Source organism: Leucobacter luti (assembly GCF_050310065.1).
In the GTDB taxonomy this organism is placed as follows: Bacteria; Actinomycetota; Actinomycetes; order Actinomycetales; family Microbacteriaceae; genus Leucobacter; species Leucobacter luti_B.
Genome location: NZ_CP190007.1, coordinates 1,081,527 through 1,531,274, shown reverse-complemented (window position 1 = coordinate 1,531,274; position 449,748 = coordinate 1,081,527). Strand labels below are relative to the sequence as shown.

General features: G+C 69.3%; 416 protein-coding genes, 6 tRNA genes, 1 other RNA gene, 1 pseudogene and 1 riboswitch (2 of these 425 running past the window's edge). Of the genes and pseudogenes, 144 read left to right on the top strand and 280 right to left on the bottom strand.

Annotated features, from left to right (window positions below; genetic code table 11):
• From ACOPJ3_RS07030 to ACOPJ3_RS07015, 4 genes are all read right to left on the bottom strand, one after another.
• Positions 1-765 carry the 5' portion of a cytochrome c biogenesis CcdA family protein gene (locus tag ACOPJ3_RS07030; RefSeq protein ID WP_427871121.1) on the bottom strand. Its footprint begins 87 nt before the window's first position, so 765 of the gene's 852 nt are visible here — the first part of the coding sequence; its start codon is at positions 763-765; the stop codon falls past the left edge of the window.
• A gap of 6 nt (positions 766-771) precedes the next feature.
• Positions 772-1,569, bottom strand: a complete 798-nt coding sequence (locus tag ACOPJ3_RS07025; protein WP_427871120.1) for a DsbA family protein — start codon at positions 1,567-1,569, stop codon at positions 772-774.
• Positions 1,570-1,578: 9 nt separating this feature from the next.
• Positions 1,579-2,664, bottom strand: coding sequence for a histidinol-phosphate transaminase (locus ACOPJ3_RS07020; RefSeq protein WP_427871119.1), 1,086 nt, complete (start codon positions 2,662-2,664; stop codon positions 1,579-1,581).
• A gap of 461 nt (positions 2,665-3,125) precedes the next feature.
• The gene (locus tag ACOPJ3_RS07015) at positions 3,126-3,533 is read right to left on the bottom strand and encodes a hypothetical protein (RefSeq protein ID WP_427871118.1); all 408 of its coding nucleotides are present in this window, start codon (positions 3,531-3,533) and stop codon (positions 3,126-3,128) included.
• 252 nt (positions 3,534-3,785) lie between these two features.
• On the opposite strand from ACOPJ3_RS07015, the gene lexA reads away from it, so the two are divergent.
• Entirely contained in the window at positions 3,786-4,442 is a 657-nt protein-coding gene (lexA, locus tag ACOPJ3_RS07010; RefSeq protein ID WP_427871117.1) for a transcriptional repressor LexA, read from the top strand.
• Between the two features lie 61 nt (positions 4,443-4,503).
• On the opposite strand, the gene ACOPJ3_RS07005 is transcribed toward lexA, so the two are convergent.
• The 4 genes from ACOPJ3_RS07005 to hflX all read right to left on the bottom strand — a co-directional run bounded on the left by ACOPJ3_RS07005 (position 4,504) and on the right by hflX (position 10,761).
• A complete protein-coding gene (locus ACOPJ3_RS07005; RefSeq protein ID WP_427871116.1) occupies positions 4,504-5,412 on the bottom strand; it encodes a methylenetetrahydrofolate reductase in 909 nt (302 codons plus the stop codon).
• Positions 5,409-6,665 carry a hypothetical protein gene (locus ACOPJ3_RS07000; RefSeq protein WP_427871115.1) on the bottom strand — a complete coding sequence of 419 codons (1,257 nt, stop codon included), beginning with the start codon at positions 6,663-6,665 and terminating at the stop codon, positions 5,409-5,411. The genes ACOPJ3_RS07005 and ACOPJ3_RS07000 overlap by 4 nt, the downstream gene beginning before the upstream one ends.
• Entirely contained in the window at positions 6,662-9,001 is a 2,340-nt protein-coding gene (metE, locus tag ACOPJ3_RS06995) for a 5-methyltetrahydropteroyltriglutamate--homocysteine S-methyltransferase (protein ID WP_427871114.1), read from the bottom strand. The genes ACOPJ3_RS07000 and metE overlap by 4 nt, the downstream gene beginning before the upstream one ends.
• 149 nt (positions 9,002-9,150) lie before the next feature.
• The gene (gene hflX / locus ACOPJ3_RS06990) at positions 9,151-10,761 is read right to left on the bottom strand and encodes a GTPase HflX (RefSeq protein ID WP_427871113.1); all 1,611 of its coding nucleotides are present in this window, start codon (positions 10,759-10,761) and stop codon (positions 9,151-9,153) included.
• Positions 10,762-10,857: 96 nt separating this feature from the next.
• Between hflX and ACOPJ3_RS06985 the strand changes: the two genes are divergently transcribed.
• Positions 10,858-11,490 carry a class I SAM-dependent methyltransferase gene (locus tag ACOPJ3_RS06985; RefSeq protein WP_427871112.1) on the top strand — a complete coding sequence of 211 codons (633 nt, stop codon included), beginning with the start codon at positions 10,858-10,860 and terminating at the stop codon, positions 11,488-11,490.
• Positions 11,491-11,572: 82 nt separating this feature from the next.
• On the opposite strand, the gene ACOPJ3_RS06980 is transcribed toward ACOPJ3_RS06985, so the two are convergent.
• The 36 genes from ACOPJ3_RS06980 to ACOPJ3_RS06805 form a co-directional block, all read right to left on the bottom strand.
• Positions 11,573-12,214, bottom strand: coding sequence for a TetR/AcrR family transcriptional regulator (locus ACOPJ3_RS06980; RefSeq protein ID WP_427871111.1), 642 nt, complete (start codon positions 12,212-12,214; stop codon positions 11,573-11,575).
• Between the two features lie 58 nt (positions 12,215-12,272).
• A complete protein-coding gene (locus tag ACOPJ3_RS06975) occupies positions 12,273-13,607 on the bottom strand; it encodes an NAD(P)/FAD-dependent oxidoreductase (RefSeq protein ID WP_427871110.1) in 1,335 nt (444 codons plus the stop codon).
• A 76-nt stretch (positions 13,608-13,683) separates the two neighbouring features.
• Positions 13,684-14,886 carry an ABC transporter ATP-binding protein gene (locus ACOPJ3_RS06970; protein ID WP_427871109.1) on the bottom strand — a complete coding sequence of 401 codons (1,203 nt, stop codon included), beginning with the start codon at positions 14,884-14,886 and terminating at the stop codon, positions 13,684-13,686.
• Positions 14,883-15,671, bottom strand: coding sequence for an ABC transporter permease (locus tag ACOPJ3_RS06965; protein ID WP_427871108.1), 789 nt, complete (start codon positions 15,669-15,671; stop codon positions 14,883-14,885). The genes ACOPJ3_RS06970 and ACOPJ3_RS06965 overlap by 4 nt, the downstream gene beginning before the upstream one ends.
• Positions 15,668-16,519: an ABC transporter permease gene (locus ACOPJ3_RS06960; RefSeq protein WP_427871107.1), complete on the bottom strand. Its 852-nt coding sequence runs from the start codon at positions 16,517-16,519 to the stop codon at positions 15,668-15,670. Before ACOPJ3_RS06960 ends, ACOPJ3_RS06965 begins: the two co-directional genes overlap by 4 nt.
• Positions 16,504-17,553, bottom strand: coding sequence for an ABC transporter substrate-binding protein (locus ACOPJ3_RS06955; protein ID WP_427871106.1), 1,050 nt, complete (start codon positions 17,551-17,553; stop codon positions 16,504-16,506). Before ACOPJ3_RS06955 ends, ACOPJ3_RS06960 begins: the two co-directional genes overlap by 16 nt.
• A gap of 14 nt (positions 17,554-17,567) precedes the next feature.
• Positions 17,568-18,992 (bottom strand): FAD-dependent oxidoreductase, encoded by a 1,425-nt coding sequence (locus ACOPJ3_RS06950; RefSeq protein ID WP_427871105.1) that lies wholly within the window; start codon positions 18,990-18,992, stop codon positions 17,568-17,570.
• Positions 18,989-20,191, bottom strand: coding sequence for an NAD(P)/FAD-dependent oxidoreductase (locus ACOPJ3_RS06945; RefSeq protein ID WP_427871104.1), 1,203 nt, complete (start codon positions 20,189-20,191; stop codon positions 18,989-18,991). Before ACOPJ3_RS06945 ends, ACOPJ3_RS06950 begins: the two co-directional genes overlap by 4 nt.
• Positions 20,191-20,535: a (2Fe-2S)-binding protein gene (locus ACOPJ3_RS06940; protein WP_427871103.1), complete on the bottom strand. Its 345-nt coding sequence runs from the start codon at positions 20,533-20,535 to the stop codon at positions 20,191-20,193. The genes ACOPJ3_RS06945 and ACOPJ3_RS06940 overlap by 1 nt, the downstream gene beginning before the upstream one ends.
• Before the next feature lie 116 nt (positions 20,536-20,651).
• Entirely contained in the window at positions 20,652-21,527 is an 876-nt protein-coding gene (dapF, locus tag ACOPJ3_RS06935) for a diaminopimelate epimerase (protein ID WP_427871102.1), read from the bottom strand.
• Positions 21,528-21,544: 17 nt separating this feature from the next.
• Entirely contained in the window at positions 21,545-22,000 is a 456-nt protein-coding gene (locus tag ACOPJ3_RS06930) for a GNAT family acetyltransferase (protein ID WP_427871101.1), read from the bottom strand.
• Positions 21,997-22,935: a tRNA (adenosine(37)-N6)-dimethylallyltransferase MiaA gene (miaA, locus tag ACOPJ3_RS06925; RefSeq protein ID WP_427871100.1), complete on the bottom strand. Its 939-nt coding sequence runs from the start codon at positions 22,933-22,935 to the stop codon at positions 21,997-21,999. Before miaA ends, ACOPJ3_RS06930 begins: the two co-directional genes overlap by 4 nt.
• A complete protein-coding gene (gene miaB, locus ACOPJ3_RS06920) occupies positions 22,932-24,479 on the bottom strand; it encodes a tRNA (N6-isopentenyl adenosine(37)-C2)-methylthiotransferase MiaB (RefSeq protein WP_427871099.1) in 1,548 nt (515 codons plus the stop codon). Before miaB ends, miaA begins: the two co-directional genes overlap by 4 nt.
• 24 nt (positions 24,480-24,503) lie before the next feature.
• Complete coding sequence (locus ACOPJ3_RS06915) at positions 24,504-25,247, bottom strand: regulatory protein RecX (protein ID WP_427871098.1); 744 nt, start codon at positions 25,245-25,247, stop codon at positions 24,504-24,506.
• Between the two features lie 4 nt (positions 25,248-25,251).
• Positions 25,252-26,358, bottom strand: a complete 1,107-nt coding sequence (gene recA / locus ACOPJ3_RS06910; RefSeq protein ID WP_427871097.1) for a recombinase RecA — start codon at positions 26,356-26,358, stop codon at positions 25,252-25,254.
• A gap of 246 nt (positions 26,359-26,604) precedes the next feature.
• Positions 26,605-26,826: a DUF3046 domain-containing protein gene (locus ACOPJ3_RS06905; RefSeq protein ID WP_427871096.1), complete on the bottom strand. Its 222-nt coding sequence runs from the start codon at positions 26,824-26,826 to the stop codon at positions 26,605-26,607.
• A gap of 164 nt (positions 26,827-26,990) precedes the next feature.
• Positions 26,991-27,311, bottom strand: coding sequence for a helix-turn-helix domain-containing protein (locus ACOPJ3_RS06900; RefSeq protein WP_427871095.1), 321 nt, complete (start codon positions 27,309-27,311; stop codon positions 26,991-26,993).
• A 183-nt stretch (positions 27,312-27,494) separates the two neighbouring features.
• A complete protein-coding gene (locus ACOPJ3_RS06895) occupies positions 27,495-28,082 on the bottom strand; it encodes a CinA family protein (protein WP_427871094.1) in 588 nt (195 codons plus the stop codon).
• Positions 28,079-28,687, bottom strand: coding sequence for a CDP-diacylglycerol--glycerol-3-phosphate 3-phosphatidyltransferase (gene pgsA, locus ACOPJ3_RS06890; protein WP_427871093.1), 609 nt, complete (start codon positions 28,685-28,687; stop codon positions 28,079-28,081). Before pgsA ends, ACOPJ3_RS06895 begins: the two co-directional genes overlap by 4 nt.
• The gene (locus tag ACOPJ3_RS06885; protein WP_427871092.1) at positions 28,680-31,625 is read right to left on the bottom strand and encodes a DNA translocase FtsK; all 2,946 of its coding nucleotides are present in this window, start codon (positions 31,623-31,625) and stop codon (positions 28,680-28,682) included. Before ACOPJ3_RS06885 ends, pgsA begins: the two co-directional genes overlap by 8 nt.
• Before the next feature lie 81 nt (positions 31,626-31,706).
• Positions 31,707-32,729 carry a lipid II:glycine glycyltransferase FemX gene (locus ACOPJ3_RS06880; protein WP_427871091.1) on the bottom strand — a complete coding sequence of 341 codons (1,023 nt, stop codon included), beginning with the start codon at positions 32,727-32,729 and terminating at the stop codon, positions 31,707-31,709.
• Complete coding sequence (murJ, locus tag ACOPJ3_RS06875) at positions 32,726-34,342, bottom strand: murein biosynthesis integral membrane protein MurJ (RefSeq protein ID WP_427871090.1); 1,617 nt, start codon at positions 34,340-34,342, stop codon at positions 32,726-32,728. The genes ACOPJ3_RS06880 and murJ overlap by 4 nt, the downstream gene beginning before the upstream one ends.
• Positions 34,342-35,415, bottom strand: coding sequence for a lipid II:glycine glycyltransferase FemX (locus tag ACOPJ3_RS06870; RefSeq protein ID WP_427871089.1), 1,074 nt, complete (start codon positions 35,413-35,415; stop codon positions 34,342-34,344). Before ACOPJ3_RS06870 ends, murJ begins: the two co-directional genes overlap by 1 nt.
• Positions 35,416-35,418: 3 nt before the next feature.
• Positions 35,419-37,095: a ribonuclease J gene (locus tag ACOPJ3_RS06865; protein WP_427871088.1), complete on the bottom strand. Its 1,677-nt coding sequence runs from the start codon at positions 37,093-37,095 to the stop codon at positions 35,419-35,421.
• A 15-nt stretch (positions 37,096-37,110) separates the two neighbouring features.
• Positions 37,111-38,088 (bottom strand): 4-hydroxy-tetrahydrodipicolinate synthase, encoded by a 978-nt coding sequence (gene dapA / locus ACOPJ3_RS06860; protein ID WP_427871087.1) that lies wholly within the window; start codon positions 38,086-38,088, stop codon positions 37,111-37,113.
• 468 nt (positions 38,089-38,556) lie between these two features.
• Positions 38,557-39,051, bottom strand: coding sequence for a dihydrofolate reductase (locus ACOPJ3_RS06855; RefSeq protein WP_427871086.1), 495 nt, complete (start codon positions 39,049-39,051; stop codon positions 38,557-38,559).
• A gap of 3 nt (positions 39,052-39,054) precedes the next feature.
• A complete protein-coding gene (locus ACOPJ3_RS06850) occupies positions 39,055-39,864 on the bottom strand; it encodes a thymidylate synthase (RefSeq protein ID WP_427871085.1) in 810 nt (269 codons plus the stop codon).
• Positions 39,865-39,967: 103 nt separating this feature from the next.
• On the bottom strand, positions 39,968-41,566 hold the full coding sequence (locus ACOPJ3_RS06845; protein WP_427871084.1) for an APC family permease: 1,599 nt from the start codon (positions 41,564-41,566) through the stop codon (positions 39,968-39,970).
• Between the two features lie 129 nt (positions 41,567-41,695).
• Positions 41,696-42,172, bottom strand: coding sequence for a hypothetical protein (locus tag ACOPJ3_RS06840; RefSeq protein WP_427871083.1), 477 nt, complete (start codon positions 42,170-42,172; stop codon positions 41,696-41,698).
• Positions 42,169-42,939 (bottom strand): 4-hydroxy-tetrahydrodipicolinate reductase, encoded by a 771-nt coding sequence (dapB, locus tag ACOPJ3_RS06835; RefSeq protein WP_427871082.1) that lies wholly within the window; start codon positions 42,937-42,939, stop codon positions 42,169-42,171. The genes ACOPJ3_RS06840 and dapB overlap by 4 nt, the downstream gene beginning before the upstream one ends.
• 42 nt (positions 42,940-42,981) lie before the next feature.
• A complete protein-coding gene (locus tag ACOPJ3_RS06830) occupies positions 42,982-44,358 on the bottom strand; it encodes a M16 family metallopeptidase (protein ID WP_427871081.1) in 1,377 nt (458 codons plus the stop codon).
• A 101-nt stretch (positions 44,359-44,459) separates the two neighbouring features.
• Entirely contained in the window at positions 44,460-46,727 is a 2,268-nt protein-coding gene (locus ACOPJ3_RS06825) for a polyribonucleotide nucleotidyltransferase (protein ID WP_427871080.1), read from the bottom strand.
• A gap of 280 nt (positions 46,728-47,007) precedes the next feature.
• Positions 47,008-47,487: an SRPBCC domain-containing protein gene (locus tag ACOPJ3_RS06820; protein WP_427871079.1), complete on the bottom strand. Its 480-nt coding sequence runs from the start codon at positions 47,485-47,487 to the stop codon at positions 47,008-47,010.
• A gap of 49 nt (positions 47,488-47,536) precedes the next feature.
• Entirely contained in the window at positions 47,537-49,129 is a 1,593-nt protein-coding gene (serA, locus tag ACOPJ3_RS06815; RefSeq protein WP_427871078.1) for a phosphoglycerate dehydrogenase, read from the bottom strand.
• 120 nt (positions 49,130-49,249) lie between these two features.
• On the bottom strand, positions 49,250-49,573 hold the full coding sequence (locus tag ACOPJ3_RS06810) for a hypothetical protein (RefSeq protein WP_427871077.1): 324 nt from the start codon (positions 49,571-49,573) through the stop codon (positions 49,250-49,252).
• Entirely contained in the window at positions 49,570-50,085 is a 516-nt protein-coding gene (locus tag ACOPJ3_RS06805; RefSeq protein ID WP_427871076.1) for a hypothetical protein, read from the bottom strand. The genes ACOPJ3_RS06810 and ACOPJ3_RS06805 overlap by 4 nt, the downstream gene beginning before the upstream one ends.
• 95 nt (positions 50,086-50,180) lie before the next feature.
• Here ACOPJ3_RS06805 and ACOPJ3_RS06800 point away from each other — a divergent pair, with 95 nt between their 5' ends.
• Positions 50,181-51,077 (top strand): hypothetical protein, encoded by an 897-nt coding sequence (locus ACOPJ3_RS06800; RefSeq protein WP_427871075.1) that lies wholly within the window; start codon positions 50,181-50,183, stop codon positions 51,075-51,077.
• Positions 51,078-51,172: 95 nt separating this feature from the next.
• Here ACOPJ3_RS06800 and ilvC read toward each other — a convergent pair whose 3' ends face one another.
• The 5 genes from ilvC to ACOPJ3_RS06775 all read right to left on the bottom strand — a co-directional run bounded on the left by ilvC (position 51,173) and on the right by ACOPJ3_RS06775 (position 56,712).
• Complete coding sequence (ilvC, locus tag ACOPJ3_RS06795; protein ID WP_427871180.1) at positions 51,173-52,189, bottom strand: ketol-acid reductoisomerase; 1,017 nt, start codon at positions 52,187-52,189, stop codon at positions 51,173-51,175.
• 79 nt (positions 52,190-52,268) lie between these two features.
• The gene (gene ilvN / locus ACOPJ3_RS06790) at positions 52,269-52,778 is read right to left on the bottom strand and encodes an acetolactate synthase small subunit (RefSeq protein WP_427871074.1); all 510 of its coding nucleotides are present in this window, start codon (positions 52,776-52,778) and stop codon (positions 52,269-52,271) included.
• A 2-nt stretch (positions 52,779-52,780) separates the two neighbouring features.
• Positions 52,781-54,580, bottom strand: a complete 1,800-nt coding sequence (locus ACOPJ3_RS06785) for an acetolactate synthase large subunit (protein ID WP_427871073.1) — start codon at positions 54,578-54,580, stop codon at positions 52,781-52,783.
• A gap of 75 nt (positions 54,581-54,655) precedes the next feature.
• Positions 54,656-56,350, bottom strand: coding sequence for a dihydroxy-acid dehydratase (ilvD, locus tag ACOPJ3_RS06780; RefSeq protein WP_427871072.1), 1,695 nt, complete (start codon positions 56,348-56,350; stop codon positions 54,656-54,658).
• A gap of 125 nt (positions 56,351-56,475) precedes the next feature.
• A complete protein-coding gene (locus ACOPJ3_RS06775) occupies positions 56,476-56,712 on the bottom strand; it encodes a hypothetical protein (RefSeq protein ID WP_427871071.1) in 237 nt (78 codons plus the stop codon).
• Positions 56,713-56,880: 168 nt separating this feature from the next.
• Between ACOPJ3_RS06775 and ACOPJ3_RS06770 the strand changes: the two genes are divergently transcribed.
• The 5 genes from ACOPJ3_RS06770 (at position 56,881) to ACOPJ3_RS06750 (ending at position 60,125) form a co-directional block, all read left to right on the top strand.
• A complete protein-coding gene (locus ACOPJ3_RS06770) occupies positions 56,881-57,093 on the top strand; it encodes a hypothetical protein (protein ID WP_427871070.1) in 213 nt (70 codons plus the stop codon).
• Positions 57,094-57,217: 124 nt separating this feature from the next.
• Positions 57,218-58,504, top strand: coding sequence for a Na+/H+ antiporter NhaA (gene nhaA, locus ACOPJ3_RS06765; RefSeq protein WP_427871069.1), 1,287 nt, complete (start codon positions 57,218-57,220; stop codon positions 58,502-58,504).
• A 254-nt stretch (positions 58,505-58,758) separates the two neighbouring features.
• A tRNA-Lys gene (locus ACOPJ3_RS06760) sits at positions 58,759-58,831 on the top strand.
• A 77-nt stretch (positions 58,832-58,908) separates the two neighbouring features.
• The gene (locus ACOPJ3_RS06755; RefSeq protein WP_427871068.1) at positions 58,909-59,709 is read left to right on the top strand and encodes an inositol monophosphatase family protein; all 801 of its coding nucleotides are present in this window, start codon (positions 58,909-58,911) and stop codon (positions 59,707-59,709) included.
• Entirely contained in the window at positions 59,706-60,125 is a 420-nt protein-coding gene (locus ACOPJ3_RS06750; RefSeq protein WP_427871067.1) for a DUF3054 domain-containing protein, read from the top strand. Before ACOPJ3_RS06755 ends, ACOPJ3_RS06750 begins: the two co-directional genes overlap by 4 nt.
• A gap of 117 nt (positions 60,126-60,242) precedes the next feature.
• Here ACOPJ3_RS06750 and gap read toward each other — a convergent pair whose 3' ends face one another.
• The 5 genes from gap to ACOPJ3_RS06725 form a co-directional block, all read right to left on the bottom strand.
• Positions 60,243-61,241: a type I glyceraldehyde-3-phosphate dehydrogenase gene (gene gap / locus ACOPJ3_RS06745; protein WP_427871066.1), complete on the bottom strand. Its 999-nt coding sequence runs from the start codon at positions 61,239-61,241 to the stop codon at positions 60,243-60,245.
• Positions 61,242-61,332: 91 nt separating this feature from the next.
• On the bottom strand, positions 61,333-62,310 hold the full coding sequence (locus ACOPJ3_RS06740) for a GlxA family transcriptional regulator (protein WP_427871065.1): 978 nt from the start codon (positions 62,308-62,310) through the stop codon (positions 61,333-61,335).
• 25 nt (positions 62,311-62,335) lie between these two features.
• On the bottom strand, positions 62,336-64,351 hold the full coding sequence (locus tag ACOPJ3_RS06735; RefSeq protein ID WP_427871064.1) for a hypothetical protein: 2,016 nt from the start codon (positions 64,349-64,351) through the stop codon (positions 62,336-62,338).
• The gene (locus ACOPJ3_RS06730; RefSeq protein ID WP_427871063.1) at positions 64,348-66,195 is read right to left on the bottom strand and encodes an HSP90 family protein; all 1,848 of its coding nucleotides are present in this window, start codon (positions 66,193-66,195) and stop codon (positions 64,348-64,350) included. Before ACOPJ3_RS06730 ends, ACOPJ3_RS06735 begins: the two co-directional genes overlap by 4 nt.
• 33 nt (positions 66,196-66,228) lie before the next feature.
• Entirely contained in the window at positions 66,229-66,717 is a 489-nt protein-coding gene (locus ACOPJ3_RS06725) for a YbjN domain-containing protein (protein ID WP_427871062.1), read from the bottom strand.
• A 254-nt stretch (positions 66,718-66,971) separates the two neighbouring features.
• Here ACOPJ3_RS06725 and ACOPJ3_RS06720 point away from each other — a divergent pair, with 254 nt between their 5' ends.
• Positions 66,972-68,618, top strand: a complete 1,647-nt coding sequence (locus ACOPJ3_RS06720; protein WP_427871061.1) for an MFS transporter — start codon at positions 66,972-66,974, stop codon at positions 68,616-68,618.
• A gap of 22 nt (positions 68,619-68,640) precedes the next feature.
• Positions 68,641-70,629 carry an ABC1 kinase family protein gene (locus tag ACOPJ3_RS06715; RefSeq protein WP_427871060.1) on the top strand — a complete coding sequence of 663 codons (1,989 nt, stop codon included), beginning with the start codon at positions 68,641-68,643 and terminating at the stop codon, positions 70,627-70,629.
• Positions 70,630-70,636: 7 nt separating this feature from the next.
• On the opposite strand, the gene ACOPJ3_RS06710 is transcribed toward ACOPJ3_RS06715, so the two are convergent.
• From ACOPJ3_RS06710 to ACOPJ3_RS06665, 10 genes are all read right to left on the bottom strand, one after another.
• The gene (locus ACOPJ3_RS06710) at positions 70,637-71,536 is read right to left on the bottom strand and encodes a serine hydrolase domain-containing protein (protein WP_427871059.1); all 900 of its coding nucleotides are present in this window, start codon (positions 71,534-71,536) and stop codon (positions 70,637-70,639) included.
• Positions 71,537-71,626: 90 nt separating this feature from the next.
• Positions 71,627-71,791, bottom strand: coding sequence for a hypothetical protein (locus tag ACOPJ3_RS06705; protein WP_427871058.1), 165 nt, complete (start codon positions 71,789-71,791; stop codon positions 71,627-71,629).
• Positions 71,788-72,564 carry an NAD-dependent epimerase/dehydratase family protein gene (locus ACOPJ3_RS06700; protein ID WP_427871057.1) on the bottom strand — a complete coding sequence of 259 codons (777 nt, stop codon included), beginning with the start codon at positions 72,562-72,564 and terminating at the stop codon, positions 71,788-71,790. The genes ACOPJ3_RS06705 and ACOPJ3_RS06700 overlap by 4 nt, the downstream gene beginning before the upstream one ends.
• A gap of 230 nt (positions 72,565-72,794) precedes the next feature.
• Positions 72,795-73,667: a class II glutamine amidotransferase gene (locus tag ACOPJ3_RS06695; protein ID WP_427871056.1), complete on the bottom strand. Its 873-nt coding sequence runs from the start codon at positions 73,665-73,667 to the stop codon at positions 72,795-72,797.
• Positions 73,668-73,777: 110 nt separating this feature from the next.
• Positions 73,778-74,149, bottom strand: a transfer-messenger RNA (tmRNA) gene (ssrA, locus tag ACOPJ3_RS06690).
• 136 nt (positions 74,150-74,285) lie between these two features.
• Positions 74,286-74,762: an SsrA-binding protein SmpB gene (smpB, locus tag ACOPJ3_RS06685; protein WP_427871055.1), complete on the bottom strand. Its 477-nt coding sequence runs from the start codon at positions 74,760-74,762 to the stop codon at positions 74,286-74,288.
• A gap of 935 nt (positions 74,763-75,697) precedes the next feature.
• The gene (ftsX, locus tag ACOPJ3_RS06680; RefSeq protein ID WP_427871054.1) at positions 75,698-76,612 is read right to left on the bottom strand and encodes a permease-like cell division protein FtsX; all 915 of its coding nucleotides are present in this window, start codon (positions 76,610-76,612) and stop codon (positions 75,698-75,700) included.
• Entirely contained in the window at positions 76,609-77,772 is a 1,164-nt protein-coding gene (gene ftsE / locus ACOPJ3_RS06675; RefSeq protein WP_427871053.1) for a cell division ATP-binding protein FtsE, read from the bottom strand. The genes ftsX and ftsE overlap by 4 nt, the downstream gene beginning before the upstream one ends.
• A gap of 78 nt (positions 77,773-77,850) precedes the next feature.
• A complete protein-coding gene (gene prfB / locus ACOPJ3_RS06670) occupies positions 77,851-78,960 on the bottom strand; it encodes a peptide chain release factor 2 (RefSeq protein ID WP_427871052.1) in 1,110 nt (369 codons plus the stop codon).
• A gap of 115 nt (positions 78,961-79,075) precedes the next feature.
• Positions 79,076-80,515 carry a PLP-dependent aminotransferase family protein gene (locus tag ACOPJ3_RS06665; RefSeq protein WP_427871051.1) on the bottom strand — a complete coding sequence of 480 codons (1,440 nt, stop codon included), beginning with the start codon at positions 80,513-80,515 and terminating at the stop codon, positions 79,076-79,078.
• Positions 80,516-80,576: 61 nt separating this feature from the next.
• Here ACOPJ3_RS06665 and ACOPJ3_RS06660 point away from each other — a divergent pair, with 61 nt between their 5' ends.
• Complete coding sequence (locus tag ACOPJ3_RS06660) at positions 80,577-81,329, top strand: YczE/YyaS/YitT family protein (protein ID WP_427871050.1); 753 nt, start codon at positions 80,577-80,579, stop codon at positions 81,327-81,329.
• Here the strand turns inward: ACOPJ3_RS06660 and ACOPJ3_RS06655 are convergent.
• The 5 genes from ACOPJ3_RS06655 to ACOPJ3_RS06635 form a co-directional block, all read right to left on the bottom strand.
• Positions 81,218-82,633: an APC family permease gene (locus ACOPJ3_RS06655; RefSeq protein ID WP_427871049.1), complete on the bottom strand. Its 1,416-nt coding sequence runs from the start codon at positions 82,631-82,633 to the stop codon at positions 81,218-81,220. The two genes, ACOPJ3_RS06660 and ACOPJ3_RS06655, sit on opposite strands and share 112 nt — an antisense overlap.
• A gap of 204 nt (positions 82,634-82,837) precedes the next feature.
• Positions 82,838-83,638, bottom strand: coding sequence for an ABC transporter permease (locus ACOPJ3_RS06650; RefSeq protein WP_427871048.1), 801 nt, complete (start codon positions 83,636-83,638; stop codon positions 82,838-82,840).
• Positions 83,635-84,495 (bottom strand): ABC transporter permease, encoded by an 861-nt coding sequence (locus ACOPJ3_RS06645; protein WP_427871047.1) that lies wholly within the window; start codon positions 84,493-84,495, stop codon positions 83,635-83,637. Before ACOPJ3_RS06645 ends, ACOPJ3_RS06650 begins: the two co-directional genes overlap by 4 nt.
• Positions 84,496-84,506: 11 nt before the next feature.
• Positions 84,507-85,688 (bottom strand): ABC transporter ATP-binding protein, encoded by a 1,182-nt coding sequence (locus tag ACOPJ3_RS06640; protein ID WP_427871046.1) that lies wholly within the window; start codon positions 85,686-85,688, stop codon positions 84,507-84,509.
• A gap of 2 nt (positions 85,689-85,690) precedes the next feature.
• Positions 85,691-86,893 (bottom strand): ABC transporter substrate-binding protein, encoded by a 1,203-nt coding sequence (locus ACOPJ3_RS06635; protein WP_427871045.1) that lies wholly within the window; start codon positions 86,891-86,893, stop codon positions 85,691-85,693.
• Positions 86,894-87,301: 408 nt separating this feature from the next.
• On the opposite strand from ACOPJ3_RS06635, the gene ACOPJ3_RS06630 reads away from it, so the two are divergent.
• Entirely contained in the window at positions 87,302-87,769 is a 468-nt protein-coding gene (locus ACOPJ3_RS06630; protein ID WP_427871044.1) for an Lrp/AsnC family transcriptional regulator, read from the top strand.
• A gap of 2 nt (positions 87,770-87,771) precedes the next feature.
• Positions 87,772-89,166: an aspartate aminotransferase family protein gene (locus tag ACOPJ3_RS06625; protein ID WP_427871043.1), complete on the top strand. Its 1,395-nt coding sequence runs from the start codon at positions 87,772-87,774 to the stop codon at positions 89,164-89,166.
• 258 nt (positions 89,167-89,424) lie between these two features.
• Here ACOPJ3_RS06625 and ACOPJ3_RS06620 read toward each other — a convergent pair whose 3' ends face one another.
• Positions 89,425-89,658: a hypothetical protein gene (locus ACOPJ3_RS06620; RefSeq protein ID WP_427871042.1), complete on the bottom strand. Its 234-nt coding sequence runs from the start codon at positions 89,656-89,658 to the stop codon at positions 89,425-89,427.
• 124 nt (positions 89,659-89,782) lie between these two features.
• Here ACOPJ3_RS06620 and ACOPJ3_RS06615 point away from each other — a divergent pair, with 124 nt between their 5' ends.
• The gene (locus ACOPJ3_RS06615; protein ID WP_427871041.1) at positions 89,783-90,346 is read left to right on the top strand and encodes a hypothetical protein; all 564 of its coding nucleotides are present in this window, start codon (positions 89,783-89,785) and stop codon (positions 90,344-90,346) included.
• Positions 90,347-90,441: 95 nt separating this feature from the next.
• Here ACOPJ3_RS06615 and rpsO read toward each other — a convergent pair whose 3' ends face one another.
• A complete protein-coding gene (gene rpsO / locus ACOPJ3_RS06610) occupies positions 90,442-90,711 on the bottom strand; it encodes a 30S ribosomal protein S15 (RefSeq protein WP_427871040.1) in 270 nt (89 codons plus the stop codon).
• 242 nt (positions 90,712-90,953) lie between these two features.
• Here rpsO and ACOPJ3_RS06605 point away from each other — a divergent pair, with 242 nt between their 5' ends.
• The 3 genes from ACOPJ3_RS06605 to ACOPJ3_RS06595 all read left to right on the top strand — a co-directional run bounded on the left by ACOPJ3_RS06605 (position 90,954) and on the right by ACOPJ3_RS06595 (position 94,433).
• Positions 90,954-92,240, top strand: coding sequence for an ammonium transporter (locus tag ACOPJ3_RS06605; RefSeq protein ID WP_427871039.1), 1,287 nt, complete (start codon positions 90,954-90,956; stop codon positions 92,238-92,240).
• A gap of 9 nt (positions 92,241-92,249) precedes the next feature.
• A complete protein-coding gene (locus ACOPJ3_RS06600) occupies positions 92,250-93,092 on the top strand; it encodes an inositol monophosphatase family protein (RefSeq protein ID WP_427871038.1) in 843 nt (280 codons plus the stop codon).
• Positions 93,093-93,233: 141 nt separating this feature from the next.
• Positions 93,234-94,433: an ABC transporter substrate-binding protein gene (locus ACOPJ3_RS06595; RefSeq protein WP_427871037.1), complete on the top strand. Its 1,200-nt coding sequence runs from the start codon at positions 93,234-93,236 to the stop codon at positions 94,431-94,433.
• A 180-nt stretch (positions 94,434-94,613) separates the two neighbouring features.
• On the opposite strand, the gene ACOPJ3_RS06590 is transcribed toward ACOPJ3_RS06595, so the two are convergent.
• From ACOPJ3_RS06590 to ACOPJ3_RS06580, 3 genes are read right to left on the bottom strand one after another with little or no spacing between them, the layout of a single operon-like run.
• A complete protein-coding gene (locus ACOPJ3_RS06590) occupies positions 94,614-94,901 on the bottom strand; it encodes a DUF6457 domain-containing protein (protein ID WP_427871036.1) in 288 nt (95 codons plus the stop codon).
• A complete protein-coding gene (gene mobA / locus ACOPJ3_RS06585; RefSeq protein ID WP_427871035.1) occupies positions 94,898-95,641 on the bottom strand; it encodes a molybdenum cofactor guanylyltransferase in 744 nt (247 codons plus the stop codon). The genes ACOPJ3_RS06590 and mobA overlap by 4 nt, the downstream gene beginning before the upstream one ends.
• Positions 95,638-96,912, bottom strand: coding sequence for a molybdopterin molybdotransferase MoeA (locus tag ACOPJ3_RS06580; RefSeq protein WP_427871034.1), 1,275 nt, complete (start codon positions 96,910-96,912; stop codon positions 95,638-95,640). Before ACOPJ3_RS06580 ends, mobA begins: the two co-directional genes overlap by 4 nt.
• Positions 96,913-96,979: 67 nt before the next feature.
• On the opposite strand from ACOPJ3_RS06580, the gene fdhD reads away from it, so the two are divergent.
• Together fdhD and ACOPJ3_RS06570 are read left to right on the top strand one after the other, a co-directional pair.
• The gene (gene fdhD, locus ACOPJ3_RS06575; RefSeq protein WP_427871033.1) at positions 96,980-98,050 is read left to right on the top strand and encodes a formate dehydrogenase accessory sulfurtransferase FdhD; all 1,071 of its coding nucleotides are present in this window, start codon (positions 96,980-96,982) and stop codon (positions 98,048-98,050) included.
• Positions 98,047-100,371, top strand: coding sequence for an FdhF/YdeP family oxidoreductase (locus ACOPJ3_RS06570; protein ID WP_427871032.1), 2,325 nt, complete (start codon positions 98,047-98,049; stop codon positions 100,369-100,371). The genes fdhD and ACOPJ3_RS06570 overlap by 4 nt, the downstream gene beginning before the upstream one ends.
• Positions 100,372-100,455: 84 nt before the next feature.
• Here ACOPJ3_RS06570 and fmdA read toward each other — a convergent pair whose 3' ends face one another.
• From fmdA to ACOPJ3_RS06555, 3 genes are read right to left on the bottom strand one after another with little or no spacing between them, the layout of a single operon-like run.
• Positions 100,456-101,709: a formamidase gene (gene fmdA, locus ACOPJ3_RS06565; protein WP_427871031.1), complete on the bottom strand. Its 1,254-nt coding sequence runs from the start codon at positions 101,707-101,709 to the stop codon at positions 100,456-100,458.
• A 60-nt stretch (positions 101,710-101,769) separates the two neighbouring features.
• Positions 101,770-102,057 (bottom strand): FmdB family zinc ribbon protein, encoded by a 288-nt coding sequence (locus ACOPJ3_RS06560; protein ID WP_427871030.1) that lies wholly within the window; start codon positions 102,055-102,057, stop codon positions 101,770-101,772.
• A 46-nt stretch (positions 102,058-102,103) separates the two neighbouring features.
• Positions 102,104-102,802 (bottom strand): AmiS/UreI family transporter, encoded by a 699-nt coding sequence (locus tag ACOPJ3_RS06555; RefSeq protein WP_427871029.1) that lies wholly within the window; start codon positions 102,800-102,802, stop codon positions 102,104-102,106.
• Between the two features lie 287 nt (positions 102,803-103,089).
• Here ACOPJ3_RS06555 and ACOPJ3_RS06550 point away from each other — a divergent pair, with 287 nt between their 5' ends.
• The 4 genes from ACOPJ3_RS06550 to moaA all read left to right on the top strand — a co-directional run bounded on the left by ACOPJ3_RS06550 (position 103,090) and on the right by moaA (position 106,408).
• On the top strand, positions 103,090-103,548 hold the full coding sequence (locus ACOPJ3_RS06550) for a TOBE domain-containing protein (protein WP_427871028.1): 459 nt from the start codon (positions 103,090-103,092) through the stop codon (positions 103,546-103,548).
• 23 nt (positions 103,549-103,571) lie between these two features.
• Positions 103,572-104,381 (top strand): molybdate ABC transporter substrate-binding protein, encoded by an 810-nt coding sequence (modA, locus tag ACOPJ3_RS06545; protein ID WP_427871027.1) that lies wholly within the window; start codon positions 103,572-103,574, stop codon positions 104,379-104,381.
• Positions 104,378-105,238 carry an ABC transporter permease gene (locus tag ACOPJ3_RS06540; RefSeq protein ID WP_427871026.1) on the top strand — a complete coding sequence of 287 codons (861 nt, stop codon included), beginning with the start codon at positions 104,378-104,380 and terminating at the stop codon, positions 105,236-105,238. The genes modA and ACOPJ3_RS06540 overlap by 4 nt, the downstream gene beginning before the upstream one ends.
• A 63-nt stretch (positions 105,239-105,301) precedes the next feature.
• Positions 105,302-106,408 (top strand): GTP 3',8-cyclase MoaA, encoded by a 1,107-nt coding sequence (moaA, locus tag ACOPJ3_RS06535; RefSeq protein ID WP_427871025.1) that lies wholly within the window; start codon positions 105,302-105,304, stop codon positions 106,406-106,408.
• Positions 106,409-106,424: 16 nt separating this feature from the next.
• Here the strand turns inward: moaA and ACOPJ3_RS06530 are convergent, their stop codons facing one another.
• Together ACOPJ3_RS06530 and ACOPJ3_RS06525 are read right to left on the bottom strand one after the other, a co-directional pair.
• Entirely contained in the window at positions 106,425-106,838 is a 414-nt protein-coding gene (locus ACOPJ3_RS06530) for a molybdenum cofactor biosynthesis protein MoaE (protein ID WP_427871024.1), read from the bottom strand.
• A 59-nt stretch (positions 106,839-106,897) separates the two neighbouring features.
• A complete protein-coding gene (locus ACOPJ3_RS06525) occupies positions 106,898-108,067 on the bottom strand; it encodes a ThiF family adenylyltransferase (RefSeq protein WP_427871023.1) in 1,170 nt (389 codons plus the stop codon).
• A gap of 53 nt (positions 108,068-108,120) precedes the next feature.
• On the opposite strand from ACOPJ3_RS06525, the gene ACOPJ3_RS06520 reads away from it, so the two are divergent.
• The 4 genes from ACOPJ3_RS06520 to ACOPJ3_RS06505 are packed head-to-tail and all read left to right on the top strand — an operon-like array spanning position 108,121 to position 110,727.
• Entirely contained in the window at positions 108,121-108,369 is a 249-nt protein-coding gene (locus tag ACOPJ3_RS06520) for a MoaD/ThiS family protein (RefSeq protein ID WP_427871022.1), read from the top strand.
• Positions 108,370-108,372: 3 nt separating this feature from the next.
• The gene (locus ACOPJ3_RS06515; RefSeq protein ID WP_427871021.1) at positions 108,373-109,710 is read left to right on the top strand and encodes a molybdopterin molybdotransferase MoeA; all 1,338 of its coding nucleotides are present in this window, start codon (positions 108,373-108,375) and stop codon (positions 109,708-109,710) included.
• On the top strand, positions 109,703-110,185 hold the full coding sequence (gene moaC, locus ACOPJ3_RS06510; protein ID WP_427871020.1) for a cyclic pyranopterin monophosphate synthase MoaC: 483 nt from the start codon (positions 109,703-109,705) through the stop codon (positions 110,183-110,185). The genes ACOPJ3_RS06515 and moaC overlap by 8 nt, the downstream gene beginning before the upstream one ends.
• Positions 110,182-110,727: a MogA/MoaB family molybdenum cofactor biosynthesis protein gene (locus ACOPJ3_RS06505; RefSeq protein WP_427871019.1), complete on the top strand. Its 546-nt coding sequence runs from the start codon at positions 110,182-110,184 to the stop codon at positions 110,725-110,727. The genes moaC and ACOPJ3_RS06505 overlap by 4 nt, the downstream gene beginning before the upstream one ends.
• A gap of 86 nt (positions 110,728-110,813) precedes the next feature.
• Here the strand turns inward: ACOPJ3_RS06505 and ACOPJ3_RS06500 are convergent, their stop codons facing one another.
• Together ACOPJ3_RS06500 and ACOPJ3_RS06495 are read right to left on the bottom strand one after the other, a co-directional pair.
• Complete coding sequence (locus tag ACOPJ3_RS06500) at positions 110,814-112,283, bottom strand: NCS2 family permease (protein WP_427871018.1); 1,470 nt, start codon at positions 112,281-112,283, stop codon at positions 110,814-110,816.
• Positions 112,284-112,441: 158 nt separating this feature from the next.
• On the bottom strand, positions 112,442-112,813 hold the full coding sequence (locus tag ACOPJ3_RS06495) for an FKBP-type peptidyl-prolyl cis-trans isomerase (RefSeq protein ID WP_427871017.1): 372 nt from the start codon (positions 112,811-112,813) through the stop codon (positions 112,442-112,444).
• Positions 112,814-112,965: 152 nt separating this feature from the next.
• Between ACOPJ3_RS06495 and ACOPJ3_RS06490 the strand changes: the two genes are divergently transcribed.
• Positions 112,966-113,844 carry a fumarylacetoacetate hydrolase family protein gene (locus ACOPJ3_RS06490; RefSeq protein ID WP_427871016.1) on the top strand — a complete coding sequence of 293 codons (879 nt, stop codon included), beginning with the start codon at positions 112,966-112,968 and terminating at the stop codon, positions 113,842-113,844.
• 1,007 nt (positions 113,845-114,851) lie between these two features.
• On the opposite strand, the gene ACOPJ3_RS06485 is transcribed toward ACOPJ3_RS06490, so the two are convergent.
• From ACOPJ3_RS06485 to ACOPJ3_RS06440, 10 genes are all read right to left on the bottom strand, one after another.
• The gene (locus ACOPJ3_RS06485) at positions 114,852-116,366 is read right to left on the bottom strand and encodes an aspartate ammonia-lyase (protein ID WP_427871015.1); all 1,515 of its coding nucleotides are present in this window, start codon (positions 116,364-116,366) and stop codon (positions 114,852-114,854) included.
• Positions 116,367-116,431: 65 nt separating this feature from the next.
• Positions 116,432-117,922: an MFS transporter gene (locus ACOPJ3_RS06480; protein WP_427871014.1), complete on the bottom strand. Its 1,491-nt coding sequence runs from the start codon at positions 117,920-117,922 to the stop codon at positions 116,432-116,434.
• 87 nt (positions 117,923-118,009) lie between these two features.
• Positions 118,010-118,882 (bottom strand): M48 family metalloprotease, encoded by an 873-nt coding sequence (locus ACOPJ3_RS06475; RefSeq protein ID WP_427871013.1) that lies wholly within the window; start codon positions 118,880-118,882, stop codon positions 118,010-118,012.
• A 12-nt stretch (positions 118,883-118,894) separates the two neighbouring features.
• A complete protein-coding gene (locus tag ACOPJ3_RS06470) occupies positions 118,895-119,464 on the bottom strand; it encodes a LemA family protein (RefSeq protein WP_427871012.1) in 570 nt (189 codons plus the stop codon).
• Between the two features lie 80 nt (positions 119,465-119,544).
• Positions 119,545-120,858, bottom strand: coding sequence for a D-arabinono-1,4-lactone oxidase (locus tag ACOPJ3_RS06465; RefSeq protein ID WP_427871011.1), 1,314 nt, complete (start codon positions 120,856-120,858; stop codon positions 119,545-119,547).
• Complete coding sequence (locus ACOPJ3_RS06460) at positions 120,846-122,120, bottom strand: alanine racemase (protein ID WP_427871010.1); 1,275 nt, start codon at positions 122,118-122,120, stop codon at positions 120,846-120,848. The genes ACOPJ3_RS06465 and ACOPJ3_RS06460 overlap by 13 nt, the downstream gene beginning before the upstream one ends.
• Before the next feature lie 60 nt (positions 122,121-122,180).
• Positions 122,181-122,330: a hypothetical protein gene (locus ACOPJ3_RS06455; RefSeq protein ID WP_427871009.1), complete on the bottom strand. Its 150-nt coding sequence runs from the start codon at positions 122,328-122,330 to the stop codon at positions 122,181-122,183.
• Positions 122,331-122,362: 32 nt separating this feature from the next.
• Complete coding sequence (locus ACOPJ3_RS06450) at positions 122,363-122,827, bottom strand: DUF3817 domain-containing protein (RefSeq protein WP_427871008.1); 465 nt, start codon at positions 122,825-122,827, stop codon at positions 122,363-122,365.
• 53 nt (positions 122,828-122,880) lie between these two features.
• Positions 122,881-122,954 (bottom strand) — tRNA-Leu (locus ACOPJ3_RS06445).
• 131 nt (positions 122,955-123,085) lie between these two features.
• Positions 123,086-124,933, bottom strand: coding sequence for a phosphoenolpyruvate carboxykinase (GTP) (locus ACOPJ3_RS06440; RefSeq protein ID WP_427871007.1), 1,848 nt, complete (start codon positions 124,931-124,933; stop codon positions 123,086-123,088).
• A 129-nt stretch (positions 124,934-125,062) separates the two neighbouring features.
• Between ACOPJ3_RS06440 and ACOPJ3_RS06435 the strand changes: the two genes are divergently transcribed.
• On the top strand, positions 125,063-126,526 hold the full coding sequence (locus tag ACOPJ3_RS06435) for a helix-turn-helix domain-containing protein (RefSeq protein ID WP_427871006.1): 1,464 nt from the start codon (positions 125,063-125,065) through the stop codon (positions 126,524-126,526).
• A 1,067-nt stretch (positions 126,527-127,593) separates the two neighbouring features.
• The gene (fdhA, locus tag ACOPJ3_RS06430; protein WP_427871005.1) at positions 127,594-128,808 is read left to right on the top strand and encodes a formaldehyde dehydrogenase, glutathione-independent; all 1,215 of its coding nucleotides are present in this window, start codon (positions 127,594-127,596) and stop codon (positions 128,806-128,808) included.
• A gap of 96 nt (positions 128,809-128,904) precedes the next feature.
• Here the strand turns inward: fdhA and ACOPJ3_RS06425 are convergent, their stop codons facing one another.
• The 9 genes from ACOPJ3_RS06425 to ACOPJ3_RS06385 all read right to left on the bottom strand — a co-directional run bounded on the left by ACOPJ3_RS06425 (position 128,905) and on the right by ACOPJ3_RS06385 (position 138,903).
• Positions 128,905-130,245 (bottom strand): NAD(P)/FAD-dependent oxidoreductase, encoded by a 1,341-nt coding sequence (locus ACOPJ3_RS06425; protein WP_427871004.1) that lies wholly within the window; start codon positions 130,243-130,245, stop codon positions 128,905-128,907.
• 186 nt (positions 130,246-130,431) lie between these two features.
• Positions 130,432-130,914 (bottom strand): DUF501 domain-containing protein, encoded by a 483-nt coding sequence (locus ACOPJ3_RS06420; RefSeq protein ID WP_427871003.1) that lies wholly within the window; start codon positions 130,912-130,914, stop codon positions 130,432-130,434.
• Positions 130,911-131,438 carry an FtsB family cell division protein gene (locus ACOPJ3_RS06415; RefSeq protein WP_427871002.1) on the bottom strand — a complete coding sequence of 176 codons (528 nt, stop codon included), beginning with the start codon at positions 131,436-131,438 and terminating at the stop codon, positions 130,911-130,913. Before ACOPJ3_RS06415 ends, ACOPJ3_RS06420 begins: the two co-directional genes overlap by 4 nt.
• Positions 131,439-131,473: 35 nt before the next feature.
• Positions 131,474-132,754, bottom strand: coding sequence for a phosphopyruvate hydratase (eno, locus tag ACOPJ3_RS06410; RefSeq protein WP_427871001.1), 1,281 nt, complete (start codon positions 132,752-132,754; stop codon positions 131,474-131,476).
• Positions 132,755-132,845: 91 nt separating this feature from the next.
• Complete coding sequence (locus ACOPJ3_RS06405; RefSeq protein WP_427871000.1) at positions 132,846-133,280, bottom strand: VOC family protein; 435 nt, start codon at positions 133,278-133,280, stop codon at positions 132,846-132,848.
• Between the two features lie 144 nt (positions 133,281-133,424).
• A complete protein-coding gene (gene hisS, locus ACOPJ3_RS06400) occupies positions 133,425-134,723 on the bottom strand; it encodes a histidine--tRNA ligase (protein ID WP_427870999.1) in 1,299 nt (432 codons plus the stop codon).
• 108 nt (positions 134,724-134,831) lie between these two features.
• Positions 134,832-136,454, bottom strand: coding sequence for a solute symporter family protein (locus ACOPJ3_RS06395; RefSeq protein WP_427871179.1), 1,623 nt, complete (start codon positions 136,452-136,454; stop codon positions 134,832-134,834).
• A gap of 14 nt (positions 136,455-136,468) precedes the next feature.
• Positions 136,469-136,900 (bottom strand): DUF485 domain-containing protein, encoded by a 432-nt coding sequence (locus tag ACOPJ3_RS06390; RefSeq protein ID WP_427870998.1) that lies wholly within the window; start codon positions 136,898-136,900, stop codon positions 136,469-136,471.
• Positions 136,901-136,941: 41 nt separating this feature from the next.
• Positions 136,942-138,903, bottom strand: a complete 1,962-nt coding sequence (locus ACOPJ3_RS06385; RefSeq protein WP_427870997.1) for an AMP-binding protein — start codon at positions 138,901-138,903, stop codon at positions 136,942-136,944.
• Between the two features lie 110 nt (positions 138,904-139,013).
• Between ACOPJ3_RS06385 and ACOPJ3_RS06380 the strand changes: the two genes are divergently transcribed.
• Complete coding sequence (locus tag ACOPJ3_RS06380; RefSeq protein WP_427870996.1) at positions 139,014-139,979, top strand: LuxR C-terminal-related transcriptional regulator; 966 nt, start codon at positions 139,014-139,016, stop codon at positions 139,977-139,979.
• Between the two features lie 18 nt (positions 139,980-139,997).
• On the opposite strand, the gene ACOPJ3_RS06375 is transcribed toward ACOPJ3_RS06380, so the two are convergent.
• Positions 139,998-140,729 (bottom strand): MazG nucleotide pyrophosphohydrolase domain-containing protein, encoded by a 732-nt coding sequence (locus ACOPJ3_RS06375; RefSeq protein WP_427870995.1) that lies wholly within the window; start codon positions 140,727-140,729, stop codon positions 139,998-140,000.
• Between the two features lie 219 nt (positions 140,730-140,948).
• Between ACOPJ3_RS06375 and ACOPJ3_RS06370 the strand changes: the two genes are divergently transcribed.
• Positions 140,949-141,449, top strand: a complete 501-nt coding sequence (locus ACOPJ3_RS06370; protein ID WP_427870994.1) for a hypothetical protein — start codon at positions 140,949-140,951, stop codon at positions 141,447-141,449.
• Between the two features lie 102 nt (positions 141,450-141,551).
• Entirely contained in the window at positions 141,552-142,118 is a 567-nt protein-coding gene (locus ACOPJ3_RS06365) for a hypothetical protein (protein WP_427870993.1), read from the top strand.
• Between the two features lie 37 nt (positions 142,119-142,155).
• On the opposite strand, the gene mfd is transcribed toward ACOPJ3_RS06365, so the two are convergent.
• The 5 genes from mfd to ACOPJ3_RS06340 form a co-directional block, all read right to left on the bottom strand.
• Positions 142,156-145,824, bottom strand: a complete 3,669-nt coding sequence (gene mfd, locus ACOPJ3_RS06360; protein ID WP_427870992.1) for a transcription-repair coupling factor — start codon at positions 145,822-145,824, stop codon at positions 142,156-142,158.
• Positions 145,821-146,447, bottom strand: a complete 627-nt coding sequence (gene pth, locus ACOPJ3_RS06355; protein ID WP_427870991.1) for an aminoacyl-tRNA hydrolase — start codon at positions 146,445-146,447, stop codon at positions 145,821-145,823. The genes mfd and pth overlap by 4 nt, the downstream gene beginning before the upstream one ends.
• A gap of 121 nt (positions 146,448-146,568) precedes the next feature.
• The gene (locus ACOPJ3_RS06350) at positions 146,569-147,171 is read right to left on the bottom strand and encodes a 50S ribosomal protein L25/general stress protein Ctc (protein WP_427870990.1); all 603 of its coding nucleotides are present in this window, start codon (positions 147,169-147,171) and stop codon (positions 146,569-146,571) included.
• A 160-nt stretch (positions 147,172-147,331) separates the two neighbouring features.
• Positions 147,332-148,069: a uracil-DNA glycosylase gene (locus tag ACOPJ3_RS06345; RefSeq protein WP_427870989.1), complete on the bottom strand. Its 738-nt coding sequence runs from the start codon at positions 148,067-148,069 to the stop codon at positions 147,332-147,334.
• Positions 148,066-148,842, bottom strand: coding sequence for an SDR family NAD(P)-dependent oxidoreductase (locus ACOPJ3_RS06340; protein WP_427870988.1), 777 nt, complete (start codon positions 148,840-148,842; stop codon positions 148,066-148,068). Before ACOPJ3_RS06340 ends, ACOPJ3_RS06345 begins: the two co-directional genes overlap by 4 nt.
• A gap of 305 nt (positions 148,843-149,147) precedes the next feature.
• Between ACOPJ3_RS06340 and ACOPJ3_RS06335 the strand changes: the two genes are divergently transcribed.
• Positions 149,148-150,476 (top strand): bifunctional o-acetylhomoserine/o-acetylserine sulfhydrylase, encoded by a 1,329-nt coding sequence (locus ACOPJ3_RS06335; RefSeq protein ID WP_427870987.1) that lies wholly within the window; start codon positions 149,148-149,150, stop codon positions 150,474-150,476.
• A gap of 102 nt (positions 150,477-150,578) precedes the next feature.
• On the opposite strand, the gene ACOPJ3_RS06330 is transcribed toward ACOPJ3_RS06335, so the two are convergent.
• Entirely contained in the window at positions 150,579-151,250 is a 672-nt protein-coding gene (locus ACOPJ3_RS06330) for a DNA alkylation repair protein (RefSeq protein WP_427870986.1), read from the bottom strand.
• 170 nt (positions 151,251-151,420) lie between these two features.
• On the opposite strand from ACOPJ3_RS06330, the gene metX reads away from it, so the two are divergent.
• The 6 genes from metX to ACOPJ3_RS06300 all read left to right on the top strand — a co-directional run bounded on the left by metX (position 151,421) and on the right by ACOPJ3_RS06300 (position 158,189).
• Positions 151,421-152,626 carry a homoserine O-acetyltransferase MetX gene (gene metX, locus ACOPJ3_RS06325; protein ID WP_427870985.1) on the top strand — a complete coding sequence of 402 codons (1,206 nt, stop codon included), beginning with the start codon at positions 151,421-151,423 and terminating at the stop codon, positions 152,624-152,626.
• A 243-nt stretch (positions 152,627-152,869) separates the two neighbouring features.
• Positions 152,870-153,922, top strand: coding sequence for a hypothetical protein (locus ACOPJ3_RS06320; protein ID WP_427870984.1), 1,053 nt, complete (start codon positions 152,870-152,872; stop codon positions 153,920-153,922).
• Between the two features lie 173 nt (positions 153,923-154,095).
• Entirely contained in the window at positions 154,096-155,478 is a 1,383-nt protein-coding gene (locus tag ACOPJ3_RS06315; RefSeq protein ID WP_427870983.1) for a hypothetical protein, read from the top strand.
• Between the two features lie 110 nt (positions 155,479-155,588).
• Positions 155,589-156,254, top strand: a complete 666-nt coding sequence (locus tag ACOPJ3_RS06310; RefSeq protein ID WP_427871178.1) for an ABC transporter ATP-binding protein — start codon at positions 155,589-155,591, stop codon at positions 156,252-156,254.
• Complete coding sequence (locus ACOPJ3_RS06305) at positions 156,251-157,465, top strand: ABC transporter permease (protein ID WP_427870982.1); 1,215 nt, start codon at positions 156,251-156,253, stop codon at positions 157,463-157,465. Before ACOPJ3_RS06310 ends, ACOPJ3_RS06305 begins: the two co-directional genes overlap by 4 nt.
• 103 nt (positions 157,466-157,568) lie before the next feature.
• Positions 157,569-158,189: a hypothetical protein gene (locus tag ACOPJ3_RS06300; RefSeq protein WP_427870981.1), complete on the top strand. Its 621-nt coding sequence runs from the start codon at positions 157,569-157,571 to the stop codon at positions 158,187-158,189.
• Here the strand turns inward: ACOPJ3_RS06300 and ACOPJ3_RS06295 are convergent.
• Both ACOPJ3_RS06295 and ACOPJ3_RS06290 read right to left on the bottom strand, forming a co-directional pair.
• Positions 158,177-159,226, bottom strand: a complete 1,050-nt coding sequence (locus tag ACOPJ3_RS06295; protein ID WP_427870980.1) for a hemolysin family protein — start codon at positions 159,224-159,226, stop codon at positions 158,177-158,179. The genes ACOPJ3_RS06300 and ACOPJ3_RS06295 overlap by 13 nt on opposite strands.
• Positions 159,223-160,557 (bottom strand): hemolysin family protein, encoded by a 1,335-nt coding sequence (locus ACOPJ3_RS06290; RefSeq protein ID WP_427870979.1) that lies wholly within the window; start codon positions 160,555-160,557, stop codon positions 159,223-159,225. The genes ACOPJ3_RS06295 and ACOPJ3_RS06290 overlap by 4 nt, the downstream gene beginning before the upstream one ends.
• Before the next feature lie 243 nt (positions 160,558-160,800).
• On the opposite strand from ACOPJ3_RS06290, the gene ACOPJ3_RS06285 reads away from it, so the two are divergent.
• Entirely contained in the window at positions 160,801-164,652 is a 3,852-nt protein-coding gene (locus ACOPJ3_RS06285) for a multifunctional oxoglutarate decarboxylase/oxoglutarate dehydrogenase thiamine pyrophosphate-binding subunit/dihydrolipoyllysine-residue succinyltransferase subunit (RefSeq protein WP_427870978.1), read from the top strand.
• 293 nt (positions 164,653-164,945) lie between these two features.
• On the opposite strand, the gene ACOPJ3_RS06280 is transcribed toward ACOPJ3_RS06285, so the two are convergent.
• Complete coding sequence (locus tag ACOPJ3_RS06280) at positions 164,946-165,737, bottom strand: type 1 glutamine amidotransferase (protein WP_427870977.1); 792 nt, start codon at positions 165,735-165,737, stop codon at positions 164,946-164,948.
• Between the two features lie 93 nt (positions 165,738-165,830).
• On the opposite strand from ACOPJ3_RS06280, the gene ACOPJ3_RS06275 reads away from it, so the two are divergent.
• From ACOPJ3_RS06275 to ACOPJ3_RS06265, 3 genes are all read left to right on the top strand, one after another.
• Positions 165,831-166,022: a hypothetical protein gene (locus ACOPJ3_RS06275; RefSeq protein ID WP_427870976.1), complete on the top strand. Its 192-nt coding sequence runs from the start codon at positions 165,831-165,833 to the stop codon at positions 166,020-166,022.
• 76 nt (positions 166,023-166,098) lie between these two features.
• Positions 166,099-167,121: an agmatine deiminase family protein gene (locus ACOPJ3_RS06270; RefSeq protein ID WP_427870975.1), complete on the top strand. Its 1,023-nt coding sequence runs from the start codon at positions 166,099-166,101 to the stop codon at positions 167,119-167,121.
• 125 nt (positions 167,122-167,246) lie between these two features.
• Positions 167,247-168,479, top strand: coding sequence for an IS30 family transposase (locus tag ACOPJ3_RS06265; protein ID WP_427870974.1), 1,233 nt, complete (start codon positions 167,247-167,249; stop codon positions 168,477-168,479).
• A gap of 44 nt (positions 168,480-168,523) precedes the next feature.
• On the opposite strand, the gene ACOPJ3_RS06260 is transcribed toward ACOPJ3_RS06265, so the two are convergent.
• On the bottom strand, positions 168,524-169,438 hold the full coding sequence (locus ACOPJ3_RS06260; protein WP_427870973.1) for a LysR family transcriptional regulator: 915 nt from the start codon (positions 169,436-169,438) through the stop codon (positions 168,524-168,526).
• A gap of 120 nt (positions 169,439-169,558) precedes the next feature.
• Here ACOPJ3_RS06260 and ACOPJ3_RS06255 point away from each other — a divergent pair, with 120 nt between their 5' ends.
• Together ACOPJ3_RS06255 and ACOPJ3_RS06250 are read left to right on the top strand one after the other, a co-directional pair.
• Entirely contained in the window at positions 169,559-173,152 is a 3,594-nt protein-coding gene (locus ACOPJ3_RS06255) for a proline dehydrogenase family protein (RefSeq protein WP_427870972.1), read from the top strand.
• On the top strand, positions 173,152-174,186 hold the full coding sequence (locus tag ACOPJ3_RS06250) for a proline racemase family protein (RefSeq protein WP_427870971.1): 1,035 nt from the start codon (positions 173,152-173,154) through the stop codon (positions 174,184-174,186). Before ACOPJ3_RS06255 ends, ACOPJ3_RS06250 begins: the two co-directional genes overlap by 1 nt.
• A 146-nt stretch (positions 174,187-174,332) precedes the next feature.
• On the opposite strand, the gene ACOPJ3_RS06245 is transcribed toward ACOPJ3_RS06250, so the two are convergent.
• The 7 genes from ACOPJ3_RS06245 to ACOPJ3_RS06215 all read right to left on the bottom strand — a co-directional run bounded on the left by ACOPJ3_RS06245 (position 174,333) and on the right by ACOPJ3_RS06215 (position 183,360).
• Positions 174,333-175,520, bottom strand: a complete 1,188-nt coding sequence (locus tag ACOPJ3_RS06245; RefSeq protein ID WP_427870970.1) for an amidohydrolase family protein — start codon at positions 175,518-175,520, stop codon at positions 174,333-174,335.
• 37 nt (positions 175,521-175,557) lie between these two features.
• Positions 175,558-177,261 carry a hydantoinase B/oxoprolinase family protein gene (locus ACOPJ3_RS06240; protein ID WP_427870969.1) on the bottom strand — a complete coding sequence of 568 codons (1,704 nt, stop codon included), beginning with the start codon at positions 177,259-177,261 and terminating at the stop codon, positions 175,558-175,560.
• Between the two features lie 2 nt (positions 177,262-177,263).
• Complete coding sequence (locus ACOPJ3_RS06235) at positions 177,264-179,321, bottom strand: hydantoinase/oxoprolinase family protein (protein WP_427870968.1); 2,058 nt, start codon at positions 179,319-179,321, stop codon at positions 177,264-177,266.
• Positions 179,322-179,438: 117 nt separating this feature from the next.
• Positions 179,439-180,422, bottom strand: a complete 984-nt coding sequence (locus tag ACOPJ3_RS06230; protein ID WP_427870967.1) for an ABC transporter permease — start codon at positions 180,420-180,422, stop codon at positions 179,439-179,441.
• Positions 180,419-181,948 (bottom strand): sugar ABC transporter ATP-binding protein, encoded by a 1,530-nt coding sequence (locus tag ACOPJ3_RS06225; protein WP_427870966.1) that lies wholly within the window; start codon positions 181,946-181,948, stop codon positions 180,419-180,421. The genes ACOPJ3_RS06230 and ACOPJ3_RS06225 overlap by 4 nt, the downstream gene beginning before the upstream one ends.
• Positions 181,949-181,952: 4 nt before the next feature.
• On the bottom strand, positions 181,953-182,990 hold the full coding sequence (locus tag ACOPJ3_RS06220; RefSeq protein WP_427870965.1) for a sugar ABC transporter substrate-binding protein: 1,038 nt from the start codon (positions 182,988-182,990) through the stop codon (positions 181,953-181,955).
• A 55-nt stretch (positions 182,991-183,045) separates the two neighbouring features.
• Positions 183,046-183,360, bottom strand: coding sequence for an antibiotic biosynthesis monooxygenase (locus ACOPJ3_RS06215; RefSeq protein ID WP_427870964.1), 315 nt, complete (start codon positions 183,358-183,360; stop codon positions 183,046-183,048).
• 134 nt (positions 183,361-183,494) lie between these two features.
• Between ACOPJ3_RS06215 and ACOPJ3_RS06210 the strand changes: the two genes are divergently transcribed.
• The 10 genes from ACOPJ3_RS06210 to ACOPJ3_RS06165 all read left to right on the top strand — a co-directional run bounded on the left by ACOPJ3_RS06210 (position 183,495) and on the right by ACOPJ3_RS06165 (position 194,357).
• Entirely contained in the window at positions 183,495-184,883 is a 1,389-nt protein-coding gene (locus tag ACOPJ3_RS06210) for a hypothetical protein (protein ID WP_427870963.1), read from the top strand.
• Positions 184,864-185,949, top strand: a complete 1,086-nt coding sequence (locus ACOPJ3_RS06205; protein ID WP_427870962.1) for a DUF917 domain-containing protein — start codon at positions 184,864-184,866, stop codon at positions 185,947-185,949. The genes ACOPJ3_RS06210 and ACOPJ3_RS06205 overlap by 20 nt, the downstream gene beginning before the upstream one ends.
• Complete coding sequence (locus tag ACOPJ3_RS06200; protein WP_427870961.1) at positions 185,946-187,484, top strand: helix-turn-helix domain-containing protein; 1,539 nt, start codon at positions 185,946-185,948, stop codon at positions 187,482-187,484. Before ACOPJ3_RS06205 ends, ACOPJ3_RS06200 begins: the two co-directional genes overlap by 4 nt.
• Before the next feature lie 106 nt (positions 187,485-187,590).
• Complete coding sequence (locus tag ACOPJ3_RS06195) at positions 187,591-188,496, top strand: dihydrodipicolinate synthase family protein (RefSeq protein WP_427870960.1); 906 nt, start codon at positions 187,591-187,593, stop codon at positions 188,494-188,496.
• Positions 188,497-188,610: 114 nt separating this feature from the next.
• The gene (locus tag ACOPJ3_RS06190; protein WP_427870959.1) at positions 188,611-189,618 is read left to right on the top strand and encodes a proline racemase family protein; all 1,008 of its coding nucleotides are present in this window, start codon (positions 188,611-188,613) and stop codon (positions 189,616-189,618) included.
• The gene (locus ACOPJ3_RS06185) at positions 189,615-190,583 is read left to right on the top strand and encodes an ornithine cyclodeaminase family protein (protein ID WP_427870958.1); all 969 of its coding nucleotides are present in this window, start codon (positions 189,615-189,617) and stop codon (positions 190,581-190,583) included. Before ACOPJ3_RS06190 ends, ACOPJ3_RS06185 begins: the two co-directional genes overlap by 4 nt.
• A gap of 9 nt (positions 190,584-190,592) precedes the next feature.
• The gene (locus ACOPJ3_RS06180; protein ID WP_427870957.1) at positions 190,593-191,327 is read left to right on the top strand and encodes a GntR family transcriptional regulator; all 735 of its coding nucleotides are present in this window, start codon (positions 190,593-190,595) and stop codon (positions 191,325-191,327) included.
• Positions 191,324-192,547 carry an NAD(P)/FAD-dependent oxidoreductase gene (locus ACOPJ3_RS06175; protein WP_427870956.1) on the top strand — a complete coding sequence of 408 codons (1,224 nt, stop codon included), beginning with the start codon at positions 191,324-191,326 and terminating at the stop codon, positions 192,545-192,547. Before ACOPJ3_RS06180 ends, ACOPJ3_RS06175 begins: the two co-directional genes overlap by 4 nt.
• Positions 192,544-192,846, top strand: a complete 303-nt coding sequence (locus ACOPJ3_RS06170; protein WP_427870955.1) for a 2Fe-2S iron-sulfur cluster-binding protein — start codon at positions 192,544-192,546, stop codon at positions 192,844-192,846. Before ACOPJ3_RS06175 ends, ACOPJ3_RS06170 begins: the two co-directional genes overlap by 4 nt.
• The gene (locus ACOPJ3_RS06165) at positions 192,843-194,357 is read left to right on the top strand and encodes an FAD-dependent oxidoreductase (protein WP_427870954.1); all 1,515 of its coding nucleotides are present in this window, start codon (positions 192,843-192,845) and stop codon (positions 194,355-194,357) included. Before ACOPJ3_RS06170 ends, ACOPJ3_RS06165 begins: the two co-directional genes overlap by 4 nt.
• Before the next feature lie 154 nt (positions 194,358-194,511).
• Here ACOPJ3_RS06165 and ACOPJ3_RS06160 read toward each other — a convergent pair whose 3' ends face one another.
• From ACOPJ3_RS06160 to ACOPJ3_RS06140, 5 genes are all read right to left on the bottom strand, one after another.
• On the bottom strand, positions 194,512-195,222 hold the full coding sequence (locus ACOPJ3_RS06160; RefSeq protein ID WP_427870953.1) for an ABC transporter ATP-binding protein: 711 nt from the start codon (positions 195,220-195,222) through the stop codon (positions 194,512-194,514).
• Entirely contained in the window at positions 195,219-196,046 is an 828-nt protein-coding gene (locus ACOPJ3_RS06155) for an ABC transporter ATP-binding protein (RefSeq protein WP_427870952.1), read from the bottom strand. Before ACOPJ3_RS06155 ends, ACOPJ3_RS06160 begins: the two co-directional genes overlap by 4 nt.
• Positions 196,043-197,251, bottom strand: coding sequence for a branched-chain amino acid ABC transporter permease (locus ACOPJ3_RS06150; protein WP_427870951.1), 1,209 nt, complete (start codon positions 197,249-197,251; stop codon positions 196,043-196,045). The genes ACOPJ3_RS06155 and ACOPJ3_RS06150 overlap by 4 nt, the downstream gene beginning before the upstream one ends.
• A gap of 2 nt (positions 197,252-197,253) precedes the next feature.
• The gene (locus ACOPJ3_RS06145; protein ID WP_427870950.1) at positions 197,254-198,147 is read right to left on the bottom strand and encodes a branched-chain amino acid ABC transporter permease; all 894 of its coding nucleotides are present in this window, start codon (positions 198,145-198,147) and stop codon (positions 197,254-197,256) included.
• 112 nt (positions 198,148-198,259) lie between these two features.
• Positions 198,260-199,444, bottom strand: coding sequence for a branched-chain amino acid ABC transporter substrate-binding protein (locus ACOPJ3_RS06140; RefSeq protein ID WP_427870949.1), 1,185 nt, complete (start codon positions 199,442-199,444; stop codon positions 198,260-198,262).
• 376 nt (positions 199,445-199,820) lie between these two features.
• On the opposite strand from ACOPJ3_RS06140, the gene ACOPJ3_RS06135 reads away from it, so the two are divergent.
• On the top strand, positions 199,821-201,344 hold the full coding sequence (locus ACOPJ3_RS06135; RefSeq protein ID WP_427870948.1) for an aldehyde dehydrogenase (NADP(+)): 1,524 nt from the start codon (positions 199,821-199,823) through the stop codon (positions 201,342-201,344).
• A 141-nt stretch (positions 201,345-201,485) separates the two neighbouring features.
• Here the strand turns inward: ACOPJ3_RS06135 and ACOPJ3_RS06130 are convergent, their stop codons facing one another.
• The 17 genes and pseudogenes from ACOPJ3_RS06130 to sucC form a co-directional block, all read right to left on the bottom strand.
• Positions 201,486-201,839 carry a hypothetical protein gene (locus ACOPJ3_RS06130; RefSeq protein WP_427870947.1) on the bottom strand — a complete coding sequence of 118 codons (354 nt, stop codon included), beginning with the start codon at positions 201,837-201,839 and terminating at the stop codon, positions 201,486-201,488.
• Positions 201,840-201,877: 38 nt separating this feature from the next.
• Positions 201,878-203,608, bottom strand: coding sequence for a bifunctional phosphoribosylaminoimidazolecarboxamide formyltransferase/IMP cyclohydrolase (purH, locus tag ACOPJ3_RS06125; protein ID WP_427870946.1), 1,731 nt, complete (start codon positions 203,606-203,608; stop codon positions 201,878-201,880).
• 53 nt (positions 203,609-203,661) lie between these two features.
• Positions 203,662-204,291, bottom strand: coding sequence for a phosphoribosylglycinamide formyltransferase (purN, locus tag ACOPJ3_RS06120; protein WP_427870945.1), 630 nt, complete (start codon positions 204,289-204,291; stop codon positions 203,662-203,664).
• Between the two features lie 9 nt (positions 204,292-204,300).
• On the bottom strand, positions 204,301-204,879 hold the full coding sequence (locus ACOPJ3_RS06115; RefSeq protein WP_427870944.1) for a hypothetical protein: 579 nt from the start codon (positions 204,877-204,879) through the stop codon (positions 204,301-204,303).
• Positions 204,879-206,654 (bottom strand): ABC transporter permease, encoded by a 1,776-nt coding sequence (locus ACOPJ3_RS06110; protein ID WP_427870943.1) that lies wholly within the window; start codon positions 206,652-206,654, stop codon positions 204,879-204,881. Before ACOPJ3_RS06110 ends, ACOPJ3_RS06115 begins: the two co-directional genes overlap by 1 nt.
• Entirely contained in the window at positions 206,654-207,760 is a 1,107-nt protein-coding gene (locus ACOPJ3_RS06105; protein ID WP_427870942.1) for a thiamine ABC transporter substrate-binding protein, read from the bottom strand. Before ACOPJ3_RS06105 ends, ACOPJ3_RS06110 begins: the two co-directional genes overlap by 1 nt.
• Positions 207,755-207,864: riboswitch (TPP riboswitch) on the bottom strand. It overlaps the preceding gene by 6 nt.
• A gap of 81 nt (positions 207,865-207,945) precedes the next feature.
• Entirely contained in the window at positions 207,946-208,209 is a 264-nt protein-coding gene (locus ACOPJ3_RS06100) for a hypothetical protein (protein WP_427870941.1), read from the bottom strand.
• A gap of 292 nt (positions 208,210-208,501) precedes the next feature.
• Positions 208,502-209,152 carry a hypothetical protein gene (locus ACOPJ3_RS06095; RefSeq protein ID WP_427870940.1) on the bottom strand — a complete coding sequence of 217 codons (651 nt, stop codon included), beginning with the start codon at positions 209,150-209,152 and terminating at the stop codon, positions 208,502-208,504.
• A 300-nt stretch (positions 209,153-209,452) separates the two neighbouring features.
• Positions 209,453-209,733, bottom strand: a pseudogene (locus tag ACOPJ3_RS06090) (IS3 family transposase); the annotation flags it as partial.
• 233 nt (positions 209,734-209,966) lie between these two features.
• Entirely contained in the window at positions 209,967-210,536 is a 570-nt protein-coding gene (locus ACOPJ3_RS06085; protein ID WP_427870939.1) for a hypothetical protein, read from the bottom strand.
• A gap of 186 nt (positions 210,537-210,722) precedes the next feature.
• The gene (locus tag ACOPJ3_RS06080; RefSeq protein ID WP_427870938.1) at positions 210,723-212,468 is read right to left on the bottom strand and encodes a DUF6350 family protein; all 1,746 of its coding nucleotides are present in this window, start codon (positions 212,466-212,468) and stop codon (positions 210,723-210,725) included.
• 71 nt (positions 212,469-212,539) lie between these two features.
• Complete coding sequence (locus ACOPJ3_RS06075) at positions 212,540-213,322, bottom strand: ABC transporter ATP-binding protein (protein WP_427870937.1); 783 nt, start codon at positions 213,320-213,322, stop codon at positions 212,540-212,542.
• Positions 213,319-214,131 (bottom strand): ABC transporter permease, encoded by an 813-nt coding sequence (locus ACOPJ3_RS06070; RefSeq protein ID WP_427870936.1) that lies wholly within the window; start codon positions 214,129-214,131, stop codon positions 213,319-213,321. The genes ACOPJ3_RS06075 and ACOPJ3_RS06070 overlap by 4 nt, the downstream gene beginning before the upstream one ends.
• Positions 214,132-214,186: 55 nt before the next feature.
• Positions 214,187-215,200 carry an aliphatic sulfonate ABC transporter substrate-binding protein gene (locus ACOPJ3_RS06065; protein ID WP_427870935.1) on the bottom strand — a complete coding sequence of 338 codons (1,014 nt, stop codon included), beginning with the start codon at positions 215,198-215,200 and terminating at the stop codon, positions 214,187-214,189.
• 204 nt (positions 215,201-215,404) lie between these two features.
• The gene (locus tag ACOPJ3_RS06060) at positions 215,405-216,466 is read right to left on the bottom strand and encodes a hypothetical protein (RefSeq protein ID WP_427870934.1); all 1,062 of its coding nucleotides are present in this window, start codon (positions 216,464-216,466) and stop codon (positions 215,405-215,407) included.
• A 124-nt stretch (positions 216,467-216,590) separates the two neighbouring features.
• On the bottom strand, positions 216,591-217,493 hold the full coding sequence (gene sucD / locus ACOPJ3_RS06055) for a succinate--CoA ligase subunit alpha (protein ID WP_427870933.1): 903 nt from the start codon (positions 217,491-217,493) through the stop codon (positions 216,591-216,593).
• A gap of 33 nt (positions 217,494-217,526) precedes the next feature.
• The gene (sucC, locus tag ACOPJ3_RS06050; protein WP_427870932.1) at positions 217,527-218,693 is read right to left on the bottom strand and encodes an ADP-forming succinate--CoA ligase subunit beta; all 1,167 of its coding nucleotides are present in this window, start codon (positions 218,691-218,693) and stop codon (positions 217,527-217,529) included.
• 388 nt (positions 218,694-219,081) lie between these two features.
• Between sucC and ACOPJ3_RS06045 the strand changes: the two genes are divergently transcribed.
• Complete coding sequence (locus ACOPJ3_RS06045; RefSeq protein ID WP_427870931.1) at positions 219,082-219,630, top strand: TetR/AcrR family transcriptional regulator; 549 nt, start codon at positions 219,082-219,084, stop codon at positions 219,628-219,630.
• Here ACOPJ3_RS06045 and ACOPJ3_RS06040 read toward each other — a convergent pair.
• Positions 219,627-222,293 carry an ATP-dependent helicase gene (locus ACOPJ3_RS06040; protein WP_427870930.1) on the bottom strand — a complete coding sequence of 889 codons (2,667 nt, stop codon included), beginning with the start codon at positions 222,291-222,293 and terminating at the stop codon, positions 219,627-219,629. The genes ACOPJ3_RS06045 and ACOPJ3_RS06040 overlap by 4 nt on opposite strands.
• A 108-nt stretch (positions 222,294-222,401) precedes the next feature.
• Here ACOPJ3_RS06040 and ACOPJ3_RS06035 point away from each other — a divergent pair, with 108 nt between their 5' ends.
• Positions 222,402-223,388 carry an asparaginase gene (locus ACOPJ3_RS06035; protein WP_427870929.1) on the top strand — a complete coding sequence of 329 codons (987 nt, stop codon included), beginning with the start codon at positions 222,402-222,404 and terminating at the stop codon, positions 223,386-223,388.
• 100 nt (positions 223,389-223,488) lie between these two features.
• On the opposite strand, the gene ACOPJ3_RS06030 is transcribed toward ACOPJ3_RS06035, so the two are convergent.
• A complete protein-coding gene (locus ACOPJ3_RS06030) occupies positions 223,489-224,505 on the bottom strand; it encodes a glycerophosphodiester phosphodiesterase family protein (RefSeq protein ID WP_427870928.1) in 1,017 nt (338 codons plus the stop codon).
• A 159-nt stretch (positions 224,506-224,664) separates the two neighbouring features.
• Between ACOPJ3_RS06030 and ACOPJ3_RS06025 the strand changes: the two genes are divergently transcribed.
• Positions 224,665-225,534 carry a Bax inhibitor-1/YccA family protein gene (locus tag ACOPJ3_RS06025; protein ID WP_427870927.1) on the top strand — a complete coding sequence of 290 codons (870 nt, stop codon included), beginning with the start codon at positions 224,665-224,667 and terminating at the stop codon, positions 225,532-225,534.
• A 96-nt stretch (positions 225,535-225,630) separates the two neighbouring features.
• Here ACOPJ3_RS06025 and ACOPJ3_RS06020 read toward each other — a convergent pair whose 3' ends face one another.
• Entirely contained in the window at positions 225,631-227,025 is a 1,395-nt protein-coding gene (locus ACOPJ3_RS06020) for an aspartate aminotransferase family protein (RefSeq protein WP_427870926.1), read from the bottom strand.
• Between the two features lie 149 nt (positions 227,026-227,174).
• On the opposite strand from ACOPJ3_RS06020, the gene ACOPJ3_RS06015 reads away from it, so the two are divergent.
• Both ACOPJ3_RS06015 and ACOPJ3_RS06010 read left to right on the top strand, forming a co-directional pair.
• On the top strand, positions 227,175-228,176 hold the full coding sequence (locus ACOPJ3_RS06015; protein WP_427870925.1) for a phosphotransferase: 1,002 nt from the start codon (positions 227,175-227,177) through the stop codon (positions 228,174-228,176).
• Entirely contained in the window at positions 228,173-228,814 is a 642-nt protein-coding gene (locus ACOPJ3_RS06010) for a GntR family transcriptional regulator (protein ID WP_427870924.1), read from the top strand. The genes ACOPJ3_RS06015 and ACOPJ3_RS06010 overlap by 4 nt, the downstream gene beginning before the upstream one ends.
• A 66-nt stretch (positions 228,815-228,880) precedes the next feature.
• On the opposite strand, the gene guaA is transcribed toward ACOPJ3_RS06010, so the two are convergent.
• From guaA to groES, 7 genes are all read right to left on the bottom strand, one after another.
• Complete coding sequence (gene guaA, locus ACOPJ3_RS06005) at positions 228,881-230,464, bottom strand: glutamine-hydrolyzing GMP synthase (protein ID WP_427870923.1); 1,584 nt, start codon at positions 230,462-230,464, stop codon at positions 228,881-228,883.
• 48 nt (positions 230,465-230,512) lie between these two features.
• Positions 230,513-230,992: a DUF3817 domain-containing protein gene (locus tag ACOPJ3_RS06000; RefSeq protein ID WP_427870922.1), complete on the bottom strand. Its 480-nt coding sequence runs from the start codon at positions 230,990-230,992 to the stop codon at positions 230,513-230,515.
• A 10-nt stretch (positions 230,993-231,002) separates the two neighbouring features.
• Positions 231,003-231,926 carry an SURF1 family cytochrome oxidase biogenesis protein gene (locus tag ACOPJ3_RS05995; RefSeq protein WP_427870921.1) on the bottom strand — a complete coding sequence of 308 codons (924 nt, stop codon included), beginning with the start codon at positions 231,924-231,926 and terminating at the stop codon, positions 231,003-231,005.
• A gap of 8 nt (positions 231,927-231,934) precedes the next feature.
• Complete coding sequence (locus ACOPJ3_RS05990; protein WP_427870920.1) at positions 231,935-233,056, bottom strand: GuaB3 family IMP dehydrogenase-related protein; 1,122 nt, start codon at positions 233,054-233,056, stop codon at positions 231,935-231,937.
• 124 nt (positions 233,057-233,180) lie between these two features.
• Positions 233,181-234,683, bottom strand: coding sequence for an IMP dehydrogenase (gene guaB, locus ACOPJ3_RS05985; RefSeq protein ID WP_427870919.1), 1,503 nt, complete (start codon positions 234,681-234,683; stop codon positions 233,181-233,183).
• A 128-nt stretch (positions 234,684-234,811) separates the two neighbouring features.
• Entirely contained in the window at positions 234,812-235,735 is a 924-nt protein-coding gene (rarD, locus tag ACOPJ3_RS05980) for an EamA family transporter RarD (protein ID WP_427870918.1), read from the bottom strand.
• Positions 235,736-236,193: 458 nt separating this feature from the next.
• On the bottom strand, positions 236,194-236,490 hold the full coding sequence (gene groES / locus ACOPJ3_RS05975; protein ID WP_427870917.1) for a co-chaperone GroES: 297 nt from the start codon (positions 236,488-236,490) through the stop codon (positions 236,194-236,196).
• 246 nt (positions 236,491-236,736) lie between these two features.
• Here groES and ACOPJ3_RS05970 point away from each other — a divergent pair, with 246 nt between their 5' ends.
• Both ACOPJ3_RS05970 and ACOPJ3_RS05965 read left to right on the top strand, forming a co-directional pair.
• Positions 236,737-237,339 carry a DUF4190 domain-containing protein gene (locus ACOPJ3_RS05970; RefSeq protein WP_427870916.1) on the top strand — a complete coding sequence of 201 codons (603 nt, stop codon included), beginning with the start codon at positions 236,737-236,739 and terminating at the stop codon, positions 237,337-237,339.
• Between the two features lie 42 nt (positions 237,340-237,381).
• Positions 237,382-238,683, top strand: a complete 1,302-nt coding sequence (locus ACOPJ3_RS05965; protein WP_427870915.1) for a THUMP-like domain-containing protein — start codon at positions 237,382-237,384, stop codon at positions 238,681-238,683.
• 90 nt (positions 238,684-238,773) lie between these two features.
• On the opposite strand, the gene ACOPJ3_RS05960 is transcribed toward ACOPJ3_RS05965, so the two are convergent.
• From ACOPJ3_RS05960 to glmS, 8 genes are all read right to left on the bottom strand, one after another.
• Positions 238,774-239,160 (bottom strand): DUF4190 domain-containing protein, encoded by a 387-nt coding sequence (locus ACOPJ3_RS05960; protein ID WP_427870914.1) that lies wholly within the window; start codon positions 239,158-239,160, stop codon positions 238,774-238,776.
• 114 nt (positions 239,161-239,274) lie between these two features.
• Positions 239,275-240,390 (bottom strand): tRNA (adenosine(37)-N6)-threonylcarbamoyltransferase complex transferase subunit TsaD, encoded by a 1,116-nt coding sequence (gene tsaD / locus ACOPJ3_RS05955; protein WP_427870913.1) that lies wholly within the window; start codon positions 240,388-240,390, stop codon positions 239,275-239,277.
• Positions 240,387-240,881, bottom strand: coding sequence for a ribosomal protein S18-alanine N-acetyltransferase (gene rimI / locus ACOPJ3_RS05950; RefSeq protein WP_427870912.1), 495 nt, complete (start codon positions 240,879-240,881; stop codon positions 240,387-240,389). The genes tsaD and rimI overlap by 4 nt, the downstream gene beginning before the upstream one ends.
• Entirely contained in the window at positions 240,878-241,519 is a 642-nt protein-coding gene (gene tsaB, locus ACOPJ3_RS05945; protein ID WP_427870911.1) for a tRNA (adenosine(37)-N6)-threonylcarbamoyltransferase complex dimerization subunit type 1 TsaB, read from the bottom strand. Before tsaB ends, rimI begins: the two co-directional genes overlap by 4 nt.
• Positions 241,519-242,091, bottom strand: a complete 573-nt coding sequence (gene tsaE, locus ACOPJ3_RS05940; RefSeq protein ID WP_427870910.1) for a tRNA (adenosine(37)-N6)-threonylcarbamoyltransferase complex ATPase subunit type 1 TsaE — start codon at positions 242,089-242,091, stop codon at positions 241,519-241,521. The genes tsaB and tsaE overlap by 1 nt, the downstream gene beginning before the upstream one ends.
• The gene (alr, locus tag ACOPJ3_RS05935; RefSeq protein WP_427870909.1) at positions 242,088-243,233 is read right to left on the bottom strand and encodes an alanine racemase; all 1,146 of its coding nucleotides are present in this window, start codon (positions 243,231-243,233) and stop codon (positions 242,088-242,090) included. Before alr ends, tsaE begins: the two co-directional genes overlap by 4 nt.
• The gene (locus tag ACOPJ3_RS05930) at positions 243,226-243,624 is read right to left on the bottom strand and encodes a holo-ACP synthase (RefSeq protein WP_427870908.1); all 399 of its coding nucleotides are present in this window, start codon (positions 243,622-243,624) and stop codon (positions 243,226-243,228) included. Before ACOPJ3_RS05930 ends, alr begins: the two co-directional genes overlap by 8 nt.
• A 29-nt stretch (positions 243,625-243,653) precedes the next feature.
• On the bottom strand, positions 243,654-245,504 hold the full coding sequence (gene glmS, locus ACOPJ3_RS05925; protein WP_427870907.1) for a glutamine--fructose-6-phosphate transaminase (isomerizing): 1,851 nt from the start codon (positions 245,502-245,504) through the stop codon (positions 243,654-243,656).
• A 32-nt stretch (positions 245,505-245,536) separates the two neighbouring features.
• Between glmS and coaA the strand changes: the two genes are divergently transcribed.
• Positions 245,537-246,520, top strand: coding sequence for a type I pantothenate kinase (gene coaA, locus ACOPJ3_RS05920; protein ID WP_427870906.1), 984 nt, complete (start codon positions 245,537-245,539; stop codon positions 246,518-246,520).
• A 234-nt stretch (positions 246,521-246,754) separates the two neighbouring features.
• Here coaA and glmM read toward each other — a convergent pair whose 3' ends face one another.
• From glmM to rplM, 3 genes are read right to left on the bottom strand one after another with little or no spacing between them, the layout of a single operon-like run.
• The gene (glmM, locus tag ACOPJ3_RS05915; RefSeq protein ID WP_427870905.1) at positions 246,755-248,104 is read right to left on the bottom strand and encodes a phosphoglucosamine mutase; all 1,350 of its coding nucleotides are present in this window, start codon (positions 248,102-248,104) and stop codon (positions 246,755-246,757) included.
• A gap of 17 nt (positions 248,105-248,121) precedes the next feature.
• Positions 248,122-248,601, bottom strand: a complete 480-nt coding sequence (rpsI, locus tag ACOPJ3_RS05910) for a 30S ribosomal protein S9 (RefSeq protein ID WP_427870904.1) — start codon at positions 248,599-248,601, stop codon at positions 248,122-248,124.
• A gap of 37 nt (positions 248,602-248,638) precedes the next feature.
• Entirely contained in the window at positions 248,639-249,085 is a 447-nt protein-coding gene (rplM, locus tag ACOPJ3_RS05905; RefSeq protein ID WP_427870903.1) for a 50S ribosomal protein L13, read from the bottom strand.
• A 257-nt stretch (positions 249,086-249,342) separates the two neighbouring features.
• Here rplM and ACOPJ3_RS05900 point away from each other — a divergent pair, with 257 nt between their 5' ends.
• Both ACOPJ3_RS05900 and ACOPJ3_RS05895 read left to right on the top strand, forming a co-directional pair.
• Positions 249,343-249,729 (top strand): hypothetical protein, encoded by a 387-nt coding sequence (locus tag ACOPJ3_RS05900; protein WP_427870902.1) that lies wholly within the window; start codon positions 249,343-249,345, stop codon positions 249,727-249,729.
• A gap of 5 nt (positions 249,730-249,734) precedes the next feature.
• Complete coding sequence (locus tag ACOPJ3_RS05895) at positions 249,735-250,439, top strand: hypothetical protein (protein WP_427870901.1); 705 nt, start codon at positions 249,735-249,737, stop codon at positions 250,437-250,439.
• Here the strand turns inward: ACOPJ3_RS05895 and truA are convergent.
• Complete coding sequence (truA, locus tag ACOPJ3_RS05890; RefSeq protein WP_427870900.1) at positions 250,434-251,315, bottom strand: tRNA pseudouridine(38-40) synthase TruA; 882 nt, start codon at positions 251,313-251,315, stop codon at positions 250,434-250,436. The two genes, ACOPJ3_RS05895 and truA, sit on opposite strands and share 6 nt — an antisense overlap.
• A 126-nt stretch (positions 251,316-251,441) precedes the next feature.
• On the opposite strand from truA, the gene ACOPJ3_RS05885 reads away from it, so the two are divergent.
• On the top strand, positions 251,442-253,340 hold the full coding sequence (locus ACOPJ3_RS05885; RefSeq protein WP_427870898.1) for an acyltransferase family protein: 1,899 nt from the start codon (positions 251,442-251,444) through the stop codon (positions 253,338-253,340).
• A 193-nt stretch (positions 253,341-253,533) separates the two neighbouring features.
• On the opposite strand, the gene rplQ is transcribed toward ACOPJ3_RS05885, so the two are convergent.
• From rplQ to ACOPJ3_RS05685, 40 genes are all read right to left on the bottom strand, one after another.
• The gene (rplQ, locus tag ACOPJ3_RS05880; RefSeq protein ID WP_427870897.1) at positions 253,534-254,028 is read right to left on the bottom strand and encodes a 50S ribosomal protein L17; all 495 of its coding nucleotides are present in this window, start codon (positions 254,026-254,028) and stop codon (positions 253,534-253,536) included.
• 46 nt (positions 254,029-254,074) lie between these two features.
• The gene (locus ACOPJ3_RS05875) at positions 254,075-255,061 is read right to left on the bottom strand and encodes a DNA-directed RNA polymerase subunit alpha (protein WP_427870896.1); all 987 of its coding nucleotides are present in this window, start codon (positions 255,059-255,061) and stop codon (positions 254,075-254,077) included.
• A 145-nt stretch (positions 255,062-255,206) separates the two neighbouring features.
• Complete coding sequence (rpsK, locus tag ACOPJ3_RS05870) at positions 255,207-255,605, bottom strand: 30S ribosomal protein S11 (RefSeq protein ID WP_025133724.1); 399 nt, start codon at positions 255,603-255,605, stop codon at positions 255,207-255,209.
• Positions 255,606-255,652: 47 nt separating this feature from the next.
• Positions 255,653-256,021: a 30S ribosomal protein S13 gene (gene rpsM / locus ACOPJ3_RS05865; protein WP_427870894.1), complete on the bottom strand. Its 369-nt coding sequence runs from the start codon at positions 256,019-256,021 to the stop codon at positions 255,653-255,655.
• Between the two features lie 158 nt (positions 256,022-256,179).
• The gene (rpmJ, locus tag ACOPJ3_RS05860) at positions 256,180-256,293 is read right to left on the bottom strand and encodes a 50S ribosomal protein L36 (RefSeq protein WP_009199219.1); all 114 of its coding nucleotides are present in this window, start codon (positions 256,291-256,293) and stop codon (positions 256,180-256,182) included.
• 68 nt (positions 256,294-256,361) lie between these two features.
• Entirely contained in the window at positions 256,362-256,583 is a 222-nt protein-coding gene (gene infA / locus ACOPJ3_RS05855; protein ID WP_017793388.1) for a translation initiation factor IF-1, read from the bottom strand.
• Positions 256,584-256,712: 129 nt separating this feature from the next.
• Entirely contained in the window at positions 256,713-257,555 is an 843-nt protein-coding gene (map, locus tag ACOPJ3_RS05850) for a type I methionyl aminopeptidase (protein WP_427870893.1), read from the bottom strand.
• Positions 257,556-257,557: 2 nt separating this feature from the next.
• Positions 257,558-258,163 carry an adenylate kinase gene (locus tag ACOPJ3_RS05845; RefSeq protein WP_427870892.1) on the bottom strand — a complete coding sequence of 202 codons (606 nt, stop codon included), beginning with the start codon at positions 258,161-258,163 and terminating at the stop codon, positions 257,558-257,560.
• Positions 258,160-259,482, bottom strand: coding sequence for a preprotein translocase subunit SecY (secY, locus tag ACOPJ3_RS05840; RefSeq protein ID WP_427870891.1), 1,323 nt, complete (start codon positions 259,480-259,482; stop codon positions 258,160-258,162). Before secY ends, ACOPJ3_RS05845 begins: the two co-directional genes overlap by 4 nt.
• Before the next feature lie 208 nt (positions 259,483-259,690).
• Entirely contained in the window at positions 259,691-260,152 is a 462-nt protein-coding gene (gene rplO, locus ACOPJ3_RS05835; protein ID WP_427870890.1) for a 50S ribosomal protein L15, read from the bottom strand.
• The gene (gene rpmD / locus ACOPJ3_RS05830) at positions 260,149-260,337 is read right to left on the bottom strand and encodes a 50S ribosomal protein L30 (RefSeq protein WP_427870889.1); all 189 of its coding nucleotides are present in this window, start codon (positions 260,335-260,337) and stop codon (positions 260,149-260,151) included. Before rpmD ends, rplO begins: the two co-directional genes overlap by 4 nt.
• A complete protein-coding gene (rpsE, locus tag ACOPJ3_RS05825; RefSeq protein WP_427870888.1) occupies positions 260,337-261,059 on the bottom strand; it encodes a 30S ribosomal protein S5 in 723 nt (240 codons plus the stop codon). Before rpsE ends, rpmD begins: the two co-directional genes overlap by 1 nt.
• Positions 261,056-261,430: a 50S ribosomal protein L18 gene (rplR, locus tag ACOPJ3_RS05820; protein WP_427870887.1), complete on the bottom strand. Its 375-nt coding sequence runs from the start codon at positions 261,428-261,430 to the stop codon at positions 261,056-261,058. Before rplR ends, rpsE begins: the two co-directional genes overlap by 4 nt.
• A 3-nt stretch (positions 261,431-261,433) precedes the next feature.
• Complete coding sequence (gene rplF / locus ACOPJ3_RS05815; protein ID WP_427870886.1) at positions 261,434-261,970, bottom strand: 50S ribosomal protein L6; 537 nt, start codon at positions 261,968-261,970, stop codon at positions 261,434-261,436.
• Positions 261,971-261,976: 6 nt separating this feature from the next.
• Entirely contained in the window at positions 261,977-262,375 is a 399-nt protein-coding gene (gene rpsH / locus ACOPJ3_RS05810; RefSeq protein ID WP_200130886.1) for a 30S ribosomal protein S8, read from the bottom strand.
• Positions 262,376-262,493: 118 nt separating this feature from the next.
• A complete protein-coding gene (gene rplE, locus ACOPJ3_RS05805; RefSeq protein WP_427870884.1) occupies positions 262,494-263,069 on the bottom strand; it encodes a 50S ribosomal protein L5 in 576 nt (191 codons plus the stop codon).
• Complete coding sequence (rplX, locus tag ACOPJ3_RS05800; RefSeq protein WP_427870883.1) at positions 263,069-263,431, bottom strand: 50S ribosomal protein L24; 363 nt, start codon at positions 263,429-263,431, stop codon at positions 263,069-263,071. The genes rplE and rplX overlap by 1 nt, the downstream gene beginning before the upstream one ends.
• Positions 263,432-263,435: 4 nt before the next feature.
• Entirely contained in the window at positions 263,436-263,804 is a 369-nt protein-coding gene (rplN, locus tag ACOPJ3_RS05795) for a 50S ribosomal protein L14 (protein ID WP_427870882.1), read from the bottom strand.
• A gap of 31 nt (positions 263,805-263,835) precedes the next feature.
• Entirely contained in the window at positions 263,836-264,108 is a 273-nt protein-coding gene (gene rpsQ / locus ACOPJ3_RS05790; protein ID WP_427870881.1) for a 30S ribosomal protein S17, read from the bottom strand.
• A gap of 2 nt (positions 264,109-264,110) precedes the next feature.
• On the bottom strand, positions 264,111-264,419 hold the full coding sequence (gene rpmC / locus ACOPJ3_RS05785; protein ID WP_427870880.1) for a 50S ribosomal protein L29: 309 nt from the start codon (positions 264,417-264,419) through the stop codon (positions 264,111-264,113).
• Complete coding sequence (rplP, locus tag ACOPJ3_RS05780; protein WP_427870879.1) at positions 264,419-264,838, bottom strand: 50S ribosomal protein L16; 420 nt, start codon at positions 264,836-264,838, stop codon at positions 264,419-264,421. The genes rpmC and rplP overlap by 1 nt, the downstream gene beginning before the upstream one ends.
• Positions 264,839-264,840: 2 nt before the next feature.
• The gene (gene rpsC, locus ACOPJ3_RS05775; RefSeq protein ID WP_017885321.1) at positions 264,841-265,599 is read right to left on the bottom strand and encodes a 30S ribosomal protein S3; all 759 of its coding nucleotides are present in this window, start codon (positions 265,597-265,599) and stop codon (positions 264,841-264,843) included.
• Between the two features lie 2 nt (positions 265,600-265,601).
• Positions 265,602-265,982 (bottom strand): 50S ribosomal protein L22, encoded by a 381-nt coding sequence (gene rplV / locus ACOPJ3_RS05770; RefSeq protein ID WP_427870878.1) that lies wholly within the window; start codon positions 265,980-265,982, stop codon positions 265,602-265,604.
• 26 nt (positions 265,983-266,008) lie between these two features.
• Complete coding sequence (gene rpsS, locus ACOPJ3_RS05765) at positions 266,009-266,290, bottom strand: 30S ribosomal protein S19 (protein ID WP_427870877.1); 282 nt, start codon at positions 266,288-266,290, stop codon at positions 266,009-266,011.
• Positions 266,291-266,314: 24 nt separating this feature from the next.
• Positions 266,315-267,151, bottom strand: coding sequence for a 50S ribosomal protein L2 (rplB, locus tag ACOPJ3_RS05760; RefSeq protein WP_427870876.1), 837 nt, complete (start codon positions 267,149-267,151; stop codon positions 266,315-266,317).
• Positions 267,152-267,173: 22 nt separating this feature from the next.
• On the bottom strand, positions 267,174-267,473 hold the full coding sequence (gene rplW / locus ACOPJ3_RS05755; protein ID WP_427870875.1) for a 50S ribosomal protein L23: 300 nt from the start codon (positions 267,471-267,473) through the stop codon (positions 267,174-267,176).
• A complete protein-coding gene (gene rplD, locus ACOPJ3_RS05750) occupies positions 267,470-268,123 on the bottom strand; it encodes a 50S ribosomal protein L4 (protein WP_427870874.1) in 654 nt (217 codons plus the stop codon). The genes rplW and rplD overlap by 4 nt, the downstream gene beginning before the upstream one ends.
• 3 nt (positions 268,124-268,126) lie before the next feature.
• Complete coding sequence (gene rplC / locus ACOPJ3_RS05745; protein ID WP_427870873.1) at positions 268,127-268,780, bottom strand: 50S ribosomal protein L3; 654 nt, start codon at positions 268,778-268,780, stop codon at positions 268,127-268,129.
• A 14-nt stretch (positions 268,781-268,794) separates the two neighbouring features.
• On the bottom strand, positions 268,795-269,103 hold the full coding sequence (gene rpsJ, locus ACOPJ3_RS05740; RefSeq protein ID WP_010156393.1) for a 30S ribosomal protein S10: 309 nt from the start codon (positions 269,101-269,103) through the stop codon (positions 268,795-268,797).
• Between the two features lie 325 nt (positions 269,104-269,428).
• Positions 269,429-270,538 carry a UDP-phosphate alpha-N-acetyl-D-fucosaminephosphotransferase gene (locus ACOPJ3_RS05735; RefSeq protein ID WP_427870872.1) on the bottom strand — a complete coding sequence of 370 codons (1,110 nt, stop codon included), beginning with the start codon at positions 270,536-270,538 and terminating at the stop codon, positions 269,429-269,431.
• Positions 270,535-272,334 carry a polysaccharide biosynthesis protein gene (locus tag ACOPJ3_RS05730; RefSeq protein ID WP_427870871.1) on the bottom strand — a complete coding sequence of 600 codons (1,800 nt, stop codon included), beginning with the start codon at positions 272,332-272,334 and terminating at the stop codon, positions 270,535-270,537. Before ACOPJ3_RS05730 ends, ACOPJ3_RS05735 begins: the two co-directional genes overlap by 4 nt.
• Before the next feature lie 210 nt (positions 272,335-272,544).
• Positions 272,545-273,738: an elongation factor Tu gene (tuf, locus tag ACOPJ3_RS05725; RefSeq protein WP_427870870.1), complete on the bottom strand. Its 1,194-nt coding sequence runs from the start codon at positions 273,736-273,738 to the stop codon at positions 272,545-272,547.
• Between the two features lie 160 nt (positions 273,739-273,898).
• Positions 273,899-276,013, bottom strand: coding sequence for an elongation factor G (fusA, locus tag ACOPJ3_RS05720; protein ID WP_427870869.1), 2,115 nt, complete (start codon positions 276,011-276,013; stop codon positions 273,899-273,901).
• Between the two features lie 108 nt (positions 276,014-276,121).
• Entirely contained in the window at positions 276,122-276,592 is a 471-nt protein-coding gene (rpsG, locus tag ACOPJ3_RS05715; RefSeq protein WP_017885334.1) for a 30S ribosomal protein S7, read from the bottom strand.
• Entirely contained in the window at positions 276,592-276,966 is a 375-nt protein-coding gene (rpsL, locus tag ACOPJ3_RS05710; RefSeq protein ID WP_105804987.1) for a 30S ribosomal protein S12, read from the bottom strand. The genes rpsG and rpsL overlap by 1 nt, the downstream gene beginning before the upstream one ends.
• Positions 276,967-277,257: 291 nt before the next feature.
• The gene (locus ACOPJ3_RS05705; RefSeq protein WP_427870868.1) at positions 277,258-277,899 is read right to left on the bottom strand and encodes a spermidine/putrescine ABC transporter substrate-binding protein; all 642 of its coding nucleotides are present in this window, start codon (positions 277,897-277,899) and stop codon (positions 277,258-277,260) included.
• Positions 277,896-278,378, bottom strand: coding sequence for a hypothetical protein (locus tag ACOPJ3_RS05700; RefSeq protein ID WP_427870867.1), 483 nt, complete (start codon positions 278,376-278,378; stop codon positions 277,896-277,898). Before ACOPJ3_RS05700 ends, ACOPJ3_RS05705 begins: the two co-directional genes overlap by 4 nt.
• A complete protein-coding gene (locus tag ACOPJ3_RS05695) occupies positions 278,375-279,463 on the bottom strand; it encodes a hypothetical protein (protein ID WP_427870866.1) in 1,089 nt (362 codons plus the stop codon). The genes ACOPJ3_RS05700 and ACOPJ3_RS05695 overlap by 4 nt, the downstream gene beginning before the upstream one ends.
• 190 nt (positions 279,464-279,653) lie before the next feature.
• A complete protein-coding gene (gene rpoC, locus ACOPJ3_RS05690) occupies positions 279,654-283,547 on the bottom strand; it encodes a DNA-directed RNA polymerase subunit beta' (RefSeq protein WP_427870865.1) in 3,894 nt (1,297 codons plus the stop codon).
• Between the two features lie 44 nt (positions 283,548-283,591).
• Complete coding sequence (locus tag ACOPJ3_RS05685; RefSeq protein ID WP_427870864.1) at positions 283,592-287,089, bottom strand: DNA-directed RNA polymerase subunit beta; 3,498 nt, start codon at positions 287,087-287,089, stop codon at positions 283,592-283,594.
• A 309-nt stretch (positions 287,090-287,398) separates the two neighbouring features.
• Here ACOPJ3_RS05685 and ACOPJ3_RS05680 point away from each other — a divergent pair, with 309 nt between their 5' ends.
• The 4 genes from ACOPJ3_RS05680 to ACOPJ3_RS05665 are packed head-to-tail and all read left to right on the top strand — an operon-like array spanning position 287,399 to position 289,694.
• Positions 287,399-288,058, top strand: coding sequence for a phosphatase PAP2 family protein (locus ACOPJ3_RS05680; RefSeq protein ID WP_427870863.1), 660 nt, complete (start codon positions 287,399-287,401; stop codon positions 288,056-288,058).
• 10 nt (positions 288,059-288,068) lie between these two features.
• On the top strand, positions 288,069-288,368 hold the full coding sequence (locus tag ACOPJ3_RS05675; RefSeq protein ID WP_427870862.1) for a glutaredoxin domain-containing protein: 300 nt from the start codon (positions 288,069-288,071) through the stop codon (positions 288,366-288,368).
• Between the two features lie 17 nt (positions 288,369-288,385).
• Entirely contained in the window at positions 288,386-289,249 is an 864-nt protein-coding gene (locus tag ACOPJ3_RS05670; RefSeq protein WP_427870861.1) for a spermidine synthase, read from the top strand.
• The gene (locus tag ACOPJ3_RS05665; RefSeq protein ID WP_427870860.1) at positions 289,242-289,694 is read left to right on the top strand and encodes a SprT-like domain-containing protein; all 453 of its coding nucleotides are present in this window, start codon (positions 289,242-289,244) and stop codon (positions 289,692-289,694) included. Before ACOPJ3_RS05670 ends, ACOPJ3_RS05665 begins: the two co-directional genes overlap by 8 nt.
• A gap of 50 nt (positions 289,695-289,744) precedes the next feature.
• On the opposite strand, the gene ACOPJ3_RS05660 is transcribed toward ACOPJ3_RS05665, so the two are convergent.
• Positions 289,745-290,320 (bottom strand): NUDIX hydrolase family protein, encoded by a 576-nt coding sequence (locus tag ACOPJ3_RS05660; protein WP_427870859.1) that lies wholly within the window; start codon positions 290,318-290,320, stop codon positions 289,745-289,747.
• 124 nt (positions 290,321-290,444) lie between these two features.
• Here ACOPJ3_RS05660 and ACOPJ3_RS05655 point away from each other — a divergent pair, with 124 nt between their 5' ends.
• From ACOPJ3_RS05655 to ACOPJ3_RS05640, 4 genes are read left to right on the top strand one after another with little or no spacing between them, the layout of a single operon-like run.
• On the top strand, positions 290,445-291,215 hold the full coding sequence (locus ACOPJ3_RS05655) for a sulfite exporter TauE/SafE family protein (RefSeq protein WP_427871177.1): 771 nt from the start codon (positions 290,445-290,447) through the stop codon (positions 291,213-291,215).
• Between the two features lie 49 nt (positions 291,216-291,264).
• Entirely contained in the window at positions 291,265-292,113 is an 849-nt protein-coding gene (locus ACOPJ3_RS05650; protein WP_427870858.1) for a carbon-nitrogen family hydrolase, read from the top strand.
• 2 nt (positions 292,114-292,115) lie between these two features.
• Complete coding sequence (locus tag ACOPJ3_RS05645) at positions 292,116-292,958, top strand: M15 family metallopeptidase (protein ID WP_427870857.1); 843 nt, start codon at positions 292,116-292,118, stop codon at positions 292,956-292,958.
• A 2-nt stretch (positions 292,959-292,960) separates the two neighbouring features.
• Positions 292,961-293,374 carry an NUDIX hydrolase gene (locus ACOPJ3_RS05640; protein WP_427870856.1) on the top strand — a complete coding sequence of 138 codons (414 nt, stop codon included), beginning with the start codon at positions 292,961-292,963 and terminating at the stop codon, positions 293,372-293,374.
• Between the two features lie 264 nt (positions 293,375-293,638).
• On the opposite strand, the gene ACOPJ3_RS05635 is transcribed toward ACOPJ3_RS05640, so the two are convergent.
• Positions 293,639-295,063 carry a mycothione reductase gene (locus tag ACOPJ3_RS05635; protein WP_427870855.1) on the bottom strand — a complete coding sequence of 475 codons (1,425 nt, stop codon included), beginning with the start codon at positions 295,061-295,063 and terminating at the stop codon, positions 293,639-293,641.
• 53 nt (positions 295,064-295,116) lie between these two features.
• Between ACOPJ3_RS05635 and ACOPJ3_RS05630 the strand changes: the two genes are divergently transcribed.
• The 5 genes from ACOPJ3_RS05630 (at position 295,117) to ACOPJ3_RS05610 (ending at position 299,881) form a co-directional block, all read left to right on the top strand.
• Positions 295,117-295,773 carry a lysophospholipid acyltransferase family protein gene (locus ACOPJ3_RS05630; RefSeq protein ID WP_427870854.1) on the top strand — a complete coding sequence of 219 codons (657 nt, stop codon included), beginning with the start codon at positions 295,117-295,119 and terminating at the stop codon, positions 295,771-295,773.
• 44 nt (positions 295,774-295,817) lie between these two features.
• The gene (locus ACOPJ3_RS05625) at positions 295,818-297,554 is read left to right on the top strand and encodes an FAD-binding dehydrogenase (protein ID WP_427870853.1); all 1,737 of its coding nucleotides are present in this window, start codon (positions 295,818-295,820) and stop codon (positions 297,552-297,554) included.
• Positions 297,555-297,629: 75 nt separating this feature from the next.
• A complete protein-coding gene (locus tag ACOPJ3_RS05620; RefSeq protein ID WP_427870852.1) occupies positions 297,630-298,730 on the top strand; it encodes a pirin family protein in 1,101 nt (366 codons plus the stop codon).
• A gap of 48 nt (positions 298,731-298,778) precedes the next feature.
• Complete coding sequence (locus ACOPJ3_RS05615) at positions 298,779-299,090, top strand: GNAT family N-acetyltransferase (protein ID WP_427870851.1); 312 nt, start codon at positions 298,779-298,781, stop codon at positions 299,088-299,090.
• Entirely contained in the window at positions 299,087-299,881 is a 795-nt protein-coding gene (locus ACOPJ3_RS05610; protein WP_427870850.1) for an SDR family NAD(P)-dependent oxidoreductase, read from the top strand. Before ACOPJ3_RS05615 ends, ACOPJ3_RS05610 begins: the two co-directional genes overlap by 4 nt.
• 469 nt (positions 299,882-300,350) lie before the next feature.
• On the opposite strand, the gene ACOPJ3_RS05605 is transcribed toward ACOPJ3_RS05610, so the two are convergent.
• On the bottom strand, positions 300,351-301,331 hold the full coding sequence (locus ACOPJ3_RS05605) for a diaminopimelate dehydrogenase (RefSeq protein ID WP_427870849.1): 981 nt from the start codon (positions 301,329-301,331) through the stop codon (positions 300,351-300,353).
• A 65-nt stretch (positions 301,332-301,396) separates the two neighbouring features.
• Positions 301,397-302,185 carry an SDR family oxidoreductase gene (locus ACOPJ3_RS05600; RefSeq protein WP_427870848.1) on the bottom strand — a complete coding sequence of 263 codons (789 nt, stop codon included), beginning with the start codon at positions 302,183-302,185 and terminating at the stop codon, positions 301,397-301,399.
• Positions 302,186-302,282: 97 nt separating this feature from the next.
• On the opposite strand from ACOPJ3_RS05600, the gene ACOPJ3_RS05595 reads away from it, so the two are divergent.
• Together ACOPJ3_RS05595 and ACOPJ3_RS05590 are read left to right on the top strand one after the other, a co-directional pair.
• Complete coding sequence (locus tag ACOPJ3_RS05595; RefSeq protein ID WP_427870847.1) at positions 302,283-302,708, top strand: Fur family transcriptional regulator; 426 nt, start codon at positions 302,283-302,285, stop codon at positions 302,706-302,708.
• Positions 302,709-302,889: 181 nt separating this feature from the next.
• Entirely contained in the window at positions 302,890-304,380 is a 1,491-nt protein-coding gene (locus ACOPJ3_RS05590; protein ID WP_427870846.1) for a catalase, read from the top strand.
• A gap of 128 nt (positions 304,381-304,508) precedes the next feature.
• Here the strand turns inward: ACOPJ3_RS05590 and ACOPJ3_RS05585 are convergent, their stop codons facing one another.
• Positions 304,509-305,162 (bottom strand): SDR family oxidoreductase, encoded by a 654-nt coding sequence (locus ACOPJ3_RS05585; RefSeq protein ID WP_427870845.1) that lies wholly within the window; start codon positions 305,160-305,162, stop codon positions 304,509-304,511.
• 83 nt (positions 305,163-305,245) lie between these two features.
• Here ACOPJ3_RS05585 and ACOPJ3_RS05580 point away from each other — a divergent pair, with 83 nt between their 5' ends.
• Complete coding sequence (locus ACOPJ3_RS05580; RefSeq protein WP_427870844.1) at positions 305,246-305,716, top strand: MarR family winged helix-turn-helix transcriptional regulator; 471 nt, start codon at positions 305,246-305,248, stop codon at positions 305,714-305,716.
• An 11-nt stretch (positions 305,717-305,727) separates the two neighbouring features.
• The gene (locus ACOPJ3_RS05575; RefSeq protein WP_427870843.1) at positions 305,728-306,567 is read left to right on the top strand and encodes an SDR family oxidoreductase; all 840 of its coding nucleotides are present in this window, start codon (positions 305,728-305,730) and stop codon (positions 306,565-306,567) included.
• A 123-nt stretch (positions 306,568-306,690) separates the two neighbouring features.
• On the opposite strand, the gene ACOPJ3_RS05570 is transcribed toward ACOPJ3_RS05575, so the two are convergent.
• Positions 306,691-307,977, bottom strand: coding sequence for a diaminopimelate decarboxylase (locus tag ACOPJ3_RS05570; protein WP_427870842.1), 1,287 nt, complete (start codon positions 307,975-307,977; stop codon positions 306,691-306,693).
• A 277-nt stretch (positions 307,978-308,254) separates the two neighbouring features.
• Between ACOPJ3_RS05570 and ACOPJ3_RS05565 the strand changes: the two genes are divergently transcribed.
• From ACOPJ3_RS05565 to ACOPJ3_RS05545, 5 genes are all read left to right on the top strand, one after another.
• Positions 308,255-309,499, top strand: coding sequence for an aromatic amino acid transport family protein (locus ACOPJ3_RS05565; protein WP_427870841.1), 1,245 nt, complete (start codon positions 308,255-308,257; stop codon positions 309,497-309,499).
• Positions 309,499-310,407 (top strand): acetamidase/formamidase family protein, encoded by a 909-nt coding sequence (locus ACOPJ3_RS05560; RefSeq protein ID WP_427870840.1) that lies wholly within the window; start codon positions 309,499-309,501, stop codon positions 310,405-310,407. The genes ACOPJ3_RS05565 and ACOPJ3_RS05560 overlap by 1 nt, the downstream gene beginning before the upstream one ends.
• Positions 310,400-311,014, top strand: coding sequence for a response regulator (locus ACOPJ3_RS05555; RefSeq protein ID WP_427870839.1), 615 nt, complete (start codon positions 310,400-310,402; stop codon positions 311,012-311,014). Before ACOPJ3_RS05560 ends, ACOPJ3_RS05555 begins: the two co-directional genes overlap by 8 nt.
• A gap of 651 nt (positions 311,015-311,665) precedes the next feature.
• A complete protein-coding gene (locus tag ACOPJ3_RS05550) occupies positions 311,666-313,798 on the top strand; it encodes an MMPL family transporter (protein WP_427871176.1) in 2,133 nt (710 codons plus the stop codon).
• Positions 313,795-314,223: a pyrimidine dimer DNA glycosylase/endonuclease V gene (locus tag ACOPJ3_RS05545; protein WP_427870838.1), complete on the top strand. Its 429-nt coding sequence runs from the start codon at positions 313,795-313,797 to the stop codon at positions 314,221-314,223. Before ACOPJ3_RS05550 ends, ACOPJ3_RS05545 begins: the two co-directional genes overlap by 4 nt.
• 72 nt (positions 314,224-314,295) lie before the next feature.
• On the opposite strand, the gene ACOPJ3_RS05540 is transcribed toward ACOPJ3_RS05545, so the two are convergent.
• A complete protein-coding gene (locus ACOPJ3_RS05540; RefSeq protein ID WP_427870837.1) occupies positions 314,296-314,799 on the bottom strand; it encodes a MarR family winged helix-turn-helix transcriptional regulator in 504 nt (167 codons plus the stop codon).
• An 86-nt stretch (positions 314,800-314,885) separates the two neighbouring features.
• Between ACOPJ3_RS05540 and ACOPJ3_RS05535 the strand changes: the two genes are divergently transcribed.
• On the top strand, positions 314,886-315,026 hold the full coding sequence (locus tag ACOPJ3_RS05535) for a hypothetical protein (RefSeq protein WP_427870836.1): 141 nt from the start codon (positions 314,886-314,888) through the stop codon (positions 315,024-315,026).
• A gap of 6 nt (positions 315,027-315,032) precedes the next feature.
• Here the strand turns inward: ACOPJ3_RS05535 and ACOPJ3_RS05530 are convergent, their stop codons facing one another.
• The gene (locus ACOPJ3_RS05530) at positions 315,033-315,305 is read right to left on the bottom strand and encodes a 2TM domain-containing protein (protein WP_427870835.1); all 273 of its coding nucleotides are present in this window, start codon (positions 315,303-315,305) and stop codon (positions 315,033-315,035) included.
• Between the two features lie 135 nt (positions 315,306-315,440).
• Between ACOPJ3_RS05530 and ACOPJ3_RS05525 the strand changes: the two genes are divergently transcribed.
• From ACOPJ3_RS05525 to ACOPJ3_RS05515, 3 genes are all read left to right on the top strand, one after another.
• Positions 315,441-315,620 carry a hypothetical protein gene (locus tag ACOPJ3_RS05525; protein ID WP_427870834.1) on the top strand — a complete coding sequence of 60 codons (180 nt, stop codon included), beginning with the start codon at positions 315,441-315,443 and terminating at the stop codon, positions 315,618-315,620.
• On the top strand, positions 315,617-316,417 hold the full coding sequence (locus ACOPJ3_RS05520; RefSeq protein ID WP_427870833.1) for an endo alpha-1,4 polygalactosaminidase: 801 nt from the start codon (positions 315,617-315,619) through the stop codon (positions 316,415-316,417). The genes ACOPJ3_RS05525 and ACOPJ3_RS05520 overlap by 4 nt, the downstream gene beginning before the upstream one ends.
• A 345-nt stretch (positions 316,418-316,762) precedes the next feature.
• Positions 316,763-317,962 (top strand): NAD(P)-dependent malic enzyme, encoded by a 1,200-nt coding sequence (locus ACOPJ3_RS05515; protein ID WP_427870832.1) that lies wholly within the window; start codon positions 316,763-316,765, stop codon positions 317,960-317,962.
• A gap of 55 nt (positions 317,963-318,017) precedes the next feature.
• On the opposite strand, the gene ACOPJ3_RS05510 is transcribed toward ACOPJ3_RS05515, so the two are convergent.
• The 8 genes from ACOPJ3_RS05510 to ACOPJ3_RS05475 all read right to left on the bottom strand — a co-directional run bounded on the left by ACOPJ3_RS05510 (position 318,018) and on the right by ACOPJ3_RS05475 (position 326,864).
• Positions 318,018-319,211 carry a hydroxymethylglutaryl-CoA synthase gene (locus ACOPJ3_RS05510; RefSeq protein ID WP_427870831.1) on the bottom strand — a complete coding sequence of 398 codons (1,194 nt, stop codon included), beginning with the start codon at positions 319,209-319,211 and terminating at the stop codon, positions 318,018-318,020.
• Complete coding sequence (locus ACOPJ3_RS05505; protein WP_427870830.1) at positions 319,211-320,269, bottom strand: hydroxymethylglutaryl-CoA reductase; 1,059 nt, start codon at positions 320,267-320,269, stop codon at positions 319,211-319,213. Before ACOPJ3_RS05505 ends, ACOPJ3_RS05510 begins: the two co-directional genes overlap by 1 nt.
• The gene (gene fni / locus ACOPJ3_RS05500; protein WP_427870829.1) at positions 320,266-321,429 is read right to left on the bottom strand and encodes a type 2 isopentenyl-diphosphate Delta-isomerase; all 1,164 of its coding nucleotides are present in this window, start codon (positions 321,427-321,429) and stop codon (positions 320,266-320,268) included. The genes ACOPJ3_RS05505 and fni overlap by 4 nt, the downstream gene beginning before the upstream one ends.
• Positions 321,419-322,540: a phosphomevalonate kinase gene (locus ACOPJ3_RS05495; protein WP_427870828.1), complete on the bottom strand. Its 1,122-nt coding sequence runs from the start codon at positions 322,538-322,540 to the stop codon at positions 321,419-321,421. Before ACOPJ3_RS05495 ends, fni begins: the two co-directional genes overlap by 11 nt.
• Positions 322,537-323,517 carry a diphosphomevalonate decarboxylase gene (gene mvaD, locus ACOPJ3_RS05490; RefSeq protein ID WP_427870827.1) on the bottom strand — a complete coding sequence of 327 codons (981 nt, stop codon included), beginning with the start codon at positions 323,515-323,517 and terminating at the stop codon, positions 322,537-322,539. The genes ACOPJ3_RS05495 and mvaD overlap by 4 nt, the downstream gene beginning before the upstream one ends.
• On the bottom strand, positions 323,514-324,503 hold the full coding sequence (gene mvk / locus ACOPJ3_RS05485; RefSeq protein ID WP_427870826.1) for a mevalonate kinase: 990 nt from the start codon (positions 324,501-324,503) through the stop codon (positions 323,514-323,516). Before mvk ends, mvaD begins: the two co-directional genes overlap by 4 nt.
• 101 nt (positions 324,504-324,604) lie before the next feature.
• Positions 324,605-325,441, bottom strand: a complete 837-nt coding sequence (locus tag ACOPJ3_RS05480; RefSeq protein WP_427870825.1) for a phosphosulfolactate synthase — start codon at positions 325,439-325,441, stop codon at positions 324,605-324,607.
• A gap of 46 nt (positions 325,442-325,487) precedes the next feature.
• Entirely contained in the window at positions 325,488-326,864 is a 1,377-nt protein-coding gene (locus ACOPJ3_RS05475; RefSeq protein WP_427870824.1) for an MmgE/PrpD family protein, read from the bottom strand.
• A gap of 619 nt (positions 326,865-327,483) precedes the next feature.
• Here ACOPJ3_RS05475 and ACOPJ3_RS05470 point away from each other — a divergent pair.
• A complete protein-coding gene (locus ACOPJ3_RS05470) occupies positions 327,484-327,771 on the top strand; it encodes a hypothetical protein (protein ID WP_427870823.1) in 288 nt (95 codons plus the stop codon).
• A 108-nt stretch (positions 327,772-327,879) separates the two neighbouring features.
• Here the strand turns inward: ACOPJ3_RS05470 and ACOPJ3_RS05465 are convergent, their stop codons facing one another.
• The 11 genes from ACOPJ3_RS05465 to ACOPJ3_RS05415 all read right to left on the bottom strand — a co-directional run bounded on the left by ACOPJ3_RS05465 (position 327,880) and on the right by ACOPJ3_RS05415 (position 338,523).
• Entirely contained in the window at positions 327,880-329,307 is a 1,428-nt protein-coding gene (locus tag ACOPJ3_RS05465) for a hypothetical protein (RefSeq protein ID WP_427870822.1), read from the bottom strand.
• Positions 329,304-330,464, bottom strand: a complete 1,161-nt coding sequence (locus ACOPJ3_RS05460; RefSeq protein WP_427870821.1) for a DUF2510 domain-containing protein — start codon at positions 330,462-330,464, stop codon at positions 329,304-329,306. The genes ACOPJ3_RS05465 and ACOPJ3_RS05460 overlap by 4 nt, the downstream gene beginning before the upstream one ends.
• A gap of 119 nt (positions 330,465-330,583) precedes the next feature.
• A complete protein-coding gene (locus ACOPJ3_RS05455) occupies positions 330,584-331,126 on the bottom strand; it encodes a YaeQ family protein (protein ID WP_427870820.1) in 543 nt (180 codons plus the stop codon).
• Between the two features lie 11 nt (positions 331,127-331,137).
• A complete protein-coding gene (locus tag ACOPJ3_RS05450) occupies positions 331,138-332,409 on the bottom strand; it encodes an RNA polymerase sigma factor (protein ID WP_427870819.1) in 1,272 nt (423 codons plus the stop codon).
• Between the two features lie 56 nt (positions 332,410-332,465).
• Positions 332,466-332,813, bottom strand: coding sequence for a YciI family protein (locus tag ACOPJ3_RS05445; protein WP_427870818.1), 348 nt, complete (start codon positions 332,811-332,813; stop codon positions 332,466-332,468).
• Positions 332,814-332,918: 105 nt separating this feature from the next.
• A complete protein-coding gene (locus tag ACOPJ3_RS05440) occupies positions 332,919-334,022 on the bottom strand; it encodes a hypothetical protein (RefSeq protein ID WP_427870817.1) in 1,104 nt (367 codons plus the stop codon).
• 116 nt (positions 334,023-334,138) lie between these two features.
• The gene (locus tag ACOPJ3_RS05435) at positions 334,139-334,663 is read right to left on the bottom strand and encodes a hypothetical protein (RefSeq protein WP_427870816.1); all 525 of its coding nucleotides are present in this window, start codon (positions 334,661-334,663) and stop codon (positions 334,139-334,141) included.
• A gap of 44 nt (positions 334,664-334,707) precedes the next feature.
• Positions 334,708-335,502, bottom strand: coding sequence for an ABC transporter ATP-binding protein (locus ACOPJ3_RS05430; RefSeq protein WP_427870815.1), 795 nt, complete (start codon positions 335,500-335,502; stop codon positions 334,708-334,710).
• A complete protein-coding gene (locus ACOPJ3_RS05425; RefSeq protein ID WP_427870814.1) occupies positions 335,499-336,605 on the bottom strand; it encodes a FecCD family ABC transporter permease in 1,107 nt (368 codons plus the stop codon). Before ACOPJ3_RS05425 ends, ACOPJ3_RS05430 begins: the two co-directional genes overlap by 4 nt.
• Positions 336,602-337,564, bottom strand: coding sequence for a FecCD family ABC transporter permease (locus ACOPJ3_RS05420; protein ID WP_427870813.1), 963 nt, complete (start codon positions 337,562-337,564; stop codon positions 336,602-336,604). Before ACOPJ3_RS05420 ends, ACOPJ3_RS05425 begins: the two co-directional genes overlap by 4 nt.
• A gap of 68 nt (positions 337,565-337,632) precedes the next feature.
• Positions 337,633-338,523 carry an iron-siderophore ABC transporter substrate-binding protein gene (locus ACOPJ3_RS05415; protein ID WP_427870812.1) on the bottom strand — a complete coding sequence of 297 codons (891 nt, stop codon included), beginning with the start codon at positions 338,521-338,523 and terminating at the stop codon, positions 337,633-337,635.
• A 300-nt stretch (positions 338,524-338,823) separates the two neighbouring features.
• Here ACOPJ3_RS05415 and ACOPJ3_RS05410 point away from each other — a divergent pair, with 300 nt between their 5' ends.
• A complete protein-coding gene (locus ACOPJ3_RS05410) occupies positions 338,824-339,618 on the top strand; it encodes an AraC family transcriptional regulator (RefSeq protein ID WP_427870811.1) in 795 nt (264 codons plus the stop codon).
• A gap of 17 nt (positions 339,619-339,635) precedes the next feature.
• Here the strand turns inward: ACOPJ3_RS05410 and ACOPJ3_RS05405 are convergent, their stop codons facing one another.
• On the bottom strand, positions 339,636-340,961 hold the full coding sequence (locus tag ACOPJ3_RS05405) for an amidase (protein WP_427871175.1): 1,326 nt from the start codon (positions 340,959-340,961) through the stop codon (positions 339,636-339,638).
• Positions 340,961-342,322 carry an MFS transporter gene (locus ACOPJ3_RS05400; protein WP_427870810.1) on the bottom strand — a complete coding sequence of 454 codons (1,362 nt, stop codon included), beginning with the start codon at positions 342,320-342,322 and terminating at the stop codon, positions 340,961-340,963. Before ACOPJ3_RS05400 ends, ACOPJ3_RS05405 begins: the two co-directional genes overlap by 1 nt.
• Before the next feature lie 203 nt (positions 342,323-342,525).
• Here ACOPJ3_RS05400 and ACOPJ3_RS05395 point away from each other — a divergent pair, with 203 nt between their 5' ends.
• Positions 342,526-343,557 (top strand): LacI family DNA-binding transcriptional regulator, encoded by a 1,032-nt coding sequence (locus ACOPJ3_RS05395; protein ID WP_427870809.1) that lies wholly within the window; start codon positions 342,526-342,528, stop codon positions 343,555-343,557.
• A 30-nt stretch (positions 343,558-343,587) separates the two neighbouring features.
• On the opposite strand, the gene ACOPJ3_RS05390 is transcribed toward ACOPJ3_RS05395, so the two are convergent.
• Both ACOPJ3_RS05390 and ACOPJ3_RS05385 read right to left on the bottom strand, forming a co-directional pair.
• Positions 343,588-344,562, bottom strand: a complete 975-nt coding sequence (locus ACOPJ3_RS05390) for an IS481 family transposase (RefSeq protein ID WP_427869040.1) — start codon at positions 344,560-344,562, stop codon at positions 343,588-343,590.
• A 94-nt stretch (positions 344,563-344,656) separates the two neighbouring features.
• Positions 344,657-346,192, bottom strand: a complete 1,536-nt coding sequence (locus tag ACOPJ3_RS05385) for an Ig-like domain-containing protein (protein ID WP_427870808.1) — start codon at positions 346,190-346,192, stop codon at positions 344,657-344,659.
• A 256-nt stretch (positions 346,193-346,448) separates the two neighbouring features.
• On the opposite strand from ACOPJ3_RS05385, the gene ACOPJ3_RS05380 reads away from it, so the two are divergent.
• The gene (locus ACOPJ3_RS05380) at positions 346,449-347,870 is read left to right on the top strand and encodes a DUF4041 domain-containing protein (RefSeq protein WP_427870807.1); all 1,422 of its coding nucleotides are present in this window, start codon (positions 346,449-346,451) and stop codon (positions 347,868-347,870) included.
• A 229-nt stretch (positions 347,871-348,099) separates the two neighbouring features.
• On the opposite strand, the gene ACOPJ3_RS05375 is transcribed toward ACOPJ3_RS05380, so the two are convergent.
• The 3 genes from ACOPJ3_RS05375 to ACOPJ3_RS05365 all read right to left on the bottom strand — a co-directional run bounded on the left by ACOPJ3_RS05375 (position 348,100) and on the right by ACOPJ3_RS05365 (position 348,418).
• A tRNA-Phe gene (locus ACOPJ3_RS05375) sits at positions 348,100-348,172 on the bottom strand.
• A 62-nt stretch (positions 348,173-348,234) separates the two neighbouring features.
• Positions 348,235-348,311: transfer RNA gene (locus tag ACOPJ3_RS05370), tRNA-Asp, on the bottom strand.
• A gap of 34 nt (positions 348,312-348,345) precedes the next feature.
• A tRNA-Glu gene (locus tag ACOPJ3_RS05365) sits at positions 348,346-348,418 on the bottom strand.
• Positions 348,419-348,623: 205 nt separating this feature from the next.
• Here ACOPJ3_RS05365 and ACOPJ3_RS05360 point away from each other — a divergent pair.
• The 3 genes from ACOPJ3_RS05360 to ACOPJ3_RS05350 are packed head-to-tail and all read left to right on the top strand — an operon-like array spanning position 348,624 to position 353,260.
• Positions 348,624-350,609: a primary-amine oxidase gene (locus tag ACOPJ3_RS05360; protein WP_427870806.1), complete on the top strand. Its 1,986-nt coding sequence runs from the start codon at positions 348,624-348,626 to the stop codon at positions 350,607-350,609.
• A 38-nt stretch (positions 350,610-350,647) separates the two neighbouring features.
• Positions 350,648-351,991 (top strand): M20/M25/M40 family metallo-hydrolase, encoded by a 1,344-nt coding sequence (locus ACOPJ3_RS05355; protein ID WP_427870805.1) that lies wholly within the window; start codon positions 350,648-350,650, stop codon positions 351,989-351,991.
• Positions 351,992-352,051: 60 nt separating this feature from the next.
• A complete protein-coding gene (locus tag ACOPJ3_RS05350; protein ID WP_427870804.1) occupies positions 352,052-353,260 on the top strand; it encodes a PLP-dependent aminotransferase family protein in 1,209 nt (402 codons plus the stop codon).
• A gap of 554 nt (positions 353,261-353,814) precedes the next feature.
• Here ACOPJ3_RS05350 and ACOPJ3_RS05345 read toward each other — a convergent pair.
• From ACOPJ3_RS05345 to ACOPJ3_RS05325, 5 genes are all read right to left on the bottom strand, one after another.
• Positions 353,815-355,425: an amidohydrolase gene (locus ACOPJ3_RS05345; protein WP_427870803.1), complete on the bottom strand. Its 1,611-nt coding sequence runs from the start codon at positions 355,423-355,425 to the stop codon at positions 353,815-353,817.
• Between the two features lie 74 nt (positions 355,426-355,499).
• On the bottom strand, positions 355,500-356,489 hold the full coding sequence (locus tag ACOPJ3_RS05340; RefSeq protein ID WP_427870802.1) for a C-terminal binding protein: 990 nt from the start codon (positions 356,487-356,489) through the stop codon (positions 355,500-355,502).
• Complete coding sequence (locus ACOPJ3_RS05335; protein WP_427870801.1) at positions 356,486-358,177, bottom strand: thiamine pyrophosphate-binding protein; 1,692 nt, start codon at positions 358,175-358,177, stop codon at positions 356,486-356,488. The genes ACOPJ3_RS05340 and ACOPJ3_RS05335 overlap by 4 nt, the downstream gene beginning before the upstream one ends.
• 4 nt (positions 358,178-358,181) lie before the next feature.
• Positions 358,182-359,870, bottom strand: a complete 1,689-nt coding sequence (locus tag ACOPJ3_RS05330; protein ID WP_427870800.1) for an amidohydrolase — start codon at positions 359,868-359,870, stop codon at positions 358,182-358,184.
• Between the two features lies 1 nt (position 359,871).
• Positions 359,872-361,224 (bottom strand): MFS transporter, encoded by a 1,353-nt coding sequence (locus ACOPJ3_RS05325; RefSeq protein ID WP_427870799.1) that lies wholly within the window; start codon positions 361,222-361,224, stop codon positions 359,872-359,874.
• A gap of 289 nt (positions 361,225-361,513) precedes the next feature.
• On the opposite strand from ACOPJ3_RS05325, the gene ACOPJ3_RS05320 reads away from it, so the two are divergent.
• A complete protein-coding gene (locus ACOPJ3_RS05320; RefSeq protein WP_427870798.1) occupies positions 361,514-362,479 on the top strand; it encodes an Lrp/AsnC family transcriptional regulator in 966 nt (321 codons plus the stop codon).
• A gap of 14 nt (positions 362,480-362,493) precedes the next feature.
• On the opposite strand, the gene ACOPJ3_RS05315 is transcribed toward ACOPJ3_RS05320, so the two are convergent.
• From ACOPJ3_RS05315 to ACOPJ3_RS05300, 4 genes are all read right to left on the bottom strand, one after another.
• The gene (locus tag ACOPJ3_RS05315; protein WP_427870797.1) at positions 362,494-362,778 is read right to left on the bottom strand and encodes a hypothetical protein; all 285 of its coding nucleotides are present in this window, start codon (positions 362,776-362,778) and stop codon (positions 362,494-362,496) included.
• 88 nt (positions 362,779-362,866) lie between these two features.
• Positions 362,867-363,316: a cupin domain-containing protein gene (locus tag ACOPJ3_RS05310; protein ID WP_427870796.1), complete on the bottom strand. Its 450-nt coding sequence runs from the start codon at positions 363,314-363,316 to the stop codon at positions 362,867-362,869.
• Positions 363,317-363,450: 134 nt separating this feature from the next.
• Positions 363,451-364,203: an IclR family transcriptional regulator gene (locus tag ACOPJ3_RS05305; RefSeq protein ID WP_427870795.1), complete on the bottom strand. Its 753-nt coding sequence runs from the start codon at positions 364,201-364,203 to the stop codon at positions 363,451-363,453.
• Positions 364,204-364,241: 38 nt separating this feature from the next.
• Positions 364,242-365,255, bottom strand: a complete 1,014-nt coding sequence (locus tag ACOPJ3_RS05300; RefSeq protein WP_427870794.1) for an AraC family transcriptional regulator — start codon at positions 365,253-365,255, stop codon at positions 364,242-364,244.
• 163 nt (positions 365,256-365,418) lie between these two features.
• On the opposite strand from ACOPJ3_RS05300, the gene ACOPJ3_RS05295 reads away from it, so the two are divergent.
• From ACOPJ3_RS05295 to ACOPJ3_RS05280, 4 genes are all read left to right on the top strand, one after another.
• Positions 365,419-366,195 (top strand): SDR family oxidoreductase, encoded by a 777-nt coding sequence (locus ACOPJ3_RS05295; RefSeq protein WP_427870793.1) that lies wholly within the window; start codon positions 365,419-365,421, stop codon positions 366,193-366,195.
• A 71-nt stretch (positions 366,196-366,266) separates the two neighbouring features.
• A complete protein-coding gene (locus tag ACOPJ3_RS05290) occupies positions 366,267-367,517 on the top strand; it encodes a styrene monooxygenase/indole monooxygenase family protein (RefSeq protein WP_427870792.1) in 1,251 nt (416 codons plus the stop codon).
• A 27-nt stretch (positions 367,518-367,544) separates the two neighbouring features.
• Positions 367,545-368,138, top strand: coding sequence for a flavin reductase family protein (locus ACOPJ3_RS05285; protein ID WP_427870791.1), 594 nt, complete (start codon positions 367,545-367,547; stop codon positions 368,136-368,138).
• A complete protein-coding gene (locus tag ACOPJ3_RS05280) occupies positions 368,135-369,784 on the top strand; it encodes a phytoene desaturase family protein (RefSeq protein WP_427870790.1) in 1,650 nt (549 codons plus the stop codon). The genes ACOPJ3_RS05285 and ACOPJ3_RS05280 overlap by 4 nt, the downstream gene beginning before the upstream one ends.
• A 139-nt stretch (positions 369,785-369,923) precedes the next feature.
• Here ACOPJ3_RS05280 and ACOPJ3_RS05275 read toward each other — a convergent pair whose 3' ends face one another.
• The 3 genes from ACOPJ3_RS05275 to ACOPJ3_RS05265 are packed head-to-tail and all read right to left on the bottom strand — an operon-like array spanning position 369,924 to position 373,042.
• Positions 369,924-371,072: an aminotransferase class V-fold PLP-dependent enzyme gene (locus tag ACOPJ3_RS05275; RefSeq protein WP_427870789.1), complete on the bottom strand. Its 1,149-nt coding sequence runs from the start codon at positions 371,070-371,072 to the stop codon at positions 369,924-369,926.
• A 35-nt stretch (positions 371,073-371,107) separates the two neighbouring features.
• Complete coding sequence (locus ACOPJ3_RS05270) at positions 371,108-372,631, bottom strand: Na+/H+ antiporter NhaC family protein (RefSeq protein WP_427870788.1); 1,524 nt, start codon at positions 372,629-372,631, stop codon at positions 371,108-371,110.
• 45 nt (positions 372,632-372,676) lie between these two features.
• Positions 372,677-373,042 (bottom strand): hypothetical protein, encoded by a 366-nt coding sequence (locus tag ACOPJ3_RS05265; RefSeq protein ID WP_427870787.1) that lies wholly within the window; start codon positions 373,040-373,042, stop codon positions 372,677-372,679.
• 162 nt (positions 373,043-373,204) lie between these two features.
• Here ACOPJ3_RS05265 and ACOPJ3_RS05260 point away from each other — a divergent pair, with 162 nt between their 5' ends.
• Positions 373,205-373,747 carry a helix-turn-helix domain-containing protein gene (locus ACOPJ3_RS05260; RefSeq protein WP_427870786.1) on the top strand — a complete coding sequence of 181 codons (543 nt, stop codon included), beginning with the start codon at positions 373,205-373,207 and terminating at the stop codon, positions 373,745-373,747.
• A gap of 186 nt (positions 373,748-373,933) precedes the next feature.
• Here ACOPJ3_RS05260 and ACOPJ3_RS05255 read toward each other — a convergent pair whose 3' ends face one another.
• The 4 genes from ACOPJ3_RS05255 to ACOPJ3_RS05240 all read right to left on the bottom strand — a co-directional run bounded on the left by ACOPJ3_RS05255 (position 373,934) and on the right by ACOPJ3_RS05240 (position 379,125).
• A complete protein-coding gene (locus ACOPJ3_RS05255) occupies positions 373,934-374,704 on the bottom strand; it encodes a cyclase family protein (RefSeq protein WP_427870785.1) in 771 nt (256 codons plus the stop codon).
• A gap of 69 nt (positions 374,705-374,773) precedes the next feature.
• Positions 374,774-377,158: a bifunctional salicylyl-CoA 5-hydroxylase/oxidoreductase gene (locus ACOPJ3_RS05250; protein ID WP_427870784.1), complete on the bottom strand. Its 2,385-nt coding sequence runs from the start codon at positions 377,156-377,158 to the stop codon at positions 374,774-374,776.
• 75 nt (positions 377,159-377,233) lie between these two features.
• A complete protein-coding gene (locus tag ACOPJ3_RS05245; RefSeq protein ID WP_427870783.1) occupies positions 377,234-378,193 on the bottom strand; it encodes an acyl-CoA thioesterase in 960 nt (319 codons plus the stop codon).
• Positions 378,190-379,125: a fumarylacetoacetate hydrolase family protein gene (locus ACOPJ3_RS05240; RefSeq protein ID WP_427870782.1), complete on the bottom strand. Its 936-nt coding sequence runs from the start codon at positions 379,123-379,125 to the stop codon at positions 378,190-378,192. The genes ACOPJ3_RS05245 and ACOPJ3_RS05240 overlap by 4 nt, the downstream gene beginning before the upstream one ends.
• Before the next feature lie 172 nt (positions 379,126-379,297).
• Here ACOPJ3_RS05240 and ACOPJ3_RS05235 point away from each other — a divergent pair, with 172 nt between their 5' ends.
• The 10 genes from ACOPJ3_RS05235 (at position 379,298) to ACOPJ3_RS05190 (ending at position 390,137) form a co-directional block, all read left to right on the top strand.
• Positions 379,298-379,711 carry a RidA family protein gene (locus ACOPJ3_RS05235; RefSeq protein ID WP_427870781.1) on the top strand — a complete coding sequence of 138 codons (414 nt, stop codon included), beginning with the start codon at positions 379,298-379,300 and terminating at the stop codon, positions 379,709-379,711.
• Position 379,712: 1 nt separating this feature from the next.
• A complete protein-coding gene (locus ACOPJ3_RS05230; RefSeq protein WP_427870780.1) occupies positions 379,713-380,111 on the top strand; it encodes a PaaI family thioesterase in 399 nt (132 codons plus the stop codon).
• Positions 380,112-380,316: 205 nt separating this feature from the next.
• On the top strand, positions 380,317-381,138 hold the full coding sequence (locus ACOPJ3_RS05225) for a PaaX family transcriptional regulator (protein ID WP_427870779.1): 822 nt from the start codon (positions 380,317-380,319) through the stop codon (positions 381,136-381,138).
• Between the two features lie 203 nt (positions 381,139-381,341).
• Positions 381,342-382,544: an ABC transporter substrate-binding protein gene (locus tag ACOPJ3_RS05220; RefSeq protein ID WP_427870778.1), complete on the top strand. Its 1,203-nt coding sequence runs from the start codon at positions 381,342-381,344 to the stop codon at positions 382,542-382,544.
• A gap of 13 nt (positions 382,545-382,557) precedes the next feature.
• The gene (locus tag ACOPJ3_RS05215; RefSeq protein ID WP_427870777.1) at positions 382,558-383,349 is read left to right on the top strand and encodes an ABC transporter ATP-binding protein; all 792 of its coding nucleotides are present in this window, start codon (positions 382,558-382,560) and stop codon (positions 383,347-383,349) included.
• Complete coding sequence (locus ACOPJ3_RS05210; RefSeq protein WP_427870776.1) at positions 383,349-384,107, top strand: ABC transporter ATP-binding protein; 759 nt, start codon at positions 383,349-383,351, stop codon at positions 384,105-384,107. The genes ACOPJ3_RS05215 and ACOPJ3_RS05210 overlap by 1 nt, the downstream gene beginning before the upstream one ends.
• Entirely contained in the window at positions 384,104-384,985 is an 882-nt protein-coding gene (locus ACOPJ3_RS05205) for a branched-chain amino acid ABC transporter permease (RefSeq protein ID WP_427870775.1), read from the top strand. Before ACOPJ3_RS05210 ends, ACOPJ3_RS05205 begins: the two co-directional genes overlap by 4 nt.
• On the top strand, positions 384,982-386,148 hold the full coding sequence (locus ACOPJ3_RS05200; protein ID WP_427870774.1) for a branched-chain amino acid ABC transporter permease: 1,167 nt from the start codon (positions 384,982-384,984) through the stop codon (positions 386,146-386,148). Before ACOPJ3_RS05205 ends, ACOPJ3_RS05200 begins: the two co-directional genes overlap by 4 nt.
• Positions 386,149-386,244: 96 nt before the next feature.
• On the top strand, positions 386,245-388,419 hold the full coding sequence (locus ACOPJ3_RS05195; protein WP_427870773.1) for a thiamine pyrophosphate-dependent enzyme: 2,175 nt from the start codon (positions 386,245-386,247) through the stop codon (positions 388,417-388,419).
• Positions 388,416-390,137 (top strand): indolepyruvate oxidoreductase subunit beta family protein, encoded by a 1,722-nt coding sequence (locus ACOPJ3_RS05190; protein ID WP_427870772.1) that lies wholly within the window; start codon positions 388,416-388,418, stop codon positions 390,135-390,137. The genes ACOPJ3_RS05195 and ACOPJ3_RS05190 overlap by 4 nt, the downstream gene beginning before the upstream one ends.
• Before the next feature lie 278 nt (positions 390,138-390,415).
• Here ACOPJ3_RS05190 and ACOPJ3_RS05185 read toward each other — a convergent pair whose 3' ends face one another.
• The 7 genes from ACOPJ3_RS05185 to ACOPJ3_RS05155 form a co-directional block, all read right to left on the bottom strand.
• Positions 390,416-391,405 (bottom strand): helix-turn-helix transcriptional regulator, encoded by a 990-nt coding sequence (locus ACOPJ3_RS05185; RefSeq protein WP_427870771.1) that lies wholly within the window; start codon positions 391,403-391,405, stop codon positions 390,416-390,418.
• Positions 391,406-391,416: 11 nt separating this feature from the next.
• Positions 391,417-392,523 (bottom strand): LLM class flavin-dependent oxidoreductase, encoded by a 1,107-nt coding sequence (locus tag ACOPJ3_RS05180; protein WP_427870770.1) that lies wholly within the window; start codon positions 392,521-392,523, stop codon positions 391,417-391,419.
• Complete coding sequence (locus tag ACOPJ3_RS05175) at positions 392,520-392,942, bottom strand: flavin reductase family protein (RefSeq protein WP_427871174.1); 423 nt, start codon at positions 392,940-392,942, stop codon at positions 392,520-392,522. Before ACOPJ3_RS05175 ends, ACOPJ3_RS05180 begins: the two co-directional genes overlap by 4 nt.
• A gap of 216 nt (positions 392,943-393,158) precedes the next feature.
• Positions 393,159-394,451, bottom strand: a complete 1,293-nt coding sequence (locus ACOPJ3_RS05170) for a M18 family aminopeptidase (protein WP_427870769.1) — start codon at positions 394,449-394,451, stop codon at positions 393,159-393,161.
• Positions 394,448-396,019: a leucyl aminopeptidase gene (locus tag ACOPJ3_RS05165; RefSeq protein WP_427870768.1), complete on the bottom strand. Its 1,572-nt coding sequence runs from the start codon at positions 396,017-396,019 to the stop codon at positions 394,448-394,450. The genes ACOPJ3_RS05170 and ACOPJ3_RS05165 overlap by 4 nt, the downstream gene beginning before the upstream one ends.
• Positions 396,020-396,099: 80 nt before the next feature.
• Positions 396,100-397,485 (bottom strand): ABC transporter permease, encoded by a 1,386-nt coding sequence (locus ACOPJ3_RS05160; protein ID WP_427870767.1) that lies wholly within the window; start codon positions 397,483-397,485, stop codon positions 396,100-396,102.
• A complete protein-coding gene (locus ACOPJ3_RS05155) occupies positions 397,482-398,267 on the bottom strand; it encodes an ABC transporter ATP-binding protein (protein WP_427870766.1) in 786 nt (261 codons plus the stop codon). Before ACOPJ3_RS05155 ends, ACOPJ3_RS05160 begins: the two co-directional genes overlap by 4 nt.
• Positions 398,268-398,424: 157 nt before the next feature.
• Between ACOPJ3_RS05155 and ACOPJ3_RS05150 the strand changes: the two genes are divergently transcribed.
• Complete coding sequence (locus ACOPJ3_RS05150) at positions 398,425-399,474, top strand: LLM class flavin-dependent oxidoreductase (protein ID WP_427870765.1); 1,050 nt, start codon at positions 398,425-398,427, stop codon at positions 399,472-399,474.
• 25 nt (positions 399,475-399,499) lie between these two features.
• On the opposite strand, the gene ACOPJ3_RS05145 is transcribed toward ACOPJ3_RS05150, so the two are convergent.
• Positions 399,500-399,868, bottom strand: coding sequence for a hypothetical protein (locus tag ACOPJ3_RS05145; RefSeq protein WP_427870764.1), 369 nt, complete (start codon positions 399,866-399,868; stop codon positions 399,500-399,502).
• A gap of 302 nt (positions 399,869-400,170) precedes the next feature.
• Between ACOPJ3_RS05145 and ACOPJ3_RS05140 the strand changes: the two genes are divergently transcribed.
• Positions 400,171-400,455 (top strand): putative quinol monooxygenase, encoded by a 285-nt coding sequence (locus tag ACOPJ3_RS05140; RefSeq protein ID WP_427870763.1) that lies wholly within the window; start codon positions 400,171-400,173, stop codon positions 400,453-400,455.
• 152 nt (positions 400,456-400,607) lie between these two features.
• Here ACOPJ3_RS05140 and ACOPJ3_RS05135 read toward each other — a convergent pair whose 3' ends face one another.
• Positions 400,608-400,733, bottom strand: coding sequence for a hypothetical protein (locus ACOPJ3_RS05135; protein WP_427870762.1), 126 nt, complete (start codon positions 400,731-400,733; stop codon positions 400,608-400,610).
• Between the two features lie 77 nt (positions 400,734-400,810).
• On the opposite strand from ACOPJ3_RS05135, the gene ACOPJ3_RS05130 reads away from it, so the two are divergent.
• Positions 400,811-401,284, top strand: a complete 474-nt coding sequence (locus tag ACOPJ3_RS05130; protein ID WP_427870760.1) for an SdpI family protein — start codon at positions 400,811-400,813, stop codon at positions 401,282-401,284.
• 32 nt (positions 401,285-401,316) lie between these two features.
• The gene (locus ACOPJ3_RS05125; protein WP_427870759.1) at positions 401,317-401,850 is read left to right on the top strand and encodes a dihydrofolate reductase family protein; all 534 of its coding nucleotides are present in this window, start codon (positions 401,317-401,319) and stop codon (positions 401,848-401,850) included.
• Between the two features lie 22 nt (positions 401,851-401,872).
• Here ACOPJ3_RS05125 and ACOPJ3_RS05120 read toward each other — a convergent pair whose 3' ends face one another.
• The 4 genes from ACOPJ3_RS05120 to ACOPJ3_RS05105 form a co-directional block, all read right to left on the bottom strand.
• Positions 401,873-402,745 (bottom strand): 3-hydroxyacyl-CoA dehydrogenase, encoded by an 873-nt coding sequence (locus tag ACOPJ3_RS05120; protein WP_427870758.1) that lies wholly within the window; start codon positions 402,743-402,745, stop codon positions 401,873-401,875.
• Entirely contained in the window at positions 402,742-403,452 is a 711-nt protein-coding gene (locus ACOPJ3_RS05115) for a TetR/AcrR family transcriptional regulator (protein ID WP_427870757.1), read from the bottom strand. The genes ACOPJ3_RS05120 and ACOPJ3_RS05115 overlap by 4 nt, the downstream gene beginning before the upstream one ends.
• Positions 403,453-403,543: 91 nt before the next feature.
• A complete protein-coding gene (locus tag ACOPJ3_RS05110; RefSeq protein ID WP_427870756.1) occupies positions 403,544-404,008 on the bottom strand; it encodes a GNAT family N-acetyltransferase in 465 nt (154 codons plus the stop codon).
• Positions 404,009-404,299: 291 nt separating this feature from the next.
• Entirely contained in the window at positions 404,300-405,157 is an 858-nt protein-coding gene (locus ACOPJ3_RS05105; RefSeq protein ID WP_427870755.1) for a LysR family transcriptional regulator, read from the bottom strand.
• 68 nt (positions 405,158-405,225) lie between these two features.
• Between ACOPJ3_RS05105 and ACOPJ3_RS05100 the strand changes: the two genes are divergently transcribed.
• Positions 405,226-406,221 carry an EamA family transporter gene (locus ACOPJ3_RS05100; protein WP_427870754.1) on the top strand — a complete coding sequence of 332 codons (996 nt, stop codon included), beginning with the start codon at positions 405,226-405,228 and terminating at the stop codon, positions 406,219-406,221.
• Here the strand turns inward: ACOPJ3_RS05100 and ACOPJ3_RS05095 are convergent.
• Positions 406,209-406,706 carry an SRPBCC domain-containing protein gene (locus tag ACOPJ3_RS05095; protein WP_427870753.1) on the bottom strand — a complete coding sequence of 166 codons (498 nt, stop codon included), beginning with the start codon at positions 406,704-406,706 and terminating at the stop codon, positions 406,209-406,211. The two genes, ACOPJ3_RS05100 and ACOPJ3_RS05095, sit on opposite strands and share 13 nt — an antisense overlap.
• 305 nt (positions 406,707-407,011) lie before the next feature.
• Between ACOPJ3_RS05095 and ACOPJ3_RS05090 the strand changes: the two genes are divergently transcribed.
• From ACOPJ3_RS05090 to ACOPJ3_RS05075, 4 genes are all read left to right on the top strand, one after another.
• Positions 407,012-408,877 (top strand): ABC-F family ATP-binding cassette domain-containing protein, encoded by a 1,866-nt coding sequence (locus ACOPJ3_RS05090; RefSeq protein WP_427870752.1) that lies wholly within the window; start codon positions 407,012-407,014, stop codon positions 408,875-408,877.
• 123 nt (positions 408,878-409,000) lie between these two features.
• Positions 409,001-409,723, top strand: a complete 723-nt coding sequence (locus tag ACOPJ3_RS05085; RefSeq protein ID WP_427870751.1) for a VIT1/CCC1 transporter family protein — start codon at positions 409,001-409,003, stop codon at positions 409,721-409,723.
• Positions 409,724-409,796: 73 nt separating this feature from the next.
• Positions 409,797-410,153, top strand: a complete 357-nt coding sequence (locus ACOPJ3_RS05080; protein WP_427870750.1) for an MGMT family protein — start codon at positions 409,797-409,799, stop codon at positions 410,151-410,153.
• Entirely contained in the window at positions 410,153-411,046 is an 894-nt protein-coding gene (locus ACOPJ3_RS05075) for a LysR substrate-binding domain-containing protein (protein WP_427870749.1), read from the top strand. Before ACOPJ3_RS05080 ends, ACOPJ3_RS05075 begins: the two co-directional genes overlap by 1 nt.
• Before the next feature lie 639 nt (positions 411,047-411,685).
• On the opposite strand, the gene ypfJ is transcribed toward ACOPJ3_RS05075, so the two are convergent.
• The 5 genes from ypfJ to ACOPJ3_RS05050 all read right to left on the bottom strand — a co-directional run bounded on the left by ypfJ (position 411,686) and on the right by ACOPJ3_RS05050 (position 421,989).
• The gene (gene ypfJ, locus ACOPJ3_RS05070) at positions 411,686-412,582 is read right to left on the bottom strand and encodes a KPN_02809 family neutral zinc metallopeptidase (protein ID WP_427870748.1); all 897 of its coding nucleotides are present in this window, start codon (positions 412,580-412,582) and stop codon (positions 411,686-411,688) included.
• Positions 412,579-413,586: a prolyl aminopeptidase gene (pip, locus tag ACOPJ3_RS05065; RefSeq protein ID WP_427870747.1), complete on the bottom strand. Its 1,008-nt coding sequence runs from the start codon at positions 413,584-413,586 to the stop codon at positions 412,579-412,581. Before pip ends, ypfJ begins: the two co-directional genes overlap by 4 nt.
• Before the next feature lie 74 nt (positions 413,587-413,660).
• On the bottom strand, positions 413,661-415,742 hold the full coding sequence (locus tag ACOPJ3_RS05060; RefSeq protein ID WP_427870746.1) for an acyl-CoA dehydrogenase: 2,082 nt from the start codon (positions 415,740-415,742) through the stop codon (positions 413,661-413,663).
• Between the two features lie 224 nt (positions 415,743-415,966).
• A complete protein-coding gene (locus ACOPJ3_RS05055) occupies positions 415,967-417,631 on the bottom strand; it encodes a DEAD/DEAH box helicase (protein WP_427870745.1) in 1,665 nt (554 codons plus the stop codon).
• Entirely contained in the window at positions 417,631-421,989 is a 4,359-nt protein-coding gene (locus ACOPJ3_RS05050; protein WP_427870744.1) for an efflux RND transporter permease subunit, read from the bottom strand. The genes ACOPJ3_RS05055 and ACOPJ3_RS05050 overlap by 1 nt, the downstream gene beginning before the upstream one ends.
• Before the next feature lie 149 nt (positions 421,990-422,138).
• Between ACOPJ3_RS05050 and ACOPJ3_RS05045 the strand changes: the two genes are divergently transcribed.
• Entirely contained in the window at positions 422,139-423,437 is a 1,299-nt protein-coding gene (locus ACOPJ3_RS05045; protein ID WP_427870743.1) for a DUF445 domain-containing protein, read from the top strand.
• 12 nt (positions 423,438-423,449) lie between these two features.
• On the opposite strand, the gene ACOPJ3_RS05040 is transcribed toward ACOPJ3_RS05045, so the two are convergent.
• Positions 423,450-424,082 carry a hypothetical protein gene (locus ACOPJ3_RS05040; RefSeq protein WP_427870742.1) on the bottom strand — a complete coding sequence of 211 codons (633 nt, stop codon included), beginning with the start codon at positions 424,080-424,082 and terminating at the stop codon, positions 423,450-423,452.
• Positions 424,083-424,213: 131 nt separating this feature from the next.
• Between ACOPJ3_RS05040 and ACOPJ3_RS05035 the strand changes: the two genes are divergently transcribed.
• A complete protein-coding gene (locus ACOPJ3_RS05035; protein ID WP_427870741.1) occupies positions 424,214-424,399 on the top strand; it encodes a DUF3073 domain-containing protein in 186 nt (61 codons plus the stop codon).
• 151 nt (positions 424,400-424,550) lie between these two features.
• Here the strand turns inward: ACOPJ3_RS05035 and ACOPJ3_RS05030 are convergent, their stop codons facing one another.
• The 3 genes from ACOPJ3_RS05030 to ACOPJ3_RS05020 all read right to left on the bottom strand — a co-directional run bounded on the left by ACOPJ3_RS05030 (position 424,551) and on the right by ACOPJ3_RS05020 (position 426,944).
• Positions 424,551-425,291, bottom strand: coding sequence for a phosphoglyceromutase (locus ACOPJ3_RS05030; RefSeq protein ID WP_427870740.1), 741 nt, complete (start codon positions 425,289-425,291; stop codon positions 424,551-424,553).
• Positions 425,292-425,327: 36 nt separating this feature from the next.
• Positions 425,328-426,479 carry a YgfZ/GcvT domain-containing protein gene (locus ACOPJ3_RS05025; protein WP_427870739.1) on the bottom strand — a complete coding sequence of 384 codons (1,152 nt, stop codon included), beginning with the start codon at positions 426,477-426,479 and terminating at the stop codon, positions 425,328-425,330.
• A gap of 168 nt (positions 426,480-426,647) precedes the next feature.
• Positions 426,648-426,944: a hypothetical protein gene (locus ACOPJ3_RS05020; RefSeq protein WP_427870738.1), complete on the bottom strand. Its 297-nt coding sequence runs from the start codon at positions 426,942-426,944 to the stop codon at positions 426,648-426,650.
• Positions 426,945-427,083: 139 nt separating this feature from the next.
• Between ACOPJ3_RS05020 and ACOPJ3_RS05015 the strand changes: the two genes are divergently transcribed.
• Genes ACOPJ3_RS05015 through ACOPJ3_RS04995 form a run of 5 tightly spaced genes read left to right on the top strand, consistent with a single transcriptional unit; the run spans position 427,084 to position 432,766 of the window.
• On the top strand, positions 427,084-427,758 hold the full coding sequence (locus ACOPJ3_RS05015; protein WP_427870737.1) for a winged helix-turn-helix domain-containing protein: 675 nt from the start codon (positions 427,084-427,086) through the stop codon (positions 427,756-427,758).
• Entirely contained in the window at positions 427,758-428,714 is a 957-nt protein-coding gene (mshD, locus tag ACOPJ3_RS05010) for a mycothiol synthase (RefSeq protein ID WP_427870736.1), read from the top strand. Before ACOPJ3_RS05015 ends, mshD begins: the two co-directional genes overlap by 1 nt.
• The gene (locus ACOPJ3_RS05005) at positions 428,711-430,831 is read left to right on the top strand and encodes an RNA degradosome polyphosphate kinase (RefSeq protein ID WP_427870735.1); all 2,121 of its coding nucleotides are present in this window, start codon (positions 428,711-428,713) and stop codon (positions 430,829-430,831) included. The genes mshD and ACOPJ3_RS05005 overlap by 4 nt, the downstream gene beginning before the upstream one ends.
• A complete protein-coding gene (locus ACOPJ3_RS05000) occupies positions 430,828-431,787 on the top strand; it encodes an NUDIX hydrolase (protein ID WP_427870734.1) in 960 nt (319 codons plus the stop codon). Before ACOPJ3_RS05005 ends, ACOPJ3_RS05000 begins: the two co-directional genes overlap by 4 nt.
• Positions 431,788-431,794: 7 nt before the next feature.
• Positions 431,795-432,766, top strand: coding sequence for a diacylglycerol/lipid kinase family protein (locus tag ACOPJ3_RS04995; protein ID WP_427870733.1), 972 nt, complete (start codon positions 431,795-431,797; stop codon positions 432,764-432,766).
• Positions 432,767-432,816: 50 nt separating this feature from the next.
• On the opposite strand, the gene ACOPJ3_RS04990 is transcribed toward ACOPJ3_RS04995, so the two are convergent.
• Complete coding sequence (locus tag ACOPJ3_RS04990) at positions 432,817-434,049, bottom strand: CapA family protein (protein ID WP_427870732.1); 1,233 nt, start codon at positions 434,047-434,049, stop codon at positions 432,817-432,819.
• Between the two features lie 154 nt (positions 434,050-434,203).
• On the opposite strand from ACOPJ3_RS04990, the gene pstS reads away from it, so the two are divergent.
• From pstS to ACOPJ3_RS04965, 5 genes are all read left to right on the top strand, one after another.
• A complete protein-coding gene (gene pstS, locus ACOPJ3_RS04985; RefSeq protein ID WP_427870731.1) occupies positions 434,204-435,304 on the top strand; it encodes a phosphate ABC transporter substrate-binding protein PstS in 1,101 nt (366 codons plus the stop codon).
• A gap of 111 nt (positions 435,305-435,415) precedes the next feature.
• Positions 435,416-436,354, top strand: a complete 939-nt coding sequence (gene pstC, locus ACOPJ3_RS04980) for a phosphate ABC transporter permease subunit PstC (RefSeq protein ID WP_427870730.1) — start codon at positions 435,416-435,418, stop codon at positions 436,352-436,354.
• Positions 436,354-437,475 carry a phosphate ABC transporter permease PstA gene (gene pstA / locus ACOPJ3_RS04975; protein WP_427870729.1) on the top strand — a complete coding sequence of 374 codons (1,122 nt, stop codon included), beginning with the start codon at positions 436,354-436,356 and terminating at the stop codon, positions 437,473-437,475. Before pstC ends, pstA begins: the two co-directional genes overlap by 1 nt.
• Before the next feature lie 48 nt (positions 437,476-437,523).
• Positions 437,524-438,303: a phosphate ABC transporter ATP-binding protein PstB gene (gene pstB, locus ACOPJ3_RS04970; RefSeq protein ID WP_427870728.1), complete on the top strand. Its 780-nt coding sequence runs from the start codon at positions 437,524-437,526 to the stop codon at positions 438,301-438,303.
• A 326-nt stretch (positions 438,304-438,629) separates the two neighbouring features.
• Complete coding sequence (locus ACOPJ3_RS04965) at positions 438,630-440,435, top strand: amino acid transporter (protein ID WP_427871173.1); 1,806 nt, start codon at positions 438,630-438,632, stop codon at positions 440,433-440,435.
• A gap of 412 nt (positions 440,436-440,847) precedes the next feature.
• Here ACOPJ3_RS04965 and ACOPJ3_RS04960 read toward each other — a convergent pair whose 3' ends face one another.
• Complete coding sequence (locus ACOPJ3_RS04960; RefSeq protein ID WP_427870727.1) at positions 440,848-441,477, bottom strand: hypothetical protein; 630 nt, start codon at positions 441,475-441,477, stop codon at positions 440,848-440,850.
• 144 nt (positions 441,478-441,621) lie between these two features.
• On the opposite strand from ACOPJ3_RS04960, the gene ACOPJ3_RS04955 reads away from it, so the two are divergent.
• Positions 441,622-441,693: transfer RNA gene (locus tag ACOPJ3_RS04955), tRNA-Lys, on the top strand.
• A 23-nt stretch (positions 441,694-441,716) separates the two neighbouring features.
• On the opposite strand, the gene ACOPJ3_RS04950 is transcribed toward ACOPJ3_RS04955, so the two are convergent.
• Complete coding sequence (locus ACOPJ3_RS04950; protein ID WP_427870726.1) at positions 441,717-442,343, bottom strand: IclR family transcriptional regulator; 627 nt, start codon at positions 442,341-442,343, stop codon at positions 441,717-441,719.
• Positions 442,344-442,652: 309 nt separating this feature from the next.
• Between ACOPJ3_RS04950 and ACOPJ3_RS04945 the strand changes: the two genes are divergently transcribed.
• Genes ACOPJ3_RS04945 through ACOPJ3_RS04930 form a run of 4 tightly spaced genes read left to right on the top strand, consistent with a single transcriptional unit; the run spans position 442,653 to position 446,447 of the window.
• Positions 442,653-444,014 carry a purine-cytosine permease family protein gene (locus tag ACOPJ3_RS04945; protein WP_427870725.1) on the top strand — a complete coding sequence of 454 codons (1,362 nt, stop codon included), beginning with the start codon at positions 442,653-442,655 and terminating at the stop codon, positions 444,012-444,014.
• Positions 444,015-444,017: 3 nt separating this feature from the next.
• Positions 444,018-444,635, top strand: coding sequence for a cysteine hydrolase family protein (locus ACOPJ3_RS04940; protein ID WP_427870724.1), 618 nt, complete (start codon positions 444,018-444,020; stop codon positions 444,633-444,635).
• A gap of 22 nt (positions 444,636-444,657) precedes the next feature.
• On the top strand, positions 444,658-445,266 hold the full coding sequence (locus ACOPJ3_RS04935; RefSeq protein ID WP_427870723.1) for an amino acid synthesis family protein: 609 nt from the start codon (positions 444,658-444,660) through the stop codon (positions 445,264-445,266).
• A gap of 2 nt (positions 445,267-445,268) precedes the next feature.
• On the top strand, positions 445,269-446,447 hold the full coding sequence (locus tag ACOPJ3_RS04930) for an amidohydrolase family protein (RefSeq protein ID WP_427870722.1): 1,179 nt from the start codon (positions 445,269-445,271) through the stop codon (positions 446,445-446,447).
• A 357-nt stretch (positions 446,448-446,804) separates the two neighbouring features.
• Here ACOPJ3_RS04930 and ACOPJ3_RS04925 read toward each other — a convergent pair whose 3' ends face one another.
• Entirely contained in the window at positions 446,805-447,446 is a 642-nt protein-coding gene (locus ACOPJ3_RS04925; RefSeq protein WP_427870721.1) for a LysE family translocator, read from the bottom strand.
• A gap of 75 nt (positions 447,447-447,521) precedes the next feature.
• Complete coding sequence (locus tag ACOPJ3_RS04920; RefSeq protein WP_427870720.1) at positions 447,522-448,136, bottom strand: CueP family metal-binding protein; 615 nt, start codon at positions 448,134-448,136, stop codon at positions 447,522-447,524.
• Positions 448,137-448,387: 251 nt separating this feature from the next.
• On the opposite strand from ACOPJ3_RS04920, the gene ACOPJ3_RS04915 reads away from it, so the two are divergent.
• Positions 448,388-449,748, top strand: partial view of an ABC transporter substrate-binding protein gene (locus tag ACOPJ3_RS04915; RefSeq protein WP_427870719.1) — the 5' portion only. The gene runs 340 nt beyond the window's last position; only the first 1,361 of its 1,701 coding nucleotides appear in the window; the start codon lies at positions 448,388-448,390; the stop codon falls past the right edge of the window.

Here is a 449,748-nt window from a genome sequence, read left to right as displayed (position 1 = left end):
GAGCGCCACCCAGTTCGGGATCGCGCTCGACCACGCGAGCACCGCCGATTCGAGGCGCGCCTGATCGGTCGCCCCGAGCACGCTGCCGAGCGCCGTCGTGCCCTGCGTGACGAGGAGCAGGATCCCGATCCCGATCGTGAGCGCCCCGCCGACGACGCTCGTCCAGGTGTTGCGCCAGCGCCCGATCCGGATCTCGCGCGGGCGCACGAGCCTGCGGATCGCCGGCGCCCGGTCCCAGAGGAGCGCGAGGACGAGGAGCGGTAGGGTCATTCCCGCGGCGAAGACGAGGAGCACAAGGCCGCCGAAGAGCGGGTTGCCGCCGAACGCGGCGAAGGCGAGCGCGGCGCCGAGCAGGGGCCCGGCGCACACGCCGGCGAGGCCGTAGACGGTACCGAGCGCGAATACGGCGGCGGCCGACGCGCCGTCGCCCGAGCCGTCTGCGGGGCCCGAGCCGCTGCTGGCCGCGGCGAGGCCCGGGATCCGGATCCCGAGCAGCAGTGCGATCCCGAGCAGGATCACGAGGACGGATGCGGCCGTGACGAGTGCGAAGCGGTGCTGGTTGACCCAGGCGCCGAGCGTGCCCGCGAGGAGGCCGAGCGGCACGAGTGCGGTGGCGAGCCCGCCGAAGAAGACGGCGGTGCGCGCGAGCAGCTGCGAGGGGCTCGAGAACGCGTAGGCGAAGAAGGCGGGGAGCAGCATGACGGAGCACGGGCTCAGCAGCGTGAGCACGCCACCGAGGAACGCGCCCGCGAGAGTCAGCTCCACGCTCGGCTACTTCCCTTTCGCCCCGGCCTCATCGAGCGCCTGGTCGAGGAAAGACCGGAACGCGTCGACCGACTGCGCGCCGCTCACTCCCTTGCCATCGGCGACGAAGAACGGAACGCCGGACACGCCGAGCTGCTGCGCCATCGCCGTGCTCTCGTCGACGGCGGCGCGGTGGGCGGGGTCGTCGATGCCGGCGCGGAAGCGCTCGAGATCCTTCACGCCGGCCTGCTTCGCGAGCTGCACGAGCTGCTCGACGGGGAGCTCGGGGTGGCCGCTCTCGGGCGCGGCCTCGTAGACGGCGGACACGAACTCGACGTACTTGCCCTGCTCGCCGGCCGCCCGCGCGGCGGCGGCGGCGCGCGCCGACTCCTCGCCGAAGAACGCGACGTCGTGGAACTCGACGCGCACCTTGCCGGTCTCGACGTACTCCTCGATCAGCACCGGCATTGTGTCGCGTGAGAACACGGCGCAGAAGGGGCAGCGCAGGTCGACCCACTCGTTCAGCACGACCGGCGCGTCGACGTCGCCGATCGCCATGGGGTCGGCGGGGTCGCGGCGCTCGAGCGCGGGGGCGGCGTTGTTCGCCTGGCCACCATCGGAGGCACCGTTCGCCGCTGCCTGGGCGGATCCGGCACCTGCGCCGGTTTCGCCGCCGGCTCGTGCCTGCTCCGCCTCGTTCCACTGCACACCGCCAAACACGAGGCCGAGCACCGCGACGGCGCCCAGCACGATGTTGACGGTCCGCGAGCGGCGCAGCTTGCGCTCGAGCTCGTGGCGGGGCATGGCTTCGGGGATGTTCACCATGCTTCCAGGCTAGCGGGAGCCGCTGACACTCAACTCCGCGATGGCCTCGATCACGGCAGTCGTCTCCGCCTCGGTGCCCGCCGTGATGCGCAGGTGGCCAGGGATGCTCAGGTTCCGGATCAGGATCCCGCGGGCGCGGAGCGCCTCGAAGGTGCCCTCCGGGTCTGCGAAGCCGCCGACGAGCAGGAAGTTCGATCCGGACTCGTGGACGACGTAGCCGAGCTCGGCGAGGGCCGCGCCGAGGCGGTCGCGCTGCGCACGGATGTCGGCGACGGTCGCGAGCATGGCGTCCGCGTGGCGCACCGCGGCGACCGCTGCGGCCTGCGTGAGCGCCGACAGGTGGTACGGGAGGCGGACGAGGCGCAGCGCGTCGATCACTGCGGGGTCTGCTGCGAGGTAGCCGAGGCGCACGCCCGCGAAGGCGAACGCCTTGCTCATGGTGCGGGAGACGAGCAGGCGGTGCCTGCCGGGGAGGAGCGTGACGGCCGTCTCGGTGTCGGCGTCGAACTCGTGGTACGCCTCGTCCACGATGAGGATGCCGTCGAACGCGTCGTAGGCCGCGAGGATCACGTCGCGGCGCAGCGGGGTGCCCGTCGGGTTGTTCGGGCCGCACAGGATCACGATGTCGGGCTGGTGCTCCGCGATGGCGGCGGCGACGCCCTCGGGCGTGAGCGCGAAGTCGGCCGGGCGCTCGACCGGGATCCACTCGGTGTCGGTGCCCGAGGCGAGGAGCGGGTACATCGAGTACGTCGGGGTGAAGCTGAGGAGCGAACGCCCCGGCCCGCCGAACGCCTGCAGGATCTGCTGCAGCACCTCGTTCGAACCGTTCGCCGCCCAGAGCTGCTCGGGGGTGAGCCCGTGCCCCAGGTATCCAGCGAGCGCCTCGCGGAGCACGGTGAACTCCCGATCCGGGTAGCGATTGACGCCGCGCACGGCCTCAGCGAGCGTCGACACGATGTCTTCGACCACGTCCTCCGGGATCGGATGCGTGTTCTCGTTGACGTTGAGACTCACGGGCACCGGATCCTGCGGAGCGCCATACGGCGCCTTGCCCACGAGGTTCGCGCGGAGGGGAAGATCACTGAGGCTGGTCACCAGACCATCCTATCTTCGAGGCTCGCGAGGCCCGCCCGTGTTGCAAGCGGGCCCCGGGCCCCGCTCCCAGGCGCACTGCCTGGGAACGTTTCGTGTTCGAGAGACCCGTCGACACGAAGCTGCACCCACCTAGAGTTCTGCACTCAGCTCGCCTGTCTGCCGAAAAACGTGAAGTTGAATGCAGATTTCCCGCTGAGCGCTGCGAGTTGACACTGCGCCCAGGCTCAGAGCGAGACCGGTACACACCACCCGCGTGCACCCACCACGAGATCTGCGCTCAACAGGACCACGCGAAGTCGAGTGCAGACCTCTCGCTAAGCGCGGCGGGTTGGGATGGACGCCGAGCGCCGCGCGCGGTGCCCACCGTCGTGGGCAGCCGAGCAGCCGGAAGAGCACCCGCGCCAGGGACGCGAGGCAGACTCCCTCAAGACCGCGCGCACAACCTCGCGAGGTCGTGCAGGCTAGGAATTGAGACCGAGCTCGTCCGCCGAAGCGGTCATCGGGTTGTTCGAGTAGCGCAGCGGCACCGCGAGCGGCTGGCCGGCATCAACACCGGAGCCCTCGAGCTGGTTCAGCTGCACGATCTCGGCCACCAGATCGCGGGGATCGGCCTGCGGATCGAGCTCGGTCGCGAGCGACCAGAGCGAGGAGCCCTGCTGCGCCACGACGTACTGGAACTCCTGCCCGCCCTGGGAATCGCTCGCGAGCGCCTGCGGAGCGGCGAAGGCCGCCACGGCCGCCAGCAGGCCAGCCACCAGGACCGTCGAGAGAGTGCCGAAGACGGCGCGACCACGCTTCGTGAGACGGAGGCGCGCCTCGGGTGCGACCACGGCAAGGGCCTCGTTCGTCTGAATCGCCTGAACGCTCATGATGGCTTCCTTTCTCCGCGACGCCGGCGGAAGAACCGACCGAACATCTGTTTCGAATATATCTTCGAGTAATCGAAACCGCAACCCTCAATTCGAAGATGTATCCCGGAAATTTTCCGCGACACTCGAACACGTGTTTGCCCGCATTCGAACGTACGGACTAGGGTTTCGACAACGGGATCATGGAATCAGGGACCACTGACATTCACGGATCCCGAGCTCCAGATCCATCGCACAGGGTTGGAAAGGACCATGATGAGCGGCGCAGCACCGAAGCCCCTGACTGAGAAGCAGCAGGCGATCCTCGAGTGCATCGCGCGCTCCGTCGAGAGCCGCGGCTATCCGCCGAGCATGCGAGAGATCGGGGACGCGGTTGGCCTCTCGTCGCTCTCGAGCGTCACCCACCAGCTCAGCCGGCTCGAGCTCGGCGGCTATATTCGCCGCGACCCGAACCGCCCGCGCGCCCTCGAGATCCTGATCGAGCTCGCGAGCACGAGCGACGCGGTCGCCGCGGCGCCCAGCCAGCAGGTCGAGGAGGCGGCGTACGTGCCGCTCGTCGGCCAGATCGCGGCCGGCGTTCCGATCACGGCTGATCAGCAGGTCGAGGAGATCGTCCCGCTCCCCCGCCAGCTCGTCGGCGACGGGCAGCTCTTCATGCTCAAGGTCGTGGGCGACTCGATGATCGACGCGGCGATCTGCGACGGCGACTTCGTGGTCGTGCGCCAGCAGCGCGAGGCCGAGAACGGCGACATCGTCGCGGCGATGCTCGACGGCGAGGCGACGGTCAAGGTGTTCCGCCGCCGCGACGGCCACACGTGGCTCCTTCCCCGGAACAGCGCCTTCGAGCCGATCCTGGGCGATCACGCCGAGGTGCTCGGCCGCGTCGTCGCGGTCTTCCGCTCGGTCTAACCCGGCGCCCCGGCCCCAAGCCCGACCCGCCGCCTTGCCGGTAGCGCGGCGGGGCGGCGCGCTACGCCTCCACCGGGTCGGGGGTGAGGAGCTCGAGCTCCCGCAGCACCGCGAGCACCTGCTCGTGACGGTTGAAGGTGTACAGGTGGATCGACGGCGCTCCACCCTCGAGCAGCTCCCGCGCGAGCGCCACCGTGTGCTCGACCCCCAGCTCGGGCGCGTATCCGCCCGACTCCTCGAGCGCGCGCTCGAGCGCCGCAGGCGCCGGCCGACCGGCAAGCGACGCGACCTTCCGCAGCTGCGCGCTCGTCGACACGGGCATGAGCCCGGGCAGCACGGGGATCCTGAGCCCGGCCGCTTCCGCGTCCGCGACGAACGACAGGTACTCCTCGGCACGGAAGAACAGCTGCGTCACCGCGAACTGCGCGCCGGCCTCCTGCTTCGCGATGAGCCAGTCGATGTCCTCGGCGCGGGATCGCGTGAGCGGGTGCCCGTTCGGGTAGGCGGCGACCGCGGTGCGGCCCACGCTCGTGAGCGGCGGCCGCTCGGCGCGCGCCTCCGCGATCAGCTCGACGAGCTCCCGTGAGGAGAGCGATCCGACGACGGCGGGGTTGTCCTCCGAGGAGCCTCGCGGCGGGTCGCCGCGGAGCGCGAGGAAGTCGTGCACGCCAGCGTCCATCGCGGCGTGGATCGTGCGCAGCACCTCGTCGCGATCCTCGCCAACGGTCGTGAGGTGCGCGAGCGGCAGCGCCTCGGTGTGCTCGCGCAGGTAGCGGAGCAGGTCGAGGGAGGCGTCGCGGTTCGAGCCGTTCGCGCCGTAGGTCACCGAGATGAAGTCGGGCCCGGCGGCCGAGAGGTGCTGCACGGCGTGGCCGAGCGCGAGGGCCGCCGCGCCGCTGCGCGCCGGGAACACCTCGAAGGAGAATCGGGCGCGGGTCGGCGCGGATCCGGAGAGGAGGAGCGGGGTCACTGTGCATCACCGCCAACCGAGACGGCAGCGGCGCCAGCGGCGCCAACCGCGCCGGCAGCACCAACCGCGCCAGCAGCCCCGGATCCCACCCCGAGTACGCCCTCCGCGAGCTCGCTCCCCCGCACGCGCGCCGCGATCTTTGCGAAGGCGACGTCGCGGGCGAAGTCGGGCGAGCCGTGCTTCGGCTTCTCATCGACAAGGTAGGGCGAGAATCCGCAGTCGTCGGTCGAGCCGAGCTGCTCGGCAGGGATGAAGCGCGCGGCGCGCACGAGCTGATCCCGCACGCCCTCCGCGGTTTCGAGCCGCGGGCTCCACGGGTTCGTCACGCCGAGGAGCACCCGCGGCGCGCGGCCGGCGCCCGCGAGCGCGCGCAGCTGGGCGCCGACGAGCCGGGCCACCCGGTCCGGCTCCTTCTCGCTCGCGGCCTGCACGAGGAAGTAGCCGGCCTCGATCTGGAAGAGCTCCGGGATCAGCCCCGCGTAGTCGATGTCGGCGCTGTGCGCCGAGTCGTTGTCGTTGCCGGGGCAGGTGTGCACGCCGATGGCCGCGCGGCGCTCGGGCGAGACGCGATCCAGCACCCGGTTGATGAGCTCGATGAAGCCGCCGAGCGCCTCGGGCCCCGCCCACGGCGCGCGCAGATCGCGGCGGAGCGCGAGCCGCCCCTCCGTGAAGTCGATCGTGACGCGGGATGCCCCGGCGTCGAAGGAGCGCTCGATGTCGGCGGCGCAGCCCGCGACGACGTCCTCGATGAACTCCTCGCGCGAGTAGCCGGGAAGCCCCTGCTCGGGCACCATGAGCGAGAGCATCGACGGAGAGATGACCGCCTGCTTGAGCGGCAGCTCCGTGAGCCTGCGCGCCGCCGCGACGTCGTCTGCCGCCCACGCGCGGAACGCGAAGGGCGCGCGTGCGAGGCTCGGGATCACCCGGTGGTGCCCGTCGGCGAACACCGCGAAGACGGGCCCCTCCTCGATGTCGTCCGTGCCGAGCGGGTAGCTCGCGAAGCTCTGCCGGCGCTGCTCGCCGTCGCTGATGATGGGCGAGCCCGTCGCCTCGAGTCGCTCGAGGGTGTCGCGCACCGCGAGCTCCTGCTCCTCGCGGAGTTCAGCCGCGCTGACCTGCCCGATCTCGGCGTCGAGCACCGCGCGCTGCAGCCGCGCCGGGCGCGGCAGGGAGCCCACGGGCTCCGTGGGAAGTCGATCCGGGATCCAGGCGGGGGCCGCGCCCCCGCCCGATCCCGCTGCGGGCTTCGTCACACCCGCGCCTCGGCGTCCGCCCCGCGCACCGCGCGGGCGGCCGTGACCAGGTTCTTCAGGCTCGCGACGGTCTCCTCGTAGCCGCGAGTCTTGAGGCCGCAGTCCGGGTTCACCCAGAGCTGCTCGCCCGGGATCCGCGCCGAGGCGATCCGGATCAGCTCCGTCTGCTCGTCGACGCTCGGGACGCGGGGCGAGTGGATGTCGTAGACGCCGGGGCCGATCCCGCGCGAGTAGCCGTGCTCGCCGAGCGGCTCGACGACGTCCATGCGGCTGCGCGCCGCCTCGATGCTCGTGACGTCGGCGTCGAGGCCGTCGACGGCATCGATGATCTCGCCGAACTCCGAGTAGCACAGGTGCGTGTGGATCTGGACCTCCGGCGCAGCGCCCGAGGTCGCGAGGCGGAACGCGCCGACCGACCAGTCGAGGTAGCCGGCCTGGCGCTCGCGGTCGAGCGGGAGCAGCTCGCGCAGCGCGGGCTCGTCGACCTGGACGATCTTGATCCCGGCCTCGACCAGGTCATCGATCTCGTCGCGGAGCGCGAGGGCGACCTGCGACGCGGTGTCGGCGAGCGGCTGGTCGTCGCGCACGAAGGACCAGGCGAGGATCGTGACGGGGCCCGTCAGCATGCCCTTGACCGGGCGATCCGTGAGCGACTGCGCGTAGGAGGACCAGGCGACCGTCATGGGCGCGGGCCGCGAGACGTCGCCCCACAGGATCGAGGGGCGGGTCGCGCGCGTGCCGTAGGACTGCACCCAGCCGTGCTCGGTCACGGCAAAACCGTCGAGGAGCTCGGCGAAGTACTGCACCATGTCGTTGCGCTCGGCCTCGCCGTGCACGAGGACGTCGAGCCCGATCTCCTCCTGGAGACGGATGACGCGCGCGATCTCCTCGCGGAGGAATCCGTCGTAGTCGGTCGCGTCGATCTCGCCGCGCACGAAGGCGGCACGCGCCTTGCGGATCTCGGGGGTCTGCGGGAAGGACCCGATCGTGGTCGTCGCGAGCTGCGGGATCCCGAGGTCGCGCTGCGCGTCGCGGCGGTCGCCCTCCTCGGCGCGGCTGCGGTCGGCGTCGGTGACGGCGCCGGCGCGGTCACGCACCGCGTCGATGCGCACGCCGGGTGCCGCGGCGCGATCCGCGAGCGCTGCCTCGGTCGCGGCCAGCTCCGCCTCGATCGCCGCGGCGCCCTCGTCGAGCCCGCGCGCGAGCACGACGGCCTGCTCGACCTTCTGGTCGGCGAAGGCGAGCCACGACTTCAGGCGCGCGTCGAGCTTCTCCTCGTCGGCGACGTCGTGCGGCACGTGCTGCAGGTTGTTGGAGGTGCCGATCACGGTCGCGATCCCAGCCTCTGTGATGCGCTCGGCGACCGCGAACGCGGCGCGCAGATCGGTGCGCCAGATGTTGCGGCCGTCGACGACGCCGGCAACGAGCTGCGTGCCCTCGAAGGCGCGCGCGAGCTCGCCCGATGCGAGCGCGTCCTCGGGCAGCGAGCCGCGCACGAGGTCGGCCTGCACCGCCTCGACCGGCAGCGCGCCGAGGCGCACGAGCGCTCGAGACGAGTCGCCGTAGGGCGCCGTGAGCAGGATCCGGGGCCGCTCGCCCGCGGCGATGCCGCCGAGCTCGGCGTAAGCGCGCTCCACGAGAGCGAGGATCTCCTCGCGCGGCACCGAGAGCGAGTCGGAGACGAGCGCGGGCTCGTCGAGCTGCACCCAGCCGGCGCCGGCGGCCGCGAGCGCGCGGAGCAGCTCGCCGTACACCGCGACGACCTCGTCGAGGCGGTCGATCGGGCGGAAGCCCTCGCCCGCCTCGTCGGAGGCCTTGGCGAGCAGCAGGTAAGTGACGGGGCCGACGAGCACGGGACGCGTCTCGATCCCCTGCTCAGCGGCCTCTCCGAGGCTCTCGACGAGGGCGGCCGGGTTCGCGGCGAGCGGGGTCCGCTCGTCGATCTCGGGCACGCTGTAGTGGTAGTTCGTGTCGAACCACTTCGTCATCTCGAGCGGCTGGTGATCGCGGTCGCCGCGGGCGAGCGCAAAGTACTTCACGAGGTCGGTGCCCGCGATGTCGGCGAAGCGGTGCGGGATCGCGCCGAGCGCGAGCGTGGCGTCGAGCACCTGGTCGTAGAAGCTGAAGCTCTCCGGCACGGCGCCGCCTGCCGCGGGCAGGCCGAGCTCGACGAGGCGGGCGCGGGTCGCGGCGCGGAGCTCCTTCGCGGTCTCACGCAGCTGCGCCTCGTCGGAGTTGCCGCGCCAGTAGGACTCGACGGCGCGCTTCAGCTCGCGGCGGCGGCCGATGCGCGGGTAGCCGAGGATCGTTGCGGTCGGCAGAGATGATGCGGGCATGAGTTCCTCTTCGATTCGGTGCTCGGTTCTCGCCCGGACATCCGGGCGCCCGGATCCCCGGGCACCTCACACGCTAATCGGAGCGGCAGCCTCTCCGCCCGCATGTTTCGCAGTGTGACCTCGCGCGGTCACTGCGTCGAAACGCGAGCTCAGCCGAGGAACGGCGCGAGCTTCGCGAGCATCTCCTGCGTCACGAACGCGCGCACCCTCGTGCCGTCCTCGACGTACTCCGTCTCGAGCACGCGGTTGCGCTCGTGCATCTCGGCGACGAGCTCCCCCCGGTCGTAGGGGATCACGACTGTGACCTCCCGATCCGGAACCGGGAGCGCGGCGTCGATCCGGCGCTTCAGCTCCTCGATGCCCTCGCCCGTGCGGGCGGAGGCGAACACGGCGTCGGGCGCGAGCCCGTGCAGCACCATGCGCTGGGAGTCGTCGAGCAGGTCGGCCTTGTTGAATACCACGAGCTCAGGGATCGCCTGCGCCTCGACCTCGGCGATGACCTCGCGCACCGTGCGCAGCTGCGACGCGGGATCCGGGTGCGACCCGTCGACGACGTGCAGGATCACGTCGGCCTCGCCGACCTCTTCGAACGTGGAGCGGAACGCCTCGACGAGCTGGTGCGGGAGGTTGCGCACGAAGCCGACCGTGTCGGCGTAGGTGAAGCTCCGCCCGTCCTCGGTCTCCGAGTGGCGCACGGCCGTATCGAGGGTCGCGAAGAGCTGGTTCTGCACGAGCTCCTGCGTGCCCGTGAGCCGGTTGAGCAGGCTCGACTTGCCCGCGTTCGTGTACCCCGCGATCGCGACCGACGGCACCTCGCCGCGCTTGCGGTTCGCGCGCTTCGCGGCGCGCGCGGGCGCCATCTGCTGAATCTGCTTGCGCAGCTTCGCCATGCGGGTGTGGATCCGGCGCCGGTCGAGCTCGATCTTCGTCTCACCGGGGCCGCGGGATCCCATGCCCGCGCCGCCGGATCCGACCTGGCCGCCGGCCTGCCGAGACATCGACTCGCCCCAGCCGCGCAGGCGCGGGAGCAGGTATTCGAGCTGTGCGAGCTCGACCTGGGCCTTGCCCTCGCGGCTCTTCGCGTGCTGGCTGAAGATGTCGAGGATCACCGCGGTGCGGTCGATCACCTTGACCTTGACGACGTCCTCCAGGGCGCGCCGCTGGCTCGGCGACAGCTCCGTGTCCGCGACGACCGTGTCGGCGCCGACGGCCGCGACGAGCTCGGCGAGCTCCTGCGCCTTGCCCTTGCCGAGGTAGGTCGCGGGATCCGGATGCGGCCTGCGCTGCAGCAGGCCGTCGAGCACCGCGGCGCCCGCGGTCTCGGCGAGCGCGGCAAGCTCGCGCAGCGAGTTCTCGGCGTCGTCGAGCGAGCCCTGCGAGTACACGCCGATGAGCACCGCGTTCTCGAGCCTGAGCTGGCGGTACTCGACCTCGGTGATGTCCTCGAGCTCCGTGGAGAGGCCCGCGACACGCTTGAGCGACGCGCGCTCCTCGCGCTCGAGGCGGATCCCGTCGAGATCCTCTGCAATGGCGTCGTGCGCCTCGTCGCCGAGCGCCTGCGCGCCCGAGAGGTCGCGGATGACCGTCGCGGATCCGCGCTGCGCGGCGCGAGAAAGCACCCGATCAAGCGGGTCCTTCGGGACGCTCCGCTGCGGGGTGTCTGGATCGGCCGGCTGATCGGCCGCTGCGTGGGGCTCTGCCGCGCTCTCGTCCCGCTCGGGATCGACCGCGGCTGCATCTTCAATGAGGCGTTTCGTCATGTGGCCTTCAGTCTACGGCGCGGCCGCGCGCGCGAACAGGGTGTTCACTCACGGCGCAGTGGGCCGCCGTGCGCCGCGGCCTGGAATACTTGAGGGGTGAACCAGCACTACTTCTCGGAGTCCCCCGCGGGCGACTTCACCCCGCGCGAGATCGAGGTCGAGCTCGCCGGCGGCGTCCACAGGGTCGTGACCTCGGGCGGCGTCTTCAGCCCGGAGCACCTCGACCGCGGCACCGAGGTGCTGCTGCGCGCGCTGCCCGCGGCGGATGCGGTGGGAGCAGCGGGCGACGGGGCCGCTCGGGCCGCCGGCCCGCTCCTCGACATCGGCTGCGGCTGGGGGCCGATCGCGCTCGCCGCAGCGCTCGAGACGCCCGATCGCGAGGTCTGGGCGGTCGACGTGAACGAGCGCTCGCGCGAGCTCACGCGGATGAACGCCGAGCGCCTCGGCCTTGGCACGGTCAGGGTCGCGGCGCCTGAGGACGTGCCTGCGGCGCTCGAGTTCACGGAGATCCGCTCGAATCCCCCGATCCGCGTCGGTAAGGAGGCACTGCACGGGATCCTGCGCCAGTGGCTGCCGCGGCTCGCGCCGGGCGGCGTCGCCCACCTCGTCGTCGCGAAGCATCTCGGCGCCGACTCGCTGCAGCGCTGGATCGCGCAGGAGTTCCCCGCGCTCGTGGTGGACCGCGCGGCGAGGTCGAAGGGCTTCCACGTCATCCGCGCCCAGGCCTGACCCCCCACCTTGCCGGTTCTGCGCTGCCTGCACCTGTTATCGCCGATAAAGCGCACATGGAGCGCAGAACCGGCAAGGTGGGTCAGGGGGTGGGGCGCAGGAGCGACCGGAAGAGTAGGAGCGCCCGGGCCCTCAGTGCCTCGACGTCCGCGGGGATGAGCCCCGCCCCCATGTCGTACTCGTAGCCGTCGAAGAACGCGAGGCAGGCCACCACCGTGTCGTCGATCCCCCCGACGGGGTCGAACTCCCCGGCGGCAACCCCGGCCTCGATCGCGCCGCGCACGTAGCGGTCCCACGACTCGTACACCCGCACGAGGTGCGGCCTGAGTTCGGGATGCCCGGCAACCGCCGCCCCAAAGGCCACCCAGAGAAAGCTGTGCTCCTGCAAATCCGGCACCGAACACAGCCGGTCGACGAGGTCCTCGATCCGTTGCCACGCGGTCAGCGGCACACCCGGCGGCCTCGAGAACTCCTCAAGAAGTTCCTCGCTCATGTGCCTGATCGCCTGGGCGAGCAGCTCATCGCGGGTGTCGAAATAGTGCTGGATCAGCCCGACCGACACTCCCGCTCGCCTGCTCACGTCGCGCAGCCGCACGCTGTCGTAGCCCTGCAGCGCGATACACCGCGATGCCGCGGCGAGGATCGTCGCGCGCCGCTCCTCGATGACCTGGTCGCTCGCGGCCTGAGCCGAGTTCAGCGCCCCCGTCTCGGCGGTCGTCGTCATACTTGCACCTCACAGTGGTTCTCCGGCGCGCATCCTCCGCGCACGGGGCGTGACAACTCTACTCATGCAGCCCGGCAAGGCGGGAGCCGATGCTCGCGAACAGCGAGGTGCGCCTCGCGTGGCTCCGCTCCTCGGCCCAGTCGGCGAAGGCGAACAGCCGATACATCGCGTGCACTCCGAGCCAGCGAATCGGCTCGGGCTCCCAGCTGCGCGTCTGTCTGCCCGCCCACGGGAGCGCGGCGTCTCCCCCGCGGCTCCCGACGACGCGCTCCGCGAGCGTCTTCGCCGCGAGATACGAGGAGGTCACCCCATGCCCCGCATAGCCCTGCGCGTGCCCGACTCCGGATCCCGGATCGAACATGACAGAGGCACACCAGTCCCTCGTCACACCGAGGACGCCCGACCACGCGTGCGCGATCCCGTGCCCGTCGGTCGCAGGAAACATTGCCCGAATCCGGGACACGAGCGAGTCAACCGTCGCGCGGTCCACTCGGCCGTCCCCGCCCGTCCCCGAGCCAAATCGGTACGGGTTGCCGCGGCCGCCGAGCAGGATCCTGCCGTCGTCGGTGCGCTGCGAGTAGCTGAACACGTGCGCGGCGTCGCTGAAGAGCTCCTTGCCGCCCCACCCGATCTCCGCCCAGACGCTCTCCGGCAGCGGGTCGGTGATCACGATCGAGCTGTTGATCGGGATGATGCGCCGGGGGTCGCGTGCAACGTCGACCGAGTAGCCCTCGGTGCAGCGCAGCACGGCGCGCGCACGCACTGACCCCGCCGCCGACCTCGCGATCCCGGCCTCGATCGTCTCGACGGGGCTGCCCTCGTGGATGACGACGCCTCGCCGCTCGACCGCCTCGGCGAGGCCCCGCACGAGCCCGCCGGGGTCGATTCGGGCGACCGTCGGGTAGAAGAGGCCGCCGACCGCGCCTGCGACGGCGATCCGCTCGGACACCCCCTCCGCGCTGAGCTCGATGCCCTCGTCGGGTCGGAATCCCCACGCGCGGTCCCCTTCGAGGCGGGATCGCAGCCGGTTCATGGCGGCCTCGTTCCTGGCCACCACGACGTTCCCGCTCCGGATCGCCGCGGCCTCGATCTGCTCAGCCGAGATGATCTCGAGCACCTCGTCGACCGCCTCGAGCATGCGACGCTGCAGGTGGATCCCGGCCTCGCGTCCTCCGCTCGATCGCGAGAACACCCTGCGGTTCCCGGGCACGAGCGGAGAGAGCCATCCGGCGTTCCTGCCCGAGGCGCCGTATCCCGCGAATTCTCGCTCGAGCACGACGATGCGCAAGCTGGGATCGAGCTCCTTCAGGTGGAACGCGGTCCAGAGCCCCGTGAACCCCGCGCCGACGATGCAGACATCGGCTTCGATGTCCGCCGTGAGCGGTGCCCGCATGGAGGGAACACTTCCAAGCCGCGCAGGCAGCCCGCGCGCGTGCATCCAGTAGGAGACTTCACCATTCAGCATTGATCTACCTTCCCGGTGCCAGTATCTGACGTGTCGCCAGTTCACCGCCTACGCCACGCGCTTCTTCCATGTCATCGGGAACAATGACGGCGTTTTCCGGCCTCCAGCTGACGCGCACTCGGTCGCCCCTGCGCACCGCGAGTGCCGCCTCGGAGCGCGGTGTGCGCACTTCGAGCTCGCGGCCATCGCGCGCCTCGACGAGCGAGATCAGCGCCGAGCCGACGTAGATCACATCCGTCACAACTCCCAAGATGCTGTTCGCGCGCTCGGCACCCGCCGCGTCGGCCGCGGCAGCCCCGTCGTCCTCGGGCACGAGCGCGAGGTCCTCGGGGCGGAGCACGAGGACCCCGCGGCCCTCGGGCGTGTACGCCGCGCGCGACGGCGCGTCGCCGCGCCAGCCGGCGCCGCCGCAGGTGCCGTCGCCGAAGTCGGTGCACGGAAGTAGGACCGACTCGCCGATGAAGTCCGCAACGAAGCGGGTCCTGGGCGTCTCGTAGAGGTCCCGGCTAGAGCCGATCTGCTCGATCGAACCGTTGTTGTATACCGCGATCAGGTCGCTCATCACGAGCGCCTCCTCCTGGTCGTGCGTCACGTAGACGACGGTCGACCCGAGGTTCCTACTGATGCGCATGATCTCGATCTGCATCTGGGTGCGCAGCCGCTTGTCGAGCGCTCCGAGCGGCTCGTCCATGAGCAGCAGAGGGGGCTCGAATACGACGGCGCGAGCGAGTGCGACCCGCTGCTGCTGCCCGCCCGAGAGCTGCTTCGGCTGATGCTTCGCCCGGTTGCCGAGCTCGACCATCTCGAGCGCCTCGCGCGCTTTGACGAGCGCCTCGCGCCGCCTCATCCCCTCCATCTCGAGCGGAAATGCGACGTTCTGCTCGACCGTGAGGTGCGGAAAGAGCGCGTAGTTCTGGAACACCACGCCGATCCCCCGCTTGTGGGGCGGGACGGACGAGATGTCGCGGCCCGCGACCGTGATCGATCCGCGATCCTGCGCGGTGAAGCCCGCGATCATGCTGAGCGTCGTCGTCTTCCCGGATCCCGAGGGCCCGAGCATGGTGAGGAACGTGCCGGGCTCGAGCGCGAACGACACATCGTCGACCGCGGCCTGGGACCCGTAATACTTCGAGACGCCGTCGACCCGCAGCGCGAACTGCTCGCCACCCTGGTCATCGCGGTGAGCGGTGGGCTGTGCCTGGTTCATGAGTCATTTCCCTTCTGGAGCCGGCGCATAGAGATGAGTGCGACGACCGAGAGCACGGTGAGGAAGACGCCCACAGCCGCGAGCGTCGGGGTGAGCTGCGTGCGGACCTGGGTCCACATGAAGACGGGAAGGGTCCTGGTCTCCGCATTTGTCAGGAAGATCGAGACGACGACCTCGTCCCAGCTCATCACGAACGCGAAGAGCGCGCCCGCGAGCATCCCCGGAGCGATGAGCGGGAGCGTGATCCGACGGAACCTCGTCCAGGGCGCGGCCCCGAGGCTCGCCGCTGCCCGCTCATAGACGGGGTCGAGCTGCGAGAGCGTCGCGGTAACGGTCACCACGACGAACGGCAGCGCGAGCACGCTGTGCGCGATGATGAGCCCCGGCACCGAGCCGTCGAGGTACCACTTCAGATACAGCACGTAGGTCCCGATGCCGATGATCACGGGCGGGATGATCATCGGGCTCACGATGAGCGCCGTGATGGGCAGCCGCCAGGCCGCTCGCACCCGCTGCAGCCCGAGGGCCGCTGCCGTGCCGATACTCGTGGCGAGGAGGACCGTGCCCACCGCGACCTGCAAGCTCGTGAAGGCCGAACTCCCCCACTTCGGGTCGCTGAAGATCTCCTCGAACCACTTCGTCGTCCAGCCGTCCCCGAACACGCCGAGCACGGAGGAGGCGTTGAGCGACATCGGGATCACGATCAGGGTCGGCAGCATGAGATAGACGCCGACGAGCGCCGCGAAGATCCCAAGCAGGACCCATCTGAGTTGCACCTTGCTCATTGCACTCCCTTTCGTGAGGATCCGATGCGCTGGACCGCGAGGAGGAGCGCAAGCGAGACGAGCGTGCCGACAAGCAGCACGAGGCCGAGCGCGCTCGCCATGACCGGGCCGTAGCGCGTCACTTCCTGCACGATGGTCTCGCCGATCATGGCGTCCTTCGCGTCGCCCAGGAGGGCTGGCGTGATGTAGAAACCGAGCGAGAGCACGAGCACCAGGACGCAGCCCGAGATGATCCCCGGCAGGCTGAGCGGGAGGAAGATGCGGAAGAACCGCTTGAACGGCCCGGCGCCGAGGCTCCCGGCGGCGCGCAGCACCGAGCCATCGATCTGCCCCATCGTCGTCATGAGCGGCAGCACCATGTAGGGCAGCAGCACGTGCACCATACCGATGAGCACCCCGAGCGGGGTGCGGATCAGCTGCAGGGGCTCGTCGATGAGGCCGAGCGTCTGCAGCGCCCCGTTCAGGATTCCCGAGTCCTGCAGCAGCCCGACCCAGGCGAAGCTCCTCACGAGCAGGCTCGTCCAGAACGGCAGCAGCACGACGCCGAGCATGATCAGGCGCAGGCGCGGGCCGACCCGCGTCAGCACATACGTGTACGGGTATGCGAGCAGCAGGCAGAGCAGCGTGGTGAGCGCCGCGGTGCGCAGAGTGTTGCCGAGCACGAGCCCGTAGATCGGCGAGGTGAAGATCTCTTGGTAGGTCTCGATCCCGTTGCGGAAACTCGTCTGGACCATGAGCCCGAGCGGAACCAGGAAAAACACCGCCAGGAGCGCCGCGGCGGGGAGGAGCAGCAGCCACCCTCCCCACCGCGTCGCAGCGGGCTGCTTGATCGCTAGCTGAGCAGCCATTCCTGGAACTTCCGATCGGTGGCCTGCTGGTGCTCGCCCCACCACTCGTCGTCGATCTGCACCTGGGTGTCGAGGTGGTTCGTTGGCCGGTTCGGGTTCTCCTTGACGCTCGGCGCCTCGGCCGCAGCCGCGTTCGCGGGACCGTAGTCAGAGAGCTCGGTGAACGTGACCTGCGGTTCCTCCTGCAGGAGGAACCCGAGGGCCTCCTGCGCATTCTTCGCATTCGGCGCGCCCTTCGGGATCACCCAGTACGCGTCGACCTGCAGCCAGGTATCCCAGTTGATGCCGACGGGAGCTTCCTTACCCGCGTCGACCGCGCGGCCGACCCAGGCGAGCCCGATGCTCGCCTCCCCCGATGCGAGGAGCTGCTGCGACTGGGCCGAGGTCTCCCACCACACGATGTCGTCCTTGATGGTGTCGAGCTTCTTCAGCGCTCGGTCGACGTCGAGCGGGAAGAGGTCCTCGGGCGCCACTCCGTCTGCGAGGAGCGCGGCCTCGAGGGCCCCGCCCGACACGAGCTTGTTGAACATGCGCTTCCCCGGGAACTTCTTCGTGTCGAAGAGGTCCTCCCAGGTCGCGGGTGCGGTCTCGAACTTGTCGCTCCGGTACGCGAGCACCGTCGCCTCGATGTCGGCTGCGACGCGGTACTCCTGGGCGGCGCCCGGGATGAGCGCGTCCTTGTCCACGACCTCGTAGTCGATCGGCTCGAGGTAGTCCGCGTCCGCGGTCGTTCCGAAGTCGTTCGCAACGAGGACGAGGTCCCAGGTGGGTCGCTCCGACTCCACCATGCTGCGCAACTGGGAGTAGTCGGTCGGGCTGTCCTCGGTGACGGTGACCCCCGATTCCTCGGAGAACGGGGCGAAGAAGGCCTTCGACTGCGCCTCCTGGTAGGGGCCGCCGTAGGAGACGACGGTGAGCGACGTGCTGTCCTCGCCCGCCTGTGCTCCGCCGCCGCTGCCGCTGCAGGCCGTCAGCGCGAGGGCGGCCGCCGCGAGGAGCGCGGTCGCCGCGGCAGTCTTTCGAGTGTGTTTCATGGTGTTCTCCTTGTTCACTCCGGTGTGCTGGAGGTCTGTGTGGTGTGGTCCGCCGAGCGGCGGGATTCTGGCGCCGCGTGCTGCGGCGGGGCGGCGTCGGATCGCGATCCGGCACCGATCTCCCCGGCGAGCTGCTGCGCTCGCCGCGAGATGTCAGTGAGCGAGTACTCGGGATCGCCCGCGGCCGTGCCGACGACGAGGGTTCGCGCCGCGAGCGCGGGGGCGTCGCGCAGCACGAGGTCGTGGGAACCCGCGCTCGCGTAGGCCGCGTGCAGGGCCAGCTCCTCGGCCGGCCTCCTCGGTCCGACGATGCAGACGAGGTCTGCCCGGATGCGCGCGGCGCGCGCGGAGCGTGTTCCGCCTTCGACCCCGCCTTCGACTTCGCTGCCGCGCAGCCGGACGCCGGTCGCTCGCGACCATCCCGTGATGCTCGCGACGCTCTTCGCCGGGACCTGGGCGACCACCTCGACCCCGAGGCGCGAGAGCTCTCGCGCGACCTCGCTTGCGCGGGGGTCCGCGTCCACGACGACCGCGCGCCGGCCAGGCGGCACCCCCTCGACCGCCGCGAGCTTCAGCGCCGCGTCGGCGAGCATGGCGCCCGGAAGATCGTGACCGGGCACGAGGATGGGCGTCTCATAGCTGCCCGTGGCGATGATGAGCGCCTCGGGCGAGATCTCGGTCCGCACGCCCTCGCGCTCGGAGACGACCGGCACGAGTCCGTCAATGAGTCCCACCGCGAGTCCCCGGATCAGGCGGATTCGGGGGTGACGCTCCGCGTTGCCAAGCAGCACCGGGAAGACCCGGTCCGGCCGCACCCGGGTCTGGCCATTTCGAATCTGCTCGGTACGGACCTGAGAGCGCCCGCCAAGAAAGTCCCGATCGACGACGACAACCTCGTGACCCGCCTCGGCAGCCGCAAGTGCGGCCGCGAGCCCGCTGACGCCGCCCCCGATCACGAGGACGGGGGCCGCGAGCCGCTCGACGCGGGTGATGGTCCCGCGCGCAACGGCCGCCGCGCTCGGCATGCGCCCACCGCCGGCGAGGACCGCGAGCACGGCGCCCGCTAGCTTGCTGAGCCTGGGCTGCCCGGCGAAGAGCTTGAACTGAAAGCCCGCCTTGAGCAGGGGGCGCATGAGGTCGGCCGTCCTGAGCAGGTCGAAGCCTGCACCGGGGAACGCGCCCTCCCGGCGCACGCGCTCGCCGCCCTCGACCGGCGTCGTGCACGACACGGTCAGCGGCATCCCGTCGATCCGGAGCGGGCAGTCTCCGCACGCGCCGAAGCCGCAGGTGTAGCCGCGCGGCCGGTGATACTTCACACCGCGCGACAGCGTCGAGACGCCGCTCGCGTGCAGCGCCCCGGCGATGCTCTGACCGCGCTTGGCCGGCACCCGCCGCCCCTCAAACGTGAAGCTCAGTTCTTCGCTCCCGGCCCCGTTCATGCCGCCTCCTCGTCGAGATCCATGTCAACGACGAGCGAGCCCTCGCGGATCCAGTCGCCCGTCCTCGTCCGCTCGATTCCGAACGGCGCCATGCGCCGGTCGATCGTCCCCGCCACGATGTGCTCCGCGAGCAGCTCGCCCGCAGCCGGGGCGCCCATGAACCCGTACACCCATCCGACGCTCAGCAGGTAGCCCGGGATCTCGGGCACGGGCCCGAGCACGGGGGCGAGATCCGGGGTCTGGCTGACGGTGCCGGCCCAGTGCCGCAGCAGCCTCGTGCCCGCAAGGACCGGGAATAGCTGCACGAACTTGGTCGCGATGTCCTGCAGCACCGTCCAGGTACCGTTCAGGCTCGTGCTCTCGTCGACCCGCGGCAGTTCGGTTCCGCCGACGAACTCGCCCCGCGCCGTCTGGTGACAGTAGCCGAGCAGCTCGAGCGCCGCGACACCAGGCGTGAGGAATGGCTTCAGGGGCTGAGTGACGATCATCTCGAGGCGCGACGCGACGAGCGGGAACTCGAGCCCGGCGAGTGCGTTGATCTCGAGCGCCTGCCCGCCGGCCGCGTTGACGACCGTCCTCGCCTCGACCCGCCTGCCGCAGGCCGTTGCGATCCCGGTCACGTCGTCGCCGCGGCGCAGGAGCCCCGTCACCGTGACTCCCGAGACGACCTGGACGCCGAGCCGCGCCGCATTCTCCAGGTAGCCGGCGACCACGGAGTCGTGGTGAGCGAAGCCCGCCTGCTCCTGCAGCACCGCCGCCCGGACCAGATCCGGGTTCGCGGCCGGAAGCACCTTCCTCGCCTCGCGCTCGTCGAGCAGCTCGGTCCGGATCCCGAGCCCCGCCTGGAAGTCGTGGTCGACCCGGCACTGCGCGGCCTGCTCCGCGGTCGTCGCGACGACCGCGTAGCCCGTGCGGTTGAACAGGACATTCATGCCGAGCTCCTGGGACAGCCCGAGCCACTTCTGCCTGGACAGTTCGAACAGTTCGCACCACTCGGTCGAGGCGAAGGCGGATCGGATGAGCTCGCCGTTGCGCCCGCTCGCGCCGCCGCCGGGCCAGGAGCGATCGACCACGAGGACGTCGGTCATGCCGCGCTTCGCGAGCTCGTAGGCGATCGCGAGCCCCTGCACGCCGGCACCGATGATGATCGTGTCGTAACCGGACCTGATCGGCTGTGAGGAGACTCCCGGGAGCGCCATCAGCTCGCCCCGTTCTCGGAGCCGCGCTCGCCCGCTTGACCCGGGGCAGGACGAATATCGTCGCCGCCGGGAGGCGCGACGAGCGACCCCAGGGTGACGGGAACGATGGGAAGCCTCGCCGCCGGGCGCCGCTGCTCCCCCGCCGGCTCGATGCCGCGCTCCGCGAGCAGCGCCTGAACGAGCGGCGAGCAGAACTTACCCTGGCACGCTCCCATGTACACCGCGGTGGCGCGCTTGATCGTCTCGGGGTCCGTGTGCCCGTGCGCGATCGCGTCTTCCACGTCGCCGACCGTGACGTCGTGGCACGGGCAGATCACCGCCTTGCGCGCATCATTGCGGGCCATTCGCTCACCTCGTCGTGTCAGATTTCTCGTGCAGCAATCACCATAATACAAACTTATTGTCCTTGCGCAAAGGGGAGCGGAAGCGGATCGCCGCGATCCGCTCCTCGGCCCCGAAGCTACGGCAGCTCGATCGTCCCCCGGTACACGAGCTCCGCCGGCCCGTTGAGCGAGACGTGCTCGCCCTCCTCCGTCGGGAACATGCGCACGGCGAGGCGCCCGCCCGGCACGTCGACGCTCCAGTGATTCGGCATTCCCTCGCCACCCCAGTAGCGGAACGCGAGCGCCGCGGCCGCGGTGCCCGTGCCGCAGGACAGGGTCTCCCCCGAGCCGCGCTCGTGCACGCGCATCCGGATCCGCGCAACGCCGTCCTTCACGAGCGGGTCCTCGGGCACCACGAACTCGACGTTCGCGCCGTTCTCGGACACCGGATCGAGCTCGGGGGCGCGCGTGAGGTCGAGCGCGTCGAGCTCGGCGGGCTCCGCGAGCGCCGTCACAACGTGCGGGTTGCCGAGGTCGATCCCGAGCCCGGGCCGCGCGACGTCGAGGCCGCGCACCGACACGAGGCGCTCCCCCGCGAGCCGCCAGCGCCCGAGATCGACCGTGTAGCCGGAGACGCCCGCGAGCACGTCCTTCACGCCCGCGCGGGTGCCGATGGGGAGCGTGTCGCGCCGCTCAGGCGCCACGAGACCCTCCGTGATCAGGTAGTGCGCGTAGACCCTGATCCCGTTGCCGCACATTTCCGCCGGGGTGCCATCGGCGTTCCAGTAGTCCATGAACCACTCGGCTTCCGGCTCCTCCGCGAGGCTCGCCGCCCCCTCGGGCAGGGCACGCGAGCGCACCGCGCGGATCACGCCGTCGGCGCCGACGCCGAAGCGGCGGTCGCAGATGAAACGAATCTGCTCCGGCGTGAGCGCGAGCTTCCCCTCGGGATCCGTGAACAGGACGAAGTCGTTACCGGTGCCGTGTCCCTTGGTGAAGCTCAGCGCAGTCATGCGCCAATTCTAGGGGTTCAGGATCCGGACACTGGGGGGAAGCGCTTGCCCTGCACCGCCACGTCGGAGCGCTCGTAGCCGAGCGAGTCATAGAAGCCCTGGACCGCCGCGTTGTCGGAGCGGACCATGAGCTGCACCTTCGGGCACCCGGCCGCGGCGAGCCTGCGCTCGGCCTCTGCGACGAGGGCCCGCCCGATCCCGCGCCCGCGGCGCGCGGGATCCGAGGCCAGGTAGTACAGCCAGCCCCGGTGGCCGTCGTAGCCGGCCATGACCGAGCCGACGATGCTGCCGTCGAGCGTCACGGCGACGAGCAGCAGATCCGGCTGCCAGGCGTGCGCGCGTGCGAGGTCGGCGCGGGGGTCGTTCCAGGGGCGAGTGAGGCCGCAGGCCTCCCAGAGCCGGATCACGGGATCGGCGTCGGCGGGCACGTACTCGCGCAGGTGGTACTTCCGGGGGTGCGCGCTTTCGTTCATTCCCCCACGATAGTCGCGGCGACGCGCTGCCCGGGGCCGTCGACCCAGCGCACGTCCGGGTAGCGCTTGAACCAGCTCACCTGGCGCCTGGCGTAGCGCCGCGTGAGCGCCTGGGTCTCCGCGATCGCCTCCTCCTCGCTGAGCGAGCCGGCGAGCTGCGCGAGCGCCTGGGCATAGCCGATCGCGCGGGACGCCGTGGGGCCCGTCTCGATCCCGCGCGGGATCAGGCCGCGCACCTCCGCGAGGAGGCCCCCGCGCCACATCTCGCGCACCCGCTCGTCGAGCCGGGCGACGAGCTCCTCGCGGGGGCAGCTGACGCCGACGATCGTCGTCGGCTCGCGCCACAGGACCGGCTCGGAGGGCAGCACGACCTGGGCGTCGCCGCCGAGCAGTGCCACCTCGAGGGCGCGCACGACGCGGCGGGGGTTGCGCACGTCAACGGCCTCCGCGACGGCGGGGGCGAGCGCCCTGAGCCGCTCGAGCAGCGGGCCGACGCCCGCGGCCTCGCACTCCCGCTCGAGCTCGGCGCGGAGCGCCTCGTCGCGCGGCGGGAACTGGAAGTCGAAGATCACGCTCGAGACGTAGAGCCCGGACCCCCCGACGAGGATCGCGTCGTTGCCGCGGGCGAGCACGGCGTCGATCGTCTCGCGGGCGCGCTCCTGATACCAGGCGACCGTGGCCTCGTCGCGCGGCTCTACCTCGTCGAAGAGGTGGTGCGGGATCCCGCGCCGCTCGGCGACGGGAACCTTGGCCGTGCCGATATCCATGCCGCGGTAGAGCTGCATGGCGTCGGCGTTCACGATCTCGGAGCCGCGGCCGCGTGCGCCGAGCGCCTCGGCGAGGTCGAGCGACAGGGCCGACTTGCCGGTGCCCGTCGCGCCGACGACAGCCCAGAGCCTCGGCGCGCCCAAGTACCCCGAGGGCCCTGCGCTCATCGGGTCCGGATCGTGGGCAGGCCGAGGCTCACGGCGCGCGGCGCCCCGGCGTCGGATCCGGTAGCGGGCGCCGCCGGGACGCCGCAGCTCTCGGCCTGGCGACGGTCCCACGCGTCGCCCGCGCGGGTGCGCCGGATCGCGAAGCCTGAGGTGTCGTCCGCGATGAGGAAGTGCGGGGCGGCCGCGGTGACGCCCACGGTCACGACGTCGCCGGGCCGCGGCTCGTCTGCTCCCTCGGGGACCGCGAAGTGGACGAGCCGGTTGTCCTCGGCCCGGCCCGAGAGCCTGCGGGTGGCCGCGTCCTTCTTGCCCTCGCCGACGGAGACGAGGATGTCGAGGGTGCGGCCGATCTGCGCCTGGTTCTCCTCGAGGGAGATGCGCTCCTGGAGGGCGAGGAGCCGCTCGTAGCGCTCCTGCACGACGGCCTTCGGCAGCTGGTTCTCCATGGTGGCCGCGGGCGTGCCGGGACGGATCGAGTACTGGAACGTGAAGGCGCTCGAGAAGCGCGAGGCCTCGACGACGCGCAGCGTGTCCTCGAAGTCCTCCTCGGTCTCGCCGGGGAAGCCGACGATGATGTCGGTCGTGATCGCCGCGTACGGGATCCGCTCGCGCACGGCGTCGAGGATGCCAAGGAACTTCTTCGAGCGATAGGAGCGGCGCATCGCCTTGAGCACCGCGTCTGAGCCGGACTGCAGCGGCATATGCAGGGACGGCATGACGTTGTGGGTTTCCGCCATGGCGGCGATCACGTCGTCCGTGAAGGCGGCGGGGTGCGGGCTCGTGAATCGCACGCGTTCGAGGCCCTCGATCTCGCCCATCGCCCGCAGCAGCTTGCCGAAGGCCTGCCGGTCGCCGAACTCGACGCCGTACGTGTTGACGTTCTGTCCGAGCAGGGTGATCTCGATTGCGCCGTCGTCGACGAGCGCCTGCACCTCGGCGAGGATGTCGCCGGGTCGGCGGTCCTTCTCCTTGCCGCGGAGTGCGGGCACGATGCAGAACGTGCAGGTGTTGTTGCAGCCGACCGAGATGGAGACCCAGCCGCTCGAGGCCGAATCTCGCTTCGTCGGGAGCGTGGACGGGAACACCTCGAGCGCCTCGAGGATCTCGACCTGCGCCTCTTCGTTGTGTCGTGCCCGCTCGAGGAGGGCGGGGAGGGACCCCATGTTGTGGGTGCCGAAGACGACGTCGACCCACGGCGCCTTCTCCACGATGGCGCCCTGGTCCTTCTGGGCGAGGCAGCCGCCAACGGCAATCTGCATCCCCTCGCGCTCGCGCTTGACGCCGGCGAGGTGGCCGAGGTTGCCGTAGAGCTTGTTCGCCGCGTTCTCACGCACCGCGCAGGTGTTGATGACGATGACGTCGGCCTGCTCGGACTCCTCGGCGGCGACGTATCCCGCCGCCTCGAGTGAGCCCGAGAGCCGCTCCGAGTCGTGCACGTTCATCTGGCACCCGAGGGTGCGGACGGTGTAGCTGCGGGGGCTGCCGTCGGGCCGAAGCGCGGCGGGCGACGGCTCGATCACGGTGGGATCGGCGGTGAGAGTCATGGGCACCAGTGTACCGTCGCGGGATCAGCGGAATCGGACGCCGCCCGAGGGCCGCCCCACCCCGTCGAGCGCCTCACAGGCCGCCCGCATCGCCGGTTCCCCCGACCAGCCGCGCCGCGCAAGGAAGCCGAGCAGGCGACGCTCGGCGGTCTGCCGGTCGAGGTCGCGGAGCTTGCCGGCCCGCTGCTCCGCCGCCGCGCGCAGCAGCGCGAACTCCTCGTCGACGTCGAGCTCGGACAGGGCTTCCTCGATGCAGTGGTCTGGCAGCTTGCGCTCGCGAAGCTTGCGCCGGATCTGGGCTTTGCTCGCCTGTTTCGCGTCGCGGAGCTTCTCGGTCACGGCGCGCGCGAGACCCAGATCGTCGAGGTAGTGGCTCGACTCGAACTCGGCGACGACCTCCTCGACGTCGATCGCGTCGTGCTCGAGCGCCAGGAGCTCCGCGCGCAGCTCCCCGCTCGAGCGGGCGCGCCGCGCGAGCAGTCGCACGCCGTCCTCCTTGCACCGGCCGGGCTCGGCCTGCGCCTCGGGTTCGGCCTCGAGTTCAGGATCGAGTTCAGGCCCGACTGCACTCTCAGTCTCGACCTCGAGCTCAGTCTCGGCCCCCACCTCAGCCTCGACTTCACCCTCCGCCTCGGCCCCGGCGCCGCCTCCGCCCCACGGCCGTTGCCGCAGGGCCGAGCGAAACTCGATGACCTCCGCGAGGTCTTCCCGGTCCGCTCCCGGCGAGCTTTCGCGCTCGCCGGGAGCGGGAAGGAATCGCACTGCCATGACGCTATGCGCTCGCGCGCTGCCCGGGCTCGGCGACGGGAGCGACGGGCGCCTTCGCGTCCTTCGGATCCTTCGCGGCACCCTTCGCCTCGGCCTCGGCCTCTTCCTTGCCACGGCCGTTCACGCCGAGCTTCGTGAGGATCTTCTCCTCAATCTCAGCCGCGATGTCGGGGTGCTGGATGAGGAACCGTCGCGCGTTCTCCATGCCCTGGCCCAGCTGGTCGCCGTCGTACGTGAACCAGGCGCCGCTCTTCTTGATGAGCCCCTGCTCCACGCCGTAGTCGATGAGCGAGCCCTCGCGGGAGATACCGACGCCGTAGAGGATGTCGAACTCGGCCTGCTTGAAGGGCGGCGCCATCTTGTTCTTCACGACCTTCACGCGGGTGCGGTTACCCACCGCGTCTGTGCCGTCCTTCAGCGTCTGGATGCGGCGGATGTCGAGGCGGACCGAGGCGTAGAACTTGAGCGCCTTCCCGCCTGAGGTCGTCTCGGGGCTGCCGAAGAAGACGCCGACCTTCTCGCGGAGCTGGTTGATGAAGATCGCCGTGGTCTTCGTCGCGTTCAGGCTGCCCGTAATCTTACGCAGCGCCTGCGACATGAGACGGGCTTGCAGGCCGACGTGGCTGTCGCCCATTTCGCCGTCGATCTCCGCCTTCGGCACGAGCGCCGCGACCGAGTCGATGACCACCAGGTCGACCGAGCCGGAGCGAATCAGCATGTCCGCGATCTCGAGCGCCTGCTCACCCGTGTCGGGCTGGGCGACGAGCAGCGCGTCAATGTCGACGCCGAGCTTCTGTGCGTACTCCGGGTCGAGCGCGTGCTCCGCGTCGATGAAGGCCGCGATGCCGCCCGCGCGCTGCGCGTTCGCGATGGCGTGCAGCGTGAGCGTCGTCTTGCCCGAAGACTCCGGGCCGTAGATCTCGATGATGCGGCCGCGGGGCAGGCCACCAATTCCCAGCGCAACGTCGAGCGCAACTGAGCCGGTCGGAATCACCTCGACGGGTGCCCGCTCCTGGCTGCCCATGCGCATGATCGCGCCCTTGCCGAAGTTCTTGTCGATCTGAGCCAGCGCTGCTTCGAGCGCCTTCTCGCGATCCTTGGGTGCTGCCATGTCGTGCTCCTCGTGTCGTGCGGGACGTGCCGCTGGGTTGCTGCCTTCATACTGTCTCGGCCCCGGAATTGGGGCAGACAAGGCGTCGGTGACTGACGTGGAATCACTCTAGATTCGACCACTGACACTGACGGATCTTTCGACCGCAGCGAGCGAATCTGGGGACAACTCCCCCGGCACGTCACCTGTGGACGAAAGTAGCACCGTTCGAACACATATTCGAACACGGAGGCGGCGTGTCGCGCGCTACTTCTCCGGGTCCCGGAGACCACGGCCGTGCCGCCGACCCACCGGCACCTGCAGATCTTCGCAGAGCGCATCCCACACCGCCCGCGCCTGCAGGCCGCGCTCGAGAGCCTCCTCGCCCGTCATGCCGAGCTTCGGTAGCCAGTGATCCCGAAGCAGCACGCGGGAGTAGTCCTCGCCAAACTCCTCAGCGCACGCGCGCCGGAACTCACTGAGCCGCATCTCTTCTCCCCCGAATAGTCCTCGGCCCCCGAGAGGCCGGCAATAAACCTCGGCCCCCGAGAGGCCGGCAATAAAAGCGAAGCGCCCGACATCGAAATGCCGGGCGCTTCGGCTGCGCTGCGATGGAATGTGTCCCGCAACGCAGAAGCCAAGTGCAGCAGCCGCTAGGACACGAGCTGCGGCGAGTACCCCGAGACCAGCTCCGCAGGGACCGTATCGGGCACCCGAGTCGGAATCGGAAGCGAGAGCCCCTCGACGACCGCGAGACGCTCACTCACCTCTCCCATGATCACCGAGAGCGGCGTATCGAGTGCGTCGGCGACGGCGGCGAGAATCTCGCTCGACGCCTCCTTCTGCCCGCGCTCCACCTCACTGAGGTAGCCAAGCGCAACGCTCGCCTCCCCCGCGACCTGGCGAAGCGTACGGCCCTTCTGAAGCCGGAAGTCACGCAACACGTCGCCGATCTCTTGACGCATCAGCACCATGTGAGCCCTCCTTTACTTGCACGGTATGCCGTGCTTCCACCCTACCCGCAGGACCTTGGATTCGTCTTGCGAGCCCCGCGATCAGTTTCGATCGCCGTTACAGGGAGTAACTCAGAGACTACACGGCGTATTCCTGAAACTTGTCTGGACTTGAGTCGGGTTGACTCAGGTTTCAGTAATGTCTCAGCTTTTTCCCCGGTCGTGGACAGTTCCGCCCCCCGGTTCCCCGGCTTCGGGGGCCACACCAAGCCGCTCAGCCGCGAGCTCGATAGCCGCGGCGACCGCCGCCGCCCGGATTGCCGAGCGGTCGCCTGCGGCGTGCAGCTCGACGGACCTGGTCGTGTCGCCCACGCTCACTCCAATCCACACCGTCCCGGCCAGCTGACCGGACTGCGGATCCGGATCCGGGCCGGCAACCCCCGTCGTCGCGAGCCCGAGCTCGGCTTCGACGGGCGACCCGGCCGGCAACGGCCCCTCGGACGCGGCACCCGCCTCTCGCGGTGTCGCGCACGCCCGCCTCACGCCGAGGGCCATCTGCCGCGCGACCTCGGGATCGACCGGTCCACGCTGGGCGAGCAACCCGGGGTCGACCCCGAGCAGGCTGTGCTTGAGCGCCGTGTCGTAGGCCACGATCCCGCCCGAGAAGACGCGAGAAGCGCCGGGCACCTGCACGAGCGCGTCCGCGAGGAGACCGCCCGTGAGAGACTCCGCGACGGCGATCCGGATCCCGCGCGCGGCGGCCGCCTCGATCACCCGCGCGGTGAGACTCACTTCTGGGCCTTGCCCGCGCGCACGAAGGCGATGATGTAGTCGATGCCGCTCAGGATCGTGAGCGCGACCGCGATCGACATCGTGATGATATTGAGCCAGATCGCGACGGGGGCCGCGTCACCCATGACGCTCGCGAGCGGCAGCAGCGCGAGCGTGATCGCGACCGATTGGGCGACGGTCTTGAGCTTGCCCATCCACGCCGCTGCGACGACGACGTCGTGCGCGACGATGAGCCGGTGGACCGTGATCCCGACCTCGCGCACAAGCACGACGATCGTGACCCACCACGGCAGCTCAGCGAGGATCGAGAGCCCGACGAGCGCTGCGCCGGTGAGGAACTTGTCGGCGATCGGGTCGAGCAGCTTGCCGAGGTCGGTGATGAGCCCGCGCGAGCGGGCGATGTGCCCGTCCCACGCGTCCGTCGCGATCGCGAGGACGAAGAACACGGCCGAGGCCCAGCGGAGCGCGCCGTTCTCTCCCCCGTCCGCGAGCAGCATCCAGAGGAAGAACGGGGTCGCGATGATCCGGATCCCGGTGATGATGTTGGGGGCGTTCCAGTTGCTCGGCTTGCCCGCCGGCTGCGTCCCCGCGCTCGACTCAGTCACGACCCGTCAACTTCCATGCGTCCTCGTCGTCTTCACCCTCGACCTCTTCGAGGCCAGCCTGGTACTGCGCGATCGGATCGTCGTAGCGGGAATCGCCGTGGCCGTCCTCGCGGAGCGGCTCGATCACGTCGGTCGCCTGGTCCTCGGCGTCGTGGCCGGCAGCCGGCAACGGAGTCGTCGCCGGGGCGGCATCGACCACCGGTGCCGTTACAGGTGCAGGCGCCGGTGCAGGTGCAGGCGCCGGCGCCGGAGCCGCGGCCGCGGCCGCGGGAGCGCCGAACGCCGGAGCGGCCGGGCCGCCCTTGATCCTCGCGATCACCTCGGGGAGCTGCTCCGGGGTCACGAGCACGTCGCGCGCCTTCGACCCCTCGGAGGGCCCCACGATGTCGCGCGACTCCATGAGATCCATAAGCCTGCCCGCCTTCGCGAAGCCGACGCGGAGCTTCCGCTGCAGCATCGAGGTGGAGCCGAACTGCGAGGTCACGACGAGATCGATGGCCGCGAGCAGCACCTCGAGGTCGTCTCCGATGTCCTCGTCGATCTCCTTCTTCTCCGCGGCCTGCTGCACGTCGGCGCGGTACTCGGGCTGCGCCTGCGCCTTCACGTGCGCCACGACCTGCGCGATCTCGGCCTCTCCAACCCACGCGCCCTGCACGCGCATCGGCGTGGACTCGCCGTTCAGGAGCAGCAGGCCGTCGCCCTGGCCGATGAGCCGCTCAGCACCGACCTCGTCGAGGATGACCCGCGAGTCCGTTCCCGACGCCACAGCGAACGCGTAGCGGCTCGGCACGTTCGACTTGATGACGCCCGTGACGACGTTGACCGACGGCCGCTGCGTCGCGAGCACCAGGTGGATGCCTGCCGCGCGGGCGAGCTGCGTGATCCGCTGGATCGAGTCCTCGACGTCGCGCGGCGCGATCAGCATGAGGTCGGCGAGCTCGTCGACGACCACGAGGAGGTACGGGTACGGCTTCAGCACGCGCTGGCTGCCCGGGGGCAGGACGATGCTGCCGGAGCGCACGGCCTCGTTGAAGTCGTCGATGTGGCGGAAGCCGAAGCTCGCCAGATCGTCGTAGCGCATGTCCATCTCCTTCACGACCCACTGCAGCGCCTCCGCCGCCTTCTTGGGGTTCGTGATGATGGGGGTGATCAGGTGCGGAACGCCCTGGTACACCGTGAGCTCGACGCGCTTCGGGTCGACGAGCACCATGCGCACCTCCGCGGGCGTCGCCCGCATGAGGATGCTCGTGATCATCGAGTTGATGAAGCTCGACTTGCCGGAGCCCGTCGCGCCTGCGACGAGCAGGTGTGGCATCTTCGCGAGGTTCGCGACGACGAAGCCGCCCTTCACGTCCTTGCCGACGCCAATCGTCATCGGGTGGACGCTCCGCTGCGCCTTCGCCGAGCGCAGCACGTCGCCGAGCGCGACGTTCTCGCGATCCTTGTTCGGGATCTCGATGCCGATCGCGCTCTTGCCCGGAATCGGCGAGAGGATCCGCACCTCGTTCGACGCGACCGCGTAGGCCAGGTTCTTCGAGAGCGCCGTGACCTTCTCGACCTTCACGCCGGGGCCGAGCTCAACCTCGTACTGCGTGACCGTGGGCCCGCGCGAGAAGCCGGAGACGCGCGCGTCGACCTTGAACTCCTCGAACACCCGGGCGAGCGCGGCCATGATCTGGTCGTTCGCGTCGGTGTGGGCCTTCGGCGGGTCGCCGACAGTGAGCGCGCTCTGATCCGGCAGATGGTACTCGGCGCGCGCCGGATCGTGCGGCGGCGCGACGGCGAACGGCGCCGGCTCGGCCGCGGCAGCGGCGGCAGCAGCATCATCGGCGCCCGAGTCGCCCGCGAAGTCGTCCCAGGAGTCGTCGCCGAGCCCGGACGCGCGCGCCGGCGCGGCCTGCTGCACCGCGCTCTCCGCGCGATCGAGGTCGCTGAAGAGGTCGGAGGGGAACACGTCGGTCGGCTCCCCCGGGGCGAGTGCCGTCTCGAACGCGCCCTTGGCCGCGTCGGAAGCTGCCTCCTCCGCGCCGGATCCGGGCAGCGCCCCCTCGAGCGACGCCTGGTCCCCCGCGTACGCCGGATCCTCCTCGCGGCCCGATGAGTTGCGGCGCCACCAGGGAATCGAGTCCCCGTCGCCCTCCTGCTCCTCGAGATCGAACAGCGCGTCGTCCGAGGCCTTCTTGTCGCGCTTACGGCGCCCGGCAGGCTCCTCCTGCTGTGCCTCCTGCTCCCCCTCGACAACGCCGAACAGGAACGCGTAGGCCTCCTGCAGCCGCTTCACGATCCGCCCGGGGGGCGTCTTCGTGACGATCAGGATCGAGAAGGCGAGCAGGATCGAGAGAATCGGCGTGGCCACCCACACGGTGAGTGCGAGCAGCGGGGCCCCGACCATCCAGCCGAGCAGGCCGCCGGCCTCGGCGAGCGCGGGCATGCCGTCGCTCGGCTTCGGCGTGCCGCCGTACACGTGCGTGAGCCCGGAAATCGCGGTGATCGCGAGGAACAGGCCGACCGCGATCCGCCGGTTGTCGGTGACACTCGACGGATGATTGAAGAGCCAGAGCGCGAAGCCCGCCATGATGATCGGCAGGCCGAAGGCCACACGGCCGAAGATGCCGCCGAAGGTCCACGCGTCGAGCTGCACCGCGACCGGCTGGCCGATGAAGAACCACTCGACCACGACGCCGACAAGCGCGAGCAGTACGAGCAGCAGCGGGATCCCGTCGCGCCGGTCCTCCGGCGCGAGCGGCTCGACGCGGAAGGCGCGCGCGGCGCCGCCGACGGCGTGGGCGAGCCCGTTCCAGGCACGGACGACGACGCCCTCGCTCGGCTCGGGCTCCATGAGCACCTTTGTCTTCGCGCTCGTGCGCGTGCTCGTCGAGCGCGATCCCCTGGACTGGGATCCGCCCGATTTTTCGCGCGACGAAGCTTTACTGGCCATGTGAATACGGTACAGGCCCCCGCTGACACGGACGAGGATCCCAGGCGGCGCGCCAGGAAACGGTCGGGTGAAAACCCGGGATCAGCCGCGCCGAAGGCCCCGCACGATCTTCTTTGCGAGCGGGAGTCCCTCGGTCCAGATCTTGTATCCGGGGCCGGGGCGATCCCAGGTGCCCGAGAGCAGATTCTCGTGCGAGGCGAATCCCGTCTTGAAGGTCGTCACGCCGTCGTTGATGAGGCCGCCGAAGTCGTAGCGCGTGATCCCGAGCCGCTTCATCTCTCGGATCACGTGCCACTTCAGGGCGTAGTTCGCGCGAAGGCGCTGGCCCTCCTCGCTCATGCCGCCGTAGAGCTCGAAGGCCGTGCGATCCGACTTCGCCATGAAGAGGAAGGCGACGGGCTTGCCGTCGACGTAGCTCGCCCACACGGGCGAGTCGTCGCCGAGCATCGTGAACGCGTCGCGGTAGTACGAGTCCTCGTGGAGCCCGAAATCGGCGCGCTCGCTCGTGGCGTGATACACCTCGAGGCACTCGTCGAGCTGCTCGATCGTCTCGACCGGGCGGATCTCGAGCGACTCCTCGCGGCCGGACTTCCGCACGTACTGGCGGTGCTTCTTCGACATGTCCGCCATGAGCTCGTCCTCGGTCCTGGTGAGATCCAGAATGAGCGTGCGGGCGGGCAGCACGGTGGTCTTCGCCTCGCGCCACGGCGATCCGAGGGGGAACTCCCCCGCGTTCTCGTCCGGCTCGATCGACACGGCGACCGCGCGGCGGGATCCGTGCACGTAGTCCGCGATCGCGTCGGCCACCTCGGCGGGCGCGGGCCGCTGCGCGGGGCGCAGCGCGTCCTCCGGATCCCGCGCCAGCACTGGCCCGCGGGGCGCGTACACGAAGCCGCCGAGCGGGCCTGGCAGCGCGCGAGTGAGGAGCTGGGCCGCCCCCACGACCTCGCCGACCTCGTCCGTCACGAGCACGCGCTCGGCGCTCCACCGGTGCGCCGACTTGAGTTCGCCCCAGCCCCAGAGCTGCAGCGGGTGACCGCCAAGGCGCTTGACGGTCTCGTCCCAGCTGGTGCGGTCCGTGCAGGGTGTGACAGTGAGGGTCACGATCGGTTCCTTCCGAGTTTGCGGGAGACGAAGTTGGAGAGCTCGGCGAGCTCAGGCGAGCGGATCAGACGGAGCGTGACGAGGTACACCCCGGTGACGACGAGCGCGTCAATCGCTGCGAAGCCGATCGCCGCGAGGATCCCGTAGTCGGGGAAGATCACGCCGACGGCGAGCGAGAGGCCCCAGCCGATGACGAGCGCCGGAACCGCCGCGATCGTGAACTGCAGCAGGCTCGCGAGGATCCTGGCGCCGTCGATCGAGCCGACCTTCTTGCGCAGCATGAACACCGCGATGAGCGCCTGCACGATGATCGTGAGACTGAAGACGAGCCCGTAGCCCGGGCCCACCCACTCCTTCGGCAGCACGAGCAGGCACAGGGCGAGCACGACGAGCAGGCCGATCTGGATCGACGTGAAGATGAACGGCGACTTCGTGTCCGAGAGTGCGTAGAAGGCGCGCTGGACGACGAACAGGAAGCTGTAGGCCGCGAGCCCCAGCATGTAGCACTGCAGCACGAGCGTGAACTGGTAAACAAGGTGCGGATCCGCGTTGAGATTGAACACCGTGCTGATGAACGGCGAGGCCGAGAACACGGCGACCGCCGCGAGCACCATCACGAGCAGGATCTGCCGCGCGGAGGCCGAGAAATCGGCGCGGAAGTCGACCATGTTGCCGTTCTGTCCCGACTCGGCAAGTCGCGTGAAATAGGCGGTGCCGAGCGACACCGCGAGCACCGAGTGCGGCAGCATGAAGATCAGCCAGGCGTTCTGCATCGCGCTCGCCGAGGCGCCAGCACCCGAGGCCGTGTTCACGACGGCCTGCGTGATGAAGCCGCTCAGCTGCATGACCGTGATCGTCGCGAGGCTCCAGCCCGCGATCCGACCGGTTTGGCCGAGGCCCGTGCCGCGCCAGTGAAAATCGGGGCGGTACCGGATCCCGGCCTTGTGCCAGGAGATGAACAGCACGAGCGCCTGCGCGATGACGCCGAGGGTCGCGCTGCCCGCGAGCACGGCGATCGCCGTGGGATCCCAGTCCGACGGCGAGCGGGTGCCGTTGCGATCCGATCCGTACATCGCGACGAACACGATGATGCCCGCGATCGCGATCACGTTGTTGAGCACCGGCGCCCAGGTGAAAGGCCCGAACACGCTGCGCGCGTTCAACACCTCGCCGAGCACCGTGTACATGCCGTAGAACACGATCTGCGGCAGGCACCAGTAGGCGAACGCGACGGCGAGCGAGCGCTGCGCCTCACCCCACTCCGGGGTGAGGAGCCACATGATCCACGGCGCGAGCAGCATGACGACCGCCGTGCCGACGGCGAGCGTCGTGAGCACGAGGGTCAGGATCTTGTTGATGTAGGCGGCGCCGCCGTCGGGGTTCTTCGCAGCCTTCACGATCTGCGGCACGAGCACCGCGTTGATCATGCCGCCCGCGAGGATCATGTAGAGCGTGTTCGGCAGCAGATTGCCGTTCGCGAACGCGTCTGCCGACTTCGAGGCCACCATGCCGATGGCGTATACGAGGAGCATCGACTTTGCGAAGCCGAGGACGCGCGAAACCATGGTGCCCGATGCCATCACCGCGCTCGCGCGCATGAGTCCAGCGGCCATTAGTAGTAGGGATCCTTCCTGATCGCGAGCGACATCCGCCTCGCGATGCGGTCGCCGAGCTTGACCCAGAAACCATAGGCCCACGGCTTGAGAGGAAGGTCAAAGGCGCCCGCGTAGTCCGTGATGTCCGGGGCGAAGGAGCGCTTGAACTGGCCCACGCCAAAAAGCGGGTGCTCGCGGTCGTCGACGCGCGCCGCCGGCGGGGCGCCGCAGAGGTCGTGGGTGAGCGCGCCGCGCTCGTTCGCCCAGCGGATCACCTCCCACTGCAGCGCGTGCGAGGCGCCGTAGGCGGTCTTCGCGCGCACCGAGGCGCCGTCCTTGTAGGTCGTCTTCTCGCCGAGGCCCATCGCGAACGCGCCAGCGACGAGCTCACCGTCGCGGTGCGCGAAGAACAGCTGGCCAGCGCCCGCCCGCTCGAACTGCTGCCAGAACTCCCGGTAGTAGCGCTCGGAGCGCAGCACGAACCGCCCCTCGGCCGTCTCCTGCAGCAGCCGGTAGAGCGCCGCGCAGTTCTCGGTCGTCGCGGGAACCCGCGTGGCCACGATCCCGTCGCGCTTGGCGCGGTTGATCGAATTGCGCGCCTTCTTGCCGATCCGCTTGAACACCTCGTCCTCGGTACCCGAGACGTCGACCAGGATGGTCGACGGATTCGGGATCACCCTGACCGTGTCGCGGTACCCCGCCGCACGATAGGCGGCAGCCGTCTCGATCCCGGTCCTGGGCTCGATCTTCAGCAGGAACGCGCCGCGGGATCTCGCGAGCGCGGCGACGGCGGCGGCGACCTCGAGCACGTCGGCGGCGGACTCGCCGGCCGGGCCGGCGGGCGCGTGCCACCACTCGCCGACGAGCGGCACGCGCTTCGCGAGCACGCCGACGGCGACGGCGCTGCGGCCGGGCCGCTCGACGACGACGAAGCGCTCGAGGTAGCGGCCCTCCGCGCGCTTGAGCGCGAGGTACTCGGCGCCCTGCCAGACCTCTCCCCCGCCGGGGTTCGCCGCGATGAGCGCGTCCCAGCTGGCGCGCTCATCCGCGGTCGCGAGTCGGGCAGTCGCGCCGCCCGAAGCGGTGGACACGCCCTACACCAACACCACGACGGGCACGATCATCGCCTTGCGGCGGAGCTTCGTGCCGACCCAGCGGCCGATCGTGCGGCGCACGATCTGCTGGAGCTGGTGGTGATCCGTGACGCCATCGGCCATCGCATCCTCGAGCGCCTTCGCAATCTGCGGCTTGATCTTGTCGAAGACGTGCTCGTCCTCGGCGACGCCCTTCGCGTGGATGTCGGGGCCGGAAACGATGTTGCCGAGGGTCGTCTCGACGACCGTGATCACCGAGATGAAGCCCTCCTCGGCGAGCGTGCGGCGATCCCGCAGATCGTCGTCGGTCACGCGGCCGACGCTCTTGCCGTCGACGTAGATGAACTCGGTGTCGAGCTGGCCGACGATGCGAGCAACGCCGTCAGCGAGGTCGACGATCGTGCCGTTCTCCGCGATGACGGTGCGATTCTGCGGCACGCCCGTCTCAATCGCGAGGGCCGCGTTCGCGACGAGCATGCGGTACTCGCCGTGGATCGGCATCACGTTCTTCGGCTTGACGATGTTGTAGCAGTAGAGCAACTCGCCCGCGGCGGCGTGGCCCGAGACGTGCACCTTCGCGTTGCCCTTATGAACGACGTCGGCGCCGAGCTTGATCAGGCCGTCGATGATCCGGTACACCGAGGTCTCGTTGCCCGGGATCAGGCTCGAGGCGAGGATCACGGTGTCGCCCTCGCCGACCTCGACCTGGTGCTCGCGGTTGACCATGCGGCTGAGCACGGCCATCGGCTCGCCCTGCGAACCCGTCGACATGTAGACGATGCGGTGATCCGGGATGTCGCCGCTCTTCTTGAGATCGACGAGCACGCCCTCGGGGACGTCGAGGTAGCCGAGATCCGCCGCGATCTTCATGTTGCGGACCATGGAGCGGCCGAGCAGCACGACGCGGCGCCCGTTTGCGTGCGCGGCGTCGAGCACCTGCTGCACGCGGTGCACGTGGCTCGAGAAGCTCGCGACCACGACCTTGCCGCGGGTCTTCGCGATGACCTGCTCGATGACCGGGCCGATGTTCTTCTCCGCGGGGGTGAAGCCAGGCACGTCAGCGTTCGTCGAGTCCGTCATGAACAGGTCGACGCCCTCCTCGCCCAGGCGGGCGAAGGCGCGCAGATCCGTGATCCGGCGGTCGAGCGGCAGCTGATCCATCTTGAAGTCGCCCGTGCCGATCACGAGGCCGGCATCGGTCCGGATCGCGACCGCGAGCGCGTCGGGGATCGAGTGGTTCACCGCGATGAACTCGAGGTCGAACGGGCCGTACTGGACGCGCTCGCCCTCCCTCACCACGCGGGTGATCGGGCGGATCCGGTGCTCCTTGAGCTTCGCCTCGACGAACGCGAGGGTCAGCTTCGAGCCGACGAGCGGGATGTCCTCGCGCATCTTGAGCAGATACGGGACGCCGCCGATGTGGTCCTCGTGGCCGTGCGTGAGCACGACCGCGACGATGTCGCCGAGGCGATCCTGAATCTTCGTGATGTCGGGCAGGATGAGATCCACGCCCGGGTGCTGCACCTCCGGGAACAGCACGCCGCAGTCCACGATCAGCAGTTTGCCGTCGATCTCGTAGACGGTCATGTTGCGACCGACCTCGCCGAGACCGCCGAGCGGCGTCACGCGGAGAGTACCCGCTTCGAGTGCGGGCGGAGCGTATGAGGGGTTGGGCACGTAGCCTCCTGTTTGTTAGCGGGTGGTGCCTGCGATCTTGGGCAGGGCACCGCCGGCAGCCGCGTTGCGGTCCGGCCTGAAGTTCGAAAGGTCGACGCCCGGGACGTCCGTGACGAGCGCGAGCTCGTCCTCGATGAGGGCGGCCTCCCACTCCTCCGGTCCGACGAGCGGGAGACGCACGCGCGGGCTGCCGATGCGGCCCAGGCCGTGCAGGATGTACTTGGCCGCGACCGTGCCGGGCACGTGCGTCATGACGGCGCGCACGAGCGGCTCGAGGCGCTGATGCGCGTCGCGGGCCGTGTGCAGGTCGCCAGCGTTCACCGCGTCGATGATCGCGCGATACGGCGCTGCAGCGATGTTCGCGGTGACGCCGATGAGCCCCGTCGCGCCGATCGCGAGGTGCGGGAGCACGTTCGCGTCGTCGCCGGAGAAGTACATGAGATCCGTCTGGTTCAGCACGCGGCTGACCTCGCTGAAGTCGCCCTTGGCGTCTTTCACCGCGAGGATGTTCGGGTGCTTCGCGAGGCGCAGGATCGTCTCGTACTTGATCGGGACGCCCGTGCGGCCGGGGATGTCGTACAGGATGACCGGCAGATCGGTCGCGTCCGCGACCATGCGGAAGTGCGTGAGTAGGCCGGCCTGGGTGGGCTTGTTGTAGTACGGGGTGACGATCATGACGCCGTCAGCCCCGGCCTTCTCGCTGGCCTGGTAGAGCTCGATCGCGTGCGCGGTCTCGTTGGATCCGCCGCCCGTGATGATCTTGGCGCGGCCGCCCGAGACGGACTTTGCGACCTCGACGAGCTTGATCTTCTCGGGGTCCGTCAGCGTCGACGTCTCCCCCGTGGTCCCGGTGACGACGATGCCGTCGGCGCCGCTCTGGATGCAGTCGTCGATGTGCTTCTCGGTCGCGGGCCAATCGACCTCGCCGTCCGCCTGGAAGGGCGTGACGAGCGCGACGAGTACCTGACCGAACGGGTTTTCCTGGTTTGCCACCTCACTAGGCTACCGGACACCGCTGACAACGGCGGCCCCGGCGCCGCGTCGCGCGCCTCCCGCGCCCCCGCGGGCCCCTGAGTTGACGCAAAGTATGCCCTGGAACGCAGAATGCGTCACTTTCGGTCAGCTCAAGCCCGGGCGCGGGCGCGGCGGCAGCTGAGTTGACGCAAAGTGTGCCCTGGAGTGCAGAATGCGTCACTTTGGGTCAACTCAACCTCCGGGGCACGGGAGTGGGCACAGGAAGGGGCACGGATCTCGCCCTGCACCCCAGAGTTGACCCAAAGTATGCCCTGGAACGCAGAATGCGTCACTTTCGGTCAACTCAAGCCCGGCACGGCGCGAGGCGGACCCCTGAGTTGACGCAAAGTGTGCCCTGGAGTGCAGAAACCGTCACTTTGGGTCAACTCAACGACCGGCGCGAGCCGGCGCGAGCCGGGCGCCGGCAGTTAGGGCCGGCGGCGCCCGCTACCGCTCCCAGCGCTCGAAGCGGTAGCGGAGGCCGCTGGCGGCCAAAAGCTCAGTTCCCGGATCCGTGAGGCGCCACTCGGGGCCGATCTCGGGCGCGAAGGTGTCCGCGTCGGGGACGTCGAGCTCGATCTTCGTCACCACCAGGACCGAGGCGAGCGGCATGGCGGCGCGGTACAGCTGGCCTCCGCCCATCACCCACGCGGCGGGCGCGCCGGAACCGGCGGCGAGCGACAGGGCGCCATCGAGCGACACCGCCGTCTGCGCGCCATCGGCGGCGAAGCCGGCGTCGCGCGACACCACCACGTTCGTGCGCCCGGGCAGCGGCCGGAAGCGCTCCGGCAGCGACTCCCACGTGCGCCGCCCCATGATGACGGGCGCCCCGAGCGTCTCGCGCTTGAAGTGCGCGAGGTCCTCGGGCAGGTGCCACGGCATGTCGCCGTCGCGGCCGATCGCGCCGCCTCGGGCCTGCGCCCAGATCAGGCCGAGTTCCACGGGCTACACCGCCACCGGGGCCTTGATGCCCGGATGGTGCTGGTAGTCGAGGATCTCGAAGTCCGAGAGTTCGTAGTCGAAGAGCGAGTCGCGCTTCCGGATCGCGATCCGCGGGTACGGGAAGGGCTCGCGCGCGAGCTGGCGCTCCACCTGCTCCACGTGGTTGTCGTAGATGTGGCAGTCGCCGCCCGTCCACACGAACTCGCCGGGCTCGAGCCCCGTCTGCTGCGCGACCATGAGCGTGAGCAGGGCGTAAGAGGCGATGTTGAAGGGCACCCCGAGGAACATGTCGGCGGAGCGCTGGTAGAGCTGGCACGACAGCTTGCCGTCGGCGACGTAGAACTGGAAGAACGCGTGGCACGGCGCAAGCGCCATGTCGCCCAGGTCTGCGACGTTCCACGCCGACACGATGTGGCGCCGCGAGTCCGGGTTCGCGCGGATCTGCTCCACGACCTCCGCGATCTGGTCGATGTGCTCGCCCGCGGGCGTGGGCCAGGATCGCCACTGCACGCCGTAGACGGGACCCAGGTCGCCGTTCTCGTCGGCCCACTCGTCCCAGATCGTGACGTCGTGCTCCTTGAGGAACGCCGTGTTGCCCTCGCCGCGGAGGAACCACAGCAGCTCAATCGCGACCGACTTGAAGTGCACGCGCTTCGTCGTGATGAGCGGGAACGACTCCGCGAGGTCGAAGCGGATCTGCTTGCCGAACAGGCTGCGCGTGCCAGTGCCGGTGCGATCCGACTTCGGCGTGCCGTGCTCGTACACCTCTCGGAGCAGGTCTTCGTACGGGGTCTCGATCCGGTTCTCAGTCACGCAGAGCAGTCTACGCCGGCCCCCCGACAAAACGGCCGAAGGGGCGACCCGGCACGTGCCGAACCGCCCCTCCGGGAGCAAGGAAAAGAACCCGAAGACGCCCCTACGACCCCAGCCCGTCGTCGAACACGTCCATCGCGGAGGTGTCGGTGCTCGCCTCGGCGCGCGCGAGCACGCGCCCCTGGAAGAACTCGGGCGAGACGCGAGACTGCAGGATCATGAGCACGATCCCGAGCCCGAGGACAACCACGCCGATGATGCCGACGAGGCCGATGCCCGCGATGTTGCTGCCGGATCCAAACTCGGGGTCCATGCTGTCGACCGTCGTCTGCACGAAGACGACGAGGAGCAGGATGCCACCGATGCCGGGGAGCACGAACTTCGACATGAACGAGCCGAAGCCCTCCTTGAGCGCGGTCTTGCGGAAGTACCAGGGGCTCGCGAGCGCCGTGATGCCGTAGTAGAAGCAGACCATCATACCGAGCGCCGTGATGGTGTCCCACAGCACGTCCTCGCTGAGGAAGCGCATGACCGCGTAGAAGACCGAGGCAACGATCGAGGACAGCATGAGCGCGACGTACGGCGACTTGAACTTCGGGTGGATCTTCTTGATCGGTGCGGGGAGCGCGCCGTAGTGCGACATCGCGAGCAGGGTGCGCGCGGGCGAGATCGCGGTCGAGTTGATCGACGCCATGGCGCTCACGAGGATCGCGACCGAGAGCAGGATCGCGGCGGGTCCCATGACGGGGTGCGCGAGCGCGGCGAACACGTTCTCTGCGATGGCCGGGTTGTTCAGGCCGGTGCCCGTGTCGCCGAGACCGGCATAGGCAACGGTCGCCGCTGCCGTGCCGACGTAGAGCACGACGAGCATTGCGACGAGGATCATCGCGGCCTTGCTCTCGGTCGAGAGGCGACCCTTCGAGGGCTTCGTCTCCTCGCCCATGGTGAGGACCGTGTCCCAGCCCCAGTACACGAAGATCGAGACCGCGATGCCCGCGGCGAACGCACTGAAGCTGTCGACCTCGAGCGGGTTGAACCAGGAGAGCTCCGGGATCTTGCCCGCCTCGTTGGCGGGATCCGCCGCTCCGATGAACATCGCGACGATGAACCAGATGAGGATCGCCATCTGGAAGATGACGGTGATGTACTGGAAGATCTTCGTCGAGGTCATGCCGCGGTACGAGATGAGGGTCGCGAGTGCCATGAAGCCGAGGCAGACGAGGATATTGATGAACTTGTTGTCGGAAATCTCGGCGATGGCGGGGTTCCCGACCGCGATCGAGATGGACTGGAACAGGAACTCGACCGCGATGCCCGCGAGGTTCGAGAGCACGAGCACGGTGGCCGCGATGAGGCCCCAGCCGGCCATCCAGCCGATCCAGGGGCCGAAGGCGCGGGTCGCCCAGGTGAACGAGGTGCCAGAGTCCGGCATCGCCGAGTTGAGGGCCCGGTAGCCGAGGGCCACGAGCAGCATCGGGAGGAAGCCCATGAGGAAGATCGCGGGCGTCTGGTATCCGACCTCGCTCGCGGCTGGGCCGACCGCGGCGGTCAGTGTGTACGCGGGCGCGCACACCGAAAGCCCGATGACGAGGGCGCCCATGACGCCGACGGTGCCGGACGGGAGCCCCTTCTTGCTCATCCCCGTGACGGAGTCGAGTGTGCGTGTCGCCGGCTCTGGCGTACCCAGGTCGTACTTGGCCATGTCCTAACCGTAGCTTTCTGACGCGGTTTCCGCGACGAATCTCCGGCAGCGGCGGATCCGAAGCGGGGTCATCTGGGCCCCGGCCGCTGTCATTCCGCCGAAGATCTTAGGTCGGGACGGAAGTTTTCCCTAATCGGTCGAGGATCCTCCACGGATTTCGTCGCGTTCTAGGCGGATTGCTTGTCGAATCGCACTTCTTGCGCGCTTCCTGTCTCCGCAGGCGTCGTAGACGATCCCGAGCCGCATCCAGGACTGCCAGGCGCCAGGATTCTGCTCGGCCTCGGCCCGGTACCTCGGGAACGCGGCGTCCGCGTCCTCGCGCACGGGGCGTCCGGAGGGCAGCGCCGCGACGGGCTCCTCCGGCATGAGCCCCTCGGCATCGAGGCGATCAGCAAGCCGCGTCGCCTGGCGCCCGAACGCGAGCTCGCGCCAGAGCGCCCAGAGTCCGAGGAGCGGCAGGAAGAGCATGGCCGCGCCCATGATGATCGGGATCGCCTCCCCCGAGGCGAGGAGCGCGACGGCGCGCACGCCGACAAAGCCGAAGTAGAGCACGAGCAGTGCGCTCATGATCACAACGCCGATGATGGCGCGGGTGCGTGCGCTCACTCGCCGGCCCCGGATCCTGATCCGGCCCCGGATCCCAGCCCGTCGAGCCCCAGCACGCTGTCGAGGCCGACAGTGACCCCCGAGGCGTCGCGCACGGCCGTGAGCGCCGCGACGATGCCCGCGCGGTACGCCTCGTTCGAGGAGGTGTTGTGGGTGAGCGTGAGCGTCTCCCCCGGCCCGCCCAGGTGGACCTCCTGCTTCGCGGAGACGCCCGCGAGCCGCAGGCTGTGCACGGGGATCCCCGCGACGAGCTGGCCGCGGGCCTCCTGCTCGGCGAAGGGCGCGTCAGCGGGCTTGCCGCCGCGCGCCTCGGCCATGATCTCGGCGGTCCGCACGGCGGTGCCGGACGGCGAGTCGACCTTGCGCGGGTGGTGCGTCTCGACGATCTCGATCGAGTCGAAGAAGGGGGCCGCGATGCGCGCGAGCGCCGTGCCGAGCACGGAGCCGAGCGAGAAGTTCGGGACCACGATGACACCGGCGCCCGGCGTCTCCGCGACGAGCTCCTCGAGACCGGCGATCCGCTCGGCCGACCAGCCGCTCGTGCCGACCACGACCTTCTGGCCCGCTCGCACGGCGCGCTCGACGATCGCCGGCGACGCGTCCGGGTGGCTGACGTCCACGAGAATGTCGGCCCCGGATCCCGACGCCGGATCGCTCTGGCTCGTGAGCCGGGCGGCGAGTGCGAACTCGGGGTGCTCCTCGATGACCTGGCAGACCAGGGTGCCGAGGCGGCCCGTGGCTCCGGTGACGGCGACGCTCGTTGACATGCCTCCGATCCTACCGCCGTGCCGATGCCCGAAGATGCGCCGTTACCCGGCCTTTCCGAGGCCCGAGCGCGCGACGTCGCCGACCGCGACGACCGACAGCGGCGACGCCGACAGGTGTGCCGCGACGGCCTGGATCTCCCCCGCCGTGACCGCATTGAAGCGCGCGAGCGAGGCGTCGAGGCCGTAGAGCTCGCCACTGCCGAGTTCGGCCCGCGCGAGTCGGCCCATGCGCGTCTCCGTGTCCTCGAGGGCGAGCGCGGTGGAGCCGGCGATCTGGCCGAGCGCGTCGGCGTGCTCCTCCTCGGTGATCCCCGAGTCCGCGATCTTCTGGAGCTCGAGGCGGCTCAGCTCGACGACCTCCTCGGCCTTCTCCGTGGCCGTGCCCGCGTACATCGCGAAGAGGCCGGCGTCCGAGTAGCTCGCGCCAAAGGAGTACGCCGTGTAGGCGAGGCCCCGCTTCTCCCTGATCTCCTGGAAGAGGCGGCTCGACATGCCGCCGCCGAGCACCGAGTTCATGATGCCGTAGGCGAAGCGGCGGGGATCCGTCGCCGCGAAGCCGCGGGTGCCGATCATGATGTTGATCTGCTCGGAGGGGCGCGAGACGGCGTCGAACTCGGGCTCGCTCCCGGCGGCGGCGGGATCCTGATCCTCCCGCACCACCTGCGCGCGGCGCACGGGGGCGCCGCTGCGCTCCGTGTGCCAGCGCTCCTCCGGCGAGGCGTTGAGCGCCGCGAGCACGAGCTCGACGAGGCGGTCGTGGTCGACGGCGCCGGCCGCGGTGACGACGAGCGTCGTGGGGTCGTAGCGGTCGCGGTAGTGCCGGTCGACGTCGTCGCGGCGCGCCTCCCGGATCGTGCCGGGGTTGCCCCCGATCGGGCGGCCGAGCGGGTGGTCCCCCATCACGACCTCGAAGAAGCGCTCGTTCGCGACGTCCGCGAGATCGTCCGCGGCCATCGCGAGCTCCTCGAGGATCACCCCGCGCTCGAGGTCGAACTCGGAGGCGTCGAGCGTCGAGTTCGTCACCATGTCGGCGAGCACCTGCACCGAGTGCTCCACGTCGGCGTCGCGCACCTTCGCGTAGTAGCAGGTGAACTCCTTCGCAGTGAGTGCGTTGCTCTCCGCGCCGATCCGGTCGAAGCTCGTCGCGATCTCGTAGGCGTCGCGCGAGGGGGTGCCCTTGAAGAGCAGGTGCTCGAGGAAGTGGGTCGAGCCGAGGCTGCCGGGCGCGTCACCGCGCTCGGCCTGCTCGTCGCGGGATCCCACGCCGACCCAGAAGCCGATCGACGCGCTGCGGGATCCCGGCATGCGCTCGGTCAGGATCCGGAGCCCGGAAGGATGCACCGTGCGCCGGATCGTGCCACCCCCCAGCTCAGCGGAGAGTTCGGCCTGGTCGAGCGGGAGCAGCAGAGGGTCGTGCATGGGACAAGCCTAGGGGGCGAGCATGCGAAAACGCCCGCCGCCCCACCGTGTGAACGGCGGGCGACGGGCGTCTTCAGCGGGGCGTTGGACCCGCGGCGCGATTACTCGGCCGCGGCCTCCTCTGCCGGAGCCTCGGCCGCGGGGGCCTCGGCTGCCTGCTCCTCGAGCACGGGCTCGAGCGAGAGCTTGCCGCGGTCGTCGACCTTCGTGATCTTCACGAGGATCTTCTGGCCGATGGACAGCACGTCATCGACGCTCTCGATGCGCTTGCCGCCAGCGAGCTTGCGGACCTCGGAGATGTGCAGCAGGCCGTCCTTGCCCGGGAGCAGGGAGACGAACGCACCGAAGGCGGCGTTCTTCACGACCGTGCCGAGGTACTGCTCGCCGACCTCGGGGTTCTGCGGGTTCGCGATGGCGTTGACCTGGGCGCGGGCCGCCTCAGCGGTCGGGCCGTCGGTCGCACCGATGTAGACGGTGCCGTCGTCGTCGATCGAGATCTCCGCGCCGGTCTCGTCCTGGATGCCGTTGATCGTCTTGCCCTTGGGCCCGATCAGCTCGCCGATCTTGTCGACCGGGATCTGGACGCTGATGACGCGGGGCGCGGTCGGCGCCATCTCGTCGGGGGCGTCGATCGCTTGGTTCAGCACGTCGAGGATCGTCGTGCGGGCCTCCTTCGCCTGCGACAGCGCGCCGGCGAGGACGTCCGACGGGATGCCGTCGAGCTTCGTGTCGAGCTGCAGCGCGGTCACGAACTCCGAGGTGCCTGCCACCTTGAAGTCCATGTCGCCGAGCGCGTCCTCGGCACCGAGGATGTCGGTGAGGGTCGCGTAGCGCGTCTCGCCGTCGACCTCGTCGGAGACGAGGCCCATGGCGATGCCGGCGACGGCGGCGCGGAGCGGGACGCCCGCGTTGAGCAGCGACAGCGTCGAGGCGCAGACGGAGCCCATCGAGGTCGAGCCGTTCGAGCCGAGCGCCTCGGAGACCTGGCGGATCGCGTAGGGGAACTCCTCGCGGCTCGGCAGGACCGGGACGAGCGCGCGCTCGGCCAGGAAGCCGTGGCCGATCTCGCGGCGCTTCGGGCTGCCGACGCGGCCGGTCTCACCGGTCGAGTACGGCGGGAAGTTGTAGTGGTGCATGTAGCGCTTGCTCGTCGTGGGCGAGAGCGAGTCGATCTGCTGCTCCATCTTCAGCATGTTCAGCGTGGAGACGCCCAGGATCTGGGTCTCGCCGCGCTGGAAGATCGCCGAGCCGTGCACGCGCGGGATCACCTGGACCTCGGCGTCGAGCGCGCGGATGTCGCGCAGACCACGGCCGTCGATGCGCGCGCCCTCGGAGAGGATCCGGCCGCGCACGATCTTCTTCGTGACCGACTTGTAGGCGCCGGAGACCTGGCCGTCAGCCTCGGCGGGCAGCTCGCCGGCCTCGACCTTGGCCGCGATGGCCTCCTTGACGCGCGCCTTCAGCGCGTCGTCGGCGTCCTGACGCTCCTGCTTGTCGGCGATCTGGTAGATGCCGGCGAGCTCGCCCTCGGCGAGCGCCTCGACCGCTGCGTAGACCTCGTCGGAGTAGGGCAGGAACACGGGGTACTCCTGCACCTCCTTCGCGGTCTGCGCGGCGAGCTGCTCCTGCGCCTTGACGAGCTGCGAGAGGAACGGCTTCGCGGCCTCGAGGCCCTGCGCGACGATCGCCTCGTCGGGCTTCGTGGCGCCGGCCTTGATCAGGTCCCAGCTGCCCTCGGTCGCCTCGGCCTCGACCATCATGATCGCGACATCCTCGGTGCCGTCGGCCTTCGTCACGACGCGGCCGGCGACCATGAGGTCGAAGACGGCGTCCTTCAGCTGCTCGACGTTCGGGAACGCGACCCACTGGTCGCCGATGAGCGCGAGGCGCACGCCCGCGATCGGGCCGGAGAACGGCAGGCCCGAGATCTGGGTCGAGGCGCTCGCGGCGTTGATCGCGAGCGCGTCGTAGAACTCGCCCGGGGCGATGCTCATGACCGTGATGACGATCTGGACCTCGTTGCGGAGGCCGTCGACGAACGACGGGCGCAGCGGGCGGTCGATCAGGCGGCAGACGAGGATCGCGTCGGTCGAGGGGCGGCCCTCGCGACGGAAGAATGAGCCGGGGATCTTGCCGGCTGCGTACGACCGCTCCTCGACGTCGACCGTCAGCGGGAAGAAGTCGAAGTGATCCTTCGGGTGCTTCGACGCGCTCGTGGCCGAGAGGAGCATCGTCTCCTCGTCGAGGTACGCGGCGACCGCGCCCTGCGCCTGCTGTGCGAGGCGGCCGGCCTCGAAGCGGATGGTGCGCTTGCCGAACTTGCCGTTGTCGAGCACGGCCTCGGCGAACTTGATCTCAGGACCCTCCACGGGCTCTCCTTTACTTCGGATGAGCACGCGGCCAACGGCCCGCAGCCTCTACGACGGCGGGTGCTGATCAACAGTAGAAGGCCACCCTCGCGGCGCCCTGCGCCTCCCGAGAGGGATCCACCACCGAAGACCAGCCGGCCTCGCGCTCGGTTCATCTCTGATGCGGGCAGACGCCCGCTCCCTCAGGATAGCAGCCGGGCCCCTCCCGGGCACGGTGCAAGGGTGAGTGTTTGGTGCGAGAGTGCCTGTTCCCGGGACCGGGATCGCGCCCGGGATCCGGCTAGCGGTAGAAGCCCTCGCGGAGATTGATCCCGTGCTCGAGCCACGCCTTCATGGCGGCGAGCATGCCGGTCCAGCCCATGCAGTTGCCGAAGGCGGCCTCGGCGCCCTTCGGCGTGGGCCGCCAGGAGCGCTCCGCGATCGCGACCCGGGTGCGCGCGCCGTCGTCGGCCGGCTCGAAGGTGAAGATGACGACGGTGCCCGCCGAATCGCTCGTTGCGGCGGGATCGCCCGCCCATCTGACGCGGATGGTGCGCGGGGCCTCGGCCTCGAGCACCTCGACGGGGAACGCCCCGGGGAAGTCCGCGAAGTCCCAGGTCACGGTCGCGCCGGCCGTGAGGCGGCCCACCGCTCCCCCGGTCGTGAAGTAGCGGCTCAGGATCGCGGGATCCGCGACGGCCTCGTACACCTCCGCCGGCGGCCGGGCGATGAACCCGTACACCTCGAACTCGAGCGTGCCCAGTGCGTCGTCGTCACTCATGCCCCGACCCTACCCGCCTCGACGGAGACTGGGTAGGGTCGGCCGTGACTTAGAGGGCGTCGACGTCGATCGTGTGGATGCGGTCCACGTCGATGGCGGCGCGCAGGTTCTCGACGAGCGTGTCCTCGATCGGGGCGTCGACCGAGAGCACCGACAGCGCGGTGCCCTTTTTCTCGTCGCGCGCGATCTGGAGGGCGGCGATGTTGACGCCGGCCTCGCCGAGGATGCTGCCGTAGCTCGCCACGATGCCGGGGCGATCCGTGTAGCTGAAGACGAGCAGGTGCTCCGGGATCGGCAGCTCGATCTCGTAGCCGTTGACCTCGACGAGCTTCTCGATCTGCTTCGGGCCCGTGAGCGTGCCAGAGACCGACACCTGGGTGCCGTCCGTGAGGCCGCCCCGGATCGTGATGACGTTGCGGTAGCTCTCCGAGATCGAGTCGACGCTGAAGCGCACCTCGACGTCGCGCTGCTCCGCGAGGAGCGGCGCGTTCACGTACGAGACCGGATCGCTCACGACCTTCGAGAACACGCCCTTCAGCGCGGCGAGGCGCAGCGCGTCGACGTTGTGCTCGGCGAGCTCGCCGTGCACCTCGACGTCGAGCGACGAGATGGGGCCGGCCGCGAGGCCCGCGAAGACCTGGCCGAGCTTCTCGGTGAGCGGCAGGCCGGGGCGCACGTACTCGTCGATGACGCCGCCCGCGACGTTCACGGCGTCGGGCACGAGGTCGCCGGCGAGCGCGAGGCGCACCGACTTCGCGACCGAGACGCCGGCCTTCTCCTGGGCCTCCTCGGTCGAGGCGCCGAGGTGCGGCGTGACGTTCACGTTCGGGAGGCCCGTCAGCGAGGCGTCGGCCGGCGGCTCCTGCATGAAGACGTCGAGCGCCGCGCCCGCGATCTCGCCGGCGGCGAGGGCGTCCGCGAGCGCCGCCTCGTCGATCAGGCCGCCGCGGGCGACGTTCACGACGTAGGAGGTCGGCTTCATGGCCTTCAGCTGCTCCGCGCCGATCATCCCGAGCGTCTCGGGGGTGCGGGGCATGTGGATCGTGAGGAAGTCAGCGCGCTCGACGAGCTCGTCGAGCGACACGAGCTGCACGCCGAGCTGCTGCGCGCGCACGGGCGTCACGTAGGGGTCGTATGCGATGAGCTCAACGCCGAAGCCGCGCAGGCGCTCGGCGACGAGCGCGCCGATGCGGCCGAGGCCGACGATGCCGACGGTCTTCTCGTAGAGCTCGATGCCCGTGAACGAGGAGCGCTTCCACGCTCCCTCGGAGAGGGAGGCGTGCGCGCGCGGCAGGTGGCGCGCGAGGCCCAGGATGTGCGCGACCGTGAGCTCGGCGGCGCTGATGATGTTCGAGGTCGGCGCGTTGACGACCATGACGCCGGCCTGAGTGGCCGCCTTGATGTCGACGTTGTCAAGGCCGACGCCGGCGCGGGCGATCACCTTGAGCTTCGGGGCCCAGGAGAGCGCCTCGGCGTCGATCTGCGTCGCGGAGCGGACGAGCACGGCGTCCGCGGTCTGGAGCGCCGAGCGGAGTGCGTCGCGGTCGGTGCCGTCGACGTTCACCACCTCGAAGTCCGGGCCGAGAGCGGCGATGGTTGCGGGCGAAAGTTGTTCGGCGATCAGCACGACCGGCGCAGTCATCAAGCGTTTCCTTCGGGTCAGCGGCGAGGAATCTCCATGCGAGGCACGGAGATCACCATCCTACCGCCGCGACCCGCCCGGCCGGGCACGGCTTCGCAACACCGGGAAACGTGAGCCGGATCAGGCCGCGAAGTAGCTCGTCTGCGGCACCATGTGGAGCACCTCGAGCTGCACGGCCGCGACGAGGCAGAGGCCGGCGGCAAGGACCAGGATCCTGGGCCCTGCGCCGCGGCGGCGCGCGACGAGGAGCGCGAGCCCGTAGACGACCACGGGAAGCGCGACGCCGAACACGAGCCAGCCCCAGCCGACCGGGGTGAGCCCGACGCCGAGCGTCTCCGCCATCTGTGGGAGCAGGGTCATGTTGCCGACGGCCGCGACCACCGTGTAGGCGTAGAGCGCGGTGATGAGCACGCCCGCGGTCCAGGCGACAATCTTGCCGGTCACGCGGCACCTCCCCCCGAGAGCACGGGCAGCGGGAAGAGCACGACCGCGCCGATCACGAGCCACAGCGCCATCTTTCCGGTGCCCGCCCTGCGGTGCAGCACGAGCACCGCGAGGAACCACAGCACGGGCGCGAGCGGCGCCGCCCAGAACACGGTCTGCTGGAGCACGGAACCGAGCGAGCCGCTCGTCGCCGCGACCTCCTGGTTCACGCTCGCGTAATACTGCGCCCAGCTCAGCCACACCCATGAGTACAGGAGGTACAGCCCGCCGAGCACGCCGAGCATGACCAGGGCCATGTTCGACAGCTGCGTACGCTCGTCCGCGGGGGCATCGTCGGCGGCCGTCTCGGGATCCGGATCCAGACCCGGATCAGGATCCGGCACCGGGCCGAGGCCTCCGACTGGAGCCTGGGGCGCCTCAAGATCGGCCGCCTCGGCCTCCGCCGTCGACTCGACGGTCCAGCCGCTCGCGAGCGCGCTCTCCCGCGCGCCCCGCGGAGTGTTCTTACGCATCAACCCAGATTATCGATCTCACCCTTTGAGACAGCCGGGAGCTGCAAGCTCCCAGATATGATGCTCATGCATCGTCACGCCGAGAGAGAGCAGCCATGACGGAAACTCCCAAGAAGAAGGTCGTCCGGGTCGAGTCGCCCAAGCCCGCGCAGCGGGCCGGGGGCGGCGCCGAGGGCTCGGAGCGCTCCGAGCCGGTCTGGACCCCGACGCCGGAGGCGAAGGCCAAGGCCACGCGCTTCCGCATCATCGCCGCGGTGCTGTGGGCGGTCGCGATCGGCCTCGAGGCCTTCGCGATCTTCTGGGTGCTGAAGCAGGTGCCGGTCATCATGTGGCTGCTCATCGTGCTCATCGTCGCGACCGGCATCCTCTCCGTCGGCGGATCGCTGCTCTGGAAGCAGGCGAACCGCCTCGATCCCGCGTCGAAGAACGACACTGCGCGCTTCTTCGTGCAGAATCAGCTCGGCGCGATCATCGCGATCATCGCGTTCCTCCCGCTCATCATCCTGATCTTCATGAACAAGAACATGGACGGCAAGCAGAAGGCGCTGGCCGGCGGGATCGGGATCGTCGTCCTGCTCGTCGCCACCCTGTTCGGCATTTCGTGGGATTCGCCCTCGCAGGAGCAGTACGCCGAGGAGACGAACATCATCGAGCAGCTCACGGGCGAGGACAACGTGTTCTGGGTCAAGGGCGGCTCGGTGTTCCACGTCTGCGAGGCGGTTCCGGACGTGAACAAGGAGTCGAAGGACGGCCAGATCTACCAGGGCACGGTCGCCGCGGCGCACGAGGCAGGCAAGGACCGCCTCACGAAGCGTTGGCAGAGCGAGGCGACGAAGTACTGCGGCTACACCGAGGAGCAGGTCGCCGCGGTCGAGGCGAAGCTCGCTGGCGACACCCCCACGGACGAGCAGCAGAGCCAGGATCCCGGCGCCCAGGACCCCGCGCCGACTGAAGATCCCGCGCAGACCGAGGAGCCCGCGAACGCGGGTTGACCCCGGACGCAAGGCCGCAGGGCCGCAAGGCCCCAGAGGCAACGGAAAAGGCCGGCCCCGCAGATGCGGGGGCCGGCCTTTCTCGTTGGTGCCGCTTAGCGGGCGGCCGAGCCGTCCACGTAGTCGGTGTCCTGCTGCTTCCAAGCGAAGAGCTTGCGCAGCTCGCGGCCCGTCGTCTCGATCGGGTGCTTCTCGGCCTTCTCGCGGAGCTCGATGAACTCCTTGCCGCCGTTGTCCTGATCCTCGATGAAACGCGTCGCGAAGGCGCCCGACTGGATGTCGGCGAGCACGGCCTTCATGTTCTCCTTGACGCTCGGGTCGATGACGCGGGGGCCCGAGACGTAGTCGCCGTACTCGGCCGTGTCGGAGACCGACCAGCGCTGCTTGGCGATGCCTCCCTCCCACATGAGGTCGACGATGAGCTTGAGCTCGTGGAGCACCTCGAAGTAGGCGATCTCGGGCTGGTAGCCGGCCTCGGTGAGGACCTCGAAGCCGTACTGCACGAGCTGCGAGGTGCCGCCGCAGAGGACCGCCTGCTCGCCGAAGAGATCCGACTCGGTCTCCTCGGTGAAGGTCGTCTTGATGACGCCGGCGCGGGTGCCGCCGATCGCCTTCGCGTACGACTTCGCGGTCTCCCACGCGGTGCCCGAGGCGTCGACCTCGACGGCGATGATGTCGGGGATACCGCGGCCGGCCTCGAACTCGCGGCGCACGGTGTGGCCGGGAGCCTTCGGGGCAACCAGGATCACGTCGACGCCCTCGGGCGCCTCGATGTAGCCGAAGCGGATGTTGAAGCCGTGCGCGAACGCCAGCGTCTTGCCCGGCGCGAGCTGATCCTTGATCGACTCGGTGTAGATCGCGCGCTGGTGCTGATCCGGAGCCAGGATCATGATGAGATCGGCCCACGCGGCGGCGTCGGCGACGGTCTTCACCTCGAAGCCGGCCTCCTCGGCCTTCTGGATCGACTTCGAGCCCTCCTTGAGGGCGATGACGACCTCGACGCCCGAGTCGCGCAGGTTCATCGCGTGCGCGTGGCCCTGGGAGCCGTAGCCGACGACGGCGACCTTCTTGCCCTGGATGATCGACAGATCGGCGTCTGCGTCGTAGTACATCTCTGCCACTTTGAGACTCTCCTTCGTTTCGTGGTTCGTTCCCGCGCAGCTGCGCGGAATCCGTGTGCCGCGTGCGCGGCTAGTTCTTGAATACCCGCTCGGTGATGGACTTGGAGCCTCGGCCGACGGCGATGAGCCCCGACTGCGCGATCTCCTTGATCCCATACTGCTCGAGCACCTTGAGGAATGCGTCGATCTTCCCGGAATCGCCCGTGACCTCGATCGTGAGCGCGTCGGGGACGACGTCGACGACGCGCGCGCGGAAGAGGTTCACGGCCTCGAGCACGTGCGAGCGGTTCTGGTTGTCGGCGCGCACCTTGATGAGCACGTGCTCCCGCTGGACCGAGCTCGACTCGTCGAGCTCGACGATCTTGATCACGTTGACGAGCTTGTTCAGCTGCTTCGTGACCTGCTCGAGCAGGGTCTCGTCCTCGTCGACCACGACCGTGATCCGGGACAGACCGCGCATCTCCGTGGGGCCGACCGCGAGGGACTCGATGTTGAAGCCACGGCGCGCGAACAGGCCGGCGACGCGGGTGAGCAGGCCGGGCTTGTCCTCGACGAGCAGGCTGAGTACGTGACGGCTCATGGTTACTCGTCCTCCCATTCGGGGCTGTGTTCGAGGGCATACTGCACGTCGCTGTTCGACGTGCCCTGGCGGACCATGGGCCACACCATCGCGTCGGCGCTCACGACGAAGTCGATGAGCACGGGCCGGTCGTTGGTCTCGAGCGCGAGCTTGATCGCGTCGTCGACCTGATCCTCCCGCTCCACGCGGATCGCGAGGCAGCCGTAAGCGTCGCCGAGCTTCACGAAGTCGGGGACGCGCTGCGAACCGTGGCCCGTGTTGAGCTCCGTGTTCGAGTAGCGGCCGTCGTAGATGAGGGTCTGCCACTGGCGCACCATGCCGAGCGAGGAGTTGTTGATGACCGCGACCTTGATCGGGATGTTGTTCACGACGCAGGTCGCGAGCTCCTGGTTCGTCATCTGGAAGCAGCCGTCGCCGTCGATCGCCCAGACCACGCGGTCGGGCTCGGCGACCTTCGCGCCCATGGCCGCGGGGACCGCGTATCCCATGGTGCCCGCGCCGCCCGAGTTCAGCCACGAGTTCGGGCGCTCGTACTTGATGAACTGCGCGGCCCACATCTGGTGCTGGCCCACGCCCGCGGCGAAGACGCCCTCAGGCCCGGTCAGCTCGCCGATGCGCTGCAGCACGTACTGCGGCGCGAGCAGCCCGTCGCTCGTCTCCTGGTAGCCGAGCGGGTACTTCGCGCGCAGCCCGTTGAGGCGCTCCCACCACCCCGAGATGTCCGAGCACTCGCGGCTGATCTTCGACGTCGACACGGCGGCGATGAGGTCGGCGATCACCTCGGCGGCGTCGCCGACGATCGGGACGTCCGCCGGGCGGATCTTGCCGATCTCCGCCGGATCGATGTCGGCGTGGATCACCTTGGCGTCCGGCGCGAAGAACGCGGTCTTGCCCGTGACTCGGTCGTCGAAGCGCGCGCCGAGGGTGATGAGCAGGTCGGACTCCTGGAGCGCGAGCACCGCGGGAACGGTGCCGTGCATCCCCGGCATGCCGAGGTGCTGCGGGTGCGAGTCGGGGAAGACGCCGCGCGCCATGAGCGTCGTGACGACCGGGGCGCCGACGAGCTCGGCGAGCTGCAGCAGTTCCTCCGAGGCACCAGCGCGGCCCACGCCGCCGCCGACGTAGAAGACGGGGCGCTTGGCCTCGGCGATCAGGTCGGCAGCCGCCTGGATCTGCTTGCTGTTCGCCTTTGTGATCGGGCGGTAGCCGGCGAGCTCGACGCGGGGATCCCACACGAAGTCGAGCTCGCCCTCCTGCGCGTCCTTCGTGATGTCCACGAGCACCGGGCCGGGGCGGCCCGTCGAGGCGAGGTGGTAGGCGGCCGCGATCGCCGCGGGGACCTCCTCGGCCGACTTCACGAGGAAGGAGTGCTTCGTGATCGGCATCGTGATGCCCACGATGTCCGCTTCCTGGAACGCGTCGGTTCCCATGAGGTGCGAGAACACCTGGCCGGTGATCGCGAGCAGCGGCACCGAGTCCATGTAGGCGTCGGCGATCGCCGTCACGAGGTTCGTGGCGCCGGGGCCCGAGGTCGCGATGCAGACGCCGACCTCGGCGCCCGCGGCAGCGAAGCCCTCGGCCGCGTGGCCGGCCCCCTGCTCGTGGCGCACGAGGATGTGCCGCAGCTTCTCCGCGTCCATCAGGGCGTCGTAGAGCGGGAGCACAGCGCCGCCTGGGAGCCCGAATACGTCGGTCACGCCGAGCGCCTCAAGGCTCCTGACGACGGCCTGCGCGCCCGTCATGCGCTCACCGCGACCAGGCGCGGGCGTGCGTGGGTGTATTGCACTCGATTCCGAGGTCATGTCTAGCTTTCGTGATCGTAGTATGGACACGGTTTCACGGGTGTTCGGGATCCGCACGACTGATCGCCGCGGGGATCAACCGGTGACGGCTCCCTCGGAGGCCGACCGGACCAGCTTGGCGTACTTCGCCAGAACACCGCGCGTGTACCGCGGCGGAAGCGGGGCCCAGTCTTCTCGGCGGGCCTCAAGCTCAGCGGGATCTACCAGCAGGTCGAGCGTTTTCGCAGCGATGTCGACCCGAATCAGGTCACCGTCACGAACCAGTGCGACCGGACCGCCGTCCGTCGCCTCAGGTGCAATATGGCCGATGCACAGGCCGGTTGTGCCGCCCGAGAATCGTCCGTCCGTCAATAGTAGTACATCTTTTCCGAGCCCCGCGCCCTTGATGGCGCCCGTGATGGCGAGCATCTCGCGCATGCCCGGCCCGCCCTTCGGCCCCTCGTAGCGGATCACCACGATGTCGCCCTTGCCGATCTTGCCCTCGGTGAGCGCGTCCATCGCCGCGCGCTCGCGCTCGAAGACACGTGCGGGGCCCTCGAACACCTCGGCGTCGAAGCCTGCCGTCTTCACGACGGCGCCCTCGGGTGCGAGCGTGCCGTGCAGGATCGTGAGACCGCCCGTCGCGTGGATCGGGTCATCGAGGTGGTGGATGACCTCACCGTCGACCGGATCCGGATTCAGCTCGGCGAGGTTCTCCGCCATCGTCTTCCCCGTGACGGTGAGCGCGTCGCCGTGGATGAGGCCGGCGTCGAGCAGCGCCTTCAGCACGACCGGGACACCGCCGTGGCGGTCGATGTCGGCCATGACGTACTTGCCGAACGGCTTCATGTCCGCGAGGTGGGGCACCTTCGCGCCGATGCGATTGAAGTCCTCGAGCGTGAGGTCCACGTCCGCCTCGCGCGCAATCGCGAGCAGGTGGAGCACCGCGTTCGTCGAGCCACCGTAGGCCATGAGCAGCGTGATCGCGTTCTCGAATGCCTTCTTCGTGAGGATGTCGCGGGCTGTGATGCCCTTGCGGAGCATGTTCACGACGGCCTCGCCCGAGCGGTGGGCGAAGTAGTCGCGACGGCGATCCGCGCTGGGCGGCGCCGCGGAGCCGGGCAGGCTCATGCCGAGCGCCTCAGCGATCGAGGCCATCGTGTTGGCGGTGTACATGCCCCCGCAGGCGCCCTCGCCCGGAGCGATCGCGCACTCGATGCGCTTCAGATCCTCCTCGCTCATGGTGCCGGCCTTGCACGCGCCGACCGCCTCGAAGGCGTCGATGATCGTGACCTCCTTCTCGGTGCCGTCCGAGAGCTTCACCCAGCCGGGCGCGATGGATCCGGCGTAGAGGAACACCGAGGCGAGGTCGAGGCGGGCCGCGGCCATGAGCATGCCGGGGAGCGACTTGTCGCAGCCGGCGAGCAGGACCGTGCCGTCGAGGCGCTCGGCCATGACGACGGTCTCGACCGAGTCGGTGATGACCTCGCGCGAGACGAGCGAGAAGTGCATGCCCTCGTGGCCCATCGAGATGCCGTCCGAGACCGAAATCGTTCCGAACTGCAGCGGGTAGCCGCCGCCGGAGTGGACGCCTTCCTTGGCGCCCTGAGCGAGGCGGTCGAGGCTCAGGTTGCAGGGGGTGATCTCGTTCCACGAGCTCGCGATACCGATCTGGGGCTTGTCCCAGTCCTCGTCTCCCATGCCGACGGCGCGGAGCATGCCCCGGGCTGCGGCCTTTTCGATCCCGTCGGTGACGTCGCGACTGCGCGGCTTCATATCCATCTCTGCCATGCGCCCCAGTCTATGCCCTCACGGATGCCGGAATCGGCCTGCTCTCGGCTCGGGGAAACGGAAGAGGGGCGCCGCGGGAGAGTGTTCTCCAGCGGCGCCCCTCGAGCGCGCGTGCGATGCGTCGGCTACTTGCCGGTCGCCGGCAGGAACGCGAACGGGATCATGAAGCCGATGAAGGTGGCGACGAGGCCGCCCGAGAAGACCCACGGCTCGACGACGCCGAGCGAGATGTTGACGCCGTAGCCCATCGCGATGAAGCCGCCGAGCACGAGCACGAAGGAGAGTACGAACGTGATGGCCGTGACGGCCCCAACGGCACCCTGCGAGCTCTCCTCGAACAGTGCGGTCTCCTGCTTCGCCATGATGGCCACTCCTTCTTCAACGACGTTCCCGGAAACGCGGGCGCAGGCAGCCGTGCCCATCCCGCGGGGATTCCACCTGCAAGCGTATCGCACACGAGGCGCGCCGCGGGCCCGACCCGTTAGGCTTGGGGAGAAGCTGCAATGCCGCAAGGCGCCAGGGAGGAAACCGTGTCGATCGGGAAGTATGTGACGAATCCGGGGATCCTCGGAGCCCTCTTCGGTGCGGTGGGCACCGCGAAGCGCACGCAGAATATGCGGAGGGACTGGCGCAGGTTCCTCGTCTGGGGCGTCTGGATTGCCGGCCTCGCCCTCGCGGTCGCGAGCGTCGCGATGCAGGATCAGGACGACGACTTCAAGGTCGAGCAGAAGTCTCTGAAGTAGGCGTTTCCCGGCGCGCCCGGCCGGGGCCGTTCGCGAATCGCGGCCCCGGAACGACTATTCTGGGACCTGGTGAGTCGGGAAGTCTGGTCGACGCTTCTGCTCGTCGACCCCGAGAGGCACGCCCGTGACTCAGCCCGTACACTCCCCCGACGCTCCGAGCAATCGGCCCCGTCGCCGCCGCATTCTGACCCTCGTCAACCGCAGGGAGGCCGCGCGCGTCAGCCGCCTGCTCCGCGCGGATCTCGTCGGCGGCATCATCGTCATGATTGCCGCGCTCCTCGGCTTCGTCGCGGCAAACTCGCCCGTGGCGGAATCATACTTCGCCCTGCGCGATACGAAACTCGGCCCGGAGTCGCTCGGGCTCCAGCTCAGTGTGGGGCACTGGGCCTCCGACGGCCTGCTCGCCATCTTCTTCTTCATGGTCGGGCTCGAGCTCAAGCGTGAGTTCGTCACGGGCGCGCTCAGGCGCTTCTCGACCGCGATCGTACCCGTCGCCGCCGCGGTCGGCGGCGTCGTGATCCCCGCGCTCATCTACTTCGCGATCAACGCGGGCACCCCCGCGGCCCACGGCTGGGCGATCCCGACCGCGACCGACATCGCCTTCGCCGTCGCGGTGCTCGCGCTCATCGCCCCGCGCATCCCGCCTGCGCTGCGCATGTTCCTGCTGACCCTCGCCGTCGTCGACGACCTCATCGCGATCACCATCATCGCTGCGTTCTACACGAGCGGGATCCAGCTCGTCCCGCTCGCCCTCTCGCTCATCCCGATCGCCGTGTACGCGTTCCTCGTGCGGCGCTTCCCGAGCCAGCTCGCGAGCTCCTCGTGGGCGCCGTGGCTGATCCTGCTCCCGGTCGGCGTCGCCGCGTGGGCGCTGTTCCACGCCTCGGGCATCCACGCGACGATCGCGGGCGTGCTCCTCGCCTTCCTCGTTCCCGTCTCGGGCCGCGGCGGCACGCAGCTCGCCGAGGTGTTCGAGCATCGCTTCCGCCCGCTCTCGACGCTCATCGCCGTGCCGGTCTTCGCGTTCTTCGCCGCCGGGGTCGCCGTCGGGGGCGAGTCGCGCTTCCCCTTCGACCCGATCGCGATCGGCATCATGCTGGGCCTCGTGCTCGGCAAGCCGATCGGGATCACGCTCACGACGTGGCTCATCACGCGGTTCACCCGCGCCGAGCTCGATCCGGCCGTGACCTGGCGCGAGCTCATCGGCGTCGGCGCCCTCGCGGGCGTCGGCTTCACGGTCTCGCTGCTCGTCACCGACCTGAGCTTCGAGACTGCTGCGGATGCCGACACGGCCCGACTCGCCGTGATGGTGGGATCCCTCGCCGCGGTCCTGGTCGCAGCGGCGTTCCTTGTGCGCAGAGCGCGGGCGCGCCGCGTGGAGGTCGACGACGAGGTCGAGACGAACGACTAGGAATCGCTCCCCCTGCGACGGCGCGCGAGCTGCGGGATCCCGCAGCGCCCAGCGAGAGATCTGCAGTCAATGTCAAGATTTTCGGCAGGCGGCCCCGCTGTGCGTGGAACTCTCGGCGAGCGCAGTTGCGAGGCAGCCACCTCCGGGGCGACCCCCACTCGACGCGACACGCGCGGGTTCGGCCGGGGGTCGCCCTCGATTTGGGCGCCCCCCGAGCCCCGTGCTAACGTAGTTCTGTTGCTCGCGAGCAACGAGCACCTCTAGCTCAATTGGCAGAGCAGCTGACTCTTAATCAGCGGGTTCCGGGTTCGAGTCCCGGGGGGTGTACGGATAGGGAAGCCCGGCACGGTGTGTCGGGCTTCATCCGTATCCGGATGCATTGATCCCTTCACGGAAGGCGCACGATGACCACCGCTCCCCCGCAGGCCTCCGAGGATCTCGCGTTCGCACTTGAGCTCGCCGACCTCGCGGACTCGATCTCGCTCGACCGCTTCCGATCCGCCGACCTGCGCGTCGAAACGAAGCCGGATCGCACGTTCGTGACCGACGCCGATCAGGCCGTCGAGCGGGCCCTGCGCGAACGCATCACCGAGCGCTTCCCCGCCGACGGATTCCTCGGCGAGGAGACGGGGCGCGAGGATCGCGGCGCGCGGCGCTGGATCCTCGACCCGATCGACGGCACCTCAAACTTCCTGCGCGGCGTGCCGAACTGGGCGACGCTCATCGCGCTCGAGGTCGAGGGCGCGCCGAGCGTCGGCGTCGTCTCGGCGCCGGCGTTCGACCAGCGCTGGTGGGCCGAGACCGGCTCGGGCGCGTGGGGGCAGAAGACGGGTGAGGCCGCTCGGCGGCTCGGCGTCTCCGGCGTCTCCGAGCTCGAGCACGCCTCGCTCAGTTTCCAGAGCATCGAGCAGTGGGATCTCGCGGGCTACCTCGATCCGCTCATCGCGCTGAGCCGCGCGGTCTGGCGGGATCGCGCCTACGGCGACATGTGGTCGTACATGCTGCTCGCCGAGGGCCTCGTCGACATCGTCGCCGAGTTCGACGTCAAGCCCTACGACCTCGCGGCGCTCGTGCCGATCGTACGGGAGGCCGGCGGCCGCTTCACGGACATCGCGGGCAACGAGACGGCCTGGAACGGCAGCTCGCTCGCCACGAACGGGGCGCTGCACGGCGCGGTGATCGAGCTCGTGCAGGCGAAGCGATGACGGACCGCGAAGCGATGACGAACACAGCACCCCAGAAGACGAGCGTCGGCGCGGCCGTCGTCGCGGTCATCGTCGACGCCGCGCTCGTGCTGCTCTTCGCCGGCCTCGGCCGCGGCAGCCACGCGCGCGCGGCCACCATCGCAGGGCTGTTCGAGACGGCATGGCCCTTCCTCGTCGCGCTCGCGCTCGGCTGGGTCGTGTGCCTCGCCTGGCGCAGGCCGCTCTCCCTCGTGCGCTCCGGGATCCCGATCTGGGTCATCACGGTCGGGCTCGGTATGGTGATCCGTGCGCTCTCCGGCGGCGGCACCGCCGTCGCATTCATCCTGGTCGCGACCGGCACCCTCGGCGTATTCCTGCTCGGCTGGCGCGGGATCGCGCTGCTCGTGCTGCGGCTGCGCCGCCCGGCGCGCGACTAGCGCCGCCAGCCGGCACTCTGTTGTTAGCGATTTCGGGGCTTCGCGGGCCACGAAAGCCCCGAAATCGCTAACAAGCGGGGGGGGCGGCGCCGGATCCGGATCCGGGGCCGGACGGCGCTACTCGGAGAGGCGGGCGAGCAGGCGCGCCGCGCGGTTCGAGAAGCCCCACTCGTTGTCGTACCAGGCGACGACCTTGATGTGCTTGCCATCGACGCGGGTGAGCTGCGAGTCGAAGATCGACGAGTGCGGGTTGCCGATGATGTCGGTCGAGACGAGCGGCTCCTCCGAGTACTCCATGACGCCATCGAGCGGCCCCTCGGAGGCGGCGCGGTAGGCGTTCAGCACCTCGCCGCGCGTCACCTCGCGCTCCACGGTCGCGTTCAGCTCGACGATCGAGCCGACGGGAACGGGCACGCGGATCGAGTCGCCCTGCAGCTTGCCGTCGAGCTGCGGCAGCACGAGGCCGATGGCCTTCGCGGCCCCCGTCGAGGTCGGCACGATGTTGAGCGCGGCCGAGCGCGCGCGCCGCGGATCCTTGTGCGGCGCGTCGACGAGGCGCTGGTCCTGCGTGTACGCGTGCACGGTCGTCATGAATCCGTACTCGATGCCGGCGAGCTCGTCGAGCACCTTCGCGAGGGGGGCGAGCGCGTTCGTCGTGCACGAGGCGTTCGAGATGATGCGGTGCTGCTCGGGGTCGTAGAGATCGTCGTTCACGCCGACGACCACCGTGAGGTCGGCATCCTTCGCTGGCGCGCTCACGAGCACTCGCCCGGCCCCGGCGTCGAGGTGGGCGCGCGCGGCGTCTGCCTCGGTGAAGCGCCCGGTCGACTCGAGCACGGCGTCGACGCCGAGCTCCGCCCAGGGCAGCTTCGCGGGGTCCTGCTCGGCGAGGATCCGGATCCGGCGATCGCCGATCACGAGCTCCTCGCCCTCGACGGTCACCTCCCACGGCAGGCGCCCGTAGATGCTGTCGCGCTGCAGCAGCTGCGCGAGCGTCTTCGCGTCTGTCAGGTCGTTGACGGCGACCACTTCGAGGTCGCTCTCCTGCTCGAGCAGCGCGCGGAGCACGCCGCGTCCGATTCGTCCGAAGCCATTGATTGCAACGCGACCGGTCATGTGATCCCAGTTTCCTTTCGGGTCCAGCGTCCTTGTTCTCACAAACCAGGATGGCGCGGATCCGGATCGCCCTCAAGTGGCCGGAATGCCATCATTCGTCAAGATCCTGCCACTTCTGCGGAGAATGCTCCGGATCACGGGAAAAGGCGCGCCGATAGTCGCTCGGCGTCGTGCCGAGCACGGCGTGGAAGTGCCGCCTGAGGCTCGCCCCCGTTCCGAGGCCGGCGCGGGCGGCGATGTCGTCCACCCCGAGTTCCGTCTCCTCGAGCAGCTCCCTCGCCCGATCGAGGCGGGCGCGCATGATCCACTGCATGGGCGTGTAGCCCGTCTCGTCGCGGAAGCGCCGCGCGAAGGTGCGCGGCGAGACGGAGGCGTGCGCCGCGAGCGCCTCCACCGTGAGCGGGGCGTCGAGCCGCCCGAGCACCCAGGCCCGTGTCGCCCCGAAGCGTTCGCCGTGGGCCTCTGGCACGCTGTGCGGCACGAACTGGGCTTGTCCCCCGCTCCGGTACGGGGCCGCGACGAGCCTGCGTGCCGCGTGGTTCGCGACCGCCATGCCGGCCTCCTTGCGGAGGATGTGCAGGCACAGGTCGATCCCGGAGGCGGCTCCGGCCGAGGTGAGCACCGAGCCCTCGTCCACGAACAGCACCCGCTCGTCGACGCGCACGCGCGGGTACCGCTCGGCGAGCACGCGGGAGTAGTGCCAGTGCGTCGTCGCGCGCTTGCCGTCGAGGAGCCCCGTTGCGGCGAGCGCGAACGCCCCCGTCGAGATGGCGGCGAGCCGCGCCCCACGGGCGTGCGCGGCAAGGAGGGCAGCGACGAGCTCCTCCGCGGGCTCCTCGCGATCCGGCCGCCTGGTGCCCGGCACGAACACGAGGTCGGCGCGCTCGACCGCCTCGAGCCCGTGGTCGACCGCGTAGGACAGGCCCTCGCCGCCCGCGACGAGCCCCTTGCGCACCCCGCACACCTCGACCTCGTAGGGCATGCTCGCGCGGGTGGCGAACACCTGGGCCGGGATCCCGACGTCCAGGGGTTTCGCCCCCTCCTGCACGACGACCGCGACCCGCCTCATGGGGACCAGCCTAGCGAGCGCGCAGCTAGCCGGGCAGCTGCGCCGTGATCTCCGCGGCGCGGGCTTCCTGGCCTGTCTCCCGCAGCAGTTGGATGAGTTCGCCCGCCGCCTCGGCCCGCTCCGAGCGCAGACGCGCGATCGTGAAGCCTTCGAAGGCCGACTCGAACGACCAGATGGCGTCCTCGGTGTTGCCCGCGTCGCGCTGCAGGAGGCCCGCGAGCCAGAACGCATGCGCCGCGTCACCCGCGCGCCCGAGCCGCGCGTACTCCTCCCCCGCGGTCGTGGCCTGGGCCACGGCGAACGCCCGATCGATGCCAGCTGGCAGTTGCTCGGGTCGTGCGCTCGCGATCGACCTGGCCAGGGTGTCGCGGAGGTCGGCGCGGCGCTTCATGAACTCTGCGCGCCTGCGCTCGGCGAGCTTGTCATCGAGGTCTCCCTCGTCACACTCGCCGTGCCCCTCGAGTGCCGCAGCCGCCGCCGCAACGAGCTCCCCGGCTTCGTCGAGCCGTGCCGCGATCGGCGCCCACGCGACGATCACGGCCACCAGCACGTCGGGATCCGCGCCCCCGGCGCGCAGCTCCTGCACCGCGCTCGCGAAGAGCGCGTGCGCCCCCTCTTCGAACTCCTCGGTGGCTGCGCACTGCGCCGCCTCTGCGCGGGCCGCCCCGGCGCGCGCCATCCAGCCGCCCGCTCTGAGCCCGTCTGCTGCGGCCTCGTAGAGCAGACCGGCCGCGAAGAAGTCCGGGCGTCTCACCTCGACCTCGGCGCGCGCGAGCAGATCGTCGGGAGCGAACTCGGCGAGCCGAGCTGATACGGCGGCGGCCTCCTCCGCCGAGCCGGGGAGCTCGCCGGGGAACCCGCCGCCCTCCCCTTCACGGCCCACTGCCCCGGATCCCGACCCAGGATCCGACGCCCTGGCCGGGGCTGGGCGGTCTTCGGCCGCGCCGGCTCTGGGCTCAGGCAGTGGCGCAGCAGCGGGCTCCGCGGCGAGCGCCCGCTCGATGAGCGACTCGTATCGGGCGTTGCCGTTGCGCGCGTCGAGTGCTGCCGCGGTGTCGCGCGCCTCCGCGAGCACCCAGTCGCGCAGCTCCGATACCGTCCCCCAACCGGGTTCGCGCAGCCCCGTCTCGCGCTCAGCTGCCTCGGTGTCGCCGCTCGGCAGGTTCGCGCTGAGCCCCGCGAGCACCCCCAGGAGAAACCTGAGGCGGAACAGCGGGGTCGAACTCTGTGTGAGGAGCCTCACATGGTCGTTGCGCAGGATCCGGAGCGCCTCCGCGAGCCGGCCGCCGCGGGCGAGCATCTCGAATCCCTGTCCGCGGGCGGGGGAAAAGTCGGTCGGTCCGCCGTCATCTCCCGCGCGCGCGCGGCGATGCACGGTGAGCGCCAGCTCCGGCTGCCCCACGAGCAGTGCGGAGAGCGCGACCGCGTAGTTCGTACGCGAGGGTTCCAGGTTGCAGCTCGCGGACTGGGTGAGTCCGAGCTCCACTGCCTCGGCGTGGCGGCCGGACTCGGTGAGGAAGTCGACCTGCTGGCCAATCGTGCAGGCCCGGCAGTCCTCGAACTCGTCGCGGAGGCCAGTGATCCAGCGCAGTCGCTCCTCGTCGGCGTCCTCAAGACCCGAGTGCCAGGACCACCGGAACCGGCTCATCCGCACGGATGAGAGGCCGTGGCCGGCAAGCTCGAAGCGGCGCTCCATGTCAGCGAGGAATGCCTCGGCCTGGGCGCGCGAGATCTGCGGAAAGTCGGGCAGGTCGCCGGCGATCCACTTGAACTCCCAGAACAGGTTGTGCTCGTCACCCGTGTCGAAGAGTTCCGGACTCTCGTCCCACAGCCGGAGCAACCGGGCGAACACCACGAACGACTTCGTGCCCTCGTCGGCGAAGGTGTAGGCCTCGACCAGGTCAAGCAGCGACTCAGCGAGGTGCTCCCGAGGCCCCTCCGCCTCGATCCGGCGCGAGATCGCCTCGGCTGCGGCGATCCTGGCCGTTCCATACGGCATCTTCCGAATCGTGCGCAGTTCATGTTCGACCGAGCGACTCATGATTCCTCCATCCGCGTTCCACCGCCGTCGCGCGCGAGCGCCGCCGTGAGCAGCACGCCGAGCGACTCCGAGAACTGACTCGTCTCCCTCGACCGCAGCCCCTCTCCCGCAAGCATCACCGCGGAGAGGTACATGGATCTGAGCCCCGCGGCAAAGACCTCCCCTGGCGGGGCGGAGACGAGGTCGCGGGCGACGGCGCAGCTGTCATTCAGGACGAGGGTGCGCGATCGTTGCTTTCGATCCGTCGCGAGCGCATCGAGCAGGCCGCCCCACAGGTCCGGCCTCGCGGCCCGCTCCCGGTCGAGCTCGCGCCGGTGCTCGCCCTCGGCGTCGCGCAGCAGGATCGCGGGCACGTCAGCCGGGGCGAAGCTCCGAAGAATCACATCGCAGTCGTCCTCGGCAAGCTCCGCGCGCGCCCGCTCGATCGCGTCGGCAACCGCGACCTCGCGCGCGAGATCCGGGATCCCGAGCACCTGCACGAGATCGTCGCTCTGCAGCTCACGCACGCGCCAACCGGCGCGTGCGCCGAGACGCTCGAGCAGATCGGCGTCGTAGACGTAGCCGGCGTTCACGACGACGAGGCCCTGTGCTCGCGCCACGGCCGCCACCCTGCGGTAGGCCTCGGTCGTCGAGGTGTAGACGATCTCGCCGTCCTCCGCCGCCTCAGCGAGCGTCATGGGTCCATCGCTCGTCTCAAATGGCAGCACCTCTGCGACGAGCTCGAGCATCTCCGCATCGGTCACCGCGAGGGCGCGCAGCGCAAGATGATGCGTCTCGAGCACGCTGCGCGCCAGGGGCGTCGGCGTGCTAAGCGCGCCGGTCACCCAGGTCTTGATCTGGGCGCCGAGCGCCTCGCGGACGGCCATGAGGAGCTCGTCGTCGTGGAGCTGCTCCCGGGAGGCCGTGGGTGAGAGCGCGTCCGTATCGATCACCGCGCGCACGAAGAACGCCCAGTCCGGGAGCACGCGGTCGATCCGGGACCCGAGCAGCATCCGCTTCATGTACACCCGGTGCTGACCGGATCCGGGCGACACCGCCTGCGGGAGCACGAAGGCCACGCCGCTCGCCCCCGCGAGGGGAAGGTCGAGGTCGATGTGCGCGAGGGGCGTGAAGCCGAAGACCTCCTCGCAGTACGCGGCGAGCGAGCGCTCTCGTGCGACGGGGCCGGGGTGAGGGGCGCGCCACGGCAGCTCGGGCTCCGTGATCCTGCGCCAGGCCTGCTCGCCCCCCGTTCCGACCGGCACCCGCACCGCGATGTCGAGCGGCAGCAGCGAACCGTACTCCCGCGCGAGCTCGAGCACCGTCTCGCCGCTCAGCCAGTGCTCCGCGTCGCGCCTCGCGACGAGCAGCACCTCGGTGCCGACCGGGATCTCGGCGAGCTCCGCGAGCCCCTCGCTGAGCCGGAACGTACCGTCGGCCCGCCCCTCCCAGAGGATGGGCTCGGCGCCGTCGTGTGCCGCGCGCGAGCGCACGACGATGCGGTCGGCGACCATGAAGGCGGCAAGGAGCCCGATCCCGAACTGGCCGATGAACTCCATCCTCCCGATGCCGAACTCGTCGTCGCGCTTCGACGAGCGGCCGATCGTTGCGAGCAACTCGGTCGCGTCGGCAGCGGTGAGACCGATGCCCGAGTCGCTGATCCGCAGCCGCGGAGCTGCGCCGCCAGCCTCATCGGTTTCGATCCGGATGCGCGCAGGCGCCTGCGGGTCGAGGCCGCGGCGCGCGGTCACCGCGTCGACGGCGTTCTGCATGAGCTCCCGCAGGTACACCTGGGGGCCCGAATACAGGTGCTTCGACAGCAGGTCGACCATCCCGGCGAGGTCGACTTGGAAACGTTCGGACACGAGTCCCCCAGAGATGATGTGCTTCTTGCGGTGCTACTCAGTCGGCTTGTAGCGCTCCCAAACCTCCGGGAAAACCTCGTTCAGGTGCTCGAAGAAGCCCATGCTCGTGTTGATCGCGCAGATGAGGTGCTGCGTGAGCTGCTCATCGGTGAGGCCATGTTCGTAGTCGACGTTGAGCTCGGCGTTCACGCGACCGTATCCCTCGTCGTCGCGCGCCACGTACACCTTCGGCCAGATCTTCTCCGAGTTCCACGCGTTGCAGGCCTCGAGCGCCCTTGCGTAGTCGGCTTCCTCGAGGCGGCCGCGCCAGAACCCGCGCACGCAGAGCATCTCGTCGCTGTTGCCGTTCAGGAAGAAGTAGAAGGAGCCGTACTCCCACCCGCCGCCGATGTCGCCGTCGGAGTCGACAGTGTACGACCAGCCTTCCCGCTCCAGGCTTGCCTTGATGCGATCCTTCGAGAGCGGGGCGAGCGCGCCGCCGGCGCTCGGCGCAGGGCCTGCGTCCTTCGTGAAAAATCCCATTCGTGCGATCCCTTCAACTGCGTGGTATCGAACGCCGCGCGACGCCGCATCGGCGCTCCCTCGGCAGCAGCCTATCCGTTACCCACGGGAACCGATGAGAAATGTGTAGTGAATGCCCAGAAACCCGCCGCCCCGCGAGATCAACCGAATTACTGATTCGATTGCATTCCCGCTCGGGATGTCCTGATCCGCGGATAGTGTTGGACTGTGATCGCAGGGCGGGGAGCGCGGTCCCCGCAGGATTGGGAGCCGAGATGAGTAACGCTGAGACGGCCCGGGACACGGCTCCCGCGCCGACCAAGAGGGAGTGGATCGCGCTCGCGGTCCTGTCTGTCGGCCTGGGAGTAATCGTCCTCGACGGCACGATTGTCGGCGTCGCCCTTCCCGCGATCATCCAGGACATTCATCTCGATCTCACCGACGCGCAGTGGGTCAACAGCCTCTATGCCGTCGTGCTCGCGGCCCTCCTGCTCTCGACGGGCAAGCTTGCCGACAGCCTCGGCCGCAAGCGCATGTTCATCCTCGGCCTCATCGTGTTCATGGGCGGCAGCCTCATGGCCGCGCTCGCGGAGACCGCCGGGCTCCTCATCGGTGCCCGCGCCGTGCAGGCCGTCGGAGCCGCGTTCATCATGCCCTCGACGCTCTCGACCGTGAACGCCGTGTTCCGCGGTAAGTATCGCGCCGCGGCCTTCGGCGTCTGGGGCGCCGTCATCTCGGGCGCCGCGGCCGTCGGCCCGCTCGCGGGCGGCGCGCTCACCCAGTGGGCGTCGTGGCACTGGATCTTCCTCGTGAACCTCCCGGTCGGGGCGCTCGTCATCGTCGCCGCGCTCCTCACCGTGCCGGCCACCCGCGGCGGCACGGACCGGCCAGGCGCCGACGTCGACGGCGCCCTCCTCAGCGCGATCGGCTTCGGCGCGCTCGTCTTCGCGGTGATCGAGGGGCCGGATCTCGGCTGGTTGACCCCGAAGTCCGACCTCGCGATCTTCGGCTGGACCTGGCCGAAGGACGCCCCGATCTCGGCGGTCCCCGTCGCGTTCGGGATCGCCGCCGTCGCTCTCGTGTTGTTCGTCGTGTGGGAGCGGCACCGTGAACGCGTGCGGCGCTCGGCGCTCCTCGATCTCGACCTCTTCACGCTCCGCACGTTCTCCTGGGGCAACGTGACCGCGGCCGCCGTCGCGATCGGCGAGTTCGCCATCATCTTCGTGCTGCCGCTCTACCTCATCAACGCTGTCGGCCTCGACGTGATGGGCGCCGGCCTCGTGCTCGCCGCGATGGCGATCGGCGCCTTCCTCTCCGGCGCCTCAGCGCGCCACCTCGCCGCGCGCTTCGGCGCACCCGGCACCGTACTCATCGGCCTCGCCCTCGAGGTCGTCGGCGCGCTCGTGCTCGCGCTCATCATCCAGGGCAGCACGCTGGGGTGGCTCGTCGCCATTCCGCTCGTCGTCTACGGCCTCGGGCTCGGGCTCGCCTCTGCGCAGCTCACCGGCACGGTACTCCGGGATGTGCCCGTCGAGGTCTCGGGGCAGGCGTCCGCGACGCAGAGCACCGTGCGCCAGATCGGCTCGGCCCTCGGCACCGCCTTCGCTGGGGCAACGCTCTCCGTCACCCTCGCACTCACGCTCCCGGCCGCGCTCAGCGCCGCGGGAATCACGGGGGCGGAGGCCACGAAGCTCGCCGACGCCACGAGGCAGTCGGCGGGCACCTCAATCCTGCAGCTGCGGGAGCAGGGCGCGGCGGGTCCGCTCGGCGAGCACGCGGGCGCAGCGGTCGACGCGCTCTCGGCGGGCTTCGCCGACGCGACGCGGTGGGCGCTCGTCGTCGCGACGTTGTTCCTTGTGCTCGGGCTCATCGGGGCACTGCGGTTGAAGCGGGCCGCGAGCGCAACCGGACCCCACGCCTGACTCCCGCGAACTAAGGAACACCTTGAGTACCGTCCAGATCCTCCTCGACGTCGCGCTCATGGCCGCGGCGACCGTGGCGCTCATGCTGCTGATCGGGGCCTTCGCCCGCAGACTCCTCGGAACCAGGGTGAGCGCGCCCCGCGTGATCCTCGCGGGCGTCGCCGGGCTCGGCGCGGCGCTCGGCTTCGAGTCGCGCTTCGTGTGGCAGGCCGACGAGTACACGCCGGCGATGATCCCGATCCTGTTCGGGATCATCCTGCTCGTCGCGATCACGGTGCTCGTCGTCGCCGAGTTCCTCGTGCCGCAGGGCTCCGTCGCGCGGCCGGACCGGTGGCTGCCGAACCTGCGCGAGGCGCTCGACCGCAACCGCAGGACGGGCGAGATCCTGCGCATCGCGACGCGGCACCGGCTCCTCCCCTTCAAGATCGAGACGGGCCGCACGGCGAAGGCCCACGCGCAGCGCTTCGCGCAGGCGCGCTCGGTGCGGCTCGCGCTCGAGGAGGCCGGGGGCGCCTTCGTGAAGCTCGGGCAGCTGCTCTCAACGAGGCCCGACGTCGTGCCCGAGGAGTACATCGCGGCGCTCGCCGACCTGCAGCAGCGGGTGCCGCCCGCCCCGTGGCCCGAGATCGCGCCCGCGCTCGACCGGGTGCTCGCCGCCGCGGGCACGGATCGCGCCGGGGCCTTCTCCGCGTTCGACGAGGAGCCCTTCGCGGCCGCCTCGATCGGGCAGGTGTACCGGGCGACGCTCGCCGACGGATCCCCGGTCGCCGTGAAGATCCGGCGTCCCGGCATCGTGCCGCTCATCGAGCGAGACACCGACATCGCGACCCGCTTCGCGCGGCGGCTCGAAAGCTCGGGCGGCTGGGCCGCGCAGATGGGCGTCGAGCGGCTCGTCACGAGCCTCTCCGAGAGCCTCTCCGACGAGGTGCACTATGCCGTCGAAGCGGCGAACCTGCTCGCGATGGCGGGCGCGCAGCACCAGCTCACCGCGGACGCGCGCGTGCGGATCCCGCGCCTGCACGAGGCCCTGAGCTCGGACGACGTGCTCACGATGGAGTTCGTCTCGGGCACGACGCTGAGCGACGGCGCGGCGCTCACCCGGATCCCGGAGGCGCAGCGCGAGGCGCTCGCGCAGCGGCTCCTCCGCTCGACCCTCGCCCAGATCATGGACGCGGGAGTTTTCCACGCCGATCTGCACCCCGGCAACATCGTGGTCACCGCAGAGGGCGAGCTCGCGCTCCTCGACTTCGGCTCGATCGGCCGCCTCGACTCGACCACGCGGGCGCGCCTCGCCGACGTGCTGCTCGCGTTCTCGCGGCGCGACGCCGCGGGCTTCGCCGACGCCCTACTCGAGTTCGTCGAGATCCCGGACGACCTCGACGAGCCCCTGCTCAGGCGCGAGATCGCCGATTTCATGGCGCGGCGGCTCGGCCCCGGTGCCCGGATCGACGCCGCCGTCTTCACCGAGATCGTCGCGGTGCTCTCACGGCACGGGCTGACGCCGCCGCCCGAACTGACGGTCCCGTTCCGCGCGCTGGCCTCGGTCGAGGGCTCGCTCCGGGTGCTCGCCCCCGAGTTCGACCTCGTGGCCGAGGCCGCCCAGTACGCGGAGCGCCGCCTCGCGTCGGCCGCGCGCCCGAGCTCGGTTGCGAAGGCCCTCACCGACGAGTTCTTCTCGGTGCTGCCGCTCGTGCGGCGCCTCCCCCACCGCGTCGACCGCATCACGGGAAACCTCGCCGACGGCAGACTCAGCATGAACATGCGCGTGCTCGCCGACAAGCGCGACCGGGGCTTCCTCCGCGACCTCGTGAACCTCGCCGCCCTGACCTTCCTCGCGGGCGTGTTCGGGATCATGGCCGCGATGCTCCTCGTGAGCGCCTCCGGCCCGCGCCTCACCGAAACACTCACGCTGTTCCAGGTCTTCGGCTACCTGCTGCTCATCGTCTCGGGCGTGCTCACGCTGCGCGCGCTCTTCGACACGCTGCGGCGGCGCGGCGGGCGGGAACGGTAGAGGCGGTTCATTGTGCTTCTCTCCCGTGGGCGCGCAGGAGTTTCCGGGCGACGCGATCAGCGGACCCGATCCGCCGAGCGACGGTGTGTGCGGTGACGATCCGCGTGCCATCGTCGCTGATCCCAAGGTACGCTCCCTGATCACGATTATGGCCGTTGTGCCACCAGATTCCGTCTGCGCGCATCCAGCCGCCGCGCCGAGAGGCGTGCCCGTGGACCCGGGCCGCCTGCGCGTAGTCCTCGAGCGCGTCGAACGTACTCATGATCCCTCCCGCACCGACAAACGGGCCGGTGTCGGTCCACGTGCTACGGGGCCTGCCAGTGAGGGTTGTGAGCTGCGGTGTGCGCTCTCGGATCCGCTCCGTCAGGTGCCCCACGTGGTTCAACGCGACGTCAGCGATCCCCCAGGGCGCCAGCACCCGATCCTGGGCGAGCGCCCACCAGGATTCCCCCGATGCGCTTTCCAGCGCGCGCGTCAGCACCGCATAGCCCAGGTTGGAGTACGAGAACTCGCCTTCCCGCCGCGACTGCATCACATTCAGGCGAGGGATCACGTGCTCATCGAAGTGAGCGGTCGTGTACTTGGCGTAGGGGTCAGCCAGGTCGGCCCACTGAGTCAGCGCGTCCGAGGGCAGAGACGAGAGCCCGGAGGTGTGAGACACGAGCGACCCCATCGTCACAGAGCGCGGCAAGAGGGATCGAGGCAGGTACTTACGCACCGGGTCGTCGAGGCTCAGAAGCTGCTCGCGATCCAGAAGGCTCGCAATCGTCGCGGTCACAGTCTTGGTGATGGAACCCCACTCGAGCAGTGTGTCCGGTGTGTGAAGCTTGCCGATCCGATCTTCAACGACCGTCCCGTGGACGCGCAGTCGCGCAGCGGTGCTCGCGGGCTTGACAAGAATACTCATGCGGCGGGCCCTCGGCGGGGCGGTAGACCGCTCGTACGGGAGCGGTTCACCGAAGAAACGCCAGATCGGACCGTGCGCGCCATGTGACCCCTACACGCCGGACACCGGCCGAACCGGCAGGCCCTCACTCAGCACTTCTTCCACGGAACGGCGAGCCAGGCCCGGCACGAGGGCAGGCAACAGCTGGTCGTCAACGATCATGTCGCTTTCACGCTGATACATCATCTCGCAACTTTCCCTCTTCCGTGCGCTCACAGCCGCCAGCATCGTGACTTGCCACGCACGCAGCGCGCGCAAACGCACTCCGCGTTGAGAGACGCGGCAAGAGCCTCGGCGAACTCCCATCCGTTGACCGGAGGAAGGACTGGGAGGTGGAGCACTGGATAGTCACCACGTTCGCCTCGGCAGCGCGTCTGCCGTATCTTGGGCAGCAGCAATCGAATGTCGGACTGAGGGGTTGCCGAGCCACCGAATCGATTGCCGAGCACCCGACTGGACTGAGCGCAGCATCGCCCACGGCATGACTGTCTGATCGATGCCTCCCCCAGAACGTCCGCGGCGCGACCGATCAGCACGTCCTGGCCATCCGCCTGGGCTTGCGCGACGAGGCGCCACCCGGCGAGCCGCGCCCGGCCCTTCTCACTGCGGGGAGGAAGCGGCGCCTGTTCGGTGAGTGGTGAGCCGGAACGCCCGTACACGTCGGTGTTATCGAGCATCGTCACGGCGCGCCCGACCCGGGCCGCTGCGGTGAGGACGGCACCAATGAGCTTCGGCCATTGCTCCTCCCAGACGCGCGCGCGATACGGCATCCCGAGCATGACAATAACCGAACGCACACGAGAGAGTGCGCGCGTGCTCTCGTCAGCGCCGTACGCCGAGAGCGTCAGATGGCGGGTTGACTTCTGTTGCGGAACAGTTCCGGTGCGGCGCGAGATGCCGAGCGCCTGTGCTCCCTCAGCGCGGAGGCTGCAAACAGCGTATCGACCTCTTTGATCGCTGCACCCGAGCACGGTAATCGCATCGCCCACGGTTCGTCCCTTCACCGAATGGTCGACGCTCCTCGACACCCCCGCGCCGAATCGTGGCCCCGAAAACGGCCCGCGCCGCGCAGCCTACCGCAGGATCCTCAGGGCTCCGCAGGAAACGCCAGTCGAACTAGTCTCCACCGCCCTTGGCGCGCTGCGAGATGCAATCAGAGAACCTCCGTGCTGTGCCAGCCTCGGCGCATTCAAAGCGCCGCCGTCGCCTCCGTCACCTCTTAGATTTCGATCGGCAGGAACTCGGGCTCCTCGTCGCGCCGGAAGACGCCGATCGTGGCGTTGGGGATCTCGTGCCAGGTACGCGGGCTCCAGTGGAGTTCGAGGGGCTCCGAGACGACGAGCTGGGCGTCGTCAGGCAGGCGATCCTCTCCCCCGGCCTCGGTGCGGAGCATCGTCGGGCCCGCCGCAGAGAAGAGGGTCGGGGCCGGGGCCTCGGCGTCCGGGCTGATCCAGCGCAGCGTGACGAGCCGCTCGCCATCGGAAGCGCAGATCGTCGCTTCGAACGGTGCTTCGATGGCCGCGTCTCTGCGGGCGCGCTCGACCCGATCGATCAGGCGGCGGAGGGCGCCCACCGGGTCGCTCTCGAGCCCCAGCGTCAGCGCGAGCGCGAACAGCGTCTCCGTGTCGGAGTTGCCGAGGATCGCGGGGAAGAGATCCGGATCCACCTCCATCATGAGCTGTCTGCGGAGCCGCGCGAACTCGGGCACCACTCCGTTGTGCTGGAACATCCAGCCGCCCATCACAAACGGGTGACAGTTCTGCTCGGCGATGCTTCCGCCGGGAGCCGCACGGACGTGCCCGAGAAAGCATCCCGAGCTGATCTGCGCCGCCAGGTGCCGGAAGTTCTGGCTGTCCCAGACGGGCTCGATCTGCCTGAACTGGCCCAGCCTGCCGTCGCGTCCCCGCCACGCGACGCCGAACCCATCGCCGTTCGTCGGGAACGCCGAGCGCGGGAACTGCCTCGCGATCGGGTCGCCGGGCAGGAACAGATCCCTGGCGAGCAGCCCCTGGTCGAGGAGCGAGTGGTTCGGGCGCACAAGCACGTCCTCCAGCCAGATCGGCGAACCGAGATACGCGAGCCAGCGGCACATGGCGGCCTCCCCTCCGAGGGACTTGTGCCACCACGGTACCCCTGAGCGCACGAAAAAGCCCCCGGACTCAGGGAGTCCGGGGGCCGATCCACTGCGCGTGATGCGAACCCTGGTGGAGCCGCGGGGAATTGAACCCCGGTCCACTTCGACGATTCCGTGCCTTCTACGGGTGTAGTTCGTGGAGGCGTTCTACTCGGCCCCGCTCGTTGTCACGAACACCTCGAGCGACGGGCCCAGCCTCAGGAAAAGTCCCCGCACGCCCTGAGGCGCAGCGTGCGAGCAAGCCTCCTAAATGACGCCAGAAATCCGGGGCGGAGGCCCACCCGGCCTGACGGACTCGGTCTCGTGCTTAGGCAGCGAGAGCGAAGTCGGTGCGCTTTGCGTTGGCACCTATGGTTTGCGAAGGGCGTTTACGAGATAACTTCGCGTCCTCGACCCGCTTCTCACAGTCTCAAACCGACGTGTCGAAACCGATCGGCCCCTGGTCTGGGGCGTTCACATCACGCGCTGTGGAGTTTTCAAGTGCCGGATGATCCGGCGCGATCCGGGGCGAGCCCGGCCTTTGAGTCTACCAGCAGCGGGGTCACTCGTGCAGCGGATCCTGATCGCCTGCAGAGATCACTCCCCCAGCCGGTTCTTCTGCCGCATGGCGCGCTCCGCCTCACGCTTGTCCTGGCGCTCGCGGAGCGTCTGGCGCTTGTCGTACTCCTTCTTGCCCTTGGCGAGCGCGATCTCGACCTTCGCCCGGCCGTCCAGGAAGTAGAGCCTGAGCGGGACAATCGTCATGCCGCCCTCGCGGGTCTTCTGGTACAGCTTGTCGATCTGCTGCCGGTGCAGGAGCAGCTTGCGCTTGCGCCGCGGGGCGTGATTCGTCCACGAGCCGTTCAGGTACTCGGGGATGTAGGCGGCGTCGAGCCAGGCCTCGCCGTTCTCGATGAACACGTAGCCGTCGACGAGCGAGGCGCGTCCCATCCGCAGCGACTTCACCTCGCTGCCGGTGAGCACCATGCCGGCCTCGATCGTGTCGAGGATGAGGTACTCGTGCCGCGCCTTCTTGTTGGAGGCGATCAGCTTCTCGCCTGTCTCCTTGGGCATGGTCACGTCCTCTCTCCCACAACTCCTGGCCCGAAGCTCCTAGTCTATCCCGCGGTCTCGCCGCCGCGCGCCCGGTCCGCCCGTCCGGGTTCCCACAGCTTGAGTTGACCCAAACTATCCCCTGGAGCGCAGAATGCGTCACTTTGGGTCAACTCAACCGGGCGGCCCCTAGCCGAGTTGACGCAAAGTGTCCCCTGGAGCGCAGAATGCAGCACTTTCGGTCAACTCATACAGCGGGCGAGGCTGCTGAGTGCCGGGCGGCAGGCCGGGGGCGGCAGTGCGCCGCGCCGGGGCGCCGACCCGAGTCCGGATCCCGACCCCAATCCCGCAGCTTGAGTTGACCCAAAGTATCTCCTGGAGCGCAGAATGCATCACTTTCGGTCAACTCATACAGCGGGCGAGGCTGCTGAGTGCCGGGCGGCAGGCCGGGGGCGGCAGTGCGCCGCGCCGGGGCGCCGACCCGGGTCCGGATCCCGACCCCAATCCCGCAGCTTGAGTTGACCCAAAGTATCTCCTGGAGCGCAGAATGCATCACTTTGGGTCAACTCAACCGGGCGGCCCCTAGCCGAGTTGACGCAAAGTGTCCCCTGGAGCGCAGAATGCAGCACTTTCGGTCAACTCATACAGCGGGCGAGGCTGCTGAGTGCCGGGCGGCAGGCCGGGGGCGGCAGTGCGCCGCGCCGGGGCGCCGACCCGGGTCCGGATCCCGACCCCGATCCCGATCCCGCAGCTTGAGTTGACCCAAAGTATCTCCTGGAGCGCAGAATGCATCACTTTGGGTCAACTCAACCGGGCGGCGAAGCGGGCGGCGCCGAGGGGCGGCGAAGCGGGCGGCGCCGAGGGGCGGCGCAGCGGCGGGCGGCGCCGACGCGGGCCCGGCGGGCGACGCAGCGGCGGGCGGCGCCGAGGAAGGCCCGGCGCCAGCGCCGCCGCCGCTACACCCGCAGGTACCTCGTGATCGCGATCTTCGCGGCGATCGCCGAGAGGATCACGCCGACCAGGATCAGGATCGGCGGCACGATCAGGGATTGCTCGACCGTGATGTAGCTCGTGAACGGCACCTCCGTCACGAGGAAGCCCTGCACGAAGAATTTCACGATCGCGACGGATGCGGCGCCGGCGAGGACCGCCCCGATGAGCGCGGCCAGGATGCCCTCCAGGATGAAGGGCGTCTGGATAAATCTGTTCGAGGCGCCCACGAGCCGCATGATCCCGATCTCGCGTCTGCGGGAGAACGCGGAGAGCCGGATCGTGGTCGAGATCAGCAGCATGGCCGCGACGAGCATGAGGCCGGCGATCGCGATCGCCGTGTAGCTCGCGACCCCGAGGAACAGGAAGATCCGGTCGAGCAGGCTCCGCTGGTCAGAGACGCTCTGCACGCCGGGGATCCCGGCGAAGGTCTCCTTGATGATGTCGGATCGCGAGGGGTCCTTGAGCTTGATCCAGAACGTCTGGTTCAGCTGCTCGGGCTTCGTGATGTCGACGATCGGGTTGCCCTCGAACTGCTTCGTGAACTCCTCGAATGCCTGCTCATGGCTCACAAAGAAGGAGTTGTCGATGTAGGGGGCGAGCGTGTCGGACTCGAGCGCGGCCTTCACGGCGGCGATCTCCTCCTCGCCCGCGTCCTGCCCGGAGCACGTCGCGCTCTGGTCGTAGTCGGTGCAGAGGTAGACCGCCACCTGGGCGCGGTCGTACCAGAACGTCTTCATCTGCTGGATCTGCAGCTGCATGAGGATCGCGGCGCCCACGAAGGTGAGCGACACGAACGTCACGAGGATCACCGAGATGACCACCGAAAGATTGCGGCGCAGGCCGTTCCAGACCTCGCCGAGAACCAGTCCCACCCTCATCGCACCGGCCCCACATCCGTCTGATCGTCGTCTTTCCTGCGCAGCCCGAGGTGTTCGGCCAGGCTGCCCGTCTCGGACATCTGCACCGGATCCATCGGCCGACCAGGGTCAAGGAACGACGGGATGCGGCGGGCCTGCGGCCCGTCGGCGTGGAGCGTGTCGTCGAGGTCGTCGATCTCCTCGTCGTCCTCCCCGAACGGGTGCGGCTCCTCGAACACGGAGGCCTCGCGGTGCGGCGGCTCGACGCCGGCGTCGCGGGCATCGGCCGCGAGCGCGTCCTCGAGCTCCTGATCACGGCGCGGCGCCGGATCCGGATCCGGGACCTGGCGCTGCACGCCCGCCGGCTCGGCGTCGTCGACCGACACCTCGACGGCCTCGCCGGTCATGCCGGGGGCGAGGGCCGCGCGCACGACGGCCTCCGTCGTGCGGAGCACCTGCACGCCCTCCTCCGAGAGGTCGGCGACCGGGATCGACGCGGTCTCGCCGTAGCCGCCGCCGACCTCGTCGCGCACGACGACGCCCTGCGAGAGCTCGACGACGCGCTGCTGCATGATGTCGACGAACGCGGCCTCGTGCGTCGCCATGACGACCGTGGTTCCGGAGGCGTTGATCGCGCGCAGGAGCTGCATGATGCCGAGACTCGTCGCGGGATCGAGGTTGCCCGTGGGCTCGTCGGCGAGCAGGATCGCGGGCTTGTTGACGATCGCGCGCGCGATCGCGACGCGCTGCTGCTCACCGCCCGAGAGCTCGTGCGGGAAGCGCTTCGCCTTGTTCGCGAGGCCGACCATCTCCAGCGTGTCGGGCACGGCCTCCTGGATGAAGCCGCGCGACTTGCCGATCACCTGCAGCGTGAAGGCGACGTTGTCGTAGACGGTCTTGTTCGTGAGCAGGCGGAAGTCCTGGAACACGGTTCCGAGGTTGCGCCGGAAGTACGGGACCTTGCGCGAGGAGATCTTGCTGAGGTCCTGCCCCAGCACGTGGACCTTCCCGGCACTCGGCTGATCCTCGCGGAGGATCAACCGGAGACAGCTGGACTTGCCAGAACCCGAGGCGCCGACGATGAACACGAACTCGCCGCGGTCGACCTTGAGGTCGACCGCTTCGAGCGCGGGCTTCGCCGTGCCCCGGTATTTCTTGGTGACGTTCTCAAAGAGGATCATGACGCCTCGACAATACGCCCAAGGGCTCCGCGCGACACGCAGGCGCGCTGTGTCTGCGCGCTTATTCAGCTAGCGAGTTCAGTCGTCCTTCTCGAGCGAGCGCCAGCGGATCCCGGCGGCGATGAAGCCGTCGAGGTCGCCGTCGAACACGGCGTCGGGCTGCGAGGCCTCGTGGCCGGTGCGGAGGTCCTTCACGAGCTGCTGTCCGTACAGGAAGTAGGAGCGGATCTGGTCGCCCCAGCTCGCCGTGATGGAGCCCGCGAGCTCCTTCTTCTTCGCGGCCTCCTCCTCGCGCTGCAGCAGGAGCAGGCGCGTCTGGAGGACGCGCATCGCGGCGGCCCGGTTCTGGATCTGGGACTTCTCGTTCTGCATCGAGACGACGATCCCGGTCGGGATGTGCGTGATGCGCACGGCCGAGTCGGTCGTGTTGACCGACTGCCCGCCGGGGCCGGACGAGCGGTAGACGTCGACGCGGATGTCGGTCTCCGGCACCTCGACCTCGGTCGCCTCCTCGAGGAGCGGGATCACCTCGACGCCGGCGAAGCTCGTCTGGCGCTTGTCCGCCGAGCCGAAGGGGCTGATCCGGGCGAGGCGGTGCGTGCCGGCCTCGACCGAGAGCGTACCGAAGGCGTAGGGCGCGTCGACCTCGAAGGTCGCCGACTTGATGCCGGCGCCCTCGGCGTAGGAGGTGTCGAGCATCTTCGTCGTGTAGCCGCGGTGCTCGGCCCAGCGCAGGTACATGCGCAGCAGCATCTCGGCGAAGTCGGTCGCGTCGTCGCCGCCCGCGCCGGAGCGGATCGTGACGACGGCGGATCGCTCGTCGTACTCCCCGGAGAGCATGGTCTGCACCTCGAGGTCCTGCACGACGGCCTCGATCGACTTCAGCTCCTCCTCGGCCTCGGCCGCGGAGTCTTCGTCGTCCATCTCCTGTGCGAGCTCGACGAGCACCTCGAGGTCGTCGATGCGCGCCTCGACGCCGCGCACCCGCTTGACCCTCGCCTGGCGGTGCGACAGCCCGCTCGTGACACGCTGCGCCTCCTCCGGGTCGTCCCAGAGATTCGGCGCGACGGCCCGCTCCTCGAGCTCGGCGATCTCGCGGTCGAGCCTCGGAAGATCGGTGACGGCCGCGATGTCTGCGTAGCTTGCGCGCACGGCCTTGATGCGGGCGTTGAGATCCAGATCGAGCATGATCCCCGATTCTATCGCGCGGCGGCCGGATCCCCGCCGCGCCGCTCGGGATTGCCCAAGCCCGCCGCAGGCCCGGCACCGGCCCGCCGCCGGCCCGCCGCAGACCCGAGCACGGTCAGACGAGCGAGGCCGCCTCCTCCGCGGGAACGGGGGGCGCGGATCCCGCTCCGCGCTCGTCCCAGGCCGCGCGGAGCGCGAGGACCGCGGTGACGAGCTCGTCCTCCGCCGCCGTGAACGGCAGCCGCACGAAGCGCTCGAAGACGCCGGGCGCACCGAAGCGCGGCCCGGGCGCGAGCCGCACGCCGCGTAGGGCGGCCTCGCGGCAGAGCGCGGAGCTGCGTGGCTCCCCCAGGTCGGCCCAGAGGCTCACGCCTCCGCCAGCCTCGGCGGCGCGCCAGCCCGGCAGCTGCGCGGCGAGCTGCTCGCGGAGCACCCGGTGCCTCGCGGTGAGCTGCGTGCTCCGGTCGCGCAGGATCTCGTCGTAGCGCTCGAGCGCGTGGAGCCCGAGCACCTGTTCCCAGGCGCCCGTGCCGAGGTCGCCGATGCGCCGCGCCGCCTCGAGCCTGGCGATGAGCGCCGGGGTCGCCCGGATCCAGCCGATGCGGAGGCCGCCCCACACGGTCTTGCCGAGGGAGCCGATCGTGATGACGGACGCCTCGTGCGCCGCGCTCTCGGCGGCGGCCGCGAACGGCGTGACCCGGCGCGCCCCGCCGAGCGTGAGCTCGGCCGTGGTCTCGTCGGCGATGACGACGGAGCCGCGCTCGGCGAAGGCCGCGATGAGCGCGGCGCGATCCCCCTCCGGGATGCTGGAGCCGGTGGGGTTGTGGTGATCCGGGATCAGGTACGCGAGCCGGGGCGCCACGCGCCCCGCGATGTCGAGCCGCACGGCCGAGGCACCCTCCCCCACGGGCAGTCCGGCCACGAGCGCGCCGGTCGAGGCCAGCGCGGCGCGCGCGTGCGGGTAGCTCGGCGCCTCGATGAGACTCGTGTCGCCCCGGCCGAGGAGGGTGCGGGCGGCGAGGAAGATCGCGTGCTGCGCGCCGAGCGTCACCATGATCTGGCCGGGCGTCGTCGGGAGCCCGCGGGCGGCGTAGCGCGCGGCGATCGCCTCGCGCAGCGCGGGGGCGCCGAGGGTGTCGTAGCCCACGTCGGCGAACACTTCGGGGTGGGCCGCGAAGGCCTCCGCGCCGAGCGCCTGGAGGCCGGCCCACGGCTCTGGGCTCGCGCGGGTGAGGTCGATCCCGCTCCCCTCGCCCTCGCTCCAGGGCCCCGCGGCCTCCCCCGGGCGCGCCCGCAGCACGGTGCCCGAGCCCTGCCGGGAGAGCGCGATCCCGCCCTCGCGCAGCCGCTGGTACGCGGCGCTCACGGTCGTCCGGCTCATCCCGATCGCCTGGGCGAGCTGCCGTTCGGCGGGGAGCACGGTGCCCGGCTGCAGCGCGCCGTCGCGGGCGAGCAGCTCGATCGAGCCGCTGAGCTCCTCGTAGCCCACGCCGCCGTCGCGCCACGAGCCGAGGAGCGCGACGAGCCTGCGGGCGGAGATCCGGTGCGCGATCATGAGGCCACTATATGCAGATTGGCTTCTTGTTCACAGTGCCAATTTGCACTGGACTGGTCGCATGCTGCTTCGACTCACGCGTCTCGTGCCCGGCCTCCTCCTCTACGGGATCGCCGACGCGTTCATGATCCGCGCCGTCATCGGCGTCGACCCCTGGACCGTGCTCGCGCAGGGCACCGCGCTCCAGACGGGGCTCGGGATCGGCCTGCTCACGAACATCATCGGCCTGCTCGTGCTGCTACTCTGGATCCCGCTCAGGCAGCGGCCGGGGCTCGGCACGATCCTGAACATCCTGCTCGTCGGCCCGGGGATCGAGCTCGGACTGTTCCTCATCCCGGAGCTCACGAACCTCTGGCTCCGGATCGCCGCCTTCGCCTTCGGCCTCGTGCTGCTCGCCATCGCGAGCGGGATCTACATCGGCGCGAAGCTCGGGCCGGGCCCGCGCGACGGCCTCATGACCGGGCTAAATTCCCGGTTCGGGATCCCGATCTGGGCGGCGCGCTCCGCCGTCGAGCTCACGGCGCTCGGAATCGGCTGGCTGCTCGGCGGCAACGTCGGCGTCGGCACCGTCGCCTTCGCGCTCCTCATCGGCCCCCTCTGCAACATCACGCTGCCCCTCCTCGATCCCGCGGCGCGACGCGCGCGGGACCGTGAAGGGGCAGCGGGATCTGGAGCGGGATCCGGATCCGGAGCGGAGCTTCGTCAGCGCTCCTCCCCGACCTCCTCAGGCACCTTGTTGAAGCCGGTCACCGGCTGGATCTCGTCGAAGCCGGCGACCTTCTTGCGGAAGCCCTTCGTCAGGAAGATCAGGTAGACGAAACCGATCGCGGTCCAGATCACGCCGCCGATGAGCGCGTCTGCGTGGAGGTTCACCCAGAGCACGCCCGTGAGAAGCGTGCCGATCGCGGGCAGCACGATGAAGTTGAAGATATCCTTCGGGGTCTTCCTGCGGCCCTGGCGGATCGCGAACCACGCGAACACCGAGAGGTTCACGAAGGTGAAGGCGATGAGCGCGCCGTAGTTGATGAACGCCGCGATCATCTCGAGCGTGAACGCCGTAGCGAGCAGGCAGATTGCGCCGGTCAGCACGATGTTGAAGGTGGGGGTGTGCGTTTTCGGGTTGATGTAGCCGAAGAACTTCTTCGGCAGCACGTTGTTGCGGCCCATCACGAGCAGCATGCGCGAGACCGAGGCGTGCGAGGCGAGACCCGAGGCGAGGGTCGCGGCGAAGCCCGCGGCCGTGAGCACGGCCTTCAGCCAGTCGCCGCCGACGGCCTCGCCGACGAGCGGAAGCGTCGAGTCCTCGACGAACTGCATGTCTCCGCCGGGGGCGAAGACGTTCCAGTCGGGGAAGCGCAGCTGCGTGAAGTAACCCGCAATCAGGAAGATCGCGCCGCCGAGTACAACGGTGAGGAGGATCGCGCGCGGCATGATCTTCGGCGTCTTCGCCTCCTCCGCGTACATCGTCACGGCGTCGAAGCCGATGAAGGAGAAGCAGACGATCGTGGCGCCCATGAGGACCGCGCCCATCGTCACGCCGTCGTGGAAGAAGGGCTGCGCGGAGGCGACCGTGCCGACCCCCTCGCCGCCCGCGAGCTGCGCCCACACCATCACGACGAAGACGGTCATGACGATGATCGAGAACACGAGCAGGATCATGTTGACGTTCGAGGTGCCGCGCATCGTGATGTAGATGATGGCGGTCACGAGCACGCAGTAGATGACCACCCAGATCCAGCCGGGGATCCCGGGGAACACGGCCTCGAGGTAGCTGCGGATGATGAGGCAGTTCACCATCGGGAGGAGCATGTAGTCGATGAGGGAGGTCCAGCCCACCATGAAGCCCACGTTCGGGTGCATCGACTCGCGCACGTAGGTGTAGGCGGATCCCGCGCTCGGGATCGCACCCGACATCTTGCCGTAGCTGATCGCCGTGAACACCATGACGATGAGGGCGACGAGGTAGGCGAGCGGCACGACGTTGTTCGTGTCGCGGGCGACCATGCCGAAGGTGTCGAACACCACGGTCGGGGTCATGTAGCCGAGGCCCAGGCCGACGATGGCCCAGAGGCCGAGGCTGCGCTTGAGCGTTGCCCCGCGCGGCGTTGCAGTGGACATGTCTTCTCCTCCTGATGGGAGTTCGCGTCCACCGGGCTGGTGACCCCGGCACGACGCTGGATAGGGGTGGGAGCCATGCTCGCCGGGAATAATCTTGCACCCGCACCGGCCCGCGGCGCAAAACGAGCGCACCGCGCGCCGAACAACCCGAAGGGGACGGGGCAAAAGCCCCGTCCCCTCCGAATATTCAACGGCCGTAACCGACTATTGCCTCGCGAGCCGCTTCTGCTTGTTGATGTTGATCATCTGGACGATGATCACGAGCAGCAGCGCGCCGACGAACACGATCGACGCGAGCACGTTCGCCTGCGCCGGCACGCCCTTGAGCGCCGAGACGTAGATGAACTTCGGGAACGTCGTCGCCGTGCCGGCGTTGAAGTTCGTGATGATGAAGTCGTCGAACGAGAGCGCGAAGCTGAGGAGCGCCGCGCCGATGATGCCGGGCATCAGCATGGGCAGCGTGATCCGCCAGAACACCTGGCCGGGCGACGCGTAGAGATCCCGCCCCGCCTCCTCGATCGCCGGGTCGAGGCTCGCGACGCGCGCCTTCACCGCGACCACCACGTACGAGATGCAGAACATCGTGTGCGCGAGGATGATCGTGCCGATGCCCTTCTCGACGCCCGCGAGCAGGAACTGCGCCGCGAGGCCGGCGCCGAGCACGACCTCGGGGGTCGCCATCGGCGTGAAGAGCAGCAGGCTCACGGTCGAGCGGAACTTGAAGCGGTAGCGCACGAGCGCGATCGCGATCATGGTTCCGAGGGTCGTCGCGATGACGGTCGCGACGGCGCCGATCAGGAGGCTGTTCCCGAATGCCGTGCAGACCTGGGGCGCGCCGCACGGATTCTGCCAGTTGTCGAGCGTGAAGCCGCGCCACATGATGTTGTTGCGGCCGGCGTCGTTAAACGAGAACAGGATGACGTGCGCGATCGGGAGGAGCAGGTAGATGAGCGCGATCGCGCCCACCACCGGCACGAAGGCCTTGCCCAGAGAGAAGTTCTTCACAGCAGATCCTCCGCCCCGCTCTTGCGCACGTAGGTCGCGACGATAATCAGGATGATGACCATGAGCAGGATCGAGAGCGTCGCCGCCATCGGGTAGTTCTGCGTCTGCAGGAAGTTCGACTCGATGACGTTACCGATCATCGTGGTCGACGTCCCGCCGAGGAACTCTCGAGAGGCGTTCACGTAGTCACCCGACATGGGGATGAAGCTCAGCAGCGTTCCCGAGACGATGCCGGGGAGCGACAGCGGGAGCGTCACCTTGCGGAACGTCGTCACGGGCGACGCGTACAGATCCGAGCCCGCCTCGAGCAGTCGCAGATCGAGCGCCTGCAGCGACGAGAACATGGGCAGCACCATGAACGGGATGAAGTTGTACACGAGGCCGAAGATCACCGAGAAGTGGGTGCCGACGAACTCGCTCGGGAGGATCGATTTCCACGCCAGCGTCCGGAGCAGGAAGCTGATGAAGAACGGCGCGACCACGAGGATGAGCAGGATCCCCTGCAGCATCGGCTTGGACCGCACCTTCACCCCGATGAGGTACGCGAGCGGGTAGCTGATGATGAGGCCGACGATCGTGCCGATGATCGCGTAGATGAACGAGCGCAGCAGGTGCGGCCAGTACTCCTGGAGCGCCGCCCAGTAGTTCGAGAACTCGAGCGCTGCGACGTACTGGCCGATCCCGCCGGAGTCGGCGGGGGCCTGCAGCGACGTGATCGCGAGCTGGATGAACGGCGCGACGAAGAAGAGCAGCATGTATGCGATGCCTGGCGCGAGCAGCAGCAGCGCGATCCAGCCGCGCTTCTTCGGCGCCTGCTCAACGACCTTCGCGTTGGCCGAGAAGGCGGTAAATGCCATGATCCGACCCCCTACTCCGCGAGCGCGGCCCGGGTCGCGATGGCCTGGGTCGAGAAGTCGGAGCTGAGCGCGCCCGTGTCGAGCGTGTCGTCGGAGAGGCCGAAGGTGTGCTCCGTGAGCCAGCTCAGCCAGACCTCGTCGCCGAGGCCAGCGACGGGGCCGGCCTGCAGGTTCTGCGCGAACACCTGGAGCGGGCCCGCGCCCGGCACCTCCACCGTGTACTGCGTGCTCACGCCGATGAACGACACGTCGGTGATGCGGCCGGGGCCGATCACGTTGCGCGACGCGTCCTCGACGGGCACCTCCTTCGAGAGGCTGAGCTTCTCGGGGCGCACACCGACCGTGATCGTGCCGCTCGTGCGCTCGCTGCGCGACCGCGGCACCGAGATGCGCGAGCCCTCGAAGTCGGTATGGATCACCTGGTCGGTCTCGCCCACGACGTTCACGTGGAAGAGGTTCGACTGGCCGAGGAAGTTCGCGACGAACACGGTCTTCGGCAGCTCGTAGAGCTCCTCCGGCGCGCCCATCTGCTCGATCCGCCCCTTGTTCATGACGGCGACCGTGTCGGCCATGGTCATGGCCTCCTCCTGGTCGTGCGTCACGTGGAGGAAGGTCAGGCCGACCTCCTGCTGGATCTGCTTCAGCTCCTGCTGCATCTGGCGGCGCAGCTTCAGGTCGAGCGCGCCGAGCGGCTCGTCGAGGAGGAGGAGCGCGGGGCGGTTCACGACGGCGCGGGCGAGCGCGACGCGCTGCTGCTGGCCGCCCGAGAGCTGCGCGGGCTTCCGGTCGGCGACATGATCCAGCTCGACAAGGCGGAGCGCCTCGTGCGCCTTCGCGACCGGATCCCCGATCCGGCGCCGGCGCAGACCGAACGCGACGTTCTCGAGGATCGACATGTGCGGGAACAGTGCGTACGACTGGAACACGGTGTTGACCGGGCGCTTGTGCGGCTTCAGCGCGCTCACGTCCTTGCCACCGATGAGGATCTTGCCCTCGGTCGGATCCTCGAGGCCGGCAACGAGCCGGAGCGTCGTCGTCTTGCCGCAGCCCGAGGGGCCGAGCAGCGCGAAGAACGAGCCTGCGGGGATCGTGAGGTCCAGGTGCTCGATCGCGGTGAACCCCGGGAAGCGCTTCTGGATGCCGACGAGTTCGAGGTCGGCGCCGGACGATGCGAAGTCTGCGTGGTCTGCCATGATCAGAGCCCCAGCACGTTCTGGAACTGCGTCGAGTACTTCTTGTCTTCCTCGGCGGTCAGCGTGCGGAACGAGTGCAGGTGCTCCCAGTCCTTGTCGGTCGGGAAGATGAGCGGGTTGTCGGCGTTCTCCGGGTTCACCTTCTTCATCGCCTCCTGGGTGCCCTTCACCGGGGGAATGAACGTCACGTAGTCCGCGACCTCCGCCATGACCTCGGGGTCGTAGTAGAAGTTGATCATCTCCTCGGCGTTCGCCTTCGCCTCCTCCGAGGTGCCGTTCGGCACGGTGAAGGAGTCCGCCGCGATCATGCCACCCGACTCGGGGATCTCGAGCGTCCACTGGTTGTCGTTCTCGACGTTCAGCATGATCACGTCACCCGTCCACGCCATCGCCGCGAGCGCGTCGCCCGTGATGAGATCCTGCGTGTAGCTGTTGCCCTTGACGTTGCCGATCTGGCCGCTCTTGAGGCCGTCGTCGAGCCAGCCGAGCGCCTCGTCGAACTCCTTGTCGCCCCACTGGCCAGCGGGATCGTAGCCGAGGCCCGCGAGCACCATGCCCATCGTGTCGCGCATCTCGCTCAGCACCACGACCTTGCCCTTGAGCTCGGGGCGGAGGAAGTCGTCGAGGGTCTTAATCCCGTCCGGCACCTCCTTGGTGTTCCACACCCAGCCGGATGCCGGCAGCTGCCACGGCACCGTGAACTTGCGGCCCGGATCGACGTCGAGCGCGTCCCACTGGGCGTCGACGAGGTTCGCCTTCACGTTCGGGAGATTGGCGTAGTCGAACTCCTGGATCTGCTCCGCCTGCACGAGGCGGGCGTTCATCCAGTCCGTCATCGTGATGACGTCGTAGCCCGTGTGCTGGCCGAGCTTCAGCTGATCCTTGATCTTGCCGTAGAAGGTGTTGTTGTCGTCGATGTCCTCGACGTAGTCGACCTTGATGCCCGACTCCTCCATGAAGCGCTCGAGCGAGCCGTACGATCCGGTGCTCTCGTCGAAGTCGAGGTAGTAGGTCCAGTTGCCCCAGATCAGGCTGTCGGCACCCCCGCCGCCGCCTCCTCCCGAGCACGAGGCAAGCCCGAGGGTGCCTGCTCCTGCCGCGCCGACCGCGACGCCGCGGAGCAGCTGACGGCGGTTGAGCTGGGCTCCGCGGATCATTTGGACGATGTTGCGAACGATCGGGTCTTCGGGCATCGGGCCGGCCATGAGAGATCTCCCTTGGTTTCTCATTTACTGCCGGCAGTGCGCAATCGGCCACACTGCCGGGTTGTGATTCTGAATATGTCACAGAGTCTGAACCGATGCAAAGCAAGTCAACGACCGTGACCAATTCTTCACGGAATGGTTATCTTCGAGGCAGTTCGGCGACGAAATATGTGATGAATCCGAAGAAAACCGATGGCTTTCGCAGCACTCCGCGAATTGCGCAAATGTGCTTGGAAGCTCGGGTTTCCTGCTCTATAAAGGGTGTGAGCGCGACGGGCCAGGATCCTGCGTCGCGGTCACCATCGGAGCGCTCGGAGCCTCCTGAGAAACGTGGAGATAGACAGAATTCGAGGTCCGATTCTTCGGATTCCTTTGCCTTTTCGCGATAACACTGCCAGAATCGGTCGTGTGAGCAGCAAACGCACAACGCCAGCGCTCGATTCCACCTCGAAGGCGATCATCGAGCAGCTTCAGCGCGATGGCCGCCGATCGTACGCGGAGATCGGGAAAGCGGTCGGCCTCAGCGAGGCCGCCGTTCGTCAGCGCGTGCAAAAGCTCACGGATGCCGGGGTCATGCAGATCGTTGCAGTGACAGACCCGATGCGACTCGGCTTCAGCCGACAAGCAATGCTCGGCATCCGCGTTTCCGGGGACACCAGGGTCGTCGCCGATCGCCTCGCCGAAATGTCGGAGATCAGTTACGTCGTGCTCAGCGCGGGGTCCTTTGACATCCTCGTCGAGGTCGTCTGCGAGGACGACGAGGGACTCATCGAACTGCTGAACGAGAAGATCCGAGAGATCGACGGCGTGGCATCGACCGAGACCTTCGTCTACCTCCAACTCACCAAACAGAAATACGACTGGGGAACACGATAACCATGTCTTTTGATCCCACTGCAGCGGTCGACACCGCGGCGCTCCAGGCTTCGGCCAAGCGCCACATGTGGCCGCACTTCACCAACCGAAAGGTGCTGGACGACGGCATCCCCGTCATCACCCGCGCCGAGGGTCACCACATCTACGACGCCGCCGGCAAGGGCTACATCGATGGTCTCGCCGGCCTCTTCGTCGTGAACGCCGGTCACGGTCGCGAGCGCATCGTGCAGGCTGCCGCCAAGCAGATGCAGCAGCTCGACTTCATGCCGATCTGGTCCTACGCGCACCCCGCAGCCATCGAGCTGTCGGAGCGCCTCTCCTCCTACGCGCCGGGCGAGATGAACAAGGTGTTCTTCACGACCGGTGGTGGCGAGGCCGTCGAGTCCGCCTTCAAGCTTGCCAAGCACTACTGGAAGATCCAGGGCAAGCCCATGAAGCACAAGGTCATCTCGCGCTCGGTCGCCTACCACGGCACCCCGCAGGGCGCCCTGGCCATCACGGGCATCCCCGACATGAAGAAGTTCTACGAGCCCCTCACGCCGGGTGGCCACCGTGTCCCGAACACGAACTTCTACCGCGCCGACGAGATGGGCGCCCCCTCGAACGACCTCGAGGCCTTCGGCCAGTGGGCCGCGAACCGCATCGAGGAGGCGATCCTCTTCGAGGGCGCCGACACGGTCGCCGCGGTCTTCCTCGAGCCCGTGCAGAACTCGGGTGGCTGCTTCCCGCCTCCCCCCGGCTACTTCAAGCGCGTGCGCGAGATCTGCGACCAGTACGACGTGCTGCTCGTCTCGGATGAGGTCATCTGCGCCTACGGCCGCGTCGGCGACTTCTTCGCCTCGAAGGCCCTCGGCTACGAGCCCGACATCATCACGTCCGCCAAGGGCATCACCTCGGGCTACGTCCCGCTCGGTGCGATGATCGTCTCGGACAAGGTGTCGGAGCCCTTCAACTCGGTCGACAACACCTTCTACCACGGCTTCACGTTCGCGGGTCACCCCGCAGCTGCTGCCGCGGCGCTCGAGAACCTCGACATCTTCGAGGAAGAGGACCTCAACGGCCGCGTGCGCGAGAACAGCCCGCTGTTCCGCGCCGAGCTCGAGAAGCTCCTCGACATCGACATCGTCGGCGACGTCCGCGGCGAGGGCTACTTCTTCGGAATCGAGCTCGTCAAGGACAAGGCCACGAAGGAGACCTTCAACGAGGAGGAGTCGGATCGACTCCTGCGCGACTACCTGTCGCCCGCGCTGTGGGAGGCCGGCCTCTACTGCCGCGCCGACGACCGTGGAGACCCCGTCATCCAGCTCGCTCCCCCGCTGACCATCGGTCCGGCGGAGTTCGCGGAGATCGGCGGCATCCTCCGCAGCGTTCTGAAGGACGCGTCCTCCAAGATCTAGTTCTTGGTACCCGAAGGGGCCCCTCGCTCGCGCGAGGGGCCCCTTCTCGCGTTTGCCGCCCGTCTGCCCGCCGGTGCTCCACCTTGCCGTCGACCTCGCAGAACACGCTCTCAGCGAGCGCGTCGCACCGGGACTCCAGGTGCATGGTCTCGGAGTGCCCACGGAGCTCGACGTCGACACGATAGTTCGCACCGTTCCTCCCGGTCACGGGGACCTGGATCCGGAACGGCAACTGCAACTGCCTGAGACACAGCCGGCTCACGCTCTCAAGCACGGAGTCGGCCCGCGGTACTCGCGCCACCGCTGCTCGGCGATGTGCGCACCCTGCACCACGCCCACGAGATCCCGGCCGTCGACGGCGGCCCTGAGATCGCGGTCGCGGTAGTGGGAGTGAACCTCGTGCCGGCGAAAGCGCAGTTCAGCGGGGATGCGCTGGATGCGGTCGGCGTGCTCGGCGTGCGCTGCGGTCTCGATGGATTCTGTTCTGTGCATGCGTCGAGCATCACGGAAGCGTGTGGGCCGCGGTCCGGACGGAGCGAAATTGTGGATAATTGGTCGAATCCGGCCGCAATGTCAATCCTGTGAGCGAACACTGCGCCATTGCTATGCTGCCGCTATGAGCACACAGGATCCCTCTGCTTCCGCCGGCCAGGGCACGACCCCAGATCCGGCGCGGACCCCGGCCCCCGATCCGGCGCAGCCGCAAGCGGAGGCCTCGCCCCGGCCGCAGTATCAGCAGCCGCTGCCGCCGCATCATCCGTTCGCCGCAGACCAGCCGGGCCTTTCTCAGCAGGAGTATGTGCAGCAGGCGGCCGCGCAGGGGCTCCTCCCCCCACCGAGCTCGATGCACGCCCAGCACCCCGGCGGCGCACTCAACATCTTCGGGATCATTGCGCTCGCACTCCTTGTGCTGCAGATGGTTTTTTCCGCGTTCTCGCCGGTGATCTACCAGGCGGTCATGATCAACGGCATGGTGAACTACACGGCACTGAGCCTGCTCGTGTCGGTGATCCTCGGACTCGTGCTCGTCGTCGCCCTGGTGCTCGCGATCGTCGGCGTGCTCAACAGGAACATGTCGCGGATGCGCTGGACCGCGGTCGGTTCGCTCGTCTCTGCGACGCTTGGCCTCGTCGGCCTCGTCCTTGCCACGGTGATCCCCTGGCTCACGATGGCCTTCTAACCGCCCCCAACAGCGGAGACGCAGAAGCGCCCGCCGGCCCCTGGGGGCGGCGGGCGCTTCGCAGCGGTGTTCCGGCGATCCGGAACCGCAGTGGACTAGCGGCGCAGGCCGAGTCGCTCGATGAGCGAACGGTAGCGCGTGATGTCGACGTCCTGGAGGTAGCCCAGGAGGCGGCGACGCTGGCCGACGAGCAGCAGCAGACCACGACGCGAGTGGTGGTCGTGCTTGTGCGACTTCAGGTGCTCAGTCAGATCCTTGATCCGCTGCGAGAGCATCGCAACCTGGACCTCGGGGGAACCCGTGTCGCCCGGCTTGGTCGCGTACTCATCGATGATCGCCTTCTTGACCTCTGCATTCAGTGCCATAGGGATCCCCTTTCTCCTTGCTGCGCGGCGCCATCAGCGGGGTGCTGGGGCTCTCTTTCTCCGCGGCCGTTCTGACGGCAACCTGTACATCCTAGCACGCACCGCTCCCCCGCCCCGCAACGAACCCGAAACAGGATCGTGACCCCGGGGCAACACCCTCGAGACGGCCCGGAAACGAGGCGCGCGCACACTGAGACCACAGCGACACAAGACCCACCTCATCGGGGAGAAAGGCTGTCACTATGGAAACCCTCACCGCGCACGACGTCTGGGTGCTCACGAGCAGCGCCCTCGTGCTCGTCATGACCCCGGGCCTCGCCCTCTTCTACGGCGGACTCGTCCGCGTCCGCTCCGTCGTCAACATGATGCTCTTCAGTGTGAGCGCCATGGGCGTCGTTGGCGTGCTCTGGATCCTGTTCGGCTACGGCATGAGCTACTTCGCGGCAGGCGAGTCCGGCTGGGCGGGCAACCCGCTCAAGGACTTCGGCCTGATCGAGACGGATCCGGCCAGCTTCATCGGCCTCGGCTTCGGCGTCACCTTCGCGATGATCTCGACCGCACTCATCTCGGGCGCGATCGCCGACCGCGTCGGCCTCGGGTCGTGGGTGCTCTTCTCGGGTCTCTGGGCCACGCTCGTCTACTTCCCCGTCGCCGCGTGGGTGTGGGGCGGCGGCTGGATCCAGCAGCTGGGCGGGATCCTCGGCACGCACGACGTGATCGACTGGGCTGGCGGCACGGCCGTCCACATCAACGCTGGCGCCGCGGCCCTCGCCCTCGCGCTCGTCGCCGGCAAGCGCGTCGGCTTCGCGAAGGGATCGCACCAGCCGCACAGCCTCCCCCTCGTGACGATCGGCGCGGCGCTCCTCTGGTTCGGCTGGATCGGCTTCAATGCCGGCGCCGCGGACGAGCCCGGCCTCGCCGGCCTCATCCTCGTGAACACGATCGGCGCCCCCGCCGCTGGCATCGTCGGCTGGCTCGTGATCGACCGGCTGCGAGGCAGGAAGCCGGGCGTCGTCGGCGCCGCGTCCGGCGCGGTCGCCGGCCTCGTCGCCATCACGCCGGCCTGCGCGGATCTCGCGCCGATCTGGGCACTCCTCCTCGGCCTCCTCGCGGGAGGCCTGTGCGCGTGGGCGATCGACTGGAAGTATCGCCTCGGCTTCGACGACTCCCTCGACGTGGTCGGCCTGCACCTCGTCGCGGGCGTCCTCGGCACCGTCTACCTGGGGTTCTTCGCGAGCGACGCCGGCCTCTTCCTCGGGGGCGACGCCGGGCTCCTGCTCGTGCAGACGATCTCGGTGCTCGCGGTCGCGCTCTACAGCTTCGGTGTCTCGCTCGTCATCGCGCTCGGGATCAAGCTCGTCACGGGCCTGCGGGTGCCGACCGCGGTGGAGGAGGCCGGGATCGACGCCGCCGCGCACGGCGAGGAGGCGTACGCGTACGACGAGCCCGTGTCGGTCGAGCCGGTGCCCGCCGAGCCCGAGCCGGTGCCCGCGGCCGCCCCCAACGCCCGTGTCGGAGGTCGGGGCTAGGCTCGAGGCATGACCTCTGACGCACCGAGCACGCCCGCCCACGAAGCAGATCCCGAGGCCCTCGCCGGCCTCGCGGCCGAGATCGCGAAGTCCACGGGGCTTCTCATCCGGGAGCTTCGTGCGGCGGGCGTCTCCGTCGCCGCGAGCAAGTCGAGCGACGTCGACATCGTGACCGAGGCGGATCGGCGCGCGGAGCAGGCCGTCGTCGAGGCGATCCGCGCCGCGCGCCCGCGCGACGGGGTGCTCGGCGAGGAGGGCGCCGGGATCCCGAGCGAGTCGGGGATCACCTGGGTCGTCGACCCGATCGACGGCACGGTGAACTACCTCTACGGGCTCCCCGCGTACGCGGTGAGCATCGCGGCGACGGTTCCGGATCCCGCTGCCGCGGCGGACGGCCGCCGCGCGATCGCCGGCGCCGTGTACGCCCCGCCGACCGACGAGCTCTTCGAGGCCTGGGAGGGCGGCGGCGCCCGCATGAACGGGACCAGGATCGCGATCTCGGGCGAGACGCGCCTCTCGCACACGCTCGTCGGCACGGGCTTCGGCTACACGGCGGAGCGCCGCGCCGAGCAGGCCGTCATGGTCTCGCGGCTCCTTCCCCGCGCCCGCGACATCCGCCGCCTCGGCTCGGCGGCGTTCGACCTCTGCTCGGTCGCGTGCGGGCGGCTCGATGCCTACTACGAGCGGGGCCTGCAGCCGTGGGACTACGCGGCCGGCTTCCTGATCCTGCGCGAGGCCGGCGGCGCAATCCTCGGCCGCGACGCGGAGACCCCTCCGGGCGAGCCGCTCATCTTCGCGGGTGATCCGGCACTCGTCGAGGAGCTCCGCGGGGTCGTGCTCGGCGCCGAGTAGCCGCGACGCCGGAGAATCTCCGATCGGCAAGAGATCGGCGCAGGTAAATGGGAATGTCAGGCACATTTACTTTTCCGCGCGGCCTGTGCAACGATGGTGGGAAGCAACGGGCGCCTCAGCGCCGTTTCCAAAGGAGGAGACATGCCCAGTCAACCGAGCGATCCCATCGTCCGGAACATCGTCGAATTGCTGCGCTCTGCACCGATGGGCAGGCGCCAGCTGCTCCGCGGGGCTGGGCTCGGAGCCGCTCTCCTCGGCGCAGGATCCCTCGCGGCGTGCTCCGGCCAGAGCGGCCCTGGAGACGGGTCCGGCGGCACGGTCCGCTGGGCGAACTGGACCTACTATCTCGACTACGACGAGGACAAGGGCAACTGGCCCACGCTCGACGCCTTCATGGAAAAGACGAACATCAAGGTCGAGTACTACGAGGACATCGACGACAACAAGACCTTCATCGCGAAGATCAAGGATCAGCTGAAGCTCGGCCAGGACACGGGATACGACGTCTTCGTGCCGTCCGACACCCAGATCGTGCGCCTCTTCGAGCAGGAGCAGCTGAAGCAGTTCGACCGCTCCCTCATGCCGAACGTCGACGCCGAGATGATCGACATGGTGAAGCACGCGAGCTTCGATCCGGATCGCGTCTGGTCGATCCCCTATCAGGCCGGCATGACGGGCCTCGTCTACAACACGAAGCTCTACCCGAAGGGCATCAAGGAGGTCTCCGACCTCTGGGCCCCGGATCTCAAGGGCAAGGTCAATCTCCTCACGGAGCAGGACGACACCCTCGGTCTCATCATGCTCGAGCAGGGGGTCGACATCGCGGGAGACTGGGGCGACGCGGAGTTCGACGCCGCCCTCGAGGTGGTGAAAAAGCAGCTGGCGAGCGGCCAGGTGTTCAACGTCAAGGGCAACTCCTATACCCAGGACCTCGAGACCGAGGACGTCGTCGCCGGCATGTGCTGGTCGGGCGACATCGCGATCCTCAACGAGGAGGCCGGTGAGGAGATCTGGAAGTTCGTGGTGCCGGAATCGGGTGCCTCGGTGTTCATCGACTCCTTCGCCATGCCGAAGGCCGTCAAGTCCTTCGATCAGGTCCACGAGCTCATCGACTACTACTACGAGCCAGAGGTTGCCGCCCAGGTCGCCGAGTACGTGCAGTACGTCACGCCCGTCGCGGGGGCCAAGGAGGCCATGCAGAAGCTGAATCCCGAGCTCGCGGACAACCCGCTCGTCTTCCCCGACGAGGAGATGTCCGGGAAGATCTTCGACATGCGATCGCTCACGGCGCAGGAGGACAACCGCTACGCGCAGGCCTTCCAGAAGGTGCTCGGCAACTAGGCACAGTCCCCCGGGTGGCTGCAAGCTCAGAACTCGGGGTGGCCGCGGCGCTCAGCCGGAATTCTGCGTTCAAACGCACAAATTTGGGCAGGCGGTCCCTCTGAACGTAGAACTCCCGGCGAACGCAAACAGGCAGCGCCCTCCGTCAGGCGGCCGCCAGCCACCCCGCGCCCCGGGGAGCTACACCGGGTCGGCGGCGCCCTCGCGCTCGTCCCAGGCGAGCGCGAGGCGCGTGAGCCGCTCGGCGAGCGACTGCAGCGCCTCCGGATCGCTCGAGCCCGCGACGGCCGCGCCGAGCAGGAACGTCGAGAGCGGGGCAGCCGGCCGCGCCACGTTGTGGGCGACGTCGCGCGCGACGTCGAGGACCGTCCCGATCTGCACGCTGTCGGCGGCGAGCCCGAGCTCAGCGGCCGCGGCGGCGAGCCACTCGTCGAGCGCCTCGGGCGGCAGGTGCGTGTTCTTGCTCATGAGTCCTCCTCGTCGTGCGCGCGGGCGGAATCCCCGGTCGGTGCCGGATCCGGATCCTCGCGCTCACCCCATCCTGCGACCGCGAGCTCGGCCGCCGCAAGGTCGGCTGGCGTGTCGATGTCGTCGACGGCGTCCGCGGGGGCGTCGACGAAGCGGGTCTCGAGCCCGAGGAGCGCACGCCTGAGCGGCGCCCCGTCGACGTCACCCCCGAGCGCCGCGACCGCGGCCTCGAGGCTCGCCACCCGGTAGCGGCCGGCGAGCCACTGCTCGCGCCCGTCCGGGTCGCGCAAGACCACGGCCTCGACGGCCTGCGGCGCCGGACCGTCGGTCGCCGCCGCGCGCGCCTCGGCGCCCGTGAGCAGCGCGACGGCGCCGCGCGGGTCGACGAGGTCGCACGACAGCAGGAGCAGCCACTCGGGGGCGGCACCGGCTCCCGCGGCGGCACCGGCTCCCGCGGCAGCACCGGGCCCATCCGTAGCAACGCGGCGGAGCACGGGCAGCGCCGCGGCGAGCGCGGCGAGTGGCCCGCCGAACGGCGGATCCTCCCGCGCGGCGACGCAGCCGCTCGGCGCCGAGGTGTCCGGCCCGACGACGACGATCGGGGCCGCCCCCGCGGCCCTGGCCGCAGCGGCAACGCGGTCGACGAGCCGCTCGCCGCCGAGCTCGATGGCGGCCTTGTCCCGGCCGCCGAGCCGGGATCCGCGCCCCCCGGCGAGGAAGATCGCGGCCAGGGCGGTCACGATCCGGCCCCCGACAGGATCACGTCGACCGGGTCCCCCGGCGCGATGTCGCCGCGGTCGGGGCCGACGAGGGCGTAGCCGTCGCTGCCGCCGTGCCGGCCGACCGCGTGGGAGACCCCGCGAGGGTCGACGGCGGGCCGGCAGGCGAGCCCGCCCGCGCCCTGGGTGATGCGCACGGGGAGCACCTGCAGGCGCCCGGCGGCGCCGCGCCAGCCGAGCTCCGCCGTCGCCGGGATCCGGAGCTTGGCCGTGTCGCTCCTGCCCTGCAGCGCCCTGAGCGCCGGGCGCACGAAGAGCTCGAAGCTCACGGCCGCGCTCACCGGGTTGCCCGGCAGCGCGAAGATCCAGGCGCCCGCGGCGAGGCGGCCCGTGCACTGCGGCTGGCCGGGCTTCACGGCGACGCGCACCGCGCGCACCTCAGGCTCCTCCTCGAGGGCGATGCGCACGATGTCGTGGCGGCCGGGGCCGACGCCCCCGCTCGTGATGACGACGTCGCAGCTGCCGGCGAGCCGCGCGAGCCGCTCGCGAAGGGACGGAACATCGTCGCTGCAGACCTCGACCGCGACGAGCTCGACGCCCTCCTCCGCGGCGAGCGCGGAGAGCAGCACCGAGTTCGACTCGGGGATCTGCCCGCGCTCGAGCCGCGCGCCGGGCGGTGTGAGCTCGGAGCCCGTCACGACGATCCCGATCCGGGGCCGCGGGCGCACGAGCGCCTCGGTCACGCCGGCCGCGGCGAGCGCCGCGAGCCGCGCCGGCCCGAGCCGCTCGCCAGCCTCAGCGAGCGCCTCACCCGCGCGCACGTCCTCGCCGCTGCGGCGCACGTTCGCGACCGCGGCGAATGGGCGCAGGATCCCGACCCGGCGCTCGGCCCAGGTGCCCCGCGGCTCTGCGCTCGCAGGATCGGCGCCACCGTCCAGCGGCACCGTCTCCTCGACGGGCACGACGGTGTCGGCGTCGCTCGGGAGGGGCGCGCCGGTCATGATCCTGACGGCCTCGCCCGGCCCAATGCGGGGATCCTCGGCGCTCCCTGCGGCGACCTCGCCGACGAGGGCGAGCGCGGCCGGATCCCGCTCCGTCGCTGCCACGATGTCGGCGGCGCGCAGCGCGTAGCCGTCCATTGCCGAGTTGTCCCAAATGGGCAGTTCAGAGGGCGATTCCACGGTCCGGGCGAGCGTCAGCCCCGAAGCCTTGCCGAGTGGGAGCAGGGCCGGGTCGAGCCGCCCGATGCGCCCGAGGATCCAATCGAGATGCTCAGCATCTGAAATACGCATCACGTGTCCGCTCCTCCGGCGGGTGCGCCACCTTGCCCTCGCCTGTTTTCGATGCTATCCAAGAAGTGTGTCACGCATTACCGCCCGGAGAAGGGTCACTCGCCTGACCGCAGGTGGGGGCGCGAATCGGCGCGCCGATTTCCTCGCGGTCGAAGAGCCGCTCGAGATCCGGGTCCTCGGAAAGCCACTCGCCGTGACGATGCGCACCCCGGGGCACGACGTCGAGCTCGCGGCCGGCTTCCTCGTCTCTGAGGGCGTTATCCACGCGGCCGAGCACTTCAGCACGGCGCGCTACTGCGCCGGCGCGACATACGGCGACGTTCCCGAGGAACTGCCGAAGCCCGGGCGCATGATCACGCTCGGCCAGGCGAGCGACGCGGGCGGCGGGCTCTTCGCGCCGCTCCCGGAGGCGGAGCAGGGCAACACCTACAACGTGCTCGACGTCACCCTCGGCCCGGGCGTCGCTCCCCCGGATCCCTCGCTCGAGCGTTCCTTCACCACGACGAGTTCCTGCGGGCTGTGCGGCAAGGCGAGCATCGACGCGGTGCACACGCAGACGCACTTCGCGGTCGACGAGGATCCGCTGTCGATCGACGCGTCCACGATCGTCGGGTTCCCGGATCGCCTCCGCGCCGAGCAGGCGGCCTTTGAGCGCACCGGCGGGCTACACGCCGCGGCCCTGTTCGACGGCGTGACCGGCGAGATGCTCGTGCTGCGCGAGGACGTCGGCCGCCACAACGCCGTCGACAAGGTCGTGGGCTGGGCGCTCATGAACGAACGGATCCCGGCGCGATCCTGCGTGCTCATGGTCTCCGGCCGCGCGAGCTTCGAGCTCACCCAGAAGGCACTCATGGCCGGGATCCCGATGCTCACGGCCGTCTCCGCGCCGTCCTCGCTCGCCGCCGAGCTCGCGAGCGACGCCGGGCTCACCCTCGTCGGCTTCCTCCGCGGCGACTCCATGGTCGTGTACTCGCGGCCCGATCGGATCACGAACGACGCGGCGGCAGAAGGGCCGGCCGACGCCGGATCCGGTTCCGGATCCGGAGCAGGATCCGACGCTCCCGACGCACCCTCCGAACCAGACCTCGCGCGGGAGGATACCGATCCGCGCACCCTCCAGAAAGCGAGAATCTCATGACCCCGAAGGCACCCAGGGAGGACTTCTCCGACGCCGATATCGAGATTTCGGAGCCGAAGGACTACGCCGCCGGATTCGGTGGCGTCTACCACTCGATGGAGCCCGCCCTCCTCGACATGGGGCTCGCGCGCACCGCGAAGCTCATGACGAAGATCAACCACAAGGACGGCTTCGACTGCATGAGCTGCGCGTGGCCCGACCCCGCGAAGCGCAAGGTCGCCGAGTTCTGCGAGAACGGCGGCAAGGCCGTGACCTGGGAGGCGACCCCGCTCAAGATCTCTCGCGACTTCTGGCGCGAGAACTCGGTCGTGTCGATGCTCGACAAGACCGAATACTGGCTCGGCCAGCAGGGCCGGATCGTCGAGCCCATGTACAAGCCGAAGGGATCCGACCACTACGAGCCCGTGAGCTGGGACCGCGCGTTCGGCATCGTGGCCGACGAGCTCAACTTGCTCGAGCACCCGAACGAGGCCGCCTTCTACACGAGCGGCCGCGCCTCGAACGAGGCGGCGTTCATGTACCAGCTGTTCGCGCGCGTGCTCGGCACGAACAACCTGCCCGACTGCTCGAACATGTGCCACGAGTCGACCGGCACGGCGATGACCGAGACCGTCGGCATCGGCAAGTCGACGATCGCCTACAACGACTTCCTCGAGTCCGATCTCATCATCATCATGGGGCAGAACCCGGGCACGAACCACCCGCGCATGCTCACCGCCCTCGAGGAGGCAAAGGAGAACGGCGCGAGCATCATCGCCGTGAACCCGCTGCCCGAGGCAGGCCTCCTCGGCTACAAGGATCCGCAGACCGTGCGCGGCTACATCGGCAAGCCGCTGAAGATTGCCGACCAGTTCATGCAGATCCGGCTCGGCGGCGACATGGCGCTGCTGCAGGCCGTGTCGAAGCGGGTGCTCGAGGCCGAGGCCGCTCGGCCGGGAACCGTGCTGGATCAGGACTTCATCGAGCGGCACTGCGACGGTTTCGAGGCGTTCGCCGAGCACATCGCGAACGTCGACGAGCGCGAGGTGGAGCAGGCGACCGGCCTCTCCTCATCGGAGATCGACGAGTTCGCCGAGCGGTACCTGAAGGCCGACCGCGTCATCATCTGCTGGGCGATGGGCATCACCCAGCACCGGCGCGGCGTCGACACCATCAAGGAGATCATCAACCTCCTGCTCCTGCGCGGCAACATCGGCAAGCCGGGCGCCGGCGCCTCGCCGATCCGCGGCCACTCGAACGTGCAGGGCGACCGCACCATGGGCGTCTGGGAGCAGATGCCCGACTCGTTCCTCGACGCGCTCGGCAAGGAATTCAGCTTCGAGCCGCCGCGCGACCACGGCGTCGACGCGGTGCACGGGATCCGGGCCCTCGACGAGGGCAAGATCAAGGTGTGGGTGAGCCTCGGCGGCAACCTGCTCGGCGCGATCTCGGACACGAACCTCGCCGAGAGCGCGATGCGGAAGACCCGACTGAGCGTGCAGCTGTCGACGAAGCTCAACCGCTCGCACGTCGTGACAGGCGACGCGGCGCTGATCCTGCCCGTACTCGGCCGCACCGAGGTCGACGAGCAGCTCTCGGGGCCGCAGTACATCACGGTCGAGGATTCGGTGTGCGCCGTGCACGCCTCGCACGGGCAGATCTCCCCGATCTCGGACCAGGTTCGCTCGGAGGTCGCGATCATCGGCGGCATCGCGAACGCGACGGTCGGCAACCGGTACGGGATCGACTGGCTCGGCATGATCGACAACTACGACGTGATCCGGGACCACATCTCGCGCGTCGTGCCCGGCTGCGAGAACTACAACGAGAAGACGCGCCGCCGCGACGGCTTCGTGCTGCCGAACCCGCCGCGCGACGAGCGCCGCTTCGAGACGGCGACCGGGAAGGCGCGCATCACGGTCAACGAGCTCGAGCACGTCGACTGCCCTCCCGGGCGGCTGCTGCTGCAGACCGTGCGCTCGCACGACCAGTTCAACACGACGATCTACAGCCTGAACGACCGCTACCGCGGGATCAAGAAGGGGCGCTACGTGATCTTCGTGCACCCGGACGACCTCGCGGAGCTGGGGCTCGCCGACGGGCAGACCGTCGACATCTTCAGCGAGTGGAAGGACCAGGAGGATCGGGTGCTGCGCGGGTTCCGGATCGTGTCGTACCCGACGGCGCGCGGCTGCGCCGCCGCGTACTTCCCGGAGGCGAACGTGCTCGTGCCGCTCGACAGCACCGCGATCGGGAGCAACACCCCGGTGTCGAAGGCCGTGGTGATCCGCCTGGAGCCCTCCTCGACGCCGGCCGGCGTGGGCCGCCCCGTCACCGTCTAACGCAACTTGCCGGTTCTGCGCTCGCTGTGCGGTTTATCGCGGATAAATCGCACAGCGAGCGCAGAACCGGCAAAGTAGGCGGGGTTAGCCTGCGGCCCTCGGTGCACCGATTCCCGGATCGATCTGGAACGGCCCGTCGGCCGACGGTCGCACGTCGAAGTCGAAGATCGCCGTCGGCAGGTACACCGTCGAGCACGAGTTCGGAATGTCCACGACGCCCGACAGCCTGCCCTCGATCGGCGCCGAGCCGAGCAGCAGATAGGCCTGCTCAGGGCTGTAGCCGAACTTCGAGAGGTAGTCGATCGCGTGGAGGCACGCGCGCTGGTACGACAGGTGCGAGTCGAGGTAGCGCTGCTCGCCGTCGAGCGTCACCGAGGTGCCGGAGAAGGCGATCCACTCGCTGTACTGCGGCTCGACGTTGCCCGGCATGAAGATCGCGTTCTCCGAGACCCCGTAGGTCTCCATCCCGCCCTTGATCAGGTCGACGCGCAGGTCGATGAACCCGCCCATCTCGATCGCGCCGCAGAACGTGATCTCGCCGTCGCCCTGCGAGAAGTGCAGGTCGCCGACCGAGAGGTTCGCGCCGTCCACGAACACGGGGTAGAAGATGCGCGTGCCCTTGCTCAGGTTCTTGATGTCCTGGTTGCCACCGTTCTCCCGCGGCGGCGCCGTGCGCGCAGCCTCAGATCCGACGCGGCCCCACTCGTCACGCGGCACGCCGCCGAGAATCGCGTGCTCGGCCTCGGGAGGCAGAGCGAGCGGCGGCACACGCTCCGGATCGGTCGCGATCAGCTTGCCCTCGCGCGCGTTCCACTTCGCGAGCAGCTCGGCGGAGGGCGCCGTGCCCATGAGGCCCGGGTGGATGAGCCCCGTGAAGGAAACGCTCGGCACGTGCCGCGAGGTCGCGGTCTGCCCGGTGAAGTCCCAGACCGCCTTGTAGGCGTCGGGGAACTGCTCGGTGAGGAAGCCGCCGCCGTTGCGCTTCGCGAAGATGCCCGTGTAGCCCCAGCCCTGACCGGCCAGCGGGCCCGAGTCCTCCTGGGGGATCGGCCCGACGTCGAGGATGTCGACGATGAGCAGGTCTCCCGGCTGTGCCCCCTCAACCGCGAACGGGCCGCTCAGCGTGTGCACGGTGAGGAGCGGCGCGTCCAGGATGTCCTGCGCCGAGTCGTCGTTCTTGATCGCGCCGTCGAACCACTCGCGGCAGTCGACGCGGAAGCTGTCGCCCGGCTTCACGGTCGCGACGGGCGGGATCTCGGGGTGCCAACGGTTGTGGCCGAGCTTCTCCTGCTCGGTGAACTTCTTGTCTGAGTCCAGCTTGAAAATGTGTTCGGGCATTCGCCCCACCCTCTTCCTTTTCTCGTGTGCGGCGAGGTTGCCGCCGTGTGCACCGGCCGGTCAGGGCCGTGGCAGTTTCGCGTGCAGCGGGTTCCGGGTGACCGGTTGGCTGCGCCGTGGGCCTGCGGTCGGCAGGCTGCTCACCACGGCTGGTTCGTGGGCGCTGCGCGCAGCGCTGTCGATGAGGCCGTAGGCCGAGCCCCCCGCTGCCGAGAGGTGCGGCGCGGTGATCGCACGCTTCGCGAGCCCGCCGCACGCCCGGCAGGCCATCTCGCTCGGCACCTCGGTCATGGAGAAGAGCGCGTCGTACTGGCACCCCTCCTCGCAGCGGAAGCTGTAGCTCGGCATTGATGTGTGTCCTCTCGGGTGCGGTGGTGGAGCGCTCGGCCGCGGCCTACACGGGCCGCGGCGCTGGATCGGGATTCAGCGCGGGATCGGGATGCTGCGCGGGATCGGGATGCTGCCCCGGATCCGGCCGCGCGGCGGGCGCGTTCGCCGCGCGCTGGGAGCCGGCTTTGCCGAGCACCCACGCGAGGATCAGGAGGACGAGCGCGGCGATGCTCGCGACGATAGCCTCGGTCGGCCCGGTGGTGTAGCTCCCGGTCAGCAACAGGAACGCGGGGATCGCGCCCGTCGCGACGCCGAGAAAGAGCGCGAACCAGCCGGTCCACTTCTCGATCCCGGCGTTGCCGAGGGCGAGCAGCACGAAGAACTGCAACCAGAGCACGGCCCAGGAGAACCAGATGATGCCGAAGAGCGGGTCGTCGAACATCGTGAACTGCAGGATCCCGTATACAACGGCGCACGCGGCCACGAAGAGCGAGAACCAGCCGAGGCCCTCGCCCGGCGCGTCGGTGAGGACGTTCCAGGCAACGTAGAGGTAGGTGAAGCCGAAGAGGTAGAGGCCGGAGGCCCCGAGGATCGTGGCGGCGTCGCCATCGGCGCCGAGGATGATGAGCGTCGGGAACACGACCTGCATCCCGCCGACGAAGAGGTTCATCGCCGCGGCGGCCTTGCCCGGCACGAGCCCGATGAGCATGAGGCCGTTGATGCAGAGCACGGCCCCCACATACAGCAATCCGACACTACTCATGTGCGCTTACTCCCCTCGCTGCACTGCGTGAAGATCCGCCCCCGACAGCGGTGTCGAACGCGGTGCTGCCCCGGCCACCCGTGCGGGAGTCCGGCCTTAGTTGGACCGTAGCCAGGTCCGCACATGAAGTCAATGGAAATCAGCTGGCCGACCGGGGAATTTCTCCGAAACGCACGGTGCGCGTCTGCGCGCTCACAGGGCGGCATCGCGCCGGGCAATCCTACGGTTCCGCAATCGCGATCCGGAATCCCGGTTCAGCCCGCAGATGCGTGACTATACTTCGATTCATGACGCATTTCCGCATCAGCGAGGCGGCCGCCCTCGTCGGGGTCAGCGACGACACGATCCGCCGCTGGGCCGACGCCGGCCTCCTCGAGTCGGACACGGACGAGAGCGGGCGCCGGGTCGTCTCGGGCGCCTCGCTCGCCCGGCGGGCGATCGAGCTCGCGCCCGCGACGGGCGACGACTCGGATCCCGTGCGCAGGAGCGCACGGAACCGCTTCACCGGAATCGTGACCGGGGTGCAGCGCGAGGGCCTCGTCGCGCTCGTCGAGCTGCAGTGCGGCCCGAACCGCGTCGTCTCGCTTATGACCGCCGAGGCGCTCGACGACCTCGCCCTCGAGGTCGGATCGCGCGCGACCGCGGTCGTCAAGGCCACCACGGTCATCGTGGAGACCGAGCGCCGCCAGGCGCCATCACCCGCGCCCGCCGCACGCGCCGGGCGCAGAACCCAGGAGGAACCGTGACCCTTCGACCTCGGCCAGCCCTGATGAGGACCCTGGCGGTCGCCGCGGTCGGCGTCGCGCTCGTGCTGGCCGGCTGCGCGGCCGAGCCCGCCGAGACGACCCAGGATCAGGATCCGGCCAAGACCGACGGCTCGAGCCTCGAGGGCGCGCTCTCGGTGTCGGCCGCGGCCTCGCTGCAGCCCGCCTTCGAGCAGCTCGCGCAGGACTTCACGGCGGAGCACCCGGGCGTCACCTTCGAGAACCTGTCGTTCGACGGCTCGTCGGTGCTCGCGACCCAGATCATCGGCGGCGCGCCCGTCGACGTCTTCGCCTCCGCGGACGAGAACAACATGACCAAGGTCGTCGACGCCGGTCTCACCGCCTCAGAGCCCATCGCCTTCGCCACGAGCAGCCTCGAGATCGCCGTGGCGCCGGGCAATCCGCTCGGGATCGAGACCCTCGCGGATCTCGTGAAGCCCGCGGCGGACGGCAAGACCCCGGTCGTCGTGATCTGCGCGCCCGAGGTGCCGTGCGGCGCGGCCTCGACGAAGCTGCTCGAGCGCGACAAGGTCGAGCTCACTCCCGCGAGCGAGGAGCAGAACGTGACGGCCGTGCTCACGAAGGTGACGGCGGGCGAGGCCGACGCCGGCCTCGTGTACCGCTCCGACATCCTGCGCTCCGAGGGCGGGGTCGAGGGCCTCGAGATCGAGGGCTCGATCGAGGCGGCCGGCACCTACGTCATCGCGCCGGTGCAGGGCTCGAAGTCGCCCGAAGCTGCCCAGGCCTTCGCGGAGTACCTGACGTCGGACCGGGCGCAGGCGCTGCTCGAGAAGCTCGGGTTCGGCCCGGCGTGAGTCGGAGCGAGACGGCGGAGGCGGGCGCGGCGCGCACCGTAGCCGCGGCGCGCACGGGATCGCCGCGGCGGGGCGTCCCTGCCGCGGTCGCGATCCCGGCCGCCCTCGGCGGCGCCGTCCTCGTCCTCCCGTTGCTCGCCCTCCTCACGCGGCTGAACTGGGCAGCGCTTCCCGCGACGCTCGCCTCCCCCGAGACCGCGAGCGCGCTCGGCCTCTCCGTCGGCACTGCCCTCCTCGCGACCTGCTGCTGCCTGCTCCTGGGCGTGCCGCTCGCGATCGTGCTCTCTCGCGCGACGGGGCTGCTCGCGACCGCGATCCGCGCCGTCGTGACGCTCCCCCTCGTGCTGCCCCCGCTCGTCGGCGGCCTCGCCCTCCTCTCGCTCCTCGGCCGCGGCGGGGTCCTCGGGGACGCGCTCTTCGAGCTCGGGATCCGGATCCCCTTCACGACGGCCGCCGTCGTGATCGCGCAGACCTTCGTCTCGCTCCCGTTCCTCGTGATCTCGGTCGAGGGGGCGCTCCGCGGCCTCGACCCGCGCTTCGAGCTCGCGGCCGCGTCGCTCGGGGCGACGCCCGTGCGCGTGCTGCTGCGCGTCGTGCTCCCGCTCGTCGGGCCGGGCGTCGCCGCCGGCACGATCCTGTGCTTCACGCGGGCGCTCGGCGAGTTCGGCGCGACGGCGCTCTTCGCCGGCAACGCCGCCGGCACGACGCGCACCGTGCCCATGGCGATCTACACGGCATTCAACGGCGCGGGCATCACGCAGGACACGGCGCTCACCCTCTCCCTGGTCCTGATCCTGGTGTCGATCACGGCACTGATCCTGCTCCGTGGGAGGGCCTCGGCGGGCGCCGGCATCTGATCCTCAGATCGACAGGATCACCCACCGCGCGCTGCTAGCCTTGGGGGTTCAGGAGGTGCCGCGATGGTGAGTCGGAGCCGCGTCGCAGTCGACGGCCGGGAAGCGGGATCGGGCCGACCCCGGATCGCCCGCCTGAGCTCGACCGGGCTGCCCGACGCGCGCGGCCGCGCCCTGCGCGACCTGCGAATCTCCGTGACGGACCGCTGCAACTTCCGCTGCGTCTACTGCATGCCGAAGGAGGTCTTCGGATCGGACTTCGTGTTCATGGAGCGCGAGCAGCTGCTGAGCTTTGAGGAGATCGTGCGCGTCGCGTCGGCCGCCGTGGGCCTTGGCGTCGACAAGCTCCGGATCACGGGGGGCGAGCCCCTGCTCAGGCGCGGGATCGAGGGCCTCATCTCGCAGCTCGCCGAGCTCCGTACCCCGGCCGGCGAGAAGCCTGACCTCGCGCTCACGACGAACGGCTCGGCGCTGCGCGTGAAGGCCCAGGCCCTCAAGGATGCCGGGCTCGACCGCGTCACCGTCTCGGTCGACTCGCTCGACGAGTCGCGCTTCCAGGCGATCAACGACGTGCGCTTCCCACTCGCCCGGGTGTTCGACGGGATCGAGGCGGCGGCGGAGGCCGGCCTCGGGCCGGTGAAGGTCAACGCCGTCGTAAAGCGCGGGGTGAATGACGACGAGATCGTGCCGCTCGCCGAGCACTTCCGGGCCGCGGGCCACACGCTGCGCTTCATCGAGTACATGGACGTCGGCTCGTCGAACGGCTGGCGGCTCGACGACGTCGTGCCGGCCGCCGAGATCGTGCGCACGATCGACGCGGTGCACCCGCTCGAGCCCGTCGGCGCGAGCCGCGAGGGCGAGACCGCGAAGCGCTGGCGCTACCGCGACGGCTCGGGTGAGATCGGCGTGATCGCGAGCGTGACCGGGGCCTTCTGCGGCACCTGCACGCGCGCGCGGGTGTCGGCGGACGGCAAGCTCTACACCTGCCTCTTCGCGAACCACGGCTTCGACCTCAGGGAGCTGCTGCGGGCGGGCGGGGGCGTCACCGACGCGCAGCTGAGCGATGCGCTCGCGGGTGTCTGGCGCGTGCGCGACGACCGCTACTCGGAGCTCCGCGCCGCGTCTGCGGCCCCGGATCGCGACCGCATCGAGATGTCGTACATCGGCGGCTGAGCCGCCGGGTGGTCACCTACAGGCCGACCCACTCGCTCAGGCCCTCCGAGAAGTGCTGCCGCTTCCAGATCGGCACCTCGCGCTTGATCCGCTCGACCAGGGTCTCGATCGCGTCGAAGGCCTCCTTGCGGTGCGCCGCGGAGGCGGCGGCGACGAGCGCGGCGTCACCGATCGCGAGCTCCCCGACGCGGTGGACCGCGGCGAGCCTGAGCCCCGTGCGCTCGCTCTCCGAGGTGACGCACTCGGCGATGAAGCGCTCGGCTTCGGGGTGCGAGCGGTAGTCGAGCGCGCTCACGCCGCGGCCTCCGTCGTGGTCGCGCACGATGCCGTGGAACATCACGAGCGCGCCGCACTCGGGATCCGAGACGGCGGCCATGACCTCGGCCTCGTCGATCGGTTCGGCGACGATCCTCGCGAGGGGTGACTGCATCGGTGCGACCTTTCGTGGTGGGTGTGCGGTGATTCAGAACGCTTGGGGGCAGCGCCCGCTCAGCGCTCGATGAGTTCGGGGGCCGAGCGTGCGACGGCGTCGATCCCGCCGCGCAGGAACGCGACGCCGGGCACGCCCCGACTCGCGAGCGCGGCGGCGGCGCGGATCGAGCGCGGGTCCCGCTCGCAGTAGAGCGTGACCGGGCCCTCGAGCGCGGCGCCGGCCTCGATCTGCTCGACGGGCAGCCACTCGGAGCCGCGCAGCCGCCGCTCCGCGTGCTCGGCCTCGCTGCGGACATCGACGAGCCTGGGAGCGGCCCCGGCCCGGCTGAGCGCGAGCAGCTCCTCGGGCTCGAGCGCGGGGACGCTCGGCCCGGCCTCGGCCTGCGCGATCCCGCACAGCAGCTCGTAGTCGACGAGGCCCGTGATGGGCTCCGCGCTCGGGTTGCGGTTGACCCGCAGCTCCCGCGTGCGCGCGGCGAGCGCGTCGTAGAGCAGCACGCGCCCGATCAGCGGATCGCCGAGGCCCGTGATGAGCTTCAGCGCCTCGGTGGCGAGCAGCGAGCCGACCGTGCCGCAGAGGCCCGGGAGTACGCCGCCCTCCGCGCAGTTCATGACCGCGCCGGGGGCAGGCGGCACCGGGAACAGGTCGCGGTAGCCGGGGCCGTGCGCGTGCCACGCGACGCCCACCTGGCCCGAGTACTGCAGGATCGCGCCCCACACGAGCGGCGTGCCCGTGAGCTCGGCCGCGTCGTTCGCGAGGTAGCGGGTCGGGAAGTTGTCGCTGCCGTCGATCACGAGGTCGTACTGCGCGAAGAGCTCGCGCGCGTTCGCGGAACTGAGACGCAACCGGTGCCGATCGATCGTGATCCCCGGGTCGATCGCGAGCGCCGTCTCCGCGAGCGAGTCGACCTTCGCCCGCCCGAGATCCGCCGTGCCGTGCGCGACCTGCCGGTGCAGATTCGACAGCTCCACGAGGTCGTCGTCGATGATCCCGATCCGGCCGACGCCTGCGCCAACGAGATACGGCACCGAGGCGCAGCCGAGGCCGCCGGCGCCGATCACCAGCACGCGCGCGGCGGCGAGCCTGCGCTGGGCGAGCTCGCCGAAGCCCGGCAGCGCGAGTTGCCGCCTCGCGCGCGCCGCCGCGTCTGCCCCGAGGGCCGCCGCGGGTTCGACGAGCGGGCCCGGATGTGCGCCCCCAGCGCGACCGTCTTCGGCTCGTTCCATGCCTCCCATTCTACGAGCGCCCGCCGACACTCACGAACGGCTAGCATGGCGGTATGTCACGCTTCACCGTCAGGTATTTCGCCGCGGCCGCGGAGGCCGCCGGCCGAGAAGAGGAGACCTGGGAGGACGCGACGCCGCAGTCGCTCGCCGCGCTCCGCGAGGAGCTCGTGGCGCGCCACGGCGAGGCGATGGCCCGCGTGCTCCGCTCCGGATCCTTCCTCGTCGACGGCACGGTCCGCTGCGACGACGGCGCGATCGCCGGCGACACCGTGGACGTGCTCCCGGCCTTCGCGGGAGGCTGAGCCGTGGCAGGCGCCATCCCGGAGCCCGGCGCTGCGGCTGCGGCTGCCGACAACTCCATCGCCGACAACTCCGTCGCGGCCCACGAGGCGCGCATCGCGGCGCTCCTCGGCCCCGTGTTCGCCCGCCTGCGCGACGCGGCCCCCGAGGAGCTCGCGATCGACGCCCCGGCGCTGGCCGGCCGCGTCACGGCGCGCGCCCTCGCGTCGCCGATCCCGCTCCCGCCCTTCGATAACTCGCAGATGGACGGCTACGCCGTGCGGCTCGCCGATCTCCCGGCCGCGCTCGCGCCCGGCGCCTCCTTCGCGCTCAGGATCGGGCACACGGTCGCCGCGGGCGACGCCCCGCCCAGGCACGAGCCCGGCACGGCCATGCCCGTCATGACGGGGGCCGCGATCCCGCACGGCGCCGACGCCGTGATCCCGATCGAGCGGGCGGATCCGCCGCGCTTCACGGAGCTTCGCCGCGCCGGCGAGGTCGCCCCGCTCGGGGAGGTACGCTTCTCCGCGCTCCCCGCGCCGGGCGAGTTCGTGCGGCGCGCGGGCTCCGACCTGCCGCGCGGCGCCGAGCTGCTGCCCGCCGGCGCGCGCCTCAGCCCCGCGCGCATCGGGCTGCTCGCGAACGCGGGGCTCGCGTCCGTTCCCGTGCGGCCGCTCCCCCGGGTGCTCCTCGTCACGACGGGCGACGAGGTCGCGAGCCCCGGCGCGCAGGCCGCCCCCGGGCACGTCTACGACGCGAACACCCCGCTCCTCGCGGCGGCGCTCCGCGAGGCCGGCGCGAGGGTCACGACGCGGCGCGCCGCCGACGACCCCGGGGAGTTCGCGCGAACGGTCGCCGCCCTCGCCCCAGACCACGAGCTGCTCGTCACCTCGGGCGGGATCAGCGCGGGCGCGTTCGAGGTCGTGCGCGAGGCGCTCGCCCCGCGCGGCGTGCGCTTCCTCACCCTCGCACTCCAGCCGGGCGGGCCGCAGGGCATCGGGCTCGCGCGCCTGGACGGGGCGAGCGGCGAGATCCGGATCCCGACCCTCTGCTTCCCGGGCAACCCCGTGAGCTCCGCGCTCTCGCTCGAGCTCTTCCTCGCGCCGCTCCTCCGCACCCACGATGGGCGCCCCGCGGCCCGCCGGGCCGAGCGCCGCCCGCTCGCCCACGACGTCGAGTCGCCCGCCGCGAAGCACCAGCTGCGGCGCGGCCGGATCGAGCCCGACGGCAGCGTTCGCCTCACCCCGCCGAGCTCGCACCTCCTCGCGGACCTCGCGGAAGCGCAGATCCTGGCCCATATTCCCGTAGGCGTATCCCGGCTCGACGCCGGCGCCGAAGTCGACATCTGGAGAATCGATGACTGAGCACCCCGAGGGCCTCACCCACCTGCGCGCCGACGGCAGCGCCCACATGGTCGACGTGACCGACAAGGCCGTGACGAAGCGCACGGCGCGCGCCGAGGCGTTCCTCGAGACCCGCGCCGACGTCGTCTCGCGCCTCGTCTCGGGAGACCTGCCGAAGGGCGAGGCGCTCGGCACGGCGCGCATCGCAGGCATCATGGCGGCGAAGCGCACCTGGGAGCTGATCCCGCTCTGCCACCCGCTCCCCCTCAGCAAGCTCGCGATCGACTTCGAGCCGGGCGAGGAGCGCGTGCGGGTCATCGCGACGGTCACGACGCGGGGCGTCACGGGCGTCGAGATGGAGGCGCTCACGGCCGTGAGCGTCGCCGCGCTCACGCTCTACGACATGGTGAAGGCCGTCGACAAGCAGGCCGTCGTGACGGGCATGCGCGTGCTCGCGAAGTCCGGTGGGAAGAGCGGGGACTGGAGCGTCGAGTGAGCGCCGCAGGATCCGGGGCCGGATCTGGGACCAGGGCCACCGGCCCGCGTTCGGGGCGCGTGATCGTCGCCTCGACCCGGGCCGCAGCGGGCGAGGCCGCCGACTCCACGGGGCCGGTCATCGTCGAGTGGCTGCGCGAGCGCGGCTTCGAGGCGCCCACCCCCGAGGTCGCAGCTGACGGCGAGCCCGTCGCGCGCGCGGTCGCGGCCGCGCTCTCCTCCGCCCCTGACGTGCTCATCACGACGGGCGGCACGGGCGTCTCGCCGAGCGACCTCACGCCCGAGGCGGTCGCGCCGCACCTCGACGTCGAGCTGCCAGGCATCATCGAGGAGCTCAGGCGGCGCGGCGCGCAGGTGATCCCGAGCGCCGTGCTCACCCGCGGCGTCGCCGGCTTCGCGGGCCGCACCTTCGTGGTCACGCTGCCCGGCTCACCCGGCGGCGTGCGCGACGGCCTCGCGATCCTGGACCCGATCCTCGAGCACCTGCTCGGCCAGCGCTCGGGCACGCCGTCGTCGGGGCACGGCGCGCGCCCGGCCCTCTGACGGAACGACAACGGGCCGGGTGTCCGCGGCATCTCACGATGCTGCGGCCACCCGGCCCGTGATCCGGCCCCGATCCAGGACGCGGATCAGGAGGCGATGAGCGCCTCGAGCGGCCCGCGAGCGAAGAACACGACGAAGCCGGCCGCCACGATCCAGAGCAGCCAGTGGATCTGTCGCGCCCTGCCGCTGAACGCGTGCACGAGCACCCAGGCGACGAAGCCGGCGCCGATGCCGTTCGCGATCGAGTAGGTCATCGGCATGACCGCGACCGTGAGGAACACGGGGAGCAGCACGCGGAAGTCCGTGAGATCGATGTTCTTGATCTGCGCCATCATGAGCGCGCCGACGATCACGAGCGCCGCGGCGGCGACCTCGGTCGGCACGATCTGCGTGAGCGGGGTGAAGAACATCGCGAGCAGGAACATTCCGCCCGTGATCAGGTTCGCGAAGCCCGTGCGCGCGCCCTCGCCGATGCCGGCGCCCGACTCGATGAACACCGTGTTCGACGACGAGGAGGTGAGGCCACCGGCGATCGCGCCGACGCCCTCCACCACGAGGGCCGACTTGAGGCGCGGGAAGTTGCCCTTCTCGTCCGCGAGGCCCGCCTCGCGCGAGAGGCCGGTCATCGTGCCCATGGCGTCGAAGAAGTTCGTGAAGAGCAGGGTGAAGACGAGCATCACGACCGTGACGACGCCGACGCGGCCGAGGTCGAAGCTGACGGCGCCGACGAGGCTCAGATCGGGGAGGCTGAAGGGGGCGGAGCCGAGCTCGGGTACCGTGAGGCCCCAGCCGCCCGGGTTCGCGACCTCGCCGTCGGCGCCGACGCGCGGGCCGAGGTGCGCGATCGCCTCGACGATCACCGAGATGATCGTGCCCGAGACGAGGCCGATGAGGAGGCCGCCCTTCACCTTCGCGGCGACGAGGATGCCCGTGATCACGAGCGTCAGCACGAAGATCAGGGTCGGGATCGTGACGACCGAGCCGCCGCTGCCGAGGCCCACGGGCGGCGAGCCCTGGCCCGTCGAGGTGACAAAGCCCGAGTTCACGAAGCCGATGAAGGCGATGAAGAGGCCAATGCCGACCGTGATCGCGAGCTTCAGCTCGACAGGAACCGCGTCGAAGATCATGCGGCGCAGGCCCGTGGCAGCCAGCAGCACGATGAGCACACCGTTGATGACGACGATCGCCATCGCCTCGGGCCAGGTGACCTGGCCCACGACCGAGAACGCGAGGAAGGCGTTGATCCCGAGCCCGGCGGCGAAGCCGAACGGAAGCTTCGAGACGATCCCGAAGAGGATCGTCATGACGCCGGCGGTGAGCGCCGTGACCGCGCTGACGGCCGGGAACGCGAGGGTGTTGCCCTCGACGTCGACGCCGCTCGTCAGAATGATCGGGTTCAGGATCACGATGTAGGCCATCGTGACGAAGGTGACGAGACCGCCGCGGATCTCAGTCCCGAAGGTGGAGCCCCGCTCCGTGATCTGGAAGAAGCGGTCTACGCCGTTCTTCGGCTGGGCGGTCTCCCGCGTACTCGTCTCTTGGCCTGCCTCCGACAAGGGCGACTCCGATCTTCAAGCTGAACGTTCGCTGAACAGAAGTACGCTACCACTCCTCTCGCCACCCTGCGCGCACATGAGAACGGCCCCCTCCGTACATCGGAGGGGGCCGTCGCCGCCGTCGCTGTGCTTGCGGTCGCGGTGGTGCGTCGCTTTCGTCAGCTGACGCCGAGCAGGTCGATCACAAAGATCAGGGTCTTGCCCGAGAGCGGGTGACCACCCGACGTACCGTAGGCCTGCGCCGGCGGCACGATCAGCTTGCGGCGGCCGCCCACCTTCATACCGGGGATGCCCGTCTGCCAGCCCTGGATGAGGGCGCGCAGCGGGAAGTTGATGGACTCGCCGCGACTCCACGAGGAGTCGAACTCCTCGCCCGAGTCGTACTCGACGCCGAGGTAGTGCACGTCGACCGTCGAGCTCGCGACGGCCTCCTCGCCCGCACCCTCGACGATGTCCACGATCTGGAGTTCCTCGGGTGCCGGGCCCTCGGGGGCCTCAAGCTCGGGCTTGGTGTTCGGTGCATCACTCATACCTTCATTGTGGCCGATCACGCGGGCCCCTCGCCTCCGAGTTCGCTCAGAGGGAACCGCAATTCACCGTCCCGCCACGGAGAATCAACGATTCGACACGTCCGGATTACCGTCCGCGCCCGGGCGCTCCCCCATTCAGATACCCTGGAGGGGTGAGATTTGCGCATCTGATCACTACGCCCGGTTCCGCTCCTTCGCTCGTCGCGGTGAAGGAAGACCGCTTCGTGCCGGTCGAGGTGCTCGGAGTGTCGTTCAGCACGCTGCAGCAGCTCATCGAGGCGGGTCCCCAGGCGCTCAGCTCGGTCGGCGAGGCCGCCGAGTCGGTCCCGCTCGACGAGTGGACCCCGCTCGAGGGCGCCGTCTACGCGCCCGCCGCGATCGGATCGCCCATCGTGCTCGCCGTCGGCCTCAACTACGACGAGCACGCGAGCGAGCTCAGCCTCGACAACGACTCCGGCCCCGTGCTCTTCTCCCTCTTCCCGAACTCTCTCGGCGCGAACGGCGGCGAGGTCCCGATCCCGACCCGACTGAGCGAAGAGGTCGACTACGAGGGCGAGCTCGGCGTCATCATCGGCAAGGCGGCGAAGAACGTCACGGCCGAGGAGGCCCTCGACCATGTCTTCGGCTACACCGTGATCAACGACATCACCGCGCGCAACATCCAGTTCCAGGAGCCGCAGTGGTCGCGCTGCAAGTCCTTCGACGGCTTCACGCCGATCGGCCCGGTCGTCGTCACTGCAGATGAGATCCCGGATCCGCAGGCGCTGCACCTCACGACCGACGTCGACGGACTACGCGTGCAGGACTCCACGACGGGCTTCATGATCCGGACCGTCGCGCAGCTCATCTCCTCGATCTCGCAGTCGCTCACGCTGCTCCCCGGCACCGTCATCTCGACGGGCTCCCCCGGCGGCGCCGGCCGCTCGCGCAAGCCGCCGCTGTACCTCCGCCCGGGGACGCACGTCACCGTGACGATCGAGGGCATCGGCGCGCTCTCCTCGGTGTGCACCGAGGCGCACTTCCCGGCGTAGGCGGGGCCTGGCTGGTTGCCCGCTCGCCCGCCCGCTCGCCCGCCCGCTCGCTCGCCTTCTTGAGTTGACCCAAAGTGACACTCGGCGCCTCTCAGCCGCCACTTTGCGTCAACTCAGACGCGCGCCTGCGCGCGCCTGCGCGCTCAGTACCGCCGAGTCGGCCGTAAAGCCCCATTCGCACCCTCGAGTCGGCCGAAACGCCCCATTCAACACCCCGAAAGGGGCCTTCCGGCCGACTCAACCGCCGCACGCTGCTCCGGATCCGACCCCACACACCACCGCCCCTCAACAGTTGACCCAAAGTGACGCCTAATCGCCCGCAGCAGTCACTTTGCGTCAACTCAGACGCGCGCCTGCGCGCTCAGTACCGCCGAGTCGGCCGTAAAGCCCCATTCGCACCCTCGAGTCGGCCGAAATGCCCCATTCAACACCCCGAAAGGGGCCTTCCGGCCGACTCAACCGCCGCGGGCCGCTCCGGATCCGACCCCACACACCGCCACCCCTCAACAGTTGACCCAAAGTGACGCCTAATCGCCCCCAGCCCTCACTTTGCGTCAACTCAGACGCGCGCCTGCGCGCGCCGGACCGCCGAGTCGGCCGTAAAGCCCCATTCGCACCCTCGAGTCGGCCGAAACGCCCCATTCAACACCCCGAAAGGGGCCTTCCGGCCGACTCGACCGCCGCGGGCCGCTCCGGATCCGGCCCCACGCACCGCCACCCCACAACAATTGACCCAAAGTGACGCCTAATCGCCCCCAGCCGTCACTTTGCGTCAACTCAGACGCGCGCCTGCGCGCCGGACCGCCGAGCCGGCCGAAGGGCCCCATTCAACGCCCCGAAAGGGGCCTTCCGGCCGACTCGACCGCCGCGGGTCGCTCCGGATCCGGCCCCGCACCCGCACCCGCACCCGCACCCGCACCGCACCCCAGAAAACAGTTGACCCAAAGTGACTCCTCACCGGAATGAGGCGTCACTTTGGGTCAACTCAAGTGCGCGGGAGCGCGCTCCTACTTCGCGTCGTCCGCTGCGGGCTCCTCGTTGATGATCTCGCCCTCGCCGTCCTCGAGCTTTTCGGGGGACGGGGTGTGGATCGTCGGGATGACCCCCGTCTCAGGGGCAAGGCCCGCGAGCTTCGAGGGCTGGAGGATGTCGTCGAGCGTCGCCTGGTCGAGGAGGCCGTGCTCGACCACGAGCTCCGAGACCTTCTCGTTCGTGGCGAGGGCCTCCTTGGCGAGCTTCGCCGCCTCGGCGTAGCCGATCACGGGCGCGAGCGCCGTGATGACCGTGACCGAGCGCGAGACCATGTCCTCGAGGCGGTTCTCGTTCGCCGTAATGCCGTCGACGCAGTTCACGCGCAGCGTCTGGCAGGCGCGCTCGAGCCAGGTGATCGACTGGAACAGCGAGTGGGCGATGATCGGCTCGAAGGCGTTGAGCTGCAGCTGCCCCGCCTCGACGGCCATCGACACCGTGACGTCGGCGCCCGCGACTGAGTAGGCCACCTGCGAGACGGCCTCCGGGATCACGGGGTTGACCTTGCCCGGCATAATCGACGAGCCGGCCTGACGGGCGGGCAGGTTGATCTCGCCGAGACCGGCCTGGGGCCCGGAGGAGAGCAGACGGAGATCGTTCGAGATCTTCGAGAGCTTGAGGGCCGAGCGCTTGAGCGCACCCGAGAACGTCACGAAGACGCCCGTGTCGCTCGTGGACTCGACGAGGTCGCCAGCCGTCACGAGGTCGAGCTCGGTGAGCTCGCGCAGGTGCTTGATGACCGACTCCTTGTAGCCGACCGGGGCGTTGATACCCGTGCCGATCGCGGTGGCGCCCATGTTGACCTCGCCGAGGAGCTTCACGGCCTCCTGGAGGCGCTCGATGTCCTCGCGCAGGGTCACGGCGAACGCGTTGAACTCCTGACCGAGGGTCATCGGGACGGCGTCCTGCAGCTGGGTGCGGCCGACCTTGATGATGTGCGAGAACTCGCGCCCCTTCTTCGCGAAGGACTCCGCGAGAAGCTCGAGCTCCTCGAGCAGGCTGCCGAGCGAGAACGCGAGGGCGACCTTGATCGCCGTCGGGTAGGTGTCGTTCGTCGACTGGCTGCGGTTCGTGTGGTCGTTCGGGTTGATGAACGAGTAGTCGCCCTTGGGGTGGCCCGCGAGCTCCAGCGCCCGGTTCGTGATCACCTCGTTCGCGTTCATGTTCGTCGACGTGCCTGCGCCGCCCTGGATCACGCCGACCACGAACTGGTCGTGCAGCATGCCGGTCTTGATCTCCTCGCACGCGCGGTCGATCAGCGTGGCGCGCTGCTCGTCGAGCGCGCCGATCTCGAGGTTCGCGCGCGCTGCGGCCTGCTTCACGCACGCGAAGGCGCGGATGAAGTCGGGGTAGACGGAGATCGGGCGGCGCGCGATCGGGAAGTTCTCATGTGCCCGGGCGGTGTGCACCCCCCAGTAGGCGGCGGCGGGAATCTCGACGCTGCCAAGCGAGTCCGTTTCGGTTCGGGTCTGTGCCGACAGGAAGTCACTCACCAGTTATCTTGGCTCCATAATCAAGGAAGTGCGGAAACACCGCGGGGACCCCTCAACCCTACCTTTCACGGCGACTCCGGGCCACCGCGCCGAGCACCGGGTGCAGCTTCTTCGTCGTCCGCATCATTTCTGCTCTGACCCGGACTCTCTGTGGGCCGGGGCGCCCGCTGGATCGGCACGGTCGAGGTCGACGGCGAGCCGTCCTGCGGGGCCGACTCGCCCGCACCGATCACGTGCCCGCTGCGGCGCAGGATCGAGATCGGGGCCGTCAGCGTCTCGAGTTGATCAGCGCGATCGTCGTCGACCCCTGGCCGCCCGACGTGCGTCACGACCCAGCGCCCGTCGTCGCGGCGCAGCCGCAGCTCGCGCGCCGTCAGTAGCCACGACATCCCGATCCCGAACGCAAGGAGCGCGGCGATTGCGCTGATGAGGAGCGTCGACCTGGCTCCGAGCACGTCGGCAGCGGCGCCGACGAGCGGTGCGCCGATCGGCGTGCCTCCCATGAGGATCGCCATGTAGAGGGCAAGCACGCGCCCGCGCACCGCGGGATCCGTCGTCGTCTGCACGAAGCCGTTCGCCGTCGTCAGCATGGTCGAGATCGCGAGCCCGAGGAAGACGAGTGTCGCGGCGAAGGTCCAGAACGAAGGCATGAACGCGGCGAGCAGGCTGACAACGCCGATGCCGCCGACCGCGATGATGACGACCCGCATGCGCGCGGCCGGCCTGCGTGCCGACAGGAGTGCCCCCGTGAGGGATCCGATCGCGAGGATCGAGGAGAGGAGCCCGTAGTCGCCCGCGCCCCGCCCGAACTCGACCGCCATGGTCGACGACATGACCGGGAAGTTCATGCTGAACGCCCCCACGAGGAACACGATCAGGAAGATCACGAGCAGGTCGCGGCGCCCCCGCACGTATCTGAATCCCGCCGCGAGCTGCTGGAACTGGCCCTCGCGCTCGACCGGCCCGCGTTTGGGCCGGTGCCGCGACTGGATGGCGAGGAGCGCCCCGAGCACCGCGAGGAACGAACCGGCGTTGATGACGAACACCCACCCCGATCCGACGGCGGCGATGAGCACGCCTGCGACCGCCGGGCCGACGAGCCGCGCCGAGTTGAACGAGGCCGAGTTCAGCGCGACCGCGTTGGACAGGTGATCCTGATCGACGAGGTCGGAGACGAAGGCCTGCCGCGACGTCGTGTCGAACGCGTTCACGATCCCGAGCGACAGCGCAAAGGCGTAGAGGTGCCAGAGTTCCGCGAGCCCCGTGATGAGGAGCACGCCGAGGCCGGCCGCGAGCAGCATGAGGAGACTCTGCGTGACGAGCAGCACCTTGCGCCGGTCGAAGCGGTCCGCGACCGCCCCGCTGAACGGCACGAGCAGCAGCTGCGGGCCGAACTGGAGAGCCATGGTCGTGCCGACCGCCGCCGCGTTGTTGCTCGTGAGCTCCGTCAGCACGACCCAGTTCTGGGTCGTTGCCTGCATCCAGGCGCCGATGTTCGAGACGAAGGCGCCCCCGAACCAAATACGGTAATCGCGGACGGCAAGCGACCTGAACATTCCGGACAAACTCTCGGCAACCCTCCCTCAGTTACCCTCAACCATACGCCGGACCGCCGACACGCATGATTTCGGGCAACGCGGAGCCTAGAACTTGCCTCCCATGTCGAGGAGCCTGCGGATGCGATCCGGGATCGGCGGGTGGGTCGCGAAGAGGCGGGCCACCATGCCGGGCTTCAGCGGGTCGGCGATCCAGAGGTGCGCCATGCTCGACTGCTGCCGCTGCAGCGGCCTGCCGTACTCCGACAGCTTGTGCAGCGCGCTCGCGAGCGCCTCGGGGTGCCGCGTCGTCATCGCGCCCGTCGCGTCGGCGAGGTATTCGCGCTGGCGCGACACGGCGAGCTGCACGAGCGTCGCGACGAGCGGGGCGACGAGCATCGCGACGAGGCCGAACACCAGCATGATCGGGTTGGAATTGTTGTTGTTGCGGCCGAAGAACGCCATCCGCACGAGCACGTCCGAGATCATGCCGACCGCGACGACGAGCCCGTAGACGATCATCGAGACCCGGATGTCGTAGTTGCGGACATGCCCAAGCTCGTGCGCCATGACGCCCTCGAGCTCGGGATCCGTGAGGATATCGAGCAGACCGGTCGTCGCGGCGACCATGGCGTGCTCCGGATCCCGCCCCGTCGCGAACGCGTTCGGCGCCGGATCGTTCACGATGTAAACCTCGGGCATGGGCGTGCCCGTCGTGATCGCGAGGTTCTCGACGATCCGGTACAGCCTGGGGTTGTCGGCCTCGGTGATGCGCTGCGCCCCGCTCATCGAGATCGCCTCACGGCCCGCCATGAAGTACTGGAACACGGCGAAGGCGATCGAGCCGATCACGACCGCAATCACGATCCCCGGTGAGCGATAGATGTACGCGGCGAGCCAGCCGAGCCCGCCAACGATGGCGATGAACAGCAGGATGATGAAGAAGCTGTTGACCTTGTTCCGACGGATGGCCCGGTACACGGCCGCCCCCGGCTAGAACTGGATGCGCGGGGGCTCCGAGATCGCGGCAACGTCGTCGACCTCGAAGAACTCGCGCTCCGTGAACCCGAATGCCCGGACGAAGATCGTGTTCGGGAACACCTGGATCTTCGTGTTGTACTCGCGGACGCCGCCGTTGTAGAACCGGCGCGCGGCCTGGATCTTGTTCTCGGTGTCGACGAGCTCGCTCTGCAGCTGCAGGAAGTTCTGGCTGGCCTGGAGCTGTGGGTATGCCTCCGAGACCGCGAAGATGCTCTTCAGCGCGGCCTGCATGTGATTCTCGGCGACCGAGGCCTCCGCGGGGCCCTGCGCCGAGATCGTCTCGGCGCGGGCCTTCGTGACCTGGTTGAAGACGTCCTTCTCGTGGGCGGCGTAGCCCTTCACCGTCTCGATGAGGGACGGAATCAGATCAGCGCGCCGCTTGAGCTGCACGGTGATGTCGCTCCACGCCTCGTCTACCCGCACCCGAAGGGTCACGAGGGAGTTGTACGTGATCCAGACATACCCGACCAACAGGACGAGAACACCGACCACGATCAGGGTCGCAATCAATCCACCGCTCATGGCAGCATCCTATCGGCGGACGCTCGGAGTGGGCTGGATTTCGCCGTACTCAGTACGAAAATACGAGAAGCCGAGTGGGTTCACTCCCCCAGGACCCGCGCGAGATAGGCGTTCTGGAACACGCGATCCGGATCCAGCTCGTCGCGCACCTCGAGGAAGCGCTCGAAGCCCGGATAGCGCTCCGCGAGCTCCGCCGCGCCGAGCGTGTGCATCTTGCCCCAGTGGGGCCGGCCGTCGTGGGCGGCGAGGATCGCCTCGGCGTCGCGGAAGTACTCGTGATCCCGGTCCTTGATGAAGCGGTGTACGGCGATGTATCCGGACTCGCGCCCCGAAGCCGTCGAGAGCAGCAGATCGTCCGCGGCCGCGGCCCGCACCTCGATGGGGAACGAGACCGTGTGGCCCTTCCGCTCGATCATGACCCGCAGCTCGCGCAGCGCCTCCGGCACGGCCTCGAGCGGGAGGGCGTACTCCATCTCGCGGAACTTCACGCGCCTGCGGGTGATGAACACGCGGTGCGACTCGTCGGTGTAGTCCCTGCGGCTCGAGATCGCCTCGATCGCCTGGTTCACGCGGGGCGTGATCCCCGTCGCGAGGCTCTCGACGCCGACAACGGCGCCGAGCAGCACGTTGTTCACGATCTCCTCGTCGACGAAGCGCGAGGCGCGGCCGAGCGGCTTCGTCCCGGCGTCGAGCGGCAGGCGCGTATTCGTCTTCGTGCGCGTCCCCTTCGTGTGCGGGAACCAGTAGAACTCGAAGTGGTCCGACGCCCGGTTCAGCTCGACGTAGTTCTCCAGCACCTCGGCGAGCGGCGCCGGCGCCTCGACCGCGCGCAGCAGGAAGCGGGGCACGCACTGGATCGTGACCGTGACGAGCACGCCGAGCGCGCCGAGGCCGAGCGCGACCGCGGGCAGCAGCTCGGGGCTGCTCTCCTCGTCGATGACCCGGATCCCGCCCGTGCCGTCGACGAGCGTCGCGCCGACGACCCTCGTCGCGATCCCGCCGAGCGCGAGACCCGTGCCGTGCGTGCCCGTGCTGGTGGCGCCCGAGATCGTCTGGCGGTCGATGTCGCCCATGTTCTCGAGCGCGAGGCCCAGCGGGTTCAGGATGTGCGGAAGCTCCCAGAGGCGCGTACCGGCCCACAGGGTCACGCGCGAGCGGCCCAGGTCGGCGTTCACGAGGCCGCGCAGGCGCGAGAGGTCGAGCCGGATCCCCTCGGTCGCCCCAATCGCGGTGAAGCTGTGGGACGCTCCGATGGGCTTCACCGTCGTGCCGGTCGTGCGCGCGAGGCGCACGGTGTCCGAAATCTGATCAGCGCCCTCGGGCGAGAGTTCCAGGGCCGGGTTCGATCGCTCGGTCCCCGACCAGTTCTGCCACGCCACCGTCACAGGAAGCACTTCCCTTCTCCCCGGTAGCTCGGGATCGGCTCCTGCGCCGCCCCGTCGAGGGTCACCGGGACCACCTCGTTCGTGTGTTCCATGATCTCGCCCGACTTCGCGTGGCGCAGCCACACCCGGTCTCCCGGCGTCAGCGAGCGCGCTGCCGCCCCGCGCAGCGGGGTCTGCACCTCGCCTGCGGCCTCCCGCGGCTCGTATGCGAGGCCTGCGGGCCACACCGGCAGCGGGAGGCGGTCCGGAGCGGGCGGCCCGGACGCGATCCAGCCGCCGCCGAGCAGCGTCGCGCGGTCCGCCGTCGGCTTCCGCACGACGTCGAGCGCGAAGGCGACCGCGGGGGCGACGTCGAAGCTCGCGTAATGGTCGAAGATGTGGGGGCCGAAGAGCCCGCTGCCCGCCGCGACCTCGGTGACCCAGGGCTCGGCCGCCGTGCGCTCGATCGAGCCGGTGCCTCCGCCGTTCACGAACTCGAGCTCCGCGACCTTCCGCACCGCGGCGATCGAGGCGCGGCGCCGATCCGCGAGCTCGGCCGCGCTCGCGCGCTGCATCATGCGCAGCATCGCACCCTCGGCGGGCTTCCCGGCCGGGCGGTCGGCGACGCCCGCGATCTGGGCCTCGTAGGCCATCACGCCGACCACCTCGAAGCCTTGGCGCCTGGTCACGAGCTCGGCGAGCGCACCCAGCTCCTCCGGGCGGCGCACGGGCGAGCGGCGCACGCCGATGTGCCCGAGCGCGCGCGAGCGCCATGACGCGTCGAGGTCGAGGCACACCCTGATGGGGGCGGCGCGCTCGGTCGCGGGGAGCGCCCGGTCAACGAGCTCGAGCTGCTCCTCGCTATCGACCATGATCGTGATCCGGGACGCCGCGAGCGCATCGCCGCCGAGCTCGCGCAGCGCGCCGAGATCGGCCGTCGGATACCCGACGACGATGTCGTCGATGCCCGCGCCGGCGTTCGCCTCGCTGGCGAGCCACAGCGCCTCGCGCAGCGAATACGCGAGCACCCCGCGAAAGCCGGGGAGCCTGAGCACGGCCTCCAGCACCCCGCGCACGCGGAGCGACTTGCTCGCGACGCGGATCGGCAGGCCCCCGGCGCGCCGCGTGAGGTCGGCGGCGTTCCAGGCGAGCGCCTCGAGGCTGAGCGCAACTACGGGGGCGGGCCGCTCGCGCGTCGCCTCGTCCATCCGCGCCCAGTATGCGGCCGGATCGCGCCACGGTTCGAGCTTCGCCCGCGCGTGAAGCGCCGGGCTGGCGAGGTCCAGAGTCATACGTTGCAGTGTATGGCTTGGGGCCGGCGCGCGCGGGAGGCCCGCGCGCATTTCACGTCGCTAATCACCCTCGATCGCGCGCCGCACCTCCGCGTCCCACGCGCGCTTTGCCTCGGCGCGCCGAAGCCGCCAGGCGCGCACCCGGAGAAACACGGCGAGCCCGATCGCGACGAGGATCGCGAGAATCAGCACCAGCTTTGCGAAGCCCACGGCGGTCGCCCCTCACGCGCCCCGTGCCGGGGCTAGTGATCGCCCATCGGGATGGGCGGGCCGAGCCAGAGCAGGATCGTGAACGCCGCCGTCACCGCGACGAGCAGGAGCAGGATCGAGAGCCACGGGTGCTTCAGGATCCACGCGAGCACGTGCTCGACGAAGCCGCGCGGCCGCTCCCCATCGGGGCCGAGGCGCCAGTTCGGGCCACCGAACAGCCCCTTCTTGTCGGCGACGAGCTCGAACGGCAGCGTCGCGAACGGGATGATCGCGGAGCCGAGCCCGAGGAGGCCGGTGCCGACCTTCCAGCGTCGATCCACCCAGAGCAGCACCGTGACCACGCAGTACGAGAGGAACACAAAGCCGTGGATCCCGCCCGCGGGGCGCACGAGGGCGTCCGTCACCCCCGCTCCGCGCACAATGAGCGCGGTGATCAGGCCCGCCCACGTGACGAGCTCGGCGAAGGCGAAGATCCTGAACAGCACGCGTGGCGACATAACGTCGATCCTATCGCGAGCCGGGGCCCCGAGCCTGGTCGCCGACCGCGCGGTCCCCTCGCTGGGACTCGAACCCAGACTGAATCGATTTTAAGTCGACTGCCTCTGCCGATTGGGCTACGAGGGGCATTGCCTCCCATGCTGCCACACGGCGGAACGCCGATTTGACACGGAAGAGGGTGAGAAAGTTGTAGGCCCCGCTGTCGGGCAGAACAGCGGGGCCTACGGATCGTGCGGGCCGGGGCCCGGCGCGGCGACTCAGGCGGAGAGTCGTGCGCGCAGCTGGGTCAGCTCCTCGCGGAGGGCGGCCGGGATCCGGTCGCCGAACTGAGCGAAGAACTCCTCCGTGAGCTCGGCCTCCGCAAGCCAGGACGCGGGGTCGATCGAGAACAGCTCGGCCATGTCGTCGGCCGGCACCTCGATGCCGTCGAGGTTCAGCTCGCCGTCGGCGGGAACCGTGCCGATCGCCGTCTGGCGACCCTCGACGTCGCCCTCGACCCGGCGGATCACCCAGTCGATGACGCGCGAGTTGTCGCCGAAGCCCGGCCACAGGAAGCGGCCGTCAGCGCCCTTGCGGAACCAGTTGACCTGGAAGATCTTCGGCGCCTTCTCGCCCAGCTTCTCGCCCATCTCGAGCCAGTGGCCCCAGTAGTCGGCCATGTTGTAGCCGCAGAAAGGCAGCATCGCGAAGGGATCGCGGCGGAGCTCGCCGACCGTGCCCTCCTGCGCCGCCGTCTTCTCCGAGGAGATGGTCGCACCGACGAAAACGCCGTGCTCCCAGGAGCGGGACTGCGCCACGAGCGGGACGTTCGTCGCGCGGCGGCCGCCGAACAGGATCGCGTCGAGCGGCACGCCGTCCTGCTCGTACCAGTCCTGAGCGAGGGTCGGGGTCTGCTGGATCGGCACGGTGAAGCGCGAGTTCGGGTGCGCGGCGACGCGGCCCGACTCGGGCGTCCAGTCCTGGCCCTGCCAGTCGATGAGGTGCGCGGGGACCTCGTCGGTCTTGCCCTCCCACCACACGTCGCCGTCGTCGGTGAGCGCGACGTTCGTGTAGATGGTGTTGCCCCACAGGGTCTCCATCGCGACGGGGTTCGTCGACTCGCCGGTGCCGGGCGCGACGCCGAAGAAGCCGGCCTCGGGGTTGATCGCGTACAGGCGGCCGTCGGGGCCGGGGCGCAGCCAGGCGATGTCGTCGCCGATCGTCTCGACCTTCCAGCCGGGGATCGTCGGCTGGAGCATCGCGAGGTTCGTCTTGCCGCAGGCCGAGGGGAACGCCGCTGAGAGGTGGTACGACTTATTCGTCTCGGTGTTCGTGAGCTTCAGGAGGAGCATGTGCTCGGCGAGCCAGCCCTCGTCGCGGCCCATGACACTCGCGATCCGGAGCGCGAAGCACTTCTTCGAGAGCAGCGCATTCCCGCCGTAGCCCGAGCCGTACGACCAGACCTCGAGCGTCTCGGGGAAGTGCGTGATGTACTTCGTGTCGTTGCTCGGCCAGGCGACGTCCTCTTCACCCTCGGCGAGCGGGGCGCCGACCGAGTGGACCGTGCGGACCCATTCGCCGCCGGGCAGGATGCCGTCGAGGGCGGCCTGGCCCATGCGGGTCATGATGCGCATGTTGAGTACGGCGTAGGGCGAGTCGGTGATCTCGATCCCGAGCTGCGTGATGGCGCCGCCGACCGGGCCCATCGAGAACGGCACGACGTACATCGTGCGGCCGCGCATCGCGCCGTCGAAGAGCGGGTTCAGGGTGGCGCGCATCTCGTCGGGCGCGACCCAGTTGTTCGTGGGGCCGGCGTCGGACTCGCGCTCGGAGCAGATGAAGGTGCGATCCTCGACGCGCGCGACGTCCGCCGGATTCGAGCGAGCGAGGAAGCTACCCGGACGGAGGTCCTTATTCAGCGGGATCAGGGATCCTGCCTCGACCATCTCGGAGGTGATGCGGTTCCACTCGTCCTGCGAGCCGTCGCACCAGACAACCGAAGCGGGCTTCAGGAGCTCCGCGACCTCGGTCACCCACTCGAGCACCTCGGGGTTATCCGTGGTTGCTTCCTTGCGTACGAGTTCCGCGATCGGAATCTCGATATCGATGACCTGGCCGTTGCCCATAGCCTGCGTCCTCCTCGGGTCTCCCCCAGCTGACAAGATTTGCTTACATCTCCATCTTCGGACTCCTATTCACGCCTCGTTCACCAAATCGCTTGTAAACTTTCAGCATTTTTGACGTATAGTCAATTCATGAGCCCCGACGTGAGCACCCCAGCCGCCCAGGCCGCGCTCGATCGAAAAATCCTCGGCAAGCGCCTCCGCCACTTCCGCACGAACGCCGGCCTCACCCTCGAACAACTCGGCGAGAAGGTCGGGGTCGTCGCGAGCCAGCTCTCGCTCGTGGAGAACGGCAGGCGGGAGGCTCGCACGAGCCTTTTGCAGGCCGTCTCGCGCGAGCTCGACCTCGATCCGGCGGAGCTCCTGAAGCCCGAGGCGCCGGATCAGCGCAGCGCCCTCGAGATTGAGCTGGAGCGCGCGCAGCTCTCCTCCCAATACTCGAAGCTCGGGCTGCCGCACGTGCGCACCCCGCGCTCGCTTCCCGACGAGGCGCTCGAGTCGCTCGTCGGGCTGCACCGCGAACTCGCGCGGCGATCCCGCGCCGCCGCCGCGACGTCTGAGGAGGCCCGCCGGGCGAACACCGCGATCCGGCTGCAGATGCGCGAGCGCGACAACTACATCCACGACATCGAGCTCCTCGCCTCCGATCTCATGCGCCGGATCGGGCACACGACCGGCGCCGTGACGCACCGCGAGGTCGCGATGCTTGCGGAGCTCCTGGGCTTCACCCTTATCTTCGTTGACGAGCTGCCGTCGAATACGCGAAGCGTGACCGACCTCGAGAACGGGCGCATCTACCTGCCCCCGGCCTCGATCCCGGGCGGCCACGGCCTGCGCTCGCTCGCGCTGCAGGCCATGGCGCACCGCGTGCTCGGCCACTCGGAGCCCACGAGCTACGCGCAGTTCCTCGAGCAGCGGCTCCAGATCAACTACTTCGCGGCGGCGTGCCTCCTGCCGGAGGCGCGTGCGGTCGAGTTCCTGCACCAGGCGAAGCGCAACCGCAACCTCGCGATCGAAGACCTCCGCGACGCCTTCGGCGTGACGCACGAGGCCGCCGCCCACCGCTTCACGAACCTCGCGACCCGGCACCTCGACCTGCGGGTGCACCACTACCGCGCCGACGGCGCGGGCGCCCTCGTGCGCGGCTACGAAAACGACGGCCTCCCCTACCAGGCCGACGACACGGGTTCAATCGAGGGCGAACTCCTCTGCCGCAAGTGGGGCGGGCGCACCGCGTTCAACCGCACGAACCGCACGAGCGAGTACTACCAGTACACCGACACCCCCGCTGGAACCTACTGGACGAGCGTGCAGACGGGCGAGTCCGACCAGGGCGTCTTCGCGATCGCCTGTGGCGTGGCGTTCGACGACACCCGGTGGTTCCGCGGGCGCGACACGACCGTGCGCAAGACCTCCACCTGCCCCGACCCCAGCTGCTGCCGCACCCCGAACCAGGACCTGCTCGAGCGCTGGTCGGGCAAGGCGTGGGCGAGCGCGCGCATGCACGCGCACGTTCTCACCCCGCTCCCGACCGGGACATTCCCCGGCGTCGACGACGCAGAGATGTACCAGTTCCTGTCCGACCACGCGGAGTAGGGGTTGGGCGCCCCTCGCCTCTCTCTCCCCCCCCCCTTGGCACGGCGGCGCCGAGTCGGCCGGAAGGCCCCATTCCCGAGCCTGAAAGGGGCCTTACGGCCCACTCGACGGGAGGCCGCGAGAGCCCAAGTGCGGGGCCCAAGCAGCGCACCCTATTCGCGCGGCGCCGGATCCCGCGCACTCACCACCGCAACGCCGAGTCGGCCCGAAGGCCCCAATCCCGAGCCTGAAAGGGGCCTTACGGCCCACTCGACGGGAGGCCGCGAGACCCCAAGCGCGGGACCCAAGCAGCGCACCCTATTCGCGCGGCGCCGGATCCCGCGCCCCGACCACCACAAGGCCGAGTCGGCCGGAAGGCCCCAATCCCGAGCCTGAAAGGGGCCTTACGGCCCACTCGACGCCGCGAAAGGGGCCTAACGGCCCACTCGACGGGAGGCCGCGAGACCCCAAGCGCGGGGCCCAAACAGCGCACCCTATTCGCGCGGCGCCGGATCCCGCGCCCCGACCACCACAAGGCCGAGTCGGCCGGAAGGCCCCAATCCCGCACCTGAAAGGGGCCTAACGGCCGACTCGACCCCGCGAAAGGGGCCTAACGGACCACTCGACGCGAGGCCGCGAGACCCCAAGCGCGGGACCCAAGCAGCGCACCATACTCGCGCGGCGCCGGATCCCGCACCCCCACCACCACAACGCCGAGTCGGCCGGAAGGCCCCAATCCCGCACCTGAAAGGGGCCTTCCGGCCGACTCGACCCCGCGAAAGGGGCCTTACGGCCCACTCGACGCGAGGCCGCGAGCCCCCAAGCGCGGGGCCCAAGCAGCGCACCATACTCGCGCGGCGCCGGATCCCGCACCCCCACCACTACAACGCCGAGTCGGCCCGAAGGCCCCAATCCCGCGCCTGAAAGGGGCCTTACGGCCGACTCGACCCCGCGAAAGGGGCCTTACGGCCCACTCGGCGCCGGCACGGCCCGTTCACCAGCCCGCCCGTTGACGACTCCCGGGGCCGGGGCGAGACTGGGGTGAGACCCGATCGTCTGGGTCGGGTCCCGACGAAGGAGGCTCGACGATGAGAAATCTGGCAGTCAGCTATGCAGGCCCGGGCAAGGTTGAGGTGATCGACACCCCCTACCCGGAGTTCGTCCTGAAGGACGGCCCGGGTGTGAACCCGGCGAACGTCGGCCGCAAGGTCGACCACGGCGTGATCCTGCGCACGATCGCAACGAACATTTGCGGTTCTGATCAGCACATGGTCCGCGGCCGTACGACGGCACCCGAGGGCCTCGTGCTCGGGCACGAGATCACGGGAGAGGTCGTGGAGGTGGGCCGAGACGTGGAATTCGTGAAGGTCGGCGACGTCGTCTCCGTGCCGTTCAACATCTCCTGCGGCCGGTGCCGCAACTGCAAGGAGCGCAAGACCGGGATCTGCCTCAACGTGAACCCGGACCGCCCGGGATCCGCCTACGGTTACGTCGACATGGGCGGCTGGGTCGGCGGCCAGGCTGAGTACGTGCTCGTTCCGTACGCCGACTGGAACGTGCTCAAGTTCCCGGATCGCGAGCAGGCCATGTCGAAGATCCTGGATCTGACCATGCTGTCCGACATCTTCCCGACGGGATTCCACGGCGCCGTGGGAGCCGGGGTGGGCGTCGGCTCGACGGTATACGTCGCGGGAGCGGGCCCGGTAGGCCTCGCGGCCGCGACCTCGGCGCAGCTGCTGGGCGCCGCGACCGTGATCGTCGGCGACCTGAACGCGGATCGCCTCGCGCAGGCGGCAAGCTTCGGCTGCGAGACGATCGACGTCTCGAAGGGCGACCCGCGGGACCAGATCGAGCAGTTGCTCGGCACGCCCGAGGTCGACTGCGGCATCGATGCCGTCGGCTTCGAGGCGCGCGGTCACGGCGCCGACGCCTCGACCGAGCACCCCGCCACGGTGCTCAACGGCCTGATGGATGTCACTCGCGCCGGCGGCAGCCTCGGCATCCCCGGCCTCTACGTGACGGGCGACCCCGGCGCGGTCGACGAGGCCGCAAAAGTCGGATCGCTGTCGCTCCGCTTCGGGCTCGGCTTCTCGAAGTCGCACGTCTTCGTGACCGGGCAGTGCCCCGTCATGATGTACCACCGCGGCCTCATGGAGGCGATCCTCGCCGACAAGGTCAGCATCGCGAAGAACGTCGGCGCGACCGCGATCTCCCTCGAGGACGCCCCGCAGGGCTACGCGGAGTTCGACGAGGGCGCGGCGAAGAAGTTCGTGCTGGATCCGCACAACCTGATCCGCGGGTAGGGCTCGGGCGGCCAACGCGACAGCGCCCCGTCGAGTGAACACTCGGCGGGGCGCTGTGCGATCCGGGGCCGGCGAAAGACCGCCCCGGATCAGAATTTACTCAGCAGCGGGCTTCGGGCGCGAAGCGAACTCCTCGAAGATCGCGCGGGGCTCCTGCAGCGCCTCGATGTTGACGATGTCGCGGCCCAGGAAGAAGTGGCCGACCCAGCCGCCGAACACGCGCCACTTGCGCTCCCACGTGGGGATCGCGAGGCCGTGGTAGAAGCGGTGCGCGAGCCACGCGAGGTAGCCCTTCAGCGCGAACTTGCCCGACTGGAACACGCCCGTGTTCAGGCCGAGGCCCGCGACGGCGCCCTGGTTCTTGTGGTTGTACTCGACGACGCCCTCGTCGCGCAGCTTCGCGACGATGTTCTTCGCGAGCAGGCGGCCCTGGCGCACGGCGTGCTGCGCGTTGGGCACGCAGAAGCCGCCGGGGCCGGGGGTCGAGGAGATGTCGGGGGTCTGCGAGGTGTCGCCTGCGGTCCACGCGCCCTCGACGACCTCGCCGTCCTCAGTCGTGACCTGGAGCGTGGGCGAGCCGATCACGTGGCCGCGCGGACCGATCGGGAGGTCGGTTCCGCGGAGGAACGGGCGGGGCATGACGCCAGCGGTCCAGACGATGAGGTCCGACTCGTACTTCTCGCCGGTCGACAGCTCGATGTGACCGTCGACGGCCGAGGAGAGCTGCGTGTCGAGGTGGATGTCGACGCCGCGGCGGGTCTGGTCCTTGACGACCCAGTTCGCCGTCTCCTGCGAAACCTCGGGCATGATCCGCCCCATGGCCTCGACCAGGTGGAACTTGGTCTCGTCGAACGTGATCTCCGGGTAGCGGCGGAGCAGTGCCGTCGCGAAGGAGCGGAGCTCCGAGATCGACTCGATGCCGGCGAAGCCGCCGCCGACGACGGTGACGGTGAGGAGGCGTGCGCGCTCGGCCGAGTCCTTCGGGAGCGACGCGGCGCGCTCGAAGTTGCCGACGAGGCGATCGCGCACGGCGACGGCCTCCTCGATCGTCTTCATGCCGATCGCGTTGTCGGCGATGCCGGCGATCGGGAAGGTGCGGGAGACGGATCCGGTCGTGATGACGATCTCGTCGTAGGGGAACTCGAAGGGCTCCCCGACGGCGGGCGTGATCGTCGCGGTCTTCGTGGCGTGCGAAATGCCGGTGACCTTGCCCGCGATGTTCGCGGTGCGCGAGAGGTGGCGGCGGCGAGCGACCACCGCGTGACGCGGCTCGATCGAGCCGGCTGCGACCTCAGGCAGGAAGGGCAGGTACGCCATGTAAGGCAGCGGATCGACGATCGTCACCTCGGCCTCACCAGCGCGCAGAAGCTTCTCGAGCTTCCATGCGGTGTAGAAGCCTGCGTAGCCTCCCCCAACGATCAGAATCTTCTTCGCCACGAAGCGGTCTCCTTGATGAGTGAGCGGAATTCGGCCCGAGCGGCGGGCACAGAAAAGGCGGGCCTCACAGCCCGACCCTTCTACTGTACCCCGTTTGCGCCGACTTACGCGCCGGTTCGGCGACGAAATCGCGCAAAACGCTCGATTATGCGGTCAAAAGCAACTAATTCCGCAGGGCGGGGTCGCTCAGCCTGTCCATCCGCTACGCGCAAGCGCGGCGTCCCCAATGGGGTTCACCCCCGGCCCGGCGGCCAGAGCGTGCCCGATCAGCGCGTGCAGGCACTTCACGCGGGTGGGCATCCCGCCCGCGCTGACACCGGCGAGCTCGGGGACCTCGCCGACCGAATTGCGATCCTCGATGTACTGCGCGTGCGCGCGCTCGTACTGGGCGCGCACCTCCTCATCCTCCGCGAGCAGCTCGTTGTACTCGGCCATCACGCCGACCGCTTCGAGGCGCGATGCCGCGGCGACCGCCTCCGGGTGGCAGAGGTAGTAGAAGGTAGGGAACGGGGAGCCATCGGGCAGTCGCGGCGAGGTCGCGACCACGGCGGGGCTGCCATCGGACGCGCGGGCCGCGATCCCGACCACTCCCCTGGCCTCGCGGCCGAGCTGCTCGCTCACCGCCGCGATGTCTGCTGCTGTCGGCTCCTCGTAGGGCGGGCGGCTCATTGCGTGGGTTCCCCTTCCGGGACTTCGGGTGTGGTCGTTTCGGGATCCGGATTCTGCGCGGCCGGATCCGGTGCCGCGGGATCCTGCGTCGACGGATCCACCGGCGGCGCGGCCGTGCCGGCGCTCAGGAACGAGGACACGATCCCGCGCGCCCAGTCGCTCTCGACCCGGGTCAGCTTCGCGCTCGTCTTCTCGTCCGACTCGACCGGCAGCACCACGTCGTCGACGACGTTGAGCTGCGTCTCACCGGGCATGACGTAGAAGAGCCGGTCACGCGCCTGCGAGCGCACGTATACGGGGTCCTTCCACTTCGCACGCTCGGCGTCGATCTCGGTGACCGCCTCCTTGTGCAGCTTCACGCTCTCGCGCAGCTCGGCGATCTCGCGCCGCTGCTGCACGAACGTCGAGAGGCTCGGGCTCACGATGAGCGCGCCCGCGATGACGAGCACGACGACGAGCGCGGTGAAGCCGCTGAACCTGAGGCTCGAGGCCCATGCCCCGAGGTCCTCGGTCCAGCGCTTCACCGCGCCGCCGCCGGCTCGCCTGTTCAGGATCGCTCCTAGGCGGAGAAGCGCGGGAACGCGCCGCGACCCGCGTACCGAGCCGCACCGCCGAGCTCCTCCTCAATGCGGAGGAGCTGGTTGTACTTGGCCACGCGCTCGCTGCGCGCAGGGGCGCCCGTCTTGATCTGGCCGCAGTCGGTCGCGACCGCGAGATCCGCGATCGTGACGTCCTCGGTCTCACCGGAGCGGTGTGACAGGATCGCGGTGTAGCCAGAGCGCTGCGCGAGCTGGACCGCGTCGAGCGTCTCGGTGAGCGTGCCGATCTGGTTGACCTTCACGAGCAGCGAGTTGCCCGCGCCGCGCGCGATGCCGTCGGCGAGGCGCGCCGGGTTCGTAACGAAGAGGTCGTCGCCCACGAGCTGGACGCGCTCGCCGAGCTCGGCCGTGAGCTTCTCCCAGCCCTCCCAGTCGTCCTCGGCGAGGGGATCCTCGATGGAGACGAGCGGGTAGCGGTCGAGCAGGTCGGCGTAGTACGCGATCATCTCGTCCGCGCTGCGCTTCTGGCCCTCGAACGCGTAGCTGCCGTCGGCGAAGAACTCGGTCGACGCGACGTCGAGCGCCACGGCGACGTCGCGGCCCGGCTCGAGGCCGGCGCGCTTGATCGCCTCGACGATCAGGTCGAGCGCCGCCGCGTTGTGCGGCAGATCCGGGGCGAAGCCGCCCTCGTCGCCGAGCGCGGTCGCGAGGCCCTGCTCCTTGAGGAGCGCCTTCAGCGCGTGGTAGACCTCGACGCCCCAGCGGAGGCCCTCGGAGAAGGTCTCGGCGCCAAGGGGGACGGCCATGAACTCCTGGATGTCGACGCCCGTGTCGGCGTGCGCGCCGCCGTTGATGATGTTCATGAGCGGCACGGGAAGGGTGCTCGCGTTGGGGCCGCCCAGGTAGCGGTAGAGGGGCAGCTCGGCCGAGGCGGCGGCGGCGTGCGCGACCGCGAGGCTCACGCCGAGAATGGCGTTCGCGCCAACGCGCTGCTTGTTGTCGGTGCCGTCGACCTCCTTCAGCACCTCGTCAATGATGCGCTGATCGTCGGCCGCGAAGCCCTCGATCGCGGGGGCGAGGTCGTCGAACACCGCGTCAACGGCCTTCGTGACGCCCTTGCCCAGGTAGCGATCCTTGTCGCCGTCGCGCAGCTCGTAGGCTTCGAAGGCACCGGTCGATGCGCCGGAGGGCACCGCGGCGCGGCCCACAGAGTCGTCGTTGAGACCGACCTCGACCTCGACGGTCGGGTTGCCTCGTGAGTCGAGGATCTCGCGTGCGATTACCGCGTCGATGAATGCCACCATGCGCTCCTTAGGTGTGTGCCTGTGCTGGGGTTTCTGGGAGTCGTGTGCGGCGGATGACCGCCGCGCACCAGTCTAGCGGCGAGAACCGTCACCCTTCCTCAGCCATGAACGCCTCCGGCCCCTCCTCCGAGGCCTTCGGATCCATCCAGAGGAATTCGAGGATGTTGCCGTCCGGGTCCTCCAGGTCGCGGGAGTACATGAAGCCGTAGTCCTGCGGCTCCTTGGGCTCCGCGCCGCCTGCCTCGACGCCCGCCGCGACCACGGCGTCGACCGCCGCGCGGGAATCGCGGGAGAGCGCGACGAGGACCTGCGCCGAGGTGCGCGGATCCGAGACCTTCTTGTCAGTGAACGTCGCGAAGTACTCGCGGGTCAGGATCATGAAGAAGATCTGCTCGTTCCACACGACACACGCCGCGTTGTCGTCGGTGAACAGCGGATTGATCTCGCAACCGAGCGCCGTGTAGAACGCCTTCGAGCGCTCGAGATCGGCGGTGGGCAGGTTGACGAAAATCTCCTGAGACATGATTCCCCCCATTGGGTGTCGTCGCGCCGCAGCGACTCCGCGGCCCTCAGACAAGGGTCGCAGGGGGCCGCCGCCGCGGTCAACGGGTGGATGCTGTGGATCCGGGGTCGGGATCCGGATCCGGATCCGGATCCTCGCCCGGACTCAGCCCGCGAGCTCGCGCAGCTCGAGTTCGTCGGCGCCCGCGATCCCGGGCCGCACGTTGGCGAAGCGCGTGAAGCCCTCCGCTGCGACGCGCGCGAGCAGCGTCTTCATGTTCTTCTGGCGCTTCTCGAGGCGCACGCGGTGGCCGCGGCCGACGAGTTCGCGCTTGAGCGCGACGAGTTCGGCGAAGGGCACCTCGGCGTCGTGCACGAGGGCGATCGCCTCGGGGCCCTCCTGCTCGGGGAGCGTGATGAGGTCGACGACGCGCTCGAAGCCGATCGAGAAGCCGACGGCGGGCACGTCCTGCCCGAGGAAGCGGCCGACCATGCCGTCGTAGCGGCCGCCGCCGCCGACCGAGCTGCCGGAGCCCGGGTGTGCGACCTCGAAGATCGTGCCCGTGTAGTAGCCCATGCCGCGCACGAGCGTCGGATCGAAGCGGAGCTCGACGCCCGCGGGCAGCGCGCCCGCGAGCGCCTCGCCGAGCGCGGCGAGGTTGGCGACGCCGTCCTCCGCGGCCCCAGCGGGCAGCGCGGCGGCGATCGCGTCGCGGGTGAGCGGGATACCCTCACCTGCGAGCGCCGGCTCGACGCCCTGCAGTACCTCGCCCATGCGCTCCGCGGCGTCGGCGTCGATCCCGCGCAGCTCCTCGACGACGCCGGAGACGCCGATCTTGTCGAGCTTGTCGACCGTGATGAGCGCGCGGTCGTGGGTTTCCGGGGCGAAGCCGCAGTGCGCGAGCAGGCCGAAGAGGATGCGGCGGTCGTTGACGCGGATGACGCAGCCGGCGAGGCCGAGCTCGGCGAGCGCCTGCGAGGTCGCGGTCACGAGCTCGACCTCGGCGAGGAGGCCCGGCTCGCCGATGATGTCGATGTCGGCCTGGACGAACTGGCGGTAGCGGCCCTTCTGGGGGCGCTCGGCGCGCCAGACCGGGGCGATCTGGATGGCGCGGAAGACGGGCGGGAGCTCGGCGCGGTGCGTGGCGTAGTAGCGCGTGAGCGGGACCGTGAGGTCGAAGCGGAGGCCCAGGTCGGCGAGGGTTTCGACGTCGCCCTGCTCGGCGGCTGCTGCGAGCGCCTCCGGCGTGATGCCGCGCTTCAGGATGGAGAAGGAGAGCTTCTCGTTGTCGCCGCCGAGGCCGGCGTGGAGCCGCGCGTAGTCCTCGACCACCGGGGTCTCGATCTCGTCGAAGCCGTGGGAGCGGTAGACGCCCCTGATCACGCTGAGTGCGTGCTCGCGGCGGGACTTGTCGGCGGGGAGGAAGTCGCGCATGCCGCGCGGCGGGTTCACGGGGTTGGCCATGGTCCCCCATTCTTCCACGCCCCCGCCCACCTTGCCGATTCTGCGCTCGCTGTGCGGTTTATCCGTGATAAATCGCACAGCGAGCGCAGAATCGGCAAGTTACCGGGGCTAGTGCTGGACCGGGGGCTCGGCGCCGTGGCCCGTCAGCGCGCGCACCTCCATCTCGGCCGCGAGCTTCTTGGACTCGGTTGCGCGGCTCGTCACCGAGCCCAGCCAGCCGAGGAAGAAGCCAAGCGGGATCGAGATGATGCCGGGGTTCTTCAGCGGGAAGATCGCGAAGTCGACGCCCTCGCCGAGCATCGAGTCGGGGTTGCCCGACACGACCGGCGAGAACGCGATCAGCAGCACGGCCGAGAGCAGGCCGCCGATCATCGACCACACGGCGCCGCGCGTCGTGAACTTGCTCCAGAACAGGGAGTACAGGATCGTGGGCAGGTTCGCCGACGCCGCGACCGCGAAGGCGAGCGCCACGAGGAACGCGATGTTCTGCCCCTGCACGCCGATGCCGCCGAGGATCGCGAGCGCCCCGATCACGAGGGTCGTGATCTTCGCGACGCGCACCTCCTGCTTCGCGGAGGCGCGCCCCTTCTTGATCACGCTGTTGTAGACGTCGTGCGCGAACGACGCGGAGGCCGTGATCGTGAGCCCGGCGACCACGGCGAGGATCGTCGCGAACGCGACCGCCGAAATGAAGCCGAGCAGCAGCGGACCGCCGAGGTGCAGCGCGAGGAGCGGTGCGGCCGAGTTCTGGCCGCCGGGCGCCTCCGCGATGGTCTGCGGGCCGACGAGCGCGGCCGCGCCGTATCCGAGCACGAGCGTGAACAGGTAGAAGACGCCGATGAGCCAGATCGCCCAGACGACCGAGCGGCGGGCCTCCTTCGCGGTCGGCACCGTGTAGAACCGCATGAGCACGTGCGGGAGACCCGCCGTGCCGAGCACGAGGGCGAGCGCGAGCGACACGAAGTCGATCGGGTTCGCGCCGTACTGCAGCCCGGGCGCGAGGATCGCCTCGCCGTTCGTGTTCTCCGGGTTCTGCACCGCGGCCTCGAGCACGGCACCGAAGTTGAAGCCGTTGAGCGCGAGCACCCACACGGTCATCGCGAGCGCGCCGAGGATCAGCAGCACGGCCTTGATGATCTGCACCCACGTCGTGCCCTTCATGCCGCCGATGAGCACGTACAGGATCATGACGACGCCGACGACGGCGATCACGAGCGACTGCCCGAAGGTGTCGTCGATCCCGAGCAGCAGCGAGACGAGCCCGCCTGCGCCGGCCATCTGCGCGAGCAGGTAGAAGAACGAGACGGCGAGCGTCGTGAGCGCCGCGGCCATGCGCACGGGGCGCTGGCTCAGGCGGAACGACAGCACGTCGGCCATCGTGAACTTCGCCGTGTTCCGCATGAGCTCAGCGACGAGCAGGAGCGCCACGAGCCACGCGACGAGGAAGCCGATCGAGTAGAGGAAGCCGTCGTAACCGTTGATCGCGATCGCGCCGCAGATCCCGAGGAACGAGGCCGCGGACAGGTAGTCGCCCGCGATCGCGAGGCCGTTCTGGCGGCCCGTGAAGGACCGCCCGCCGGCGTAGAAGTCGGCCGCGCTCTTGTTGTTCCGGCTCGCCCGGATCACGATCACCATCGTGACCGCGACGAACGCGAGGAAGATCGAGATGTTGAGCACGGGATTCTGTTCCCCCTTCTGGGATTCCCCGTGCAGGATCGACAGTCCGTGCATCACTTGCGTCGAGTTCATCGCGCACCCCCCGTGGTCCCGGGCTCATCGGTCGTGCCGTGCTCGCCGCCGGCCGCGGGCGGCTCGACGCCGAACTCCGCGGTCCGCTCGATCTCCTCGAGTTCCGCGCGGAGCTCGACGCTCAGCGGATCCAGCTTCTTGTTCGCGAAGGACACGTACCACATGGTGATCGCGAAGGTCGTGATGAACTGCGAGAGCCCGAACCAGAGGCCGATGTTCAGCCCGAGGAAGGGCTGAGCCATGAAGTCGTGCGCATATGCCGCAAGGATCACATACAGCAGGAACCAGACCATGAACGCGACCGCGAGCGGGAATACGAAGCGGCGGAACCGCGACTTGTACTCCTGGAACTCCGGCCTGGCCTGGAACGCTTCGTAGTCGATCGGCGGTAGTGCACCCTCCGGGGGTGCGGCGGATTCATTGGACATGTGGCCTCCTTGCCTCATGCGGGGTGGTGGGGTGAGGGTGTTCAGCGCGGGATGGTGACCGCGCGGGTGGGCGGCGCCGAGATGGTGTCCGCGAGCGCCGCGGTGAAGGAGTCAATGACGGACGGGTCCTCGATCGTTGCCGGCACCTTCGCCGGCTCGCCGTCCACGATCTGGCGCATCGTCTTGCGCAGGATCTTGCCCGAGCGGGTCTTCGGGAGCCGGTCCAGGATCGTGACGTCGCGGAAGGATGCGACGGGCCCGATCTGATCTCGCACGAGCTTCACGAGCTCGGCGGCGAGCTCCTCGTTCACGACCTTCGCGCCGTGCTTGAGCGTCACGAAGCCCGCGGCGCGCTGGCCCTTCAGCTCGTCGTTCACCCCGATCACCGCGCACTCGGCGACGGCGGGGTGCCCGGTCAGCACCTCCTCGAGCGAGCCCGTGGAGAGCCGGTGTCCCGCGACGTTGATGACGTCGTCGGTGCGGCCCATCACGAAGAGGTAGCCGTCCTCGTCGAAGTAGCCGGCGTCGCCCGTCGCGTAGTACCCGGGGAATGCCGAGAGGTACGAGTCGACGAAGCGCTGGTGGCTCCCCCAGATCTCGAGGAGCGCCCCGGGCGGCAGCGGCAGCTTGATGGCGATGTTGCCCTCCTCGCCGGGCGCCGTCACGTCGCGGCCCTTGCCGTCGACGATCCTGACGTCGAAGCCCGGCATGGGCACGGTCGTCGAGCCGGCCTTCGCCGGCAGCGTCTCGATCCCGCGCGGGTTTGCGCAGATCGGCCACCCGGTCTCGGTCTGCCACCAGTGGTCGACGACGGGCACCTTGAGTCCGTCGTTGACCCAGTGCCAGGTCTCCGGATCCAGCCGCTCGCCCGCGAGATAGATGGCCTCGAGCTTCGAGAGATCGTGCCCCGCAAGGTATTCGAGCTCCGGATCCTCGCGCCGGATCGCGCGCAGCGCCGTCGGGGCCGAGGACAGGATCTTCGCGCCGTGCTCCGAGAGCAGCCGCCAGAACGCGCCGGGATCGGGGGTTCCCACGGGCTTGCCCTCGTAGAGCACGGTCGTGCCGCCCGCGAGCAGCGGCCCGTAGACGATGAAGGTGTGGCCGACGACCCAGCCGACGTCCGAGGCGGTGAGGATCGTGTCCCCCGCACCGAAGTCGTAGACGTTCCGCATCATCCAGGACAGCGCGACGGCGTACCCGCCGCCGTCGCGGACGACGCCCTTCGGGCTCCCCGTCGTGCCGGAGGTGTAGAGGATGTAGAGGGGATCCTCGGCCCGAACGGGCACCGGGTCTGCGGGAGCTGCGGACGCCTCGACGGTCTCCCAGTCGAGCCAGGCGACCCGCTCGTCGCCCGCGAAGTCCGCCGCGGATCCCGGAACGGTCTCTCGGTCGTGCACGATGACGGTGTCGACGGAGGTGGATCCGGAGCCCTCCGCGGCGAGGTCGAGGGCGCTGCTCACGATCGGCAGGTACTCGACCGCGCGGCCCGGCTCGAGGCCGCCAGACGAGGTCACGATGACCTTCGGCGACGCGTCCTGGATCCGCACGGCGAGCTCGTTCGCGGCGAAACCCCCGAACACGACCGAGTGGATCGCGCCGAGGCGGGCGCACGCGAGCATCGCGATGACGGCCTGCGGCCTCATGGGGCAGTAGATGAGCACGCGGTCGCCGTGCTCGACGCCGGCGTCGCGCAGCGCGCCAGCGAACGCGGCGACGCGATCCCGCAGTTCCTCGTAGCTGAAGGCCCGCTTCGATCCCGTCATCGCGGAGTCGTAGATGAGCGCGGTTTCGCCGCCGCGACCGGCGTCGACGTGGCGGTCGAGCGCGTTCGCGCTGACGTTGAGCACGCCGTCTGGGAACCAGCGCCACTCGCTATCGCCGCGCACATCGATGGCCTGGTGCGGCGTCTGCTCCCAGTCGATCGCCTCTGCGGCCTCAAGCCAGAATCCTGCGGGATCGCGCTCGCTACGCTCCCTGACCGAACGGTAATTGTGAGTCGTCACTCGTTTTCTCCCTTGAAATCGCGTGATGCGCAGGCATTGCTCCCTGCGTGGCCACGACAGTATTCGGCCGTGTTACGGTGTGGTACCCCCGAAAGTAGGGAGTTCCACTGTTGCAACTCACCCAGACACTCACCCAGACATCCACCCGGCCCGGCCCTGAGTCACCCACCCAGCGACTCCTGCAGGCCGCGGTCGTCGAGTTCGCGCGCGCCACGAGATTCCCGCTCGCGTTCGGCGGCTTCGAGGCCGACGGCGTCTCGACCGTCACGGCCCTCGAGGGCAACCGCACGCTGAGCCTCGCGGGGCTCCGCGTCGTGACCGATCGCGGCCTCGGCGGCCGCGCGGTCAGCGAGCGCAGGCCCCGGATCACGAGCGACTACACGCGCTGCAGGCACATCACGCACGACTACGATTCGGAGATCCGCGAGGAGGGCATCGCGGCGCTCTTCGCGGTCCCGGTCGTGGTGCAGGGCGTCGCCCGCGCGGTCCTCTACGGGGGCACGCGCGGCGGTTCGACGCCCATGAACGCCTTCGTGGAGGCCGGCGCCGCGGTCGCCCGCGAGTTTGCCCAGGAGCTCCGGATCGAGCAGGAGGTGGCGCGGCGGCTCGCCGAACGCACCGAGCGCGCGATCCCGAACGCGCCCCTCGAGGAGCTCCGGATCAGCTACGCGGAGCTCCGGCGTGTCGCGGCGGACGTGCACGACCCTGAGCTCCGCGAGCGGCTCATGGCCATCGAGCACCGCCTGGCCGGGATCTCCTCCGAGCGCGGCGACCGGACGGCAGCGCTCACGCGCGGCGATCCGGCGGGCCCCCTCGGCGCGACGGGCACGAGTGGACGCGCAGGAGCGCTCACGTCAACCGCGGCGACCGCCCCGCTCAACGTCTCGCTCACGCCGCGTGAGATCGATGCGCTCTCGCAGGCGAGCCTCGGGCTCACGAATGCGGGGATCGGGCAAGCCCTCGGGCTCACGGAGAGCACCGTGAAGAGCTACCTCAAGACGGCGATGGCAAAACTCGAGGCGCCGACCAGGCACGCCGCCGTCGCGTCCGCGCGTCGACTCGGGATCCTGCCCTAGCGTTCCCCGGGTCCCTCGCTATGGCGCGGAGTGCAGCGCCCGCGCGGCGAGTCGGTCGACCGCGAGCCGCAGCGCACGGTCCGGATCGACGCCAGCGTGGTTCGCACGCGTGACGAGCGCCAGCATCGCGTCGCCGATGCCGACCTCGGCGAGCCTCCGCCCGTCCGGCCCGATCACCGCGGCGAACGGATCCTCCGGGTGGCCGTCGGCTGCGCTCGGGTCGATCCGGCCGGCCCGCTGCAGCCGGTCGACCACCTTCGCGGCGCGGGCGAGGGTCGGCATTCCAGCGGGGATGCCGTCGAGCGGGCCGCGCGTGCCGCGCTTCTCCCCCGCAGCGTCCTCCTTGAGCTGCTCCCACTCGGCATGGAGCTCGTCGACACTCATGTAGCCTCGGTCGCCGAAGACGTGCGGGTGTCGGGCCACGAGCTTCTCATTGAGCAGGTTCGCGACCGTCTCGATGTCGTAGCCCTCGCCGTCGCGCTCAGCAATCGCGGCGTGGAAGATCACCTGATAGAGCACGTCGCCGAGCTCGGAGCTCACCTCGCTCGCCGGGAGCTCGCGCTCGATCGCGTCGATAAACTCGGCCGTCTCCTCCACGAGGAACCGCGTGAGCGACTCGTGCGTCTGCTCCTCGTGCCAGGCGCAGCCCCCCTCGCGCACCATCGTGCGGACCGTGTGCACCACCCTCGCGAGCGCCGCCGCCTCACGTTCCGCGATCGAACTCTCGTCGGGTTTCGCACCATCGTCCATCCCGCAACGATACCGGGGGATTCTGCATTGCGCTGGTGAGTGCCGAGTTTGCCCTGATCAAAGCACATTTACGCGCGATCCAATGAGAAACGATCTGGTGAACTTCGGGTCGGCCAATTGTTTGCCTAGAGGATCTTCGCATTAAGCCTCTACTTGGCTCGGAGTTTCCTATGACTTTGAACCGTGTTTCCCATCTACTTCAAGGACGTGATTCAAACCATGAAGACCGCACGCCGCATCGGAGCCATCGTCGCTGCACTCGGACTCGCCGCCACCCTCGCCTCGTGCGCCGGCGGCCAGAGCGTCGCCGACGCCTGCAAGATCGCCAACGACACCATGACTGACGTCGCGAACAAGGCGCAGAGCGACGTGCAGACGGGAATGCAGGACGCGATGGCTGGCAAGGACGTCAACTTCGGCGAGATTTTCAAGCCCGTCGTGAAGGCGCTCGAGGACACCCAGGGCAAGGTCACCAACGAAGAGGTGAAGAAGCCCCTCGACAAGTTCGTCACCGAGTACAAGTCCTTCGCTTCGACGATCGAGGAGGTCGACCTCTCCGCCCTCAAGGACGCGCAGAACATCGACCCGACCGCCCCCGATGCCCAGGCGAAGCTGGAGGAGCTGCAGAAGTCGACTGAGAAGCTGCAGGCCGACATCACCGAGTCGTCCACGAAGCTCCAGGAGTCGAGCACTGAGCTGAACTCGGTATGCTCGAGCTAGTTTCGACATCCGGCGCGCACCGATAGTGCGCCACGAAGGGCCCGGGATCACTCGATTCTGGGCCCTTCGCCGATTTCCGAGGCGCAGACGGAAGGGGCGAACATGGCACACAGGACCGGCGGGGGCGGCGTCGCCACAACTGCGCTGCGCGTCGCGGTCTCCCTCGCGCTCGCGTTCTCCCTCGCCTCGTGTTCGCAGATCGGCCCCGGATCAGGCCCGGCGCCAGAGCCGACGGCCGAGCAGGAGGCGACGCAGACCCCGAACCCGGGATCCGGGGCCGACGGTTGCGCGCTCGCGTCGCAGCGTGCGGAGGAGCTCTCCTCGGATCTCCGAGACAGGGTCCCGGACATCGTCAACTCCGCGCTCACGGGCGAGGCGCCCGACCTCTCCGGGATCTTCGCGGAGGCCGGATCGACGCTGGACGCCGCCGCGGCGGGTGCAAGCGACCCCGCGGTCAGCGCGGCCATTGCCGACGCCCGCGCCGAGTGGGACGGGCTCGCCTCAGACCTTGCGGGGCTCGGCGCGCTTGACCTCGCAGGCGCAGACCTCGCGACTCGCGCGGAGCGCACGGTCGACTACGGCTCGCGCCTCACCGAGATCCTGGGCGAGCGAGCCCCGGCCCTGCAACGGATCGGCGAGGAGCTCAAGGCTGCCTGCGCCGCCCAGTAGCGGGCACGGCCGCCCGCTGCTCGGCTCCGCTTACTTCTCACCCCCCGGCCGGCGGGTCCTCCTCCAGTAGCGTCTCAAGCACGCGCCCCGTCCACGCGACGATGTCGCCCTCGTCGCCGACCTTGCGCTGGCCCACGCCCGCGAGCGGGCTGCGCGACGAAGCAGTGCCGCCGGGGAGCGGGATCTGGAGCGACTGCGTCGTCTCGGTGTAGCGGGAGCCCGGGTACATCCGGTTCATGCGCATGCGGCGCGAATCGAGCAGCTTCACGGGCTCGATGCGGAGCGCGGGCCCGGCCGCCACGACCTTCGACAGGCCGAGACGGGAGGCGCGGCGGCGCAGCGCCGACACCTGGGCGAGCCGCTCGACCTCGGGCGGCGGCGCGCCGTAGCGATCCGTCAGCTCCTCGAGCACGAGGGCGACGTTCCCCTCCTCCGCCTGCGGGTGCGAGGCGGCCGAGAGCTTCTGGTAGGCCTCGAGGCGGAGTCGCTCGCTCTCGACGTACTCCTCGGGAATGTGCGCGTCGACCGGCAGCTCGAGCACGAGCTCGGTGGACCCCTGCGTCTCCTCCCCCTTGAACGCGCTCACGGCCTCGCCGATCATGCGGAGGTAGAGGTCGAAGCCGACGCCCGCGATGTGGCCCGACTGCTCGCCGCCGAGCAGGTTGCCCGCGCCGCGCAGCTCGAGGTCCTTGAGCGCGACCTGCATGCCTGAGCCGAGCTCGTTGTTCGTCGCGAGTGTTTCCAGGCGCTCGTGGGCGTGCTCCGTGAGCGGCTTGTCCGGGTCGTAGAGGAAGTAGGCGTAGGCCCGCTCGCGGCTTCGGCCGACGCGGCCGCGCAGCTGGTGGAGCTGGCTCAGGCCGTACTTGTCGGCCGCGTCGATGATGATCGTGTTCGCGTTCGCGATGTCGAGGCCGGTCTCGATGATCGTCGTCGAAACGAGCACGTCGTATTTGCGCTCCCAGAAGTCCTGCACGACCTGCTCGAGCTGGTGCTCGCTCAGCCTGCCGTGGGCCACGGCGACGCGCGCCTCCGGCACGAGCTCCGAGATCTGCGCCGCGATCCGGCCGATCGACTGGACGCGGTTGTGCACGAAGAAGACCTGCCCCTCGCGCAGGAGCTCGCGCCTGATCGCTGCGGTGATCTGCTTGTCGCTGCGCGGGCCGACGAAGGTCAGGATCGGGTGCCGGTCCTCGGGCGGCGTCGCGAGGGTCGACATTTCGCGGATCCCGGTCACGGCCATTTCGAGCGTGCGCGGGATCGGGGTCGCGCTCATCGCGAGGATGTCGACGTTCGTCTTCAGCTTCTTCAGCGCGTCCTTGTGCTCGACGCCGAAGCGCTGCTCCTCGTCGATGATGAGGAGGCCGAGATCCTTGTAGTGGACGCTGTCGGCGAGCAGGCGGTGCGTGCCGATGACGATGTCGACGGTGCCTGCGGCGAGGCCGTCAATCGTGTCCTTCGCTTCCTTGTCGGTCTGGAACCGGCTGAGCGGGCGCAGGCGCACGGGGAACCCGGCGAAGCGATCCTGGAACGTCTCGAGGTGCTGGTTCACGAGCAGCGTCGTGGGCACGAGCATCGCGACCTGCTTGCCGTCCTGCACGGCCTTGAACGCCGCGCGCACGGCCACCTCGGTCTTGCCGAAGCCGACGTCGCCCGCGATCAGGCGGTCCATCGGGATCGCGCGCTCCATGTCGCGCTTCACCTCGTCGATCGTGGTGAGCTGGTCGAGGGTCTCCGCGTACGGGAACGCCTCCTCGAGCTCGTGCTGCCAGGGGGTGTCGCCCGAGAAGGCGAAGCCCTTCGACGCGACGCGCGCCGAGTACAGCTTCACGAGCTCGACCGCGATGTCGCGCACCGCCTTGCGCGCCTTCTTCTTCGCGGTCGCCCAGTCGCTGCCGCCCATCTTCGAGAGGGCGGGCGCCTCGCCGCCGACGTAGCGGGAGAGTTGGTCGAGCTGATCCGTCGGCACGTAGAGCTTGTCCTTCGGCATGCCGCGCTTCGTCGAGGCGTACTCGAGCACGAGGTACTCGCGCAGTGCCTTCGTGGCGTCGCGGCCGATCCCGGTCGGCACCATTCGCTGCGTGAGCTCGACGAACTGGCCGATGCCGTGCGTCTCGTGGACGACGTAGTCGCCCGCCACGAGCTTGAGCGGGTCGACGACGTTCTTTCCGCGCCGCTTCGCAAGTTTCTGCCCGCCGGCCGCCTGCGCGCTCACGGCCCGGCCGAAGAACTCGGTCTCGCTCGCGAGCAGGAGCTTCGCCTCCGGATCCTCGAAGCCGGTCCAGGCGGTGCCCGCGACGAGGTAGACGATCCCGTCCTCCAGGAGCTCCGGCAGCTCGTCGACGATCCGCGCCGCGGCGCCAGCCTCGGAGAGCACGTCGCGTGCGCGCTCGACGAGGCCGACGCCCTGGGCCGTGACGATCGCGTGCCAGCCCTCTCGCAGGCGCTCGCCGATCACGCGGATCGCGGCGCCCGTCGCCTCGGCGCCCTGCGCGTGGCGCGGGAACGGGCCGCCAGCGACGTGGATCGCCGCGTCGAGATCCGGGAACGAGGGCTCGGCCTCGTCGACCCCGTCGGCACCGGAACCGGCACCGGCACCGGCGCCCGCCGCCTCGTCGCGCACGAACGTCGATACCGTCCACCACGGCCGGCCGTGCGACGCGGCGCGCAGCTCGCCGACCGAGAGCATCCCGCTGTCGTCAGTCGGGACCGGGGCATCCGCGCCCGCGGTCGCGGCGCTCCACGCCGCCTCGAGGAACTCGCGGTTCGTCTCGGCGAGGCTCACGGCGCGGCCGGCGACCCGCTCGGGCGACGCCACGAGCACCGCGCCGCCTGCAGGCAGGAGGGCCGTGAGCGGCTTGATCCCGGGCAGCAGCTGCGGCAGCAGGCTCTCCATGCCCTCGACCGGGATCCCCTGCGACATCTTCTCCAGCAGGGAGGAGAGCGCCGGGAAGCGGGGCAAGAGCGCGGCGGCGCGCTCGCGCACCTCTTCAGTGAGGAGCAGCTCGCGCGCGGGCCAAAGCTCGATCTCGGGCAGCGGATCGCCCGCGCTGCGCTGATCCGAGACAGCGAAGCGGCGGATCTGGTCCACCTCGTCGCCGAAGAAGTCGACCCGTGCGGCCTGCGGCGCCTCCGGCGGAAATACGTCGAGGATGCCGCCGCGCACGGCGAACTCGCCGCGGCGCGTCACCATGTCGACGCGCGTGTAGGCGCGCTCGACGAGCCCGCGGGCCACGGCATCAAGCCCGTCAGAATCCTGCCCGGCGCGCAGCACGAGCGGCTCGGCCTCGGCCGCGTGCGGCGAGACGGGCTGCAGGGCCGCGCGCACCGAGGCCACGAGGATGAGCGGACGGGAGGGGTCGTGATCCCGGAGCAGGCGAAGGGCCTTCGCGCGGCGGCCGACCGTCTCGGCACTCGGGCTCAGCCGCTCGTGCGGCAGGGTCTCCCACGCCGGGAACTCGTCCGTCACCGCCTCGGGCACGAGTGAGGCGAGCGCCTGGCGCAGCGCGTCGGCCTCGCGGCTCGTCGCGGCGATCACGAGCAGCGCGCCCGTGTCGCCAGCCTCACGGCGGCGCCTGATGAGGCCGGCGATGAGCGGCGCGCGCAAACCCTCAGCGACCGAGAACTCGGCGTCGATCGCGCTCGAGTCGAGCGCGGCGGCGAAGCTCGGCGACGCCTCGAGCAGCCGGTCGATCCCGCGCAGGGTCACTTCGCACCCCCGCCGTGGAATCGCTGTTGCGCCGAGAGGAGACCCTCGTCGACGAGCGCCTCCGTCGCGTCCGCAGCGTCCTCGAGGAGCACGGCGAGCGACGCGCGCTCCCCCGATGCGAACGGCTTCAGCACGAAATCCGCCGGATCCTGGGAGCCGGGCGGCCGGCCGATCCCGATCCGGATTCTGAAGAACTCGGGCGTCGACAGCGCCTTCGCGATGTCGCGCAGGCCGTTGTGGCCGCCGTGCCCACCGCCGCGCTTCAGCTTGAGCGAGTCGAAGGGCAGGTCGAGCTCGTCGTGGAGCACGACGATGCGCTCGGCCGGGATCCCGAAGTACTTGGCGAGCGCGGAGACGGGGCCGCCCGACGTGTTCATGTAGCCGTTCGACTTCGCGAGGATGAGCTTCGGACCCCCGGGGCGCACGCGACCCTCAGCGACCCGCGCCCCCGCCTTGTGCGCGGAGAACCGGCCCGAAACGCGCTCGGCGAGCACGTCGAGCGCCATCTGGCCGACGTTGTGCCGCGTCGCCTCGTACTTCGCCCCGGGGTTGCCGAGGCCGACGACGAGCCAGCTGTCATCAGACACGTGAGTCTCCCATTTCTTGTTGCGGCGCCAGAACATCCGTCACCCTCCGATGAATATCTTCCCAGGAACCACTGACATCGATGACCCGAGGGAAATGCGAATGGCCCGCCGGCTCGGCGCTGGGCGCCGGCCCGGCGGGCCATCAAGCGTGGGGAGCTTACTCCGCGGCTGCCTCGGACTCCTCGGCCGCTGCGGCCTCCTCGTCCTCCTCGGCGGCGGACGCGCGCGGGATCACGATGTTCACGGCGAGCGCGTCCTCGTCGTCGAGCAGCGAGGCGCCCTTGGGGAGCTCGATCGCGCCGGCGAGGATCTGCGTGCCGTCCTCGAGGCCCTCGACGTTGACCGTGAGGCTCTCGGGGATCGAGGTCGCGGGGACCGACAGGCGGATCGAGTTGAGCTCCTGCAGCGCGTTGGCGCCGGCGAAGGGCTCGCCCTCGATGTGGAGCGGGACCTCGACCTCGACGGTCTCGCCCTTCTTCACGATGAGGAGGTCGACGTGCTCGATGATCTGGCGCACCGGATCCTTCTGGACGTCCTTGACCAGGACGAGCTTCTTCTTGCCGTCGAGCTCGAGCTCGATGAGCGCGTTCGCGTGGCGAACGATGAGGCTCAGCGGGTGGGTCTCAACCGAGACGTGCAGCGGATCCGCGCCGTGGCCGTAGACGACCGCGGGGGTGCTGCCGGCGGCGCGGAGCTTGCGGGCCGCGCCCTTGCCGAAGTTGTCGCGAACGGATGCAACGAGCTTGTTCTTGTCGCTCATAGTGATCTCCTTGCGGGCTCTCGCCCAATGAGGGCGGTCTGGCCGCCGGGATTGGTGTTCGCACTTGCGCGTATCACGCAGCGAAATGGCCCGCTGAGGCAGTCCGTCCCGCGTCGATTACGGGCGCAGTGCGCCCCTCGCCGAAGTACAGCCATAGAGTCTACACGATCTCTCGGGGCCCTCCCGGCCGGACGACCCGCCAATCGATCGCCTCGCCGCCCTGCGCGAGAAGCGCCTCGTTCGCCCGGCTGAACGGGCGGGATCCGAAGAAGCCGCGGGAGGCTGAGAGCGGCGAAGGGTGCGCGCTCTCGATCCGGGGCACCTCGCCGAGGAGCGGCGCGAGCGAGCGCGCGTCGTTGCCCCACAGGATCGCGACGAGGGGGCCGCCGCGCGCGACGAGCGCGGAGATCGCCCGCTCCGTCACCTGCTCCCACCCCTTGCGCCGGTGCGAGCCGGCCTCCCCCGCGCGCACCGTGAGGACGCGGTTCAGGAGCATCACGCCGCGGTCGGCCCACGCGCTCAGGTCGCCGTGCTCCGCCGGCTCGATCCCGAGGTCGTCGCGGAGCTCGCGGTAGATGTTCGAGAGGCTGCGCGGCAGCGGGCGCACCTCGGGCGAGGTCGCGAACGAGAGCCCGATGGGGTGACCGGGCGTGGGGTACGGATCCTGGCCGACGATGAGCACCCTGACCTCGGCGAGCGGCCGCGCGAAAGCCGCGAAGGTCCTATCCTGATCCGGGAGCACGAGGTGGCCGATCGAGCGCTCGGCCGCGAGGAAGCGCCCCAGCTCCGCGATCCGCTCCTCCTCCGGCCTGAGCACCTCGGCCCAGTCGCGCGCGATCGCCCCGCGCTCGGCGAGACGGTCGAGGTCGCCCGGGTCGGCACCGGCGGCGCCGCTCACTCTCCGCCCCTCGGCAGGAGCGGCCCGCGGTGCGTGTGGAAGACGCTCGACTGCGCGACGGGGCGCAGCACGATGAGATCCTGATTCACGTGCGGCGGCTGCTCGAAGGCGCCAACGAGCACGCCGGCCACCTCCTCCGCGGTGAGCGGGATCACGTCCTCGTACGGCTTTGCGGCCGCCGCCGCGTCGCCCCGCAGCCGCTTGAGCGTGAACTCCTCCGTGTGCACGAGCCCGGGCGCGAGCTCCATAACCCTGATCGGCTCGCCCGCGAGCTCGAGCCGCAGCACGTCGGTGACGGCGTGCGCAGCGAACTTCGCCGCGTTGTAGCCCGCTCCGCCCGGATACGCCGCGTGCCCGGCGGTCGAGGTGAGGTTCAGGATCGAGGCCCAGCCCGTGCGCCGCGCGCCGTCGCGGAGGATGGGCAGGAGCGCCGCCGTGACCGTGCGCAGCCCGATGACGTTGACCTCGAACATCTGCCGCCAGTCGTCGTTCGACGAGGCCTCCACCGAGTCCGTGCCGAGCGCGCCTCCCGCGTTGTTCACGAGGCCGGTCGCGCCTCCCGTCTCGGCGACCTCGGCGGCGAGCGCCGCCACCTGCCGCTCGTCCGTGACGTCGCACACGATCGGGTGCGTTCCCGTCTCATCGGCGAGCTCCGCGAGCCGGTCCGCGCGGCGGGCGACCGCGACCGTGCGCCAGCCGAGCTCCGCGAACCTCCTCACGGTCGCCGCTCCGATTCCCGAACTCGCCCCCGTGACGACGATGCGATGCTGCATGGCTCCACCTTCCGCGAACTCGCGCCGCCTGGGCGGCGCTCTGACTGCGCCGGCCCTGCCGCGCGGCGCGCGCACCGCCGCACTGGGCGACGGCCGTGATCCCGAGCCTAGACCCGGCCACCGACATTGCCGCGCGCGTGCCGCGAAACGCGGGCGCGACCTGGTCCGTCACGTTACGCGGCGTGTCTGAAGGGCTTTGCCACGAGCGCCGGCGATCCGTACCCTCGATCCTGGGCCGAATCCTCGTCGCGAGGCGCCGATCCAGAACCGAACGTCACCCGTTCCGACTCACCGAGGAGCACACAATGACCGACCAGAACGCCTGGGGCTTCGAGACCAAGCAGATCCACTCCGGCCAGGAGCCCGACCCGTCGACCGGGTCGCGCGCGCTGCCGATCCACCAGACCTCGTCGTTCGTGTTCGAGGACACGACGCAGGCGGCCAATCGCTTCGCCCTCGCGGAGCTCGGCCCCATCTACACCCGCATCACGAACCCGACGCAGGAGGTCGCCGAGCAGCGCATCGCCGCGCTCGAGGGCGGCACGGGCGCGCTCCTCCTCGCGAGCGGCCAGGCGGCGTCGACCTTCGCCGTGCTCAACATCGCGAACTCCGGCGACCACATCGTGTCGTCGAGCTCGATCTACGGCGGCACCTACAACCTCTTCAAGTACTCGCTCGCGAAGCTCGGCATCGAGGTGACCTTCGTCGAGGATCAGGACGATCCCGCGGCTTGGCAGCGCGCCGTGCGGCCGAACACGAAGCTGTTCTTCGCCGAGTCGATCGCGAACCCGCGCTCGAATGTGCTCGACATCCGCGCTATCGCCGACGTCGCCCACGAGAACTCGCTCCCCCTGATCGTGGACAACACGGTCGCGAGCCCGTTCCTCGTACGCCCCTTCGAGCACGGCGCCGACATCGTGCTGCACTCGGCGACGAAGTTCCTCGGCGGCCACGGCACCACGCTCGGCGGCGTGATCGTCGACGGCGGCACGTTCCCCTGGTCGGAGCACGCGGACAAGTTCCCCGGGCTCACCGAGCCGGATCCCTCGTACAACGGCGTCAGCTACACGGGGGCCGTCGGCGACGCGATCGCCTACATTATTAAGGCGCGCGTGCAGCTGCTGCGCGACCTGGGCTCCGCGATCGCGCCGATCAGCGCCTGGCTGCTGCTGCAGGGCATCGAGACCCTGTCGCTGCGCATGGAGCGCCACGTGCAGAACACGCAGGAGATCGCCGAGTGGCTCGACGGGCACGACGACGTCGCGACCGTCTACTACTCGGGCCTGCCCACGAGCCCCTGGTATGCGGCCGCGAACACGTACGCGCCGAAGGGCGTCGGCGCGGTGCTGTCGTTCGAGCTGAAGGGCGGGGTCGACGCGGGCCGCGCGGTCGTCGAGAACGTCGAGCTCTTCAGCCACGTCGCGAACATCGGCGACGTGCGCAGCCTGATCATCCACCCCGCGTCGACCACGCACTCGCAGCTCTCGCCCGAGCAGCAGCTCACGGCCGGCGTGACGCCCGGCCTCGTGCGCCTCTCGATCGGGCTCGAGCACATCGACGACATCAAGGCAGACCTGGAGCGCGGTTTCGCGGCGGCGCGCAAGGTCGTCGAGGAGTCCGCGGCGAACGCCTGACCCGCCGCCGGCCCGGCGGTTGTTAGCGATTTCGGGGCTTCGCGGGCCCGGGAGGCCCCGAAATCGCTAACAACCGGCCCGGCGCGGTCAGTCGGGCTGAGATCACTCCGCCTGGCGGCGGACCATCTCTGCGATCCAGGTCGGCGCGAAGGGCGAGGTGCAGCCGGGCGGCGTCGGGTAGTCGGCGAGCACCTGCAGCTTCTCCCCGATGGCAACGGCGCGGTCGCGCAGCCCGGGGTTCCGGATCCCGATCTCGGCGAGGGCGTGATTCTGGGCCCACTGCAGCCGCTCGGGCGCGTCCCGCATTTCGGCCTCGATGGTGTCGAGCAGCCCGTCCAGGTCGAGGCCGTCGGGCTTCTTCGCGATCCGCTCTGTGGTGAGCGCCCAGCCGGCGCTCGCGACGACCGGATCCGGATCCGCGAACCAGGCCAGCCGCAGCTCCTCGGCGTGCTTCGACTTCTTGACGACGTAACTGACGAGCCAGTCGTGCACCTTCGGCGTGCCGGCCTCGCGCAGCATCGCGTCGAGCTCGTCGCGGCCGAACTCGCGCGGCTTGCAGATCAGGATCGCGAGCAGCCGCGCGGCGCTGCCGCCGCCCGCCCAGAGCTCGCGGGCGAGCTCCTGGTCGGCCCCGATGTCCTTCGCGAGTGCGCGGAGCTTCGTGAGGTTCACCGCGTGGTCGTCGCCGTGCCGCTCGTTGACGGCGAGGATCTTGGGGTCGGCGAGCGCGTCGAGCCTGGCCCGCGCCTCGTCTGCGGTGATCTGGGCGTTCATACGCTGATCGTACCCGCCCCGCGCGGTTGGGATGTTGTTAGCGATTTCGGGGCTTTGCGGGCCCGCGAAGCCCCGAAATCGCTAACAACCATCCCGCGACCGAGGCGCCGAACCGCGCGGGGGCGTAACAATCGGGCGCGGGCGCCCGCGGCCGGGCACAATGGGGAGCTATGGACTGGCAGACGCCCGAGGATTCGTTCCCCACGGACTTCATCACCGACGCGCAGCTGCGCGCGCTCATGGGCCGCCCGCCGATCTCTGGCGGCTGGCGCGACGGCGACCCCGTTGGCGACCGCCGCTTCGCCTCGATCGGCGCCCTCACGACCGAGGCGGGGGCCGAGCTTCCCGATGTCCGCATCGCCTACGAGACCTTCGGCACCCTGAACGACGCCCGCGACAACGCGATCCTCGTCTTCCACGCGCTCACGGGCGACAGCCACCTCGTCGGCAGCGCCAGCCCCGGCCATGCGACGGACGGCTGGTGGAGCGAGATCGTCGGATCCGGCCGCCCGCTCGACACCGACCGCTACTTCATCGTCGCGCCGAACGTGCTCGGCGGCTGCCAGGGCTCGACGGGCCCGGCCTCCCTAGACCCCGATAATCGGGAGTGGGGCGGCCGCTTCCCCTACCTCACGATCCGCGACCAGGTCGCCGCCGCCGCGCGCTTCGCCGACGCGATCGGAATCCCGCGTTTCGCCGCGGTGATCGGCGGATCGATGGGCGGCATGCACGCCCTCGAGTGGGGCATCTCGCAGCCGGATCGGCTCGAGCGCCTCGCGGTGATCGCGGCCCCGCCCGTGACGACGGCCGACCAGATCGGCCTCAACCTCGTGCAGCTCGAAGCGATCCGCTCCGACCCGAATTATCGCGGCGGCAACTACTACGACGCCCCAGACGGGATCGGCCCGCATCACGGCCTCGCGACGGCGCGCCGGCTCGCACTCCTCAACTACCGCAGCAACACCGAGCTCGACGAGCGCTTCGGCCGCGCCTGGCAGTCCGCAGTGAGCCCCCTCGGCGGCGGCGGACGCTTCGCGGTCGAGTCGTACCTCGACTTCCACGGGAACAAGTTCACGCGCCGCTTCGACGCGAACAGCTACGTCACGCTCGTGCAGGCGATGAACTCGCACGACGTCGGCCGAGGCCGCGGCGGCGTGCGTGCCGCGCTCTCCACGCTGGATCTGCCGACGCTCGTGCTCGGAATCCCGAGCGACCGCCTGTTCACGGTCGAGGGCCAGGACGAGATCGCGCGGCACTCGCCGGGCAGCCTCGACGGGGACCGCGCGACGCGCATCGACTCCCCCTTCGGCCACGACGCCTTCCTCATCGAGTTTGAGCGCGTGGGCGCGCAGCTGACAAGGCTGCTCGCCCAATAGCGTTCCGGCCGGACACGCCCGGGCGACCGCGTTCGGTAACTTCTCACAGGCCCCACACGTTCTCCCAGATCGTACGACGGCAATCCCGGGATCCGGATCAGGATCGCGGTGACGCTCGCCGGGGCGTGGCAGACCCTCGTGCTAGCTTGACGCCCGCGCTACAGATGTCGCTCAATCCCCGCAGGTGAGTCGCTGTTTCGCCGTTTCGCCGTCTCGCTGTCACCGCCCGTCGAAGGAGCCTTCATGATCCGCGTACCGAAATGCCTCACCGCGACGCTCCCCATCGCTGCGATCGTGGGCGCCATTCTGCTTTCCGGGTGCGCCGGGAACACCGACGCCGAACGTGACGAGGTGCCAACCGGCCCGCTGCAGGAGTATCTCGGGGCGATCTGGGATCAGGAGGAGATGACCCAGGAGAAACTCGACGAGCAGCACCGCAAGATGGAGGAGCTGACCGCAGAGTGCATGTTGAAGGAGGGCTTCGAGTACACGCCCAACCTCGCGACTGGCCCCCAGGTGGGCAACTCCGAAGAAGGTAGCTCGGTCGAATGGGGCACAGCGGAGTTCGCGAAGGAGTACGGGTACGGCATCGTCGAATCGCCGCCGTTGGGTGGCGATCAGGAGGGCGGAGGCGGGGAGCCGCCAGCTGACCCCAACACTGACTACATCTTGAGCCTCTCAGAGTCCGAGCAGGAGGCCTTCAGCGAAGCCCTCTATGGCTCCGGGCCGAGCGAGGAGGAGATGGCGGCCGCCGAGGAGGGTGAGGGCATTGAATGGGGCTTGGAGAAGGCTGGCTGCTCCGGGGCCGCCCACCACGCGGTTCAGAGCGAGGACGCCAGCATGGCAGCCTATGACGATCCCGAGTTCAAGGACCTCTTCGATTCGATGTCCTCGATCTACTCAGGTTTCTACAGCATGACCGGGACCGAGGGCCCGAGCGACCCGGAGGCGGTGAAGCTGGACCGGGAATGGGCCGACTGCATGTCCGAGGCGGGTCACCACGATCTGACAAGCCCTTCCACGACACAGAGCGCGATGTCCGAGGAGTTCTACGAGACGAGCGGAATGCCGTCGGCGACCGGGGAATTTGCTGAGCCGAGCGATGAAGTCAAGGCCAAGTTCAAGCAGCGCGAGATCGCCGTCGCCACCGCGGACAGCGAGTGCCGCGAGAAGCTCGGCTATGACGACAAGCTGCAGAAACTCGTCTTCGCCGCCGAGCAGAAGTTCATCGACGAGAACAAGGCCAGGCTCGATGCGCTCATCGCCAAGTACGGCAAGGACTCGAAGGCCAAGTGAAGCTGTTCCGCTTGCGGCGCACACGGGAGGAGCCCCAGGCCGAGCCGGGGGCCGAGAGGAGCGAGGCGCCAGAGGCACTTGAGGCGTTTGACGCGCCTGAGGCGACAGAGTCAACAGAGTCAACAGAGTCAGCTGAGTCCCCGACCCGTCGGTCCTGGACCGGATCGCGGCTCGTGGCCCTCATCGCGGGGGTCGCGGTCGTCTCGCTCCTGCTCGGGATCGGGGTCATGCAGTTCGTCGTGTCCCCAGCGGAGCTCGCGGCCCGACGCACCCCGCCGGATGCGGGGCCGGTGACCGCGGAGATCGAGCAGCGCGTGATCGAAAACACCGTGCTGACCCGCGGGGAAGTGACATTTGCTGACGCGGTGAAGGTCACGCTCGACACGGCCGGCTCGGAGAACCGGCCGATCGTCACGGGCCAGGTGCCCGAGGTCGGCCGCGTGTTCAACGCCGGGGACATCGCGCTCGAGGTGGGAGGGCGCCCGGTCGTCGTGCTGCCGGGCGAGCTTCCCGCGTACCGCTCGCTCGCTGCCGGAATGCGCGGGCCCGACGTGCTCCAGCTGAAAGCTGCGCTCACCTCGCTCGGGTACGGCGTAGGGGACCCCGCGAGCGACGTCTTCGACGGCGACACGGCCGCGGCCATCGGCGCACTCTACGAGCAGATCGGCTATGCCGCGCCAGGCGGCGGGGAGGAGAGCCGCAAGGCCGTGCGAGACGCCGAGCGCGCGACGCGCGACGCGCAGGGCGCGCTCGCCTCGGCGCAAGCGGAGCTGGCCGCGGCCATCGATGCCGCGAAGCCGGACGTTGCGGCAGAGCGGGCCGCGGTGGAGTCGGCGCGGATCGCGCTCGAGGACGCGCGGGAGACGGTGAGCGCCGCCCGCACGGCGGCGCTCCCGACACTGCCCTCGAGCGAGGTCCTCTACCTTGGAGGTCTCCCCCGCCGCGTCGACGAGGTCTCCGTGAAGCGCGGTGATTCGCTCTCCGGGTCACCCATGACGGTCTCCGGTGCGACGCTCGCCATCGTCGGAACGGTGTCCGAGCAGGACGCATCACTCCTCAAGGAGGGATTGCCCGCCCGCTACGAGGGCCCAGGCGGGGCCGAACTCGTGGCGACGGTGCAGTCGATCGAGGCCGCGAAGCCGGGCGGCGCGAACGAGGGCGGAGGCGATGGTCAGGGCGCAGGAGGAGGCGCGGGCGGCGGCACCGGTTCCGGCGCAGGCGGTGGCGGCCAGGGGGCGACCAAGCGGATGACGGTGCGGCTCTCACCCGGCGAACTCACGCCGGAGCAGGTGGAGGCGCTGCGCGGCACGAACGTGCGGCTCCAGATTCCAGTTGCCTCGACCGCGGGCGAGGTGCTGGCAATCCCGATTGCAGGACTCTCCGCGGGATCCGGCGGCGAAGACCGGGTCGAACTTGTCATCCCCGACGAGCAGGCCGGCACCTCGCGCACGGAGAGCATCGCGGTGAAAGCCGGCCTCGCCGCGGACGGCTTCGTCGAGGTCTCCTCCGATGATCCGAGGCTCAGCCGGGGCGCGAGAGTCGTGGTCGGCCGGTGAACCGGATCACCAGTCGTCTCGTCGCCGCCATCCCCCTGGTCCGCCCCACGCCGGAACGCCTCGCAGCGCGCCCCGCCGTCCACGCCGGCGATCCGCTCACTCCCGGCCCACTGCTCGACCTCGCCGACGTGACCAGGTTTTTCTCGGGCCCGCCCGCGGTAAACGCCCTGCGCGGGGTCGATCTCGTGGTCGCCAGAGGCGACTACCTGGCGATCATCGGCCCCTCGGGTTCCGGCAAGTCGACCATGCTCAACCTGCTCGGCCTCCTCGACCGCGCGAGCACCGGGCAATTCCGATTCGAGGGAATCGACGTGGCCGAGCTCAGCGACGAGGCGCGCACGGCCCTGCGCGCGCACGCGATTGGCTTCGTATTCCAGTCCTTCCATCTCCTTCCCACACGCACCGCCCTGGAGAACGTCGTGCTCGCCTGCACGTACGCCGGCGTCCCGCGCGGGGAGCGGGCAGCGATCGCGCGGGCCGCACTCGAGCGTGTCGGCCTCGCTCACCGCCTCGACGCGACCCCGAACCGGCTCTCCGGCGGCGAGCGCCAGCGCGTCGCGATCGCCCGCGCGGTGAGCACCTCACCGCGACTCCTCCTCGCCGACGAGCCAACAGGCAACCTCGACCGGGAGAACTCCGAATCGGTGATGGACCTCTTTTCCCAGCTCAACTCGGAGGGGCTCACGATCGTCATGATCACCCACGACCACGCGGTCGCGGCAGCGGCCGCGCGTCGCGCGCGCATCCTCGACGGCGCGCTCGAGGAGGTCGAATGAGGCACGGGATCCCCCTGGCCGATCTCGTGCGCGAGTCGCTCGAGGGGGTCGGCTCGCGCCCCTCTCGACTCATCATCACGCTCGTCGGCACCGTCCTCGGCATCGCGGCGCTTGTCGCAACGATCGGCTTCGCCCAGACGGCATCCGGTCAGATCGCGCAGCAGTTCGACGCGCTCGCGGCGACGCGGGTCACCGTCGAGCCGGGCAAGACGTATGCGGGCGGAACAAACACCCGGGCGACCGCGGTGCTCCCGTGGGACAGCGTCGACCGCGTCTCACGTCTGGCGGGTGTCGAACACGCGGCCCTCATCGCCACGACGAAGGCGGCGCACCGCGTCGACGCCGTGCGCGTGCAGGACCCCTCGGCGCCGCCACTCGCACCCACACCGCTCATCGGCGCATCCCCCGAGCTGCTCGACGTCGTCGAAGGGACGATCGGAGCTGGCCGGTTCTTCGACGCCGGGCACGAACGTCGCGGCGACCGCGTGGCAGTGCTCGGGAAGGAGGCCGCACAGCGGCTCGGCATCAATCGGGTTTCGGGGCAGCCTGCCATCTTCGTTGACGACCGCGCCTACAGCGTGATCGGCATCCTCGATTCCGTCGGCGCGCGCGGCAATCTGCAGGACTCGGTGATCGTGCCGCTCCAGACCGCGAGGAACGAGCTCGGCTTCTCCACGCCCGAGTCGCTCGACATCCGGATCGCGCTCGGTGCAGGCTCCGTCGTCGCGCGCCAGGCGCCGATCGCGCTAAATCCGAACAGCACCGACGCCTACCGGGTGGGAGCGCCTCCGAACAGCAACGAGCTGCGGGACCAGGTCGAGTCAGACATCAACGTGCTGTTCCTCGCGATCGGCATCGTCGCGCTCATCGGCGGCGGGATCGGGATCGCGAACGTGACCCTGCTCTCCGTGACGGAGCGGCGCGGCGAGATCGGCCTGCGGCGGGCCCTCGGAGCGACGACGCGGGACGTTGCGCGCCAATTCATGCTCGAGTCCATGACGACTGGCGTCCTCGGCGGGCTCATCGGGGTTGTCGTCGGGCTTTTCGCGCTCATCGGGGTCTGCCTGATGCAGCAGTGGACACCCGTGCTCGCCCCCTGGACCGCGCCGGTCGGGGTGGCCATGGGAGCACTCGTCGGGCTGGCCGCGGGCGGCTACCCCGCGGTGAAGGCGGCGAGGATCGAACCCGTCGACGCGCTGCGGGAGTCCTGACCGGTCGCGGGCAGCACGCTCTGGGCAGCCTCCCAATTTCTTCCCGTATGCTCGCCGCGTCTTCAAAAAACGCTAACGAACAGCACATTCGGGGAGGTAGCGGGTGAGCATCGCGAGGGTCGGCCGGCGCTCGGTGCGCGTGATCGGCGCCGTGGCGACCGTTTCGGCCGTCCTCCCGCTCGGTCTCATGGGGTGCGCGAGGGCGGCTGACGTGACGAGCCACGCCGCCGAACTCCACGCCTCCGCCGATTCCAACCTGCTGGCGAGCCCCGCCGAGCGCGTCTACGAGGTGACCGACACGAGCCTCATCTCCCCGGCTGCCGATTCAGGGCTCGGCGCGATGCTCACCGAGCAGGTCGCGTCCACCGGGTACATGGTGCTGACGGAGGGCGTCATCACACAGGCCCAGTTCAACGTCCAGATCGCGGAGCTGCCCGCCGTCTCGTTCGAGCTCACGCAGCCGGCCGTGCTCCGCCGCGGCGGCTCCGACGGCACGGTCTCCGCCGTCGGCACGCTCGCCTTCGACGGCAAGCAGCGGCCCAACACGAGCGTCGAGCTCACCCCGACCACGATCGGCGACGAGGTCGCCGAATTCGACGTGCGCTTCTCCGTCCCCGAGAGCCGCCTCGCAGTGGGCAGCATCCTGCCGTTCGATGAGGTCGCCGCGCACCTCGTCCTCTCCCCGGCCACGGGCCCGAGGGTCGAGGCCACTCAGCCCGAGTAGCGCTGGCGCCTCGTGGCGTCATGCACCTCGCCGACGAGTTCCTCGATGACGTCCTCGAGGAAGACGACACCGAGCTCTGCCCCGGAAGGGTCGTGGATCTGAGCGAGGTGGATCCCGCGCGCCTGCATGCGGGCGAGCACGTCCTCCAGCTCGGTGTCGGCGAGGAACGACATCATCTGCCGGATCCGCTTCGGCGGGATGGGCTCGACGATGCGGTCCTCTGCCAGCCTGACCAGATCCTTGATGTGCACGTAGCCCGCGAATCCGCCGGCCTCCCCCGCGATCGGGTAGCGCGAGTAGCCGTGGCGCGCGACCGCAGCCTCAACATCCTCCGGCGTCGCCCCAGCAGCGAGCACGATGAGCTTGTCTGAGGGCACCACGAGGTCGGAAGCGCGCTTCGTGGTGAACTCGAAGGCTGCCGTCAGCGCCCCGCTGCGATCCTCGAGCACGCCCTCGCGCGTCGAGTGGCTCACGATGCTCGCGACCTCCTCGAGCGTGTACGTGCTGTTCGTCTCGGACTTCGGCTCCACGCCGAACATCCGCAGCACGCCGTTCGCGATCGCGTTGAGCGCCCTGATGACGTGCTTGAAGATCCGCGACACCATCACAAGGGGCGGGGCCAGCAGCAGGACGGCCTGATCCGGCATCGAGAATGCGGCGTTCTTCGGAACCATCTCACCGAACACGACGTGCAGGTACGAGACGCCAAGCAGGGTGAGCACGAAGCCCGTAATACTCACGGCCTCTGGCGGCAGCCCGGTCCACGCGAGCGGCCCCTCGAGCAGGTGGTGGATCGCCGGCTCCGAGACGTTCAGGATCAGGAGGGAACAGACCGTGATCCCGAGCTGGCTCGTCGCCAGCATGAGAGTGGCGTGCTCCATCGCGTAGAGCGCGGTCTTCGCGCGCTTCGATCCGGCCTCGGCCCGCGGTTCGATCTGAGAGCGGCGCGCGGAGATGACGGCGAACTCTGCGCCGACGAAGAAGGCGTTCGCCGCGAGCAGCACGACGAGCCAGACGATACCTGCCCAGTCGCTCATGCGCGGTCCTCCGTCTCGTCATCAGCCCCGACGGGCAGCGGCGGGCTCGTGTACCGTAGCCGCGCGATCCGGCGCCCCTCCATGCGCTCCACGCGCAGCGTGCCGCCGCCATCGAGCGGCACCTCGTCGCCCGGCTCCGGGATCCGGCCGAGCTCGCGCAGCACGAAGCCCGCGACGGTGTCGTATTCGTCGCTGTCCGGGATCTCGATCCCGGTCTGCTCAAGCACCTCATCAGGGCGAAGGTCCGCCGGAAAGGTCATCTCGTCCGCGCTGCCGACCACTCCAGCTGCCGCGCGGTCGTGCTCGTCGGCGACCTCGCCGACGATCTCCTCCACGAGATCCTCGAGCGTCACGATGCCCGCGGTGCCCCCGTACTCATCGACGACGATCGCGAGCTGGAAACCCGAGGTCCGAAGCTCCTCGAGGAGCTGGTCGAGGCGCATCGTCTCGGGTACCCGGACGACGTCCTCGGTGAGCGCCGCGACCGGGACCTCGGCGCGCTTCGAGCGCGGCACGCCGACGGCACGCTTCACGTGCACGACGCCGACGACGTCGTCGCGATCCTCGTCGATCACCGGAAAGCGGGAGAAGCCCGTGCGCCCCGAGAGTTCGAGGACGTCCTGCGCAGGATCGAGGCGGTGCATGCTCTCGACACGGAGGCGCGGCGTCATGACGTCACCAGCCGTCAGCTCGGAGAAGCGGAGCGTGCGGTCGAGCAGCGTGGCCGTGTCCTCCTCGAGCAGGCCAGCGCTCGCCGAGTGCCGCACGAGCGAGGAGAGCTCCTCAGCTGAGCGCGCACCCGAGAGCTCCTCCTTCGGCTCGATGCCAATGGAGCGCAGGATCCCGTTCGCGCTGCCGTTCAGCAGCATGACCGCGGGCTTGAACGTCGTCGTGAACGCCGCCTGCGCCGGCATCACGAGCCGCGCGGTCGCGAGCGGCTTCGCAAGGGCAAAGTTCTTGGGAACGAGCTCGCCGACGATCATCGAGAACACGGTCGCGAGCGCGATCGCGACCGGAGCGCTGATGGTGCGCCTGAGCTCGGGCGGGACGCCGATGGCGCCGAGCGGCCCATCGAGGAAGCCCGAGATCGCGGGCTCAAGGGTGTACCCGGCGAGCAGCGTCGTCAGGGTGATCCCGAGCTGCGCGCTCGACAGGTGCGTTGAGGTGCGCGAGAGGCCGCGGATCACGCGGTCGAGGCCGCGCTCACCGCCCTCGCGGCGTCGCTCGAGATCCTGGCGGTCGAGAGCGACGAGGGAGAACTCCGCGGCGACAAAAATACCGGTGCCCGCGGTGAGGAGAATGCCGAAGGCGAGAAGAATCCAGTCGTTCACGCTCGACTCCGGATGTCAGGGAGTGGCCGCGCCAGGGCGCGGCTCGTACTCGGGGGCTCCGATCGTCTTCGAGAGTCTGGGTCCATAGCCTTCCCAACATTACCAGCAGAAGCTCCGTGCAACACTGGGAGACTGCCTGCGAGCGCGCGCCCAAAGGCGTAGGCTTGTGGGTGGTACGGCTACGGAGCCCACACCCCTGGCCCGTTTTCCACCGTGCTCGACTACGAACGAGAGGAAGTCGCATTGGCTGAACGCACGGAGGCCGCCGGACAGGCAGGCCCCGCAGGAGATTTCGGTGCGAACGCCTGGCTCGTCGATGAGCTGTGGAAGCAGTTCCAGGTGGACAAGAACTCGGTGGACAAGTCCTGGTGGCCGGTCCTCGAGCGCTATGGCTCGCAGCAGAGCCCGTCCACCTCCGCTTCCCCCACATCGGAGCAGGCGTCACAGCCCCAGGCCTCGTCCGCGCCCGCACAGGCAGCGGCACAGGCGCAGGCACCGGCACAGGCACAGGCGCCGACCCCCACGACGCCGATCCCGACGGTTCCTGGCGGTGCGACTCAGCAACCGGCCCAGCAGCCATCGACTGCCCCAGCCCACGGCGCCGCGCCGGCGACGGGCCCGGTCAGCACCATGACGCAGCCGGCGCGCACCACGAATGTCGCTCCGCGCATCGCACCGATCCCGGCCGACGCCCCGCGCACGACCCCCACGCCGAAGGCCGATGCGGACGACAAGCAGGACGAGGTCACGCCGCTGCGCGGCATGGCGCGCTCGCTGTCCAAGAACATGGACATGAGCCTCTCGGTGCCGACCGCGACGAGCGTGCGCACGATCCCCGCGAAGCTCCTCATCGACAACCGGATCGTGATCAACAACCACCTGCGCCGCAGCCGCGGCGGGAAGGTCTCGTTCACGCACCTCATCGGCTGGGCGCTCATCAAGTCGCTCGGCGAGTTCCCGAGCCAGAACGTCTCCTACGCCGACGTCGATGGCAAGCCCTCGGTCGTCGCCCCTGCCCACGTCAACCTCGGCATCGCGATCGACATCCCGAAGCCCGACGGCACCCGATCCCTCCTCGTCCCGTCGATCAAGCGCGCGGAGACGCTCGACTTCAATGAGTTCCTCGCGGCGTATGAGGACCTCGTCAAGCGCGCTCGCGACAACAAGCTCGGCGCGGCCGACCTGCAGGGCACGACGATCTCGCTCACGAACCCGGGTGGCATCGGCACGGTGCACTCGGTGCCGCGCCTCATGCCCGGTCAGGGCTGCATCATCGGAGCGGGCGCGCTCGAGTACCCGGCCGAGTTCCAGGGCGCCTCCGAGGAAGTTCTCACGCGCCTCGGCATCTCGAAGACGATCACCCTCACGAGCACCTACGACCATCGCGTCATCCAGGGCGCGGGATCCGGCGAGTTCCTGAAGCTCGTGCACGAGCGCCTCATCGGCGGCCACGGCTTCTACGAGGAGATCTTCGCCGCGCTCCGCATCCCCTACAAGCCCGTGCAGTGGGCCTCCGACATCCACGTCGACATCTCCGGCGCCGTCGACAAGACGGCCCGCGTCCAGGAGCTCATCAACTCGTTCCGCGTCCGCGGCCACCTCATGGCCGACGTCGATCCGCTCGAGTACGTGCAGCGCTCGCACCCCGACCTGGAGATCGAGTCGCACGGCCTGACCTTCTGGGATCTCGACCGCGAGTTCGTGACGGGCGGCATCGGCGGTCAGCGCACGATGAAGCTCCGCGACATCCTGGGCGTCCTGCGCGACTCGTACTGCCGCAAGATCGGCATCGAGTACATGCACATCCAGGATCCGGCCCAGCGCCTGTGGCTGCGCGAGCAGCTCGAGGTGCCCTACGCCAAGCCGAGCACCGAGGAGCAGATGCGCATCCTCGAGAAGCTCAACGAGGCGGAGGCGTTCGAGACCTTCCTGCAGACGAAGTACGTCGGCCAGAAGCGCTTCAGCCTCGAGGGCGGCGAGTCCGTGATCCCGCTCGTCGACGCGATGCTCATCGACGCGGCTGAGGACGGCGTCGACAGCGTCGACATCGGCATGGCCCACCGCGGCCGCCTGAACGTGCTGTCGAACATCGCTGGCAAGACCTACGGCCAGATCTTCCGCGAGTTCGAGGGGGCCCAGACCGCGAAGGGCGGCTCGGGCGACGTCAAGTACCACCTCGGCACCTCGGGCGTCTTCACCGCGCCGAACGGCACCCAGGTGCCCGTGCACCTCGCGGCGAACCCCTCGCACCTCGAGACCGTCGACGGCGTGCTCGAGGGCATCGTGCGCGCGAAGCAGGATCTGAAGCCGATCGGCTCCTTCACGACGCTGCCGCTGCTCATCCACGGCGACGCCGCGATGGCCGGCCAGGGCGTCGTCTACGAGACGATGCAGATGTCGCAGCTGCGCGGATACCGCACGGGCGGCACGATCCACATCATCATCAACAACCAGGTCGGCTTCACGACGCTCCCCATCGACTCACGCAGCGCCGTGTACTCCTCGGACGTCGGCAAGGTCGTGCAGTCCCCGATCTTCCACGTGAACGGCGACGATCCCGAGTCGGTCGTGCGCGTGGCGCGGCTCGCCTACGAGTTCCGCCAGCGCTTCCACAAGGACGTCATCGTCGACCTCGTCTGCTACCGCCGACGCGGCCACAACGAGGGCGACGATCCGTCGATGACGCAGCCCCTCATGACCGACCTCATCGAGGCGAAGCGCTCGACCCGACGCCTCTACACGAGCGCGCTCGTCGGACGCGGTGATATCACCGAGGAGCAGTACGAGAAGGCGAAGCAGGACTTCCAGTCCCGCCTCGAGCTCGCGTTCCAGGAGACGCACGCCGCGCAGACCGGCTCGATCCCGATCATCGACAACAGCGGTATCGCGGTCGTGCAGGAGGCTGGCGGCCCCGGCCCCGCCCCGCTCGACACGGCGGTCCACCGCACGGTCATCGAGCGCATCGGCGACGCGCACGGTAACAAGCCCGAGGGCTTCAACGTGCACCAGAAGCTGCAGCAGCTGCTCAACAAGCGCGTCGAGATGAGCCGCCAGGGCGGGATCGACTGGGGCTTCGGCGAGCTGCTCGCGCTCGGCTCGCTCCTCATGGAGGGCACGGCGGTCCGCTTCGTCGGCCAGGACGCGAGGCGCGGCACCTTCGCGCAGCGCCACGCGGTCTTCCACGACCGCGCGAACGGCCAGGAATGGATCCCGCTGCTGAACCTCTCCGAGGATCAGGCCCGGTTCTGGATCTACGATTCCCTGCTCTCCGAGTACGCCGCCCTCGCCTACGAGTACGGCTACTCGCTGCAGCGTGAGGACGCGCTCGTGCTCTGGGAGGCGCAGTTCGGCGACTTCGCGAACACGGCGCAGGCCGTGATCGACGAGTTCATCTCCTCGGCCGAGCAGAAGTGGGGCCAGCAGTCCTCCGTCGTGATGCTGCTCCCCCACGGCTACGAGGGCCAGGGCCCGGATCACTCGTCCGCGCGGATCGAGCGCTACCTGCAGCTCTGCGCCGAGGACAACATGATCGTCGCCCGCCCCTCGACCCCGGCGAACTACTTCCACCTGCTCCGCCGCCAGGCGTACGCGCGGCCGCGCAAGCCGCTCATCGTCTTCACGCCGAAGCAGATGCTGCGCCTGCGCGGCGCGACCTCGCCGGTCGAGGAGTTCACCGAGGGCACCTTCCAGCCCGTGATCGACGACCCGCAGGTCGCCGGCCGCGAGGGCATCGAGCGCGTGATCCTCGTGTCGGGCAAGACGTACTACGACCTGCGCGGCGCCCTCGACAAGAACCCGGACTCCCGGATCGCGATCGTGCGCGTCGAGCAGTTCTACCCGATCCCCGCGCCCCAGCTCGGCCGGATCCTCGCCCCCTACTCGGGCGCGGAGCTCGTCTGGGTGCAGGACGAGCCGGAGAACCAGGGCGCGTGGCCGTTCATCTCGCTCGAGCTCTCGAAGCACCTGAAGAACGACCGGATCCGCGTCGTCTCGCGCTCCTCTTCCGCCGCACCGTCGACGGGATCCGCCAAGGTGCACGCGGTCGAGCAGGAGGCCCTCATCGCGCGGGCGCTCCGCTTCGACGGCGAGGACTAGGCGGCGCGCGTGCAGCGACCGGCCCTCGGGCGGGCGCGGGGTCGCGGCTTCGCGCCCGCGCTCGTGCCCGCCGCGCCGCTCCGTGCGGTGCTTCCCGGTCCCGCCCGGTCCCGACGGGGCCGATCCCGACCGGCCCCGTCCTTGAGTTGACCCAAACTGACGCCTACTGCACTCCAGGAGGCACTTTGGGTCAACTTAGCGCGCGAGGGGCGGTCGGGAGGGCCGCCAGGTCCGCCATTCTCGGTTGAGTTGACCGAAAGTGACGGCTACTGCACTCCAGGAAGCACTTTGGGTCAACTCAAGGACGGACGGGGCGGCGCGGGCGGCATGGCCGCGTGGCGGGCGGCGCGGGCGGCGGGCGCCTCGCGTGTGACCGCCGCGAAGCGGTCCGCGAGACCGCCCCAAATCTCCGCGAGGCTCGGCTCCGCGGCGCGCACCTCCGCGACGACTTCGGCCTCGTCGAGTCCGAGCACCTCGAAGCCCTCGCGGTCCTCGTCGACCCACTCTGCGGCGGTGCGGCCCAGGGCTTCGGGGTGGAACTGCACACCCCACGCGGCGTCGCCGAGGCGAAAGGCCTGATTACGGCACGCAGGGCTCGACGCGAGCACGCGGGCTCCCGCGGGCAGCCCATCGGCCTCGAGCCAGTGCCACTGCACGGCCTGCACCGTGCGGCCAGCGAGCGGCCCGAACAGCGGGTCGCCCTCGGCGCTCGGCACCACGTCGATCCCGAGCAGGCCGACCTCCGGCCCACCTGGCATGGTGCGCACGTTGCCGCCCGTCGCCGTCGCGAGCATCTGCGCGCCGAGGCAGATCCCGAGCGTCGGGATCCCGCGCTCGACGCCCTCGACGAGGAGCGCGCGCGTGGCGGGCAGCCACGGCGCCTTGTCGTCCTCGGTGGGCCCCATCGCGCCGCCGAGCACGATGAGCGCGTCGTACCCATCAAGCGAGGTCGGGATCGTGCGGCCCGCCTCCGGACCCACCGTCTCAATCGCGACGCCACTCTCGGGTCGCGAGAGGCGCTGCCCAAAGAGGCCGAGGCCCGCGTTCTCCTGGTGCTCGACGACGAGCACGCGCGGTTCAGTCATTCGTGTTCCTCCCTGATCATGCGCCCGAGCCCGCTCGACGAGCCAGTCGAAGAGCGCCTGTTGCAGCGGGTCGGAGGCTGCGGTGTCCTCCGGATGCCACTGTACTGCGCCGAGCTCGGCCGACTCGTGCTCGAGCGCCTCGACGGTGCCGTCGTGCGCAATCTCGACGACGCTAGAGAAGAGACGGTAGGTCCGGAAACGCTGAGTACTGCGGCGAGCGCCGAGTCGGCTTCGAGCGAGAACGGCAGCCGCGGGACCTGCGGCCGCGGCACGTGCGTCCCGTAGACTGTGGGCCAGCGCTGCCGACGCATACCTGACGTCGACGGCGCTTGGTGTCCACCCACACTGCGAGGAGTGAACGATGACGACGTGGCGCATGCCGATCGAGGGGCACGAGCAGGAGCGCCTCTGGCTCGCCTGGCCGACGAGCGGATACACGCTCGGCGAGACCGAAGCCGAGGTCGAGGAGGCGCGGACCACCTGGGCGGCCGTCGCGAACGCGGCGAGCGAGTTCGAGCCCGTAACGGTCGTGGTGAACCCCGGCGACGAGGCCGTCGCCGCCAAGTACCTGTCCGCCCAGATCGACCGCATCGTGGCCCCGCTCGATGATGCCTGGATGCGCGACATCGGGCCGAGCTTCGTGATCGGCGACGACGGCACCCTCGGCGCCGTGAACTTCGTGTTCAACGGCTGGGGCGGGCAGTCGTGGGCCAGCTGGCAGAACGACCAGCACATCGGCCGGATCGTGGCGGAGGCCGCCGGCGCGACCCTCATCAACTCCCAGATGACGAACGAGGGCGGCGGGATCCAGGTCGACGGCACCGGGCGCGTCGTGCTCACCCGCACGGTGCAGCTCGATCCCGGCCGAAACCCGGGCTGGACCGAGGCGCGCGTCGAGGAGGAGCTCGCGCGCACGATCGGCACGACGAGCGCGCTGTGGCTGCCCCGCGGGCTCACGCGCGACCACGAGACCTTCGGCACGCGCGGGCACTCGGACATCCTCGCGGCATTCGCCACGCCCGACGTGCTGCTCATGCACCGCCAGGACTCGCAGTCGCACCCCGATCACCTGATCGCAAAGACGAACCGTGGCGTGGCCGAGCGCTACAAGAACGACACCTCGGGCGGCTTCGAGATCATCGACCTGCCCGCGCCGACGACGCTGCGCGACGAGGAGGGCTTCGTCGACTACAGCTACATCAACCACGTCGTGCTGAACGGTGCGGTGCTCGCGTGCTCGTTCGCAGATCCGGCGGACGACGCGGCGCTCGCGATCCTGCGCGAGGTGTACCCGGGCCGCGAGGTCGTCGGGATCGACGCCCGCCCGCTGTTCGCCCGCGGCGGCGGCATCCACTGCATCACCCAGCAGCAGCCCAAGCTCTAATCCGCCGGTCGTCCGGGCGGGCCCTGCGGCCCCGCCCCACCTTGCCGGTTCTGCGCTCCATGTGCGGTTTCGCCGTGCGAATTCAGGGGGTCGTGTGAACACCTTGATGGGTTAGGTGGAACTGGATGGTTCAGAAGCGGCGTACGCGGAAGGTGTTCCGGTCGCAAGAGATCTTTTTTTGGGGGCGGATCCGGGCCGGGGATACTCGGCAGCAGGCGTCACTGGCGGCGGGTTTCCGCCCGGCGCATGGTGACTTCTTGTTCCGGCATGCTGGTGGGATGGTGCCAAGGCAGACCCCCGTGATTCATTCCAGGTATCTCTCGCTCCGGGAACGCGAACGCATTCTCGGGGGAGTTTCTCGGGGCGACTCGATTCGGCAGATCGCACGCGATCTGGGGAGGTCTCCCTCGACGGTGTGGAACGAGCTGCGACGTAATCGTGGCAGGGCCCCCATGTATCGGCCCAAGCGCACCACCCGCCCACCAACATCGACGGACTGGTACTCGCCCTCTTTGGCCCAACGACAAGCCGAGCGCCGGCTCGCGCGCCCGAAGCCAGGGAAACTGCAGCAGCATCCCCGGCTTGAGTTTCTGGTGGCCTCGCGCCTTAAGCTTGGGCATTCCCCGGCCCAGATAATGCAACGATTGCGTATGGACTTTCCTGACGATCCATCGATGCAGATCTCACACGAAGCGATCTACCGGTCGATTTATGTGCAGGGCAAGGGTGAGCTTCGTCGTGAGCTGGCAGGGTGCTTGCGCAGTGGCCGGGCACAACGGGTGCCCCGGGAGCGTACCCGTCAACAGCATGAGGGTCATGGCCCCGGGAAGATCCCGGGCATGGTCATGATCTCCGAACGGCCCGCCGAAGTGGAAGACCGTGCGGTTCCGGGGCATTGGGAAGGGGACCTGATCCTCGGAAAGGATGGCCGCAGTCAGATCGGCACCCTCGTGGAACGGTCGACCCGGTTCGTGATCCTGCTCCACCTGCCCAAGCGGCGAGACGCGGTCACGGTCGCGAACGAAATGATCCGACAAATGGGGCACCTCCCCGATCATCTCCGACTCTCCGTCACCTGGGACCAAGGCAAAGAACTCTCAGACCACGCCCGGATCGCACGAGAACTCGAGTTACGAGATGGCGTGTTCTTCTGCGACCCGCACTCGCCCTGGCAACGAGGCACGAACGAGAACACGAACGGACTCCTCCGCCAGTACTTCCCCAAAGGGACCAAGCTCAATGGGTACAGTCAGGACTACCTCAACGCCGTCGCCGCAGAACTCAACGGCCGCCCCCGGAAAACCCTCAACTGGCACACCCCAACAGAAGCCCTCAGTAAACTACTGCAGATCGAATAAAACACGCGTGTTCACACGATCCCCTGAACTCGCCCCGCGATAGATCACACATGGAGCGCAGAACCGGCAAGGGCGCTCAGGGCGGTGCGGACCGCGGAGAGGGCCGGATGGGCGCCGGCCGCGGCGCGCGCCGCCGTGAAGATCGTGCGGTGCGGGTCGCCCTCGAGCGGCAGCAGCCGGATCCTCGGCTCCCCCATGTAGTGCACGAGCCCGGGCAGCAGCGCGACCGCGTTGCCCGACTCGATGAGCCGCAGGTGCGCCTGGAGATCCGCCGTCTCGTACCGGATGTCCGGATCGAAGCCCTCGCTCCGGCACGCCTGCAGCGCCCAGTGGCGTGAGGCCGCCCCCTCGGGCTCCATCACCCATGGCAGTGAGGCGGCGTCCGCGAGCGACTCCACTCGCGCGAACTCGGCGTCGGCAGCAGAGGCGGCCGGCAGCCCGAGCATGATCCGGTCCCGCGTGAGCGGCTCCCGATCCAGCCCCGGAAAGTGCGGGGCGGCGTGCCCCGGATACTGCTCGGCGACCACGAGGTCGAAGCCGCGCGCCCACGTCTCCTTGAGCCCGGCGGCCGGCTCGTGCTGCACCATCTCGACCCGCAGGTGCGGGTGCGTCTCGCGCAGCCGCCTGAGCGTCTGCGGCAGCATCGCGAGGAGCGCCGTCTGAAACACCGCGATCCGCACCGTGCCCGAGACCTCGGCGTGCGCGCTGTGGAGCGCCGCCTCGGCCCGCTCGAGCCCCGCGAGCAGATCCTCCGTCTCGGCGACGAGCGCCTCGGCGGCAGGGGTCAGCTCGAGCGTTCGCCCCGTCTTGCGCAGCAGCGGTACACCCGCCTCCCGCTCGAGCAGCGCGAGCTGCTGCGACACCGCGGACGGGCTGTAGCTGAGCGCCTCGGCGACCGCGACGACCGTGCCGCGCACGCTCAGTTCCCACAGCAGCCGCAGCCGTTTCATGTCGAGCATCGCGAGCCTCCAAACAATTAAGTTTTTCTGAACTCTACAGCACAGAAACAATCGCTTTACTTCATTCTTCCGGAGCGGGACACTTGCGATGAACGAACGCACCACCGCGCAGCACCGCAGATGAACGAACAGATTGAAAGGCCGAAGATGCCCGCTCCGACCACCGCCGTCGCCGTACGACCCCAGGACCTTGCGGAGGACGCGATCACGCTCGTCCGCCGGTGGCTCTCGGAGGCGGCCCAGATCCCCGCGGACGCGTCCGCGGCCCGGCTCGCGGGCGTGCTGAAGGATCCGAACGGCCTCGACTTCACGGTCGGCTTCGTCGACGGCGTCGTGCGCCCCGAGGATCTCGACGTCGCGGCGAAGAAGCTGAAGGACCTGGTCCCGCTCACCCCCGCGTTCCTCCCCGCGCCGATGCGCGGCGCGATCGGCCTCGGCGGCGCCTTCGCGAAGCCGCTGCCCGGGATCGTCGTGCCGATCGCCCGCCGGGTCCTGCGCCAGATGGTGAGCCACCTCATCATCGACGCGAGCGACGCGAAGCTCGGCCCCGCGATCGCGAAGATCAAGCGCGACGGCGTGCGCCTCAACATGAACCTGCTCGGCGAGGCGATCCTCGGCCAGGGCGAGGCCGAGCGCCGCCTCGCTGGCACCCACAAGCTGCTCGAGCGCCCCGACGTCGACTACGTCTCGATCAAGGTTTCCTCGACCGTCGCGCCGCACAACCACTGGTCGTTCGACCAGGCCGTCGATCACATCGAATCCCAGCTCGTGCCCCTCTTCGAGAAGGCGGCGAAGGCCAGCCCGAAGAAGTTCATCAACCTCGACATGGAGGAGTACAAGGATCTCGACCTCACGATTGAGGTCTTCACCCGGATCCTGGATCGCCCCGAGTTCCTGAATCTCGAGGCCGGGATCGTGCTGCAGGCCTACCTGCCCGACGCGCTCGCGGCGATGATCCGCCTGCAGGAGTGGTCCGCGGCCCGCGTCGCGCGCGGCGGCGCCCCCATCAAGACCCGCGTCGTGAAGGGCGCGAACCTGCCGATGGAGCTCGTCGACGCCGCGATCCACGGCTGGCCCCTCGCCACCTGGGACACGAAGCAGGGATCCGACACGAGCTACAAGGCCGTGCTCGACTACGCCCTCCATCCGGAGCGCGTGAAGCACGTCCGCGTCGGCGTCGCTGGCCACAACCTCTTCGACGTCGCCCTCGCCTGGCTGCTCGCGAAGGCGCGCGGCGCCGAAAGCGGCGTCGAGTTCGAGATGCTGCTCGGCATGGCGACCGGACAGGCGGAGGCGGTGCGCCGCGAGGTCGGCGGCCTGCTCCTCTACGTGCCGGTCGTGCACCCCGAGGAGTTCGACGTCGCGATCGCCTACCTGATCCGCCGCCTCGAGGAGGGCGCGAGCCAGGAGAACTTCATGTCAGCCGTGTTCGAGCTGAACGACAGCGCTCCCCTGTTCGAGCGCGAGAAGGAGCGCTTCCTCGCCTCGCTCGCAGACCTCGCCGCCATCACGGCGGACGGCGATCCCGAGCACTTCGACGTCCCGGCCCCGAATCGGACGCAGGATCGCCGCGCGTACGACGAGGCCGGCGCAGAGGCACGCGTCGACGCCCTCGTCGCCGGCGGCTACGCCGCCTTCGAGAACACCCCGGACTCGGATCCGGATCTGCCGGGCAACCGCGCCTGGGGCCGCGGGATCGCGGACCGCATGGTCGCGTCAGAGCTCGGCAACGAGACCGTCGCGGCCTCCCAGATCGGGCACATCGCGACCCTCGACGCCGCGATCGAGCGCGGCATCGCGGCGTCGGACGGCTGGCGCGCCCTCGGTGCGGACGAGCGCGCCCGGATCCTGTACCGCGCGGCCGAGCGCCTCGAGGCGCGCCGCGGCGACCTCCTCGAGGTCATGGGCTCGGAGTGCGGCAAGACGCTCGACCAGGGCGACCCCGAGGTCTCCGAGGCGATCGACTTCGCGAACTTCTACTCGGCGCTCGGCCAGGAGCTCGCGAGGGTCGAGGGCGCGGTCTACGAGCCGTCGCGCCTCGTCGCCGTGATCCCGCCGTGGAACTTCCCGGTCGCGATCCCCGCGGGCGGCACGCTCGCCGCGCTCGCTTCGGGATCCGCGGTCATCATCAAGCCCGCGGCCCAGTCGGCCCGCTCCGGCGCCGTCATGGTCGAGGCGCTGTGGGAGGCCGGCGTCCCCCGCGACGTGCTGCAGATGGTGCAGCCTGCCGACCGCGCGCTCGGCTCGGCGCTCGTCTCGGATCCGCGCATCGATCGCCTCATCCTGACGGGCGCGTACGAGACCGCGGTAACCTTCCGCGAAATGCGCTGTGACCTGCCGATCCTCGCCGAGACGAGCGGCAAGAACGCGATCATCGTGACCCCGAACGCCGACCTCGACCTCGCGGCGAAGGACGTCGCCCAGTCGGCCTTCGGGCACGCCGGGCAGAAGTGCTCCGCGGCCTCGCTCGTGATCCTCGTGGGCTCCGTCGCGACCTCGAAGCGCTTCCGCAACCAGCTGCTCGACGCCGTCCGCTCCCTCAAGGTCGGCACCCCCGAGAACCTTGAGACCCAGATGGGGCCCGTGATCGCTGCCCCCGCCGGCAAGTTGCTGCGCGGGCTCACGCAGCTCGAGCCCGGCCAGAGCTGGGCGATCCAGCCGCGCGAACTGCCGAGCGACAGCCCGCTCGCGCTCGACCGCGACGGCAAGAACAAGCTGTGGAGCCCGGGCGTGCGCGCGGGCGTCGCGCGGGGCAGCGAGTACCACTTGACCGAGTACTTCGGCCCGATCCTCGGCATCATGACCGCGAAGACCCTCGACGAGGCGATCGACATCGTCAACGACATCGACTACGGCCTCACGAGCGGCCTGCACTCGCTCGACAGCGACGAGCTCGCGACCTGGCTGCGCCGGATCGAGGCCGGCAACCTCTACGTGAACCGCGGGATCACGGGCGCGATCGTGCGCCGCCAGCCCTTCGGCGGCTGGAAGAAGTCCGCGATCGGCGCCGGCACCAAGGCCGGCGGCCCGAGCTACCTCTACGGCCTCGGCGAGTGGCACGACCAGGCGCCGACGGGCTCGGCTCGCTCGCCGCGCGCCGCGGCGGCCCAGCTGCTCGCGTCCGCGGAGCGCTCCGGTCTCGCCGAGGGCGACGTCTCCTGGCTGCGCGCGGCGCTCGGCAGCGACGCCGCCGCGTGGGAGAGCGAGTTCGGGGTCAACCGCGACGCCTCGCAGCTCGGGATCGAGCGCAACGTGCTCCGCTACCTGCCCGTTCCCGTCACGATCCGCGCGACGGCCGACGCCGCCCAGCACCACGTGATCAGGGCCGTTGCGGCCGGCCTCGCGGCCGGCGCCTCGCCCGAGCTCAGCACCCCGGTCGCGCTGCCGCAGCCCGTGCAGTCCGCGCTGCAGTCGGCCGGCGTGCGCGTCCACTTCGAGGACGACGACGCCTGGACGAACCGCCTCGGCGCGCTCGCCGCCCGCAAGGGGCCGCAGGCCTCCGCGCGCGTGCGGATCGTCGCAGGCGACTCGCGCCCCGCGGCCGTCGCGGCGGCGCACGAGGCCACCGGCGGCAAGCCCGACGTCGCGATCTACGGCGGCGAGGTCGTCTCCGCCGGACGTGTCGAGATGCTCCCCCACCTCCACGAGCAGGCGGTGTCGATCACGGCGCACCGCTTCGGAACCCCGAACCATCTGAGCGATAGGGTCATCTGATGACGAAATGGATCCGGTCTACCGACTACCACACCGCGGGCGAGCCGTTCCGGATCCTGAGTGACGACGCGCCGGTGCCGCAGGGCACCACCGTCGGCGAGCGCCGGATCTCGGCGATCGCCGACGGCGCCGGCGCCGACACCCTGCGCGCGATGCTCTGCAGCGAGCCGCGCGGGCACGCCGACATGTACGGCGGCTTCATCGTGCCGCCGAACCCGGTCGCCCCGGGCGAGGAGGCCTCCCACTTCGGCGTGCTGTTTTGGCACAAGGACGGCTTCTCGACGGCGTGCGGCCACGGCACGATCGCCCTCGGCGTGTGGGCGACCGACACGGGCCTCGTCGAGTCGGATCCCGACGGCCTCACCGAGGTCAGGATCGACGTGCCCTCCGGGCCCGTCTCGGCGTTCATCGAGCGCCGCGGCGGGCGCCTCGTGCGCGCAACATTCCAGAACGTGCCCTCGCATGTGATCGCGCGCGGGATCCCGGTGCAGACCTCGCGCGGCGAGGTGCCGGTCGACATGAGCTTCAGCGGCGCGATCTACGCCTCCGTGCGGGCCGCCGCGCTCGGGCTCGAGGTCACGCCCGAGAACTACACCGAGCTCATCAAGCTGGGCCGCGAGATCAAGTGGGCGCTGAACGACTCCCCGGAGGCGCAGCACGCCGAGGATCCGAGGCTGTCCGGCGTGTACGGCACGATCCTGTTCGACGACCTCGGCCGCGGGCCGCTCGGCCCCCGCCAGCGCAACGTCACCGTCTTCGCCGACGGCGAGGTCGACCGCTCGCCCTGCGGATCCGGCACCGGCGCGCGCGTCGCGCTGCTCGCCGACGAGGGCGTCATGGCCCAGGAGGACGCCCTCGAGCACCGATCGATCGTCGACACCGCGTTCGGCGCCCGCTGGACCCCCGGGCCCGCGCGCGCCGACGGCTCGCGCACCTTCGTCCCCCGCGTCTCGGGGACCGCCTACCAGACGGGCGAGCACCGCTTCATGCTCGACCCCGAGGACGAGCTCGGCGTCGGGTTCACGCTGCGGTAGCTGATCCGGGGCCGCGCTTGGCGGCGCTCGCTCCGTATTCTGCGCTCGCTCCGTTGAATTCGGCCGTTTCCAACGGAGCGAGCGCAGATTACTGAGCGACGGCCGGCGGCGAGCGGCGCTCGCTGTAAGCTAACGACGAACTCTGTCTAGGTAACCACGCGTCCTGCTTGCACAATCGCAATGCGTGCACTCTCGTCCCACAGTGCAGATGCATCCTCTATCGGGTCCCCCGAAAGCAGCACAGCGTCGCCGTAGCTTCCATGCCGGAGGTTTCCCGCGAGCGGATCGCAGATGAGTTCAGCGTTGGTCTCCGTCATTGAACGGAGCGTCTCGAGCGCACCTGCAGCCTCGGCCTGCAGACGAATCCCGCACAGCTGGTCGTCCTCCAGCTCCCCCATGAGGTCGCTCCCGAACCCTACGCTGACCCCTGCGGCGAGCGCGAGCCGCACGGCGTCCTGTCCCTTCGACAAGACCTCGGTGTTCTTGGCGAGCGAGGTCTCGTTGAGCCCGATCTCCGCTCCTCTGCGGTCCATGGCATCGTAGGCAGCAAGCGTCGGCACGAGAAAGGCCCCGTGAGCAGCCATGAGATCTGCGGTTTCGGCATCAATGAGGTTGCCGTGCTCGATCGACCGGACGCCATTCTCGATCGAGTGGCGGACTGCCTCGGGTGAGTAGGCGTGCGCCGCAACGTATGAGCCGCGCCGCGCAGCCTCCTCGGTGACCGCACGCACTTCCTCGGGTGAGTACTGCGGGATCCTGATCGGGTCTGCAAGCGAGAACACTCCGCCCGAGGTCATGATCTTGATCGCATGCGCTCCCGTGCGGAGCCGCTCGCGTACCGCGACCCGGAGTGCGTCGGCGCCATCAACAACCTCGCACATGTGGCCGTGTGAAAAACAAATGTCGACGTGTTGCGCACGCGGGTCTCCATGCCCGCCGGTCTGGCTCAGTGCGGGACCGGTAAACAGGTAGCGCGGTGATGGAAAGATCCCGGCACCCACGGCGCGCTGCAGACCAATGTCTCCGCCCGCGACGTCGCGAACCGTGGTGAAGCCCCGTCGCAGCGCACGCTCGAGTCGCCTGCTGCCGTTGATCGCAGCGAAACTCAATGGCCCTCGCTCGTTTTCCAGACCATCCATGCTCGTCGCATAGGCATGGAAGTGCGCGTCGATGAGCCCCGGAATGACCCAGCGGCCCGAGCCATCAACACGCTCAGCCGCTGGATCGGGGGTTTCGGCGACGAGACCGTCGACGATCGCGAGTTCGCGCTCCTCAAATCCGGTCTCGGCGCCGCCCCAAACGCGGGCCCCCACAATAGTCAGTGATCCGCCCACTGCACGAACCCTCCTCTTTCTCGCTTCTGGATCGAACCTAGCCGCGGAGATCCGCTGTCCGCTCGGCGTCGACGGTGAACTCAGGCGTGACCGCGACCCCGTAGGAGCGCTCGGCGGCCTCGACAGAGACGAATCCATTGCGCACGTCCTTCGCGACGGCCTCGGGATCCCGCCGAGTCGGGTCGCCATAGCCGCCCCCGCCGCCCGTCGCATTCACGAGCACGTCACCAGCGTCAAGCAGGTTGTAGCTCCCGCCCTGCACCTTCTCCCGCGGGGTGCCAGGGTTGAGCACGATCTGGTTGGGTTGCCCTTCGTCTCCGCCAGCGATCGACCACGGAGCTGTTTTCGTCTTGTAGACGAGGCAGATACCGGTCGAGGGCGCGGTAAAACGATAGGAACGGCTCACGCCAACGCCGCCACGGAATTCTCCGGCCCCACCGGTATCGGTGCGGTAACCATAGTGATCAATAATCATTGACGACTTCGCCTCAAGCACCTCGACCGGGTTGTTGCGGCAGCCGGGCTCCGACAGATGCATGATCCCGTCCTCGCCATCATGCGTCGCGCTGCCACCAAATCCGACTGCCTCATTCGTGGCCTCCTGCCACGGCTCGCCAGTGCGGGGGTTGACACCGAGCCCCATCATTGAGCAAACATCACCCCCGGAGCATGCCGGAACGAGCTCTGGCATGCCTTGCGCAAGCGCCTTCAGGATCACCTCACCCGCGAGGAGCCCCGTCCACAGGGTGAAGGTCGGCATAGGAGGCACGGCATGCATGACGGAGCCAGGCACCGTGACGACTCGCAGGGGGGCGAAGTTTCCAGCGACCACCGGTGAGTCTGGGGTCGTGAGCGATTTGAAGATCAGGCTCGAAAGCGCTGCGGTCTGCCCCGGCGGCAGGTTGATCGGACCCTCGACGTTCTCTGCGCTTCCGGTCCAATCGACCACCATCTCCTCGTCAGACACCGTCACCGTGCATTGAAGCTTGACGAGTTGATCCTTGTTGATACCGTCGTCATCGACATAGTCGACCGCGGTCCATGTTCCCTTCGGGAGCTTCTCAAGAGCGAGCCGAGCGAGGCGCTCGCCATGCTCGTTGATGGTCTGCATCGCCTCGGTCAGCGTTTCGATGCCATACCGTTCTGCGAGCTCCTGGGTGCGACGCACACCCGTGACCACCGCGGAGACCTGCGCCTGGATGTCGCCGATCGTGTGCTTCGGCATCCGGCTGTTGAATCGGATGATGTTGAACACATCCTCGTTCCGTTCGCCGCGCCGATAAAGCTTGGAGGCGGGCAGCATGAGTCCCTCCTGCGCTTTGTCCGTCGAGTCGAGCACATATCCCGGGTCTTTCTGATTCAGATCCGTAATGTGAATGCGGCAGGACGCGAAACCGATGAGCTGGTCTCCGGCGTGCACCGGCGCAAAGACCAGCGGATCAAGGGTGTGCGCACTGGACCAGTACGGGTAGTTGATGATGAAGACATCGCCCGGCTCCATGGTGTCAACTCCCAGGAATTCCATGGAGTGCTTGATGCCGGCATCGTTGCCTCTGGTAAACACCGCGATCCCTGGGGCGTCGGCCACGACATCGCCGTTCGCATCATGAATGCCGATGCCATAGTCGTGGATCTCGTACACCACCGTGTTGAAAGCGGTGCGGCAGAGGTTACGCGCGGTTTCCTCTGCTGCGGCCAGCAAGCCGTGCCTAATGATCTCTGTGGTGATTGCGTCGGCCATGGCTACGCCTCCTTCTGAGTGTTCTGCGTGTTCTTGATCGAGATGACGAGCTCGCCAAAGTCACCGACCTCGAGCCTGTCGCCTTCGTGCAGCACGGTCGTCGCCGTGTGCTCCGTCACGACGGCCGGACCGTCGATCACGTCGCCCGCGCGAAGGTCCTCGCGCGCGACAAGCACGTACTCGGCCGTTGTATCGCCTTCGACAAACACGGTTCGCGAGCGGTTCGGGTAGCTCTCCCCGGACGCACGCCGAGCGGCCTTGGGAAGTTCCGGCTTGTCGACGATGCCGATGGCGTTGAGCCTCAGCGTGGTCGTCTCAATCGGATCGTCCATGGTGTGGCCATACTGGCGCAGATGCAGCCGGTCAAAGTCTTCCCGTATCTCCTCACGCGGGTCGCCAGATCCGGCCGGGTACGACACCGTCACCGAGTGCTCCTGCCCCGAATACCGCACGGCGACCACGCGATGGAACTCCATCCGCTCGTCCGAGAATCCTTCGGCGCGGAGCGTCTCGCGTGCTTCTTCCTCCATTCCGGCGAAGAGCGCATCGGCGGTTTCAGCGTCGAGATCCTCGAGCGCCTGCAGGCTCGTGCGCGAGTAGTTGTGCTGAACGTCGGCCATGAGCATGCCGAGGGCCGAGAAGGCTCCCTGCCCAGGAGGCACGATCACCTCGGGGATTCCCAGTTCTCGCGCAACGTCGACCGCAACGAGGCCGCCACCGCCGCCGAACGAGAGAAGCGCGAAGTCCTTTGGGTTGTGCCCGAGCTCGATCGTGATCGCGCGCACGGCGCCAACGATCTTGGTGTTCGAGATCTTCACCATGCCGCGAGCGAGTTCCGTGACGGACAGACCGAGTTCCTTGGCGATAGCGGCGAGGGACTGCAGTGACTTCTCTCGGTCGAGCGTGAGCTCGCCGCCGAGCGGAGTGTCGGTACCGAGGTAGCCAATTGCGAGCGCCGCGTCGGTGAAGGTCGGTTGAGTTCCTCCTCGCCCGTAAGCCGCAGGGCCCGGATCCGCGCCAGCGCTCTTCGGACCGACCTGCAGGGCCCCTGCACCGTCGAGGTACCCGAGCGAACCGCCGCCCGCGCCGATCGTGTGGATGTAGAGGGACGGCGTGTTGATCGGCAATCCCTCGAACTCGGCTCCGTGGTAGAGAACCGGAGAACCATTTTGCACGAGTGAGGCGTCAAGGCTCGTCCCGCCCATGTCGATGGTGATGAGGTTCGGTCGCCCCGTGAGCTTGGCAAATGCAGCTGCGCCGACGACGCCCCCTGCGGGGCCCGAGAGGATGAGATTCACCGGCTGCTCTCTGGCAGCAGAAGCAGTCATCGCACCGCCGCCGGAGCGCGACATGAGGAAGCGGCCGTCGAAACCACGGCGCTCAAGTTCACCCTCGAGCGCCATGAGGTAGCTGCGCATGATGGGCTTGATGTAGGCGTCGAGCACCGCCGTGCTGGTGCGTTCGTACTCGCGATACTCCCGAGAAAGCTCCTGAGACAGTGTGACCTCGACGCCGGGAGCCTCCTCCTCCAGGATCTCGCGCATGCGGACCTCGTGCGCGGGGTTCGCGTATGAGTGGAGGAAGGCGACCGCGACGGCGTCGTATCCGCGCTCTGCGATGGTACGCGCCACGGCGCGCGCGTCGTCTTCGTCAAACGGTGTCGCGACAGAGCCGTCGAACAGGCTTCGTTCCGTCACCTCGAACGTGTCGTACCGCTCGAGGAGCGCCGCCGGCTTCCGGTAGGTGATGTCGTACATGACGCGGCGGTCGGTACGTCCGAGCAGGTACACATCACGGAACCCACGAGTCGCAATCGTCGCGATCCGGGCGCCGGTTCGCGTGAGCAGCGAATTGAGGCCGAGCGTGCTGCCGTGGTTGAAGGTCTCGACGTCCGCTGGTTCAGCCTCGGCCTTGTCGAAGGCGGCGAGCACACCCGACGTTGGCTCGCTCGGGGTCGTGGGAACCTTTTCAAAGCGCAGCTCCCCCGTTCCCGGGACAAGCTTCACCACGTCGGTGAACGTGCCGCCGACGTCGATGGCGATGCGTACGTTTTCAGACATTTGGGGTGGTCCTTTCGTGGAGTGATGTGACGATTCCTGGCATGGCGGAGCCTGCCCTCCCTGAATTGAGACGACGGATCCTGAGCTGCTGAAGTGTTCTGGCGGTCCGAACTGCCGTCAGCGCTTCGTGCGACCTGCCGCAGCGAGGCCGACCGCAGCGAGGATGATGAAGCCCGTGACCATGTCTTTGAGTTGGGGGTTGAGGTTGAGGAGGTCGAATCCGTTGCCGATGAGAGCGATGAGGAAGACACCGGCGACGGAGCGCCAGACGGCGCCGACCCCGCCGTAGATGCTCGTGCCGCCAAGGATGACCGCGGCAATGGCGCTCAATTCCAGGCCGTCACCCGCGAGTGGCTGGCCCGACGCGATCCGGGAGACGCCAATCGCGGCGGCCGCCCCGGCCGCGAGCCCGCTGATCGCGAAGACGGTGATCTGGGTGCGCGTCACGTGAATTCCTGAGAGCTCCGCGGCCTCAGAGTTGCCGCCCACGGCGTACACGTGCCGACCGTAGATCGTGCGGGAGAGCACGAACCACAGGATCCCGACCACGATGATCATGACGAAAACTGCGATGAATATCCCGCCGACCCTGTTGCGACCGAGCGCTGTGAACCCTGGGGTCGTGACCGTGATGAGGCTGCCGCCGGTAATGAGCACGGCGATCGTCTTGAAGATCATTGAGGACGCGAGCGTCGCGAGGAACGAGTGGACCCGCAACCGGGTGATCACGAAGCCGTTGAAGAGCCCCAGCAGCAGGCCGATCACGGGCGCTGCGGCGAGCGCAATGAGGACGTTGCCAGTGCCCACAGCGATTGACGCCGACACAACGCCGCCGACACTGTAGATCGCGCCCGTCGACAGGTCAAAGTTGCCTGCGATGATGACGAAAGTTCCCGCTGCCGCGATAATAACGAGCGGCGCGTTCTGGTTCAGCACATTCACGATGTTGCCGAACGTGAAGAATGATGGCGACAGTATCGCGAGTGCGATGAGCACGGCGGCGAGCAGGATGAGCACCGCGTACTCGATCGCCCATTCCTTCGGACTCACCTTTTTCCGTGCGCGGACCTGAGTGGCCGTGGTGTTCATGGCCTCAGTCATGCGGCCGTCTCCTCTTCTGAATTCACGTTGAATAGGCTGTAGAGCACTTCCTCAACCGTTGTCTGGCGGGGATCAATCTCCCCAAAGGTGCGCCCTTCGGAGACCAGGTAGGCGCGGTGCGCGAGCTCCATGATCTCCTCATGCTCCGAGGAGATCAGCAACACGCCGATCCCGGACTCCGCGATGCGGGCGATGAGCTCGTAGATCGTCCGCTTCGCACCAACGTCGACGCCTCGCGTCGGCTCATCGAGGATGATCACACTCGGCGACGCCGCGAGCGCCTTGCCCAGCAGCGCCTTCTGCTGATTGCCGCCCGAGAACCAGCCCACGGGTAGTTCGATGTCTAGCGGCCGCATCTCGAGTGAGCTTGCGTTCTCGAGCGCTACGCGCTTCTCTTCGCTACGCCTGATCACTCCGGCGCTCGCCCGCGAATTGAGACTCGATAGAGCAATGTTCTCCCGCACGGAGCGCTCGAGAACGAGCCCGTCCTTGTGCCTGTCTTCGGACACGAGGACGAGTCCCGCGTCGATAGATTGCTTGGCGCTCTTGCCCGTCCAATCCCCTCCGCGATACTCGATCCGGCCAGACTCCACGCCGTCAACGCCGAAAACTGCGCGAAGACACTCAGTGCGGCCGCTGCCGACAAGCCCGAGCAGGCCCACAATCTCTCCAGGGCGAACATCGAAGGACATGTCTTCGACCCCGGTCCGGGTCTTGATCCCGGTCACGCTCAAGATCGGCGGCGTCGTCGGATCCGGCGCCTGGGTCCGCTCGGGATATGCCTGTTCGAGCTCGCGCCCGAGCATCGCCGTGACGAGGGCATGCTTCGAGACGCCCTCCGCCGCAAAGGTGTCAATTCGGCGCCCGTCTCGCATGACCGTGATGCGGTCTGCGACGCCGAGCACGGAGTCAAGGAAGTGCGACACGTAAATCACACAGCAGCCTCGATCACGGAGCTTCCGCATGAGCTCCTCGAGCTGACGCATCTCGTGCGCCGTGAGTGATGAGGTTGGTTCGTCCATCACGATCACTCGCGCATCGCGAGCGAGTGACCTCAGAATCTCAACCTTCTGCTGATCAGCAATTCGCAGCTCGGAGACCTTGGCTCGCGGGTCAAGCCCGAAGCCAATCGTCGAATCGAGCTCTACGAACCGGTCCTCGACTCCGCGCCGCTCGATCCCGAACCGGTGCCTCTCGGCGCCGAGGAACACATTCTGCGCGACGGTCAGGTCGGGGACGAGCGCGAGCTCCTGCGCGATCATCGCGATGCCACGCTTCTGCGCGCTCCCGGGGTTCCAGCGGTCGACCGCTGCACCGTCGACCAGAATCTCCCCTTCGTCAGCGGAGTAGATGCCGGCGATCACCTTGCCGAGCGTCGACTTGCCAGCGCCGTTCTCCCCGACGAAGGCGTGCACCTCCCCGGCCCGCACATCGAGCGACACCTCGTCGAGCGCCTGGGTCGCGCCAAAGCGCTTGCTCACGGCCCGCAGTTCGACGAGGATCTCGCCGGCCATCTGCTCCGACATGGTCTTAGCCGTTCCACTCGCCTGTGTAGTCAGGCGCAGCTTCGAGATCCGACTTCGTCACGATCGGGCCCAGGTCCACGATGGAGTCAGCGTCAACAACGGTCTTCACATCCTTGCCCTGCAGCGAGTTCACCGCCTGCTCGAGGGCGGCTTCGCCCATCGAGACCGGGAAGTTCAGAAAGTCGTTCGTCCATTTTCCATCGCGGACCGCTTGCACGGCCTCCTTGGTGCCGCCGCCGCCGGTGAGGAACACCGACGCGGGGTCGATCCCAGCGTTCTCGAGGGCAACCTGTGCGCCAAGCGTCTGCTGATCGGCGTTGCTGATGAGTCCGTTAATGTCCTTATTCGCCTGGAGCAGGTTGGTGACGGCCGTGAGGGACTTGTCGCGGTCGTAGGCGCCCTCGACGGTTCCGACGATCTTGATGTTGTCGTGCTTGTCGAGCACACTCTTCCATGCGTCAACACGCTCGACATCGAGGGGCGAATTCAGCAGACCAGCGACGAGGCCGATCTTGCACGGGTCGATGTCTTTGCAGTACTCGACCGCGGCCTCTGCCTGGAGCTTCGCGCCATGGGCCGGCGGCGAGGCCACTGTTGAGACGACACCTTCGACCTGCGGCTCCATGTTCGTAATATCGGGTCCGATCGGATTCAATACGCTGACGACCGGCAACGTGTTCGCCAATGGGAACGCCGCGCTCAGCGCTGGCCCGTCGTGTGGCACGACGATCACCCCATCTGCCTGCCCCGTGGTCCCTGCGTTCTGCAGCTGCGAAAGCTGGGTGTTGGCGTCGAACTGTCCGTCTTGGATTTTCGTTTCGATCGTGATTCCGAGTTCCTTCGAGAGTTCCTTGGCCTTCGTTTCAATGCCCTCATAGACGGCCTGGTTGTAGCCGTTCTGGGAGGAGGCCGCCAGGAAAACGATCGAATAGCTGTCCTTGCCGGCCGATCCGCCCGTGTCGGTGCCCGAGCTGCAGGCGGCGAGCGTGACGCCGAGGGCGAGGACTCCCGTACCGGCGAGAACCCGTGAGATTCGCTTCATTGCGTTCTTCTTTCTGTGGTGTTCGGTGGTGCGTTCGTGGGTAGATTCCCCGTGATCAGGAGGCGGACGCCTCGTGATCCACGCGGAAGAGCTTGCCGACGCCGATCTCGGCGTGCGAAAGGAGGGGCCTCAGTTTGGGAGCCGCACGCTCACGCTTCGGGTGGTCGAGCCACTCCTGGTACGCGGCCTCGTCTGGCCAGAGTGCGGTCACCATGATCTCGCCGGAGCCGTCAGTCGCGACCGAAATTTCCGACGCCACTCCGCGAGTGAGTTCGAGTGATTCTTCGAGAATGCCCTCGACGCGATAGAGCGCAAGGATCTGTTCGGCTCGCGCTGGATCGGTCTTGAGGGTCAGAATGCTTCGGATCATTTCATTCCCCTTCGGATGGTGCGACCTTCATTGGCTCGCACTTCAGCTTCGTTGCGTTGCGGAAGAAGGTACCCCGGACACGATTGCTCGACTTATGCACTCTGCACAATTAGGCTGCGGCTTAGAATGCAATTATGCGAATCGGTGTCAGCGTTCAGCGCGAGAGACTCACAGGCACAGCGGTGTCCGAGAGCGGATGCCTGATCACCAGTGCAGCGCTGCCGCTCCCAAACCTCAGCGAAGCCGTCGTTGAGAAATCGCTCAAGGAGCTCTTGCGCGAGCTGGTGTCACGCGCAAAGCATGACCACCCTGGAGCCAGCGGAGCCTGCACCGCCGAGCCGCCTGTCGATTCCATGACATTCGATCTCTCCGACGCGCTCTCCACCCTTCCTGCAGATTCCCCCTCAATCGCCGTGCGCGTTGCCCCGCGCCCGCCGATCGACGAGATCCATGAGTTGAGGGTGCGGCACGTCGCACCTCCCGCAATCAATTACGTTGCGGGCGGCTGCACGACGCTTGGCGAGGTGCTCGTGCCTCTGAACGAGGCCGCCGTGCGTAAAATAGCGCGCACTTCGCCGCCTGCCGCCCGGTTCGTTGTGACCGCCGTAGGAGCAGTAGTGAATCCCGCGCAGGAGCTCCGGGTTGGCGAGCTCCTCCTCGCGTACACCTCACCCTCGAGCATCGACTACTCGCATCACTTCCCGAATAGTTCGTTCGCGGTACGAGAGCGGACAGCGCTCCTCAACTGCCAACTCATCCCACCGACAGAACGTCTTGTCACCGCACTCACACTCGGCGCCGAGCAGTTCGCCCCGACGGCGAGGCTCACCGCCACCACGAATTCGGGCGGATCCGTTCCGCTGCATCGGGTCACTCTCGAACCAGTGCACTCGCTACTCTCGGGGCCCCCAGCAGAGTTCATTGGGGCCGCGAGCGTCCTCGGGGTGACGGACGGACACATTGCGGTGCACGGGCCACGAGGGATAGAGTTCGCTGAAATCGTAAGCGGGGTCCCAACTGCGATTCCGCAGTTCCGCGGCCCAGAGGGGTTCATTCTCGCGACCCAGGCGGCCGACATCAAGCCGCTCACCGAGGGGCTCCACGCCGAGTTTGCGGTGACCCCGAAACTGCTCGAGGCCCAGGATCGGGCTGGGGCGTCCATCCCCGGCTTTGATGCCTCAATCGAAACCGACATCGACCTCCGCTCACTCGGTGCAGCCCTCTCCCCGCTCTCGGCCTGGGACATCGCCGTCGTACAGATTGGCAGCGCCGAGGAAATGCAGCGCGCACTCGATGCCGCCCGCGCCCGGGCAGGGGCCCGGCTCGTCTCATACGGAGCATTGGCGTCGAGCGTTCGAATACTCGAGGCAAGGCTCGCGACAACGGCATACGAACACCCCCGCGTGGTCTCGGTTCGAGCTCGCGGGATCGCGGTACAGCGCGCCGCGAACTATTTTTCCGCCGGCGAAGGGGAGCTCCGTCGGCCCGATTCACCCACGGGAGGTGGCGAGAGTGCGCCTTGACCAGGAAGACGTCGGTCATCTCCGCACAGGAGCGATGTTCCTTGCCTGCGCAGCGGATCCCGGCTGGTGCAGCGACCAGGCCGAACGTGTGCAGGCACACATCGAAACATTCAGGATCGAGCCAGAGATTCGGCAGGTCGAGGACTTCGCCCCAGAAGACCTCATCGTCGCGCTGGGTTTTGTGAACAATGGGCTCCCGCTCTCTGATCTGCGCCCCGTGGGAGACGAGTTCGCGAAGAGCCTGGCGCTTGTTGAGAACGCGCTGGGACGCCGCGCCGCGGGGGTCATGCCGCTCGCGGCGGCGAACGTGAACGCAATCGCCCCCGTCTTGAGCGCCCTCCAGCTCGGACTGCCCGTCGTCGATGCCGATCCCATGGGTCGCGTCTTCCCCCTGCTGTACCAATCCGTGCTGACGCTCGCCGGCTGCTCGGCCGGCCCCGTTGGCACGACGGGAGCAATCGGCGAGTCGGCGCTCATCGAGGTCGAGTCGCCACGACGTGCCGAGCGCCTCGTGCGCGCACTCGCCGGAGAGTTCGGCGGCTGGTCAGCGAACGCCCTCTACCCAGTGTCGGCCCGGCAACTCGCTGAGCACGGCGTACTCAGAAGTGTGTCCCGCATGGTGCGGATCGGGCGACTCCTGGAGTCATCGCGCTCCGTCGCAGCGAAGCACGCCGCGCTCAGGACGAGCGAGGGTGTCCGCAGGATTATCCGCGCCAGGGTGAGCGATGTCGCGGGACTCTCACGACCCGCACCCCCCGGCCAGCCGGACAACCCTTCGAGCGTGGTCTTCATCGAGCAAGCCCACGAGAGGCTCGTGCAACTCGAGATCCAGAACGAACTACTCATGCTCATGGTGGACGGTGTTGTTGAGGCAGTTGTGCCCGACATCATCACTCTTCTGCGCCCGGAGGATGGGAGCGTCGCGAGTCTCGAAGACCTGTGGGTCGGCAACACGCTCGACATCGTCGTGCTCCCAGCGGCGCAGCAGTGGTACACGCCCGAGGGGATGGCGCTCGTAGGGCCAGCTGCACTGAATATCTGGGTCAGGGGAAGGGCGATCCGATGACGAAGAGGAACAGACCGGGCGGGGCGCCCGGCATCCTGCGCGATCTGCTCGAGGCCCCCGAACTGCAGCGCCTCGAGCATCTGCACCTTGCGTCGCTTGCGGCGCCCGTGCAGGAGGCCGCACTCATCTCGGACATCGAGGAGATCAGCGCGGTTCGCCCAGACACACTCATGATTCTCGGTCCGAGCGTCGCGCGAGGCGGCTGGATGATCTCCGCCGCGCTACGCTACGCGTGGGAACGGCGCGCGTGCGGGCTGATCGCGCCGAGCGGGAGCTTCTCTGACACCGTGGTCGAGCTCGCGCGCCGACTCGGGATTTCCTTCTTCGCCCACACCGGGGAGATGACCGACCTCGCGCTCGACGTTGCGGTCCAGATCGGTGTGGCCCGGGCAGGGTCGCTTGGGCGGCTGCGTGCGTTCGCGTCGCGACTGGCTGCCTCGACCGACATCGGGTCGGCGCTCATGGACATATCCCACGAACTCTCGGGCGCAGACGTCAGCCTTGAAACCGGGGGGCCTCTGCTGGTCAAGTCTTCAGGAACGAATAGCGAAACCCTGGCACCCTCGCTTGATCGACGTGGGACCAGTCCAGAACACACCGAGTTGGTTTCCGTGCGCGTGGCTCCCGGGGCGAGCGACGAGTTGCGCGTACGCGTGACGGACTCATACGTCGGCTATGCCAGGCAGGTCCTGGAGACTGCCGCGCCGGCGATCCGCGCGCTCCTTGCCGATGCCAGACTCGGGGCGATTCGCGCGTCGCTCCCACTGCTCTCCGTCGTGTCGCTCGGCACTGATGCTGTTGGCCCAGCACTGAGCGCCCCTGTTCCGGACATGCGAGAACTCTCCCTCGGTTGGCCAATTACCGGTGGTTTCGCGGCTGTCTGTCTGCTGGCGCAAGACCGTGAACGGGTTGCCGGAGCCGTGCATCAGGCTTGGGGCGAGTACTTCACCGATGTTCCATTGCTGCCGTTCGACGCCGGATGGTTTGCATTTGCACCGGCCCAAGACGACGAGGCAATGGGGCGGTTGATTGAACGTGTCCGTGAACGGAGCATCAGCCTTCGTCCGCATGCATTCACCATCGGGCTTTCGACGCGGAGGAGCGATCCGGCACACGCGGCGGCGAGCGCACAGGAAGCCTGGGTCGCCGCTCGGCTCGGAAGTCCCGGTGCGGCGCCGGAGGAGTCGGTCGTCGCCTTTGATCGCCTCACGACTCGGCTCCCGGCGAGACTCATGTCGCCGCAACTCGCCCGCACGATTGCCGGGCGGCTGTTCCCCGACTTCGTCGCCGATCCGAGCGCCAGAGATCTCGCTCAGGCTGCGCTTGCGTACCTTGAACACCGCGGCTCCGCCGTGCGGGCCGCGGCATGTATCGGGATCCATCGCAACACGCTGCAGTCCAGGCTGCGCCGCGCCGAGCAGCTCGGGATCCCACTCTCGGCACCAGAAGCAACCTTGTCGACGCATCTCGTTCTCGCGGGTTTCTTGCGGCCTGATGCCAGTTCCGATCCAGCAGTAACCGAAATATCTGGGTAACGCCCTGGACCCCTATTGCGCCCGCGCAAACTCATGCTAGTCTGTGCAATGTCACACGGTAGCTGATGCACGCGGTGACTCCCGAACCCGCATTGGAAGGATCTCAATGACCGACAAGAAGCCCTGGCACGGTGTCATCGTCGCCACCGCGCTCCCATTCAAAGACGACCTCTCCGTCGACTACGACGCCTTCGGCGAGCACGTCGCCTGGCTCGCGGAGAACGGGTGCGACGGCGTGGCCCCGAACGGCTCCCTCGGCGAGTACCAGAACCTGAGCGACATCGAGCGCGCGCAGGTCATCAAGACCGCCGTCGACGCCTCGCCCGAGGGCTTCACCGTGATGGCGGGCTGCGGCGCGTACGGTGCGCTCCAGTCGGCGCACTGGGCTGAGCAGGCCGCCGAGGCCGGCGCGCAGTGCGTCATGCTGCTGCCCCCGAACAGCTACCGCGCGAACCACGAGCAGGTGAAGGATCACTACGCCACCGTCGGCAAGGTGGGCCTCCCCATCGTCGGCTACAACAACCCGATCGACACGAAGGTCGACCTCGTCCCGGAGCTCATCGCCGAGATCCACGCGGCGGGCAACATGGTCGGCGTCAAGGAGTTTTCGGGCGACCCCCGCCGCATTTACGAGATCAAGGAGCTCGCGCCCTCGATCGACATCCTGATCGGCACCGACGACACCGTGCTCGAGGTCGGCCTCGCCGGCGCCGTCGGCTGGGTCTCGGGCTACCCGAACGCGATCCCGCAGGCCTGCATCGAGCTCTTCAACCTCTGCACCTCCGGCAACGTCCAGGACCTCGTGCGCGGCCAGGAGATCTACCGCGACCTCCACTCGCTGCTGCGCTGGGACTCGAAGACCGAGTTCGTGCAGGCGATCAAGCTGTCGATGGACGTGCTCGGGCTGAAGGGCGGCGCGTGCCGCCCGCCTCGCCTCCCGCTCTCGCAGGAGGTCTCGGACCGCATCATTGCCGACACCCAGGCGGCGGCAGCAAAGGGCTACGACAAGTAGGCACCACCAAGGAACACCCGGAGGGCGGTTGTTAGCGATTTCGGTTTGAATAACGCCGTATTCGAACCGAAATCGCTAACAACCGCTTCGGGGAACGATGGAGTTAGGGGAAACATGCGCACATCGCGCGTCTACCACGCGGTCGACTCTCACACCGAGGGGATGCCGACGCGCGTGATCGTGGGAGGGGCCGGCGTCTTCCCCGGCGCCACGATGGCCGAGCGCCGCACCTGGTTCATGGAGCACAACGACGAGCTCCGCCAGCTGCTCATGTTCGAGCCGCGCGGCCACGCCTCCATGAGCGGCGCGATCCTGCAGCCGCCCACGCGGCCCGACGCCGACTGGGGCGTGCTTTACATCGAGGTCTCCGGATGCCTGCCGATGTGCGGCCACGGCACGATCGGCGTCGCGACCGTGCTCGTCGAGACCGGCATGGTCGAGGTGCAGGAGCCTGTCACCACGATCCGCCTCGACACGCCGGCCGGCCTCGTGATCGCCGAGGTGCTCGTCGCCGACGGGCACGCGGAGCAGGTCACCATCACGAACGTCCCCTCGTTCTCCGAGCGGATCGGCGCCTCCGTGGAGGTGCCGGGACTCGGCACGGTCGACTACGACCTCGCGTTCGGCGGCAACTTCTACGCCGTCGTCGAGCTCGAGAAGCTCGGGCTCGAGTTCCGCGAGGACCGCTCGAACCAGGGCGAGCTCCTGCAGGCCGGGCTCGACATCATGGCCGCGATCAACGCGGCCGACGAGCCCGTGCACCCCGAGCGCGCGGATATCCGCGGCTGCCACCACGTCTATCTGCAGGCGCCCGGATCCACGGCCGAGCGCTCCCGCCACGCGATGGCGATCCACCCGGGTTGGTTCGACCGCTCCCCCTGCGGCACCGGCACGAGCGCCCGCATGGCGCAGCTGCACGCGCGTGGCGAACTCCCGCTCAACCAGGACTTCATCAACGAGTCGTACATCGGCTCGCGCTTCATCGGCCGTCTCATCGAGGAGACCGAGGTGGCGGGCAAGCCCGCGGTGATCCCCACGATCACGGGCCGCGCCTGGGTCACGGGAACGGCCCAGTATTTCCTCGACCCGTCAGATCCGTTCCAGAAGGGCTTCCTGCTATGACCGAGATTCCGTACTTCGACGCCGACGAGGTGCGCGCCACGCTCACCTTCGAGCGCGCGATCGCCGCGCTCGAGGCCGGCCTCGCCGCAGGCGTGGATCCCGAGAACGACGGCCCCCGCCTCTTCAGCCCGGCCCCCGACGGAGAGTTCCTGCTCATGCCAGCACAGGGCCCGGAGTACAGCGGCCTGAAGGCGCTCACGGTCGCCCCGAACAACCCGGCGCGCGGTCTCGCGAAGATCCAGGGCCTCTACGTGCTCTACTCCTCCGACACGCTCGCGCCCGTCGCGGTCATGGAGGGCTCGAGCCTCACCGCGATCCGCACGCCCGCGGTCACGCTCACCGGGATCCGGCACCTCGCTCGCGCGGCCGGCCCGGGCCAGGAGGTGCCGGCGGCTCCGAGCATCCTCATCTTCGGCGCCGGGATCCAGGCCGCAGGCCACATCAGGGCCACGCTCGTCGACTTCCCCGACGCGCGGTTCGGGATCGTCGGCCGCACGCAGTCGAAGGTCGACGGCCTCATCGCCGAGTTCCCCGAGCTCGGGATCCGCGACCGCGGCGGCGACCGCGACGACGCCGTGCGCGAGGCCGACATCATCATCTGCGTCACGACCTCCAGCACTCCGCTCTTCGACGGCGAGCTCGTCAAGGACAGCGCGATCGTGGCGGCCGTCGGCACCCACGGGCTCGACCTCCGCGAGCTCGACGAGGCCCTCGTTGCGCGCTCGGACATCGCGGTAGAGGGCCGCGCCTCCGCCCGCCGCGAGAACGGCAATCTCGCCGGAGTGCTCACCGAGGAGGACTGGGAGTCGGGTAGCCGGCCGGTGAACCTGCGCGAACTGGTCACCGCAGGGATGACACGCGGACAGGATCGCCCCGCACTGTTCACCGGGGTGGGCATGTCGTGGGAAGATTTGCTCTGTGCGGCTGTGGTCTTCGCTGAGGGTCGGCGAAGCACCGGTCGCTGAGGAGCCGACATGTCATCGACTTTCCCCGCCCGCCCCGAGCCCGACGCTCAGCTCACGCCGCTCACGCGTCCGCTCAACCTGCGCGAAACCGTGCTCGAGCAGCTCCGCACGGCGATCGTGACGGGCAGGTTGCAGGAGGGCGAGGTCGTCTCGGCCCCCGTGCTCGGCCAGGCGCTCGGCGTCTCGGCGACCCCCGTGCGCGAGGCGATGATGGATCTTTCGCGCGAGGGGCTCGTGGAGACCATCAAGAACAAGGGCTTCCGGATCACAAGCATGAGCGACAAGGATCTCGACGATCTCGCCCAGATCAGGCTGCTGCTCGAACCGCCGGCCATGCGCCTCGTCGCGGGCAACATCCCCGAGAGTGCCGTCGCAGAGCTCACGCGGCTCGCGGACGCCTGCCTGCGCGCCGCCGAGCGCGAGGACCTCGAGGAGTACCTCCGCGACGACCGTGATTTCCACGCCCTGCTCCTCTCGTTCACCGACAACCCGCAGCTCGTCGACCTCGCGACCTCGCTTCGCGCGCGCACGCGCCTTTACGGCATCGCGCTGCTCGCCAGGAAGGGTCGCCTCGCCGACACCGCGCGCGAGCACCAGACCCTGATTGAGCTTCTCGTGAACGGCGAGAGCGAGGCCGCCGAGCAGCTGCTGGCGCAGCACATCTCCCACGCACGTACCGTCTGGGCGACGGGCGCGAGCCCGTCGGATCCGGACCCCGACTCAGATCGTCCATTGGAAGAATGACACGCACCTCCGACATCATCGTCATCGGCGCCGGCATCATCGGCGCGGCCACCGCCTATTTCGCGGCCCGAGCCGGGTTTTCGGTCACGGTCATCGAGCGCGATCTGCCCGCAGGCGGCACGAGCTCGCGGTGCGAGGGCAACATCCTGGTGTCGGACAAGGAGCTCGGACCCGAGCTCGAACTCACCCGCTTCTCCCTCGACCTCTGGGGCGGCGAGCTCGCCGAGCACGGCCACCTGTGGGAGTTCGAGCGCAAGGGCGGGATCATCGTCGCCTCGCGGGAGTCGAGCCTCGCCTCCCTCGAGCGCTTCTCCGCCTCGCAGCGGCAGTTCGGGATCCGCACCGAGCGCCTCGACGCCGACGCCCTGCGCGGCCACGAGCCGCACATCACGGACCGCGCGCTCGGCGCCGCCTACTACCCGGAGGACAGCCAGGTGCAGCCCGTGCTCGCGGCCTCGCACCTGCTCTGCCTCGCCCGCGAGGCCGGGGCCGAGCTCGTCGTGCGGGCCCCCGTCACCGGCTTCCTGCGCGCGGGCGACCGGGTGACGGGCGTGCGCACGCCGAGGGGCGACTTCAGCGCCGCGCACATCGTGAACGCGACGGGCACCTGGGCCGGTGCGATCGGTGAGCTCGCGGGCGCGCCGGTGCCGGTGCTCCCCCGCCGCGGCTTCGTCATGGTGACCGAGCGGCTGCGCCCCATGGTGCACCACAAGGTATACGCGGCGGAGTACGTCGACAACGTCGGCAGCTCCGACGCCGGGCTCCAGGCCTCCCCTGTCGTCGAGGGCACGCCGGCCGGCACGATCCTCATCGGCTCGAGCCGCGAGCGGGTCGGCTTCGACTCCACCGTGAGCGTCGACGCGCTGCGCACCATCGCACGGAACGCGGTCGCGCTCTTCCCCTTCCTCGAGCGAACGCGGATCCTGCGCCACTACCACGGCTTCCGGCCGTACTGCCCGGATCACCTGCCCGTGATCGGCCCGGATCCCCGCGCGCCCGGGCTCTGGCACGCGGCCGGCCACGAGGGCGCCGGGATCGGCCTCGCCGCCGGCACGGGCAAGCTCATCGCGCAGGCGCTCGCTGGCGAGGAGCCCGGGGTGCCGCTCGCGCCGTTCCGGCCCGAGCGATTCGCGGAGGGGCAGGGGCGCGGGCACGGGCATGCCGAGGCCGATCCGGAAGCACCGCATTCGACGACGAATTCAGCGAGGGAGAGCGCATGAGCGCGGCAGGAGACTACCGGCCGACCGGGAGGCGGGTCCGGGCGAGCTTCGAGGGCGAGCCGATCGAGGCCGAGGCCGGCGCGAGCGTCGCGGCGGCCCTCATCGCCTCCGGATCGAGCGCCTGGCGCACGACCCGCATGGGCGCGCAGCGCGGCCTCTTCTGCGGCATCGGCGTGTGCTACGACTGCATCGTCGAGATCGACGGCGAATCGGGGCAGCGCGCCTGCATGATCCCGCTCCGCGATGACATGTGCATCCGCGACGGAATGCGCATCCGCGACGCTGGGACCGCCGAGTGAGCGCGGGATCGCCGGGGGCCGCGAGGCCCACCGGCCGCGCCGAGGTGTGGGACGTCGCCATCGTCGGAGCAGGCCCGGCCGGCCTCGCCGCGGCTGCCGCCGCGCTCGCCGAGGGCGCGCGCGTGGCCGTGATCGACTCGGCGGAGCAGCCGGGCGGGCAGTTCTGGCGGCACCGCTCCGAGGCGGCCGCGCAGGAGACGGGCGTGCCGGACGACGGCGCCCTCCACCACGGCTGGTCCGAGTACCTCTCGCTGCGCGCCGCGTTCGACCTCGGCATCGCGACGGAGCGGCTCGACTACTTCCCCACGACCTCGGTCTGGATGGCGCGGGCCGACTCCCCCGGCTTCACGCTCTTCGTCGCGCCCGCGCACGGCGGCGTTGGCGGCGGGTCCGGCGGTCTCGGCGGCCCCGCCCGCGGCGCCGTGCGCGCCAGGAGGCTCGTGCTCGCGACGGGCGGCTACGACCGCCAGATCCCGATCCCGGGCTGGGATCTCCCCGGCGTCATGGCGGCCGGCGGGATCCAGGGCTTTGTGAAGCAGAACGGCATGCTGCCGGGCAGGCGCTTCGTGATCGGCGGCACGGGGCCGTTCCTGCTCCCGGTCGCGGCGAACATCGTGCAGTCGGGCGGCGAGGTCGCCGCCGTCTGCGAGTCGGCCTCGCTCGCGGGCTGGATCCCGCGCGCGCACCGGGCGGCCGGCGTTCCCGCGAAGGCGCTCGAGGGCGCCGGCTACGCCTGGACGTTCCTGCGCGCGCGGATCCCCTACCGCGTGCGCACCGTCGTCACCGAGATCCTGGGCGACGGGCGCGTCGAGGCCGTGCGCACGGCGCGCGTCGCCGCGGACGGCTCGGTCGTCGCCGGCAGCTCGCGCCTCATCGAGGGCGTCGACGGCGTCGGCCTCGGCTGGGGCTTCACGCCGCAGCTCGAGCTCCCGCTGCAGCTCGGCGCCGCGACGGCGCAGGACGTCGACGGCTCGCTCATCGCCGTCGTCGACGAGGCGCAGCGCTCCTCCGTGCCCGGGCTCCTGCTCGCGGGCGAGATCACGGGCGTCGGCGGCTCGGTGCTCGCGGTGCTCGAGGGCCGGATCGCCGGGCGGCAGGCCGCCAGGGAGGCGCTCGGGGCGGCACCCACCGCAATCCCGCGGGCGGAGCTCCGCGCGGTGCGCAGGCAGCGCTCCTTCGCGGAGGCGATGCACCTGGCGCATCCCGTGCCTGCAGGCTGGGCCGACCGCGTCACCGACGAGACGATCGCGTGCCGCTGCGAGGAGGTGCGGGTCGGCGAGATCCGGCGCACCCGCGACGACATGGCCGGCGATGACGCGCGCACCCAGAAGGGCGTGACGCGCGCCGGTATGGGCTGGTGCCAGGGCCGGGTCTGCGGGTACGCGGTGTCGTGCCTCGCGGATGCGGGATCCGGATCCGGCGCCCCGGCCGCTGAGTCGCTCGCCCAGGCCTCGAAGCGCCCGGTGGCTCAGCCCGTCCCCCTCTCGGCCCTCCTGGGCCTGGAGGACTAGCCCCCCCCCTGCACCGCCCAAAGAGTTGACCCAAAGTGACGCACAATCGCGATTATGCGTCACTTTGGGTCAACTCAAGGCGCGGACGGCGCCGGGCGCCGGGCGCCGCCGGGCCGCGGACGGCGCCGGGCCGCGGGCGGCCCGGCCGCCAGCCCTACGCCCCCAGGTAGGCCTCGATGACCTTCGGGTCCGCGGCGAGCTCCGCCGCCGGGCCCTCCATGGTCACGCGTCCCGACTCGAGCACGTACGCGCGGTCCGCGATCTTCAGCGCCGCGCGCGCGTTCTGCTCCACGAGCAGGATCGTCGCGCCCTGCTGGTTCACCTCGCGGATGATGTCCATCACCTGCTTCACGATGAGCGGCGCGAGCCCCATGGAGGGCTCGTCGAGGAGCAGCAGCTTCGGCCCGCCGACGAGCGCGCGCCCGAGCGCGAGCATCTGCTGCTCGCCGCCGGAGAGCGTGCCGCCCTGCTGATCCCGCCGCTCGGCGAGGCGGGGCATGAGCTCGTACGCGTAGTCCGCGCGCTCGGCGATGAGCTTCTGGTCCTTGACCAGGTACCCGCCGAGCAGCAGATTCTCGTGCACGGTCATCGTGGAGAAGACGCGCCGCCCCTCGGGGATGTGCAGGAGCCCGGCTCCCACGATGTCCCAGGGGTGCAGCTTCGTGAGGTCCTTGTCGCCCCACTTCACCGAGCCGCTCTTCGCCCGCACGAGGCCGGAGATGAGCGAGAGGGTTGAGGTCTTCCCGGCGCCGTTGTTGCCGAGGAGCGAGACGATCTCGCCCTCGCGCACCTCGATCGAGAGGTTGCGCAGCGCGTGCACCCGGTTGTAATACAGTTCGACGTTGTCGAGCGCGAGCGTCGTCATTCCTCATCCTCTCCGAGGTAGGCCGCGATCACGACCGGATCCTTCTTGACCTGTTCAGGGGTTCCGTCGGCGATCTCCTTGCCGTAGTTGAGCACCACGATGCGCTCGGAGATCTCCATCACGAGGCCCATGTCGTGCTCGATGAGCACGATGCTGACGCCGAGATCCCGGATCTTCCTGATGAGCCCCATGAGCTCGTTCTTCTCGTTGTGGTTGAGGCCGGCGCCCGGCTCGTCGAGGAGCAGGAGCTTCGGCTGCGTCGCGAGCGCTCGCGCGATCTCGACGCGCCGCTGCTCGCCGTAGGGCAGCTGCGTCACGAGCAGTTCGTCGTCGGCGCGGAAGCCGACGAAGTCGAGCCAGCCGCGCGCGTCCTCGGTGCACTGCGCCTCGCTGCGCCGGTAGCGCGGCGTGTGCAGCATCGCGTCGAACACGTTCTGCGCGAGGTGCGAGTGCATCCCCGTCTTCACGTTCTCGAGCACGGTCATGTCGGCGAAGAGTCGCACGTTCTGGAACGTGCGCGCCATGCCCTTCGCCGTGATGTAGGACGGCTTCTTCCGCGTGATCTCCTCGCCGTCGAAGACGACGGATCCGCGATTCGGCCGGTAGAAGCCCGAGATGCAGTTGAACGCGCTCGTCTTGCCGGCGCCGTTCGGCCCGATCACCGAGATGATCTCGCCCTCGTGCACCGAGAAGGTGAGGCCGTCGACGGCCTTGATGCCGCCGAACTGCACCGCGAGGTTCGAGACCTCGAGGATCGTCTTCCGGCTGTCGCCGTCGCGCCGCTCGGCGGTCGCGGTCCCGGCCGCGTGCTGTGCCTCGCTCATCGTGTCCCCTCCTCGTCAGCTGCGGTCGAATTGTCGGTGCGGGACCGCCTCGGTTCCGGATCCGGATCCGGATCCAGCTCCGGATCCAGCTCCGGCTCCAGCTCCTCCGTGCCGACGACGCCCACGGCGGTGGTCGCCGGCACCTGCGGGATCTCGCGCTTCTTCAGGAACGGCAGCACGGCGTTCGCCGGCCAGATCCCCTTCGGGCGGAAGATCATCGCGACGACGAGCAGCACGCCGAAGATGAGGAAGCGCCACTCCGAGAACTCGCGCAGGAACTCCGGCGCGAGCGACACGAAGAGCGCACCGATGATGACGCCAGGCGTTGAGCCCATGCCACCGAGCACGACCGCCATGAGCACGAGCGCCGAGTACAGGAACTCGAAGCTGTTGGGCGAGATCGCGCTGAGGTGGCTCGCCATGAGCGTGCCAGCGAAGCCGCCCCAGACGGCGCCGATGATGTAGGCCGCAAGCTTCGTCTTGTAGCCGTTGATGCCCATGGCCTCGCTGACGTCCTCGTCGTCGCGCACGGACTTCCACGCGCGGCCGAGCTTGCCCTTGCCGAGGCGGGCGACCGCGATCACCGCGACGCCGATCCCGACGAACAGCACGAAGTAGTAGAACAGGATCTTCGAGTTGAACTCCACCCCGCCGATCGTGAGGCCGTCCGCGAAGGACCAGCCGAAGAACGACCAGGTCGGGATCCCGTGGATGCCCGAGGGGCCGCCCGTGATCTCGAGGTTGTTGGCCGTGATCCGGATGATCTCACCAAAGCCGAGCGTCACGATCGCGAGGTAGTCGCTGCGGAGCCGGAGCGTCGGCCCGCCGATGATCACGCCCGCGATGATGCAGGCCACGATGACAAGCGGGATCGTCTCGAGCATCGACAGCCCGAACTGCGTCGTCAGGATGCCGCTCGTATATGCCCCAACCGCCATGAACGCGATGTAGCCGAGGTCGAGGAGGCCGGCGTAGCCGACGACCACGTTGAGGCCCATCGCGAGCACGATGTAGATCATCGCCGAGGTCAGGATCGAGATCATGTAGGGCGTCGCCGTGATGAACGGCAGCACCGCAGCGCCGATGAAGAGGATCGCGCCGACCACCTTCATGAAGCGATCGGGGGCAAGCAGCCCGCTCACGGCGGGCGGCCGCTCGATGAGCGGCTTCGGCACGTTGAGTCTGTGGAGATTCGTCTTGGCCATGATCACACCCGCTCCACGACGCGCTCACCGAGGATGCCGGTGGGCTTGAACACGAGGAAGAGGATCAGGAAGCCGAACGCGAAGACGTCGCGCCACTGTCCCCCGAGGAAGTGCGTGCCGAAGGACTCGAGCAGTCCGAGGACGAGGCCTCCGATCATCGCACCGTAGAGGTTGCCGATGCCGCCGATCACGGCGGCCGTGAAGGCCTTCAATCCGATCACGAAGCCCATCAGGAAGTCGATCGTGCCGTAGTAGGCGGCGGCCATGACACCTGCCGCGCCCGCGAGGGCCGATCCGATGAAGAACGTGCGCGAGATGACACGGTTGACGTTGACGCCCATGAGGAGCGACGCCTTCTGATCGAGCGCGATCGCGCGCATGGCGCGACCCTCGCGGGAGTGCATGATGTAGCGCTGCAGCACAAACATCAGGATCGCCGCGACGAGCATGAGGATGATCTGGGGCATCGTGATCCGGGCCCCGAGGATCTCGATCGGGTTGCCGGAGAGCCTGATCGGGAAGACCTTCGGGCTGGCGCCGAAGATCTGCCGCACCGCGTACTCCAGCGTGAAGGACACGCCGACCGCGGTGATGAGCGCCGCGAGCCGCGGGCTCGTGCGCAGCGGCCGGTAGGCGACGCGCTCGATCACGACGCCGACGCCGCCGGTGAGGAGCATCGTGATGAGGAGCACGAGGAGCAGGATCGGGATCGAGCCGATGCCGAAGAGCCCCGTGGTCGCTCCGAGGATCACGAATGCGATGAAGGAACCGAGCATGTACAGGTCGCCATGCGCGAAGTTCAGAAGCTTGATGATGCCGTAGACCATGCTGTAGCCGAGGGCCACGAGCGCATAGAAGGCCCCGACGAAGAGTCCGTTCCAGACAAGTTGAAACACGTTACCGCCTTTGCAGGTTCGCGTGGGTGTGGGGAGGCGCGAAAGAAGTCGAGCGCTGAGGGGTGGGAAAGAGAGGGGCCGCTCGGTTTTCGTTCCGAGCGGCCCCCATATCTCAGCCCTGCAGGTCGTCCTTCATGACGAACGCCCCGCCCTCACCGGTGGGCTCGACGATGACGAAGCCGCCGCTGCCCTCGAGGGTGCCCTCCTTCGTGAAGGTCGCGGGGCCCGAGAAGAGCGGGAAGTCCTTGAGGCCGTTGAGAGCCTCCACGACCTTCTCGCCGTCGGTGGACTTCGCGTTCTTCATCGCCTCGGCGACCACGCGGACCGCGTCGTAGCTCTGCGTCGAGTAGGGGCCAGGATCCGCGCCGAACTGCTCCTTGTAGTTCTTGATCCAGTCCTCAGCGCCCTCGAGCATGTCGGGGGTCTGCGTGAAGGTGCCGACGACGCCCGCGGTGTTCTCCGCACCGGCGATCGCGGCGAGCTGGGCGTCAACCGAGCCGTCGCCGACGAGGATCGTGCCCTCGTAGCCTGCCTCGCGGAACTGACGGATCAGCAGGCCGCCGGCCTGGTAGTAGCCCGTCCAGACGATGAAGTCGGGGCTCGCTCCCGTGACGTTGTTGACGTTCGCCGCGAAGTCCTTCTCATCTGGGTTCACGGAGTCGGTCTTCACGATCTCGAACTTGCCGTCGGTCTTCGCCTGCTCCTGCACGGACTTCGCGAGGTCCTTGGAGTAGTCGGTGTTGTCGTCGACGACGGCGACCTTCGTCGCGCCCTCCTGGTTCGCGTACTTCACGATGGCGGCGGCCTGCTGAGCGCCGGTGCCGTTGATGAGGAACGCACCCTGGCCGACGAGCGCGTTCGAGTTCGCGGCCGGGATCACCATGGGGATGTTCGCCTCGGCGAAGATCGGGAGCGTCGGGAGCGTCGCGCCCGAGCAGTAGCCGCCGACTGAGGCGAGCACGCCCGCCGTGACGAGCTTCTGGGCCGCGGCGACCGAGGTGGTCGCGTCGCAGGCGTCGTCCTCGACGACGAGCTCGAGGTCGCGGCCGTCGACGCCGCCGTCCTTGTTGATCTCGTCGATCGCCATCTGGGCGCCGTTCTTCATGTAGTCGCCGAAGGCGGCCTCGGAACCGGAGAAGGGTGCGAGCATGCCGAGCTTGATCGGGCCATCCCCCGAGTCACCGCCGCCGCCGCCCGCGAGTCCACCTGAACAGCCGCTGAGCGCGAGTCCAGCCGAGAGCACGATGGCTCCGACCGCGGCCAACCGACGTCCGCGGTGGTTGTGAGCTGAGAACATATGACTTACCTTTCCGGATGCATCTTCGAATCTTTGGAAGGACTTCAGATCGCGCTGGGTCCCAACGCTATGTGCCATAGTACAGATCACCGGGGCACCCAGGTACCACTCAGGTCACGATTCGGACACGGATGATACATAGTGCTACGTCACCCGCCAGATGACGCAAAAATGCACGGTCATTGACCCCTTCACAGGTCATCACCGGCGGTCCGAATGCCCCGATCCCGTGCCAGACTGTGAGGTGCGCGAGCATTCGAAACGGAGCCCGTTTCTCGCTGTACAATTGCACATGGCAGATTGTTCGCCGGCCCCGAGCGAGGCTCGCGGCATGCACCCCGACCCGTGAATCCCGACCCGTGAATGGAGAACAGCTATGACAGGCACTCTCACCCCCGAACTCGAGTCCGTCGTCGCGCGCGCAGCGGCCGCGGCCCCGGCATTCGCCGCGACCTCCCCCGAGGAGCGCGCCCGCGCGATCGTCGCGGTCGCCGACGCGCTCGAGGACGCGAAGGCGCACCTCGTCGAGATCGGCATGCGGGAGACCGGCCTCACGGAGGCCCGCCTGAGCGGCGAGGTCACCCGCACCGCCGTGCAGCTGCGCCTCTTCGCGGACACGCTCGTCGACGGCGGCTACCTCGACGCCCGCATCGACTACGCAGACTCCGACTTCGCCCTCGGCGTGCGCCCCGACATCCGCCGCACCCACCTCCCCCTCGGCCCGGTCATCAACTTCTCGGCCTCGAACTTCCCCTTCGCGTTCTCCGTCATGGGCGGCGACTCCGCGTCGATCCTCGCCGCGGGCTGCCCGCTCATCGTGAAGGCGCACTCGGGCCATCCCGAGCTCTCCGACGCGACCGCCGAGGTCGCCGCCGCCGCGCTCGCGGGCGCCGGCATGCCCGAAGGCACGTTCCAGCTCATCCACGGCCGCGAGGCCGGCGTCGAGGTGCTGAAGGATCCGCGCATCAAGGCCGGCGCGTTCACGGGCTCGATCGCGGTCGGCCGCCTGCTCGCCGACATCGCGGCCTCGCGCCCGGCTCCGATCCCGTTCTACGGCGAGCTCGGCAGCGTCAACCCCGTCTTCGTCACCGCGGCGGCCATCGCCGAGCGCGCGGGCGAGATCGCCTCCGGCTACCTCACGAGCGTCGCGGGATCCGCCGGCCAGCTCTGCACGAAGCCGGGCTTCGTCTTCGTGCCCGCGGGCTCCGAGCTGCCCGACGCGGTCGCCGCCGCCCACGCGGCCGGCGAGCTCCCCGAGCACCGCCTGCTCGACCCCCGCATCGCGCGCAGCTTCGCCGAGCGCCGCGACGCGATCCTCGCCGCGCAGGGCGTCCGCGCCGTGATCCCGGGCGGCGTGCGCTTCGACGACGCCGGCCAGGGCTGGGCAACGCCCACCGTCGTCGCCGTCTCGCTCGACGACTTCCGCGTCGGCAAGGAGGCGCTCGTCGAGGAGGCCTTCGGCCCGCTCTCGATCCTCGTAGAGGTGCCCGAGGGCACCGACCTCGCGGCCCTCATGCCCGAGTTCTACGAGGGCAACCTCACGGGCACGCTGCACCTGAGCGCCGAGGAGGCGACGGGCGAGACCGCGAACGCGGCCGAGCTCCAGGCGCTCGTCTCGGCGATCGCCGCCCAGGTCGGCCGCGTCCTCTTCAACGGCTGGTCGACGGGCGTCGCGGTGACCCCCGCGCAGCAGCACGGCGGCCCGTGGCCCGCGACCACGAACGACGCGAGCACCTCGGTCGGCACCTCGGCGATCAAGCGCTTCCTGCGCCCGGTCGCCTACCAGAACGCGCCCGACGCATTCCTCCCCGCCGCGCTCCGCGACGCGAACCCGGCGGGCGTGCCGCAGGCGATCGCGCCCGCGGGCGAGTCGAAGTCCTGGGGCGCCCGCTGGCGCTAACCCCCGCGCTCGCTGGTTGTTAGCGATTTCGGTTCGTAACAGCGGTTATTCGAACCGAAATCGCTAACAACTCCCCGACCGAGACGCGAAGGGGCCCGGACCGCAACTGCGGCCCGGGCCCCTTTTCGTGGGAAGCGCCGATCAGTGCCAGAGCACCGCGAGCGCCACGTTGAGGAGCGACATGCCGGCGATCGCGCCGAGCACGCCCCCGGACACGTTCTCTTTCTTGCGGTTCACCAGGATGACGACGATCAGCCCGATGAGCACGAGCGTCTTCACCCCGATCTTCATGTTGTTGGGCTCGCCGCCCAGCATGTAGATCGATGCGACGAGCAGGAGCCCCGTCGCGAAGAGCAGCGTCGCGCCGTGCAGGATCCCCGGCGTGATCCGCGCACGGCCCTCCTTGACGAGCGACAGCTGCGACAGCGTGCTGCCGAAGACGGCGCCGAAGCCGACGAGGTGCAGCACCACGAGGATGCCCTTAACGATTTCCATGTTCCCCTCCAGTTATTCGCATTCCCCGCGAGCGCCCCCTAGTGGAAGAAGTGCCGCTCGCCGGTGAAGTACATTGTGACGCCCGCGGCCTTCGCCGCGGCGATGACCTCCTCGTCGCGCACGGATCCGCCGGGCTGCACGACGGCGCGCACGCCGGCCTCAAGTAGCACCTCGAGCCCGTCCGCGAACGGGAAGAAGGCGTCGGATGCCGCGACCGCGCCGGCCACGCGGTCCCCCGCGCGCTGCACCGCGAGGCGGCACGAGTCGACGCGGTTCACCTGGCCCATGCCGACGCCGACCGAGGCGCCGTCCTTCGCGAGCAGGATCGCGTTCGACTTCACGGCGCGGCACGCGCGCCACGCGAACTCGAGCTCGGCGAGCGTCGCGGCGTCGGCCGGCTCGCCCGTCGCGAGCTCCCACTCGCTCGCCGGCGCGAACGCGCGGTCGGCGTCCTGCAGCAGGAAACCGCCCGAGACCTGGCGGATCTCGACGGGGTTCTGCGCGAAGTCGGCCGGCAGCACGATGAGGCGCAGGTTTTTCTTCTGGGTCAGGATCGCGAGCGCGTCCGGCTCGAAGCCCGGGGCCACGATGACCTCGGTGAAGATGCCGGAGACGGTCTCGGCCATGCCCTTCGTGACCGGGCAGTTCGTCGCGATGACCCCGCCGTAGGCCGACACGGGGTCGCACGCGTGCGCGAGCTCGTGCGCGGCGGCGATCGGGTCGGCGGCGCCCTCGGGGGCGACCGCGATCCCGCACGGGTTCGCGTGCTTGATGATCGCGACCGCGGGGCGCTCGTGGTCGAAGGCGGCGCGGAGCGCGGCGTCGGCGTCGACGTAGTTGTTGTACGACATCTCCTTGCCGTGCAGCTGCTTCGCCTGCGCGATGCCTGCGCCGTCGTTCTCGGTGAAAAGGGCGGCGCGCTGGTGGCTGTTCTCGCCGTAGCGCAGCACCGAGTCGCGCAGGCCGAAGATCTCGAAGCCGAGCGTCATCTCGCTCGCGGGCGAGTCGGCGTCGGGCCGCTCGAAGACCAGGTCGAGGCCCTCGGCCTCGGATCCGTCCTCGTCGCCCTCGAGCTCCTCGTCAGCGCCGAAGTCACCGGCAGCACCGGCAGCACCCGCCGCCGAGTCGTCCCAGCGCACGTCCTCCTGGTCGAGGAACCAGTTCGCCACGGCGCCGTCGTAGTTCGCGGTGTGCACGAACGCCTCGGTCGCGAGCGAGCGGCGCTGGGCGAGCGTGGTGCCGCCCTCGCGCACGGCCGCGATGATCTCGTCGTAGCGTGCGGGCGAGACCACGATCGCGGCGTTCGCGTGGTTCTTCGCGGTCGCGCGCACCATGGCGGGGCCGCCGATGTCGATGTTCTCGACGATGTCGGCGGCGGGCTTGCCCGACTCGACGGTCTCCTCGAACGGGTAGAGGTTCACGACGACGAGCTCGAACGGCGCGAAGCCGAGCTCGGCGAGCTGCGCGCGGTGATCCGCGAGGCGCAGGTCGGCGAGGAGCCCGGAGTGTACGGCGGGGTGCAGCGTCTTCACGCGGCCGTCGAGCGCCTCGGCGAAGCCCGTCACCTCGGACACGTCGGTCACGGCGTGGCCCGCGTCGCGGATCGTCTGCGCCGTCGACCCCGTCGAGACGATCTCGACGCCGGCCTCGGCGAGCGCGGCCGCGAGATCGAGCAGTCGGGTCTTGTCGCTCACGGAGATGAGCGCGCGCTTCACCTCGATGAGGTCGCGGTGCTCGTAGAGGCTCGGGTCGTGGCTCTGGACTGCCATCAGGCTCCTTGCTGTCGTGTGTTCGGTGTCTGGTCGAGTGGTCTGGTTCCGGATCAGGCCGGGCCCGGATCCCGCCCCGCGGCGACGGCCTCGAGGTCGAGGTGGCGCTCGGCGATCTCGCGCACGGTGGCGACGAGGAGGGGACGCTCGAGCTGCTTGATGCGCTCGTGCAGCTCGTCCTCGGTCTCGCCGTCGCGCACGTCGACGCTCGCCTGCCGGAGCACGGGACCGGTGTCGACGCCCTCGTCGATGATGTGCACGGTGACGCCCGTCTGGGGGGCGCCTGCCGCGAGCGCGTCGCGCACGGCGTGGGCGCCGGGGAAGTTCGGCAGGAGGGCCGGGTGCGTGTTGATGAGGAACGGCGAGAACTCGCGCACGAACCCACCGGGCAGGATGCGCATGAGCCCCGCGCTCACCACGAGGCCGGGTTCCGGGCCCGTTCCGACGCCGTGCTCCTGGATCGCCGCGGCGAACACCTGCCCCCACTCCTCGCGGGAGTGATAGTCGCGGGGCCGCACGACGAAGGTGGGGATCCCCGCGGCCTCGGCGTGGGCGAGGCCGGGAGCGTCCGTGTCGGACCCGACGCAGACGATGCGCGCGGGGAACGACGGATCCTCCGCGGCGGCGATGAGTGCCTGGAGGTTGCTCCCGCCGCCGGAGATGAGAACTGCGAGTTTCAGCACCCGACCAGTCTACCTTCCGGCCGTGAGCACCCGATCCGCGAGGAGCCAGGGCCGCTCGGCGGCGTAGAGCGTGTCCTCCTGCGCGGCCCAGCGGTCCCAGTGCGGGGCGTACATCTCGCCGTCGCGGGCGAGCGCGCGGCGCTTCCGGAGCTCGGCGGGGGCCTCGATCCAGATCCCGAGCACGTCGCCGAGCGGGCCGCGGCCGTGGCCCGCCGCGGCCCGCTCGGCCCAGGCGCGCGCGGCCGCGAGGTTCGCGGCGGTGAGCGCGCCGCAGCCCTCGATGAGGAGGGGCCGCTCCGGATCGAGCCGCACGGTCTCGGCGAAGCGGCCGGCGACCCAGTCGTAGCGGCGGTACTCGCCGGCCGCGAGGGCGGCGGCGACGGATCCGGATCCCGCCGCGAGCCCGTCCCAGCCGGGGTAGAGGTCCTCGACCGGCAGGAGCTGGGGCGCGCGGCCGGCGGCCTTGAGCGCGGCGGTGAGCTCTGCGGCGAGCGCCGTCTTGCCGGATCCGGAGCGGCCGTCCAGCAGGAGGGCGTCGGCGGCGAGAAACTCGGGCCGGTGCGCTGGAAGCAGGGCGGTGCCGCGCATCAGAACTCGGCCCTCCCCTGGGCGCCGAGGCGGCCGTCCGCCCGGAAGCGCTCGGCGAGCAGCATGACGCCGGCCGCGAGCGCGCCGAGCAGCACGGCCGCGGCGAGGCCCGCGCCGTAGCTGCCGGGCGCCTGGTGCCCGATGAGCCGCGCGACCGCGACGGGGAGCGTCTGCTCCCCCGGCCGCACGAGGAAGGAGGTCGCCCCGAACTCGCCGAGCGACGCGGCGAACGCGAAGCCCAGGGCGAGCCCGGCGGAGCGGCCGAGGAGCGGCAGGTCGACCGTGCGGAGCACCGCGAGCGGGCCGGCGCCGAGCGTCGCGGCGGCGAAGCGGAGCTGCTGGTCGATCCCGCGCAGCACCGGCAGCAGGGTCCGCACCACGAGGGGCAGCGCGACGAGCGCCTGCGCGATCGGGATGAGCGCGACCGAGGTGCGCAGGTCGAGCCCGATCCCGAGCGGGCGGTGCATCGTGATGAGCAGGCCGAAGCCGAGGGTCACGGCCGAGACGCCGAGCGGCAGCATGACGAGGCCGTCGAAGAGCGAGAGCGCCCGCCTGAGTCCCGGCCGCTCGGGCCTGCGCGAGAGCACGAGCGCGAGCAGCACGCCGAGCGCCATCGCGAGGAGTGCGGCGACGAGCGCCATCCGCAGCGACAGCCAGATCGCCGAGGTGACCGGGGCGTCGAGCGGCAGATCGGCGGGCGGCGACACGAGGGCGGCGTAGTTCGCGAGCGTCCACTCGCCGCCCGGCCCGCGCAGCGAACGCGCGACGAGCGTGAGGATCGGGAGGCCGTGCAGGAGGAGCGCCGTGACCGCGAGCGCGACGATGGCGGGCACGTCGCCGCGCCCCGGCCGCCTGAGCTGCTGCCCCTCGGGGAGCAGCTCGACGGCGCGCTCGCCCGCCGCGCGGAGCCGCGCAGAGACCCAGAGGGCCGCCCCCACGATCGCGAACTGCGCGAGCGACAGCACGGCGGCACCCCGCAGGTCGAGATACTGCACCGTGAGCCGGTAGATCTCGGTCTCGACGTTCGAGAACTCGCGCCCGCCCAGGATCAGGACGATCCCGAACGAGGTCGAGCTGAAGAGGAAGACGAGCGCGGCGGCCGAGGCGAGCGCGGGCGCGAGCGCCGGCAGGGTGACGGTGAGCCAGGCCCGGATCCGGCCGGCCCCGAGCACCATCGCGGCCTGCTCGGCCCGGTCGTCGAGCCGCGCCCAGAAGCCGCCGACCGTGCGCGCGAGGACCGTGACGTTGAAGAACGCGAGCGCGAGCACGATCGCCGCGAGGCTGCGGTCGAGGCCAAGGAAGGCGAGCGGGCCGCCCTCCCCCGTGAGCGCCGAGAACGCGACGCCGACGACGACGGTCGGCAGCACGAACGGCACCGTGAGGAGGCCGCGCAGGATCCCGCGCCCCCGGAACTGCAGCCGGTAGAGCACGTGGGCCGCGGGCAGCCCGAGCGCGACCGAGATGACGGTCGCGAGGCCGGCCTGCGCGAGGGTCTGGCCGATGACCTTCCAGGTGCGCGGGCTGCCGAACACCTCGGGAATCCCGGAGAGGTCGAGCCTGCCCGCGCCGATGCCGCCGATCCCGCCGTCGGCCAGGAAGCCCGTCGCGACGAGCGAGAGGACCGGCCAGAGGAAGAAGAGGCCGAGGAAGGCGAGCGGGAGCGCCGCCGCGGCGACCCACGCGGCGACGGCCCACGCGGACGCCCCGAGCGGGCGCGTCCGCGCGCCCTGCTCGGGGTTCCTTCCGTGGGTCGCCCGCCCCCGACCTCTCGGCACTACAGCCCGATCTGCTCGCCCAAGGTCCTGAGCCAGCCCTCGCGCCCGCGCTCGATCTCGGCGGCGGGCAGGTCGTGCGACTGCTCGGCGCTCGGCAGCGGGGCGAACTGGGTCCACTCGGCAGGCACGCTCGCGCCCTCGTCGACAGGGTACATGTACATGGCGTCCGCAACCGTGTCCTGGAACTCGCGGGAGACGAGGTAGTCGACGACGGCCTTCGCGCCCTCGGGGTTCGCGGCGCCCTGCAGCACGCCGGCGTACTCGACCTGGTTCGAGCAGGTGTCGAGGAGGGCCTTCGTGGTCGTCGCGGTGCCGTCCTCGCTCACCGTGAACGCCGGCGAGGAACTGTAGGAGACGACGATGGGGCGCTTGCCGTCGCCGCCGCCCTGCGTGAACTGGCCGTTGTAGGCGTCGCTCCAGCCCTGCTCGAGGCGCGCACCGTTGTCGAGGAGCGACTTCCAGTAGTCGGCGAAGCCGTCCTCGCCGAACTCCTCGACCGTGCCGACGAGGAAGGAGGCCCCGGTCGACGACGCGGTCGGATCCAGGATCACCGAGAGGTCCTGGTACTCGGGCTTCGCGAGGTCCTCGTAGCTCTTCGGCTCGGGAAGGCTGTGCTCGGTGAACCAGCCCGTGTCGACGTTCACGCACGTCGCGCCGCGGTCGACGGGGGTGAGGGATCCCTTGTCGTCGATCGCGAGCTCGGCGGCGCCCGCGGGCAGCTCCTTCGGCGTGTAGGCCTCGACGACGTCGTTCTCGACGAGGCGCGAGGCGAAGATCGTGTCGACGCCGAAGAACGCGTCGGCGATCGGGGCGCCCTTCGTGAGCACGAGCTTATTCGTGAGCTCGCCGCCGTCGCCGGCGGAGATCACCTTCACGTCGAGGCCCGTCGCCGCGCTCGCGGCCTTCGCGAAGTCGTCGTTCGGGAACGAGTCGTGCACGATCAGGGTGACCGAGTTCGCGTCGCCCGTCTCGTCGCCGCCATCGCCACCCGGGTTGCCGCTTCCCGTCGCGCAGCCCGTGAGCGCGAGCGCCGAGACGGCCAGTGCCGAGAGCGCGACGGTGACCGCGCGACGGAGCGGCGCGGATGCAGATGATGCAGGGGTCATTCGAGGGTTCCTTCCTCCGCTGGCATGAACCAGATCAGGTTGAACGGTCGGAGTACGCGTACTCCCTCTCAGCCCCGCGCGCCGGGACTCCCGTGGATTGCGCTCCTACCCTAGCGCCCGCGCCACGGTCGGCGCCAACCGCCGCGATCCTCGTCCCGCTCAGGGGAAACTTCCTGCGCGCTGTCTCAGGCTCCGGCTGTGATCCCTCGATGCTTGACCATCGAGAAGACCAATCCGAACAGAGCGAGTGCCGCGGCCGCAAAGGGCAGATACGCGAGCAGTACGACGGCCAGGCCGAAAACGACGCTCGCGGCTCCGAGCAGGATCTTGGTGAGGATCGCGGGCAGCGCTCCGCGGCTCACCAGCGGAATCAGAAAAACAGCATGGATCCACTGGACAGAGGCGATGGATGCCGCCAGGATCCCCAACACGCCGATCGTGGCCGCCACTCTGTGCGCGACGAGAGCGGGGCTTGCGGTAACGGCTTTCGAAGAGAGATCTCTGCGCGGTAGAGAAAGCAGTGCTGCCGGGGCAGCGGCATTCTTGAGGAGGGGTGAGGAGGTTCTGTGAATTCTTACTCGGACAGAGAAATCAATTCTTCACCCTGACCTATCGTTCGCGATTCGACCTCCGGGAGCGTCTTGTGACGTACCGATATCCCAGCCAACTGAGAAGGATCAGAACAATTGCCGAGGCAACCGCCAACACATTCCAGACCAACAGACTCGTCATGAGTCTTGCTCACTGGAAATGATGCGTTGCTTGGTCGCCGCCGACATGGAGATATGAGGGAAACGTTGTGGAGTAGTTTGTCGCACACATTGTGGCGCTTGGCGTAAAGCCAGCAACTGCTGCTCCGGTTGGACTCTCGGTGCGTTTGACAATTGATGGCTCCGGTACGTTGGCGCTACACGCCCCTATCGCTGTAAAACTTGGAGCCCACACACTCGTAATCTTGTCCCAGCCTCGATGCACGACGGTGAAGTTGGCTCTGAAGCCAGACTGCACAAGTCCTACCCAGTAGTAGATGTTGCAGTTCGCAAAATTCCCTTTCTTTCCGGGTTCGTAGCCGCAGTCATTCACCCCTCTTGGGGTATGCCCCTGGCTGAACTCTGGTGTTCCAATTCCGTTCGCACGTACTGAACCATCACTGAAGCGGTCAAGGTTCCAACGAACTCCGTTCCGAAGTAGCTGTTCACTAGCCACTGGAGATTCTGCATTCGTGACGCATTTCCACATCTTTCCGTCCAGGAAAGATGTGATCAGGCTGTCTTGTTGAGCCTTCGGCACTGCAAAGGTGTCAAAGCAACTCTGCAATTGTGCTCGATCCCTGTCCTTCAATTGGATGAATTCCAGGGCGCCGTCAGCGAGCGCCGAGGAAGCGGAAACCATGGGGCCCGATAGTAGTGCCAGGGAGAAGGAGATGAGTATCGCGAGTTTGCGAGCGTTCACGGTAATTTCGCCAATCTTGGAGCAAACGCTCTGAGCCGATGGGGAGGCTTCGGCGTTCCAATTCCAAACCGTAGCTTCCCAACTCTGCTGATGGAAGGTACCAAAAGGTCCGCAGCCATTCCGACCAGCACATCACAAGCAGGCCTGTGTCGTGGAGCCGCTGGAAGGAGGGGTCTGGCGCACCTTTAGGTGACAGGTTGACCTGAGCTACAGTTTGGTTTCCAGTCCCGGTCACTAGCTTCAGGCGGGTGCCAACTGTTTTGAGAGGGAAAGATCGAAGTCCGTGTGTGTTTGATATCCCACCGACGAGTGCATTCGTCTGCGATTGGTGAACACCCCGATGTACTCGAATATCGCGTTCGCGAGCTCGATTCGCGTCTTCCAATTCTTCCGGTTGAGCAGTTCGATCTGCATCGAGGAACAGAAGGATTCCATCATCGCGTTGTCAGGTGCATCGCCGATGGTTCCGAACGAGGGTAGGAGCCCTGCAGGGCGGATCTTTTGGTGAATACCCAAGACGTGATCGGAAGTAATAGAAACGGGATGCGCCCCCTCGCACCACATTGGGTGCGCAGGCAGTGGCATGTATCTCAGGCGCCAAGTGAATGCTCGTTCGACCCTGCGCAATGAGCCCCTACCCCGCAACAGGCTTACCTCAGACAGTCCTCGCAGCCTGGCCCTAGCGCCCGCGCCACGGCCTGCGCCAACCGCCGCGATCGTCCTCCCGCTCAGGGGAAACCTCCTGCGCCCCGTCTCAGGCTCCGGCCGTGATCCCTCGATGCTTGACCATCGAGTAGACCAGTCCAGAAAGAGCGAGGGCCGCGGCCGCACAGGGCAGATACGCGAGCAGTACGACGGCCAGCCCGAAACCGACGCTCGCGGCTCCGAGCAGGATCCTGGTCAGGATCGCGGGCACCGGACCTCGGCTCATGTGCGAGTGCAGAAAGAGCAGCATGGAGGTCGAGAGCATGACTACCGCGGCGAGAGTGGTTGCGGCCCCGAAGGGCGCGTCTGTTTCTGCGTCAAGAGCATGGATCCACAGGACCGAGGCAGTTGAGGCTGCCAGGATCCCCAGCACGCCGATCGTGGCGGCAACTCTGTGGATGGCGCGAGCGGGGCTTGCGGAGATGACTATCGATCCGACGACGCAGGCCGGAATCACGATGAGCGCAACGTCCCGCAAGATGACGAGGCTCGGGCTGAACGGGTCCAGAAAGAACGCTGCGATGGCGCCGATGGCGACGGTCGAACACCCCGCACACAGCCATGTCGAAAACAACCACTTCTGAGACCGTGTCGATCCTGGGTTCTCTGCTTCACGCATGGTCGAACTCCTGTGTCTGGGTGATCCGCATTGAGTTTCACCCCAGGCATGCCACGAAGCAAGGTGCGCGTCGCAAGTGGGTTGGTGATCTGCGAAAGCTAGTTCATGCGCCACAGGCTAGGTGCTGTTGGGGCCTGTCGTCGCGATCCCATCGGGCCCACGCAGGTCAGCCCGCTCCATGAGGGTCTAGCGCCCGCGCCACGGCCGGCGCCAACCGCCGCTATCCTCGTCCCGCTCAGGGGAAACCTCCTGCGCCCCGTCCCAGGCGTACGCCTGCAGGATGGCCTCGGTTTCGGAGTCTACTGCGGCACCATCCGCCGTACCGGAATCAGGCTCTGGACCTGGCTCAGTATCCGGATCCGGATCCGGATCCTCTCCGACGCCCGACACGGCGTCGTCGAGCGGCACGGTCTCCTGCTCAGGGGTCTCTGCGGCGGCCTGCGCGGGCACGGAAGACCCGCTGCCGTAGTCGAAGCCGTCGTCGGTGTCCGGATCGGCGTCGGCGCTGTCGGCGTCCCGCACGCGAAGCTCGCTCAGGTCTGCGGTCTCCTGGTCGTCGGTGTCGGCGGCAGGGCCGAGTCCGGCGGCGGCACCAGCGGCGCCGGCGCCGCGGCCGCGGGTGAACTCCCCCACGCGGTCGCCGACCCGCTCGCGCAGCCGGGTGAGCGACTCGCCGCCCGGCACCTCGCGGGGCAGCGACTCCCTGATCCTCGCCGCGTCGAAGCGCGAGGCGACGGTGCCGACGAGGAGCCCCAGCCCCAGCTCCCCTGCCGCGAGGCCGCCGACGAGCCAGGGGTGCGCGCCGACCTCCGCGAGCCGGTCGGGTCCGATGGATCCGGAGCCGAGGAAGGTGAGGCCCGCGACCGCGAGGCCAGCGAGCGCCGCGGCGACCACGGGGACGATGCAGGCGGCGGCCCAGGATACGCGCCGGAACTCGGGTCGGCGCGCGAACGCAGCGCCCACCGCGATGCCGGCCACGACGAGGAGGGCCGGCGGGATCGCGCCGAGCGCGCCCCAGCCCTGCGGGATCGCGCCGAGCACGGGAAGCGCGGGAAGCGGGCCGGTGAGGGTCTCGAACGGGGTGACGGAGGACCCGATCCCGACCGAGAACCCGGCGCCCGTGGCCCACGCGCCCGCCCAGACGACGCCGACGGGGAGGATCACGAGCTGGGCGAGGAAGAGGAGGATCGAGCCGAGCGGGTCGAGCTGCAGGTTCTGGCTGAGCTCAATCACGCGCGCGTAGCCCGCGACGAGGGCGATCGTGAGCGCGAGCGCCGCGATCCCGACGTAGAGCGCGAGCGAGGCGGCCGCGAGCCGCACGGTCTGCGCGGCGCGGGCCGGGAGCGCCGCGGTGCTCGGGAGCCCGGCGCGGTCGAGCCCGCGGAGCGTGCGGCGCACGAGCGCCTGCCACCAGTCCTGCCCGTCGCGCGCCGCGCGCACGAGGAACGCCGCGAGCGAGGAGAGCCCGTAGACGAGCGCGGGCACGAGCGTCGCCGCCCAGGTCGGCCAGGCGAGCACGGGGGCCGCCACCATCGAGACGAGGAACGCGACCACGCCGAAGCCCGCGGCGCCGCCGAGGGCGCCGGCCGCGCCCGTTCCCCCGCGGCCCGCAAAGCGCCAGCCCGCGCGCAGCGCGAGCGACACCGTGAGCAGCGTCATCCCGAGCGGAGCGAGCGAGAGGGTGATCCCGAGCGCCTCGGGAGGCAGGCCGAGGCCGAGCGCCGCCTCGGGCGGGATCTCGAAGCCGAGCGGCACGAGGTGGCCGAGCAGCCAGACGCCGGCCGCCCAGCTCGCGACCGCCGACGGCTCGGCGGCGAGCCCGAACGTCACGATCCAGAGCAGCAGCGCCGGGGCCGCGACGACGACGAGGCCCGCGAGCGCCACGGCTGCCGCCTCGAGCGCCGCGACAACGGCCGTCACGAAAGATCTCATCGAGAAAGAAGCCTACTCCGAGCGCGCTGAAACTCAGGCGAGTCGCACGGCGCTTTCAGCGCTTTTCGCCCCTACTCGGCCTCGTGGATGAGGCCGAGAATCTCGTCGGAGATCTCCCGGAACTCCGGTGCGCGCTCCGACGCGAGCGTGCGCGGGCGCGGGATCGGGACGTCGACGATGCGCCGCACCCGGCCGGGGCGCGGGCTCATCACGACGACCCGGTCGCTCGTGATGACGGCCTCGTCGATGTCGTGCGTGACGAGCAGCACCGTGAGGCGGTGCTGCTCCCAGACCTCGAGCAGCAGCTCCTGCATCGTGCGGCGCGTGAGCGCGTCGAGGGCGCCGAACGGCTCGTCCATGAGCAGCACATCGGGGCCGTAGCAGAGCGAGCGCGCAAGGGCGGCGCGCTGCTGCATGCCGCCGGAGAGCTGCGCGGGGTGCGCCCCCTCGAAGCCCGCGAGCCCGACGAGCCCGAGGAACTCGCGCGCGCGGTCGGCGCGCTCCGACTTCGACAGCCCGCTCTCGCCGCGCAGCGCGAACTCGACGTTCTTCTGCACCGTGAGCCAGGGCATGAGCGTCGCCTGCTGGAACACGACGCCGCGATCGCGGCCCGGGCCCAGGATCTCGCGGCCGTCGACCGCGAGCGTGCCGGCGGTCGGCTCCTCGAGCCCCGCGATCAGGGAGAGGAGCGTCGACTTGCCGCAGCCCGAGGCGCCGACGATCGACACGAACTCGTTGCGCTCGACCACGAGGTCGATCCCGTCGAGCGCCGTCACGGTGCCAAAGCGCTTGACCACGCCCTCGGCGAGGAGCTTCGGCGCCGTCGCCTGCGTCTGACCCGATCCGGCGCTCATGAGCGGCCCTCCTGATACGCGAACATGCGGCGGCCGCCCGCCCGCATGGCCTGGTCGAGGATGAGGCCGAGCACGCCCAGCACGAGCACGTAGCCGATGATGAGTTCCGTTTCGAAGAAGCGCTGGGCGACCGTGATCCGGAAGCCCATGCCGCTCGAGGCGGCCACGAGCTCGGCGACCACGAGCCAGGTCCACGCCCAGCCGAGGGTGATCCGGAGCGCGTCCCAGATCCGGGGCATCGCGGACGGGACCACGATGCGCGTGAGGAGCTGGATCCGGCCGAGGCCGAGGGTCTCGCCCAGGCTCACGAGGTTGCGCGGGGTGCGGCGCACGGCGTCGGCCACCATGAGCACCTGCTGGAAGAACGTACCCATCCAGATGATCAGGAACTTCTGGCTCTCGTCGATGCCGACCCAGACGATCGTGAGCGGCACGAATGCCACGACGGGCATATACCGGATGAAGTCCATGAGGGGCTCGAGCGCGGCCTCGGCGACGGCGCTCACGCCCATGAGCGTGCCGAGCGGGATCGCCATCACGGTCGCGAGGAGGAAGCCGATCAGGATCCGGAACGAGCTGACCCCGATGTCGGCCCACAGCTCGCCGTTGCCCGCCTGCCTGCCGAGCGCCGAAAGCACCTGATCCGGCCCCGGCAGGAACATCGGATCGACGAGGCCGGACGCGCTCGCTGCCCACCATGCCGCGATGAGCACGACGAAGGTCGCGACCGCCGTCGCGAGGTAGGCCGGCCTGCCCAGCCGGCCGCCGATGCGGGCCCTCCGGCGTCGTCGCGCGGGTGCTGCTGCCACGTCTCTGACCTGTCTCCTGGTGTCTCGCGCCCGCCCGTTCGCGGGGCGCTCGGTGTTACTCGCCGAGGAACTCGGAGCGGATCGCCGACTTCGCGTCGACGTCGGTCTCGATGAGGCCGATGCGCTTCGCGACCTTCACGAGCGTGGGGAGCGTCTCCGTGAGGTACTGGCCCGTGAGGAGCTCGCGGTTCTCCGCGAGGGTGTAGTAGTGCACGCCCTCGAAGGCCGACTCGAGGTCCGCGACGTCGGATCCGACGCCCTTCGCGATGATCGCGCGGCCCTCGTCGGGATTCGCCTCGGTGAAGGCGACGGCCTCGTCCCAGGAGGCGAGCACCTCGCGCACCTCGTCGGGGCGCTCGTCGAGCACGTCGTTGCGCACGACCAGAACATCGGTGATGAGGCCCGGGTAGTCGCCCGCGGTGAGGAGCGTCTCGACGCCCTTGCCCGAGGCGAGCGCCTCGCTGACGTAGGGCTCGTAGGTGACGCCCGCGTCGACGCGGCCCGCGAGCAGCATCGGGGTGACCTTGTCGGCCGAGGACTCGACGACGCTCACGTCGTCGAAGGACATGCCGGCGCCCTCGAGGGCCTCGGCGAGCAGGATCTCGCTCGTGGCGCCGCGCTCGAACGCGACCTTCTTGCCCTTGAGATCCTCGACCGTCTGGATGCCCGAGGAGGTGAGCACCGCGTCGGCCTCGGTCGCCGAGTCGAGCATCAGCACGATCGAGACGTCGACGCCCTGCTCGATGAACTGCAGCGCGGCCTGCGCGCCGACGTTCGCCATGTCGAGGCGGTTGGCGGCGAGGGCGGCGTTCACATCGGCGTCGGCGTTGAAGCTCGAGAGCTCGACCTTGACGCCGTTGTCGGCGAAGAAGCCCTGATCCTCGGCGACATACCACTGGCCGTAGCCGAGCCAGGGCTGCGTGCCCATGCGGATCGTGTCGCCCGTGGCCTCGCCGCCCTGGGCGGAGCCGCCCTGGGATGCGTTCGAGGAGCAGCCCGTGAGGGCGAGCGCGAGGGCCGCGGTTGCCGCGGCGGTGACGGAGAGCGAACGGAGGAGACGGCGGTTCACTGCGATCCTTTCGGGGCCCCGGCGAGGGGGTGGAGCGAAGATACGGGTGTGCGCCCGCAGGCACAACCCCACCATCCTACCCGCCCCGCGTACCTTGCCGGTTTTGCGTACCTTGCCGGTTCTGCGCTCGATGTGCGCTTTTTCCCGGATATTTCGCACATCGAGCGCAGAAACGGCAAGGTGGGGTCGGTTTGAGGGGGCAGGTTAGTGGGGGGCGGCGACCGCTCGGTGGGTCTCGAAGAGCGGGATGGTCGTGCCCTCGGGGGCGCGGCCGAAGCCGCACTCGGTCGCGACGCCGAAGGGGCGCCTCACGTGCTGCTGCGCGGCGCGGATCCGGCGCTCGGCGCCCTCCACCCCGTCCTCGCGGTGCACGAGCCCGAGGTAGAGCTCCGTCGACTCGGGGATCTCGAGCCCCGAAAGTGCCGCGAAGAACTCCTGGTCATCGCGCTCGATCGGGACGGGAAGGTGCACCCACGTGAGCGGCCGGTGCGCGGCCGCGACCACGAGGTTCGCGAAGCGCGTCAGGTTCGCGGTGTCGGCGGGCTCGACGAAGTGCTTCTCGGCGACATCGCCGTAGCAGAGGTGCACGCCCACCTCGACGTCTGCGGGCACGCGGTCGATCTGCCGCGCGAGCCGCTCGCTCGTGCCGCCCCATGCGTCGTCGAACCACTCGTAGCGCTTGCCGCCGCGCTCCGCGTACGCGGCCTGCTCCAGGATCGCGAACTCGAGCGCGGCGTCCCACTGGATCGCGAGCCGCTCGTGCGGGATCGCGGCGAGGATCGCATCGAGCTCGCGCGCGAGCGCCGCCTCGTACACGGGCTCGAACGCGGCGCGGTCCTCGGCGCGCACGAAGCTTCCGACGACCCCGAGCGGGGTGGGCAGCGACACCTGGAACCGGGTCCCATCGGGGATCACGCCGTCGGCCTGCAGCCGCGCGAACGTCTCCCACGACTCGAGGGCGGCCTCCGCGTAGCCGAGCGGGGGCAGCGTGAGCGAGGCGGGATTCACCCCGTCCGCGATCCGGATCGGCCTGATGTCGAGCATGCGGAGCGGGATCGGGGTGTCCCCGACGCGCTCGATCCCCTCGGCCTCGGCGATCCGCCCCGGCTGGAACGCGATCCAGTGGAAGCGCTCGCCGACCTCCCCGTCGGGGATCCGCTTGAGCCGATCCCCCAGGTGCTCGGCGGCGGTCCGCATCGTGGTCTCTGCGTCGTCGAAGTTGATGCTGCCGACCAGGTGCGCCCCGGTCACGTTCGTGTGCTCCATGACCCAAGTATCCCGCACCTCGGGCGGGCCCGTGCGGCGCTGCGGCCGGGCGTCGTCACACCGTGAAACATGAAAGGGGCCGGTCAGCCCACAGGCGACCGGCCCCTTCAGGGGTGCGTCTCGGTTACAGCGCGCCGAATGCCTCGCGCAGCAGGACGGCCGTCTCGGACGGCGTCTTGCCGACGCGCACGCCGGCGGCCTCGAGGGCCTCCTTCTTCGCCTGCGCCGTGCCAGCGGAGCCGGAGACGATCGCGCCCGCGTGGCCCATCGTCTTGCCCTCGGGGGCCGTGAAGCCCGCGACGTAGCCGACGACCGGCTTCGTCACGTTCGCCTTGATGAACTCGGCCGCGCGCTCCTCGGCGTCGCCGCCGATCTCACCGATCATGACGATCGCCTTCGTCTCGGGATCCGCCTCGAACGCCGCGAGTGCGTCGATGTGCGTCGTGCCGATGACGGGGTCGCCGCCGATGCCGATCGCGGTCGAGAAGCCGAGATCGCGCAGCTCGTACATCATCTGGTAGGTCAGCGTGCCCGACTTCGAGACGAGGCCGATCGGGCCCTTGCCCGTGATCGTCGCGGGCGTGATGCCCGCGAGGGACTCGCCCGGCGTGATGATGCCGGGGCAGTTCGGCCCGATGATCCGGGTCTTGCCGCCGGTCGCCTTCGCGTGCGCCCACAGCTCGGCCGAGTCCTTGACCGGCACGCCCTCGGTGATGATGACGAGGAGGCCGATGCCGGCGTCGATGGCCTCGACCGCGGCGTCCTTCGTGAAGGCCGGCGGAACGAACGCGACGGAGACGTCAGCGCCCGTCTCTGCCATCGCCTCGGCGACGGTCGCGAAGACGGGGAGCTCCACCTGGTTGCCCGCCGCGTCGACGTGCGAGACCGTGGTGCCGGCCTTGCGCGCGTTCACGCCGCCGACGATGTTCGTGCCCGCGGCGAGCATGCGCGCGGTGTGCTTCGTGCCCTCGCCGCCGGTGATGCCCTGGACGATGACCTTGGAATCCTTATTCAGGAAGATCGACATATTCGTAAGCTCTCTTCTGGTCTTGTCTCGGGATCAGCGCGCGTTCGCGAGCTCGGCGGCCTTGTCGGCGCCCTCGTCCATGGTCGCCGCCTGGGTGACGAGCGGGTGGTTCGCGTCGTCGAGGATCTTGCGGCCCTCGACCACGTTGTTGCCGTCGAGGCGGACGACGAGCGGCTTGTTCGCCGAGTCGCCGAGCTTCGCGAGCGCGCCCACGATGCCGTTCGCGACGGCGTCGCAGGCGGTGATGCCGCCGAAGACGTTGACGAACACCGACTTGACCTGCGGGTCGCCGAGGATCACGTCGAGGCCGGCCGCCATGACCTCGGCCGAGGCGCCGCCGCCGATGTCGAGGAAGTTGGCGGGCTTCACGCCGCCGTGGTTCTCGCCCGCATAGGCGACGACGTCGAGCGTCGACATCACGAGGCCAGCCCCGTTGCCGATCACGCCGACCTCGCCGTCGAGCTTCACGTAGTTGAGATCCTGCGCCTTGGCCTTCGCCTCGAGCGGATCCTCAGCAGACTTGTCGGCGAGCGCCTCGTGGTCCGGGTGGCGGAAGTCGGCGTTCTCGTCGAGCGAGACCTTGCCGTCGAGCGCGATGATCTCGCCCTCGCCGGTGAGCACGAGCGGGTTGACCTCGACGAGCGTCGCGTCCTCCCCCGTGTAGACCTCGTAGAGCTTCTGGAAGACGGGGACGACCTTCGCGACGAGCTCTTCGGGGAACTTCGCCGCGCGCGCGATCTCCTCGGCCTTCGCCGCGTCGATCCCGACGAGCGGGTCGACCTCGATGCGGGCGAGCGCCTCGGGCTTCTCGACCGCGAGCTGCTCGATCTCCATGCCGCCCTCGACGCTGCAGAGCGAGAGGTAGGAGCGGTTGGCGCGGTCGAGCAGCACGGAGAAGTAGAACTCCTGCGCGATGTCTGCGCCGGCTGCGACCATGACGCGCTTCACGACGTGGCCCTTGATATCCAGGCCGAGGATCGACTTGGCGGCCTCGTAGGCCTCGTCGGGGTTCTTCGCGACCTTCACGCCGCCGGCCTTGCCGCGGCCTCCGGTCTTCACCTGAGCCTTGACGACGACCACGCCGCCGAGCTTCTCCGCCGCTGCACGCACCTCCTCGGGCGTATCGGCGACGATGCCGGCAAGCACCGGCACTCCGTATCGCTCAAATAGATCTCGTGCCTGGTACTCGTACAGATCCACGTACTGTCCTTCTTTTGGGGAGTCAGGGGTGATCCGAGGCAGAAATGTGTCTCGATGTCGAGAGAAGTCGACCAGTTGCCGAGTCTAGCACCGCGGCCTGATCGGAGCCCCAATCCTGGGTCGCCCGATCAGTTTCTTGTGCTGATCGCCACAAAAACAGATTGAGTCGAATTTCATACGTTATCCACTTTGCCCATGTCATTCCCAAGAACCCCCGAGTAGACTCATAGGAACCGAGAGTTTTCGGGGCATCCTTGTGCAAGAATCTCTCGTTCCCCCACAGATTCATGGAGTTGATGTCGTTTTGAGCACTGCCGGTACCCCGAAACCTGAGGGCCTTCGCGCTCGCAAGCGTCGAGCGACCGAGAATGCGATCGAGTCCTCCGCCGTGAAGCTCGCCCTCGAGAAGGGCGTCGAGCACGTGACCGTCGAGGAGATCTGTGAGATGGCAGACATCTCACGGAGCACGTTCTTCAATTACTTCCCCGCGCGGGACAATGCGATCGTCGGCCGCGCACTCGAGCTCCCCGAGGACTCCGAGGCCTTCGCCATCCTGGACACCAGCCCCGAGGACCTCCCGCGAGGCATCTTTCGGCTGATGTTCGCCGCAATCGGACACAGCAAGGTGAACTCCGAGGTCGCTCGGCTGCGCAACCAGCTCGTCGCCGAGCAGCCCGCGGCCGGCCGCATGATGCTCTCGAACTACCTCGAGAACACCTACACCCTGACCGGGACCGCGGTCCACTGGCTCATGGCGCACCCCGAGTACTCCCGGACGGGCGACCCCGTCCGCGAGGCGGGTCTCGCGGTCACCCTCGTGACCGGTGTCATTCTCGTGCAGATGAGCGAGTGGATGACCGGCGACGGAGACGTCAACGCGAGCGAAGAGGATTTCGAGCGCGTCATGGACGAATACATCCAGGTGATCGGCCGCTAGTCCGCCTTCTGGATCGGCGCGAGCTTCACGAGAAGCTTGCGCTCCCCCACCGAGTCGAATACGACGTGCGCGATCCGCTTGGAGCCTGCGCCGCTGATCGCGGTGACGCGGCCCTCGCCGTACTCGTCGTGCGTGATGCGGTCGCCCGCGGCGAGCTCCAGATCCCCGTTGTCCCGGATCGCCCCGCCGATCGTGTTCGGGAAGCCGCCGCCTGCCGCCTGCGCCTCCTTCGCGAGCCGCTTGCGCTCCCGCCACTTGTCGAGGGCAGACTGCATGTTGCCGCTCGCGGGCTCCGACACGGCGGCAGAGCTTCGGCCGCCACCGGATCCGGATCCGGTGCCGAAGGACACGCTCGACTCCGTGCCGCGGCCGGCGCCGCCGCGGGCGCGCGAGCCGTATCCGCCTGAGCCGCCCCGCACCGCGTTGAGCGCGCGCGACTCCGTGCCGCCGCGGCCCGTCACCTCGCCGGGCGACTGGCGCCAGTCGATGAGCCCCTCAGGGATCTCCTGGAGGAAGCGCGACGGCATCGCGACGGAGACGTCGCCGAATGTCGCCCGCGTCGAGGCGAGCGTGAGGAAGAGCCGCTCGCGCGCGCGGGTGATCCCGACGTACATGAGCCGCCGCTCCTCGTTGACCCCGCCGACCTCATCGACCGACATCTGGTGCGGGAGCAGGCCCTCCTCGACGCCCGTGATGAAGACGGCCTTGAACTCCAGGCCCTTCGCGGTGTGCATCGTCATGAGCGACACGGTGCCGCTCGTGTCGTCGAGGTCGTCGGCGGCGGCCACGAGGCTCACCTCGGTGAGGAACGCGAGGAGGCCCGCGCCCGGCTGCTTCACGTCGAACTCGCGGGCGACCGCGACGAGCTCCTCGAGGTTCTCGGCGCGCGCGTCGTCCTGCGGATCCCGCCGCGCGCGCAGCTTCTCGATCATCTCGGTCTCGTCGAGGATGAGCTTCAGAAGGTCCGCGACGGGGGCCGGCTTCTTGCCCTCGTCGGCGGCGACGTCGGCCTGCGGATCGGTGCCCTGCGGATCCGCGGCCTGCGGATCGGTGCCCTGCGGATCACCCGCCGCGGCTGCTCCCGGCTCACCGACGGCCATGCGCGCCGCGCGCAGGAGGAGCTCGCCGAGCTCGCGCACAGTGCCCTTCAGCTTCGGCCCGAGCTGCCCCACCTCGTCGGCGCGCAGCATCGCCTCGTGGAAGGAGATCCCGTGATTCTCCTGGAAGTTCGCGAGGTGCGCCTCCGCCATCGGCCCGATGCCGCGCTTCGGCGCGCCGAGCAGGCGCGACCACGCGATCGGGTCGTAGGGGTTCGCGATGCTCGTGAGGTACGCCATCGCGTCCTTCACCTCGGCGCGCTCGTAGAACTTCGTTCCGCCGAGCACGCGGTACGGGATCGCCGAGCGGATCAGCAGCTCCTCGAGCGCTCGCGTCTGCGAGTTGGTGCGGTAGAAGACCGCGACGTCGCCGTAGGCGAGGCCGCCGCGGTGCAGCTCCTCGATCTCCTCGGCGACGAAGCGCGCCTCGTCGTGCTGCGAGTAGCCGGTGAAGCCCGTGATTCGCGCGCCGTCGCCCTCGGCCGTCCACAGGTTCTTCTCCTGGCGGTCGAAGTTGTTGCCGATCACGGCGTTCGCCGCCGACAGGATGTTCTGCGTCGAGCGGTAGTTCTGCTCGAGCTTCACGACCTCCGCCCCGCGGAAGTCGCGCTCGAACTCGACGATGTTGCGGATGTCTGCGCCGCGGAACGCGTAGATCGACTGGTCCGAGTCGCCGACCACCGTGAGGCTCGCCGCCGGGATCCGGCCTGAGGCGTCGAGCTCGCGGTCGCGGGCCGGCGGCACGAGCCGCGCGACCTCCTCGGGCTCGACGGGCCGCGTGAGCTCGCGGATCAGCGAGTACTGCGCGTGGTTCGTGTCCTGGTACTCGTCGACGAGGATGTGCCGGAAGCGCCGCTGGTACACGGCCGCGACGTCGGGGTGCGCCCGGAACAGGTGCACGGTCTGCCCGATCAGGTCGTCGAAGTCGAACGCGTTCGCGCGCTTCAGCTCCTGCTCGTACATCTTGAAGATCTCGACGAAGAGCCGGTCGCGCGGGTCGTTCTCGTTCATCGTCGCCGCGTACGAGTCGGCGTCCGAAAGCTCGTTCTTGAGCTTCGAGATCTTCGACCCGGAGTTCGCCGGCGTAAAGCCGTAGGTGTCGGCGTCGAGCTCCTTGATGATCCGCTTGAGGAGCGCGCGCGAGTCGGCCGAGTCGTAGATCGTGAAGCCCGAGACGTAGCCGAAGCGCTCGGCCTCGCGACGCAGGATCCTCACGCACGCCGAGTGGAAGGTCGAGATCCACATGCCCTGCGATGCCTCGCCGAGCAGCCCCTCGATGCGCTCGCGCATCTCCGCCGCGGCCTTGTTCGTGAAGGTGATCGCGAGGATCTGGCTGGGCCACGCCTCCCGCTGCCTGATCAGGTGGGCGATCCGGTGCGTCAGCACGCGGGTCTTGCCCGATCCGGCACCCGCGACGATCAGCAGCGCCGGGCCGCGGGACACGACCGCGCGCTCCTGCGCCGGGTTCAGTCCGTCGAGGAGGGGGTCGGGGCCGCTCGCGCCGTCGGTGCCGAAACCGGCGCCCACGGGCACCCCGGAGGGATCCAGAAGTTCGAAGTCACTCATCGTGGCTCAAGTCTAGGCCGCACCACTGACACTGACGGGGCGCTGCACTGACGGGGCCGTACCCGGGGCCTCCGGGCACCGCCCGGCGCGATCCGACACAATGGAGGGATGTCCTCCCCCAATGTTCTCGTCTTCGCGACGGGCGGAACCATCGGCATGCGCGAGACCGACGGCGGGCTGGCCCCCGACCCAGACTTCCCGGAGATCCTGGAGCACCTGGTCGCGGGCATTTGCGCCCCGCTCGGGATCGGACACCGCGTGAACCACCTGCTCCCCGCGATCGACAGCGCGAACGCCGACGCCGACACCGCCCCGCGCATCGCCCGCGCCGTGCGCGCCCGCGTGCGCACGCACCGGCCGCGCGGGGTCGTCATCACCCACGGAACCGACACGCTCGCCTACACCGCGTCGCGGCTCGCCTTCGACCTCGGCGACCTGGGCGCCCCCGTCGTCGTGACCGGGAGCCAGCTCCCGCACGGCGCGGCCGACACCGACGCCGTCGACAACCTGACGCTTGCGATCCGCGCCTCCGTGCGTGCGGCGGCCGGCGCCCCCGTCTCGATCGCGTTCGGGGGCACGCTCCTGCCCGCCGTGCGCGCGACGAAGCACGACAGCGTCTCGCTCGAGGCGTTTCGCGCTGAGCAGGCGCTCGGCGCGAATCCCGCGGGCATCCCGCGCCCCGCGAACGAGGACGACGCGCCGGCCGCCCCGGCCCGCGTGCTCTCGTTCCGCTTCGTCCCCTCGACGACGGCCGACGACCTCCGCGCCGCCGTGGGCGGGCGCCCGGACGGCCTCGTGATCGAGGCGTACGGCAGCGGAAACGCCCCGATGGCGCGGCCGGGAATGCTCGGCACGCTGCGCGAGATCTGCGGCGAGCTCCCCGTCGTCGCGATCACGCAGTGCGCGCGCGGCGGCGTCGACCTCGCGCGGTACGCCGTCGGGCGCGAGCTCGCGGCGGCCGGCGTCATCGACGGCGCCGACCTCACGGTCGAGGCCGCGACCTCGAAGCTCGGCTTCCTCCTCGACCGCGGGCACCGCGGCCGGGAGCTGCGCCGACTCATGGAGCAGAACCTCGTGGGCGAGCTCGCGAGGTAGCTCGCTGCGGCGCGGGATCCGGATCCGGATCCGGACCCGGTGCCGGATCGCGGCCCGGATCGCGGCCCGCGCGCCGCGGCCAGCGGCCAGAGCTCCCGCTCTACCGCCGCGCCGCGGCCACGCCGAGGTCGGGGTGATCGACGAAGATCCCGTCGACGCCCGACTGCACGATGAGCGCGAACTCGGCCTGCCAGTCGCCCCACTCGGCGAGGCGCAGCGAGGAGTGGAAGCGGATGTTGAGGTAGCGGTTCTCGGGGCGGAGCGTCCAGGTGTAGACGATCAGGCCGCGCTCGTGGGCGCGCTGCACGAGCGTGGTCGGTCCGACGGCCCTGCCGAGCGCGTTGAGGCGCAGCAGATCGCCCTTCGCGACGCTGATCCCGTCGACGCGGCCCGAAAGGAGCGCGAGCCCATCGTCGCTCTTGTACCAGCCGAAGGATCGCTTCGGCGCCCCCGGCTGCGGCTCGTCGGCGGGCGCGCCGATCCGCTCGGCGAGGAAGACGAGCTTGGCCGCGACCCCCGCCGCGCGCAGCCGGTCGAGCACGCCGAGCTCGAAGGACTCGATCACGAGGCGCTCGGGGCGTGATTCCCAGTCCGTCGCCGCGAGCTCGGCGAGCAGCAGCGCCCCGATGTCGAAGCCCTGGTCGGAGTAGTAGCGCGCGTGCTTGATCTCGACGACGACCCCGAGGTCACGGTCACCCGCGGCAGACGCCTCGTCGACGATCCGGAGCACGTCGCGCAGGCGCAGGATCGGCTCTTCGCCGTCGTAGGCGACGTTGTTCGGCCGGGTCTTCGGCAGTCGTTCCCTGCAGCGGAGCGTCGCGAGCTCGGCCCAGTCGAAGTCCTCGGTGAACCACCCGGTGAGGCGGTCGCCGTCGACGACCTTCGTGGTCTTCCGGTCGGCGAACTCCGGCCGCTCGGCCACGTCGGTCGTGCCCGAGATCTCGTTCTCGTGACGCACGACGAGCACGCCGTCGCGCGAGATCACGATGTCCGGCTCGACGGCGTCGGCCCCCAGCTCGAACGCGAGCCGGTACGCCGCTTCCGAGTGCTCCGGGCGGTAGCCGGGAGCACCTCGGTGGCCGATGACGAGCGGGCCTGCCGCCTCCTGCGTGAGCATGCCGAACAGACTATTGCAAGGCCCGGCCAAACACGCCGGGAACGGGGCATCCGCACCGTTCGTTCAGTCTTCGGCGAACACCTGTAAATCTCAGCCCGTCCGGAGCCGGCCACGACTAAACTCGGGAGTGACCCATACGCCAGGAAAGGATCCCGACGCATGAGCAACCCGGCTCTCAGCAATAATCCCGCACTCAACGGCAAGACACTCTCCGCCGATGAGCTGCGCCGCATCTACGACCAGCCGGCCGCTCAGACGCAGCGCCCGGGCATTGATACTCCTGACCTCAACGGCGCGGGCGCCGTCGCCGCCGCGAACGCGGGCTTCGGCGGCGAGCAGCCGCCCGTCGTCACGCCGTCCGACCGTCCGATGACCTACGAGAACACCATCTCCAAGACGGTGATGCTCTTCCTCATCGTGCTCGCGACGGGCGCGGTGGGCTGGTTCATGCCGGGCCTCGCGCTGATCGGGGCCATCGTCGGCCTCGTCCTCGGCCTCGTGAACGCGTTCAAGAAGGAGCCGAGCCCCGTACTCATCATCCTGTACGCGGCGTTCCAGGGCCTCTTCCTCGGCGGCATCTCGGGCATCTTCGAGGCCCAGTGGGCCGGCATCGTCTCGCAGGCGGTCATCGGCACGCTCGCGGTCTTCGGCGTGACCCTGCTGCTCTTCCGCAGCGGCAAGGTGCGCACGAGCCCGAAGATGACGAAGATGGTCCTCATCGCGATGGTCGGCTACGCCGTGTTCTCGCTCGTCAACTTCATCCTCATGATCACGGGCGTCGTCACCGACCCGTGGGGCATCCGGGGTGTCACCCTGTTCGGGATCCCGCTCGGCGTGATCATCGGCCTGTTCGCCGTGTTCCTCGCGGCGTACTCGCTCGTCATGGACTTCGAGCTCATCCAGAACGGCGTGCGCAACCGCGTGCCCGAGAAGTGGGCCTGGTCGGCGGCGTTCGGCCTCATGGTCACGCTGATCTGGCTCTACGTCGAGATCCTGCGCATCCTCGCGATCCTGCGCGGCAACAACTAACCGCGGCGCAGCAACGCGCGAAGGGCGGCCGGCCTCCACTCGGGGCCGGCCGCCCTTCGCGTTGTGCGCGCTGGCCGCGGGCGCTGGGGCCTCGGATCAGCCGAGCTCGCCGGTCACCGCGGCGAACTCGGTGAGGAAGCGCTCGGCGTCCCGCCCGTCGAAGACCAGCGGCGGCCGGATCTTCAGCACGTTCTCCCCCGCCCCGGAGGCGCTCACGAGCACGCGCCGCTCCCGCAGCCCGTTCACGACGGCGAGCGCGGTCGCGGGATCCGGATCCGTCCCGGAACCGCCTGGCAGCGTGTACTCGACCGCGAGGAAGAGGCCCGCCGCCCGCACCTCGGCGATCCGGTGCCCGGCGCCCCTGCGCTCGGCGTCGGCGGCGATCCCCCTGATCCCCTCGGCGAGCGCCGCGCCGGTCGCGCGCGCGGCGGCGAGCAGCTCGCGACCCTCGAGCTCGTCGAGCACGGCGCCGGCCGCGGCGATGCTCACGGGGTTGCCGCCGAAGGTGTTGAAGTAGCGCACCCGCTCGCCGAACTCGGCGAAGAGCGCGGGCGAGCCGATGACGGCCGAGATCGGGATCCCGTTCCCCATGGGCTTCCCGAGCACCGCGAGGTCGGGCACGAACCCGGCCCCGTGCCGCTCGAAGCCCCACCACTCGCCCGTGCGGCCGAAGCCGGGCTGCACCTCGTCGGCGATGTAGAGGCCGCCCTCCGCCCGCACGAGCTCGGCGGCCCGCGCGAGGAAGCCCGCGGGCTCGAGCCGCAGCCCGTCGCTCGTGAGCACCGAGTCGACGATCATGCCGGCGAAGCCGATCCCGCGCTCGCGAAAGCCCGCGATTGCTGCGGCGATCTGGGTGAGAAACTCCTCGGCCCCGGATCCGCGCACCGAGTCGGGTGCGTCGACGAGCGTGACCCGGTCGGGGATCGGGTTGCCCGCACCGAGGCTCGGCGACACCTCGGCCGCCGCCGCGGTCGTGCCGTGGTAGGCGTTCCTCGTGACGATGATGCCCTCGCCGCCCGTGTGGCCGCGGGCGATGCGGAGCGCGAGGTCGACGGCCTCGCTGCCCGAACACGCGAAGATCGCCTGCGTGAGCGGAGCGGGGAACCGTGCCGTGAGCCGCTCCGCGTAGTCGACGACGCCGTCGGTGAGGTAGCGGGTGTGGGTGTTGAGCGCGCCGAGCTGCTCAGCGACGGCGCGCTGCACGCGCGGGTTGCTGTGGCCCACGACGGGCACGTTGTTGTAGGCGTCGAGGTAGTCCTCGCCGCCGGGCCCGAAGAGGTGCGCGCCCTCGCCGCGCACGACGTGCACGGGTTCGCGGTAGAACAGGCGGTAGGGCCGACCGAGCACGCGCTCACGCCGCGCGAGCAGGCGTTCCGAGTCGCCCGCGAGGCCGGATCCGGATCCGGATCCCGGATCGTAGGCGTTCACCATCGTCGTTCCCGCGCTCGACGCGTCTGGCGCGTCTGGCGCCCCTTCCGGCTGCTCCCGCACTTCGGCTCCCCCTCCTCGGGTGCGCCCGCAATCCCGGACGCGACATCAGATTGGTCACCAATATACGCGATCGGCGCTAGAGTGTCGGGAGGCGCAGGCCGCGCCGCACCGCTTCGCTCCCCCGCACCCCTTCTCACCCAGGAACCCGCATGCAGACCATCTCCGTCAGTCCCGACCTCGCCGCGACCGCGCTCGCCGAGACGCACGGCATCTCGGCGACGCGCCTCGTCCCGCTCGGCAGCGAGCTCGCGAGCACCTTCCGCGCGGAGACGGCGCGCGGCGCCCTCGCGGTGAAGATCCAGCTCAGTTCCCCCGACGAGGAGCCCGTGCAGCGCTGGCGGGCCGACGTCGCGGCCGCGCTGCACGAGCTCGGCCACCCTGTGCCGGCCGTGGTGCCGGCGCGCGACGGCGGGAGCGTCGCAGCGGTCGACGTCGCAGGCACGCCGGCCGCGGTCCTCGCGATCGACTGGGTGGAGGCCACGCCCTACGCCGAGGCGACGGTGAGCGCCGGCCTCGGTGCGGAGCTCGGAGGCGTCGCCGCGCGCCTGCAGCGCGATCTCGTCGGCATGCCGCGACCGCCCCGCGAGATCGCCCACACCTGGGCCGCCCACACCACCGCCGCGACGATCGAGGCGCACCTGCGGGACCACCTGGGGGGCGGCGACGGCGCCTCGCCCGCGGCGCGCGCCGCGCGGGCGATCGGCGAGCGTGCGCTCTGGATCCACGCCGAGCGGGTCGCCCCGCACGAGGCCGAGCTCCCCCTGGCCCTCGTGCACCAGGACCTGCACGATTCGAACGTGCTCGTGGGCGAAGCCTGCGCGATCCGCGCGATCATCGACTTCGACGACATGCTCGTGGGGTGGCGGGTCGCCGAGCCCGCGATCGCCGCCGCCTACTTCGCCCGCCACGCGGAGGCCGCGGGCCTCGGCTCCCCCGCGGCGGCCGCGCTCGAGGTGCTCGGCGGCTGGGAGCGCGAGCACCCGATGACGGCGGCCGAGCGGGAGGCGTTTCTCCCGATCGTGGCCATGCGCCTCGCCCTGAACACGGTCGTGTGGGCCGCGCGCGCCGAGAGCGACCGCGGCGCCTACGCGGCGATGCGCTCCCGCGGCTCCGCCGCCACGTTCGAGCGCATCGCCGGGGAGCTCGCGTGACGTCGCCCCGTGCGGTCGCGGACGAGCTGCGCGCGCGGATCCTGGAGCTCAGCTACGCGCCCGGCACCCCGCTCCGGGAGATCGCGCTCGCGGACGAGCTCGGCTGCTCCCGCCGCACGGCGCGCGAGGCGCTGCTCACGCTCGGCGCGGAGGGGCTCGTCACCCACGAGCGCAACCGGGGCGCGGCCGTGCGCTCGTTCACCGAGGCCGACATCAGGGACCTCTACCTCGTGCGCCGCACGCTCGAGCTCGCGGGCGCCGCGGCCTGCGTGACCGCGAGCGAGGAGCAGCTCGCACGCGCGGCCGACGCCCTCGCGGCGCTCGACGCCGCCGCGCGGGCCGAGCAGGACTCCGCCGCGCACGCCGTCGCCGACATGCGCTTCCACGGCTCGATCATCGCGCTCCTCGGGAGCCCCCGCTTCGACGCCGTCTTCGCGCGCATCGGCAGCGAGATGGCCTACGCGATCCGCCTGTTGCAGCGCAACGAGGTCACCGAGCGAGTCGACGTCGAACGGGTGGTGGGCGACCACCGTCGCATCTTCGACGCGGCCGCGGCGCGGGATCCCGACGCCGCGATGCGGGCGGTCGCCGCCCACATCGACGAGAACGAGGCGATCCTGATCGGGCTTTTCGCCTAGCCGCCCCCGGAAAGCGGAAAGGGCGCCCGCTCACGCGGACGCCCTCCGATCCAGGTCAGGGACCCGTTACTCCCACTCGATGGTTCCCGGCGGCTTCGACGTGACGTCGAGCACCACGCGGTTCACCTCGGGCACCTGGTTCGTGATCTTGTTGGAGATCCGCGCGAGCACCTCGTAGGGCACGCGGGTCCAGTCGGCCGTCATCGCGTCCTCGGAGGACACGGGGCGCAGCACGATCGGGTGGCCGTAGGTGCGGCCGTCGCCCTGCACGCCGACGGAGCGGACGTCCGCGAGGAGCACGACGGGGCACTGCCAGATCTCCTGGTCGAGGCCCGCGGCCGTGAGCTCGGCGCGCGCGATGGCGTCGGCCTCGCGGAGCGTGTCGAGGCGGTCCTTCGTGACCTCGCCCACGATCCGGATCCCGAGGCCGGGGCCGGGGAACGGCTGGCGGCCGACGATCGCCTCGGGGATCCCGAGCTCGCGGCCGATCGCACGCACCTCGTCCTTGAACAGGGCGCGCAGCGGCTCGATGAGCTCGAAGTCGAGGTCCTCGGGGAGGCCGCCGACGTTGTGGTGCGACTTGATGTTCGCGGTGCCGGATCCGCCGCCGGACTCGACGACGTCCGGGTAGAGCGTGCCCTGCACGAGGAACTTGATCGGGGCGCCCTCGGCCTTCGCCTCGGCGACGAGGTCGAGCTGCACCTTCTCAAACGCGCGGATGAACTCGCGCCCGATGATCTTGCGCTTCTCCTCCGGGTCGGTGACGCCGGCGAGGTGGCCGAGGAAGATGTCCTCGGCCTCGACCGTGATGAGGCGCACGCCCGTCGAGGCGACGTAGTCGCGCTCGACCTGCTCGCGCTCGCCCTTGCGGAGGAGGCCGTGGTCGACGAACACTGCGGTCAGCTGGTCGCCGATCGCCTCGTGCACGAGCGCCGTCGAGACGGCGGAGTCGACGCCGCCCGAGAGCGCGGAGATGACGCGCGCATCGCCCACCTGGGCGCGGATCTTCTCGATCTGCTCGGCGATGACGTTGCCGGCGTTCCAGTCGGGCTCGATGCCGGCGACGTGGTGGAGGAAGTTCTCGAGGATGCGCTGGCCGTGGTCCGAGTGCTTCACCTCGGGGTGCCACTGCACGCCGTACATGCGCTTCTCGGGCGAGCCGAACGCGGCCACGGGGGTCACGGCGGTGCGGGCGAGCACGTCGAAGCCCTCGGGGGCGCGCTGCACGGCGTCGCCGTGGCTCATCCACACGTTCTGCTCCGTGGGCTGCCCCGTCATAATCGCGCCGCCGTCGCCGACGAGCGTCGCGTCGGTCGCGCCGTACTCGCGGTCGCCGGTGTTGCCGACCTCGCCGCCGAGGGCGCGGGCCATCACCTGGAAGCCGTAGCAGATACCGAGGACCGGGATCCCGAGCTGGAAGATCGCATCGTCGAAGCTCGGCGCACCCTCGGCGTAGACGGACGACGGCCCGCCCGAGAGCACGATGCCGAGCGGGTGCTTCGCCGTGACCTCGGCCGCGGTGATCGTGTGCGGGACGAGCTCGGAATACACCCCCGCCTCGCGCACGCGACGGGCGATCAGCTGCGCGTACTGCGCGCCGAAGTCGACCACCAGTACCGGGCGGTGCCCGGATTCAGTCTGTTCTGCCATGTATCGGCCTTTCGGGAATCTGCGCGGGCACGCCCGCAGCGGGAAGGTCTAGAGGGAGGCGTCGGCCGAGCTCGCGCTCCTGGCCGTCTCGCCGTCCGGGTCGTTCGCGGCGAGGAAGGCCTGCACCTTGCGCACGATCTTCGCCTCCATGATGAACGACATGAAGGGGATGACGCCGCCGAGCGCGATGAGCAGGAACCAGCCGAAGTGCCAGCGCATCGGGCTCCACAGCATGAAGTCCGAGATCAGGTACACGACGTAGAACCAGCCGTGGGCGATCAGGATCGCCTTGAACAGGTCGAAGCCCTCGGGCTTGAAGTCGCCCTCGAGGCCCTCGGGGGCGAGCGGGACGAACTCGGCGAAGCCATTGGGGGTGAAGAGGAACAGCTGCACGTTGAATGCGTACTTCATCACCATGACCGCGACGAGAAGCAGCAGCATCACGCCCGTGATCACCGAGGTGACCTTGTAGACCTTGACCGCGGTGCGGATGCGCGGGTAGTCGGCGGGCTTCGGCTGGAGTTGCATGGCTTCCATTCTATTCCGTGGCGTCGCGCGCTGACGGCGACTGGGTGGTCTCCGGATTCGGGTCGGGATCGGAGTCTTCTCCCGCTGCGCGCTCCCCCGCCGCGATGATCGCCTGCATCTCGTGCTCCTTCTCCCAGGCGTCCCGCGTGAGGCGGAACCAGAAGAAGAGTGCGAAACCTGCGAAGACGACCCACTCGACGGCGTAGAAGACGTTGAGCCAGTTCACCTTCTCGACGGGCAGCGGCGGAACCGAGTCGATCGCGTCGAGTTCGGCGCCCAGGATCAGAGGCTCGGTCGCGCCAGGCTCAGGGTGCAGCACGAGATACCCCGAGTAGACGGCTCCGTCCACGTCGTCCCACACGTTCGCGAGGTAGGCGGGCACCATCGAGTGCATGGCGAGCGGATCCTCCTTGGCACTCGGGATGTCCGGCGCCTCGGGCGGCATGTAGCGTCCGACGAACACGCGCGGCTCCGCGAAGTCCGGCTCCGCCTCGAGCCGCTCGAGCGCGCGCTCCGCCTCCGCCACGCTCGGCGCCCAGCCGATCGCGACCCCCAGGTTCGCAGGCTCCCCCGCGTCGTCGACCGCGAGGCGGGCGACGACCCAGGCGCCCGTCTCACCGCCGTTCTGGCGAGGTGCAACAATCGCGGAATCGCCGGCCACGAGGCTTCCGCTCGTCTCCACGACGATGCCCGCTGCGGCGTCGGTGACGCCCTTCCCGAGCTCGGCGACGTCGGTGAGCTCGCGCACCGACTCCGTGTCGACCTTCTCGGTTTCGGCGTTCTGGACGGCGATGCCCATCTGCCACTGGCCGAGCCACGCGAAACCGGCCGCGACGGCCATCGCGAGAAGGAGGGCGAGGATCCAGACGGGTCGCCGCATGACCTGAGCAAGCGTGGGCTCGCCCAGGTACTCGGGTCGCCTCGGGTCAGGCACCTCGCTGCCTAGCGCTCTGCGTAGACGATGCCGACGCGCTGGAACTCCTTGAGCTCCGAGTAGCCGGTCGTCGCCATGGCGCGACGCAGCGCGCCCACGAGGTTGGAGCTGCCGTCCGCAATGTGTGCCGGGCCGTTGATGACCTCGGCGAGCGGCGCCACGGCGCCGACCGAGACCCTGCGCCCGCGCGGCAGATCGTCGTGGTGGGCCTCCTGGCCCCAGTGCCAGCCGCGGCCGGGAGCATCCGAGGCTTTGGCGAGGGCCGCGCCGAGCATCACGGCGTCGGCGCCGCACGCGACGGCCTTGATCAGGTCGCCCGAGGTGCCGAGGCCGCCGTCGGCGATCACGTGCACGTAGCGGCCGCCCGACTCGTCCAGGTAGTCCGAGCGCGCGCCCGCGACGTCGGCGATCGCCGTCGCCATGGGCGCCCGAATCCCGAGCGTGACGCGAGTGGTCGAGGACGCGCCGCCGCCGAAGCCGACGAGCACGCCGGCCGCGCCCGTGCGCATCAGGTGCAGGGCCGACTGGTAGGTGGCCGCGCCGCCCACGATCACCGGGACGTCGAGCTCGTAGATGAACTGCTTGAGGTTGAGCGGTGTGCGCCCCTCCTCCGAGACGTGCTCTGCGGAGACCGTGTTTCCGCGGATCACGAAGAGATCAACGCCTGCGTTCACCACCGTCTCGGTGAACTCGGCGGTGCGGTGCGGCGAGAGCGCGCCAGCGACCGTGACGCCCGCCTCGCGGATCTGACCCAAGCGATCCCGGATCAGCTCGGGCAGGATCGGAGCCGAGTAGAGCTCGCGCATGCGCTTGACCGCCGTGACCTCGTCGGTGATCCCAGCGAGCTCCTTGAGCAGGGGTTCCGGGTTCTCGTGCCGGGTCCACAGGCCCTCGAGGTTGAGCACGCCGAGGCCCCCGAGGCGGCCGAGCTCGATCGCGGTCTCCGGCGACATGACCGAGTCCATGGGGGCGCCGAGCACGGGGATGTCGAAGTGGAACGCGTCGATCGACCAGTTCGTCGACACGAGCTCCGGGTCGCGGGTTCGCCGGGTCGGGACGATCCCGATCTCGTCGAAGGTGTAGACGCGCCTTGCGCGCTTTCCGCGGCCGATCTCGATCTCTGTACTCACCCCACCAGTCTAGCCGGGCACGCTGACATTCTCCGCCCCGCACAGTCAACCCAGGAAACGCCGCGGGCGGCCCGCACCAGGTGGGTGCGGGCCGCCCGTCGACGACCGGATCCGGATCCGGGGACTAGCGCTTGTAGTTCGGCGCCTCGACCACCATCTGCACGTCGTGCGGGTGGCTCTCCTTGAGGCCGGCCGAGGTGATGCGCACGAACTGACCGCGCTCCTTCAGCTCGTCGATCGAGCGAGCGCCGACGTAGAACATCGACTGGCGCAGGCCGCCGATCATCTGGTGCGCGACCGAGCCGATCGGGCCGCGGTAGGGCACCTGCCCCTCGATGCCCTCGGGGATCAGCTTCTCGTCGCTCGGAACGTCCGCCTGGAAGTAGCGGTCCTTCGAGTACGAGGTGCGCTCGCCGCGCGTCTGCAACGCGCCGAGCGAGCCCATGCCGCGGTAGTTCTTGAACTGCTTGCCGCCCACGAACACCAGGTCGCCGGGGCTCTCGTCGGTTCCGGCGAGGAGCGATCCCATCATGACCGACGATGCGCCAGCCACGAGCGCCTTCGCGATGTCGCCCGAGAACTGCAGGCCGCCGTCGGCGATCACAGGGACACCGGCGGGGGTCGCCGCCTTCGCGGCCTCGTACACGGCCGTGACCTGGGGCACACCGACGCCCGCGATGATCCGCGTCGTGCAGATCGAACCGGGGCCGACGCCGACCTTGACCGCGTCGGCACCAGCCTCCACGATGGCCTTCGCGCCAGCGTAGGTCGCGACGTTGCCGCCGATCACGTCGACCGCGGCGAACGCCGGGTCGGCCTTGATCTTCGCGATGATGTCGAGCACCCCGCGGCTGTCGCCGTTCGCGGTGTCGACGACGAGCACGTCGACGCCCGCCTCGACGAGCTCGCCAGCGCGCTTCCAGGCGTCGCCGAAGAAGCCGACGGCCGCGCCGACGCGGAGGCGACCGGAGTCGTCCTTCGTCGCGTTCGGGTACTGCTCTTCCTTGTCGAAGTCCTTCACCGTGATGAGGCCGGTGAGGCGGCCCTCGCCGTCGACGAGCGGCAGCTTCTCGATCTTGTGCTTGCGGAAGATGTCGGCGGCCTCCTCGCGGGAGATACCCGCGGGGGCCGTGATGAGCGGCATGCGGGTCATCGCGTCCTCGACGCGGACCTGCGAGCGGTCCCTCGGGTCGATGAAGCGCATGTCGCGGTTCGTGATGATCCCGAGCAGGATGTCCTTCGAGTCCACGACGGGCAGGCCCGAGACGCGGTACTCACCGCAGATCGCGTCGACCTCGGCGACGGTCGCGTCGACCGTCGTCGTGACGGGGTTCGTGATCATGCCGGCCTCGCTCCGCTTCACGCGGTCGACCATTTCGGCCTGATCCTGGATCGAGAGATTCCGGTGCAGGATGCCGAGGCCGCCGTTGCGGGCCATGGCGACCGCCATGCGGGTCTCCGTGACCGTGTCCATCGCGGCGGAGATGAGCGGGATGTTGAGGCGGATGCGCCTCGTCAACTGGGTCGAGGTGTCAGCCTCGCTCGGGATGACGTCGGTGTGGGCCGGCAGCAGCAGCACGTCGTCATACGTGAGACCGGTGAACGCGAATGGGTCACGCTGTTCCATGAATCCTCTTTTGATGGTCGAAGCGGAATTGGTCGTCGTCGGGTCTCGATGAAGCCCCTCACACCATCGTAAACGTCACCGGCGCCGGAGTTATGCCCGTACCCGCTCCGACCGGGTCCGTTCGCCCCTTAATCCAGCGGGATCGGGGCCGTGTTCGTCGGCACCTCCGGTGCACGCCTCACCTGCTGCACCATGTCGATGAGCAGGATCACGATCGCGATCCAGACCCCGATGAACCCGATCCAGCGCCCCATCGTGATCTCCTCCCCGGCGACGAGCGCGCCGTAGATGAAGCCGAGGATCGGGGTCAGGAACTGGATGAAGCCGAGGTACGAGAGCGGGAGCCTGCGCGCCGACTCCCCGAACAGGATGAGCGGGACCGCCGTCACGACGCCGCTCAGGAACACGAGGACCGCGATCCCCGGCCCGAAATTGAACACCGTGAGCCCCGTGGTCGTCGCGATGATGATCGCCTGCGCGACCCCGAGCGGGACCGACACGAGCGTCTCGATCGTGAGCCCCGTGAGGCCGTCGACGTGCTCCCCCGCGTGCTTGTGCACGGCGCCGTAGAGGCCGAAGCTGAATGCGAGGCCGAGCGCGATCCAGGGGAAGGATCCGTACGCGATCGCGGCGATCACGACGCCGACGGTCGCGATCGCGACCGCAACCCACTGCAGGCGCGTGAGCCGCTCCCGCCGCACGACGACACCGATCAGGATCGTGAACAGCGGATTGATGAAGTAGCCGAGCGACGTCTCGAGAATGTGCCCGGACATGACGCCGATGACGAAGATCTGCCAGTTCGCGTAGAGCAGCAGCGAGGACACCGCGAACCATCCGAGCGTCTTCGGCGAGCGCAGGATCGCGCCCACCTGGCGCCAGCGCCGCGTCGCGGTCGCGAGGATCGCGCAGAACACGAGCGTGGCGCACACCCGCCACGGCACGACTTCGAGCGGGCCGACCATCGCGATCAGGCTGAAGTAGAAGGGGAACGCGCCCCACAGCAGGTATGCGCCGAGCCCGTACCCGAGACCCGAACGCAGTTGCCGCATCCCCTCAGCTTAGCCCGGTGCGGGGTGGGGCGGGGGGCGCTGGCCCGCCCTCCCGCTCGCTGGCGGGCTCGCTCGCTCGCCGAGTCGGCCGAAAGGCCCCAATCAGCCCCACGAAAGGGGCCTTACGGCCGACTCGGCCCTGCCGGCGCGGGCACGGGCGGGCACGGGCGGGGGCGCGGGCGCCCGTGCGTCCGCGCGGTCCCGGATCCCGAACCCTAAGGCCCGCGCCCCGAGCCCAAACCCGACGAGCCCACCCCGCCGACCCCGAGTGGGCCGAAAAGCCCCATTCCCCACGCCGAGTCGGCCGAAAGGCACCAATCAAGCCCACGAAAGGGGCCTTTCGGCCGACTCGGCGCTGAGGGTCTCAGCCGATACGAGGCCAGAGCGCGTCAGAAGCTTCCGCACACAGCAAAAGGGCCCAGGATCCGAACGGATCCCGGGCCCTTTGGGCACGAAACTTAGCGGGTGACGACCGCGAGGATGTCGCGGGCCGAAAGCACGAGGAGGTCGTCGCCGCCGACCTTCACCTCGGTGCCGCCGAACTTCGAGTAGATCACGATGTCACCCACGGCGACGTCGAGCGGGATGCGCGTGCCGTTGTCCGAGACGCGGCCGGGGCCGACTGCGACGACCTCGCCCTCCTGGGGCTTTTCCTTGGCGCTGTCAGGGATAACGAGACCCGAAGCAGTGGTCTGCTCCGCCTCGACCTGCTTGATAACGATACGATCCTCGAGCGGCTTGATAGCGACCGACACAGTTGACCTCTTTCTCACGACGAAGGTTCTCTCGCGCCCGCCCTCTGCGAGCACGTCCTTCCCAAAGTCTAGAACCCGCATTGGCACTCGTGCAAGGGGAGTGCCAACCGCGGGGCCCCGTATCGCGGATAGCGAACGCAGCCGCTCCCCCAGGGATGTCAGCGGCCGCGCGTAGGATGGGAGGGCACACAGCCAAGCGGCGCCGGATCTGGCGCTCACGGCTACGAAAGGTACCGAGGAGCAGCGATGTCCACGCCGACCACACCCCAGCCGCCGAACCAGCCGCAGAATCAGCCGGGCGCCGCCGGCTCGCAGGGCCAGCCGCAGGGCCAGCGCCCCGCTTATGGTGCGACCCCTCCCCCCGCCGCGCCAGGGCAGACGCAGTCACAGCCGACCGTGCCGCTCCCCCCGACGCACCAGGCCCAGCAGGCCAAGCAGCCCCAGCCCTACCGAGGCCAGGCTGAGCCCTACGCTGGCCAGCCACAGCCACAGCCGCAGCCACAGCCGCAGCCACAGCCGTACCCGGTCGCCCAGCGCCAGGCCACCCCCGCCGTCCCCGCGAGCACCGCGACGACGCTCGGCGCCACTAACACGTTTGCCCTGCTCACCATCATTTTCGCGTTTGTTGCGCCGCTCGCGGGCATCATCTTCGGGCACCTCGGACTCAACCAGATCAAGCGGAACGGCGACGCGGGCCGCGGCATCGCGCTCACCGGCCTCATCATCAGCTACGCGTACTTCGCGTTCCTGCTGCTCTTCATCATCTTCTACGTCGGCTTCATTTTCATGATGTTTGGCCTCATCGGGTCGGCGGCCAACGAGTTGGGCTCGGCGTACAACGGTTACTAGGCACCTCGCCGCCCCTGCGCGGTTGCGGGCAGAATTGATGTCATGACCGATTCGGGATCACGGCCCCGGGAGTCTCTCCCGGGGCCGTCCTCTTCCGCCCCGCCCGGCTGGGACTTCCTGTTCACCGAGGCAGGCCTCGGCATTGCCGGGCGCGCGAGCGCCCAGCTCGCGGGCGGCGCGCAGTCGGACTCGCTCAACGCCGCCCTCCGGAGGGAGGGCCTCGCCCCCGAGCAGGTCGCGGCGGTGCTGACGCAGGCGGAGCTCAGGGCGAAGGCCGAGGCGAAGTTCGGCGAGCTCTCCCCGGATCTCCTGTTCACGCGCGCGGGGCTCGAGCAGGCGACCCGCGCCGAGGTCGCGGCGCTCCACGCCGCGAGGTTCCGCGGGGCCGGGATCCGGAGCGTCGCCGATCTCGGGTGCGGGATCGGCGCCGAGTCGCTCGCGCTCCTCGGCGCGGGCGTCGCGCCGCTCCCCGTGGAGCTCGACCCGCTCACGGCGCGGATCGCGCAGCACAACCTCGCGGTCGCGGCGGAACGCGGGAGCCGGGCGGTCCCCGAGGTGGTCGTTGGCGACGCCGAGTCCGTCGGCCCGCGCGACGCCGAGGCCGCGTTCCTTGACCCCGCCAGGCGCACCGCCGGCCACTCGGACACGCGGCGCCTCGCCTCCCCCGACGACTACTCCCCCTCGCTCAGCTTCGCCTTCGGGCTGGCCGCGCACATGCCGGTCGGTGTGAAGCTCGGGCCCGGCCTCGATCACGAGCTCATCCCCGATGATGCCGAGGCGCAGTGGGTGTCGGTCGGCGGCCAGCTCGTCGAGACCGGAGTCTGGTTCGGGGCGCTCGCGCGGCCCGGGATCCGGCGCTCTGCCCTCGTCCTGGGAGCGCAAGGCGCGCAAGACCCGCAAGGCGCGCACGAACCGCAGGCCCCGCACGAGCTCGCGGCGCAGGCCCCCGCGGCCGACGCCCAAGTGCGCCCGCTCGGCGAGTTCCTCTTCGAGCCGGACGGCGCGGTGATCCGTGCGCGCCTCATCGGCCGCCTCGCCGAGCTTCTCGGTGCCGGTATGGTGAGCCCCGGGATCGCCTACCTCACTGGAGATGACCCGGTCACAAGCCCGTTCGCGCAGTCGTTCCGGATCCTGGAGGAGCTCCCTGCGCGCGAGAAGGAGCTGCGGCGCGCGCTGCAGCAGCGCGACATCGGCAGGCTCGAGATCAAGAAGCGCGGGGCCGACGTCGATCCCGCGGCCCTGCGGAAGCGGCTGAAGCTGCGCGGCGCCGGATCCGCGACGCTGTTTCTGACGCGGGCCGAGGGGCGGCACGTCGCGCTCCTCGCCGAGCGGCTGCGTCCGTAGAGAGATCCATCCAGCAGAACCCCCACCACGAACGCCGAAGGCCCGGTGCGCCAAGCGCCCCGGGCCTTCGTGACTTCGCGTCGGCGACGCTTAGCTGTTGAGGTCGCTGAGCTCCTGCTGGACGCTCGGGTCGTTGAGGACCGAGCCGACCACGACGATCGCGACGATGAAGAAGATGATCGAGAGGACGATCGCGACGGCGCTCAGGATGATGCCGGTGAGCGTCATGCCCTTCGGCTGCCCCTTCTTGCGGGCGAGGATGCCGAGGATCAGGCCGACGATGCCCGCGACGAAACCGATGAAGGTGACGAGGAAGGAGAATACGACGCCGGCGATGCCGAGCACCAGCGAGGCGATTGCGAGGCCCTTGGTCTCGGTCGGGGCGGGCACGTTGCCGTAGGACGGCGCAGGGGTCTGCGGCGCGGCAGGGGGAACGGGGTTCGAAGCCGGCTCGTTGCCGGGCAGGTTCTCGGACATGTCTCTCCTTTGGGTTGAGCACTGGAAGAAGAGATCTCCCTCACAGCCATTCAAAGATAACCCTCAGGAAGCGTTCAGAGCACACTTATTTCGCGAGTTTCGTCAGAAACTCGCTCATCTGATCTGCACATTGTCCACTGGCAGCGTGGAATCGGCGCCGAAGGCGAGCCCCGAGGGCGCGTGCCCCGCGGCGACGAGCTGCGCCCCGAGCGAGGCGATCATCGCGCCGTTGTCCGTGCACAGCGAGAGCGGCGGCACCCTGAGCTGGACGCCCGCGGCGGCCGCCCGCTCCGCCGCCAGCTCCCGCACGCGCGCGTTCGCGACGACCCCGCCGCCGAGGAGCAGCCGCGGCACCCCGAGGTCGGCGCATGCGGCGAGCGCCTTCGTCAGCAGCACATCGGCGACCGCCTCTCGGAAGCTCGCGGCGACGTCGGCGACGGGAATCTCCTCCCCCGCCGACTCGCGCTTCTCGACCCACCTGGCGACCGAGGTCTTGAGGCCCGAGAACGAGAAGTCGTAGCGGTGCCTGGCGAGGTCCTTCGGGTGCGTCAGCCCGCGTGGGAAGCGGATCGCGTTCGGATCGCCGTCGGCAGCGACCCGGTCGATCTGCGGGCCGCCCGGGTAGGGCAGGCCGAGCAGGCGCGCGACCTTGTCGAACGCCTCGCCAGCGGCGTCGTCGATCGTCTCGCCGAGCATCTCGACGTCGCCGACGAGGTCGCGCACGAGGAGGAGCGAGGTGTGGCCGCCGGACACGAGGAGCGCGATCGTCGGCAGCTCGAGCTCGCCGACGTCGCCGACCGCGGGCCGGAGCTGGTCCGGCCGCTCGGGGTCGGAGCGCAGCAGATCCGCGCCGACGTGCCCGACCAGGTGGTTCACGGCGTAGAGCGGCTTTCCGAGCGACACCGCGAGGGCCTTCGCCGCGGCGACGCCCACCATGAGCGCCCCGGCGAGCCCCGGCCCGCAGGTCACGGCGATCGCGTCGAGCTCGGAGAGCTCCACTCCCGCGTCGGCGAGGGCGCGCTCGATCGTGGGTGTCATCGCCTCGAGGTGGGCGCGCGCCGCGACCTCGGGAATCACTCCCCCGTAGCGCGCGTGCTCGTCCATCGAGGAGGCGATCGCGTTCGCGAGCAGCGTGCGTCCGCGGACGATGCCGACGCCCGTCTCGTCGCAGCTCGTCTCGATCCCGAGCACGAGCGGCTCTGCGATCCTCGTCGCGGCTGCCTCAGTCACCGGTTCCCCCGTTCGTGTGTGTTCTCGGCCGCAGGGGCCAGCAGCAGCCGCATGACGATCGCGTCGATGCCCTCCGGCTGGTAATAGCGGGGCCGGATCCCGATCTCGACGAAGCCAAGCTGCTCGTAGAGGCCTCGCGCCACGGGGTTGTCGGCCCTGACCTCGAGGAACACCTCCCGCACGCCGCGTCGGCCCGCCTCGGCGAGCAGCGCCTCCATGAGCGCGCGGCCGTGGCCCGCGCCCCTGAGGCCCGGGTCGACGGCGATCGTCTGGATGTCGCCCTCCTGCCCCACCACGAGGAGACCGGCGTAGCCGCGCACGGCCCCGGACTCGTCGGTGAGCGCCAGGTAGTGGCGGTGATCCGCGGTGAGCTCCTCGCGCATCGACGCGCGGCTCCACGCCTCCGCGCCGAAGACGGCAGACTCGATCGCCCAGATCGCGTCGAGATCCGCCGCCGTCGCGAGGCGGAGCTCCGGGCCGCGCGTGGTCACGAGCTCACCCGCTTCGGGGCCCCCGGCAGCTTCACGTCGGGCGCGCGCAGGTAGAGCGCGCGGTCGTCGTCGAACGCCGCGCCCGCGGCAAGGCGTCTCGCGGCGAGCCGGACGAGGCCGGCGACCGGGATCCGCTCGGGCCAGACGTCGTTCGGCTGCTCGGCGTAGTCTGCGCGGGCGACGAGACCGGGACCCCAGGTCCGCTGCGGGATCCCCGCCCAGTCGAGGCCCGAGTACTCCGTCACGAAGAGCTCGCGCCTGCGGGCGTCCTGCACGACCCGCACGCCGGCGGCCGCGCCCGATTCGAGCAGCTCGAGCGCGACGGCCTCGTGCCCCTGCACGGGCAGGAGCGGCGCGCCCCGGCCGATCGCGAAGGCGTGGGCGGCCGCGATCCCGACCCGCAGCCCCGTGAAGGGGCCGGGCCCGATTCCTGCGACGACGCCCGTGACCGCGGCGGGATCGACCCCGCTCGCGGAGAAGACCTCGGCGAGCAGCGGCCCGATGGCCTCGGCGTGCCCGCGCGGGTCATCGCTCGTCGCGGTGTGCACGACGCCGTCGGCGCCGAGCGCCACGGCGGTGCCGATCGCGGTGTCGATCGCGAGCAGCACGCGCTGCCCGAGCTCAGGAACCTGTTGCATCACTCCGACTCTCCCCCTGAACGGCCCGAAAGCCACTCGGGAACGCCCCCGGACCAGCGCGGCCCGTATCCCGTCACGGTCACGCGGCGCGCCTCGACGGGCGCCTCGGACCAGTCCTCGTCGGCGTCCTCGTCAGCACCCTCCTCGGCACCCGTGCCGACCGACTCGGCCGCGCCGCCCGCCCGCCGCTCGATCACGATCTCGAGCCAGCTGTCGAGGGTGTCGACCACGCCTGCGCCCCACTCGGCGACGACGACGGACCCCTCGAAGTCCAGGTCGAGGTCGTCGAGCTCGTCGGCACCCGACAGCCGGTACGCGTCGACGTGCACGAGGGGCGCCCCGCCCACGAGCGACGGATGCGTGCGCGCGAGCACGAACGTCGGGCTCTGCACGGGGCCGCGCACGCCGAGGCCCTCGCCGATCCCGCGCGTGAGCGTCGTCTTCCCCGCGCCGAGCGGGCCCGTGAGGAGCACGAGGTCCCCCGCCGCGAGGGTGCGCCCCAGCTCGATCCCGAACTCGTGCATCGCGTCGGGATCCGGAACCTCGAAGGTGCGCGCGATCCCGGCCGTCATTCCTCGTCCCCCGAGGCCTCCGCGGGGATGCGCCGCACGCGTGGGCCGATCCCCGCGACGACCTCGTAGTTGATCGTGCGCAGGAGGCCCGACCAAATCTCGACGGGCGGGTGCCCGCGCTCCGGATCGCCGAACAGGATCACGGGCTCGCCGAGGCACAGGCGTCCGGCGAGCGGGCCGACGTCGACGATGAACTGGTCCATCCCGATCCGGCCGATGATCGGCCGCGGCTCGCCCGCGACTGTGACCCACGCCCCGGAGCCGTTGAGCGCGCGCGGCATGCCGTCCGCGTAGCCCATCGGCACGAGCGCGAGCGTCGTCGCCGTCTCGCAGACGTGGTTGAAGCCGTAGGAGACCCCGGTGCCGGCGGGCACGCCGCGCAAGGCGACGATCTCCGAGCGCAGCGTCATCGCGGGGATGAGGCCGAGCTGGGCCGAGGTGCGGTCGGCGTAGGGGCTCAGCCCGTAGGCCGCGACGCCGACGCGCACGGTGTTGTAGTGGAGGTGCGGCGAGCGCAGGGTCGCGGCACTTGCCGCGAGGTGAATGAGCTCCGGATCGCAGCCCTCGGCCCGCAGCAGCTCGACGGCCTCGTCGAGCCTGGCCGACTGGGCGCGGTCGGCCTCGTCGCCGGCGTTCGCGAGGTGGCTGAAGATGCCGCGCACGCGCACGCGGCCGGCGCGCTCAAGCTCTGCCGCCCGCGCGAAGAGCGGCTGCCACTCCTCGGGCGCAGCGCCGTTCCGGCTGAGCCCCGTGTCGATCTTGAGCTGCACGACCGCGGTGCGATCCTGCGCCTTCGCGGCCTCCGCGATCTCCTCCAGCTGCCGCGCGTGGCTCACGCCGAGCTCGATGCCCGCGGCCACCGCCGCCGCAAAGTCGGTCTCCGCCCCGAACAGCCAGCACAGGATCGGCGCCTCGATCCCCGCAGCGCGCAGCTCGAGCGCCTCGTCGAGGTCGGCCGTCGCAACCATCGTCGCGCCGCCTGCGAGCGCGGCCTCGGCCACGATCGCCGCGCCGTGGCCGTAGCCGCCGGCCTTCACGACGACGATCACGTTTGCGCCGCCCGTCACCTCGAGGATCCGGCGCACATTGTGCCTGATCGCGGGGAGGGAGATTTCGGCGATCCGCATGGGCCGCTTAGTCATGGCTGCTCCGATCCGTGTGGGTGCCGTCCCCCTGGCGGCCGAGCGAGTCGATCACGACGAAGGCCGTCGCGACCCCGGCGTCGTGGGTCATCGAGAGGTGGGCGGCCGCGCCACCGCGGGCGTCGAGCGCGGCCACGAGACGCGGCGTGCGCGCGAAGCCGGGCGCTCGGTACTCGTCGCGCACGACCTCGATGTCCTGCCAGCCGAGCTCGCCCGAGCCACCGAGCGCCTTCACGAGCGCCTCCTTGGCCGCGAAGCGGGCCGCGAGCGACGCCGTGCTGAGCTCGCGCTCCGCAGCGCAGAAGAGGCGCTCGCGCAGCGCTGGAGTGCGCTCGAGCTGACGCTCGAACCGCGCGATGTCGACCGTGTCGACCCCGATGCCGGTGATCACGCCCGCTCCCGAGGCCGCAGGAGCACGGTTCACTCCACCGTGACGGACTTGGCCAGGTTGCGCGGCTGATCCACGTCGAGGCCCTTGACGGTCGACAGCTCGAGTGCGAACCACTGCAGCGGGACCACCTGCAGCAGCGGCTCGAAGAGCGCGTCCGCGAGGGGCAGGCGGATCACGTCGTCGGCGTAGGGCAGCACCGAGGTGTCGCCCTTCTCCACGACGGCGATGACGCGGGCGCCGCGCGCGCGGATCTCCTGGATGTTGGAGACGACCTTCGAGTGCATGAGCGGCGCGGTGCGCGGGCTCGGCACGAGCACGAACACGGGCTGGCCGTGGTCGATGAGCGCGATCGGGCCGTGCTTCAGCTCGCCCGCGGCGAAGCCCTCGGCGTGGATGTAGGCGATCTCCTTGAGCTTCAGCGCGCCCTCGAGCGCGACCGGGTAGCCGACGTGGCGGCCCAGGAAAAGCACCGAGCGGGTGTCGGCCATCCAGTGCGCGAGCTGCGCGATCTGGTCGTGCGTGTCGACGGCCTCGCGCACCTTCTCCGGGAGCTCCTCGAACTGCTCGACGGCCTCGGCCTGGGCCTCTGCGGAGATCGTGCCGCGCACGCGCCCGAGGTGGAGCCCGATCAGGTAGAGGGCCGTGATCTGCGCGATGAACGCCTTCGTCGAGGCGACCGCGACCTCGGGGCCGGCGTGCGTGTAGACCGCGGCATCGGATTCCCTGGGAATCGTGGCGCTCTGCGTGTTGCACACCGAGACGGTGGTGACGCCGTGCTCGATCGCGTACTTGACCGCCATGAGGGTGTCCATCGTCTCGCCCGACTGGCTCACGGAGATCACCATCGTGCGATCGGTGAGCACGGGATCGCGGTAGCGGAACTCGTGGCTCAGCTGCACCTCGACCGGGATCCGGGCCCACTGCTCGATCGCGTACGCGCCGACCTGGCCGGCGTACGACGCCGTGCCGCAGGCGATGATCACGATCCGGTCGACGTTCTGCAGGCGCTCGTCTCCGAGGGCCTCGAGCTCGGGGATCACGACGATGCCGTCGTGCACGCGGCCGCGCACCGTGTTGGCGACGGCGTCCGGCTGCTCGTTGATCTCCTTCGCCATGAATGACGACCAGCCGCCCTTGTCCGCGGCGTCGGCGTCCCACTCGACCTCGAACTCGGCGAACTCGACCTCATTGCCCGCGAAGTCGGTGATGCGGACCTGATCGGGCGTGATGACGGCGATATTGTCCTCGTCGACCGCGACGGCACGACGCGTGGAGGAGACGAACGCGGCGACGTCGGATCCGAGGAAGTTCTCCCCCTCGCCGAGCCCGACGACGAGCGGCGAGTGGTGGCGCGCGGCCACGATCTTGCCCGGCTCGTCGCGGTGCATCGCGAGCAGCGTGAAGGTGCCGTGCAGGCGGGTGACGACGTTGCGGAACGCCTCTTCGAGATCCCCGGTCTTCGCGACCTCAAGGCCGACGAGCGCGGCGACGACCTCGGTGTCCGTCTCGCTCAGGAGCTCGATGCCTGCCGCCTCGACCTCGCCGCGCAGCTCGGCGAAGTTCTCGACGATCCCGTTGTGGATCAGGGCGAGCTTCCCGCCGTCCCCGAGGTGGGGGTGGGCGTTCACGTCGGTCGGGCCACCGTGCGTGGCCCAGCGCGTGTGGCCGATCCCGGTGCCGCGCGCGGTCACGGGGCTGTCGGCGAGAAGCTCCTCGAGCCGCGCCAACTTGCCCGAGCGCTTGCGCACGGAGAGACCGCCGGTCTCATCGATCACGGCGATCCCCGCCGAGTCGTAGCCGCGGTATTCCAGGCGTCGCAGTCCGTTGAGCAGGGCCTCGACCGTGTCATTCGGGCCGACGTATCCGACGATTCCACACATGGACACCAGTTTAGTGGCACCATTGTTGAATCATGGCCGATAGCACCGCACCTCGCGTGACCACCGACACCCAGACGCTCATCCGACCCGAGTTCACCTCCCCGTTCATCGAGATCGACCGCGCCGAGTGGTCGCGGCTCGCCGGCGAAACCCCGATGCCCCTCACCGAGGCCGAGATTGCGGCGTTCCGCGGCCTCGGGGAGCCCCTCGACATGGCGGAGGTCTCCGAGGTGTACCGCCCGCTCAGCCGGCTCATCAACCAGTACGCGATCGCGGCACGCGAAATGCACCAGCGCACCCGCCGATTTCTTCGCCGGGACGGCGAGCGCCCCAGCACCTTCGTCATCGGCATTGCGGGATCCGTCGCCGTCGGCAAGTCGACCGTCGCGAGGATCCTGCGCGACCTGCTCGCGCGTTGGCCGGAGACGCCGCACGTTGAGCTCGTCACGACCGACGGCTTCCTGTATCCGAACGCCGAGCTCGAGCGGCGCGGCCTCTCCGCACGGAAGGGCTTCCCCGAGTCCTACGACCGCCGTGCCCTCCTCCGCTTCGTCTCGCAGGTGAAGGCCGGCGTGCCCGAGGTCTACGCGCCGCACTACAGCCACCTCGTCTACGACATCGTGCCCGACGAGTACACGATTGTGCGCCAGCCCGACATCCTCATCGTCGAGGGCCTCAACGTGCTGCAGCCGGCCTCGATGGAGCACCCCGTCGCCGTGAGCGACCTCTTCGACTTCTCGGTCTACGTCGACGCCCGCACCTCGGACATCCAGCAGTGGTACCGCAATCGCTTCCTGCACCTGCGGGAGAGCGCGTTCTCGAACCCCTCGTCGCACTTCCGACGCTTCGCCTCGGTCGACGACGACGCGGCGCTCGCGATCGCCGACGAGTTCTGGATCAACATCAACGAGCCGAACCTCGTCGAGAACATCCGCCCGACCAGGGCTCGCGCGACCCTCGTGCTGCGCAAGGAGTCGGACCACCGGGTGCAGAAGGTGCTGCTGCGGAAGCTCTAGCGGTGGTTCCTCGGGACGCTGTGAGGGTTCGTGAGGCGTGCCCCCCCCCCCCCCCCGAAGAGTGGGCTTTTCCCATCTCCAGCGCTCACCCTGAATTCTGCGTTCAGTTCGACTGTCTGCCCAAATTCTTGCGTTTGAGCGCGGATCTCTGGCTGAGCGCTGCGGCGCTCACGCAGAAAGCGCGGGCCCGGGATCCTCAGATCCCGGGCCCGCGCTGTGCCGTGCGAGGGGCGCTCAGACGGCGAGACGCTCCTTGACGATCGCCGCGAGGTCGGCCGCGAGCTGCTCGGCCTGGGCGACCTCGGCCGCCTCGACCATGACGCGCACGACGGGCTCGGTGCCCGAGGGGCGCAGGAGCACGCGGCCCTGGCCGCCGAGCACGAGCTCGGCCTGGTGCACGGCCTGGCCGAGCACCTCGTCGCCCGCGACGCCGGCGCGGTCGACGCCGCGCACGTTCACGAGCACCTGCGGGTACACGGTCATGCACTTCGCGAGCTCGCCGAGCGGCTTCCCGCTGCGCACGATCTCAGCCGCGAGGTGGAGGCCCGTGAGGATCCCGTCGCCCGTGGTCGCGTACTCGCTCATGATGACGTGGCCCGACTGTTCGCCGCCGAGCGAGAAGCCGTGCGCGTTGATCGACTCGAGCACGTAGCGATCCCCCACCGAGGTCTCGACGACGTCGATCCCGTTGTCGGCCATCGCAAGCTTCAGCCCGAGATTCGACATCACGGTCGCGACCAGGGTGTTCTTCTCAAGCTTGCCGCGCCTTGACATCGAAAGCGCCAGGATCGCCATGATCTTGTCGCCGTCGATGACGTTGCCGTCCGCGTCGATCGCGAGGCAGCGGTCGGCGTCGCCGTCGTGGGCGATGCCGAGGTCGGCCCCGTGCTCCCGCACAGCGGCCGTGAGCGGTTCGAGGTGGGTGGATCCGACGCCGTCATTGATGTTGAAGCCATCCGGATCGTTACCGATCACGGTGACCTTCGCACCGGCGTCCTTGAATACGTCGGGCGAGATCCCTGCTGCCGCGCCGTGGGCGCAGTCGAGCACGACGTGCAGGCCGTTGAGCTGCACGCCCTCGAGCGTACCGAGCAGGTGCACGAGGTAGCGATCCTCGGCGTCGGCGAAGCGGCGGATCCGCCCGACCTCGCGGCCCGTGACCGCGATCGGGGGCTTCTCCATGGCGGCCTGGATCTCGTCCTCGATGTCGTCGGCGAGCTTGCGCCCGCCCTCGGCGAAGAACTTGATCCCGTTGTCCGGGGCCGGGTTGTGCGAGGCCGAGACCATGACGCCGAAGTCGGCCTCCGTGTCGGCCACGAGGTAGGCGGCGGCCGGAGTGGGGATCACCCCTGCGTCGAGCACGTCGACGCCCGCCGAGGCGAGCCCAGCTGCGACTGCGGCCGAGATGAACTCGCCCGAGACGCGCGGGTCGCGCGCAAGTACCGCGACAGCACGACGGCTCTCGCCTCGGGCTGATCGCCCGAGCACGAGAGCCGCTGCGTGTGCGAGGTTCAGGGCCAGGCCGGCGGTCACATCGACCCCGGCCAGACCCCGCACCCCGTCGGTGCCAAACAGGCGTCCCATCAGTGGGGTGCTCCTGGTTAGCGCTTCGAGTACTGAGGCGCCTTGCGGGCCTTCTTGAGACCGGCCTTCTTGCGCTCCTTGATGCGAGCGTCACGGCTCAGGAAGCCGGCCTTCTTCAGCGTCGGGCGGTTGTGCTCGGCGTCGATCTCGTTGAGGGCGCGGGCGATCGCGAGGCGAAGCGCACCGGCCTGGCCCGAGGGGCCGCCGCCGACGATGCGTGCGATCAGGTCGTACGCGCCACCGAGCTCGAGCACGGTGAAGGGGTCGGTGATGAGCTGCTGGTGCAGCTTGTTCGGGAAGTACTCCGCGAGCTCGCGGCCGTTCACCGTCATCTTGCCCTCACCGGGCACGAGACGGACGCGGGCGATGGCCTGCTTGCGGCGGCCGACGGCTGCACCGGGGACGGTGAGCGCGGGGCGCGGGGTCGAGGCGGTCGCCTGGGCGGCCGGCGTCTCGGTGGTGTAGCTCTCGGTGGCCACGGTCTGCTCTTCAGTCACTGTGAATTCTCTCTCTGAGGTCTCTATTGGCCCGCGATTACTGCGCGACCTGGCCGAAGTTGTAGGGGGTGGGCTTCTGAGCGGCGTGCGGGTGCTCGGCACCTGCGTACACCTTCAGCTTGCGGAACTGATCGGCGCCCAGCGAGTTCTTCGGGAGCATGCCACGGATCGCCTTCTCAACGGCGCGCTCCGGGTTCTTCTCGAGGAGCTCGGTGTAGCTCATCGAACGGAGGCCGCCCGGGTAGCCCGAGTGACGGTAGGCGAGCTTCTTGGCCGCCTTGTTGGCGGTCAGCACGACCTTGTCGGCGTTGATGACGATGACGTAGTCGCCCATGTCCATGTGGGGGGCGAACGTCGTCTTGTGCTTGCCGCGGAGCAGGGCTGCGGCGTGCGAGGCGAGGCGGCCGAGCACAACGTCGGTGGCGTCGATGACGAGCCAATCGTGCTTCTGCTCAGCGGCCTTCGGCGAATAGGTGCGAGTCACTAGAGTGCTGCTTTCTGTCGAATTGGAGGTGTTCGTGAATCCCACTCCGGCGCCCGGTCCCACGAGGGGTGCGCGAGCCAGTGGAGGGCTCAACAAATCGGGTGCTTACGCACCAAGGATCTAGATTAGCACAGGATCCGGATCCGGGGCCCGCGCTCTCTCGCGGCTGCCGAGGCCGGCCCAGTACGGCGATCATATTTGCAATTGAGGGTGTAATTGCGCGTGCAAAACACAGGTCAATCGCTTACCCTGAGTACATGAGCACGACACTGCACAACCCGAAGATCGAGGCCTTCAATGACTCGGTCCGACAGCCGATCGACCAGGTTGTCGTCACGCTGCGCGAACTCCTCGGTGCGAAACTCGTCGCGTACATCGCCACCGTTTCTGCAACGCGGGTTGTCCGTGACTGGGCGGACGGGATCCGCCAGCCCAACGGCGGAACCGAAGTGAAACTCCGTCACGCATACCGAATTGCCCGCCTGATCGAACGAAGTGAGGGCGCTGCGATCGTCCCCACGTGGTTCCAGGGCATGAACCCGTATCTTGGCGATAAGTCCCCCGCACGCGTCCTGCACGAGAGCGACTTCGAAAGTTCAGCGCCGGAGATCCTCGCGGCGGCAAACTCCTTCGTGGGATCCTAACGAGCGTGGACATCGCGCTGCTCAAAGGCGCACTCGTCTGGCGGGTCGGGCGATTCCCTGACCCGTGGGCCTGGGCAGATCATCAGTACTCGGGGCGGAATCGATGGGATGACGCTGACGGAAACTTCCGAACGGTCTACGCGAGCGCGACACTATTCGGATGCTTCGTCGAGCTCCTCGCATTTGCGCGGCCCGACAGTCCCGAGCACGGTGGCCTCCTCGGCGAGATCGAGGAGGACCCTGCAGACGCCGAGGAGTTTCCGACCGCGCCCGCTGGCCACATCCCGCGTGACTGGTTGAGTGTCCGGATGCAGGCACAAGGGGAGCTCTCCGGCGAGTACGTGGACGTCCGCACCGCAAGCACGATTGCCGACCTCAGGCCACACTTCATCGGGCTCGCCATTCATCTCGAGGTGCCTGATTTCGATGCCGCAGCCCTGAAGCGTGCTTACCCGCGCGAACTCACCCAGCGCGTCGCAACGCGCCTGTACGGGCTTACCGACAGCGACGGCCGCAATTTCATCGACGGAGTCCAGTTCGCTTCCCGGCACGGCGACGACCTCGAGATGTGGGCAGTGTTTGAGCGACCCGAGGATCAGCACACCAGTCGACTCATCCGCAATCGCTCTTCCTCCCCAATCGACCCCACCGAGCCCGCACTCCTGGATGCCCTGCGCCTCCACAGGCTCAGCACGGACCTCGGTTCATAGCAGCGGATCGCGCCGCGCCCTCGTCTGCTCGGCGCGCGCCGCAAGCTCGTCGTCTGCGGGGTAGGCGATCTCCTCGAGCGACAGCCCCTCGGCTGGCATGACCGTGAACCGGCTCGTGCGCTCGCGCGCGTCGCGCAGGGCCACGAGTTCGTCGTGGCCGATCCGGCCCGAGCCGACCGCGACGACCGCGCCGACGAGCGCCCGCACCATCGAGTGACAGAAGGCGTCGGCCTCGATCCGCGCGGCGTAGGCGCCGTCCTCGGTCTCGCGCCACTCGAAGCTGAGGAGATCCCGCACCGCGGTCGACCCCTCGCGAGCCTTGCAGAAGGTCGTGAAGTCGTTGAGGCCGAGCAGCTCATCCGACGCGAACTGCATCGCCGAGAGATCGAGCCGGCGCGGCACGGCGGCGGTGAAGCGCGCGGTGAGCGGGTCGCGGCGCATCCCCTCCCCCCGCAGCCGGTACTCGTAGCGGCGCCTCAGCGCGGAGAAGCGCGCGTCGAATGCCGGGGGCACCTCGCGCACGCCGTGGATCGCGATGTCGGCCGCACCGCGCTTCAGCACGCCGTTCAGGCGGCGCGCGCGAACCTCGTCGGCCGCTGTGTCGCTCGGCCGCCCGGTCCACTTCGCAAGTTGCTCCTGAGTCACGTCGAGGTGCGCGACCTGGCCCCGGGCGTGCACGCCGGCGTCGGTGCGGCCGCCGACCGTGAGCCTCGCCTCCGGCACGCGCAGCAGCGTCGCGATCGCCCGCTCGAGCTCGCCCTGCACGGTCCGCAGCCCAGGCTGCGTCGCCCATCCCGAGAAGTCCGTGCCGTCGTAGGCGAGGTCGAGGCGCAGCCGCACGGCTGCAGGATCCTGTGGCGACGCGGTTTCTGGCACACGTCGATCCTGCCAGAAGGCCCGCTCCGGCGCCTCTCAGGGCTCCGGCGCGTACACTGTCAGGATGTCCGGGGACGTCTGGGAAACGCGTCTCCGCCCTGATCACACGAGGAGACATCTGCAGAAATGCGCACGGGCCGATTCGGTGGACTCGATGGACTGCGGGCGATCGCGGTCGGGTTGGTGCTCTGCTACCACCTCGTGCCCGGTTCCCTCCGCGGCGGCTTTCTCGGCGTCGATGTCTTCTTTGTAATCAGCGGTTTCCTCATCACCTCCCTGCTGCTGCGGGAGTATGCGAGGAGTGGCAGGATCCGGCTCGTCGGCTTCTGGCGCAGACGGGCTCGCAGGCTGCTTCCCGCGCTCGGGATCGTGCTCCTCGTGTCGGCTTCGCTCGCCGCACTCGTCGGCGGCGACCTCCTCGTCGGGATCGGCAGACAGATCGCGGGTGCGGCATTCTTCGTCAGCAACTGGGTGTTCATCGCGACGGGCGCGGACTACTTCGCGCGCGACACGCCTGAACTCTTCCGCAACACCTGGTCGCTCGCGATCGAGGAGCAGTTCTACGTCGTGCTGCCGCTCCTCGTGATCGTGCTGATGAAGTTCCGCGGCAGGCTCTCGCGCATCCTCCCGCTGCTCGGGCTCGGGCTCGCATCCGCGGCGCTCATGGTCGAGTGGTCGCTGCGGGGCGAGGAGGCGACCCGGATCTACTTCGGCTCGGACACCCACGTCTTCGGCCTGCTGCTCGGAGCGGCGCTCGCGATGCTCGTGACCCGTATGGTCCCGGATCCGGCCCCCGCTGCGCTCACTCCCGTCCGCCAGGCCGGCCTGATCGCGGCTACGGCGCTCGGCCTCGGCATCCTCGGCTGGCTCGCGTGGACGCTGCCGGAGGGTAGCCCCGCGAGCTTCCAGGGCGGGTTCCAGCTCGCGACGGGCGCGGCGCTCCTGACCGTCTGGGCCGTCACCCGCGAGGGTGCCTGGGCCGGGCGCGCGCTCGACGTCGCGCCGCTGCGCTGGGTCGGCGAGCGCTCCTACGGCATCTATCTCTGGCACTGGCCCCTCCTCCTCATCATTGGGAAGGCGCTCGGCCCTGGCCAGGCCTGGGCCACGGCGGCGCTCACCCTCGCCTGCACGATCCTTGTCTCCGCCGTCTCCTACCGCTACGTCGAGCAGCCGGTTCGCAACTTCGGCCTCCGCCGCTCCCTCCGCCTCCTGCTCGGCAAGGGGCCCCGCACCACGCGACGGTGGGCCGTGACCGCTGGCATCGCCGGAATGCTCGTGGTGACCGTCCCCGCGACCGCCTACGCCGTGATCACGGCGCCGCCGGCGACGACCGCGGCCGAGGCCATCGCACGCGGCCAGCAGGCGCTCGACGAGCGGGCCGCGAGCGAAGAGGGCGCCGGGAGCGCCGGTGCGCAATCCGACGCGGCGGACCCATCTGGTGGGGGTGCCGGATCCGGTGCCGGTTCCGGTTCCGGATCCGGAACCGAGAAGGCGCCCACCGGCCCGGTCGTCCCGGTCGGCACCGACATCACTGCGGTCGGCGACTCGGTGATGCTCGCGAGCCTGCCGGAGCTCGAGACGGCGTTCCCGGGTATCTCGGTCGACGCGGCGGTCTCCCGGGGCATGGGCGCGGGAGTCGGCCTCATCGCGGAGCAGGCGGATCGGGGCGAGCTGCGCCGAGTGCTCCTCGTCGGGCTCGGCACGAACGGCCCCGTGGATCCCGCAGACCTTGACGAGCTCGTCCGCCTCGCGGGAAATCGCCCGGTCGTGCTTGTGAACGCGCACGCGGACCGCGACTGGGTGCCCGGCGTCAACGACGAACTCAACTCCTTTGCCGCGAGCCGGAGGGGCGTCGTCGTCGCCGACTGGACGGGCGCCGTGACGGGGGTTCCAGACGCGCTCGCTGGCGACGACATCCACCCCAACCCCTCGGGCGGCGAGATCTACGCCTCGTCCGTGCAGAAGGCGCTCGACGAGCTCGAGACGCCGAGTGAGGCCATCGGCTTCGCGCTCCCCCGCCGCTAGCCCGGCGCGCCCCGGGCATCCCGCAGCGCTCCCAGAGACTTCTGCACCCCACTCGACCCGTTTCACTCATTCGGCAAGTTGAACGCCTATCCCGAGCTGAGCGCCGCACGCCCGGCGCCGCAGGCTCCACACACAAACGCACGAGGCGCCCCGCTGAACAGCGGGACGCCTCGTGCGTTGCGGAAAGAGAGCTTTACTCGGCCTTCTCCTCGGCGGCCTCAGTCTCCTCGACCTCGACCTCCTCTGCGGCCTCGGTCTGCTCGACCTTGGGCTCCTCAGCCTTGGGCTCCTCGGCCTTGGCTGCCTTCTTCGCCTTGGGCTTCGGGTTCACCGGCTCGAGCACGAGCTCGATGATCGCCATGGGGGCGTTGTCGCCCTTGCGGAAGCCGGTCTTGATGATGCGGGTGTAGCCACCCTCGCGGTTCTCGACGAGCGGCGCGATCTCTGCGAAGAGCTCGTGCACGACGTTCTTGTCGAGGATCTGGCGCATCACGCGACGGCGGGCGTGCAGGTCGCCGCGCTTCGCGAAGGTGACGAGGCGCTCGGCCACCGGCTGCAGGCGCTTGGCCTTCGTCTCGGTGGTCTGGATACGCTTGTGCTCGAAGAGCTGCGCAGCCATCTGGTTCAGCATCAGGCGCTCGTGTGCGGGGCCGCCTCCGAGGCGGGGGCCCTTGTTGGGCTTGGGCATTCTTTACTCCAGTAAGTGTGAGGTCTGGCCGGTGGGCGCAGGATCCTTAGTTGTTGTCGTCTTCGTAGCTGTAGAACTGCGCCCCATCGAAACCGGGAACGGCGTCCTTCAGCGACAGTCCCATCTCGGTGAGCTTGTCGCGCACCTCGAAGACTGACTTCTGACCGAAATTGCGGATGTTCATCAGCTGTGCCTCGGAGAGCGCCACGAGCTCGCTCACCGTGTTGATGCCCTCGCGCTTGAGGCAGTTGTAGCTGCGCACCGAGAGATCGAGATCCTCGATCGGGATCGAGAGCTCGCCCTCCGTGACGACCTCGACCGGCGCGGGGCCGATCTCGACGCCCTCAGCGGCGGTGTTGAGCTCGCGCGCCAGGCCGAACAGCTCGACGAGCGTCGAACCGGCCGAAGCAATCGCGTCGCGCGGGCTGATCGCCGGCTTCGTCTCGACGTCGACCACGAGGCGATCGAAGTCGGTGCGCTCGCCCGCACGCGTGGCCTCCACGCGGTAGGTGACCTTCAGCACCGGCGAGTAGATCGAGTCGACCGGAATGCGGCCGACCTCGGCGTCCTCGTTGCGGTTCTGGGCGGCCGAAACGTAGCCGCGGCCGCGCTCGATCGTGAGCTCGAGCTCGAACTGCGCCGAGTCGCTGAGCGTCGCGATGACGAGCTCGGGGTTGTGCACCTCGACGCCCGCCGGAGCGGAGATGTCGGCTGCGGTAACCTCGCCGGCACCCGTCTTGCGCAGGTACGCGGTGATCGGCTCGTCGTGCTCGCTGGAGACGACAAGGTCCTTGATGTTGAGAATGATCTCGGTGACGTCCTCGGTCACGCCCGGAATGGTCGTGAACTCGTGGGCGACGCCCTCGAAGCGTACGCTCGTGACTGCCGCGCCGGGGATCGACGAGAGCAGCGTGCGACGCAGCGAGTTGCCGAGCGTGTAGCCGAAGCCGGGCTCGAGGGGCTCGATGGCGAAGCGCGAACGGAACTCGGAGATCGGTTCTTCAGTCAGAGTGGGTCGCTGTGCGATGAGCACGGTGTGTGGTCCTTTCGCTGGAGTCCGCTATATGACTCATGCGGTTTCGGGAAGATGTGGGCCCCGGGCGCGACCGAAGCCGCCTGGGCCCTGTGCCCCGGCGCGAGAGCGGGATCCGCCCCCGCGCCGGAACCGAGCGTGCTCGTTAGACGCGACGACGCTTGGGCGGGCGGCAGCCGTTGTGCGTCTGAGGCGTAACGTCGTTGATCGAGCCGACCTCGAGGCCAGCGGCCTGGAGCGAACGGATCGCAGTCTCGCGACCCGAGCCCGGGCCCTTGACGAAGACGTCGACCTTCTTCATGCCGTGCTCCTGCGCCTTGCGGGCGGCCGACTCTGCGGCGAGCTGCGCGGCGAACGGGGTCGACTTGCGCGAGCCCTTGAAGCCGACGCCACCCGAAGAGGCCCAGCTGATCACGGCACCGGTGGTGTCGGTGATCGAAACGATCGTGTTGTTGAACGTCGACTTGATGTGGGCCTGACCCACGACAACGTTCTTCTTGTCCTTGCGACGCGGCTTGCGCGCCGCCGTCTTTGGTGCAGCCATTGAGTGTTCTCCTGAAAAGCTCTGTGTGACGGTCGAGGTGGCCGGCGTTACTTCTTCTTGCCGGCGACGGTGCGCTTCGGGCCCTTGCGGGTGCGAGCGTTCGTCTTGGTGCGCTGACCGTGCACGGGCAGGCCCTTGCGGTGGCGAATACCCTGGTAGCTGCCGATCTCAACCTTGCGGCGGATGTCGGCGGCGACCTCGCGGCGGAGGTCACCCTCAACCTTGAAGTTGCCCTCGATGTAATCGCGGAGCGCGACGAGCTGGTCGTCGGTGAGGTCCTTGACGCGAATGTTGCCGTCGATGCCGGTTTCTGCGAGCGTCTTCAGCGCGCTGGTGCGGCCGACGCCATAGATGTAGGTGAGTGCGATCTCAACGCGCTTTTCGCGCGGGATGTCGACTCCTGCGAGACGTGCCATATTGGCTCTCCTTGCGGATCGTGGAGGTTTGGTGCGTATCGGGGGTTCGGGCCTCCGACCCGAGGTGTCCCCCGGCAGGACTCGCCTGCCGGGTTCTTCGATGCGCTGGATCAGTTATTGAATTGTGTGGTGTGCTGCGAGGCGCCGCACGCCGGGGACTAGCCCTGGCGCTGCTTGTGGCGCGGGTTCTCGCAGATCACCATGACACGGCCGTGACGACGGATGACCTTGCACTTGTCGCAGATCTTCTTAACGCTGGGCTTGACCTTCATGATGTTTCCTTTAGCGGTTCGCTGTCCTCGTACCCCCGGGGTGCCGGGAGCCGTTACTTTCCAGCGGCCTACTTGTAGCGGTAGACGATTCGCCCACGGGTCAGATCGTACGGAGTCAGCTCCACGATCACGCGGTCCTCGGGGAGGATGCGGATGTAGTGCTGGCGCATCTTGCCCGAGATATGAGCGAGCACCTTGTGTCCATTGGTCAGCTCGACGCGGAACATCGCGTTCGGCAGAGCCTCGACTACGTGTCCCTCGATCTCGATGACGCCGTCTTTCTTCGCCATATCCTCACTATCGCTTCGTAGGTTCGCTGGTCATGCGAATGCTCAGCGCACCGATTTCGCGAACGCGAAAACAGGCGCAAAGCACCAAAGATCAAGGGTACCCCTCGATCGAGGTTTTGTAAAGGCGGGCTACGGGATCGGGACGGGTGTGACGCCCAGGGGCGCGAGCCCCTCCGCTCCCCCGTCTTCCGCCGTGAGCACCCAGATGCCCTTTTCGTGCACCGCCACCGAGTGCTCCCACTGGGCGCTCATCGAGCCGTCCGCGATCGTGACCGTCCAGTCATCGTCCTCGACGACGGTGTCGATCCCGCCGGCGGAGATGATCGGCTCGATCGCGACGACCAGCCCGGGCTTCACCTCGGGTCCGCGCCGCTTCACCGGCACGTTGAACACGGGCGGATCCTCGTGCATGCTGCGGCCGATCCCGTGTCCGATGTAATCCTCGAGGACTCCGAAGTCGCTGTTCGCGCGCACATAAGCCGACACGGCCTCCCCGACCTCGTTGAGGTGGGAGGCGGTCGCGAGCCGCGCGATCCCGCGCCACATCGCCTGCTCGGTGACGGCGCTCAGCTTCTCGTTCGCCGCGGTCAGCTCGGGGCGCGAGTGGTCCGGCAGCACCGCGGTGAACGCCGCGTCTCCGTTCCAGCCGCCCAGCACCGCGCCGGCGTCGAGCGCCACGATATCGCCGGGCTCGAGCGGCGTATCGCTCGGGATCCCATGCACGACGTGCGCGTTGACATTCGCACAGATCGTGTGGCGGTAGCCGGGCTCGAGCATGAAGTTCGGAGCGCCACCGCGAGCGCGGATCGCCGCCTCGGCGAGCGCGTCGAGTTCGAGCGGGGTGATGCCCGGGCGCACGGCCTCGCGCATCGCAGCGAGGGCCGCGGCCGTGGCAAGGCCCGGCTCGATCATGAGGCGCAGCTGCGCGGGCGACTTATAGATCGAACGGCGCAGGATCCCCCGGCGGGCCACCGCTAGCTGCCCACTCGGGCGCCGAGCTTGGCGTCGAGACCCTGGGCGATCCGGTCGGCGACCTCCTCGACGGTGCCGAGACCGTTGACGGAGACGAGGATGCCGCGCTCGGAGAAGAGCGCGACGAGCGGAGCGGTCTGCTCGGCGTAGACCTCCTGGCGATGGCGGATGACCTCTTCGGTGTCGTCCGCGCGGCCCTCGAGCTCGGCGCGCTTCAGGAGGCGTGCGACGACCTCGTCGACCTCGGCCTCGAGGAGCACCACCGCGTCGAGCCCCGCGCCGACGGGCCGCAGCATTGCGTCAAGTGCGTGCACCTGCTCCACCGTGCGGGGGTAGCCGTCGAGCAGGAAGCCGCCGACGGCGTCGGCCTGCTGCAGGCGATCCTCCACGATCTCGTTCGTCAGCGAGTCGGGCACGAGTTCGCCCTGCTCGATGATCGCCTGCACCTGCTTGCCGAGCGGGGTACCGCCCTTGATGTTGGCGCGGAAGATGTCGCCCGTGGAGATTGCGGGAACGCCGTAGCGCTCCGCGATCCGGGAGGCCTGCGTGCCCTTGCCCGCTCCGGGAGGGCCGATGATGAGCAGTCGTGCGGTTGTGGTGTCGGTCACTTGAGGAGCCCTTCGTAGTGGCGCTGCTGCAGCTGGGCGTCAATCTGCTTCACCGTCTCGAGCCCGACACCCACGATGATGAGGATCGACGAGCCGCCAAACGGGAAGTTCTGATTCGCACCGAAGAACGAGAGCGCGATGAGAGGAATGAGTGCGATGACGCCCAGGTAGAGGGAACCCGCGCTGGTGATGCGCGTCAGCACATAGTTGAGGTACTCGGCGGTCGGGCGACCGGCGCGAATTCCGGGGATGAAGCCGCCATACTGCTTCATGTTGTCCGCGACCTCCTCCGGGTTGAAGGTGATCTGCACGTAGAAGAACGTGAACCCGATCACGAGGAGGAAGAAGACGATCATGTAGACCGGCTGATCGCCGAGCACGAGGTTGTTCTGGATCCAGACCACCCAGGGCTTCGGATCCTCGCCGATCTGAGGCTGGTTGAACTGGGTGATGAGCATCGGCAGGTACAGCATCGCCGAGGCGAAGATGACCGGGATCACGCCCGCCATGTTCACCTTGATCGGGATGTACGTGCTCGAGCCACCGTACGTCCTGCGGCCCACCACGCGCTTCGCGTACTGCACCGGGATCCTCCGCTGAGACTGCTCGACGAAGACGACCGCCGCGACGACCACGAGGCCGACGCCCAAGACGAGGAAGAAGACCTCCCAGCCGCGCGACTCCTTGATGATCCACATGGCGCCGGGGAAGCTCGCGGCGATCGAGGTGAAGATGAGGAGCGACATACCGTTGCCGATGCCGTGCTCCGTGATGAGCTCGCCGAACCACATGATCAGGCCGGTTCCGGCGGTCATCGTCAGGATCATGATGAGGATCGCCCACCACTCCTGCGAGACGAGGTTCTGACATGCCTGGTTGGCAGCGGCACCGAAGAGCTGGCCCGAGCGCGCGACGGTGATGAGCGTCGTCGACTGCAGGATCGCGAGCGCGATGGTCAGGTAGCGGGTGTACTGCGTGAGCTTCGCCTGACCCGCCTGGCCCTCCTTGTGGAGCGCCTCGAAGTGCGGGATGACGACGCGCAGGAGCTGGGTGATGATCGAGGCCGTAATGTACGGCATGATGCCGAGCGCGAAGATCGAGAGCTGCAGCAGCGCACCGCCGCTGAACAGGTTGATCATGTCGTAGAGACCCGCGGTGCCCGACTGGTTCGCCGCGAGACAGGCCTGCACGTTATTGAAGTCCACAAAGGGCGCCGGGATGAAGGATCCGAGCCGGAAGAGCGAGACGATGCCGAGCGTGAAGACGATCTTCCGCCGCAGATCGGGTGTCTTGAAGATCCGTCCGATAGCGCTGAACAAAATGCCTCCTGAGGGCGTCGTGTGGGCCTTCGCCTGCCGACGAGAACCGATTGCACCAGCCTACACGCCGGTGGGAACGTGGTTACGCGGCCTAACCCTGGGTCCGGCCTGAAAAATCAAAGCGGGGGCGGGCCGGGCGGCACGAATGCCGGCCCGACGCCTCCCCCGCTGCTCGAGTCATCCTCGAGTTTCGAACCCTTGCGGGTCCCTACTTGATCTCTCCGCCAGCGGCGACGATCTTCTGCTCAGCGGCAGCCGAGACCTTGTCGACCTGGACGGTGAGCTTGACCTGGAGGTCGCCGTCGCCCAGCACCTTGACGGGCTGGTTCTTGCGGACAGCGCCCTTGGCCACGAGATCCTCGACCGTGACGTCGCCACCCTTGGGGTAGAGCTCTGCGAGCTTGGCAACGTTCACGACCTGGTACTCGGTGCGGAACGGGTTCTTGAACCCGCGCAGCTTCGGGGTGCGCATGTGCAGCGGCATCTGCCCACCCTCGAAGCCAGCCTTGACCTGGTACCGGGCCTTGGTGCCCTTGGTGCCGCGGCCGGCCGTCTTACCCTTGGACGCCTCGCCGCGACCCACGCGGGTCTTGGCCTTCTTGGCGCCGGGAGCCGGGCGAAGGTGGTGAGCCTTCAGCACCTGCTCGCGCTCCTCGTTCTTCTCGCTCATGCGTCGATCTCCTCAACCTCTACCAGGTGAGCGACAGCGCGGATGTAGCCGCGGTTGGCCTGGGTGTCCTCACGAACGACCGACTGGCCGATCTTCTTGAGGCCGAGGCTGCGCAGGGTGTCGCGCTGGTTCTGCTTCTCACTGATGACGGACTTCGTCTGCGTAATCTTCAGGCTCTTTGCCATTACGCACCTGCCTTTGCCTTCGCGGCAGCGTCGGCCGCAGCCTTCGCCTCGGCGCGCACGATGCGGGCCGGGGCGACGCGGTCGAAGTCGAGGCCGCGGCGGGCTGCGACGGAGCGGGGCTCCTCGAGCTGCTGCAGGGCCTCAACGGTCGCGTGCACGATGTTCAGGGTGTTCGACGAACCGAGCGACTTGCTCAGCACGTCGTGGATGCCGGCGCACTCGAGGACGGCGCGCACGGGGCCACCGGCGATAACACCGGTACCCGCAGCGGCGGGGCGCAGGAGCACCACACCGGCTGCAGCCTCGCCCTGAACCGGGTGAGGGATCGTGCTGCCAACGCGCGGAACGCGGAAGAAGTTCTTCTTGGCCTCCTCGACACCCTTGGAGATGGCGAGGGGCACCTCCTTCGCCTTGCCGTAGCCGACACCGACGGTGCCGTTGCCATCGCCCACCACGACAAGCGCGGTGAAGCTGAAGCGACGGCCGCCCTTGACGACCTTCGAGACGCGGTTGATGGTGACGACGCGCTCCAGGAACTGGCTCTCGTTGCGGTCGCGACCGCCACGCTCGTTCCGGGTGCCGCGGTCGCGGCTGCCGCGACGCTGCTCGCGGGGCTCGTTGCGGTGATCCTGAGCCGGGGCCTCAGCGGCCGCAGCTTCCGTGGCCGGAGCCTCGGTCTTAGCCGCTGCGTTCACTTCCTGCTCCTTCGTTTCATTGCTCACAGGGTCAGCCCCCCTTCGCGTGCACCGTCGGCGATCGCTGCAACACGACCGGCGTACTTGCTGCCGCCGCGGTCGAACACGACCGCCTCGACACCGGCGCTCTTCGCACGCTCGGCGACGAGCTCGCCGACCTTGCGCGCCTTCGCCGTCTTGTCGCCGTCGAACGAGCGCAGATCGGCTTCCATCGTTGACGCCGAGGCGACCGTGCGGCCCACCGAGTCGTCAACGACCTGAACGAACACGTGACGCGCGGAGCGGGTCACGACGAGACGGGGGCGAGCCTCCGTACCGACAATCTTCTTCCGCAGGCGGGCGTGGCGGCGAACGCGCGCAGCCGAGCGACCCTTTGCCCGAGTAACTGAAGCGGCCATGGGTTACTTACCAGCCTTTCCTGCCTTGCGGCGAACGTTCTCGCCCGCGTAGCGAATGCCCTTGCCCTTGTAGGGCTCCGGCTTCTTCAGCTTGCGGATGTTGGCTGCGGCCTCGCCGACAGCCTGCTTCGAGATACCGCTCACGGTGATCTTCGTGTTGCCCTCGACTGCGAGCGTGATGCCCTCAGGAGCATCGACGCTGACCGGGTGCGAGAAGCCGAGCGCCAGCTCGAGGCCGGTGCCCTTCTGCTGCACGCGGTAGCCCGTGCCGACAACCTCGAGCTGCTTGGAGTAGCCCTCGGTCACACCGATGATGTTGTTGTTGATGAGCGTGCGGGTGAGACCGTGCAGCGCTCGGGAATCCCGCTCGTCGTCGGGACGGGTGACGAGCACCTGACCGTCCTCGAGAGCGACGCGGATCGGCTCGGCGACGACGAGCGACAGCTCGCCCTTCGAACCCTTGACCGTGACCTTCTGGCCATCGATCTTGACATCGACACCGCCGGGAACGGCGATGGGAAGCTTACCAATACGTGACATGAGCGCTTACCACACGTAGGCGAGGACTTCCCCACCCACGCCCTTCTGCTCGGCCTCGCGGTCGGTGAGGAGCCCCGAGGAGGTGGACAGGATCGCGATGCCGAGGCCGCCGAGGACGCTCGGGATCTCGGTGGAGCCTGCGTAAACCCGGAGGCCGGGCTTGGAAACACGCTTGATGCCCTCGATCGAGCGCTCGCGGTTCGGGCCGTACTTCAGCGACATGGTGATGGTCGTGCCGACGCGTGCCGGCTCGACCTTCCAGTCCTTGATGTAGCCCTCGCGCTTGAGGATCTCGGCGATCCGCTCCTTCAGCTTCGAGCCGGGGAGCGAAACGTCGTCATGATGCGCAGAGTTGGCGTTGCGCAGCCGGGTCAGCATATCTGCGACCGGATCAGTCATCGTCATGAGTGACTCTTTCTTTCTCGCCTGGTATCACACACCGTTACACGGAGTGTGACCTGGGTGACACACGGATGGGGTGCCCGGGAAATCCCCGGGCACCCTCCCCGCTTGGACTATTCAGTTATTCGGACTTGAACGGGAAGCCGAGCGCACGAAGCAGTGCGCGACCCTCGTCATCAGTCTTCGCGGTGGTCACGACAGTGATGTCGAAACCACGCACCCGATCAATCTTATCCTGATCGATCTCGTGGAACACACTCTGCTCGGTCAGACCGAAGGTGTAGTTTCCGTTTCCGTCGAACTGGCGGGGCGAAAGGCCGCGGAAATCGCGGATTCGCGGGAGTGCCAGGCCGATGAGGCGGTCAAGGAATTCCCAGGCACGGTCACCGCGGAGGGTGACGTGCGCACCGATGGCCTGGCCCTCGCGCAGCTTGAACTGCGCGATGGACTTGCGAGCCTTGGTGACCATGGGCTTCTGGCCGGTGATCTTCGTGAGGTCCGCAATCGCGCCCTCGATCACCTTGCTGTCACGTGCAGCCTCGCCGACACCCGTGTTCACGACCACCTTGACGATGCCCGGAACCTGCATGATGTTGGCGTAGCTGAACTCCTCGCGAAGCTGCGGAACGATCTCGCTCCGGTACTTCTGCTTCAGGCGCGGCTGGATTTTGCCAGTCGCTGCAGCAGTCTCAGTCATTAGAGGTCCTTCCCCGACTTCTTCGCGTAGCGAACGCGGACGGTCTTCTTCTTGCCGTCGCGCTCGACCTCTTCGACGCGGAAACCGACGCGGGTCGGCTTCTTCGTCTCGGGATCGACGATGGCGACGTTCGAGACGTGGATCGGGGCCTCAACGGTCTCGATCCCACCCTCGCGGGTGCCGCGCTCGGACTGGCCTGCGCGGACGTGCTTCGTGACGTAGTTCACGCCCTCGACGACGACGCGATCGCTCTCCGAGAAGACCTCGATGACGCGACCCTGCTTGCCCTTGTAGCCGCCACGCTCCTGCGAGGGGCCCGAGATGACCTCGACGAGGTCACCCTTCTTGATCTTGCTGCCCATAGGACTAGATCACCTCCGGTGCGAGCGAGACGATCTTCATGAAGCGCTTGTCGCGCAGCTCACGTCCGACCGGCCCGAAAATACGGGTGCCGCGGGGCTCCCCGTCGGCCTTCAGAATGACGGCGGCGTTCTCGTCGAACGCGATGTACGAGCCGTCGACGCGACGCGTCGACTTGCGCGTGCGAACGACGACGGCCTTGACGACGTCGCCCTTCTTCACGTTGCCGCCGGGGATCGCGTCCTTGACGGTCGCGACGATCGTGTCGCCGAGACCGGCGTAGCGACGCTTCGAGCCGCCGAGAACACGAATGGTAAGCAACTCCTTGGCGCCCGTGTTATCGGCCACCTTGAGTCGGGATTCCTGCTGAATCACTTGCTAACTCCTTACTCAGTAAGCGCGAGGCTTACTTCGCCTTCTCGAGGATCTCGACCAGGCGCCAGCGCTTCGAGGCGCTGACGGGACGGGTCTCATGGATGAGCACGAGATCGCCGATGCCGGCGGTGTTCTGCTCATCGTGTGCCTTCACCTTCGACGAACGGCGCATCACCTTGCCGTAGAGCGGGTGCTTCACACGGTCCTCGACCTCGACGACGATGGTCTTGTCCATCTTGTCGCTGACGACGTAGCCGCGGCGCGCCTTGCGGTAGCCGCGCTGTTCCTTCTCGACCTCAGCCATGTTTAGGCCTCCTTCGTCTCAGCGGCGGCGTCCGCCTGCTCGGTCTTCTTGGTGCTCTTCTTCTTGGCGGGAGCCGGAGCAGCTGCGGGCGTGGCCCGAATGCCCAGCTCGCGCTCACGGAGCACCGTGTAGATGCGCGCGATGTCGCGCTTCACCTGACGGACGCGGCCGTGGCTCTCCAGCTGGCCGGTGGCCGACTGGAAGCGCAGGTTGAAGAGCTCGGCCTTGGCCTTCTTCAGCTCCTCAGCCAGACGCTCGTTCTCGAACGCGTCGAGCTCGACAATGGCCAGTTCCTTGGTTCCGATCGCCATTACGCGTCGCCCTCCTCGCGCTTGATAATGCGGGCCTTGAGGGGCAGCTTGTGGATGGCGCGGGTGAGCGCCTCACGTGCGAGCTCCTCATCGACACCGGCGACCTCGAAGAGGACGCGGCCCGGCTTGACGTTTGCAACCCACCACTCGGGCGAGCCCTTACCGGAACCCATTCGGGTTTCCGCCGGCTTCTTGGTCAGCGGACGGTCGGGGTAGATGTTGATCCACACCTTGCCGCCGCGCTTGATGTGACGGGTCATCGCGATACGAGCGGACTCGATCTGACGGTTCGTCACGTACGCGGGCGTGAGGGCCTGGATGCCGAACTCACCGAAGGCAACCTTGTTGCCGCCCTTGGACTGACCGCTGCGGCCCGGGTGGTGCTGCTTGCGGTACTTGACTCGACGGGGAATAAGCATGCCTACTTCTCCGCTCCTGCTGCAGCGGGTGCAGCCTCGGCCTGTGCGCCACGGGGCGCACGGCGGCGGTCGCCACGGTCGCGCGACGGCTTCTGAGCCGCCTGCTCGCGTGCGAGTTCCTTGTTGGTGAGGTCACCCTTGTAGATCCAGACCTTCACGCCGATGCGGCCGAAGGTGGTCTTCGCCTCGTAGAAGCCGTAGTCGATGTTCGCACGGAGCGTGTGCAGCGGCACGCGACCCTCGCGGTAGAACTCCGAGCGGCTCATCTCGGCGCCGCCGAGGCGGCCGGAGACCTGGATACGGATGCCCTTGGCGCCAGCGCGCTGAGCGCCCTGCAGACCCTTGCGCATCGCGCGGCGGAACGCCACGCGAGCAGCGAGCTGCTCGGCGATGCCCTGCGCGACGAGCTGAGCGTCGGCCTCGGGGTTCTTGACCTCGAGGATGTTCAGCTGGATCTGCTTGCCGGTGAGCTTCTCAAGGTCGGCGCGGATGCGCTCGGCCTCGGCGCCGCGGCGGCCGATGACGATGCCGGGACGCGCCGAGTGGATGTCCACGCGGACGCGGTCGCGGGTGCGCTCGATCTCGACGCGCGAGACGCCGGCGCGATCGAGCTGCTTCGTCAGGTGCTGGCGGATCTTGATGTCCTCGGCCAGGTAGTCAGCGTAGCGCTGACCCTTCTTGGTCGAGTCCGAGAACCAGCGCGAGACGTGGTCGGTCGTGACCCCGAGGCGGAAGCCATAGGGATGAATCTTCTGGCCCATACCTAGGCTCCCTTCTTCGCAGCCGCGAGCTCGTCCGCCGACTGCAGGACGACGGTGATGTGGCTGGTGCGCTTGTTGATCCGGAACGCGCGGCCCTGTGCACGGGGGCGGAAACGCTTCAGCGTTGCTCCCTCGTCCACGAAGGCGCGAGCGATGACGAGCTCGTCCTCGTTGAGGCGCAGGTTCTCGTTATCGGCCTTGACGCGCGCGTTAGCGATCGCCGAGGCGACGAGCTTGAACACGGGCTCCGCAGCGGCCTGGGGGGCGAACTTCAGGATGGCCAGGGCCTCCTGGGCGTTCTTCCCGCGAACCAGGTCGACAACGCGGCGGGCCTTCTGGGGGGTGATGCGGATATGACGCACGCGTGCGATCGACTCCACCATTTCTCTTCCTCCTTCACGTCACCGCGTTAGCGGCGACGGCCCTTCTTGTCGTCCTTCACGTGACCGCGGAAGGTCCGAGTGGGCGCGAACTCGCCCAGCTTGTGACCGACCATGGTCTCCGTGACGAACACGGGAATGTGCTTGCGACCGTCGTGCACCGCGATGGTGTGACCCAGCATGGCCGGGATGATCATCGAGCGGCGCGACCAGGTCTTGATCACGTTCTTGGTGCCGGCTTCGTTCTGAACAATCACCTTGTTGAGCAGGTGGTTGTCGACGAAGGGGCCCTTCTTGAGACTACGAGGCATCTTCTACTCTCTCCTACCTGCGGACTAGCGCTTCTTGCCGGCGTTACGGCGACGCACGATGAGCTTGTCGCTTTCCTTGTTCGGATGGCGCGTGCGGCCTTCCTTCTGGCCCCAGGGGCTGACCGGGTGGCGGCCACCCGAGGTGCGGCCTTCGCCACCACCGTGCGGGTGATCGACCGGGTTCATGACAACGCCGCGGACGGTCGGGCGGACGCCCTTCCAGCGCATGCGGCCTGCCTTGCCCCAGTTGATGTTCGACTGCTCGGCGTTGCCGACCTCACCGACGGTCGCACGGCAGCGCGCGTCGACGTTGCGGATCTCACCCGAGGGGAGACGCAGCTGAGCGTAGGGGCCGTCCTTCGCCACGAGGCGAACCGAGGCACCAGCGGAGCGCGCCATCTTGGCACCGCCGCCCGGCTTCAGCTCGATCGCGTGGATCACGGTACCGGTGGGGATGTTGCGCAGCGGCAGGTTGTTGCCCGGCTTGATGTCGGCCGAGGGACCCGACTCGACGATGTCGCCCTGCTTGAGCTTGGTCGGAGCGATGATGTACCGCTTCGTGCCGTCCTCGAAGTGCAGGAGCGCGATGCGAGCCGTGCGGTTCGGATCGTACTCGATGTGCGCAACGCGGGCGTTCACGCCGTCCTTGTCATTGCGACGGAAGTCGATGACGCGGTACTGACGCTTGTGGCCACCACCGATGTGACGGGTGGTGATCCGGCCCTGGTTGTTGCGGCCGCCGGTCTTGGGGAGCGGGCGGAGCAGCGACTTCTCAGGCGTCGAGCGCGTGATCTCAGCGAAATCAGCGACGCTCGAGCCGCGACGACCCGGGGTCGTCGGCTTGTACTTGCGAATAGCCATGTTGTATTCCTCTTCGCCCCTTCTACAGCGCAGCCGTGAAGATGTCGATGGAACCCGACTTCAGCGTGACGATGGCGCGCTTGGTGTCCTTGCGCTTGCCCATGCCAAACTTCGTGCGGCGGGTCTTGCCCTTGCGGTTCAGCGTGCGGACCTTGCCGACCTTCACACCGAAGACCTGCTCGATCGCGAGCTTGATCTCGGTCTTGTTGGCACCCGGCGCCACCTCGAAGGTGTACTGGCCGTTGGCGTCGATGAGACCGTAGCTCTTCTCGGAAACGATGGGGCGGATGATGACGTCGTGTGCGGACTTGTTCAGGCTCACTTCGTGTCCTCCTGAGCGGCACGGCCGGCGACGAATGCGTCGAAGGCGGCCTTGGTGAAGACGAGGTCATCGCTGACGACCACGTCGTAGGCGTTGAGCTGATCCTGGAACAGCACGTGAACGTGCTGCAGGTTGCGGACGCTGAGAGCGGTGAGCTCATCCTCGCGGGTCACGACGACCAGCACGCGCTTGCCCGGCGCGACCTGCGCGAGGAACTCGCGCGCGGCCTTGGTGCTGGGCTTCTCGTCGATGCCGAAGGACTCGACGACGTGCAGACGGTTCGCGCGGGCGCGATCCGAGAGCAGGCCGCGGAGAGCCGCCGCGATCATCTTCTTGGGGGTGCGCTGTGCGTAGTCGCGCGGCACGGGGCCGTGGACGACGCCGCCGCCGCGGTGCTCAGGAGCGCGGACCGAACCCTGACGAGCGCGGCCGGTGCCCTTCTGCTTGAACGGCTTGACGCCAGAACCGGAGACCTCGCCACGGTTCTTGGTCTTGTGCGTACCCTGGCGCGCAGCTGCGAGCTGAGCGGTGACCACCTGGTGGATCAGCGGGACGTTGGTCTCGGCACCGAAGATGGTCTCGGGCAGGTCGACGGACCCAGCCTTCTTACCCTTGGCGTCGAGCACCTCGAGCTTGGTAGCGGTAGCCATGAACTACGCCCCCTTCACTGCGTTGCGGACGAAAACGAGACGACCACGAGCGCCGGGAACCGCACCCTTGACCAGGATGAGACCCTTCTCGGCGTCGATCGCCTGCACGGTGAGGTTCTGCACGGTGACGCGATCCCCGCCCATGCGGCCGGCCATCTTCTGGCCCTTGAACACGCGACCGGGGGTCGCGGCGCCGCCGATGGAGCCCGGCTTGCGGTGGTTGCGGTGCGCACCGTGCGAAGCCGAGACACCCTTGAAGTTGTGACGCTTCATGGTGCCCGCGAAGCCCTTGCCCTTCGAGGTGCCGACGACGTCGATCTTCTGACCGGCTTCGAAGGTACCGTCGACGGTCAGCTCCTGGCCGAGCGCGTACTCGCCGGCGTCGGAGGTGCGGACCTCGGTGAGGTGACGGCGAGGCGTGACGCCCGCCTTCTCGAAGTGACCCGCGGAAGGCTTGTTGACCTTGCGGGGATCGATCTGACCCGCGGCGATCTGCACGGCGCTGTAGCCGTCGACCTCGGGGGTGCGGATCTGGGTGACCACGTTGGGTGCCACCTCGATGACGGTAACGGGAACGACCTTGCCGTTCTCGTCCCAGACCTGAGTCATGCCGAGCTTGGTGCCCAGGAGACCCTTAACGTTGCGTGCTGCAGTCATTGTTGGATCCCCCCTTAGAGCTTGATCTCGATGTTGACGTCGGCCGGGAGGTCGAGACGCATGAGCGAATCGACGGCCTTCGGGGTGGGGTCCACGATGTCGATGAGGCGCTTGTGGGTGCGCTTCTCGAAGTGCTCGCGGCTGTCCTTGTACTTGTGGGGCGAACGGATAACGGCGATCACGTTCTTCTCCGTCGGGAGCGGCACGGGGCCGATCACCGTCGCGCCAGCGCGGGTGACCGTGTCAACGATCTTGCGCGCGGAGCTGTCGATGACCTCGTGGTCATACGACTTCAGTCGGATGCGGATCTTCTGTCCCGCCATGTGACTCTCTACTTTCTACTTGCGTCGTACTGCGGGCTTGTGGCCTCGCAGCATTGGACGTCTTGCGTACCAGCGCCCTGGCAGCCGCGGCTGGTGTGCCGCATCGTGCTGGGTCTCTGTTCACCTGTCAAGACCGCGCCTCGCGGCACGGCCCCGCACACACGAAAACGGCCGGACTCTCGTCTGGCCGCCTCATACGAGCGGGTTGTTGTTCGCTGCCCGCGGCCTAACCTGATGGCCCCTCGCGGGGCGGTTATGCACAGCCTGGCAGTGATCCACACGGACGCGCGGAGTACTGAACCTGTCTATTCTCGCACGCCGAAGGTCAGCGTGCAACCCGGGCGTGTCGCGCCGGGAGGAGCCGCGGCAGCAGGGTGTAGAAGACGACAATCGCGAGCCCGCCGGCGAGCAGCGCCGCGGTGCCCCAGGGCCCTGTGTAGAGCGAGATCAGGCCCAGGATCGAGGCCGCGAGCGTGCAGAGCGCCGTGATTCCCGATGCCGCGACGTGGCTGTAACCGAGCTGCTGGATCCGCTGATAGGCGTGCTCCTTGTGGGGCTCGTCCCAGCGGTGCCCGGCGCGCACGCGCTTCACGAGCGTGACGCCGACGTCGCCGAAGTAGATCACCATGGGGCCGATCGTCGCGAGCAACGGAAGGCCGGAGAGCCAGGCCGCGAAGCTCGTGATCGCGGTCGCCCCGCCGAGCAGGTAGCTGCCGACGTCGCCGAGGAAGGCGCCCGGCTTCGTGAGGTTCCACGGCAGGAAGCCGCCGAAGCCCGCGGCGAGCACCAGGCCGGCCGCGATCAGCCACGGCTGCGCGTCGAGCCAGCCGGCGGCCGCGAAGGTGAGGCCCGCGATGACCCCGTGGAACCCGCTGATGCCGTTCAGGCCGTCCATAAAGTTCGCCACGTTGATGTAGCTCGAGATAAACAGCACCGCATAGGCGACGAGCAGGATCGACGCACCCACGGGGAGCGCTTCGGGCAGCGAGAGCGGGGCGGGCGGAGGCAGCTCGAAGGTCAGGTCGCGCACGTGCAGGGGATCCGCCCGCACGAGCAGCAAACCCACCGGCACGAGCAGCGCAATGAGGAGGAGCAGGATGCTCCGCGCCTTCACGCTGATCCCGCGCAGGTCCTCGCCGAGCCCGAGCAGGCCAGCGGCGAGCGAGCCGACCACCACAACGAGCAGTGCCTCCCACCGCACCACAGGCTCGGCCGCAAGGGCGAACCAGAGCACCGCGACCGCTCCCCCGACGAGCATCGAGATGAGCACCGCGAGGCCGAGGCCGCGGAGCACGGGCCGCGCGTGCGACGAGCGCTCGTTCGGCACGTCCATGATCCCGAGCCGCTGCAGGAGCGGCTTTACGACGATCGGGAGCAGCACGCTCAGCACGAGCGTCACGGCACCGGCGACGAGGGCGGGGACGACGAGGTTCACTGCACACGCTCCTCGGCGGCGCGCGTCAGATCGAGGCGCGCGATCCAGCCCTCGTGGTCGAGCACTTCGGGCGAGATCGTGTCGACGTGCGCGTGTGTGATCTTCGGGTGGAACGGGCGCTCATTGCCCTCCCCCGCGCCAACGAGCTCCTCGTGAAGCTTCTCGCCGTGACGCAGTCCCGTGAAGACGATGTCGATCTCCTTCCCGGACTGCGCGATCATGCGACGCGCGACGTCGAGAATCGAGACGGGCTCCCCCATGTCGAGGATCAGCACCTCGCCCTTCCGGCCGATACCGCCGGCCTGGATCACAAGCTGGCACGCCTCGGGGATCGTCATGAAGAACCGGGTGACGTCGGGGTGCGTGACCGTGATCGGGCCGCCGGCATCGATGAGCCTGCGGAACGTCGGGAGCATGGACCCGCGGCTGCCAATGACGTTGCCGAAGCGCACCGAGAGGTAGCGCTCCCCCGTCTGCTCCGCCATCCACGCGGTGAGTTTCTCGGCCACCCGCTTCGAGTGCCCGAGCACGCTCGTCGGGTTCGCGGCCTTGTCGGTCGACACGTTCACGAACGTGCCGACGCCCGAAGCCTGCGCCGCGCGCAGCACGTTGAGCGTGCCGAGCACATTCGTCTTCCACGCCTCGTCCGGGTACTGCTCGAGCATGGGCAGGTGCTTCAGCGCGGCCGCATGGAACACGACCTCCGGCTTCCGCTCGAGGAAGAGTGCGCGCAGCGCCGCGGCATCCCTGATGTCGGCGAGCACCACGTCGTTCGTGTCGAGCAGGCCGTGCCCGCTGATGGAGAGCTGCGTCTCCTGCAGCGCGGTCTCGTCGCGGTCGAGCATGATGAGCTCGTCAGGCGCGAAGCGCGCGAGCTGGCGACAGAGCTCGGAGCCGATCGACCCGCCCGCGCCCGTGACGAGAACCCGCTTGTCCTGCAGGTAGGAGGCGATCGACTCGGTCTCGAGCCGCACGGGGTGGCGCCCGATGAGGTCCTCGATCGCGAGCTCGCGCACGTCAGAGATCACGGAGTTGTTCATGAGGATCTGGTCGAGCGGCGGGAGCACCATGGCCGTGATCCCGACTCGGTCAGCGAGCCAATCGATCCGGCGCATCATCGACGCGTCTGCGTCGCCGATGCAGACGATCAGCTTCGTCGCGCGCGTGCGGCGCACGACGCCCGGCAAGTCGTCGAGGCCGCCGAGCACCCGCACGCCCCGCACCTCCTGGTGCCGCTTCGCGGGGTCGTCATCAATGAAGCCGACCGGCAGCGCAGAGCCACGCGCGTCGGTCAGCAACCGCTTTGCAGTCTGCACGCCGAGGTAGCCCGCGCCGTAGAGCAGGGTCCGCTCCGCCTCCTCGCCCGGCTTCAGCTGGCGTTCAGCAGCCAGCCGCATGAGGTAGCGGGCCACCCCCATCAGGCTGAACACAATGGGCGCCGCGATGATCATCGTGCTGCGCGGGATCCCGTTGCCGTAACCGACGAGATACGCGAACACCCAGGACACGATCATGACCGCCGTGATGTTGAGCACGAGCGCTCGCACCTCGTCGAAGCTGCCGATCGCGTACCGATTGCGGTACAGCCAGAACACCCAACCGCCGATGAGCTGGAGCAGAGCCGTCGCGCCGATGAGCGCGAGCGTCCACCCCCAGTGGATGCGGTTGAGATTGAAGTCGAAGCGGAGCACGAGAGCCGCCAGGATCGCGACCGCCCACGCCGCGGCGTCCGCGAGATAGAGCAGACCGTACTGGCGTGCGAAGTGGGCGAAACGCCCGCCTGCGGTCTCCGGCACTCGTGCCCCCGTCCCTCTGCGAATTTGACTACGACTGATCACATTCGAGGATACCGCTCCCTTGCCGGGAGTTGCCGCAGGCGCGAGGCGTCGCGCCGAACGGGGAAAGGCCCGGGAGACGCACAGAACCCCCGGGACGAATCCCGGGGGTTCTGTGCGAGCCTCTCTCAGGCTCAGGGAGCCTCAGTGAGACTCAGCCTCGCATGAGACTTAGGCGATGACCTTGGTCACCGTGCCGGCGCCGACGGTGCGGCCACCCTCACGGATCGCGAAGCCGAGGCCGTCCTCCATAGCGATCGGCTGGATGAGCTCGACCGTCATGTCGGTGGTGTCGCCGGGCATAACCATCGGCTTGTCCTCGGGCAGCGTGATAACGCCGGTCACGTCAGTCGTACGGAAGTAGAACTGCGGACGGTAGTTCGTCTCGAACGGGTTGTGGCGGCCGCCCTCTTCCTTCTTCAGGATGTAGGCAGTGCCCTCGAACTTGGTGTGCGGGGTGATCGAGCCGGGGGCAACGACGACCTGGCCGCGCTCCACGTCCTCGCGCTTGGTGCCGCGGAGGAGGAGGCCACAGTTCTCGCCGGCCCATGCCTCGTCGAGCTGCTTGTGGAACATCTCGATGCCGGTGACGGTGGTCTTCTGCGTCGGACGCAGGCCCACGATCTCGACCTCGGAGTTGATCTTCAGCGTGCCACGCTCGGCGCGACCCGTGACGACCGTGCCACGACCGGTGATCGTGAAGACGTCCTCGACGGGCATGAGGAACGGCTTGTCCTTGTCACGCACGGGATCGGGGATGTTGTCGTCGACGGCCTGCATGAGCTCGAGGATCGAGTTGACCCACTTCTCCTCGCCCTGCAGCGCCTGGTAGCCCGAGACGCGGACCACGGGGACGTCGTCGCCCGGGTAGCCGTGCTTGGAGAGCTCCTCGCGGACCTCCATCTCGACGAGCTCGAGGATCTCCTCGTCGTCGACCTGATCGCACTTGTTGAGCGCGACGAGCAGGTAGGGAACGCCGACCTGCTTCGCGAGGAGGATGTGCTCCTTCGTCTGCGCCATCATGCCGTCGGTCGCCGCGACCACGAGGATCGCGCCGTCCATCTGAGCGGCACCGGTGATCATGTTCTTGATGTAGTCGGCGTGGCCCGGTGCATCAACGTGAGCGTAGTGGCGCTTCTCGGTCTCGTACTCGACGTGCGAGATGTTGATGGTGATGCCGCGCTGGCGCTCCTCGGGAGCCGAGTCGATCGTGTCGAAGTCGCGCTTGACGTTGACGTCAGACGGGAACTTGTCGGCGAGGGTCTGCGAGATCGCCGCGGTAAGGGTCGTCTTACCGTGGTCGACGTGACCGATCGTACCGATGTTTACGTGCGGCTTGGTCCGCTCGAACTTGGCCTTCGCCACTATGGTCCTCCTCAGGACGTTGAGTACCCTCCCCCTCCGACGGATTTCGGAGGGCACGAGTACGGGGTGTGTACTTATGTTACAAGCTCAGGTCAGTGATCGCGACCTGGGCGTTTTGATCGGCGGCGGCCTCAGGGCCGCCGCCGATCAGTGGACGGTGTTACTCGCCCTTAGCCTTCTGAACGATCTCATCGGCCACGGCCTTCGGCACCTCTGCATAGGAGTCGAAGGTCATCGAGAACACCGCGCGACCGCTGGTCTTCGACCGCAGGTCACCAATGTACCCGAACATCTCTGAAAGCGGCACGAGGGCACGCACGACCTTGACGCCGGACGCATCCTCCATTGCCTGGATCTGTCCACGACGGGAGTTCAGGTCGCCGATGACGTCGCCCATGTACTCCTCGGGGGTGCGGACCTCGACGGCCATCATGGGCTCGAGAAGGACGGGCTGCGCCAGGCGTGCCGCCTCCTTGAACGCCATCGAACCGGCGATCTTGAACGCCATTTCCGACGAGTCGACGTCGTGGTACTGACCGTCGAGCAGCGTGGCCTTGACGCCCACAACCGGGAAGCCGGCGAGGATGCCGTACTGCATCGCGTCCTGGATACCCGCGTTGACCGAGGGGATGTACTCGCGGGGAACGCGACCGCCGGTCACCTTGTCCTCGAACTCGTACATCGTCTCGGCGTCCGACTCGAGCGGAGCGAGCGCGATCTGCACCTTTGCGAACTGGCCGGAACCACCGGTCTGCTTCTTGTGGGTGTAGTCGTACTTCTCCACCGTGCGGCGGATCGTCTCGCGGTAGGCCACCTGCGGCTTGCCGACGTTCGCCTCGACCTTGAACTCGCGCTTCATGCGATCCACGAGGATGTCGAGGTGCAGCTCGCCCATGCCGGCGATAACCGTCTGGCCGGTCTCGGCGTTCAGGCTCACGCGGAAGGTGGGATCCTCCTCGGCGAGCTTCTGGATCGCCGTGCCGAGCTTCTCCTGGTCACCCTTGGTCTTGGGCTCAATGGCGACCTCGATGACGGGCTCCGGGAAGGTCATCGACTCGAGCACGACCTGCTTGTCCGAATCGGAAAGCGTGTCGCCCGTCGTCGTGTCCTTGAGGCCGATGACCGCGTAGATGTTGCCGGCGGTCAGCTCGTCGACCGGGTTCTCCTTGTTGGCGTGCATCTGGAAGATCTTGCCGATGCGCTCCTTGCGGCCCTTGGTCGAGTTCACGACCTGGGCGCCCGAAGCTGCCTTACCCGAGTAGACGCGCACGTAGGTGAGGCGGCCGAAGAACGGGTGGACGGCGATCTTGAACGCGAGCGCCGAGAAGGGCTCGTCGGACGAGGGACGGCGCTCGATGACGATCGACTCGTCGCGCGGGTCGTGGGCCTCGATGGCTCCGACGTCGAGCGGGTTGGGGAGGAAGTCCACAACCGCGTCGAGCATCGGCTGGATGCCGCGGTTCTTGAACGCCGAGCCGCAGTACACGGGGTAGATCTCGTTGTTCACGACGAGCTTGCGGATCCCCGCCTTGAGCTCGTCGATCGAGATCTCCTCGCCGCCGAAGAACTTCTCGAGGAGCTCGTCGTCGGTCTCGGCGACGGTCTCGACGAGCTTCGCGCGGTACTCCTCGGCCTTGGCCTGGAGGTCTGCGGGGATCTCCTGCGTCTCGTAGTTGGCGCCCAGGGTGACGTCACCCTTCGAGTCGCCCTCCCACACGAAGGCCTTCATCGACAGCAGGTCGACGACGCCGACGAAGTCGGACTCCGAGCCGATCGGAAGCTGCATCACGAGCGGCTTCGCGCCGAGGCGGCTGATGATGGTGTCGACCGTGAAGTAGAAGTCGGCACCCATCTTGTCCATCTTGTTGACGAAGCAGATGCGGGGAACGCCGTACTTGTCGGCCTGGCGCCAGACGGTCTCGGACTGGGGCTCAACGCCCTCCTTGCCGTCGAACACCGCGACAGCGCCGTCGAGCACGCGGAGCGAGCGCTCCACCTCGACGGTGAAGTCGACGTGGCCCGGGGTGTCGATGATGTTGATCTGGTTCTTGTTCCAGAAGCAGGTCACCGCGGCACTGGTGATCGTGATGCCGCGCTCCTTCTCCTGCTCCATCCAGTCGGTCGTCGCGCCGCCATCGTGGGTCTCGCCCAGCTTGTGGTTGACACCCGTGTAGAACAGGATGCGCTCGGTCGTGGTGGTCTTGCCGGCATCGATGTGGGCCATGATGCCGATGTTGCGGACCTTGCTCAGGTCGGTGAGCACGTCTTGTGCCACGGGATCTCCTCCGGGTGTGGGGATGAAAGTTGTGCAGCGCGGGACGGGCTTGCGCCCCGCAGTCGGCGGATCGGATCGCGGTTGACGATCCGATCCGCCGAAGGGGTACTACCAGCGGTAGTGAGCGAACGCGCGGTTCGACTCGGCCATCTTGTGAGTGTCCTCGCGACGCTTGACAGCGGCGCCGAGGCCATTCGAGGCGTCGAGGATCTCGTTGGTGAGGCGATCCGTCATCGAGTTCTCGCGACGGGCCTTCGCGTAGCTGGTCAGCCAGCGGAGTGCGAGCGTGTTCGCACGGTGCGGCTTGACCTCGACGGGCACCTGGTAGGTGCTGCCGCCGACGCGACGCGAACGGACCTCGAGGGTCGGGCGCACGTTGTCGAGCGCCTTCTTGAGGACCGTCACGGCATCCTGACCGGACTTTTCGGCCACGTTCTCGAGTGCACCGTAGACGATGCGCTCGGCGAGGCCCTTCTTGCCATCAAGAAGAATCTTGTTGACGAGCTGGCTGACAACCGGCGATCCGTATACCGGATCGGCGACTACGGGGCGCTTCGGAGCAGGACCCTTACGAGGCATTACTTCTTCTCCTTCTTCGCGCCGTAGCGGCTACGGGCCTGCTGACGATCCTTGACCGCCTGCGTGTCGAGCGCGCCGCGCACGATCTTGTAACGGACACCGGGAAGGTCCTTCACACGACCGCCGCGCACGAGCACCAGCGAGTGCTCCTGCAGGTTGTGGCCCTCGCCCGGAATGTAGGCGGTGACCTCGGTGCCGTTGCGAAGCTTCACACGAGCGACCTTGCGCATCGCCGAGTTCGGCTTCTTGGGCGTGGTGGTGTAGACACGGGTGCAAACCCCTGCCTGCTGCGGGTTCGCCTTGAGCGCGGGAGCCTTGGTCTTCGAGACCTTCGGCGTCCGGCCCTTGCGCACCAACTGCTGAATGGTAGGCACTGACTCTCCATGGTTGATCCTGCACGGTGACAGGAATGCTTCTTTGGGAAACCAAAGCATGTGCGAGCGCTCACGCACCCGCGAACCTGCTGCTCGCCTCCGGGGAGGCGAACCGAGTGCAGGTATGCCGTGGGGGTGTCGCCCTGGGGGCGAGTGACCCTGCGGCGCTTTCCCACGACTCCCCCGTGCAGGCACGTCGGAATCGGTGGAAGGCACCAGCAACCAACTATACGCGGTGCGTGTTATCACCGCAATGCCCCGATGCGGATCGGGATTCGCGTCGGGCGGACGCTACTGCGGCGGCTCGAGATTCCGGCTCAGCTCGTCGAGCATGGCCTGGATCTGCGGTTCGACGAAGCGCTGGATCGCCGCCTCGATCCGGGGCTTGTGCCCGACGAGCGCGAAGCAGACCTCCCGGCCGGCGGCGGCGGCCCGCTCATCCGCGAGCTCGATCTCGTTGCGGAGGCGCCGCTTCTCCTCCGCACTCAGCGGCGGGCGCGGCAGCGGCGGCTCGGGCCGCGACTCCTCGGCCAGCCCGGCGAGCGTGAAGAGGAACGGCTGCTCCCCCTCCCCCGGATCCGGATCCGGCTCGAGGCCCTCGTACTCCGGATCGAGGCCGGCCGCCGGATCATAACCGCCCGAACGCCACAGCTCGGCACCCGTGAGCTCCGCGTGCAGCGTCGGCAGCTCGGCCTCGGTGAAGTCGTCAACGTCCTTGTCGATGATCCGCTGCATCCGGGAGACGAGCGCGTGCGTGACCTGGTGCGGCACATCCGCCGCGATGCCTGCGGCGGCCAGGATCGGCGATCCCGTGCAGCGCCGGCACAGTCTGGCACGGCCCCGGTGCGTGCCCGGTTCCCAGCGTGGCACCCAGCGCAGCCACGCGTCGACGGCCACGTTGACCCGCTCGTCGATGCTCCCCATGACGATCATTCGTCCTCGCCCCGGCGCTCCCACGGCCACTGGGGCGGGGGGCGGTCCGTGTAGACGCGGCGGGCGAGGACCGCCCAGAACAGCAGGGAGGCGAGGGCCCAGATCGGAATGAGGGTGGCGGCGAACGGGCTCAGCCAGGTCTCACCAATCGACATGCCTGCGAGGATACCGCCCAGCGCCCAGAGCAGGTAGGCCCCGACGGCCGTCGCGACGATCGCGCCCCAGGAGGGCCCGCGGCGGCCACGCAGCAGCGCGAGCGCCTGGTTCCAGAGGGAGATCGCGAGCGCACCGAGCGCGAGCACGAGGACGAGGGGCGCCGCCCAGCGCGGCACGCCGTCTGTGGTCACCGGCTCGAGCCCGGGCAGGAGCGTCAGCCCGCCCCAGACCGCGACGACCAGGGCAACGGCCACGATGATCGTCGCGAAGATCAGGCCCCCGACGTATCCTCGGGTGACCCCGCGCCTGGGGCCCTCACTCACGACTGCTTCGCCTGCGCCTCTGCGAGTGCGTTCTCATACTCCGCGAGCGCCTCCGCGTTGCGGAGCTTGACCTTGCGCCCCCTGGCGCCGATCCACGCGCCGGTCCAGATCGATGCCTCACGGGCAACGACGCCGGCCGCGACGGAGACAACGTTGAAGCCGTAGCGGCGCAGCAGCTCGAGCGGCTCCCAGCTCACCCGCTGCCCGAGCACGAACTGGTCATGAGCCGCCAGGCCGAGCGTCGTCGCGCCCCACACGGCGATTGCGACGAGGAAGCCGCCGAGCACATAGGCCCACCAGCCAGCACGCCCGACCACGAGCACGACGATCGAGAGGGCGACGAAGAACGCGGCGAGCGCGGTCGCGAAGCCCACGTTTGTGAGCATCGGCAGGAGGCCCTCGCTCAGGAAGGTCGACGGCGGGAACTTGGGGGCGAGCCACAGCGCGAACACGCCGGCGAGCACGGCGCCGAAGGCGAGCGTGCCCACGAGGGCGATGAGCACGCCAGCTCCGCGGTTGCCGCGGATCTCCGGCGGCATGGGCGACTGCATGTACAGCGCCGCCATCGGGTGATCCGCACTGATCCGGATCTCGCCGTCACGGGCCGTCGCGGGCTCGTCCGACTTCGCCGCACTCGGCAGGTCATCGAGCGTGGGAGGCGGAGTCTTGAGCGCCCCGGTAGAGAGTCGTGAGGGGGTCGGCTCGAGATCCATCTGCGTGTCGACCTCGGAGATCGCGCGGCGGCGCTCGAGCTCGGCATCCGCCCGCTCGGCGTCGCTCTGCGCGACGCCCGCGGCGCCCGCGGAGAGGACGGGCGCTTCGGGGCCGTCGGGATCCTTCGCCCCGTCGGCGTCCTTCGCCCCCTCGGCCCGCTTCGACTCGGCGATCTCGGTGAGCACCTCGTCGGAGGACGTCGTGACGCCGTCGCCCGTTCCGGACTCGGATCCGCTCACGCGCGAGCGCTTCACCGCCTCGAGCACCTCGGTGCGGCTGGCCTCGGCCTCTTCGACGGGTGCACCGGGATTGCCGGCGGCCTCGGGCGACTCCTTCGCCCTTGATGCGGGAGTCTCGCGCTCGTCGCTCATCGCTTCACCTCTCATTGCGGCCAATGCGCCCGGGCGGGGGTGAGCCCGGACACATCTTCTGTGACGCAACCGTACAAGCATGTGCGCGCAATTTGCGGGAGCGCACGCCGAGAAGCGCCGGATCCTTCCGGGGAAACTCACAGCGCCCGGGGCCTTTCGGCTCCGGGCGCTGTGTGCACAGACTCGGGAACTAGCTGTAGTTGCCCGGGTTGAACTCGTCAGCGGTAAAGCTGTCGAAGTCCACGAAGGAGAGGTCGTTCTCGTCGAAGGTGCCCTCGGTGGCGAACAGGCGGTTCGGGTAGCGCTCCGCCTTCGCCTCCTCGGTCGCCTCAACGTCGACGTCACGGTAGGTGCTCAGGCCGGTGCCGGCCGGGATGAGCTTACCGATGATGACGTTCTCCTTGAGGCCGATGAGCGGATCCCTCGAGCCCTCCATGGCGGCCTGCGTGAGCACGCGGGTCGTCTCCTGGAAGGACGCGGCGGAGAGCCACGACTCGGTCGCGAGCGAGGCCTTGGTGATACCCATGACCTCGGGGCGCGCGGTCGCGACGCGCTTGCCCTCGAGCAGCGCCTCGCGGTTGATCCGCTGGTAGCGCGAGCGATCCACGAGCTCGCCCGGGAGCAGCTCGGTCTCGCCGTGATCGACGACCGTCACCTTGCGCAGCATCTGGCGCACGATGACCTCGATGTGCTTGTCGTGGATCGGCACGCCCTGCGAGCGGTAGACGCCCTGGACGCCCTCGACGAGGTACTTCTGCACCGCGCGCTCGCCCGGGATGTGCTTGCTGTTCTCGGTGGAGCCGACCTGGAGGATGTCCTTCGGGTCGAGCGTTCCCGCGAGGAACGGCTGGCCGAGCTCGACGTGGTCGCCGTCCTCGACGAGGAGGGTCGCACGCTTCAGGACCGGGTACGCCTTCTCCTCGGTGCCGTCGTCCGGCGTGAGGAGGATACGGCGGCTCTTCTCGGTGTCCTCGATCGTGATCCGGCCGGCAGCCTCCGCGATCGGCGACGCACCCTTCGGGGTCCGGGCCTCGAAGAGCTCCTGCACGCGGGGAAGACCCTGCGTGATGTCGTCAGCCGAGGCCGAGCCACCGGTGTGGAACGTACGCATCGTGAGCTGCGTGCCGGGCTCGCCGATCGACTGGGCGGCGATGATGCCGACCGCCTCGCCGATGTCGACGCGCTGGCCCGTGGCGAGCGAGCGGCCGTAGCAGGTCGCGCAGACGCCGACGGCGGACTCGCAGGTGAGCACCGAGCGAACCTTGATCTCCGTGACGCCGGCCGCGACGAGGCGGTCGATGAGCACGTCGCCCACGTCCTCGCCAGCGTTCGCGACGACGGTGCCGTCCTCGGCCACGGCGTCGGCCGCGAGCGTCCGAGCGTAGACCGAGTTCTCGACGTTCTCGTCGCGGACGAGGACGCCGTTGGCGTCGGCCTCCGCAATCACGAGGTCCAGGCCGCGACGCGTACCGCAGTCCTCCTCGCGGATGATGACATCCTGCGAGACGTCGACCAGACGACGGGTCAGGTAGCCCGAGTCGGCCGTGCGGAGAGCGGTGTCGGCGAGGCCCTTACGAGCACCGTGGGTCGCGATGAAGTACTCCGCAACCGACAGGCCCTCGCGGTACGAGTTGATGATCGGGCGCGGGATGATCTCGCCCTTCGGGTTCGACACAAGGCCGCGCATACCGGCGATGTTCCGGATCTGCAGCCAGTTACCACGGGCACCCGACGACACCATGCGGAAGATGGTGTTGTCCTCGGGGAACGCGTCGCGCATGGCGGCGGCCACCTCGTCGGTCGCCTCCGTCCAGATCTCCGTGAGTGCCTTGTGACGCTCGCTGTCCTGGATCATGCCGCGGTCGTAGTCGCGCTGAACCTTCGCGGCGCGCTTCTCGTGCTCCGCGATGATCTCCTGCTTGTTCGACGGCGTGACGATGTCGGACAGGGCGACCGTGACACCCGAGCGCGAGGCCCAGTAGAAGCCGGCGTCCTTGATGCGGTCGAGCGTTGCCGCGACCTCCACCTTCGGGTAGCGCTCCGCCAGGTCGTTCACGAGGCCCGAGAGGCTGCCCTTGTCGGCGACCCGCTCAAAGTACGGGTAGTCGGCGGGAAGCGCCTCGTTGAAGATCGCGCGTCCGAGCGAGGTCTCCACGAGGACCGGCTTCTCGTTCGTCACACCGTTCTCGTCGGTGTAGCCGATGAGGCGGATCTTCGCGAGCGCGCCCAGGTCGAGCGTGCCCTCGTCCATGGCCAGGATCGCCTCGGCGATCGAGCCGAACGCGCGGCCGGTGCCGATCGCGTCCTTCTTGATCGTCGTGAGGTGGTGCAGACCGATGATCATGTCCTGCGAGGGCAGGGTCACCGGGCGGCCGTCCGACGGCTTCAGGATGTTGTTCGACGCGAGCATGAGCACTCGGGCCTCGGCCTGCGCCTCGACCGAGAGCGGCAGGTGGACGGCCATCTGGTCACCGTCGAAGTCCGCGTTGAACGCGGCGCAGACGAGCGGGTGCAGCTGGATCGCCTTGCCCTCGACGAGCTGGGGCTCGAAGGCCTGGATGCCGAGGCGGTGCAGGGTCGGTGCGCGGTTGAGGAGCACGGGGCGCTCGCGGATGATCTCCTCGAGCACGTCCCAGACCTCGGAGCGCGCGCGCTCCACCATGCGCTTCGCGGCCTTCACGTTCTGCGCGTGCGACAGATCCATGAGGCGCTTGATGACGAACGGCTTGAACAGCTCGAGCGCCATCTGCTTCGGCAGGCCGCACTGGTGCAGCTTGAGCTGCGGGCCGACCACGATGACCGAACGGCCCGAGTAGTCGACGCGCTTGCCGAGCAGGTTCTGACGGAACCGGCCCTGCTTGCCCTTCAGCATGTCCGAGAGCGACTTGAGCGCGCGGTTGCCGGTGCCCGTGACGGGGCGGCCGCGGCGGCCGTTGTCGAACAGCGCGTCGACGGCCTCCTGCAGCATGCGCTTCTCGTTGTTCACGATGATCTCGGGCGCACCGAGATCGAGCAGGCGGCGCAGACGGTTGTTGCGGTTGATCACGCGACGGTACAGATCGTTGAGATCCGAGGTCGCGAAGCGGCCACCGTCGAGCTGGACCATCGGACGGAGCTCCGGCGGGATCACGGGGACCACGTCGAGCACCATCGCGGCCGGGCTCGCACCCGTCTGCAGGAAGGAGTTGACGACCTTCAGTCGCTTGATGGCGCGGATCTTCTTCTGACCCTTGCCCTCGGCGATCTGCAGGTGGAGCGTGTCGCTCTCAGCCTGGAGGTCGAAGGACTCGAGGCGCTTCTTGATCGCCTCGGCGCCCATGTACGCCTCGAAGTAGTCGCCGTAGCGATCCATGAGGTCTGCGAAGACCGCATCCTCGGGCTTCAGGTCGCCGACCTTCAGGTTGCGGAAGTCCTCCCAGACCCGCTGCAGGCGCGCGATGTCGTCATCGAAGCCCTTGCGGATCGCGGTCATCTCCTTCTCGGCCGAGGCCTCGGCGCGGCGGCGCTGATCCGCCTTCGCGCCCTCGGCCTCGAGCGCGGCGAGATCCGACTCGGCCTGCTGCTGGCGCTGGGCGATCGCGATGTCGCGCTGGTCCTCGAGCGCCTTCAGCTCGAGCCGCAGCTCGGCCTCCAGCTCGCCGAGATCCTCGTGGCGCCCCTCTTCATCGATGTCGATGATCATGTACGCGGCGAAGTAGATGACCTTTTCGAGGTCCTTCGGCGCCATGTCGAGGAGGTAGCCGAGGCGGCTCGGCACACCCTTGAAGTACCAGATGTGCGTGACGGGCGCGGCGAGCTCGATGTGGCCCATGCGCTCGCGGCGAACGCTGGACTTCGTCACCTCGACGCCGCAGCGCTCGCAGACGATGCCCTTGTAGCGGACGCGCTTGTACTTGCCGCACGCGCACTCCCAGTCCCGGCTGGGACCGAAGATCTGCTCGCCGAACAGGCCATCCTTTTCAGGCTTCAGCGTGCGGTAATTGATGGTCTCCGGCTTCTTGACTTCGCCGAACGACCAGCTGCGGATATCCTCGGCGGTCGCCAGACGGATCTGCAGCTCGTTGAAACTCGTACCCTCGAGCAAGTTGTTCTCCTTGGTAACTGGAAAAAGTTCTCGTCTGGACCGGATCAGATCTCGTCTACCGACGAGGTCTCGAAGCGGGTGGACAGGTTGATGCCGAGCTCTTCCGCGGTGCGGTGGGCCTCGTCATCGGTGTCGCGCAGGTTGACGGCGTTGCCGTCGGCGCCGAGCACCTCGACGTTCAGGCAGAGCGACTGCATCTCCTTCATGAGCACTCGGAACGACTCGGGCACGCCCGGCTCCGGGATGTTCTCACCGCGCACGATGGCCTCGTAGACCTTCACACGACCGAGGATGTCGTCGGACTTGACCGTGAGCAGCTCCTGCAGCGCGTACGCGGCGCCGTAGGCCTCGAGCGCCCACACCTCCATCTCACCGAAGCGCTGGCCACCGAACTGGGCCTTACCGCCGAGCGGCTGCTGGGTGATCATCGAGTAGGGGCCCGTCGAGCGCGCGTGGATCTTGTCGTCCACGAGGTGGTGCAGCTTCAGGATGTACATGTAGCCGACCGAGATCGGGTACGGGTACGGCTCGCCCGAGCGACCGTCGAACAGGCGGGTCTTGCCCGTCGAGTCGATGAGTCGGTCGCCGTCGCGGGTCGGGAGCGTCGAGTCGAGCAGACCGGCGATCTCCTCCTCCGAGGCGCCGTCGAACACGGGGGTCGCAACCTTCGTGTTCGGGGCGGCCTCGAGGGCCTGCTGCGAAAGCTTCGCAGCCCACTCCGGGGTGCCCTCGACCTTCCAGCCCTGCTTCGCGATCCAGCCGAGGTGGATCTCGAGCACCTGGCCGAAGTTCATTCGGCCCGGGATACCGAGCGGGTTCAGGATCACGTCGACGGGGGTGCCGTCGGCGAGGAACGGCATGTCCTCGACCGGGAGGATCTTCGAGATGACGCCCTTGTTGCCGTGGCGGCCCGCGAGCTTGTCGCCCTCGGTGATCTTGCGCTTCTGAGCGATGTAGACGACCACGCGCTGGTTGACGCCCGAGCCGAGCTCGTCGTCGTTGTCGTTCTCCGCGTCGAAGACCTTGACGGACGTGACCGTGCCGGAGACGCCGTGCGGCACCTTCAGCGACGTGTCGCGGACCTCGCGGCTCTTCTCGTTGAAGATCGCGCGGAGCAGGCGCTCCTCGGCAGAGAGCTCGGTCTCGCCCTTCGGCGTGACCTTGCCGACGAGGATGTCGCCAGGCGAGACCTCGGCGCCGATGCGGATGATGCCGCGCTCGTCGAGGTCCTTCAGCGCCTCCATGCTCGCGTTGGGGAGGTCACGAGTGATCTCCTCCTTGCCGAGCTTGGTGTCGCGCGCGTCGACGTCGTACTCCTCGATGTGGATCGACGAGAGCGTGTCGTCCTTCACCAGGTTCTGGCTCAGGATGATCGCGTCCTCGAAGTTGTGACCCTCCCAGGACATGAACGCGACGAGCAGGTTCTTGCCGAGCGCGAGCTCGCCGTTCTGCGTCGCGGGGCCGTCGGCGATGACCTCGCCGGCCTCGATGCGGTCGCCCGCCTTCACGATCACGCGGTGGTTGTAGTTCGTGCCCTGGTTCGAGCGATCGAACTTGCGCATGAAGTAGCTCTTCGAGCCGCCCTCGTCCTCCTGGATGGTGACGAAGTCGGCGGAGACCTCGGCGATCACGCCGGACTTCTGCGCGGTGACGACGTCACCAGCATCAATCGCGGCGTAGCCCTCCATACCGGTGCCGACCACGGGCGAGTCGCTGCGCACGAGCGGCACGGCCTGACGCTGCATGTTCGCGCCCATGAGCGCGCGGTTCGCATCGTCGTGCTCGAGGAACGGGATGAGCGAGGTCGCAACCGACACCATCTGGCGCGGCGAGACGTCCATGTAGTCGACGCGCTCGGCGTCGACGAGGATGACCTCGGAGCCGCGGGGGCGCGCGAGCACCTGCTTCTCGGCGAACTTGCCGTCCTTCGTGAGCGGGGCGCCAGCCTGCGCGATGAGGAACTCGTCCTCCTCGTGCGCGGTCAGGTAGTCGACCTGATCGGTGACCTTGCCCTCGAGCACGCGGCGGTACGGCGTCTCGATGAAGCCGAACGCGTTGATGCGTGCGAACGTCGCGAGCGCGCCGATCAGGCCAATGTTCGGGCCCTCAGGGGTCTCGATCGGGCACATGCGGCCGTAGTGCGACGGGTGGACGTCACGGACCTCGACGCCAGCGCGGTCGCGCGAGAGGCCGCCCGGGCCGAGCGCCGAAAGGCGGCGCTTGTTGGTCAGGCCCGCGAGCGGGTTGTTCTGATCCATGAACTGCGACAGCTGCGAGGTGCCGAAGAACTCCTTGATCGCCGCGAGCACGGGGCGCGTGTTGATCAGGGTGTTCGGGGTGATGGCCTCGATGTCCTGCGTCGTCATGCGCTCGCGCACGACGCGCTCCATGCGGCTGAGGCCGGTGCGCACCTGGTTCTGGATCAGCTCGCCGACCGCGCGGATGCGGCGGTTGCCGAAGTGATCGATGTCGTCGGTGTCGAGACGGTTGTCGAACTCCTTGCCGTCGCGAACGCCGGGGAGCGTCTCCGTGCCCGCGTGCAGGCCGACGAGGTACTTGATCGTCGCGACGATGTCCTCGAGCGAGAGCACCGAGTCGGTGATCGGGGCGTCGACGCCGAGCTTGCGGTTGATCTTGTAGCGGCCGACCTTCGCGAGGTCGTAGCGCTTCGGGTTGAAGTAGCTGTTGTCGAGGAGCGCGCGCGCCGCCTCGATCGCCACCTGCTCGCCCGGACGCTGCTTGCGGTAGATGTCCTTGAGGGCCTCCTCCTGCGTGAGGATGCCGTCCTTCTCAAGGGTGAGCGCGATCGACTCGTAGCCGGCGAACTCCTCGAGGATCTCCTCGCTCGTCATGCCGAGCGCCTTGAGGAAGACCGTGACCGACTGCTTGCGCTTGCGGTCGATGCGGACGCCGACCTGATCACGCTTGTCGACCTCGAACTCGAGCCACGCACCGCGGCTCGGGATCACGCGAGCGGTGAAGACGTCCTTATCGCTCGTCTTCTCCTGGGTGCGCTCGAAGTACACGCCGGGGCTGCGGACGAGCTGCGACACGATGACGCGCTCGGTGCCGTTGATGATGAAGGTGCCCTTGTCGGTCATGATGGGGAAATCGCCCATGTAGACCGTCTGGCTCTTGAGGACCTGCGTCTCGGTGTTGTAGAACGCCGCCTCGACGTAGAGCGGGGCAGCGTAGGTCTTGCCGCGCTCCTTGCACTCCTCGATCGTGAACTTCTGCTCATCGAGGATGGGGTTCTCGAAGGACAGCTGCATGGTGCCAGCGTTGTCCTCGATCGGGGAAATCTCGTCGAAGATCTCCTCGAGGCCGCTCTTCAGCGCGATGTCGTCGCGGCCCTCGGCCTGGGCCTCGACCACGCGAGCCTTCCAGGCGTCGTTGCCGACGAGCCAATCGAAGCTCTCGAGCTGCAGTGCCAGCAGGTTGGGCACTGAGAGCGTGTCGGAAATCTTGGCGAATGAGAGTCGCTGGTGATCGCGACCGTTCTTCGGATTGTGAGTGGACGATGCGTTGCGCGCAGCAGCCAAGGAAACTACCTCCGTGGGCCCCGTCGGGCCGGTTGACCTGGTCTTGCGAGAGTTGCGTAGCTACCGGAACACGCGGTCGAGGCCATCTGCGCTTTCGCGCCAGCTCCCGGGGCCCACCGCTATTTGCAGGCACACTGGTGTCCGTAGTGCAACTATCAACGATAACACCGTCGGTGCTGCATGTCCAGCCCAATCTGGACTATTATCTCGCCCCGCTTCCACCCGCGACACCTGAAACGCCCTGCACCCCCGGATTTACCCGGCATTCACCCTGCGTTTCTCCAGCCGACCTGGGGTTAGAGTTTCGGAATGGATGCTGGGAGACTCGATATTCGTCGCGCAGCCTGGGCGTGCGTCCTACTCATGGTGTGTGTGCTCGGGGCCGGGGTGTTCTTCGCCACGGTCAGCGGCGATCCGCTCCCGATCGACAACTGGTGGCACGATCACGTTGCGTTCTCCCGGGGCTCGGCCCCGTTCGCCGTTGCCGTGTTCTTCGCCGAGGTCGGCGGCAGCATCGGCGCCGCGGCCTGCACGGCGATCGCGGCGGCCCTGCTGCTGGCCCTCAAGCGCCCCCGGGACGCTGGGGCGGTCGTCACCGCCCTCCTCCTTGGCGTCGCGAGCTCCGAGATCATCAAGGCGTTCGTGGTGCGGCCGCGGCCGCTTGACGAGCTGTACTTCACCACCGGCCACTCCTTCCCCTCAGGGCACTCGATGGGCGCTGCGGCGCTCGCGGTGTCACTCGCCCTCGTGTTCACGCGCTGGCGCGGCTCCCCCTATGAGGCGCGCGCGTGGCCCTGGATCCTCGCCGCTGGCTGGACGCTGCTCATGATGCTCAGCAGGACCGGGCTGCACGTCCACTGGTTCACCGACGTGTTCGCGGGCGCCGCCCTCGGCATCTCGGCCGCCGTATTCTCCCGCCTGCTCTGGGAGAAGGATCCCGGCGCGGCGAATGTCAGAGGTGCGCAATAGGCTGAGGGGCATGAGCGAGAGCACGACCCCGGCGGGCGAGAGCGCGACCGAGACGATCATCTTCGGCGCCGATTGGTGCCGCGACTGCCGGCGCGCGAAGCAGGTCTTCGGCGCCGAGGGCGCAGCCTACCGCTACGTCGACCTCGTCGCGGATCCTGCGGCGGCTGACGTCGCGAAGGACATCAGCGGCCGCACCAATATCCCGGTCATCGTGTACCCGGATCGCAGTCACCAGGTCGAACCGTCGAACGCCGACATGCTGGCGAAGATCGGGGAGCTCGGGCTCGGCAGGCGCGGCGAGGCCCGGTGAGAGCGGGATCCGGGTCGGTGCGGCGCGCGGATCTGCCCGAGCCCGTCACGCTGAGCTCCGGCCTGCAGGCGGAGTTCGAGGTCGACCGCTGGGTCCCCGAGGCGATCCAGCTCGTCGTCGACGGCACCCCGCAGTCCCACATCAACCTCGCGGATCCGGCGGAGCTCTTCTTCGAGTATGTGCGGCGCATCGGGCACGTGATCGACCTGTTTCGGGATCCGGGCGAGCCCATCTCTGCGCTGCACCTCGGCGGCGGCGCGTTCACGCTCCCCCGCTACGTCGAGGCCACGCGGCCGGGCAGCAGACAGCAGGTCGTCGAGCTCGAGAGCGCGCTCGTCGAGCTCGTGCGCGCGGCCGCGCCGCTGCCGAAGCGCGCGAGCATCCGTGTGCGGCACGGCGACGCGCGCGCGGTGCTCGAGAAGCTGCCCGCTGGGATGCAGGGCGCCATGGACCTCGTCGTGGTCGACATCTTCGCCGGCTCGCAGACGCCCGCCCACGTCTCGAGCGTCGAGTTCTACGAGCGCATCAGGCCGCTCCTCGCACCTGGCGGGCTCGTCGTGGTGAACGCCGCCGACGGCCAGGGTCTGCCGTTCGTGCGCGGCCAGGCGGCGACGCTGCGCTCCCTCTTCCCCGGCGTCGCCGCGATCGCGGAACCCCAGGTGCTGAAGGGCAGGCGCTTCGGCAACGTCGTGTTCGTCGCGTCGAACGGCGAGCTCGATGCGCTCGACTGGCTGCCGCGGCTCCTCGCGGGCGGCCCGCATCCCGCCCGCATGCTCGTAGGCTCGGAGCTCTCCGAGCTCGTCCGCGGCGTGCGCCCCGTCACCGACGAGCACGCGGTCGACCCTCCCCCGCCGCCCCGCGAGCTCTTCGACCGTGGCTGAGCTCGCCCGGGTCCGCGTCTGGGCGGATGCCCTGATCCGGATGCACCTCGACCCGGCCGTGTGGAGCTTCGGCTTCGACAACGCGAAGCGCAGGGCCGGGCTCTGCAACTACACGGAGCGCAGGATCACGGTGTCGCGCTACCTCGCGGAGAAGTTCGACGACGACGAGATCCACCAGATCCTGCTCCACGAGGTCGCGCACGCGATGGCAGGCGCGGGCGCCGGACACGGGAGGGAGTGGAAGCGGATCGCGTCCGAGATCGGCTACGTCGGCGGACGCACGCACGACGGGGAAATCGCGCACGAGCGCGCGCCCTGGGTCGGCGTCTGCCCCGCCGGGCATGAGCACTTCCGGTTCCGGCGCCCGACCAGGGTCTCCTCCTGCGCGAAGTGCGCCCGCGGCTTCTCGTCAGCGCACCTCATCGACTGGCAGAAGCGCGGCTGAGGCGGCTGAGGCGGCTGAGGCGGCTGAGGCGGCTGAGTGAGGATCCCGCGTCAGCAGGAGATCGTCGAGAGCGCCTGGCGCAGCAGCGCGCCGCGCCCGCCGGAGAACTCCTCGATCGTGCCGGGCGCGAGCGCCTCCTCCGGCGACATCCACGTCACCTCGAGGGCATCCTGCCGCGGAACGCACGTGCCCGTCACGGGCACGACGTACACGAGCGACACCGCGTGCTGGCGCTCGTCGACGTACGGGGAGATTCCGGGCATCGGGAAGTACTCGGCAACCTGAACCGGCACGAGCGCCGCCGGCATCTGCGGGAAGGCCATTGGGCCGAGGTCGTTCTCCAGGTGGCGAAACAGCGCCTCGCGCAGCGTCTCGCCGTAGCGCACCCGCCCCGAGACGAGCGCGCGGGTCATGACCCCCGCAGCGGTGCTGCGCAGCAGCAGCCCCACCTCGGTGACCTGGCCGAGCCCGTCGAGACGCACCGGCACGGCCTCGACGTACATGATCGGCAGGCGGCCGCGCACGGAGGCGAGTTCCTCCTCGCTCAGCCAGCCGGGGTTGCCTGCCGGCGTCGGCCGGTCCTCGGGGCCCTCGGGCTCGGGAAGCTCCGCAGTGTCGATCGCCATGCGTGCGCTCCTTGCTCGTCGTCTCCCGGCGGTGCAGAGCCGTCGGCCGTCGTCTCCATCCTGCCACGACCGCGGGCGTGACAGGTGAGCCGCGGCCGTGTCTCCCCGCTAGGGTGAGTGCGTGCTGGAACATCTCCCGGAGCTCGCAGTCTGGGCCTGGGCGCTGCTCGCGCTCGCGGCCCTCGTCGTCGGCGTCTCGAAGACCGCGCTCCCGGGGGCCAACACGGTGTCCATCGCGATCTTCGCGTCGATCCTGCCGGCGAAGTCGTCGACCGGGGCGCTCCTCCTGCTTCTCATCGTCGGCGACATGTTCGCGCTCTGGAGCTACCGCAAGCACGCGGACTGGCCGACGCTCGTGCGCCTCGCGCCCGCGGTCGTGGTCGGGATCGCGCTCGGTGTGCTGTTCCTCGCCGTCTCGGGCGACGGCGGGGTGCGCCGCGTGATCGGCGCGATCCTGCTCCTGCTCGTCGGCGTCACGCTGTGGCTCAGGCGCGCGGCGGCACGATCCGGCGGCGGATCCGGATCCGGATCCGGCACCGGCCGCCTCACCCGCGCCGGTTTCGGCTCGCTCGCCGGCTTCACGACGATGGTCGCGAACTCGGGCGGCCCTGTCATGTCGATGTACTTCTTGGCGGCGAACTTCCCGATCAAGGCCTTCCTCGGCACGGCGGCCTGGTTCTTCGCGCTCGTGAACCTCTCGAAGGTGCCGTTTTCGATCGGGCTCGGACTCATCACGGTGCCGAACCTCGTGCTCGACCTCGTGCTCGTGCCCGGCGTCGTGATGGGCGCCTTCCTCGGGCGCTGGATCGCCGGCCGGATCCCCCAGCGCGCCTTCGATCTCGCGATTCTTGCCCTCACCGTGCTGGGTGCGCTGTATCTGTTGATCGTCCCCTAGTCCGTTCGGAGTCTGCTCGCGTGTCAGAGGCCTCGCGTAGGCTTGCCGCATGGTTTCGATTGACCCAGCAGAGGCCGCCGCCCGCATCGCACTCGTCCAGATCGCGAGCCCCGATAGCGAGACGCAGGAAGAGCGCATCGCGCGCGTCGAGGGGCTCCTCCTCACGAATCCCGGCGCCCAGCTCTACGTGCTGCCAGAGCTCTGGAGCGCGGGATACTTCGCGTTCGAGCGCTACGCCGAGCTCGCCGAGACTCTCGACGGGCCGACGGTCTCGATGGTTCGGCGGGTCGCCCGCGAGCTCGGCGCTGCGATCCACCTCGGCAGCATCGTCGAGCGCGGCGAGGGCGGCGCGCTGCACAACACGGCGGTGCTCGTCGACGCGGCGGGCAGGATCGCGCAGACGTACCGCAAGATCCACGTCTTCGGCTATCAGTCGCTCGAGTCTCAGCTACTGACCGCTGGTGCCACGCTCAGCGTTGTGCCGTCCGTGCTCGGCGCGACCGCGAGCACCACCTGCTACGACCTGCGCTTTCCCGGGCTCTGGCAGGAGCTCAGCTCGCGCGGCGCCGAGGCTGTGGTCGTTCCCGCAGCCTGGCCCGCCGCGCGGCGGGAGCACTGGCGCCTCCTCACCCAGGCGCGGGCGGTCGAGCACCAGGTGTGGGTCGTCGCGGTAAACGCGTGCGGCGAGCAGGCGGGTGTGGAGCTCGGCGGGCACAGCAGGGTCGTCGATCCGGCGGGCCGCGTACTCGCGGAGTGCGGCGCCGACGAGGAGGTGCTCGTGGTCGAGGTCGATCCGGGGCTCGTCGCGACGGTGAGGGCGGAGTTCCCGGTGATCGCGGATCGCCTGGGGGCGGACGCGTACCGCGAACTCTCGGGAGCGACCGGGGCGGAGGGCTGAGCGTGCGGCAGCCCAAGCACCCGCGATCCGGTGCAGAGTGCTCGCCCGGCCTCCCGCGCCGCTCCGCCCTCGCGGCGGTCGCGGCGATCGGCATCTCCGCCTCGCTCGCGGCCTGCGCACCCGAGCCGACTACTGAGCCGCGCTCCACCCCGACGAAGACGAAGTCGGCGACCGAGACGCCGACCCCCACGCCGCCCCCGGAGCCGACGCCTGAGCCCACCCCCGAGCCGCCGGCGTTCGACAAGGCGGCCCACTCGATCGACGATCCGATGTCGATCTGGGTCGTCGGCAACAAGATGCGCCCGTTCACGCCCGTGGACTTCGAGCCGAGCGACCTCGTCGCCACGCAGGGCGTCGCGAACCAGAACGGGCAGCCGCTGCGCGAGGTGGCGGCGCGCGCCACCGAGCAGTTCATCGCGGGCGCCGCGGCCGCGGGCTACCAGGTGCAGATCATCAGCGCCTACCGCCCCTACTCGATGCAGGTGGGCCTCTACAACGGCTACGTCGCGCGCGACGGCCAGGCCGCGGCAGACACCTACTCGGCGCGGCCGGGGCACTCGGAGCACCAGACCGGCCTCACGGTTGACCTCGACGACTACGGCGGGTGCTACCTCGAGCCGTGCTTCGGCGGAACTCCGGCCGGCCAGTGGCTCGCCGCCAACGCGGCCGACTACGGCTTCATCCTCCGTTACCCGGAGGGCAAGCAGGAGGTCACGGGATTCATGCCGGAGCCCTGGCATTTCCGCTATGTCGGCCCCGAGCTGGCGCAGGAGATGAAGCGCACGGGCATCACGACGCTCGAGGAGTTCTTCGGCCTCCCCGCCGCGCCCGGATACGCGGGGTGACTGTGGCTGCAGAAACGCGCGTCATCAGGGTCAGCGCCGTCGCCATGCGCGACGACGACGGGCGAGTGCTCAACGTGCGCAAGCGCGGAACGAGCTCGCTCATGCTGCCGGGCGGCAAGCACGAGCCGGGCGAGAGCGCACGCGACACGGCACTGCGAGAGTTCGCCGAGGAGCTCGGGGTGGAGCTCGATCCGGCGCTCCTCGCACCCCTTGGCGTGTTCCGTGCGGCGGCCGCGAACGAGCCGGATCACGTGGTCGAGGCCGCCGTCTTCGTGCACCCGCTCGTGCCCGCGGCGCTCCGTGCGGGCCCGCGCGCCGAGATCGAGCACGTCGAGTGGGTCGACCCGAGCGTCCCGCGCCCCGACATGGCCCCGCTCAACACGGAGATCGTCTTCCCGGCGCTCCTCGGCCACTAATGCCCTGCACCCACCTCGAGATCTGCGCCCCACACGGCCAAAAGCCGAAATTTTCAGGTTTGGGTGCAGATCTCTCGGGGAGTGCAGCGCAACCGTGACCCTCTGCGAGTGCAGCACCACGGCGGGCGCCTCATCGGGGGTTCCGAGGCAGGCGCGCCCCGTGTCTGTCGGCGTGATGCGGGGGTCGTCGAGCCCCGCTCAACTGATCCCTCAGGAACTCCATCGTCTCGGCGCCCGTACCCATGCGCCCAGACTCAGCCCAGATCAGAGCAGCGGTCGATCCCCCTGCGGCACGTCGAGGCCGAGCAGCGCGTTCTCCGCGACCTCCATGAGCGCAGGGTGGATCCAGTACTGGCCGCGCGCCGCCGTGAACGCGTCGATCCCGAAGCTCATCGCCATGATCACGACCTGGATCAGGTTCGAAGCCTGGTACCCCATCACGTGCGCGCCCAGGATCTTGCCCGAGCGCCGGTCCGCGATCACCTTGAAGAGGCTCGTCTCGTCCTCGAGCGCCCAGCCGTAGGCGGTATCGCCGTACTTCTGCGTCTTCGTGGTCACGTGCTCCGCGCCGATCTGCGCAATCGCCTCGGCCTCCGTGAGCCCCACCTGCGCGAGCTCGGGATCCGAGAAGACGGCGGCGGGGATCGCCTCGTGCCGGGCCGCGATCAGGTCTTCCGGGTGTTCGAGGTTGTGCGCGACGACGCGCGCCTCGTGGTTCGCCACGTGCTTGAGCTGCGCCTCCGAGCACACGTCCCCGAGCGCGTAGACGCCGTCGACGGGCGCACCGCCCGAGAGCACCCGCTGGAACTCGTCGACCGCGATCCGGCCGTCGGGCAGCACATCGAGCCCCGCCTCGCCGGCCCCCACCAGGTCCGAGTTCGGCCGGCGGCCCACCGCAACGAGCACCACGTCCGCCTCGACCGACGCGACCCCGTCCGGCCCCGCGACCTCCGCGACGACGCCGCCGCCTGCCGCCGGCGCGATGCTCTCGACCGTGCTGCCGAGCTGCAGCCCCCAGCGCTTCGCCGCCTCGACCGTGAACGCGTCGGAGATCTCCGAGTCGATCCGGCGCAGCAGCCGGTCGCCGCGGTGCACCTGCAGCACCTCGGAGCCGAGCCCCGAGAAGACGCCCGCGAACTCGCACGCGATGTACCCGCCGCCGATGATGAGGATCCGGCGCGGCAGCTCGGGGAGGCGCATGACCGTGTCCGAGGTGTGCACCTGCGGCAGGTCGATCCCGGGGATCTCGGGCAGCACGGCGCGGCTGCCCGCCGCGATCACGAGCTGCTCGGCCTCCACCCGCGTGCCGTCCGCCGCGACGAACGCGCGCGGCCCGTCGAGCCGCACCTCCTGCGACACGAGCGTCACGTTCTCCAGCTCCTCCGCGCGGTAGCGCTCCCCCGCCGCCGAGATCGGGTCGATCCGCCCGAAGATCCGGTCCCGGATCCCGACCCAGTCGACCGCGGTCGTCTCCTGCGTCACGCCGAGCCGCGCCGCCTCCTCCGGCCCGCGCGCGAGCGTGGCCGGGCGCACGAACATCTTCGTCGGGATGCAGCCGACGTTCAGGCAGGTGCCACCGAAGACGCCCTTCTCGGCGATCACCACGCGCCGGTCGTCCCAGAAGGGTGTGATCAGGGAGTTGCCCGATCCGGAGCCGATAATCGCCAGGTCTGCGCGCAGGGTGGTCATGGCCCAATCGTAGCGAGCGCCACTGACAATGCGGCCCGGAGTAGGCTCGTCCCGTGACCAGCCAGCGGCAGACCCTCGCGAAGCCCGGCCCCGTGTTCTTCATCGGCCGGGCGGTGCTGCGCCCCCTGCTCAGGATCAGGTTCCGCCCCCGGATCACGGGCCGCGAGCACGTGCCGAAGGCCGGCCCCGTGCTGCTCGTGAGCAACCACCTGTCCGGGATCGACACGATCCTGATCCCGTCGTTCGCCCCGCGCAAGGTCCAGTTCCTCGCGAAGGAGAGCCTGTTCGGAACCAGGATCGGCGGCTGGTTCTTCCGGCAGATCGGCGCGATCCCGGTGAGGCGCGAGGCCTCTGCGGCCGCGCAGGCGGCGCTCGACGCCGGGCGCGAGGTGCTTGCGGCCGGCAGCGTGTTCGCCGTGTTCCCCGAGGGCACGCGCTCCCGCGACGGGCGCCTACAGCCGGGCAAGGCGGGCGCCGCGTGGCTCGCGCTCGAGACCGGCGCTGCGGTCGTGCCCGTCGGGCTCGTCGGCACGAACCGCAAGCTGCAAAACCCGGGCACCGGCCGGGCCGAACCCATGTCGATCGCCTTCGGCAGGCCGATCGACCTGTCGGACCTCGCCGCTCTCCCCGGCGGCCGCGCGAGGCGCGAGGCGACGGCGCGCATCATGGCCGCGATCCAGGGCCTGACCGGGCAGGATCTCGCCGAGTAGCCGCCGCAGTACCGGCGCGAACCCGAAACCGGCACAATGGGGTCATGGACGCTGACGTCATCATCGTGGGGGCCGGACTCTCCGGCCTCGTCGCCGCTCGGGAGGCCCATCGCGCGGGCCTCAAGACCCTGATCATCGACCAGGAGGGGCCGCAGGACCTCGGCGGTCAGGCCTGGTGGTCGTTCGGCGGGCTCTTCCTCGTCGACACCCCGGAGCAACGCCGGCTCGGCGTCCGCGACTCCTTCGAGCTCGCCTGGCAGGACTGGCGCGGCAGCGCCCAGTGGGACCGGCAGGAATACCCAGGCGCCGGCACGACCCCAGGCTCCGGATCCGGATCCGGATCCGGATCCCCCGGCGAGGACCACTGGGCCGCGCGCTGGGGCCTCGAGTTCGTGAAGTTTGCGGCGGGCGAGGCCCGCTCCTGGCTGCGTGAGCTCGGGATCGACCTCACCCCCGTCGTCGGCTGGGCCGAGCGCGGCGACCTCACCGCGGGCGGCCACGGCAACTCGGTGCCGCGCTTCCACATCCCGTGGGGCACGGGGACGGGCGTCGTCGAGCCCTTCATCGCGGACGCGCTGCTCGCCCGCGAGGAGGGCGCGACCACGATCCTGCACCGCCACCGCTGCGACGGCCTGATCGTCGAGGGCGGCGCCGTGGTCGGCGTGCGCGGCGCGATCCTCGCCCCCGATGACAGTCCCCGCGGCGAGCGCAGCACGCGCGAGGTCACGGGCGAGTTCGAGCTGCGCGCCCCCGCGGTGATCGTCGCGAGCGGCGGGATCGGCGGCGACCACGAGCTCGTGCGTGAGTTCTGGCCCGAGCGGCTCGGCACCCCGCCGAAGAGCATGGTCACGGGCGTGCCCGCCTACGTCGACGGCCGCATGCTCGGGATCACGGAGGCGGCGGGGGCCCGCCTCGTGAACCGGGACCGCATGTGGCACTATACGGAGGGCGTGCGCAACTGGGCCCCCGTGTGGCCGGGGCACGCGATCCGGATCCTGCCCGGCCCCTCACCGCTCTGGCTCGACGCGCTCGGCCGCAGGCTCCCCCCGCCTGGACTCCCTGGTCACGACACCCTCGGCACGCTGCGCCTCCTGCGCACGACGCCGGGGATCGAGGAGCACGACCACTCCTGGTTCATCGTGTCGAGCCGGATCGCGGCCAAGGAGTTCGCACTCTCGGGCTCCGAGCAGAACCCCGACATCACCGGCCGCGACAAGAAGCTGCTGCTCAAGACGCGGATCGGGCGCGGGGCGCCCGGCCCGGTCCAGGCCTTCATCGACCACGGCGCCGACTTCGTGCAGGCCGGCACCGTGGCCGAGCTCGTCGCGCGCATGAACGCGCTCACCGGGGAGCCGCTGCTGGTTTCCGCCGACGTCGAGCGCATCATCCGGGAGCGGGACGCCGAGGTCGTGGCCCCCTACTCCAAGGACGCGCAGGCCATGAGCATCAGGAACTCCCGCCGCTACCTCGGCGACCGCCTCTCCCGCACCACGAAGCCTCATCGCCTGCTCGACCCGAAGGCCGGCCCGCTCGTGGCGATCAAGCTGCACGTGCTCACGCGGAAGACCCTCGGCGGGATCCAGACGGACCTGGGATCCCGCGCCCTCGATTCCACCGGGGCGGCGATCCCCGGACTCTACGCCGTGGGCGAGGCCGCAGGCTTCGGCGGCGGCGGGATGCACGGGTACAACGCCCTCGAGGGAACGTTCCTCGGCGGCTGCCTCTTCTCGGGCCGCGCCGCGGGCCGCGCCGTCGCCGCGGACCTGGGCAGCAGCTCATAGCCCGCGGTGGCGGGGAGTGCCAGACTGGGGTGCGACCGGCGCCCCAGTTCGGCGCGGGTCGTGAGGAGGGGGTCCGTGAGTAATCCTGAGGTCGAACCGCGCGAGACCGAGTGCACGGCGGCGAGCGCCGGGCGCGGGATCCAGATCATCGAGCCCCGCGACGTGCCGCTCGGCGGGCTCCGCGCCATGGACGTGCGCCGCACGCTGCCGCAGCGCGCCCGCTCGCTCATCGGCGCCTGGTGCTTCCTCGACCACTACGGGCCGGACGACGTTGCGGAGACCGGCGGCATGAACGTGCCTGCCCACCCGCACACGGGCCTGCAGACGGTGAGCTGGCTGTTCTCGGGCGAGATCGAGCACCGCGACAGCGCCGGATTCCACGCGATGGTGCGCCCGGGCGAGCTCAACCTCATGACCGCAGGCAACGGGATCAGCCACTCCGAGCGCTCGACGCCGGAGACGACGATCCTGCACGGCGCGCAGCTGTGGGTCGTGCTGCCCGAGAGCGCGCGGCACGAACCGCGGGGCTTCGCGCACTACGAGCCGCCGGTCATCGCGGGCCCCGGCTGGGCCGGCCAGGTCTTCCTCGGCGAGCTCCTCGACTCGGAATCCCCGGTCACGACGTACACGCCGCTCGTCGGCGCCGAGATCAGGCTCGAGCCGGGCACGGCGCTCGAGTTCGGGATCGACCCCGACTTCGAGCACGGCGTGCTCGTCGACGTCGGCGAAGCTGCCGTGCTGCCACTCGCGGGCGACGCCGGGGCGGGATCCGGATCCGGCGCCTCCCCCACCAGCGTCGCGAAGGATCACCTCGCCTACGTCCCGCCGGGAAGCGACGGGCTCCGGATCGAGGCGGGCGACGCCCCGACGCGGGTGCTCCTGATCGGCGGGGAGCCCTTCGCCGAGAGCATCGTGATGTGGTGGAACTTCATCGGCCGCGATCACGAGGACGTCGTACGCGCCAGGGCCGACTGGCAGGCGCAGCTCGCGGCCGCGGGCGTCGCCGACGTCGCGGTCGAGGGAGCCCCCGGCCCGGCCGTCGCCGCCGAGGGCGGACGCGACGCCGGCGCGGGAGAGCTCGATCCGGATCGCTACGGGCTCCCCGACGGCGAGCCCGAGCCGCCCCTGTCGGCTCCGCCGCTCCCCATCGCGCGCCTCAAGCCGCGCGAGCAATAGGCTCCAACAGCTGTCAGAATCCACGGGAATGCAAGAGAAGGTGACCTGATGAGTGACGAGATCAAGATCCATCACGAGGTCGAGAAGAAGCGCTTCTCGATCACGGTGAACGGCGAGATCGCCGGCTTCACCGAGTACCGCGAGCGGGCGGGCAGCGACCGCTGGGCGTTCGTCCACACGGAGATCGACCCGGCCTTCAGCGGCCGCGGCCTCGCCGGGAAGCTGGTGTCCGCCGCGCTCACTCGCGCGGTGGAACTCGACCATGTGATCGTGCCGTTCTGCCCGTTCGTCGCGGACTGGCTGCGCAAGCACCCGGACTTCGAGGGCGAGGTCGTGTGGCCGGACGGGGTCGCGGAGTGACGGCGCGCGTCGCCGTCGTCACCGGGGCGGGATCCGCCGACGGGATCGGCTTCGCCGCCGCAGCGCGGCTCGTCCGCGCGGGCTACCGGGTGGTCATCGGCGCGACGAGCGCGCGCATCGAGGAACGCGCGGCGGAGCTCGACGCCGTCGGCCGGGCCGCGTTCCCCGGCACGCCCGGGCCGTTCGCGCGGCCGGTCGTCGCCGACCTGACGGACGAGGCCGGCGCTGAGCGGATCGTTGCGGAGGCGCTCGACGCCTTCGGGCGCCTCGACGTGCTCGTGAACAACGCCGGGATGACGTCGACGAGCGACCCGCAGGATCCGCAGCCGGCCTCCGCGCTCGACCGCGCGGGCTGGGAGCACGCCCTCTCGCGCAACCTCACGACCGCCTACCTCGTGACGCGGGCGGCGCTGCCGCACCTCACCGCGGCGGAGCACGGGCGCATCGTGACGGTCTCGTCGGTGTCGGGGCCGCTGCTCGCGTACCGCGGCGACGTCGGGTATCACGCAGCGAAGGCCGGGCTCGTGGGGCTCACGCGATCCCTCGCCGTCGACCTCGCGGAGACCGGCACGACCTCGAACGCGGTCGCGCCCGGCTGGATCCGGACCGGCTCGGCCACCGAGCACGAGAACCGCATGGGCGACGCCACCCCGATGGGGCGCTCCGGCACCCCGGACGAGGTCGCCGCAGTGATCGAATTCCTCGCCTCACCCGGTGCCTCCTACGTGACGGGTCAGGTGCTCGTCGTCGACGGCGGCAACGCGATCCAGGACGAGAAGGGGCTCGCGTAGGGTTCGGGGCGCGGGGTGTTCGGCGCTGGGCGCTGCGGCACCGGTGCTCGCTCCGCGATCTGCACTCCCTCATACCGATCCGCCCCAAAACAACGGAGCGACCGCAGAATTCGGAGCGAGCGCAGGCTCTCAGCCAGTGCAAGCAAGGGGGGTCATTGCCGCGTCGAGGTGCTGTCAGGCCAAGCCGCGCGGATCCGCAGGCGAAGGCGGCGCTCGCTCCGAGATCTGCACTCCCTCCTACCGATCCGCCCCAAAACAACGGAGCGACTGCAGAATTCGGAGCGAGCGCAGGGGCTGGGCCGGCCGGGCTACAGCGGGGCCCCGGCACTCGCTCCGCGATCTGCACTCCCTCATACCGATCCACCCCAAAACAACGGAGCGACTGCAGAATTCGGAGCGAGCGCAGGGGCTGGGGCGTAGGGCGCGCAGCGAGCGCATGGCACAGGGCGCGAGGCGCCCTGCCCACCCCCTACAGCAGCTCGGCGCGGAGCTCCTCCGGCGTGCGCGGCGAGAGCAGCCCCGGCGCGATGTCGAAGGGGGTCTTCGCGCCGTGCTGCCCGGCGGCGGCGAGCCGCGCCGCGGCGCGCGCGTAGGCGACGAGCACGCTCGCCGTGAACTCCGGGTTCGAGGAAAGCTCGAGGCGGTACTCGATCGTCTGCGTCGTGCCGGGTGAGGATTCCCCGCTCCGGATCACAAAGCCGCCGTGCGGCATGCCCGCGTGGTCGCGCGCGAGCTCCTCGGCCGTGATGAAGGTCACGGTCGTGTCGTAGGGCTCGAAGTAGTCGGGCATCGTGACGATCGCCTCGCGCACAGCTTCAGGCGACGCGCCCGGCTCGAGCACCACGAAGCACTCGCGCGCGTGCTTCTCGCGGGTCGCGAGCGCGGGCCGCTCCCCCGCGCGCACCCGGGCGACGGCGGCCTCGGCTGGGATCGTGTACTGCACGGCACCCGCGACGCCGTCGATCCGGCGCACCGCGTCAGAGTGGCCCTGGCTGAGGCCGCGGCCCCAGAACGTGTCGGTCTGGCCCTGCGGCAGGATCGCCTCGGCGAAGACCCTGTTCAGGGAGAACAGGCCCGGATCCCAGCCGGTCGAGATGACGGCGGTCGTGCCGGCGGCGGTCGCCGCGGCGTCGACCGCGGCGAAGTGCTCCGGGATGCGCGCGTGCGTGTCGAAGCTGTCGACGATCGAGAAGCTCGCCGCGAGCTCCGGGCTCTGCACGGGCAGGTCGCTGCGGGATCCGCCGCACAGGATGAGCACATCGAGTTCGCCGGCGTGCGCCGCGAGCTCCGAGAGCGCGTGCACGGGCGTTGCCGGATCCGCGGTCTCGACCGAGGCCGGATCGCGTCTCGTGAACACCCCGGCGAGCTCCATGTCCGGCTGCAGCGCGAGTGAGATCTCGACCCCGCGGCCGAGGTTGCCGTATCCGACGATTCCGATGCGGGTTGCCATGGTGCTCCGATCTCCTGCCGCCGCGCCGGTCGCGGCCGCCCCGCTCCGAGCGTAGCGGCTCGGGATCAGCCCCGCGGCCCGCCGGCGACGTAGAGCACCTGGCCAGATACGAATCCGCTCGACTCGGACGCGAAGAAGGCGACCGCGTTCGCGATGTCGGCCGGCGTGCCGACGCGGCGCACGGCGGTCGCCGCGGACTCCCGCTCGATGAGCTCGTCGAAGCTGATCCCGAGCCGCTCCGCGACGCCGCGCGTCATGTCGGTGACGGTGAAACCCGGCGCGACCGCGTTGGCCGTGATCCCGAACCTGCCGAGTTCGAGCGCGAGGCTCTTCGTGAAGCCCTGCAGCCCGGCCTTCGCGGCCGCGTAGTTCGCCTGTCCGACGTTGCCGAGCGCCGAGGTGCTCGACATGCTGATGATCCGGCCCCAGCCGTGCTCGACCATGTGCGCCTGCACGGCCCGGCTCGCGAGGAAGGCGCCGCGCAGGTGCACGTTCATGACGGTGTCCCAGCCCTCGGTCGGCATCTTGAACAGCAGGTCGTCCCGGAGCACGCCGGCGTTGTTCACGAGGATGAGCGGCGGACCGAGCCGGCTCGCGGTCTCCGCGACCGCCGAGCGCACCTCGTCCTCGATACTGACGTCGGCCCGGATCGTGATGGCGTCGCCGCCTTCCGCCCGGATCAGGTGTTCCGTCTCGGCGAGCCCGACCTCGTCGAGGTCGATGAGCGCGGGCCGCTCTCCCCTGCGCGCGAGTTCCAGCGCGATCGCGCGCCCGAGGCCGCGCGCCGCTCCCGTGACGATCGCCGCCCGATACTCGGTCAGAGCCGGGGTTTCGCCGGCGTCGATGCGTGCCATGGAAGTTCCCTCCTCGTGGTCACAACAGGATACTGGGGCGCGCCGGACACCAGGCGTTAATTTGAATAGCTCAAAATAACCAGATAGGGTCGGAGATATGGAGCAGACAGTCGAATCGGCGCTCCGTGACGCCGGCCTCCGCGTGACCGCGGGCCGAGTCACGGTGCTCGATGCGCTGCACTCCATCCCCCACTCGGACGCCGACCAGGTGTTCCGGGTGGTCGCTCGTGAGTTGCCGACGACCTCGATCCAGTCGGTGCACAACATCCTCGCGGATCTGACGGAGGCGGGACTCATCCGCCGGATCGAGCCGGCAGGTTCCGCGGCGCTGTACGAGCGGCGTATCGGCGACAACCACCACCACGTCGTGTGCTCCCGCTGCGGGGCCATCGCGGACGTGGACTGCGTCGCCGGCCACGCCCCATGCCTCGATCCGTCATCGACATCCGGTTTCGCGATCCAGTCCGCAGAGGTCACGTTCTGGGGACTGTGCGGCGACTGCCAGCGGGACGCCGCTCAGTAGCCGCAGGGCTGCAACCGCACTCCGCGGTCCGCAACCGCACCACATCACACCAGCACACCCGCACACTGGCCGACGGCCGCCGCCCGAGGGCGGTGCCTCGTCGCGCCCGAAATCCAGCACCCGGACGGCCTTGCGCCGATCCGGCGCCGGATCTCACCCGAAGTACGCAAGGAGCAGCATCATGTCCACCACTCCCAGCAGCACTCAGCAGCCCACAACCACAGTGCAGCCCACGACGACGCAGACGGGAACGCCCGTCGCGAGCGACGCCCACTCGCTGAGCGTCGGCGCCGACGGCGCGATCGCACTCAAGGACCGCTACCTCGTCGAGAAGCTCGCCCAGTTCAACCGCGAGCGGATCCCCGAGCGCATCGTGCACGCCAAGGGCGGCGGCGCGTTCGGCGAGTTCGTCGTGACGGGCGACGTCTCGAAGTACACCCGCGCGGCCGTCTTCCAGCCCGGCACCACGACCGAGACCGTGCAGCGGTTCTCGTCGGTCGCGGGCGAGCAGGGCTCGCCCGACACCTGGCGCGACGTGCGCGGCTTCTCGGTGAAGTTCTACACGAGCGAGGGCAACTACGACATCGTCGGCAACAACACGCCGGTTTTCTTCATCAAGGACGGGATCAAGTTCCCCGACTTCATCCACTCGCAGAAGCGCCTGCCGGGATCCGGCCTCCGCGACGCGGACATGCAGTGGGACTTCTGGACCCTCTCCCCCGAGTCGGCCCACCAGGTCACCTATCTCATGGGCGACCGGGGACTTCCCCGCTCGTGGCGGCAGATGTCCGGATACGGATCGCACACCTACCAGTGGATCAACTCCGAGGGTGAGCGCTTCTGGGTGAAGTACCACTTCCATGCACTCCAGGGCACCGAGGAGCTGACGAACGAGGAGGCCGAGGCCATTGCCGGGGCCGACGCCGACTACTACCGCCGCGACCTCTACGAGGCGATCGCCGCGGGCGACTTCCCCGCCTGGCGGCTCTCCGTGCAGGTCATGCCCTACGAGGATGCGAAGACCTACCGCTTCAACCCCTTCGACCTCACGAAGGTGTGGCCGCACAGCGACTACCCCCTGATCGAGGTCGGGATCCACACGCTGAACCGCAACCCGGAGAACTTCTTCGCGCAGATCGAGCAGGCTGCCTTCTCGCCCGCGAACACGGTGCCCGGGATCGACATCAGCCCCGACAAGATGCTGCAGGCGCGCGTCTTCTCCTACCCCGACGCCCAGCGCTACCGGGTCGGAACGAACTACAACGAGATCCCGGTCAACGCGCCGGTCGCGCCCGTGCACAACTACTCGCAGGACGGCGCGACCCGCCACGGCTTCAAGCCGGCGGGCGCCCCCGTCTACGCGCCGAACTCGTTCGGCGGGCCCGTCGCCGACCCGGCCGCGGCCGGCGAGGGCAGCTGGGAGTCGGACGGCGAGCTGCTGCGCACGGCCGCCACGCTCCACGCCGAGGACGACGACTTCGGCCAGGCCGGCACCCTCTACCGCGAGGTGTTCAGCGCGGAGGCGAAGGCCCGCATGCTCGACACCCTGACGGGCGCCGTGGGCGGCGTGCAGAGCGCCGAGATCCGCGAACGGGCCATCTGGTACTGGACGAGCGTCGACGCCGAGCTCGGCGCCGCGCTGCGCGAGCGCCTCGAGGCGGCAAGCGCCTAGCGAGTCCTGGGCGCCGGATCAGGATCCGGATCCGGATCCCGCGCCGGATCCCGGGCCGGATCCCGCGCCCGCACGACGAAGCGGCCTCCCCGGTTACCCGGGGAGGCCGCTTCGTCGTTTTCAGGCGGTTACGCCCCAATCTCGTCCAGCGCGTCGGCGATCGGGGTGTCGCCGTCGTTGAACCTGATGGTGCGGTGAATCGAGCGGTCGTCCGCGAGGACGGCGGCGATGACCCTCGCGACGTTGCCCCGCGAGACCGTCTCCGAGGTCGCGCTCGTCGTGTCGATGCTCCCCGTCGGCGACTCGAGCGTGAGCGTGCTCGGCGCGAGCACGGTCCAGTCGAGGCCCGAGGCGCGGAGGTACTCGTCGGCGACCGCCTTCGCGTCGGCGTAGGCGTAGAAGGAGTTATCGGGATCGATGCCGTGATCGGGCGAGGATCCGAAGTACGAGACCATGACGTAGCGCTTGACGCCCGCCTGCTCGGCCGCGTCCATCGTGCGCCGCGCCGCGTCGCGGTCGACGGCCATCGTGCGGGCGGGGTTGCCGCCGCCCGCGCCAGCTGACCACACGACCGAGTCGTGCCCGGCGATGATCTCGGCGAGCTCCTCAGTGCTGAGGTGCTCGATGTCCTTCACGAGCGGGACGCCGCCGGCGGCCTCGACGCCCGCGCGCTGCTCGGGGTCCCGGATGACGGAGGTGACGGTGATCCCGTCCTCGCGGAGAATCGGCGTCGCGAGCAGGGCAATTTTTCCGTGCCCACCAAAAATAATTGTGCTTCCCATGAGTTCACCATACGCGCCTCGCCCGAGATCACCCCCGGGTGAATTCAATTGCCTCAGGCAACCAACTGGCGTAGGCTCAAAGCATGACCCCCGATGTGACTGCTGGACACACCGAGATGCTCCTCTCGCTGACGCGGCTGACCGCGCACTGGACCTCGCTCGACTATCAGCGCCGCGTCTCAGACGCCTGCGGGGTCACGCTCGATACGGCGGCCGTCCGCGCGGTGTACGTGCTCGGGATCCGGGGCGGCAGCGCACGCCCGAGCGTGCTCGCCGAGGAGCTGAACCTGAGCCGCCCATCGACCTCAAAGCTGCTCGCGCGCCTCAGCGATGCGGGCCTGGTCGAGCGCACCAGGGACGAGGATGACGGCCGCTCGACCCGCATCGCACTGGGCGAGCGCGGTCGCGCGGCGTTCGAGCGCCTCTTCGATGCCGGCGTCGTGATGATCGCCCAGGCGACCGCCGACTGGGATCCCGCCGACGCGCGGGCCCTCTCCGAACTGCTGCCCCGCTTTGTTGCCGGGCTGCTGCAGAATCCCACACCCAACCACTGAAGGGACCCATCATGACACGCACCTATGTCATCACCGGCGCCGCGTCCGGCATCGGCAAGAAGACCGCAGAGATCCTGCGCGAGCGCGGCGACAAGGTCATCGGCGTCGACCTAAAGGGCGTCGAGGTATCCGGCGACCTCTCGAGCGCCGAGGGCCGCAAGACCGCCGCCGCCGAGGCCACCGCCCTCGCCGGCGGCACGGTCGACGCAGTGATCGCTTGCGCCGGCCTCGCAGCCCCCAAGGCCATCACCGCGGCTGTCAACTACTTCGGGATGACGGAGTTCCTCGACGCCATGCAGCCCGCGCTCGCCGCCGCCGAGTCGCCGCGCGTTGCTCTCATCTCCTCGATGGCGTCGATGCAGCCCGTCGCCGAGCCCCTCGTCGACGCCTTCCTCTCGGACGACGAGGAGGCCGCCATGGCGATCGCCCGCGAGCTCGAGAAGGATCCGAGCACCGGCCAGGCCATCTACTCGTCGTCGAAGCGCGCCATCTCGCGATGGGTGCGCCGCGAGGCCCCCACCGCCCGCTGGGCCGGCGCTGGCATCCCGCTGAACGCCGTCGCCCCCGGCACGGTCGTGACCCCCATGACGAAGGACCTCCTCTCCTCCGCCGAGGGCTCGAAGCTCGTCGACGCGATGGTGCCCATGCCGCTCAACTCGCACCAGGGCCCCGAGAGCATCGCGAACCTCCTGATCTGGCTGACCTCGGTCGAGAACTCGCACTGCTGCGGCCAGACCATCTACTGCGACGGCGGCGCCGACGTGGTGCTCCGCGGTGACGACATCTGGTCGTGGAACGAGGAGGGTATCCGCGCCAAGTTCACGGAGCTCTACGCCACCCTCCAGGACTAGCTCTCGGCCCCATGCCTCCCCCCGTTGAGTTGACCCAAAGTGCGCCTTGGAGCGCAGAAGGCGTCACTTTGGGTCAACTCATTTGGGGTGGGTGCACGGGCGCGCGCCAGCTATGGGCGCGAGCTATGCCCGCACGGCCTCAAGTACGCGCTCCCCGCTCCGCACCTCATCAAACCGGGGGTCATCGCCCTGGAGTTCAACGCCGTACACGGGGGCCACCGGGAGAGAGTTGTAGCTGAACGGAGTGCTCGCGTAATAGGCGCCGGTATCGAGAAGCGCAACGATGTCACCGGGCTGGATCACGGGGAGTTCGCGGCCGCGTGCCACGAGGTCGCCCGCAAAGCAACATGGACCAGCGACGTCCTGCTCGCGAGTTCCTTCGCCCGTGCGAGAACGGCCTTCCGCATCGAACACTTCGACCCTCAGAGGCCAGGCTTCCGGCATGAATACCGTCCGGGTGGCCACCTGTGCACCGGCGTGGGTGATTGCGATCCGCTGTCCTCCAACCTCTTTCGTGTACTCGACGAATGCAGCGACGATCCCGTGCTTTGCGAGCACGCTGCGACCAAACTCGGTCACAATGCCGTAGTCACCACTGAAGAGCCTCGGCGCCCCGATCCTGAGCGCTTCGACGTAGTCGTCGAAGCGGGAGATCGGCTCATCGCTGGCAAAGTCGACCGGAAGACCGCCACCGATATCCAAGGTACGGATCTGCCTGCGACCGGCCCGTTCATTGACCTCGTCGGCGAACGAAACCAGCTCGGAGACACCGCTTGCGATGAGTTCAAGCGAACAGCCTTGCGACCCGACATGCGTATGGGCCCGTGTCAACCATGGGTTTGCCAGATAGGTGGACACCAGTCGCTCCCGCACACCGGGGTCGCGCAGGGGAATACCAAACTTGGTGCGCTGCCCTGCGGTGCTCATTGCGGCGATCGTTCCTGCGCCGATCTGAGGATTGAGTCGAATCCCAATTTCAGACGTGCTCGCGATCCGTGAACGCAGCTCAATGATGCGATCGAGTTCCTGGAAATTGTCGACGTTGATGGATACCCCGAGCTCGAGTGCCCTCGCGAGTTCGCGTGTCGTCTTTGCAGGTGAGTCAAAAACGATGCGGGCCGGCTCGTGTCCTGCCTCGAGCGCCGCGGCGAGTTCGCCCTCGCTGGCCACCTCGGCTCCGAGGCCGAGATTCCGGAGTTGCCGCAGCACGGGCACGAGCGAATTCGCTTTGACTGCAAATGCGTGCAGCACCTGGAGGTCTTCCGGGAAGGCGGCATGCAGTGCGGATACGTTCTCGCGAAGTCGTTCCCAATCAATGAACGAGGCAAGGGGCTGATCGATCGGGTGAAGCAAACGCTCCTTCACGGCCGCACCGATGAGCGTTGATCGCCGCTCACTGTCTTTGTACATCCTGGGTTCAGCTCCGTTTCACACAGCGCACCGGACCTATTACCCGGCATCTGTGTCGAGCCTAGAACCGGAAAAACAAGGGCGAATCAGGCAAAAAGGATGAGTCTCTGTCGCAAACTCATCCCCGGAGGATGAGTTCTCGGACGCGAGAAGGATCTATCGTAATTCAGGGCCTGCATCGATGCCGGCACATTGCCATCGATTCGCATGTCGAGGATCTCGGGAGTCCCGAAGGTTTCCTTGCCATGCCATCAACAGCGAAACGGAAAACGAACGAATGACCTCCACCTCGGAGCGCACTGACGCATCTCCGGCTCCGGCCAAACGCGGCGGACACGTAACGATCACCTTCTGGCAGGGCGTTGCCATCATCTTCGGCGCAAACATTGGCGCAGGTATTCTGAGCCTGCCCTACGGCGCGCGAAACGGTGGGTTCCCCGCGCTTCTGATCGCCCTCGTCGTCGCGGGTTTTCTGACCACCGCCTCCATGCTCTACGTAGCTGAGGTTGCACTCCGCACGAAGGAACCGCTCCAACTCGCAGGCTTGGCCCGAAAATACCTTGGGAACACCGGATCTTGGCTGGTATTCGCGGGCGTCGTTATCAACGGTCTCGGGGCACTCATCGCCTACTCGTCCGGCAGCGGAAGCATTCTGTCCACCATCTTTGGGATTCCGCCGGCGCTCGGAAGCCTGCTCTTCTTCATTCCAGGGGTCATCGTCGTCTGGTTCGGCCTCAAGGCCACAGGCCGCTCCGAGCAGGCGATCACCATCGCCATGCTGGTGCTCATCCTCGCCCTGTGCGCATGGACTTTCATCGGCCCCGGCATTGATTTCGGGTTCATTAGTTACGCGCAGCCGTATTTCATCATCCCGATCGTGAACCTCGCGGTCTTCGCATTCATCGCTCAGTACACCGTGCCTGAGCTCGCGCGCGGCCTCGCTGAGCACAACCCCCGCGCTCTGCCTCGCGCCATCGTCGTGGGAATGTGCGCCACCGGCTTCCTTCTCGCGCTCGTCCCCCTGGCTGCGCTCGGCATGATGGGCCCCGATGGCATCACTGAGGTGGTCACCATCGCTTGGGGCCAGGAACTTGGTCAGGTCGCCTTCTACGCCGCGAACATTTTCGCCGTGCTCGCCATGATGACGTCGTTCTGGGCCATCGCTCTGACCCTGATGACCAACATCTTCGACCGATTCAACTGGCCGAGCGAGAAAGCACCCTGGTACCGCCTCGCTGCTCTCGCGCTCGTGGCCGTGCCCCCGTTCCTCATCGGGGTGTTCAATTGGGCGGGATTCGTCTCCGCACTCGGCTACGCGGGCGGCTTCGCCGGAGCCATTATGTCGATCGTGCCTGTCCTGATGCTGCACCGTGCCCGCCGATTCGGAGATCAAGAGCCTGCATGGAGGGCAGGTTGGGTCTCGAGTCCGATCATCCAGTTCCTCCTCATTGCGGTATTCGGCCTCGCGTTCATCTACTCCTTGCTCTCCGCATTCGGAGCGGTTCCAGACGGGTGGTCTTGATGCTGCGGATCTCCGCCCCACAGGATTCGGTGACGTCCTTCTCACCCGCACATCCGCCGGTTGCAAGCGTCGCACTGGGCGAGAGCTTCCAGTGCGCTACCGTCGATTGCTATGCCGGGCAGATCACCACGAGCCAGGTGCTCCGACCGCATGTGGATATGTCGGAGTTCAATCGCGCCACCGGACCTGTCGAGATCGTCGGTGTACAGCCTGGTGACACGCTGCGCATCGAGATCGAGCGAATCAGCCTGCACTCACCCGGCGTCATGGCACTCTCCCCGGGGCTCGGAATACTTGGCGAGCAGATTACCGCTCCGGAAACGCGCATCGTCCCCATCGAAGACAACCGAGCGCGCATTGCGGATGCTGTGAGCGTTCCCGTCGAACCGATGGTGGGTGTCTTGGGCCTCGCCCCGGAGTCGGGAGACATTCCGAACGCCTGGCCAGGGAACCACGGGGGCAATCTCGACACTCGGTTGTTGGGTGAGGGATCCGCCCTCATCGTGCGTGCGAGCCATGCAGGTGCCCTCGTTTGCGTGGGCGATCTTCATGCACTCCAGGGGGACGGAGAACTCGGCGGCACCGGAATCGAAATTGGGGGTGAGGTCCAGCTTCGGGTTGAGCGCATCTCCTATCACGGTGCCCTTCCTGCAGTGCTCCATCCAGGCGGACTCAGTGTGCTTGGGAGTGCGGAATGTCTGGAGGAGGCGATCCGGATCGCATTCGACGACGCGGTCCAGCTCATGGCGGCCTGGCACTCGCTCACGTGGAATGACGCGTATCGCCTGGCGAGCGTTGTGAGTCGCGCCGAGGTGAGTCAGCTCGTGAACCCCCTCAAGACTGCACGGATCACGATCCCCGCAGAGTGGTTGCCCCCGGCGCTGCTGGGAGGTTCCGCACATGGCTGACTCTCCCACTCGGATTCTCCTCGTCGAAGATCACCCGATCGTGCGGCTCGGACTCGCAACCGTGCTCAACGCGCAGGAAGACTTCATCGTCATCGCAGAGTCTGACCGCGCCCAGCAGGCGATGGAAGCTGTCGGAAGAGAGCAGCCCGACCTCGTGATTCTGCCGCTTCGACTCGACGGCACGTCGGCCGGACTGGAGCTGTGTCGGGAAATCAAGTCGCACGACCCTGCCCCACAGGTCATGATGTACACCTCTTTCTCCTCACCGAGCGACGCAACGATGGCGTTTCTCTCTGGCGCCGACAGCTTCCTCACGAAGGACCACCCCGAAAGTCGGTTGCTCGAAGTGGTGCGAAGCACCGTGCGAGGACAGCGCGTCTGGAATACCAACGCTGATGCTGACCAAAGCGCTCGCAGTCTTGAGGAGAGCGTAGAGGCGTCCTCACTCACCTCACGCGAACAGGAGGTACTCGGCTTCATGCTGCAGCGCTACACCAATGCTGAGATCGGGCGAGAACTCTTCATCAGCATCCCCACCGTGAAAACACATGTTTCCAAGGTGCTGCAGAAGCTGGGGCTCGATAGCAGAAAAGACCTATTCGAATAGGGCCTCTCATCTGCGCCCTGGGATGATCCGGCTACAAGACAGGGTTGAACTCTGCGGTTGCGTGCAGTTCGGGAATGATGGCCATCCACGCGAGACCCGGATCGCCACCCGATGACGAAAGCGGTGGGAGCATTTGACGCGGGCGGACGCTGAAACCTCAGCCCAGGGGGTCGATGCGCGCTCATCCACCCGCTCAACACCGCTTCGGCCGGCGCCGCTGCCGCCCGGCCCCGAGGACTTGAGTTGACCCAAACTCTCGCCTGGAACGCAGAAGGCGTCACTTTGGGTCAACTCAACAGCCGGGGCGGGCGCGGGATCCCGCCGCGCGCGCTTGAGTTGACCCAAAGTGTGCCTTGGAGCGCAGAAGGCGTCACTTTGGGTCAACTCAGATAGCGGGGTGGGCGGAGAGGGCGGAGCGGGGCGGATCCGGGACGGCGATCGGACCGGAATAGCGCTCAGAGTCGCCGCACGATAGCATTTTGCTAGCTAAGCTAGCGAAAGGTGGGGGTTGTGGGGGCAGGACGGCACGGAAGCAGCGGCGCAGGCACGGGCAGCAGCGCAAGCGCACCAAGCACAAGCACCAGCACCAAGAGAACCGCCCAAGCCCCACACCCCTCGCGACGCAGCGGCCTCTCCCGCGCGCTCCGGATCCTGATCCCGGCCGCGCTCATCTTGCTGTGGCTTGGGGGCGCGGCCCTCGGCGGCCCGCTCTTCGGCAAGGTTGACGAGGTGTCCTCGAATGACCAGACGGCGTATCTGCCGTCTTCGGCCGAGGCGACCGAGGTTCGCGACGCACTGTCGGACTTCCTAGGCGACGACGCGATCCCGGCTGTCGCGGTCTTCGAGTCCGAGACCGACGCCGAGCTCAGCGAGGAGCAGCTCACCGGCATTGCCGACGCCGTGGGGTCCGCGGCGGATATCCCTGGCGTCCCCGAACAGGGGTCTCCCCCGATCCCCTCGGAGGACGGCCTCGCGGCGCAGGCCTTCATCCCGATCGACTCCGCGGCCGACGTGTCCGACGCCGTGGACGAGCTCGCCACGGAGCTGCGCGACCGCGTGCCCGCGGGCGTAGCCGTGCACGTGACGGGCCCGGCGGGCTTCACCGCCGACCTCGTCGGGGCCTTCGCGGGGATCGACGGACTTCTCCTCGCGGTCGCCCTCGCGGCCGTGCTCGTCATCCTGATCGTGGTGTATCGCTCGCTGCTCCTCCCCGTCGTGGTGCTCGGCACGAGCCTCTTCGCCCTGTGCGTGGCGCTGCTTGTGGTGTGGAACCTTGCCAACGCTGGCGTCCTGCTCCTCAGCGGCCAGACGCAGGGCATCCTCTTCATCCTCGTGATCGGCGCGGCGACCGATTACTCTCTGCTCCTCGTCGCGAGGTTCAGGGAGGAGCTCCGCGTGACGACGGATCGTGGGGCCGCCGTGCTCGGCGCGGTCAAGGGCTCGTTCGAACCGATCCTCGCCTCAGGCGGCACGGTGATCGCTGGCCTCCTCTGCTTGCTGCTCAGCGACTTGAAGTCGAACAGCACCCTCGGCCCCGTGGCTGCTATTGGGATCGTGTTTGCAATGCTGTCTGCGCTGACGCTGCTTCCCGCGCTGCTCTTCGCGTTCGGACGGGCGGCCTTCTGGCCGAAGCGGCCCCGCTTTGAGCCCGAGGTGGTCGCCGAGGAGCACGGCATGCCGACCGGCGGCATCTGGCGCAAGCTCGCCGACCGCATCAGGAGGAAACCGCGCGGGATCTGGATCGCCACGGCGGCGGTGCTCGCGATCGGCGCGGCCGGCGTCCTGCAGCTGAACGCGCAGGGCGTGCCCCAGTCCGACCTCGTGCTCGGCGTGTCGGCCGCGCGGGATGGCCAGCAGGTGCTCGGCGATCACTTCCCCGGCGGATCCGGCAGCCCCGTGTACGTGCTGACCGACGAGGCCGACCTGCAGAGCGTCACGGATCAGCTGCTCGACCACTCGGGCATCGACGCGGTGAGCGTCACGTCGTCTGACTCGCCGAGCGGCAGCGCGCCCGTGACCGCCGAAGGGGTGCAGGCGTTCGGCCCCCCGGGCACTCCGGCACCCGCTCCCACCGTGAGTGACGGCCGGGTGCTGCTCCAGGCGACGCTCTCCGACGCCGCGGACTCGGATGCCGCCGCGCAGACGGTGCGGGAGCTGCGGTCGGAGCTGCACGACTCGGGCGCGCTCGTCGGCGGCGTCACGGCGACGGCGGTCGATACCAACGACGCGTCGATCCATGACCGCACCCTCATCATCCCGATCGTGCTCGCCGTGATCCTCGTGATCCTCATGCTGCTGCTGCGCTCGGTGCTCGCGCCCGTGCTGCTCACGCTCACGACGGTGCTCTCGTTCGGCACGGCGCTCGGCGTCGCCGCGCTCGTGTTCAATCACCTGTTCGAGTTTCCCGGCGCGGATCCGGCGGTTCCGCTCTTCGGCTTCGTCTTCCTCGTCGCGCTCGGCATCGACTACAACATCTTCCTCATGACGCGCGTGCGAGAGGAGTCGCTCGTACACGGCACCCGTGAGGGGGTGCGCCGCGGCCTCGCCGTCACTGGCGGGGTGATCACCTCGGCCGGGCTCGTGCTCGCCGCAACCTTCGCGGCGCTCTCGGTGATTCCGATCCTGTTCCTTGCACAGATCGCGTTCATCGTCGCGTTCGGCGTGCTGCTGGACACGTTCATTGTGCGCTCGCTGCTCGTTCCCGCGCTCGCGACCGACATCGGGCGCGCGGTGTGGTGGCCGTCAAAGCTCTCCCGCACCGTGACGGCCGAGGACGCGCGATGAGGATCTGGTCGCTCCACCCCTCCCAGCTCGACCGGATGGGCCTCGTCGCCTGCTGGCGTGAGACCCTCCTCGCGCAGGCAGTGTTTGCGGGCCGCACCCGGGGGTACACCCGACATCCGCAACTCGAGCGGTTTTCCGCGACGGACGATCCGCTCGCGGCCGTCGGCGCCTACCTTTCGGGCGTCGCGAGCGAGGCGGACGCGCGCGGCTATCGCTTCGATCGCTCCCGGATCCTGAGCCCCGGGATTCCCGAGGGAAGTATCTCGGTGACGCGGGGGCAGCTCGACTTCGAGTGGGCGCATCTCGGCGCGAAGCTCGCGGATCGGGCGCCGGAGGCGCACGAACGCTGGCTCGGGTCCAGCCCGATCCCCCACCCGCTCTTTACGCCGGTCGACGGCGGAATCGAGGCCTGGGAGCGGCCGTGAGGCTGCGCGCGTGAGCCTCTCCTGGCTAACCGGCTTCTCCGGGCTCCCCGGGCTTCCCCGGCTTCCCCGGTGTCAGGATCGTGCGTCCCCGCACTCCCCGTCGAGGGCCCCGCTCACCGCTTCCATCACCCGGGCGGCGGCTGCGAGCTCTGTCTCGTCGAACCCCGCGACGGCAGCCCGGATCGCTGCGAGCTTCGGCCCGAACATTCGGAAGAAGTCCATCCGCGCAGCCGGAGTGAGCCGCACCACCCGAGCTCGACGGTCGCTCGGGTGCCGGCCGCGTTCGATGTGACCGGACTCCGCGAGGCGATCCAGCAGCTTACTCGTCGAGGCGGTCGAGATCCGCAGGTGGCTCGCGATTTCGTGGGGGCTCACAAGCTGGCCCTGTTCTTCGCGGATGATGAGCAATCGGAGCGCGGCGACGTCGGTGGTGTTCATGAGCATCCCGTGCCGCATCTCGCCCGACATGCGATCGTGCGAGTCCCCGAATCCGCGCACCGCACGGAGCACGTCGAGCACGACTCGATCGCGCTCGGTGGCGGCGGAACTCGCCGGCCCCGATTGGTCCTCACGCATACAACTATCTTGCCTCGCACGGCCTCACTTTGCCGCCATGACAAACGGCACTAGCAAAACACGAGCTCACGTTGGACAATGTCACGATGGAAGCCATCCAACCGAGTGCGCTACCAACCTGTCCTGGCTGCCGGACCACGCTGATGTGGCCCGTCAGAGGCGGCTGGCACTGCGACGAATGCGAACTGGTGATGCTCGATCCCGCGGTCGACGAGGACTTCAGCTAGCCGCGCCTAACGACCGCCGCTCAGCCGCCGCGCCTCTCGGTCGATCTCCTCCTCGGTGATCGGGCGATTTCGCGGTCCGAAGGTCGAACTGCCCACGAAGAACAACGCGATGAGGAAGCCTATCGTCGGCCAGAGCGGCCAGTATCCGTCTGGCGCGCCACTCACGAGCCAGATCACGTTCATCAGAATGGTCAGCGCCGAGAACGAGAGGACGAGCCCCCAGAAATGACGCTTCTTGTGGATCCGCCGCTTGGCGGCCTCCCGAGTTTCATCATCCATAGCTACATAAGAGCATTCGGATGGCGAACACACAAGGTGGATGTTCTGCACCGCCCAGGGCACTCGCAGGCCTCGAGCCGGAGCGCTGCGCCGGAGGGCTTAGCGATTGCGATTGGGCAGGCTACGCTCATCTGTATGGAAACAAAGACCGAGGACGGCGTCGAGTACACGCTCACCCGCCGCGACGCGCCAGACAATGATCTGCACAATTGGTACTGGCTCGGATCGAACGGGCAGGTGCTCGAGCTCAACGAAGCCGAAATGCGCGCGCTCAAGATCAGCGACGTGATCCTCGACGACGAGACGCACGATTGAGCCGCGCCGCGGTCGCGGTCGCGCTCGCGGCCGTGCTCGCGACGAGCGCTTGCGCCGCGGCGCAGCCTGAGGTGCGGCTTCCCCCGGAGCACGCGGTCCCCGACTACCAGCTCGGCGGCGCCTTCGACCCCGCCCCCGGGGTCACCCTCGTGGTGCGGGATCGCGAGGCCTCGCCCGACCCGGCACACTACTCCGTCTGCTACATCAACGCGTTCCAGACCCAACCGGGCGAGGCCGCGGATTGGCCGCGCGACCTGCTGCTTCGCGATGACGGCGAGGAGGTCGCGGATCCCGACTGGCCAGACGAGGTCCTCCTTGACACCTCCTCCGCCCAGAAGCGCTCCCGTATCACTGAGCGCGTCGCGTCGTGGATCAGGGGGTGCGCGGACGCAGGCTTCGCCGCGGTCGAGTTCGACAATCTCGACTCGTTCACGAGGTCACACGACCTGCTCACGATCGAGGACAACCTGGCCCTTGCCTCGGAGATCGCCGCGACGGCGCACGACGCGGGCCTCGCCGTCGGCCAGAAGAATGCCGCTGAGACGACCGCCCGCGCGAAGCAAGAGGCCGGTTTCGACTTCGCCGTCGCCGAGGAATGCGCGGCGTTCGAGGAGTGCGACGCGTACTCCGACGTCTACGGCGCGCGCGTGATTGACATCGAGTACACCGACCAGCTGCCGCGGCCGTTTGCCGAGCTCTGCGCAGAAAACGGGGATCCGGCCTGGATGATTCTGCGCGACCGTGACCTGGCGCCCGCCGGAGACCCGGCGCACACCTTCGCTCGCTGCACCAGCTGAGCACCAGGTGACGCCGTATTTCTGCCGAACGAAATGATGCTGGGCAGGGCATGGACCCGGTGTTACTCTTGCCCAGGGGATCACGGTCCCGCGCAGAAATCGCGCGGGCCGCGGGGCGAAGTCGTATGAAAAACAGCGCAGTTACCCCTCAGCACTCGACCCATCGCCACACCCACCGGCCCGCACCCAGACGGCCACACCCTCGATGTCGGAATACCCGGACGCACCCGCGTATCCGCTCGTGAAGATCGCAACGCACCCACAAGGCGCGGCCCGATCGCTCGTATCCAGTGCACGAGGCCCTCACCCTCTCGCGCACCGCACCCGAACGAAACGGAGAACCCCATGACCGATCCGAAACAGCAGCTCGATCCCCACGCGAGTCTCGCAGGGGCGCAGTCCGTCTCTGAGGAGGAAATCTTTCAGGCGCATCTCGGTGGCAAGCTGAGCGTCGAGCTCGGCAGCCCACTCGTGGACCGACGGGATCTCTCCATCGCCTACACCCCGGGCGTCGCGCAGGTGAGCCGCGCGATCGCGGGCAACCCGGAGATCGCGAAGTCGCACACGTGGGCCTCGCGGCTCGTCGCCGTCGTCTCTGATGGCACGGCCGTGCTGGGGCTCGGCGATATCGGCGCAAGCGCCTCCCTTCCCGTGATGGAGGGCAAGAGCGCCCTCTTCCGGCGATTCGCCGGTCTTAACTCGATCCCGATTGTCCTCGACACCACCGACGTTGACGAGATCGTCGAGACGCTCGTCCGGATCTCCCCGAGCTTTGGCGCGGTCAACCTCGAGGACGTCTCGGCACCGCGCTGCTTCGAACTCGAGCAGCGGCTGATCGAGGCCCTCGACATGCCCGTCATGCACGACGACCAGCACGGCACGGCGATCGTGGTACTCGCGGCGCTCACGAACGCCGCGCGCGTCGTCGGCAAGGAACTCGGAAGCCTCAAGGTTGCGATCCTCGGCGCGGGATCGGCCGGCATTGCCGTGACCGAGATCCTCCTCGCGGTGGGGGTCGAAGACATCGTGCTCCTCGACTCGCGCGGCATCATCTCGCGTGATCGCGGCGACCTCACCGGCTTCAAGCGGGACATCGCCGAGCGGACGAACCCGCGCAGTCTCTCCGGCGGCACCGCCGAGGCGCTCGCGGGCGCGGACGTATTCATCGGCGTTTCCTCGGGCAAGGTCCCCGAGGAGCACGTGGTCTCAATGGCCGCGGACTCGATCGTGTTCGCGCTCTCGAACCCGGACCCCGAGATCGACCCGGCCATCGCCGTGAAGCACGCGGCCGTCGTCGCCACGGGCCGTAGCGACTTCCCGAACCAGATCAACAACGTACTGGCGTTCCCCGGTGTGTTCCGAGGCGCGCTCGATGCCGGCGCGAGGCGGATCACCCAGGGCATGAAGATCGCCGCCGCGCAGGCGATCGCCGATCTCGTGCCGCAGCCCGCCCGGGCAGACGTGATCGTTCCGAACCCGTTCACCCCCGGCGTGGCGGAGGCCGTCGCCCAGGCCGTCATGGACGTGGCACGTACCGAGCGATAGCCGCCTCTTCGATCCGGGAGCGGTCAGGAGGTCCTGACCGCTCCCGGATCCCGCGCTACACCCCCTCGTACCGTCGAGCCCCGCCGCGCACCTCCGCGAGCCTGAAGCGCCCGCGCGTGGTGCGCGGCAGTAGCCGGTCCGTCACCTCAGGGGTTTCGCCTCTGGCCGTGTGCAGCGCGCGGTACTCAGGCACCCCGAGGGCGGCGCGCGCATCGAGCTTGGCCGCGATCCCGCCGCTCCCGCTGCGCGTCGTCGCCGCGGGCCCGACCGTCCCGGTCAGGAATTCGCTCACGCTCCCTGAGCCGTAACTGAACCACCCGATCCGATCCCCAGTGCTGAGGGGTTCTTCCCCCAGCCCGTACTCGAGCAGGCCAGCGAGCGCCGCATATACGGACGCGGCGTAGCTATTTCCCATGCGCGAGTTGATGGCCTCGCCCGCGGTGTTGCCCGCACCGTCGAGGTCCCGTCCCACGACGGAGGAGAGTCTACGCAGGCCCTTCTGCGCCATTTTTCCGAAGGGCTGGTGGAACAGGATCGCGGCGAGCCTCTCGACGCTCGGGCCACCTCGCGCAGCGAGATCCAGCCACGACGATTCGACCCCGTCCAGATAGGCGGCGACCGACAGCTCGCCGTCAACGAGAGCCTCGAGCATGCCGTTCGGCCGCCAGAAGTCGTCGACCTCAGCGGTAAAGCGCCCGGAGACGGGGTCGAGTTCGACGAGCGCCGGCGCGGCCGACACGAGCATCGCTACCGCGCCGGCGCCCTGGGTGGGCTCCCCCGGACTGTCGAGCGCGTAGCGCGCAACGTCGCTCGCGATCACGAGTACCCGCTCCTGCGGGGCGCGAGCCACCATGCCGGCCGCGGCCTGCAGGGCCGCCGTGCCTCCGTAGCAGGCCTGCTTGACCTCGGCGACCCGCATGCTCGCCGGGAGCCCGAGCAGTCGATGAACCCAGAGACCGGCGGCCTTCGATTGATCGATCCCCGATTCTGTGGCGAAGAGCAGCGTCGTGATGCCTTCCACGCCGGTGCGCGCGAGCAGCTCGGCCGCGGCCTCCGCGCCGATCGTCACCGCGTCCTCATCCGGTGCGGGGAAGCTCATCTCCCGCTGGCCAAGGCCGATCAGGTACTTTGCCGGATCGGTGCCGTTGTGCTCCGCGAGCTCACTCAGGCTCACCACGAAGTGCGATGTCGCGACTTCGAGGTCATGGATACCGACGCTGATCCCGCGCTCCGATGCACCCCGCGGCATCAGGCTCGCCTCGGCGCGCTGCGCTCGAGCCGCAGGTGCGTGGCCATGAGTTCGCCCGGGTTGGTCTGAGCGGCGAGCAGCGAGAGCTCACCGCACAGCACGGTCGCAGCGGCGAGCGCCGCGAGTCGCCGCGCGTTTCCCCCGGGCTCCCGTTCCTCTCTGCACCCCATGCGCTCGAGCGCCCGCTCGATGTCCGGGTGGTGTTTGCCGCTGCCCACCGTCCCCACGATGAGATTCGGGATCGTGCAGGAGAAGTAGAGGCCCTCGTCGCGCGCCTCCGCGTACGTGATGCCCTGCGAGCCCTCGACGATGTTGGCCGCGTCCTGCCCGGTGGCGAGGTAGATCGCGAGCAGCATGTTGGCGTAGTGCGCGTTCGCCGAACGCAGCGAACCCGCGATCGTACTCCCGACCAGGTTCTTGCGCACCGCGAGCTCAGCGATCGCATGCGCCGTGGTGCGGAGGCGCCGCACGACGATCTCGTTGGGGATGAGCATCTCCGCGACGGCGCTGCGGCCACGGCCGAGGATCCCGTTGACGGCGCTCACCTTCTTGTCGCTGCAGAAGTTGCCGGAGATCGATCCGTAGTCGAGGCGAAGGCCCCAGGCGAGGATCCGCCGCATGATCGTGTCGGCGGCCTTGGTCACCATGTTGTGCCCCGCCGCGTCGCCCGTCTCGAAGGCGAATCGCACAAAGAGCAGGTTGCCCACGATTTCCGTGTGCGCCTCGAGGAGCCGCGCGTGGCGGCTGCTCGCTGCCGTGAGGTCCTGCAGTTCGGGGAGTCGCGCGACGATTTCGCGCGCCGCCGCGTCGGCGACGGTCGCACTCGACGCGACGAAGAGCGTGGACCGCGTCATCCGCTCCCCCACGATCGTGACGATCACCCCGTCCCACACTTCCCGCGAGATGCTCGCACCCCGACCCACGGAGGGCCAGAGCGGACTCTCGAACGTCGCGAGCGGGACCTCCACCTCGCCAGTCACGGCCCCGCTGAGGCGCATCGGCCCGACCCACCGCGTCGGGATTGCGGTGGACGTTGCTGTCTCCGTAGGTGTGATCACGTCTTCTCTCCTGATTCTGACCCGGGTTCCTGCGTCCCGAGCGATGCGGCGGGCGGGCGTCTCCGCGCGAGCGCGCTCGCGTCAATTCCGCGCAGCCCGCAATATTCGAGGAGCCTGCCGCGCACGAGCAGGTCTCGCTCCTCGAGGGCGGCGGGATCCGGCGCCCCGAGCAGTGCGAGCAGCGCGCGCAGTTGGCCCTGCCACGCCTCAATGCGGTCGATGAGGGCCGGACCGCCGCCGTCGAGCGCGACGCGCAGGAAGGCTCCGGCGATCCCGACCCCGCGCGCGCCGAGGGCGAGGCACTTGACGGCGTCCAGCGGGTTCCGGATCCCGCCCGAGGCGAGCACGGTGACGTCCTCGCGGCCCGCCGCTTCGAGCAGGCATTCTGCGGTGCTCTGTCCGAAGCCGGCGAGCATGGCGAACCCATCATCGCCCCTGCGTTCGTTTTCGATCGCGAGGAAGTCGGTCCCCCCTCGCCCGCTCACGTCGACCGTGTGCACACCGAGCGCTCCGAGCTCGTCGATCGTGCGGCGGCTCAGCCCGAAACCGACCTCCTTGACGATCACGGGGACCGGTGACGCCGCGATGAGGGCCTGGAGCGAGTCGCGCCAGCCGCCGAGCTCACGGCTCCCCTCGGTCATCGCAATCTCCTGCACGGCGTTGAGGTGGATCTGCAGCGCATCGGCCCCCACGAGTTCGACGGCCCGCACGGCGTCAGCTGCCGGACGGTCGGCCCCCAGGTTGGCAAATACGATCCCTTCCGGATTCTCCTCCCGGATCACCGTGAACGACGGCGCCGTGCGGGGATCGTCGAGTGCGATCGATACGGATCCGCACCCCATCGGCACTCCGGTCTCCCTCGCGGCGGCCGCGAGCGCCCGGTTCACGCCGCGGGCGGCGTCGGTGCCGCCCGTCATCCCGTTGATGAACAGCGGGCACGGCCAGCGCGCCCCGGCGACCTCAACCGAGAGCTCCACGTCTGCGCTGTCGATGCCGCCGAGCGCGTGGTGGATGAACTGCAGCTCGTCAAAATCGCTCCGCGCCGCGCCCGCTTCGCGCGCGGTGGCCTGGCCGTGCGCGAGCCGCAGGTGGTCGTTCTTCCGCTCCGCCCGGAGCCCGTGGGCGGTTGCTGGTGCGAACTCGGCGCGCTCAGATCCCATCGGTGCCCCCGCTCGGCGCGTGCACGGAGAGGCTCAGCGGCACGATCTCGTTGCGCTCCCATTCGCTCAGGATCCCAGCCGGATCAGCCTCGCCCGGCGCGAGCACGATCCCGCAGTCGCCCCCTCCCGCACCTGAGGGTTTGGCCGCCGCCCCGTTCCGCTCGGCGATGTCGCACAGCGCGCACAGCCGGGGTGTCTCGATCTCGATGCCCGAGGCCAGGCCGAGGTTGCGCATCAAGCGCCGCGCCCGCCGGATTGCGGCGAGTGCCCCGGGCAGCTCCGTCCTCAGGGAGTTTGCCACGGCCTCGACGCAGACCCTGCTCTCGTCCACGAAGGGCACGAGAGGGCGGTGTTCGCCCGCCTGTGCGGCGAGTCGCGTGGGGCCAGAGGTGCTCGACGCTCGCGCGATCCCGGAGACGAGGCGCTCCGTCGACGCGGGAATACCGGTCCAACCGGTGAGGAGGCGCAGCCGCGAGGGGTGCGGCAGTCGCTCGAGTTCGGTGCGCTGCCACGGGGCCGCCTGCAGCGCGCGGGCGACGCCGTGCTCGGCTCGCGCCTCGTGCAGCGCTCCGCGATCCGGTGAGACATACCTGATCCATCCGCCAAACGTACTCGCAGCGAGATCCCCTCCGGAGGCATTCGGCGCGATCTCGATCGTCGCGAGCAGTGAGAGCCTGAAGCGCTCGGCGCGCGTGAGGCTGAGTCCGTAGAACTCGTCCAGCGCAGCGATCACGGCGACCGTGACCGCCGCAGAAGAGCCGAGGCCGAGCTTTCTCCCGCTCACGTCGTCGAGCTCGCTCCGGATCTCGAGATCGAAGTACCTCGGCCTGATCCCGAGCTCCGCGCGGAGCTGCTCGACCGCGTGGATGGCCGCGAACACGTAGTCGACCGGTTCGTGCTCGCGCACGATCTCACCGCTCTCGGGGTCTCTCACCCACACGAGCGGCGACCGGCCGTACTCCTCGGAGCGAACGCGCCCCTCCTCGAAGCTCTCCGTAAGCCGGAGCGTGATGAATCGATCGACCGCGACGAGCACCGCCGGCTCTCCCGGCTCGACCACGGCGTACTCGCCCGCGATGAATAGTTTGCCCGGGGCCCGCACTTCGATCACGCGGCCACCCCGCTTCGCACGGGGCTCGGAACGAGTGCAGCTCCCGGCCCCGGCGCGACAACCTGCGCGGGCGCGAAGTGGCTGAGTGCTGTCGCCATCGCCTCTGCGTCCTCTGGCCTTACGAGGACCGCCACGTTCGGGCCGGCGTCGGCCGTAGCGTAGCCCTCGAGGCCCTGCTCGCGAAGCTGCTTGACGGCGTCACACACAGCGACGCTCGTGGCAGACAGGTATCCCGCCTCGGGCGTGGTCTCCCGGATCAGCGCGTGCATGCGCGTCGCGTGGGACTCGGTCAGCTCACCCATGCGTGTGAAGTCCCTGTCGCGGCAGGCGTCCAGCATGTCGTCGAGGTGGCGCTCGCTTGTCGCGATCCAGTCGGTGAACGCCCGCCGATGGTTTGCCGCCCTTCGCATGGCCTCACGGCTCGAGACGCGCTTCTCCCGCCCGTCGAGGAGCAGGATCACGAGCCGCAGCTCGAGCGCGTCGACCGGCTCGGCAAACGACGCTGCGTCGTCCCCCGCATGCCAGACCGCATAGCCCGAGACGATCGAACGAGCCGCCGAACCCGATCCTCTGCGCGCGAGCCGGCTGAGTTGCCGAGCATCCAGCTGCAGGCCGTATGCGGTCGCGGCCGCGCGCGCGAGCGCGGCGAAGCCCGCCGCTGAGCTCGCAAGACCCGCGCCAGTGGGCGCCGTGTTGTCTGTGGTGACGAGGGCCGCCCGCGGGTCTCCGGCCCGCTCGCGCACCAGCTCGAGGAAGCCGGCGACCCGGGCGAGCGGCTCCCCGGTGACCCGCGCGCCGTTCAGGACGAGGGCGTCCGCGGCCCGGGCTCCGTCGATCGTCACAGTGGTCGTCGTCGGGAAGGCGTCGAGCGTCATCGAGAGCGAGCCGGCGACCGGCAGCACGAGTGCTTCGTCGCGCTTGCCCCAGTACTTAATCAGAGCGATGTTCGGGTGGGCGATTGCCGTGGCAGCACTCATTCGTCACTCACCGTCGCCTGCCAGGTGCGCACTGCACCTGCGGCACGGAGCTTGCGCGCGATCCGCGTCGCCGATTCCGGATCCCTCGCGAGCACGAGCAGGCACCCGCCGAGGCCTCCTCCCGTGAGCTTGGCGCCGAGGGCTCCGGCACCCAGCGCCGTGGTGGCAAGCGCGTCAATGCAAGCGGTGCTCACGCCGATGCGGGCGAGCGCAGTATGGGCCTCGCTCATACGCTCGCCGAGCGCGTCCTGATCCCCGCTCGCGAGCTCGGTGGCGGCCCCTTCCGCGAGATCGCCGAGGTGGAAGAGGAGTGATTCGATTCGTTCTCCCTCCTGCCGTCTGCGGGCCGCGACGAGTCCCACCGCCTGCGCGGTCGACGCCGGCAGCCCTGAGTCCGCGATGACGAAGTGGAACCTGCGTCCGATGCTCATCCGGTCGCCCACGCCATCCTGGAATCGGATGGGGCCGGTGGCCGCGACGGCGCGCGCGTCGACACCGCTCGGGCGGCCGTGTGCGATCTGTTCAGACTGCTGCACGACCGAGAACAGGAGCCCGGGTTTGAGGTGAACGTTGCCGGCGGCCGCAGCCGCCCTGGCGATCGCCGCGGCGACCGCCGCACTCGATCCGAGGCCGCGCGAGTGCGGAATCGAGCTCCTGATGCGCAGGTCGAACGACCGCGGGTACAGGCCGGCGACGAGGAGGGAGTTCTCGAGCGCTGCCGTGACGGGGCGAAGTGCTTCGGGGGCCCCTGCGGCCTCACCGGCGTAGAGCGCGCTCTCGATGCGCGACGGCTCTCCCGGTGTCGCGCGCAGCTCGGCGTGGGTTTCGAGCTGCGGAAGCGGAAGGGCGATTGCTGGCGCCCCGAACATGACCGCGTGCTCGCCAAAGAGGATGACCTTGGCGTGGGCGGAGCCGAGGCCGATCAAGCGGTGCCCGTCTGCGGCGTGGCGGACGTGCGAGCCGCGAGTGTGAAGCGTGAATGTCATACGTGTCCATTTCGATTGGCGAATGCCCGGCAGCGCGATGCCGGTGCATGCCTGAAGCGGGACGGTACGCCCGTCCCGCTTCAGCGGTGTCGCGCGGCCCTTTACGGAGCCGGGTTGATCACGCGACCCCAGGTGCTCTTGTTGCCCCAGATGTTCTGGCGGAGTCCCTCGAGCTGGAGCGCCTGACTGTGGTCCACGAAGAGGTTCACCTCGTTGCCGTAGTTCTTGATGTACCACTCGAACACGGGCCCGTCTGCTGCCTCGAACATCACGTTCTCGAGCCCGAGTCCGTTGATGATCGACGCGGCGGCGCCCGTGTTCCACTCGCCGACGTTCTCGGTGATGCCCTCGGACTCGATCATGATGATCGATGCGCCCGCGTCGAGCGCCCGGCGACCCCGATCGATCAGGTCCCCGATGTCCTTCTGGCTCTCCGCGGCCAGCTCGGCCTCGCTCGAGTCGCCGCCCGAGCCGATCTGGATCCCGAGCTCGGGCTTCGCCTTGAGCCCCGCCTTGACGACCTTCTCGACGAGGCGGAGGAGCCCCGAGGTGTTGAGCATGATGAAGCCGGTGGAGATCTCGATCACGTCGAAGCCGACCTCCTTCGCCTCCTTGAGGTACTGGTCGACGGCGTCGTCTCCGTAGCGCAGGACTGTCTCGATCCACCCTCCGGAGGAGACGTATGCGCCGTGGGCGTGGGCGATGTCGCTGAACTTGCGCACCTGCTCGGTGGGGGCGAGGGCGAAGGAGCCGCCCGCCCACTTGATGCCGTCGATCCACTGGCCGGCGACGTCGAAGACGTCTTCCAGATGGCGGGTGCCGAACGTGGCGTAGTACGGGGCCCGGATCTCGGTCATCCCAAAGGTGCGGGGCTTGGCCGGCCGGTAGGCCCTGGGGACAAAGTTGAATGAGACGTCGTGTGGAACTGCGTGGGTCATGCTGTTTCCTCTCTGCGTTTCGGTTCTCGGGATCCGGGGCGCGGGCCTAGCCGTCGCGCGTCGTCGAAACCCGGGCAAGCGCCGCGGTGAGTTCCGCGGTGGTGCGGTTCTCGAGATCGTGCACGATCGCGTCGATCTCGTCCCTCAGTTCCTGGCTAGCGAAGGGCGCGGTGAGCGCGTCGAACTTGGCTCGAGCCGCCGCCCAGTCGAGAGGGTTGTCGTGGAAGCCGTGGTAGCTGTCCTGCGAGGAGTGGAAGATGGTGCCGTCGGCCATGATGACCTCCAAGTCCGCCGGCATCTGATCCGGGAACCGGTTGGAGAAGTCCTGCTTCGGGGTGATCTCGATCCGAGTCATGAGGCCCTGCACATCCGCCGCCTCAATGCGCTCCTGCGCGTACTGCTCCGGGTTCAGGCTGCCGTCGAGCAGCACCGCCGCCAGCATCCACGGAAGCGAGTGGTCGGCCTCCTCCTTGGTGCGAACGAGTCGCTTACTCCCCTCTTCGCCACCACCGATGATCGAGTAGGCAACATCGAAGGTGTGCAGGCGAACCTTCTCGATCGCGCGGACATTGAAGCCGTCTTGCGCGCGCACATCCTGCGCAGCGTCCAGAGCCGACTGGGAGTGAATCTCCGCGTTGTGCTTCTTGATGATGGTGCGGAGCACGCTCTCAAGGTTCTCCGCCGACCAGTCGAGTTCGAAGGGGCCAGCGATCGAGTCTTTGAACCCCTTGTTCCCCTCGAACACCTCCTCAGGACCGGTGATCCCGCGAGAGGCAAGGAGCGCCGCGAAGGTTCCCTCCTTGGACACATGCGGATACGCGAGCCCCTTCCAATGGCTCAGGTTGCCGGTGCGTGTCACGCGCAGGGCGACGTTTGCCGTGCCCGCGATCGCGATCGCGTTCGCAATCTGCTCCGAGGGGAGACGCATCGCCTTGGCAGCCGAGGCCGCTGCGGCGAACGCCCCCTGAGTGGTGTGGTCGAAGCCCTTCGCTCGCACCGGAGCCACGTCCGACAGTCGGGTGTGCACCTGGTAGGCGACCGCAATCGCGGTCAGCAGCTCCGCACCAGACGCGTCGACGCTCTCCGCCGACGCGAGCACTGCCCCAATATTGTCGGAGGGGTGGTTCGTTTCACCCTTCGCGAGATACGAGTCCATGAAATCGAGATACCGGCTGGCGGCACTGTTGAAGAACGCAGCGCGCTCTGGGCTGGTGCGGCCACCCCCGATCATGGTCGCGGTGGGCGTTCCGCCGAGGTCGTCGAGGAGGCCGCGGATCGCGATGATCGGCTCCGCATCCAGCGCCCCGATCGCGACCCCGAGCGTATCGAGGAGTCTGATCTTCAGCTGCTCCACCGCATCCGGGCTGATCGCCTCGAACTTCGCCGCATGAACAAATTCTGCGAGTTTCTGTACTTCGGTCACACACACCACCCTTTTCATCAGATGAAGGCTTGCCTAACCTCAGGCTACCGTTGCGTGCCGTCGCGGGTCAAGGGTAGCCACGCGTTCGGAGGACGCTGGCAGCTTTGGGGCGTTTGCCCCGGCTGCGGCCCTTCCCCGGCGCGGTCCCGCCCGTTGAGTTGACCCAAACTGACGCAAATCCGCGATTAAGCGTCAGTTTGGGTCAACTCAAGGCTCGGCGGGGATCCGGCGGCGACGCCCCCCTCCAGCAGCGAGAGGAGCGACAGCACCGTCGGCGTAGAGCACGCGCCGCCGTACGCGCCGGGCCGCAGGCGTCTACCCGCGTCGCAAAAGGAGCGGGGCTGACCAGGCGATCAGGCCGAAGCCGACGACACTGATCGCGATCCGGAGCCAGAGCGGAAAGCCAGAGGCGCCACCCTGTTCCCTCCGATGCGGACGACACCGCCCTCCGCGGAGACGTTCGGGAGCCGCGCCCCGGGATCCGGGCTGGAACCGACGCCGTGCGAGAATCGGCTGCGGGCTCTGGGCCAGCGGGGCCGTCACCCGGAACTCACAACCCTTCGGGATCTGGATCACCGTAATCTCCGAGGCGTCGGAGGCGGATCCCCCACACCGCCTCATGGATCAGCAGCTGCGCGGCCCGTTTCACTGGTTCAGGCAGGAGCACTTCTCCAAGGGGATCCCGGCTGGCACCCGGCTGGTCGACACGATCACGGTCGACTCGCCGAGCTACGGACGCCTCGCTGAGCGCCTCATCCTGGTCCGGTATCCGCGCCGCCTGATCGCCGAAGGGAACCGCGCGCTCACCCAACCGGAGCCGAGGGGAGCGCCGGGTTCCCGCCCGGGTTCGCCCGAGTCCGGGGCCGTTGCCCCGCGCGACTCGATGCGCTCGAGAGCGGGTGGCTAGTGTCGCGGGTCGGGATCGAGTCAGCCTCCGCTGGCACGCCCAACGGTGCGGGCCATGCGGCGGCGCCGCTCCCCGCGCTCAGCGTACTGATCGCGGGGAACGCGACCGTCAGCCCCCGGCCTGCTGGCGCACCCACTCCTGCCAATGGGCGAGATCGAATTGGGCGCCCCGCGCGGTGCCGAGCTGGAGCAGGCTCTGGTCGCTGTTCCAGCCGAGGGCGACCTTCCATGGATCGCCGCCGGTGTCGGCCACGAACTGATAGTAGGAGCCAGCCGCACTGTAGAAGAGGTGCGCATCCTCGCTGTTGAAGATGTCGTCGGAGAGCGCGCCCTCGCCGAGGTTCAGGATGTTCTGCGCGGTCCGCGGATCGCCGAAATACCCGTTGCCCACGCCGGCGTAGTTCTCGAAGAAGCGGGCGAAGCCCTCGACCTTCTGGGAGTGCCCGATCACGAACGCTTGCTCGTCCGGAGCCGCCGTTTCATGGATCACGTGGGCAAACTCGTGCACGAACACCGCGGTCCGATCGTCGGCCGACTTGGGCGACATCGTCACGATCATGCCCGAGTTTCCCTCGCCGACCGCAATCTCCGGATCGATCTCCATCGCCGTCGAGGCCGGCTTGAGCGTCTGGGTCGCGATTCCCGCGACGTCGAAGACAACCTGATCGGGCCCGTACCAGCGGCTGAACGCGTCCTCGCTGTCCGTGATCGCCGCGACGAATCCGTCGAGCGGCGGGTCGCCCCCCATCTGCTTGGTCTTGTCGAGCGCGAGCTTCGCGGCGGCCTCCGCTTCCTCCACAGTGCCGTCGATCAGGGCCTTTTCGCTCGCAAGCCCGAAGAGCACGACGTGGTCGCGCTTCGCCGCGTACACCTCGCCGTCGTCCCAGGGCATGCGCGAGTCGGCTGTCGGCGTCACCGCTGAGATTTTGAGGGTGTCCCCGTCGTTCACGCTGTAGCTGACGTCGTAGTTGAACGACTGCGTCAGCTTCAACCCGGCACTGCTCAGGCCGCTTCCGCGGTCCGCGTGAGCCGAGAAGGCGAGCTGCGCGCCGAGCGTGATCTGGTCGATCGTCGAGCCGGTCGACTCCTCGTAGCGGGCGCTCGGAAGCGCGTACCCGAGATCCCAGCCGATCGCCTTCGTGCCGTCCCACCAGCGGGCCAGCGATTCCTTGGCCTCGTCCCCGTCGGCGAAGGCGAGAAACGCTTCGCGGTCCCCCGCGGCCATCGCGTCGTTGAGTTCCATCCAGGCCGCGCCGAGACCGCCGCGTTCGCCCGCGCGGGACCAGACCTCGAGGCCGTTACTCGGGAGATCCGAGGCTGCCCCCGCCGGGACCCCCTTCGGCACAAAGAAGAATGAGACTCCCGCGATCATCGCGAGGATCAGGACTGCGGCGCCCCCCATCGCGAGGCGCGCGATCAGACGCCCACGCCTGACCCGGGCCTCCGGATCCCGGACCTCGGGATCCAGCGCATCCGGATCCAGCGCCGTCTGCCCCTGGGGCCGGCCGTCCTGCGGGGCCATGTGCTGCTCGCTCACTTCTTCTCCCCCTTGCCGGGCGTCGCGGCCTCCACGACCGACACGAGCGCCGCACGGGCGTCGCCCGGGCCGCCACCCTCGGCCCGCACCAGCATGAACGTCGCGACGTAGGTCCCGTTCTTGCCCTCAAACGGGAACTCCATGATCGGCGTCAGCTCGTCGCCGCCGAATAGCTCACCGACGCTCGTGATTTCCGGGAGCGCGCCGACGCCCGAGAGCGGGTCGAAAGCCGGGACACTCGCGGCGATGTCGTCGCGGTCGAGACCCTCGGAGAGCAGCACGTTTTCGCCGCCATCGTAGAGGCAGTTCGAGACGAACTCCCCGTCGACCCGAAGGTGAGTGGACATGTCATCGAAGGCCTGCGGCCCCGAATCGCACGATGACTTGAAGCCCGAGTCGGTGGGCTCCGTCATCGTGGTGCTCCAGACCTCCTGGGCATCCTTGTCCTTCGGGTCACCGAGCCGGAAGACCCGCCACGGCCCCTTCGCCGTCTCACGCTTGAAGGTGTCGGCCTGCTGCGGCCTCGAGTCTCCGTAGTAGTAGGGGCGCGCCAGCCACACGACTTGCTCGACGGTGGACTCGTAGCTCTCACCGTCGAAGGTGTAGTTGTAGGTGATGGTCACGGGGGCGGTCCCCATGTCCGTCTGATCGGGGGCGGGTGCCGTGTCCCGGTACCAGTTGTTCGTGAACAGCTCGAGTTCGCCGACCTCAACCGACACCTTCAGGTCGAGCGCCTCGGCCGTGTTCTTCTCGCCGCCGATGGGCGCACCGACGGCGACGCGGCTCGCGAACTGAGGCGTCGCGAAGTCCCGCCACCCGTCGTCCTGCTGCGAGGCAGCAGCGACGAAGCCGTCAAGGACCTCCTGCGCCTGCTCAACCTCCGCGTTTCTCGCCTGGTTCACGAGGATCGGCGCGAGCACGCCGCCCGTGACGATGAGGGCGACGCAGACCCCGAGCGTCGCCCAGGTGCCCGCGTTCCAGATGCGCGGGCCGCGGGGCCGCACGGGAGCGGCCGGCTGCTGCAAGGGAGCCGGCTCCTGCGGCGCAATCGCGGCCTGAGCTGGTGCTGTGTGCTCCGTCCAACGCTGACCGTCCCACCAGCGAAGCTGCGCAGCCTGCTCCGGATCCGGGTACCACCCGGGTACGATCTCGCTCACGTTCCGACTGCCCCCACTTCGCATTCAGGACGGCAGCCCTGTGGATTGCCTATCGATTTACCCTACCGGACCAACGAATACGCATCGGGGCCCGGCCCCGGCCGGGCGTGATCGAAGGCTCAGGAGATCGAGGATTCCCCGATCTCCGTGTCGAGCGCGGTGCCGTTGAGCTCCAGGTAGAGCTGCCCCTCGGTGACCGACACCGTGACCGTATTGCGCCGGGCGAGCTCGCTCACCGCGGCCTCGATGAACGCGGGCGCAAAGGACCTGATCCGGAGCTGCTCGGCGCGGTGGATCCCCTTCCCATCCCAGTTCGGGAGCAACCGCTCGGGATCTCGGTGGGTGTAGACGGACGCGCGGCCGGCGAGCTTCATACCGTGGTGCAGCCGCTGCCAGTCGGGGGCCCCGACCTCGATCCAGTGCGTCACCGCCCCCGTGAGGTCGCGCACGAGCACCGCAGGCTCCTCCGTTGACGAGATGCCGCCGGCCCCGAACGCGATCCCCTCCTCGTATTCGAGGCAGTACGCGAGCAGCCGCGTGACCATGAACGCGTCCGTCTCGGAGGGGTGCCTCGCGATCCGGAGGGACAGCTCCTCGTAGACGCCGCGGTCGACGTCCGCGAGCTGCACCTCACACGTGTGGATCGTCGCACCTATCGCCATAGGGCTCGAGCCTAGCGCTTCGCGGAGCCGGCGGATCCGTGCTGCAATTCGGCGAGCGATGCCTCGAGCAGCTCGACCTCGGCTTCGTTGCCCGCAAACTCAAGCGCGCGCTCGTACGCGGCCGATGCCGCAGGCGCGTCGCCGAGCTCCGCGAGGGTCACTGCACGGGCAACGTGAAAGGGCCGAAAACGCACCATCCTCGCGTCGCCGCCGAGGGCATCGAGCAGCTCGAGGCCCGCCGCGGGCCCGCTCGCGCGGCCGATTGCGATCGCGCGCCCGAGGCGCACGACGGGCCCCGGATCAACCGCCTCGAGCATCCCGTAGAGCACCGCGATCTGGCGCCAGTCCGTGGCCTCGAACGAGCCCGCCTCGGCGTGTACCGCGGCGATGGCCGCCTGAATCGCATAGCCACCGGCCCCGCGCATCCCGGCGGCGCGCTCCGCGAGGGCGATCCCGCGCTGCAGCGCGGAGCGGTCCCAGCGTCCACGGTCCTGTTCAGCGAGCGGAACCGGCAGTCCGTCGGCGCCGGTTCGCGCGTCCCGGCGCGCCTCGGAGAGCACGAGCAGCGCGATGAGCCCGCGGGTCTCCGCGGTGCCAGGCACGAGCTCCTCGAGGAGCTCGGCGAGCCGGATCGCCTCCGCCGTGAGGTCGGCGCGAACGTGCGAGTCGCCTGTCGACCTGGCGAATCCCTCGGAGAACAGGAGATAGATCATGCGCCGAATGTCGGGCACGCGCGCCTCCACGTCCGCACCGGAGGGAGGGCTGAACGCGATGCCGAGGCGACGCACGCGCGCCTTGGCCCGGGTGATCCGCTGCTGCAGCGTCGGGCGCGGCATGAGCAGCGCGTGGGCGATCTCGGTCGTCGTGAGCCCGGCGACGAAGCGCAGGGTGAGCGCGAGCCGGTCCTCCTCCTGTAGCGCCGGGTGGGCGCACGCGAAGAAGAGGCCCAGGCGGTCGTCCCGGATCTCCGTGGCTGTCGCTTGGGCAAGCTCCGCGGGATCGCGCAGCTCCTCCGGCACAGGCTCGCGCTCAAGCTGCGCGCCCACCCGAGCGGCGCTGCGATCCCGCGCCTGCTCACCGCGGAGCTCGTCGACGGCGGCGCGCTTTGCGACCGTCACGATCCAGGCCTCAGGGGAACGCGGGATCCCCTCTCGGGGCCAGTGCTTGAGCGCTCGGGAGAGCGCCTCCTGCAGCGCGTCCTCCGCGAGGTCCAGGTCGCGGAACTTCCCGACAAGCGCCGCGAGCAGGCGCGCCCGGCTCTCGCGGTCGACTGCCGCGAGCACCGGACGCACCGATCCAGGGCCCCGCCCCGGATCCGCCTCAGCGCGCATTGTCCTGGTCAGTACGGCGCGACTTCTCGCACCTCGACGTGCCCGCCTGGTGCGGACGCCGGGCTCTTCTTCGCCCACATGATCGCATCTTCGAGGCTGTCGACCTCGATGATGTAGGTGCCGCCGACGAACTCGTTCACCTCGGCGTACGGCCCCGAGGTGACGACCCGCTCGCCGCGCTCGTCGGTGCTGACGATCGTAGCGGGATCCGAGCCCTCCAGCGCGAACGAGCTCACGACGACGCCCGCCTTCGTGATCTCCTCGTCGAAGGCGAAGAATTCCTCCGGGCTCGCGCCGCCTTCCTCGCCGCAATCCGGGGTCTGGTGATGCCCCATCAGGAGCAGTGCGTACTTCATGGTTCCTCCTTGTTCGGATGCCGGACCGTGCGGCCCGACATCTCACTGACGTTCGGCGGACCCGGGAATCGACACCGGCGGCGAAAATCTTGCAAGATCCGCGCCTCAGTACCGCAGCACGGCCAGCCCGTCGCCGTCGATCTCGCCCAGCGTGCGCAGCGTGCCCTTGTTCGTCAGGGTCCCGATGAGGGCCCAGTTCGCGAGTGCCGCCGCGTCCGGATCCGCGATCGCCTGCGCCCCGCGGGGCAGGAAGAGCGTGTCGACGCGCCCCTCTTCCGCGGCCTTCGCGATCTCCGCGAGATCGAAGGCGCCCTTCCCTCCGTGGGCCAGGGAGCGGGCGTGATCCTGCTCCTCCGCCTCGTGCGCCGTCTCGCTCTCGTTCACCAGGCGCCAGGCCGCGGAGCGGAGCTCATCCGGCTGCAGATGCTCCGGGTTGCCCGCCACGACCCCGTCGAAGATCGCCGGGTACGGGCACTCGGCGGTGAAGATCGGCAGGTACTCGGCGACGGCGGCGAGCACGAGCGGCTGCGAGCGGGCGGTCCCCAGGCGGGTCGCGATCGCTTGCCCGACCGCGCGGATGTACTTCTCGAGCAGCATGCGGCTCACGTCGCCCGTCGTGCCCTGGTAGCTCGGGGCGCGATCGGTGCCTCCGGATCCGGCGCGCACGTCGACCACGCGCTCCGGGAGTTCGTCGATGACCTCGTCGAAGGAGGCTGGCACATTTTCGAGCGGCAGCTCCCGGATCACGTTTCGCGAGGTATCGAAGAGCCTCACCTGGTTCTTCGTCAGGGCGAGCACGTAGAGCCTGCGGTCGCTCGCGAGCACCGGCGCGACAGGGAGCAGGTTGAACGCGTCGCCGATCGTGAGGCCGTCTTGCAGCTCGACTGGCACCCTGACCGGGAGGAAAAACCCGTCTGCGACGAACACGATGAGGCCGCGGCTCTGCAGCCGCCAGTAGCTCGAATCCTCGAGCAGCTCCTCGACCGGGGCGAGCAGCGGGCCGATCTCGCCGTCGGCGAGGCCCGCCTCGGCGAGCCGACCCCTGGCCTCCTTGAGCTGGATCTTCAGCGTGAGCATCGACAGCTTGTCGTCCTGCCCCGAAACCTCGGTGTGCACAGTGAACGTGATCTTGACACCTCCCTCGCCCTGTCGCTCCAGGACCGGCCCGAAATCGAGCGTGTCCACAGTTCCCTGGGAGTGGTGTGTCATATCCCGCACCTTTCTAGCGCCTCGCGTCGGCCCTCCGTGTCGGGCGCAACGCACCTTCTGATGCCCCTCCAGGATAGATTCCAATCACGGGGGTACCGCAAGGGGGAATGAGCCGATCAGGGGCGCATGAGTGCGGCAATCTCTGCGATTGAGCGCCCGTGGGCGAGGCGGAAGCAGTCGACGGCGCGCGCCGAATGCAGCTGGGCCGTCTGCTCGCCGACGGTCGACCAGCGCCGGTTCCCCGGCGGCCAGTCCCCCATTCGGCGCAGTTCCGGCACCGTCTCGGGCGGATGGTCCGGGATCGCGACAAGCCCGCCCGCCTCCCGGGCGACGGCCGCGACGGCGGCGACGAGCCAGCACTCGGCGAACCCGACGGGCCGGATCGACGCGCCTCCCGTGCGATCGTCGCCCGCCTCGATCCGCGTCATCGTGTCGAGACGGGCGACACTCCACCCGGCTCCGCAGAGCTCAAATCGGAGGAGGCGATCATTGTGTAGCGCAATCCTGGAGCCGAAGGACTCGAGGATCGCGACGCACTCCGGCGAGATGAGTCGCTCGTCGCACTCGGCTTCCCGCCGGCGCTGCTCGCGCTCGTCGGCTGCTGCGGCAATCGGCCGGTATTCCTCCTGGATATCCCGCACCCTCGCGGCTTCTCCCGCGCCGGCCCGCGAACCCGGCAGCACACTCACCACGGGCCGGGCACCACGAGCACCCCGTCGGCCACCGGGTTATCCACCACCGCGGCGTCGAGCCGGAACACGGAGCCGAGGAGTTCTGCGGTGAGCACCTCACGCGGGGCGCCCTGCGCAACGATCGCGCCCTGATCCATCACGACCAGGTGCTGGGCGACGCGGGCGGCGAGGTTCAGATCGTGGAGCACCATCACCACCGTCCTCCCCCGTTCGGTATGCAGCGAGCCGACCAGCCGCAGCACGTCAATCGCGTGCGCCAGATCCAGGAACGTGGTGGGCTCGTCGAGCAGCAGGATCTCCGCATCCTGAGCGACGACGAAGGCGACCCACACCCGCTGCCGCTGACCACCGGAGAGTGAATCTATGGGGTGTTCCGCGAGATGGCTGGTGTCCGTAAGCTCGAGCGCCGTGCGCACCGCTGCCTCGTCCTGCGGCGACCACTGACGCAGCCAGCTCTGGTGCGGCTGGCGACCGCGGGCGACGAGGTCGACGACCCGAATCCCGTCTGGCGCCATGGGCGCCTGCGGCAGCGTTGCAACGGTGCGCGCGAAGCGCTTCGGCGGGATCCGCCCGGCCGGGATCCCGTCGAGCGCGACGTGCCCCCTCGTCGGCACGAGCGTGCGCCCCAGCACCTTCAGCAGCGTCGACTTGCCGCTCCCGTTCGGGCCGATCACCGCGGTGACTGCCCGGTCTGGCACGGCGAAATCGACGCCCGTGAGCACGTCGCGTGCGCCGTAGCCAGCGTGCACGGCGGTTGCGGCCAGTCGGGGCGATCCGGGAACCATCATGCGGTGAACCTCCGCTGTCGAGTGAGGATGAGTGCGAGGAAGAACGGGGCGCCGAGCGCCACCGTCACGATCCCGACGGGCAGGCCGACCGGGAGGAACAGGCGAGTCGCGACATCCGTGCCGAGCAGCAGCACGGCGCCGCAGACCCCGCCGCCGATCACGGGAGGGGCGTGCGCTCCAATGACCCGCATCATGATCTGCGGCGCCACGAACGCAACGAAGGCGATCGGGCCGGCCGCCGCAACCGCGGTCGCCGCGAGCACGGTTGCCAGCACGAGCGCGGCGAGACGCACCGCCCCGGCACGCACGCCGATGCTGCGCGCGAGCGCATCGCCGAGTCCCAGGGCGCCGAGCGCGTGCAGGAGCGGGAGAAGCAGCGGCGGCACGATCGCGAGCGCGACGAGCAGCGGACGCGCGTGGGACCAGGTGCGGCCGTCGAGCGTGCCGGTGAGCCACACCACGGCCTGCGAGGCCTCGTGCACCCGGGCACCCACCATGAGCAGGGACGTCAGCGCGGAGCTCACCGCAGCAACCCCCACGCCGATCAGGATGAGCCGCATGCTGCTCGCCTCGCGGTTCCCCGAGAGGAGGAACACCGTGGCGGCCGCGACCGATCCTCCCGCGAGGGCGAACGGCGGCAGGCCCCAGCCGGCGAAGGGCGACGCCGCTGCGCCGATCCCGAGCACGATCGCCGCGACGGCGCCCGCGCTCGCTCCGGACAGGATCCCGAGCACGTCGGGGCTCGCGAGCGGATTGCGCGTCACGTTCTGAATGAGCGCGCCCGCCATGCCGAGCGCGCCGCCCGCGCCAGCGGCCACAATCGCGCGGGGCAGGCGAAGCTCTCCGACGATGAACGCGTCGCCCGGCTCCCCCGCGCCGAGCAGCACGCCGAGAACTCGTTCGAGCGGCACTGGCACGTCACCCACCGAGATGCTCACCGCGAAGAGCACGGCGGCGAGCGCGAGAAGCGCAGACGTCCAGGCCAGGGGCCGGATCCTGAGCGGCAGGACGATCGCTCCGATGCGCAGGGTGCGCCGGACACTCGGTGCGCAGGCCTGCGCCGCCGCTTCGCCGCGCCGAGAGCGGGGCAGCGTCGCGGTCATAGGCCGGCCAGCCGTCGACGCCGCACGAACCAGATGAAGAGCGGCCCGCCAAGGAGCGCCGAAACAATCCCGAGCTGCACCTCTTCGGGGTGGATCACGAGCCGCCCGATCATGTCGGCGACGAGCACGGTCACGACGCCGACGAGACCGGCGAGAGGGAGCACCAATCGGTAGTCCGGCCCGACGAGACCGCGCGCCACGAACGGCGAGATCAGCCCCACAAATATCAGCGGACCGGCGACCGCGACCGCGGCGGCCGTGAGCAGCGCCACCCCGGCGAGCCCAGCGAGTCGCGCGAGCACCAGCCGGTGACCGAGCGAGGCGGCGAGCTCCTCACCGAGCGCGATCGCGTTGAGAGCGCGCGGACTGATCACCGCAAGAAACGCTCCGAGCAGGAGGAATGGGATCACGGCCGACACCTCTGCCACGCCTCGCCCGGCGAGGGAGCCGACGGTCCAGAACCGGAACGACGCGATCGATGCGGAGTCGAGCAGCAGCACTGCGCTCGTGAGTGCGGTCAGGATCGCCGTGACCACGGTGCCGACGAGCGCGAGGGTGACGGGGGCCGGCTCACGCCCGCGGGCCGCACCGACGACGAAGACCACGCCGCTTGCGAGACCCGCGCCCGCGAGCGCCAGCCAGACCTGCTGCGAGAGCGCCGTGATTCCGAAGCCCGCGATCCCCACGCACACCGCGAAGGCGGCGCCAGCGTTCACGCCGAGGATCCCGGGATCCGCGAGCGGGTTGCGGGTGTGTCCCTGCATGAGCGCGCCGGAGATCCCGAGCGCGGCACCCGCGAGCACGCCCGCGAGCGTGCGGGGCACCCGGACGTCGCGCACGACGACCTCGGCCTCGGTCCCCACCGGGGCGAATACCGCTGCGAGCACCTCGGCTGGCGGGATCACCCGGGCACCGATCGCGAGGCTGCACGCGACCGCGATCGCGCAGCAGATGGCCACCGCACAGCAGAGCGCGGCCCCCCGGGCGCGGAGCCCGGGCGGCCGCGATCCCGCCTCGCCGGAGGCGCTCAGCTGAGCGTCTCCGTGATCTGCGGGAGGAGCTCATCGAGCGCGTACTGCAGGCTCAGCACGGTGCCCCAGCTGAAGGCCCCGGACACCACGTCGTCCTCGACCCACAGCACCTTGTTGCTGCCGACGACGCCGAGCGAGGGGTACAGGGGCAGCGCCTCCACCGTTGCGCGCGCGTCGGGGGCGAAGCCGACGTTCCAGACCAGGAGGTCCTTTGAGATCTCCGTCACGAGCTCGTCAGGGACATAGAGCTCGCCGTACTCGTTCGGCGCGATGCCGGCGATCTCGGTGGGGATCGTGAAACCGAGCTGTTCGAAGAACTTCGCGCGCACGTCGTTGCCCGTGCGCACGATCGTTTCGCCGGCCTCGAAGCGCTCGGCAACCACCGCGGTCTTGCCGGAGAACTCCGGATGCTGCTTCGCCGCGTCCGCGAACGAGTTTTCCAGGTCCTTCACCAGCGCGAGTGCTTCGTCCTCGCGACCCAGCGCTTCGCCGGTCGCGCGAGTCGCCTCCTGCCAGGTGATCGCGAAGTCCGCAAACTCCTTGTCCGGCACCACGACGGGCGCGATCTTGGAGAGTTGCTCGTACTGCTCCTTCGTCGTCCCGTTATAGAGCGAGATGATGAGATCCGGCTCCAGCGAGGCGATCTCCTCGATCGGCGGATTCGCCTCGTCTCGCACCCCGTCGTTCAGCACGACGGGCTGCGCGTCTCCGAGCTCGTCCTGCGCCCACGGCCACGTCGCGTACTCGTAGTCGCCCCACCACGGGCTGACCGCGATCGGCTTGACACCGAGCGCGAGCAGCGCGTCCTGATCCGACAGCCCCAGGGTGATCACCCGGGTCGGTTCCTCCTCGATAACCGTCTCCCCATAGACGTGATCGACCGTCACCGGAAACTCTCCCTTGCCCGTACCTTCGGGGGTGCCGGATTCGCCCCCGCCGGACGAGGCAGCGCAGCCAGCAAGCGCCGCGAGAAGAAGCAGGGTTGCCGCCGCCCCAGCGGCCCTGCGTGTCCGGGATACTGCTCCCACAGTGGTCATCAGATTCGTCATCCTTTCGTTGGGACAGGGAGTGCGCCGAGGAGCGCCGTTGCGGCCCTCCAATCAGCTGATCAAAGTAAGGCTAGCCTTACTGTGAATCGACCTTCAATCGCGCTCGGGTGACACCAATCCCGCGCAGGTGCGGCTACCGTGATCTCTGTGCCGTATTTTCCTTCACAGAGTTCACGGCTTCGCGCCGCACATACGGCCAGGGTGACACCGAGAACTTTTTTCGGAGTCTCCCACCCGACCACGTTGCATCCCCCGCACCATCACGATGAAGACCAGCTCCACTGGTTTCCGAGCGGCCCGATGAACGTCGTCGTGGGTTCGCAGCGCTGGCTCGTCCGACACGACGCGGCCTTCTGGTTTCCGGCCGGCGTCACACACGCGGTCGAGCCGCTGAGCGAGGGCACCACCTACAGCGTTTACGGCAGCGTGCGCCTGCGCCCGCCCGGCGAGCGCTGGGACGAGCCGCGCGCCATCACCATCTCCCCGCTCATGGGAGAGCTCATCCGGCACCTCTCGACCGGCGAGCCGAGCGACCTGGCGCGCGCGTCGAGCCACGGCCTCCTCTCGGCGCTCGTGCAGGAGGCCGCCGACGAACGGCCGAGCCTGGTGCTCCCCTCCCACCGCGCGGCGCGCGCCATCGCCGAACGGATCCTGTCTGATCCGGGCGCGGATCTCCCGCTCACCCGAGCCGCCGCAGAGGCGGGCGTGAGCACGCGCACCGTCATGCGCGCCTTCGTCACGGAAACGGGACTCGGCTACGCACCCTGGCGCACCAGGGCGCGGCTCATCGCCTCCCTCAACCTCCTCGCCGCGGGCACCCCCGTTGGCGACGTCGCGCCGCGCGTCGGCTACGCGACCGCGAGCGGCTTCATCAGCGCGTTCCGGAGCGCCTTCGGCACGACCCCCGCGGAGTACGCGCGCCGGCAGCGGTAGTCGCGCGGCGCGCTCCGCTACCCTTCGCCCGCGAAGGCCCACTCGATCCGCTGCGCGCCGCGCAGCACCGCGAGATCGTCGCCCGGGGTGCCGATCACCTGGAGGGACTGCGGCAGCGGGCAGCCCTCGACGCGAACCGGCACCGAGATCGCCGGCCACCCGAGCACGTTCCAGATCACGGTGAGCGCGGCGAGCGGCCCGCTCGACAACGCGTCTCCGAGCGGCGGGGCGAGGATCGGCGTCGTCGGGCTGAGCAGCAGCTGGCCCGGGCGGAAGGCCTCCCCCATCGTTTCTCGCGCGCGGGCGATGAGGCCCTGCGCGGCCGCGACCTCGGAGTCGCGGACGTCACGGCCGGAGAGCACGTTCCGGAGGACGGCTGGCTGGAACTTCTCGGGAGCCTCGCGGACCCGGTCTGCGTGCAGCAGATACGCCTCCCGCGAGCGCACGATCCGGTACAGCTCCTCGTAGTCCACCTCCCCGCCGTCGAGCAGCGGCAAGCGCACCGAGCCCGCGCCGAGAAGTTCGACGGCGGCGTCGAACGGCTGGCCGGCCGCGGGATCCTGAACCCGGGATCGCAGCTCATCGAGCGCGAGAAACTGGGGTTCCGCCGGCGCACGATCGCCCCGGATCAGGGCGAGCTCGCGCATCACGAGTTCGATGTCCTCGGCGCTCGTCGCGAGCAGGCCGAGGGTGTCGAACGACTCCGACAGCGGTAACGCCCCCGAGGTGTCGATGAGCCCGAGGCTCGGTTTCAGCCCGGCGACGCCGCACAGCGCCGCCGGCACGCGCACGGAGCCCGCGGTGTCGGATCCGACCGCGAACGGCACGATCCCCAAGGCCACGGCGGCGGCGGATCCCGAGCTGGATCCGCCGGCCACCCGCGACGGGTCGTGCGGGTTCGGCACCGCGCCGAACGCCCCGGCGTCTCCCCTGATCCCATAGGAAAACTCCTGCGCGTTCGTCTTGCCGATGATGACGCACCCGGCGGCCCGCAGGTCCGCCACGACCTCCGCGTCGCGCTCGGGCACGAAGTCACGGAAGAACTCGGAGGCCATGGTGGTGCGGAGCCCCGCGGTGTCGATGACGTCCTTGACCGCGGTCGGGATCCCGTCGATCGCGCTGAGCGGTGCGCCCGCGGCGCGGCGGGCGTCCGAGGCCGCGGCCGCGCGGAGCGCGTCGTCGGCGAGGGTGATGAACACCGCGCCGCTTGCCTCGGTGCCGGCGAGGGCGCGACGCACGAGCTCGACCGACGTCGTCTCCCCCAGGTCGAGCCTTCTGGCGAGATCGACGGTGCTCGGGACCGGTGCGTCGAGCGCCGTCCTCACGGTGCCCGGCTCTCCCATCAGGCCCACGTCTTCGCCTTGCTCGCGTCAACGGGCTCCTGCGCCTGCACCTCGATCGAACGGGTCACCGGCACCTCTCGCGGCGCGAAGAGCACCGCGACGAGGGCCACGACGTTGGCGAACGCGAGGTACGCCGCGACCGCGACGAATGTGCCGTACTGCGTGTAGAGCATGGTCGCGAGGATGGGCGCCGGCGCCGAGGCGACGATCCCGCCGACCTGATAGGCGACGGAGGATCCCGTGAAGCGAACGCTCGGTGTGAAGAGCGTGGCGATGAACCCCGACACGGTCGCGTAGACGAACGAGTGCGCGATGGGGAGCGCGACCACGAGCGCCGCGAAGATCCCCCAGCCACCGAGGTTGAAGAGCCAGAAGATCGGGAACGAGCTCACGATCGTCACGAGGGATCCCACGATCATCATCTGGCGCCTGCCGTATCGGTCGGCGAGAATCGCGACGAGCGGGATCGCGAACACGTCGAGCAGGGCGCCGGCACCCACGGCGAGCAGGATGATCCCGCGATTGAACTCGAGATTCGCGGTGCCGTAGGAGAGCAGGTAGACCGTCGCGACGTAGAAGAGGGTGTTGGATCCCGCGAGGGAGAACACGCTCACGATGAGCGCGCGCTTCGAGCTCCGCAGCATCTCAATGAAGGGGATGCGCTTGCGCTCGGCGGGCGCCTCGAGCTGCTTCGCCGCCTCGAACTCCGGGGACTCCGTGAGCTTCAGCCTGATGACCATGCCGATCACGATCAGCACTGCGGAGAAGAGGAACGGGATGCGCCAGCCCCACGCCTGCAGCTGCTCCTCGGGGAGGAGCTGCACGAGGAAGAAGGCGAAGCTCGAGAGGACGACGCCTGCAGGAACGCCGGCCTGCGGCCAGCTCGCGTAGAAGGAGCGCTTCGACTCCGGCGCGTGCTCGAGGGCCATGAGGACCGCCCCGCCCCACTCGCCGCCGACCGCGATGCCCTGGATCACGCGCGCCGCGACGAGCAGCACGGGCGCCCAGAGGCCAACGGTGTCGTAGTTCGGGAGGAGCCCGACGACGAACGTCGACAGGCCCATCATGAGGAGCGACCACACGAGCATCGACTTGCGGCTGAAGCGGTCACCGAAGTGGCCGAAGATGATCCCGCCGAGCGGCCGCGCGATGAAGGCGACGGCGAAGGTGGCGAGCGACGCGAGCGTCGATGCGGTCGGGTCGAGGTTCGGGAAGAACTGGTGGTTGAAGACGAGCACGGCGGCGGTGCCGAAGAGGAAGTAGTCGTACCATTCGACCGCGGTGCCGATGAAGCTCGCGAAGGCGACCTTCCCCGGCGACTGGGCCTGGCTCGTGGTTCCGTGCTCCGATGAGTGGCTCATGGGGATCCTTCTCGCTGGTGACGCACCCTTGCGTCGTGTGTGGGACTGCGGCGCCGGATCGCGCCCGGGTCGTTGCCCGGTTTGCAATCGATTGCGCAACAGTTGCAATCGATTGCAATTCGTGGGCTGCCTAGTACGATATGGATCATCGAGCCGCACGTCAAGTGCCGGGATCACACTCCGAGGCGAAGGGGGGGGGGCGCATGACCGAGGTGACCGCCACCATGGGCCGCGCGCCCACGCTCAAGGAGATCGCCGAGGTCGCGGGCGTCCACGCCTCGACCGTCTCACGCGCGCTCCGGCCGACCCGCGAGGGCGCCCTCCCCACCGCGGAGGTCGAGCGCATCCGCGGCATCGCCGCGGACATGGGATACCGCCCGAACTTCATCGCGGCCGGCCTCCGCACGCAGCGCACCCACACGATCGGGGTCGTGATCCCGCGCCTCACCGACGGCGTCATCGCGACGCTCTGCCAGGCGATCGAGGCGACCGCGACGAGCGCGGGCTACCAGATCCTCCTCGCGACTCCCCCAGACGAAGTCGACGCCCAGCTGCAGAGCATCGAGCTGCTGCTGAGCCGCCAGGTCGACGGGCTCATCGTCACGTCACTCCACCTGGGGCGTGACGAGATGGCGACCCAGGTGCGCTCGGCCGGCGTGCCGGTCCTCACCGTCAACCGCGCGGGCGACGACGCTCTGCCCGCGGTCACCGCCGACGACCGAGCGGGCGGGCGGCTCGCGACCGAGCACCTCATCGCGCTCGGCCACCGCCGGATCGGCATCATCGCGGGCCCCCGGCACGCGAGCACCGCCTGGCGCCGCACCCTCGGCTACCAGGACGCCCTGCGCGCCGCTGGGATCCCGATCGACGATTCGCTCATCGTCCACACCGAGTTCGAGGTGGAGGGCGGCATCGCGGGCGCGACCCACCTGCTCGAACTCCCCGATCCGCCCACGGCGATCTTCGCCGTGAACGACACGGCCGCGGTCGGCGCGCTGGGCGTCGCTCGGGACCGCGGGATCAGGATCCCGAGCGACCTCTCACTCGTCGGATACAACGACATTCCCCTGGTCGGGCAGCTTCCCGTGCCGCTCACGACCGTGCGCTCGCCGGCCGCGCAGATCGGCGAGGCCGCCGTTGCCGAGCTGCTCCGCGGGATCGACGGCGAGGAGATGTCGACCGTGACGCTGCCCGTGTCGCTCGTGGAGCGGCAGTCGACGGGGCCCGCTCGCTGAGCCCGGTCCGCTGAGCCCCGTTCGCCGCGGCTAGGTGTACTGACCTCGACCGTTGTTGATTCGGTCGATTGGAGTTTGGCCTTGGATGCCGAGGTGGGGTCTGTCTAGGTTGTAGTAGTTCAGCCAGGCCCGCAACCCTGCTCTGCGGTCGGTGTTGGAAGTCCAGGGTCTGGCGTATGCCCACTCGGTCGCGAGCGTTCGGTTGAGGCGTTCGACTTTCCCGTTCGTCCAGGGGCAGTGGGGGCGGATGAACCGTTGCTGAATGCGGTGTTGGGTGATGACGTCTTTAAACGCGGCGGAATGCCGGTACGCGAACGCGTTGTCACTGATGACGCGTTCGACTCGCACCCCGAGTGACGCGTAGAACCTGATGGCGCGTTCGAGGACACCGGCCGCGGTGATACCTTTCTCGTCGTCGTGGATCTCGGCGTACGCGACCCGAGAGTGATCATCGATCACGGTGTGGACGTAGTCATAGCCCTGTCCGCGTTTCCGGTTCGGGCGTTCGCTTCGTCCGTGGAGGCGCCACCCTCCTCCGTCAGGGATGCGGCCGAGTTTCTTCACATCGATATGGATCAACGAGCCGGGATACTCGTGTTCGTATCGCTTGGCCGACCGGCGAGAAGCACGAATCACAGTCCCGGTGACTGGGTCCAATTCACGCAACAACGGGGTGTGATGGCGACGCAGTACGCGCCCGACGGTCGAGGCGTGCAGGCCGAGCTTCCCGGCGATGAACACGGGGCCGCGACGGGTGAGTGCCCGCATGATCCGTACCCGGGTTTCCACACACGAATGCGTACGTTGGGGATGTGTCCGGGCAACACTGGATCGATCAGCAAGTCCCGCGATCCCCAGCTCCTGAAACCTGCGCCACCACCGCCACGCGGTCGTGCGCGAGACGCCCATCTCAGCGGCAACATGCGCGACCGCACGCCCCGACTGGATGCGCTGAATCATGATCAAACGGCCCGCGGGAGCCAATCGGGCGTTAGCGTGGGACATGAGAAGCCTCCGTGTGTGCGAGATGTAGAACTAGACAGCTCCAACTCGACACCGGGGGCTTCTCTTATGTCAACAACCATCCGGGTCAATACAACTAGGCCCTGCCTCTGCGGCCGGCGAGCAGGATCGCGCCGCCTGCGGCGAGCGCGAGCGCGGCGAGCCCGACCTCGACCGGCCCCTGCTCCGCCCCGCCGGTCTTGGCGAGCGCCGGGGCCGGGGCCTTCGGCTCCTGCGGTGCGGGCTTCGGCGCCCCGGTCACTTCGACGTCGAGGCGAGTCTGGCTCTTGAGGAATCCCTGCTCAGCTGGCAGGAAGCGGAGCTCAACCTCATGGACCCCCGCCCGGAGCCCCGCGAAGGTCAGCTGCGCCGCGCCGTCGACCGTCGCGACGGGATCGCCGAGCGGCCTCCCCTCAACGAAGGCCTGGACGGTGCCGTCGACGGGGGCCTGTTCCGCGGCGGGCGTCTCGCCGCGGAGCGCACGCACCTTGACGGTCGGCGGGTGCTCGGCCGATCCCGTCACCCGCTCATGCTCGGCGACGAGCTGGGTCGGGATCCCGAGCACCGACAGCGGGCGCTCGGCGCTTTCCGAGCCGACGAAGCCGGGTGACGGCACGAATCGGGCGCTCACCTGGTGATCTCCGAGGGTGAGACCGGTGATGTCGAAGCTGAGGCGCCTCTCGCCGTCGCCCTTCTCGGGGTCCTCGTCCGCAGCCTCGGCGACCGTGCCGTAGGGGTCGCCGTCGACGAGAATCTCGACGGGTCCCTGCGGGTCGGCCTTCGCGCTGGAGTCGACGTTGCGGACCGTGATGGCGGCCACCGACGTGCCGTCCGTGAGGATCTGCGCGGACGAAAGCTCCAGTGTGGTGGCGGTTTCGATCGGCGTGAGCTCTACAGTCTGTGCTGCCGAATTCGAGGCAGTGTAGTTGCCGTCAGTGGAGCCGAGGAAGCGCACCGACAACCCCGCCGCGGCTGCGGGCAGTTGCGCCTGCGTGAACGACACGGCGCCGTTGCTGCCGACGGGGGCGGTCGCGATGACCTGGCCGTCGGCGAGGAGCTCCGCGGATCCCGCGAGCGGGGCCATCTCGGCGGTGATGGGCGCGGCGGTCGTCACCTGCGCGGCCACATCGACCCGGGAGAACGCCTGGGCCAATGACGGCGCGCTCGTGATCGCGGTCGTCGTGCCGAGCGGCTGCACCATGACCTGCACGGGGTCACTCTGGGACGGCAGCGCATCGTTGTATCCGGGGGTCGTGTTGTTCGTGCCGGGGAACCTCGCCACGAGCTCGTGCGTTCCGGCGGGGATCGGGGTCGTCGTGCCGCCCACGGCGAGCCAGGCCCCCTCCGCGAAGAACAGGAACGCGGCCTTGCCGTACGAGACTCCGTTGATTTCGAGCTCGATGTGATCCGTCGCCGGGTCGATCATCCCCGGCCCGTCGAGGATGAGCCGCGCAGACACCAGCGTCCCGTCGCCGTAGACCTGCGGCGCCATCTGGACGGCCAGCTCGGTGTGGGTTTCGAACGGCTCGGCGTGGGCGGCGGTCGCGCCACCCCATCCGACCCCGCACAGCGCCAGCAGCACAGCAATCGCTGCGGCGAACAACGCGAATCGTGGTCGTGCGGATGCGGTCATCATTGGCCTCTCGAAGCGGTGCGCAGAATGGGGCAACACTATCGCGCTTTTCTGGACGGCGTAAATAACTACACTGCATTCACTAGATCGTCCCGCCCCCGCGCGGGCGCTTGAGTTGACCTAAAGTGCGCCCTAAACGGGTTTAGGGCGCACTTTAGGTCAACTCAGCTGGGCGGGCGCGGGGCCCACAAGCACCTTGCGGTTCACCCGGCGCCTAGAATTCTGAGATTCATGGACACTGTGCCAGTATCTCGACATGAGCAACGTTGCGGCGGGCTGGTACCCGAACCCCGAAAGGCCCGGATTCGTTCGATGGTGGGATGGCGCGGCCTGGACCGAACACGAACACACTGACTTCAGCACAGTGGACGCTTCCAGGCTCTCGAAGGCGGAAGCGCGGCACCACGTTGCAGCTCTGCAGCAGGCGCTGCATTCGGTGGAGGGGATCGTCAATCGCTTTGGACTACGAAAGTTCGCGGACTTTGCCGCCTGGCGCCAGGAGCACATCGATGCGCTCGAAAGCAACCGCCGCAACGCCGAGGCGGAGGTCGCCAGGCTCACTGCGGCGCGGGACGAGCTGCGACGGGAAATCGGCACGCTCCAGCAGGGTGTCGTCACCTTGACAGAAACGCGCGAGTTCCAGGAGGTGGGACTGTACGACTTTGAGCACCCGGCTGAGTCATCAGTGCAACTCGCAACGGAACTCGAAGCAGTGAGGTCTCAGATCAAAGACACGATCCGAATCAACAACGCGACGACCTCGGTGCACGGGTTCACCTTCAACAATTCCCTCGCCCAAGGCACTCGCTTCGTGAACGCCCTCACGAAGCTCATGCTCCGCGCTTACAACGCGGAGGCCGAGAACGCGATCAAGACGACCAAGGCCGGAAACCTCCAAGCTGCGCAGGCCCGTCTCACACGCGCAGCTGAGCAGATTGCGAAAAACGGCGCAATGATTAGCCTCCAGATCAATAGCCATTTCCATGGGCTTCGCCTGAAGGAGATCGAGCTCGCCCACCAGCACATGAAGGCGCTGCAGCGGGAGAAGGAGCTTGAACGTGAGCAGCGGGCCGAGCTCCGGGAACAGCGGAAGGCGGAGCTCGAGATCAAGAAGGAGCAGGAACGCCTGGAGAAGGAGCGGGCGCACTACCAAGCAACCCTTGCCTCGCTCCGGGCGAACGGCGACGAAGAAGGAGTCACCCGAATCCTCGCGAAGATCGAGGACGTCGAGCGCGCCATCGTCGATGTTGACTACCGAGCCGCAAATATCCGCGCCGGGTACGTCTACGTGATCTCAAATGTGGGATCCTTCGGCCCAGACGTGGTGAAGATCGGCATGACTCGAAGACTGGAGCCGATGGATCGCGTCAGGGAACTCGGCGACGCGTCCGTCCCCTTCGCCTTCGACGTGCACGCGCTGTTCTTTGCCGATGACGCCGTGTCGATCGAGAACATGCTCCACAAGGAGTTCGCGCACTGCCGTATCAACCAGGTCAACATGCGCCGCGAGTACTTCCGAACCACGCCGCAGCACGTTCTCGATGCGCTCAGAGAACACCGAGTGGAGGTGCTGGAGTTCACCATGGAGCCGGCCGCCGCGGAGTTCCGGGAGAGCGAGGCGATTCTGCGCGCTGGTCGAGGCTGCATCCCCGCAGAGTTGACCCAAAGTACGCCCTAATGCGCTTTAGGCGTCAGTTTGGGTCAACTCAACGACCGCGGCCGCAGCGGGGCAGTCGCTGGGTTGACCCAAAGTGCGCCAAAAACCCGATTAGGCGTCAGTTTGGGTCAACTCAAAGACGGGGGGCGCGGGCTCGGGATCCGGCGCCGCAAGACCCATCCAGGCATAAAAAGAACCCCCAAGAGTAGAAGCCTCTTGAGGGTTCAGCAACGGTGTAATAGCCGTTACGTGGCTCCGACCGGCATCGATCCGGTGACCTTTCGATTTTCAGTCGAACGCTCTACCAACTGAGCTACAGAGCCCGACGCTCACCTATGGCGACCGCCAGAGACGAAGAAACCCTTCCGAGGAAGGGTTCTTCATCTGGCGACCCTGACGGGACTTGAACCCGCGACCTCCGCCGTGACAGGGCGGCGCGCTAACCAACTGCGCCACAGGGCCATGTGTGTGTATTCAATTGTAGTGTGGTGTTTAGTGACCCCAACGGGATTCGAACCCGTGCTGCCGCCGTGAAAGGGCGGTGTCCTAGGCCGCTAAACGATGGGGCCGAAGCGATTTTCGCGCTTGCTACCGAGATGAAATCTTATGATGAATCTGCTCCCCCGCGCAAATCGGGGCCCGGGAACGAAGTATCCCTGGCGTGTCGCGGCCGTGAACGCCTGAGTATTCGGCCTTTCGGGCGCATCCAAGGCGTGGCAAAGTTGAGGCCAGAGGGGGGCCGCAGCGACGCGGGATCCCCGGAACGGAGTCATCATGGGATCCCATCCGCTCGATTCGCTGAGCGCAGCTGAAATCTCCGCGACGTCGGCCGTGCTTGCCCGCGAGAAGGGCATCGACGGGGGCTGGCGCTACGCCTCGATTATCCTGCAGGAGCCGCCGAAGGAGGCGGTCCTGAAGTGGAAGGACGGGGATCCGTTCGTGCGGCGATCCCTCGCCGTTCTCTGGAACAAGGAGAGCAACGAGGTGTACGAGGGCGTCGTGAACCTCACGGGCGAGACGCTCGAGACGTGGACGCACAAGCCCGGCGTCACCCCGAATTTCACGGTCGACGAGTATCACGACTGCGACGAGACGCTCCGGAAGCACGAGGGCGTGCGCGCCGCACTCGAGAAGCGCGGCATCGATCCCGATCTGGTGCTCTTCGATCTCTGGACCTACGGCTACACGGTCATGCCTCCCGAGTGGCGGGATCGCCGCCTCGGCTGGGTCGACATCTGGGCGCGCGCGACCCCGCAGGGGAATCCGTACGCGCACCCGGTCAGCGGCATGAAAATCATCATCGACGTGAACTCGATGGAGGTGCTCAAGATCGACGAGGCCCACGACCGTGGCCTCCCCGAGGTCGACGCCGAGTACGTGCCAGAGGTGAAGGGGTTCACCGAGCGCACCGATCTGAAGCCGCTCGACATCATCCAGCCCAAGGGCGTCTCCTTCGAACTCGACGGCTCGCTGATTCGCTGGCAGGACTGGGAGTTTCGCCTCGGCTTCAACTACCGCGAGGGGCCCGTCATCTATCAAGTGCGGTTCCGCGACGGCGAGGAGCAGCGCGACATCGCGTACCGCATGTCGCTCGCCGAGATGATCGTGCCGTATCGCGACGCGAGCTTCGACCACTACCGCCGCACCGCCTTCGACATCGGCGAGTGGGGCCTCGGCTACATGTGCACCTCGCTCGAGCTCGGCTGCGACTGCCTCGGCGAGATCACCTACCTCGACGGGATCCTGCCGGACACGAAGGGCGAACCCCAGGTCACGAAGAACGTCATCTGCCTCCATGAGGAGGACGACGCGGTGCTCTGGAAGCACGTGGATCCCGACGCCGGCACCGAGGTGCGGCGCATGCGCCGCTTCGTCGTCTCCGTGCACGCGACCGTCGCGAACTACGAGTACCTGGTCTACTGGCGCTTCTACCCGGACGGCAACATCGAGTGCGAGATCCGCGCGACCGGGATCATGGTGACGACGCCGATGGAGGACGAGGTCGCGACCTTCCCGACGGGCACGGTCGTGGATCGCCGCACCTACGCGCCGTATCACCAGCACTTCCTCGTCGCCCGCCTCGACCTCGACGTCGACGGCGAGGGCAACACGGTGGTCGAGTCCGACTCGCTCCCCGCCCCGATCAGCGACACGAACCCCTACGGGCTCGACCTCCTGACTCACGGCACCGTGATCGAGTCGGAGGCCGAATCGGGCCGCCGCTTCGACTGGGAGCGCCAGCGCGCCTGGAAGGTGCAGAACCCCACCCGCCTGAACGCGTGGGGCGCCCCGACCGCGTACAAGCTCGTTCCGACGGGCTGCTTCCCCGCGATGTTCGACGAGGAATCCCCGATCCTGCGCCGCAATCCCGTGATCGGCAACCAGCTGTGGGTGACGCAGCATCACGACGAGGAGCGGTGGCCCGCCGGCGACTACCCCACGCAGTCGAAGGACGACCTCAGCAACGGCATGACCGCCTGGCTCGCCGACGACGAGCCGCTCGTCGACACCGACGTCGTGCTCTGGTACGTCTTCGGCATCCACCACATCACCCGCACCGAGGACTGGCCCATCATGCCCGTCGACAAGGTCTCGTTCATGCTGAAGCCGTTCGGCTTCTTCGACCGCAATCCGTCGATGGACGCGCCCCGCTCCCCCGCGAAGGGAGGCTCCTGCCACGCCGGTTCGGGATCCGGATCCGACGCCTCCGCATGTTGTCAGGGCGAAGATGGCTGCACCTGCGAACATGGAGGTGACTGACCGGGGCGGGGATGTTGCCCCCTGAGCGAGGAGGGGCGATGACGCGGCGGGATCTCGCGGTCATGGACGCGGAGGCCGTGGCCTTCGCACGGGATCTGATCCGGATCGACAGCACGAACTCGGGGAATCCTGCGACGATCGGCGACGGCGAGACGCGCTGCGCCGAGCTCGTGCGCGGGTGGCTCGCCGAGGGCCCCGGAGGGCCCGAGGGACCCGCGGGGCACGCGGGCTCCTGGTTCGAGCGGCGGCCGGGCCGCGGCAACCTCGTGATCCGGATCCCCGGCACGGAGCCGGATCTGCCCGCTCTGCTCTGCCACGCGCACACCGACGTCGTGCCGGCCGATCCGGCGCAGTGGTCGTTTGACCCGTTTGGCGGGGAGATCATCGACGGCGAGCTGTGCGGGCGCGGCGCCGTCGACATGAAGAACACGGCCGGGATGCTCGTCGCCGCCGTGCGCCAGCTCGGCCGCGAGGGGTGGCGCCCGCGCCGCGACGTCGTGCTCGCGTTCGTCGCAGACGAGGAGGTCGCGGGCGAGGACGGCATGGCGTTCCTCGTCGAGCAGCACCCCGAGGTGTTCGCAGGCGTGAGCGAGGCGATCGGCGAGCTCGGCGGCTTCTCCGTGGAGGGGCCGTGGGGGCGCGAGTACACGATCTGCATCGGCGAGAAGGGGGTCGCGTGGGCGACGCTCCGCGCGACGGGCGCCGAGGGGCACGGCTCCATGATCCCGAACAGGGAAAACGCGGCCGCGCGCCTCGTCGCGGCGCTCGCCCGCATCACGGCGCACGAGTGGCCGATCGAGCTGGGCGAGGCCGCGCTCACGGTGCGGCGAGCGCTCGAGGAGCGGCTCGGCCGCGAGATCGACCTCGCTGACGCCGCGCGCGAGCTCGCGCCGCTCGGCAGCGTCGCCGGGCTCTTCTCGACCGCGTTCGCGACGACCTCCGCGCTCACCCAGGTGCACGCGGGCAGCAAGACGAACACGGTCCCGGGCGAGGCCACGGCGACCGTCGACTGCCGGATCGCGCCGGGCGGCGACGCCGAGTTCATGCGCGTCTTCGCGGAGCTCGTGGGGCCGGACATCGAGGTCACGTGGGAGATCGGGCCGAGCGTCTCGGCGCCGTTCGACGCACCGCTCGTGGCGGACATGACCGCGGCGATCGCGGCGGTCGACCCGGGCACGACGATCCTGCCCTACATGACGAGCGCCGCGACCGACGCGAAGGCCCTGGTCCCGCTCGGGATCCGCTGCTACGGCTTCTCGCCGCTGCGCCTCCCCCGCGGCTACGACTTCCCCGGAATGTTCCACGGGATCGACGAGCGCGTTCCCGTGACCGCGCTGCACGCCGGGGCCCGGATCCTGCGCGAGTTCTTCCTGCGGCAGTAGCGCGGCTGTTTCTTTTCCTTGTTTCTTGTTCCGTTCGACCCGACAGAAAGCGACCCCGAATTGTCCGCTGACCAGCACTCCGAGTTCGCGGCGCGCGAGCGCCACTTCCGCCCCTCGCCCGTCCGCTCCGTGTGGGACGTGCCGAAGGGGCCGGACACGGTGTCGCTCGCGGGCGGCAACCCGGACCTCAGCCTCCTCCCCCTCGCAGACATCGGCGAGATAGCCTCGCGCCTCATCGCCGAGCGGGGCGAGGAGGTGCTGCAGTACGGCGCGGGGGCCGGGATCCTGCCGCTCCGCGAGGAGCTCGCAAAGCTCATGCGGAAGACCGGGATCGAGGCCGATCCCGGCGACATTCTCGTGACCGCCGGATCGCAGCTCGGGCTCGAACTCGTGACGGCCATGTACTGCGACCCCGGCGACGTGATCCTCGCGGAATCGCCGACGTACGTGGGCGCGATCGGGACCTTCGTCGGCCTCGAGGCGGAGGTGCGGCATGTCGCATGCGACGAGGACGGACTCATCCCCGAGGCGCTCTCGGAGGCGATCGCGGCCGCCCGCGCGGAGGGCCGCCGCGTGCGCTTCCTCTACACGATCCCGACCTTCTCGAATCCCTCGGGGCGCACGCTCTCGGCGGAGCGCCGGCCCGTCGTCGCCGAGATCTGCCGCGACGCCGGGGTGGCCGTCGTGGAGGACGACCCCTACGGGCTCATTCGCTACGAGGGCGAACCGATCTCGGCGATCCGCGCCGGCGATCCCGACGTCATATACCTCGGCTCGCTCAGCAAGATCTTCTCGCCCGGGATCCGGATCGGCTGGGTGCTCGCGCCGAAGCACGTGCGCGAGCGGCTGCAGCTCCTCTCGGAGGCGACCGTGATCCACGCCTCCATGCTGAGCCAGTACCTCGCGGTCGAGTACCTGCGCAGCGACTGGGAGCGGGACCTCGACCGCGCGATCGAGCAGTACCGCGCGCGGGCGGAAGCCCTGCTCGCGGCGCTGCCGGGGGCGCTGCCGCCCGGCTCCACCTGGACGGTGCCGCAGGGCGGATACTTCGTGTGGGTCACGCTGCCGGAGGGCTACTCCGCCGACAAACTCTTCGAGCCCGCGGTCTCCGAGGGCCTCATCTTCGTGCCCGGATCAGGCTTTACCGCCGACGGCAGTGGCGGGCGCAGCCTCCGCCTCTCGTTCTCGCTCGAGTCGCCCGAGCGGATCCGCGAGGGCGTGGCGCGGCTCGGCCGCGCAGCCCGCGCGCAGGGCGCAGCGCGGGGGTAGGGGTTGGGGCGCGGCGCGCGCGCCGGGCGCGCCGGCGCCCCTCCCGCCGAGTCGGCCGTAAGGCCCCATTCGCGTCGCCGAGTCGGCCGTAAGGCCCCAATCACGCTCGCGAAAGGGGCTTTACGGCCCACTCGAGCTCGGGATCCGGAGCTCTTCTGAGGGTCCAGACTCAACCTCCCGTGTATCGGCGCGCTGGCGCCCGCGCTCCCACGGGCCCCGCGCGCCGTTCGCCGAGTCGGCCGCAAAGCCCCATTCCCGTCGCCGAGTCGACCGTAAGGTCCCAATCACCCTCGCGAAAGGGGCCTTACGGCCAACTCGAGCTCGGGATCCGGGGCTCTGAGGGTCCACGCCCTGGGCAGCTCCGGATCCGGAACCCGGCGCGCCACGCCCCGGGGCAAGCTCGACCTGGTGCGCACGGGCCGCCGCGCCGAGTCGGCCGTAAAGCCCCATTCCCGTCGCCGAGTCGGCCGTAAGGCCCCAATCACGCTCGTGAAAGGGGCCTTACGGCCGACTCGGCGGGAGCGGGAGAAGGAGCGAGAGCGAGCCCCCACCACCTACCAGTGGCGGGCGCCCTCGGGGCCCGAGTAGTCGGGCCAGGGGAGGTCGATCGGGGCCTCGAAGTCCGCGGGGAGGAGCGCGGGCATCGGGTCGGCGGCGACGCGCTCGTCGAACTCGCGCTGCGCCTCCGCGAGCAGCTCGGGCTTCGTAAGCAGGTCGAGGAACGTGCCCGCGATGGTCTTGCCCGCGGTCTCGATGGTGGGCGCGATCGTGGCGGGGATCCCGCCGAGCGCGTTCATCACCCACGACGGGTAGGGGCCCGCCCCCGGCACGGGCTGCAGCGCCGGGCGCGACACGTAGAAGCGCACGAGGGGCGCGTAGTGCGACATCTCGACGTAGTCGTCGCTCGTCCAGTTGCGCTGCCAGGCCGGCATGTGCTCGCGCAGGCCGCGCTCGGCCTCCTGCGGGGTGATGAGCTGCTCGGTCTCCGCGAGGAAGGGCCGGTCAGAGGGCTCGAGCCCGAGCGAGCGCTGGATCTCCTGCGCGACCTCGATCGCCTCGGCCCCGTAGCGGGGCGCGCCGACCTCCTCGAGGTTCGCGTAGAGCACCGACGACATGGCGTGGTTCGTGCGGCCGGGGCGGCTGCGCGCGACCCAGCGCTCCTCGAGCTCGCAGTGCGCCATCGAGGCCGCTGCCTCGGCGTTGCGGTCGAGCACCTTCAGGATGTGCTCCGCCATCTCGATGTCCGGGGTGCGCCACGAGAACTGCAGGCGGGCGACGCGCTGCGGCAGGTTGTCGGCGGTGGCCTGGCCGTCGCTCAGGATCGCGTCCGAGAAGCTCCAGCCGCCCGTCGCGGGCAGCATCGAGTCGAGCATCGTGCGCGAGGCCGTGTACATCTGCATGAGCGCGACGTTCGCCCCGGGCGCCCGCGCCGCGGAGTGCGACGCCGGGATCGGGGAGTTCGGGTCTGCGCTCGAGATCTGCCACGTCTCCGGGTGGTCGCAGACGAAGGAGTAGACCTTGCTGTAGTAGGCCCCGCACTGGGTGTCCCAGCGCGCCGTGTTGCAGAGCGGCAGCATGTAGAACGGGTGGAAGGAGACGATCGCGTCGGCGTCGTCGTAGTAGCCGCGCAGGCCGTGCACGACCTTCGAGCCGTGCATCTTCTCGGCGGGCTCGCCCGTGTACTTGATCGTGCCCGCGATCCCGTGCTGCTCCATCGCGTGCTTCGCGCCGAGCACGCCGGCGAGCGTCGAGATGCCGAGCACGGAGTGCGGGTCGGTGTGACCGGGGGCGAAGCGCGTGAGGCCCTCGCGCGGCGACTCCGAGGTCGTGGCGGCCTGGCTGTTGCCCGGCACGGCGTCGTACTCGGCGTACGTCAGAAGGGTCGGCCCGGCCGCAGACCCGGATCCGGACCCGGAGCCGGCGGCCGCACCGGCCCCCTCGTTCGTCCAGCTCGCGGCGAACGCCGTCGGCATCCCCGCCGAGCCGTCCTCGACCTCGAAGCCCTCGGCGCGCAGCCGCTCGACGTACCAGCGCTGCGAGCGGTACTCGCGCCACGCGGGCTCGGCGAGCTCCCAGATGGTCGTGTGCCACTCGGTGAGCCGCTCCAGGTTGTCATCGATCCAGTTCTGGGCCGTCTTCTTCGCTTCGGCCGTCAACTGCGTCACGGTTCCTCTTCCCCTTTGAGTTGTTGCTGTGGTTCGTTCGGGATCGCCGCCCCTCGGCGCAGGATCCCGGCCCGCTACGCGGGCCTGTTCACGGGCGAGTCGGGCGTGCCCGTCTCGCGCATGGTGACCGCGTTCTGTGCCTGGATGCGCACGTACTCCGTCTCGGTGCGGCGCGAGAAGTACGCGATGTGCGGCGTCAGCACGACGTCGCTCCGCCCGAGCAGCGGGTGGTCGGCTGGCGGCGGTTCGACCGCGAGCACGTCGAGCGCCGCGCCCGCGAGGTGGCCCGCGTCGAGCGCGGCCGCGAGCGCCGCGTCGTCGATAAGCGCGCCGCGCGACACGTTCACGACGTACGCCCCGGCCGGCATCTCGGCGATGAACTCCGCGTCGACCATGTGCTCGGTCTCGGGCGTGAGTGGGAGGTGCAGCGACAGCACGTTCGCCGCCCGGCGCACCTCCTCGAGGCTCGTGCGCTCGACGCCGAGGGCGGCGAGCCGATCCCGGATTTCCTCGGTGTCGGGCAGCAGCGGGTCGTACCCGACGATGCGCCCGAAGAGCGGTCCGGCGAGCCGGGCGAGCTCCTGCCCGATCTTGCCGAGGCCCACGATCCCGAGCGTCGTCTCGCTGAGCCGGTGCGGCGCGGTCTCCGCGCGCTCGTTCCAGCGCTCGGGCGTGGCCGACGCGAGGTAGAAGTCCAGCTGGCGCACCGCGTAGAGCATGGTCGCGAGCGCGTGGGTCGCGACCTCCTCGGTCGCGGCGCCCGGCACGTTTGTGACGTACACGCCGCGCTCGCTCGCGGCCTCGAGGTCGACGAAGTCGAAGCCCATCGACATGAGCGCGATCAGCCTGAGGTTCGGGAGCGCCTCGATGACCTCGCGCGGGATCGGGGCGTAGCCGAGGAGCAGGACCTCGGCGTCGCGCGCGCCCGCGATGATCTCCGCGGCGTCGCGCGTCTCGAGGATCCTGACCTCGTAGCCCGCGGCCTCCAGCAGCGCGACGCCCGCGGTCACGTCGGTGTCGTCGGTGTCGGTGTAGACGGCGAGGGGCGCCTGCGCGGCGCTCATGCCCGCTCCCCCGCACCCGCGCCGAGCTCGAACGCATCCTGGCGGATGTGGATGAGCTGCAGCCCTCCGTTTGCGACGGCGTCGCGCACGGCCGCGGCGAGCTCGGCCTCCGTCGTCGCCTCGACGCCCGTGCCGCCGAAGGCCGCGGCGAGCGCCGGCCAGTTCGGTTGCACGAGGTCGACGCCGACGGGCGCGATCCCCGCGTCGGCCTCGTTCTGCTTGATCTCCGCGTAGCCGCCGTTGTCGACGACGATCACGGTGACGTCGAGCCGCTGCTCCACGACGGTGATGAACTCCTGCAGCGAGAACATGAGCGCGCCGTCGCCGATCACGACGAAGGAGGGGCGGTCGGGCGCCCCGATGCGGGAGCCGAGCGCGGCGGGCAGGCCGTAGCCGAGCGTCGCGTAGGTCGCCATGTAGGGCGTCGAGTTGGGCTGCTGTGCGACGAGCACGTTGAGGAGGCCCGCGTAGCCGATCTGCGAGGAGTCGGTCGAGACGATGGCGTCCTCGGGCAGCACGCGCGCGATCGCCGAGGCGAGCGCCGTGTTCGAGGGCGACATCTCGGCGGCCTCCGCGAGCGCGGCCTCGACCGATGCGGCGACCCCCGCGGCCGAGTCGAGCGGCTCGTGGTCGGCGTGCGCCGAATCGAGCTCCGCCGCGAGCGCCGCGAGGGCGGCGCGCGAGTCGGCGACGATCCCGAGCGAGACGGCCTGGTTCTTCTGGATCTGCGACTCGAGCAGGTCGACCCGGATCACGTCGCCGCGGGCGTCGAGGCGGTCCACCCAAAGCTCGGCCTCGCCGAGCTTCGAGCCGACGATGAGCAGCACGTCGGCGTCGCGGGCGCGGTTCCGCACGGCCGCGAGGCGCAGGTTCGAGCCGAGCGCGAGGGGGTGGCGCTCGTCGAGCACGCCCTTCGCGTTGAGGGTCGAGACGACGGGGGCGCCGAGCTTCTCCGCGACGGCGCGGAGCTCAGCGGCCGCGTGGCGGGATCCGCCGCCCGCGAGGATCACGGGGTCCTTCGCGGCGACGAGCCGGCGCGCGGCGTCGGCGATCTGGCCGGCGTCGGGCGCGGCCGGGGCCGCGAAGTCGCGGGCCGCGAGCGCGGCCTCGCCGATCTGGGTCTCCTCCTCGAGGAGGTCGAGCGGCACCTCGAGGTAGACGGGGCGCGGGCGACCCGTCGCGAAGAGCTCGAAGGCGTCGTGGATCGCCTCGACGGCCTCCTCGGCCGTCTGCGCGCGGCGGCCCCACTCGACGATTGCGGCTGCCGCGCCGAGCTGGTCCTTCGTCTCGTGCAGGGTGCCAACGTCGGCGAACTCCGCGCCGCGCGACGGGCCGGGCGCGATGATGATCATCGGCCGCGATTCGCAGTACGCGGTGCCCGCGGAGGAGAGCGCGTTCAGGAGGCCAGGTCCGCTCGTCGTGATGACGACGCCCGGCTTCCCGGTCTGCAGCGACCAGCCGTCGGAGCCGTAGCCCGCGCCCTGCTCGTGGCGGGTCGTGACGGGGCGGATCCCGAGCTGGCCGACGGGCCGGTAGAGCTCGAGGTTGTGGGTGCCGGGGATCCCGAACACCGTGTCGATGCCGTAGTTCGCGAGCGTCTCGATGACGACCCAGCCGGTCGTGCGCTTCTCGACGGTCTGCGTGAGCGGCGCTGCTGCAGCGTGTGCCGCTGATTCCTGTGATGACATGACCCTAGTTTCCCTCCGCTGCCGTACCGGCCGCTACGAAGCGGCGCGAGCCGTCGACCCAGGTCTCGAGTACCGGGATCGCGGCGATGTCCTCCCCCGCCACCTCGAGCGGGTTCTGCCCGAGCACGACGAAGTCGGCGCGCTTGCCCGCCGCGAGCGAGCCGAGCTCGGCCTCGCGGCCGATCGACACGGCGCCCTCGAGGGTGTGCGCGCGCAGCGCCTCCGCCGCCGAGATCCGGAGCGAGTCCGGTCCAAGCTTGTGGCCGCGGCGGGTCACGCGCGTGACGGCGGCCTGGATCGCCTCGAGCGGGCGGGGCTCGGCGACGGGCGCGTCGGAGGAGATTGTCATGGGCACGCCCGCGTCGCGGAACTCGCCGAGCGGGTTGAAGCGCTCGCCCGGGGTGCCGATCGCCTGCTCGACGCCCTCGCCCCAGTTGTAGTAGTGCTGGGTCTGGTTGACGGGCCGGATCCCGAGCTCGGCCATGCGGGCGATGTCCTCGGGGGTCGGCAGGCCGCAGTGCTCGATGCGGTGGCGCGCGTCGGCGTCGGGGCGATCCGCGAGCGACTGCTCGATCGCGTCGACGACCATCTTGATCGCGATGGGCGACTGCGCATGCGTCGCGGTCTGGAGGCCCGCGCCGTGCGCCTTCCGCACGAGCTCGGTGTATTCGCGGGGCTCGTGGTAGAGCTGACCCTTTCGGCAGGGATCCCCGAGGTAGCCGTCGGGGAAGTAGGCGGTCCAGCCGCCGAGCGTGCCGTCGGCGTAGAGCTTGATGCCCGCGGCCGAGAGGAACGCGTTGCCGAACGGCCCCGTGAAGCCGAGGTCGATCACCTGGTCGAGCAGGTGCGACAGGAAGTACATGGAGACGCGCATCTCGAGCGCGCCGCGATCCGCCATCGCGAGGTAGGCGGCGAACTCGCGCTGCGAGACCTGCGCGTCGCCGATCGCGGTGACGCCGCCCGCGAGGAACTCGCGCTGCACGAGATCCATCTGGCGCTGGTGCTCGGCCGGCTCGTCGCCGAGGTGGAAGTTCGGGCCGTGGTGGCCGATCTTCACGCCGTGCAGGCCCGTGAGCACGTTGCACGCCGCGTCCGAGAGCTCGCCCGTGAGCTCCCCGTCCGCGTCGCGGAAGAACTCGCCGCCCTCGGGGTTCGGGGTGTCCTTCGTGACGCCGTACTTCTCGAGCGTGAAGGTGTTGACGACGCCGCCGTGGCCGGAGGCGTTCATGATGTAGACCTCGCGGTCGTCGGCGATCTGGTCGAGCTCGTGGCGGTTCGGATGGCGCTGCTCGGCGAGGTTGCGCTGCTCATAGCCGAAGCCGCGCACGGGGACGCCGGCGGGCAGCTTCTTCGCGCCCTCGCGCATCCGCTCGACGATGTCGGGGATCGAGTCGACGTTCGCCGGGGTGAGATCCACCCACGTGAGGAGCTGCCCGTACATGAGCGGGTGCGCGTGGGCGTCGATGAAGCCGGGGACGATCGTCTCCCCCGGGTAGTCGGCGCGCTCCGGGTCGAGGCCGGCGGCGGTGGCCGCGGCCTCGACCTCGGAGAGCGATCCGACGGCAAGGATCCTCCCGCCAGCAGTCAGCATCGCTTCTGCGGTGGGTCGCTCGTCGTCGACGGTCAGGATCGCGCCTGCCGTGACGATGGTGGGCGCCGAGTCGCGGGCGTCGTAGGTGGCGAGAGAACGCATGTTACTTTCCTTCGGTGTCGATGGCGGTGGTGTCGAGACGGGCGTTGAAGGAGCCCGTCACCGGCGCCATGTCGGAGTGCTGCGGGGAGAGCGCCGTCGAGACCCACGCGATGAGCGCGAGCACCGCGTAGAGGCCGACGACGGACCAGATGCTGCCGGTCGCGAGCATGAGCGCGGAGGCGATCACGGGCGAGAGGCCGCCGAAGATCGCGGCGCCGGTGCCGTAGGACAGCGACATCGAGGTGTAGCGCGACTGCGGGCGGAACATCTGCGCCATGAGCGCCGACAGCGGGGCCCAGGTGCCGCTCATCGCGATGCGTATCGCCGAGACGAGGACGTAGATCCAGAACACGCTGTGCGCCTCGATCGCGAGCACGAGCGGGATCACGAGCACGAAGGAGGATCCGATACCGATGTACATCAGGACCTTCGGGCCGATCTTGTCGCCCACCCAGGCGAGCGGGAGCGTGACGACGGCCTCGAGGAACGAGGCGATCGTCATGGCGCCGAGGATGATCGACGCGGCGAGCGCCACCTCGGGCCCGGTCGCGTAGCTCTGCACGAAGGCCGTGGCGAGGTAGTAGCCGCCCGAGGCGATCGCGACCATGCCGATGCCGAGGATGATCGGGTACCAGTTGTTCTTGAGCGCGAAGAGGATCGGGGTGGACTGCTGGTGGCCCTCGACCTTGCCCTCGAAGACCGGGGTCTCCTCAACGCTGTAGCGCACCCACAGGCCGACTCCGATGAGCACGACGCTGAAGAGGAACGGGATCCGCCAGCCCCAGGTCAGGAGCACATCGTCGCCCATGAGCGCGAGCACCCAGAACGCACCGGTCGCGAGGAGCGCGCCGAGCGGGTTGCCGACCTGCGTGAAGCCGCCGTAGAAGGTCTTGAACTTCGGCGGGGCGCTCTCGACGGCCATGAGGCTCGCGCCGCCCCACTCGCCGCCGACCGCGAGGCCCTGGCAGACGCGGAGGAGGATGAGCAGGATCGGGGCCATGATGCCGATGGTGTCGTAGGTGGGGAGGCAGCCGACGAGGGTGGTCGCGATGCCCATGAGGAGCAGCGTGATCGTGAGCGCGGGCTTGCGGCCGAGCTTGTCGCCGATGTGGCCGAAGATGATGCCGCCGAGGGGGCGCACGAAGAATGCGACCGCGTAGGTGGCGAACGAGGCGAGCGTGCCCATCGCGGGATCGGCCTCGGGGAAGAACACGTGCGGGAACACGATCGCGGCCGCCGTCGCGTAGACGTAGAAGTCGTACCACTCGACGGTGGTGCCGACCATGGCCGCGAAGCCGGCTTTCATGGCTCGCCGGTGGTTGAATACCGGGGCCTTGGCGGCAGAGGTTGACATGGAAGCTCCTTTGCTTGGGAGGTGTGGCACGACGGACATGCCAACTGCGCCCGACTCTAGTTCGAAGCTGTGAATTGCGCTACGCCGATCAGCGATGGAAAGCCGCCCTCAACAACCGATCTGCGCTCCAGCGAGAGAGAATCGTCAAAATTCATGGAACTATCACGACTCGTGTAGCCGAATTGCGTGCGCTCACCGGCATTCGGGCGTATCTTGGTGAGGGGAATTTTCCTGGGAACGCCGACGGGTTCCCAGCTGCCGGACAGGCCGGGACAGAAGCGGAGGCGGGTTGATCGCGAGAAAGAGTGGCGCGGAGGTGCAGCGGCATGCGGGCCGCGAGGTCGACCTCGACGAGCTCGACGAGTGGCTGATCCGCGAGCTCCGCACGGACGGCAGGGCGAGCTTCCAGGACCTCGCGACCCGGCTCGGGGTCTCGCGCGACCTTGCCTCGCAGCGCTACCGCACGCTCGTCGAGCGCGACGGCCTGCGGGTCGTCGCTGCGCTCGACCCGAGCTACGCCGGCCACCACGTGCTCGTGCACGCGATGGTCGAGGTCGAGGGCCCCGTGGCGCCCGTCGCCCACCGGATCGCCGAGCTGCCCGACACGGTGCTCGTGTCGCTGACGAGCGGCCCGCACCCCCTCGTATTCGAGTCGCGGCATGGAAGCGAGGAGCAACTCCAGGACATGCTCGAGCGGGTACGTGCCTTTCCCGGGGTACGGCGCGTCCGGGTCACGACCTACGTCGGAATCCTGAAGGGTTTCTTCGTCGCGACGAAGCGGGCGGAGGTGACGCTCGACGCCCTCGACACCGCGCTCATCTCGCAGCTGCAGCGCGACGGCCGCAAGTCGTACAAGGCGCTTGCGGACACCGTGCACCTCTCCCCCTCGTCGGTGCGGGCGCGCGTGAAGCGGCTCGTCGACGCCGGCGTGATCCGGATCTCGACGATCACCTCGGGCAAGCTCTCCCGCACGCGGATCGCGGTCGGGCTCGGGATCACCGCGCGCGGAGGCGGCAGCTCAGCGATCGGCGACGCCCTCTTCGCGTGCGAGAACGTGGACTTCGCGGTGCGCGCGCACGGCAACTTCGACTACATCGGTACGCTCTTCGGCGGCACCTCGGCGCAGATGCTCGCCGCGCTCGAGGAGCTGCGCGCGCTGCCAGAGGTCGGCATGATCGAGACCTGGACGCACTACGACATCATCAAGGAGAGCTACGAGCGCGCGAGCGGCGGGACGATCGAGCAGCCGGAGTGACGCAGGCGGGGCGCCTAGCCTCCGAGCGCGCGGTGGACGCGGCTCAGCGAGATGTTCTCGTGCACGAGCACGCCGGAGCTCGTGCGCTGCTCGAAGTGGTAGCCCATCTTGCCCTGGCAGAGCATCCCGATGAGGTACGGCTCGGCCGCATTCCACATGATCCACGTGGGCTGGCCGGCCGCATTACGGCCGAGGAATGTGATTTCGATGTCGCGGCCGCCGATGCGCTGCACGCTCGGCGCCAACGTCTCGCGCGAAAGGGCGACATCGCCATTTCCCGACTGCTGCAACTTACTCATAGCTCGATCCTAGCGAACGGAACGCCGAGAGGAACAGCGAAAACGCGGCGGCCGCGAGGATCCTCCCCCGCGGCCGCTGTGAAGACGCCTAGTCCGTGTACTCGATCTCCAGATCAGACACGTCCTGATCGGTCAGATTCACGACGATGTTGTCGGGATTGCGCGTCGTGAGCCAGATGAGCTCCTTCGAGTTGCTCGCGTTGCCCTCGATGTGCGGCACGAAGGGCGGCACGTAGACGAAGTCGCCCTCCTCGAAATACATGATCTCGTCGTAGCGCTCGCCGAAGCGGATGTACCCGCGGCCCTGCAGCACGTAGCCGCCGGTCTCGGCCTCGCCGTGGTGGTGCGGGTCGGAGTGCTCGCCGACGCCCGTATGGACGCGACCGAACCAGAGGCCGACGACGTCGGTGTTCTCGACCGCGACGCCGGAGTAGCGGCGCGCCTTCGAGGTCTGGCCCGGGGCCAGCGGGAGCTCGTTCTTCTTCTGAATGCTGATGCGCTTGAACGGGCGGCCCTTCGGATCCAGCTCTTCGGTCATGGGTGAGTCCTTTCTGTCGGCTCCGCAGGGTCGTCCGCGAGAAGGCTCACGCGGCATCGGGGAGGTTGCGTCCGAATTTACCCTGGAGAGAAAGGGTGCCCCGCTATTTCCGCATAGCGGGAAAAGGCGCCGGATCAGAACGCCAGCATGCCCTCGATCCGTCCGGCGGCGTCCCGCAGCTCGCCCAGCAGCTGCTCCTCGCGCTCGCTCAGCGCCTCGCCTTTCGGGGCCGGGCCCATGCGGGACAGCGGCGCCGCGATCGTGAGGCTACTGATCGTCGCGCCGCTCGGCCGGCGCACGGGCACGGCAAGGGCGTACATGTCGGGCTCCGACTCCCCCAGGTTGCGGGCGAAACCCAGCTCACGGACGGATTCAAGCTCTGCGGCGAGCGCCTCGTGATCCCCGATCGAGGCCTCCGTCGGCGTCGCGAGGGGATCCCGCATGAAGACCTCGGCGAGCTGCTCCGGATCGAGCGCGGCGAGCAGCACCTTGCCGCCGGCCGCGGTGTGCGCCGGCGGCCCCTGGCCCACGCGACTCGTCACCCGGACGAGGCGGTGCGACTCGACGGATGCCGCGAAGAGGCACCGCGTGCCCCGCAGCACCGTGAGGTGCACCGTCTCCTGCGTCGAGCGCTGCAGCGCGTGCATGACCGGACCGCCCACCGCCACGCAGTGCTCGAGCGCGCTGACCGCCGAGGTGTAGAGCATCGCCGGGCCGAGCTCGTAGCGCTTGCCCTCCGGCTCCTGGCGCACGAAGCGCTGCTCCCGGAGCGTCGCGACGAGGCGGTAGGCGGTCGAGGCGCCGACCCCGATCTCGGCCGCGATGTCCGAGAGCCTGAGCGGGCCGCGTGCTCGCAGGAGGTGGATCACTTGGAGCGCGTTCGTCACCGAGTTGAGTGTTCCAGACACTTCGATCCCGTTCCCGCTCAGCGCCGGAGCGTCTCTGTGGGCGACTCCGCGAATCGCCTCCGGTACTCGGTCGAGAAGCGACCGAGGTGGGTGAATCCGGCCTGCTGCGCTATGCCCGTGACGGTCTCCCGCTGCGGATCCGCGGCCTCGAGCAGGATCCTAGCCCTTCTGAGCTGGGCTTCTCGCAGCATCGCGGTCGGGGTCGTGCCCTTCGCCGCCCGCACGTGGCTCTGCAGCGTGCGCAGCGGCACCCCCAGTCGCTCGGCGATCTGCAGCACCGTGAGCCCCTCGGCGGCGCCGGAATCGACGGCCTCCTCGAAGCGGCGCACGAGGGCGTCCGTGCGCGGCGGGCGCGAGGCCTCGCCGCTCGTCCAGCCGCCGAGCGAGCGGCTCACGGAGTTGTCCACCGCGTTGAGCAGCCGCGCGAGCACGAGGTCGGCGCTCAGCCGCCTCGCGTAGGGGCTGTCGGCCGTGACCCGTTCGAGCACGTCGTGGTGCTCGAGGAGCGCGCGCAAAAAGTCCTGGCCGGCCTGCGTATCGAGCTGCATGTGGAGGCCGAGCTGGAGCCGCTCGGCCTCAACGCCGTAGACCGCCTGCACGACATTCCGCAGGCGCTCCCGCTCGACGAAGCAGATGAGGGTCGGCACGCCGGCGTCCCAGCGCATCGAGAACTCGCGCTCGATCGGGGGCACGGTCGCGACGCTCGGCGAGGACTCGACGAGCGCGTTGCCGACCTGCAGGGTCGCGCGGCCCTTCAGCGGAATCTGCACGAGGTGGAAGTGCTCGAGGCCCTTGCCGACGTCGATCTGCACGGCGCCGCCGTAGTCGAGGAGGTCGATCCCGACCCCCGAGTCGTGGGCGGATCGCAGCGACATCTCGACTCCGCCACTCGCGAGCGGGGCCAGGCGGTGGTCGCAGAACAGCTTGGAGATCGTCTCGTGCGCCTCGTCGACCTCGCTGGCGCGCGTCGTATCGCGCGAGACGAGGAGCTCGTTCGCGCGTGGAAGCCCTGAAACCGCACGTGGTGCCATCGCCGTCCTCCCGCCTTCGTTGGCGCTTGACGCATTTCGGATAGGGTCCGCGCGATTTGGATAGCCGCGCGCGGGCAGCCCCGGTTTGCTTGAGGGTAAGCATACCCACCCCGCATCCGTGGCTCCACGGGCGGGAGTTCAACGAAGAACGGGAGGTCCCTGAATGCCCTCACTCACCGGGAAGGTCGCGCTCGTCACGGGCGGCGCGACAAAGATTGGCCGCGGCGTCGCCGAGGTGCTGCGCGACGAAGGCGCGACCGTCGTCGTCGCCGACATCGACTCGGCCGGGCTCGACGCGCTGCCGGCCGACCTCGATCCGCAGCTCGTCGACATCGCCGACGACGGCCAGGTCGCGACCCTCATCGCCGGGATCGTCGACCGCCACGGCGGCCTCGACGTCGTCGTGAACCTCGCGGCCACCTACCTCGACAACGGCGCGGAGACCTCGCGCGAGGACTGGCTCACGGGGCTGAACGTGAACCTCGTGAGCGCGGCGCGGGTCGCCGAGCTCGCGCGGCCCCACCTCGCGAAGAGCGGGAAGGGCGCGATCGTGAACTTCGCCTCCATCTCCTCCTCCGCGGCGCAGACGGGCCGCTGGGTCTACCCCGTGAGCAAGGCCGCGATCGTGCAGCTCACCCGCCTCCAGGCGATCGACTACGCGGGCGACGGGATCCGCGCCAACTCGGTGAGCCCCGGCTGGACCTGGTCGAACGTGATCGAAGGGGTGTCCGAGGGCAACCTCGAGCACGCCGACTCGGTCGCGGCGAAGTTCCACATGCTCGGGCGGCTCGGCCGCCCCGAGGAGGTCGGCCGCGTCGTCGCCTTCCTCGCCTCGGACGCCGCGAGCTTTGTGACGGCGGCCGACTACGCGGTCGACGGCGGCTACGCGTCGCTCGGCCCCGAGGGCCGCGAGCCCGCGATCCCGCTCCTCGCGCCCTGATCGGCGCACGCATCACGCGCCACGCTTCACACGCAGTATTTTCCGCTCAACCCGCCCCGAAGGGACACACCATGACTCAGCGCCACATCACCATCGTCGGTGCCGGCCAGTCCGGCCTCCAGCTCGGCCTCGGCCTGCTCATGCACGGCTACCAGGTCCGCCTCATCTCCGATCGCACGCCCGACCAGATCCACGCCGGCCGCGTCGCATCGAGCCAGTGCATGTTCTCGAAGGCGCTCGAGTACGAGCGCGCCGTCGGCGTCGACCTCTGGCCCGACGCGCCGCCCGTCCAGGGCATCGGCTTCACGGTGCCGCACCCCGAGCAGCCGGGCGAGAAGCTCTTCAGCTGGGCCGGTCAGCTCGACGCCCCCGCCTACGCGATCGACCAGCGCATCAAGTTCCCCGCGCTCATCGAGCTCTTCGAGCAGCAGGGCGGCGAGGTCGTGTACGAGGAGGCCGACATCGCCGCGCTCGAGCGCTACACGCTCGACTCGGAGCTCGTGATCGTGGCGGCAGGCAAGGGCGAGATCGCCCGCGGCTTCGAGCGCGACGCCGAGCGCAGCACCTTCGCCGAGCCGCAGCGTGCGCTCGCCCTCACCTATCTGCACGGCTTCGAGCCCTCGCCCGACTTCTCGCGCGTGAGCTTCAACCTCGTCCCCGGGGTCGGCGAGTTCTTCGTCTTCCCGTCGCTCACGATCAGCGGCGACTGCCACATCCTCGTGTTCGAAGGTGTGCCCGGCGGCCCCATGGACCGCTGGCAGGGACTCACCCCGCAGGAGCACCTCGAGACCTCGCTCGACATCCTGCAGACCTTCATGCCGTGGGAGGCGGATCGCGCCAAGAACGTCGAGCTGACCGACGAGCTCGGCGTGCTGCAGGGCCGCTTCGCGCCGACCGTGCGCCACCCGGTCCTCCAGCTCCCCTCCGGCCGCACCGTGCTCGGCATGGCCGACGTCGTGGTGCTCAACGACCCGATCACCGGGCAGGGCTCGAACAACGCCTCCAAGTGCGCGCAGACCTACCTCGACGCGATCCTGGATCACGAGAATCTGCCGTTCGACCGGGCCTTCCAGCAGAACGCCTTCGAGCGCTACTGGGCCCGGATCAAGCCCGTCGCCGATTGGACGAACGCGCTCCTCATGCCGCCGCCCCCGCACGTGCTGCAGCTGCTCGCCGCAGGCGCGCAGTACCCGGAGCTCGCCCACCGCTTCGCGAACGGCTTCACCGATCCGGTCGACTTCGGCGACTACTTCCTGAACCCCGAGGGCTCCGAGCGCTACCTCGCCGAGCTCGCAGCCAAGGCGGTCCCGCAGGCCGCCTGAACGTGACGATTGACGAGGAGGTCAACCATGTCGCACGCAACATCCACCATCTCCGCGCCGAGCGGCCTCGCGCCGAGCTGCGCCACATCCCAGGAGGGCAGCACCGTGGGAACCGACATCGTGCCCCAGGAGTTCGACCCGCGTGACCTGCGCAATGCCTTCAGCCAGTTCGCCACTGGCGTGACCGTCGTCACGACCGTGACGCCGGACGGCGAGCGCATTGGGGTCACCGCGAACTCCTTCACCTCGCTCTCGATGGACCCGCCGCTCGTGCTGTGGTGCCCCGGGCGGCACCTCAAGAGCCTGCCGGCGTTCGAGCAGGCGACCCACTTCGCGATCAACGTGCTCGCGAGCGACCAGCACCACCTCTCGGGCAAGTTCGCGCGGGGCTCGAGCGACAAGTTCGACGGCGTCGCCGTGCGCGAGGGCGTCGCGGGGATCCCGGTCCTCGAGGGCACACTCGCGACCTTCGAGTGCCGCACCGTGGCCCGCCACGAGGCGGGCGACCACGTGATCTACGTCGGCGAGGTGCAGCGCTACGCGCACGCCGCGGCAGATCCGCTCGTCTTCCACGGCGGCAGCTACCACGCCACGAGGGCGCACGACGCGGACGCCTCATGACGGCCGTCGTCATCGGGAGCGGGATCAACGGCCTCGTCGCGGCGGCCGAGCTCGCCCGCGGCGGCGTCGAGACCGTGCTCCTCGAGCGGTCGGACCGGATCGGCGGCTTCATCGCCGCCGATCCGGAGCTGACCGCGCCGGGGTTCCTGCACGACACCTACTCGTCGTGGCACCCGCTCTTCGTGTCGAGCGCCGCCTTCGGTGAGCTCGGGTCAGAGCTCGCCGCGCGCGGCCTCGAGTACAGCAACAGCGACGGCGCGGTGACCGCGAGCACGGCTGACGTCGCCGGCGAGCGGCGCACCGTGATCGCGTATCGGGATCCGGAGCAGACCGCTCGCGGCTTCGCGTCGCCAGCGGATACCGATGCCTACCTGCAGATGCTCGCCGATTTCGGGCCGCGCGCCCCGTTCATCTTCGGGGCGCTCGGCGCCGAGCTCGGCTCGACGAAGGCGCTCGGCAAGCTCGGCTGGGGCGCGTTCCGCGCGCTCAAGGCCGACGGGCTCGAGTCGCTCGCGCGCGACTCGCTGACGAGCGCGCGCAGCTTCCTGCGGCGGAAATTCGACGGCTGGGAGGTCGACGAGCTGTGGACGCCGTGGGGCCTGCACTCGGGTCTCGGGCCCGACCACGCGACGGGCGGCATGATGATCCCGGTCTTCGCGGCCGCGATGCACCAGTTCGGTTTGCCGGTCGTGACGGGCGGGGTCGCGAACTTCCTCACCGCCTTCGAGCGGCTGCTGCGGGACTCGGGCGTCGAGATCCACACGGGCGAGGAGGCCGAGGAGATCGTCATCGCCGACGGGAGGGTCGCGGGCGTGCGCACCTCGGCTGGCTTCATCGGCGCGGACACCGTGCTCGCGAGCGTGTCGCCCTCCGCGCTCTACGACGGGCTGCTCGCGGCCGCGCCCGGCCTCGCGGGCCAGCGCGCCGGGGCAGCGAGCTACCGGCCGGGGCGCGCGGCGATGCAGCTGCACTTCGCGCTCGACCGCCCGCTGCAGTGGGAGGATCCCGCGCTCGGCGAGGTGCCGCTCGTGCACCTGAGCGACGGATCCGGCAGCACCGGGATCGCCTGCGCGCAGGCGGAGGCGGGGCTCCTCCCCTCCTCCCCTACGGTCGTCGTCGGCCAGCAGAGCATGCTCGACCCGAGCCGCGCCCCAGAGGGCAAGGCGACGCTGTGGCTGCAGCTGCAGGAGGTCCCGTTCGCCCCGATCGGGGATTCCGCCTCCGAGATCGACGTGAGCGGCGGCTGGGAGTCGGCCTCGCTGCGGGAGCGCTACGTCGACCGCGTGCTCGACCGGGTCGAGCGCTTCGCGCCCGGCACGCGCTCGACGATCCTGGGTAGCAAGGTGATCGCGCCGACGGATCTGCTCGCGGCGAACCCGAACGCGATCTCGGGCGACCCGTACGGCGGCTCGGCGGAGCTCGACCAGAACCTGCGCTGGCGCCCCTACCCCGGGGCGGCGAGCCACGCGACGCCCGTGCGCGGCGTCTGGCACATCGGCGCGGCAACGCACCCCGGCCCGGGCCTCGGCGCCGGATCCGGCCACATCGTGGCCCAGCGCATCCTCGCCGCGTCCCCCGCCGCCGGCGGTAGGTGGTTGTTAGCGATTTCGGGGCTTCCGCGTCCCGCGAAGCCCCGAAATCGCTAACAACACACAGGCCCGGGCCCAAATGGGCCCGGGCCTGATGCGTGCGGGGAGAGTGCGTGCGCGGGGCGGTTGTTAGCGATTTCGGTTCGTATGACGCGTTATACGAACCGAAATCGCTAACAACGAGCCCTCGGGAGCCTCAGAGCTCCTTCAGCGCGGCGACAAGCGCCTCAATGTCGCTCTGCGAGGAGTACGCGTGGAGCGAGAGCCGCAAGCGGGACCCGCGCGGCGACGTGCCGATCCGGAACCCGGCGAGCTTGGCAGCCAGCGCATCGGGGTCAGACATGACGATCGCTACCTCAGGACCGCGGCACGCCGGCTCCTCGGGGTAGTCGAGCTTGTAACCGAGCGCAGTGAGTTCTTCAGCGAGCTGCTCACGGAGCCTCTCGATGTGGGGCCAGCACGCGTCGAGATCTATCTGTGCGAGTACTTCGTAACCGGCTACCCCGGCATAGGCCGAAGGAATCGCGTAAGTACCCGTTTCGAATCGCCGCGCAGTATCCGGGTAGTCGACCAGCGCCGGATCGAACTCAAACGGATCCACCCGCCCAAACCAGCCCGTCAGCACCGCATCGCGCTCGGCCTTCTCCGGGTGCCGGACATAGAGCGAGGCGATGCCAGGGAGGCCAAGCAAGTACTTAAGATTCCCCGTGACCAGGAAGTCGCAGTTCAGCTCGTCGACGGTGAATGGCACGACGCCCGCCCCTTGGTAGGCATCGACAAACACGAGTGCTCCCACCGAGTGCGCGTGCTCGATCACCCGCGCAATCTCGGGACGCGTTCCGTTGATGTAACTCACGAGCGGGATCGAGACGAGCTTGGTGCGCTCGTCGATGCGTGCGATCCAGTTGTCAGCGAGCAGTGCATCGCTGATCCCCTCGACATTGACGATCTCGATCCCATCTCGCTGTGCACGCCACACGTTGCCGACCGACGGGAACTCGAGGTCGGAGGTGACGAGCTTGTTCCGCTCACCAGACCAGTCGAGCGACGAAACCACCTGGAAGGCCCCCTCGCTCGCGCACGACAACACAGCGATCTGGCGGTCGGTGCATCCGAGGAAGGCTGCGCTCATCGAGCGATACTGCTCGACGACCCCGACCCAGACATCCCACGGCGCCTGGCTGCCAATAAGTGATGCAGTCATCCGCTGCATGGTGTGGGCCAGATGATCAGATAGCGCTCCCTGACTGCAGCTGGCAAAGTGCGGGGCCTCGTCCAGAACGGCAAACTGGTTGCGGAACTGCTCCGGTGTCAGCGGCGCGGGCTTCGGCGCTTGGTGAGTCATGTACTCCTCGATTCTGTGGTGCGGGAAATGGAAAGCTAGGCGCGCTGCGCTGGTGCGGGCGGTGAGGAAACCGCCTCGCCGGGAATGAGGTGAGAATCCGGATCCGGATCCGGATCCGGAACGATGTCCTCAACCCGCTTCACCGGCTCACCGTTCACCGACTCAAAGCGGCGTCCCCATCCCGTGACGATCGAGAAGATCATGACGAGCGTCAGAACGATCGGATAGAAGGCGACGGCGGAAGCGGCGACGGGAGAGATCACTGGCATGTTGTCGTAGCCGCCCGTGAGCTGGTTGATGATGAAGAGGAATGCGCTGAATGAGGGCACGATCGCCGCGAAACCCATCGCAAAGCACTCCATCACGTTGGCGCGGCGATACGGGTGCAGTTTCGCCGTCGCCCCGATCTCGTCGGCGATGACCGAGAACGGAACGAGCGACGGACCCACCACACCCGCGAAGATGGCGGTGGTGATGCTCTGCCCGATCGCAATCGCAGATTCGGCACCCCGCGGCCCCCTCGCCCACTTGCTCCGGGTGAGCGCTCCGATAATCACGTCAAAGACCCCGGCAGCGCGCACGACGCCGATCATGCCGAACACGGCGATTGACAGACAGATGAGCGGAAGCATGCCGTTGACACCGTCGAACAGGAAGCCGCTCGGGGCTCCCTCCTTCACGTACATGATGTCCTTCGGCGTGAGCAGGCCGAAAACGAGCGCCACGATCGTGCCCGAGATCACGCCGACGGTAATGGCGAGATAGAGGTTGCGCTTCCAGAACGCCACGACGATGAGGGCGACAATGGGAATTAGCATCACAAGTCCGAGCGGAGAATAGCCTCCGGAGTCTACTGGGCCGCCGTGCGCGGGCGGCGCGACAGCGTTGCCGATCAACAGGAAGAGCAAGAAGCAGATGGCGGCGGTTGTGAGCGAGTACTTTGCTCGGCTACCGACCACTCCAGCAACCTCTGCACTCCCCTCTCGACGGCGATAGCGCTGCGTTGCAGCCGAAATAACAGTCGTGTCCGAGATCGGGGCAAGATTGTCGCCAAACATTGCACCGGAGAAGATCGCACCCGCGAGCAGCAGCGCATCAGCACCGACTGCATCCCCAGCCGGGTAGAAGATTGGGAAGGCAGTAAACATCGTGCCGAGCGACGTCCCTGTCGAGATCGACATTGCACACGCGGCAAGGAACACGATCGCGATGAATAGCCCGCCCGTCACATGCAGTTCCGCCGCGAGCCAAACGAATCCCTCCGAGACGCCAGTCGATTCGAGCAGCGCGGAGAGCGGACCGACCGTGAACAGGATCATTACGACGGTCATGGCGATCGGGTTTGCCAGGCCTTCAATGACGCTATCCCAGTAGCGTCGGTACTCCTTTGCGAAGACACCGGCGATGATGATGCCGACGATGCCTGCGGTCGTGAGCGCCGACATATCGAAGGCCTTGAACACGACAAAGTACATGGTCGCGCCTACGAGGAAGAGGATCGGAGCGATGAACGCTCCGAACATTCCTACTCGGAACTTCAGTGGGGTGGTGGTGTCCACGTTGACGCCGCCTTTCTGAGTGGTCTTGCCGGGGGGGGGTGCGAGCTAGCGCGGAAGGAGAAAGAGCTTGCGGCCGATCCGGCTTTCGAATCGGTAGTACCTGTCGGCGCGCTCACCGTTCACGGTGGTGCGCGCTCGGTTCATCATCTGGACCAGAGTGTCGAGAGAGGGAACTTCGCCAAGGATCGTGATTGGGAACTGCAGCGATCCGGGCTGTCCGACGAGGAAGTAGTCGTCATCGAAAGAGTGCAGCAGTTCAAAGCCTAGGGCGGCCCAGTCGTCGAGAAGATGCTGGAGGGTCGGAAGCGCTATTGACGTTCGTTCTTCGTCACTGGCCTCGTACCAGGAATCCCTGCACGCTGCGAGGATCATGACGCGGTGCGGGGGCTCGGCGCTCGGCTTAACGAACATGGTGAAACTCTCCTCATTGAAAGTAGACTCAAGCGAAAACACGGGACCGGGTTCTGGCTTCGGCGAGCGATTGTCACACTTCGCTCATCTCCGTAAATTAAGTGTATTGAAATTTTCTTTAATCACAACACCTTTTTTGGCGTGCGACGATGAGGACGATGTATGAGCTCACCCCTGTGCGTGCGGCAACTCCGGCAGGCGAAGGGCATGAAGGCGAACGAGCTCGCGGCGGCAGCCGGCATCTCTGCGCCGATGCTCAGCCAGGTCGAGCGAGGCCTCGTCGATCCCAGCCTGGAAACGCTCCGCCAGATCGCGCGAGTCCTCGACGTTCCGTTGTTCGAGCTGTTTGTCACGGCGGTCGATCGCGAACAGCTGCACATCACCCGGTCCGGGAAGGAAATCACGCTCACGACGCCGTCCGGCGACATGAGTTACCGCCGCAAGTCCACCGTGGGGAAGCACCTTGAGGTCCTAGAGGGGACGCTGCAGCCCGGGGGCAGCTCCCGAGACTCGGCCTGGAGCCACGAGGCGGAGGAATGCGTGGTCGTGACCAGGGGCAACCTTGTCATCGAGACCGATCGCGATCGCTACGAACTCGCCGAGGGCGACAGTTGCCACTTCGACTCGCGGATCCCCCATCGCTTCATCAATGATTCCGCGAGCCCGACCGAGTTCATCATCTCCGTCACCCCTCCGAGCCACTGACCCCTCCCGCCAGCGGTTGTTAGCGATTTCGGGGCTTCCGCGTCCCGCGAAGCCCCGAAATCGCTAACTACACACAGGCCCGGGCCCAATTGGGCCCGGGCCTGATGCGTGCGCAGGAGGGTGTTAGCGATTTCGGTTCGTAAGCGGCCGCTTACGAACCGAAATCGCTAACAACCGCCGAGCCCCCTAGGCGTCGACGATCGCGTAGACGCGGGAGGGGCTGCCTCCGCCGCCCACGATGGGGAGCGGCGCGACCACGATCACGGCGCCCGTCGCGGGCAGCTGCGCGAGGTTCTGCAGCGAGGTGATCCCGTACTTGTCGTTGCCGAGCAGGTGGTAGTGCGCGGCGAACGGTGGGTCGAGCTCCGCCCCGCGCCCCGCGTCGATGCCGACCGTCTCGACGCCGATGCCCGAGATCTTCGTCTCCTCGGCCAACCACTTCGCCGTCTCGGCCATCATGCCGGGGGTGTGGGATCCGGTGTCGTCGGCGTTAAGGAACGCCTCCTTGTCGTCCGAGAAGCGGTCCCAGCCCGTGCGGAACAGCACCCAGCCGTTCTCGGGCAGCGAGCCGTGCTCGGCCTCCCACGCCTTGATGTCGTCGATCGACACGAGGTAGTCGGGGTTCTCGGCGACCTGCGCCGTGAAGTCGAGCACGACCGCGGGCCCCACGAGACGCGCGGGCGGGATGCTCGCGACGTCGAGGCCGTCCTTGCCACTGATCCAGTGCACGGGCGCGTCGATGTGGGTGCCGATGTGCTCGCCCGTGTGGATGTTGTTGTGCATCCAGAAGGGCCCGGGCTCGTTGTAGCGGCTCACCTCCTCGAGGCTGAAGTCGATGAGGTTCGCGAAGGGGTCAGGCAGGCGGAGCGTTGGGGTGTCCGCCGACAGGGTGTTCGTGAGGTCCACGATGCGGAGCCCGCCCGAGGCGAGCGCTGCGGCGAGTTCTGATGCGTTCATGATTCGATGTCTCCTCGTTGAGTGTTCGGATTCTGGGGAACTGCGAAGTGGTTCGGGACTGGGTGCGATCTATGCTGCGGGAACGGTGCGGCCCCCGATCCACCTCGTGTGGGTGTCATCGACCCGGTCCGCGTCCGTGAGCAGTTCGAGGCGGGGCCGGATCGCGTCGGTGCGGGCCGTGGGCGGCTTCCGCCGCCCCGCGCGATACTGGTTGATCCAGTCCGCAGCGTCTCCACGATATTCCTGATCAGCGGCCGCGTGAAGGGTCCAGTGGGGATTGTAGAGATGCGTTCGCCCGATGGCCACGAGATCGCAACGCCCGGCGATGAGCAGCGAGTTGACGTCGTCGTAGGAGGAGATCGCGCCGACCGCGACGACCGCGGCCCCCGCCTTCTCGGCGACCCGGTTCCGGATCTTGTCCGCGAACGGGGTCTGGTAGCTACGGCCGAACTGCGGCCGCTCCTCCTTCGCGATCTGGCCGGAGGAGACGTCGATCCCGTCGGCGCCGTGCGCGATGAACGCGGCGGCGATCTCGACGGCGTCGTCGTCCGTGTTGCCGCCGGGGATCCAGTCGTGCGCGGAGATGCGCACGAGCATAGGGCGCTCGGCCGGCCACGCCGCGCGCACCGCGTCGAAGACCTCGAGCGGGTAACGCAGGCGGTTTTCGAGGGATCCGCCGTACTCGTCGCCGCGCTGGTTCGAGACGGGCGACAGGAACGAGGAAATGAGGTAGCCGTGGGCGGCGTGCAGCTCGAGCAGGTCGAAGCCCGCCTCGGCGGCGCGCTTCGTCGCCTCGACATACTCGGCCTTGATCCGCTCGAGGTCCTCCTTCGTCGCCTCGCGCGGCGTCTGACTACCCGGTCCGTACGGGATCGCCGAGGGCGCGACGGTCTGCCAGTTGCCCGCCTCGAGCGGCTCGTCGATCCCCTCCCACATGAGCTTCGTCGAGCCCTTCCGGCCCGAGTGGCCGAGCTGGGCGCCGATTTTCGCGGTCGAGTTGGTGTGCACGAAGTCGACGATCCGCTTCCACGCGTCGCGCTGCTCGTCGGTGTAGAGGCCGGCGTCGGCCGGCGAGATCCGGCCGTCGGCCGACGGAGCGATCATCTCGGTCATGACGAGGCCTGCGCCGCCGATCGCCCGGCTGCCGAGGTGCACGAGGTGGTAGTCCCCCGCGACGCCGTCCTCGGCGGAGTACTGATCCATCGCCGAGACGAGGATCCGGTTCTTGAGCTCGAGTTCGCCGATCTTGTAGGGCTGGAACATCGCGGGCACGTCGTCGCCCGAGGTGCGGCCGGCGAAGTCGCGCTGCATGACCTCGGCGAAGCCGGGATCGCGCACGCCGAGGTTCTCGAAGGTGATGCGGCGCGAGCGCGTGAGCAGGTTGAAGGCGAACTGGAGCGGCTCCTGATCCGCGTATTGGCCGATGTTCTCGAACCACTCGAGCGAGGCCTGCGCCGCGCGCTGCAGGGAGAGCACGACGGGGCGCCGCTCCTCCTCGTAGGCCGCGAGCACGGCCGGCAAGTCGTCCGGCTGCTCGTGTAGGTTCGCGGCGAGCGCGAGCGCGTCCTCGAGGGCGAGCTTCGTGCCGGATCCGATCGAGAAGTGGGCCGTGTGCGCCGCGTCGCCGAGCAGCACGACGTTCTCGTGGCTCCACTTGTCGTTGCGCACCGTGTTGAACGTGATCCACTTCGAGTTGTTCGTGAGCAGCGTCGCGCCGTCGAGCTCGTCGGCGAAGATCTCCGCGAGCTTCGCGACCGACTCGTTGTCGCTCACGCCGGGCGGGAACGCCTTGCTCTCGCTCGCATCGAAGCCGGCGGCGCGCCACACGTCCTCGTGCATCTCCACGAGGAAGGTGCTCTCGGTCGCCGAGTACGGGTAGGCGTGCACCTGGATGATGCCCCACGGCGTGTGCTTCACGTGGAAGGTGAAGGCCTCGATCGCGCGGTCGAGCCCGAGCCAGATGAACTTCGAGCGGCGCGGGTCGAGCGAGGGGCCGAAGGACTCCGCGTAGTGCGGGCGGATTCGGGAGTTGATCCCGTCCGCCGCGATCACGAGGTCGTAGTCGCGCGAGAGCTCGTCGACGTCGGGCGCCTCCGTGCAGAAGTGGATCGTGACGCCGAGACTCATCGCGCGCTCCTGCAGGAGCAGGAGGAGCTCCTTGCGGCTCGTCGCGGCGAAGCCCTGGCCGCCGATCGTGATCTTCTCGCCCTTGAAGTGGACGTCGATGTCGCTCCACTGGGCGAAGCAGGCCTCCATGGCCGCGTAGGTCTCGGGATCCGCGTTCTCGATGCCGCCGAGCGTCTCGTCGCTGAACACGACGCCGAAGCCGAAGGTGTCGTCGTGCGCGTTGCGCTCCCAGATGGTGATCTCGTGGCTCGGGTCGAGCTTCTTGGCGAGCACGGAGAAGTAGAGGCCGGACGGCCCGCCTCCGATAACCGCAATCTTCTTTCCCATGCGCGTTCCTTTCTTACGGTGTGCTCCGCGCGTCCTCCGTTGGGCGGGCGGATTCTGTCTGGTGATCGGTGAAATTTATGGGCGGCCTGGGGCCCCCTGCGGGCTCCGGATCATGCCCTCCTGGGCGACGGTCGCGACGAGCTCGCCCGCCGCGGAGAAGAAGCGGCCGATGCTGAGGCCGCGCCCGCTCTGCACGCCGGCGCTCTCCTGCGCGTAGAGCAGCCACTCGTCGGCGCGGGCCGGCGCGTGGAACCACATGCTGTGGTCGAGGCTCGCCGTGACGAGGCCCGGCGAGCCCCACGCGAGCCCGAGGGCGCGCAGCGACGGCTCGAGGATCGTGTAGTCGCAGAGGTAGCTGAGCGCGATCTGCTGCGTGCGCGGCTCGGCCGGCAGCTCGTCGAAGGCCCGGATCCACACGGCCTGGTGCGGGGCGCGCTCGCCCTCGACTTCGAGGTAGAGGGGGCCGGGCACGTGGCGCATGTCGAAGCTGCGGCCGCGCGCCCAGTAGTCGCCCGCCGCGGAGCCGTCGGCGCCGCGCCCCGCGAGATACGCCTCGGAACTCGGCAGCGACTCGGGATCCGGCACCTCGGGCATCGCCGGGGCGAACACGGGGCCGGGCTCCGGCACCTGGAACGACGCGGTCGTGAGGAACACGACCTTGTCGTTCTGGTAGCCGCGCACGTGCCGCGTCGAGTAGCCGCGGCCGTCGCGCAGCAGCTCGACCTCGTAGCGGACGGGCGCGCCGATCTCGACCGGGCGCAGGAAGGAGCTGTGCAGCGCGTGCAGCTCGCGGTCGTCGCCGACGGTCGCGATCGCGGCGGCTGCCGCCTGCGCGACCGAGTCACCGCCGTAGGCCTTCGGCCACGGCACGTACTGCGGGATCACCTCGAAGGCGCGGTCGAAGACGCTCGCCTCCACCTCGGTGAGCTCGATGGCCGCGAGGAAGCGCGCCGAGTCGGCCCGGTTCTCGCGCACGATGCCGCGATCCGGATCCTGATCCCGGTCCTGATCCGGACGCTCATTCTGCTCGGTCATGACCGCTCCTCCCCCTCGGGCGCGCCGGCCGGCGGCGTGAGGCGCATCGTGTTGCTGAGGGCGCCGATGCCCTCGATCGTGGTCGTGAGCGTCTCGCCGTCGCGCAGCCAGCGCTGCGGGCGGAGGCCGAGGCCGACGCCGCCCGGCGTGCCCGTGAGCACGATGTCGCCCGGGCCGAGCTCCGTGAACTGGGAGACGTAGGCGACGAGGTCGGCCGCGTCGAAGACGAGCTCGCGGGTGTTGCTCTCCTGCATGGTCTCGCCGTCGATCTCGCCGCGGATCGCGAGGCCGTCCTTCGGGGAGATCGCGTCGGCGGTGACGATTGCCGGCCCGATCGGGGTCGTGCGGTCCCACGCCTTGCCCTGGAACCACTGCAGCGTGCGCGCCTGCCAGTCGCGGCAGGAGACGTCGTTCGCGACGGTGTAGCCGAGGATCGCGGCCTCGGCGTCCGCCTTCGAGCCGCGGCGGATCCGCGAGCCGACGACGACCGCGAGCTCGGCCTCCCAGTCGACCTTCGCCGAGCCCTCGATCTCGATGTCCGCGAGCGGGTCGGTGATCGTGTCGGCGAACTTCGCGAAGAGCGTGGGGTACTCCGGGATGTCCCGGCCGGTCTCCACGATGTGGTCGTGGTAGTTCAGGCCGCAGCAGACGAGCTTCGCGGGGCGCAGGACCGGGGCCGCGAGGAGCGCGGTCGCGGCGTCGACGGTCTCGGTGTCGACGGTCGCGGCGTCGATCCCGGTTCCGGATCCGGATCCGGATCCCGCCCCCGCCGCTGCCGCGAGCGCCGCCTCGGCGCGCTCCCGCCAGCCGGGGTCGGCGATGAGCTCGCCGACGTCCGCGGCATCGAGCAGGGTCCAGCTCGCCGCGTGTTCGTTCTCGCGCACGGCCGCGCGGGTGCCGCCCGCCGTCGTGCGTATCGTCCCCAAGTGCATCGTTGCTCCCGTAGGTCGGTGGGGGTGTCGCTCCCCCGGGCCTCGTGCGAATCAATTTCGCCCGATTTCAGAAATAGTATGTCAGACTATTTACGAACGTCACAAGTACGAGATATTTTGATTTCGGATCTTGGATGGAAAAGCCCAGGCAACGGCCAAGAAGGAGACAAGGATGTCAGCACAGATCATCAACCCCCCGCAGCTCTGCAAGCCGATCGGCTTCGCGCACGGGGTCAAGGCGGGCCCGTTCGTCTACCTCGGCGGGCAGACCGCCCTCGACGCGGACTACCAGATCGTGCCTGGCGGCATCGTCGAGCAGTTCGTGCAGGCCTTCGGCAACGTGCTCGCGACCCTCGCGCACGCCGGCGGCAAGCCGAGCGACCTCGTCGACGTCACCATCTACCTGACCGACGTCGACGACTACCAGCGCAACGGCCGCGAGATCGGCAAGCGCTGGCGCGAGATGGCCGGAACCGAATACCCCGCGATGGCGGGCGTCGGCGTCACACAGCTGTGGCAGCCCGAGGCCCTCATCGAAATCCAGGGAGTCGCCTACATCGGCGGCGATACACAGGAGGAAGATTGACATGAATACCAACACGGAGCCCGTGAAGACGATCCTCGGCGAGCTCGACGAGCGGCTCGGGATCGAGTTCGTGCGGGTGAGCGCCGAGCAGGCCGTGGCAACGATGCCAGTGGCCGGGAACCGGCAGATCACCGGGTCGATGCACGGCGGGGCGTACTGCACGCTCGCCGAGACACTCGCCTCGCTCGCGGCGTGCGAGCACGCGGGCAACGGGCGCACGGCCGTCGGGCTCGACATCAGCGCGACGCACACGGGGCGCGCGGCGTCTGGCCGGGTCACTGCGAAGGCGCAGGCGATCAGGCTCGGCAGGACCGTCGCGGTCTACAACGTCGAGATCGACGACGAGGAGGGCCGTCGCGTCTCGACGGCCCGCGTCACCACGGTCCTCCGCGACGCCTGAGGCGCGCGCCCCCACCCACCCAGCCCCCTTGCCGGTTCTGAGCTCACTGTGTCTTTTATTGCGGATACACCGCACAGTGTGAGCAGAACCGGCAAGGGGGCGGCGGGGTATTGAGATACATCGGGTAGCTTAAGTGGGGGCGCGAGCGGCTCCGGCCTCCCCGCCCCGATGCCCTGAACACCGCGACGCGCAGACAGGCCCGCCCATGACCTCGAACACCTCCCGCACGCTCCTCGTCACGCTCCTTGGCGCCTTCGCGCGCCGCACGGGCGACTGGATGCCGATTAAGGGAATCGTGTCGCTCCTCGACGAGCTCGGGATCGACGAGTCGAGCACGCGCACGGGCGTCTCCCGCCTCAAGAAGCGCGGGTGGCTCACGCCCGAGAAGCAGTTCGGCAAGAGCGGCTACCGCCTCACGGATCTCGCGAAGGCGTCGCTCGAGGCGGGCGACACCTACATCTGGCACTCGCGCCAGCCCGCGGATCTCGCCGAGGGCTGGTGCATCGCGACGTTCTCGGTGCCCGAGCAGCAGCGCGCGAAGCGCCACCTGCTGCGATCCCGCCTCGCGTCCCTCGGCTTCGGCAACGTCGGGCAGGGTGTCTGGATCGCGCCCGCGCGGATGGCGCCGGAGGCGATCGCCGTGATCGACGGCCTCGAGCTCACCGACAATACCAACCTCCTCATCGGCAGGCACGCCGGCGGCCAGGATCTCACCCGCATGGCGAGGGAGAGCTGGGATCTCGACGGGATCGACGCCGGCTACCGCGAGTTCATCGCGCGCCACCGCCCCGGCTTCGAGCGCCTCGTGCGCGGCCACGGCGACGAGGTGCCGCCCCGCGACGCCTTCGTGCACTACGTGCGGGCGCTCGACGACTGGCGCGTGCTGCCGAAGCGTGACCCCGGGCTCCCCCGCGAGCTCCTGCAGAAGGACTGGGCCGGGGATCCGGCGACCGCCCTCATCGAGGAAATCGTCACCCGCCTGGAGGGCGCGGCCTTCTCCTTCGTGAAGGACGCGATCGCGGTCTGATCTGGGCTTACACCCCCACCAGGCCACAGCTGTATCACGATAATAAAACACTCTCTTGACGAACGTAACCGTTCTGAGCTAGAAATCATCTTGTCAGGGTCGACCGCGTGGTGTGCGAGCCGAAACTGGCGCGTCAGAGCATTTCAACCCAGGCCAGCGCGGGATCAACGTCGATCCGCAGGCCACAAAGAGAGGCCCAGCTCATGCGAAAGTCCTTTGTCATCCCCCTAGCAGTGGCCGCGGCCGGCGCGCTCGCGCTTACCGGTTGCGTCTCGTCGACGGGCGGTGGCGGCGACTCCGGATCCGACAAGCCGGCCGCCGGCGAGAAGGTCATCATCGGCGCGGTCATGGCCGAGACCGGCTTCATGTCCCCCTTCGACACCCCCGCGCTGAACGCGGCCAAGATCAAGGTCGACGAGCTCAACGAGAACGGCGGGATCGACGGCCAGGAGGTCGAGCTCAAGGTCATCGACAGCGGCTCCGACTTCGAGAAGTACGCGCCCGCGGCGCAGAGCCTCCTCGACGACGGCGCCAAGGTACTGCTCGTCACCTGCGACTACGACACGGCGGTGCCGGCATCGCAGGTCGCCGAGCAGAACAACGTGCTCAACATCGCCCCGTGCGTCGGCGACACGATCTACGGGCCGGCTGGCGGGCTGAACATCGGCTTCTCGATGGGCAACGCCGTGCCGGGCGAGGCCAGCATCATGGCCGAGTTCGCGGTCGAGAAGGGCTGGAAGAAGGCCGTCTTCGTGAAGGACGACTCGATCAAGTACACGCAGAACCAGTGCGAGACGGCGGCCAAGCGCTTCACCGAGCTCGGCGGCACCGAGATCGCGACCTACACGTTCAAGCAGGGCGACAGCATCAAGGAGACCGTCTCCAAGATCACGGGCGGCGAGGCCCCCGACGTCGTCTTCAACTGCAGCTACGGCGAGGGCGGCGGCAAGGCCGCGAAGGAGATCCGCGACGGCGGGATCACGACCCCGGTCGTCTCCGGCTTCGGCATGGACGGCACCTTCTGGCTCGGCGCGATCCCCAGCCTCACCGACTACTACATCGTCTCCTACCCCTCGGTGTGGGGCGACGACAGCGACGCCAAGGTCAACGACGCCTCCGCGAAGTACGAGGAGGTCTACGGCGAGCGCCCGCAGAACGGCAGCATGACGACGGGCGACGCCACGATCGAGGCGATCAAGATCGCCTACGAGAAGGCCAAGTCCTGGGACGGCGACAAGCTCGCGGGCGAGTTCCTGAAGTTCAAGGACGTCCCGCTCCTCGTCGGCCCGACGAGCTTCTCCGACGAGCTCCACGTGAACGTCGAGCGCCCGATGCGCGTGCTCCAGGTTAAGGACGGCGGCCTCGCCTGGGTCGAGACCCGCTCGCCCGAGAAGGTCCTGCTCTAGGCGATCCCGGACGATGACCGTGCTCACCGACACTCCCCCAGCGGGCGCGGGCGGCCCTGATGCCGCCCGCGCCCTGCGGGGGGACTCCATCTCCCGCTCCTACAGCGGCGTGCGCGCCCTCGAGGACGTCACGATCGAGATCCCGCGCGGCCGCGTGACGGGACTCATCGGCGCCAACGGTGCGGGCAAGTCGACGCTCGTCAACATTCTGACGGGCTACGACCTCCCAGATTCCGGATCCGTCACGGTCGACGGCGAGGACATCACCCGGGTGCGCCCGGAACGGCGGGCGCGGCACGGCGTCGCCCGCACGTTCCAGCACGGCCACCTCTTCAGCCGCTGCTCGGTGCTCGAGAACGTCGAGGTCACGGCGCTCGCCTGCGGCGCCGGCCGCAAGCGCTCGCGCGAGCTGGCCCTCGAGCTGCTCGAAGAACTGCAGCTCACCGAGTGGATGCTGCACGACGCGGATCGCCTGCCGCACGGCGTCGAGCGCAGGCTCGGCGTGGCGCGCGCGCTCGCGACGCGGCCGAGCTTCGTGCTCCTCGACGAGCCGGCCGCCGGCCTCAACGACGGCGAGGCCGAGCAGTTGAGCGAGACGATGCGCACGGTCGCGGCGCGCGACGTCGGGATCCTGCTCATCGACCACAACATGCCGCTCATCTTCTCGAGCTGCGATGACATCTTCGTGCTCGGCGCGGGCAAGAACGTGCTCGACGGCACGCCGGACGAGGTGCGCCACGACGAGCGCCTCGCGAGCACCTACCTCGGCAGCGCCGCACAGCAGATCGCGGAAGGGGCAGTCTAATGACGGGCACGCATCACAAGTCCTCCGCCGAGACGCTCCCCTCGGCCGCTCCGCTCCTCACGGTCGAGGACCTCCGCGTCTCCTACCGAGGGATCTCCGCCGTCTCCGGCGTCTCCTTCACGGTGGACGAGGGCGAACTCGTCGGCATCATCGGCCCAAACGGGGCCGGCAAGTCCTCCACGATGCACGCGCTCGTCGGTGCGGTGCGCTCGAGCTCCGAGCGGCTCGACTTCGACGGGAGGAGCCTGCAGGGCGTGTCGACGGAGCGCATCGCGCGATCCGGGATCGCCCTCGTGCAGGAGGGCCACAACGTCTTCAGGCAGCTGACGGTCGCGGAGAATCTGCGCCTCGGCTCGACCGCGCGGCGGAGCCCGAAGGGCCTCGACGACGACCTGGCCTGGGTGCACTCGCTGTTCCCGATCCTCGAGGAGTTCGCCGGCAGGCAGGCCGGACTCCTCTCGGGCGGGCAGCAGCAGCAGCTCGCGATCGGCCGCGCGCTGCTCGCGGCCCCGCGCCTGCTCGCGCTCGACGAGCCCTCGCTCGGGCTCTCCCCGACCTCGGTCGACACGGTGTTCGCGTCGATCCAGAGCATTCGCGAGCGCGGCACCGCCGTGCTCCTCGTCGAGCAGCGCGCGCAGCAGACGGTCGCCGCCGCCGACCGCACCTACGTCCTCAGCGAGGGGAAGATCACCATGACGCTCGGTCCGGCTGACGCGCAGGATTCCGCGCTCCTCATGAAGGCGTACCTCGGCTCGTGAACATCATCCAAGCACTCATCGACGCGACCTCGACTGGCGCGGTCTACGCGCTCGCTGCGCTCGGCATCGGGCTCGTCTTCGGGGTCATGCGCCTCGCGAACTTCGCGAACGGCGAGCTCATCACGGCGGCCGGCTACGCGCTCATCATCCTGTGGCCGATCTCCTGGCCGCTCGCCCTCGTCGCGGCCGTCGTGGTCGCGGTCGCCCTGGCGCTCGTGATGGACGCGGCGGTCTTCCGCTGGATCCGCTCGCAGCCGCCCGCCACGCTCCTCATCGCGAGCTTCGGCCTCAGCATCCTGCTGCAGCGGATCTACGACGGCGTGTTCGGCACGAACGTGCTCTCCGCGGCCGTCGCCCCGCAGCTCGCCGCCTCGATCCGGATCGGCGACCTCAGGATCAACCTCATCTCGATCGTGTCGATCGCGCTCGGGGCCGTGCTGCTGATCGCGGTGCGCCTCTTCCTCTCGAAGTCGCGCATGGGCCTCCAGGTGCAGGCCGCGTCCGAGGACTTCCGCGCCGCGCGCGTGCTCGGGATCCGGGCCAGCGTCGTGATCGCGCTGACGTTCTCGATCAGCGGCGTGCTCGCCGCGGCGATCGCGTTCGTGCTCACCGCCCAGTCGGGCGGCGTCGGGCCAACGTTCGGCGTGCAGGTGACGCTCTTCGCCCTGATCGGCTCCGCGATCGGCGGCCTCGGCAAGCTCGGGGGCAGCGTCTTCGGCGGCTTCCTCATCGGCTTCGCGCTGTCCCTCTTCACGAGCTGGCTGCCCGCGTGGATCAACGACTTCCGGATCGCGTTCGTCTACCTCCTCGTGGCCGTCGTGCTCGTCATCGCCCCCAACGGCATCTTCGCCGGCCGTCTCGCCAAGGAGCGCACATGATCACCAGGCCGATCCAGCTGCCGAGCCGCGCCGGCGGCATCGGGGTGCCCGAACCCGCCGCGCGGATCTGGACCCTCGTGGTCCCCATCCTCGTCGTCTGGCTCGTCTCGCTCGGCGCGAGCTTCCTCTCGAAGACCGCGGCGATCGACATGGGCTACGCGCTCGCGAACCTCATCATCGTGGTCGCCATGTGGACGTTCATCGGCAACAGCGGCGTGCTCTCCTTCGGTCACATCGCCTTCGTCGCGGTGGGCGCGTGGACGATCTCCCTGCTCACGATCCCGCCGACGATCAAGTCGGCGATCATGCCGGACCTCTTCCCGTTCCTGAAGGACGCGAGCGCTCCCCCGTTCCTCGCGCTCATCATCGCGGCGCTCGTCGCGGGCCTCGTCGCCCTGCTGAGCGGCCTCGCCCTCATGCGACTCAACGGGCTCGAGGCCGGCATCGCGACGTTCGCGCTCCTCATGCTCGTCGTGCAGATCCTGACCTACTGGAAGCAGATCGGCCCGAAGGCCGGCCAGTCGATGACGGGGCTCCCCCGCAGCTTCGACCTGCAGACGATTCTGTACATCGCGCTCGCCGTGATCGCGCTCGCGTGGCTCTACGGCCGCAGCAGCAGCGCCCGCATGCTGCGCGCCTCGCGCGACAACATCCAGGCCGCGCCGGCGTCTGGCGTGCGGGTCACGTTCCACAGGCTCGTCGCGTTCACCGTCTCGGGCGCGCTCGCCGGGGTCGGCGGCGCCGTGTGGGTGCAGCTGAACGGCGTCGCGCAGGCCTCGCAGTTCTCCCTCGACTTCACGTTCACGACGATCGCGATGCTCGTGGTCGGCGGCATGCTCTCGCTCTGGGGCGCGGTCGTCGGCGCGCTCGCGATCTCGGTCCTCAGCCACCTCCTCGGGCTCCTCGAAAAGGGGCTCACGATCGGCGATTTCGTGGTTTCACTGCCGTCTGGCAGCCGCCTCATCATCCTGGGTGCGATCATGGTGGTGATCCTGATCTTCAGGCCGTCCGGCATCACGGGCGGGCGAGAGGCGACGTGGCCGTTCAAGCCCAGGATCGCGGGCGCCACCAGCGCCCTGAGCACCCCGAGCGCCCCCGCGCACGCAGCGGAACCGCCTCACGCCGGCCCGAATCCGGTGGCCGCTGATCCGGGATCCGAATAATTCATATCAATTGTGTGACGCTCGCGCTTTCTTTGATATATTCGTAGCACGAACCACGATTTCGCGCGTCAATGACGACATGGAAGGGCTGGGAACATGGCTGAACGGTCGTTTGTCAACGAGGTCAAACTGCTGCGATCCGGTGCGGGCACGCCGCTGCACGTGGAGGGCATCCTCGCGGTCACGAAGGCGCTCCTCGAATCCGGGGTCGCCTACGTCGGCGGCTACCAGGGCGCACCGATCTCGCACCTGATGGACGTGCTCGGGGACGCGCACGACATCCTCGAGGAGCTCGACGTCTACTTCGAGAACTCCGCCTCGGAGGCCACCGCGGCGGCGATGCTCGCGGCCTCGGTGCACTACCCGCTCCGCGGCGCGGTCACCTTCAAGTCGACGGTGGGCCTCAACGTCGCCTCCGACGCCCTCGCGAACCTCGCGAGCGGCGGCGTGCAGGGCGGCGCCCTCGTGATCCTCGGCGAGGACTACGGCGAGGGATCCAGCATCATGCAAGAGCGCTCGCACGCCTTCGCGATGAAGTCGCAGATGTGGCTCCTGGATCCGCGCCCCAACATTTCGGCGATCGTGAGCGCCGTGAAGCACGGCTTCGCCCTCTCCGAGGCGAGCAACACCCCCGTGATGCTCGACCTGCGGCTGCGATCCTGCCACCTGCAGGGCTCGTTCGTCGCCGAGGACAACGTGCGCCCGCCCATGACGATCACCGAGGCCGTCGAGAACCCGCAGCGGGATCTCAGCCGCATCGTGCTGCCGCCCGCGAGCTTCCTGCACGAGCACGAGAAGGTGCACGCGCGCTGGCCCGCGGCCGTCGAGTACATCCGCAAGCACCAGCTCAACGAGTTCTTCGACGGCGACGTCGACGACATCGGGATCATCGTGCAGGGCGGACTCTACAACACGCTCAACCGGGCGCTCGAGCTCGTCGGCTGCTCCGACGCCTACGGCAACACGCGCGTGCCGCAGTACGTCATGAACGTGACCTACCCCGTCGTCGACGAGGAGGTGCTCGAGTTCTGCGAGGGCAAGAAGGCCGTGCTGCTGCTCGAGGAGGGCCAGCCCGACTACCTCGAGCAGAACATCAACTCGATCCTGCGCAAGGCGGGCTCGAGCACGATCCTGCACGGAAAAGACCTGCTCCCGATGGGCGGCGAGTACACGACCCAGGTCGTCACGCAGGGGCTCACGAAGTTCCTCGAGCAGTACGATCCGCAGCTCATGGAGACGAAGCCCTCGCTGCTCCTGCCCGCCGAGAATCCCGCGAGCCCGTTCGCGCCGCGCGTCGACGCGGCGCAGGTGCAGGCCCGCCCGCCGGGGCTCTGCACCGGCTGCCCCGAGCGACCCATCTTCGCGGCGATGAAGCTCGCCGAGAAGGAGGTCGGCATGGAGCACCACGTCAGCATGGACATCGGCTGCCACCTGTTCGGGATCAACGAGCCGTTCAACCTCGGCGGCACGACGATGGGCTACGGGCTCGGCTCCGCCGGCGCGGCCGCGCTCAACCCGAAGGAGGCCGACCGCTCGACGATCGGCGTCATGGGCGACGGCGGCTTCTGGCACAACGGCCTCACGAGCGGCGTCGGCAACGCCGTCTTCAACAAGAACGACCAGGTGCTCGTCGTCGTCGACAACTCGTACGCCGCCGCGACGGGTGGCCAGGACGTGCTCTCGTCGTACGGGCAGGCGGAGACGCCGGGCCGCTCCTCGCGCAACCCGATCGAGCGCGCCGTGCGCGGCGTGGGGGTGAAGTGGGCGAAGACCATGACGCACACCTACGACGTCGCGAAGCTCAAGAAGATCTTCGTCGAGGCCTTCACCACGAAGACCGAGGGCCCGAAGGTCGTGATCGCGCAGAGCGAGTGCCAGCTGAACCGGCAGCGCCGCGTCAAGCCGCAGCAGGCGAAGGCCGCTGCCGAGGGCAAACGGGTCGTGCGGCAGCGCTTCGGCGTCGACGCCGACACCTGCACGGGCGACCACGCGTGCATCCGGATCTCCGGCTGCCCCTCGCTCACGCTGAAGGAGAACCCGGATCCCATGCGCACCGACCCGGTCGCGACCGTGATCGACAGTTGCGTCGGCTGCGGCGTGTGCGGCGCGAACGCCCACGCGGCGTCGCTCTGCCCGTCGTTCTACCGCACCGACGTCGTGATCAACCCGACCCTCGGCGACCGCGCCCTCGGCAAGATCCGCTCCGCGTGGATCTCCATGCTCTCCGCGCCCGTCGAGCGCCGCGCAGGCAAGTACGAGGTGGCCGCATGAGCACGTGGGAGGCCGGCCGCAGACCCATCACGATCGCGATCCTCGCCATGGGCGGCGAGGGCGGCGGCGTGCTCGCCGACTGGATCGTCGCCCTCGGCGAGGACTCCGGGTACATCACGCAGAGCACCTCGGTCGCGGGCGTCGCCCAGCGCACGGGCGCGACCGTGTACTACGTCGAGCTCTTCCCGCGCAGTGACGCGGAGGGTGCGACGGAGGCGCGGCCGGAGCCGATCCTGAGCCTCTTCCCCACCCCGGGGCAGGTCGACGTGGTCATCGCGTCGGAGCTCATGGAGGCGGGGCGGGCGCTGCAGCGCGGCTTCTGCACCCCCGACCGCACGACGCTCATCGCCTCGACGAACCGCGTCTACGCGATCACGGAGAAGATCGCGCTCGGCGACGGCCGCGTCGACGAGGAGAGCCTCATCGGCTCGGCGCGCGCAGGTTCGAAGCGCCTGATCGCCACTGACTTCAGCGCGCTCGCCGCGCAGGCGGGCAGCGTCATCTCGTCCTCGCTCTTCGGGGCGCTCGCCGGATCCGGGGCGCTCCCGATCCCGCGCGAAGCCTTCGAGGAGGCGCTGCGCCGCTCGGGCAAGGCCGTCGAGCGCTCGCTCAAGGCCTTCGGCCTCGGCTTCGACGCCGCAGAGATCGCTGCGCGTGAGGAGGCGGAGCTCGCCGCGGCGGCGGCCGCTGGCGAAGCCGGGGCCGGGCAGCCTTCCGGGCTCGGGCCCGTACGCGTCACGATCGGGCGGCGACGCCCGAAGAGCCCGGAGGAGGAGGCCGCCGAGGCGGCCGAGAAGCGCCACCGCGAGCTCGCGACGGCGGATCCGCGCCAGCTCGTCGGCCCAGCGATCGCCGACCGCATGCCCCGCGTCGCCGCCTTCGCGGAGCCGGCGCGCTCGATGGTGGTGCACGGCTGCGTGCGCACGGCCGTCTACCAGGGCCCCGCGTACACGGACCTCTTCCTCGACCGCGCCGAGCGCGTGATCCCGTTCGACGCCGGCCGCGGCGAGGACGATCCCGCCGTGCTCTCTGTGGAGGTCGCGCGGCACGTCGCCCTCTGGATGTCGTACCAGGACACGGTGCACGTCGCGCTCCAGAAGCTGCGCAAGCGCCGCATCGAGGGCGTGCGCGTCGAGGCGAAGGCCGATTCGGGGCAGCTCACCCAGGTCAGGGAGTTTCTGCACCCGCAGGTCGACGAGATCACCGACACGCTGCCGACCGGCCTCGGCCGCGCGCTCTCCCGCTCGAAGCTCTTCGCGAAGGTCGTGGGCAAGGTCACCCGGGACGGCATGATCGTCAACACCACCTCCGTCTTCGGCTTCAGCATGCTGTGGTTCATGGCGTCGATGCGGCCGATGCGGCCCCGCTCACTCCGCTACGGCCGCGAGCAGGAGGCGATCGACGCCTGGCTCGACCGGATCGTGCGGGTCGCCCCAGGCGACTACGAGCTCGCGTGCGAGATCGCGAAGTGCGCGGCAGTCCTGAAGGGATACGGCGCGACGCACGCGCACGGCTCCGAGAGCTTCGCGATCCTGATGGGAGCCGCCGACGAGCTCGCCGCCGGGGGTGGTCGTTCTGCTTCTGCCGCCGCCGCTTCTGCCGGTGCCGCTTCTGCTGGCCCCGAGCTTGCGCGCCTCCGCAAGGCCGCTCTCGCCGACGAGGACGGCACCGCCCTCGCCAAGGCGATCGCGGCCCGCGGCCTCCGCCCCGCCGCCTGAGCGCCCCGGCCGCCCGTGTTGAGTTGACCCAAACTGACGCAAAACGGCGATTAGGCGCCACTTTGCGTCAACTCAGAGCGCGCCCGGGCCGCCACCCCGGGTTGAGTTGACCCAAACTGACACAAAACGGCGATTAGGCGCCACTTTGCGTCAACTCAAAGCGCGCCCGGGCCGCCACCCCGGGTTGAGTTGACCCAAACTGACACAAAACGGCGTTTAGGCGTCAGTTTGGGTCAACTCAAAGACGGGCGCGGGCGCAGGCGCAGGGCGGCGCGGCCCTACCCGCGGAGCTCCGAGGGGAGGACGCCGAAGCGCTCCAGGAAGTACTGCGCGAAGCGGCCCGTGTGCGGGATCCCGACCTCGGCCGCCACCGCGGCGACCGTGCACTCTCCCCCGGCGGCCGGATCCCCGTCGCGCAGCAGCGCCCAGGCGTGATCGAGGCGGACGTCGCGGAGGTACTCCTGCGCGGTGCGGCCGAGGTGCGCCTGGAAGCTGAGTTGCAGCTGCCTGGTCCCGATCCCGACCACCTCGCCAAGTTGCGAGATGGAGATCGGCTCGGCGAGGTGCCGCCGCAGGTGCCGCACCGCCTGCACCAGGTAGGCGGGCGGCCGCGCCCACTCGGCGAGCTCCGCCCCGCGGTAGTTCGTGAAGGGCGCCATTCCGATCGCGAGGCTGTCCAGGAGTTTTGCGGGGTCCGCGGCCGGGTGCCTCGCGAACTCGAGCCAGGCACGCCTGAGCGCGGGCCCCGCGCCGATCGGGATCGGCCGCTTCTGCGCCAAGTCGAGGGCGAACTCGCGCTGCTCGCCGAAGGTGTCGGCGAGCATGCCCGTGAGCGCGGACACCGGGACCGCGCCGACGAGCGCCCCCGCGACAGGATCCGGCAGCATCGTCGTGTCGGAGATCCCGGAGAGAGCGAAGGGCGTCACCATCGTCGTGGAGTGCCCGGCCACCCGCACCCGCATGGGCCCGAGCGGCACGACCACGACGAGCTGGTCGCGGGTGGGAGGCGCGAGCACGCTCACCGGCATCGCGTACGCCACGAAGACGAGCGACAGCTCGTCGATCCGGAGCCCGTTGACGACGCCCCGCAGCGAGTGCGCGGGCGCCAGTCCCCCGGAAGAGCCGGAGACCCCGGATCCGGATCCGGCCCCGGATCCGGCCCCGACCACCTCGTGCCCGTACCCGGTGAGGCCGTCGACGGCATCCCGGAGCTTCCCCGCCTGCGCGGCGCGCACGACGGGGAAGTCCGAGAGGGGCGGGAGTCCCACGAGCGATTCGGTCAGACGCGCGGCTTGCGCACGCCCATCCGCTCCAGGATCGGCATGACCTCGCGGCCGAACTGGGTGACCTCGCCCGTGTAGTCGACGAAGGCGAGGGTCATGCCGTCGAAGCCGGCGTCGCTCACGGCGCGGATCTGCTCGGCGACGTCCTCGGGGGTGCCGACGAGCGGGAGGGATCCGTGCCCCGAGGCGAAGCGCGAGCGCATCGTCTCGAGCATCTCCGGGGTGAAGGACTGCGCGTGCAGGCCCTGCAGCGACATGAGGTAGTCGACCGCGCCCCAGTCGGCGTTCTCCTCCGCGTAGTAGGCGAGGTAGTCCTCGGCCTCAGATCGCGTCGGCCGGCAGACGACGTGGCTGAGGGTCAGCACCCCGACGTTGCGGTTGTAGTTCGCCCGGGCGCTCTCCTTCATCGCGGCCGCGATCCCCTTGCCGGTCTCGGCGTCCGGGATGATCGTGAACGCGAAGTCCGAGTAGTGTGCCGCGAAGTCGCGGCCCTGCTCCGAGGAGCCCGCGTTCAGGATCGGCACGCGCCCACCCTGCGGCTTCGGCTCCGACTCGCTGTCCTTGAGCTGGTAGAACTTGCCGTCGTACTGGAACTTCGCCTCCGCGCCCCACGCCTTGTCGATGATGTCGAGCCACTCGGCGGCGAAGCCGTAGCGGTCGTCGTGCGCCTCGGGCATCGGGGCGCCGAGCGCCTCGTACTCGGGCAGATTCCAGCCGGCGACCACGTTGAGGCCGGCGCGCCCGCCGCCGCCCATCTGGTCGATCGTGGCCATCTGCTTCGCGACGACCATCGGGTTGTTGAATGCGGTGTGGATCGTCGAGAAGACATTGATTCGCTTCGTGCTGGCGATGAGGCCAGCGGCCCAGGCGATCGGGTCGAGCACGGAACCGTGGAAGTTCGTGTCGCCCTTGTACCCGATGAAGCGCGCGATCGGGAGGAGGAAGTCGATGCCGGCGGCCTCGGCGGCCTTCGCGAGGGCCAGGTTGTCTTCCCAGCTCGCGCTCCAGCGCTCCGGGATTTTCGTCACCGCGAGACCGCCTGAGCAGTTCGGCGAGAAGAGCCCGAGTTTGAAATCTTCGCCATTGAGGATGTCGCGTGTCATGATGCTCGATTCTGTTGTGGGTGGGTTACTGCGGTCGGTCGCCCGACCATCAGGTCGTGGTCGCCGATCGGGATCCGCTGGTAGAGGACGCAGTCGAAGCGCGTCGTCACCTCGGGGAACACCGGATCGCCGTGCTCGTTGAGTGCGTAGTCGAGGCCCGCGAACTTGTCGCCGCCGCGGCGCGCGAGCGCGGCGATGAGCGGGTGCGACATCGGGTCGTCCGTGGGCGGCAGCACGTGGAGGGCGTAGGACCTCGCATCGCGCCAGTCGACGATCGAGGTTGAACCGTGGTCGACGGCCCAGCTGATGAGCTGCGGCTCGAGCGAGATGGATGCGAACGAGTTGCACACGAGCCCGATGGGTCGCCGATCCTCCCCGGTGGCGGTCACCAGGCAGATTCCGGTTCGCCACTCACGCATGGCGGACTTGAACGCTTCCTGCATCTTGTCCCCTTCTCGCGACGCTGATTGAAGGTTTGAGACAAGCGTGCACCCGAGGAGACCGGGAGCGCTATCCGAAATGCGAAGTTTGTGGCCTCTGTACAGGTATTCGGGGGAACGAAAAGGGGCGCGGCGCGCACATGCGCCGCGCCCCCAGGGGGAATCGGGTCCGGTGCCGGATCAGGCCCCGGCGGATCAGGCCCCCGCGAAGAAGGCGCCCGCCACGCGGACGAGCCCGTGCAGGTCGTCGACGTGGGCGAGCTCGCGCGCGGAGTGCATGGAGAGCAGCGGCACCCCGACGTCCACGGTCCTGATCCCGAGCCGCGTCGCCGTGATCGGCCCGATCGTCGAGCCGCAGGGCACCGTGTTGTTCGAGACGAAGGACTGCGTCGGCACGCCGGCGCGCTCGCACGCCCGCGTCCAGATGGCGGCGCCGTGGGCGTCGCTCGCGTACTTCTGGTTCGCGTTGACCTTGAGCATGGGGCCCTGGCCCGCGAGCGGGTGGACCCGCGGATCGTGCTTCTCCGAGTAGTTCGGGTGCACCGAGTGCCCCGCGTCAGCTGAAACGCACCAGGACGCGGCGAGCGCGCGCGCCGACTCCTCGGCGGTCGCGCCGAGCGCGATCCGGAGCCGCTCGATGACGTCCTCGAGGAACGGGCCCGCCGCGCCCGAGCGGGTGCCGGATCCGAGTTCCTCGTGGTCGAAGGCCGCGAGCATCGAGATCGTGCCGGGCGCCGGCTCCGTCTCGAGGAGCGCGGCGAGGCCGGCGAACGTCGAGCTCAGGTTGTCGAGCCGCGCCGAGGCGAAGAGCTCCGAGCCGACGCCGATGCGCTCGGGCGCCTGGGTGTCGAAGAGGCGCGCGTCGACCCCGACGATGTCGGGGGCGGCGACGCCCGCCGACTCAGCGAGCAGCTCCAGGATCGAGAGGCGCCCGACGCCCACCGCGATGATCGGCTGGGTGTTGCGCTGGCGGTCGAGCGCGAGGCCCGTGTTCGCCTCGCGGTCGAGGTGGATCGCGAGCTGCGGGATCCTGGCGATGGGCCCGGTCGCCGCGAGGTGCTCTGCGCCGTCGCGGTCGATGAGGCGGCCCGCGACGCCGAGGTCGCGGTCGAGCCAGGAGTTCAGGAGCGGCCCGCCGTAGACCTCGACGCCGAGCTGAGACCAGCCCTCCGCGACGAAGTCGGGATCCGGCTTCAGGACGAAGCCGGGCGAGTCCGTGTGCGTGCCGAGCACGCGCACGGGGCTCGTCGGGCCGACGCCCGCGCCTGCGCGCCAGGCGATGATGGCGCCGTCGCGCACGACGAAGCCCCGATCCTCCGACTCGACGGGCGCCCAGGCCGCCGTCTCCTCGCGCGCGGTGAAGCCCGCGCCCGCGAGCGCCTCAGCTGCCGCGCGCGCGGCGTGGTACGACGTGGGCGACGCGGTCACGTACGACGCGATCGCCTCGATGAACGCGTCACGGTCGCGCAGCAGCTGAGCCTCGCTCACTCGGCGGCGCTCCCGGCGCCGGCCGCGCCGGCCGAACCGGCATCAGCACCGGTCTCAGCGCCGGCCTCAGGCGCCACGAACGCGTCGGCGAACTCGGCGAGCAGGCGCGCGCCGAAGCCCGTCGAGCCGACCGAGCGCCACAGGTCGTCGCTCTCCGCCTGCATGGTGCCCGCGATGTCGAGGTGGCCCCAGGGCAGCCCGTCGACGAACTCGTTGAGGAACAGCGCCGCGAGGATCACGCCGGCGTACTGCCCGCCGATGTTTGAGAGGTCTGCCACGTTCGACCTGAGCTGCTCGCGGTAGCGGTGGTCGAGCGGGAAGCGCCAGATGTTCTCGTCGGTCGTGTCGGCGGCGGCCTGCAGCTGCTCCGCGACCGAGTCATTGTTCGCGAGCATCGCGGCGGTGCGCGTGCCGAGCGCCATCATCGCGGCGCCCGTCAGGGTCGCGATGTCGACGATCGCGTCGGGGCGGCGCTCCTCCTCGGTCGCGAGCACGAGGCCGTCGGCCATGACGAGGCGGCCCTCCGCATCCGTGTTCTTCACCTCGACGGTCTTGCCGCCGCGCATCGTGAGCACATCGCCGAGCTTCGTCGCGCTGCCCGAGGGCATGTTGTCGGTGCACATGAGCCAGCCGGTGACGGCCGTCTGCACGCCGAGCTCGCGCAGCGCGGTCATCGACGAGAACACTGCCGCCGCGCCCATCATGTCGAACTTCATCGCGGCGTGCATCGCGTTCGAGGGCTTCAGGCTGATGCCGCCCGAGTCGTACATGATGCCCTTGCCGATGAGCGCGAGGTGGCCCTCCTCGTCTGCGGGGCGGTACGACAGCTTGATCATGCGGGGCTCTTCGATGCTGCCCGCGTTGACGCCGAGCAGGCCGCCCGTGCCGAGCTCCATGAGCGCCGCGCGGTCAAACACCTCGGCTTCAAGACCGAACTCGGGGGCGAGCTGCTCGATGACCTGGGCGAACTTCTCCGCGCTCAGGTGGCGCGGCGGGGTGTTCGCGAGGTCGCGGGCGAGGCTCGCGGTGCGCGCGAGCACGAGCCCGCGCTCGACGCCGGCCTGCGCGGCCTCGGTGTCCGCCGGATCGACGCCCAGCACGAGCTTCGCGAGCTCCACCGTCTTCGGGTCGTGCTTCAGCGCGTCGTAGCGGTAGCGGGCGAGGATCGCGCCCTCCGTGGCCGCGAGCGCCGCCTCCTCCGCCGGCACGTCGACGTCGCCGAGGTCGACCGCGAGCTCTGCGCTCTCGCGCGCGGCCCGCGTGAACGCGGCCACCGCGTCGCGCAGCTCGGCGGAGTTCGTGATGCCGGCGCCGACGCCGACGAGCACGCACAGGCGCTTGCCGGGCACCGCGAGGGACTGCCCCTTCGCGCCCGTGAAGCCGGCGGCGGCGAGCATCTCGCGGCTCACGCCGTCGACGCACTCGCACGCGGGCAGCTCGCCCTCGGACGGGATGAAACAGGCCCTGGTCGGCGCCTCATCGACGGCGCTGCGCGCGGCGACGGTGACGTCGATCTTGCGGCTGAGAGAAGGGACGGGATCGAATGCAGGATCAATCACAACGGTCATGGCTCAAGCCTATCCCCGACCACTGACAAACACTCGGCCTGCGCCGGCCCTCGGCCCGCCCTCGCCCGCCCTCGCCTCGCCTACGACACCGCGAGCGCCTCGACAGGCGACACCCGCACGGCCCTGCGCGCGGGCGATACGGCGGCGCCAGCGGCGAGCGCGATCCCGAACACCGCGATCCCGAGCAGCACCGGCCAGGGCAGCACGGGCGCCATGATCCCGACCTGGCTCGCGAGCAGCGAGTGCGCGGCGAGCCAGCCGTAGAAGGTGCCGAGGACCAGCCCGAAGCCGGTCGCCGCGAGCGTCATCTGCACGCTCTCGGCGACGACCATCGCGCGCACCTGCCCGCCCGTGAATCCGAGCGCGCGCAGGAGCCCGAGTTCGCGAGTGCGCTGGAGCACGCTGAGCGAGAGTGAGTTGATCATGCCGACGGCCGCGATGACGGCGGAGAAGCCGACGAGCACGCTGACGATGACGGTCGTCACGGCGAGGACACTCGAGAACTCGGCGGCCGCCGCCGGGTCGCTCTCGAACATCGTGAGCGTCATGTGCTCGTAGCTCGCGAGCGCGACGGAAAACATCGTCACCAGGGTCACCCCGATCACGAGCCCGATCGTGGAGCGCGCGCTGCGCTCGGGATAGCGCCTGGAATTCGCGACGGCGACGCCCGCCGCCGCCCCGCGGCCGAGCACGAGTCCCGCGAGGCGCAGCATGGGCGGCATCACGATGTGGGAGCCGATCGCGATTCCCGTGAACGACACGAGCCCGCCGAGGAACGAGACGAGGATCGAGAGCGGGCTCATGAGCCCGATTAGGATCCCGATCGTGACGAGGGCCGTACCCGTCACCATGAGCAGGATCGCCCAGACCGTGCGAGCCGTGCGGCCGCGCGCGGCATCGGCCCGCAGTTCGACCGATGCACCGGTCGCGGCGATGGGCGAGACGCCAGCGACGCGGCGGGATCCGGACCACGCGGCGAGCCAGGTGGTGAGGATCACGATCCCGATCGCGACGAACGACAGCGGCTCGATGAGCCGGTAGTCGCGGCCGGCCGGGATCCAGCCGAGGCCGGGACCCCAGGTGACGACCGCACCCACTGCGGCGAGCGCGAGCAGCCAGCCGAGCACGGCGCCGAGCGCGCCAGCGACGAGCCCCTCGGTTGCGACCCGCGAGCGGACCTTCGCGCTCGTCGCCCCGAGGAGCCTGAGCAGGGCGATCTCCCTGGTGCGACCCGCGATCACGGTGGCGAAGGTGTTGGCGGTCACGATCGAGCCGACGTACAGCGCGATCGTGATGAAGATCCCGGACACGATGAGCAGCATGAGCTGGAACGTGCCGCCCGACTTGAGCGCGGGATCCACCGCCTCGTTGATCACCCCCGTGAGCAGGATCAGCGCGACGGCGAACGCGGTCGCGATCATCGCCACGAGGACGGTGGCCCCGTGGTCGCGCCTCTTCGCGTTCATGCGCGCGCCCCCGCGGCCCCGAACTGCAGCTGCTCGAGGCCGAGCATCTCGGAGGAGATCTCCTCCGCGGTCATGGCCTCGCGGTCGGCGACGATGCGGCCGTCCGCGAGGAACAGGATCCGGTCGGCGTGGCTCGCGGCGACCGGATCGTGCGTCACCATCGCGATCGACTGCCCCGACGAGTCGACCGCGGAGCGCAGGATCGCGAGCACCTCGCGTCCCGTGCGCGAGTCGAGTGCGCCGGTCGGCTCGTCGGCGAAGATGATGTCGGGGCCGCTCGCGAGGGCGCGGGCGATCGCGACGCGCTGCTGCTGGCCGCCCGAGAGCTCGTGGGGCCGGTGCCCGGCGCGGTCGGCGAGCCCGAGCGCCAAGATGAGGTTCTCGATCCGCTCCCGCTCCTCGGCGGTCGGCGGGGTGCCGGCGAGCTGGAACGGCAGCAGGATGTTGCCGCGCACGTCGAGCGTGGGCACGAGGTTGAAGGCCTGGAACACGAAGCCGATCCGGCGCCTGCGGAGCTTCGTGAGGGCGGCGTCGCCGAGGCCGGAGATCTCGTCGTCGCCGAGCCAGACGCGCCCTTCGCTCGGGGTGTCGAGGCCCGCCATGACGTGCATGAGCGTGGATTTCCCGGAGCCGGACGGCCCCATGATCGCGGTGAACTGCCCGCGTCTCATGCCTGCGGAGAGGTCGTCGAGCGCCGTGACGCGCTGCTCCCCCTCGCCGTAGTGCTTGCTGAGGTTCGCGACTCGCGCGACCAGGCCCATGTGGCTCGTCTGAATCTCCATGCTCTCGAAGCTACGGAGGAGGCGCCGGATCCGGATCCTGCCCCGGTCCCAACTTCGTGGTCCTCTGGTACTACGTTGGCCGGCTCCTCGGCCGGTGCGCCCCCGGCCCGATTTATATGCGCGGGAATATACCTGTTCCGGGCGCGTTGCACCCAGCATGAGAGCTTTTGGATTCCTGTCGTTCGGCCACTACGGCGCTGTGCCCGGCACCCGCGTGCGCACCGCCGCCGACATGCTCACGCAGACGATCGAGCTCGCGGAGGGCGCCGACGAAATCGGCGTGAACGGGGCTTACGTGCGCGTGCATCACTTCGCGCGACAGGCCGCCTCACCGATCCCGCTCCTCGCAGCGATGGCCGCCCGCACGAAGCGCATCGAGGTCGGCACGGGCGTCATCGACATGCGCTACGAGAACCCGCTGTACTTCGCGGAGGAGGCGGCCGCCCTCGACGCGATCGCGGGGCACCGGATCGCGCTCGGCGTGAGCCGGGGATCCCCCGAGCCCGCGCTCCGCGGCTACGAGGCCTTCGGCTACACGGGCTCCTCCGACCCCCGCGGCGCCGACCTCGCCCGGGAGAAGTTCGACCTGTTCCTCCGCGCAATCGACGGCGAGACCCTCGTCGAGGCGGACCCGGCGATGGGCCCGGCGGGCAGGCTCGCGATCGAGCCGCAGTCCCCCGGCCTGCGCGACCGCATCTGGTGGGGCGCCGGATCCCTCGCCTCGGCCGAGCAGGTCGGTCGGCAGGGCCTCAACCTCATGAGCTCCACGCTCCTCACGGAGGCGACGGGCGAGCCGCTGCACGTGCTGCAGCGCAAGCAGATCGACGCGTTCCGCGCCGCCTACAAGCAGGCCGGCCACACGGGCGCGCCCCGCGTCTCGGTGAGCCGGAGCGTCTTCCCGATCATGAACGACGAGGACGCCGCCTACTTCGGCTACCGCTCCGGCGAGAGCATGGACCAGATCGGCATCATCGACGGCTTCCGCTCCACCTTCGGCAAGACTTACGCCGACGAGCCGGATCGCCTGGTCAAGCAGCTCCTCGCCGACGAGGCCGTGATGGCGGCCGACACCCTCATGCTCACGATCCCGAACCAGCTCGGGCCCGAATACAACCTGCACGTGCTGCAGTCGTTCGCCGAGCACGTGGCGCCTGAGCTGGGGTGGAAGCCGAATACGGAGGGGCCTGTGGTGGGTGATTCGGTGTAAGGCTGGGCACTGACGCAGCAAGCGCCTAGAGGGTCAAGTTGGCTTCTTCCGCAATCATCTCGCGGGCGCTTTCCGCGTCTGCGACCGACAGGTACAGCCTCGCGAAGGGGTCGCCACCGGCGATGACAACGACAAGGACAGGACCGCTTCCGGATTGATTCCAGTAGTGTCGCTCCCCTCCCGGGTGAAAGGTTCCAGAACGCTTCCAGTAGGCATCCAGCCCGGGAGCCCTGAGGCCTCGCCTGATCGCGCGCGGGTGAAGCTCCACTTCGACGCGCTCGATGCGATCGAGCGGCACCACGATCTGCTTCCTGAACCCCCAGAGTCGGTCCAGCCCTCTGGGTTTCACGACGAGATTACCGTTGGAGATACCTAGAGCATTTCTGTCAGACATTCCCGCACCACCTCCACATGCATGTGTAGTACTTCTTGCTCCCATTACTCCCAGAACCCGGTCGCCGAGAGGTGGGTCGCCCCGGGACAAACCAGCTTCGGCCCGGCACTCTCGAGCGCGGGCCTGCGCTCGCTCCGCGTTCTGCGTTCGTTCAGTTGAATGAGCCCCGGATCATGCGAACGAGCGCAGATTTCGGAGCGAGCGCTGCGCGGGATCGCGATCCCGCGCCTACGCGTCTGGATCCGGGCCCGGATCCGGATCCGGAGAGGCCGGTCGCGGGCTGCGAGGCATAGGGTCGTTGCATGCGCGAAGTTCGACTGTCTGGCTATCTGAAGTGCAAGGATGGCGCCGAAGCCGCTCTCGTATTGGAGTATCTTCCGGAGCACTTGGCGCTCACTCGGGCTGAGCCGGGTTGCATCTCTTTCGAGGTCGCGCCGTCTGGTAGCCCCCTGGTGTGGACGGTGGAGGAGCACTTTGCCAGCTCAGCCGCGTTTCGCGCCCATCAGGCTCGCGTTGCCGCAAGCGTATGGGGGCGCACGACTTCGGCGATTGAACGGGACTACACCGTCGTTGGGCTGACCGACTAGCAGCTTCGCCTACCCTTTTCCTTCAGTTTCCCGGCCTGCCGGGCCTGCGCTCGCTCCGCGTTCTGCGCTCGTTCTGTTGAATCGGCCCCGGATCATGCGAACGAGCGCAGATTTCGGAGGGAGCGCGGCGGCGCGGGATCGCGCTCGCGCGCCTACGCGCCCGCGCCCGCACCCGGATCCGGATCCGGATCCGGATCCTGCCAGTTCGCCAGGCTGTCGCGCGGCGTGACGGCCGCGACCACGACGCCAAACAACGCCGAGCACATGGTGGCAAACATGGCGAGCCCGCAGGCTACGGCACCTCGGCCGGGCGCGCACCATGGCGCTTCCGAGCAACCCACACTAGGGTTGCCGCATGCCAGACTCCCTCGGGCCGATGATGGTATCCGGCGCGTGCCTCCTGATCGCAGGATTAGTGGTGGTCGCCTCGGCCGCCGCCTTCCGCCGCGGAACGCTGCCGCGGAATGGAACGATCGGAATCCGCACCCGCTGGACCATGGCCTCGGACGAGGCGTGGGACGCCGGCCACCGGGCCGGCCTTGGCCGGTTGAGGCTCGCAGGCATCGGGTTCACCACGGGCGGGGCGCTTGCGGCGCTTGCCGCCCTCCTCCCACTGTTCGGCGCCTCGGAAGGCACAGCAACCGTTGCCAACCTCTCAGCGATCATCGGTGCCGCCGCATGGGGCATCGCGTGGACACTCGGCGCGGGTCGCGCCGCCAATCGTGCGGCGAAGGCCATGCTTCGCGGCGAACTCGCTCCGCGATCGCAGTCCACCGGCGGCCCGGCCGCGGCCCCGGATCCGGATTCGGATCCCGATCCCCAGCATTGACCGCCGCGCACCGCCCCTCCTACGCTGACCGCATGACCACGCACTTCTACACGGCGTCGAGCCTCGACGGCTTCATCGCGACGCCGGATCACTCGCTCGAATGGCTGTTCGCGCAGGACTTCGACGAGCACGGGCCGATGGCGTACACCGCGTTCCTCGAGGGCATCGGGGCGCTCGTCATGGGAGCGTCAACCTACGAGTGGCTGCGCCGCGCGGAGGAGGACTGGGGGTATGCGCTGCCGACGTGGGTCGTCACGCACCGCGAGCTCGAGTCGCCCGCCGGCGCCGACGTGCGCTTCGCGCGGGGCGACGTCGCGCGGATCCACGCCGACGCGGTCGAGGCGGCGGGCGGCAAGGACGTGTGGATCGTCGGCGGCGGCGAGCTCGCAGGGCAGTTCGCGGACGCGGGTCTCCTCGACGAGGTGTGGGTGCAGTTCGCACCCGTGACGCTCGGCGCCGGCAGCCCGCTGCTCCCGCGGGATCTCCGCCTCGAACTCCTCGATTGCGCCCGCAATCGGGACTTCGTGTGCGCCCGCTACGGGGTCGTGCGGCCGCCCACCGTCTGAGGGGCGTGCGGCCGCCCCTGCACTAGCTCTCGCGCGGGTAGGTGTAGAAGCCCTCGCCGGAGGCGATCCCGAGCTTCCCCTTGTCGATGTAGTTCTCCTTGAGCCAGGCGGCGATCTCCTGCTGGTGGGCGTCGCCGTGCAGCGAGATGTTGTACGGCGTCATCAGGCCGACAATGTCGAGGATCTCGAACGGGCCCTTGGGCGCGCCCGTGCCGATACGCCACACCTTGTCGATGTCGGCGGGCTCGGCGTAGCCGCCGAAGGCGAGATCCTGCGCGGCGCTCAAAAACGGCACGAGCAGGGAGTTCAGCAGCCAGCCCGGCTTCTCCTTGTGGATCGGGATCGGGACGCAGCCGATCTCGGCGGCGAACGCGAGGAGCGTGTCGAAGACTGCAGGGTCCGTCTCGGTCGTGCTCATGACCTCGGCGGTGTTGAACTTCCAGATCTGGTTCGCGAAGTGGAGCCCGATGAACTTGCCGGGGCGGCCGGTGTAGCCGACGAGGTCGCTGAGCGCGAGCGTCGAGGAGTTCGAGGCGAAGATCGTCTTCTCGGGGGCGAGCTTGCCGAGCTTCTCGTACGTTTCCTGCTTGATCGTCAGCACCTCGGGCACGGCCTCGATGATGAGATCCGCGTCGGCCACCGCCGCCGCAAGGTCAGCGGTCGCCGCCAAGCGGGCGAGCGCCTCGTCTGCCTTCCCGTCGGCCGCGCCGGGCACGCCGTCATGCTGGTAGGTTTTCGCCAGGCCCGCGAAGCGCTCGCGCCCCTGCGCCACGGCCTCGTCCGAGATGTCATAGGCCGTGACCTCGAAGCCGCTGAATGCGGTCTGGAACGCGATCTGGGATCCCAGCACGCCCGTCCCGAGTACCGTCACCTTGTGGATTCCGCTGCCACTCATTGTTCTTCCTTCCCTCGTGGTGTTCCGACTCCGCGCGCCGGGCTGTGCGCCTCGTGCAGCCCGCGGAGCGTCCCTTCGACGATCTGGGCTATCTGAAGCCGCAGATCGTCGCACACATTCGCACCCTCGTGCGCCCCGGTCGACAGCCGGGCGATCGCGAGATGCATCGCCGCGAATACGGAGGCGCCAGCCACCCTGACGGAGTCGGGATCCGCAGCGATCCCACGCCTCGCAGCCTCGGCGCCGATCACTTGCGCGATCTCGGATTCGAAGCTCGCGACGAGCTCCAGGCCCTCGGCCCGGAAGCGCTCGCCGTCCGCACCGAACAGCAGTTCACGCTGGTACGCGACGCTATTCTCGGGGCTCCTCTGCGCCTGCTCGACGACCTCGCGCACGAGACTTGCGACTGCCGCGGCCGCCGATGTTTCGGCACCGGCCAGCCGGATCCCGCGCTCCATCGCCTCCCTGAACACTTCGTTGTAGACCATGAGCAGGAGTTCGCTCTTGGACGACGCGTAGCGGAACAGGGTGCCGGCTGCGACGTCAGCGCGGTCGGAGATCGCCTGCGTCGTGACGGCGCCGAATCCCAGCTCCGCGAAAAGTTCGGCGGCGGCGCGCGTGATCCGCTCGCGCTTCTCGCGCATATTGCGGTCGCGCCGGCCGAGCTGCGCGGTGCCCGGGATGTCGGTGATGCCTGTCTCGCTCACGATCGCCGCCTTTCGGAGTTCCCTCATTAATGAGTCTACTCATTTTTATGTGCGTCTCCTGGGTGCGGGGGAACCCGGTGCGGCGTTCGCGCTACGCCGCGAGCTGCCGCACCCAGGCGACCTCGTCCGCGAGCTGACCCGAGTCATGGAAGAGCCGGACCTGGTGCGTCTCGGCGAGGGCCTCGGCGAGCTCGTCCTTGTCCGCGGGCGCGAAGCCGAGGCGCTGCCAGAAGGGGCCACTGCGCCGACTGAAGAGCCAGGCGCGCTCGACGCCCTCGTCCTCAGCACGGTCGACCGTGAAACGGGCGAGCACGCTGCCCCTCCCCTCGGATTGCTCCTCGGGGTGCACCGCAACGCTCCTGATCAGCGCATGCTTTCCATCCTCGCTGATCTCGTAGCCCGCGCTCCCCACGATCCCGCGCTCCGGGGATCGCTCGATCCAGATGCGCACCCTCGTAGAGTCGAGGCCGCTCAGCGTGAGGTCAGCGCGGGTGAGGAACTCCTCGAGCTCCGCGGTGTCTGCTTCGGTCGCTTCGGTGAGAACTGCTGCTGTCATCCCGCCAGTCAAACAGCGGCTCCAGTCGAACAAAACCCCTGGTGAGCCTCTGGTCAGGAAACGCTACGCCGACGCTCAGGCTCGCCGTGGCGCTTCGCACTCCCATGCGCCTTCCCCTATCTCTCCCCTGCCTCGAGTCGCCCCAAAGGCCCCATTCCCGCGGTCGAGTCGGCCGAAAGGCCCCATTCAAGCGCGCGAAAGGGGCCTTTCGGCCGACTCGACCCCCGGGCGCGGCCGGGCGCGGCCGGGCGCGGCCCCGGATCGGCGCCCGGCGCGCCCGGGCCCCAACCCCTACTGCCCGTACAACCTCGTCACGTCGTTCACGAGTTCGCCGAGGCCCGCGGGCACATGGTCGTGCCACCACGCGAGCCGCACGGGGATCCGGGACCCGTCCTTGATCGGGCGAAACGCGATGCCGGGCCGCGCGTGGTGGTGCGCCGTCGCTTCGGCCGTGATCCCGACCCCGCGGCCGGCGGCGATCGCGTCGAGCCACGCGTCGACGTCCCCGGTCTCGATGAAGCGCGGGGTGTGCGGGGCGCCGAGCCAGAGCTGGGTGTTGGTGGTGCCGGCGCGCGGGTCGATGATGACCGTGCGGTGCGCGATCTCGGCGAGGGAGAGCTGGCGCCGCCTCGACCATTCGGGGTCGTCGGCGGCGTAGGCGACGACCCGCCGCTCGAGGCCGACGACCGTCGAGTCGAAGCGGGCTTCGTCGACCGGGATCCGCACGACCGCGACGTCGCAGAGCCCCTCGGCGAGCCCCGCGGTCGGCGAGTTGTGCTTCACGAGCTCGAGGTCGATCGACTCGTGATCCCGAGCCCACTGCCGCTGCAGCGCGGCGCTGTGCTTGCCGAGCGCGGCCCACGCGTAGCCGAGGCGCAGCGTGCCGTGCCGGGAGGCGAGGAAGTCGCCGAAGCGCTCGGCCTCGGCGAGGAGCCTGCGGGCCTGGGGCAGCACCTGCTGCCCCGTCGGCGTGAGCTCGCAGCCGCGCGGGATCCGCCGCAGCAGGGCGTCCCCGACCGTGCGCTCGAGGCTCGCGATCGTGCGCGACACCGCGGCCTGCGACACGTGCAGCTGCGCCGCCGCCTCGGTGAAGGATCCCGCGTCCGCGGCGGTCACGAAGCAGCGCAGTTCCCGCAGCGTCCAGTCCATAACCTAAGCGTATGGCAGCGCCGAAACATGCACTAGGGTTTTGGCCGCAGACCCCCTAGCGTCGAGGCATGACCACCTCGCGCCCCACCGTCCCGGCGACGGGCCCGATCGAGCTCCCGCTCTCGGCCGCGACGGCGACCCCGGCGCAGCGCGCCACCGGGATCGGCCTCATGCTCGGCGGCTCCGTCTCCAATCAGGCGGGCGCGGCGCTCGGCGCGATGGCGTTCCCCGCCATCGGGCCGGTCGGCGTCGTCGCGGTGCGCCAACTCGTGACCGCGATCGGCCTCGTGCCCGTCGTGCGCCCGAGCCTGCGCGGACTCTCCGCGAGGGACTGGCGCCTGATCCTGGGCCTCGTGCTCGTCTTCAGCGTCATGAACCTCAGCCTCTACTCGGCCGTCGAACGCATCGGGCTCGGCCTCGCCGTGACGCTCGAGTTCGTCGGGCCGCTTGGCGTCGCCATCGCGGCGTCGCGGCGCCGGATCGACCTCGCCTGCACGCTGCTCGCCGCGGTCGGCGTGGTCGTGCTCACGCGGCCGGGGCCGAGCTCGGATCTGCTCGGGATCGGTCTCGCACTCCTCGCGGCCGCCGCCTGGGCCGCCTACATCCTGCTCAACCGGGCGGTCGGCCAGCGCCTCCCTGGGCTCCAGGGCACGGCGCTCGCGAGCCTCGTCACGGCGGGCGTCTGGATCCCGATCGCCGTCGCCTGGTTCGCGACCCACCCGCCGACCGTCGGCGCGCTCGCGCTCGCCGCAGCCTGCGGCCTCCTGTCCTCCGTCCTCCCCTACGCACTCGACATGGCCGCGCTCCGGCGCGTCCCAGCCAACGTCTTCGGAACACTCACGAGCGTGAACCCCGCCTGGGCGGCTCTCGCGGGCTGGCTCATGCTCGGCCAGGTGCTCGATCCCGCCGAGTGGCTCGGGATCGGGCTCATCGTCGGCAGCAACCTCATCGTGTCGCTCGGCGGCCTCCGCGGGCGCCGGATCGCGGGTCCGGGCAGAACCGGCGCAAGCCGCCCCCGCACGCCTCGCACCCCGCGGCGCCGGCGCTCCCGTCAGCCCAGCTGAGCCGTGTAGTGGCCGCTCATCGAGGGGTAGTACTGGTCGAACGTCGGCTCCTCCGTGCCCTCGGTCGCGGCGACGAGCAGGTCCATGTAGAACTCCCAGCCCGGGCCGATCTCGCCCACCGCGTCGTCCTCCCCGAGGTGGTGCACGAGGCTCACGAGCGTGTCCTCCTCACCGTCCTCCTCAAGCCGAAGCTCCAGGTCCCAGCTGCCGTACTCGCCCACCGACTTGAGCGCGAGCCGCGCCGGCGCCTCGCACGCGAGCACGTTCATGCGGATCTCGGGGTGCCCCTCCTCGAAGCGCATGCGCACCCGGATCGAGCCGCCCGTGCGACCGTCGCCCTCCCACGGGCCGAACCACTGCTCGGTGTGCTCCGAGTCGGAGACAAAGATCCAGGCCTCTGCGATCGGCATGGCGAGGGAGCGCGGCACGATGAGATCGCGCCCCGCCGCCGTCGCCACCACGCGCCCCGTTGCTTCAATCGTCATTGCGAACTCCCTCTCCCAGCCGACCGGTACGGTCCCAGCGTACGCGCGACCACCGACACTGACGGACCCGCGAAGCCGAACCGGGCCTTGCGCTCACCCGGGCCCCCTGGCGTACACTCGACCCCGTGAAGAAGTAACGCAGCCACGTTCCGCGCCCGAGGCGCCGATGACTGCTGTGTTCCCGCGCCGCTCGTTGCAGCCGCGCCGCCTGGTCCGGGCGTCGATCCGACGCCCCCGGGAAATCCACGAAGCACGCGCACCGGCACACGCCCGGCGGAACCCGTTTCCGCATCGAAAGGCACCCCATGCCGACCACTCACCACTCACCATCCATCAGGGCCGCCGAGCGCGCTGCCGGCCGCGGCGGCGCCGCGGCGCACGGCCCGCGCGACGCGACCGCCGCCCATCTCCACCTCGCCGTCGACGACGTCTCGTTCTCCCACCCGGACCGCCGCGTGCTGAGCGGCGTGACCTTCGCGGCTCGCCGCGGCGACCGGATCGGGCTCGTCGGCGAGAACGGCGCAGGGAAGACCACGCTGCTCCGGATCATCGCGGGCCAATTGGCGCCGGATCAGGGCATCGTGTCCCTTCCCGGGAGCGTCGGGATCCTGAACCAGGAACTCCCCTACCCGGACGACACCCCGCTCGGCGCGGTCCTCGACGACGCCCAGCGCGCCCCGCTCGAGGCCCTCGACCGGCTCGCGCGGCTCGGCGAGCGGCTCGCGACCGCGGCCGACTCCGAGCGGGCGGCCGACGACTACGCCGCCTCCCTCGCCGACGCGGAGCGCACGGGCGCGTGGTCGGCCGAGGCGGAGCGCGGCGAGATGCTCGACGGCCTCGGCCTCGGCGGGATCCCGAACGATCGCCCCATCGGGCAAATTTCGGGAGGCCAGCGGCTCAGGCTCGCGCTCGCCGCCGTGTTGCTCGCGGCCCCGGACACCCTGCTCCTCGACGAGCCGTCGAACCACCTCGACGACGCCTCCGCGGCCTACCTGGAGCGCGTGCTCGCCGGCTGGCCCGGGATCGTGCTCCTCGCGAGCCACGACCGCGCACTGCTCGACGCCGTCGCGACGAAGATCCTGGACCTGGATCCGCTGCCCGTGCCCGCGGAGGTGCTCGCGGATGCGGCGACCGCGTCGGGTGCCGCCGCTGATCAGGGGCTGGACCAGGATCCGGATCCGGGCCCGGATCCCGACGCGACCGACGACACGGGCACCGGCCTCGGCGTGCGCCTCTGGGGCGTCGGTTACTCGGACGCCCGCGCCGAGCGGGCCGCCGAGCTCGCCCGCTGGCGCGACCGCTACGCGGCCGAGCTTGCGCGCCGGGAGAGCCTTGAACACGAGATCGAGGTCGGGTCGAGGGAGGTCAACAGGAAGCACGTGTCGAAATCGGAATCCCGGATCACGCGCAAGTTCTACGCCGACAAGGACGCCCGCGTGACCTCGCGCAGGGCCCGCAACGCCCGCGGGCGGCTCGACGCGCTCGAGCGGGAGCGCGTTCGCAGGCCGCCCGAGCCGCTGCGCTTCGCGGGATTCGGCGCCGGATCGGGACCTGCGGCGAGCGCGGCAGCGGACGGGGCAGGCCGCGGCGGCGACGGCGGCGACGGCGACGGCGACGACCCGATCGTGCTCGCCGCGCACGAGGTCGCGCTGCCGCCCCGCCTTGCCGCGACCACGCTCGAGCTCACGGAGCGCGGGCGGATCCTGCTACAGGGGCCGAACGGCGCGGGGAAGTCGACGCTCCTCGCGATCCTGGCCGGGGAGCTTGCGCAGACGACGGGCGAGGTGGAGCGGTTCGAGCACGTCGGATTCCTGCCGCAGGAGGTGTCGTTTCCGGATCCGGAGCTGCGTGCCGATGCCTGGTATCGCGCCGCCATCGGGGCGGATCGAGCCGCCGCTCGGCCGCTGACGACCTCGAGGCTCCTCGCGGACCGCGACGCGCGCAGGCCCGTCGGCGCCCTCAGCATTGGGCAGCAGCGCAGGCTCGCGCTCGCGGCGCTCATCGCGGACCCGCCGCCCGTGCTGCTCCTCGACGAGCCGACGAACCACCTGTCGCTCACGCTCGTCGAGGATCTCGAGGCGGCGCTCGCCGACTATCCGGGCGCGCTCATCGTCGCGAGCCACGATCGCTGGCTTCGCGGCCGCTGGGAGGGACAGGTGCTTTCGCTCTGATCGGGGCGGAAGTTCGACGCGACGAACCCGATCCGAACGGCCCCGCGAGGTGCGATCCGGGCTTCTCCCTCCCTTCGAATCGTTGCTATCGTTTCGGGTCGTCACCCACACAGAGAGCACATCATGAGCACCTTCGATATTGCTAAGCCGCACGAGTACGATCACCGTCACGCCGACGTGTCGTCGGGCTGGCTGCGGGCGACCGTGTTCGGTGCGATGGACGGTCTCGTCTCGAACGTCGGCCTGATCGCGGGCATCGCCGCGGCGGGCGCCGCACCCTGGATGGTCGCGGTCACGGGTGTCTCCGGCCTGATCGCGGGCGCGATCTCAATGGCGCTCGGCGAGTTCACGTCCGTCCGCACCGCAAACGAGCAGCTCGACAAGGAGGTGCGCACGGAGCGCGAGGCGCACCACCGCAACCCCGAGGGCGAGCAGGCGGAGCTGGCCGCCCTCTTCGGCCGGCTCGGCATGGACGATCCGACCGCCGAGCGCGCGGCCTCGCAGGTGCACGCGAACTCGGAGCAGGCCGTGCGCGTGCACCTCTCGCACGAGCTCGGGCTCAGCCCCGAGGAGAAGCCGTCCCCGTGGGTCGCGGGCATCTCCTCGTTCCTCGCCTTCGGCGTCGGCGCGGTGATCCCGATCCTTCCCTTCATCTTCGGCTTCGGAAACATCTGGTGGGGCCTCGCATTCGGCGGCGTCGGCCTGCTCATCGCTGGCGGCCTCGCCGCGCGCGTCACCCGCCGCAGCTGGTTCATCGGGGCCGGCAGGCAGCTCCTCTTCGGCGGCATCGCGGTCGCCGCGACCTATACGATCGGCATGGCGCTCGGGGTGTCCTCGATCGGCTGAGGTCCGTGATGGGGCGGGATCCGGGGCCGGATCCGGATCGGGGATCCGGGCCCGCACGCCGTAGGCTTGTCGCATGCCCAGCCCTGAGTTCGTCGACGCCGTGCTCGGCGTCGTCGCACGGATCCCCGCCGGGCGGGTGATGACCTATGGCGACGTGGGGATCGCGATCGGTTCGGAGGCGCCGCGCGCGGTCGGCCGGGTCATGGCGCTGTACGGACACGCTTCTTCCTGGTGGCGGGTGGTTCCGGCGAGCGGGCTGCCGCCGCAGGGACACTCGCGGATCGCGCTCCCCCGCTACCTCGAGGAGGGGACGCCGCTGCGCGGCGCGGACCCGTCGAGCGGGGTCTTCGATCCCGAGCACTACCGGATCGCCCTGTCCGCGGCCCGGCTCCCCTACACGCACGAGATCTTCGCGGAGGTGGCACTGTAATGCCCGAGGAAACTGCTGGTCACGATGCCGAATCGAACCCCTCCTCCGACGCCGCGCGGCCGCTCGTCCTCGGCTTCGCGCGCGGGATCGCGCCGAGCAAGTGGGCGAACCGCTGGCGCGAGGCGACCGGGAGCGAGCTCGTGCTGTCGCCCGTCGCGGTCGCGTTTGGCGGAGGTCGCGGGGCCGCGGCGGCGGAGGCCGACCTGATGCTCGAGCGCACGCGTCCCGGCGAGCGGCCGCGCGGCACCGAGGAGCCGTCGCGCACCCGGCACGCGCTGCGGCTCTACGAGGAGTCGATCGGGCTCGTCGTGTCGGCCGACCACGATCTCGCCAAGCGCGACTCGGTCACGCTCTCTGAGCTCGAGCTCGTCACCCTGCTCGATCATCCTGATCACGCGCCCGATTGGCCGGCCGCCGAGGCGTGGGCGGATCCCGCCTGGATGCCCGCCGACGTCGCCGCGGCGCTCGCGCTCGTCGCGACCGGGGCGGGCGCGATCCTGCTCCCCATTCCGCTCGCGCGGCACCTCTCCTCGAAGAAGGAGCACGCCATTCTCCCGATCACGGGCGAACCCCGGCTCGCCTGCACGTCCGTATGGGCCACCTGGGCGCTCGAGCGCGACGCCGCCGACGTGCAGCAGCTCGCCGGGATCCTGCGCGGGCGCACCGCGCGTAGCTCCCGGGGCTCGGATGGCGGCCGCTCCGGCTCGGAGAAGTCCCGGTCGCGGGGTCGTTCTTCGGGCGGTTCGAAGGCGTCGGGGAAGACTGCGGCGAAGACCCCGGCGAAGACTTCAGCGAAGAAGCAGGGCCCGAAGCCCGGCACGCGCGGCGCACAGCTCGCGAACGCCAAGTGGAAGCCGAAGCCCAAGCCCCGCCCGAAGCCCCGCCGCAGCTAGCGCGCGGCGCGCCCCGCCCCTCTCCCCCCCCCGGCGGAGTGGGCCCTTGAGCCCCATTCCCCGCGCCGAGTCGGCCGTAAAGCCCCAATCAAGCCCGCGAAAGGGGCCTTACGGCCCACTCGACAGCGCCAAGGTCGCGATCCGGGCCCGGATCCCGAACCCCACACACCCGCGCGCACGCGCACCCGAAGGCCGAGTCGGCCCTTAGGCCCCAACCCCCGCGCCGAGTCGGCTCTAAAGCCCCATTCAAGCCCCCGAAAGGGGCCTTACGGCCCACTCGACAGCGGCGGGGTCGAGTTCAAGGTCGCGATCGGGATCCGGGCCCGGATCCCGGACCCCACGCGCCCGCGCATCCACCCGCACCCGCACCCGCGCCGAGTCGGCCCTTGAGCCCCATTCCCGACGCCGAGTCGGCCGTAAGGTCCCATTCAAGCCTGCGAAAGGGGCCTTACGGCCCACTCGACAGCGCCAAGGTCGGGATCAGGGCCCGGATCCCGGGCCCCACCCACCCGCACCCATGCCGAGTGGGCCCTTGAGCCCCATTGCCGACGCCGAGTCGGCCGTAAAGCCCCATTCAAGCCCGCGAAAGGGGCCTTACGGCCGACTCGGGGTCAGACACCGGCGCCAACCGCCGCCCAACTACAGCTGCGAGGCCGCCACGTCGAAGGTGCCGCAAGAAGTGGGACCCTCCTGGTAGCCCGTCATGAACCACTTCTGGCGCTGCTCGGAGGTGCCGTGGGTGAAGCGTTCGGGGTTCACGCCCATGCCGGCGGACTCCATGATGTGGTCGTCGCCGACGGCGGCGGCCGCGCTCATCGCGTCGGCGATCTCCTCGCGGGTGACGGGCTTCAGGAAGGGGACTCCCTGGTCATCGGCCACTGTGGAGGCATCCTTGACCCAGGCGCCCGCGAAGCAGTCGGCCTGGAGTTCGAGGCGGACGGATCCCGACGCCGGGCCGGAGTCGCGGCCGACGTTCTGGAGCGAGCCGATTTGGTTCGAGATGTGGTGGCCCCACTCGTGGGCGAGCACGTACATCTCGGCGAGCGGCCCGCCGCTCGCGCCGTAGTTCTGCGTGAGCGTGTCGAAGAAGGCCGTGTCGACGTAGATGGCCTCGTCGCTCGGGCAGTAGAAGGGGCCCGTCTGCGAGGAGGCGGTGCCGCAGGGCGACTGGGTCTGGCCGGAGAAGAGCACGACGTCGCCCGGGCTGCGGTAGTTGCCGACCTGGGTCGACCAGTAGCGGTCGAGCGAGTCGGCGGCGCCAGCCATGCGGCACTCGGCGTCCTTGTTGGCGTCGGCGCCCGTCTCGCAGCCCGCGAGCCCCTCGGTCGACTGCTCGTTGACGGCGCTCGAGCCGCCGAGCGCACGCTCGGCGACGGGCGCGAGGCCAGTGAGGTCGATCCCGAGGATCTGGGATCCGATGGCGAGCAGCAGGGCGATGCCGATGCCGCCGCCCGCGATCATGCCGCCGCGGCGCGCGCCGCCGCCGCGCTTCGACACCTTGCTCGTGTCGATCCGTGCGTTGTCGTTGAAGGTCATCGCTGGTCTCCAGCCTCGGTGGTGGATCCCGCTTCGTCTGCGAAGCGGTCTGTGGCGCGCACGAGCGCGTCGACGATGCCGGGTTCGCTTGCCGCGTGGCCGGCGTCCGGGATCATGTGGAAGTCGGCCTCGGGCCAGGCGCGGTGTAGGTCCCAGGCCGTGCGAGCGGGGGTGCACGCGTCGTAGCGCCCCTGCACGATGACGCCGGGGATCCCCGCGAGCTTCTCTGCCGCGTCGCGGATCAGCTGCCCGTCCTCCATCCAGCCGCCGTGCGAGAAGAAGTGGTTCTCGATGCGGGCGAAGGCGACGGCGGCGGCCTCGTCGGCGCGCGCCTCGGCGATCCCCGCCTCGTCGGGGATGAGCCGGATCGTCGAGTTCTCCCACACGGTCCAGGCGACGCCCGCCGGGGTGTGCACCGCGGGGTCCGGATCGAAGAGCCTGCGGTGGTAGGCCGTGACGAGATCGCCGCGCTCGGCCTCGGGGATCACCGCGAGGTACTCCTCCCACACGTCGGGGAAGAGCTCCGAGGCGCCGTCCTGGTAGAACCAGTGGATCTCGCTCCTGCGCAGGGTGAAGATGCCGCGCAGCACGAGCTCGGTGACGCGCGCGGGGTGCGTCTGCGCGTAGGCGAGCGCCAGGGTCGAGCCCCAGGATCCGCCGAAGACCTGCCAGCGGTCGACGCCGAGGTGCTCGCGCAGCCGTTCGATGTCGTCGACAAGGTGCCAGGTGGTGTTCGTCGCGAGGTCGGCGTCGGGCGCGCTCGCGTGCGGGGTACTGCGGCCGCAGCCGCGCTGGTCGAAGAGCACGATGCGGTAGCGCTCGGGGTCGAAGTAGCGCCTGTGGTCGGGCGCGCAGCCGCCCCCGGGCCCGCCGTGCAGGAACACGACCGGCTTGCCCTCCGGGTTTCCGCAGGTTTCCCAGTAGATCTCGTGCCCGTCGCCGACGGCGAGCTTGCCGCTCGCGAAGGGCTGGATCGCGGGGTAGAGGGTCCTCAGTTCTGCCATGGTCCCACTGTAATGCCGCGGGGCGCCCGGGATCAGCCCAGGTCACCCCGCGGATTCAGAGTTCGGGAGGAAATTTAGGCCGGCTGCTTGGCCTTCGCGCGCTCCTTCTCGCGGGCGCGCAGCTCCTTCTCGTGGATCGGCCACGTGCCCGCGGCCTTCTCCGCCTCGACGTAGGCGTGCGCCTCCTCCTGGCGCTCGGCCTCGATGCCCGTGGCGATCTCGGCGCGGAGGAGCCCCGGCGTGAGCCCGAAGGCGTCGACGAGGTCGACCGCGTAGGGGCGCAGGCGGCCGATGAGCCGATCGATGTAGGCGGTCACGGCCTCGGCGCGCTGGCCCGAGATCCGGCCCTGCACGAGGTACCAGGCGGCGTGTTTCTCGATGAGCCCGAGGCCGAAGAGGTCGCGCAGCCAAGTGAGCACCTGGCGCGAGCCCGCGTCGGCGACCTGCTCGATGCCCTCGGTGAAGGCCTCCCACTGGAGCAGCTCGGCGTGCGCGCGGGCCGCCTCGATGAGCTTGTGCTGCTGCGCGTTGAAGGCGTCCTCCCCCGCGATGGCCTTCGCGCGCTTGTCGCCCTTCGGCACGTTCTTCGTCGCCTCGCGGAGCGCGAGCGCGATCTCCGCGACCATCGTCTCTACCCGGTCGGTCAGCAGCGCGCGCTGCGCGTCGGTCGTGCGCAGGCTCTCGACGGAGCGGGCGATCTGGCCGAGGTCTGCGATGCTCTGCCCCACCTGGCGCAGGCCGAAGCGGCTCACCCGGTCGCCGAGCTGAGCGGCCGCGGCCTTCGCGATCGCGGCGCGATCCCCCGGCTTGAACTGGGCGGCGTAGTCGGTGAGGAGGCGCTTGCCGACGAGCTGCAGCAGCACGTTGTTGTCGCCCTCGAAGGTGACATAGATGTCGAGATCAGCGCGCAGCCCCGTGAGTCGGTTCTTCGCCATGAAGCCCGCGCCGCCCGTCGCCTCGCGCGCCTCCTGCAGCGTGTCGAGCGCGGCCCAGGTGGAGAGCGGCTTGAGCGCCGCGGCCAGCGTCTCGAGATCCTCGCGGTTCTCGTCCGTGTCGCGCGCGCCCGAGAACACCTCGTCGAAGACCGTGAGCAGGCGGTCGTCGGCAAAGGTCATCGCGTAGGTCTCGGCGAGGCGCGGCAGCAGCCGGCGCTGGTGCTGGCCGTAGTCGAGCAGCACGGTCTCGCGCCCCGATGCGCCCGGGAACTGGCGCCGCTCGGCGCCGTACTTGATCGCGATCGTGAGCGCCGCCTGCATGGCCCGCACGGCCGAGCCGTCGAGCGAGACGCGGCCCTGCACGAGCGTGCCGATCATCGTGAAGAAGCGGCGGCCGGGGCTCTCGATCGCCGAGGAGTAGGTGCCGTCGGCGGCGACATCGCCGTAGCGGTTGAGGAGGTTCGTGCGCGGGATCCGGACCTGATCGAAGTGCAGGCGCCCGTTGTCGATGCCGTTCAGGCCGCCCTTCACCCCGTCGTCCTCCGAGCCGACGCCCGGCAGCAGCTCGCGCTCGGCGGTGCGGATCGGCACGAAGAACGCGTGCACGCCGTGATTCACGCCCTGCGTGATGAGCTGCGCGAACACGACGGCCGCCTGGCCGTGGAGCGCCGCGTTGCCGAGGAACTCCTTCCACGCGCCCTTGAACGGCGTGTGGATCACGAACTCCTCGGTATCCGGGTCGTAGGTCGCGGTCGTGCCGATCGACGCGACGTCCGAGCCGTGGCCGATCTCGGTCATGGCGAACGCGCCAGGCAGCTTCAGGCTCATCACGTCCGGCAGCCACTTCTCGTGGTGCGGACGCGTGCCGAGGTGCAGGATCGCCGCGCCGAACAGGCCCCACTGCACGCCGCTCTTGATCTGCAGCGACGGGTCGGCGAGCACGAGCTCCTGGAACGCCGCGATGTTGCCGCCGTGGTTGTCGCCGCCGCCCAGATCCGACGGGAACGCGCGCTGGATCGCGCCGTTCTCCACCAGGATCCCGAGCTGCTCGAGCACGCGCTCGCGGTGCTCGTCCATCGTCTGGCCCGGAATCGTGTGGAGGCGGGGATCCTCCGCGAGCCTGCGCGACTCGAGGCGCTCGGTGCGCCACTTGCCGAGCAGCGCGTCGCCGACCGCGGCGACGTCGATCCTGGGCGCGGAGGTGGAGGTCTTGTCGCTCATCGTGCTCCTTCGACTGAGATGACGATCGGTGATTCCGATCGGCGGGGGTCGCCCGAGGCGCCCGGCCCGCTCTGCAGCCAGGCTAGGCCGCACCCCTGACACGGACAACTGAACGGTTTCCACCCACAACGTGGCGCCGGGACGCGGCACCCCCACGTTGTTGAAAACATCCAAATCAGAGCATCAATGCCTGGAGGTATCCCCAGTCTGCTGGAGGCCTCAGATCACCCTCTGCCGCGGCCGCGATCCTCCCGCGGCGTCTCCCCGGGAATCCATCCCGCGCGTTGCACGCCCACGGCACCCTCGGGCACGTAATCGCCGAAGAACTCCGGCTCGATGCCTGCCTCCTGCAGCATCTCCCGGGTGCGCTTCTGCCTGGTCCGCGCGATCACCGTGACGACCTCACCGTCGCTCCCCGCGCGCCCCGTGCGGCCCGCGCGATGCACGTAGGCCTTCGGCTCGTCCGGTGGGTCCGCCTGCAGCACGAGGTCGACGTCGTCGACGTGGATCCCCCGCGCCGCGACGTCGGTCGCGACGAGGATCGCCGCCTTCCCAGAGGCGAAGCGCTCAAGGTTGCGCTCGCGCCGCGCCTGCGACAGGTCGCCGTGGAGCGCCGTCGCGCTGAGCCCCGCGTCAACGAAGGCCTCCGAGAGTCGCTCGGCGTAGGCGCGCGTGCGGCAGAACACCATGATGCGGCCCGGCCGCGACACGAGCTCGACGAGCGCGCGATCCTTGTCCTCGCGCAGCACGACATATACCCTGTGCGACACGTCTCCCGTCGCGCCGTCCTCAGCCTCGTGCACGGCGGGCTTCCGCAGGAACTCCTCGACGAGCTCCGACACCTGGCCGTCGAGCGTCGCGGAGAAGAGCAGGCGCTGCCCGCCCCGCTCGGTCTGCCGGAGCACCCGCTGCACGGGCTCGAGGAACCCCAGCTCGCACATGTGATCCGCCTCGTCGATGACCGTCACGAGGACCTCGCGCAGGTCGAGCTTGCGGCGGTTCACGAGGTCCTGCACCCGGCCAGGCGTGCCGATCACGATGTCGACGCCGCGCGAGAGCGCGTGCACCTGCGGCTCAATCGGCACCCCGCCGACGAACTGCGCGGTGAAGAACCCGACCGAGCGCGCGATCGGCTGCACGGTGCGGTCGATCTGCAGCGCGAGCTCACGGGTGGGGGCCAGGATCAGGGCCTTCGGATTGCGCGCCTGACGCCTCGGCGCCCGTTCGACGCGCTCGCCGCGCTTCGGCTTGCCCTGGCGGGCCGGCCGCTGCTCCTCGCCGAAGCGCCCCTCGGCCTTCAGCCGGAGCAGCCGCTCAACGAGCGCCGCCCCGAACGCGATCGTTTTGCCCGAACCCGTGCGGGCGCGGCCGAGCACGTCGCGACCCGCGAGCGCGTCCGGGATCGTCGCGACCTGGATCGGGAACGGGCGATCGGCGCCCTGCTCCGCGAGGGTTCGCACAATGTTCCCGCCGAGGCCAAGGCCCGCAAAGCTCGCCGCCGCGGCATCCGCCGCGGTCGTGCGCTTCGCGGGGAGCCGGCTCGCGCTCGCTCCCTGGCGCTCACGCCCCTTCGGCGCGCCCTGCTCGTCGAACGCGAACACGCGGGCACGCTCGCCGCCGCCTGAGCGCTCGCCGGCCGGGCGGTCCGGACGCTTCGCGCGCTCTGGCCGCGCCACGCGATCGGGCCGCGCGTGCACGTCGGGGCGGCCGCGCCGCTCGGTTTCTCGCCGATCCGAGCCGCGCCGCTCCGACCCGCGCCGCTCGTCGGGCGCGTCGCCGTCGGCCGCCCGGCCCTGCGCGTGCGGGCCGCGGCCGCGGCCGCCCTTCGGCTTGCGGCCGGGCTCGTAGTTCGCCGGCGCTTTGAACCCCCTGCGGCGCTTCTGTGCCACTAGCGCTCAGCCCCCGTCTCATCCTCGTCGTCGACCTCCTGCGTCGCCTGCCACATGAGTCGCTCCCAATCGAGCTCCCCCGTCACGGGCGCGGGCGCGACCGGAGCCGAGTCTTGCCCCGGATCCTCATCGTGGGCCCGCTGCTGGGGAGCGCTGGAACCTCCCAGGGCAGACACGGGACGCATCCAGTCGAGGTCGTCGTCAGGCTCCGGATCAGCAGAAACGTCCTGCCCGTCGGGCTCTGGCTCAGGATCCGGATCCGGCTCCGGCTCCGGATCCGCGTCCCAGGGGATCTCCGCGGGCACCGGCTCATCGAGCACCGGCTGATCGAGCACCGGCTGATCGAGCACCGGGACGTCGAGCGCCTCGGTCACCGGGCGCGGCTCGACCCCGTCGAAGCCGAGGTCGGTCAGCGCGAGCGACATTGCCGCGGTCTCGGGACCCACGGGCCTCGTCGCGGGGGCGACCCGGGCCTCTACAGGGGCCCCTTCGGGTTCACCGGCGCCGGCGTCGCTCTCCGCGACGGGTGCCACGGCGGGCAGCACGATCGGGACGGAACGCGGATCCTGGCGCCTGGCGGGAGCCGGCTCGTCGTCGCCGAGATCGGACTCAGGCTCCGGATCGGGATCGGGATCGGGCTTGGGCTCCGGTTCAGACACCGTTTCAGACTCCGGCTCCAGCTCCGGCTCCGGCTCCAGCTCCGGCTCCGGCTCGGGCTCCGGCTTGGGCTCCGGCTCGGCGAAGAGCTGCTCGAGACCGCTCGCGCCGCTCGGCCTGACGGCGGGCGGCTCGGGGGCGAAGGCGCGGGGCGCGTCCTCCACCGTGTCGGCGTCCGGCGCGGCGTGCGCGTGCTCGTCGCCCGGAATCTCCTGTTCCTGGGGCTGCGGCGCGGGAGCGGAGTGCGCGGGTTCCGCAAGAGCCGGCGCCGCAAGAGCCGGCGCCGCAAGAGCCGGAGCCGCAAGAGCCGGCGCCGGGGCAGCAGGAACGGCAAGGACGGGAGCCGGGGCGGCGGCATCGGCCTCCCCGCGCATGCGCAGACCGCGCCGACGCCGACGCGGAGCCGCCGGCTCGACAGCTTCGTCGGCGCGGCCGACGTCGCTGGCAGCGGGTCCAGCTTCAGACCCAGCGACGGCCAGGGCTCCGGCCCCAGGGCCGGATCCGGGCCCGTCCGGCCCGCCGCGGCGCGCGGCGCCGCGCTCGCTGCCGCGCTCCCGCCTGCGCCCGACCACGTAGTACAGGGTCGGCAGCACGACGAGCGTGAGCACCGTCGAGGAGAGCAGGCCGCCGATCACGACGACCGCGAGCGGCTGCGAGATGAATCCGCCCTTGCCCGTGATCCCGAGGGCCATGGGCGTGAGCGCGAGGATCGTCGCGAGGGCGGTCATCACGATGGGCCTGAGCCTCTGGAGCGAGCCGTGCAGCACCGCGTCGCGGAGGCCGTCGCCGCGCTCCCTGAACTGGTTCACGAGGTCGATGAGCACGATCGCGTTCGTCACGACGATGCCGATCAGCATGAGCACGCCGATGAGCGAGGCGACGCCGAGCGGGATCCCGGTCGCGATAAGCAGCAGCAGCGCGCCCGTCGCGGCGAACGGCACCGAGACGAGGAGCAGGAGCGGCTGGAGCAGGCTCCGGAACGTCGCCACCATCACGACGTAGACGATGAGGATCGCGACGAGCAGCGCGATCCCGAGCTGCGAGAACGCGTCGGCCTGCTGCGACATGACGCCGCCGACCGTGGCGCTCGCGCCGGCCGGCAGCTTCAGCGAGGCGAGCGCCTCGTCGACGGCGACGCTCGCAGTCGTCAGGTCGTCGCCAGCGGGGAGCGCCGAGACGGTGACCGTGCGCACCCCGTCGGCGGTCGTGACGGTCACGGGACCGTCCGCGACCTGCACTGCGGCGAGCGCGTCGAGCCGCTCCGGGCCCTGGGCGGTCTGCACCTCTAGGGCCTGCACGCCCGCGACGTCGGCCGGCGGCTGTCCGTTCGCGAGGTAGACGGAGACCGTGTTCGAGTCGATCGTGATCTGGCCGATCTGCGACGGCTGCATGAGCTGCGCGACCTGGCCCGCGACCCCGGCCTCGGTGAGGCCGACCCGCGCCGCCGCCATGCGGTCGACGGCGATGCTGAGGTAGGGGCGAGAGCGCGCGAGGTCGCTCTCGACCTGCTTGAGCGCGTCGTTCTTCTGGAGCGCGGCGGTGACCTCCTCGCTCGCCTTCGCGAGGGTGTCCTGATCCGGCGCCGCGACGTCGATCTCGATCGCACTCGACGCGGTCACTCCCCCGCCGGACTGGCCGAGCGAGAACTCGCCAGCGTCCTTGAGCCCGTTCACCGCGGCCCGGATGTCATCCTTCGCCGCGATTTGGTCGGCGTCGGGATCCGTCGTGAGCGAGTAGTTGACCGTGCCGTCGCCGCCTCCTCCGAAGAGGGCGCTCATGCCGCCGCCAGAGCTGCCGATCGTGACCTGCACCGTCTCGACCGAGGAAACCTTCTTCAGCTCCGCCTCGACGCGCTCGACCTGCGCGAGCTGCGCCTCGAGGCTGGTGCCGGGCGCGAGGGTCTGCACGAGGCCGACCGAGTTCTGCTCGTCCTCGCCCATGTAGTTCGTCTTCATGAGCGGGGTCGCCGCCATCGTCGCCGCGAAGACGGCGACGGCGATGCCGAGGGTGACGAGTGGGCGCGCGAGCGTCCACTCGATGATGGGGCGGTAGCCGCGCTGCAGCGCGGTCAGGGCGGCCCCCGGCGCGGGCTCCGCCGCCGTGCTCCTGCGGCGCTTGCGGCCTGCGGACTCCGGCCTCAGGAACCAGTAGGCGAGCACGGGGACGATCGTGAGCGACACGAAGAGCGACGCGACGAGCGCGATCGTGACCGTGAACGCGAACGGCCGGAAGAGCTCCCCTACCATCCCGTCGACGAAGGCCATCGGGAGGAACACGGCCACCGTCGTGACGGTCGACGCCGTGATGGCGCCCGCGACCTCGCGGACCGCGCGCACGATCGTGCGCGCGCGATCCGGCCCGTCGGCGATGTGCCGCTTGATGTTCTCGATCACGACGATCGAGTCGTCGACGACGCGTCCGATCGAGATCGTGAGCGCGCCGAGCGTCAGCATGTTGAGCGTGTAGTCGGCGAAATTCAGGCCGACGAAGGTGAGGAGCACCGAGGTCGGGATCGAGATCGCGGTCACGAGCGTGGCGCGCACCGACATCAGGAAGACGAGGATCACGAGCACCGCGAACACGAGGCCGAGGAGCCCCTCGGTCGTGAGTGTCTCGATCGACTGCTCGACGTACGGCGCCTGGTCGAAGATGACCGTGAGCTTCGCTCCCCCGAGCTGGTCCTGCATGCCGTCGAGCGACTCCTGCACCGCGTGCGAGACGTCGACCGTGTTCGCCGCCGACATCTTCGTCACGGCGATCGTGAGCGCCGCCTGCCCGTTCACGCGGGAGATGCTCTCCTGGGGGCCGGGCTCGAGCGCCACCTCGGCGACCTCGCCGATCGTGACGGGCTCGAGATCCGGAGCCTCGATGTCCTGGAGCTGCAGCTGGCGGGGGTCGCCGCGGCTCGGGCCTGCCGGTTCCTGGCCCGTGGCCAGTCCGCCGCCGGCCTCCGCGCTCACGGGGAGCGGGAGGGCGGCGATCTCCTCGGGCGTCGTGAGTTCGGAGCCCGACTGGACCGCGAGCGTGCGGTCCCCGTCTCCCACGGTCCCTGCGGCGATGAGCACGCCGCTCTGCTGCAGCGCGTCGGTGATCGCCTGGCTCGTGAGGCCGTTGTCTGCGAGCTTCGCGGCATCGGGCCGGATCGTGACGCGCTCGGCCCGCGCGCCCGAGAGCTGCGCGTCGCGCACGCCGTCGAGGTCGCTGAGCTCGGGGATCGCCACGCGTTCGATCGTCTGCGCCGCCTGCTCGGGGGTTTCCCCCTCGGCGGGGGTCACGGCGATCTGGATCACGGGGAAGTCGTCGACCGAGCCGGAGAGCACCTGCGTGTCGGCCTCGGCAGGCAGCATCTTCGAGATCCTGCTGATCGCCCGCTCGACCTTCTGCTCGGTCGCCGTGATGTCGACGCCGTAGGTGAACTGGGCGACGACCATGGAGCTGCCCGTGCTCGACGTCGCCGACGAACTCTCGAGCTGCGGGACGCCGCGCAGGGCCGTCTCGATGGGCCCGGAGACGTCCTTGTTCACGACCTCCGGCGAGGCGCCCGGATACGTCGTGACGACCGCAATGGCCGGGAACTGCACGGAGGGCATGAGCTCCTGTTTCAGCGATCCCACCCCGAGGAGGCCGAAGACCGCCGCGACGATCGTCACGAGGGAGATGAGCGCGCGGTTCTTGAGGCTGAACGCGGTGAGCAGGTGCATAGCTGGGATTATCCCACGGGCCCACTGGCCCGCTGCCGTCAATCGGGTATCGGATCGGGGATAACGCGGCTACGAGGCACTTTTGCGCCCGCTATGGGCAGGGACGATGCATGCACGTTCCGCGCGGTGAGCGGGTGGATAATACTGTGATGCCGCAGACCCGCACCCGCCGCACCCTCGGCGCAGTCACCGAGGCGGACTTCGCCCGCCTCGCAGAACTGCGCAAGATGCAGACCATCGCGCTCGCCCTCCTGCTCGGGATGGCCGTGGTCTTCGTCGTCTCGTTCATCCTGCAGGATCGCTACCCGTGGCTCGGCTACGTGCGCGCCGCGAGCGAGGGCGGCATGGTGGGCGCGCTCGCCGACTGGTTCGCGGTCACCGCGCTCTTCCGCCACCCGCTCGGGATCCCGATCCCGCACACGAACCTGATCTCCGCGAAGAAGGACGACATCGGCGAGGGCCTCGGCTCGTTCATCGAGGAGAACTTCCTCGCCGACGACGTCGTGCACGGCAAGCTCGCCGAGATCAGCGGCGCGCGCATGGCCGGCACCTGGCTCTCGGAGCGCGAGCACGCGGAGCGCGTCGGCTCGGCCGTCGCGAGCGCCGGCCTCGGCGCCCTCACCGTGCTCGACGACAACGACGTGCAGGAGCTCATCGAGGCGCTCGTGCGCAAGCACATCGTCGACCCCGAGTGGGGGCCGCTGCTCGGCCGCGCGACCGAGTCGTTCATCGGCGGCGAGCACCACGAGACGCTCATCGACGTGGCGGCGAACCGCCTCGAGCAGTGGCTCGTCGAGCACCCGGCGGCGTTCGACCGGGTGGTGTCCTCGCGGCTCCCCTCCTGGGTGCCGAGCGTCGTCGACCGCTTCGTCGACCAGCGCCTGCACTCCGAGGCCGTCCGCTTCTGCCAGACGGTCGCGTCTGATCGCCACCACCCGTTCCGCATCGCGATCGGCCGCTTCCTCGCCGACCTCGCCCGCGACCTGCAGGAGCAGGAGCAGCTGCAGGAGCAACTCGAGGCGTTCAAGCTCGAGGTCTTCGACAGCCCGCGGATCCGCTCCCTCGCGGCGAGCACTTGGCAGACCGCCCGGGCCGCCCTCGTGGAGATGCTCGAGGACCCGGCGAGCGAACTCCGGATCCGGATCGTCGCCGCCGCGCAGGACTTCGGCCGGAAGCTCGTCGAGGACCCGACGCTGCAGTACAAGATCGATGTCTGGGTCATGGGCGTCGTCGAGCACCTCGTGAGCACCTACCGCCACGACCTCGCGAACGTCGTCACGGAGACGGTGCAGCGCTGGGACGCGCAGGAGGCCGCCGAGAAGATCGAGCTGCAGGTCGGCAAGGATCTGCAGTTCATCCGCATCAACGGGACCGTCGTCGGCTCGCTCGCCGGCCTCGCGATCTACGCGATCGCCACGCTCGTCATCGCGCCCCTCGCCGGCGCCTGATTGGTCGCGCCGCTAGGCGGACTTCGCGTACCAGACGGGCAGCAGCATGTCCTGCACCCGGTCCTTCGTCGCCGTGTGGTCTGCGCGGGTCGAGATCGCGCAGCGCGAGGTGCGGCAGTCGAAACCGTCGACCGTGGGATCCGGAACGGTGAGGGTCACCTCGAAGCTGCCCTCGTCGCCGTAGCGGTGCGTCGCGAACGCGCGCCAGGCCCAGTCGTTCGTGATCCAGGCGCTCGAGAGGGCGCTCTTGTCGACGGTCCCCTCGGTCGCACCCTGGGGAATGCCGCCGAGGCAGGGACCGGGCTTCTCCTCGGGGTCCGCGGGAATTCCGCAGATCGCGAGATATATGCCGATACCGGAATCAAAGCCGGATCCGAGCACCGTGATGCGCTGGCCCGGCTCGATCGCGCCGAGGTCGACGGGCTTCCCCGACTCGCCGACGGCCTCGAGTGAGCGGACCCGATCGTCGGCCCCCGTGGCCTCGACCCGCTCGACCGCCGTATCAGGGACCCGCTGCCCGGATCCCCCGGCGCTCTGATGCGTGAGGATCGGCAGGAGCACGGCGATCGCACCGCCAAGGACGAGAACTGCGACCGCGAGCAGGGAAATCAGGATAATCCGTGTGGAACGGCGGCGAGGAGACACACTCCCATGCTACCGACCCGCGCATCACCGCGGGACCGGTCATGCTAGAATCTGCTCCATACGTCTATTTGAATTGGTACCTGCCTCGCGGTTCATTTCCCGCGAGGCCCGAATGTGTAAGGGGGTCACGCATGGGGCGCGGCCGTCAGAAGGCAAAGCACACCAAGGTCGCCAGGGAGCTGAAGTACTTCAGCCCCGACACGAACTACTCGGCGCTTGAACGGGAACTCTCAGCAGAGGCCGAACGCGCGGCCAAGGACGATCCCTGGGCGGAATACGCCAGCAAGTACAACATCGACGAGGACGACGAGGACTAGCTCCTCCGGTCTCGCCCGACAGGGCAAGCCCCTCCTCGCTCGTGGTTCGTACCGCTAGCGGCATCGATCCCGATCCGGAACGCGAGTGGGCCCCCTCCGAGGAGGGGGCCCACTCGCGTTCCCGAGGCCGGGCGCGAACCGGGCTCCCGCCTCAGCGGCCCTGGGCCGCGACCGCCGCGGCGCCTGCGGCCGCGGCCTCCGGATCGAGGTAGCGTCCGGCGCTCGTGGGCTTGCCCTGCTCGTCGATGTCGTAGACGAGCGGCATGCCGGTTGGGATATTCAGCCCCGCGATGTCCTCGTCGGAGATGCCCTCGAGGTGCTTCACGAGCGCGCGCAGCGAGTTGCCATGGGCCGTGACGAGCACCGTCTTGCCCGCGTTCAGGTCGCTCAGGATCTCGCTCTCCCAGTAGGGCACGAGCCGCTCGATGACGTTCTTCAGGCACTCAGTGCGGGGGCGCTCACCGTCGATCCCGTCGTAGCGGGGATCATTCGCCTGTGACCACTCGCTCGCGTCGTCGAGCGCGGGCGGCGGAGTGTCGAAGGAGCGGCGCCACTCCATGAACTGCTCCTCGCCGTACTTCTGCAGCGTCTCGGCCTTGTCGAGCCCCTGGAGCGCGCCGTAGTGGCGCTCGTTGAGGCGCCACGAGCGGCGGACCGGGATCCACAGGCGATCCGCGCTGTCGAGCGCCAGGTTCGCGGTCTGGATCGCGCGGCTCAGCACTGAGGTGTGCAGCACGTCGGGGAGCATCCCGGACTCGCGCAGGAGCTCGCCCGCGCGCGCCGCCTCCCCCCGGCCCTTCTCGGTGAGTCGCACATCGACCCACCCGGTGAACAGGTTCTTCTGGTTCCACTCGCTCTGGCCGTGGCGGAGCAGGATCAGCGTGTTCGTCATAGTCTCCAGCTTAGTTCGTTGCGGGGCGTGGAAGATTCAGGAGCGTCTGCCGCCGAAGCGCTCAGCGATGTCCGCGCGGCGGGTCGCGCCGGCGTCGCGCGGCACGATGACCTCCTGGGAGGCGGCGACCGCCTGCCGGTCCTCGGCGTCGGGCGCGTCGGGGCCCGCGCCGATCCGGACCTCGAGCTCAGCGTCCTCCGGGAGCGAGCGTTTGAGGAGCGCAAGGGCGACGCCGCCCCACTCGTGGTGGAGCCCGGCCCGCGTGACGCGGCCGACGGGCCGCGATCCCGCGTCCCCCGCCTCACCCGCGCGGTACACCAGTGCACCCGCGACCGGCAGCTCGCCGCCGGAGCCGTCGATGTGCAGCAGCGCCAGGCGCCGCGGAGGGTGGCCGAGGTTGTGGACCTTCGCGATCGTCTCCTGTCCGCGGTAGCAGCCCTTCGTCAGGTGCACCGCCGTGCGGAGCCAGTCGAACTCGTGCGGGATCGCCCGTTCGTCAACCTCACCGTGCTGGCTCGGTCGCCAAGCGCGCACCTCAAGCGCGTCGAGCGCGAGGAGGCCCGCGGCGCGCACGCCGTCGGAGGCGGCGAGCGCCGCGACGCCCGGAAGATCGGCGCGTGGGAAAACGAACTGGACCGCACGCCACTCGGCCCCCGGGTGATCGGACTCGGCGTGCGCGTACTGCGCGCCGCCGCGCTGCACCTGGGCCCACGGATCCCGCCACTCGGCGACGGGGGCTGCGGCGCGAAGCGCCTCGGCGGCCGGGCCACCGTCGAACGTCAGCACCGCGGCGAACTCCTCGCTCACATCGCGCACCTCGACGCGCAGCGCGAAGCGCATGCGCGAGAGGAAGGAGACGAGCCCGTCGGTCTGCCCCTCGTCAACGAGGAGCCAGGATCGCTCGCCGTCATCCACGAGCCGGATCACGGTCTCGATCCGGCCGTTTGCGTCGAGCAGCAGCGTCTCGACGCTCTCACCGGGCGGCAGGCCCGTGAGCTGTTGGCTGGTCATCGAGTGCAGCCAGCTCAGCCGGTCGGCGCCCTCGACGACGACGACGCCCCGGTGCGACAGGTCGACGATCGCGGCGCCGGATTCGAGCGCCCGCTGCTCCTGGACGGGCTCGCCGAAGTGCGCGGCGACGCCGAGCTCGTCGGCGACCGCGCCAGGAAGCTCAAGGAACGGGTTCATCACAGGGCCCGGTCCGCTCGGCTGCGACTAGCGCTGGCCCTTGAAGAGCTTGTAGATGACGGTGCCTGACACCCACGCGATCGCGAGCGAGGCAAGTCCGAGGAGCCCGAGAAAGAAGAGTTCGAGAGCGAGAAGCATGCGACCAGTCTAGCCGAAAGAGCGGGCCGGTTACGGCAGGAGCAGGATCCCCACGACATCGATCACCGCGATGATGAGCACCGAGCCCGCGACGCTCGCGGCGACGCGCGTGATGAAGCCGACGCGCTGCGCGGTGCCGAGCTGCAGCGCGAAGGTCACGAGGGTGGAGGCGCCGATGGCAAAGGCGAGCCACGGGAATCGCTCCTCGACGGGCACGAAGACGCTCACGAGCGCGCCGATCACCGCGGCCACCGCCCACGCTGTGATCAGGCGTGGAATGTGCCAGGAGTGCGCATCGGGCATCTCCGGGGCGTCGTTCTCGGTCATCCATCCAGTGTCCCACACAGCGCGCAGACGCGTGCACGCCGAGCTCCGGGAAGCGTCGCCCGAAACACGCCCGAAACGCTCGCGAAACGGCCCGCGCACTACACTGTGACTCGGACCTGGACGCGAAGGGAGCAAGTTCATGCAGCTGCTCTGCCTCTCTGACCGGGATCCGGCGGATTCGCTTCCGGCGCTCGACCTCCTGCCCCACGACGTGCGCTCGTCACCGCTCTCGCTGCGCGTGCCGGAGACCATGGCCGAGCGCTTCGACGCGATCCTCGTCGACGGCACGCTCGACGCGAGGCGTGCGCGCTCCGCGTGCCTGAACTTCGGAGAGGGCGTCGCGACGCCCCGGATCGTGCTCCTGCCAGAGGTCGCCCTCACCGCCCTCACACCGGAGTGGCGGGTGAGTGAGCTGCTCCTGCCCACGGCGAGCCCGGCCGAGGTCGAGCTGCGGCTCCGGCTCCTCGAGCGGCCGGCGGCGGAGCAGGCCCCCACCACGATCCAGTCCTCCGGCGTCGTCATCGACGAGGCCAACTTCACCGCGAGGCTCTTCGGCCGGCCGCTCGACCTCACCTATAAGGAGTTCGAGCTCATGCACTTCCTCGCTGCGAACCCCGGCAGGGTGTTCACGCGCGAGCAGCTGCTCGGCGAGGTCTGGGGCACGGACTACTTCGGCGGCACCCGCACGGTCGACGTGCACGTTCGCCGCCTCCGGGCGAAGCTCGGCGACCACGAGGCCCTGATCAGCACCGTGCGCGGCGTGGGCTACGGCTTCGCGCGCGCGAAGGTGGAAGCGGAAGAGGAGGACGCGTGATGTCGAACGGCGGGACGATCGAGGGGGCGCGCGGGATCATTGCGGCCGCCGAGCGCACCGACGGCAGGCCGCCGGTCTCGGATCAGGCGATCCTCGAGGCCGCGCAGGGCAAGCGCGAGCTCAGGGTCTGGCGCGAACGGCCCGGCGACCCCGCGAGCGAGGCGATCGCGGCCGGGATTCTGAGCGTGGGGGATGCCGCGGAGCTCGACCTCGTGGTCGCCCCGGCGTTCCGCGGGCGCGGCGTTGGCACGGCCGCGCTCTCCGAGCTGCTCGCGGATGCCGAAGGCGACGTGCTCGCCTGGGCCCACGGCGAGAATCCCGCGGCCGACGCCCTGCTCGGGCGCGCGGGCTTCACCCCCGTGCGCTCACTGCTCCAGCTCGAGCTCGATCCGAAGCTTCTGCCTCGTGCTGACTCCGGCGACGCGCGCGGCCCGCTCCGGATCCCGACGCCCGCCGGCCTCGAGCTTCGGGCCTTCGATCCCGCGAGCGAGAGCGACGCCGGGGCGTGGGTGCGCGCGAACGCTGCGGCCTTCGCCGACCACCCGGAGCAGGGGCGCATCACCCTCGACGACTTCGCGCTCATGCGGGCCGAGCCGTGGTTCGATCCCGCCGACCTGATCCTGCTGGCAGAGACGGACACCGTGCCGGGTGCGGATCCGGAAATCGCCGGTTCGACCTGGATCAAGACCGTGCGCGGCGATGACGGCGTCGAGACGGAGCTCTACGCGGTCGGCGTGCGACCCGAACGCGCGGGCCAGGGCCTCGGCCGTCTGCTCCTCGACGTCACGCTCGCACGGATGGCGCAGCACGATCCGCAGCGGGTCACCCTGTATGTCGACGGCGAGAACACCCGCGCAGTTGACCTCTACACCCGCGCCGGGTTCACCGTTCGTTCACGCAGTGCGCAGTGGAAGCGGCCCGCCGGCGGTCGCCCTGGTGTCAGAATGGACGCATGAGCGAAGAGAACCGCCCCGCCGACCGAGACGAGCTCCCGGCCGACCGCTACATCGATCGCGAGCTCAGCTGGCTCGCCTTCAACCAGCGGGTGCTCGAGCTTGCTGAGGACCCGACGGTCCCGCTGCTCGAGCGCGCGAACTTCCTGGCGATCTTCGCGTCGAACCTCGACGAGTTCTTCATGGTCCGCGTGGCCGGTCTGAAGCGCCGGATCGTCACGGGCCTCGCCGTGCCGACGAATGTGGGCCGCGCGCCCACCGATGTGCTGGCCGACATCAACCGCACGGCCTACGAGCTGCAGTTGCGGCACGCCCGCTGCTTCCGCGAACAGGTGCGACCGGCGCTCGCGGACGCCGGCATCCGCTTCGTCGACTGGGAGGAGCTCGACGACGCCGACCGCGAGGTCCTCACCGAGTACTACGAGCAGCACATCTACCCCGTGCTCATGCCGCTCGCGGTGGATCCCGCGCACCCGTTCCCCTACATCTCGGGCCGCGCGCTCAACCTGTCGATCCGGGTGCGCAACCCGCGCACCGACAAGGTGGAGTTTGCCCGCCTCAAGGTGCCGCAGATGATCCCGAGGTACGTCCGAGTGGATCGCCGCGAGAGCGACGACGACCTGCGATTCATCCCGCTTGAGGAGCTCATCGCCAATCAGCTCGATGGGCTCTTCCCCGGCATGGAGGTCATCGACGACCACGTCTTCCGCGTGACGCGCAACGAGGACATGGAGATCGAGGAAGACGAGACCGAGAACCTCATCCAGGCCCTCGAGAAGGAGCTGCTGCGACGCCGCTTCGGCCCGCCCATCCGCCTCGAGATCTCGGACGACATGGACGAGGCGACGCTCGAGCTGCTCGTGCGCGAGTTCGACATCGACGCGCAGCAGGTCTACACGCTGCCCTCGCCGCTCGACCTCTCCGGGCTCTTCGCGCTGTACAAGATCCAGCGCCCGGATCTGAAGTTCAAGCCGCACATCCCGGTCACACACCCGCAGTTCCGCACGAACTCGCCGAGTGAGCAGCCCGACACCTTCGGCGCGATCGCGCGCCGCGAAGTACTCGTGCACCACCCGTACGAGTCGTTCGCGACGAGCGTGCAGGCGTTCGTGGAGCAGGCGGCGACGGATCCCGACGTGCTCGCGATCAAGCAGACGCTCTACCGCACCTCGGGCGACAGCCCAATCGTCGCGGCCCTCATCAAGGCTGCCGAGGCCGGCAAGCAGGTCCTCGCGCTCGTCGAGGTGAAGGCGCGCTTCGACGAGGAGGCCAACATCGAGTGGGCCCGCAAGCTCGAGCAGGCCGGCGTGCACGTCGTCTACGGCCTCGTGGGCCTCAAGACCCACTGCAAGCTCGTCCAGGTGATCCGGGACGAGGGCGGCAGGCTCGCCCACTACTGCCACATCGGCACGGGCAACTACAACCCCAAGACGAGCCGCATCTACGAGGACTTCGGCCTCTTCACCTCGTCGCCCGAGATCGGCCGCGACGTCACGAAGCTCTTCAACGTGCTCTCCGGCTACGCGATCGAAACCGACTACGACCGGCTCCTCGTCGCCCCGCTGCAGCTGCGCAGCGGGCTGCTCGAGCGCATCGAGCGCGAGGCGGAGCACGCCCGCGCCGGGCGCCCGAGCGGGATCAAGCTCAAGGCCAACTCGATGGTGGACGAGGCGATCATCGACGCCCTCTACCTCGCGAGCCAGGCCGGCGTGCCGATCGAGGTCTGGGTGCGCGGCATCTGTTCGATCCGCGCCGGGGTCCCCGGGCTGTCCGAGAACATCAGGGTGCGCTCGGTGCTCGGCCGCTACCTCGAGCACTCGCGCATCTACGCCTTCGAGAACGATGGCGAGCGCGAGGTCTTCATCGGCAGCGCCGACCTCATGCACCGCAATCTCGACCGCCGGATTGAGGTGCTCGTGCAGCTCTCCGACCGCGAGCACCTCGCCCGCATCGACCGCTTCTTCGAGTTCGCGTTCTCGGACGACGTCTCGTCGTGGCGCATGCTGCCGGACGGCACCTGGCTGCGCCGCGTCATCAGCGAGGAGGGCGAGCCCCTCCCCGATCTGCAGGATCTCGTGATGCTGGACCGCACGGAGGCGCGGGCCAGGAGAGCTCGGTGAGTCAGGAGATCCTCGCCGCGGGAACCGTCTGCTGGCGCAGGATCCCGAAAGCGAATGGCGCAGGACCCGGCGAGGTTATGGTGCTGCTCATCCACCGGACGAAGCAGCGCGACGTGTCGTTTCCGAAGGGCAAGCTCGACCCGGGCGAGAGCATGCCGCAGGCCGCCGTGCGCGAGACGCACGAGGAGACCGGGCTCGCCATCTCCCTCGGCGTGAACCTCGGCACCATCAATTACGCGCTGAGCGGCGGGCGCTCCAAGACCGTGCAGTACTGGGCCGCCGAGGTGACGCCCGAGATCGCACTCGCGTCGACCTTCACCCCGAACGACGAGGTGCAGGCGCTCGAGTGGGTGCCGCTGCGCGAGGCGCGCAGGCGCCTGAGCTACCGGGCGGACCGGGAACTCTACGACGTGTTCCTGCGTCTCGCCGAGCACGAACTCCTGGAGACCTTCTCCGTCACTCTGCTGCGCCATGCAAAGGCGGAGCCGCGCAGTGCGGCGTTTCCCGTCGACGCGCTCCGCCCACTCGCCCACGCCGGCGAGGAGCAGGCGGCGAATCTCGCCGCGATCCTCGAGCCGTTCGGCCCGCGACGCATCTACTCGTCGACGGCGACCAGGTGCCGCGCCACCGTCGAGCCGCTCGCCGAGCACCTCGGCAAGAAGATCCGGCTCAAGGAGTGCCTGAGCCAGGACTTCTGGGACCAGGGCGACCTCGTCGAGCTCCGCAAGCTCGTCGGGAAGATCATTGCGAAGGGCCGCGACGCGGTCGTCTGCAGCCACCGCCCCGTGCTGCCGGATCTCGCCCGTGAGCTCACGCTCGCGACGGGCAGCGTTCCGGGCGGCTACCTCGGAAAGGCCGCGGCGCTGCCGCCCGCCGGCTTCTCCGTCTTCCACTTCTCGCGCACCCGACCGGGCGCCGGGATCCTGGGCGTCGAGACGTACCCGATCAAGCACTAGGACTTCCGTGAGCACCCCCCATCGCGGGGCCGACGCACCGTTCGGCCTCGTCGTCAACCCCACCTCGGCGCTCGGCCGGGGCCGGCGCGTCGCCGAGCGCGTGCGCCGCAGGCTCGAGGCGACGGGCGTGCACGCCGTCGTGATCTCCGGCGGCGACGCGGGAGACTGCTCCGCGCGGATCGCCGCCGCCGCCCGCGATGGGCTGCGCGGCCTCATCCTCGTCGGCGGAGACGGGCTTCTCGGCCTCGCGCTCCAGCTCGCAGAGGTGCGCGAGCTCCCGCTCGGGATCGTGCCCGCGGGCTCGGGCAACGACTTCGCCAGGCAGTTCCGGCTCCCGGGCCGCCCCCGCGCCGCGCTCGCGCGCATCCTGTCGGCCATCGAGTCGCCCCGGCCTGTCGACCTCGGCGTCGTCACGCGGCCGGATCCCGAGCGGCCGGGCGAGGTGGCCACGACGTGGTTCGCTGGCGGCCTCTCGGTCGGTTTCGACGCGGCGATCAACCGCCGCGCCAACGATCTGCGGCTCCCCCTCGGCCCGCTGCGCTACCAGCTGGCCCTCCTCGGCGAGATCGTGGCGCTCCGGCCCAGGCGGTTTTCGGTCGACGTCGATCCGGTGCCTGGGGCCGCCACGAAACATGGCCCGGGCGGCATCCGGCGAACTCGTGAGTTCGCCGGGCTCCTCGCGACCGTCATGAACATCGGGTCTCTCGGCGGCGGGATCCCGATCGCCCCCGACGCCGACGCCTCAGACGGCCAGCTCGACCTCGTCGAGGTCATCGCCGTGACGCGCCCCCGCCTCCTCAGCGTGCTCGGCGTGCTCGCCCGCGGGCGGCACGGCGCGCTGCCGGAGGTGCGCTTCACGCGCGGCACCGGCTTCACGATCGACGCGCCCGGCGAGGTCGCCTACGCCGACGGCGAGCGCGTCGGATCAGGCCCGTTCCGTGTCACGGTTGCGCCGGGCGCGCTCAGGCTACTCGCGTAGGGCCGCGAAGCGCGGCGCGGCGCGATCGCGCGCGCCACGGGGATGCTCCCTCACTCCTGGGTGATGAGCCACTCCCTGGCTCCCGCGTCTGCCGCGCCCATGCTGTTGACCGTGGCGCGGGTGCGCTCGAGCACGCCGGCGTCGACCTCGGGCGTCTGGCACACGCCCTGCGGCTGATCCGGCATGACGGAGCACCACTTGTAGCCGCCGTTCTGCGTGTTCGTCGCGGCGTTCCACGCGAGGTCGTTTACTCCCCAGCTGCCATCCGCCTGCTGGGCGAACTGCACGCGAACCATGAGGAACTCGTTGTTCACCCGCTGGGCCGGCGGGGCGCTCTCGCTGATCGTGTTCCCCGTGCCGTAGAGGATCCACCGCCCGCCGTACACCTCGAGCGGCTGGACCGAATGGGTGTGGTGGTTGTAGACGAAGTCGAACTCGCCGCTGTCGACGAGCGCGTGCGCGTTCGACGTCTGCTGGATGTCGGGCGCCGTCGCGTACTCGGTTCCGGCGTGCTGCACCCCGATCACGAGATCGGCCCCCATTTCGCGGGCCTTCTTCGCCTTCGCGATCGCGCGATCCGGATCGAGGCCGAGTGCCTCTCCCCCGTAGTCGACCTGCCACTCGTGCTCGGCGTAGAGCCCGTTGAGCGAGAACGTCGAGGTGATGATCGCGATCTTCGCACCGTTCGCCTCAACGATGAGCGGGACGTCGCGCTCACCCTCGGCCCGGTAGGAACCCGTGTGCTGGATCCCCTGACGATCCAGCTCGTCGAGGGTCCGGATCAGGCCCTCCGTGCCCTGGTCCACCGTGTGGTTCGAGGCCGTCGTACAGACGTCGTAGCCGACGGCCTTCGCCGCGGCCGCGACCTCGGGCGGCGTATTGAACGCCGGGTAGCCGGCGTAGGGCCCGCCCGACGGTGCGAGCGGCGTCTCCATCTGGCAGATGGCGAGGTCGGAGCGGTCGAGGTACGCCTTCTGGCCCTCGAGCAGCGGCACGAAATCGAAGTTGCGCCCCTCGGCGTCGGTCGGGATCGCGAACGGCGACCAGAGTCCCTGATGGAAGAGCAGGTCGCCGGAGACGGCAACGCTGACGCAGTGGTCCGTCGGGCACGCGGGCCCAACGCCGGGCTGCGGCTCCGGCGTCGGCTCAGGGGTCGGCGTCGGAGTGGGCGTCTCGGTCTTCTCCGCGGCCGGCTCAGTTTCCGGCTCCGGCGCGCACGCCGAAAGCCCGGAAATGAGGAGGACCGCGGCTCCAAGCGCGGCGAACCGCTTCGTTCTACTCACGCGCTCATGCTACCCGCGATCCGCGCCGATGCTGCACGTTCACCTGCTGTTCACTTCCCGGCAGACCGCGCGTCACGAAGCAACCCTAGCGTGGAGATTGTGGTCGTCACCGGCCATCAGAACCCGTTCCTCGCTCAGATAGGATCCATCCGAAGTGAAGCTCTCAGCACTGACCAAGGTTGCAGCGATCGGTGGTATCGCCGCGCTCACGCTCACCTCTTGCGCTGCCAACGAGGCAGGCGGGGGTACGACCGACGGCGGCGACGGCTCCAGCCTCTCGGGCGAGCTCGTCGGAGCAGGCGCCTCGTCGCAGGGATCCGCCCAGGAGGCCTGGATCGCCGCGTTCCAGAGCGCGAACCCCGATGTCACCGTCAACTACGAGCCCTCCGGCTCCGGCGCCGGTCGCGAGACCTTCCAGCAGGGCGCGAGCGCCTTCGCTGGTTCGGACCGCGCGTTCAAGACCGATGAGGTCTCCGCCGGCCCGTTCGAGGCCTGCGCCACCGACGCTGGCATCGTCGAGTTCCCCGCGTACATCTCCCCGATCGCCCTGATCTTCAACGTCGAAGGCGTCGACTCGCTCAAGCTCGATGCGCCGACGGTCGCGAAGATCTTCTCGGGCAAGATCACGAAGTGGAACGATCCCGCGATCGCCTCCCAGAACCCCGACGTCACGCTGCCCGACGCGAACATCTCCGCCGTGCACCGCTCGGATGACTCGGGCACGACGGGCAACTTCACCGACTACCTCGCGGCCGCAGCGCCCGAGGACTGGACCGTCGGCTCGATCGAGACCTGGCCGACCGAGTTCGGCGGCGAGGGCGCGCAGGGCACCTCGGGCGTCGTCGAGGCCGTGAAGAACGGCGTCGGCACCATCGGCTACGCCGACGCCTCGCGCGCCGAGGGCCTCGGCACCGTCGAGATCAAGGTCGGCGAGAAGTACGTCGCGTACTCCCCTGAGGCGGCCGCTGCGATCGTCGACGCTTCCTCGCAGGAGGAGGGCCGCACCGATCACGACATCGCGATCAAGCTCGACCGCACCTCGAAGGCCGAGGGCGTCTACCCGATCGTGCTCGTGAGCTACCTTGTCGGCTGCGAGAAGTACGCGAAGCCGGAGAACGCCGAGCTCGTCAAGGAGTACTTCAGCTACATCGTGAGCGAGGAGGGCCAGAAGGCCGCGGCCGAGAGCGCGGGCAGCGCCCCCATCTCCTCCGAGCTTCGCGACAAGGTGAAGGTCGCGATCGACGCGATCGCCTAGTCCGGTTTCGCGGGCGCGGGACCACACGCGGTCCCGCGCCCGCACACGTGGTTACGGCCACACCCCGATCCGCCCCCCAGTTCCCAGCCGAACGCAGACCCAGGAGTCCGAGTGACAGCCTCCTCCGCCCCAACCAAGCCGGTGCTGAGCCTCGGCGACCGACTCTTCTCGCGGTCCGCGCTCTTCGCGGGCAGCATGATCCTCGTCACCCTCGCCGCGGTCGCGATCTTCCTGATCGCCCGCAGCATTCCGGCCTTTACGGCGACCGACGAAACCGCCTCGCTCCTCACCTCGAACTTCTGGGCCTACGTCGGCCCGCTCGTGTTCGGCACCGTCTGGGCCGCGACGCTAGCCCTCCTCATCGCGCTGCCCCTCTCGATCGGGATCGCGCTCTTCATCTCGCACTACGCTCCCCGCAAGCTCTCGCAGGTCCTCGGCTACGTCGTCGACCTGCTCGCTGCCGTCCCGAGCGTGGTCTTCGGCCTGTGGGGCATCGGCGTGCTCGCCCCTGCGGTACAGCCCATCTTCGTCTGGCTCAACGAGCACCTCGGCTGGTTCCCGCTTTTCTCGGGCACCGTGTCGGGCACGGGGCGCACGATCCTCACGGCCGCGCTCGTGCTCGCCGTGATGATCCTGCCCATCATGACTGCGATCTGCCGCGAGGTGTTCCTCCAGGCTCCCTCGCTGCACGAGGAGGCCGCCCTCGCGCTCGGAGCGACGCGCTGGGAGATGATCCGCATGGCGGTGCTGCCCTTCGGCCGCCCCGGCATCGTGTCGGCCGCGATGCTCGGGCTCGGCCGCGCGCTCGGCGAAACGATGGCTGTCGCAATGGTGCTCTCCGCGACCGGCGTCCTCAGCTTCAAGCTTCTGACCTCGGAGAACCCGTCCACGATCGCGGCGAACATCGCGCTGTCGTTCCCCGAGGCCTACGGCGAGAACATCAACGTCCTCATCGCGACGGGCCTCATCCTGTTCGTCGTGACGTTCCTCGTCAACGCAGCGGCACGCTGGATCGTCAGCCGCCGCGCAGAGTTCTCGGCGGCGAACTGATGCTCCAGCAGACCGACCTGAAAGAAAAGGGGACCGATCCCGTGGCCATCACCGTCCGCGCCTCAGGCGCCGGCTCGACGCTCGCAGGCAATCGCCTCCCACGGCCCACCCCGTGGCTCGTGCTCGGCGGCAGCCTCGTCGTGTCGTTCGCGCTCTTCGGCCTCCTCGCAGCGGCTTCCGAGGGTGCGTTCTCGGTCGTCGGCGCATTCCTGATCGGCGCGCTGCTCTACATCACGGTCATCAGCTTCCTCTCACTCGCGGTCGAGGGCAGTCGGCAGGCCATGGACCGATTCATCACGGGCCTCGTGACGGGCGCGTTCCTCCTCGCGATGGTGCCCCTCGTCTCGGTCGCGATCACCGTGGTGTCCAATGGCATGGCGCGCTTCGATACGGAGTTCTTCAACTCCTCGATGCGCAACGTCACGGGCGAGGGCGGCGGCGCGCTGCACGCGATGATCGGCACTCTGCTCATCACCCTCGCAGCGACCATCATCTCGGTGCCGCTCGGGCTCATGACCTCGATCTACCTCGTCGAATACGGCCGCGGCCGGATCGCGAAGACGATCACCTTCCTCGTCGACGTCATGACGGGTATCCCCTCGATCGTGGCTGGCCTCTTCGCCTTCGCGCTCTTCGCCCTGTTCTTCGGGCCCGGGGTCCGCATGGGCATCGTCGGCGCGGTGTCGCTCTCAGTTCTCATGATCCCGGTCGTGGTGCGCTCGAGCGAGGAGATGCTGCGCCTCGTGCCCAACGAGCTGCGCGAGGCCTCCTACGCACTCGGCGTGCCGAAGTGGCTCACGATCGTGAAGATCGTGCTCCCCACCTCGATCGCCGGCATCACGACGGGCATCATGCTCGCGATCGCCCGCGTGATCGGCGAGACGGCTCCTCTGCTGATCACCGCCGGGTTCACCGCGTCGATGAACTACAACCTGTTCTCCGACCGCATGCAGTCGCTGCCGGTCTACGTGTACACGCAGTTCGCGAACCAGGGCAACCCGGCCTTCGCGTTCTTCGAGCGCGCATGGGCCGCGGCGCTCCTCCTCATCCTCATCGTGATGGCGCTCAACCTCTTCGCGCGGCTCATCGCCCGCTGGTTTGCGCCCAAGCTGGGCCGCTAGGCTCCCACGACCGCTCGCTTCCCGATCCCGAAGGAAAGAACCCACCGCATGTCCAAGCGCATCGAGGTCTCGGATCTCAACGTCTACTACTCGAAGTTCCTCGCGGTTGAGGGCGTCTCGATCAACATCGAGCCGCGCAGCGTCACCGCGTTCATCGGCCCCTCCGGATGCGGCAAGTCCACCTTCCTCCGCACCCTCAATCGCATGCACGAGGCGATCCCGGGCGCGCGCGTCGAGGGCGAGGTGCTGCTCGACGGCGAAGACCTCTACGGACCCGGCGTCGATCCCGTGCTCGTGCGGCGCCAGGTCGGCATGGTCTTCCAGCGTCCCAACCCGTTCCCGACCATGTCGATCCGGGAGAACGTGCTCGCGGGCGTGCGCCTCAACAACCGCCGCATGTCGAAGGGCGACGCCGACGCCCTGGTGGAGCGCTCGCTCTCCGGCGCGAACCTCTGGAACGAGGTCAAGGATCGCCTCGACAAGCCGGGGTCGGGCCTCTCGGGCGGCCAGCAGCAGCGCCTCTGCATTGCCCGCGCGATCGCCGTCTCACCCGAGGTCCTCCTCATGGACGAGCCCTGCTCGGCGCTCGACCCGATCTCGACCCTCGCGATCGAGGACCTCATCGACGAGCTCAAGCAGGAGTACACGATCGTGATCGTGACCCACAATATGCAGCAGGCCTCCCGCGTGTCCGACCGCACCGCGTTCTTCAACATCGCGGGCACCGGGAAGCCGGGCAACCTCATCGAGTACGACGAGACGTCGAAGATCTTCTCGACCCCCTCCGTCCAGGCCACCGAGGACTACGTCTCGGGTCGCTTCGGGTAAGCAGCGGGACGCGGGAACGCGGCAGCGGGGGCTCAGCGCACAGGCGAGGGGCCCCCGCTGCCGCGTTCGGTGCGGGCCGGTCACCGGACTGGATCCGAGACTCACAAGTTTCATTCAGGAAAGTCTCGCTCGCACAGGCGTAACGTTGCGCCGTGAGCAACGCAACACCGGGATCGTCCCTCGAGCGGACGGGCGAGTTCCCCGCGATCACCAGGCGCTCCCGGCTTCGCGCCTGGCTTCTCACGGACACCGCGGAGGCGCCGGGCGAACAGACCGGGCCCCACGGTCGCCCCGACGCCGAGAAGCGCACGCACTGGCTGCGCGTCATGTGTCTCACGGGGCTCGACTACTTCTCCACGCTCGGCTACCAGCCGGCCATCGCCGCGCTCGCGGCGGGCGCCGTCGCGCCGCTCGCGACGATCGTGCTCGTGGTCGTGACGCTCGCCGGCGCCCTGCCCGTCTACCGCCGGGTCGCGAAGGAGAGCCCGCACGGCACCGGATCGATCGCGATGCTCGCGAAGCTCCTCCCCCGGTGGCGTGGCAAGCTGACGGTGCTCGCGCTGCTCGGCTTCGCGGCGACCGACTTCATGATCACGATGACGCTCTCCGCGGCCGACGCCACGGCTCACCTCATCGAGAACCCCTTCGCGCCCGAGGCGCTGCGCGGCCAGCAGGTCGTCATCACGCTCGCGCTCCTCGCGGGGCTCGGCGTCGTCTTCCTGCGTGGTTTCCGCGAGGCGATTCGGCTCGCGACCGTGCTCGTCGCGGTCTTCCTTGCCGCGAACCTCGTGGTCGTCGTGGTCGCGATCCAGCATCTCGTCACGAACCCCGTCGTGGTGACCGACTGGTGGGGCACTCTCACCACGCAGCACGGCAACCCCCTCCTCGTCGTCGCGATCGCGCTCATCGTCTTCCCGAAGCTCGCGCTCGGTCTCTCCGGCTTCGAGACGGGCGTCGCCGTCATGCCCCAGATCAAGGGCGATCCGGGCGACACCGAGGAGCACCCCCGCGGCCGGATCCGCGGCGCCAGGCGTCTCCTGACGACCTCGGCGCTCATCATGAGCGGCTTCCTCGTGACCTCCTCGATCACGACCGTCGCGCTCATCCCCGCGAGGGAGTTCCAGCCGGGCGGCGAGGCGAACGGCCGAGCGCTCGCGTATCTCGCGCACGCCTACCTCGGCGAGGGCTTCGGCACCTTCTACGACCTGATCACGATCGCGATCCTGTGGTTCGCCGGCGCCTCGGCGATGGCGGGCCTCCTGAATCTCGTGCCGCGCTACCTCCCGCACTACGGCATGGCCCCGGCCTGGGCACGGGCCACGCGCCCCCTCGTCCTCGTCTTCACGGCGATCGGCTTCCTCATCACGATCATCTTCGAGGCGAGCGTCGACGAGCAGGGTGGCGCCTACGCGACGGGCGTGCTCGTGCTCATCACCTCGGCAGCAATCGCCGTCACCCTGACGGCGAGGCGCCGGGGCGAGCGGGGCGCGACGATCGGCTTCGGCATCGTCTCCGTCGTCTTCATTTACACGACGATCGCGAACATCATCGAACGGCCGGACGGTATCAAGATCGCGGCGTGGTTCATCATCGGAATCGTGGCCGTGAGCTTCGTCTCCCGGATCGCCCGCTCGACCGAGCTGCGGGCGACGTCGGTGCGCCTCGACCCGATCGCCGCCCAGTTCATCGCCGATTCGCACCACCTCACCCTCCGCCTCATCGCGCACGAGCCGCGCGACATCTCGCCCGAGCGATACGCGGCGAAGCTCGAACACGCGCAGCACGCCCACCGACTTCCCGACAACGACGTGCTGTTCATCGAGATCGACATCTCAGACAGCTCCGACTTCGAGGGCGAGCTCGTCGTGCGCGGCGAGAACCGGCACGGCTACCGGGTGCTCCGGGTCGACGGCAGCACGGTGCCGAACGGCATCGCGGCGGTCGCCCTGCATCTGAGCCGCGAGCTCGACTGCACACCGCACATCTACTTCCGCTGGACCGAGGGCAACCCGCTCTCGAACCTCGCCCGATTCTTCCTCTTCGGGGAGGGCGAGATCGCGCCCATGACCCGCGAGGTGCTGCGGGAAGCGGAGCCGCGGCTGGATCGCCGCCCCTGGGTGCACGTCGCCTGAGGCGGGCTGTGGCCGGGCCTGGGGCTGGGGCTGGGGCAAAGAAAAGGCCGGACCGCAGAACGCCTCTCGGCGGAAGGCCGCTCGAAGCGGCGAAAATTGGAGCCCGGGGTTACTGCGGCCCGGCATCCCCAGTGTAGCGCAGAGGCGGATCCCAATCCCGATCCGGGGCCGGATCCGAGCGCCCGGGCGTGCCCCGGATCGCCCGGGATTGCTCGGGGTTGCCTGTGATCGCTCTGGCTCGCCCCGTCCCGCGGTGGACATTGCCCGCCTGCACCCGCCGAGATTTCTGCACCCAGTGAGGCTGTCTGCCCAAAATCCTGGATTTGACTGCAGATCCCTCGCTGAGCGCAACGAGTTGGGGGCGCCACGCAGACCTTTAGATCGCGCTCACCAGCCTCACGGGCGACTACAGCTAGCCGAGCGTGCCGTCGCGCCAGCGGCGGGCGCCGCCGTGCAGCTCGAGCGCGAGCTTCGAGTAGCGGAGTGCGCGCGTCGTGAGGGCGAGGGCGTGCTCGTCGTTGTGCGCGTCGCGGGAATCGGCGAGGTCGGCCGAGCCGAGCGACATGATGCGGGCATACGCGGAGGCGCGATCCAGCGCGTCGCCGAGATCCCCCGTGAACGCGCCGCGCAGGATCGTGTCGCAGAGCTCGGCGATGGCACCGGTCGTCACGGGCTCAGCCGCGCCCGCAACCACGGGATCGATCGTCACGGAGATCGCGGAGCCGCGCGTGAAGAGGTCGGCGGCGCCCTCGGGGTCCGAGGCGACCGCACGGCGCAGCAGGTAGAGCCGCCACAGCACGCCGGCGAGCGAGTGCTCGCTCTCGCGCGCCCACAGCTCCGCGATGTCGCCGAGTCCGGGGCCGGCCGCGAGCCCGACGACGCGCTCGACGACCTCGGGGTCGGCCACCCGCTTCACCCGGTCGAGGAGCGCCCACGACGTCTCCTCGGCGAGGCGGTGGGAAGCTCCGGGCTCGTCGGAGCCGATGATCCAGTCGAAGTCCGCGGTGGGCTGCAGGACGGGCCGCTGATACTCGCGCGTCACAGATCTCCTTCTCAAGCTCGCTGGGCCGCGATCGGGGTTCGCGGGCCGGGCCCCGAGAGTCTACGCCTGCTCCCCGGGTGAGCGAAACGCTGTTCGCCGAGGGTGAGCAAGGTGGGCTTTCGTTTCCGATAGACTCATGCCCGCGCCCCTATAGCTCAGCGGTAGAGCTACGGACTTTTAATCCGCAGGTCGTAGGTTCGATCCCTACTGGGGGCACCGGTTTTTCGCCTGGCGCCGCGTCACAGCACGCGGGAGCGCGTGAGGAGAGCGAGCAGCTTCTCCTGGTCGAAGCGGAACGTCGGCGCCGCGAGCGAGAGCGCCGCGAGGCCGATGCCCGGCAGGCGCACGGGAACCGCGATCGTGGTCATCCCGACGAGGAATTCATCCGAGATCACGGCGTAGCCCTGCTTCCGGATCTCGGCGACGGTCTCGGTCGATCCGGCATTCGGTCCGGCAGGTTCCTCATTCTCGAAGGCGCGCAGCACCTGGCCGGACGCCGAGGACGAGGCCGGCATGGTGCGCCCCGCCGCGAGGTCCGTCATGAGCGAGCTGTCGATCGTCACCCGGTACAGGATGAACACCTGGCCGTCGCGCAAGACGGAGAGGCTCGCGGTCTCACCGGATCGGGCGGCAAGCGAGGCGACGCGCGCCGCGATCTGGGAGCCCAGGTTCGCCTGCTCGAGCGCCGCGGTGCCGAGGGTGATCGTCGAGAGCGCCACCTGGTAACTGCCGCCGGGGTTCTGGATCACGTACCCCGCCTCCATCAGCGTGCGGAGCTGCTGATGCACCGTCCCCTTCGGCAGCCCTGAGCGCTCCGCGAGGTGCCCGAGCGACATCGGGATGCCCTGCTGCGACAGGAGCGTCAAGAGGTTCAGGCATTTCAGCGAGGAGCTCAGAATCCGCGATCGTGTTTCCCCCGATGAAGCCATCCCCCGAGTATTGCAGAGCGGCTCACCCGCGACCCGCCCGCATCGTCGCCCGCGGCCAATTCCCCCTCCCGCGTTCGGCAATGCCGAATCCCGTTCACGCTGATCAACCCACTTTCGTCGGGCACCAAGACCGGCGCGCACCCGCCGCATGTTTGCGCCACGATCTATCTAGGCCCATCGTCGCCTGGATACAGTCTCGACGGACAGGTGCCATCCCGGCGCCTGAAACTGACCAAAGGAGCTCGCGTGGACAACGACGCCCAACACGACCTTCGGAGCAGCGACCGCGCCGACGACTTCGCCTCCACCCGGATCCCGCTCACCGAGCGGCGCGGGCAGTCCTCGATCTTCATGATCCTGTTCGGGATCGTCACCGCGTTCTTCTTCCTAGCGACCGGCGGTTCCTACTTCTCCACCTACGGTGCGACGGCGACGTGGACGGGCCTCGCGATCGGCTTCGTCGTACTGATCCTGCTCGCCGTGATCATCTCTCGTGCCGCGTCGCGCGAGGGCCTCACCGCCGAGCTGATCACGCGGGCGTGCGGATTCGGGTACTCCGGCACGATCCTGACCTCGCTCATCTACGCGGTGACCTTCATCTTCTACACGGCCATCGAGGGGCAGATCCTCGCGGACGCCGCGGGGCACCTCCTCCCCCTGCCGCCCCTCGTCTGGTACGCCATCGCGGGCGCGATCTTCATTCCGCTGCTCTGGAAGGGCACGACGCAGCTCACCTGGCTCATGTGGCTCACGATCCCGGTCTACGTGGTGCTCATCACGCTCGCCATCGTGCGCGCACTGGGTCTGAACGGGGGCTTCCCCGCTCAGATCTTCGTGGGCGAGGCGCCGGGAGGGATCGCGGCCGGGGTCGCGCTCTCGGGCGTCCTGGCCGGCCTCGCCGGCACGATCGGGCTCAACCCGATCGAGGCCGCGGACTACAACCGCTACATCCATCCGAGCAAGTTCAAGAGCTCGTTCTGGATCTCACTCGTGCTGCCCTACGCCCTCATGTTCTTCTTCGCGATGCCGCTCGGGATGTTCTTCGCGGCCTCGACCGGCGACAGCAATCCGGCTTCGATGTTCGCGACCCTCCTCGGCCCGCTGCTCGCCGTCGTGCTCGCGTGGGTCTCGCAGATTCGCATCAACCTCACGAATATCCACCTCGGCTCGATCGCGCTGACGAGCGTGAGCAATCGCGCGCACCACTCGCCCTACGCCCGCCGCATCTGGACGGTCGTCATCTGCGTGGCTGCGATCCCGCTCATGGCCATCAATATCGTCCAGTACATCCTGCCGTTCCTCGCGTTCAACGGGGTGTTCCTGCTCGCATGGGTGGGGTGCATCGTCGCGGATCTCACGATCGTCCGGCGCGTGCTCAAGATCGTCCCCCGCGAACTGGTCTTCGAGCGCGAGCGGGTGCGCTCGTTCAATCCCGTCGGGCCCGTCGCGCTGATCGTTGCCGTGACGGTCGGATCCATCATCCTCTTCACGCCCGGCCTCGGCACGGTGAGCAGCTTCGCGGCGTACATCGGCTTCGCCGTCGCGGTCGTGGTCCATGTGATCATGGCGAAGGCGACAAGCGGCAAGTTCTACACGAAAGGCGCATGACCAATGACAGAAACACAGGATCTCGACGGCTTCTCGGACAAGATGTCCGCTCAGCCACCCGCGGACATTGACCGGGAGCGCTGCGCCCTCATCGTCGTCGACATGGTGAACGCGTACCTCGATCCGGCCGGCGAAATGCCGGTGAGCGACGCCGGACCCGTCATTGACGCGACCCGCGCCCTCGTCGACGCGACCCGGGCCGCCGGCGGCAAGGTCGTGTGGGTGCGCCCCGGCCACACCGAGGGAGCTGACGGGCTGTTCCGGATCCGGATCCCGCACGCCATCGGCGAGGGGCACGGCGCGCAGATCCATCCCGATCTCGCTCCGGACGAGGCCGAGAAGCTCATCAAGAAGCGCCGGTACTCCTCCTTCTTCGGCACCGACCTCGACATGTACCTGCGTGAGCACGACATCCGCTCGGTCATCGTGTGCGGCGTCGCGCTCAACATCTGCGTGCGCAGCACCGTCCACGACGCCTTCTTCAACGGGTACGACGTCTTCGTCGTCGAGGAGGCCTGCAAGGCCACCGGCGAACGAGAGCACGAATCGACTCTGTACGACATCGCCACCCACTTCGGCCAGGTGCTCTCACTCGAAGACGCCGTCAGCCGCCTCGCCTAGCCGAACCAGAAAAGGAGCAGCCATGCCCAACCCGCTTCCCGAGATCGTCACTGCCCACGGAGTCGTCCAGGTGCGCAAGACCATCTGCACGATCGAGACCGTCACCGCCGACGCCGGGCGCCCCGCCCCGGCCCCCATCCACCGCGTCGTCGTCGGCGCCGTCCTGAAGAACCCGTTCGCCGGCGTGTACGACGAGGAGCTGCAGCTCCTGCGCGAGGCCGGCGGCGTGTTCGGGGCGTGGGCCATGACCACCGCGATGGAGCTCCTGCCCGGCGAGGTGAAGGCGTACGGCAAGGCGGGCGTCGTCGGCGAGCAGGGTGAACTCGAGCACGTTGCGGCCCTCCTCCACCCGGTGTTCGGTGGCCCGACGCGGGACATCGCCGAGGGGATCTCGATCCTGCCGAGCGTGAAGAAGCGCGGGGGCACGGGGTGCACGGTCGACATTCCGGTGCACCACAAGCGCGCGATGAAGATCCGCGACTACTTCGACTCCGTGACGGTGAGCGTGGCCGACGCGCCGCTGTCCGACGAGCTGCTCCTCCTGCTCGCGGTGACCGATGGCCCGCGCCCGCACGCGCGCATGGGCGGCCTGATGGAGGAGGACGCGATCGGCGAGGACGGGATCAACTAGGCATGCGGGTTCTGCTTGCGAACTGCGGCGCGATCGTCTCCGGGCGGCTCGACGCGCCGCTCGCCGACGGCGATTCGATTCTCGTCGAGGACGAGCTCGTCCGCGAGGTGGGGTTCGGGATCTCGCCCGATCGCGCGGATCGCGTCATCGACGTTCGCGGTGCGACGGTCGTTCCCGGCCTCATCGACACCCACTCGCACCCCGTCATCGGCGATTTCACCCCGCGGCAGAACGCGGTCGGCTGGACGGCGCGCACGCTGAACGGCGGCGTCACGTCGCTCGTTTCCGCGGGCGAGACCCACTGGCCCGGGCGGCAAAAGGACGGCGCCGAGGCCGCCGCGATCTGCGCGGCCGCGTTCCTCACCTCGCGAACCCGTCAGCCCGGCTGCTCCCGGGTGTTCGGCGGTGCCCTCCTCCTCGACCGGGGCATCACTGAGCAGGATCTCGACACGCTGCACGCGCTCGGCGTGCGGCGGCTCGGTGAGATCGGGCTCGGATCCGAGAAGGACGTGTCGCGGATCGCGGAGCTCGTGGCGCACGCGAAGTCGCTCGGCTGGGTCGCCCCGCTGCACTTCGGCGGGGCGTCGGTTCCCGGATCGAGCGTCGTGGACGCCGGGATGGCGCTTCGGATCCGGCCGACGGTCATCAGCCACGCGAACGGCGGCCCCACGGCCCGCCCGGTCGAGGAGGCCTTCGCGCTGATCGAGGAGACCGAGGTCGCGATCGAGCTCGTGTTCGCCGGCAACGCGCAGGTGGCGAGCCAGATCGTCCGGAAGCTCGGCGAGCGCGGGGAGCTGCACCGCCTGCAGTTCGGCACCGACACGCCCTCGGGCACCGGGGTCGTGCCGCTCGCGCTCCTGCGCACGATCACCGAGGCGGCGAGCCTCGGCGGGCTCGATCCGGTGCAGGCGCTCGCGATCGCGAGCGGGGTTGCGGCCGCTCGGTACGGGCTGCTGTCGCCCTCGGGAAATCCGCTCGGCGTCATCGAGGCGGGCGCACAGGCCGATCTTGTGGTTCTCTCGAACCCCCTGGGATCGGAAACGGCCAGCGCGTTCGACGCCATGTCGAACGGAAACGTGCCCGCGGTCATGGTCGTCCTGGTCGACGGCGAAATCGTCATCACGCGCAGTTCCGTAACGCCCCCGCCCGAGCACGCTGCTAGCCTGGGAGGGCTGGCATAGCCTGCGAGAAGCCTGGCGATCCGCTCCCCTCAGAATTGGGTTTCATGCACATGGAGCCCATTTCTGCGTTGCGGTGGCCGGTTCCGTCGCTGGCCATCAGCGTGTTCGCACCGTTGAGAATTTCATTCCCATGAAACTTTCAACTATTCATCTGATGAGATTTGCTACACTCGTAAATTATCCGGGGGGAAGGCGCCGATTCTCTGATATCGGCGCGAAGTACACAGATTGATTGGCGATGCCTTTCGGTCACGTCCGGCGCTCATCGTCGCCGGGCCCACAGACCGCGATGCCGCCCGTTGCATGCTCCCCCCCAGTGTGCGGCGGGTGGTATCGCGCCTTTTTTTGCGCGCTCACTCAGTGGACGAAGACGAGCAGGCCCGCGACGGCCACGAAGAGCGACCCAAAGGTTGAGTTGAGCACGCGCTGGCCGCGCCGTGACTCCGAGTATCGGCGGAACGGACGGGCGGCGACCGCGAAGAAGCCCCACATCACGACGAGATCCACCGCGACAACGGTGACGATGAGCACGAGATACTGCGGGATCGCCGGCTGATCCACCCGGATGAACTGGGGCAGGAACGCGAGGAAGAACACGATGGCCTTCGGGTTCAGGATGTTGACCCAGAAGCCTCGCCGCGCGAGCGACCAGGCACTCTCGGTGGGCGGAGCATCGGCCTCGTCGCCGTCGGGGCGGGGTGCCGCGGGGGCATCCGGGCGCGCGATGATGAGCCGGATCCCGAGATAGACGAGATACGCGGCGCCCGCATAGCGGATCGCATTGAAGAGCACGGGGCTCTGCGCGACGAGCACCCCGACGCCCGCTGCGACGACTCCGATGTGCACGATGAGCGCGAGCTGCTGGCCGAGCACGCCCCAGCCGGACCTCCGCCAGCCGACGCTCATCGAGTTCGACATCGTGTTGATGGCGCCGGCCCCGGGCGTCAGGCTGATGACGACGGTCGCGGCAAGCAGCGACACCCAGACCGAGAACGACACCACCACAGCGTACCCCGCTGAACCGGCAAGTCGACGGTCGCTGGGACGTGGACGGGGCGAGCCTTGCGACTCGGACTATGCGGCTCCGAGTCGCATCGTCGTGATGCAGGTCGGGGCGTCCGGCTCCCCCGTTGAGATGACGCGCTCGGCGACCCCACCCTCGTGCGTGATCCGGAGCGCGATCTCGCGGTCGCGCGGCAGCCACACCCCGGCGAAGCCGTTGTCGGCGGTCGTGCGCTGCTCGGCGAGCGACCAGGCGCCGGCCCCGGTGTTCTCGCCTCCCACCGCCTCGGCTTCGATCCCGATCTGCTCATTCGAAAGCTCGCCGAGGCAGCTCGTGAGGCTGTGGAAGTGGCACTCGTGCGTCGCCTCCGCATAGGGCGCGACGGAAACATAGAACTCGTCCTCCGGCATCGGGAGGCGCGCCTCCTCGCCCCGAGCGTTGCTGAGCACGAGTTCCTCAGGCTGCACCGACGCCATGAGATCCTTCGGCCGCTCGGCGACCGGCGTCGCCTCGAGCTCGTCGATCACCTGCTTCGCGTCGAGCCCGGCGAGGCCGTGCGGAGCGAGGAGTTCGTCGGCCTCGACCGCCGCCGGCGCCGCGGGAGGCTCCTGGCTCGCGGCGCCCGAGCAGCCCGCGAGCAGGAGCACGCTCGCCGCGAGCGCGCCCGCGACGGCCCCGAGCCGCACCCGTATTCCACCCACAACGACCAACGCAATCCCCCCAGGTCCGAGTTGAGGCAGGCACGGAAATATACCCGCCAGGGGTATCCTGCCACGCCCACCTGACCACACCTTGCCGGTTCTGCGCTACCCGAGCCTTTTTTTCGCGATAAATCGCACATGCAGCGCAGAACCGGCAAGGTGGGCGGGGGTGCCGCGCGCTCCGCGGGCGTCCGGGTGGCGAACACCGGATGCCGAGGTCAGCTATGCTATTGATCATGAGAATGGTTATCAATAAAGCTCAGACCTCCACATCTCGTCTCGCACGCCGCTGCGCCGTGGGGGCGGCCGCGTTTGCCACCGCCGCGCTCGCGCTCTCCGCGTGCACGGCCCCCTCGACAGCAAGCGGCAGCATCCAGCCAGGCGACGAGACGTCAAACCGCGTGGTCATCCTCGACAACAACCCGCTCGGCACGTACAACCCCGTGAACAACCACGGCCGAAACGGCGAATCGCTTGTCTACCAGGGCCTCTTCCGCCCGGTGCCGGGCAAGACGAACTCCCAGCCGGAGATGAAGCCGGTGCTCGCGGCGTCCGAGGCGGTCCCGAGCGACGGCAACCGCACCTGGACCGTCAAGACCCGCACTGGCGTGACCTTCTCGGACGGCACCACCTTCGGCCCGGAGGACGTCGTCGCCACCTACTCGGCCCTCATCAACCCGGCCGTGGCCTCGACCGAGCTGGTGCGCTGGCAGAACCTGCAGAGCGTTGAGGCGACCGACGATGAGACCGTCGTCTTCCACCTCGCGGCGCCCTCACCGGAGTTCGATCGCCTCCTCCTCGCCGGCATCGCTCCCAGCGAGCGCCTCGACGAGGAGCACGCGTCGACCCCGGACGCCGTGCCCGCGAAGGATTCCTCCCTCAACACGGATCCCACCGGCACCGGACCGTACGTGCTCGATAGCCTGCGCGCCGACCAGGCGGTGTTCGTCCCGAATCCCGACTTCTGGGGTGAGGCACCGGAGGTGTCAGAGATCGTCGTGCGCCACGTCGAGGACGAGAACGCTCGCGCGCAGCAGCTCAAGAGCGGCGAGGGCGACGGCACCGCGCTGGATGCCCGCCTCGCGCAGAGCTTCGCAGGCGACGATGCCTTCACGATCACGTCCCGCCCGAGCGCGGACTGGCACGCCGTCACCCTCCCCGCGGCGCACCCGTTCGTCTCCGATCCCCGGGTCCGCATGGCGCTGAATCTCGCGGTCGACCGCAAGGCGATGGTCGACGGAGCGCTCGACGGCAACGGCCAGGCGAACTCCACCTTCCTGGCCCCGTTCCACGGCGAGGCCTACGATCCGGCCCAGGAGATCCCGCACGACGTCAAGCAGGCGGAGCGGCTGCTCGATGAGGCGGGCTGGAAGAAGGGATCCGACGGCATGCGCGCGAAGGACGGCACCCCCGCCGCCTTCGACCTGATCTACTTCACCAACGTCGGCGAGACGCGCGGCCTCTTGGCGCTGGCAACGGCCTCCGACCTGCAGAAGATCGGCGTCTCCGTGAACCCCGTCGCCAAGAACTCCGCGGACGTGTCGGATCAGGACTACCAGACGACGCCGATCGTGCTCGGCGGCGGAAGCCAGCCCTA

What these genes read in the sequence shown, in the direction of transcription:
- ACOPJ3_RS06655 (WP_427871049.1), bottom strand. Translation starts at nt 82,633, where the DNA reads ATGTCCACTGCAACGCCGCGCGGGGCAACGCTCAAGCGCAGCCTCGGC.
- smpB (WP_427871055.1), bottom strand. Translation starts at nt 74,762, where the DNA reads ATGCCCAAGGAGACAGGCGAGAAGCTGATCGCCTCCAACAAGAAGGCG.
- ACOPJ3_RS05190 (WP_427870772.1), top strand. Translation starts at nt 388,416, where the DNA reads ATGAGCACGTGGGAGGCCGGCCGCAGACCCATCACGATCGCGATCCTC.
- ACOPJ3_RS06775 (WP_427871071.1), bottom strand. Translation starts at nt 56,712, where the DNA reads ATGGCGAAGCAGGAGACCGCACTGTTCGAGGAGAGCTCGCAGGGTGCC.
- gap (WP_427871066.1), bottom strand. Translation starts at nt 61,241, where the DNA reads ATGACCGGTCGCGTTGCAATCAATGGCTTCGGACGAATCGGACGCGGC.
- ACOPJ3_RS05215 (WP_427870777.1), top strand. Translation starts at nt 382,558, where the DNA reads ATGACCGTGCTCACCGACACTCCCCCAGCGGGCGCGGGCGGCCCTGAT.
- ACOPJ3_RS05615 (WP_427870851.1), top strand. Translation starts at nt 298,779, where the DNA reads ATGAGTGACGAGATCAAGATCCATCACGAGGTCGAGAAGAAGCGCTTC.
- ACOPJ3_RS05545 (WP_427870838.1), top strand. Translation starts at nt 313,795, where the DNA reads ATGAGGATCTGGTCGCTCCACCCCTCCCAGCTCGACCGGATGGGCCTC.
- ACOPJ3_RS05110 (WP_427870756.1), bottom strand. Translation starts at nt 404,008, where the DNA reads ATGACAGCAGCAGTTCTCACCGAAGCGACCGAAGCAGACACCGCGGAG.
- ACOPJ3_RS06440 (WP_427871007.1), bottom strand. Translation starts at nt 124,933, where the DNA reads ATGGGCAACGGCCAGGTCATCGATATCGAGATTCCGATCGCGGAACTC.
- mshD (WP_427870736.1), top strand. Translation starts at nt 427,758, where the DNA reads ATGTCGAACGGCGGGACGATCGAGGGGGCGCGCGGGATCATTGCGGCC.
- ACOPJ3_RS06460 (WP_427871010.1), bottom strand. Translation starts at nt 122,120, where the DNA reads ATGACTCTGGACCTCGCCAGCCCGGCGCTTCACGCGCGGGCGAAGCTC.
- ACOPJ3_RS06570 (WP_427871032.1), top strand. Translation starts at nt 98,047, where the DNA reads ATGACCCCGAAGGCACCCAGGGAGGACTTCTCCGACGCCGATATCGAG.
- ACOPJ3_RS06965 (WP_427871108.1), bottom strand. Translation starts at nt 15,671, where the DNA reads ATGAGCAAGGTGCAACTCAGATGGGTCCTGCTTGGGATCTTCGCGGCG.
- ACOPJ3_RS06370 (WP_427870994.1), top strand. Translation starts at nt 140,949, where the DNA reads ATGAAGACCGCACGCCGCATCGGAGCCATCGTCGCTGCACTCGGACTC.
- rpsS (WP_427870877.1), bottom strand. Translation starts at nt 266,290, where the DNA reads ATGCCTCGTAGTCTCAAGAAGGGCCCCTTCGTCGACAACCACCTGCTC.
- ACOPJ3_RS05555 (WP_427870839.1), top strand. Translation starts at nt 310,400, where the DNA reads ATGGCTGACTCTCCCACTCGGATTCTCCTCGTCGAAGATCACCCGATC.
- dapB (WP_427871082.1), bottom strand. Translation starts at nt 42,939, where the DNA reads ATGTCAACGAGCGTCGCCGTCACCGGAGCCACGGGCCGCCTCGGCACC.
- ACOPJ3_RS06635 (WP_427871045.1), bottom strand. Translation starts at nt 86,893, where the DNA reads ATGGCCGGCCCGATGCCCGAAGACCCGATCGTTCGCAACATCGTCCAA.
- ACOPJ3_RS05585 (WP_427870845.1), bottom strand. Translation starts at nt 305,162, where the DNA reads ATGGGAAGCACAATTATTTTTGGTGGGCACGGAAAAATTGCCCTGCTC.
- ACOPJ3_RS05395 (WP_427870809.1), top strand. Translation starts at nt 342,526, where the DNA reads ATGACCGAGGTGACCGCCACCATGGGCCGCGCGCCCACGCTCAAGGAG.
- ACOPJ3_RS05510 (WP_427870831.1), bottom strand. Translation starts at nt 319,211, where the DNA reads ATGCCGCGGGGTGCATCGGAGCGCGGGATCAGCGTCGGTATCCATGAC.
- ACOPJ3_RS05275 (WP_427870789.1), bottom strand. Translation starts at nt 371,072, where the DNA reads ATGACTCACCAAGCGCCGAAGCCCGCGCCGCTGACACCGGAGCAGTTC.
- ACOPJ3_RS05135 (WP_427870762.1), bottom strand. Translation starts at nt 400,733, where the DNA reads ATGTTTGCCACCATGTGCTCGGCGTTGTTTGGCGTCGTGGTCGCGGCC.
- ACOPJ3_RS05095 (WP_427870753.1), bottom strand. Translation starts at nt 406,706, where the DNA reads ATGACGATTGAAGCAACGGGGCGCGTGGTGGCGACGGCGGCGGGGCGC.
- ACOPJ3_RS06555 (WP_427871029.1), bottom strand. Translation starts at nt 102,802, where the DNA reads ATGAGTAGTGTCGGATTGCTGTATGTGGGGGCCGTGCTCTGCATCAAC.
- rplO (WP_427870890.1), bottom strand. Translation starts at nt 260,152, where the DNA reads ATGAGCGAGAAGAACGAGGAGCGCGAGCAGGTGCTGAAGGCTCACCAC.
- glmM (WP_427870905.1), bottom strand. Translation starts at nt 248,104, where the DNA reads ATGGGACGCCTGTTTGGCACCGACGGGGTGCGGGGTCTGGCCGGGGTC.
- ACOPJ3_RS05330 (WP_427870800.1), bottom strand. Translation starts at nt 359,870, where the DNA reads ATGCGTTCTCTCGCCACCTACGACGCCCGCGACTCGGCGCCCACCATC.
- ACOPJ3_RS06230 (WP_427870967.1), bottom strand. Translation starts at nt 180,422, where the DNA reads ATGACTGAGGCCATGAACACCACGGCCACTCAGGTCCGCGCACGGAAA.
- ACOPJ3_RS06135 (WP_427870948.1), top strand. Translation starts at nt 199,821, where the DNA reads ATGACAGGCACTCTCACCCCCGAACTCGAGTCCGTCGTCGCGCGCGCA.
- ACOPJ3_RS06725 (WP_427871062.1), bottom strand. Translation starts at nt 66,717, where the DNA reads ATGGGATTTTTCACGAAGGACGCAGGCCCTGCGCCGAGCGCCGGCGGC.
- ACOPJ3_RS05590 (WP_427870846.1), top strand. Translation starts at nt 302,890, where the DNA reads ATGTCCACCACTCCCAGCAGCACTCAGCAGCCCACAACCACAGTGCAG.
- ACOPJ3_RS06495 (WP_427871017.1), bottom strand. Translation starts at nt 112,813, where the DNA reads ATGAGTGATGCACCGAACACCAAGCCCGAGCTTGAGGCCCCCGAGGGC.
- ACOPJ3_RS06740 (WP_427871065.1), bottom strand. Translation starts at nt 62,310, where the DNA reads ATGAGGCGGGTCGCGGTCGTCGTGCAGGAGGGGGCGAAACCCCTGGAC.
- miaB (WP_427871099.1), bottom strand. Translation starts at nt 24,479, where the DNA reads ATGACTCTCACCGCCGATCCCACCGTGATCGAGCCGTCGCCCGCCGCG.
- ACOPJ3_RS05400 (WP_427870810.1), bottom strand. Translation starts at nt 342,322, where the DNA reads ATGAGCCACTCATCGGAGCACGGAACCACGAGCCAGGCCCAGTCGCCG.
- moaC (WP_427871020.1), top strand. Translation starts at nt 109,703, where the DNA reads ATGACTGAGCACCCCGAGGGCCTCACCCACCTGCGCGCCGACGGCAGC.
- ACOPJ3_RS05335 (WP_427870801.1), bottom strand. Translation starts at nt 358,177, where the DNA reads ATGTCATCACAGGAATCAGCGGCACACGCTGCAGCAGCGCCGCTCACG.
- ACOPJ3_RS05565 (WP_427870841.1), top strand. Translation starts at nt 308,255, where the DNA reads ATGACCTCCACCTCGGAGCGCACTGACGCATCTCCGGCTCCGGCCAAA.
- ACOPJ3_RS05360 (WP_427870806.1), top strand. Translation starts at nt 348,624, where the DNA reads ATGGGATCCCATCCGCTCGATTCGCTGAGCGCAGCTGAAATCTCCGCG.
- ACOPJ3_RS06885 (WP_427871092.1), bottom strand. Translation starts at nt 31,625, where the DNA reads ATGGCCAGTAAAGCTTCGTCGCGCGAAAAATCGGGCGGATCCCAGTCC.
- murJ (WP_427871090.1), bottom strand. Translation starts at nt 34,342, where the DNA reads ATGGCCGCTGGACTCATGCGCGCGAGCGCGGTGATGGCATCGGGCACC.
- ACOPJ3_RS05575 (WP_427870843.1), top strand. Translation starts at nt 305,728, where the DNA reads ATGACACGCACCTATGTCATCACCGGCGCCGCGTCCGGCATCGGCAAG.
- ACOPJ3_RS05960 (WP_427870914.1), bottom strand. Translation starts at nt 239,160, where the DNA reads ATGTCCGAGAACCTGCCCGGCAACGAGCCGGCTTCGAACCCCGTTCCC.
- ACOPJ3_RS06295 (WP_427870980.1), bottom strand. Translation starts at nt 159,226, where the DNA reads ATGAGCGACTGGGCAGGTATCGTCTGGCTCGTCGTGCTGCTCGCGGCG.
- ACOPJ3_RS06160 (WP_427870953.1), bottom strand. Translation starts at nt 195,222, where the DNA reads ATGACGACGCTCGCGCTCGACAACGTCGAACTGTATTACAACCGGGTG.
- ACOPJ3_RS06590 (WP_427871036.1), bottom strand. Translation starts at nt 94,901, where the DNA reads ATGAGCAAGAACACGCACCTGCCGCCCGAGGCGCTCGACGAGTGGCTC.
- ACOPJ3_RS05580 (WP_427870844.1), top strand. Translation starts at nt 305,246, where the DNA reads ATGACCCCCGATGTGACTGCTGGACACACCGAGATGCTCCTCTCGCTG.
- metX (WP_427870985.1), top strand. Translation starts at nt 151,421, where the DNA reads ATGGACTGGCAGACGCCCGAGGATTCGTTCCCCACGGACTTCATCACC.
- ACOPJ3_RS06945 (WP_427871104.1), bottom strand. Translation starts at nt 20,191, where the DNA reads ATGGCGCTCCCGGGAGTCTCCTCACAGCCGATCAGGTCCGGTTACGAC.
- ACOPJ3_RS05285 (WP_427870791.1), top strand. Translation starts at nt 367,545, where the DNA reads ATGTCGCACGCAACATCCACCATCTCCGCGCCGAGCGGCCTCGCGCCG.
- ftsX (WP_427871054.1), bottom strand. Translation starts at nt 76,612, where the DNA reads ATGAGGGTGGGACTGGTTCTCGGCGAGGTCTGGAACGGCCTGCGCCGC.
- ACOPJ3_RS06900 (WP_427871095.1), bottom strand. Translation starts at nt 27,311, where the DNA reads ATGGTGCTGATGCGTCAAGAGATCGGCGACGTGTTGCGTGACTTCCGG.
- ACOPJ3_RS06750 (WP_427871067.1), top strand. Translation starts at nt 59,706, where the DNA reads ATGACGGACCGCGAAGCGATGACGAACACAGCACCCCAGAAGACGAGC.
- tsaB (WP_427870911.1), bottom strand. Translation starts at nt 241,519, where the DNA reads ATGCAACAGGTTCCTGAGCTCGGGCAGCGCGTGCTGCTCGCGATCGAC.
- ACOPJ3_RS05050 (WP_427870744.1), bottom strand. Translation starts at nt 421,989, where the DNA reads ATGCACCTGCTCACCGCGTTCAGCCTCAAGAACCGCGCGCTCATCTCC.
- ACOPJ3_RS06625 (WP_427871043.1), top strand. Translation starts at nt 87,772, where the DNA reads ATGTCTTTTGATCCCACTGCAGCGGTCGACACCGCGGCGCTCCAGGCT.
- prfB (WP_427871052.1), bottom strand. Translation starts at nt 78,960, where the DNA reads ATGCTCGATCTGGATCTCAACGCCCGCATCAAGGCCGTGCGCGCAAGC.
- ACOPJ3_RS06450 (WP_427871008.1), bottom strand. Translation starts at nt 122,827, where the DNA reads ATGTCGCCACGCGTGCTGTTCAGGATCTTCGCCTTCGCCGAGCTCGTC.
- tsaE (WP_427870910.1), bottom strand. Translation starts at nt 242,091, where the DNA reads ATGACGGCCGGGATCGCGCGCACCTTCGAGGTTCCGGATCCCGACGCG.
- ACOPJ3_RS06335 (WP_427870987.1), top strand. Translation starts at nt 149,148, where the DNA reads ATGACCGACCAGAACGCCTGGGGCTTCGAGACCAAGCAGATCCACTCC.
- ACOPJ3_RS05530 (WP_427870835.1), bottom strand. Translation starts at nt 315,305, where the DNA reads ATGGATGATGAAACTCGGGAGGCCGCCAAGCGGCGGATCCACAAGAAG.
- ACOPJ3_RS06025 (WP_427870927.1), top strand. Translation starts at nt 224,665, where the DNA reads ATGAGCAACCCGGCTCTCAGCAATAATCCCGCACTCAACGGCAAGACA.
- ACOPJ3_RS06720 (WP_427871061.1), top strand. Translation starts at nt 66,972, where the DNA reads ATGAGTAACGCTGAGACGGCCCGGGACACGGCTCCCGCGCCGACCAAG.
- pth (WP_427870991.1), bottom strand. Translation starts at nt 146,447, where the DNA reads ATGTTCTGGCGCCGCAACAAGAAATGGGAGACTCACGTGTCTGATGAC.
- ACOPJ3_RS05100 (WP_427870754.1), top strand. Translation starts at nt 405,226, where the DNA reads ATGACCACCTCGCGCCCCACCGTCCCGGCGACGGGCCCGATCGAGCTC.
- ACOPJ3_RS06115 (WP_427870944.1), bottom strand. Translation starts at nt 204,879, where the DNA reads ATGCGCGGCACCGCCCTGCTTCCAGCGCACCGGCCCGAGTTTCTCGCC.
- ACOPJ3_RS06080 (WP_427870938.1), bottom strand. Translation starts at nt 212,468, where the DNA reads ATGAGATCTTTCGTGACGGCCGTTGTCGCGGCGCTCGAGGCGGCAGCC.
- hflX (WP_427871113.1), bottom strand. Translation starts at nt 10,761, where the DNA reads ATGACGAAACGCCTCATTGAAGATGCAGCCGCGGTCGATCCCGAGCGG.
- ACOPJ3_RS06030 (WP_427870928.1), bottom strand. Translation starts at nt 224,505, where the DNA reads ATGCTCACGCAGGAGGCGGCAGGCCCGCTCGTCATCGGCCACCGAGGT.
- ACOPJ3_RS05120 (WP_427870758.1), bottom strand. Translation starts at nt 402,745, where the DNA reads ATGAGTGGCAGCGGAATCCACAAGGTGACGGTACTCGGGACGGGCGTG.
- mvaD (WP_427870827.1), bottom strand. Translation starts at nt 323,517, where the DNA reads ATGAGTGCTGCCACGGCAATCGCCCACCCGAACATCGCTCTGATTAAG.
- ACOPJ3_RS05295 (WP_427870793.1), top strand. Translation starts at nt 365,419, where the DNA reads ATGCCCTCACTCACCGGGAAGGTCGCGCTCGTCACGGGCGGCGCGACA.
- ACOPJ3_RS06405 (WP_427871000.1), bottom strand. Translation starts at nt 133,280, where the DNA reads ATGTCTCAGGAGATTTTCGTCAACCTGCCCACCGCCGATCTCGAGCGC.
- ACOPJ3_RS05260 (WP_427870786.1), top strand. Translation starts at nt 373,205, where the DNA reads ATGAGCTCACCCCTGTGCGTGCGGCAACTCCGGCAGGCGAAGGGCATG.
- rpsH (WP_200130886.1), bottom strand. Translation starts at nt 262,375, where the DNA reads ATGACGATGACTGATCCGGTCGCAGATATGCTGACCCGGCTGCGCAAC.
- ACOPJ3_RS05900 (WP_427870902.1), top strand. Translation starts at nt 249,343, where the DNA reads ATGAGCACGACACTGCACAACCCGAAGATCGAGGCCTTCAATGACTCG.
- ACOPJ3_RS05430 (WP_427870815.1), bottom strand. Translation starts at nt 335,502, where the DNA reads ATGATGGTTCCCGGATCGCCCCGACTGGCCGCAACCGCCGTGCACGCT.
- ACOPJ3_RS07015 (WP_427871118.1), bottom strand. Translation starts at nt 3,533, where the DNA reads ATGAGCGTTCAGGCGATTCAGACGAACGAGGCCCTTGCCGTGGTCGCA.
- ACOPJ3_RS05225 (WP_427870779.1), top strand. Translation starts at nt 380,317, where the DNA reads ATGACCTCGAACACCTCCCGCACGCTCCTCGTCACGCTCCTTGGCGCC.
- ACOPJ3_RS06395 (WP_427871179.1), bottom strand. Translation starts at nt 136,454, where the DNA reads ATGCACGGACTGTCGATCCTGCACGGGGAATCCCAGAAGGGGGAACAG.
- guaB (WP_427870919.1), bottom strand. Translation starts at nt 234,683, where the DNA reads ATGGAACAGCGTGACCCATTCGCGTTCACCGGTCTCACGTATGACGAC.
- ACOPJ3_RS06560 (WP_427871030.1), bottom strand. Translation starts at nt 102,057, where the DNA reads ATGCCGAGCTACAGCTTCCGCTGCGAGGAGGGGTGCCAGTACGACGCG.
- rpsK (WP_025133724.1), bottom strand. Translation starts at nt 255,605, where the DNA reads ATGGCTGCACCAAAGACGGCGGCGCGCAAGCCGCGTCGCAAGGACAAG.
- ACOPJ3_RS06320 (WP_427870984.1), top strand. Translation starts at nt 152,870, where the DNA reads ATGATCCGCGTACCGAAATGCCTCACCGCGACGCTCCCCATCGCTGCG.
- ACOPJ3_RS05155 (WP_427870766.1), bottom strand. Translation starts at nt 398,267, where the DNA reads ATGGAGATTCAGACGAGCCACATGGGCCTGGTCGCGCGAGTCGCGAAC.
- ACOPJ3_RS06710 (WP_427871059.1), bottom strand. Translation starts at nt 71,536, where the DNA reads ATGAGTATTCTTGTCAAGCCCGCGAGCACCGCTGCGCGACTGCGCGTC.
- ACOPJ3_RS06280 (WP_427870977.1), bottom strand. Translation starts at nt 165,737, where the DNA reads ATGACTGAACCGCGCGTGCTCGTCGTCGAGCACCAGGAGAACGCGGGC.
- ACOPJ3_RS06735 (WP_427871064.1), bottom strand. Translation starts at nt 64,351, where the DNA reads ATGAGTCGCTCGGTCGAACATGAACTGCGCACGATTCGGAAGATGCCG.
- recA (WP_427871097.1), bottom strand. Translation starts at nt 26,358, where the DNA reads ATGGCAGCACCCAAGGATCGCGAGAAGGCGCTCGAAGCAGCGCTGGCT.
- ACOPJ3_RS05160 (WP_427870767.1), bottom strand. Translation starts at nt 397,485, where the DNA reads ATGAACGCGAAGAGGCGCGACCACGGGGCCACCGTCCTCGTGGCGATG.
- hisS (WP_427870999.1), bottom strand. Translation starts at nt 134,723, where the DNA reads ATGGCCAACCCCGTGAACCCGCCGCGCGGCATGCGCGACTTCCTCCCC.
- ACOPJ3_RS06210 (WP_427870963.1), top strand. Translation starts at nt 183,495, where the DNA reads ATGCGAATCGGTGTCAGCGTTCAGCGCGAGAGACTCACAGGCACAGCG.
- ftsE (WP_427871053.1), bottom strand. Translation starts at nt 77,772, where the DNA reads ATGATCCTCTTTGAGAACGTCACCAAGAAATACCGGGGCACGGCGAAG.
- ACOPJ3_RS06260 (WP_427870973.1), bottom strand. Translation starts at nt 169,438, where the DNA reads ATGCTCGACATGAAACGGCTGCGGCTGCTGTGGGAACTGAGCGTGCGC.
- ACOPJ3_RS06060 (WP_427870934.1), bottom strand. Translation starts at nt 216,466, where the DNA reads ATGGAGCACACGAACGTGACCGGGGCGCACCTGGTCGGCAGCATCAAC.
- ACOPJ3_RS05380 (WP_427870807.1), top strand. Translation starts at nt 346,449, where the DNA reads ATGAGCAACGTTGCGGCGGGCTGGTACCCGAACCCCGAAAGGCCCGGA.
- ACOPJ3_RS06105 (WP_427870942.1), bottom strand. Translation starts at nt 207,760, where the DNA reads ATGACCCCTGCATCATCTGCATCCGCGCCGCTCCGTCGCGCGGTCACC.
- metE (WP_427871114.1), bottom strand. Translation starts at nt 9,001, where the DNA reads ATGCCCGCATCATCTCTGCCGACCGCAACGATCCTCGGCTACCCGCGC.
- sucD (WP_427870933.1), bottom strand. Translation starts at nt 217,493, where the DNA reads ATGTCGATCTTCCTGAATAAGGATTCCAAGGTCATCGTCCAGGGCATC.
- ACOPJ3_RS05235 (WP_427870781.1), top strand. Translation starts at nt 379,298, where the DNA reads ATGTCAGCACAGATCATCAACCCCCCGCAGCTCTGCAAGCCGATCGGC.
- fmdA (WP_427871031.1), bottom strand. Translation starts at nt 101,709, where the DNA reads ATGCCCGAACACATTTTCAAGCTGGACTCAGACAAGAAGTTCACCGAG.
- ACOPJ3_RS06435 (WP_427871006.1), top strand. Translation starts at nt 125,063, where the DNA reads ATGAGCCCCGACGTGAGCACCCCAGCCGCCCAGGCCGCGCTCGATCGA.
- ACOPJ3_RS05705 (WP_427870868.1), bottom strand. Translation starts at nt 277,899, where the DNA reads ATGATCGTCATGGGGAGCATCGACGAGCGGGTCAACGTGGCCGTCGAC.
- ACOPJ3_RS05650 (WP_427870858.1), top strand. Translation starts at nt 291,265, where the DNA reads ATGGTTTCGATTGACCCAGCAGAGGCCGCCGCCCGCATCGCACTCGTC.
- ACOPJ3_RS05535 (WP_427870836.1), top strand. Translation starts at nt 314,886, where the DNA reads ATGGAAGCCATCCAACCGAGTGCGCTACCAACCTGTCCTGGCTGCCGG.
- ACOPJ3_RS05570 (WP_427870842.1), bottom strand. Translation starts at nt 307,977, where the DNA reads ATGTACAAAGACAGTGAGCGGCGATCAACGCTCATCGGTGCGGCCGTG.
- ACOPJ3_RS06640 (WP_427871046.1), bottom strand. Translation starts at nt 85,688, where the DNA reads ATGGCAGACCACGCAGACTTCGCATCGTCCGGCGCCGACCTCGAACTC.
- ACOPJ3_RS06225 (WP_427870966.1), bottom strand. Translation starts at nt 181,948, where the DNA reads ATGTCGGAGCAGATGGCCGGCGAGATCCTCGTCGAACTGCGGGCCGTG.
- glmS (WP_427870907.1), bottom strand. Translation starts at nt 245,504, where the DNA reads ATGTGTGGAATCGTCGGATACGTCGGCCCGAATGACACGGTCGAGGCC.
- ilvN (WP_427871074.1), bottom strand. Translation starts at nt 52,778, where the DNA reads ATGAGCCGTCACGTACTCAGCCTGCTCGTCGAGGACAAGCCCGGCCTG.
- ACOPJ3_RS05440 (WP_427870817.1), bottom strand. Translation starts at nt 334,022, where the DNA reads ATGACACACCACTCCCAGGGAACTGTGGACACGCTCGATTTCGGGCCG.
- ACOPJ3_RS06235 (WP_427870968.1), bottom strand. Translation starts at nt 179,321, where the DNA reads ATGTCTGAAAACGTACGCATCGCCATCGACGTCGGCGGCACGTTCACC.
- ACOPJ3_RS06600 (WP_427871038.1), top strand. Translation starts at nt 92,250, where the DNA reads ATGACCTCTGACGCACCGAGCACGCCCGCCCACGAAGCAGATCCCGAG.
- ACOPJ3_RS05660 (WP_427870859.1), bottom strand. Translation starts at nt 290,320, where the DNA reads ATGGCGATCGACACTGCGGAGCTTCCCGAGCCCGAGGGCCCCGAGGAC.
- ACOPJ3_RS06800 (WP_427871075.1), top strand. Translation starts at nt 50,181, where the DNA reads ATGACGGAAACTCCCAAGAAGAAGGTCGTCCGGGTCGAGTCGCCCAAG.
- ACOPJ3_RS05695 (WP_427870866.1), bottom strand. Translation starts at nt 279,463, where the DNA reads ATGAGCGACGAGCGCGAGACTCCCGCATCAAGGGCGAAGGAGTCGCCC.
- ACOPJ3_RS06620 (WP_427871042.1), bottom strand. Translation starts at nt 89,658, where the DNA reads ATGCACAGAACAGAATCCATCGAGACCGCAGCGCACGCCGAGCACGCC.
- ACOPJ3_RS06970 (WP_427871109.1), bottom strand. Translation starts at nt 14,886, where the DNA reads ATGAACCAGGCACAGCCCACCGCTCACCGCGATGACCAGGGTGGCGAG.
- ACOPJ3_RS05255 (WP_427870785.1), bottom strand. Translation starts at nt 374,704, where the DNA reads ATGAACGCATCAGAACTCGCCGCAGCGCTCGCCTCGGGCGGGCTCCGC.
- ACOPJ3_RS06470 (WP_427871012.1), bottom strand. Translation starts at nt 119,464, where the DNA reads ATGAGCGGTGGATTGATTGCGACCCTGATCGTGGTCGGTGTTCTCGTC.
- ACOPJ3_RS05540 (WP_427870837.1), bottom strand. Translation starts at nt 314,799, where the DNA reads ATGCGTGAGGACCAATCGGGGCCGGCGAGTTCCGCCGCCACCGAGCGC.
- ACOPJ3_RS05200 (WP_427870774.1), top strand. Translation starts at nt 384,982, where the DNA reads ATGATCACCAGGCCGATCCAGCTGCCGAGCCGCGCCGGCGGCATCGGG.
- ACOPJ3_RS05210 (WP_427870776.1), top strand. Translation starts at nt 383,349, where the DNA reads ATGACGGGCACGCATCACAAGTCCTCCGCCGAGACGCTCCCCTCGGCC.
- ACOPJ3_RS06170 (WP_427870955.1), top strand. Translation starts at nt 192,544, where the DNA reads ATGAGCGCGGCAGGAGACTACCGGCCGACCGGGAGGCGGGTCCGGGCG.
- ACOPJ3_RS06350 (WP_427870990.1), bottom strand. Translation starts at nt 147,171, where the DNA reads ATGAGCGACAAGAACAAGCTCGTTGCATCCGTTCGCGACAACTTCGGC.
- ACOPJ3_RS06130 (WP_427870947.1), bottom strand. Translation starts at nt 201,839, where the DNA reads ATGGAAATCGTTAAGGGCATCCTCGTGGTGCTGCACCTCGTCGGCTTC.
- ACOPJ3_RS05165 (WP_427870768.1), bottom strand. Translation starts at nt 396,019, where the DNA reads ATGACCGTTGTGATTGATCCTGCATTCGATCCCGTCCCTTCTCTCAGC.
- ACOPJ3_RS06095 (WP_427870940.1), bottom strand. Translation starts at nt 209,152, where the DNA reads ATGGTTTCCGCTTCCTCGGCGCTCGCTGACGGCGCCCTGGAATTCATC.
- modA (WP_427871027.1), top strand. Translation starts at nt 103,572, where the DNA reads ATGAGGACCCTGGCGGTCGCCGCGGTCGGCGTCGCGCTCGTGCTGGCC.
- ACOPJ3_RS05425 (WP_427870814.1), bottom strand. Translation starts at nt 336,605, where the DNA reads ATGACCGCGACGCTGCCCCGCTCTCGGCGCGGCGAAGCGGCGGCGCAG.
- ilvC (WP_427871180.1), bottom strand. Translation starts at nt 52,189, where the DNA reads ATGTACTACGACGCAGACGCCGATCTGTCGATCATCCAGGGCAAGAAG.
- ACOPJ3_RS05015 (WP_427870737.1), top strand. Translation starts at nt 427,084, where the DNA reads ATGCAGCTGCTCTGCCTCTCTGACCGGGATCCGGCGGATTCGCTTCCG.
- ACOPJ3_RS07025 (WP_427871120.1), bottom strand. Translation starts at nt 1,569, where the DNA reads ATGGTGAACATCCCCGAAGCCATGCCCCGCCACGAGCTCGAGCGCAAG.
- ACOPJ3_RS05090 (WP_427870752.1), top strand. Translation starts at nt 407,012, where the DNA reads ATGCCGACCACTCACCACTCACCATCCATCAGGGCCGCCGAGCGCGCT.
- ACOPJ3_RS05145 (WP_427870764.1), bottom strand. Translation starts at nt 399,868, where the DNA reads ATGTCTGACAGAAATGCTCTAGGTATCTCCAACGGTAATCTCGTCGTG.
- ACOPJ3_RS05405 (WP_427871175.1), bottom strand. Translation starts at nt 340,961, where the DNA reads ATGGGAGAGCCGGGCACCGTGAGGACGGCGCTCGACGCACCGGTCCCG.
- ACOPJ3_RS04930 (WP_427870722.1), top strand. Translation starts at nt 445,269, where the DNA reads ATGCGGGTTCTGCTTGCGAACTGCGGCGCGATCGTCTCCGGGCGGCTC.
- ACOPJ3_RS05310 (WP_427870796.1), bottom strand. Translation starts at nt 363,316, where the DNA reads ATGACCGAAGAGCTGGATCCGAAGGGCCGCCCGTTCAAGCGCATCAGC.
- ACOPJ3_RS06605 (WP_427871039.1), top strand. Translation starts at nt 90,954, where the DNA reads ATGGAAACCCTCACCGCGCACGACGTCTGGGTGCTCACGAGCAGCGCC.
- ACOPJ3_RS05130 (WP_427870760.1), top strand. Translation starts at nt 400,811, where the DNA reads ATGCCAGACTCCCTCGGGCCGATGATGGTATCCGGCGCGTGCCTCCTG.
- coaA (WP_427870906.1), top strand. Translation starts at nt 245,537, where the DNA reads ATGGCCGATAGCACCGCACCTCGCGTGACCACCGACACCCAGACGCTC.
- ACOPJ3_RS06200 (WP_427870961.1), top strand. Translation starts at nt 185,946, where the DNA reads ATGACGAAGAGGAACAGACCGGGCGGGGCGCCCGGCATCCTGCGCGAT.
- ACOPJ3_RS05030 (WP_427870740.1), bottom strand. Translation starts at nt 425,291, where the DNA reads ATGACGAACACGCTGATCCTGCTCCGCCACGGCCAGAGCGAGTGGAAC.
- ACOPJ3_RS05180 (WP_427870770.1), bottom strand. Translation starts at nt 392,523, where the DNA reads ATGACACGCGACATCCTCAATGGCGAAGATTTCAAACTCGGGCTCTTC.
- ACOPJ3_RS06530 (WP_427871024.1), bottom strand. Translation starts at nt 106,838, where the DNA reads ATGCAGTCACCCCTCGCGAGGATCGTCGCCGAACCGATCGACGAGGCC.
- ACOPJ3_RS05280 (WP_427870790.1), top strand. Translation starts at nt 368,135, where the DNA reads ATGACGGCCGTCGTCATCGGGAGCGGGATCAACGGCCTCGTCGCGGCG.
- ACOPJ3_RS05965 (WP_427870915.1), top strand. Translation starts at nt 237,382, where the DNA reads ATGACCGATTCGGGATCACGGCCCCGGGAGTCTCTCCCGGGGCCGTCC.
- ACOPJ3_RS06305 (WP_427870982.1), top strand. Translation starts at nt 156,251, where the DNA reads ATGAGGCACGGGATCCCCCTGGCCGATCTCGTGCGCGAGTCGCTCGAG.
- ACOPJ3_RS05680 (WP_427870863.1), top strand. Translation starts at nt 287,399, where the DNA reads ATGGATGCTGGGAGACTCGATATTCGTCGCGCAGCCTGGGCGTGCGTC.
- rarD (WP_427870918.1), bottom strand. Translation starts at nt 235,735, where the DNA reads ATGCGGCAACTGCGTTCGGGTCTCGGGTACGGGCTCGGCGCATACCTG.
- ACOPJ3_RS05240 (WP_427870782.1), bottom strand. Translation starts at nt 379,125, where the DNA reads ATGCACTTGGGGACGATACGCACGACGGCGGGCGGCACCCGCGCGGCC.
- rpsJ (WP_010156393.1), bottom strand. Translation starts at nt 269,103, where the DNA reads ATGGCGGGACAGAAGATCCGCATCCGACTGAAGTCGTATGACCACGAG.
- ACOPJ3_RS04935 (WP_427870723.1), top strand. Translation starts at nt 444,658, where the DNA reads ATGCCCAACCCGCTTCCCGAGATCGTCACTGCCCACGGAGTCGTCCAG.
- ACOPJ3_RS06665 (WP_427871051.1), bottom strand. Translation starts at nt 80,515, where the DNA reads ATGATCGCGCACCGGATCTCCGCCCGCAGGCTCGTCGCGCTCCTCGGC.
- ACOPJ3_RS06550 (WP_427871028.1), top strand. Translation starts at nt 103,090, where the DNA reads ATGACGCATTTCCGCATCAGCGAGGCGGCCGCCCTCGTCGGGGTCAGC.
- mvk (WP_427870826.1), bottom strand. Translation starts at nt 324,503, where the DNA reads ATGACATTCACGCTTCACACTCGCGGCTCGCACGTCCGCCACGCCGCA.
- ACOPJ3_RS06845 (WP_427871084.1), bottom strand. Translation starts at nt 41,566, where the DNA reads ATGGCCAAGTACGACCTGGGTACGCCAGAGCCGGCGACACGCACACTC.
- ACOPJ3_RS06365 (WP_427870993.1), top strand. Translation starts at nt 141,552, where the DNA reads ATGGCACACAGGACCGGCGGGGGCGGCGTCGCCACAACTGCGCTGCGC.
- ACOPJ3_RS06015 (WP_427870925.1), top strand. Translation starts at nt 227,175, where the DNA reads ATGCAGACCATCTCCGTCAGTCCCGACCTCGCCGCGACCGCGCTCGCC.
- ACOPJ3_RS05390 (WP_427869040.1), bottom strand. Translation starts at nt 344,562, where the DNA reads ATGTCCCACGCTAACGCCCGATTGGCTCCCGCGGGCCGTTTGATCATG.
- ACOPJ3_RS05445 (WP_427870818.1), bottom strand. Translation starts at nt 332,813, where the DNA reads ATGAAGTACGCACTGCTCCTGATGGGGCATCACCAGACCCCGGATTGC.
- ACOPJ3_RS06525 (WP_427871023.1), bottom strand. Translation starts at nt 108,067, where the DNA reads ATGGAACGAGCCGAAGACGGTCGCGCTGGGGGCGCACATCCGGGCCCG.
- ACOPJ3_RS06375 (WP_427870995.1), bottom strand. Translation starts at nt 140,729, where the DNA reads ATGGACGATGGTGCGAAACCCGACGAGAGTTCGATCGCGGAACGTGAG.
- ACOPJ3_RS05480 (WP_427870825.1), bottom strand. Translation starts at nt 325,441, where the DNA reads ATGACCCACGCAGTTCCACACGACGTCTCATTCAACTTTGTCCCCAGG.
- ACOPJ3_RS05105 (WP_427870755.1), bottom strand. Translation starts at nt 405,157, where the DNA reads ATGGACTGGACGCTGCGGGAACTGCGCTGCTTCGTGACCGCCGCGGAC.
- purH (WP_427870946.1), bottom strand. Translation starts at nt 203,608, where the DNA reads ATGGCAGTCCAGAGCCACGACCCGAGCCTCTACGAGCACCGCGACCTC.
- ACOPJ3_RS05595 (WP_427870847.1), top strand. Translation starts at nt 302,283, where the DNA reads ATGGAGCAGACAGTCGAATCGGCGCTCCGTGACGCCGGCCTCCGCGTG.
- ACOPJ3_RS06330 (WP_427870986.1), bottom strand. Translation starts at nt 151,250, where the DNA reads ATGAACGCCCAGATCACCGCAGACGAGGCGCGGGCCAGGCTCGACGCG.
- ACOPJ3_RS06175 (WP_427870956.1), top strand. Translation starts at nt 191,324, where the DNA reads ATGACACGCACCTCCGACATCATCGTCATCGGCGCCGGCATCATCGGC.
- rplE (WP_427870884.1), bottom strand. Translation starts at nt 263,069, where the DNA reads ATGACTGAGACTGCTGCAGCGACTGGCAAAATCCAGCCGCGCCTGAAG.
- ACOPJ3_RS05075 (WP_427870749.1), top strand. Translation starts at nt 410,153, where the DNA reads ATGCCCGAGGAAACTGCTGGTCACGATGCCGAATCGAACCCCTCCTCC.
- ACOPJ3_RS06250 (WP_427870971.1), top strand. Translation starts at nt 173,152, where the DNA reads ATGACGAAATGGATCCGGTCTACCGACTACCACACCGCGGGCGAGCCG.
- alr (WP_427870909.1), bottom strand. Translation starts at nt 243,233, where the DNA reads ATGACTAAGCGGCCCATGCGGATCGCCGAAATCTCCCTCCCCGCGATC.
- ACOPJ3_RS06940 (WP_427871103.1), bottom strand. Translation starts at nt 20,535, where the DNA reads ATGGCCCGCAATGATGCGCGCAAGGCGGTGATCTGCCCGTGCCACGAC.
- ACOPJ3_RS06040 (WP_427870930.1), bottom strand. Translation starts at nt 222,293, where the DNA reads ATGAGTGACTTCGAACTTCTGGATCCCTCCGGGGTGCCCGTGGGCGCC.
- ACOPJ3_RS06220 (WP_427870965.1), bottom strand. Translation starts at nt 182,990, where the DNA reads ATGAAGCGAATCTCACGGGTTCTCGCCGGTACGGGAGTCCTCGCCCTC.
- ACOPJ3_RS06140 (WP_427870949.1), bottom strand. Translation starts at nt 199,444, where the DNA reads ATGTTCTCAGCTCACAACCACCGCGGACGTCGGTTGGCCGCGGTCGGA.
- ACOPJ3_RS05315 (WP_427870797.1), bottom strand. Translation starts at nt 362,778, where the DNA reads ATGAGTAAGTTGCAGCAGTCGGGAAATGGCGATGTCGCCCTTTCGCGC.
- ACOPJ3_RS05125 (WP_427870759.1), top strand. Translation starts at nt 401,317, where the DNA reads ATGACCACGCACTTCTACACGGCGTCGAGCCTCGACGGCTTCATCGCG.
- ACOPJ3_RS05635 (WP_427870855.1), bottom strand. Translation starts at nt 295,063, where the DNA reads ATGACCACCCTGCGCGCAGACCTGGCGATTATCGGCTCCGGATCGGGC.
- ACOPJ3_RS06270 (WP_427870975.1), top strand. Translation starts at nt 166,099, where the DNA reads ATGACGACGTGGCGCATGCCGATCGAGGGGCACGAGCAGGAGCGCCTC.
- ACOPJ3_RS06180 (WP_427870957.1), top strand. Translation starts at nt 190,593, where the DNA reads ATGTCATCGACTTTCCCCGCCCGCCCCGAGCCCGACGCTCAGCTCACG.
- ACOPJ3_RS05150 (WP_427870765.1), top strand. Translation starts at nt 398,425, where the DNA reads ATGAGAGCTTTTGGATTCCTGTCGTTCGGCCACTACGGCGCTGTGCCC.
- ACOPJ3_RS05625 (WP_427870853.1), top strand. Translation starts at nt 295,818, where the DNA reads ATGGACGCTGACGTCATCATCGTGGGGGCCGGACTCTCCGGCCTCGTC.
- rplR (WP_427870887.1), bottom strand. Translation starts at nt 261,430, where the DNA reads ATGGCCGCTTCAGTTACTCGGGCAAAGGGTCGCTCGGCTGCGCGCGTT.
- ACOPJ3_RS06420 (WP_427871003.1), bottom strand. Translation starts at nt 130,914, where the DNA reads ATGAGCCGCCCGCCCTACGAGGAGCCGACAGCAGCAGACATCGCGGCG.
- ACOPJ3_RS05525 (WP_427870834.1), top strand. Translation starts at nt 315,441, where the DNA reads ATGGAAACAAAGACCGAGGACGGCGTCGAGTACACGCTCACCCGCCGC.
- ACOPJ3_RS06580 (WP_427871034.1), bottom strand. Translation starts at nt 96,912, where the DNA reads ATGCGTATTTCAGATGCTGAGCATCTCGATTGGATCCTCGGGCGCATC.
- ACOPJ3_RS06595 (WP_427871037.1), top strand. Translation starts at nt 93,234, where the DNA reads ATGCCCAGTCAACCGAGCGATCCCATCGTCCGGAACATCGTCGAATTG.
- ACOPJ3_RS06215 (WP_427870964.1), bottom strand. Translation starts at nt 183,360, where the DNA reads ATGATCCGAAGCATTCTGACCCTCAAGACCGATCCAGCGCGAGCCGAA.
- ACOPJ3_RS05325 (WP_427870799.1), bottom strand. Translation starts at nt 361,224, where the DNA reads ATGTCAACCTCTGCCGCCAAGGCCCCGGTATTCAACCACCGGCGAGCC.
- miaA (WP_427871100.1), bottom strand. Translation starts at nt 22,935, where the DNA reads ATGAGCGCAGGGCCCTCGGGGTACTTGGGCGCGCCGAGGCTCTGGGCT.
- ACOPJ3_RS06075 (WP_427870937.1), bottom strand. Translation starts at nt 213,322, where the DNA reads ATGAGCGCCGGATCGGGTCAGACGCAGGCGACGGCGCCGAAGCTCCTC.
- pstA (WP_427870729.1), top strand. Translation starts at nt 436,354, where the DNA reads ATGCTCCAGCAGACCGACCTGAAAGAAAAGGGGACCGATCCCGTGGCC.
- ACOPJ3_RS05080 (WP_427870750.1), top strand. Translation starts at nt 409,797, where the DNA reads ATGCCCAGCCCTGAGTTCGTCGACGCCGTGCTCGGCGTCGTCGCACGG.
- ACOPJ3_RS05085 (WP_427870751.1), top strand. Translation starts at nt 409,001, where the DNA reads ATGAGCACCTTCGATATTGCTAAGCCGCACGAGTACGATCACCGTCAC.
- ACOPJ3_RS06265 (WP_427870974.1), top strand. Translation starts at nt 167,247, where the DNA reads ATGGTTCAGAAGCGGCGTACGCGGAAGGTGTTCCGGTCGCAAGAGATC.
- ACOPJ3_RS06155 (WP_427870952.1), bottom strand. Translation starts at nt 196,046, where the DNA reads ATGAGCGAGGCACAGCACGCGGCCGGGACCGCGACCGCCGAGCGGCGC.
- ACOPJ3_RS05195 (WP_427870773.1), top strand. Translation starts at nt 386,245, where the DNA reads ATGGCTGAACGGTCGTTTGTCAACGAGGTCAAACTGCTGCGATCCGGT.
- ACOPJ3_RS05025 (WP_427870739.1), bottom strand. Translation starts at nt 426,479, where the DNA reads ATGAACCCGTTCCTTGAGCTTCCTGGCGCGGTCGCCGACGAGCTCGGC.
- ACOPJ3_RS05385 (WP_427870808.1), bottom strand. Translation starts at nt 346,192, where the DNA reads ATGACCGCATCCGCACGACCACGATTCGCGTTGTTCGCCGCAGCGATT.
- ACOPJ3_RS06975 (WP_427871110.1), bottom strand. Translation starts at nt 13,607, where the DNA reads ATGCGGGCACCGCTCACGGCGGACATCGAAGCCGATGTCTGCATCGTC.
- ACOPJ3_RS05045 (WP_427870743.1), top strand. Translation starts at nt 422,139, where the DNA reads ATGCCGCAGACCCGCACCCGCCGCACCCTCGGCGCAGTCACCGAGGCG.
- ACOPJ3_RS06390 (WP_427870998.1), bottom strand. Translation starts at nt 136,900, where the DNA reads ATGTCCAATGAATCCGCCGCACCCCCGGAGGGTGCACTACCGCCGATC.
- ACOPJ3_RS06905 (WP_427871096.1), bottom strand. Translation starts at nt 26,826, where the DNA reads ATGCGGCTCAGTGAGTTCCGGCGCGCGTGCGCTGAGGAGTTTGGCGAG.
- rplB (WP_427870876.1), bottom strand. Translation starts at nt 267,151, where the DNA reads ATGGCTATTCGCAAGTACAAGCCGACGACCCCGGGTCGTCGCGGCTCG.
- pip (WP_427870747.1), bottom strand. Translation starts at nt 413,586, where the DNA reads ATGGCAGAACTGAGGACCCTCTACCCCGCGATCCAGCCCTTCGCGAGC.
- ACOPJ3_RS05245 (WP_427870783.1), bottom strand. Translation starts at nt 378,193, where the DNA reads ATGACCGAGCAGAATGAGCGTCCGGATCAGGACCGGGATCAGGATCCG.
- ypfJ (WP_427870748.1), bottom strand. Translation starts at nt 412,582, where the DNA reads ATGACCTTCAACGACAACGCACGGATCGACACGAGCAAGGTGTCGAAG.
- ACOPJ3_RS06805 (WP_427871076.1), bottom strand. Translation starts at nt 50,085, where the DNA reads ATGCGTAAGAACACTCCGCGGGGCGCGCGGGAGAGCGCGCTCGCGAGC.
- ACOPJ3_RS06645 (WP_427871047.1), bottom strand. Translation starts at nt 84,495, where the DNA reads ATGGCATTTACCGCCTTCTCGGCCAACGCGAAGGTCGTTGAGCAGGCG.
- ACOPJ3_RS06035 (WP_427870929.1), top strand. Translation starts at nt 222,402, where the DNA reads ATGTCCTCCCCCAATGTTCTCGTCTTCGCGACGGGCGGAACCATCGGC.
- ACOPJ3_RS05455 (WP_427870820.1), bottom strand. Translation starts at nt 331,126, where the DNA reads ATGGCGATAGGTGCGACGATCCACACGTGTGAGGTGCAGCTCGCGGAC.
- dapF (WP_427871102.1), bottom strand. Translation starts at nt 21,527, where the DNA reads ATGACTGCGCTGAGCTTCACCAAGGGACACGGCACCGGTAACGACTTC.
- ACOPJ3_RS06950 (WP_427871105.1), bottom strand. Translation starts at nt 18,992, where the DNA reads ATGAACGGGGCCGGGAGCGAAGAACTGAGCTTCACGTTTGAGGGGCGG.
- ACOPJ3_RS05020 (WP_427870738.1), bottom strand. Translation starts at nt 426,944, where the DNA reads ATGACCGAGAACGACGCCCCGGAGATGCCCGATGCGCACTCCTGGCAC.
- ACOPJ3_RS06480 (WP_427871014.1), bottom strand. Translation starts at nt 117,922, where the DNA reads ATGTTCAGGTCGCTTGCCGTCCGCGATTACCGTATTTGGTTCGGGGGC.
- ACOPJ3_RS06785 (WP_427871073.1), bottom strand. Translation starts at nt 54,580, where the DNA reads ATGACCTCGGAATCGAGTGCAATACACCCACGCACGCCCGCGCCTGGT.
- ACOPJ3_RS06930 (WP_427871101.1), bottom strand. Translation starts at nt 22,000, where the DNA reads ATGAACGAAAGCGCGCACCCCCGGAAGTACCACCTGCGCGAGTACGTG.
- ACOPJ3_RS05355 (WP_427870805.1), top strand. Translation starts at nt 350,648, where the DNA reads ATGACGCGGCGGGATCTCGCGGTCATGGACGCGGAGGCCGTGGCCTTC.
- ACOPJ3_RS05265 (WP_427870787.1), bottom strand. Translation starts at nt 373,042, where the DNA reads ATGTTCGTTAAGCCGAGCGCCGAGCCCCCGCACCGCGTCATGATCCTC.
- ACOPJ3_RS06000 (WP_427870922.1), bottom strand. Translation starts at nt 230,992, where the DNA reads ATGCAACTCCAGCCGAAGCCCGCCGACTACCCGCGCATCCGCACCGCG.
- ACOPJ3_RS05005 (WP_427870735.1), top strand. Translation starts at nt 428,711, where the DNA reads ATGAGCGAAGAGAACCGCCCCGCCGACCGAGACGAGCTCCCGGCCGAC.
- ACOPJ3_RS05605 (WP_427870849.1), bottom strand. Translation starts at nt 301,331, where the DNA reads ATGGCAACCCGCATCGGAATCGTCGGATACGGCAACCTCGGCCGCGGG.
- ACOPJ3_RS05600 (WP_427870848.1), bottom strand. Translation starts at nt 302,185, where the DNA reads ATGGCACGCATCGACGCCGGCGAAACCCCGGCTCTGACCGAGTATCGG.
- ACOPJ3_RS05885 (WP_427870898.1), top strand. Translation starts at nt 251,442, where the DNA reads ATGCGCACGGGCCGATTCGGTGGACTCGATGGACTGCGGGCGATCGCG.
- ACOPJ3_RS05970 (WP_427870916.1), top strand. Translation starts at nt 236,737, where the DNA reads ATGTCCACGCCGACCACACCCCAGCCGCCGAACCAGCCGCAGAATCAG.
- guaA (WP_427870923.1), bottom strand. Translation starts at nt 230,464, where the DNA reads ATGGCAGAACAGACTGAATCCGGGCACCGCCCGGTACTGGTGGTCGAC.
- ACOPJ3_RS06960 (WP_427871107.1), bottom strand. Translation starts at nt 16,519, where the DNA reads ATGGCTGCTCAGCTAGCGATCAAGCAGCCCGCTGCGACGCGGTGGGGA.
- ACOPJ3_RS06755 (WP_427871068.1), top strand. Translation starts at nt 58,909, where the DNA reads ATGACCACCGCTCCCCCGCAGGCCTCCGAGGATCTCGCGTTCGCACTT.
- ACOPJ3_RS06830 (WP_427871081.1), bottom strand. Translation starts at nt 44,358, where the DNA reads ATGCACGACCCTCTGCTGCTCCCGCTCGACCAGGCCGAACTCTCCGCT.
- rplF (WP_427870886.1), bottom strand. Translation starts at nt 261,970, where the DNA reads ATGTCACGTATTGGTAAGCTTCCCATCGCCGTTCCCGGCGGTGTCGAT.
- ACOPJ3_RS06150 (WP_427870951.1), bottom strand. Translation starts at nt 197,251, where the DNA reads ATGGCCAAGACGAATCTCCACAGACTCAACGTGCCGAAGCCGCTCATC.
- ACOPJ3_RS06820 (WP_427871079.1), bottom strand. Translation starts at nt 47,487, where the DNA reads ATGAGTGACGACGACGCACTGGGCACGCTCGAGTTCGAGGTGTACGGG.
- ACOPJ3_RS06275 (WP_427870976.1), top strand. Translation starts at nt 165,831, where the DNA reads ATGCCACTGTACTGCGCCGAGCTCGGCCGACTCGTGCTCGAGCGCCTC.
- rplQ (WP_427870897.1), bottom strand. Translation starts at nt 254,028, where the DNA reads ATGCCCAAGCCCAACAAGGGCCCCCGCCTCGGAGGCGGCCCCGCACAC.
- rpmJ (WP_009199219.1), bottom strand. Translation starts at nt 256,293, where the DNA reads ATGAAGGTCAAGCCCAGCGTTAAGAAGATCTGCGACAAGTGCAAGGTC.
- infA (WP_017793388.1), bottom strand. Translation starts at nt 256,583, where the DNA reads ATGGCGAAGAAAGACGGCGTCATCGAGATCGAGGGACACGTAGTCGAG.
- ACOPJ3_RS06695 (WP_427871056.1), bottom strand. Translation starts at nt 73,667, where the DNA reads ATGTGCCGCTGGCTCGCGTATCTCGGTTCGCCGATCTGGCTGGAGGAC.
- ACOPJ3_RS05035 (WP_427870741.1), top strand. Translation starts at nt 424,214, where the DNA reads ATGGGGCGCGGCCGTCAGAAGGCAAAGCACACCAAGGTCGCCAGGGAG.
- ACOPJ3_RS06660 (WP_427871050.1), top strand. Translation starts at nt 80,577, where the DNA reads ATGCTGCTTCGACTCACGCGTCTCGTGCCCGGCCTCCTCCTCTACGGG.
- ACOPJ3_RS06195 (WP_427870960.1), top strand. Translation starts at nt 187,591, where the DNA reads ATGACCGACAAGAAGCCCTGGCACGGTGTCATCGTCGCCACCGCGCTC.
- serA (WP_427871078.1), bottom strand. Translation starts at nt 49,129, where the DNA reads ATGACTGCGCCGGTCGTGCTGATCGCCGAACAACTTTCGCCCGCAACC.
- ACOPJ3_RS06240 (WP_427870969.1), bottom strand. Translation starts at nt 177,261, where the DNA reads ATGGCCGACGCAATCACCACAGAGATCATTAGGCACGGCTTGCTGGCC.
- ACOPJ3_RS06340 (WP_427870988.1), bottom strand. Translation starts at nt 148,842, where the DNA reads ATGCAGCATCGCATCGTCGTCACGGGGGCGAGTTCGGGAATCGGAGCG.
- ACOPJ3_RS05470 (WP_427870823.1), top strand. Translation starts at nt 327,484, where the DNA reads ATGGATCAGCAGCTGCGCGGCCCGTTTCACTGGTTCAGGCAGGAGCAC.
- ACOPJ3_RS06185 (WP_427870958.1), top strand. Translation starts at nt 189,615, where the DNA reads ATGACCGAGATTCCGTACTTCGACGCCGACGAGGTGCGCGCCACGCTC.
- ACOPJ3_RS06915 (WP_427871098.1), bottom strand. Translation starts at nt 25,247, where the DNA reads ATGGCAGTGCGATTCCTTCCCGCTCCCGGCGAGCGCGAAAGCTCGCCG.
- ACOPJ3_RS05250 (WP_427870784.1), bottom strand. Translation starts at nt 377,158, where the DNA reads ATGGGAAAGAAGATTGCGGTTATCGGAGGCGGGCCGTCCGGCCTCTAC.
- rplC (WP_427870873.1), bottom strand. Translation starts at nt 268,780, where the DNA reads ATGACTGCAGCACGCAACGTTAAGGGTCTCCTGGGCACCAAGCTCGGC.
- ACOPJ3_RS06520 (WP_427871022.1), top strand. Translation starts at nt 108,121, where the DNA reads ATGTCACGCTTCACCGTCAGGTATTTCGCCGCGGCCGCGGAGGCCGCC.
- ACOPJ3_RS06255 (WP_427870972.1), top strand. Translation starts at nt 169,559, where the DNA reads ATGAACGAACAGATTGAAAGGCCGAAGATGCCCGCTCCGACCACCGCC.
- ACOPJ3_RS05220 (WP_427870778.1), top strand. Translation starts at nt 381,342, where the DNA reads ATGCGAAAGTCCTTTGTCATCCCCCTAGCAGTGGCCGCGGCCGGCGCG.
- moaA (WP_427871025.1), top strand. Translation starts at nt 105,302, where the DNA reads ATGGTGAGTCGGAGCCGCGTCGCAGTCGACGGCCGGGAAGCGGGATCG.
- rpsQ (WP_427870881.1), bottom strand. Translation starts at nt 264,108, where the DNA reads ATGGCTGAGGTCGAGAAGGAACAGCGCGGCTACCGCAAGGCGCGCCGC.
- pstB (WP_427870728.1), top strand. Translation starts at nt 437,524, where the DNA reads ATGTCCAAGCGCATCGAGGTCTCGGATCTCAACGTCTACTACTCGAAG.
- rpmD (WP_427870889.1), bottom strand. Translation starts at nt 260,337, where the DNA reads ATGGCAAAGAGCCTGAAGATTACGCAGACGAAGTCCGTCATCAGTGAG.
- rpsG (WP_017885334.1), bottom strand. Translation starts at nt 276,592, where the DNA reads ATGCCTCGTAAGGGTCCTGCTCCGAAGCGCCCCGTAGTCGCCGATCCG.
- ACOPJ3_RS06955 (WP_427871106.1), bottom strand. Translation starts at nt 17,553, where the DNA reads ATGAAACACACTCGAAAGACTGCCGCGGCGACCGCGCTCCTCGCGGCG.
- ACOPJ3_RS05560 (WP_427870840.1), top strand. Translation starts at nt 309,499, where the DNA reads ATGCTGCGGATCTCCGCCCCACAGGATTCGGTGACGTCCTTCTCACCC.
- ACOPJ3_RS05340 (WP_427870802.1), bottom strand. Translation starts at nt 356,489, where the DNA reads ATGAGCGCCGCGCAGGCGCCCCTCGCCGTCTACACCGACACCGACGAC.
- ACOPJ3_RS06190 (WP_427870959.1), top strand. Translation starts at nt 188,611, where the DNA reads ATGCGCACATCGCGCGTCTACCACGCGGTCGACTCTCACACCGAGGGG.
- lexA (WP_427871117.1), top strand. Translation starts at nt 3,786, where the DNA reads ATGATGAGCGGCGCAGCACCGAAGCCCCTGACTGAGAAGCAGCAGGCG.
- ACOPJ3_RS05290 (WP_427870792.1), top strand. Translation starts at nt 366,267, where the DNA reads ATGACTCAGCGCCACATCACCATCGTCGGTGCCGGCCAGTCCGGCCTC.
- ACOPJ3_RS04940 (WP_427870724.1), top strand. Translation starts at nt 444,018, where the DNA reads ATGACAGAAACACAGGATCTCGACGGCTTCTCGGACAAGATGTCCGCT.
- ACOPJ3_RS05060 (WP_427870746.1), bottom strand. Translation starts at nt 415,742, where the DNA reads ATGAGCGACAAGACCTCCACCTCCGCGCCCAGGATCGACGTCGCCGCG.
- ACOPJ3_RS05675 (WP_427870862.1), top strand. Translation starts at nt 288,069, where the DNA reads ATGAGCGAGAGCACGACCCCGGCGGGCGAGAGCGCGACCGAGACGATC.
- ilvD (WP_427871072.1), bottom strand. Translation starts at nt 56,350, where the DNA reads ATGGCAGAGATGGATATGAAGCCGCGCAGTCGCGACGTCACCGACGGG.
- rplV (WP_427870878.1), bottom strand. Translation starts at nt 265,982, where the DNA reads ATGGTGGAGTCGATCGCACGCGTGCGTCATATCCGCATCACCCCCCAG.
- fni (WP_427870829.1), bottom strand. Translation starts at nt 321,429, where the DNA reads ATGGGATCTGAGCGCGCCGAGTTCGCACCAGCAACCGCCCACGGGCTC.
- ACOPJ3_RS05300 (WP_427870794.1), bottom strand. Translation starts at nt 365,255, where the DNA reads ATGGCACCACGTGCGGTTTCAGGGCTTCCACGCGCGAACGAGCTCCTC.
- ACOPJ3_RS06980 (WP_427871111.1), bottom strand. Translation starts at nt 12,214, where the DNA reads ATGACGACGACCGCCGAGACGGGGGCGCTGAACTCGGCTCAGGCCGCG.
- rplP (WP_427870879.1), bottom strand. Translation starts at nt 264,838, where the DNA reads ATGCTTATTCCCCGTCGAGTCAAGTACCGCAAGCAGCACCACCCGGGC.
- rpsM (WP_427870894.1), bottom strand. Translation starts at nt 256,021, where the DNA reads ATGGCACGTCTCGCAGGAGTCGACATCCCGCGCGAAAAGCGCGTTGAG.
- fdhA (WP_427871005.1), top strand. Translation starts at nt 127,594, where the DNA reads ATGAGAAATCTGGCAGTCAGCTATGCAGGCCCGGGCAAGGTTGAGGTG.
- rpsC (WP_017885321.1), bottom strand. Translation starts at nt 265,599, where the DNA reads ATGGGCCAGAAGATTCATCCCTATGGCTTCCGCCTCGGGGTCACGACC.
- ACOPJ3_RS05230 (WP_427870780.1), top strand. Translation starts at nt 379,713, where the DNA reads ATGAATACCAACACGGAGCCCGTGAAGACGATCCTCGGCGAGCTCGAC.
- ACOPJ3_RS05140 (WP_427870763.1), top strand. Translation starts at nt 400,171, where the DNA reads ATGCGCGAAGTTCGACTGTCTGGCTATCTGAAGTGCAAGGATGGCGCC.
- ACOPJ3_RS05175 (WP_427871174.1), bottom strand. Translation starts at nt 392,942, where the DNA reads ATGCGTGAGTGGCGAACCGGAATCTGCCTGGTGACCGCCACCGGGGAG.
- rplD (WP_427870874.1), bottom strand. Translation starts at nt 268,123, where the DNA reads ATGGCTACCGCTACCAAGCTCGAGGTGCTCGACGCCAAGGGTAAGAAG.
- rpsO (WP_427871040.1), bottom strand. Translation starts at nt 90,711, where the DNA reads ATGGCACTGAATGCAGAGGTCAAGAAGGCGATCATCGATGAGTACGCG.
- rpmC (WP_427870880.1), bottom strand. Translation starts at nt 264,419, where the DNA reads ATGGCGATCGGAACCAAGGAACTGGCCATTGTCGAGCTCGACGCGTTC.
- rplX (WP_427870883.1), bottom strand. Translation starts at nt 263,431, where the DNA reads ATGGGCAGCAAGATCAAGAAGGGTGACCTCGTCGAGGTCATCTCGGGC.
- ACOPJ3_RS05515 (WP_427870832.1), top strand. Translation starts at nt 316,763, where the DNA reads ATGACCGATCCGAAACAGCAGCTCGATCCCCACGCGAGTCTCGCAGGG.
- ACOPJ3_RS06085 (WP_427870939.1), bottom strand. Translation starts at nt 210,536, where the DNA reads ATGCGTGAAGCAGAGAACCCAGGATCGACACGGTCTCAGAAGTGGTTG.
- ACOPJ3_RS06615 (WP_427871041.1), top strand. Translation starts at nt 89,783, where the DNA reads ATGAGCACACAGGATCCCTCTGCTTCCGCCGGCCAGGGCACGACCCCA.
- ACOPJ3_RS04965 (WP_427871173.1), top strand. Translation starts at nt 438,630, where the DNA reads ATGTGTCTCACGGGGCTCGACTACTTCTCCACGCTCGGCTACCAGCCG.